The sequence below is a fragment of the Anaerobacillus sp. ABD4_527 genome (assembly GCF_056160805.1).
In genome coordinates this window covers 1,723,905-2,185,277 of sequence record NZ_JBSWXZ010000001.1, presented here as the reverse complement: position 1 = coordinate 2,185,277, position 461,373 = coordinate 1,723,905, and the positions used below count along the sequence as shown (strand labels likewise).

Sequence of the window (461,373 nt, the reverse complement as noted above, 5' to 3'; positions counted from 1 at the left end):
CAAGAGGCGGATAATTTTCGCCATAATCTGACTAATTCCGGGGGGATATAAGTTGAAAAGGAAGCCTTCGAGTCACACGATTAGCTTCTTGCTGATCTTTTCGATGATTTTGAGCTTTTTTGCTGCTCCTGTTTCTCAGTATGCATCAGCTGCTGAAGAGACGTTTCAGAATGTTATCATTTCTGAATACATAGAGGGCACGTCAAACAACAAGGCACTCGAGCTTTACAACGGAACAGGTAGTTCAGTTAATCTATCAGACTATACATTAGAAGTATATTTTAATGAGAAGTCTGATGCTGGTGAGACCTTAACATTAGAAGGCACACTAGAGGACGGAGAAGTATACGTCATTGCTAATAATTCTGCTAACCAAGCTATCTTAGATCAAGCTGACAAAACACATGGTTTAGCTAAATTCAACGGCAATGATGCGATTACGCTAAAAAAGAACGGCACGATTGTCGATTCATTTGGTCAAATCGCAAATGGCACTGATTACGCGAAAGACGTTACTCTCGTTCGTAACGACTCCATTAAATCGGGCGATACGAACCCGAACGACGCATTCGATGCATCATCAGAATGGACGTCCCACGCGACAGATACAACGACATATCTCGGTTCTCACCTTTCAGACGGTGGAACAGACCCTGAACCTGTCGAGCTTTCATCGATCGCTGATGCACGCTCAAAAGCAGTTGGTTCAGCAGTGAAAGTAAAAGGAGTAGCAACAGCTTCCTTTATCGCTGGTAGCAGTACAAACCTATACATCCAAGACAATACAGCTGGAATCATTGTACGTGCTGAAGGAATCAAAGCAAACCCAGGTGATGAAGTCACTGTAGAGGGCAGCCTGAGTGATTTTAAAGGTATGGCACAGATCAGCACATCTTCTTCAAATATCACAATTACGACGCAAAATGCAGGTATTCCACAACCACAACTAATCCAATCTAGTAATCTAACAGCCGAAAACGGTGAAGTCGTTGAAGGAGAATTCGTTGAACTTAAAAATGTTACGATCGAATCAGACGCAGGATATGGCGAGTTTAATGCAACTGATTCTGTTGGCGAATTCAAAATCGATAACCCTAATGCAGACAACCTTGAGATAGGAAAAACCTACGAGATTCTTCGTGGTGTCATCAACTACGACTTTGGTGAATACAAGCTCGTTTTCCGTAGCTCATCAGACATCATTGAAAACGCTTTCTCTGTTGTGGCTAGCCCTGGAGCTGGTTCAGTAACAGAAGGAACGAAGGTAACGCTTGAAACGGCAACTGAAGGAGCAAAAATCCATTACACAATGGATGGTTCAACTCCAACAGAACAAAGCACTGAATATACAGCACCGATCACACTTACAAAAGATATAACGATTAAAGCGATCGCTTCTAAAGACGGGAGAACAAGCGAAGTCGCAACGTTCAGCTACACGGTATTAAAGCCAGCAGACAAATTGAACATTCATGATATCCAAGGTGCTGGACATGAATCTCCTTATAAGGACAAGCCAGTATCACAGGTACAAGGAATCGTAACAGCGAAAGCTGGTGCGAACGGCTTCTACATGCAGAGTGAAACGCCTGACGAAAACATCGCAACATCAGAAGGAATCTTTGTTTATAGCAAAGGTAATTCTGTAAAAGTTGGCGATAAAGTATCCGTTGACGGTAAAGTCTCCGAGTGGAGAGAAGGCGGATATGACGATGCAAAAGATCTTTTAACAACCCAAATCTCAGCATCAAACGTCACTGTTGTTTCATCTGATCAAGAGGTACCTGCTCCGATCGTAATCGGAACAGACCGCACGCCGCCAACAGAAAACATTGAAGATGACGGCATGACAACATTTGATCCGGAAACAGACGGATTAGATTTTTATGAAAGTCTCGAAGGAATGCTGATCGAGATTCCTGATGCAACGATTTCTGGACCAAAGAAATATGACGAAGTTCCTGTTTTCGTAAATACAAGCGACGATCAACTGCGTACGCGCGCTGACGGGCTTTTAATCTCACCAGAAGATTACAATCCTGAACGCATGCTGATCGATGTTGATGGAATCGACGTTACTGTAAAAACGGGAGATATGTTCGATGGTTCTATCCTTGGTAACGTTAGCTATGACTATAGCAACTTCAAAATTCGTCCGACGGGTACATTCCCATCCGTGATCGACGGTGGAGTTGAAAGAGAAACGACTGAAATCGATGTTTCAGATGAGAAGCTTACGGTAGCAACATACAACATCGAAAACTTCCGTGCTCCTCAAACAGAAAAAGCAGAAAAAATTGCAGAGTCGATCGTTTCAAACATGAAAACACCGGACATCATCGGCCTTGTTGAGGTACAAGATAACAACGGTCCGACTGACGATGGCACGACAGATGCAAGTGAATCTTACAAAGCGCTGATCAAAGCGATCGAAACAGCTGGCGGCCCAACGTATGAATTCGCTGATATCGCACCACTTGATAAAACGGACGGCGGGCAGCCAGGAGGAAACATCCGCGTAGGATTCATCTACAATCCTGATCGCGTTGATTTCTCAGACAAGCCTGCTGGAGATGCAACGACTGCTGTTGGTGTCGACAAAGATGGCCTTACGCATAACCCTGGCCGTATCGATCCAACGAACGAAGCGTTCGATGATTCTCGTAAAGCACTCGCTGGAGAATTTACATTCAACGGTGAAAAGGTAATCGTCATCGCTAATCACTTTAATTCTAAAGGTGGAGATGGCGGACTATTCGGTAGCGAACACCCTGTCGTTCTTGGAAGTGAAGTTCAGCGTATGAAACAAGCAACTGTTATCAATGACTTCGTTAACAGTGCGGTCGATACGATGGAAGATGCGAATGTAATCGTATTAGGCGACTTGAACGACTTTGAGTTCTCTGATCCGATCAACACGCTTGAAGGCGATGTACTAACGAATATGATGGAGAAACTTTCTCCTGAACAGCGTTACACGTACATCTATCAAGGAAACTCTCAAGTTCTCGACCATATTCTCGTAACAAACAATCTAGCAAAACATACGGCGATCGACAGCATTAACATCAATTCAGACTTTAGTGAAGCTGATGGCCGTGCGAGTGATCATGATCCAGTTTTAGCTCAGATCCAATTTGGTAAAAAAGTTGAGCGTACGAGTGGAAAAGACCGCTACAAAACAGCGATTGAAGTTTCAAAAGAAGGTTGGGAGCAGGCAGATACAGTTGTGATCGCTCGCGGTGACACGTATCCGGATGCTCTTGCAGGTGCACCACTCGCTTATAAGTATGATGCTCCGATCCTCTTGAATCCTGAGAACAAACTGAATGCATACGTACGTGCTGAGCTTGATCGTCTATCACCTGAAAAAGTTATTATTCTTGGCGGAACAGGCGCGATTTCAAATTACGTAGAATACCAGATTGAAGGTCTTGGTATGAAAGCAGAACGTATCTCAGGGAAAGACCGTTTTGAAACAGCTGCTAACATTGCAGCACGTCTTGACGGTAACCCAGCAAAAGCTGTCATCGCTGATGGCTACAACTACCCAGATGCGCTAGCTGTTGCTTCATATGCAGCGAAGCAAGGCTATCCAATTTTACTATCTGGTAAAAACAAACTGCCTAAAGCTACGAAAACAGCTCTTCGTTACATCGATGAAACGATCGTTGTCGGCGGAACAGGTGCAATCGGTGAGGACGTATTTAACGAGCTTCCTAAACCAAAGCGCTATAGCGGAAGTGACCGCTACGCGACTGCAGCAACGATTGCGACTGATCTTGTCGGATCAACGAATAAAGCATTCATCACGACTGGAAGCGAATTTGCGGATGCACTAACTGGATCTGTACTCGCTGCAAAAGAAGATGCAGTGATGCTTCTCGTTCAACAAAATAAAGTGCCAAAAGCGACACAGACTGCGATCGATGAACTCGACATTATGAACTTCCGCATTCTTGGTGGAACTGGTGCTGTAAGTGAAGACGTCATGAATCAACTGAATAAGTAATTGGAGCGGGGGTACGAGCTGAGAGCAGTGCCCCGCCCAACTAGCAATCTATCATACTTAATAAAAGGAAAAGGAAGTGTCTTACCATATGAACATGAAGAAGCCATTTATCGCAGTACTATCGTCTGCTGCCCTTGCGATGGGAATCGCAGCTGCTGCACCAGCAACACCTTCTGAAGCGGCTACAGGGAATTTTGACTTAACGATCATGCACACGAACGACACGCACGCTCACCTTGAAAACGCTCCAAAACGTTTGACTGCGATCAAAGACATTCGTGCAAATCGCGAGAACTCGATCCTAGTAGATGGTGGAGATGTATTTTCTGGTACGCTTTTCTTCAATAAATACAAAGGACTTGCTGACGTTCAGTTCATGAACATGATGGAGTACGATGCAATGGTTCCTGGTAACCATGAATTCGATGAAGGACCTAAAACGTTCTCTGAGTTCGTTAAAAAGACTCAGTTTCCAATCGTAAGCTCAAACATCGATTACAGTCAGAATGAAGACCTTAACCCTCTTTATAAAAATGAAGTTGGTACACCTGGAGACGGCGGTACGATCTACCCGGCTGTTATCCTCGATGTGAACGGTGAAAAGGTCGGCGTATTCGGTCTAACAACTGAATCAACACCTGAGCTTTCTGGTCCTGGAGATACGCTAACGTTCGAAGATCATCAGGAGCACGCTGCAGAAATGGTGAAGATGTTTGAAGAAAAAGGCATCAACAAGATTGTCGCTCTTACTCACCTTGGAAAAAACACTGAAGTCGATCTTGCTGAAGCAGTTGAAGGGATCGACGTTATCGTTGGTGGACACAGTCACACTGAGCTTCCGGAGGGCATTGTGGTGAATGAAGACGAAGAGCCAACAGTGGTAGTACAAGCATTTGAATACGGCAAATACCTTGGTGACCTTCAAGTAAGCTTCGATGCGAACGGTGTCCTTACTGACTGGGACGAAAACCTCATACGCGTTGATTACAAAGGGACGATGGAACCAGATCCTGAAGCTCAGAAGCTTTATGAAGAGCTGAAGAAACCTCTAGAAGAAATTGAAAAAGAAGTCGTTGGTCACACAGACGTATTCCTTGATGGCGAGCGTGATACCGTACGTGCTGGTGAAACGAACCTTGGAAACTTGATCACAGACGCAATGCTTTCAAAAGCAGAAGAATTTGGTGCGACGATCGCAATTCAAAACGGTGGCGGTATCCGCGCTTCCATCGATGAAGGACCGATCACGATGGGTGAAGTACTAACAACGATGCCATTCGGTAACAACCTTGTAACGCTTGACTTGACTGGACAAGAAATCATCGATTCTCTTGAGCACGGTGTGAGCGGTATTCAGGATGGAGAAGGACGTTTCCCTCAAGTTTCTGGAATCATGTACTCGTACGATGAAGAAGCAGAGATAGGTAAACGTATCCTAGATGTAAATGTGAAAACTGAAAAAGGCTACGAAGACATCGATCCAAAAGCAACGTACACAGTTGCGACAAACTCCTTCATCGCCACTGGTGGAGATGGCTACACGGTAATGGGTCAAGCAGCTGAAGAAGGTCGTATGGATGAGCTCTTCTTCGTTGACTACGAACTGTTTGTTGAGTACATCGACGGTAAAACGATCGAAATGGGTCAAGAAGCAAGAATCGTTGAAGAAGAAGCAACACGTCTTTCTGGTGAAGACCGTTATGACACGGCGATAGAAGTTTCTAAAGCTGGCTGGGAAAGTGCAGACACTGTTGTTCTAGCTCGTGGCGATGCATTCCCTGACGCACTTGCTGGTGCTCCACTTGCATATGAACTAGATGCTCCAATCTTGCTTACTGGTAAGGATTCTCTTAACAAAAAGGTTAAAGAAGAAATCAAGCGTCTTGGTGCGAAGGATGTTGTGATTCTAGGAGGAAATGGCGCAGTAAGTGAGTATGTAGAATATCAAGTTGAAGGTCTAGGAATCGACGTTGAGCGAATCAGCGGAAAAGACCGTTTCGATACGGCTGCAAACATCGCTGCACGTCTTGGCGGCTCACCTGAACAAGCAATTGTAGCGAATGGTATGAACTTCCCAGATGCACTTTCGATCGCATCTTACGCGGCTCGTAACGGCTATCCGATCTTACTTTCTGAAGACGATAAGCTTCCTAACGTAACGAAGCGTGCTCTTACGAACGTTGATATGTCGATCGTTGCAGGTGGAACTGGTGTGATTAGTGAAGAAGTAGAAGGGATGCTTCCAAAAGCAACTCGTTATGCTGGGAAAGACCGTTTCAGCACAGCTGCAACGATTGCGACTGATCTAAATCCTTCAGCTCGCGTATTCGTAGCAACTGGCATGGACTTTGCAGATGCGCTATCAGGCTCTGTGCTTGCAGCGAAGCAAAATGCATCGATCCTTCTCGTTCAACCGAACAAGCTTCCTGAAGCGACTGAACAAGCAATCGCTGATCTAGAAGCTTACGATTTCACAGTAACTGGTGGAACTGGTGCGGTGAGTGACGACGTATTTAATAAGCTTTCAAAATAAAGAAATACTAAAGGGAGTGCTACGGCGCTTCCTTTATTTTTATTTCTTGCAGGACTTTTGGATGAGGTAGCAAATAGTATAAACGACGTTCTTTATAGTGCATACGATAAAGAACAACAATCAAAGGAGGGAAACGATTGAACCAAAGTGTTCGAAAAACGCGATTACTGTTTATCCTGTCCCTTGTACTGATGTTATTTGCTCCGTCCATTGCATATGCTGCCCAGTCAAACAATGTTCATGATGAATGGAAATATGTTGCACTTGGTGACTCATTGGCTGCAGGAGTTCAGTCAGATGGAACACTTGGTGATAGCTATGCTGATTACATAGCAGATGATTTAGAGAATATCGATCAATTAGAATCCTTCACAAAGAAGTTTGCCGTTCCAGGTTTTACGACTGATGACCTTCTGGAACAGTTAACGACGAACGTTGAAGCACAACAAGCTGTAGCGAGTGCTGACCTCATAACGCTCACGATTGGAGCAAACGATTTTCTTAACCTTTTAAAAACCAGTCCAGAAGATCTCGAGAACGAAGAGGTAGTGAAGGCGCTTTTTCAAAAAGTACAAACAAATTATGTTCAAATCATGGGCATCATTCGTACGTTGAACCCTGATGCCAACGTCTTCATTCAGGGCTACTATAACCCGTTCTACGCTTATCCAGCTGAACAGCAAGCGGTGTTCACTGAACTGATGACTTCTTTAAATCAAATGATTGAAGCCATCGCTATTGGATCAGGTAGTGGATTTGTCCCTACGTATGATGTGATTGCAGCGAACTATACAAAATATTTACCAAACCCTCAAAATGTTCACCCTGGTCAAGCAGGATATGAAGTGATCGCGGAAGAGTTTTGGAAGCACATTAAGGTAGTCGTACCAGTGAAAGTCGATCGAATCTCTGGGAAAGACCGGTATGAAACGGCTGTTTCCATTTCTGAACAAGGCTGGGAGTCTGCTGACACCGTCATCATCGCAAGGGGAGACGACTTCCCGGATGCGCTCGCAGGAGCTCCACTTGCATTTAAGATGGATGCACCGATCTTGCTAACTGGTAAAACGCTACCTCAAACGGTAAAAGACGAGATTGCTAGATTAAATGCGAAAAAAGCATATGTCCTTGGAGGAACAGGTGCTGTCTCAACATATGTCTATAATGAGCTCAAAGGATTAGGCCTAGATGTCGACCGCATCGGTGGTTCTGATCGTTTTGAAACAGCTACGAACATCGCTGCTGTTCTAGATGGCAATCCAGGAAAAGCGGTTGTAGCGAACGGAATGAATTTCCCAGACGCGCTTTCCATCGCATCTTATGCGGCAGAGAACGGCTATCCAATCCTTTTAACAATGAAAGACACATTACCAGATGCAACGAAAAAAGTGCTAGATGGATTTGACTCATCCATTGCAGTAGGAGGGACTGGCGTTATTTCTGATAGCGTTTTGGCACACCTTCCTGGAGCCGATCGCTACGGTGGAGAAAACCGCTACGCTACTTCTGCCAAAATCGCGACGATGCTCAACCCTGCTGACAAAGCGTTTATTGCAACAGGAGCAGACTTTGCAGACGCATTAACAGGCTCTGTCCTTGCTGCGAAAACGGACAGCACATTCTTACTGGTACCTCCAACGAGTGTAGATGATTCCATTTCAGCAGCAGCTAGTGAACTAGGAATCAGGCACTTTACTATTCTAGGCGGTGAAGGAGCAGTTAACAGCAACGTTGAATCTCTGCTCGAATCGATTAACTAATGGTATAACAGGGTCAGGTAGGGGATCGTCCCCCACCTGACCCTTTTTCATGTTACACTAGAAAAAGTTGGTAAAAGGGGAAGGGGAGAATGTGTTGAAAAAGTTTTTTATTTCTATGGTTATTGCGTTACTTGTAGTTAGTAGTTTTAGTAGTTTGCAGCTAGGAGGCAAGGAAGCGCAAGCAGCTGAAGATCTTACATACGCAGAAATAGGGAAAATCCTTACTGAAGAAGCAATTAAAATGGATATTCCACCAGAGGTAGCGAAGGCGATAGCGTATGAGGAAAGTGCGTGGGATCAGAAGAATGTTTCGAGTGTAGGAGCGCTTGGCGTTATGCAGGTGTATAAGCCGAATGCATCAGATGCAGAAAAGGAGAAGCTTAAGAGCAATACCCGTTATAACATTCAAGAGGGCTTGAAAATTCTGAACGACAAGTTTGAAGGGAAGAGCGGAAAGCTTCCTACTGTGAACGATAACGATCGTGATGTACTCGAAAGCTGGTATTTTGCTGTGCTTGCTTACAATGGAATAAAGCAAGTTAATAGTCCTATCATTATGAAGTCCGATCCACTACAGCGCAATCTTGATGCATATCAGGAAAAAGTCTATAAGTCTATCATGATGTATAGTGAGAATCAAGAACTAAAGGATATTGAACCAATTCCTTTCAAATTTACAAAAGGTGATTTTGAGTACGTACCTGGAGAGAAAGGTGACCTTAAATTCAATAAACTTAAATATGAACTTCCTAAAGAGGAACTTCATAAAACAAATCAGAGCTATAAAGAGAATGATTTAGTTCTCACAGCTCCGAATGCTAATCTAAGGGTTGGGCCTTCTAGTAGTGCAAATTCAGTTAGAAAAGCCTCAGAACGAGAAACTGTAACAATCATTAGCGACCCAATTTATGATCAATCGGAAAGATACGATGACGATTTTGAAGATAAAGATATGCGCACCAAGCATTATGTTTGGTATAAAGTACAACTAGAGAGCGGAAAAGAGGCTCATGTTTCATCAGGAGATATGCTTCAACTTGGTCAACGTTTATCAGGCTCTGATCGATACAAAACAGCAGCAGCGATTGCGCAAGATGGGTGGCCGAATGGGGCAGATACAGTTGTCATCGCTAGAGGTGGAGATTATCCAGATGCCCTTGCAGGAACGCCTCTTGCACATCACCTAAATGCACCGATGCTGCTAACACAAGATAACAAGCTAACAGCATCAACAAAAGCAGAGTTAGAGCGTTTAAATCCTACTAAAGTTATTATTTTAGGTAGTGCAGGTGCCATTACGAGCGATGTTAAGAAAGAAATTGAAACCATGGGTATCGAAGTAAAACGTTATGGTGGAAAGGATCGTTTCCAAACAGCTGCACTAATAGCGGACCAACTTCCGAAAAGTAATACTGCTGTTCTTGCATTAGGTATGAATTTTCCAGATGCTTTGTCTATAGCTCCTTATGCTTCTAAAAAAGGATATCCCATTTATTTAACAACTAAAAAAGATGTCCTACCAGAAGCTACTGCAAAAGCAATCAAAAACTATGACAACGTGATCGTCGTAGGAAGTAACGGTGTCGTTAGTGAAAAAGCGTTAACTAATCTTTCAAACTATAAACGATACGCTGGTAAGGATCGTTATGAAACAAACGTTGATATACTAGAAAATCTTCCACTCGGAACTGAAAAAGCGTATGTTGCAACCGGTGAGGATTTTCCAGATGCCCTTACAGGGGCAGTACTAGCAGCGAAAGATAATGCTCCCTTAATCATTTCTTCAAAGGGGAAGTTACAGCCTTCAACACAGTCTTACCTAAAAAAATCATCGTTTGACCACTATACTTTCCTAGGCGGTGACGACGTAATCAACGTTGAGAAAGATCTTACGAAAATTCTATTAAACAATTAATTCATTAAAATGAATGCAGAAGAGGTGCCCATTTTACGGCACCTCTTATTTTTTTGAGTGGGAATATTATCCTGATTACTAGTTTTGTGATAGTATTTTACTTATATAATTTGTTAGGTAATTAAAAGGGGGAAGTAGGATTGAAGATAAGTAGAACAATCGTTGCAATTATACTCACTGTATCTATGTTCTTTATATGGAACGAAAATGTATTTTCAGCACCAGCTAACGAGGTATTTCGAACGGTAACACAGCCCGATGGCACAACTTTTAAAGCAAAGCCGGTGGGAAACGAGTTTAAACACTGGTATGAAACGAAGGATGGACATATCATTTTACGAGGTGATGATGACTATTGGGTTTATGGGAAGATCGAGGATTCGAACCTTACTGCTACCTCTTCCAAAGTAGGAATCGATAAGCTCCCTAATGATGTAGCTGATAGAGATGAAATGGCTGAATTACCTTCTCAAACCGAGGGGAAACCTAAAATGATGAGTCCCTCAGTACATAAAAGTACGCTACAGTCTTTGAAAGGATCAACGCATGACCTCGTTGTTCTACTTGTTAGTTTCAAAGATGAGAGAATTGCTCATTCTGAATCTGAATGGAATGATAAGATCTTTAATCGATCTGCAAACTCGTTGAACAACTATTATGATGAAGTATCTTCAGGCCAGTTTGGATTTAATCCAGCTGATGAGACGAGTGGTCAAAATAACGGTGTTGTATCGGTAACGCTTGACTATAATCATCCTGACCCAGTAGGGAAGCCAACAAGGGACGACCTTTTCATCAAGATTGCTAAAGATGCTATAGTCGCTTCTGATTCAATGGTGAATTATAAAGACTATGATAAAGACAACAGCAAATATATTACGTCTGATGAACTTCACATCGTAACAGTGATTGCAGGCGGTGAGGCAAGTTATGGTGACACGACGAATGCGGTGTGGGGTCATAAAAGTGGAATGATTACTGATGTTCCAAAGATAGACAATGTTTACGTTGGTTCGTTGTATAAAGGTGGGGGATATACACAGTTTGGAGAGAATCACGGAGATCATATGGCGACGATCGGCATCATCGCTCATGAACTTGGCCACGATCTTGGATTACCAGATCTGTATGATCGTGACCAATCGTCGTTAGGAATTGGTATACACAGCTTGATGGCAGGAGGATCGTGGACCGAAAAAACAGGTGAGCATTCTGGTGCGACCCCAACACATTTGGACGCCTGGTCGAAAATTCAGCTTGGTTTTGTTGATCCCGAAGTGATTACAAAGTCTAGTAATATCAACCTCAACTCGATCGAAAATGGTGGCTATAATGTTATAAAAATCAACACAGAGAATCCATGGGAATACTTTCTCATTGAAAATCGCCAGTACACAGGGTATGACAAAGGATTAGAGAATGCGACCGTATCTGGCGGGGTAGCGGTTTGGCATATTGATGAAGGAGTAAGGACATATAACGATAATGAAGCTCACAAGTATGTCGATCTTGAAGAAGCAAATGAGGCAGAAGAAGGGAGCGATTTAGATAACGACCGCTGGTATAAAGACTTTAATCACTATTACCGAAAAGGCTTTAAGACATTATTGAACAGCAATACAAAGCCAAATACTCATTTAAATGACGGCACACCGACAGATCTATGGATTGAGATTATGGATTACAGCCAGGATGAGATGAAGGGGAAAGTCGTTTTTGGTAATGAAGATCTTGATGAGCCTATATGGCAATCAGGTGCGAATGTAACTTCAACCAATATAACAGCTGATTCAGTATCCTTGTCTTGGTCCCCAGCATCAGATGCTTCAGGTATTGAGAATTATGAAGTGTATCTTGGAGATGAGTTGATTAAAACAGTTTCCAGTAATACTAGAACCACTGAAATATTAGACTTACAAGCAAATAAGTATTATAGGTTTAAGGTAGAAGCCGTGGACAAGAAAGGCAACCGTACAACAGATGGCCCTTTTGTAACGGTAAAAACAAAATTAGAGAGTATTGTGAGACTAAAGGGAAAAGACCGATTTGAGACAGCCAATGAAATTAGTAAACAAACGTACAACTCTGCTAAAACAGTCATCATTGCGACAGGCTACGATTTTCCAGATGCTCTCGCGGGAGGTCCACTAGCGAAAAAGCTTGAAGCTCCTATTCTCCTAGCTGGAAAAACGAGTTTATCAGTTGGAACAGTAAAGGAAATTCAAAGATTAAGTGCAACTGAGGCCATTATTCTAGGTGGAACTGGTGCAGTCTCGGAATCTGTCAGCGCTCAACTAAAAGAGCTTGGTCTAAAGTTAGATCGAATCAAAGGAAAAGACCGATTCGAAACGGCCGCAAACATTGCGGAAGAACTCAAACCCTACGATCAAGCGGTGCTTGCATACGGCATGAACTTTCCAGACGCATTGGCAATCGCTCCATATGCAGCTCAAAAAGGCTATCCAATATTACTAACGAACACGAAAACTTTAGCAAATCCAACGAAAATAGCACTTGAAAACGTCGAGAAAACGTACGTGGTCGGAGGTACGGGTGTTATATCCACTAACGTTGCAAATAACCTACCAGACCCAACCCGTTATTCTGGTAAAAATCGCTTTGCAACAAATGCGAATATTGTATCGAGGCTCTACTCCGACTATGAAAAAGTTTACTATGCGAGTGGAATGAACTTCCCAGACGCACTGACCGGATCAGTAGCTGCTGCGCAAAGCGATGCTCCAAAATTCCTTGTTACCAAAGATGCGATACCGAAAGAAATTAATACACTCATCAACCAAAGGAAAGCATCCTCTTATGTGATATTAGGTGGAAGTGGAGCAATAAGTGACAAAGTCGAACAACAGCTATCAAAATAACAAAAATGCCGCTGCCACCAGCGGCGTTTTTGTGCCTTATTACCCATTACTAAATGCCAAGATTCGCTACTATTCGAAAGAAATCCCCTTTTTCGAAGAAAAATTTAACATTTTTAGAGGATTACTATTCAAACTTAGCGAATAATAGCCGATATTGTTAAAAGCATATGTCGGTTAGTCATTGCAGTGAAACCATTAAGGGGGATGTACATGCAAGGTTCTACGCTAAAGAAAACGGTAGTTGGATCAGCGCTTTTGTCTGGTTTTTTTTATGTTCAAGCCGGGGAAGTAGAAGCAGCCCTTGGTAATCAGGAATTAAAGCTCGGAATGAACAATTCCGATGTAAAAGAACTGCAGGACGTTTTGAAAGAAAAGGGTTACTTTACATATCATACGTCAACAGGATACTTTGGCCCGATCACCGAGAAAGCCGTTAACGACTTTCAAAAAGCAAAAGGTTTATCCGTAACAGGGACAGCAAATGCGGAAACGCTAAATGCGTTAAAAGGAAGTACGAAAGCCCCTACCTCTTCAAATACACTCACAGTTGGAGAGCGTGGTCAGGCTGTAAGCGATCTTCAATCTAAGTTGAAAAGCAAAGGGTATTATAACTACAATGTCGATGGCATCTTTGGTCCGATCACGGAGAAAGCTGTGAAGCAATTTCAATCTGCAAAAGGTCTTTCCGTTACTGGTATCGTCGATCAAGCGACTGAAAACGCATTGAACGCTTCTTCTACAGCGACTAAGCCTACAAAGGAAGCAGAAACAACGCTAAAAGTTGGTGCTAGAGGTGCAGAAGTCTCAACTGTTCAGCAGCAGTTGAAGAACAAAGGCTACTATAACTATGCCATTGACGGTATTTTCGGCCCAATTACGGAGAAAGCTGTGAAGCAGTTCCAAAGTGCGAATGGCTTATCGAGCACGGGCGTCGTGGATGGTAAGACGAAGGAAAAGCTTTCAGGTGCAGCGGTACAAGAGAAGAAAGAGGAAAAAGCAACAGGCCTCACGATCGGTGCAAGGGGAAGTGCAGTCACTACACTTCAGCAGGGACTTAAAGACCGCGGCTATTATAACTATAAAGTTGATGGCATCTTTGGCTCGATTACAGAAAAAGCAGTGAAAGAATTTCAAAGCGTAGTCGGACTCAAGGTAACGGGTGTTGCAGATGATGCGACCCTCGATGCGTTAAAGTCTCGTGGCGGAACGAAGACAACTGAACCAGTGATGAAAGTCGGTTCAAGAGGTGATAATGTTTCGAAGCTTCAGCAAGATCTCAAAACCGCAGGAACGTTCCATGTTGGTGTAACAGGATACTTTGGTCCCGTTACTGAAAAAGCCGTAAAGGATTTCCAAAAAGCAAAAGGTCTAACTGTTACGGGCACAGCAACGAAGGAAACGCTAGATGCACTGAGTTCGACTAGTTCAGTCGTTAACCCTCCTGCACAAGACTCCTCTACCGATGTCTTGAAGGTTGGTTCAAAAGGGGAACTCGTTGTTGAACTCCAATCGAAGCTAAAAGCACTTGGCTATTATAACGGTGGGTTAGATGGCGCGTTCGGTCCGATTACAGAAAGCGCAGTGAAGACGTTCCAATCTCGTAATAAGCTAACGGCTAACGGAATAGTTGATGCATCGACATGGGAGAAGCTTAAGCAAGGCACTTCGTATGACGGCGGTGGAACGGGAGGCACAAACACCGGTTCATTCAGCGTCATGGATCTGATCGCAGATGCTTCTGAATTTATTGGTGTACCTTATACGTGGGGCGGTAACACGCCGCAATCTGGTTTTGACTGCAGTGGCTTTCTCGTCTACGTTTTCAAAAAGCAGGGAGTTTCCTTGCCGCGTACAATGGCACAGATGTGGAACGTGACGACGCCAGTCAGTAGCCCATCTGTTGGGGACATCGTGTTTTTTGAAACCTATAAGCCAGGTGCTTCCCATGGCGGGATTTACATTGGAAACAACAAATTCATTCATGCGGGCTCTTCAACTGGGGTTACGATAAGCAGTATGGATTCAAGCTATTGGTCACCGAGGTACCTTGGTGCAAAGAGAGCTCATTGATAGTGAGACCGATCTATTTGTAGATCGGTCTTTTTATTTTGAGTAGGCCAGATTTGTTAATAGATTGTATACACGCAAGCACGATCTATTTTAATGAAAGGTGGACTGATCCATATCAGTACGGATTATATGTTTGAGTGAGATATAGGGGATGATTCAAAAGAAAAGAGAACGAGAGTGTCTGAACTTAAGTAGTTTATTTTTGGAGTACAAAAACACATATTGTACCCTTAATTTAGCTGCTTTATTCGTACGAAATTGCCTATTGATTTGGACCCTAGTTTGCAAGGGAAATAGCAGCTAAAACTGTCAGGCTTAGTTGGAAGAACCAGGGTGAGGTGAAGTCGAAGCAATATCACACAAAAGGGAGCTTTAACTGAAGAAGTCAACATAAAGTAATTGAACAAGAGTTTGGAAAATTCCGAGCTCCTGTTTTTTTATGTCCTTGTTTCTTATTGCCAGAATCTCGCTTCGTTTTTTGATCAGATGACACCCGTTTTAACACCTTATATTACAACCGAACAATAATTATTGTGCAGTGTGTTGCGAAACGTTTTTCTTTGCACTTTTAGATGAATAGTGATGAAATCCTCTACCATACCAATGAAAATGAGTATCAAATTGACCTGCAATTTGATACTCTATTAGCTATGCATTTTCACTTTTTGTACTTCAAAACTGAGCTACTTAGTTTGAACTATAAATCATGAACTTTGATTTCTTCTTTGATTTTTAACGCTTTTTTAAATGAGATACTATTTGGCATGTTCCAATTTAGTGAATTCAAAGGCGGGATGTCTTTTACTTTGTTCAGTATGAGTTTGCTGCCCCGATATGCAATTCAATGCCAAGTCTTCCTCTATTTCCTCGATACCGATGAAATTCGCCCAGATACAATCGAATACTGGTCGATTATCGTATCCAATATGGAATAGACAAGATAATTCGCCGATATGGCGAGTTCTCTCTAGGTTTTGGCGATTGTTTTAAGTTCAGTTGTTGAGGTGATTGGATTTTAGTACTGGATCAGTTTCTTCTAATTCGGATTGCAACGATCTTACGGCAATCAATGATGACTGGATAATCTCCGTCTAAGAAAGTCGCACAGCAATTCTTTTCATCAAGGCATGCGAAAGTCAAGTTCGTAATAGGGCCATTTGAACCTCCGTTACTACCTGGTATGAAAACATCTACTTCAGTTCCTGGTTGTAATCTACGGAGTTGATCACATACACAACCATCACATGCAGAAGCTTTTTTCTTCATACCACAGCCGCACTCATTATCAAATAAACTCACTCTATTTTCCTCCTTATGGAAAGTTTTATGCACCCTACAATGCATATTTTTCAGGGTTACTTTACTATATTGACTTGGACGCACTTTTGAATAGGTCAAGACCTATGGTTGAGTAAATTGGTTGTTAGCCTGTCCGCAATCAACCAATTATTCCCAAAAGGTGTGATTGTCCATACTCCTTTACAAATATTCACATATATATAAATAGCATCGAGAACCGGTGCTTAATCTGAACCACAAAAGGAGTGGAAATATGGCAAGTAGTATGTTTGTTTATATGCAAAAGTATTATGGACAACTTGTTTCAGAAGTTATCTTAGATGATTCTGATACAGTTCTGACGAATGTTGTCCTGAAAGAACTTGGTGGAGATTTTGCAGTCTTCATTCAAGGTGGATCTGGTGGAATGGGGCAAATCATCGTTCCATTAGAGAACATCGTAGCGGTAATTGTTTAGTATTTTTCAGGGGTTGACCACCATATGGTCACCCCTCAACTTACTTAAGGGGGCTCAGAATGAAAGAGTATAAGATTCTGTTCATAACCAAAAACATGGAACACCATATTGAACGGAGCACATATTATTTGGGAAAAGAGCTGGAGAAAAAATGTCAACTTTATTATTATTACGAGGATGTCGGCAACTTACCAGAAATTATAGATATGTTGTCACAAAAACCTGATTTCATCTTATTTAATGATATGAAGCCTGATTACTGTCCCGATATTCGAAACATCGACCAAGTATCTATTCCGATGGGGGCAATCGTTCATGATTTGCACTATCGGATTCCTAGAAGAAAGCAAATGTACAAAAAGTATGGTATGCATTTGTTTGTGAATTATCGTGATGCTTTCGAAAAATGGTTTCCAGATTTAGTTGATCAAATGATTTGGTTTCCTCATCATGTCCTCACTGAGATCTTCCAGGATTACCACCAACCAAAAAAAATAGATTATCTAATGGTAGGCAGTCTATTACCTTATCTATATCCCCTACGTGTAAAAATGCATGAACAACTCAAGCAAAAACCTTCTTTTAAATATGTAGAACATCCAGGCTACAAACCGATCATAAAAGCAGACAATGCTATCACAGGACTTGAATATGCCAAACTACTGAATCAGGCGAAGATGTTCTTTACATGTGACTCCAACTATCATTTTCCTGTACTGAAATATTATGAATCTCTTGCCTGCAGAACTTTATTGTTGGCTTCAGGATCGGAAGAGTTGAAAGAGTTAGGATTCATTGATGGAGAAACCTTCGTGGAAGTAAATGAAGGGAATTTCTATGAAAAGGCTCAATATTATTTAAACAATGAGAGTGAAAGAGAAAGGATTGCAAAGTCCGGTTATGAAATGGTAATGAAGAAACATTCAACGAAAGTCCGTGCTAGTGAACTTCTCACACATATTGAAAAAATCTTGTCATCATAAAGAAAGGGACACAATCATGTTAAAGAAAAAACCGAAAGTATCCATTGTCATCCCCTTTTACAATTGCCCATATATAGCAAGAGCAATTGAAAGTGCTTTGAATCAAACCTATTTGAACTGCCAGGTCATTGTAGTGGACGATGGCTCAACAAAGTATCTGGAGCGGATACTACCTTACCAGAAGACAATAAAATATATTCGAAAACAAAATGGCGGGACTGCTTCGGCATTGAATTTGGGGATTCGTGTAGGAGAAGGTGAGTATTTCTCATGGCTAAGTTCAGATGACCTTTATCAACCACAAAAGATCGAACGTCAATTGAACTTCATGCTTGAGCATGATGCCGAAATCAGTTATGGAAATTATAGCTTGATAGATGATGATGATCGGGTCACAAGCCCATCTGTAGGTGTAGGGGTTGAAGACCGTTGGCGATTCATGAGAGCTATGAGGTCTGGATGTATCATCAATGGTTGTACAGTGATGGCTAAGACAAAGGTACTAAAAGATGCAGGTTTGTTCGATGAAACGCTCCCTTATACCCATGACTACGATTTGTGGCTGCGCTTGATTCCAAACTATTACTTCTATTACTTTAGTGAACCTTTGTTGCTCTATCGAATTCATGGAAATATGGGATCTCTGAAATATAAGAATGCCATCCGTGTGGAAATCCAATCAGTTAAAAGGAAGCATCGAGATACAATCAGCAGGCTAATTAACATGTTTTCTCCTAGACGTCGTTCGCGCTATTTTCCAAATAGATGAGGCTTGTTCAATCAACCATCTGCTAGAAACATATCTTAAGAAGAAAACGTATTACACAATTGATGAAAGGAAGAGATATTTGAACCCTAACACAAATAACCTTCTTCCAGTTATCCTGAATTCTACAGCGGTATCTACCTTTTGAAATAGAGCTTGATGGGGATTCCATGCAGCATCACTCTGATAACGGGGTGTTCGGTAATGATCAATGCTAAGCAGCAAAATATAATCAATCCTAACCCCAAATAGGAATCTTTTTTCGATGAGTTAAAATTGAATCTGATCTTTGTCATAAGGGATCTAAGAGATATTGTCGTCTTCTTGGCTACTTCACCCACATTACCTATCCATCCTTTATACGGGACGCTTCCGTAATAAGGTTCTTGATAGAAGGTGGTCAGCCGGTTACAAAGATGAAATATGTTTAACCAAATGGATTTACAATGAGAAAGTGTGTTCATTGTAAAAGTAGAGGATCTTACCTCAGCCCATTTGAAACGTATTCAAACAGTTCATGGCATTGTAACAATTATATTGGATGAGCAACCAGTTCCATTTACTCGTCTAGTGATGGTTGGAAAGATGATACAGAACATCATGCTGAAACTTCACCAACCTACCGGAAAGCAAAGATCGTTGAATCGAGTGATGAAATTGATAAAGAGCTGATTGCGCTTTTTAAACAAAACACTGGTTGTGTTTTTTGAAACCTATAAGCCAGGTGCTTCCCATGGCGGGATTTACATTGGAAACAACAAATTCATTCACGCCGGCTCTTCAAGTGGTGTTACGATAAGCAGCATGGATTCTAGCTATTGGTCACCGAGGTACCTCGGTGCTAAGAGAGCTCATTGATAGGGAGACCGATCTATTTGTAGATCGGTCTTTTTATTTTGAGTCGGACAGATTTGTTAATAGATTGTAAATTTTATGTTACAATGTGAGGTAAATCTATGTAAAAAAAGGAATTTTCTCATGACAAAATACATATACCTCGTTCTTTGGTCCCTCATCATCCTGGGTGGGTGGACGTTCAAAAACACCTATTTTTCACATCAAATTATAGGTGAAGCGCACCTTGGTCTGATTTTTCTCGGAGCGCTCGGACTTACACTTGTATTAGTAAGTTTCCAAGTGATGTCTGGCAAGGTGCGGTACGCATTTCTAGCATTCTCTCTTTATCTGCTCGTTTCGTTCTTACTTTACGGAGACGTGCTGTACGAAAGGTACTATTCTAGTCTATTATCGCTAGAGCTACTGAATCAAGCGGGTCAGACTGCGGAAGTGGGCGATTCGATCGTCACCCTGATCGAACGAAGCGACCTCCTTTACTTAGTAGACATCCTCGTATTGATTCCATTGTTGATTATGATGACGCTCAAACGCAAAGCGTTGAAGAATCGAGTACTCGGTTCAAGTTTTCTAGCGGTTGGAATGATCACATTGACGCTGTTGTCCGTATTTACAATCGATGCGCAGTACAGCGATCAATATAAAGTGGCGAAAGCAGGAATTTTGCCGGCGCACTTACACGCAAGCACGATCTATTTTAATGAAAATAAAATAGCACCTGCGATGGGTCAGGGCTATTCGATTGAAGAGCTTGAAGAGATCAACAATTACTTTATTGACCATAAAGGTGAAAAATCCCCATACTTTGGTGTCGCGGAAGGAAAGAATCTCGTTGTCGTTCAAGGTGAATCTCTGAATGATTTTGTCATTGGCTTAGAAGTTGACGGAGAGGAAATTACTCCGAATATCAATGACCTTGTTGAGAAAAGCTTTTATTACAATAATTTCTACACTCAGATTGGGAGGGGAAATACATCCGACGCAGAGTTCATCGTGAATAACTCATTGTTCCCATCGGAGCGAGAGAGTGGTTACATAGGTTATGAAACGGGTGATTTTCGTTCCCTGCCGATCATTCTTGGTGAAGAAGGCTATCAAACGAGCGTAGCACATGGAAACGATCCTGAGTTCTGGAATCGGAAGGCAGCTTATCCAGCGCAGGGGTTCGATGAATTTTACAGTGCGACTTCAGAAAACATCGATGCTAATGATCAGCTTGGGATGGGCGTTTCAGATGAAAGTATGTATGCTCAGCTAGCGGAGATCTATGAACAAAAAGCGGAGCGGGGTCCATTTTATAATTTCTTCATCACGCTCTCGCAGCATCGCCCTTTTAAACTACCAGAAGAGAAGAAATACCTCGACCTACCTGAACGTTTCGACGATACAGCAGTAGGTGACTATCTTCAAAGCTCAAAGTATGCAGATGAAACACTAGGTGTATTTATCGAAGACTTGAAGGAAAGAGGGCTTTGGGAAGAAACGCTCTTTGTATTTTACGGTGATCACTACGGTCTTCTGCCTGAACAGGAACAAGAATTGGATGAACTCCTTGGAGTGACGTTCGACCGTAAAGAAATGTTTAACGTCCCACTTGTGATCCATTATCCAGGTCAAGAAGAGGGAGAAGTGAATGACGTGATCGCAGGCATGGTCGATGTTAAGCCGACGATTACAAGTTTGCTAGGCTTAGAAGACTCTATCTACCACGTTGGACAAGACCTTACTACAAAAGAAGAAGGTTTCGTCGGATTTCGACATGGATTTACAACATATACTTTCTTTGGGGAAACTTATTCATTCGATATGTCCCCAACAGGAGAGTTTACAAAGGGAACGTGTACGAGGACGGATAGTGGAAAAGTAGTAGACGTTGACAAGTGTCGTGAGGGATACGAGAAAATCAAAAGGCACATCGAAAACTCAGATGAAATTTTAGAAAATGACCTTCTCGAAAGGTTACAGAGCATACGTGAAGAAGCAGTATAAGAGCGCCTTATCAGGTGCTCTTTTTTGGTGAAATTTATCGAAAAAAAGAGATAGTAATTAATTGGAATCTCGTATATAATCCTCTTAGCAATAGGAAATGGAAGGTGAAGCTGCCGAATAGGCGCCGTCTTTTTTCGTTAAATCTCCAAAAAATACAACAATATCCGGGGGAATGAATGTAGTGAAGAAAGCGTTAACGATTTTGTCGTCTGTTGTTCTGGCTGCTAGTATGATAGCAAGTCCTACTGCATCTGCAGCAAGTGATCAACCAGACTTAGAAACAGTGAAAAAACTTATTAAAGAAAAGAAGCTCGATGAAACGGTCGAACTGCAAGGCTACAATGAAGACGGTGATTTTGAAGAAGAAGAGCCGAACAATCATTTTGAACAAGCAAACGCAATCGAACTTGATGACTATGCGATCGGGACGCTTGCTGATCAAGATAAAGATTATTATAAGGTCGAAATTAATGAAGATGAAGATGTTCATTTCATCGTTTCTCTTTATTCAACTGAAATCGAAGGCTCAGAGATGGAGCTTAACGTAAATTTATATAATGAAAATAAGGAAGAGTTAGAAGCTGAATTTGAGGTTTCTGATGAGTTTGGATACTTATCTGCCACAACACTAGACCCAGGCGTCTATTATCTTGAAGCGTCTGATCTTGCTAATCTTAACAATGGAGAAAACTATTATTTAAATGCTTTCTTGTTCGATCCTGAACCAGAATTCCAGCGTATTGGCGGGAAAGATCGCTATCATACCGCTGCAAAAGTAGCAATTCGTTCCCATGGTGGGTATACGACAGAGAACGTGGTACTTGCGACAGGAAGTGATTTCCCTGATGCACTAGCTGCAGCTCCACTCGCGTATTCATTGGGTGCCCCAATCTTGTTAACAGGGAAAAACACGTTACCTAACTACACAGAAACGGCATTGGATCTGCTAGAAACGTCTCATGTCACCATCGTGGGTGGAACTGGCGCTATTTCTAAAGATGTACAAACCTACCTTGAAGAAGAATTAGGAATTGAGGTCAATCGTATTTCTGGAAAAGATCGATATGAAACTGCTGCAAAAATCGCTGGTGAAATCTCATATGGAGGACCAGTTGTTGTAGCTGACGGAACGAACTTCCCTGATGCATTATCGATCGCACCAGTTGCTGCAGGAAACATGATGCCAATCTTGTTAACACAGAAAAACAACATCCCATCAGCAACAAAAAAAGCACTTAGAAATTTTGACTCTACTATTGTAGTAGGAGGAACAGGTGTCATTAGCAATTCTGTTTTGGAAGATTTACCTGATGCTGAGCGAATCTCAGGAAAAGATCGTTACGGAACTTCTGTAGCAATCGCAGAAAAGTTTGATTTGGACCGAGAGTTTGTTTTCCTTGCGAACGGAAGAAGCTTTGCAGATGCCCTTTCAGGCTCAGTGTTTGCAGCAAGCCTAAATGAGCCAATGCTTCTCACTCCTAAAGAACAGCTTGCCCCTGAAGTGAAGCAGTTCTTTGAAGATCACAACACATTCTACTTTAGATTACTAGGTGGAACAGGTGCTGTAGGTGATGGCGTAGAAGATGATATTTGGAGTATTTTTGAGTAATCTTATATAAAAGCAATAACTAGAATCTTAGATAACGAGTACCTAGAAACATAGGGTGCTCGTTTTTCTTTTCTTATATAAAAAAATATTCCTTTAGATATATTTCTATAGCAAAGAAGAGTAACAGCGAGTATTTTATCGGTTTTGTTCAATAAACGGAGAAGAGTAATAATTATTATTACAAATATTACTATTGTTACATTTTCATTACAAAAAGAGTGTGATATAGTGTACTAGGAGTTAATAATTGGAATTAATAAACTTGGAAGGAATGAATCTAGTGAAAAAAACAGTCAGCATTTTATTCACATTACTTTTGGTAGCTAGCATACTAGTGCATCCAACTGCGAGCGCTACCACAGGTAGTCCTGTCCATATGAAAAATGGCATTGAACAAGGTTCTAAAGAAGTTGCGCAAGAGCAGGAACCCAATGATTCTATTGAAAATGCGAATGAAATCGAGTTAGAAGAAGCTTTTAAAGGAACGTTTACAAAGGATGATAAAGATTACTACAAAGTAACGATTACTGGTGACGAGCTAGTTGATTATTCACTAGGATTATTTAAAGAAGATTATTCAGTGAATGATATGGATTTCAGCATCACAATCTATGATTCTGGCCAAAAGGAAGTAGAACCGTACAAAACTATTAATGATGGTGCTTACTTTCACGGGGTGTATAAGCTACAACCGGGTGTTTATTACATAGAAGCATCGGATTTAGCAAATTTGGATAATGGTGAAGAATACATTCTTTTTCAGGAACTTGTTGTTTTTGAAATGCCGTATGTCGATCGTGCAAACGGAAAAGACCGTTATGAGACAGCAGCCTTTATCGCATACATGCAAACATTAGAAGGTGGGGGAGCAACAGATAACGTTGTACTTACAACAGGTTCAAATTATGCTGATGCTCTAGCAGGTGCGCCACTTGCGTACCACCTCGAAGCGCCAATCCTGCTAACGATGAAGAATAAGCTTCCAGATGATACAAAGGGAGTGTTAAACTTCCTAGAAGCTAAAACGGTAACCATTGTTGGAGGGACAGGAGTCGTTTCGAAGGATGTAGAGAACTATTTAAGAGAAAGGCTTGGTTTAGAAGTTAATCGCATCTCAGGGAAAGATCGTTATGAAACGGCAGCTGCAGTTGCTGCAGAACTTCCGAAGACAGACACTGCGGTTGTTGCATATGGAAAGAACTTTCCAGATGCATTATCGGTTGCTTCTGAGGCAGCGCGAAATGGGATGCCAATCTTGTTAACAGACACACATAACGTTCCAGAGGCTACAAAGAAAGCACTAGAAAACTATGAAAAGAGTTATGTAGTAGGTGGAAAAGGCGTTATCAGCGAGGATATCCTTAATAATGAATTGCCTGATCCAACGCGTCTTTCAGGAAAAGATCGTTATGCAACTTCTGTTGCGATCGCAAACGAATTTAACAATGATAAAAACTTTGCAGTCGTTGCAACAGGAGAAGGCTTCGCAGACGCTTTAACAGGGTCATTGCTAGCAGCTAATTATACACAACCTCTTCTGTTAACACCTAAAGAAAAACTTGACCCTTCTGTAGCTGCTTACTTCAAAGAGAACAAAACACGTTATTACACCATTCTTGGTGGTGATGGAGCAGTTAGTAAAGAGGTAGAAATTCATATTTGGGAATTAATAGAATAATGAATGAAAAAGTGGGGTCTGTCACGTATCTGTCCCCCAATAATCAATTAAACTACTAAAATAGAGGGAGCACGAATCAAGTGAAAAAATCAGTCGGAATTCTTTCCTCAGTCATTATGGCAACGAGCTTGTTAGCAGGACCAGTAGCACATGCGGAGGAAGATCTACAAAACGGTCCCAATGATTTTACCTATATAGATGAAGTGGAGCTCAATGATACGTTTAGTAGTGCAAATCAAACTCTTTCAAATGATGTTATCATTCACGGTACGTTTTCTGAGAGTGATGAAGACTATTACAAAGTAGAAGTAACTGGTGAAGGATACAGAGACTTAGGAATATATATCGGTCAACTAGATGGTAAGAGGTCGGGTATGAAAATGGAGATTGCCCTTTATAATAGTAAAAAAGAAGAATTGCACAAGACCAGATCCAATGATTCTTCAGAAGGTCAATTCTTAGTAACAGCAGGCACTTATTATGTTAAAGCTCAGGATCTCAATAATGTTAACAACGGTAAGACTTATAAATTATTGGCTTTTGTTACTGAAGAAATAGAAAGGTTTGTCACTCGTATACAAGGATCTGACCGTTATGAAACTGCAGCAAGAATTGCGATGGAGTCTAGAGGCTTCGGTTATGCTGAAAACATTGTTCTTGCTTCGGGACAGGACTTTCCTGATGCACTAGCTGGAGGCCCTTTAGCGTTTCATCTTGATGCTGAACTTCTTCTAACTCAAAAGAACAAATTATCTAAGGCGACTGAAGAAGCGTTAATTGATCTTAAAACAAAGAATGTAACGATTATTGGTGGAACTGGTGCGGTTTCAAGCGAGGTTGAAAGTTATCTTAAGGATAATCTGAATATTAACGTTAATCGTATTTCAGGAAAAGATCGCTATGCAACGGCAGCAGCTGTAGCAGCAGAGCTTCCAAAGTCTGATCAGGCAGTCGTTGCTTACGGAAAGAACTTCCCTGATGCGCTTTCTATTTCACCTTACGCAGCCAAGAATAAGATGCCAATCCTATTAACCGAAACGAACAGCGTACCAGTAGCAACGGCAGAAGCGCTTAAGAACTATGGTGAAACGATTGCAGTTGGCGGTAATGGTGTGATAAGTGAAGACGTTCTTGAAGACTTGCCAGATGCAAAACGTTTATCTGGGAAGGATCGTTACAGGACTTCTGTAGCAATTACAGACTACTTTGGTTGGGAATTACCAGCTTCTTATTTGGCTACTGGAGAAGGATACGCTGATGCTCTTTCTGGCTCGTTACTTTCAGCTAAGACAGAAATACCGTTACTACTAACAACTAAAAATGAGCTTGCTCCGTCAACCAAAGCGTACTTGAAAAATAACTACAAATATCAGTACTTTTTATTAGGGGGGCAAGGGGCAATTGAGAGTACAGTAGAACGAGACTTAATGGACTTATTAATAGCTGGAGAATAATAGGTACAGAAGAGAATCTAGCCTGCATATCTTCTCTCAGTAGTGAGAACCTGACAGTTGTTAGGTTCTTTTTTTGTTAACTAATAGATTGCAAGGGTAATAGAAAAGTATGTAGAAGATGTATGGTGGGGTGAAACAGTGGAAAGCTCTACCTCTTGAAAATCGAACAAAGGAGGACCTAGTCGTCATGAACATTGCAGGAAAATCTCTAACATCATGGAAAGCAGAATATCCACTACTGAACGAACTCATTGATTATAATGAAGTCTTTTGGCAGAATCCTAGCAAAGGTTTATCAAACTCAAATCTCGATTTAACTCTCGATGATATTCAAGAAGCAGAGGCACGCTTCAAACGATTCGAACCTTATTTTAAAAAGGTATTCCCTGAAACGGATGGCGTGATCGAATCGCCTTTAACCGAGATCGACGGAATGAAAAAGGCACTTGAAAAGGAGTACGGCGCAACATTAAATGGGAGCCTTTTACTCAAACAAGATGACCGCCTTCCCATCGCAGGAAGCATTAAAGCGAGAGGCGGCTTTCATGAAGTGATCAAACAGGCAGAGAAGCTCGCACTCGGACATAACATCTTATCGAAAGACGATGATTATAGTGTGCTAGCTGACAAAAAGTTTAAGGAGTTCTTTTCAGCCTTCTCGATTATGGTAGGTTCGACGGGAAACCTCGGCCTTAGTATTGGAATTTTATCTGCAAAACTTGGATTCAACGTTACGGTACATATGTCGAGTGATGCGAAGCAGTGGAAGAAAGATTTACTACGAGAAAAGGGTGCAACCGTGATCGAGCATGAAGGAGACTTTAGTGTTGCGGTTGATGCAGGAAGGGCGCAGTGTGAAGAAAAGCTCACGTGCTACTACGTTGATGATGAGAACTCAAAGGATTTATTCATGGGTTATGCAGTAGCGGCCTTACGATTGAAGAAGCAGTTAGATGAGAGGAACATACAGGTTAGTGCAAATAACCCGTTAACGGTTTATCTCCCATGCGGTGTAGGTGGAGGACCTGGCGGCATCGCCTTTGGACTCAATCAAGTCTTCGGTGATCACGTACATTGCTACTTCGCAGAGCCTACGCATTCACCTTCAATGCTGATCGGGTTAATGACGAACCAGCACGACAAGGTATGTGTGCAAGACTTTGGCATCGACAACCTGACAGCTGCAGACGGCCTTGCAGTGGGGAGGCCATCGAAGTATGTAGGTCAGCGGGTGAAGACATATATTGATGGTGTGTATACGATAGAGGATGAGCGGCTGTACCGCCTCCTGCATATGCTCTATAACGCAGAAGGAATCAAGCTCGAGCCATCCGCACTAGCTGGGATGATAGGTCCTGTTCATGTAGCGAAACAAGGTAGCGGGAAAGGGACACATGTTGTGTGGGCGACTGGTGGAAGGTTAGTACCAGATGAGGTGTGGAAAGAAGATTATGAAAAGGGGAAGTTGTAAAGCAGTGGTGCCGGAGTGGGGCTAGCTCCCATTCCGGCACCGCTGACAATTCACCCATTCTGCTGATCCTTTGACTTCGATTCTGAAATTCTTCCAAGAAAGAAGCCATCAACTTCAGTGAGTTTGCCTCTCCAGAGGATGCTACCTTTTGATGGAGTGGGTTTCGTATCTCCGCAATACACCCTCGCATTTTTCAAATGAATGAACTGTGCATCCTTAACACTACTGCCTTCTACAGCTTCCCCAGCCTTCATTAATTCTTCACTTAGTTTCTGAGAAACGTCACCTTCATCTTCAAACGATTCGCTTAGTGTTGAAAAGTATTCACCTGCAGAAACGAGGGTGCCTGTCACCATCGCGCCCTTCAGATTCAACGTGATGTCTAAAGAGAAGTCGTGCTTGTTCGATGCTTGTACAAAAAATTCAAGAACACTGTCTTTTTCAGGGGTAGCAGCTGTTTCAACGCTCATAATTTTATTCTCCCTTCAAGTTAACGGCTAGTACCGTGGTTTCGCCTCGCTCGTTTCAAGTCTTCTTTCAAGCTGTTCAAGTCTTTCATGCAACTTTTTATTTTCCTCCTCAAGCGCCTTCGTGTTCTGGTCGGCTGCCTTCGAGCTTAAGTAAGGATCGTTTTCCCACCAATCCATCCCGATTTCCTTCGCTTTATCAACCGAGGAAACGATCAAACGAATTTTAATTGTTAAAAGCTCGACATCCGCAATTCCAACGCGGATATCGCCAGCAACAACGACGCCTTTGTCCAACACTTTTTCTAATACATCGACAATCGTATTCGATTGTACCGGGTGTTCAACTCCCATCGTGACACCTCCACATCTCCATGAATATCAAAGCAAGCTTCCTAGTGGACCGAGATCGATGTTCAGGTCTTCCGCTTCAAGACCGAATACATCACGTAACTCTTCCATTTTTTCTTCTAATGTCATAAGAGCAACGCCAAGGTTTTCGACTTGCTCATCGGTAAGGGAACCGCCTTCGACGCGCCTCATCGCATTTCGTTCAACGATTTGCCTTAGTAATTCGATTACCGTGAGAACAAGCTGCGCTAATCCTTTTTCAGCATTTTCTTGATCGATATTAATCCTTCCATCTGTCGACTTGGCCAGTTGCATGAATCAAATCCTCCCTTTCTTCATCAAATTGTTCCGAACTAAGTGCCCCCACCTGCTGTTCGACAAGCGTTTCAACAGATGAAATCAACACTCGTAAATCTAAGTACACGAGATCAACGCCCGCAATAGATATAAGTAAATCGCCCTTTATGGCAACGCCCTTGTCGAGTATCACATCTAGAATATCGATTAGTGCAATGTCTTTGTTTTCGAGGGACTCTTTCACAGGCATGGCGCATCCTCCCTTTTTTATGAAGTGAAACTAGAGAAATGATAGGCAGGCCAAGGACCTGAGGCCTCGAATTGCCACCCTGAGGCGGTGAATTTCTCTTCATATTCCTTAAACGTGTTAATGAAGGCTTCCACCTCATCTTGGGGAAGGAGAAACACACTGTTCCAAGCCATTTTTTCTTGTCGTCCCGTCACGTCTTTGTTCCAGTTTTTCTTGATGTTTCCTAAGATCGAATGTGTTTTTAACGCTTCATGAATTCCTTCACAGAATGATGTCTTTTCATTCTCAAGCTCCTGGTCGATGTACTGATCCATTTTCTTACGCTCAAAAAACTTTTTCCCTGGCGAAAGCGCCTCGATTTCTTCCCGTTTTGCTTGTATAGAAGAACTTTGTTCGCTAATTTGCTTTCGCAGCGCTCCATCATCGCAGTAGATCTTCACGTTCCATTCTTCATTGCCTTCTAATAGGGAGAAAGTTTCCCGCAGCTTTTCCTGGTAGCTTTCGACGGTGTTTCGCAAACTGTCTTCTGATTTATACAGTGTACAAAATTTTAACGGAATCAACGTATAGTCTTTGGTAAGCTGCAGCACCGTTTCATGGTGGTGAAATGCTTTTTCCTGAAGCCACTCTACATCTTGGTCCATCTTTTCTTTTATCGTTTTTTCAGAGGCCGTGACATCACACACGATTGCGGTCACGTCACTAATCGAGATCATATATAGTTCGCGATCACCATCGAATCCTTTTAAAGAGGGGAGCGGCTGGTTAGATTCACTTGTTGGAATAAAGCTATATAAATAGAGAAGACTCATCGATTACCCTCATTTCTTTTTCGTTAATTCTTCCCACTGTTCCATTTCTAAACGCTTCGCTGTCTCATAACGCAGGAGCAGCTCTTCTTCTTTTTCTTCATACGCTTCTTCAGGAATTTCGCCTAGCTCGTACATCATCTGCAGCTGAATCAGCTTTTGCTGAATCGTAGGCAGGTCGTATAGTTCTTTGTCTGCTTCTTCTTTTATTTTCTCACCGACTTTGATCACAAGATTGATGGGTGAGGTCACCAGTTTATGGATCATGCACCTTCTTCAACCTTCAAGCGAATATTGACGAAGTTGTAGGCAGGCCAAGGTCCGGTATAACGAAACTCAACTTTGTCTTTCCACTTATCATGCGCCTCATTGACCACTGCATCGAATGCTTCCTCTTTTTCCCGGTCAACGAGAAACGAAGCGTTCAATAACATCTTCTCTCCAATCGGATCATTTGCTTTTGAAGCTTCAGCCGTTTCATCTAATGGGTTAAAAATGTCTTCTTTGATTTCTTGTTGAAGGGAAGCAAAAAGCTTCTGCGCCATTCCACCGAGCTGGATTCGTTCGTAGTAGCCAGCCGCTTCGGATTTTCCTTTTACATTAGAGGCCATCTTCTCAACCTCTGGATTTTCGTTCACTCTTGATTCGAGCCATTCGTCCTTGCCGATCACTTTTAGACCCACTTCAATCTTCCCTTTGATGGCAGGAAAAAGCTTTTCGAATTGAGGGTAAAGGTTTTCGAGAAGGACTTTTACATCATCTTCTGAGTGAAAGACGTTTCCAAAGCTGATGGGGAGGACGGTATCACTTTCTTCCATCACGCGAGAAACGGTGCTCTGATGCATCATCAGATTATCTTTCTTCGGATGGTAAATTTTCATCGGGACTTCCGCTGCAACCATCGCAGCGTCTTGATAGTGAATCGTAAACGTTTCATGATCGACGCCTTCGATCGTTACTCCGCCGAATTGCTGTTTCTTCTCTGTTTGAATCGCACAAAAAATATAAATGCCTGTGTCTTGGCTCATTCTTAAACCGCTCCTTTACGACTGGTGTCTCATATTGTGGCAGGCCTCTTTAATACGTTCTTCCGCATCGGCAATCGGATTCTCAGAATCCAATTCCCGGCTCAATCCATCGCCTAAAATATCGATGCATAAGCGCTGGAATTCTGGATGATCCCCTTCAATTGGAATGTCTGCTTCCTCTGTAAGACGGGCGATCATGAGAGACGCGCGTATGCTTGGCCCGTGGTTCTCATTTGAGTAATGGCTCCGGATTTGGTGAACGAGCGAGGTGATCGCTTTCGCTTCATCTGACGAAAGGTTGCATTTATTTTCAAGTATGCGAGCCTCTTTTTCAGTATCATTTAACGTCATGTTGATCGTAATCAAGCGATCGCGTAGCGCATCCTGCGTCTCATAAACGCCTGCATATTCTGCAGGGTTGCTCGTGAAGATAACCGCAAACTTTGGGTGAACACGAACGAACGGTTCGGTTGCTTTTGTTCCGTACAGAGGGAGCACGCCTTCTTCCAAAATGGATAGAAAAAGATTGTTCGTCGACGGCTTTGAGCGAGTGAACTCATCGTATACGAGCGTGTACCCGTTCTTCACAGCTTCGAGTAACCTCCCGTTTCGCCACTGTTCAGAGACGCTTTCATCCTTTTTATAGACGGAGCGAACGTACTGGTCGATCACGGTCTTACTTGAGTAACCCGTAAAATTCCCAATCAAGTCCCGATTGTTCAACTCGTGATTACCGTGCATCAACATGACGGGTCGCTTTCGCTTTTTGGCTAGTGCAAGTGCGACCGTTGTCTTCCCGACCCCGGATGGCCCGGTGAAATGAACAGGATACCCTGCTTCAATGTAGGTTAGCGAGCGGTCGATAAGCTTTTTTGTTGCATCATCTTCAAGAAGTGCTCGGTTATCTTTTTTCATCTTTTGGGTTAAAACTGACATCGTGTCGACCTCCTGATCTCGCTATGCTTCCTCGCCAATCGCACTGCGATAACGAACGTCTCTGCGTTTGAATGAGGTTACTTCTTTGTTTTCATTTAAAAGCACATCGTATGAGCCGACCAATTCATCCTTGGCATATCGCTTCATGTATTCTTTCTCTTCAATGACTTCAGCCGTAACTCTCCAGCCTTCGTTTTCATTGGCCTCAACTGAGGTAATCTTATGAACGGGAGCAACGTTTTCGTTAAGAAACTCGGCAACATTGCCCATGATTTGTTTAATTTCCATAGTGGCCTCCTGCATACGTAATGGAAGGGAAGAGGTGCCTTCTTAAGACACCAATCCCCGTTTGAATTAAATACTAAATTGAGGGCTGCGTTCGTTCTGTTGATTCGAAAGTCCATTCTCTTGTACGTCATCACGAAGTAACCCAACGGCCTCCGCGTAACGTAACCAAGTATCCACACTTGCGATGACGACACGTGCTTCAACTGTTAAAATTTCAATTCCTACAACTGAAACTCTTGCGAACGCATCGATTACGATTCCTTTATCGAGGATGCGGTCGATTACCTCTGCAAGACTTGAACTTTCTGCGCTTTTTTGAATAGCCATGATGTTCTCTCCTTTCAGTAGTTACGAACTGATCGTTTTGATGTCTTTGGATGTTTTAATGTTCTGGTAACTCTTGATATTCGTAGAGCTTTTGATGTTTGTTGAACTCTTGATGTCATGCACGCCTTTAATCGTTTTACTTTCGCGAGAAGAGGAGACTTCCTCTTGAAATGCATCACCAGCTTCCTTTGCCGTCGACACCTTTTCTTTTACAGATAGAAGAGCGTCCTGCACTTTTTCTTTCGCTTTCTCTGCCGTGCTGTGAACCTTGGAAGCATTCTCTTCTTTTGTGTTTTGAAGCTGTTCAGACGCCTGATTTACCTTTGATTGAACACCTTCCTGTACGTTTTCCTTAAACGTTTCATGCGCATGATCTTGAACCGTGTCCTTTACCTTTTCTTTAATGTGCTCAGGCGTATGTTCAACAACTTTTTCGGTGACTTTATCTAGCGCTTTCCCAAAGGGTTTACTCATGAGATACCCCCTCCGTGGTACGAATTACTCAATTTTCCGAAAAATGAATCTAACGTACTACATGCTAAACTGTGCGCGCTCGTTTGATTGCTGAAGAAGACCTTCTTCCTGAACGTCATCTCGAAGTAGTCCGACGGCTTCCGCGTAACGTAACCACGTATCGACACTTGCGATAACTACCCTTGCCTCAACCGTAAGAATCTCGATCCCAACGAGCGAAACACGCGCGAATGCATCGATGACAATGCCTTTATCAAGGATGCGGTCGATCACTTCTGCAAGACTCGAACTCTCTGCACTCTTTTGAATACTCATCACGTCACTCCTTTTTAAGCTGTAGAATGCCAACCATCTCAATAAATGAAATGGTTGGAAAGGAAAACAATTCACATGAGTATACCTCGGAAATGAATTGTTTAAACAAAGCTTCAACGCTCTTTCTCCCCTTTATGAAACAAATGACCTAGATGGTCCGTATATAAAAATAAGAGTAGAAGAGAGGGAGGAAACGGCACGTGGAACTATTCCTTGAGATTCTCGCAAATTTAGGTGGAATATTTGGTTTTGGCGGAGGAGAAGCGCCTGATGAAGAGAAGATTGAAGAAAACATCATCGCACTCATGGCATTCGCGTGGTTTGTAGACCTTACAAAAATGCCTGAAGCGAAGCCACTCATCACGAAAAATGAGTCTGTTCGATATGTAATCGGGAAGATGCGGGTGAAGAAAATGAAGAAGTCACCGATGTATGAAGTGCGGATGGAAAGGAAGCTGAAAAAAGAAATGAACAAGCAGTTTGCTGTAAAATCAGGATAGATATGAAGGAAAGGTGAGGAGAAGAACAATGAAATTCTATATCGCATCAAGTTTTCAAAACAAAGCGCAAGTTCAAGAGCTTCGTGATTTATTAAAGAATGAAGGGTACAAACATACATATGATTGGACGATGAATGAGAGAGCGACAACGTTTGAGGAACTTGGGAGAATAGGCACTTCAGAACTTGACGCAGTGAAAGAGTCCGATTTTCTTATCGCTCTTCTCCCTGGTGGGAAAGGGACGCACATTGAGATTGGCATCGCGCTTGGCCTTAGTATTCCTGTCTATCTTTACTCTGAAGAGGCGATAACGGACCCTGTCACTTCAAGTTCGTTTTACCATACGAGCGGGGTGACGACTTGTTCTGGCACATTAACAGATCTGTTTCATAAGGTCGTTCAGGAGAAGAAACATGCCAGAATACAATAAGCTAGTCAGAGATCGAATTCCTGAATTCATCTCACAGAATGGGAAAACCTATGAAGCTATCAAGCTATCTGACGAAGCCTTCAAGAAAGAGCTGAGAAGAAAGCTTCTTGAGGAAGTGAACGAGTATCTTGAGGCGAGTTCAGATGAAGAGGCGATCTCAGAACTTGGGGATGTAGTGGAAGTGATTCGTGCTTTAACGCGTGTTCATGGAAAAGAGTTTCGGGATGTTGAAGATGCAAGAGAGGGAAAAGAGAAAGAACGAGGCGGCTTCTCTAAAAAGATTTTCTTGAAAACGGTGGAGGGGTAACGACTTTATAGCGGGGGTCAGGAACATACCTGGTACCCGCTATTGACTATTTCCAAGATGGGCTTACAATATAAGGTAGCTCATTACGGAGGTGCACGATGCAGGAGGCAAAGAAAAATATATTAACGCTACAAGGATTCTACTTACTCGCCTTTTTCGGGGTGGGAAGCTTATTTCCGTTGTTGAGCGTCTATTTAAAACAAGTAGAAAATCTGAACGGTTCACAGATCGGTATGATCATGTCGCTCGGACCGATCATCATGATTTTCTTTCAACCAATATGGGGGATGGTGTGTGACGCCACGCAGTCACCGACTCGAGTCCTCACCTTAACAGCACTCTTAACGGGTATCGCTGGAATGGGATACCTTGTTTTTGATGGCTTTTACTGGTTTCTAGTGATCGCTATCGCCGTCGCAATCTTTCAGAGTGCGATTATTCCCGTTTCAGACAGTATCACACTGAAGTACACCGGTAAGGTAAACTATAATTATGGAAACATACGACTGTTTGGCTCGTTAGGTTTCGGTCTAGCCGTTTTCATTATGGGAAAACTTTCAGAGACAGTCTTTGGACCAGGGGTTATCTTCTACGCATTTTTGATTTCTCTTACACTAGCTTCTATCCTCGCGTGGCGTTCACCGAGTGAGCGTCAGACGAAGAAAGTGGACCTTAAGAATGGAATGAGAAAGCTACTAGTCTATCGAAAGTTTCTTCTGTTTCTTATCGTGACGTTCATGATCTTCGGACCGAACTTATCGAATAATACGTACTTTGGACTGTTTGTAGAAGATAGCGGAGGAACGTATGCGGGGATCGGACTCGCGTTTATGCTCGCAGTTCTACTCGAGATTCCGTTCATGCGAATCTCAGGAAAATGGATTCAGCGATATGGCTTACTGATGGTAGTATTATTTGCTGGAATAGCTTCCATGCTAAGATGGGTACTTTATTTCTTTGAACCAAGCTTAACGGTTATCTATGCAACCACAGTTATCCAAGGGTTCTCCCTAGGCTTATTTATTCCAGCTGGTCTTCAGTACGTTAAGGAAATCGCTCCAATCAATATGGATGCAACTGCCGTAACGTTATATGCTGCAGTGGGAAATGGAATCGGAAACTGGTTCTGTACGTTTGTTGGCGGTTATCTATATGATTTCTTTAATATTTTCGTAGTGTACTTATTCTTTGGAGGATTAGCGCTCATAGGTGTCTTACTTACTCTCGTACTCTTAAGAGCGGAACGGAGTTATTCTCAGCTAGCGCATACGAATTAGAATAGCTGTGGTAGCGGCCATGTAGCCTCTTGAGGAATGAAATGACGGCAATCTTCTACAAAAGTTTTCTTTCGGAGGTAAACGATGTTTGGTTGGGAGTACGTACCAGATTGGTTCCTATGGTTTGCACTTGCTGTTTTTGCAGGATATATTCTTTTTATCGAATGGTTTATGAATAAATGAAAAAGAGCGGGGGGCAATGCTTGACCCTCGCTCTTTTTCATTTCTAATCATCCAAAGCTCTTTTCTTATACATTATGACTACGCATATGCCGGTAACAACCGCCCATCCTGCGATGACAAATAACGGTAGCAAGAATTCAGTCATACCTACACCATTCTCCACTTTGTTCGCTAACTCGATAAGCTGCACATTCGGCATATATTCGATAAATGCTAGAATCGCATATTTGTCCGCGAATGATTGCAGGACCGAACCAAATCCGAAAATAAACATCACCGGCAGCACCATGACCGAGGCTTCCATGACGGACTTCGATAGCAATCCCACAAGCGTACCTAGCGCGATATAAAACACCGTGGAAAGAAGAATAGCAAATCCTACTACAACTAGATTCGAAGGCTCATACCCAGTAATGAAGGAACAAACAACGATCGTCGCGATTGTAAAAAGAAACGTTAGCGCGCTTTTGCCACCCAGAATCTCTGATAGTGTTGCAGGTGAAAGCATGAGTCCTCTTAACGTATTCTTCTCCTTCTCTTCAGCGATCAAGGCACTCTGAATAAAGACGGCTACTGCAGCGAACGTAAGGTTGATCACAGTGTAGTGAGCTTCGATCGATATAAGATCAGACGTACCGTAGAAAACGGCTAATATGAGCGGTAAGAGTGCGGTCGTAATGACGAATAAATTTTTCGTTAAATCTTTTACATCTTTTTGGAAGATCGCATACGCGCGCCTCATCGAAAAAGTCATACCAATTCCCTCCCTGTCACGTTGATGAAGATGTCCCCTAACGTCGGTTCGTTTGAATAAATCGAGGCGACCTGGCTGCTCGACATATACTGCTGCATTCGTTCAGCATCTTCCGGTCCATTCTTCATAACAACTTTCCTTCCATCGTTTAACTCCACCGTAATCGTTGAATCTGAGAACTGTCTTTTTATCTTCTTCGGTTCATCGAGTAACTGAATCCTCCCTTCATGAAGAAACGCGACTCGATCGCAAAGTAACTCTGCTTCGCTCATGTCGTGCGTTGTCAAAAAGATCGTTGTTCCTTCGTTATTCAGCTCACGCAAGCCACGGTAAATATGTCGCGAGTTAGCAGGATCCAGGGCTGAAGTCGGCTCATCTAAAAAAAGAAGGTCCGGTTTATGCAAAAGAGCTCTCGCAAGGAGAACGCGTTGCAGCATTCCCTTTGAAAGACGGGAAACAAGTTTCTTCTGCTCATCTTGTAAATTTACGATTTCTAACACGTCAGTGATACGAGCATGTGTAACGCCATAGAGCTCGCAATACAACTTAAGGTTGTCGTAGATCGATAGTCGATTATACAGACCGCTATTATCGGTTAAAATTCCGATTCTACGATGAGCACCTTCCTTCGATAATCGGTGGGAGCTGATGCCGAATACAGTAGCTTCACCATCTGTAGGTGAAAGTTGATCCGTCAAAATTTTAATCGTCGTCGTTTTTCCAGAACCGCTTGGTCCTAGAAATCCAAAGATTTCTTTTTTCTTAACTGAGAAATCCACTTCATTTAACGCCACCTGGTTACCAAATGCTTTCATCAATGAACTTACTTCTATGATATTCTCCAACATCATACCTCCTCGTTGTTTGTAACCTAAGATTACAGAACGATTGATAAGGAGGCATTAAAATCCCGTCAAACGGAGGCTGAAAAGGTTAAATGGAGCATTGGAAGGGATGAGTGGTGTCTATTTTTATCCGAATGGAGCATGTTAAATGCCGAGTATCTCTCTTAATGTCGCCATTTTATTCTTAGACAGTGGAAGCTCTGATGAATCTTCAAGGATGAGGCCATACGCATTTCTTGTCCAGGTGATGACTTCAGTTACTTTTTCTAAGTTTACGAGATACGAGCGGTGGCAACGGAAGTAACCGTATGAAGCTAACTTTTCTTCGTATTCCGTTAACGTGAAAAACCCCTGGACCTCCTCACCGTTCACATGGATGGTGACATCCCCTCCAGAACTCTCGAGATAATTGATTTCCGTAGGATCAAACAATAGAATCTTCTTCTCAGCTTTGGCAGGAATCTTCCTAAAGTGAATAGAGGGTGAAACGTTCGGCTCAGCTTCTTCGTCCTCTGACTCCTCAGAGGAGGTGTCGTCTTCACTTTCTAAACCGTGTAATCCATTTTCATTCAAACGATATGGAATGTCAGCAAGTGTAATCGCACTTTCTATGTTTCCTGTGAGGATCAATACACATTTTTGCTGTTGCTTTAAATAGGTGACAAGTTTGAGAAACACCCGTTTCGTTTCCATATCGACATTCTGATCTGGCTCTTCAAAAACAAACAGCAGCGGATCCTGAATGAGGGAGAGAGCGAATTGGATCCTTCTTTCTTCTGAATACGTAAGTTTTTTAACTTTTACATTCTTCTTATCTTCAAGCTGTACGAGGCGAAGAACATCTTCAATACGTACATTCGACTTGTATAATCCTTTATAAAATTTAAAGTTATCGAGCACGCTCAGTCGTTCATAAACGCCACCTTTTAAAAAGTACACGCCAATATCAGAATTGTGTTTTGAGATATTCTTTCCATCTAGTTGAATAGATTCTTGGAAAAGTGGGTCTCGACCAGTGAAACCTTTAAGCAATTCACTAATGAAACTCATATTGGAATGAAGTGCAACGGTCTCGCCTTTTTCGATAACCAAATCAAACGCTGGGAGAACTAGTTTATCGCTAATCTGCTTTTCAACATTTTTTATCGTTAACACCTTTAAAACTCTCCCCCTCTATAGGTTGGATGTTCTTACATAGCGATCCGTATCCTTAGTTTAGTAATCTAATTATTTCATTTAATTACATAAAAAGTAAGAGTCGAATTAAAAAGAGGGGACCTGGCACATGCCTGATCCCCTTCATCGTCAATTCCGCAACTCAAAGCTCTCCGCACTAACGGTATAGCTCGCACTAGATGCTTTAGCTTTCTTTTTCTTTCTTCTATAAGTCGGACTCGCTTTTAACCCATACACAATGCCGTTAATCGCTAGAATCGTCAGCGCAAACGCCGTCACTGGTGCAAGAATCATCCATGGGAACGAGTTCACGTACTGAAAGTTCTGCGCGATCAAGCCTGCCCATTCGTTTGACATCGAAAATGAAGCAGTCGTTGCATCTCCAGTTTCGAAGTCATATTCAAGGACTCTCACGTCTGTTCCCCCAATGAATACTTTCAATAAGCCGAGGTGTGCAAAGATGATGAGTACTTGTCCGACTTGCTGAATGAAGATGATCAGCAGCTTCGGATTTAAGAACGGCGCCATGTGGGCTTTGAAAATATGAAAGTGACTTCCACCCATCACTTTCGCGCTATCGATGAACTCTTTCTGCGCAATGAGGTCGAGTTCTTTCTGTACGTATAGCGACAGCACTGGGACACTGATGAGCACGAGAACGAGCATAGGGAATATGATCTTCGTTGGCGTACTGTAGCTCCAGCTGAACGTCATCACGACGGGTGCGATCAGTACATACGTGAAGATCGTAACAGGAGCATAGTGAAACGTATCTGCGAGACCAGCGAGAAATTTACGAAAAGACCCGGGGAGTAAGAACAGTAAATAACCCCCCATCGCAGAAAGAACGATCCTTCCTAACGCCACGAGAATCGACAGGCCAATCGTAAACTTCGCTCCTTCCAGAAGTTTCAGCATAAAGTTATTTCCGTCGATGTCACTACCGAGCGGGAACTGTGTTGACGGTGGGAAAGGGGCTAATGCAACGATATCGCCATTACTGTCGTAGAGAACCTTTTCCGGTTTCGGTGCTTCACCGAGCGCACTATACAAAAAGCTTCCAACGAGAAGGAGGACGATGAACAGGGTGCCTCCAGTGACCATCGGTTGTTTGATCAGCTTCTTCATCAAGAATCACCCATCACATTAAAGGATTTTTCTAAGAACCATTGAGTAACCGTAAAAAAGAGAAATGATGGAAGGAACACCATAAATAATCCCATCGTAACAATCTCGTTATTGAGAACGCCGTTTTGAAAAATAAAGGTCATAAACCCTTTTATTTCAAAGATCACTTCAAGCATCAAAAGGTTCGCTAATGCAAAAAGGAAGATGCCTTTGAAATGGTTGAAGAGAGTGAAAATCGAATTTCTAAAAATATGTATGAGTAAGATGCGACTACGATTCAATCCCTTGCCTCGCGCAAGCTCAACGTAGAGAAGCTTCTCTTCATCTTCAAACGATAGCAGTAAGTATTTATAGATGTAGAGGGCAGGGAGAAATGAGAGAACGAGGATCGGGAGAAGAAACGCTTGTTCTCCGAACCCACTCGTAATGTTAAATAACAGAATCTCGGTCTTTTTATAAATCCAAATGATCACGATCTGGGTAATGAGAATGATAAAGATATCAGGCAATGATTCCATTACAAAAAGGAACGCTTTCGGGAATCTCCTTCTGTGAGTGGGTAATAACATCGTTAAAATCGTCAGGAGAATCGCTGCAACGAGCGCTATGAATAGAGATGCGATCAAATATTGCATCGACTGAAGATAGGCCTCCCAAAATTCAGGGAACAGCGGCCACACGCCACCACGTGCATAGTACTGATCAGCATTTCCTGAGAAGATTACCGCGATGGTATCGATGATGTTCGTAACATACGCACCTACATTCATCACGATGTTATCTGATAGAAAGAGCGTATTATTGAGCTCTTTCCGTTCGATCATCTTGAGAACTTCAAGCTGCGACTCCATGTTGAAAAGAAGATAGGGAAGGGAGCCGATGAGAAAGATCCCTATCGAAGTGAGTATGAATTGGATAGCGGTTCTTGTGAAGAAAGAACGTACCATGTAGATCCCCCTTGTCTCTACTGTGCGATATTGGCGGCCAACGGAACGAAGCGTAATAGATTGTCGAGTTCATTCATATCGCCAGTAGCTGCGACGTTACCACTTGGGTCGATGATAAAGATAGTCGGCACTTTTTTAATATAATACGTTTCAAATAATTCTGGAGCGACTATATAAGAAGTATTAGCGATAGAAGGACAAGATTCCTTCCCTAATTTTTCCTGTGACACAATAAGCATGTTCGCCTCGAATTGTTCTGCAAGATGTGGCACATTGTTCAGTAGTGTTGAGCAAGTGGGGCATGTTGCACTTCTGAAGATCATGATCGTGTGTTTTCCATTTAACTCACTCATGGAAAGAAGACGATTGTTTTGATCCTTCGAGCGAAAAAGCGGTGCTGGATCACCAATTCGTAACGCTTTTTCCTCAACTGTTCCACCACTGCTTCTAAACCGGTTAAGAAAGTGGGTAACCTGCTTCAAAAAATATAGTAATATAGCAAATTGAAAGAATAGAAAGAGCCATAATCCGATATGAGACAGTAGCTGCCAGTTCATTCTTGTATCCTCCTTTACGCTAGCAATCTTGTAAAATGCTTCTTTAGCGTTGTGACTTCACGTACGATGATGATGCAGATCAGCGTAACCCATCCCCCGCAAAACGCAATAAAGAAAGATTCAGGATAAACGTCGCGAATTGCCTTTCCGCTTATTACCGCATCAAGCATACCCAGTTCAACTTGACTGATGAAGAGAAGAGAAGCGCCAATCATGATGACGACGTTCCGCAAAACAAGCCTCCATGAAAGGAGGTTCTCCCCAACAATCCCGCCACACCCACACGATAAGTCAGTTCTCCCTCTTTTAAGGTTGATGACGATGGCTAGTGTATAGGTTGCGATCAATAGTATAGAAAATGAAACGCTTACGTTAAAAAACAGTCCTACTAGAATACACGTGCCGAGCAGTAGCTCTACCGTTACGTCCAAGAATCCAGCGATTTTAAGAGGATAGAGGCGAGCCCTATCCGTAAGAAGAGAATCACGCTTGAATCTCCTTCGAGAATGTTTTGGCTTGCTTAGGTATGATTGTAAAAGATTGATAGAGGAGATGTTGTAAACGATAGAGTGTAACTATAAACGGGGATAAGGAGCTTATCTTACGTTTTCTACGGTTTTTGTTTGAAAATATAACTGGAGGAATATTGAATGAAAGAGGAAGGAAGGACTATGAAGAGAGTTTCTATAGGAAGTAAAAGGGAATTACGTATATCTTTCTACCTTGGTCATAATAGGTTTATAGTAGGAGATGGATGGAGGTGACAATCTTTCAATTTGTTACCTATTTCAGAAAACCAGAACGATTATAGTAATCTATCCTTGCTGCGCTAGACTTTTTAGAAGATGAAAAACAGCATTTATGGTTATCCCTTAAAACATTGAATGAAATTTGGACTCTCAATCATTACCTTTGCATAATTATATTGACCTATTTTTCATCGTAAGGGTATAAATTTAGTCAATTCTTCCGATAGATAAAGATGTAGTTAGTTATCGGTATTTTTATAAGTAGGAATTTAGAAAGATTGAATTCTAACTAGGTTTCAGGAATATTTTAGACCTATAGGTAATTTTTTCTTATTTCCACCTACATAGTTAGACATATTATGCTAAAATATAACTTGTGAATAAGCCGACCTTATAAAATATCCACTTCATAATCACAAAAATTATCGAAAAAGAGGGATTGAATGAACGGTACATGGATGACTCCTGAAGAGATTGCATGGAAAAAGAAACGTAACAAGCAAATAGGTTATGCTCTAATACCTTTATTTTCAATACTTGTAGGCGCTGTCATTAGTTTGCTAGCAAGTTAAAAGACCATCTGATCATACTCAGATGGTCTTTTATTATGTTTAGATAAATTGATTCCTCCTAATACAAAATTTGCCCAGCCACTATTCTATATCCCAACTGCAATCTTTAAAGAATCTCCCCAAACGTACCCATACCAAGATTTCGTTCATATTTTCTCTTCTTTCTTTTATGGTACTCATTACGATTGATTCAGTAACTTATACTCACCTATTAGCAACCTATTCATAAAGATCGCTATGATTCGACGAAATAAATGAGTGAGCATATTTTTTAAGTTGTACCATAATAAAAGTTTGAAATCTAAAAGCTCCGGGTAGATAGCTCCTAGTCAACACTGATTGCTAGTTACCATAAGGTCGTTATAACGTACAAAAAGTAGGCGAAAAGAACTATTTATCGAATTATTTAATTGTAAACAAGTGTAAATTCTCTCAATTAAGTGGAAATTACTTGAAGTCGGTGCTATAATCAAAAAAATAGTTTACGAGATGACGGAGGTAAGGTGTTAATGGATACAAAAGAAGAAGGGAATTTAATGTGGACGGAACTTCAAGCGTTTGTTCAAGAAGTAGAAAAAGAGCAAAAGCAGCCAGAATCTGCAGGACCGTACATAGAAAAGATTAGAAAAATCCTTACGAAGTATATGTCTGCTGACGAAGCCAAACTGTATACGGATTGAACAACGAAAAGAAGGTGCTTTTGAGGAATGTCAAAAGCACCTTCTTTTTAATTAGCTGATTCCTAAATGATCTTTCAATTTTTGAGTAATCATTTGTTTCTCTTGCTCAGGTACGATGTAGTACCAAAGGTTATCGATCATCTCACCATGACCGTTGATTTCAAATGTATTCATATTCTTACGTGCACTTCTATAATTTTGGAAAATATTATTCATTTCTTCAAACGTCATGTTCGTCTTCACGTTGCTGCCAACAGCATCGAGTAGGGTGCCTACTTTATTGATACTACCAACACTAGCGCCTTCATTAATAATAGCCTTTATTACTTCGCGCTGACGGTCATTACGGCCAAGGTCACCTTTAGGATCTTCGTAACGCATTCGTGAAAACGCAAGAGCTTCTTGTGCATTTAACTCAATTTCACCTTTAGGGAAGCTGTATCCTTCATAGTCAAAAGAGAGTGGGTTATCGACCGTTACTCCTCCGAGTGCTGACACAACATCCTTAAATGCTTCCATGTTTACTTTAAAATAATAGTCGATTGGGACATCCAAAAAGTTTTCAACCGTATCCATCGTCATTTCAACGCCGCCATATGCATAGGCATGGTTCATTTTCTCAATCGTCCCGCGGCCTACAATCTCTGTTCTGGTGTCACGTGGTAAGTTAAACATATACATCGACTCATCGTTAGGATTAAGGGTGATCATAATCATCGTATCAGATCGCCCCTGATCGTTCGAGCGTTCATCGACGCCTACGAGAAGAATGGAAATCGGATCTTTTTCAGCCATATTTACGTTTTCAGTTCGTTTAGCTGACGTTTCACGATCGATTGGCTCATGCATCGTACTAGCCGTATCTTTCACTGAAGAATATAGGTAGAAAGCATATCCCCCTGCCGAAATCAAAAGTACTCCCATGATAATACCGGTAATTAGTAAGAACTTTCTCATAAATACATTCCAGCTTTCTATAAAGTAATAAATTCAAATATGTGCAAAGTCCTAATCTTTATTATACGTCCAAGTAAAACGCAAAGTAAATACCTTCCAAAAACAAAAAGGAATAGACAAAACCGGGAAATATAGTAAAGTTAAACAGTTGTTTTGGTGAGAAACTTCAAAAAACGACAGCAGAATATGCTACTCTAATAGAATAGTGCAAATTTTGAAAGGGGAGCATCATATGATCGATATTCACTCACATATTCTACCAGGAATAGATGATGGAGCGAAAACGATAGAAGATAGTTTGGCTATGGCTAGGCAAGCCTATGAGCAGGGGATTACAAAAATCGTAGCTAGTCCACACCACAGAAACGGCTCATTTGAAAATAATAAAACTACTATATTAAATGAGGTTGGTTTGTTAAACACAAAGTTACAGCAAGAGAGTATCAATATAGAGATTCTACCAGGCCAAGAAAACCGAATCTATGGAGAACTCATAGAGGATGTTAATGGTGAAGAACTGTTGACAGTGAATGATACTGGAATGTATATGTTGATCGAATTTCCATCGAGTCATCTTCCACGCTATGCAAATAAACTCCTATTTGATCTCCAAGTAAATGGAATTATCCCGGTTATTGTCCACCCTGAACGAAATCGTGAAATTATGGAGAATCCTGACCGGCTGTTTAAGTTAATAAAAGAAGGAGCACTGAGTCAACTGACCGGCTCAAGCGTTACTGGAAAGATGGGCAAAAAGATTCAAAAGTTCTCTATGGATTTAATTCAACATAACCTTGCGCATTTTGTTGCATCTGACGCTCATAACATCACAAATAGGCCTTTTGACTTAAGAAAGGCAATGGAGTCAGTTGAACGAGAATTCGACATGTCGACACGGTATATGCTGCAAGAAAATGCCGAAGAGATGATCCGAGGAAAAATGGTATCGAAAGAACTACCAGAAGAAATCAAGCGTAAGAAATTCTTAGGATTATTTTAAGAAATTATGACAGAAAAAGTAACAGAAAAAAATCTTTCGACACGAAAATTAAGAAAACAGCAATGCAAGCCTTTTCTTCGCTAATATTCGACAAAAAAGAACGGGTAATTCGTACTAATACTATTTTCGTGGGGGTGTATATCGAAAATCCACCTCAAATTCGATGGTTTTCTGTGTTATAGTGGAATCTGTACTGGAAAATGTTACTCATAAAACTAAAATTTTTATATTTTGCTGGAGGCATCTAATGGAAGAAACAATCAGCTTGAAGGAATTATTCGAAGTATTAAAAAAACGACTCTCCCTAATTCTACTCATCACGTTAGTTGCTACAGTGACTAGTGGAATCGTCTCATATTTTCTACTAACCCCAATCTATCAAACATCTACTCAAATCCTAGTAAACCAAAAAGCAAATTCTGAAAACGGTTTTGACATAAACCAAGTAAGAACAAACGTTGAATTGATCAATACATATACCGTCATTATAAAAAGTCCGACTATCCTCGATCAGGTAGTAGAGGATCTAGATTTAAATATGTCTACGAGTGCATTAAATGAAAAAATTTCAGTTAGCAATGCTCAAAACTCTCAAGTCGTTTCAGTTCAAGTACAAGATTCAGATCCTGCACTTGCTGTAAAGATAGCGAATACAACGGCAAGCGTATTTGAAAAAGAAATCAGTTCGATTATGAATGTAGATAACGTTAGTATTCTTTCAAAAGCAAACTTTGAGGGAACACCTTCACCAGTAAATCCAAAACCAGTATTGAACATGGCGATCGCCTTAGTAGTTGGGTTGATGGTAGGAGTAGGACTTGCGTTTTTACTAGAATATCTTGATAACACGATTAAAGATGAAGATGATATTGAAAACGTACTTGGTTTACCTGTCCTTGGAACGATTGCAGTTATAAGTGATAAAGAGGTTGGAACACGTACAGAAAAGTCTAAAAAGTCGATGAGGAGTGAAACCGTTGAGTCGTAAGAATAGAAAGTCGATCACAGTAGCGAAAGAAAGAAGTTTGCTCACTCATCAAAACCCTAAATCTCCAATTGCAGAGCAATATAAAACGATTCGGACAAACATTCAATTTGCAGCTATAGAGGAAGATATGCGTACGATTATGATTTCATCATCAGGTCCAATGGAAGGTAAATCAACTACGATAGCTAATCTCGGGGTAGTAATGGCGCAACAGGGCAAACGCGTGCTCATCGTGGATGCCGATTTAAGGAAGCCAACAGTTCATTATACGTTCCGTACGATGAATACGAGAGGAATAACAAATGTCTTAACGAGACAGGCGGATTTAAAAGAAGTTACATCTGAGACTGAGGTTCCTAATCTAGAGGTATTAACAAGCGGACCAATACCGCCTAACCCTTCAGAATTACTAGGTTCAAAAGCGATGGATAAATTGATTGAAGAAGCACTAAACATTTATGATCTTATATTGTTCGATTGCCCTCCAATTCTTGCAGTGGCAGATTCTCAAATTATTGCAAATAAAGTACAGGGTACTGTACTTGTTGTCAGTAGTGAGACGACTGAAAAAGAAGCAGCTATCAAAGCAAAAGAACGGTTAGAGAGTGCAAGTAGTAAGTTGCTAGGAGTAGTGTTAAACCGGAAGAAGATGAAAGAAGGCAGTTACTATTACTACTATGCACAGAAGTAAGTAACTTACCGGTAATTCTAATTAATGGGGAGACTCTGAAAGATAAAAAATCTAAAAAGATTGGAGAGTGATTAAATGACCTATCGAAAACGATTGTCGTACTTAATCGTGATTGACTCATTGATTGTCGCTTTCGCTATTTTCTTAAGTAGTTTCCTATTACATTACAATGCACTACTTACATCTCTTCCATTAATAGCGAGCTCATTTGTTTTACTTCTTGGTCATCATTTTTTCTCATACTATTACAAGCTTTATAAACGAGCATGGCAATACGCCAGTATAGGCGAACTTGTTGTTATTTTTAAAGTTGTAACTTTCTCAATTGTTGTAGCAGCAATTGCCCAACTAATCTTTATTCAAGATATCTACTTCCGAGCACTTGCAATCTCTTGGATGCTTCATTTGTTGTTAATTGGAGGGTCACGTTTTTCATGGCGTATATTCCGAGATAATTACATAAATCCAAAAAGTAAGAAAAAAAGGGTGTTGGTAGTTGGGGCAGGATCAGCTGGGATGATGATTGTACGGCAATTAAGACAAAGTGCTGAATCCGATCTTAATCCAGTGGGATTTATTGATGACGATACAAAAAAACAACAGCTTGAAATTATGGGTGTCCCTGTACTCGGAACCACAAATGATATAACTCAATATGTAAGAGAATTTGATATCAATAATATCGTCATTGCTATCCCTTCCCTATCAAAGAAAGAGCTAAACCGTATATATGTTGAATGTTCAAAGACAACTGCTAAAACACAAATTATTCCAATGATAGAAGACCTAATGGTAGGGAACGTCTCAATTAATCAATTCCGTGATGTAAAAGTAGAAGATTTACTTGGGCGTGAACCAGTGCAATTGGATACTGAAAACATCGCTGAAACGATTACTGGGAAAACGGTACTTGTCACTGGTGCAGGTGGATCAATCGGATCGGAAATCTGTCGACAAATTGCTAAGTTTAAACCAGATCAATTACTCCTATTAGGGCACGGAGAAAATAGCATCTACTTAATAGAAATGGAATTACGAGAGCTATACGGCGAGTCGATTACAATTACTCCTGTTATTGCAGACGTACAGGACTTAGAGCGCTTAGAAGATGTGATGAGTCACTACCGACCAAGCGTTGTCTATCATGCAGCTGCTCATAAGCATGTTCCTTTAATGGAAGCAAATCCACATGAAGCCGTTAAGAATAATGTAATTGGAACAAGAAATGTGGCTCAAGCTGCTAGTCTTGCGTCAGTGGAAACATTTGTCATGGTTTCAACTGACAAGGCAGTTAACCCAACGAGTGTTATGGGGGCTACTAAACGAATGGCAGAGATGGTTGTGCAGCATATGGATACGATTAGTTCAACTCGATTTGTGGCGGTCAGATTTGGAAATGTACTTGGAAGTCGTGGCAGCGTCATTCCGTTGTTTAAGAAGCAAATTCAAAAGGGCGGTCCGGTTACCGTTACTCATCCTGATATGATTCGTTACTTTATGACGATTCCTGAGGCATCACGGCTGGTTATTCAGGCTGGTGCGATGGCTAATGGCGGAGAAATCTTTGTTCTCGATATGGGGGAGCCGGTTAAGATTGTAGATCTTGCTCAAAATCTTATCAAACTATCGGGTTATTCAGTAGATGAAATTGGAATTAAGTATGCTGGAGTGCGACCTGGTGAGAAGTTGTATGAGGAGCTTCTTGGTAAAGACGAGGTTCATGATGAGCAGGTTTATCCTAAGATTTATGTTGGGAAGTCTTTGAATGCTGACCTAAGAGTCGTGAATGATTTTGTAGAACAGTTTGAAAATATGGATAAACTTAGCGTGAGGGATATGGTTTTGGATATTGCTCATGACCGAGCTCGCGAGAATCAGAAAATATTGCTAGCAAAATAACTTGGTGATGATATTCGTTGTGTAAGGAAAAGAGTGCCCCGCCAAATCGTATAGGATAATCATACTTTGGTGGGGTTTTCTATGTCTGTTTTTAGTAATTTGTTGTTCGTTTACTAAAACTATTAGTAACAAACAAGAGATTATCAAACGTATTTAGTAAAAGTGAATCATTTAGGTGATGTCTACTTACCGTTATTAATGTAGATACTCGGCTGAGCTAAGGGTGTATTAGTACACCTTAGTCACTTCGTGTTGACAGTGGTTCGGTGTGAGGTGGGGTTAGATGCCCTTTAATATTATTTATTAGGAATGAAAGAGGTTTTTCTCTTATAGAAATTCTTACATTATTAACTATTATAAGTATCATAGCTTCAATTGATGTCCTACCTTTACATAACCTGCGTCATCAAACAGAGAAGGATGTTTGCCTCATATTACTAGGTTTTAATGAAGAGATCGATCTGCATTTGTAGGTTGTTGGTAGTTTAAGAAGAGGAGAGAGGGGTTGAAAGGGAGTTATATATGTAGTATGAAAATCAATTTTATTATAATGTGTATATTGATTTTATCTGTTTCTCATAAAGAATATTCAATGTGAGGAGAGTATCAGAAGTAGATTAGATTTGGTTGGTTAGTAGTTGGTTGGAAGAGGTGTTAAAGTTCCAATTAAGTCCTAGCAAACTAAATAACTCTTATATGCTTTGAACCAAAACATAATAAAGTGAGGGAAATTATAATGATTGATACTGAATTAAGAAATATTCCATTCTCTCCACCTGATATAAAAGAAGCGGAGGTTGAAGAAGTTATAAAGGCAATGAAGTCGGGGTGGATTACAACCGGACCAAGAACTAAAGAACTAGAAAAAAAAATAGCTGAATACATTGGCACAAATAAAGCTGTTTGCTTGAATTCAGCAACTGCAGCTATGGAGCTCACCCTTCGGATTTTAGGGATTGGGCCTGGAGATGAAGTTATTACTTCAGCATATACCTATACTGCTTCTGCCTCAGTTATAGAGCACGTAGGGGCGAAAATAGTGTTAGTAGATACAGCTCCAGACTCATTTGAAATGGATTACTATAAATTAGCAGATGCAATAACTGAAAAAACCAAAGCAATAATTCCAGTGGATATCGCTGGGAAGATGTGTGACTACGATACCATCTTTGAAATAGTAGAAAGTAAGAAAAAAATTTTTAAGCCAAATAGTAAATTGCAGAGTTTATTTAATAGAATAATAGTAATGACTGATGCTGCACATGCTTTTGGAGCAATGAGACTGGGAATGAAATGTGGGCAAGTTGCGGATTTTACATGCTTCTCTTTCCATGCTGTAAAGAATTTTACAACGGCTGAAGGTGGAGCTGTTGTATGGCGAAAGGTTAAGGGATTAGATAATGAATGGCTCTATAAGCAATTCATGCTATTTAGCCTTCATGGTCAATCCAAAGATGCGCTTGCAAAAACTCAAAAAGGTGCATGGGAATATGATATTGTTTACCCAGCCTATAAATGTAATATGACAGATATTATGGCCAGTATTGGTTTAATACAATTAGAAAGATATGAAGGACTGTTGGAAAGGCGTAGACAGATTATCGAAATGTATGATAGAGCACTTTTACCATTAGGTACTCAAAGTCTACAGCATTACGGTGAAGAATTTTCTTCGTCAGGGCACCTCTACTTATTAAGAATACCTGAAATCACTGAAGAGAAGAGAAATGATATTATCGTAAAAATGGCTGAAGCGGGTGTAGCATGCAATGTCCATTATAAGCCACTTCCTATGTTTACAGCGTATAAAAATTTAGGGTTTGATATTAAAGATTACCCAAATGCTTTTGATATGTATAAAAATGAGATTACACTCCCACTTCATACTTTGCTGAATGATAAAGATGTTGAGTATGTTTTATCACAATTAAAACTAATACTTAATCTGGTATAGTAACTAAGTGTAATGATGTTTAGCAAACAAAATAAAATTAGGAGGAAATTAAATTGATTGAAAAGTTAAAGGGAATAATAATAGAAGTTATGGAAATAAATGGAAAAGATGCGAGTGTGGAAATATTAGAAAGCACAAGTTTAAGAAATGACCTTGAATTTGATTCTTTTGATTTAGCTGTCCTTACAGTTAACTTAGAGGATGAATTTGATGTAGATATTTTTGAAGATGGTCTGGTAGATACAGTAGGGGAAATATTATCAAAGTTAAGTAAGGAGTAGTTAGGTTTATGGAGAACTTATTTTGGGTTGATCATCCAAGAAATATGATAAAAAGATATAGTGATTTTATAGAAGATTTAAACAATGCCAATACTTTAAAAAAATATATTTATACGACAGACCCATATGATATATTTTTAAGTTTAACTTTAGCGATGTTATATGGAAAGAAAGTAGAATTACTTGATGGTGATTTTACTGAAAATGACCTTTCAAGTCTAGGTCTTTCTTATGAAGAAGATATGAAACGAGAGATTAGCTTGGAAGGTAAGAACAATATATCATCTTTTGAAGATCTTATAAAAGGTATACAAGATAATGAAGAAGAGTTTAGTATAACATTATACACATCGGGCACTACTGGAAGACCAAAGAAAATAGTGCACTCCCTTACTAATCTAACCAGAAATGTGAAAATCGGAAGACGCTTTGAAAATGATGTGTGGGCCCTAGCGTACAATCCAACCCACTTTGCTTCATTGCAAGTGTTTTTTCAAGCATTGTTTAATAGAAATGGAATTATATATATATTCGATGAAGATAAAAATAGCATAGAGACGATTTTTCTTAAGTATAACATTACGAAAATTTCTGCTACACCTACCTTTTATAGGAATATATTGCCCTATATAAAAAAGCAGTTGCCAAGTGTAGATTCTGTCACTTGTGGTGGAGAAAAGTTTGATATTACTTTGAATAAGTACTTTAATAATATTTTTCCAAATGCAAGATTAAGAAATGTATATGCTTCAACCGAAGCTGGTAGCTTATTTGGTACTGATGGGGATTTCTTTACTATAAGTGATAAAATTGCTGACAAGATAAACATATCTGAAGAAAATGAACTTCAGATACACTATAGTCTACTAGGGCAATCTGAAGATCTTACCCTAAACGGGGAATGGTACAACACTGGGGATATAATAGAGTTAGCTGGTGAAAGAAAGTTTAAATTTGTTTCTAGGAACACTGATTTTCTTAATATTGGGGGATACAGAGTCAATCCAATAGAAATAGAAGAATTAATATTGAACTTAGACTGTGTTAAGGATGTGCTCGTATATGGAAGAAAGAACAGAATTACAGGGAATGTGTTGGCGGTAGATATTGTAAAACAAAATGTAATTGATGATAACAAGAAAATTCAAAATGAAGTTAGCGACTATCTGAAAAGAATAGTTCAATACTGGAAGGTTCCAAGACTTTTTAAATTTGTTGAAAATCTTGATCAAACCAGAACTGGAAAGAAGGTACGTATAAAATGAAATGGGTTATAGTTACCGGTGATACAGGTGGACTTGGCAGTGCAATAGTTAATAGTATTTTAGACAATGAGGGTTATGGAGTAATTGGAATTAGTAGACAAGAAAATATAAACACCCTGAATTTTAAGAAAATATTCAAAGATAGGTATTATCACATTAATTATGACCTTGAAAATCCGGAAGGTATTAAAAATTTATATAAAAGTGAAATAAAAAAAATTGGTAACATTTATGGAGTAGTTAATAATTCAGCTTATGCTTATGACGATATAGTAACGAATGCAAATATAGAAAACTTAGATAAAATGTTTAATGTGAATGTTTATTCACCAGTAATGCTTACCAAATATGCTATAAGAGATATGCTATTGCATAAAACAAAGGGATCTATAATTCAGATAACATCAGTTTGTGCACAAACTGGGTATAAGGGACTAAGTATGTATGCAGCGACAAAGGGTGCCTTGGAATCATTTTCAAAAACAGTAGCCAGAGAATGGGGACAGGTTGGGATTAGATCAAATTGTGTCGCGCCAGGTTTTATGGAAACAGGTATGAGTGAAACACTATCTGATAATCAAAAAGATAGAATTTATAAGAGAACTTCTTTGAAAACAGAAACAGATAAAAATAGTGTAGCAGATACGGTTATTTTTCTTCTTTCAGATAGAGCTAAATCAATAACAGGTTCGGTAATACATGTGGATAATGGAACTATTTAATTTTAAGAGCAAAGCATGAAGTTATATAACGATCTTTAATCTTTAACTGTACGAAAAGGAGGAAACCATGATTGAGTTTAAAAAAGCTACTCTAGAAAACGCTGATTCAGTTTATGAAATTCTTAAGGTGTGCGGTTTAGATCTGCTGGAAAATGAAGGAATCGATAACTGGTGGCCACCTTACCCTAAAGATAAAATAGTTGAAGATATACAGAGTGAGAAAAAAGATGTCTATTTAATTTATTATAATGATGTCCCTGTAGGGACATTTATGCTTTTATCATCTTCTCCTACTTATTATGATTCTTCAATATGGGGAGATACTTCAGAAAAGGCAATGTATCCTGCTAAATTAGCCGTATTACCAAACTACAGGCAATATAATTTAGGGATATGGTGCATAAAGCAGTATAATAAACTTGCAAGACAAAGAAATGATAAATATATTCGTCTCGATGTTTATGAAAAGAATACATCAGTTATAAATATCCATAAAGCTTTAGGATACAAAAATATTGGTATTGCGAAAACTCGAAGGTTTCAGGTTGTATGCTTTGAAAAAGAGGTTAGATAATCTTTTACCGATTTAGGTAAATCATAATAATACTTATTTGATATCTTGTTAAGAGAGATGATAATTAATGAAAAAAATACTAATTATTGGTGCTGGTTTCTTACAATCCTTTTTAATAAAGAAGGCTAAGGAAATGGGCTATTATACTTTAGCTATTGATAAAAATCCGTTTTCTGTAGGATTTAAATATTCAGATGAGCATTGTGTTGTAGATATTATAGATAAAGAGTCATGTTTGGAATATGCACAATCTAAATCAATTGATGGTGTTATCACTGCTGCCACGGATTATGGTGTATTGTCCGCATCCTTTGTCGCATCAAAAATGAACCTTCCAGGCATTGATTACGAAGTTGCCAGAGTAATAAAAAACAAGTATTTAGTTCGTAGAACATTATATAAAAACAATGTAGATGATATATTGCAATATTATGAAATTGGTAGTGAAAATGAACTTGAGAATATTATTGATTTAATTAGATTTCCTGTAATGGTCAAGCCTTGTGATGGTTCAGGAAGTAAGGCTGCAATTCGAGTAGACTCAAAAAATGATTTAAAAAAAGCTTGTAGTAATGCAATACAAGCTTCTTTAATTGGTAAAGCACTTATAGAGGACTTTATAGTAGGAAAAGAATACGGAGTAGAATCTTTTGTATATAAGAACGAAATCTATATTTTGGGAGTTATGGGTAAACATATGACTAGTCCCCCCGCCTACGCAGAGTTAGGACATTGTATACCAACTCAATTATTAGATGAAGAAAAGATAAAGGGAGTAGTAAAAAAAGCAATACAAGCTTTAGGGATAAATTTTGGTTCTGTTAATATGGATATACTAGTCACAAATGATAATAAAATTTGTATTGTTGATATAGGAGCAAGAATGGGAGGAAATCTAATAGGTTCTCATATTATTCCACTCGGGAAAGGTATTGATTATATGGGAGACCTTATCAGAGCTTCTATTAAAGAACCTATTACCTTAAAGCAATCATCACAAAAACATACTGTTGCTACACGTATACTAGCATTAAGATCAGGAAAAATTAAAGGTTTACCAGACTTTGAACAGATTAAGCAGCAATGTAATGTTGAGATCTACCATAATCTAAAGGTTGGAGACATTATTAAACAATACCACAATAACACTGATGGATGTGGCTATGTAGTAGCAATTGCAAATGACTTATCAGCTGCTGAAGCGCAAGTCCAAGAAGCTAAACATATAATAGATAATAGGATTATTAGGGTATAAAGATAGATTTATAGCTGTGTTTGGAGGAGAAACTATGTATAGAAAATATATTAAACGAATTATGGATATAATGATTTGTCTAGCGGGCTTAATAGTTTTCCTTCCATTGTTCTGTATTGTTAGTTTACTTATAAAACTTGAGGATAGAGGGCCTATACTATATAAAGCTGATCGGATCGGAAAAGATTCTAAAATTTTTAAAATGTACAAATTCAGATCAATGAAAGTTAATGCTCCATTATTACTTAACGATGATGGAAGTACGTTTAATTCTAATAATGATCCAAGGGTAACAAAGATAGGAAAGCTTATAAGGGAAACTAGTATTGATGAAACTCCTCAAATATTAAATGTTCTAAGAGGCGATATGAGCATTGTTGGTCCACGTGCTAGTCTTTCAGACGCCCTAGGTACTTTTAAAAATGATGAAATTGATAAAATGAAAGTTAAGCCGGGGATTACAGGATTAACTCAAGCTTATTATAGGAATGGATTATCTAATAGAGAAAAGCGACTAAAAGATGCATGGTACGGAAATAATATAAGCTTCGATATAGATCTAAAAATAATTTTAAAAACAATATTTATCGTAATTAAGCGAGATGGTATATATACAAATAATAGTGAAAAGACGGAAGTTAAGAAAGAACAAGAAATAAATTCTTAGGAGTTTAAGGATATGAAAAAAATATTATTTGTAAGTAATATAACTAATAAAATTACAAATTTCTCACTTCCGTCTATATTAGCTAGTAAGAGCTTAGGATATGAGTTCCATTTAGCATCAAATTTAACAAATTTTAAAGATGAGCCCTCAAAATATGGTATTAAATTACATCATATTGATTTTAACCGAAATCCATTTAATGTAAAAAATATAAAGGCTTATAGGCAGATGACAGATTTAATAAAACAAGAAGGTTTTGATGTAATTCATTGTAATACTCCAATTGGAGGAATATTAGGTCGCTTATGTGGTAGGAGAGCGAAAGTACCTAAGGTTTTGTATACAGTACACGGCTTCCACTTTTATGAAGGTGCGTCAATAATTAATAGGACTCTATTTAAATGGGTAGAGACGTGGTTGTCTAAATATACGGATGCAATAATTACTTTAAATATAGAGGATTATCACGCTGCTCAAAAATTACCTTTAAGAAAAGGTGGAAATGTATATTATAGCCCCGGTGTTGGTGTAGATACTATGTTTATTAAATTGGCGGAACCAAAAAGGGAAGATATAATAAAAGAAGTTAATGCAAATAAATCCTCCGTTTTAATAATTTCTGTTGGAGAGTTGAATCGAAATAAAAATAATGTTGCAATAATTAACGCTTTAGGGAAGTTGCAGAATAATAATATTCACTACCTTTTATGTGGCGTTGGAGATCAAGAGGCTGAAATTCAATTATTAGCAAAAGAGAATAATATAGATAAAAATGTGCATTTCTTAGGGTATCGCTCAGATATCCCACAGCTACTCAAATCTTGTGATGTTTTTGTAATGCCATCATATAGAGAGGGGTTATCCAGATCAATAATGGAGGCTATGAGTGCAGGCTTACCATGTATTGTATCTAAAATAAGAGGAAATGTTGATTTGATTGAAGGTGGTAAAGGTGGTTTTCTTTGCTCACCAAATGATCCAAATGAATTCTCAGTTGCTATTTCTAAACTTTTTGAAGATATGGGTTTACGTGAAGAGATGGGAAAATTCAATTTGCAAAGAATAAAGAAGTTTGATACTGAAAATGTAAAGAAGAATGTTAAAGAAATATATAGGGAAGAACTTTAGTGTTTTTAGAAAAAAATAATCAGATGGAGAAAACCAATGAGAAGAATTAAAGTATTGCACTTGTTACAAAGCAAAAAATTTTCAGGGGCTGAGAATGTTGCATGTCAAATTATTGATTTGTTTAAAGGTGATCCTAATTTTGAGATGATTTATTGCAGTAAGGAAGGCCCTATAAGAGACTCCTTAGATGAACGTAATATCACTTTTCTTCCTTTAAATAAATTTAACCTTATAGAACTTAAGAAATGCATAAATAAATGTCAACCTGATATTATACATGCCCACGACCCGTTTGCCAGCGTCTCAGCCGCTACAGTATCCAATAATATTCCAATAATTTCTCATGTTCATGGGAATCATGATAATATGAAAATTTTTTCATTGAAATCTTTAAGCTTTTTAGTTAGTTCTTTTAGATATAAGCAAATTTTTTGGGTATCTAATAGTTCATATATGGAGTATAAGTTTACTAAATATGTTCAAAAGAAAAGTAATATTTTAATGAATATTATTAACCGTGATAAAGTAATGGAAAAAGCTAATTTAGATAATAGTAACTATTTATATGATTGTGTATTTGTTGGTAGACTAAATGATATTAAAAATCCCTTAAGAGCAATAAGGATAATATCTAAGGTTAATGAAAAAAATAAGTATTTTAAGGCAGCTTTTGTTGGTGATGGTGAATTATACGAAGAGTGTAAAAAATTAATATTAGAGTTAGGTTTAGAAAAAAATGTTTCTTTATTAGGTTTTCGTAATAATCCTTATAAAATCATCTCTGACGCAAAGTTATTACTTAGTACTTCTAAATACGAGGGGACACCAATGTGTGCACTTGAAGCTATGGCACTAGATATTCCAATTGTTAGTACACCAACAGATGGACTTAATGAGTTAATTTATAATGGAGTTACAGGCTATCTATCAAATGATGATGAAGAGTTGGCAGATGCAATTCTAAACGTAATATCAAATGAGAATAAACGAAGTACACTGTCGAATGAAACAAATAAGAGATTTCAACTGTTAAACGATTTAAATAACTATAAAAAAACTTTGTATAAAGCATATAGATACTAGGTGATGATATGAAGATAATATTCTACATTAGCAACTTAAAGCATGGTGGAGCTGAGAGAGTGATGGCTAATTTAGCAAACGAAATGCATAAACGGAATAATAATGTGATTTTTATTACCTCTTCTCCAACGAAAAATGAATATAAGTTAAATCCAGAAATAAAAAGGTTATATCTAGAAGAAGAAGATAGTAATTATGGTTTTTTAAAAAGAAATTTTTTAAGGATAAAAAATCTTAGAAAAATATGTAAAAGTGAAAAAGCAGACATTATCATTTCTTTCATGGCGGAACCAAATTTTAGGACAATAATTGCCACGAGGTTTTTAAAAATAAAATCAGTTGTATCTGTAAGAAACGATCCCTACATGGAATACCGCAACAGAATAACTAGGGTTGGTGCAAAATTCTTATATATGTTTTCAAATGGATGTGTTTTTCAAACTGATGATGCTATGAAGTTCTTTCCTAAGGCTGTACAAAATAAAAGCCGTATAATATTTAATCCAGTAAATAAGAAATTTTATAAGACAATGTTTGATGGAGTTCGTAAAGATATAGTTACAGTAGGTAGACTCGAAGCACAAAAAAATCATGAGCTATTAATTAAAGCATTTTCCAAAATTGCATATAGACATAAAAACGAAAACTTATTAATTTATGGCTCAGGTTCAAAGGAAAAGCAATTGTCAGATCTAATAAATACATTAGAAATGCAAAATAGGATTTTCTTAATGGGCGAGCATGATGAAATAAATAAAAAAATAAAAAGCGCTAAACTATTTGTTTTATCTTCAGATTATGAAGGGATGCCGAATGTATTAATGGAAGCAATGGCTCTTGGTTTACCTGTTGTTTCAACTAATTGTCCTTGTGGTGGTCCAAAGTTGTTGCTAAATAATGATGAGTGCGGTGCTCTTGTAAATGTTAATGATGAAAGTGGTTTAACAGAAATGATGGATGCGCTCTTAAATAATTCACTTAAACTCAATGAACTTTCAATAAATGCAAAAAAAAGAGCAAAAGAGTTTGCCCCAAACAAGATATATAATCAATGGGAGAGTTACCTAAAAAGCTTATAATAAATGTTGAAATGTTCTTATATTCCCAATTAATATGTTGATTTTAATATATTATTGTAGCGCTTATCTAGAGTATAAATCCAATTCTTGTAGAAATTGGCCATAAAATGAGGTGGTCTTTAAATGAAAATGCTATACATAGCATTATCAATAGTTGCTTTATGCTATTGTCTTTTTAGGAATAGAAAAATAGACTTCTTTACTATATATATATTTTCAACATTAATTTATTATTTTCCAGCTTATATTGGTTATATCTATATATCAGAAAATAATTACATTATGATCAGTCCTAAGACATATTTAGTATTAACTATTAACCTATTCATTATTATTTGGTTCGTAGCAATATTTGATCTAATAAAAGTTCCAAAAAATAAAGGAATAACTCTTAACATAGTTAATAATTCACACAATAATAGAGCAATTCTAGTAATATCCATTGCAACTCTTGGATTTCTTTTATTTTCCACGATGCAATATGGGTTATTTACTGGAAATGGTTTTGATAAAACCCAATTATTATCAAATTCTAACAGGTTAATTGAGTATGGGAAATATTTTGCTACCTTTACTTTTGTTTATGCATTTACTAATCAAGGGAAATGGATTTTTTTTATCAGGCTTTTTTCAACAATATCAATCTTATACACGTTTATATTAGGACATCGATCGTTTTTGGTTATTGGAATAATCTGCATTATTTATATCCTTTTGGTTTCTAACTCAAAATATAAGAGTGTGTTCTCAATAATAAAGAGGAAAAAAAGAATAATTATACCTATCGCTATTTTTAGCTTCTTTATTTTATTCGTGAAAAATATATTTGCTGCATTCATGAGTGGCGATTATGATTTGGTCTTTGAAAGGCTGACTAGTAAAGAATACTATATTAACACATTTCTACAATCGGAACCTAATACTATTACAAATAACCTAAACAACGTACTATATTTTAATATGGATTATAATCTAACTTCTTATTTACTTATAATTTTTGTTGGTTTAATTCCATATGTAGGGAACTTACTGCTAAATGAATTTAATATCCAATCGTTTGAATATTTACTTCAGCTAAATTTTAATACCCGATTGGGCGAAGGAATTGGATTAGGAAGTACCTTTCTAGGTGAAACTTACTCTACAGGAGGATATATGTTTCTCTTTTTAGTAAGTATAACAATATGTTTTTTGATAGCACTACTTGAATGGAAAATATATAATTCGCCCAATACGTTATTACGCACATGGCTAATTATCTTTCTTTGTTATTTAACTTTCTATATTAGCAGGAATTCATTAATTTTTATTTTAGTTGCAGCAAGGGCCTATTTATATATATTTATTTTGTCTTGGATTATTAAGAAGTTTATAGAAACTTTTTATAAAAGGTTTGGAAATAATAGATTATGAAGACAAAATACAGAATGATCAGAATGATAAAGTGGTAATAGATATTTTTAAATGTTCATTTATAACACTGAGAGTTTTTTTTCTGAAGACTAACCATTTCTATACTTAGCTACTTGCATTAAAATAAATTCATTTCTATTAATTTAGTTTTACAGAATAAAACAAATGCCTATTTTTTAAAAGTTTATGTTGTTGATTAGGTAACACAGAAGGAGAAAAGGTTTGTGAAAGAGGGTAATCTTCAGAACAAGGTTATAAATGCAACGAAGTGGACAACAATTACAGAAGTTTTAGTAAAATTGATTAGTCCTATTACAAATATGGTATTGGCTAGAATACTTACTCCTGAAGCTTTTGGAGTAATTGCAACAGTAACCATGATAATAAGTTTTGTAGACATGTTTGCGGATTCGGGGTTTCAAAAATATTTAATACAAAAAGAATTTAGAGAGGAAAAGGATAAATATAAATATGCAAATGTAGCATTTTGGACGAACTTAGGAATTTCAATTTTACTTTGGGTCATTATAATTTTATTTAGTGATGAAATTGCAACATTAGTAGGTAATCCTGGTCTAGGTCATGTAATTATAATTGCATGTATCCAATTACCAATCACATCATTTTCGAGTATACAATTTGCACTTTATAAACGCGAATTTGATTTCAAGACTCTTTTTTGGGTAAGGTCTGTCTCAATATGTATACCAATATTTATTACCATACCCCTAGCTTTATTTGGACTAGGCTATTGGGCATTAATCATTAGTACCATATTTATGCAGCTATCAAATGCTATATTACTAACAATAAAGTCTAAATGGAAGCCAAAATTCTACTACAGTATTAAAGTTCTGAAGGATATGATTTCATTCAGTGTATGGTCCTTGGTTGAATCTATTTCCATTTGGTTATCAGTTTGGGCAGATACTTTTATTGTTGGATACTTTTTTAGCCAATATTTTATTGGTTTATATAAAACGTCTACATCAATGGTTAATTCACTAATGCTTTTAATAACATCCATAACAATTCCAGTTCTGTTTTCTACATTGTCTAGACTACAAAATGATGATATAAAGTTTAATAAAATGTTTTTTAAATTTCAACGAGTAGCTTCAGTTTTAGTATTTCCTTTTGGTGTGGGGATATTTCTTTACAGTGATCTTGCAACTCAAATAATGTTAGGAAGTCAGTGGTCTGAAAGTAGTGCAATAATAGGCATATGGGCACTAACTCATTCGATAAAAATTGTATTTTGCAACTTTTCGAGTGAAGTCTATCGAGCAAAAGGCCTACCTAAATTATCATTTTTGGCCCAAATTTTACATTTAGTAGTTTTAATTCCGAGTCTGATCTTTAGTTCAAGTATTGGTTTTTGGGCTTTTGTTTTTACAAGGTCGTGGATACAAATGCAATTTGTAATTGTTCATTTGATATTAATGAGGTGGGTAATTGGAGTTCAAATTTTAAAAACTATAAAGAATGTAATTCCGACAGCAATTTCAGCAAGTTTAATGGGTTTTTTCGCATACTTTTTGCAGATAATAAGTGATGGAATTACATGGAGCATTATTTCTATAATTTTATGCACTTTATTTTACTTTGGAATATTAGGTGTCTTTCCTAACATTAGGAGAGACTTACTTGGAGTAATGAAATCATTACCAATAAAAATTATATCCAAAAAGTGAAAGTGTTTTATAAACAGTGGGGATTCTCTAGTTTAAGTTATATTTTAAAAGTATGAGGGGGTTCTAATAGAATTATGTATAAAATAGCAGTAGCAGGAACAGGCTATGTAGGCTTAGTGGCAGGTGTTTGTTTTGCTGAAGTTGGCCATCAGGTAACTTGTGTTGATATAGACGAAAAAAAAGTTGACATAATGAAGTCAGGAGTTTCTCCAATTCATGAGGCAGGATTAGAAGAGTTGATGAAAAAAAATTATGCTGTAGGTAGAATAGATTATACAACTGATTTCAAAACTGCCTATAAAGATGCAGATGCAATTTTCATAGGAGTTGGTACTCCTGAACAACCTGATGGATCAGCAAATTTATCATATATTGCAACTGTCGCTAGACAAATTGCTGAATCGGTAGAAAAAGATTGTTTAGTTGTTGTCAAATCGACAGTTCCAGTTGGGACTAATGATAAAGTGGAACAGTTTATTCAGGACTTTTTAATCAAAGATGTGAGAGTTGAAGTAGCATCAAATCCAGAATTCTTAGCACAAGGATCTGCCGTTCATGATACTCTTCAAGCAGAGAGAATCATTATTGGGACTGAAAGTAAATGGGCTGAGGAAATGTTAACGAAGATTTATCAACCGTTTCATTTACCAATTGTTTCAGTCAATAGGAGATCGGCAGAAATGATAAAATATGCCTCTAATGACTTCCTTGCATTAAAAATCTCTTATATGAACGACATAGCTAATCTTTGTGAATTGGTTGGTGCGGATATTCAGGATGTAGCTAAGGGAATGAGCTATGATGAGCGTATTGGAAGTAGGTTTTTAAATGCAGGGATTGGCTTTGGTGGATCATGCTTCCCTAAGGATACAAAAGCACTTGAATATATTGCTAAACAGAACGGTTATGAACTCAAAACAGTTAAAGCAGCTATTGATGTAAATAAAGAGCAGAAGACAATGCTTTATAAGAAAGCTAGTAAAAGACTTATTACATTTAATGGTCTTAAGGTTGCGGTGTTAGGATTAACTTTTAAACCTGGTACGGACGATTTAAGAGAGGCAGCATCTCTTGAGAATGTACCTTTATTATTAGAACAAGGTGCAGATATTTATGCATATGATCCAGTTGGGGCAGAAAACTATGCAAAAATTCATTCAGAAGGAAAGAATGGAAAAGGTAACATCACATATGTTTCCAGTCTCGAGCATGCTTTGGAAGGTGCAAATGTCTGCTTTGTCTTTACTGAGTGGGAAGAAGTAAAAGCAGTAACGCCCGAAACTTATAAGAAGTTAATGAGAACACCATTAGTATATGATGGTAGAAACATTTATAGTGTTGAGGATATGCAGGAAGTAGGAGTAGAGTATCACTCAATTGGAAGAAAATCCTCATCTAGACCAGCTGTTAAGGAGTCGAAGAATCTTGAATTACAAAACTCTTGATCCTAGTAAAGCATATCTAATCACTGGAGCAGCAGGTTTTATCGGATACTACTTATCTAAAAAACTACTAGAACAAGGTTGCCAGGTAATTGGTATTGATAGCGTTAATGACTATTATGATGTGAATCTTAAACATACTCGATTAGGGAACTTGGAACCTTATGAGATGTTTACTTTTATCAAAGGTGATATATCAGACAAGAATTTGATAATGCAGACGTTTGAAAAGTACAAGCCGAAAATTGTAGTAAACCTAGCTGCTCAGGCAGGTGTAAGGTATTCCATAGAGAATCCGGATGTCTATATTCAAAGTAACATTATAGGCTTTTATAATATCCTTGAAGCCTGCAGATATCACCCAGTGGAACATCTTATATATGCATCGTCTAGTTCTGTTTATGGAGCCAATAAAAAAGTTCCGTTTGAAGAAACAGATTTCGTTGATAACCCAGTTTCACTATACGCTTCTACTAAGAAATCAAATGAATTAATGGCTCATACATATAGCCATCTATATATGATTCCAGCAACAGGCCTTCGATTCTTTACGGTTTATGGTCCAATGGGACGACCTGATATGGCTTATTTTGGATTTGCAGATAAGTATTTTAATGGTGAGCCAATTAAGATCTTCAATAATGGTGATTTAGAGAATGATCTATACAGGGACTTTACTTATATTGATGACATCGTTGAGGGAATTGAACGATTATTAAGTAATCCTCCTGAAGGTGATGTTCAACATAAAGTTTTCAATATCGGAAACAACAGCCCTAAGAAATTGATGTTGTTCATTGAAACTTTAGAAAAAGCTTTAAGTAATGCTGTAGGTAGAGAGGTTCATTTCGAGAAAATCTTTGAACCAATTAAGCCAGGTGATGTACCAGCTACTTATGCTTCAACAGATCAATTACAGAAAGTTGTAGACTTCAAACCGAAAACTTCGATTGAAGAAGGGCTGCAGAAGTTTGCTAATTGGTATGTGGAATATTATGGGGAGAAGTAACTCATAGGACGGAGGAAGAACTATGAATATTCTTGTAACCGGAGGCGCAGGTTATATAGGGTCACATACATGTGTTGCTTTGCTTGAAGCAGGACATTCAGTAATAATATCTGATAACCTTTGTAATAGTAAACGTGAAACAGTTGAGAGAATTATAGATATTGCAGGTAAAGAAGTAACTTTTTTTGAGATTGATGTAACAGACGAACAAGCTGTTGATATTATCTTCAGAAATAATAAGCTCGATGGTGTTATTCATTTTGCTGGATTGAAGGCAGTAGGAGAATCAGTAGGCTTACCATTAACTTATTATTATAACAATATTGTAAGTACTATGGTTCTTGCAAAAGCTTGTCAAAAATATGATGTAAATCGATTTGTCTTTAGCTCTTCTGCAACTGTATACGGAGAAAATAAAGTTCCTTTTGTTGAAACTATGGGCCTTTTACCAACTACCAATCCGTATGGTGAAACGAAAGCAATGAGTGAGCGAATGCTAACTGACATAGCTCAAGCAAATCCGGAATTTTCAGTTGCACTTCTTCGATATTTTAATCCAGTCGGTGCCCATGAGAGTGGATTAATTGGTGAAGTACCTAATGGCATACCCAATAACTTAATGCCTTATGTCACTCAGGTTGCCAAAGGAAAACTTGAGAAACTACGAGTTTTTGGTAACGATTATCCAACAAAAGATGGTACGGGAGTAAGAGATTATATTCATGTGCTGGATCTAGCAGAAGGACATGTTGCGGCGTTAGAAAATCTTAAAGAAGGTGCCCATGTTTTTAATTTGGGAACTGGTCAAGGTACCAGCGTACTAGAGTTAGTGAAAGCTTTTGAAGAAGCTAATGGTATTGAAGTTCCTTATGAAATTGTAGAACGTAGACCTGGAGATATTGCTTCATGCTATGCTAATGTTTCAAAAGCAGAGAGGGAACTAGGCTGGACAGTAAAACGTGATATTATTTCTATGTGCAGAGATGCTTGGCGCTTTGAAAAGAATTATAAGGATTTTGTTGAATCTAAATAGATGATTGTCACCCGTTGAGTCCTATATGGCTTGGCGGGTCTTTTTGTGTTGGATTACTTTTACTAGTTGCGTTTATACAAAGAACCCTAAAGCTAACTACTTAGCTTAGCGGATTTATTTAGACAGGGGAATTTTTTATGATTAGAGATCTTTATAGCAAAGGGTGGTCAATAACTGTCTCACGAAACCTGCTTTGATGAAAGAGTCGTGTTTAAAATAAACAATATAGTCGGCTAAAAATATACAAAATCGTCGCCATAAATTTCTACAAACTTCATAATTAGATTGAATCCTAAGAGGAGGAGATTTGATTCATGAAGTTGAAGGGAGATTTTAGTGAGAAAAATGGAGTTTATCTTGACCTTAATGAATTTGAACAAGCATTCTTCATAGGGTGTTCAGAAGCATATTTGAAAAGTCATCTTGGGGAGGAAGACCAATATGCTAGTCTCGAAGACTACTATGTTCTAACATATGGAGATGTCGACTACACGCTGGCTCTACCAGAGGATTTAGTATCTGGAATTCGAGTTGGAGGAGAAACAGCGAGTCACTACTTCTCAAATTTCACTAACATCAGAGAGGTATTCAATCCAGATCCTGTTTACGCTTTGTATTACGAAGAGTTCGCCCAGGATGATTATGGATATACATTAGTAATGACTGGAGACAAACCTATTACATTCAGTTTTTATTCTGACAACGAAAGCGGAAGTCCACTTAGAGGCTTGAGCATTGAGTATGAATTTTATCACGATAATAGATAAATAATGAGCTCTTAAAATTACCTATTACATTAATAGAGGATTTACGTGATTCATTTGCAAATGCATCATCTGAAAAGTTCCATTAAAATCTTAAGGTATTCATATTGAATTTCAAAGCCCTTAATTAAACATTTGATTAAGGGCTTATTTCCGTTTAATAGAGGGTCGTAATTAAATAGAATTGATAGATACATTAGCAAAATCTACGAAATATCCTTCATATAAGAGTTGACTATTTATTTTTCAACGAATTTACTAAAAGATTCTTATATCCTACCGATATACTAGTGGTAGGGAATTATATGGGAAAAGGTAGTTCGAAAGACTCCGTAATCATTTCCTGTTTTAATAAGTTGATTGGAGGTTAATCTAGAGGTTTATCTTTATTAAAAGTAAGAGAAGTAGAGGAGGAAGAATCGATTGAATTTTTGTACCGAGTGTGGAAAAGCACTTAAAGAAAACCCTATGTTTTGCACAGAGTGCGGCACACCTCAAGAACAACAGAATTCACAAGCCACAGCAGAGGTAAGAGGAGTTCAAAAGAGACCTCTTTCACGCAAAAAGAAAATAGGGTTAATGGCAGGTGGTATCGGGATAGCCTGTTTGGTTATTGCCCATTTTATTATTACGTCGATCACGGACCCTGTAAACAAAGTACAGGCAATGGATCGTGCAATTAGTGAAGAGAATACTGAAGCATTTTTTAAGGAAATCACTCTTGATGAAACCGCACTAATAAATGAAGAACAATATTTAGAGTACATAAAAGAAACTGGTTGGGAAGAGATGCGATCACAGTTTGCTGAGATAGCAGGTTCTACTGATACTTTTGATACAACTGTTTGGGATGAGAGGGGTAATACCGTTTTTATTGTTAAGAAAACGGCATTCATTCCAGGACTTTATCATACATACGAATTTGATGCGATTCCAAACGAATTAGTTGTTAAAAGTAATATCCACCATGCTACGATAACAATTGATAAGCAATCGGCTGAGGTGAATGATTCGGAAGAAGGACAACCGTTCGCTACGGCCTATCCTGGGAAATTCGACATCGTCGGAAAAGCAAGCAGCCCTTTTGGAGACTATTCTTATAAAGATACGGTTAATGTTCGTACTCGTAATGATAAGGTTGTTTATTTTCCTTTAGAATTTGATATCTCTTATCGCTCTTATTACACGAATATCCCAGAAGCTACGCTATTCATCGATGGTGAAAGCACTAAGAAAACCCTATCTGATTTTGATGAACTCGGCCCTTTTCCCGGTGACCGAGATGTTGTGGTGCACGCGGAATGGAAAGATGATAACGGGAAGACTCACAAAACAGATGAAGTCACTCAAAATGACGTTTTCTGGGGTGGATTGAATTTAGAGTTTGACATTGAAGAGGATGCGGTTGTTGCCTCTACCACGGACAAAGTTGAAGAGTTGGAAGCAAATAGTGAAAGTGCTGAAGACCATGTCTTGAATTTCCGTGAAGCATATGAACAGGCATTAAACGCTCGAGATTATAGCCTTGTTTCTCCCTTCTTATTAAGTAAGAGTCCAGCTGATAAAGAACTTAAGAAATATATAGGGGATTTGCAGGACAAGGGGTATTCGTATGAGTTTACCGAAAATACGGTAACGGCATCAGAAGATCTCGGAGAAGGGATGTTCTTAGTTTCAACAAATGAAATCTTCATCTTTACAAATCATCTTAATGAACAAATACACTATGATCGGGAGAAAACGTACTACTTAAGTAAAAAAGATGAAGGATTTAGAATTACTGAGATCGTGATTAAAGATACAGATCGAAACGATCTTTAGAACAACAACAATAAAAGGATTGGTGATTGAATGTATTGTTCAAATTGTGGAGCAGTAAATGAAGAAAGTGCAAAGTTTTGTGGTGGATGTGGCAGTCAACTCAATGCTAATCACTCGAATGAAGGATCAGCTATTAATCAACAACAAGTCACTCAACAAATGACAGCTGCCACCGCTGCTACTCCAGCTCCCGCTAGTAACGAATACCTTGAAAAAGGAAAACAAATCAGCAAGAACTTTTTCTCTTTTGCACTTGGAGCATTTAAAGGACCAATGGCTGCTAGCCATAAGGTCACAGATTCAGATAAGCTAAACGGAATGATTGCTCTCTTATTATTTTCGTTTTTACTTCCATTCTTTTCATATTTATCGGCGAAAACCGCATCAAATGGCCTGAGTGACGCAACGTATGGTATGGCTAATGTTCCAGTGTCGTTTGGAGGGATGGTCATTCAGCCATTTATCTACATTCTTCTTTTCCTTGCTGTGTTTACATCTGTCAATTTCGGTGTAGCAAAATTAATGAAAGCCGAAGTATCATTTATGAACGTTATGACTCGCTTTGGTGTATTTATCACGATTCCGGCAGCACTATTACTAGTAGCGGTATTGTTCGCACTTATTTCTGCTAACTTCCTTAGTGCTTTGTTCTTCTTTATTGGACTGATTCTTTTTACAGTATCAAGTACTTCACTTCTCTTTTCTTTGAAAGAACAATCAAGTGGTGGCTTAGATGTTTATTACGGATTAATCATCACAAATGTCGTGATGGTCATCTTCTTTGCGATTGTGATCATGACAGTTATGGAAAGAATCATGAATCAAGTAGGAAGTATGTTTCCTTTTGGACTATAGAAATTTTAAGAATCTCTACTATTAATTAACAAGTAGTATAAACATCGCCATTCAGACAACTTAGTAAGGTTGGAGTATTTTAAAATCGTTAAGCATCAAGACTAAACAGAGGTGGTTTATTATGAAAAGTAAAGTAATGTTTGTTTTATTATTGGGATTATTAGGTATGTTGTTAACTGGATGTGGAGGTATTGATCAGTCATCCATGGAGAGTACTGCAAAGACTTTTGTACAAGCTGTAATTGATGGAGACGGAGAAGTATTAAATACAATCAACAAATCTGGAGAATGGGCATGGCCAACGGATTATGTCCTATCCGAACTCGGACCAGAATTTTCTGGTAGGTCATTAGATGAATTCACCTTTACTGTAAATGAAGAGCGTAGTTTGGTTATGTTTGAAAGTGAAGATGGAGAAATTAAACAGGCTGCGAGGTTTGAACCTGTCGGAGAAAAATATTACTTTATGGATATGAGTTCAACAAGGAGTTTTAAATAGTTTATTAGGTTAAAAACTCAAATTGACAGTATAAGACATAGGGAGGAAGGTTTTCCTCCCTATGTCTTTTTTATTGAAAGTTGCGAGAAGGCTTGATAAGTGTGAGTAAAGTGCTCTGTAGTAGAAAATTATCTTAATACTTTTTTTAGGTTAAATAGGTTTTAGCAAATGAATTAAGAAAAACCAGGAGGGTAATCATTCGGTTGTACCACCTGGTTTTCTTGTTTTATTCGTATAAAGTGAAGTTAAAATGAGCAGTTGTTGTTTTGTTACAACCAACTCGCATATTAAACAAACGTTTGATTGAATTAGGATCTAGAGTGGAGCTAGGTAGTTTTAATCAAAGTTTCCTTCTGGCCTCACCATCACAGCCTTTAACGGCATATCATTATCCCATGTGAACCCTTCTGTTTTAAAAACTAACCAGTTCTCCCCAGAATGATATATATGTAAAAGGTTATTTTGTTGCCAGTTTTCATAATTTTCGTCAGGCTCTCCAAACAATCGCTTTACCTCACCTAATGTATATGGAGTATTATTTTCATAAACATACTCGATGCCATAGACATAATCTTCTACGGAGTGTAAGAAAAATCTATAATTCTCGTGAAATTGAGTATCTGTCTCAAAGAATCCATACTCTAGCCCAGGATAGACAGATAACAACTCTTTTTCCGTTGTGTTCAACTTAATATCAATATCACCAAGGAAACCCTCTTTCGCTCTTGTTAATAAAGCCTTTTCAAGATTGATGTTGATCTCAGGAACAGTATCCCCTTCTTCAGAACGCGGAATCCCGGTAGTTTCTTCGCGTTCTTCATCTCGTGCTTGTTCCATAGATTTATTATTCCATATACCTTCTCCAAATGATCCCTTATCTAAAGGAAACCCGAAGATGTATTCCTCATCTTGAACCCATTTGTTAAACTTCCTTTCTATTCCATTTTCGAGAAATGGGAATCCAGTATCGTTATATGTACTTAATATAGAAGAGTCTGGAAAGAGGTCCAAGGTACGTATCTTCAAAATCGAACCATAATCATTGCCGTGAGGGGCACTGACCAATTGTAAACGCCCTTGGTCAATTTCTTTTACCTTACCCTCAGTTAATGCGAATGGTCTAGAGTGTTCTTTAGTGTCGGTAACAACTAAATGTTCAAGGACCCCATTTGTTATATGATAGAAGCTTGTCACACTACCACCATTCATATACTTAATACGATCATATGTATCAGCTTGTGTAAGAACGACTACTTGTTCTTCATCTGCTGTTACAATGTAAGCCCCTTTACCTCTTTCAAAAGCTAGTAGTGTTTCTTGATTACCTCCATATTTCTCTTCAAACAGCGGGATCTCAACATCTTGAGGAATGGCCCAACTTTGCTTGTTCTTTTGTAGTGCAAACTGATAATCCCCGGTTGCTATGTCCTTCGATTGAATGAAATCAGGAGTTTTAACTTCTTCTTCTGTGACAGGTCTTTCATTATTAGCATAAATGTATAACATGTATTCAATCCCATTGTCTACAATGGGTAATACATATAGACTCTTCTCTTCTAAAACCTCTAAAGCAATAGAGTTATCTGGTGCTTTTTCTTGTGATTCTCCTACTTGTTTGGTTTTTTCTTGTTCCTTTTGATTCTCTTCGTTTAACCTCTTATTTTCTTCAGTTCCCATTGATGCTTTTGCATCGACTTCCGTTGAAGCATTCTCATCATTACTACAAGCCGCAATAAAAAATATGAATGTTACAAACAGAATAGATAATATTTTTTTCATGGTGTCCCCCAAAGTTGTGATGGTTTATTCGTAAAGATAAATACATAAAAAAGGAGATGAGCATATTTATGCTCTCTCCTTTTCTTTAATTTCGTTAATAATACTCATTTCTATCTCATTGTTAAGTATTTCTACACGTTTATTAAGAAATAGTGCGTCAATCCAGCTCCAAACAACAGAGCCAATGAGCATCGAAAAGAATAAATATAAAAATATTTCTGCACCTTGTCCATTCAGACCACTAGTAAAAATAATAATGATTGCAATAAACGGAATGAACGTAGTGCTCAACATGATTGATGCATAGCCATAATTCTCGGTATAGAAACGATGAGCACCGAAGAAAGATAAGCCTGCCCATAATCCCCATGCTGCTTCTTTATTTTTTCGATTCTTCAGCAGTTCTGTTTCTAGAAAACCTAACTCTTCTAATGTTAGCGTCTTTTTGATTTTTCGGTTATACATCGAATATGGCCTTAAGAAGCAGAATTACGTTTAGCGCTAGAAATAACGCGAATTTCATCCAAAATTTCATTTTCAATTTGTTCATTAGTGTCTCTGATCATTCCGGATACAAGAAATAGATCAATTAATGTCCAAATACCAAGTCCACCCAATGTAAATAACATTGCAACTGCAGTTCCGGTTTTGCCCAAATAAAAACGGTGGGCGCCTAAACTACCTGCAAAGAACCACAACAACCATGTTGTGCCACTTGCTTTTTGTTTCTTTTGCATTTCGGAGTTAAGCATTTGTAGCTCCTCCGAAGTCAAACCTTGCTTCTGTAATAATGACAAAATAAAATCCCCCTATACTTTTAATAACTCATTAAGTATAGCTAAAATTTCGCTAATTAACACTCTTTTTTTGTGTTCAACCCCCATAAACTTTTAGTCATAATTCGACATGTTCCACAAAGAGGCAGTTCTCATGATTCTTGGGATACAAGACAAAGCTACTTTTTCAATTGAAGAAAGACATAGGAAATATCCAACTCTCAAGTCAATTAATCGATTCAGGACAAGTTAGTGATTCATCAAATGCATAAGTAACGAACTCTATTGTTTTTGATTTAGATTATGTTTTGTTAGTTATTGAAGCAGTTAGGATCAACCCCTAATTTTTTAAAATGGGTGATTAGAGCACTAGTAAATTATTTTAAGTACATCTCTTTACCTTTTGCATATCAATAATTAATATAGCGTCAGCTGAAAAAAATATAGAAGGAGAACTCATTGGCAAAAATTATCCCATTCCCGAAACCAAAGATAAAGCTAACTGAAGAAGAATCGAAAGAATATGAAGTTATTAAAAAAGAAATTGAAGGAATCAAGAGTTTGCGGGAATTATTCTATTGCAAAAGAAAAGTGAAGAAGTTTCTAAAGAAAGTGAATGGTCGAAACCAAAAAGGCTTATAAGGGTTAAACAAACGTTTGAATATATAAGTTTTTCAAAAGAAGCAATCCTAGTTTCTTAACAATAGCATGCATGAGAAAGGTTCTTCTGATTAAATTTTTTTTGCAAAAAGCTAGTGAAACATATCTCGAGCTACTCACTCAGTGAGTAGCTCAAATGTTTTATATACAAGAATTAGAATCAGTAGAACCGTTCCATTAATACTACTATGAACCTATAGAATCATAACCCACAAAAACCCCAGCACCCCTGAAGACACCGCATAAAAAAGCATCGGCCCAATCGTCATCCTGATAATCGTTCCTTCCTTTCCAACCATTCCAACCACAGACGCAGCAGCAACAACATTCAATACACAAATCATGTTACCGGCATTTGCTCCAAGAACCTGCAGAGACAGCACGAGCTGCTCGTTCATCTGTAGCTGGTCCGCGACACTGAATTGGAAGAGGGAGAACATCATGTTACTAAAGGTAGCACTTCCTGAGATAAATGATCCCAGTGCACCGATGAATGGCGCAACGAGAGGCCAGGCATTTCCAACGGAGTTCGCAACCATCGTAGCAAGTTCCATGGGCATACTCATTAAATCCGCACCGTTCACTTCTGAATTAATAAAGATCCGAACCATTGGTACAGCTGTACTTAACGCGATAACGGTTCCACCCATCGTTTTTAATGAGTCAATCATGGTAACTTTTACTGCTTCCATCGTCATTTTATGGATAACAATCGTAATGAGAATCACCACAATGAAAATGGAGCCTGGTAAGTAGAGCGGTTCAAATGAAGTGCTGATCTCTGTTCCAAGAATCTGTTGCCAACCAACATTTACTGACTTTAACCATCCCTTAATAGGTAAAATGTCTAACCGTGTTAAAACTAAGAAAATAGCTACTAGTAGGTAAGGCATCCATGCAAGCCAGAGTGGGAGGGGTGTTCTTTTATTCGGAGTACTAGTAGGTTTTTCAAAATCCCATGACTTATCAGGTAATAGAAACCCTCGTTTAGCCGCAGGTATGACGATCGCAAGCCCTAAGAGTCCTCCAATGATTGAAGGGAATTCAGGACCTAGTAAGCTTGCAACTGTGAAAGCTGGAAGTGTAAAACTTAGCCCAGCGAATAGCGCAAACTTCCAAATCGCCAACCCTTCTTTCCATGAACGATTTTTTCCGAAAAAACGTGTTAGCATCATGACGAGAATTAATGGAATGAAGGTACCTACGAATAAATCGATAAACACGGCGCTTTGCGTTACTGATTGCAAGTAGTCCCCCATTGATTGGTTGCCAAGTGTTGCTGCCACTTGATCAGCAATAGCAGGGCCCTGACGGAGACCCTGGTCAACTCCTACAATAATTGGCGTTCCAACAGCTCCAAATGATACGGGGCTACTATCTGCGATAAGTGCGAGTGCCACAGCAGCAAGCTGAGGGAAACCAAGGGCGACAAGGAGCGGAGCCCCAATGGCTGCAGGTGTCCCAAAACCAGCTGCACCTTCAATAAATGCCCCGAACAACCATGCAATAATGATGAGTTGTACCCTTCTATCTGTTGAAATTCCCATAAACCCAGTTCGGATCGCATCGAGGGCACCACTATTACGCAAGGTGTTCAATAACAAGATGGCACCAAATACGATCCAAAGAATAGATACTGATATGATTAGTCCTTCAATGGAAGCCGCTGCAATTTGTAGTAGAGGTATTTTCCATACGACATAAGAGAGGACAGCGGTCAGCAAGAAGCTAACCGGCATTGCTTTCGTTGCCGGAAGTTTCAAAAGAACGAGAAGAATAAATACAGCGAGTACAGGTGTTAAAGCGGTTAAAAGTTCTATAGCATTCATGTTCATCACCCTATTGTGTGTATAGTCGATTATGATAACTTACACATACTATAAAGATATAAGGAGAATTGTTATGTGATAAACCGCACATTCTTAATAGCCAATAGCGACAGGAATATCTTTTGAGCTCTCCCTATGAATGAAAGTAACGTGACATCAAATAAAGGAAATAGTGAATTATTATTGAATATAAGGTAGGGCACAAAAGTGGCTAAATAAAAGTCTTATTTTACTCACCTTAGAAGTGGGTGAGATTAAGCAGGGAGAAGAATGAATGAAAGAGTTAAGAGCATTTCAATATAATCACTTCATTTCAGCACCGATTGATCTTGTTTATGAATGTCTACATAAGGACAAGCATGTGCTGAAATGGAATACGATGATTGTGGAGCATATTTATGAGGGTTCTGAAGATGAAATCACGGCAGGCTCGACTTTTATTTCAAAACAGAAGCTAGGTAAGAAAATTTATACGTTCGATGCAGAAGTGCTTGTTCACGAACCTCCGTATAAAATTGCGATGAAAACCGTAACGAATGAAGGCACAAGCTTCACTCGCTATCAATTAGTAGAACGCGATAATGGAACAGAACTTTCTGTAGAAGCTAGCTTAATCCCTAAGAATGTCTATTATTCTATTGTTGGGAGATTAACTCTCTGGCTGAGTAAATTTGTATTTCTGGAACAATATGAAGCGTTTATTCAGTATGTGTATGATCAGCAGCAAAATGAAATTTATTATTTTGAAGAGGAATCAGGTCTAGAGCTGTTTGCTCAGGCTTATCTGAATGATGATAATCAATGGGATGTCTATTTTTCAGTAGTAGAAGAAAGTGAGGAGGTTGTGAAAAAGCTCCTCGAGATGGGATTTGAAGTGGATGATGATTTGGAACTCTATCTCTTCAAAGCGAATCATTATATGGATGCACAGGAGAAGTTTAGTAGGTGGGTGCAAGAGGTGTATTTACCATTAAAGTTGGGTTAGCGATTGTACCTTTCCTGATTTTTTTAAAAGTTCACGGGGGTGAGTCTGGGAAAATCTAGTAGTCGGTTCTAATTATTCACTTCCAAATAAATATTCCTTATAGATATATATATAGAAAACCAAGTGAAGTCAACCAAGGTATGATTATTCCCTCGGTTTTATTGATGGATCAGCAGAACCGTCTCGCCGATTCGCTGTTTAACAATGCTCCAAATACGATTGAAAGAATGGATGCTGAAATGGTTGGCCCTTCAACCAAAGTCGTAAGAGTTATTTTCCATACAGATTAAACCCTTAATCAAACGTTTGATTAAGGGCTTACTTCATGTTTCTATTAAACTTCTTATGTTTAGCTGGAATCTCTTAATGATCCTATACGTAAGCTGCTGCTTTTATTAATATAAATTTGAGAAAATAATGCTAACTAAACCACTCCCTCCACCTCAAACATCTCTACATCCGTTCCAAGTAACGTCTGAAAGCTCTTCAAGGATTTCTCAATCTTCTCAGGCTCTATCCCTCTTATAATAAATATGAGATGAGACAGCTTGTTCTCCTCTGGCCACTCTTCGAGGTGATCGGGTGGGTGGATGATATGTTGCACACCGTTTAAGACGATTGGGCCTGCCTCTCCTACATCGAGTAGCCCTTTTACACGCATAATGCGTTCCCCATTTGCATGCAAGAGAGCACTTAGCCACAGTCCAAATGCCGTCCAATCGAGGGGTCTTGCGAACGTAAAGGATATGGAGTGAATATCTGATGAATAATGACTGTTTTTTGCTTTTGATGGTTCGTTGAATGAATGCTGGGAAAAGTCCTTATTCCCGCCTTTGAGGATATCTATCTCTACCTCTCCATGGACAACCTCATATTGGACTGCAGAAGGATTTAATGTTTTTAATTCCTTTTTAAGGTGCTCCTTTTGCTTAGGAGAGCTGATATCGGTCTTCGTTAAAATGACTTTATCAGCGACGGTGACCTGTTTGACTAATTCTGGGTTATTTTTTAAATGCAGGTGCCCATTTCTTGCATCAACAGTTGCAATAACACAATCAATATAAAAATGGTGCTTTAAAAGCGGGTTTGTCAGTACGGTGAACAAAATAGGAGCTGGGTCAGCCATCCCGGTTGTTTCAATGATAACGCGATCGATGTCATCTACCTTATTCTTACCACTTAATAAGGCTTTAAGTTCGTTTTCTAAATCTTCGCGGTTATTACAGCAAATACACCCACCATCTAGAAGGATCGTCGATTCATCTGCTTTTCTAAGTAAATGGTGATCTAACCCGACTTTACCGAATTCGTTAACGATGACAGCCGTATGTTGTTGGAGAGATGGGTCTTTTAATAAGTTACGCAGCAACGTTGTTTTTCCGCTTCCGAGACAGCCGGTCACAACGGTAATCGGAGTTTTATGCTCATGATTCATGAAGTCCTCACCTCTTCTTATATAGAGTTTTCTTTTTGAAGCTGTTGAAGAAGGTATGGATCGAGCGGGTCGATGGGTTCGCCTATCATCTTTTCAGCGGTGGACCAAAGGGTACCGAGATCGTGAATAATCTCCTGATTTCCTTTTGGATCGCTTAAGAGAAATTTACTCCCATTCCAGTCTTCTAATTTTAAACGGTACGTGTGAAGTATTTTGTTGGTAAGTTCGGTGCGGTGGAGTCGAGTCCGTTGTCTCGTTCGCTGCTGGTTACCGACCACCATTTCATCAGAATGATTCGTTGATGCTAGGTCGGTCCAATGAACGTCCATAACGAATTCGCCACATAAAATACACATGTTAGTCCTCCTTATAAATGATAAAGGGAATCCACTCCTTATTAGGAGTGGATTTGCTGAATGAATTCTTATTTTTCGCTTGAAGTTGAGACTGTTGATTTAAAAGGATTCCGTTTTGCATAGTCGTCAGCAATTTCATCGAACGTAACCCATTTTACGCCTTCATGCTTGTTGATATGGTTGATGATCCGTTCATGCATTTTCAAAACTTGAGGACGACCACTCACATCAGGATGAATTGTCATCGTAAACGTCGCGTAATCCATGTTCTCATAAACCCAATCGAACTGGTCCAGCCACATTTCTTCAAGGTCACGAGGATTAACGAAACCGTGACTGTTTGGTGATTTCTTAATGAACATCATTGGAGGAAGATCATCGAGGTACCAGTTTGCAGGAATTTCGATCAAGCTCGTTTCTTCTCCGTGAGTCAATGGTTTCATCCACTCATCTGCAGGCTTTGAGTAATTGATCTTTGTCCAACTGTCTCCTACGCGGACATAATATGGAGTAAAGTCATTATGCATCAAGCTGTGATCGTATTTGATCCCATGCTTATGAAGAAGTTCATTCGTCACGTTGGAAAATTCCCACCAGGGGGCAACATATCCAGTTGGTTTCTTACCTGTTAGGTCTTCGATAAGGTCGAGCGACTTGAGTAAGACCGCTTCTTCCTGTTCAGGTGTCATCGCGATAGGATTCTCGTGAGAATACCCATGTGAACCGATTTCATGTCCTCTGTTATGAACGTCTTTCATCTGTTCAGGGAATGTTTCAATAGAGTGTCCTGGTATGAACCACGTTGTTTTTAGGTTATATTTATCGAACAGATCAAGTAATCGAGGTGCACCGATTTCCCCAGCGAATAAGCCTCGTGAAATATCATCAGGAGAATCCTCTCCACCATATGATCCTAACCATCCAGCAACCGCATCTACGTCTACACCATATGCTACTAGAATTTCTTTTTTCGCCACTACAATCACTCCTCTAATAAATTTATCCTTTTCACAAATATAGTAATGCAAGTACCATGCCAAACTTACTGGGTATGTAGTGAAACTAGCTTTAAAGCCTGTTATGAGTAAGGAAAAAATAATTTACGATAATTATATCAGAAATCTTAGAAAGTTCGGTTTACTAGTTTAAGAGGTTGTTATGCAGTAGGGAATACTATATTTGCAACGATGCATTGTTTCTGAATTTTCTAAAATGTATAATGGGTGTTAATAGGGATTATAGAGCAGGAGGGAAATGCTACTTGTCAAAAAAAGAGCTGCTAGATCGTCACTTATTTCAATCTATGCCATTTGGAATAGCTTACTTCGATCGTACCGAACATTGTCATTCTATTAATTCAGTGGTGCAGCCCCGAATATTTGAGATGGAAGCTGTTCGAATAAATGTACGCGAAGTATTGAAAGGAAAAGAGAAGTTAGGAATCAAATTTGAGGCAATTACGGATTCTTTTTATTTCGACTTTCTTCCTATAGAAGGAGAAACAGGAGAGGTAGACGGTGTGTTAGTGCTCGCTAGATCAATTAAGTGCTTTGGCGAGATAGGTGAAGAATATCAGTTGTACAAAGAAATGAGTATGGATTTAAAAGCTATATTCGATTCATCTTATGATGTTATTTATGTGTCTGATGGTGAAGGAAATACCCTTCGAGTTAGTTCAGCATGTAAAGAATTATGGGGGAAAGATCAGCAGGAGCTTATCGGAAAGAATGTGAACGAGCTTGAGGAAGAAGGGATCTATAAGCCTTCGATTACAAGGTTAGTTCTCGAACAGGGGAAAAAGATTTCAACCATCCAAACGACGAGAACTGGAAGACGCTTAATGGTGGTCGGCACCCCGATAAAAGGTAATGATGGTCATGTTGAAAGAGTTGTGAATGCTTCTAGAGATATTACAGAGGTTCATCAGTTGCAATCTGAAATCGATGAGTTGAAGCAGGTGATGAGCGGATATAAACAGGAGCTCATGGAGCTACGTAAGGAAAATAGTGAAAAGAAGCAGATCATTTACCAAAGCCAGAAAATGCAAGAAGTTACTGATTTATCTAGACGCGTGGCTCATGTAGATTCAACCGTTCTTATATTAGGGGAATCTGGTGTCGGTAAAGAAGTGATCGCAAACCTTATCCATCAATCAAGTCAGCGCATTGAAAAGCCATTCATAAAGATTAATTGTGGGGCTATCCCAGAAGCACTTCTTGAATCTGAACTGTTTGGTTACGAGAAGGGATCTTTCACAGGTGCACAAAAGAATGGAAAAATGGGTCTGTTTGAGTCCGCTAACGGAGGTACGCTGTTTCTAGATGAAATCGGAGAGCTAGCTCCTCCCTTGCAAGTAAAGCTTTTAAGAGTTTTGCAAGAACAAGAAGTTATGAGGATCGGTGGTACGAAGCCAATAAAGGTTAACGTGCGTATCTTAGCCGCAACGAACAAAGAATTAATCGATCACATAAAAGCAGGACATTTTCGGGAAGATTTATATTATCGTTTAAACGTTGTCCCAATCAGTATTCCTCCATTGAGAGGGAGACGAGAAGATATCTTGCCACTCGTCTTTCATTTTATGGAATATTATAACCAAAAATATGTGTCTAACAAATCATTTTCTTCAAGGGTACTCGAACGATTGGAGCAACACGACTGGCCTGGAAATGTACGTGAACTACAAAATATAGTAGAGAGGCTTATCGTAATCTCGGATGAAACTGAAGTGTCGGAACGATTCTTACCTGAAGTTTTTGCTCAGCGGAAGGAAGTTGACGAAAAAATACAGGTGCTCGATATTATGCCTCTGAAAGACTGTGTGGAACAAGCAGAAACACAACTTTTGAAATTGGCTAAAGAGAGATTTAAAACGACTGTAGAAATTTCAAAGGTATTAGGAGTGAATCAATCAACGATCAGTAGAAAACTAAATAAAATTGGATCTTAAAGCCATAAGGTGTGCCACACCCTATGGCTTTTTGTAATGGATAAGCTTTTATGCATTATTGCACAATCTATGCAGTAATACATAAATCTAGTGTTGTTTTTATTATGAACACTTTGATATTACCGACAAACTATAGGGAGTTAAACTTGGCACGATCCTTGCATTAATTTATAGACAAGGAGAAAGGAGGATGAAGTTGAACAAAGTAAATTTACTTACAGTTGCAGCAATCCAGATGAACTGCGCTATTGCTGACAAACATCAGAATTATGCCCATGCTAGTAGGTTGATTGATGAAGCAATCCATGAAGGAGCTAGCTTGATTATCGTTCCAGAACTGTTTAATACGGGATACAGAGTCGAAGAGAGAGATGTTGAGCTAGCTGAAACCATTCCTGGCGAAACCACAGAGTGGATGGTAAACATCTCGAAGGAACGTGGAGTTACGCTCGTTGGTTGTATCCTTGAACGAGATGAAACGCGAGGAATAGTATACGATTCCGCCATTGTAACCAATGAAACTGGAATTGTAGGAAAGTATCGAAAAACCCATTTATGGGATCAAGAGAATACTAGATTCGCAAAAGGAGACGATCTTCCAGTCTTCGATCTTGAATGGGGTAAGCTCGGAATTCAAATTTGTTATGAAGTTGGATATCCAGATACTTCACGGATACTTGCTCTAAAAGGAGCGGATCTCATCGTTTATCCTTCAGCCTTTGGGAAAGCAAGACTCTATGCATGGGATATTGCTACTCGTTCCCGTGCGCTAGAAAATGGGTGCTATGTGATTGCGGCAAACCGGACCGGACTCGAGAAAAAAGAGACAGAGTTCGGAGGACATAGCAGGATTGTGAATCCAAAAGGCGAGGTTATCAAAGAGGCTGAGCGGGAAAACGAAGTGATCGTAAGTTCAATCGAATTAAATGAAGTCACGAAGCAAAGACGGTCGATTCCATATTTACGAGATTTAAACAAAGGTCTAATTGTAAAAGAGTTAGAGAAGATGACGTATAAATCGTTCACCTAAAATGTTGTTTATGGGATTGAAATCAAATGACAGGAAGGGAATGTGAATTTGGTTTCAATCATTTTTTACAGGTAATTGACTGAATATTATAACAAAGGGTGGTCTAACTTGAAAAAAAATACTTTGGTTTCAAAGGATATTATTCCGACGCATTCGAGGCATAGGGTGATCTCGGGTTTTGGTTTCTTTAACATTTGGGTTGGAATGGCAGTCATCATCGCGACTTTCCAAATTGGAGCAAATGGAATTGATTCAATGTCATTGTGGACAGTAGCTGGAGCAATTTTACTTGCAAATATTGTAATAGCAATCGTTGGAAGTTTAAGTGGAGATATCGGGATTGAACATGGTTTGTCATTTGCCGCCTATATGAGGGCTCCGTTTGGTAATGTCGGCGTGCATATTCCAGCAGTTAGCCGGGGGATTGTTGCTGCAATCTGGTTTGGGATTCAAACCTATCTTGGAGCGACGGCTATTAATTACATTGTAAATAGCTTAACAGGTTTTGATTCTTGGATGGTATGGTATTTTGTTTTCGCAATCGTACAAATCATTAATACAGCTTTAGGGATCAAAGCAGTCGATCGATTTGCAATCGTGGCTGCGCCTTCGATCATATTAATCTCGATTTGGATCTTTATGGATATGGTAGGGTTAGCTGCAGATCAAGGAACGAACGTATTCACTTATGAAGGAACGGGTCAAACGACAACATGGTTTCTCGTAATGGTAGCGAATATGGGGTTCTGGTCGGCTCTCGCCGTTGATATACCAAATATAACCCGATATGTAAAAGCTCCATTGAATGAACGGAATTGGTTCAAACGCAATCGTAATAATTATTTACCACATATAATAGCTCTTCCGCTCGTCCAAACCTTTATGGGAGTAATCGGAGCAGTTAGTATACTCGGCACAGGTTTATGGAATCCAATTGATGTGATTCAAGAAACAGCGACAGGATGGATCATGGTTATCTTACTTGTGATGGTTGTGCTTGCACAATGGTCCACAAACTCAGCTGCGAACCTCATTCCAGCATCCCTTACCTTCGTAAATGCAGGTGCGAAATTCAACTTATCTTATGGTGTTGGAATCGCGCTAGCTGGAATCGTAGGTACGCTATTTCAACCATGGGCGATTCTTAATCAGCTGTTTACGTTCCTTGGCTATTATGGAGCAATCTTATCATCAGTCGCTGGAATAATTATTTGTGATTATTACATCATCCGCAAAAGACGTTTGAATGTTAAAGCCCTCTATCAACCATCAGGTCAGTTTAAGTTTGATGCCGGGGTAAACTGGGCGGGTATGATTTCTTGGATTATCTCCGGTGGGCTTGCCATTTATTTTATCGACTATATGTATATCATTGGTTTTCCGCTAGGTATTGCCTCTTATTATTTGCTAATGAAGTTTTGGTATATGAAAAAGCACCCTCAACAAGAGGTGAGCTCTAATTATTCAGATGAGTTCTTAGGAACGACGGTGGGACGAGACTGGAAGATTACAGAGAAACATGATGCTGCAGAAGAGGTGGCTGCTACAAAACAATAGGAAATGAAAAAGGAGAGTAGGTTATGAGAAAGCTAGAAAATCGAACAGCTTTAATTACTGGAGCTGCAAGTGGTATAGGGAGAGCGATCGCCAAGGCTTATGCTGTGGAAGGGGCAAGCATTGCCATCAATTATTATGACAGGGAAGAAGATGCCGTCGCGCTTCAGAATGAAATGGAGCATGATTGGAACACAAAAACGATTCTAGTTAAAGCAGATATCAGTGACGAAAAGCAAGTAGAAGAAATGGTAACGAAGGTAAAAGGTAGATTTGGAAGGATTGATATCTTAGTGAATAGTGCTGGGATTCTAACACAAAAGCGGATGGAGGAAATGGATGTTGAGTTATGGGATACCATGATCAACATTAATTTACGCGGACCTTTTCTATGTACGAGGTCCGTACTACCTCATATGATCGATCAGAACTTTGGAAGGGTCATCAACATTTCCTCGCAACTCGGTCAGATTGGAGGAGTCGAACTCTGCCACTATAGTGCTGCGAAGGCTGGGATCATCGGGATGACTAAGTCCCTTGCGAGAGAAGTCGGTCGTTATGGAATAACAGTTAATTGCATTGCGCCAGGTCCAATCGAGACGGATTTAATAAATGGACTAGATGAAAAATGGAAATTACAAAAGGAAGCAGAGTTAGCGATTCCAAGGTTCGGGAAGCCAGAAGAGGTCGCTCCAACTGCGGTATTGCTGGCATCTGAACCGGACGGCAACCTTTATACAGGGCAAACGTTGGGACCGAATTCTGGAGATGTCATGCTTTAAAGAAAATAGGAAAGGGTGAGGGATATGGAAGTATTTCCGGCCTCTTGGGCATGGGCGATTATAATTGTGACGGGTATTATTATGTTTGGAAGCTCATGGTGGATCTATTCGAAATCAAAAGTGAACGATGGAGAAACGTTCATGGTCGCGAGCAGAGGAGTGAAATGGGGACTGATTGCAGCTTCTATTGCTGCTACAGAGCTGTGGGCGGGTTCGTTACTAGCTGCAGCTGAGGGTACATACACATGGGGTGTGGCGGGATTATGGATGTACTGGTTGCCAACTCCAATAAGTTTTACCATTTTTGCGTTCATCGCTGCTAGAGTACGAAAGTTAACGCCTACTGGTGTGACGATTGGTTCTTTTGCGAAGCAAAGGTTTGGGAAGGCAGGACATTTGGTGTTTACGTTGATTGCCCTCTGGATCATGGCATTATTTACGATGCTTCAAATCATCGGAGGAGCGGCATTCTTTAGCGGTATGTTTGAAATCAGTTATACAACGACCGCGATCGTACTCGCAGCCATCTTCCTTGGCTTCTATTTAATAGCTGGTCTTTGGTCTTCCTTAATCACAAGCTTCATTCAGTATTTTGTTGTTGTTGTTATCTTACTTGGACTCGTACCGATCGTTTTCTATCAGCTTGGTGGACCGGGGGAAATCTATGATATGGCTGTTTCGAACCTTAGTAATAGTGAGCCTGAGAAGCTCGACTTTTTTAGAATGGATGCGATCACAAGCTTCTTCCTCGTTCAGTTTTTCTCATTTGGTGCAATTGCCACACTATCGAATTATGCCTGGCAACGGGCGTTTGCAGTTGAGGAAAACGGAGTGAAAAAAGGGTTGATCTGGGGTGGATGGAGCTGGGCTCCGTTAGCAATGGTTAGTTCTCTCGTTGGAGTCGTTGGACTAGCTATCGGCTTAAACCTTGATTACCCGACCGATGTGTTTCCGAGAGTTATCGCTGAAGTCCTGTCTACTCCATTCACCATCTTTCTGGCAGTATCTGTTCTCTTTGCCATTTATTCAACAGGGTCAGCTTATCTAGGGGGAATGAGTTCGCTCGTAACAAGTGATTTATACGAAGAATACTTCAATAAGAAAGCGACAAAAAAGCAGTCCCTTCAGTTTGTAAGACTTTCTTCTATCGTCATAGCAATCATCATTACCATTGCAACGATTCTACTTCAAAAAGTATCGCTACTTACAGCCATCTTAACGGCAGGTGCGTTTGTCGGTGCGCCGTTCTTCCCTATTGTGCTCGGACTTTGGTGGAAGAAGACAAGTGCCTCAGCCGTTGTTACAGCCATCACAGTCTCCGTCATCATGGTTACGATATTTTTATTAACGAATGTTGTGCCTCAATGGATCGCTTATTTAACTTGCATTCTAACTTCACTCGTTCTCACGATTATTATTTCATTCATTAAGCCTGATAACTTCGACTTCTCTAAACTTGAAGTAGGTTCGCATAAGGAGGGCATATAAATGAGGGAATTCTTTATTTTTTTCACCTACTTATCTTTTTCAAGCCTTGCCCTAACGTGCATCGTCATCACCTATCAGATTGTTAAACACGGCGTAGGAAAAACGAATAGTGGCAAATCAAATGTGGATATGAATAGAGGGGATAGGATGAATGATAAGGGGAGATCTATTTAGGGACATAGGGACAGTGAACCTGTCCCCACGTCCCACCAAGACAAAACAGTGAGGCTCAATGGCCCTCACTGTTTTAATTTTGGTTGGGTATCAACTAGAACGCTACCGCCGTATCTACCCTTTTATTTTCAACAAAGCAGTATACGTATTAATACGCCCTCTTTCATATAGAGAACCTGTCCCATTCAATGGAACAGTTGTTGTCTCAATCGCATTTTGAACGTTGTTCACGCTCGGATCAAGAGAAAGCATCAACGCTGCTAAGCCAGCTACAAATGGTGAAGCCATTGATGTACCTGATAACGTACCGTAGTTGGTTTGACCTGTTGCATTCTCGTACGTTGGAAGAGTAGATAGAATATCGACCCCTGGGGCGGCAACATCTACCCAGGATGAGCCGTAATTTGAGAACGATGCTTTCGTGTCGTCTCGGTTTAAAGCTGCAACGCTAAGGCAATGTGGATGTGCGGCTGGGTAGAAGAGGTCGTCTGAATTATTATTTCCGGCAGCAGCCACTACCAGCACTCCTTTGTCTTTCGCGTATTGTATTGCATCTTGAAGCGTTGTGCTGAAGAAAGTACCGCCGAGGCTCATATTGATGACTTTTGCTCCATTATCTGTTGCATAAACAACCCCTTGAGCAACATCGCTGTATGCTCCACTTCCGTTATCATCTAATACCTTCACATTTATGATTCTTGGATTAATGGCCAGTCCCGCAACACCAAGGTCATTTTTCGTGGTAGCAGCTGCAATTCCTGCTACGTGCGTTCCGTGACCTTGTAAGTCTTCATACGTTGAAGAATTTGAGAAGTTCTTGCTTAATACAATTTTGTCCACTAAATCAGGATGATTTGTTTGAACACCAGTATCTAAAATTGCGATATTCACAAATATTGATCCACGTGTAACGTTCCATCCTCTTATTGAGTTTATCTTTAGAAGTCCCCACTGGTTAGGTAAAAGAGGATCATTCGGTGTCAACTGGGTCGCTAAGATGCCATCATACTCGGTATAGTCAACTCCAGAAAAGTTAGAGAGAATTGTCATCTTTATATTCAAAAGAAGGGGATCAACTCCTACCGTGTAGACGTTCAGTACAGGTATCTCATCTATAAGAGTAAGTCCACCCACTTGTTGAATAATCTCCAAAGCACGTCGCCTTGAAACCCCAGGGATAAATCGAACGATAAATCGATCTGGAAAGTAGTTCAATGAAGTAACACCTCCTATCATTGTAAGGCATTACTAGTTTATTAATAGAATTACTTGATGATTGGGGGAAGGTACAAAATAGCTAAAAATGGGGGGAGGGGACATGGGGACAGGTTCCTCGTCCCACTTAAACATCGTCTACTATGGAGTGATCCTGTGGACGGAGGGACACTGTACCTGTCCCTCCGTCCCCGTCCATCCTGCAGGATTTTCTTCGTTGCTGTTTAATTTTATAGGAGTACAACATATGAAATACACAAAAGCCCACTGTCTTCCGCTCTTTCTAATATTCACCCCTATCCCATCCATAGCTACTTTGTTTAACTCCCCATCTTCTTTTTATTCTATTTCTTTCCCTAGAATGGTAATAAAACGAACCTAACGTTACAGAAAAAGAGGTGACCCTAATCTGGTTAGAAAAGCGAGAACGAAAAGCATTACTGGTGTTTATCATATTGTGTTTAGAGGTGTTAACCGTCAAACGATCTTTGAAGATGATCGTGACAAAGAGCGGTTTTTAGTTGCCCTTGCCAGGTATAAACAGAAAAGTGGCATTGAACTTTACGCGTACTGTTTGATGGATAATCATGTTCACCTGTTGGTGAAGGAGACAGAAGAGAGCATCTCAACTTTTATGAAGAGACTGAGCTCAAGTTATGTGTATTGGTACAATACGAAATACGAGAGGTGTGGTCATTTATTTCAGGAAAGGTTTAATAGTGAGAATGTTGAAAGTGATGCGTACTTTAAAACAGTACTGAGGTATATTCACCAGAATCCTCTCAACGCACATTTAGTTAAAAGTGTGTGGGACAGTAAGTGGACAAGCATACATGAATATTTGAACAGATCAAACTTAGTCAATATTGAAAAAGGGTTAGATTTATTTTCTACTGATAGATGTTTAGCTCGTCAGCAGTTTATCCTATTCATGCAGGAGTTACGTGAAGATCAATGCTTGGATGTGAACGAAGTCGTGAAGTTTTCAGATGATCAAGTAAGAGAGTACCTACGTTCTAGTGGCATTATAAGTAATAGTGTACTTCAGAAAATGGATAAAGAAGAACGGAATGTTGTGTTAGCTAAAGTGAAAAGAATCGAAGGGATTTCTATTCGTCAGATATCTAGAGTGACTGGAATTTCTAAAAGTGTAATTGGTCGATTAAAGTAAACAGTTGGTCGGATCCCGTCTAGCAAAATTATTCTTCTTTTGTTATCCACGTTTCATCCTTGAATATCCCCCCATTTCATTACTTCACAAGTACCCAAAACTTATAGACTTCTTGTCTCATGTCCCATCCATATACGGATTGTTGTATCTTTCAATAAAACATTAAAAATATAAGCAGTACAGAGAGGGAAAGTTCAATATTATTAAATACACGTAAACACTGTAAAATAATGAAGTATAAGCATAATTGGGACGAGGAACCTGTCCCTGTGTCCTTCCATGTGTCCTTCCACTTCCCCACTGGGACAATATACCTGTCCCTCTGTCCCGATTACCACTTGCACTTTTTGTCAAATCGTCTTAAAGTATATAATGGTTGAAATCCATCATAAATGGTAATGGATAGACTAACTTGTCACTTTTTAATTTGGAGATTACGTTCTCCTTAAGGAAAGGGTTCAGATAGATATGACACAAAATTTTTGGCATGAGTTGCCGAAGCCGTTTTTTATTTTGGCACCGATGGAAGCCGTCACAGATGTTGTTTTCCGTCATGTCGTTAGTGAAGCAGCAAGACCTGATGTGTTTTTTACAGAGTTTACGAATACAGAAAGCTTTTGTCATCCAAATGGAAGAGAGAGTGTACGCGGACGTTTAACATATACAGAAGATGAGCAGCCGCTCGTCGCTCACATTTGGGGAGATAAGCCTGAATACTTTCGAGAAATGAGTATCGGAATGACAGAGATGGGCTTTCGCGGGGTAGATATCAATATGGGCTGCCCTGTGCATAACGTTGCAGCGAAAGGAAAAGGGTGCGGATTAATCCGTCGTCCTGATGTTGCAGCAGATATTATCCAGGCAGCAAAAGCAGGAGGCCTTCCTGTGAGTGTTAAGACTCGCCTTGGCTATACGGAAGTGGACGAATGGCACGATTGGCTTAAACACCTTCTCGAGCAAGATATCGTCAACCTATCCATCCACCTTCGTACGAAAAAGGAAATGAGTAACGTCGATGCGCACTGGGAGTTGATTCCAGAGATCAAGAAGCTTCGTGACGAAGTTGCTCCTCATACGCTTCTTACGATCAACGGTGATATCCCTGACCGTCAAAAGGGACTTGAACTTGTTGAGAAATATGGCGTAGATGGCGTAATGATCGGGCGTGGAATCTTCCACAACCCATTTGCTTTCGAAAAAGAAAAGAAAGAACATACTAGTGAAGAACTGCTAGACCTCCTACGTCTACAGCTGGATCTTCACGATAAGTATTCCGATGAATTGGAGCCGCGTCTCTTTAAACCGCTTCGCCGCTTCTTTAAAATTTACGTTCGCGACTTCCGTGGAGCGAGTGAGTTGAGGCATAAATTAATGAGTACAGAAACGACGGATGAAGTACGTGAAATGCTCGATGAGTTTATGGCGAAAGTTCCAGTGAACGAATAGTAGTACTTTTTGAGAGAAAAGCCCTTTGTGCTTTTCTCTTTTTTTAATAATGTCTCGTTTAAATTAAAAACGGAACCTTATATAAAGGATTCCGTTATTGTTAAGTCTATATATTTAACAGAGCCGCATACGTATTTATTCTACCTCTCTGATAAAGAGTACCTGTCCCATTTAGTTGTACTGTTGTAGTCTCAATTGTATTCTGAACGGCATTTACATCAGAATTGAGAGAAAGCATGAGTGCTGCAAGGCCTGCGACGAATGGCGCTGCCATTGATGTTCCGGATAGTGAGCCGTAATCAGTTGCTCCTTGGCTGTTTGCATACGTAGGAAGTGTGGAGAGGATATTGACTCCTGGAGCAGCAACATCGACCCATGAAGCACCGTAGTTTGAGAATGATGCCTTGTTATCATTTTGATCTAAAGCTGCAACACTTAGGCACTGGGCATAAGCAGCTGGGAAGAATAGGTTATTTGAATTTAAGTTGCCTGCCGCTGCGACGTTAAGCACGCCATTATCTTTTGCATATTGAAGAGCATTTTGAAGTGTAGCGCTCGCCATAGGTCCTCCAAGACTTAAGTTGATAACCTTTGCACCGTTTTGTGCTGCATAGATGACTCCTTGTGCCACGTCGCTAAAAGAACCACTTCCACTGTCGTCTAATACTTTGATGTTCATAATCTTTGGATTGATGGCGAGTCCAGCAACACCAAGGTCATTTCTAGTTGTAGCTGCTGCAATTCCTGCTACATGTGTACCGTGACCATTCAAATCTTCTGCAGTTGAAGACGCTGAGAAGTTTTGGCTTAAAATAATCTTGTCCACTAAGTCAGGGTGGTTCGTTTGAACACCGGTATCCAATATTGCAATATTTACTAGAGTTGAACCACGTGTAACATTCCAGGCTCGTACTGAATTTATTTTGAGAAGCCCCCACTGTTGAGAGAAGAGTGGATCATTAGGTGTGAGTGTAGCATTTAGAATACCTTCGTACTCAACATAATCAACACCCGAAAAGTTAGAAATGATTGTCATTTTAATATTTAACAAAGACGGAGCAACTTTTACAACATAAACATTCAGAACTGGAATCGTATCGATAACAGTAAGACCGCCAACTTGCGAAATGATACGCAGAGCAGTACTTGGTATAACGCCAGGTAAAAACCCGATAATAAATCGATCAGGTAAATAGTTCATTGTATTGATAACACCTCCTATATTCATAAGGTGTTACTAGTTTATTCAGTAGATTTATAGATGATTGGACGGGCTGGGGGACAAGGGGACAGGTTCCTTGTCCCGCTAAGCATCGTTCATTGGAGGGACACTGTACCTGTCCCTGCGTCCATTTGTTAGCTCTTTTCTCATGTGAGGAAAGGGCTATTTTGATTGACTTCTCTTCGATTTATAGAGAGAAGTCTTTATAGAGGGTATTCTTAACTTAGAATTCATTAGAGGGCGGTAGGATAACGTGGAGAATCAAAAGTTAATAAAGGTTTTTCTAACCTTTTTCCTTATATGCATGTTCATGCTTCCAGTAGGCGCAATTGCGAGCAGTGGCGGGATAGACTATGGAGATTCTGAGTTAGTTGATTCGAATGCACCAAACTCAAAACAGGAATCTAGTAGACCGAATGAAGATAATGGTAGCTGGCTACCGAATTGGCTTGAAAGTACAATCGGTCGTACAAAAAAGACGATCTTGAACACTTGGAATGGAACTAAAGAAGTTGCTACTGATGGTTTTGACTTAATAAAAGATAAAACGAACGAAAGCATAGAATGGATTGGTGACAAACTGCAAGGAGTGGGTGAATGGTGGAATGAACGCTCGCTTCTAGAAAAATCGCTCATGATTCTTGGAGCAGGTGCGACGATATTAACTGGGGGTGTTGCCCTCGGTGTTATATCAGCAGGTGCTGCGGTCATTGCTGGTATCAGCGGCGCTGCTAGTTATGGTCTTTACGCGATGAATACTGATCAGGTTTCCTTGGCCGGTGGGCTAGGTATGATGACATTAGGTGCGTTTGGCGGTATTGGTTTTGGCGCATTACGTGGAGTAGGAATGCTCGGGACAAGAGGTAGTTTGCTTATGACATCTGCTTCGAAAGGTATTAGTACTTCAAGAATGGTCAGGGCCATAGGTGCATTAGGGCAAACTAGAGTAGGTGCTGCTATTATAGGTGGGACAAGAGCTGCAGTACGAGTAGCTCGTCCCGTGTTGAGCGTGATTTCTAGTAAGAGTGCGTTAACTGGCGCTGCGATTTCCTCTCTGTTTGCCGGAGGGACTCATGTATACAATACCATGGTAAACGGTGAGCCCCTTGATTCAAAGGCAATGATTAATGATATGGTTGTCTGGGGAGCTGCCGGTGCGATTGGCGTAGGGTTAGCTTCGAAAACATTTCAAGGAATCGGCACTTTTACAAAGTCCCAAGCATTAAAAACAGCTAGTAGTGCAACAGTTGGTGGCACTTCGGAGTATGCTCTTGGTAACTTGTTTCAAGGAAAAAGCCCAGGCATAAAAAAGACGTTGATGGTAGCTGGGCTTTCGCTTGCTTTGGGTGGAGCGGTTGTACTTGGACCTGTTCTTACTAATGTAGGGAAGCAAAGTGATGGAGTTGTAACAGGTAGTTCAAGCTCTCTAGAAACTTCTCCAATCGGTAAAACCAACTTAGAAAAGAAATTTGGTACGATAAATAGTAGCGGCTTACAAGATCAGTTTACATATAAACTGAAGACAGACCTGCAATTTTTTAGTTCAAAAGCTGATATTGACTCTTTAATTAGATCAAATGAAAAGACAGTTGAAATAACACTTAAATATAATGAGAATATGCCAAAGCGAGAATTCGTAAGAAAAGCTAGGCAACTTCAAGATTTAGGTATAAAAGGTAATTTATATAAAACTCAGAATCCAGTGCCAAGAAATCCTACTATTACTAGAGCTTATAGGCAGGATATGATTAAAAGGATTTGGAATCAATATAGTGATAGGAATCCCGAATTTGGAAGGTTGTTAATTAAAAGGATTACAAAACGTATGCAGCCAGATCATATATGGGAACTCCAGTTAGGTGGTCCAGATGTAGTTGAGAATTTGAGATTCTTAGACTCTTTTACTAATTGGAATATTGGGACTCAACAAATAAGGCAACAAATAAGGGAATTACCTACCGGAACTAAGGTGAAGGTTAAGATAGATTGGGGTGAGCTAAATGGAGGGTCTATTGAAAGAAAGAGTTGAAAAGGTTAAAAATGAATTGTTAGAAGATCCAAACAGTATAATATATGGTGAACTTACTGGAGGTGTAGAAAAACAACAAGAAAATAATAGCATTCCTAAAGAATATTCTTACTTCCTTGAATTATCGAACGGAGCAAGACTTGGAGGGGTAGATATCTGGTCATATGAAGAGTTGTCTTCACATCAATATCGTGTCTCAGATATTTCAGGAGGTCATGCGAAGTGGATTGAAGTAGGGCAGGTCTTATATGAACCGCTAGTTATAAATAAAGAAACTGAAGCAGTGTATCTCTATAAAGATGAGCAAAAGTTATTGAAAGTCGCCAATGGTTTTAACCAGTTCATTTTTAACTATACTATGGGAGAGAAGTATGGAGAGCTAATACCTGATGCAAATTCAGACGAATGGTTTATGATGCTAAAGCGATTGGATTTAGCGTGATACTTTTAGCGGGTGATTGAATGGTTCTAGAACTTAAACGAATACTAGCCAAATATAAAACCAGATAGCTAAACTATATAGTTAGCATACCTGGTTTTATACTTATTACCCCCCTGCAATCATCCGCGCCAACTGACCACATATAAGAGCGGCATACGTCCCGACAACGTTACCGAGTATCCCCATTAATAGTCCAACTGGTGCAAGCGCTGGTTGGAAGACGGAAGCAACGATTGGAGCGGAACTTGTTCCACCGATATTTCCTTGTGAACCAACGGCTACGAAGAACAATGGTGCGCGCAGTAAGCGGGCAGCGATAAAGATAAACAGTACGTGAATTGCGAGCCATACCATTCCCATCAGGATAAACTGAGGAGCTTGAACGATGTCCATCAAGTTTGCCTGAGCACCGATGGCGGTTAGGAATAAGTAGATTCCCATATATCCGAACTTACTAGCACCGTAGTATTCAAGTTTGCGAACTTTTGTGAATGATAGAAGAATACCAACGGCTGTAATGATAAGGAATGTCCATGTGGACGTACTCATAACGTCTGATTTTGGAATGAAAGGTAGATCAGCAAACAGACGGATTAAGTAAGATCCAGCAAAACCAATCGCAAGAATACCGAAAAGCTGTGGCAGCTGTAGAGGTTTTGCATTTCTTTCTACATCTGTTGCGATCTCTGCATTTACTCGTTTGATCGTGGAGTTGTCTGCCTTGTTCCATTTGTTAAATCGTTCTTGGAAATTAGCAAGTGAGATCATAACACCCATCCAGCCGATTCCAACTAGCGTGTCTGTTAAGATGATTGGACTAAGAATATCATCAGGTGTGCTGAACGCTTCGATCATCGCACCCATGTTTCCAGATCCACCGATCCAGCTTCCTGCAAGGGCACCGACACCTCGCCATGCTTCATCTGGAAGGATACCTTGGAATAGGAAGAAGGCGATTGGTCCACCTACAACGACACCAAGTGTACCAGCTAAGAAAACTAGAATGGCTTTTCCGCCAAGTTTAAACGTGGCAGGTACGTTCGTACTGACCATTAACAGCAAGAGTCCAGCTGGAAGCATATAAGTACTCAAGAAGCTGTACAGATCAGAACTTTGAGGGATGATGCCGAACGTCGTAGAGAGCATCGGCAAGAAATACATCCAGATCAACGGCGGCAAATAGCCGAAGAATTTTTTAATAGGTCCATATTGAACTGTCGAAAGCATAAATACAATTCCGACAATTGCGATTAAATAAGCAAAAATTGCCATGGGTTGTTGAATGAGGGCTTGTGATAATATCATGTTGTGTCTCTCCTTATCTGCTTAAATCTTCGAATTATCAACAATAAGTTAAAAACCCAGATTTAAAGAGTATAGCACAGAGAAGAGACACTAGGACAGCACCATGTTCACTAAATATATGGTAATTATATATAAAAAAAAAGCAGTGGTTAAACAAACGTTTGATTAACCACCGCTTTTTTATATTGGTTTAACTATTTTGAAACTGTTGATCTAGCTCTCTCACCTTATTATAGGACTTCTTCAAACGCTCTGGAACTAACTTCCGTCCAAACTCCCAGGCGTTTTCCTCAATTTCATCAATGAGCTTTTGTTGCACCTCTTCTTCCTCATACATTAGGATTCTTAAATCATGTCGGTGCTTCTTAAAGTCTAAATAATACCCGATCTCATGGTAGAGAAGAATGAGGGCGATGTCTTCTGGCTTTTCTTTAATATGAATATTCATTTTAGCTTGATACGCATTAATTTGTAGATAGTTAAACTTTATCGTGTTGGTTGAAACGTTATAGCTCATCGGCGCATTTAGATCGTTATTGAACTCATAGTTAATTGTTAGCTCGTGCTTTTCTAGCGTATCTTTAATCAGTTTTTCGATATGGGATATATATAACATGTTTTCACTACCTTCTTGTGATGCTTTTAACTTAAACCTTATCTTACACCATGCCATATTCCTGCTAGTTTTTCTATAGAAATTAAGATAAATGAATCGTCTTACTAAACCATAGGAAAAATAGTTCGTAAAAATAACTTTGTTTTTGAACCGAATCATGTAATCACTTCGTCTATAAAGCAGGTGGCTTCAGGAGAGGTGAAAAACACTTTGTGAAAGTATGTAAAAATACATCTTCATAATAATTTGTTCCAACAAAGGCTGGAGTTACTATTAAGAATATGGATGTGAGGAGGTGTACAAGTGACTGATAAGTTGAGAAATCTTAAAAACAATATGAATCGCACAGTTCTAAAGGACGGGGAGATGAGTGATTCAGATAAACAGCGAATCTATCATAAGGTTATTAAATATAAGAAAGTAAAAAGAAGTGTCAATCGAATGGTACCCACATTTGCTATTTCAGCATGCTTATTTCTCATCATTATTTTGGGATCCAACGCTTATATAGGTACCTTTGCACCAAACCAGGTTGGTGAACACAGCGTATATCCAGAATCAGAAAACTCATTAATAAAAGATTCTAGCTTGAGCAGCCTTGAAGAAGATGAAATTCATCAGAATAGGTTTGTGGATGATCGATATAAAAGAATTTATGCTTATTTAAAAGAATGGACTTTACCAGAGGAAGGTCGATTGCTGGCAGAAAGCAACACATCAAACGTGACATATCAGAATGGTTATAGCTTTTCTAAAAGTACAGGTTATTTAAGTAGTATTAGTTGGGGAGATAGAGATCCCAACACCGATGAACGTCCAGAACCAACAGAAGAGCAATATATGGGTGTGGTCATGGGATTTGTTAGTGGAAAAGCACATGATTTAGAAGTGGATTTATTCCCACCACTCTTCACTGAGGTCTATGATAAATCTGGTAATCTTGAAAAATTAGTGAATGAGGATGGAATTAAAACAGTTCATGACCGAAGTAGTAGAGTAGTGACACAATTTAAGTTAGGAATGCGTTATTCAGGTGAGCTGCCAGAATTGCAAAATGAGCTTGCAGATTTAACGAAAAAGGCCGAAAACCTCGTAAGTGCAACTGAATCAAGAGAGAATGTTTCGTTAATAAAAGCTGAAAAACTTGATCGACAATATAAAGAACTAACTAGGGATGTAGTTGAATTGTCTGAAGTTATCGATAAAGCGAGACAAGATCATTAACTAGTAGGTAAAAATTTTATCATGGAAAGGATTGAAAATAGATGCCCTCTACAAAAACTCTACTTATATCTATCATTGGAATTATTATTCTTATATTTAGTCTAGCATATTGGTTTATTTCAGACCTTGAGGCTAGTTTGAATAAAGAGAAAGAATTATCAGAAGCGGCTGTAAAGGATGAACCAATTGATCCAGATCGGTATGTCAGTGAAAACAATCTATCTACAGAAGATGAGGAGTTGCCTACAGAAGGCCAATTTATGAAATTACTTCATGGGATGACCCATCAAAAAGTGTATGCAGAAGATAAATGGGTGTTAGTCGAAATGACCGATGAGCGGATTAATAATATGTTGCAAATTCTTAAACAAAGTAAAGAAGAGGAGCAATATCAAAATTATGAATTCTTTTTAGAAACTTTAACAGAATGGAAAGAAGGAAATTATCAAAATGCTGTAGTCGTTCATAATCGTATATGGGAATTAGAGGGTGGAACGATCGGTAAAGCTGAAAGGCTGTTGACATCTGAAGAAGAAAGAGAGTTTGTTAACAAGCATTATGACTGAGAGTATGTGAGTTTAGAGTAAGCGTGACTTTTTTTATCATTTCTATTAAGAAAAATTTGTTAGAGATAAAAATCTCTTATATTTAGTAGTTGAGTGAGGGGGGATTATTTGGGGGATATGCAGATAGAAAGAGAGCTTAATAGAAATGATTTAATAAAGAAATTAATCGATGACTATGCTCAACAAGTGAAGTACCTGTCGTTTACATATGTGAAAAACTGGGCTGTAGCCGATGATATTACACAGGAAGTTTTTATAGCTTGTTATCAAAATCTAGAACGTTTTAGAGGAGATAGCAGTTATAAAACATGGATACTAAAGATAACTGTTAACCGGTGCAAAGATTACTTAAAAAGCAGATGGTACAAATCAATTCTTCCAATAGGATGGAGTAGTGATTCTTGGACTGTGGAAGACTCTAGTCCAGAAGACTTACTTACACAAAAAAACGATGAAGAAGAAATATCTAAAAAGGTACTCTCACTTCCGGTGAAATACAGGGAAATGGTTATCTTGTTCTACTATGAGGATTTAAGCGTAAAAGAAATTAGTGAGCTGACGAAAATTAAACCGGAGACAGTTAAAACAAGATTGAGGCGAGCGAAGTTGAAATTGAAAGAATTGTACGATAAGGATGTGCGAAACTAATCTTTTTATGCATGTAAAGTGTGTGGGATGAGATTTGGAATTTATAAGAGAGAACATACCACTGTCCCTCTTTCAGAACATCTTCATGTAATAAAGAATCCCTCGTGTGATGATTTGACCTACATACCACCTTCATGAAATGCGTCCTTAGAAAATAGACTATAAGTAAAGCCTTTTAAGCAAAGGACTGATCAAATGGCAATCCATACGGTTACAGCTGGGGATAATTTATGGCGTATTTCCATGACTTATCGTGTGCCGATACCAACGATACGAGCAGTGAATGGACTCGTCTCAGATCGCCTCGTTCCAGGGCTAAACTTATACATTCCTGATCAAAACCTTCCTGAACAGTATCATCAAATCAAGCCAGGCGATACGTACTGGAAGCTGTCTCAGCAGTTTAATACTTCGACCCAAGCGATCGTTGAAGCGAACCCAAACACAAATCCAAATGCTCTACAGGTCGGGGTCCGTATACGAATTCCTTCTAGAGAGAAATATCGGATGCAATCATTAGTCTTTTTTGATGCGTTAGCAGGTACGCCTTATCTAGATACACTCAATACTATTGCAGGATCAATTACCTATTTAGCGATATTCACTTACTCTTTCACACGGGATGGAACAGTAATTGGAGTCGATGATGCTCAGGTTTTACAACGAGCGAAAGAGCTGAACATAAAGCCGCTGCTTGTTATTAGTAATTATGAAGCGAACATGTTCAGTCCTGATTTAGGGAATGATGTTCTTCAGAGTCCGGATAAAAGAAAAATATTGGTCCAAAATCTTGTTCGCATTGTGAAGGCTAAAGGGTATGCGGGAGTCAGTATCGATTTTGAATTTGTTCCTCCTGAGAGAAGGAATGATTTCACAGCCTTTTTACGGGAACTGAAGACGGGTCTAGGCAATTTAGTTCTTCAGTTAAACGCGCATGCAAAGAGCAGCGACATGCCGACGAATCGATTAGTTGGTTTTCTTGATTACAAAGAAGCAGGAGAAATCGTCGATATCATTTCAATTATGACCATTGATTATGGATATGCGATAGGACCGCCTGACCCAATCACACCTGTATGGTGGATCGAACAAGTGTTAATGTATGCGACTGGACTGATTGAACGTCGGAAAATCATGATGGCGATGAGTTTATATGGGTACGATTGGACGGTACCGATTCAGGCAGGGGTAGGTGCCGCTATGTTACCCGTTCAAACGCTCCAAAACCGAGCGATCGATTCGTGGATTCCTATTCAGTATGACGAGAAATCCCAGGCTCCTCACTACCGGTATCAAGTGTTGAACAAAGACCACATCGTTTGGTATGAGGACATTAAAAGCATGACTGCGAAATATAAGCAGATGGAAGTATATTCTTTGCTTGGAGCAACCTACTGGCGGTTGCGGTTTCCGTTTCCACAGAACTGGGCGTATGTTGAGAAGAACTTGCTCGTTATAAAATAAATCATTTTTTTGTTGAGCAGGAAAGAGGGAGGGTTTATTGCTCCCCTTTTGCATAAAGAACTTCTATTGATTACCTAATTTCAATAGACAAGATTACTAGAATGAACCTCTAAACTATCAGTTTTTTCTACTTCTACTTCGACGAATGTGCGGTTTTCCTATCACTTCTGCCGTTCCAGTCACAACTCTTTAGAAATAAACTATATAAACTTATTTTATGATTTAGGAGTTGAAAGAATGAAATCTCGACATCGATTAACTGGTAGAGTGATTTTTAGGGGCGACCCTGGTTATGATAAAGCTCGGAAGAATTGGAATCCGTTCGTTGATACGTTTCCGTTAGTATTCGTGTTTGCACAAGAAACGAGAGATATCCAAAATGCTCTTTCATGGGCATGTGAGAATAACGTTCCGATTCGTTTCCGTAGCGGTCGTCACGCATTAGATAAGGGTCTTAATGAAGTGAAAGACGGGATTGTAATCGACGTTAGTGAAATGAAGAGGATTCGATTCAATCGAAAAAAAGGAATTGCGATTGTTGAAACAGGAAGTAACGTAGGCCCTACGGTTAAAGCATTAGCAAGAGAGGGGTACATGCTTCCGTTTGGAGACAGTCCGACTGTTGGAGTCGGTGGAATCACGATGGGAGGAGGGATTGGACTCCTTCAACGTTCGATCGGTTTAATCAGCGACAACCTCATCGGATTGAAGATGGTCGATGCAGATGGCAATTTGATTCAAGCGGATCATCATAGAAACGAAGACCTTCTTTGGGCTTCACGAGGTGGTGGCGGAGGTAACTTCGGCGTGAACACCGAATACGTGTACAAGCTGCACAAAGCCCCAGAGAAAGCCACGGTGTTCGAAATTGATTGGCCTTGGGATCAACTAGAAACCGTCTTTAAAGCATGGCAAAATTGGGCTCCGGATGTGGATACACGACTTGGTACGATCTTAGAACTCTTCTCGAAAAAGAATGGCACGCTTCGTTCCACAGGTCTATTTCTTGGACATAAGGATGAGCTTGAAAAACTTTTAAAACCGTTAAAGAATGCAGGTACGCCAACGAAGGTGTTTGTAAAAATGTTTACCTACCCAGACGCAGTAGACTATTTGATCCCAACTCAAAAAATACCTGGACGAGCAGATGCTAACAAAAAATTCTCCTCAAACTGGGCACAAGATCTTCTTCCTGATGAAGCCATTAAAGTGATGCGTCAGTTCTTAGAAGAATCGCAAAGTGAAGACACAAACTTTTTCTTCCTTAATGCTGGAGGAGCACTGAATCAACCGTCTCCTAATGAAACGGCATTTTACTGGAGGAACGCGAAGTTCTATATGGAATGGAACGCGTCGTGGACGGATAGATCTGACCAAGCAAGAAACCTCGCTATGGTAGAAGAAACACGTCTAAGACTAAAACCTTTCGTAGAAGGTTCCTATGTCAACGTACCAGATCAGTTCATTCGAAATTTTGGACCAGCCTACTATGGAACGAACTTTGATCGACTCCAGAGAGTGAAAGCTAAATATGATCCACGAAACGTCTTTCAATTTCCGCAGAGTATTCCGCCGAAGTACAGATAGTGGTATCGTTTTTTAAAAATGTATCTCCAAAAAAAGCATCCCTCTGAGTAAAGTAGAGGGATGCTTTTTTATTTACTATGAGTAAAAAGTTTAATCATTTCCTCACCAAACTCTTCCGTTTTCTTAGGTCCAAACCCCTCGACTTTGAGAAGTTCTTTAATCGTTTTAGGCCTCTTAATAACAAGCTCCTCTAAACACTTGTTTGTGAAGATGTAATAGGGCTTTACATTTAATTCTTGAGATTTCATAGTACGGAATGCAGTTAGGGAGTCTTTCAAAATCTTATTGTTTATCACATTATGGTCCTTATTTTGTGATAGAGAATCGGCATTGTTCGCTTTTTGTGCTGAATTACTCTGTTTTATGATAGCTAGTATACTCTCTCCGTAATCTTCAACTTTCTTTGGACCAAACCCTTCAACATTAAGGAGTTGCTCAGTTGTCATTGGTTTCTTTTGAAGGAGCTCATCTAGTACTTTGTTTGTGAAAATGAAGTACGGTTTAATGGAGAGTTCTTTTGAGCGCTGTGATCGAAAATTGATCAGGGCTGCTTTAAGATTCTCATTCGTACGTACAGAAACTTTCTTAGGTATAGGTTTAGGTTGGCTCGGCTTTTTCGTAGTTTCTTTTTGCTTTTGGACAATGTACTGTTCGAAGGCGAATTTTTGCTCTACGTTATTTTGAAGGATGACTTGAGCAATGTCATGAAGAGACTGATCTAACATCTTAACGGGAGATTTCTTATTTAATTCCTCTTTAATAAAAGGCATGATCTGATCATGTCTAATCACTCTAGATTGTATAGTTGATGGAGCGTTTGGAGACACATCTATAATCGTTTTAGGATTAGCAAATGTAACCGCACCTCGAATTGGGCACTTCGTGATAACGCCTTTTGAGATAAGAAACTTTTCGAGGATATTCATATGTCGTTCGACTTGGTTAAGAGGGCTGTACATGCCTTCTTTGTTAACAACTCGATTGCTTTTCGTGATAATACGCTGAAACTCGCCCTTGTCAGTAATACGGATATTTCCAAACAACTTTTTAACTTCAAGGATTAAAATGAACTTGTGGGTAACGATGATAAAATCGAATTGAGCTTTATAGTTTTCAAACTCTAAGTGAATGTCATGGAGGACAAGGAGGGGCAGCATGGAATTTTGAAGTTCGAACATCACGTTTTTTTCTCCGGCGTGTCCGATTGAAAAGAGTTTTAGGTGATTGTCAATTTTCTTGATGTCCAGGTTTGGCTTATTACTTTCTTTTAAATCTAGTAATTGTTTTTGTTGATGAGAGATCTCTTCAATATCTTTATAGATGATAGGTTCTTTCAATTCCCTATGATCTGTTAAGATATTGAATACATTTTTAATAAAAGACATTTCTCTTACCTCCAACGTTCTATTGAGTTTTAGATATGTAATAATTTGTAATTACTAGATTATTATAGCAAAATAATACACGTTAAAGAGAGAACAAAACAAAGTTTATATGAGAAACAAAAAAACAAGCCCTTAATCAAACGTTTGATTAAGGGCTTGTTTTGTTATGTTATGTTATGTTCTATCGTTAATGAGAAGGCTCTCGTTACAATCCAACCGAAATATACTTAACCTCCAAATACTCCTCGATTCCATGATGCCCGCCTTCGCGCCCGAGTCCGCTTTGCTTAAATCCTCCAAACGGAGCTTGTGGGGTAGAAGGCGCACCGTCATTTAACCCTACAATTCCGTATTCTAGCTGCTCACTGATTCGAATGCCTCTCGATAAGTTTTCTGTAAATAAGTAAGCGGCAAGTCCATAGATGGAGTTGTTTGCACGTTCGATTGCTTCTTCTTCTGTTTTAAACGTAGCGATGGGTGCGAGAGGGCCGAACGTTTCATCTCGCATACAGAGCATGTCGTCGGTTGCGTCTCTTATTACTGTTGGTTCGTAGAATAATCCTTCTTTTATTTCGCCACCTGTCACGAGTGAGGCTCCTTTTGAAAGAGCGTCATCGATATGGTTCTGGACTTTTTCAACTGCATTCTCATCGATCAATGGGCCGATGGCAACGTCTTCTTCAAATCCATTCCCGGTTTTGAGTTCTTTCACTTTTTCTTCAAGTAGTTCAGTAAAAAGCCCTGCGATGGATTCTTGGACATACACTCTGTTCGTGCAGACGCACGTTTGGCCTGCGTTTCGGAATTTCGAAGCGATGACGCCTTCCACCGCTTTGTCGAGGTCACAGTCTTCCATGACGATCGCTGGAGCGTGGCCCCCTAATTCAAGCGAAACCTTCTTCACCGTTTCAGCAGAACCTTTCATGAGTAGCTTACCGACTTCCGTTGAACCGGTGAACGTTAATTTTCTCACTCGTTCATCAGATAACCAGGCTTCTCCAATCGATTTTGCATCACCTGTTACTACGTTGATCACACCTTTAGGAATGCCTGCTTCTTCAGCTAGTGCGGCTAGTTTCAGTGCGGTGATTGGCGTTTGTTCAGCTGGCTTGATGACGACTGTACAACCTGTCGCGAGAGCTGGTGCGATTTTTCGTGTAATCATTGCGGCTGGGAAGTTCCACGGCGTAATGACTGCCACGACTCCAACCGGCTGCTTGTTTACGAAAAGGCGTTTGTTTTGTTGCATTGCGGGAAGTTGTTCTCCGTACACTCGTTTTCCTTCTTCTGCATACCAGGAGATGAAGCCGTTCGCATAATCGATTTCACCACGTGCTTCTTTCAGAGGCTTTCCTTGTTCTAACGTCATCGAGCGTGCGAGGTCTTCTTTATGATCATTGATAAGCTGATGCCACTTTGTCAGATAAGCGCTTCTTTCAAAAGCGGATAGCTGAGACCAGGGGCGAAAGGCTTCAGATGCGGCGTCTACCGCCATCGAAGCTTCCGTTTTTCCTCCGTTCGGGATCGTTCCAATAATGTCTGAAGTAGCAGGATCAGTAATATCGATCGTTGGTAAGTCTGCACCTATTTCTTCGTCATTGATTCTCATATAGTAATGTTTCATGATAATCCTCCTGCTTACGAGATTTTCTTTTCGCTATCTTTTTCAATGTCTTTCGTGAAGATTTCATCGTTCTCTCCTTTAAAGAAGTTCTTTCCATAGATCAAGAACGTAAGGAGGATACCAACTGCGAACGCCCATGTTGCGCCTTTTGTAGCGAGTACAGCTCCGATAATTCCTGCAATTCCTAGATCACGGTTACTGCGTGATTCGAGGATTCCAACTTTTACACTTACATAACCTTGTATTAAAAGGGTTAATGCCAATGCGATGCCGAGAATCGGCTGTACGAGACTTACAATCGGAAGTAGGAGTAGACCTGTGTTCGTCCCCCAGCGGAAAGAACCGGATCCTCCAAAGATCGAGTTCATCGCTTTCTTTCCTTCTTTAAATCGTTCGATGACGACAACCTGCATCGCCGCCCATAGTGGACCTGCCATCGTTACATCGGGTCCAAGAATACTCATGATCGAGTTACGGCCACCGAAGATCAAGTGAGCACGGTTCGGGTTGTAATCGATTTTTTCATCTCGGCGATAATCTTCTGCTTCCTCAACGAGAGCTTTACTTTGCAAGACATCACCGAAGAGAACGATATATGCTGCAAGTACGGTTGGGATTGCAGTCACAAACAGCATAAGTGGCGGGAATCCTAACCCGAAGATCGTGTACTCACTCCAAAGTGTTCCGAAGTCTGGATTGATCAGTCCCCATTCGATGGTTGGCCATGGTGCTTCTCCGAAAAGTGGACCGATAATAACGGCTAAAATGATGATTGGAAAGATACCGAGCTTTCCGATCAAGCCCCATAGAGAACTCTGAGTTTTAAGGCGGTTAAAGTGTTTTGAGAAAATGATATAAAATGCGATCCCGACAGCAATTGAAATCGTCCAAGGAAACGATTCAAACCGACCGCCGACTTCGAATACTGAGATGACTGCTGCAAAACCAGCACCTAGTATGATGCCTGATTTAATCGCGGGCGGAACAAAGGTAACTACTTTTCTTGCAAGGCCTGTGGACCCGAGAAGGATCGAGAACAAACCTAGCGTCAGCTGAAAGGCGACGAGTGCGTGAACACGTTCAGCTCCTTCAGGGAACGTTGAAACGTACGCCATGATCAGCGGGATGGCTGGAGTGATCCATCCTGGCACAACAGGGTCTCCAAGGAGATGGTGCGTTAAATACAGTAGTCCGTTCAAGAGAACAACTGCTAATGCAACTTCGAACGGCATTCCTAATAGCTCGATCATCAAAGGAATCGCAGCTAAATCGACCGCACACATGAGAAGCCCTTGTACATAATCGGGCCACTCGAATTTGTAGTGAATGAAAGGAAGCCTTAATTTAAAAGGCCCCATCGGGATGTATGGTGATTCTTCACCATCTTTACGATTTTTCCACATGATAAATCCCCCTTATTTGGTATTGCATCAATAAGCAGAGCGATAAATTTCTTCAATGTCATCTTTGCTAAGCTGACGAGGGTTATTTTTGAGTAAACGCTCCACTTTGCTTGCGTCTTCTGCCATCGCCGTAATCGCATCTTCTGGAATATCGAATGAACGTAGTCCTGTCGGGATATTGACAGAAGAGCAGAGGCGCTTCATCGCATCGACTGCTTTCGTTGCAGCATCCGCATCAGATAGGTGTTCAACTTTTTCACCTAAAGCGATCGCGATGTCTCTGAATCGCTCAACGCACGCAAGCTTGTTCCATTCCATCACGTACGGTAAAAGGAGAGCGTTACTCACACCGTGAGCAATGTGGTAGCGGCCGCCTAGTGGATATGCGAGCGCATGAACGGCTCCGACCCCTGCATTTCCAAATGCCATTCCGGCCATCAAGCTCGCCGTTGCCATCTGTTCTCGTGCTTCCACGTTGTCAGCTTTTGCGTAAGCCTTTGGCAGGTTGGTCGAAATCATCTTCATGGCTTGTATCGCGAGAGCATCTGTGATCGGCGATGCGTGCACCGATAAATAGGCTTCGATCGCATGAACGAGGGCATCGATGCCGCTTGCGGCAGTCACGGACTTTGGCATGCTTACCGTCATCTCGGGTGCTACGATCGCGACATCAGGGAGTAGATGGTCACTTACGATCCCTTTCTTTAGCTGTGCCTCCGAATCTGAAAGGATGGAGATGTTTGTTACTTCTGAGCCTGTCCCAGCGGTTGTAGGAAGTGCAATGATTGGTGCCCCTTTTTCAGGAACGAGATCAGTCCCAAATAACTCGGACAATGGTCCATCGTAGCCGGAATAAGCAGAAACACTTTTTGCGATATCGATCGCGCTGCCACCCCCGATCGCAATCAAGGCGTCGTGGTTTCCTTCTGTAAAACGTTTGGTGCATTCTTCTACGATCGTGAGTTCAGGATCTGGTTTTACTCCTGTAAAAACGGCATACCGTACGTTTTCTAGGAGGGGAGTGATTTGATCCACCATTCCAATCTTTTGGAGGATCTCATCTGTAACGATAAGCGGGTTATGTATGTGTAAGCGCTTAATTTCTTCCGTAAGTTTTTCCGTTGCCCCTTTTCCTGTAATTAGTTTGTTAGCGATTTTGAACGTTGAAATAGACAAACGACATTCTCCTTTCGAGCATTTGCCTATAACTGTTGCAATTCCCATGCCAACTTTCCTTTATCCTTATAAGAAAGCGTTTTACAGCGTTTCTGTTCGCAATATTGTTAAAAACGATATGTATTATGAGTGAAATACTAATCAAAAAAGGAGCATTGATTTAAAAACGAATCAACGCTCCCATTTCTTCATTTTTTGAACGATGGTCGATTGACTCACCTCGAGTACTTCCGCTGCTTTCCTCGTCGTTTTGTATCTTTTCATCGCTCTTGTAATCAAATCACGTTCCACTCGTTCGAGTGCTTGTTTTAGTGGAAGGATTTCATCTTGTTCGGTTTTAAAGGGGTCGGTCTTAAAGTGTAGTAGCTCACGAGGTAAGTCTGCCAGCTGAATCTTAGGTTGAGGGCTCAAGATGACTAACCGCTCGATGACGTTCTTGAGTTCACGGATGTTACCTGGCCACTCGTATTCGTGCAGCGCATCGAGTGCTTCGATGCTAAACGATCGCTCTGTGTCGTGTTCAGTATTAAACAGGTCGATGAAATGCTGAGCGAGCGGAATGATTTCTTCACGTCGAGCACGTAATGGAGGGATCTCTAGTGGTACGACGCTCAAGCGATAGTAGAGGTCCTCGCGAAACTGTCCGATAGCGACTAACTTCTTTAAGTTCTTATGAGAAGCCGCGATGATCCTTACGTTCACCTGTTTTAATTTAGAAGAACCGATTGGAATGAATGCTTGGTCCTCGATGACTTTCAATAGTTTTATTTGAACTTCGAGAGGAAGATCGCCGATTTCGTCTAAAAACAATGTGCCGTTGTCAGCGACTTCTAGCAGACCCTTTTTGCCTTTGGTTAGCGCACCAGTAAACGCTCCACCCTCGTAACCGAACAATTCAGCTTCAATAAGGTTCGAGGGAAATGCGCCACAGTTTAATTCTAAAAAGCTTCCACTCGAGCGCTTCGAATGTTCATGAATGTATTTCGCAATCATCGTTTTTCCGACGCCGGTCTCTCCTTGTAGAAGGATTTTCGTATCCGTTTTCGCTGCACGATTGATGAGGGAAAACAGCTCGTTCATCGTTTCACCGAAGAAGAGAGAAGACTGATCAGGCTGCTTCAGCGTTTGTTTCGTGTTTAGTCTAAGGTTTTTCAAATCCTGAAGTTCGTCGATCTGGAGCTTTAATTTTAGTAGCTCCGTGATATCTCTTACGCTATTGACGATGTATAAGATCTCCTGATCGGGCGTGAAGATTGGCGTGCCAGAGACGATGATCTTTCTACCGTTCGAGAGCGTTTGCATGAGCGTGATCGGCTTCTTATTTTTGAGAACCTGTAGTGAAGCTGATTTTGAAATGTATCCTGCTTTCACGAGGTCTTCCATATGGTAGCCGAGGACTTGTTCTTCCTTTAGACCTGTGATTCTTTCGTAGGATTTGTTTACTTTCACAGGAATGCCATCACCGTTTGTGATGAAAACTCCATCGTATAGGGAGTTGATGATGTCCGTAAACACAGGATCTTCAAGGAGCGCACTGTACTCATTCTGACTGATAGTGTGTTCGTGCATAGGGAGGTGGCGATCTGCAATCGTTCGTAAAATCTGTCCGATCGACGTACTAACATCGTCTTCTTGCAGGGCGCGTACCAGCTCCTCAACTTCTATATGCCCAAGCGATGCGCCGTTTTCATCGACTACTTCCAACGCATGAACGTCTTCGTTCGAAAATAGCTCGATTGCTTTTTCTATTTTATCTGTTGCGTGGATTTGCATGGCTGTGACCTCCGGGAGAGTGTGGTTGATGATAGTTTATCATGAGTTTGTGAGTTTTGAGCAAAATCAATAAAGGACCTCTAGAGTAGAGGCCCTTAGTTCATTATGAACGGAGGATGTTCTGAATGTTCGTCAACTGAATGTCGTTTGCTTCTAATGCATGTCGGATGCTTTTTGCTAATTGAACAGCTCCTGGTGTATCACCATGAATACAAACCGTTTCAGCTGTGACATCTGCTTCTTTGCCGTCGTGAGTCTTTACTTTCCCGTCCCTTACCATACGCACGACGCGATTTGCCAACTCGTCGTAATCGCCAATTTCGGAACCTTTTCTCGTCATGATGATGGATCCCGTTTCGGTATGTTCACGATCGGAAAACGTTTCTTTTGCGACGCGTACTCCTACCTGATCGGCGAGGTCCACAACGCTAGAGTTGTTAAGCGCGAACGTAATGATTTTTTCATCGACTTCAGCAATCGCTTCGAGGACAGCTCTTCCAATCTTTTCATCCTCCATCGCCATCATATAGAGGGCGCCATGAGGTTTGCAGTGTGAAAGTGGTTGATCGAACCGACGCGCAAACTCTCGAAGCGCTCCCATTTGATACGTGATGTAATCTTTAATTTCAGAAGACGTACACGTCATTTTCCTCCGCCCAAATCCGAGCAGATCTGGAAGAGCGGGATGTGCACCGATCGCAACGTTATGTGCTTTTGCGAGCTCGATCGATCTTCGCATCGTACTCGGGTCACCTGCATGATACCCACATGCGATGTTAGCGGAAGTGATGTAAGGCATCATTTCTTCATCGTTTCCGAGTTCGTAGATGCCATAGCTTTCTCCCATATCGCAATTAAGATCAACTTTCATTCGCGTTTCATCCTTTCCAAACTTTGAAGGTTATTCAAGTTCACCGATTACTTGCCCAGCTTCAACGATTTCTCCATCTTCTACGCTGAAGTTCTTGATGACGCCATCTTCTTCCGCTTGAACTTCTTGGTAGCTCTTCATTACTTCGATGAGGCCGATCACATCTCCTGATTTTATGCTTGAGCCTTCTTTAACGAATTCTTCTTTTTCTGGCGATGGTCTACGATAAAAAATACCTGGAAGGGGAGAAGAGATTGTTTTCATATTTAATAACTCCTTTGCACGTTTTGTTTTGTAATCGATTGTTCGATTTCTTCAAGCTGCTGCTTCGTATTTTTTCTTGCCTGCAATGACTCTTCTAATGAAACGGAGACAAACTTGATCGTTTCGTTTGTTTTGGCCTGAGCGATTCGATTGAGGTCGGTACTAATGATGGTAGCAACCGTTGCATAGCCACCTCCAGTTACAGCATCGTTAAGGAGAGCGATGGGTTCAACTCCGTCAGGAATCTGAATCGAACCGATCGGATAACCGAGATCAACCACGTTCGAAGGATTGCTGCCGGCTCCAAAAGGCTGTTCACGTGGAACGAAATCAAGACGTTCTCCTTTCAATCGATACCCAACTCGATTTGCTTCTGGGGTGACCGTCCATTCTAAATCGAAAAACTTTCTTTTACTTTCTTCAGTTAGGCGATAATCACAAAGTCCTGGGATCACTCGAATTTCATGGTGTTTTGAGAAGACGGGAAGGTACTTTTCAGAGATCGTGGTTCCGGGCTGAACGCTGTAGGCTACGTCTTTTCCAATCGATAACACATCCTCTTTTTGAAGCGCTCGCCCTTCATAGCCACCTATCCCGCAGAGCGTATAGGTAGACTTTGAGTTCATCACTTCCTGAACATCGATTCCACCCGCGACAGCCATGTAGGCTCTCGCGCCTTCCTTAACAAAATCGAACGTTAGTTCATCGCCTGCATTAAGCTCAAGCGTCTCCCACATTGGAACGGGTTCGCCATTTACTTTTGGAGGGAGGTTGGCGCCAGTTAAGGCGATTTTTGCAGAAGTTTGAAATTCAAGATGTGGGCCCATATAAGTAATTTCAAGTGCAGCAGCACCTTTTTGATTTCCAACTAATAAGTTTGCTACAGCGTACGAGAATTGATCAACAGCTCCTGAAGGAGGCATACCCGTTTCATAAAAACCGATTCTACCTTCGTCCTGAACAGTTGTCTGCAATCCAGGTTTCAACACGTTAATCATTGTACAACCTCCCAATGACTTTTTTGGAAAATGCATGAGGGTCTTTCAGTACATCTTCTGGTGTAAACTGAAACTCTTTCTTGCGGTATTGAAAGGTGCCGTTTTCCACTTCTTCACGGATCGAATCGTATTCTTCACGCGTAACGTCCCTGTACCTAAAGATGTCGCCTTGACGAGGGAAGACCATCGAGTCTTTAAAATCTGCGAGCTTTTGTTCTCTGTCGAATACAGGCGTTGCTGATACACCGAACATCTGATAGCCACCTGCCCCTTGAACCGGATAGATGACGGAAAATCCTCCGCCAAATCCAAAACAGCGTTCAGGAGTGAAGGTCCTCGGTCGAACGTATTTCGGTACTTCAATTTGTTCTTCTCTTGGTACGATTTGAAAGCAAAAGGGGAGTCCGGGAACAAAGCCAATCATTGAAACGAGAAAGGGAGAACCAGTTATGGCTTTTATAAAGTCATCTTTCGAATCAAACCCATTGATTCGAGCGGCGTATTCTATATCCGTGGAATTTGGATCTTGGTGACGATCACGGAATTGCATGACGGCTTCATGCGTCCATGGATCTTCAAATAGGATGGGGATGTCAACAAGACGAGAGTTGATTTCGATACTATTCATATCATCAGCGGTGTCTTCAAGCTTTTTTAGTTCGTCGATTAAGTCGTCTGGATGAAGGAGGTCAGGGTTAAATCGGACCATATAAGAAGCGTTAGATGGGCAAATATCAAGTATTCCAGGTATGTCTTGTTCCTTAAGCTTTTTCGTAATTGCCATCGCTTGAAAATTCACTTCAAGAGACATGTGTTCACTGAGTTCGACAAAGATAAATTCATCTCCACCGTAGCTGTAACGAGATTTCGTTTGCTGCACGAGCAGTCACCTCACTCTAGTATTTTTCAACCTGTCTAGTCATGGCAAATCGTATCGGCAGAAACCGTAAGCGCTTCCAAACACTGTCATATACCCTCTTTGGAGCATACTTAAAACGCTTACGATTCGGTTTGGGGCACTCTATTGAATGGCTAATTCTAGTAGATCACTATGTAAGCTAGCGCTATTGTGTTCTGTGATTGTATACAATTTGTCTGACGTTAGTTGCCATCTTAACGTATATAGCTTTTAATTTCCAGTAGTTATCAGAAAAAATAGAAAAATCAGCCGATTAGATGTATGTTAAGTCTACATTTATAGGTGAATTAAGAGGTTGTTTAGTAGATTTTAACAGAAATTGTAGTTTGAATTATTTGAAAACTATAAACAAATTGTATACAATTTTAATTAGCATAATTTGGTTTTGGAGCAGAAGCAATTAAATTTGAGGAGGCAAATGTATGACGTTTAATGTAAAAGAAGCAACGATCGAATCGATTCACGCAGCTATGAAGTCTGGTGAAGTAACGTGCCGAGGTCTCGTTGAAAGTTATCTAGAACGTATTGACGCCTACGACAAAAATGGCCCTGAAATCAATTCTATTATCAATGTAAATGCAAAAGCCTTAGAAGAAGCGGATGAACTCGATCGTTATTTCAAACAAACGGGAGAATTTAAAGGATTGCTGCATGGGATTCCAATCCTCGTGAAAGATCAGGTCGAAACGAAAGAAATTACCACGACGTTTGGTTCGGAAGTCTTCAAAGACTATGTGCCAAAAGAGGATGCGACTGCGATCAAGCTGCTTCGTGAAGCAGGTGCAATCATCCTTGCAAAAACGCTATTGCCGGACTTTGCAACATCATGGTTTGCTTTTTCGTCAGCAGGTGGCGAAACGAAAAATCCATATGATCTAACGCGAGACCCTGGTGGTTCGAGCAGTGGTAGTGCTGCTAGTGTGGCATCTAACTTCGGTACGGTCGCGATCGGTGAAGACACTGGGGGATCAATCAGACTACCGGCATCCTTCAATAATGTTTTTGGTGTAAGAGTGACGACTGGTTTGATCAGTCGAAACGGGATGTCACCATTGGTCCATTTCCAGGATACAGCGGGTCCAATGACAAGAACTGTGAAAGACGCTGCTATATTACTAGATACGTTAGTCGGATACGATGAAACCGATGCTTTTACAGTCGCTTCCCTTTACGCAAAGGACAAAGGGAACTATGCTAAGAACCTTGATGAAAAGGCAATGCAAGGTGCTCGAATAGGCGTGCTTCGTGATGCCTTTGGATCTGATGACGACCCCGAATCGTCTCAAGTGAATGAAGTTGTTAATAAAGCCATCGGTGCGATGAAGGAAGCTGGTGCGACTGTAATCGATTCTGTTACGATACCTAGACTTCAGGAATTTAATGAAGAAACCGCTCTTTATTTAACGCAGTCAAAGCATGACATCGATCAATTTATCCAAGAAAGGTCGAAAGAGACGATCGATGGTATTTATGAAAATCAGCACTACCATCCTCTATTAGATCTCTTCGAAGGAATCGTAGGCGGACCGAAAAATCCTGAAGAAGATCCAAACTATTATAAACAGCTCAAAGCGCAGGATTTATTTAAAAGGGAAATCGAGAATGTGATGGCAAAACATGAACTAGATGCGATCGTCTTCCCAGATGTTCAGATTCTCCCTCCAACAAAAGAAGAGCTTCATAGCGAAAAATGGACGGTATTAACGTTTCCGACAAATACGTTGATCTCATCGCAAACAGGACTACCTTCTATCTCCATGCCAGGAGGCTTCACAAAAGATGGACTGCCTGTAGGTGTCCAGATCCTTGGTAAATCGTTTGATGAATCAACCTTATTGAACATCGCTTATTCTTATGAGCAGTATGCGAAGCCACGTAAAGCTCCTAATTTTGAAGATAAAAAAGTTAAACAATAGAGTAGGAAAAAGAGACTAGTGCTGCTAGTCTCTTTTTAATGGATGTTAGAGATGAATGTGAAAATATTCCTGAAGTTATATTTATGAAGGGAATTGAAGAATTTGTAAGAAAAAACCCTGCTATATATAGGTAATAGTCTCTAAACAGAAACACGCCTTTCTTCCTAGTTAGGTTAAACTACAGAAAACACACTACATATTTGTTTCAAGGTGAGGGGGCCCTATTATGAAGAAATTAATAGTTAGTGTTTTTCTTGTAACAGGTTTGTTATTAGGAGGCTTCCTTATCGATTTCACTGGGGGAAGCAGTAGTGGAGAACCGATAGAGCTTAGCGGTACATCGCCTTTAAGCGATAAGGATCTTCCACCACAACATACGCCGGGTGGAGGTGATGGAAACTAAGGTTGATAGAGCGGAATGAATGAGGGGATACGTTCGGCGTGGTTTATACAATCCAGTAGAGAAAAGCGAGTTGCATGGGGGCAACTCGTTTTTTTATTTTTTTCGTAAAGACGTTAACTGGAATATATATACAGTTGTTGGGAGTAAAAGTATACTTAAGGTAAATAAAGATGGTTATAAAAATAGATAGGTAGAAAAGGTGACGATATGGCGAGGGTTGCGAAAAGAGACACGATTCTTCAACGGACAAGAGAAGAGTCACTCTTTATGAAGAGAAGGTTAGAAGGCGAGATTGATCGGATTAAGAGAGAGAATAAAAAGGACATTCTCTTTTTATCGATCCTATGGATGTTTGCACTTGGAATCGCATTGTTTTTTATTTTCCCGATAGGATTTATTCTAGGATGGTTCGTAGGTCGTGAACTGCTCTTGCGAAAGTTGTGTGGAGATAGAAGACATCAGCTTAAAGATTTGGGGAAACATATCAAGCTGCAGCCTGGTGAAGAAGGGGAAAGCAAGGTGTCTGACGTGATAGAGGGGTGGTTACCTGACTCATTTACATTGATGAATGATCTTGTCATACCGAATGGTCGAAATGGAACTCAAATCGATCACGTCTTAATCGGCCCGGAGAAAATCTATTGTATCGAAACCAAAGACATTACTGGTAGATTCTATCCTCATCGAGAAGGGTGGCTATGGTATCCATACAACAGTAGAGGGAAGGTCACAAAGAAAACGATCGTAAAAAGTCCACAGGGGCAATCGATATATCATGCAAACCATCTCAGGAAGTATTTGAGGCGTAATGGCTATTATTTTCAAGTCGAACCTGTCGTTATTATGACAAATTCACGGGGGGTTTGGATGGGGAAACAGGATGATACGTGTCCGATCTTTCGGATTCAAGACTTTGTTCATTACGTGAAGAAGAAAAACAAGGGGAAGATTACAAGGGAGAAGAGCGAGGAGCTTGCTTCACTACTGCTTGAGTGTGGTCGGGATTATTCTGACGGGTTCTATGCGGCGATAAGGTGACGAGTGACAGGTACCACCCGGTATTTGTCTAATGACCTTTAGGGTGTTCAATTGAATATATAATAGAAAAAATAGCTTCAGCCTTGGCTGAAGCTATTCGACATGAAACGGGTGGTGACAGGCACTCTCACTAAAATGTTTTGTTTTGTTCTGTACTTACTTCTTTATAAACGCCTTTCCTCATCCTCATAAAGAAATACAATCCGACGATTGCCCACCCAGCAAACATGATCCATTCGTATGGCCAGATGAGAGACGCTGGCATACCTGGTAAGTAGAGTGTGATGAAACCGAAGCTAAGGATGAGTGCAAGATAACCATAAACGGGAGATTTTGCAGCTCGGAAAGGACGTTCCATGTTCGGCTCTCTTTTACGAAGGACAATGAATGATAGTGCGACAAGGAAATATGCAACAACGATACCAAGTCCGCCAGCATCGACGATCCAGACGAGCGCAGAACGTCCTAATAGCGGTGCTAGCATAGACAAGATTCCGATGAACAACACTGCGTTTGAAGGCGTATTGAACTTTGGATGCAGTCGTCCAAACCAAGCTGGGAGCATGCCGGACTTTGCCATCGCGTAAAGAACACGACTTCCTCCGATGACGAACGAGTTCCAGCTCGTAATAATCCCGGCTACACCACCGATGATTAAGATTTGAGCAAATAGGTCTGATCCGAATAAGCTTGCGATTGCGTCTGCTGATGCGAGTTCTGTTACGGCTAGCTGCTCTTGATTAAGACCTAGTCCAACCCCAAGCGCAATCGCGAGGTAGAACAAGATCGCTCCGACTACGGAAACAACAAGGAACATACCGATCTGACGTTGTGGCAAGTTCGCTTCTTCAGCAACCTGAGGAATAACATCGAATCCTACGAATAGAAATGGGACCATGACGAGCACGGTCATGATACCACCGGCTCCTCCAACGAAAGCGGGAGCGAGGTTCGATGGATCACCATGGATACCTGACCCGAATATTAAGAGAAGTCCGACGCCAATGATGACAATCGTGAAAAATGTCTGCATGGCAGCAGCTTGCTTAAGTCCTATGTAATTGATCAGAGTGATAATGAGCGCACCACCTGACCCGATCAATACCCAGTTTAGATGAACATCCCATCCTGCAACGGTCCATAAGTAACCAGACTGGTAATCAGGGATGAGGTAGTCGATGACGGTCGGTAACGCAACGGCTTCAAACGTTGCGACCGACACGTACCCGAGTGTGATGGCCCATGACGCGATGAAGGACATATTTTCGCCAAGTGCTCTATGCACATATTCATGCTCTCCACCAGCCTTAGGCATGGCGGAGGCGAGCTCAGCGTAGTTCAGTCCCACACAGACGACTAGAAATCCTCCAATCACGAATGCTAAAACGGCTCCGAACGAGCCAGCGGATGTAATCCATGTACCAGATAACACGACCCATCCCCAACCGAGCATCGCACCTAGTGCGAGGAAGAGGAGGTCGAACCTCGATAGAACTTTCTTTAATTGTTGTCCTTCTTGCATGCTTGAAACCTCCTACTCTTCTGAAGTGACTAACGTGCTATTCCAAACCGTTCGCACTGCGTCTGAAATGATGGACAAGCCTTCGTCAAGCTCCTCATCCGTAATAACGAGCGGCATGAGGAAGCGGATGACGTTGCCATAGACGCCTGCTCCAAGTACGAGAAGTCCTTGCTGTTGAGCAGTAGAAATCATTTGAGCGGCTAAGCTTTTAGCAGGTGTTTTCTTTTCTAAGTCGCTCACGATTTCAACTGCAACCATCGCTCCAATTCCGCGGATATCACCGATACAATCCACTTCTTTAGATAATGTTTGGAAGGTATCTTTTACTACCTGACCAACTTCGTTTGCCCGATCGTTCAGCTTCTCCTCTTCAATCACATCGATGGCAGCGAGAGCAGCGCGACATGCTAATGGGTTTCCACTGTATGTTCCACCGAGCTCACCACCGTTTGCGGCATCCATTACTTCTTGTCTGCCGATCACGCCGCTGATCGGCATGCCTGCACCAAGTGACTTCGATACAGTGATGAGATCAGGGGTAATGTCAAAGTGCTCCGACGCGAAGTAGGCACCTGTTCTTGCAAAACCTGTTTGAATTTCGTCAGCAATAAAAAGAATGCCGTGCTCAGCGCATATTTCTCTAACAGCTTTTACAAAGGCTTTGTCAGGTACGATGAATCCGCCTTCCCCTTGAATAGGCTCCATCACAACTGCTGCGATCGTTTCGGGAGCGACGTCTCTTATTAAAAAGTCTTTGAACTGTTCGATCATGTGCGCACTATATTCTTCTTCCGTCATAGTCGTTGGACGACGATATGCGTAAGGGAAAGGAGCTTTGTACACTTCTGGAGCAAACGGTCCGAAGCCAAACTTGTATGGCTTAACTTTGCTCGTCATCGACATCGTCATAAGCGTTCGACCGTGGAAAGCGTTCGCAAATGTGACGATCGCCTGGCGACCAGTGTACTTTCTAGCGATTTTCACTGCGTTTTCTACAGCTTCAGCTCCGCTGTTTTGGAGAAGCACTTTTTTATCGTGCGCGCCAGGTGCGAGTTCAGCTAACTTTTCAGCTAGGGCGATGTATGGCTCATACATCATGACGTTAAAACCAGTGTGGATGTACTTTTCCACTTGATCATGAAGCGCATCCTTCACTTTTGGATGGCAGTGGCCAACGTTGATCGTACCGATAGCACCAGCAAAGTCGATGAACGTATTGCCATCTACGTCTGTAACTTTTGCGCCATGTGCTTCTCTAGCAAAAGTTGGAACGCCGTAACTAACCGCGTCAGGAACGATTTTTTTCCTGCGTTCTAATAGGTCACTAGCTTTTGGCCCTGGAAGAGGGGTATTGATCGATGCATGTCTCATAGAAAATCTCTCCTTAGCTAAAAATAGATTTGCGTTCAGACAAGTCGTCGAGCGTTGAAAGTAAGTGAGCTTCAATCGCATCGCACATCTTGTCTACATCTCGTTTTTGAAAAGCTTCTAAGATCGCATGATGTTCTGGGATGGACTTCGCTTCTTCAGTTGGTATGGTGTAAAATTCGTCTTTCAAGATCAGGTAGCAATCGGACCATTGGTTTAAACGCTCGATTTCCTGAAGGAGAAACGTGTTGTTTGAGAGTTTAGCAGGGAAGGCGTGAATGAGGGAGTTGATGGTTAGGAATGCCTCAAAATCCTTAGATTCATATGCCTCAAGCTCACGCTTCAATAACATCTCCATCTCAACAACATCTTCATCTGTCATGTTTTCGATTGCTAGCTCAGCAGCATAACGCTCGATCACGACGCGCAGGCGAAACACATCCTCGAGCTCTTTGTCAGAAGGGTTGCACACGAATGCCCCTCGATGGGGGATCAACGTGAGAAGGCCTTCACTCTCAAGACGTTTGAAGGCAGAGCGAATCGGAGTTCGACTCATCTTTAATTCTTGGCTTAGCCATTCTTCCGTTACGCGCTGGTCTGGGTTTAACTTCTTGAGCATGATTGCTCGCTTTACTTTCTCGTAAGCGAGTTCTTCGTTTCGTTTTTTTTTCATTTGTATTGATCCCTCTCGATTGTGTTCATGTATTGTATACAATTTCTTTGCTGTTAATTGCCATGATAACCCAATTTATTCTAAATTTCTAGTATTTTCAGAAAATAAAGAATGCGGTGCCTGTCACCACCCGCTTTTTGTCGAACCAGATTATGGTAGTATGTACCTAAATCATCGTTCGACAGTACCTTACATGGATTATGAAACTATTCACCTATATAATGAGTCTATGTTACATAATCTGGGAGAAGAGGCGGGGATGAGCGAGTGAGGAAAACACTATCATGGCTATTATTTGGGATTTTAGTATTCAGCGGGTTTACCTGGACAGACGCGTCTGCAGCAAATGGCACGTCTGAGTTAAAAGAAGAGATATCCAAAGTAAAACAGGACAAAAGTACTTCTTTCTCTACCGAAGAGAAAGAGAAAATTGAAGCTCATCTTAAACAAAAGCTTTCAAAAGATCCAACTAGTGTTAAAACGCTAGGTGACTATTTAGAGAATGAGCCGAATGATGATTTCAGTCAGGCCAATATCCTTCATATGGAAGACGTTGTATACGGTACATTTGATTGGGAAGATGTAGATTTTTATCAAATCCAAGTCAACAATCCTATAGAGCTCGTTGTAGTTGGCTCTTCACAACCGAACGTAGACTTAGGATACCTCGTAGCTGATGCTTATGGTGATTGGCTCGAACCTGATCTGTATGAGGTTTACGACGACGGCACTCAGGTGCAGATTTATACGATTCCTGAAGGAACATACTATATAGGAGCAATCGATCTAAACGGTGGAGGAACAGATGGTATGTATGCACTTTCTGCTTTTAACACCGAGTATATTGAGCGTCTTTCTGGTAAAGACCGTTATGAAACGGCGATCGAAATCGCTGAATACGGCTGGCCATATGGAACAGATAACGTTGTTCTTGCCACTGGCTCAACGTTTCCAGATGCGCTTGCAGGTGCGCCTCTTGCATTTCAATTAGATGCACCGATTCTACTAACGCCTAAAGCAAAGCTTGATAGTCGAGTGCGAGAATTAATACGAGATTTTGGTGTGAAGAAGGTTACGATTTTAGGAGGAACAGGTGCCGTTTCAGCGGATGTTGAAAACGACTTGCGAAATAAGATGGGGCTTGAAGTCGAGCGGTTAAAAGGTAAAGATCGCTATGAGACGGCAGCAGCGATCGCGGATGAACTTTTACCAACAAAACAAGCAGTCGTTGCTTACGGAGGCAACTTCCCAGATGCCCTTTCCATCGCGCCGTATGCAGCGATGTATGGCATTCCAATATACTTAACGGATAAAAACGAGCTTTCAAAAGCGACGAAGAATGCGATGTCTTCCTATACAAAAACGTATGTGATCGGCGGAACGGGTGCAATTAGTGAGAAGGTGAAAAATCAATTGCCTTCGCCGACTCGCTTAAAAGGAAAAGACCGTTATGAAACGTCGATCTCCATTACGAAAGAGCTGAACATGCAGACGGTGGGCGTATTCCTCGCGACTGGTGAAGGATTCGCGGATGCTCTTACAGGATCCGTTCTTGCCGCAAACTACGGAGAGCCAACAATTTTGACGATGAAAAATCGTTTACCATCTGGAACAAAGACCTTCCTTAAAGAAGAGAACACTACTTTTTACACGATCTTAGGCGGTAGTGGAGCTGTTGGACCGGGTGTTGAGGAGGATATTTTGGGGTTTGAGTAAAACGTGAACTTAGGAACGAGCTTTGAGTAGCTCGTTCTTCTTTTTTGAAAAAAAGTGAAACGATTCCTGTTGTTACCATTGTCTACACGTCATCTCTGTCATTTTCACAAAATTAAATAACAGAAAGATTACTTTTCTATGAAAAATAACGCTAAAAGCTAGATAGTAGGCGAACATTCGTTATAATAGTATCGTTATGTCGAATGATGTAGTATTTTGGATTCTGGCGTAACGCTACTATTTTCAACAGGACGTGACACCTATGAAGAAAAATAAATCAGGTTATATAAATGAGATACATTTTTTACGTGCGATTGCCTGTCTATTTGTTTTAGCTGTTCATGTGACTGCAATCTACTATTATAGACACGACAATACCTTTACAGAGTTCACTCAGTTTTTTAACCAGATCGGTCGTTTTGGAACACCAACTTTTGCAGTTATAAGTGGGTTCTTACTCTTCTTGCAAGTGAGGAACAAAGGGTTCGATGCAAAACGATTCTATCACTCCCGTATGGTGAAAGTCGGCATGCCATTTCTAATCTGGAGTATTGTGTATCTTCTTTTAATGAAGTATGTTCTTCAAGTCGACATCTTTAGTAATTGGAAGCAATTTGCGGTAGATTTCGCGATGGGTAATTCATTTTATCATCTCTATTTTATGTCAGTTGTTTTTCAATTTTATCTAATATTCCCGGTGTTACAACTTATCCGCTCGAAAATCGGTTGGTGGTTTGCGTTAGCTATAGCTGTATTCGCTAACTATTACTTTGTTTATATCTATTCACCGGAGAATGTAACAGTGGTAAGTCAGCTTTTAGAGCAAAGAGCAATTCTTACAAAATGGATTTTCTTCTTTATCTTTGGAGGTTTCCTTGCTTATCATTGGGATCCTATTTTGAAGCTTGGTAAAAAGCTGAACTGGTTTGGTTTTTTAGGCTTCCTAAGTATAATTGTGTTTGCGGTTTATGAATACAAAACAAATGGTTCAATTGAAAATAATCGATGGACGAATATGATTAACATCCCATTCATGACATTGATGGTTATTGGAATGTACCAGACCGTGAGAAAATCGTATTGGATTGAAAAGTTTTTTGCAATGCTTGGAAACTTATCGATGGGAATCTATTTAGTTCACCCATTAGTGATCATTGTTTACACTAAAACGCTTCCTGAGAGCGTATGGTCGACTGAAACAGCACCGCTCATGTTTGCGGTTATTCTTGCAACGTCGATCGGCTTTATCAAAGTTCTCCAGCTGTTCCCGCTAAATCACTATGTGATCACGGTACCGGCGAAGAAGAAACCTGTTTACAAAGAAAGAGAACCAAAGCCAGAGATGACATTAAGCGTAAGGTGACAGGTACCACCCGATATTTGTTACAAGCTGTCGAACAATTATATAGACTAAGGAAGAGCCCTTACGTGAGGGCTCTTTTTTGTTTACATACTTGTTGATGGTAAGGTTTTACTAATTTTAGAATTCGCCTGTGATGATAGTTTTATTACAAATATTACGGGAACGGGGACTATGGGGTGATTAAATATGCTTACACACAAATTTGGAGTAGGCTTACTGTGGGGAATTGGACTTATGGCACTAGTTCTATCGTTCCCTAAAATGGCTGAAGCAGTGGAGATCGATCGAATCTCTGGAAGCGATCGAATCGAAACGGCTGTTGAAGTATCAAAGAAAGGTTGGCCTGATGGTAGTGACACGGTGGTCTTATCAAGAGCAAATGACTTCCCTGATGCCCTCGCTGGAACGCCTCTAGCTTATCAAGAAAATGCACCGATTTTGCTAACGCAATCTACGAAGCTATCAAACGCGACGAAGAAAGAAATTCAGCGGTTAAATCCGACAAACATAATCATACTCGGAGGCTCTGGAGCAGTCTCTTATGACGTGGAAGCATACTTAGAAGATGAAATGAATTTAAAAGTGGAGCGGATATCAGGAAGCGATCGGTTTGAAACAGCAGCGCTGATCGCTGACCGGATGGATACAAGTGAAAGAGCAGCTGTCGTAAGCGGTGAGAATTTTCCAGATGCGTTATCCATCGCACCGTATGCAGCTTACAGAGGATATCCAATTTTACTCACGTTAGAAGATAGCCTTCCAACTGTTACCGAAGATCGTATTGATTCTAATGAACGAAACTATGTAATCGGGGGAACAGGAGTTATCCCGAATTACGTAGAGGACGATATTCCAAATTCGATGAGAATTGATGGAAGTGATCGTTTCGAAACATCTCGTGCCGTCGCGGACGCTTTTCCACAGGGAAGTGCTGATGAAACGTATTTAGCCACAGGTATGGATTTTGCGGATGCATTAGCGGGCTCCGTTTTAGCAGCAAAAACCGACGACTCGCTCCTGTTGATCGAAAAAAACTACGTACCGAATCCTGCAAAACTATATATAGCTGATAAAGGGCTAACGAAGTTTACAGTCCTAGGTGGTTATGGCGCGATCGATGAATATGTCGATACCGAAGTTTCGTTACCGATCCAACTGTTGCTAGTGAACAAGCAGCGTGATCTGCCATCAACGTATGTTCCTGCAGAATTAGAGGAACCGAACGTTCCGTTTCCGTTCGATTATGAACACAATAAGCGGAAGATGAACACAATCGCTGTCGACCACTTAGAAGCATTGTTTGATGGAGCAGAGCGAGCAGGACTCGACCTCTATGCTCAATCAGGATCGATCGTATGAACGACAAAAGCGAATTTATGAACGAAATGTTGAGGAACATGGAGAAGAGTACGCGAATCGAGTAAGTGCAAAGCCTGGCCATAGTGAGCACCAAACCGGTCTAGCGATGGATGTAACGAGTCCAGATGTAGACTATAAATTGGTCGAAGAATTCGCATACACCGATGAAGGGAAATGGGTCGATGCGCATGCGCATGAATATGGGTTCATTATCCGTTACCCAGAAGGAGAAGAGCATGTGACAGGATACAAGTATGAGCCTTGGCACTTACGTTATGTAGGAAAAAACATCGCGACATATATGAAAAATACCGACCGTGTCCTAGAGGAATATTTGAGGTAGCTCGTTTTGTAGAGGATAGAGAAAATAAGACTGTATGATAAACACCGATCATCGCTAGGATGATCGGTGTTTTTTCGACATTATCCGGGTGGTGCCTGTGAAGGATAATGCCGTGTGCTTACTATACTGCGGATCACTAATGCTGTCTTTTCTAACTCTTCTTTCGTCGTTTGCTTCCCAAAACTGATTCGAACGAGTTCTCTTGCTTCGTCATCGGTTCGTCCGATCGCTTTTAATGTTTTGGAAGGGTTTTGCTGACCGATCGAACATGCGGAGCCTATGGAGACGGCGATTCCTTTTTGATTCAGTTCATTCATCACGTACTGTCCTTCGATTCCATTCAGCCGCAGTCCTACGATATGAGGAAGCCCCTCATCGCTTCCCCCTTCTATAATCACGTCTGTTCCGTTCAACTCACTCAGTAAAAAGTCTCTTAATGCTTTACTTTGTTGAAGAGCGAGCTCCATATTTGTGGTCGCTTCTTCAACCGCTGCTGTAAAGGAAAAAATCCCTGGTACATCCACTGTACCCGGTCGAAACCCTTTTTCATGGACCGTTCCGGGTAAGCTTGCTTGCCATGACTGTGACGGATCGATGTAGCATACTCCTACGCCCTTAGGTCCGTATAGTTTATGTGAAGATAAGGAAAGAGCGGTAAGGTGCATTTTTTTGACATCGATAGGTAGTTTGCTGAACGTTTGGACCGCATCCGTATGAAATGGAATCCCTCTTTCCATGAGTTCCTTTCCGATTTCTTCGATTGGCTGGAGCGTGCCGATCTCGCTGTTTCCATGAGCGATCGATACAAGAATCGTATCGTCTCGAATCGCTTCGATCAGGTCATCCAACTTGAGCCTACCATTGTCATCATACGAGAGATACGTGATGTCGAACCCTTCCTTTTCGAGCTGTTGAAATGTATGGAGGATGGAAGAATGTTCAGCTTTCGAAGTAATCATGTGACCTGAAGTATGCTTTTTAGCTAGTCCTCGTATCGCTAGAATATTTGATTCCGTTCCTCCGGATGTAAAGTACACGCCTGAAGGGTGTCCGTTGATCGATTGAGCGATGGTTTGCCTCGCTACTTCTAGGAGTTGAGCAGCAGAAGTTCCTTCATCGTGCAGGCTTTGTGAATTCGCAAAATACGTGCGTGCTACCTTCGTGTAAACCTCGATTGCGAGGTCTGACATCGGGGTAGTCGCTGCATAGTCCAAATAAATCATTTCGCTCTCCTCATAAAGTTCTGTCTTGTACTTTATTTAAATCTATGTAACTATTAGTGTCAAGACACATGTAAACTTTACAGAGGACAACATCAATTTAGGAGAAGGTAACATGGGTAAATTTTTTACAGAAGTGCTTGTTATTGGTAGTGGGGTGGCGGGATTGTTGACTGCTGAGCTTCTCTCTGCGGATAAGAATGTGACGGTTATCACAAAGTCTAAGCTAGGACAAAGCAATTCCAGGCTTGCGCAAGGTGGCATCGCGGCGGTCACGTCGGCTGATGATCGTTGGGGAGGTCATTTTTTCGATACCATTCAAGCGGGTGTTTTTCATAATAATGAGGAGTTAACAGAGCTTTTAGTAAAAAAAGGCGGCGAGCGAATTCAAGATTTGATCGGCCTAGGTGTGACGTTCGACCGAAACCATGATGGGTCTTACTCGAGATGCCTTGAAGGTGCACATCGTGTGCCTAGAATCCTACATGCCGGCGGCGATGCGACTGGTAAAGAGCTCGTAGGAACGCTTTTAAAAAGAGTAAAAGAGAGCTGTACGATCATCGAACATCATGCTGCGGTCGATCTCATCGTTGAAAACGGAGCCTGTTCAGGTGCCTGGTTTATGGATTGTGATGGAAAACAGCTCACAGTAAAAGCGGATCACGTCATCCTTGCTACCGGCGGCGCGGGGCAGCTTTACCCCGTTACGTCAAACGATGCGTCGGTGACAGGAGACGGGATCGCGATGGCTTACCGAGCAGGAGCGCTCGTTTCTGATCTTGAGTTCATGCAGTTTCACCCAACGATGTATGCGGGTGATACCACCTATCTCATATCCGAAGCAGTAAGAGGCGAAGGCGGCGTTTTGGTTACGTCAAAAGGGGAGCGTTTGATGGAAGGAAAGCACGAACTTCTTGATCTCGCGCCAAGAGACGTCGTAGCTCGCGCCATCTATGAGGAGCAGACTCAGGTATATCTCGACATTTCCTCCGTACCTAACTTTGATCAACGTTTTCCAACGATCGCATCGTACCTAACACGAGACGATGCTTCATCAAAAAAAGTTCCTGTCCAGCCAGGAGCACATTTTTTGATGGGTGGGGTGGAATCGGATCGTTACGGAAGAACTACGGTCGAGAACCTTTTTGCGATTGGGGAAGTGGCGAACACTGGTGTTCACGGTGCGAATCGACTTGCGAGTAACTCCCTTCTTGAAGCGGTCGTCTTTGCGAATGAGGCGACGACTTGGATACGAAATCATAAGCCTGTTCGGCTGAATTTAGATACCGGTTTTCAACCTCTTCACATACCACGGTCCCTGCCAGAGCCCTGCATGTTGCGGAACTTAATGAATGATCACGTGGGTATTACGAGGCATGAAGCTGGGCTCTCAGCAGCGATCGCTGCGTTCGAATTCTATCTAACCAGCAGGAAGAAACCTGCCTCGAGTATTGAGGAGATAACGACGTTCAACATGCTCCAAACAAGCTGGCTGATGGCGACGTCAGCATATATGCGGACTGAAAGTCGTGGGGGGCATTTTCGTTCTGATTTTCCTCTACCAAAACAGCATTTCCAGCAAAAAAGGATAACCAGGGGGATCTTTGAAGATGAATGGATTACTACTGAGAAAAAATCTCGAGCAATTTTTTAATGAAGATATCGGTGTAGGAGACCTATCGAGTGAGCTGCTATTCGATTCAACGGAAAAAGGTGTTGCAGAGTTCATAGCGAAGGAAGATGGCGTATTCTGTGGTCAAGATGTGATCGAGCTAGGCTTTTACATGTTAGACGGAAGTTGTTCTATTGAGCTGTACGTGCAAGATGGGGAACGCGTACAAAGTGGAGATGTGATCGCGCGGGTTAAGGGTAAGGTAAAAGCGATTCTCACGGGTGAACGCGTCATTTTGAACTTGATTCAGCGGATGAGTGGGGTCGCAACGATGACGAGTCATGCCGTTTATTTGCTCGGTGATTCACCTACGCGCGTCTGTGATACTCGGAAAACGACGCCAGGGCTGCGGATGCTCGAGAAATATGCCGTCCGCTGCGGCGGTGGGGTAAATCATCGCATCACGCTTGATGGCGGAGTCATGTTGAAAGATAACCATATTGCACAGTGCGGAAGTATTCAACTCGCCGTTGAAGCAGTGCGAAAAAAGGTCGGTCATATGACGAAGATCGAAGTGGAGACGAGTACCGAAGAAGAGGTTAGGGAAGCAGTTGAGGCGAACGCAGACATCATCATGTTTGATAACTGTTCACCAGATGAAGCGACTTTTTATAATCGACTAGTGCCAAAGTCGATCGTGACAGAAGTGTCGGGCGGGATTACGCTCGATAACCTTATCGATTATAAGGACTCTGGTGTCGATATGATTTCACTCGGATGTCTCACGCACTCTGTTAAAAGTCTAGATATTAGTCTTCGAATGAAGGGGGAAAAGCTATGAGTATACTAGATGCATTAACGAAGCCGGTTGGCATTCCAGAGAGGTATCACGCGCTATCAGAAGAAGAGATTGTTCAGCGCGTGCGTGAGATCAAGAAGGAGCTCGGCAACCGTCTTTATTTGCCTGCTCATCACTATCAAAAAGATGAGGTCGTTCAATTTTCGGATGACACGGGTGATTCGTTGCAGCTTGCTCAGCTAGCCGCGAAAAACAAGAAAGCAGAGACGATCGTCTTTTGCGGGGTCCACTTCATGGCGGAGACGGCAGATATTTTAACAGAGGAACATCAAACGGTCATCCTTCCAGACATGAGGGCAGGCTGTTCGATGGCAGATATGGCAGACATCCATCAGACGGAGCGGGCATGGAAGATGTTGACGGAGAAGTTCGGTGAAACTATTCTTCCTTTAACGTACGTGAATTCGACCGCAGCGATCAAGTCGTTTGTTGGGGAGAACGGCGGAGCGACTGTAACATCATCAAATGCCACGGCTATGGTCGAGTGGGCGTTTACGCAGAAAGAGCGCATTCTCTTTTTGCCTGACCAGCATTTAGGACGAAATACAGCGTACGACCTTGGGATTCCGCTAGAAGCGATGGCGGTGTGGGATCCTATCTCAGATCGTCTTGAGTACGACGGAGATTATGAGGATGTGAAAGTGATTTTATGGAAAGGGCATTGTTCCGTTCATGAAAAGTTCACGCTTGATAATATTGCACAAGTACGGAGTGACATGCCAGGTGTGAACGTCATCGTTCACCCTGAGTGCACGTTTGAAGTCGTGCAGAAATCTGATTTTGCAGGATCTACGAAGATGATCATCGAGACGATTGAGCGAGCACCATCAGGTTCGTCATGGGCAATCGGTACTGAGATGAATCTCGTGAATCGGATTATTCAGGAGCATCCTGATAAAAACATCGTGTCACTGAATCCGAATATGTGCCCATGTTTAACGATGAACCGGATCGACCTACCGCACCTTCTTTGGTCTCTTGAAGAAGTTCTCGCCGGTAGGAAAACGAACCAAATATCAGTGGATGAAAAGACGGCGCGATTTGCAAAGGATGCGTTGAATCGCATGTTAGAACGCGCGTAGCCCCTTTGCATACAGTAGTAGGGATGAGGTGTGCCTCACCATGACTTCGGAAAGGAGTGGGCGCATTGGTAAGTGATACGGACTTACTTAACGTCATTCATACCTCAGTGAAAGCTGGAAAAGCGATTATGAATGTTTATGGAAGCAGTGATTTTCAAATTGAGAAAAAGAGCGATGAATCGCCTTTAACGGTCGCTGACAAGTTGTCGCATGACACGATTGTAAAGGGATTGAACGCGCTTATCGTAGATTACCCGATTCTGAGTGAAGAAGGAAGTCATCTCGGGTACGATGAGCGTAAGAAATGGGAACGTTTCTGGCTTGTCGACCCGCTCGATGGCACGAAGGAGTTTATTAAACGAAACGGAGAATTCACGGTAAACATCGCTCTTATTCATAAGGGGAAACCTGTTTTTGGCGTCGTCTATGTACCAGTGAGTGACACACTATATGTTGGAGATGTTGAAAGAGGATCTTATAAGATCGAGAAGGTTTCAGAGGGGAGCTATTCTTCCTATAAGTCTTTGATCGAAAGCGAAAGTGGTCACCGTCTTCCTTTACACGTACGAAAGGAAGGGATGATCACAGCAGTAGCGAGCCGCTCTCATCCATCACATGAAACAAAGGAGTTCCTAGATGGTTTGAAGGAGAAGTATGGAAAAGTGGCTGTCACGTCAGCAGGAAGTTCACTGAAGCTATGTCTCGTTGCTGAAGGAGCGGCGGATGTCTATCCACGCTTCGCTCCAACAATGGAGTGGGATACCGCAGCAGGTCATGCCGTTGTTCAGGGTGCAGGTGGCAAAGTGGTTCATTCGACAAATTCGACAGGTGACAGGCACCAGGAATATAACAAGAAGGACTTAATGAACCCCTGGTTTATTGTCTGGAGGCAGGGGTTGGGGTAGTTGCCTCTAAACGAAAGCACGAAAGATTAACTGAAGCTTTGTTCTAACACTTAGAAGATGAACTTCCACCTAGGAAGTTCATTTTTTATTTGGATATATCTGTTAACCGACAAGGAGTTTCCCTCTCAGTTTCGAAATAGGTATACAGGTTGCAGCAATTATACTTGGAGGGATCACGAAATGATTGAATTCGAAAAGCCAGATGTAGAACAATTTTTTCAAACGCTAGGCATTCAGACGTTTGCTGTTAGTCCAGATGAAAAGCAGATGGTATTCAGTACAAACTTAAATGGAACGTTTAATTTATGGGCGATGGATCTTCCACACACTTTTCCGTACCCGATCTCATTTGAGAACCAGGGCTGTCAGGAGGTTTTTTATGATAAAAGCGGATCTTTTATCGTGGCAGTCATGGATCAAGACGGTGATGAGAACGGACAGATCTATGCGATTCCTACCTATGGTGGAAAGGTGAAAGCTCTAAGAGAAGCAGAAGGGCATCGCCATGATATGCCGTTTTTATCCGACGATAGCAAGCGCCTTTATTATACGTCGAATAAAGAGAACGAGACCTTCTTGAAAGCTTACTCTTATAACCTTGAAACAGAAGAAGAAGAAACGGTTCTAGAGGGTAAAGACGCCATGGTTTTTCTTTTCGATAAGAGCCCTGAAGAGAAGAGCTTTCTCTATGGAGAGTTTTATACGAATACATACTCACTGCCTTACGTAAAGCGCGACGATGAACACATTCTATTAACGCCTGACAAAGACACCGAGCATACCTTTGATGGTGCAGTTTTCACTTCAGAAACCGTTGTGTATTTGGTAACGAACTATGGCGAGGATTTTTCGTATCTGGCAAAGTTCGATCTTGAGTCGCGAGCCTTTGAAAAAGTGATTCAGTTAGAGAGTGAAAGTTTTACTGACATCGTACTAGAGCGTGAGAGTCACACCCTCTACCTCACAAGCGAAAAAGGCGTTCAAGATTATTTCTATCAGTATCCGCTTGATTCTGGAAAACTCGAGAAAATCGAAACGCCTGTAAATGTGATTGAGAAGGTGATCGTTGGTGGTAAAGGGGGCGTCTATGTTCAGGGGAGCTCTCCTACAGTTCCGTCTAATATTTATAAAAAAACAGACCGAGGGTGGACGAGCCTTACAAACTACTCCGTACCTGGTGTAGCCAAAGAAGATATGGTCGAACCAAACGTTGTAACGTACTCGTCATTTGATGAACTTGAAATTGAGGCACAGTATTTTAAAGCGAAAGAAGAAAATAGTAACGGTCATGTGATCATTTGGCCGCACGGCGGTCCTCAAGTTGCTGAACGAGCATCTTTCCGCTCACTGTTTCAATTCCTACTTCACAGAGGGTACAGTATTTTTGCGCCGAACTTCCGTGGTTCAACTGGGTACGGGCTCTCTTTTAAACGAATGGTAGAAGGCGATTGGGGAAATGGTCCACGTCTTGATAATGTTCATGGAATCGAATGGTTACTTAATGAAGGCCATGTCGACCGAGATAAGATTCTATTGATGGGCGGTAGCTACGGTGGCTACATGGCGCTTCTTTTACACGGTAGACACCCAGAGTATTTTAAAGCAGTTGTCGATATTTTTGGTCCGAGTAATTTGTTCAGTTTCCTCGACACAGTGCCTGAGCACTGGAAACCAGCGACGAAGAAGCTAGTCGGTGACCCGATCACTAACAAAGATGGGCTACTCGAAGCATCACCTCATACGTATCTTTCTACGATGACGAAACCGATGCTCGTCATTCAAGGAGCGATGGATCCACGCGTCGTGAAAGCGGAATCCGATCAAATCGTAGAGGCGTTAAAGCTAAAAGGTAGAAAGGTAGATTACCTCGTTTTAGATGATGAAGGACACGGATTCTCGAAAAAAGAAAATGAGATGAGCGTTTATCGAAAAGTGTTAACGTTTTTTGATGAATGCATTTCAATACGTTAGGAAGGAAGAACGACATGCTAAGTTTGGAGGAAATAAAAAAACGGATTACGGAGTTAGACGGATCAGACGCAAAGAGTGCGCTCATGATCACGTATGCTAACCTGCAGATGGTCAAGACGGGGAACGGAAAGTTTACGAGTGAAGAATGCGTTGACCAGCTGTTGAATTTTTTTAATAGTATTCCAGAAACTGAGGATAAGTCGTGAGAGGGAATAGGCAAGCCGCATTAGCTGATTACTAGATCTCCAAGCGTTACAATAGGTGTATCACCAAAAAAGGAGATCATTATGAAGCACATCGTACGCATCATCGCACTTGTCGTATTTGCACTCTTTTTCATATTCGCAGGTGTTGCTCACTTTTCTCAAGGGGAAGGGTTCGCCGCCATGCTGCCAGAGTGGGTGCCGTTTCGCTTAGGAATCATCTATGTAACGGGGATCATCGAAATTCTTCTTGCGGTTCTCCTTCTGTTGCCCACTACTCGAAAACAAGCACGCTTTTGGACAGCGGTTTATCTGGTGGCGATTTTTCCAGCGAATATTTATGCCGCAATCGCTGGGATACCCGCTCCAGGTCAGGAAGAAGCAAACGAGACACTGCTGTGGATCAGACTTCTCTTTCAACCGCTTTTGATCTGGTGGGTCCTTTGGGCTGCGGCTACGAAAAAATCATAGCACAAAGAAAAAGAGCTTATAGGCGACTGCCTTATAAGCTCTTTCTGCTTATTTTACGACGATTTCTTTTGAGCTCTTCGCAGGTACCGTGATTTCAACTTCAATGTGCTGCTTGTCTCCAGATGCCGTGTTTTGCGTTACAGTTCCTTCAGAAACGCTGTAGTCTCCTTTTACTAAATAAAATGGAACCGTAACTGTCATTGCTTTATCAAGACGATTTGTAATCGTCGCTGTTTGATCCGATGCATGCCCATCATTGCTATTTTTATAGCTGGATTCAAGAGACATCACACCGCTCTCCGTATCACCATTTTCATAAACCGGTACAGAGTGATGAGGATCCTGGTAGTTATAATTCACAATGTCGCCATCTTTTACTTCAAGTGGACGGAAGCCGACGTATGGCTTACCGCTAAGCTCGAGAGAAGTTGATGTTGTATAAAGGATGCCGTCTTCTTTCGTAACGTTATCGATGTGAGTATGACCATGTAAGCTAATGTCCACGTTGTGCTGTTTCATCACATCGATTAGTTCATGGGCGTTTTCACCGTGCCACTGCTGATCATATTGAATGCCTAGCTTTTCTCCAAGTACTAGTGTTTCTAGCGACTGTGGATTATGCTTCGCATCATATTGCTCCCAGTACTTTTGTACATCAGGATCTTCTTTTGGCCAGATGTCACGGTCTCGCCATAGCGGATTATGGTGAGAGAACAGCCCTCTAATTTGGTTTGGTTTTGCGGTTTGAGCATTTTTCTCAAGATCTTGCTTTACCCAATCGAGCTGCTTCTCACGAATTTGTCCGCCCCACGTTGGAACCGACACTGTTCCGTGCCCTTGACGGTCAAATTTGTGCCAGTCGAATGAGTTGTATCCGATGAAGTGAGCGTATGGACCGTAATCGAATGAGAAGTATTGTGGTCCAAAATACTGTTCCCAATATTTCGCTCCGTCTGCTAGTGTCGCATCTTGCGCGTAGTAATCGTGATTACCTGGAACAAGATACACTGGAACTTCTAGCTGTTGAAGCATGCGGTACGTTTCTTCATATTCATAGATGTATTCTTGCGGGTTCATTTGCCCATACATCAAATCTCCCGTCACAACTACAAAATCTGGATTCTTTAGATTCACTTCTTTAATCGCTTTTTGAAGGTAAAGCCAGCGATTTTCTTCCTTAGGACTCCACATGCCAGCTTCCTTCGTTCGACCAGGGTCTACTGTAGAAACATCATCTTGGTTACCTAGATTACGAGGTGAACCGATATGTGTGTCTGTCAGGTGTAAAAACTCAAAGTCTTTTTCAAACTCATCGACAACGTTGACTGAATGGGGCTGCTCATCGGAATGACGCTGACCATTCGCTGTATACTCAACCTGTAAATCATAGAGCTCTTCGGGTATGTCTTCAGGAATCGTAACGGTCACATCATAGATTTTCTCACTATCTTTCCAATGTGATTTCCCGATCGAGATATCTTTCACTGGTAGGTTATGAGTTTCTGTTATTGCTGAATTACTGTTTGGTTTTAATAGGACATCCCAACTAGCTGCTTCTTTCCCATGGGTATCGATCTGCATCGTTAAGACCTGACCCTTTTTCTTTATTGCGGGCGTCGCAAAAAGCGGATAGATGATATCGTTGATCTTTTTATCAACCGATACGTTCGGTGCAAGGTCGGTAAAATTCGTCGTGTTACCAATCCCTCCGTCACGCTTTCCGACGGTATCTATTGCACTTTCTGCTGCTGATAAAGCAGAAAATGGTGCGATCAATAGTAGCATCATGATGATTGCAAAAACTGCTTTTAGCTTGTGCATCTAATGTATTGCCTCCTTTAATGAAGTCAGCCTCATTGTAACGAACGTGTGTAAACCTTGTGTTAACAAGCGATTACAAAACGCCTATTAAAATGTAAATCCTTCTGAATTTTTGTTAAACAAACGTTTGATTGAACCATTTTCTGGATGATTAGGGTGAATTGAGGGGATGAAGGTTATCCTGTAAAATAGCTACACAGACAGAAGAAGAAAAGGTGTATGTCATGAAATCAGTTATTGTCATCGGGGCAGGTATTGTTGGAGCATCAACGGCCTATCACCTCACTAAAAAAGGGTTCAACGTGACAGTGATCGACCGAAGCGATCGTGGACAGGCAACGGAAGCTGCGGCAGGCATCGTTTGTCCTTGGCTTACGAATCGAAAGAACGGGCCGTTTTATAGACTTGTAGAAGCGGGGGCGAGGTACTATCCGCAGTTGATCGAAGCGCTAAAAAATGATGGTGAGAGTGAAACAGGCTATAAGCGTGTTGGAGCGATCAATATTTATTCTGGTGAAACGAAGTTAGAGAAAAAATTGAATATGGCGCTCGAGAGGCGAAAAGAAACGCCAGAGATGGGCGAGGTAAGAGAACTATCGAAAGAAGAAACGAAGGCGATGTTTCCACCGCTGTCTGATCGGTTTGGAGCGGTGTATGTAGGAGGAGCGGCGAGGATCCATGGGGCTGCGCTCAGGGATGCTCTCATTCGAGCGGCAGAAAAAAATGGTGCACGTTTGATACGAGGAGACGCTTCACTGAAATGGGAAGGTTCACAGATCAAAGGGGTCTTCGTTGATTATAAAGAGCATTTAGCAGACAAAGTCATCGTAACCGGTGGAGCGTGGGCAAAAGAATTGATTGAGCCACTCGGGATGAAATTCCATGTTTCACCTCAGAAGGCTCAGATCGTTCATTTACAGCTGCCAGAAACAGAGACTGGTGACTGGCCGATCGTGATGCCACCGTTCGTTCAATATTTTTTACCTTTTGAAGATGGAAAGATCGTTGTTGGTGGAACGCAGGAAGATGAAGCTGGATTTGATGAGCGCGTGACGATGGGCGGAATCCACCATATTATTGAGCGAGCACTTAAAGTTGCCCCAGGATTAGAGATTAGCACATATGTCGAAACGAAAGTCGGCTTCCGTCCGTTCACCCCGGGAAGCCTTCCTGTCGCGGGTGCCGTACCTAATGTGAACGGACTTTATGTAGTGAATGGCCTTGGCGCATCTGGATTGACGAGCGGACCATTTCTTGGAGCCGAGCTAGCTCGATTGATCACTGAGGAAGAAACAGACCTAGACTTAGGGGAGTATGATCCGGGGAGAGCATTCGAGTAGATCGGGCGGTGCCTGTCACCACCCGGTTTAGCTCGATTGGTGTCGAAGGACTTCGTTCACTTTGGAGAACAAAATTAGCTGCGTTAAATATTGATATACCTTCAACTCCTCAAACGTACAATATAACGAACGAGTTTATAACTCTTCATCTAACGCTGCATTGGTAGTTCTTTATGCTCACTTACTCAGTTCTGTAGTACATATAAAGCCCTCAATACTGGTCTTAAATAGGTATTTACGTAGAAAATAGTAAACTAGTAAATAGTTCGTATTGTGTTCTTTATAAAAAACGTTATAATATGAGTAAGAACTTTTTAAAGAACAGTCATGTTAGGCAACAAAATTCATACATGATGGAGGTAGTGATGGAAGAAACGATCAATCTCAAAGAAGTCATAGGTGTGTTGAAGAAGCGGATCTTTATGATCATTTCACTCGTTATTTTATCTGCAGTCGTAAGTGCGGTTCTATCGCTCTATTTCTTGACTCCTACCTATGAAGCCTCTACTCAAATTCTCGTGCACCAATCGAACAAGGATACGCAAGTCGATGGCAATCAGCTTCAAACGGATTTGGATCTGATCAATACCTATAACGTTATCATCAAAAGTCCTCTTATTCTAAACGAAGTCATAAAGAAAATGAATTTGGATTTAACTCCTCAAGAACTCAATTCGCAAATTGAAGTAGCGAATGCAGAAGAATCTCAAGTTGTAGAAATTTTTGTACTAGACAGTGACCGAGACAAAGCGATGCAGATCGCGAACGAGATCGTTAGTGTTTTTCAGGCCGAGATCAGCACAATCATGAACGTAAATAACGTAAGTGTGCTATCGAGTGCTCAAGAGAGTACAAGTTTAGAGCCAATCAGTCCTCAACCGGTTATTAACGTTGGAATCGCACTCGTCCTTGGTTTAGCATTTTCCATCGCTCTCGCATTTTTCCTAGAGTACATGGATAATTCAATTAAAACCGATAAGGATATCGATGAAGTACTTGGCGTTCCAACTCTCGGGATCATCAACTACAATGAACCGAAGAAACTGATGCAGGTTCAGAGTAATTTCAAAAAAGTGAAGTCAGGAGGGAATGCAATTGGGTCATAAAGAACATGAGTCTGTTCTGATCAGCAGAACTCTTGGAAGGGTCGCCTACCAGTCGAAGCACCTACCGATCTCAGAAGGCTTTCGTACCCTAAGAACGAACATTCAGTTCTCAACAGGTCGGAAACAAGTGAAAACGCTCGTTGTAACTTCCTCTCAATCTGGTGATGGCAAAACAACAACCTCTTCAAATCTCGCCATCGTTATGGCGCAGCAAGGAAAAAAGGTACTGTTGATCGATGCGGATATGAGGAAGCCGAGTTTGCATTCGATCTATCACTTGCCAAACCGTAAAGGATTATCGACTGTACTCTCAGGGCAACAACAGCTTGAAGATATGATTATTCCGACAGACATTCCACGGCTAGATCTACTAACGAGTGGCCCCGTTCCACCAAACCCTTCAGAACTACTAGGGTTTGAAGAAATGGAGGTTCTTATCAACCAGGCGAGGGACCTTTATGACTTTGTTATCATCGATACACCTCCCTTACTGGTCGTGTCTGATGCTCAGATCTTGTTAAATTTATGCGAGATGTCCCTGTTAGTTTTAAAAAGTGGTAAAACAACGAAAGTCGATGCGAAGAAAGCCATTCACTTAATGGAAAAAGCGGAAGCTAAATTTCTTGGCGTTTCATTAAATCAAAACAAAGAGAAGAAAGTGAAGGATGCGTATTACTACAATGAAGAAGTGACGAGATGAATAATTATGCACTAATGTTCTTTAATGAGAACAGAGAGGAGGACGTGTATGAAAGTTGTTCTACTTTCCGGCGGATCCGGTCAACGACTATGGCCACTTTCTAATGATTCAAGGTCAAAACAATTTTTAAAAATCCTATCTAGTGAAGGTGAAAACCAGTCGATGGCGCAACGAGTGTGGGGACAGCTGAAAAAAGCCCATCTTTCGTCATCAACACTGATTTCTACGAGCAAATCACAGGTAGATATGATCATGGATCAGATCGGTCGTGATATTCCACTCGTAATAGAACCTGAACGCCGAGATACATTTCCTGCAATCGCACTAGCTGCAGCTTACTTATACTCTGTGAAAAGTGTCCCTCTTGAAGAAGTAGTGACTGTATTGCCAGTCGATCCTTATGTAGACGATGCTTTTTTTCAGACGATCAAAGAGCTAGAACAAACTGTCACAAATTCGAGAGCAAACTTAGCTCTTATTGGAGCATTACCTACGCATCCTTCCGAAAAGTACGGTTATATCGTGCCCAATCAACATGATTCCTCACCGTATATAAACGTAAAACAATTTATCGAAAAGCCTAAAGAAGAAGTTGCTCACTCGATCATAAAGGAGAACGGTTTCTGGAACTGTGGCGTTTTCGCTTTTAAGTTAGGTTATATCATTTCCTATCTTCAAAAAAATGGTTTTCCAATTCATTATGATGAGCTGTTAAAATGCTATCATCTTTTACCGAAGAAGAGCTTCGATTACGAAGTTGTAGAGAAAGAAAGTAATATAGTTGTTATCCCCTATAAAGGCTTTTGGAAAGACCTTGGCACATGGAATACGCTAACGGAAGAAATGAAAACACATCAGATCGGTCCCGGAAAAGCATGTGAACGATCGATAAATACGCACATCATCAATGAATTAGACATACCAGTTGCGGTGCTTGGTATATCGAACACTGTGGTTGTAGCAAGCCATGATGGTATTCTCGTCACGGAGAAGGAAGCAAGTCCCACGATTAAATCCGTGCTGAGCAGTATCGAGAAACAAGCCAGATATAAGGAGCATAGCTGGGGATGGTGGAAAGAACTCGATCGCTCCTATGCAGAAGATGAAGTGCTTACTAGAAAAGTAGTCGTGAAGGGAGGAAAACATCTCACATTCGAAACGCGTCACGAACGTGCTGTTACTTGGAATGTAACGAAAGGGACTGGCAAAATCCAACTTCAAGATTCCACATACATTATCCAACCAGGAGGCGTCTTTCACCTTAAAGCTGGAGAATCCCTTACGTTACGAACGAAGGATGAAGTTGAGATCATCGAAATTCAAAGAGGATCAAAACATGCACTCGAAAAGTTTACTTACTCAAATGAGAAATGGGAAGAAGTCGAGAAGGCAATTTCTTTCTAACAAAATTCAATGGTTTGAAAGGGGATTTGCTGAGAAGATATTGGACCGTCTCATCCAAACCTGTTGCCTGTTTGTTCTTTATTAAGAATCATTTGCGGGGGAACCACAATTCCAATTATTTGTGAGGGGGAAAGAGAAAGTAAAGGAGGTATTTTCTTTGCAGGGCAGCAAAATACGGGTAAGTCCTAGTAGAAAACTACATGTACCTTCACCTTCCATCTACACTGCAGAAGAGAAGCGCTATATGTTTTACAAACGATTCATGGACGTATTTCTAGCAGTTGTAGGTCTCATTTTGTTAAGCCCACTATTCCTTATCGTCGCTTTCTTAATCAAAGGGGAAGACCCGAAAGGAAGTATTTTGTTCAAGCAAATTAGAGTTGGAGAAAATGGTAAAACCTTTTACATGTACAAATTCCGTTCCATGGTCGCTAATGCAGAAGATCGATTGTATGAACTGCTCGATTACAACGAAGCAGAAGGTGCTCTATTCAAAATGAAAGAAGATCCGAGAGTAACGAAGATCGGACGTTTCATTCGAAAGACGAGTATCGATGAATTTCCTCAGCTATGGAACGTGTTGAAAGGCGAAATGAGTATTGTTGGTCCGAGGCCACCGCTTGAACGTGAGATCGTGGAATATACCGAGCATGATTTGAAACGCCTAACGGTAATCCCAGGGTGTACGGGGTTATGGCAGGTGAGTGGTAGGAGCAGTCTAGGTTTTTCTGAGATGGTCGCTCTAGATCTCAAGTACATTCAGACAAGGTCTCTCGGTATCGATTTTAAAATCATTTGCAAAACGTTTATGGTTCTTTTTCGGTCTGATAATGCTTACTAGGGAGTGCTGTTATGCTTAGGGACTCGATTTTATTATCAGGCTATCGCATGGCAAAATCACTTGTCGCTCTCTTCACCATGATGATTCTTGCTAGAATTCTTTCCGTCAGTGAGATGGGGATCTATCAGCAAGTTTTGTTGATCGCGATCATGGTGGGAGCGTTAGTTCCATTTGAAATGCAAACCACCTTCACCTATTTCTACAACAAGACGAGTGACGCTGAAGAGAAAGCACGTGTCCTTTCGAATACGTTCATCACGCTCTTAGCACTAGGTTTGTTCACATTGCTTTCCTTCATGCTGATTTTTCACAATGGTTTCATCCTTGAAGATAGCTATTTAAGAAAATATGCGCTGTGGTTAGGATTATGGTGCTTTGCCACAATTCTAGGAAGCTATCTGGAGAACTTATTTCTTTCGGTAGGTAGAGTAAAAGTATTCAGCATCTTTACACTCAGCTACTACTTTATTTATCTCCTATTGGTCGTGTATGTCGCCTATAAAACGAAAGATCTTTACTTGATCGTCATGACGATCGGGACGATGGAGATCGCGCGCGTAATTCTTCTCCACCTTACGTTTTTATCACTTGAAAACGTTCAGTTCTCATTCGATATGGGCCTGATCAAGCGTCAATTTCAATATACTTTCTCATTAGGGTCCGTAACAGCGCTCGATGTGATCATGCAATCAACAGATAAGATTATCGTGAGTCTGTTTTTCGCCGTTGAAACGTTTGCTATCTTCTCAATTGCGGCAAAAGAAGTTCCGTTCATGGCGATTATTACGGTGTCGGTCATCACGGCGATGCTTCCAAGGCTAAGCGGAATCTATAATGTCGATCGTGATCAAGACCGTGCGATGAACCTTTGGTCATCAACGAGTCGTTCACTTGCTGTCATCATCTTTCCGCTGTTCTGGATCTTACTTTTTTATCATCAGCAGTTCATCGAGATCATCTATTCAGACGTGTATTTAAGCGCATCGCTTATTTTCGTGATCTATCTGCTGAAATTCCCACTGCGGTTTACCGTTTTCTATACGCTCCTACAAATCTCGGGGAACGAAAAACTGCTCCTTCACAACACGATCATCACCGTTGTTCTCAATATCGCACTAAGTTTCCTGTTTCTATTCTTCTTCGGTTATCTTGGCGTTGCTGCTGCAACAGTATTGGCGGCTTATATCGGGGTGTACCTTCAACAAAGGGATGTCTCGAAAATATTTAACATTAAAAAACGCGATTTACTTCCCTACAAGCAGATTTTACTGACATTCATCAATTCAGGAATCATCGCCCTTGGCGTGTACATGATGACGATGATGCTCATTCCGATGCATCGATTCGTATCCTTTATTATAGGCGGAGTTTTCATCATGATTCTCTCTTTAGTCCTTTCTGCTTTTAGAAGAGAGGTCGATCTTTCTCGCTTCGTGAAGTCGAAAAGGATCTTGTTCAATAAAGGAGAGAAGCGTCGTGATGACAAACAGAAAATCATATGAGGTGATAACATGAAAGGAATCATTCTTGCCGGCGGAACTGGTTCACGGTTGTACCCTTTAACAAAAGTCACGAACAAGCACCTGCTGCCTGTAGGGAAGTATCCGATGATCTATCACTCGATTTACAAACTGAAAGAAGCAGATATTAAGGATATCTTGATCGTCACAGGACGTGAGCATATGGGTGATGTGGTGAATCTACTTGGAAGTGGGCATGAATTCGATGTGACGTTCACATATAAAGTCCAGGATAACGCTGGAGGAATCGCTGAAGCGCTGGGACTTGCAAAACCCTTTGTAGGTAGTGAAAAAATGGTCGTTATTCTTGGGGATAACATTTTCTCTGATGATCTTTCTACTTATATCCGAAACTATGATCTTCAACCTAGTGGCGCAAAAATCTTAATCAAGGAAGTTGAGGATCCGCATCGGTTTGGTGTACCTGAATTGATGAAAGATCGCATCCTTTCGATCGAAGAGAAACCAGCGATTCCAAAATCGACCTACGCAGTGACTGGTATTTATATGTACGATCCTTACGTATTCGATGTGATCGATGGCTTGACACCTTCTGATCGAGGTGAATTGGAGATCACAGACGTGAACAATGCCTACATCAGAAAAGGAAACTTAACGTTCGATATTCTTTCAGGGAACTGGACGGATGCCGGTACTCATAAGTCGTATGCGCTTGCGAATCGATTGACAGAGGAAGTAGATTTTAGCACATTATTCCAAAAAGAAGCGCTTCTCATGAAGTAAAAACGAAGGGGGTCAGGTGATGAAGATAATCGATACGAAACTTAGCGGCGTGAAAATCATTGAACCCGATGTTTTTGGAGATGATCGCGGGTATTTTTTAGAAAGCTATAATCAAGAAACGTTTCTTGAACATGGGCTGGATTACACGTTTGTACAAGATAACCACTCGTTATCAAAGGAGAGAGGCGTCATCAGAGGGTTGCATTACCAAGAAGAACCTTATGCCCAAACGAAACTTGTCAGGGTCATCGCTGGATCGATTTACGATGTAGCCGTAGATATTCGTAAGAACTCAAAAACCTACGGTCATTGGATCGGTCTAACGTTAAGTGAAAAGAATCATCGTCAGCTCCTGATTCCTCAAGGTTTCGCGCATGGGTTTTGCACACTCGAAGCGAACACGCAGGTTTTATATAAAGTCGATCACGTGTATTCTCCAGAACATGAGAGAGGAATCGTCTGGAACGACCCATACCTAGGTATTACCTGGCCAACTGCTACACCGATATTATCTGAGAAAGACACAGGGTTACCATTTTTAAAAGACGTGACAGAAGCAACGAGGAGGTGAGCTAGACGTGAAGGTGTTGGTGACAGGTGGTGCGGGATTTATCGGAAGTAACTTTATCCATCATTTGTTTGAAAAGCATCCTACGTACTCGATCATCAATGTCGATGCGTTAACGTATGCAGGTAACCTTGAAAACTTAAAACAAATTGAACATGATGACCGCTATACGTTCGTGCATGCTGACATTAGTGATCGGGAAGCGATGGCACAAGTTTTTAAGACTCACTCGATAGACGCTGTTGTAAACTTCGCGGCAGAATCACATGTTGATCGAAGTATCGAGCATCCAGAAAGCTTCGTGAATGCGAACATCATCGGTACGCATGTGTTGCTTGATTTAGCAAAAACGTACGGTGTTAAGTTCGTGCAGATCTCGACTGATGAAGTGTACGGTTCTCTTGGTGCAGAAGGATATTTTCATGAAGAGATGGCCCTTTCACCATCAAGTCCATACTCAGCATCGAAAGCTAGCGCTGATTTACTTGCACTTTCGTATTTCAAAACATATGGGTTAGATGTTTGTATTACGCGATGCTCCAACAACTATGGTCCTTATCAGTTTCCAGAGAAGCTGATTCCTCTGATGATTTCGAATGCATTCGAAGGTAAGGAACTGCCGATTTATGGTGATGGACAGAACGTAAGAGATTGGCTTCATGTTGACGATCATTGCTCTGCGATCGACCTTGTTCTGCACGGTGGTAAGGCAGGTGAGGTCTACAATATAGGTGGAAACAACGAACGAAAGAATATCGAGTTAGTAGAAGAGTTAGTTAAGAAAGTTGGCTGTTCCCGGGATTTGATCACGTTCATTAAAGATCGTCCTGGTCATGATCGGCGCTACGCGATCGATGCAACGAAAATCTCGACTGATCTTGGCTGGAAACCACGCTATTCGTTCGATGAAGGAATAGAAGAAACCGTTAGATGGTATGAAAAGAACCGAGGTTGGTGGGAAAGGGTTAAGACTGGTGAATATGTTTCTTATTATGTAAAGCAGTATCAACCTTGATCAAAATATGACTTATTGAGAGGGAGTTAAATGAAGCGTACACCTTCCGTTTGTATGATTATCGTAAATTACAACAATGCGAGTGATACGATCGAGTGCCTTGAGTCACTTGAGAAGGTCAACTATCCAAACTATGAGGTGATCGTAGTAGATAATTGTTCCTCTGAAAGAGAGGAGCTAGATACGTATCTGTCAAAAAGTAGGTATCGTCTACTTCAACTTGAAGAAAACCTTGGATTTGCTGGGGGAAATAATGCGGGGATCAAACTTGCTCTAGAAGCGTTTCCGGAACTCGATTACTTGCTCCTATTAAACAACGATACGATCGTCGATCCTGATTTCCTTGGCCCTCTCGTTGAAGAATGTGCTTCGAGTCCTGATATAGGAGGATGCTGTTCTCATATTAACTACTACGATCGACCTGAAGAGACGTGGTATAGCGGTGGTGGAATTCGATGGCTGATCGGTACACCGTTTCATAAAGAAGACGTACGGCAGGAGCGAGATGCAACAGATGAAGGGTTCTTAACTGGCTGTGTGTTTCTTTTCCCTGTTCATCTCATCGAAGAAGTCGGTTATCTTCCTGAAGATTACTTTTTATATTTCGAAGATGTGGCTTATAGTCTCGAAATAAAAAAAGCAAACTATCGATTGCGGTATGTTCCACAATCTCTCGTCTATCACAAAGTTCAAGCGACAACTGGCTACCGTTCTCCTCTCTCAAACTATTATGGAACACGCAACAACCTTCTTTTCATGTCGAGGTATGCGAAGAAAACGATCTATCCGATCTTTTTCGTTTATTTTATTGTGAAGAACGCAGTAAAGTACGTGCTCTATTTTCTAAAAGGGAAAGAGTTTTATAGTATTCGTGAAGCCATCGTTTCTGCTTTTATCGATTACTTCAGACGAGCGATGGGCAAACGAGTTCAGAAAGCCAATTAGGAATAGGAAGAGGGGGGGAAAGGTATGAAGTTCCTAAAGAAGTCTATTCCACACTCCGTAAAAAATTGGTTTAAGTTGAAGAAGTTCAAACAGCTTCATTCAGCAGTCTACATTGGACCAGGCGTTCAGATCGACCCGAATACGACGAGAATGGGCAAACATTGTGGAATCAACGATTACTCTAGGGTGTCTCACTCTACGATCGGTGATTATACGTATGCTTCTAGAAACAATAACATCATGAATAGCACGATTGGGTCTTATTGCTCGTTCGGACCAGGTTGCCAGATGGGTCTCGGTTCCCATCCTGCCCATTTCGTTAGTACTTCTCCTATTTTTTATTCATCGTTCGGCCAACTAAATAACGAAACGTGGGTCGATAAAGAGTATTACGATCACTTCGAAGGGGTTACGATTCGCGATAATGTTTGGCTCGGTGCGAACGTCATCGTATTAGACGGTGTAACAATTGGGGAAGGGGCGATCGCTGCTGCAGGGTCGATCGTAACGAAAGATGTTCCTCCGTATGCGATTGTGGGCGGGGTACCTGCAAAAGTACTGAAATATCGTTTCGATGAAGAAACGATCGAGAAACTCGTTTCTCTTAACCTATTTTCAAAAGGAGAGGAATGGTTGAAAAAGCATTTAACGGGGGCAGTCACACCAGCAGATTTATTCAACGATGTAGCCGTAGAAAACAAAGCGAGTGAAAAGCTCTATGGTTGAGATGAGTAAAGGAAAGGTGCCAGCTGTCTGTTGGGATGAGGGGGAACTCTCTCACATGGTAGGAGAAAATGTAAGGAAGATTAGAAGGGAAAAGGGGATTTCATTATCTGTTCTCGCTGAGCGTGCGTTAGTTTCAAAATCTTACCTTAGCAATATTGAACGAAACCTTAAGACGAATCCGACGATCGATGTGCTATTACGTGTCAGTAAAGTGCTCGAAGTCGATTTATATGACTTACTGGATGTCGACCGGTTATCGCTATCGAATGAGCTGACTGGAGTCGTACAACTTGCTCATGAAGAAGGGATCACAACGCAGCAGCTCAGTGAGTATAAGATCCTATTCGATTTTATCAAATGGCACAGTCAGCAGGAGAATTGAGTTAGGAGGGAGCTATGGTTGTAAAATGGCTTGTTTCCCTTTTCCTTGTCTTTGTCGCCGTATTCATACTCGTTCTTCCAAAAGGGTATGACATTCAGGCATCGATCGATCAGAAACATAGAGAGGGAGGAGGGGCTGTAGAGCTACCTCCTAGAACTATTTATCTAGAAGACACAATCGTTCTAAGATCAGGTGTGCATTTAAAAGGGGCGGAGAATGGTCAAACCATTCTTAAGATCAAAGCGAAGATTCATGGTGAACTTAACCGTGCTAAGTTACTAGAAGCAGAAGAAGGTGCAGTTGATGTGAAAGTTAGTAACATCACATTCGATGGTGACAAACAAAATAGAGAATCGTTGATCGATGATCCTAGTGCACACACGATCAGTTTTCCGTTCGTAAAAAACTTCGAAATCTATGATACTACTATCATCAATTCAGCAGGTGCCTCGATCGTTCTCTATAATGCTGAAGATGGTCTTGTTGAGAACAATACGATTATAGACAGTGGCTCTAATGGAATACTTGGGCTTCAGGCTATGAAAAACATTGTCGTTAAACGTAACAGGATCAAACAGGTAGATTATCAGAACGGAATTTATTTTAGCTATCAGGAAGGTAAATCGAGTGAAAACATCATAATCGAAGAAAATACGGTCGAGAATGCTGGAGACTTTGGTATTGAAGTTGGCCATAACGTTAAAGAGGGTGACACCCCTCACCGTCAAATTGTGATAGCACGGAACACTGTCCTACATTCTCAAAACGCAGGCATTGCCTTTCGCACAGTCAGCCAGGGGCGAATTGAACATAACACGATCGAAGGGTACGGCAAGACCGGTGGGTATGGTGGAGATGGAATCTTTGTTGAAGGTGGATTTAATAAGGCGTATGACGTCTCTATTACAGACAATATCGTGAAACAAACTTATGAGAGTGGAAATGCTAACGGTATTTACATTACTGGAATTGATGGGGCATCAGTCGAAAAGAATACCGTATTGAACAGTAACGGAAAAGGCATATTTGTTCAGGCTTCTAACTTAGGGGAAGTAACGGCAGATTTTAAAGATGGTTTACGAGAATACGAGCGAATCACAATTAAACAAAACGAGATTTTCGAAGGTAAGAACGAAGGAATCCACTTACAAGGAGCGGGTTCAGAGAATAATGAAATCATTGATAACCATGTGAAAAGGAACCGGTCAACAGGTATTTTTGTCGCAAACATCCATCGTAGCAGTGGACTCGCTATAGAAGACAATAAAGTCACAGATAACGAAGCGAACGGGATCGAAGTTTACAATCAGGATGATTTGCGGCTAGATGAGAATACTGTGGAAAGTGGTGGGAAAGCTGCAATCAAAGTAGTGAGCACACGCTATGGCCAAATTACGAACAATACGCTTCGAATCGCTGATGTTGATGGGGCGTATGTACCAATCATCATTGAGAGTTCTGAAGCTATCGAAACACAAAATAACATAGAATCATACTAATTTGTTCTTTTTATAGAATTAAATCATTCGCTATATTGTACAATAGTGAAACTGATGTTACAATCGTTCTATATAGAGAACATACGAGAGGACGGTGAAAATGCGATGAACGTGCTGCATGTTGTCAGGCAGTTTCGACCTTCAATTGGCGGGATGGAAAGCTTTGTTGAGAGTCTCGCTTTGCATTTGAAGCAGAAGGGCATTGATTCTGACGTACTTACACTGGACCGAGAGTTTGCTACTGGAAACAAACTTCCAACATCATCGATTGAAAATGGAATTCATGTAACGCGCATCCCGTATGTCGGTTCAAAAAAGTATCCTGTTGCGCTTTCTTCTATTTCCTATCTATCGAACTATGACCTCATTCATGTCCATGCCGTTGATTTTTTTATCGATTACTTCTCATGGTTGAAAGCAATCCATAAGAAACCGATCGTCCTTTCCACACACGGCGGATTTTTTCATACTCAAGATCTTGTACAGTTAAAGAAAGTCTATTTCCAAACGATGACGCGGATGAGTCTTATGCAAGCAGATCGTATCGTCGCTTGCAGCATCAACGATTACGAACTCTTTCAACCACTTGGGAAGAGAAAGACGGAAATTATCGAAAACGGTATCGACTTTGAAACGTACCATCGTGTTTCACACGTTAAAAAGCAACGAAATCGGTTCTTGTTTGTTGGAAGGTTTTCTCAAAACAAGAGGATCGATAAACTTGTGACGTTAATTCACTTCTTAAAAGATGAAAACCCGGATATCAGCCTTTGCATCGTAGGAAAAGATTTCGATAACTTGAAAGATGGCTTGATTAACAAAATCGCAGAGTATGAGTTAGAAGATTATGTGTCGATCAGAGAATCTTTGCCTAGTGAAGAACTTTTAGAAGAGATGGGGAAAGCTGAATACTTTATCTCGGCTTCCGCTTACGAAGGATTTGGCATGTCTGCATTAGAATCGATGTCTTCAGGAGCAATCCCGATCTTAAGTGATATTCCATCGTTTAAGAAAATGGTCGATCATGGAAAGAACGGCTACGTGGTCGATTTTACTGACGTTCAATCAGCTGCTCTTCACGTAAATGATGTGATTAAGATGTCAAACAAAGATCAATTAAAACAAGCAGCGATCGAAACTGCGAGAAACTATTCCTGGGCATCAGTTGTCGATCGATTCGAAAAGGTTTATAGGGATACGATTGAGCAAAGTGTAGTGCATCAATAGGATAGGCGGTGCTGAAATGAAAAAGGTGTTGATCACTGGAGCAAAGGGTCAGCTTGGAAGTGAGCTCGTTCCCATTTTATCAAGCCGAGGTTATCTCGTTTACCCGTTTGGAAGTCGTGAGTTAGACGTTACGAATCAAAGACTTGTGAATGAATCGGTTAAAAATGTAAATCCAAACGTTATCATCCACTGTGCAGCTTACACGAATGTGGATCAAGCTGAGTCAACTATTCAGCGTGCATTTGAAATTAACGCGGTCGGAAGTCGAAATGTTGCGGTTGCAGCGAGGAACGTGAACAGTAAGCTCGTTTATCTCAGCACCAACTACGTTTTCGACGGAATGAAGAGAACAGCTTATACAGAATACGACACTCCGAATCCAATCAATGTTTATGGAAGTTCGAAGTTGGCAGGGGAGCAATATGTGAAAGAATTCTCTCCAAATCACTTCATCCTTCGAACATCCTGGCTATATGGCGGAGACCATAAAAACTTCGTAACGATGATGCAGGATCTTGCTAAGAAGAAAGACTCGCTATCAATTGTAACCGATCAAATCGGAAACCCTACCTACACGTACGATCTTGCGAACAAGATGATTGAAATCTTTGAAACTGAGAAATATGGAACCTATCATGTGTCAAATAGCGGTCAATGCAGCTGGTTTGAATTCGCGAAGGAAATCTTTCATGTCTCCAACATCGCGATCGAGTTGTCACCAGTGACAACAGAAGAGTACGCTGCACCTGCACCTCGACCTAAAAACTCAACGATGGCACCGTTCAATTTAACGCTGAATAACTTTCTCGTTATGAGGAGGTGGGAAGAGGCGCTAAGGGAGTATGTGAAGGAGATCGAAAAGAAGGCCTTATGGAAAGTAAATTAGGAGGATGTCGCCGATGGATCACACGCTTCAGAAATTACCTGTTCCACTGATCTTAGGAATCCTTTTTCTTGCTGGTCTATCTGGTCTTATGTCCACCGTAAATCTCTTGGCCATGGTCGTCTTAAGCATCCCAGTAATGATTGTTCTCTTCTATCCTATTTCTATAGAAAGACTTATTACAGCGATTGCGCTCGTCATCTTCATCGATGTTTCGTTCATCGTCGTATCAGGTTCTTACATCCGAATCTACCAACTGTTGCTTACAGTCGTATGCGTAAAATTAGTAATTGAATATTTACTGCAAAAACGACAGCTATGGAAAGTCCCATTATTTTTTCTCATCAACCTGTGGGTGTTGAGTTACTTTCTGAGCTATCAACATATTCTGAGCATGAAGGATTTCTGGGTCTCGGTTATCGGACAGCTATTCTTGAACTTGTTTTTCTTTATATCCGTTCAATGCATTCGGGAAAAAGAGCTGTCTTTCTTCATGAAAATCGTAAAGTTCACGATCATATCAGGATTCATCGTCGTGGTTGTTGGGATCTTGCAGTGGATCGGTTTCTTTCTGGGAATTCACATCGGCATCAGTCACTATGATGCGATTGGGATTCCGAGACCATCTTCTTTTGCATACGAACCAGACTGGTTTGGCTTATTCGCAGCCTATACGTCTATCTGGTTCCTTGTCTTGTTTATCCGAAAAGATACAACGCTGTTTAGTGAGAAGTTTGTGCAGTATGCGATGGCACTCTCTTTCCTAGGCATCTTCATCAGCATGGCACGAGCGAGTATTGTAGCCTTCATATTCGCTGGTCTTTACTTACTTGTTGTAACAAAGAACATTCGAATACTGAAGATGGCAATTTCCGCAGCAACACTAGTCATGCTCTTACTCGTCGTTCTATTTGCTGTCGATCAGAACATTTTTAAAGAAATTACGAATCGCTTTAATCCCGCCACCTCTGTCAAAACTGATCGCGGTGCTGCAGATAGCCGTTTAGGTTCGATCGAACTCATGTGGGATTACATCCAAAAGCATCCCATCGTAGGAAATGGAAGCGGCGGAATGGCTTTACTATCAGAATTAGAAGAGAACAAAATCAAATATGCGGGCGGGGGAGATCTCAACACTGGAAAAGGAAATGCGAATATATTTTTATCGGTATTATTTGATACAGGTGTTGTAGGGTTAGCGATTTTTCTACTCATCATCAGCCGTATCATCTGGATGCTAAAACAAACCTATAATAAAAATGATTTTGTCTCATTAGGTCTCATTGGGTGCAGCATCCTGGTGTTAGTGAACTTCAACTTTAATAATGGTTTCCGGATGGGGTTCGTGTGGTTCCATCTTGCCCTCGTTGTTTCATACTTCCTTCTTAAGAAGCGAAAGAGAGAAGAAGAGAGAGAGAGAGCGATATGATTGACCGTTCTTTATAACGGTCTTGAGAGAGGTTAAGGAGGGAGAACGATATAAAAATTAGATCGGCTCGATTGGGAGGGTACTTGGTAATGAGAAAAAAAATAGGGGTTGTCGGAACAGGGTTTATTGGAACAGGTCTTATCAACTTACTACAGCAACATAAAGAACTAGCTGTTGGGAAAGTGCTGACAAGGAGAAATCTTTCTACTATCAAGAATATACCAAGGCACCTTCTAACAAATTCAGTCGATCGATTCCTCGATAGTGTCGATCTGATCGTGGAGTGTTCAGGAGATGTGCTTCATGGATCTTACGTAATCAATGAGGCGATGAAATGTTCATTACCTGTTGTAACGATGAACTCAGAATTGCAGATTACGACTGGATCCTACTTCGCCCAAAAAGGATTTATTACAGAGGCAGAAGGAGATCAACCTGGGTCGATCGCAGCACTTAGAGAAAATGTGTTGGAGATGGGTTTTACCCCTCTCGTATATGGAAATATCAAAGGCTATTTGAATGAAAACCCAACTCCTGATGAGATGGCCTATTGGTCAAAGAAAAATGGTATCAGTTTGGGGATGGTAACGTCATTTACTGATGGTACAAAGGTGAATATTGAACAAGTTCTCGTTGCGAATGGATTAAATGGAGCACTCCCGAACCATCGGTCTCCAGGACTCTCTGCAAAGAGTGTTGAAGAGGGAGGGAATACACTAGCAGCTGATGCAAAGGAGATAGGGCTTCCGATCAGTGATTACATATTGTGTTCTTCTGGCCCTCCGGGGGTTTTTATAACAGCTGAACATAATCGTAATCAAGCAGCCGCGCTGAACTATTTAAAGATGGGGCAAGGACCGTACTACACGATCCTTCAGAATCATCATCTTTGCCACCTAGAAATCATCAAGACGATAAAACGAGTCTTAAGAGGCGGGGGGATACTATTAAATAACTCAACGAAGCCCACCTATAGTGTAGGTGCTACTGCAAAAAGGACGCTGTCGCCCGGAGCTAGGATTGAGAAAGGAATCGGTAGCTTTGATGTTAGGGGAACGGTGACGGAGATTTCAAAAAATCCAGATCATATTCCAATCGGGTTGTTATCACAAGCCACTTTGAAACGAACTGTGAAAGCAGGGGAAGAGCTGCAGTTTGACGATGTAACCATTCCACAAAGCATCGCGTTAGAAGCCTGGCGTAAAACGGTGCACGTTAACGGAAGTCTAATTCGTTCACTTTAACCAAACGTTTTGCCAATCTAAACGAATGGGAGATGTTTAGATGAAGATTTGTTTAGTAGGATCTAGCGGCGGCCATTTGATGCAGTTGTATCAGTTAGAAAAGTGGTGGGGAAAGCATGAACGCTTCTGGGTGACATTCGAAAAACAAGATAGCTGTTCATTGTTGAAAGATGAAAGGCGCTATTGGTGTCATTATCCTACGAATCGCAATATCAAAAACTTGATAAGAAACACCTTTTTGAGCTGGAGGGTTCTCATTAAAGAACGTCCGGATATTATTATTTCGACTGGTGCTGCACCTGCGATTCCATTCTTTTATATTGGAAAACTGCTGGGAAGTAAGCTGATTTATATCGAAGTGTACGACCGAATCGAACTTTCGACCCTTACTGGAAAAATCGTCTATCCTATTACAGATAAATTCATCCTTCAATGGGAGGAACAGAAGAAAATGTATCCTAAAGGTGAATTTTTAGGAGGATTATTATGATCTTTGTAACCGTAGGAACCCATGAGCAGCCTTTTGATCGATTAGTGAGTGAAATCGACGATCTGATTGAGAAAGGGATGATCAATGAAGAAGTTTTCGTTCAAATAGGGTATACCACCTATAAACCGAAGCACTTCGAGTATGAACCTTTGATAAGCTATGATCAAATGATCGAGAAAGCACAGCAAGCATCGATTATCATTACTCACGGAGGGCCTGGCAGCATTATGCTTCCTCTTTCGATGGGGAAGACCCCTATTGTTGTTCCAAGGCAAGCACAGTTTGCTGAACATGTCGATGATCATCAGGTGTATTTTGCAAAACGGTTGGAGCAGGAGAATCGAATCGTGACCGTTTTAGATATTTCGACGTTGAAAGATGCTATTCAATCTCTCGAAGCAAGAGACTCAGAGTTCGTTCGTGTGAGTGAAAACTCTAATCTTGATTATTTTATTGGAAGGTTGGATGAAATAGCAGTAGGACTTATTGAGGATTAAAAAACAGTGATGGGACTCCCTATCACTGTTTTACATTAGTTCGAGCGTATAGCAAACTGAACGATATTTTTAACAATACTTAAAACTTCATCGATGGTTTCACTATCTAGATTCTCAAGTCCATCCACTGCTTCTAAAAGTTTCTCTTCAAATTCAGCAGAGTCCTTTGGCTGGTAGGTAATGTCGGATTCGGTGTAATTTGGTGAATTAATCACTAGCTTCGATTTCGTGCCGCCTATTAGTCTAACGCCATCGTTTGTGACTCTTCCGTTTGTTTGTCTAACAACAATATAATAGAGTTGCGTAGGTGTATCTTGGTCATCCTTAAACGTATTTTCAGTAAGTGCGCCATTACCTACGGCAGTTAAGCGGACTCCTGATTGTCTATTCTCGACACCATCAACAGCCTGCCCATTGTTCACGAGCTTATTTTCATTGAGCAAAAAGTCTCGCTGTCTAAACATCCCGATGCCTTCGAAGGAGCTTGAAGTCACGGTATTTCTTTCAATCATAATTCCCCTGTTCTCATCATCAAGGTTTGCTATTAAGATCCCTTCTTCACCGCTGTTCGTGACGATGTTTCCAATTATTCTATTTTCTTGAGAAGCTTCTCCTTGAAACTGTATACCGACACCTTTAGGGTTTGAAATCTCGTTTTCTAGCACAGTAATGTTGTTGTATCTTCTCCTGCCGTTTGGAAAATCGCTTGTCGTCACTCCCATCACAGATGCTTGAGCAAAGACCCCTTTTCCATTGCTATTGACCAATTGGTTTCCTACCACGTTGACTTGATCTACTCCTGTAATGTAGATCGCATTTGCATTTCCAGTGGTATTGGTTTGTTTGACGATGTTATTCATGACGTTGACTTTTTCCGCACGATTCCTAAAGCCTTCAACGAAGATTCCGTCTCCTCCGTATCCTCCGTTCTTCCCGTATCCTTCAATCACATTATCTTCGATCAGTCCAAAGCTAACCGTTCTAAATGCGATCCCACTGTTTTGTGAGTTCACTACGCTATTATTTCGAACGACGATTTCTGTGTGAGCAGGGTCGCCTTCCGCTACAGTATGTCCAACTTCAATTCCAAAATCAGCAGCATTCTTTATCGTGTTGCCTTCGATCGTAATAGTAGAAGATGACTTACCGAGTTGGTAACTGAAAAAGATGCCGTTTTGGAAGTCAGTATTTTCAATGGTGTTATTGAGAACTGAGATGCTCCTACAATCTTGTAGGGCTAATATGCCATTTGATCCACTGTTCTTAATCGAACAATTCTTGATTGTCCCGTTAGTAGAATTGTAAAGAACGATCGAAGCACTAGCCGAGTTAATGATTTCGACTTGGTCTAGTTCGAATTGATTGCACCATGCAACTTCAACGGTATGTGCATAGGGATCATCGATAAGGTCTTCTCTACTATACTTAACGCCATCGAACGTTACGTTACTAATCTTGATGTTATCACTACGGTCCGCAATTAAGAGCTTGTGTCTAGCAGATGTGCCATTCGCGTCTTTAGGATTTATCTTGAGGATTGATTTTCCCTTGCCGGCGCCTTGTAAGTGAACACCAGCTTTCAAGATAAGAGGCTCAGTAAGAATATATGTGCATTCTTCTATAAGAACAGTGCCTCCACCTGAAGCGCTTGTACGATTAATTTGTTCTTGCAACAAACGTTGTGAACAAGCTTCCATATGTTGCTTCCTCCTTATATCTTTTAAAATAGATTGCTATTTACTAGTTTATGAATGCTTGAACGAAGTTGGACTAGTTATGAAGCTTGTTTTTTCCAAAAAATGAAAGTGTAACTAATTTGAATTTTTAGATAAAACATAGTTGAACTTGTTCATTCTGTGCGTTATAATGAACGTGTGAAGTAGAATAAGAGTGAAAGGGAGGTGGATTTATGAAGAAACCTTACGAAGCTCCTAAAGTTCTTGCACACCAAGCAATTTCGTTTGAAACAACGCAATCAGGTAGAAGAAGAAAGAGAGACGACGATTAATCTTTCCATTTAAGAGGAGGTGCGCTATGATCTTGTCTTTGCTTGAAAAGTTGTTCACTAATGAAGAGCTTGTAGAAGTGGAGGAAAGTGACTACATAGGTTTGGTACGTGATGTAGAAGTGTTCGCTATAAAGTCACAGATACATCATTATCTTAAGGATCGTACACAGACTGAAAGAGTAACTCAACTCCTCTCAGAGCAAGTGAAAGAATCTTCTCAGAGGGCAGCTTATCAGAATTTGATGCTTAGACATGAACTATTCCACCTCCTTGACGCGTTTGATTCAGAAGCCATTTCCGTAATTCCGTTAAAGGGTGTTATTTTCTCTGAAGAGTATTTTGGTGATTTTGCAGCAAGGGGGACGGCAGACATCGATCTGTTCATCCGTCCCTCCGAACTGCAAACGGCGATCGCGCTCGTAAAAGAACAAGGATTTACAAACGAGGAAGAAGAAGATCCCACGAACAATCATTGCACGTTTGTAAAAGTAAACGCTGGTTTAGCGGTATCAGTTGAACTGCACTGGAACCTAGATAAAGAATATTCGTCCAACGTTGATCCCGATATCTTCTGGGTGAATTCTGAGCCATACTCCGATTTTAAGTATGTCAGGGTGTTATCAAAGCAGGATACGTTGTACTATACGTGTTTACATGCTGCGAGACACAATATGGATTCAGTTAAATACTTCATAGACTTGCTTCAAATCATTACTACTTTTCCTTCTCATTTTGAATTCTCAGAGATTAGAAAACGGGCAAAACGAGATAAAACCTGGAGAAAAGTCAACGCTGTTCTCACTATTCTTTACCGTGAGTGTCGATTTCTTCAAAAAATCAAACCGTATCCGTACGCTACTTTTGTGTTCTGGAGCTTAGCTCTTGCTCGTCGAACTCACACAGGGAAGAAAAATATAGCTTACTATCTTTATCGATTTTATTTTGAGTACTTCCTCGTAGATACTCCTGGCTATTTGATCACTGGCATGAAGTGGGTTTACTATATCAATCCACCAAGGATGTATCTTACATACTTTCTTGGAGATAATCGAGAGTCGGTTTCGAAATGGACACTCTTAAAAGAGTACTATCGAGTGATGTTTCATCAACCGTTCAATTTTAAAAGTGTGAAGAGCAGGGGGGAGAGTTCATGAATATGGTCATGATTGAAATCGGAGAACACTTGTTAGCGATCGAGACTAGTTCAGATAAAGCGATGGGCTTTGTGAACGAAAATTTTAAGATTACACCAAATCCTGAAGGTGCTAGAGAACCACTAAAGGTGTCTATAGAATATGGCTACGGTTATCCTTTTACGAGTTTTGATGTAACAATACAAAAGGGTAACGGATCTGTCTTCTATGACCGCGGCGACTATCTCATCGAGGTAGACGAAAATTACGCTAAAGCGACCATAAAAGCGTATAACGACTTTGCGCTTAAACACGCATTGATGAACTTGTATAGTGCTTATATCGTTCATCATAAGTGGGGTCTTCTTATTCATTCCTCTTGTATAAAAGAGCATGAGAAAGCGTTTATCTTCACTGGACACTCTGGTGCAGGTAAATCGACCGTAGCCGAATTGTCGAGCCCGCGAACGATCTTATCTGATGAAGCTACAGTGGTGAAGGTTACGAGTGGTGATGTTCAGGCGTTTGACTCCCCCTTTAGAAGTGATACGGTGGCTTCTTTCTCTGAAAAACCGCTGATGCTTGCTGGAATCCAACTTCTTGAACAATCATCAAAAATCGAGAGAGTTAAGGTAGAACAAGCCGAGAGTGTTATAAAAATGCTCGATAAGATTTTTTATTGGGCGTATGATCCAGCAGAAACTCAAAAGTTATTTTCCCTTCTACAACAGCTTGTTCGAGTGGTACCTGTCTATAATCTTAAGTTTCAGAAGAATGATGCTTTCTGGGAGGAGATATCATAATGACTACTTATATTCGTAAAACGAATTTAGACGCTGTGGAAATGGAAGGAAACTGGGTGATTCTCCACCCGAGTGATTATACCGTGACGAAATTAAACGGAATCGGTGGTGAATGCTGGTCCCTTTTGAAAGAAAGGCAATCTGTAGGTTCTTTAAGGGAGGAAATTCAGCGTCACTATGACGTGCCTGATGATGTAGCGGAAAAGGATATTGAGGATTTCTTGAATCATATGTTGGATGCTGGCTTAGTCACAACATGAATGAGCATGCTACAATCCTACGTACTTTGATGAATGAACACGGTCAACTAGAGGTTCCTTCAAAAGGAATGAGTATGTATCCATTCATAAAAGAAGGTGACTGCTGCGTATTTGAAACGAAGGATCTCTCCCTCATCAAACGTGGTGACGTCGTTTTGTTTCAGTCGAGAGATGGCAATCTAACCGGACATCGGTTTATTAAATCTCATAAAAGCAGTACGAAACAATGGTTCATCTTCAAGGGAGACACGAATCTTTACCCTGATGCGCCTGTTCGGGAGAGTGAAATAATCGGCGTGTTAACGAGTATTAGTAGAAATAATAGAACGATTAGGATGAACAGTCCTCTTATCAAAGCATACAGTCTCTCGTTCAGCTATTTGCGGTTTTTCTCTGTTCTTGCACACATCTACGTGAACAAAATCCTAAAGAAAAGGGATCTTGCCGATGAACATTCTCGCTCGTATTAAAAGAAGCATTAGTGCAGGTGATATCCGTAGTTCATTAGCTTTTCTTTTTCCCTATATCAGAACGTACTGGAGAAGCTATTGCTTTCTCCTTTTTATTTTAGTTACTGATGTTTTTATCATTATTTTGTTTGCCTGGCTGATGCAGCATATAACGGACCAAGCCGTTCAAGGTAACTTTGATAGTCTTCTCACGCTATTTCTAATCGGTCTTGGGTCGCTATGCGTTAGTGTTTTTCTTGATTATTTTAATACGTATTTTAGAACGTCAACGGTAAGTCATGTGAAGAAAGATTTACGAATCGATATGTACCATCGTTTTCTATCGATGCCTTACGCATCTTTTTCAAAGAATCATTCAGGTAAACTTTTATCGAATGTAACGAATGATATCGATAAGATCAATGGAGCGGTTGGGGGCGTTTTGCTTAATCTTATCAGACTACCGATCATGATTCTTTCTGTGTTTGCCTATTTGATTTATCTCAACTGGCAGTTATCGATGATCTTCCTCCTTCTAGCCCCATTTACACTCGTTTGCGGACTTATTTTTGGTAAATTAATGAGAGATCGAAACCGAACGATTCATGGTAAAGTGGAAGACCTCCATATTACGCTAAATGATAGCTTTGCAGGAAATCTTGTTTTACGAGTCTTTAATCTAGAACAATTTTTCTCACGAAAATACAAAAAGAACTCTGATGAACTTTTCGACAACGAATTAAAAGAAGCTTCAATGCGAAGCTGGTTTAACTCTTCAGCTAACCTAGCTGGAACGATGTCCTTCTTCATAACGCTCGGACTTGGAGCTTTTCTTGTTTCAGATGGTGAGATTACGGTAGGTGTCCTTCTCGCCTTTGTAAGTCTCATGCAGCACCTTGTTTATCCTCTTACTGATTTAGCGGGTGAATGGGGAGGGTTTCAGCGTTCAATCGCCGCTGTGGAGCGAATTCAGGAGGCGATGGATGTTCCGCCTGAGATGGCCATTGGAGAAGTTGTTGATGAGGATAGGGCATTGTATCAGTGTATTGAGTTTAAGAATGTGGATTTTCAGTACCAGGGCTGTGAGAAGTTGTTTAAGAATTTCTCATTAACGATCCTGGCAGGCAAAGTCACGGCTCTCGTTGGGCCAAGCGGTGGCGGGAAAAGTACGCTTCTCCATCTTCTTCAAAGAGTTTATCGGGCTGAGAAGGGTGACATTCTATTCGACGGAAAGTCAGTCGAATCGATGTCCGTTTCACAACAAAGAAGTTATTTTTCCTATGTCCCTCAAGAAACATTTCTCTTCAGTGGAACAATTGAGGAGAACATCGCTCTAGGAAAGCCAGGAGCAAGTTCTAGAGAAATAATCGAAGCAGCTCAGAAGGCTAATGCTCACTCGTTTATTGTAGAGCTCTCTAAAGGTTACGACACGCAGGTAGGCGAGCGAGGAGCACGGTTGTCAGGAGGGCAAAAGCAGCGTATTGCCATTGCACGTGCGATATTGAGAGATGCACCAATCTTACTGTTAGATGAAGCGACTTCAGCGTTGGACAACGAATCTGAACGCCTCGTGCAAGAAGCGCTCGATCGGCTCATGATAGGGCGTACAACGATCATGATCGCTCACAGACTTTCTACAATTCAGCATGCGGATCATATCGTCGTGATCGATAACGGTGAGATCGTTGAATTTGGCACGCACGATGACCTCATTCGCTCGGATAATGTGTATGCTAACCTTTATCAGAAGAAGGCAGTGAGGCTAGCTCGTTAGACGGTGCCTGTCACCACCCGGTTTAGCTCGATTGGTGTCGAACAAAAAGAGGCGGTTCCCAACAATGGGGAACCGCCTCTTAAATGATTTCACGATTTCTTGGAATGCTATTAACTAGCTTGTTGAATCTTATTTCCGTGAACGTCTTCATCAACATGCATCAGCTTCTGAAGCTTCTTAGACATGAGCAATAGAATTACTCCTAGTCCAAGTGCTGCACCTCCAAGGTATACGAAGATTTCGAGATATCCTGCGGAAGTGGTTAGTGATGCGATATGACCTGCTAGGTAATTTGCGACTGAGTTACTCAAGAACCAAGCACCCATCAAGAGTGATGCGATCTTCACTGGTGACATTTTACTTACGAGTGAAAGACCGATCGGTGATAGTGCTAACTCTCCTAGTGTGTGCAAGAGGTATGTGAAGACCATGAACAGCATGCTAGCTTTAACTGTGATGCTTCCGTCGTCACTGCCTGTCATAAGAACTGCTGGGACCATAACCATGAAGCCTAGTCCGAGGAGAATGAGACCGAACGCCATTTTCGTTGGAATGGAGAAGTCTCCACGCTTCGTTTTAGATAGCTTGATCCATAGAGCAGAGATTACAGGAGCAAGTAATAGAACAAACAGTGGATTCAATGACTGGAACCAGGATACAGGAACTTCGTAACCAAATACTGTTCTGTCAATGAAATCACGTGTGTAAAGAGTAAAGGATGCTCCGGCCTGTTCGAAACCAGCCCAGAAGATAACAACGAATACTGCAAGGATAAGAATAACTGCTGTACGTTGTTTTTCAACTTTCGTAAGTGGTTTCGCTTTGCCTTTCACTGTAGGCGAAACTCTTTGAGAAGAAGGTTTTGTACCAACATCTCCAAGATACTTTTTCGCAAGCAAGTTAAATGTAAGCTGTCCGATAATCATACCGATTGATGACGCAAGGAAAGCATATTTAAAGCCAAACGTTTCAATTCCACCATCTGTTGAGTGGAAAAGGTCAGCGTATAGGAATCCTGCAACGAGCGGGGAAATAAGTGCCCCAAGGTTAATTCCCATATAGAAAATAGTAAAAGCTGAATCTTTACGTGGATCGTTTTTGGTATAAAGTTCACCAACAAGAGTTGAAATGTTGGGTTTAAAAAAACCGTTACCTAGAATCAATAATAGTAGTCCTAAATAAAGACCCCATTGCTCTTGTACTGCAAATAAGGTAAAATCACCCACGGCCATCGTTATACCACCGATGGTGATGGCTGTCCGTAATCCCATGAATTTATCGGTCAAGTACCCACCGATGAGTGGAGTAAAGTATACGAGACCTGCATATATACCGTATAGCTGAAGTGCTTTTCCATTATCCATACCAAGACCGCCGCTGATTAATTCAGCCGTCAAATATAGAATTAGAATGGATCTCATTCCGTAGTAGCTATAACGCTCCCACATTTCTGTGATGAATAGCAAGTATAAACCAGGAGGGTGTTTCCCCTTACCTTTACGCGGTTTCACCTTGCTGTCTACTGTGGTGTCCATGTTGTAACCTCCATGTTGTTTAAAATAGCACTTACCCAGTTTAGCAAATTATTTGTCAATTTAAAGATTTAGCAAAAATGTTCTCCTATTTTAAATGTTTGTAAATTTGTAAAAAATTTATTAAAAATGTGCGCGGTTTTACTTAGAAAGTGTTATCATACATAGATTTCTGGTACTTCTACCTGATTGCGCTGTATCAAACTATTTTTGTAAAATGAGCACTAGGCACTAAGCGTTTAGTCATACATAAATCACTAAAAAACACATAAAAATTTAATATATCGCAGGAAATTCACTTATTTTTAAAGAATTTTGATTGATAAAGAAAAGAGTTGGAGATGACTCCTATGAGCATGATTGTACTAGCAAAACTGGCTATCTCAGCACTATTAGGATTAATGATTGGAATCGAACGAGAATTAAAACATAAGCCTCTAGGACTGAAAACGTGTATGGTAATCGCCGTGAGCAGCTGTTTATTAACGATCGTATCGATCGAATCATCTGTAAAATTCGCCGAGTTCTCGACGAACATTCGAACAGATCCGATGCGACTCGCTGCCCAAGTCGTGTCAGGGATAGGTTTTATAGGCGCAGGTGTTATTCTGAGGAGAAACAACGATGCGATCTCAGGCCTTACAACAGCCGCAATTATCTGGGGAGCGTCTGGCCTCGGAATTTCAGCAGGAGCTGGATTTTACTATGAAGCATTTGTTGGTGCAGCCATTATCCTGTTTAGTGTCAATGTTCTACCCATCATCATTAAAAAAATTGGTCCGAAGCAGCTTAGGCAGCGTGAAATGCGTGCTAAGATCACGTTTCATGAAGATCAAGATGTGACAGTATTTATGAAAGCCATTTTAAAACATGACTTCGATATTAAACACGTACGCGTTCGTGATACAAAGGATCACAATCGCCAGATCGAACTTAAACTTTTAACGTTCGAAAAAAATCACACAACAGATATTTATCAGCTGTTGCGAAATGTGGATGGTGCGACGTCTGTTGAGGTTGAAGGATAAAAACACTCCTTTCAATCAAACGTTTGTTTAACGAAAAAGCTTTTGGCGAGAGTTGCGGCCAAAAGCTTTTTTATATGCTTCATAGGATGAAATGAAAAGGCAAAAGATAAGATTACGATCATCTCTATAGACTTTCTGTTGTGATGTTATTTAGAATAGGACACGTACAGAAGCAGAAGCGGTAGTGTTGAGGGGGATAAGAATGAAAAAAGGAAAGCGAAAAGGTGGGGAGGATCCACGTTTTCGAATAGCGAATCGTGAAGCCCTCGTAGGGGTTGGGCTTGTATTACTAAATTTTGCGTTATGGTATGGGACTGCTTACGGTTTAGGATCTAAACCTGTAGAGGATTATCAATACATATGGGGATTACCCGCATGGTTTTTCTATAGCTGTATCGTTGTAACGCTCGTGGTACTCTTTTTAGTCATCCTTTCGGTAAAGTATCTATATAAAGAAGTGGCTCTTGATGAGGAGGAGAACAATTGAACTGGGAAGTCGTCATTCCACTCCTCATTTTTCTAGGTAGTATTTTCGTCGTTGGTTTTTATGCATCAAGACATCTCTCTGTTACGTCTAGCTTTCTTCATGAATACTTCCTCGGAAGCCGAGAGCTCGGAGGATTTATTCTTGCGATGACGATGGTCGCAACGTATGGAAGTGCGAGCAGTTTTATCGGAGGTCCTGGCGTAGCATATGAAATGGGACTAGGCTGGGTGTTACTCGCAATGACGCAGCTGCCGACAGGGTATTTTGTATTATCTGTTCTCGGTAAAAAATTTGCGATCGTTGCAAGAAAAATCAATGCCGTTACGCTCATCGACTTTTTGAAAGAACGGTATCGAAGTAAAGCAGTGGTGATTCTATCAGCACTCAGCATCATCATCTTCCTATTTTCCGCAATGGCAGCTCAATGGGTCGGTGGAGCACGCTTGATCGAATCGTTAACAGGGCTCTCTTATACTGCAGCGCTGTTTATTTTTGCTGTATCCGTCCTTGTCTATGTGATCATTGGTGGCTTTCGTGCTGTCGCGATCACAGATACGATTCAAGGCGTCATCATGTTTTTTGGAACTCTCGTCATTCTTGTGGGGACAGTGATTGCTGGAGGGGGAATCGAAAACATCATGTCAGACCTTTCAGCTGAAAATCCAAATTTGATCTCGCCTTATGGACCTGACCGCTCCTTAACACCGCTTTACGTGTCATCATTCTGGCTGCTCGTAGGTGTTGGAGTGGTAGGTCTCCCACAAGTTGCCGTGCGCGCGATGTCTTATAAAAGCTCAAGAGGGATGCACCGCGCTTTAATCATCGGAACAGTGGTTGTCGGATTTATCATGCTCGGCATGCACCTCACTGGTGTTTTTGCGAGAGCCGTTTTACCTGGGATCGAAGTGGGTGATACGGTTATGCCTCGGATCGCAATGGAAGTTCTTCCACCTTGGGTCGCGGGGATCGTTCTTGCAGCACCGATGGCAGCAATTATGTCTACGGTGGACTCGTTGCTTTTACTCGTAAGCTCTGCAGTGGTGAAAGATGTGTACTTAAACTACGTGAAGTCTGATGCGAGCGATCGAACGATTAAACGATTTAGCATCGGAGTTACCGCGGTCCTAGGCATCCTCGTATTCCTGATGGCCGTAAATCCTCCTGACCTTCTGATCTGGCTGAACCTTTTCTCTTTCGGCGGCTTAGAAGCAGCCTTTATTTGGCCAGTTGTGATGGGACTATACTGGAAGAAAGGGAATGCGAGTGGAGCGATGGCGTCACTGCTGACGGGTGTAGGGACCTATATCTTGTTCAACACCTTCTTGCCTAATGCATTCGGCATGCATACGGTTGTACTGCCAGTCTTGATCTCATTTGTGTCATATGTGCTCGTAAGCTTATTAACAGTGAAGCGGCACGAAGAAACGCAGGCACTCGTGTTAGAGAACATGTGGAAAGCGTAACGTAGTCGACAGGTACCAGGTACCTGTCGATTTTTAATACAAACAATTTGATGTTTCTGAAAATTTAGATGTATGATGTGGGAAGAGATAACGCTTTGGCAGACTTAACGAATAGAGAACTAGAATGCATTTACTTTAGACACAGGAGGGAAAGAAATGAAGTTTTCAATTTACCAGATGGACATTATTGCAGGAGATCCCGAGAGAAATCGTCAGAAGGTAAGTGAGTGGGTAGAGAAAGAGGTAGCGAGCGCAAATCCTGACACGATTGTTCTTCCAGAGATGTGGACAACCGCTTATACGCTTTCGGACCTTAACCTCTATGCAGATGAAAATGCTGAACCGACGAAGGGGTTTCTAAGTGAATTAGCTTTGAAGCATGATATTAATATCATCGGAGGCTCCGTTGCGAACAAACTCGATGGCAAATTTTATAACTCCTCATTGATTGTTAATCGAAAAGGCGAGCTTGTATATCAGTACGATAAAGTTCATCTTGTTCCGATGTTAAACGAGCCAGCATATCTTTCAGGAGGCACAAAAGCTCCAACAATCTTTGAACTTGATGGCATCAAGATGGGAGTAATAATCTGTTATGATCTTCGCTTCCCTGAAATCATTCGCACCCTTGCTTTAGAAGGTGCTCAAGTTCTTCATATTGTAGCGGAGTGGCCGCTTGCTAGACGCTCTCATTGGCGTACGCTGCAGCTTGCAAGAGCAATTGAGAATCAGATGTATGTTGTTTCTTGTAACCGAGTTGGCAGCTATGATGGCGTTGAATTTGCAGGAACTTCGATGGCGATCGACCCGTGGGGAGATGTTCTTGAAGAAGGTGGAGTACAGGAAGAAAAGTCGCTCTCCGTTTCATTGGATCTAGAAAAAGTGAAGCAGGTTCGAAAGGATGTCCCAATTTTTGATAGTAGAGTACCTCACCTTTATAAACATAAATAAGTAGCTGCATAAAAGCATCCTTTGAAGAGGTGCTGAAGTCACGATGACTAATTGCCCATGCTATTCACCTTACCGTCTGTGGTAAAATAACCTTAACAGCTGTAAAGCAGGGTGGGCGGTGGTACCCCATGAACGAAAGGGGGTGCTGCCTATAATGATGACCACATACGAGGCATTGGTATTGATGATTAGCTTTGCTTCTCTTGTGATCACGATTATTACGGTTTCAGGTAATAATAAAAAGAAGTAACCCACCCTGCCCCGGCCAAGGTTTAAGGTGAGTTACTTCATTCATTTGCCTTTTGAGCCGCCGCTCTTCTTGCGGAGCAGCTGTATGGACGCTGGTGTTGATGCACCAGCGTTCTTTTTTACGTTATGATATCTACTCCTATTATATGCACTTCTGATTGATATGGCAAGGTATAATGGTGCCTTTTAGGTACCATTCTGGTGCCTGGTACCACCCGGATTTGCTCATAATTTGTCGAACGGGATAAGAGTTAGACGTAATATCAAATGGAGAGCTAAAATATCCAACAAAGTGTAAAATGTAAGGCTATTCCTGCTTTGCTATAGTGGACTAAAACCAATGAAAGTGGTGAGGTTATGTCCATTAACCGCTCACGTCTACAACATCATTTAGAAGCACTTGCAGAGATAGGAAAGATCGGAGATACAGGCGTTTGCCGTCTCGCACATTCGAAAGAAGATCGGCAGGCAGTGGATGTCGTAAAGGGGTGGATGGAGGATGCTGGGTTATCAGCTGAAATCGATGGTTTCGGAAATTTGATAGGAAGAATTGAAGGAGAAAATCATGAGCTTCCTATATTAATTCTTGGCTCACATATCGATTCTCAGCCGTATGGAGGAAGGTTCGATGGAACAGCCGGAGCGCTAGGTGCCATCGAAGTCATTCACACGATGAAAGAAAATGGGATCAAACCGAAACGAACGATTGAAGTCATCTGTTTTTCAGATGAAGAAGGCTCAAGGTTTAATAAAGGTGTTTTCGGTGTCCGTGCACTTGTTGGCATGCTTGAAGAAGGAGAACTTGAGCGCGAGGACAAAAGCGGTGTCTCAAGGAGAGAAGCTTTGAAAGAGTTCGCTGTAGAACCTGATTTGAACGAGAGTCCTGTTTATCAAAAAGGTGACATCGAAGCGTTCCTAGAACTTCATATCGAGCAGGGTCCTGTCCTCGAATCAAAAAATAAGCCGGTCGGCATCGTATCTGGTATTTCAGGGCCGATCTGGCTTACAGTTACGCTCGAAGGTTTTGCTGGTCACGCTGGATCTGTTCCAATGAATTTGAGAAGAGATGCGATGGTAGGGGCAAGTGAAATCATTTCTAAATTTGATCGGATGGTTAAAGAGAAAGGAAAAGATACGACGGTTGGAACCGTTGGAAGTGTACAGGTTTTTCCTAACTCTCGAAACATCATCCCTGAAAAAGTAGAATTTACGATCGACTTACGAGATATCGACCTTGATCACCGCACGAAGCTTGAACAAGAGCTATATACCATTATCGAGGATACGTCGACTGCCTATAATCTTACGTATAGTATCAGAGAAGATACAAAAAGTGATCCGAGGTATTGTGCAGACTGGATTAAAGAAATTATGGCAGAAGAAGATGAAAAGCTTGATCTCGATTCGCCAGTTCTAATGAGTGGACCGTTTCATGACGCACTTTTCATGTCCTATATAAGTGACTACGGCATGATCTTCGTTCGTTGTGAGAAAGGCATCAGTCACAATCCGCTTGAGTTTGCAGAAATGGATGATATCGAGAAAGGAGTGAACCTCCTTTATAAGACGGCAATAAGGATTGCAGAGAAAACCGGGTGAGGTACCACCCGGTTTTTGTCATATCATCTGTGTGCAACAGGTATGAAGAGGGTATATGCTGAACATAAAGTAGTTAGAGATCCTTAAAGGAGTGCAAATTACAAATGAAACGGAAAATATATTTAACAAGGAAATTACCTGAACCGATCGTTCAGCGTTTAAACGAGACATGTGAGGTGCGAATGTGGGAAGAGGACGAAAAGCCTGTACCGAGAGAGGTGCTTGAGGAGGAGGTCAGAGATGTCGAAGGCCTCTTTTGTTTACTCACAGAACAAATCGATGCATCACTGTTAGATAAGGCAGACAAGCTTAAAGTAGTCTCAAATATGGCTGTAGGCTATAACAACATCGATGTTGAAGCTGCGAAGGAACGTAACGTTATCGTTACAAATACACCAGGTGTTCTAACAGAAACGACTGCAGACCTGACCTTCTCTTTGTTGATGGCGACAGCTAGGAGAATTCCAGAGGCTTCTGAGTACTTGCGGAACGGAAATTGGAACACGTGGTCTCCGATGCAGCTAACCGGACAGGATATTCATGGAGCGACACTAGGTATAATCGGGCTCGGCAGAATAGGGGAGGCTGTTGCGAAACGAGCTCAAGGGTTTGATATGAAGGTACTCTACCACAATCGAAGTCGTAATCATGAGGCTGAAGGAAGGCTTGATCTTCACTTTACAGAGCTAAATACCTTGTTACGTGAAAGTGATTATGTTTGTGTGTTAACGCCTTTCACGCCTGAGACGAACAACCTGATCGATACTGAACAACTAGATCTTATGAAGAAAAGTGCGATTATCATTAATTCAGCAAGAGGGGGGATCGTAAACGAAAAGGCACTGTACAAAGCGTTAAAAGAACAGTCGATCTGGGCAGCGGGGCTAGATGTATTCGAAGAAGAGCCGGTACGCTTAAATCACCCTCTCCTTACGCTTCCAAACGTTGTTACACTGCCGCATATAGGGAGTGCAAGTATAAAAACGAGAATGAAGATGGCGGATCTTGCAGCAACCAATTTGCTTGCTGTTCTTGAAGGGGAAGAGCCGCCGAACAAGGTCGGGTGACAGGCACCACCCGAACTAGCTCGAACGGTGTCGGAGAGTTTATGTTGACGTTTCTTGTGAGAGCGAAGTAATCTGAATCTAATACGAAAGGAGGGATCGATTGAACCACCACTAATCACGAAGGAGAGAAGAAAGTGAGAACCAAGCATCATCCCCGTTCCACCTTTACCCGCCATCGAACAACCAACGTTCCATCCCCATGGTAAGGAAACGCAGAGTTTGGCTTCCCAATCACTTTTATCACATTGTAAGCAGAGGAAACCGTAAGGAGGTATTGTTTCAAGACGATAAAGATTACCGTGTGTTTTTCTACATCCTCGAAGAAGTCTTCGAATCCCACCCTTTTGAAATCTCTTCATACTGTTTACTCAGCAATCATTACCACCTTCAGCTTCGGTCGAAGAATGTTCCTGTTTCCAAAATCATGGCTTTGATCAACAAACGTTATGCGACCTATTTTAATTTACGTTATGAATTAACGGGGCATGTTTTTGAAAAGCGATATTTTGGTGAGATTCTAGAAACGAATGGCGATATGTTGGAGGTGAGTCGATATATCCATTTAAACCCTGTTAAAGCGGGCATTTGTCTTCGCCCTGAAGATTACCGCTGGTCAAGCTATCGCTATTACTACAATAGTTATCGGACCATTCCTTATCTCAAAACTTCCGTCCTATTAGAGGGCTATCCAGGAACGGTAAGGGAGAAAAGAGCTGAGTATCGTAACTATGTGAATGTGTTACGAAAAGATCTACTAAACCCTACTTTATAACAGGCATAACCTTCAGAATTCGAGTGAGGTGCCTTATTAAGCACCTCACCCACTATTAAACAAACGTTTGATTGAACAAGGAACTAGTTGTAATTCCACAATATCCGATACTTCCCATCCTCTTTTACTATAATGACCTCTTGCACGATGTTGAACTTTCCAAAATCGTTATTAAAGGTTTGTGTGACTGTTGTTACGTAAACTTTCTTTAACACCAGTCCGCTTCCAGGCGTCTTCCAGTTTTTCTTTGCTTTAATTTTACTAACTTTAAACGTAAATGACTTAGAGAATGTATCTTGTGTTAAAAACTGAGCGCGCAATTTGCTATATTGCTCGTCTGAAAAACGGTTCTTCATTTCGGAATGGAATAAATTCCAGGATTGAGTGTAGTTCCCTTTTTGCTCATATTTATAAAATTCCTTTACAGCATCGGCAGCTTTCGCTCTTGGTTGCTGCAGAATCCATATCGTTACGCTTCCACCTAATAATAAAATGATAATTCCGATGATTAAGAACTTTGCGCCTCCACCAGGCTGACGGCGAGTTTTGAAGTGCGACAAGGTAGTTACCTCCTTGAGGCTTGACTAATAAAGTGTATGAGCTACTTGAGTTGTCCCATTCAAAGTAGTTTCTCTTTTCTGATTATTTAACCATCTAAGCCTAGATTAAGGTTATACTAGAAGATGAATAGTAAAAAAGTAGGATGCAGGGGGAGAGTAAGGTGAACTGTAAATGACTGGTGGGAATACTTTTTCTTTCATTTATTGTTGGATGTGAGTATATCGAGTCCTCTCCTGATTCACAAATGGTTTCTAGTGCGGAAGAAACTAAGAAGTCCGAAGAGAGCGAGGTTTCTGGTCAAGAGCGACTATGGAGTCTGATTACTTCTGAAGGTAATAGCGATTTTCTAAACGAAGTGGCTTCTTTAATAGAAGGTGGTGTCGATCCTAATCAAAAGAACAGCGATGGACAAACCCCTTTAGGTTACGCGGTAGAAACTGCGGATAACAAGCTTGTGCAAGTGTTAATACAGTCAGGAGCTGGAAATACGAGTCACGCTCTAGATGAACTTTTAGAGGTGGCTGCAGACAATCAACATTATGAAATTATAGATACCTTGTTGAAGAGTGGAGCGCACTTTGAAATTGGAAATGAAGCGAAGTTGATTCAGGCTGTTGAAGAAGCTAATCGTGAGTTAATTCGCATTCTTTTACATAATGGGTATAATCCTAATCAGCTAGTAACGAGTGAGGGAAAAGACACCACTCTCCTTAACCATGCGATTAAGGGTGGAGACGAATCGTTAATAACGATGCTTCTTAATGGTGGAGCAAATCCTAACTACGCAGTTGAAGACGGGGGTAACGCTTTATCTATCGCCGTTGCAGAAGGATCTGCTGACTTGTTAACGATGTTACTAGCCAAGGGCGGAGACCCAAATAGTGTCATTCAAGACCAATCCTTACTACATAAAGCGATTGATAAGAACGAAGCAGCCTTAGTAGAAACGCTTCTTAGTTATGGAGCATTTGCTCAATCTGATGAAGAGAGACAAAAGATAATGAAGATAGCTGAAGCGAACAAAGAGATCACAGATCTCCTTGTGAATTATGGGTGGTGACAGGTGGTGCCTGGCACCACCCGTTTTTTCTGTTATTATGTCGAAGGGTTAGTCGATGTTTTCGATCCCCTCATTTTCTGGGTTATAGCGAACGCCGTTCCGTAAGCCTACAAAGAAGGTGATCTTTTCGTCTTTGTTTCCGTAACCTTCGACTTTTATGATTTGTTCTGGAATGTCTGCTGGAAGCATCACGGTATTGCTAGCTAGCGTCTTAGATTTCAGCTGTTTTTGTTTGCTATTTTCGTAGTATGTCACAACGTATTCAAATGAAGTGCTCTCTGCATTGGTTACCCCAAAAGACAACTGTGCAGGACCACTATAAATGAATGTCGTATCACCGATATCAGCAAGTGGTAAGATGGTTGGCTTAGTGTCTTCGTGGCAAATGTTGTATGTATATCCTTCCGTGCAATAATCTGTACTGATTTTTTTTGATTCATTTTGAAGCGTGACTTCCGCAACAGGTGGCCCGCTTTCCTCAATACGATCGATTGTTTTTTCCTGCGCGTAGATTTCAATCAAAATGGGCATGTAAGCAGTCCCTAATATTATAACTGGTACGAGAGGCAATAGAAGGGCACTCTTTTTATGACGTGCGCCATGGTAAATTAATTCATCGTATATAAAATAAATACACGCGATGCCGAGCGGGAACAGTTGAAGAAAGTCGCCGTCCCCTTGAAAGAGGTATCCGTTAAAAAGGAGTATTCCCGCAATATAGGCGGGGATAATATGGATCATTAAATTTACCCAAAAGCGGAACGGAACTAGATTCCTAGTAATGAAACCAGCCAATATATTCACTGGAGTACCGATCATCAGCATGATAGGGACACCGTAAAAGGTGAACAAAAAGGTTGTAGCCACTCCATCAGAGTGGAAGAATCCAGTTATCACTAAGAACAATATGTAAGTAATGACTGTTAATCCAGTGATCAAGGTTTTCTTTTTTAGCATATAACACACGCATCCTTTCACAATCACTTAACCAGTATTTAGGAGCGGTTTCAGTATATCACAGTTGAATCACTTTATGTGAAATATTGAGCAAGTGAGTGTAAAAAAGTGAAAAGGCTAGATGTGCTTTCTTGAGAGAGCAATTATCTTAGTAGGAGACGAAAAAGAATTCACTTTTAAAACCAACTAAAAAAGCCCAGCACAAGCGAACTCATGCCGGACTTTGGACTTTATAAACGAATAGAATGATCGATCAATCTTCATCCTCTTCATTCTCATCATCATCATCATCTTCGTCTTCATCATCCTCAAAATCATCCATAACCTCATCCAAACGGTCTGGATAATTCGTAAACATTCCAGTTACACCCCAGTCTAGTAGGCGCTTCATGTCTTCTTTTTCATTGACTGTGTAAGGGTGAATCAGTAAGCCAGATTCTCTTACTTTCTCAACGTATTCTTGATCAATTTTTGTGTATGACATTCCTACACCAACAGCGTATCGGTTGAGTTCTGCTAGCTCTTGATCTGTGATCGTAGCTGGCGTTTTATAAGAAATTAGCTGTACTAGCGGCATGTCAGGTGCAAGGTCATGCATTTTTAATAGACTCGCTTTACTGAAAGATTGCACGAGAACTTTTCCGCGTTCCTCATATTTTGGAGTAAGCTCATACTTTTCTAGTACACGAAGTAATTCTTTTTCCATGCCTGGATAAACTTCAGGGGATTTCGTTTCGATATAGTAGCGAGAGTCGTTTCCAAATGTCTGGATCACTTCCTCAAGAGTTGGAACTTCAAGACCTTGGTAAGCACGTTTCGCCTTCTCAGGATTTTCTTCGTTAAACCAGCTTCCTGCATCAAGTTTCTTTAATTCTTCAAGCGTATAATCTTTTACGAGACCTGTTCCGTCAGTCGTGCGGTCAACACGTTCATCGTGCATCGCAACAAGGACACCATCTTTTGTCATCTGTAGATCGATTTCAATGTAATCGCCATTCATTCGTTCACCAAGCTTGTATGAAGGGATTGTATGTTCAGGGGCATGACCTGAAGCCCCTCTGTGAGCTACGTTTAATCGTTTATTTGGGTCAAGAAGGGATCCTTCTTCCTCCGCAGATACGATTGTACCAGGAATCATGCTAGCTACTAATAGTAGACTAAGAGACAGTATTGCTAAATTAAATAGACGCTTCAATCTAATCATCCTCCTAAGTGCTCAATGTAAATGGTTGTTTACAAAACGCCTTTCCGCAGGGAACGGAGGGCTGTTTTGAACAACAGGAATTTAGCACAGACACCTGATCCGCACAATAGAATCTATGTGAAATGGTTAGATCGAATCATGTTTCATAGTTAAATATGGAATTATGCAGGTGGATGGTAATGGTTATCAAGGTAAGGTGGGTAGACCAAACCTCTCAAAAAAATTAATAATTCCTTCACAAACCTAGTAGTAAAACGTGTGTATCAGTTAGAAAATAATAAAAATTGCGCATTTTTATCTTTCTTAATTAAGCTGTGTGATAGGATAATGATGAAAAGACCTATATTTTGGAAAGGGGAAATCTATATGAAATTCGATTTTCATACGCACCATGAACGCTGTGGTCATGCAGAGGCAACGATTGAGGATTACATACAAGCTGCGATAAAAAATGATCTGCAGATGATCGGTATCTCTGATCATTCACCTTTTTTTGCGAGTGAGGAAGATCGAGCGAAGCCGCGTATAGCGATGGCGAAAAGTGAATTTTCTTCTTACGTTGAAGAAGTATTGAAGCTAAAAGAAAAATACAGCGGTAAAATTGACGTATTGTTAGGTGTGGAATCAGATTTCTTCAGGGAACATTATCCGTTATATAAGAGCATTTATGATCAATACCCGTTTGATTACATCATCGGATCTGTTCACTACAGTAACGAGGTCAATATTTTTGATAAAAAGCGATGGGAAAATGTTACGGAAGAGGACGTTAGAAAAGAAAAGGAGCTTTACTATCAACTGATCGTTGAATCTGCAGAAAGTGGTGTGTTCGATATCCTTGGACATATCGATGCGATGAAGGGCTTTTACCCAGACTTCACAAACGTTCATACTCCTGAAGTGGAAAAAGCGTTGAAGCGACTTGGCGAAGTAGATGCAACGATCGAAGTGAATACTTCTGGTAAACATAAAGACTGTGGGGGCTGGTATCCAGCTAACGATATGTTAGAGATGGCACACCACTACGGCGTAGGGGTTACGTTTGGTTCAGATGCGCACTGGCCTGATCGTGTCGGAGAAGAATTTGAAGAAGTTCGAGCAACACTGAAAGAGATTGGATTTAAGAACTGGACGATTTTTAAGGAGCGTAAGAAGCAGCTCGTCGAACTATAAGAGAAAGGGATCAGGTTGGTGTAGTCCAACTTGATCCCTTTTATTTATCCGCCTATCGTTTTACGAATACCGAGAACTTTTTCAAGTTCTGATCGCTTTTGATTTTCAACAAGGATGTATAGAACATCGTTTACTTGCACCTTCGTTTCACCAGAAGGCGCAATCAGTTCATCTGCTCGAATGATCGCACTCACCAGAACTTTTTCTGGAAAAGAAATGTCTGATAACTCTCGTCCAACGAGATTCGAAGACGATGTGATGGTGTACGGAATCATCTCAGCGTTTACCGTTGTCGATGAAACGAGCTCAAGCGAATGAGATGGCACATGAACTTCAGGTCCTGTAAGACCAAGACGCTTTGCGATAAAAGGAATGGTCGTTCCCTGAAACAGGGCTGATGTCAGTACGATTGAAAAAATGAGATTAAAGAACAGCTGGCTGTTCTCGAGACCAGCCAACAATGGGAACGTTGCGAGTACGATTGGAACAGCTCCTCTTAAGCCAGCCCACGAGAGAAACACTTTTTCTTTTAAAGTGAATTTAAAAGGAATACTCGATATAAAAACGGCAACTGGCCGTGCGATGAAAATGAGTATAGCTGATAATGCTAGTCCTTTTAATACAATCCACGTAGAGAATAACTCAGCAGGAAAGACAAGAAGACCAAGCATGATAAACATGAGAATCTGCATCAACCAAGCGATGCCATCATGGAAACGGAAGATCGACTGACCATATGGAAGACTCTTCGTATTCCCGAGTACCAGTGCAGCTGCGTAAACAGCTAAAAGCCCGCTTGCATTGATGAGGTCTGTCACGCTGTATGTAAACAGAGCGATGGCGATGGAGAATACAGGATATAAACCGTTCGAACCAAGGTCGATATTCTTCATGGCCCAGGATGCTGCGTATCCTAAAAGAACTCCGAATATGAGTCCAACCCCCATCTGCCAGAAGAAGGAAAGAACGATTGAAGCTCCGATCGTTTTTTCACCAATTGCCACTTGAAGAAGAGACAGCGTTAAGAACATTGCCATCGGATCATTCGATCCAGACTCCGCTTCGAGAGTTGATTGAAGTTTAGTCTTAATATTTTTTCCTTTCAAAACCGAGAACACGGCAGCCGCATCTGTAGAACCAACGATCGCACCTAAAAGAAGCGCTTCGTTCCACGTGACATCGAGTAGTAGCTTTGCTGCCACCCCGAAGAGACCTGCTGTGATCAGAACGCCTATCGTTGCGAGCGATAACGAAATAGGGAGGACTGCTTTTGTTCTACGCCATTCAGTCTGAAGACCACCATCGAACAAAATGAGGACAAGAGCGAGGATTCCCAATGATTGCGTTAATGAAGCGTTATCGAAATAGATGAACCCAAACCCGTCACTTCCAAAGAGCATTCCGACGATAATGAAAAGAACAAGAGCTGGCACACCTACTCGTGATGAGAATTTCGCCATCATCACGCCACCTATTAAAAATAACGCACTAAATAATATGACCATATCTGTTTGCATTTTGTTGCCCCTTCTATCATTCACATCAAACGTATGCGCTAATCTTATTAAGTGTTTCACTTAATGAAAACCATATACCGTACTTTATACTTTGACTAAATTTTATCATATAAGAAGGGCAGTCACTAATATTTTGAATTGTTTACTATAGGTGGTAAGTCCTTATTCTAGCCATAGCGCTTGAATAATCAGAAAATTCATTGAAATAGATTCCCCGTTACGTTACACTGACGTTATAAAATACAAAATACTGTATATTGAGGTGGGGACGTTGGACGGCAAGTGGGAGAAATTATACAACAAGAATGGTTTGGCAGCGAGAAAAATTGCTGGAAGATTGTTATCCATCGAGCCAGGAAGCAGAATTCCTCGGGTCAGTGATTTCGTTACAGAAACATCGCTTGGAAGGGGGACGATTCAGGGAGCGTTTCGTTTACTAGAGGAGATTGGTGCGATTCAGCTAGAAGCAAGAGGGCACCTTGGGACATTTCTTGTTAAGACGGATAAGAAATTGCTTTGGGAAGTTGCGGGTCTTGGCGCTGTTATGGGTGCGATGCCGCTACCATATTCACGAAAATATGAAGGGTTAGCAACAGGTCTCGTGCAAGTGTTCGAGGATATGAAGATCCCTTTTAATTTGGCATTCATGAGAGGGTCATCGAATAGAATCGACGCGCTGAAGGAAGGCAGGTATGATTTTGTAATCGTATCTCGCCTTGCAGCGGAGCTTGCGATTCAAGAAACAAACGCTGTTGAAATCGTGAAATCCTTCGGGAGTTATTCCTATGTTTCTGGTCATGAAATTCTATTTGCAGATCAGGAGGGTAATGAAATCAAACCTGGCATGAGAGTTGGGATCGACTACTCATCAGCGGACCAGCATATGATGACGGAATATGAAGTTGAAGGATTAGATATTGAGCTCATTGAAGTGAATTATATGCAGTTGATGGAGATGCTGAAAAACCACGAAATCGATGCTGCTGTATGGAATAAAGACGAAACTGCACTCTCTGAAGGCTTAGGAAAAGGAGCTTTTCGCTCACAAAAAGCAGTTGAGATCAGTAGAAAAGTAAACGAGGCTTGCTTGCTCCTACACCGAGATCGAAGCGAACTTCATGAGTTTTTAAGTGAGCTATCATTGAGTAATGTTATTCGCATTCAACAGCAGGTTGAAGATAGAAAACGTTACCCAAGGTATTGAGAGTAGAACGTCACTTAGTCACGGAACAAATATACTAAATTCTGTATATTGGAGGTTGTATGCATTGACGACGATTAATGAGCGACTCAACATTCTAGAAGCGGGTAATGTGATCAGTCCCGAAGCGGCGCTGATAGCGGAAAAAGCTGTACAGCGGCTAAAAAGTAAGTCTTCCGATCTTCCGCAGAACAAGCTTGAAATGCTTGTAACGCATCTTGCCACAGCACTCACACGAATGTCTAGAGGAGAAAAAATCGATCAACCGCCTGACGCTTTAGTTGCGGAGGTGGACAGAACTGAGCACGTGCAGTCTGCTTTAGATGAAATCAAGTGGGTGGAAACAGTTTGGGGGGAAAAGCTTCCTCTAGCAGAAATCGCATTTTTAAAGATTCACTATGTATCTATTTTTCAACAATTGAAGGAGGAGCAATCGCAATGAAAATTGTAATCGGTGGTCAAGTTGATAAAAAAGAGGTAGAAGCACTGGTAAAAGAGTATGGACCAGAAGGGGTCGAGACATCGATTAAATCCGATGTTGAAGCTGCGATGGCAGTAAAGACAGGGCAAGCAGATTATTACGTTGGAGCATGTCACACGGGTGGCGGCGGCGCGTTAGCCATGGCGATCGCAATCGTAGGGAAGCCACAGTGCGAGACAGTATCTATGCCGGGACGAAAGCCAAATGAGGAGAAGATCAATGAAGCTGTAAAAGCAGGGAAAAAAGCTTTCGGTTTTACATCAGATCACATCGAAACGGCCGTACCTATGATTATGAAGGCGATTAAAGCACGATAATCTGAAAGGAGAATCGCATGATGGAAATGGTGCTCATTATACTGATCGGTGCGATGGCGGCAGTTTTGGCGAATTTGAACTTGGCTGTTTTTAATGATGGCTTGCGGCCGATCGTACCGGAAAACACGGAAGGTCGTATGGGGCGTAAAGAGCTCGGTGTCACAGCCTTCGCGATGAGTTTTGGACTCGTTATCGGGTTTGGTATTCCATTTACGATTACAGCAAGCATTATTTTGATACATAGTATTCTCCTCGGAACAGACATCATTGGATTGATGACACCAAGAAACAAGTGGGGAACACCAGTGGCTGCAGTTATTGGTGGTGCCTATGGAGCAGGGTTATTAGTAGGGTTAGAAGGATTTGTAGCACTCTTTGAAAAACTGCCGCTGAACTTTCTCGATGCAATGGGTCAGGTTGGATCCCCTGTAGTCGTAACATTCATGGCGTTCCCAGCCCTCGCCGTTGCGTTACAGTTTAGTGTAAAAAAAGGTGTACTCACGTTTATCATTTCAGCAATCGTGAGACAGCTAGCCGTTTGGTTAAATGAAAGCGGTGTCTTGACGTTTGGCGGCACAGCCGTCACGTTGAACCAGGAAGGAATGGCACTGATCGCAGGTATGATCTTCTTGATCACCTATGCTGTGCGTCAGAAGTCAGATTCTGAAGGAAGTGGAATCGACCTTGCTTCCGTTTTTAGTGAACGTGTGGACCGTATTAAGAAACACGTTGTGTATTTTATGATCATGGGTGGACTGATCGCTGCAGCTACCAATCTATTAATCATGGCGGGTGATCCGATTTCACTTAATTTAATCGCTGAAGGAAAAGTAACGGACGGTGCGATCGCAGCAGGAGCTCGTGCACTTGGCTTTATTCCTCTTGTCGCGAGTACTGCGATTGCAACGGGTGTGTATGGTCCCGTCGGATTTACGATTGTTTTTGTCGTAGGCTTACTCGTTCCGAATGTGTGGGTCGCTTTAGTAGCTGGAGCCATTACGATCTTTTTAGAGGTCATGCTGCTTAGCAAAGTAGCGCGTTTTCTCGATAAGTATCCAGGTGTTCGCCAGTCGGGTGAAAACATTCGTACGGCGATGACGCGTCTATTAGAAGTGGCACTCTTGATCGGTGGAGCGAATGCGGCGAATGCGATCGCACCTGGCCTTGGCTTCTTCATTATCGCTGGTTTTTACTTATTGAATGAAATTGCAGGTCGCCCAATCGTACGGATGGCAGTTGGCCCAATCGGAGCGATCGCTGTAGGGATTCTTGCAAATATTCTCGTGCTACTTGGTATCATGCAGCTGTAAAAAGGAAGGTGAATTCACGATGATTCAAACGGTAACCGGTAAGATTTCTTCGTCAGAATTAGGTGTTTGCGCGGCTCATGAACATCTTTGTATCGATCTATCACGCATAAAAAACGATCCCGACACGATTCTTGACGACGTTGGAGGCATGGAAGAAGAACTTCGTCGTTTCAAACTCGCTGGGGGACAAGCGATGGTTGAAGTCACAAACGAGGGGATGGGTAGAAATGCATCACTTTTAAAGAAACTTAGTGAAGCAACGGGTGTCCACATTATCGCGAGTACTGGTTTTTATAAAGACCCATTTCTTCCGACACGGTCTTGGTCTTGGAACCGTGATGATTTTGCTTCGCATATGCTTCATGAAATTCGTTATGGCATCGATGGAACAGAGGTGTACCCTGGCGTTATTGGTGAAATCGGCAGCAGTCTCAATGAAATTAAGCCGATTGAAAGGGAGCTGCTCATGGGTGCTGGCGTTGCGGCGATTGAAAGCGGATTGCCAGTCACGACCCATACGACCCTCGGTACGATGGGTGTCGAGCAGGTTGAGCTCTTTTTAAAACTTGGACTAGATATGGAGCAGCTCATCATCGGGCACCAGGACCTCAATACAGATGATGCACGTATCCTTGCCGTTTTAGAGGCAGGAGCGTATGTCGCGTTCGATACGATTGGAAAAAACAATTATCGTCCCGACACAGAGCGTCTTCAATCCCTTCAATATTTGTTCGAGCGAGGGTTTGGATCTCGTATCCTTTTATCTGCTGACTTAACTAGAAAATCTCACTGGCATAAGTACGGAGGAATCGGCTACGATTACGTGCTCAATTCGTTTTTACCACTTTTAAAAGAGCATGGTTTTTCTGATCGTGACATGAACATGCTTCTTATTGAAAATCCCGCACGTGCTTTTTGTCAGAAGGTGGTTTGCTCATGATTGATGTAGCATCCGTTTTAGATCAAATGGATATTGAGGAAGCGAAGCGCTATCAATTTAAAATCGTCGATCGAATTACAAAGGAATTTACAGATAACGACATGTTTCAGGACGGCGATCGTGGGCTCCATCCAACCTACAAACGCCCGAAAACAACTGCAAAAGTAGAACGCGTTTTTGCCGATGTGTTTAACGTCGAGCATGGTGCACTCGTCAGGGGATCTGGTACGGGAGCCATTCGCTCTCTATTGAGTGCTTTGTTAGGTCCCGGGGACGAGATCATCGTCCATTCGGCTCCAATTTATACAACAACAAAGGAAACGTTTCGTATGCTGGGGCTTCAACCTCTACAGGTGGATTTCAATGAGTTGGATGCTGTTAAAGAAATAGCCTCTTCAACAAAAGCAAAGGTCTTTTACGTACAGCACGCTCGGCAGCAACCGAACGATACGTATTCACTAGAAGCGGTGATCCGAACGGTCAAATCGGTGAATCCAACGATGGATGTTGTAGTCGATGATAATTACTGTGCGTTAAAAATGCCAAAGATCGGCGTTGAGCTTGGGGCAGATTATTCAACCTTTTCAGGATTTAAGCTGCTAGGTCCAGAAGGTGTGGGTGTCATCGTAGGGAAAAAGGATGCGATCGAAATTGTCCATCAACGGAATTATTCAGGAGGAAGCCAGGTGCAAGGTCCTGAAGCGATGGAGCTGCTCCGTGCCATTCCGTTTGCTCCTGTATCTTTTGCCATTCAAAGTGAGCAAGTCGACCACTTATGCGAGCTGTTAAATCGAGGGGCAGTTTCAGGCGTGAGGAAAGCTACCATCACGAACTCTCAATCAAAGAATGTCATCGTCGAGTTGATCGACCCTGTCGCAAAAAACGTCATCGAGAGAAGTAAAACGTTCGGAGCTGCGACGTATCCGGTCGGGGCGGAATCACGATATGAGCTTGTGCCAATGATCTACCGCGTGTCTGGTAGTTTTCTAGAGAATAACCCGAATCTTTTAGACTATGGGTTGAGGATCAATCCGATGAAAGCAGGCGCGCATACGGTTGTTGAGATTCTGAACAACGTGATGGAGGAGTTGTAGTAGATTAAACGGGAGGTGCTGTGATTGTTTCTAACACTTACGAAGGAAAGGAATCCAGAGCTCATAAAGACTGGTGTTACCCTCCATCAAACTGGAGCGCTTCCTCCCAATACGTATGTCATCGACCTCGATACCGTAGCGGAGAACGTGAAACAGATGGCTCGTGCAGCTGAAGAGAATGAGTTCTCACTATATTTTATGAGTAAGCAGCTCGGTCGGATCGGTGAGCTAGGGAAATGGATTGCTGAACATGGGATCGAGAAAGCAGTTGCGGTTGAATTTGAAGAAGCGAGGAGACTTCACAAATCAGGGGTTTCAATTGGGAATGTGGGGCATCTCGTGCAACCTGGGAAGCACCAGTGGAAAGAGGCCCTCGCATTTAACCCTGAAGTGGTTACCGTGTTTACAATTGAACGAGCCAAACAGGTTTCGGATGCTGCGGTAAGGTTAGGGAGGAAGCAGGACATTCTCCTTCGTGTTGTTCAAGATGGTGACACCATCTATCCAGGTCAATGGGGTGGGTTTCATTTAGATCGACTCGATGAAGAAATCTTAATTCTACAAGACCTTCCTGGAATTGAGGTCGTCGGCATCACGTCATTTCCACTGTTATTGATGGATGATGATCGAGGAGAGATGACGTTTACGAAGAACTTAGAAACGCTTCTAAACGCGAAGGAAAAGTTAGAGTCAGTGGGTTTCACGATCACACAGGTAAACGGACCGAGTGCGACGAGTACGGAAACCATCCCGATGCTGAAACGAGCAGGCATCACCCATGGTGAGCCTGGCCATGCGTTAACGGGGACAACTCCCCTTCATGCGGTTCGCACTCTTCCTGAGAGGCCAGCGATCATCTATCTTTCAGAAGTATCCCATCAAGATGATGACAATGTTTATGTTCTTGGAGGCGGGTTTTATGAGCGGGGGAATGTGACAGGCGCATATGTAGGACATGACCCTGAAACCATTTTTCGTACTTTTTTAAAAGAAAAGCGTATGCCATCCGAGTATATCGATTATTATGGAATGCTTGAGCGAGGAACACCAGTTTCTGTTGGAGATACCGCCGTTTATGCATTTCGAACGCAAGTATTTGTCACTCGAGCGAACGTTGCACTTGTACGAGGGCTACATTCGAAAAATCCAGAAATCGTGCATTTGGAAAGGAGAGGCTAGCGTGAAAGTAGGAAAGATTGTTGTGATGCTACTGGTCGTTACGTTAATTATCAGTATTCCTTTTCAGTCTGCTAACGCAAAGGGGAATAGCGATAAGCTAAGCCATGGAAGTGCTAAGAGCGTCAATATGAACGGATCAACTTTAGATGAGATCGATAACGTTGTTGAAAAGGCAATTGAAGATGAGATTACTCCTGGGGCGGTCGTTTTAATCACGAAGGACGGAACGATTGTGAAAGAGTCAGCCTATGGCTATGCACAGAAGTATGATATGGGGACGTTACTCGACCATCCCCGTCAGATGAAGAAAAAAACGATGTTCGACCTTGCTTCCGTGACGAAAGTAATGGGTACGACCCAAGGGATTATGAAGCTAGTAAGCGAGGGGGAAATTTCCGTTGATGATCGCGTGAGAGAATACATACCTGAATTCGGACAGAATGGTAAGGAAGACGTCACAGTTGCTGATTTATTAACGCATACATCTGGTTTAACACCTTGGCAGCCTACCTATTTAGACGCTGAAGATTCTGAAGACGTTCTTGAGACTATTGCGGATATGTCCTTAGAGTACGAAACAGGTACAGATCGACGCTATAGTGATTTTAGTTTTATGACGTTAGGGTTTATTATTGAGCACGTCACTGGTCAGCGTTTAGATCAATACCTTATGAAAGAGGTATATGGCCCTCTTAAAATGAAGGATACGATGTTCACTCCTCCTGATAAATTTGATAAAAAAATTGCTGCTACGTCATGGGGAAATCCCTTTGAATATAAGATGATCGATGATCCGAGTTTCGGTTACTACGTCCCTGAAGAAGCAGATGACTTTTCAGATTGGCGTCAGTACACGCTTGTTGGAGAAGTAAACGATGGGAATAGCTTCTATGCAAATGGTGGCGTAGCTGGGCACGCCGGACTATTCTCGTCGGCACGTGATCTCGCTGTTCTTGGGCAAACGATGCTGAATGGTGGAAGTTACGGGAAAACCACATTGTATGACGAGTCGACAGTATCGACTTTTACTAAGGCTCAACGTTTTGGACAAGGATACGGATTCGAATTGAATAAAAGCTGGTACATGGGTGACAGGCACTCTGACAGTGCATTTGGTCATACAGGCTTTACTGGGACGCAAGTGATTTTCGATCCAGCATACGATTTGCAAATTATCGTACTGACCAACAAACAAAATAACGGACCGTTAGAAAGTGGTTCTTACCCAAGCACTGGAGGATTATCGAAGAATATCGCGAATCTAGTTTATGAGTCTATTAAATAATGAACGATAACCCTGATCTCTTTCATAAGAGCGATCAGGGTTTGCTTTTTTTACAAAAAGGAGGAACTATACAGATGCCAAATCCGAAGAAAATCATACTAGACTGTGACCCGGGGCACGATGATGCCATCGCGATGATTCTTGCCGCTTCCAACCCGCATATTCACCTTGAAGCGATTACGACTGTCGCCGGAAATGTAGAAGTGGAAAAAACGACGCTAAATGCCTTAAGAATGTGTGACATCCTCGGGTTAGATGTTCCTGTTGCGGAAGGTGCTGCCGAGCCCCTTGTTCGAGAAAGAGAAATCGCACCAACGATTCACGGTAAGACAGGTCTCGATGGGCCACATTTTCCTGATGTTCCGATAAAGGAAGTTAGTGATCAACACGCAGTAGATTTAATCATTGAAAAAGTGATGGACTCAGATGGAGACCTTTACCTTGTTCCAACAGGACCACTTACTAACATTGCTTTAGCTATTCAGAAAGAGCCACTCATCACAGAAAAAATAAAAGAAATCGTCGTGATGGGTGGAGGGACCTTTGGAAACTGGACGCCAACGGCTGAATTTAATATTTATGTTGATGCGGAAGCTGCTGAGATCGTATTTAATAGCGGGGTACCTGTGACGATGTTTGGTCTTGATATTACGCACCAAACCATAGCAACTGAAGGGATTTTGAAACAAATCTCTGAAATCGGAAATCCTGTTTCGAATCTTGTAAGTGAGCTATTAGCCTATTTCTCTACCACGTACAAAGAGGTGTTTGGGTTTGACGGTGCACCGATCCATGACGCATGTACGGTTGCGTACTTAATAGATGAAACGATCTTTGATTTTGAGAAAGTGCGAGTTGATATCGAGACGGAAGGAACGTACACCTATGGAACTACGTGCGTTGACCGTTTGCATGTGACAGGTAGAGAGCCGAACGTAAAGTTTGCAACAGAGCTTGATTATGAAGGGTTTTGGCGATTGATAGTTAGTGCGTTACGCGCTTAGCAAAGATCGGGTGGTGCCTGGCACCACCCGATTTTTCTTTATGTAACAAAACTTCATTGAAGCTATATAATAGCGACACATTGTTCAAAAATCATTCAATACTCATAGTTTAATAGTCCTTAGAAATAGACCATTTTCGACCGATGCGGTACTAAGGTGGTATAGACGACTATAATAGAACGAGTTACGATAGTTACAGAAAATTCTGTAATTAATGTAAAGGAGGTTATGTACTACGGTTCTATATTTCGATTAATGAGGAGGAAACTATGAAGAAAAAGGCTGTTTCGTTGGTGTTATCGACTGTACTCTGTACTTCTTTACTTATTCCTGGATCCGGACTTGCAGACGATGATGAGGATGATCACCGCTATCATCCTTGGGAAAATCCAGCTCAATCAACGTTAACGTTGAAACCAGGCACATTCCGTGAAGCCGGAATGCGTAAACAACCGATCGAACAAATCGATGGTCTACTCAATGAAGCGATTGAAGAAAACGTGATGCCTGGTGCCGTTTCGTTTGTCGCTAGAAGCGGTCACATCGTTAAGCATGAGGCATATGGCTATGCTGCTCGTTATAAGGATGACGAATTTACTGAAATGGAGCGTCCAGTGAAAATGAGTGAGGAGACCATTTTTGACCTTGCTTCGATCAGTAAAATCTTCACCACGACTGCAGCGATGATTTTGTACGAAGAAGGAAAGTTTCAATTGGATGACCCGGTTGCAAAACATATTCCTGAATTTGCTACGAACGGAAAAGAAAGCGTTACTATTGAACAGTTAATGACTCACACCTCTGGCTTTAAACCATGGGTTCCTCTCTATACAGTTGAAGGAAATCGCGAGGATCGTTTGCAGTATGTTTTTCATCATCCTCTCAGCTCAGAACCAGGTTCAGACTATACATACAGTGATCTAAATATGATCACGCTTGGTGCTCTTGTAGAAAAGTTATCTGGCAAGCGGCTCGATGAATTCGTAGAACAGGAGATTACAAGACCACTCAACATGACGAACACAATGTATAACCCACCTCAGTCTCTGAAGGAACGTATAGCTGCTACTGAATATCAACCGTGGACGAACAGAGGGCTCGTTTGGGGTAGCGTTCACGATGAAAACGCTTGGTCATTAGAAGGCGTAGCTGGACACGCGGGTGTTTTCTCGACAGCATCTGATCTAGCCGTTTTCGCTCACATGTTCCTAAGGGAAGGAAAATACGGGGACACAAAAATTTTAGAAAAAGAGACGGTCAAACTACTAACAGAAAATCGCATTCCTCAGTTTCCAGGCGACGAACATGGTCTTGGTTGGGAGCTACAGCAAGGTTGGTTTATGGACGGTTTGACGGATACGATGACGCTTGGTCATACAGGGTACACTGGAACGTCAATCGTGGTGAGTCCATCGAATCAAACGATTGCAATCCTATTAACAAACCGTGTTCATCCGACTCGTAACACGGTGTCAACGTCTCCAACAAGACGTGAATTTGCAAGGCAAGTAGCTGATGCCATTCCAGTTCGTGTATCTTCTGACGATGATGATGACTTTGAAGGTTACGAAGACGACGATGATGAAAACGAAGGAACATGGTTTGCTGGTTACGGTGATAACGTTACAGAACAATTAACTGCTTCGGTTGATGTTGAAGAAGATACCTTACTTGAGTTCGCGAATTGGTATCAAATCGAAGATGGAAGTGATTTTGGTACGATTCAGATTTCAGAGAACGGAGAGGACTGGACCGAAGTCAAGCGGTTTACAGGTAGTAGTGAAGGGTGGACAACGGAAAAGGTTGAACTACCTGAAGACACCAGATTTGTTCGTTTCACGTACGACACCGATCGTTCTGTCAATTGGCGAGGATGGTATGTGAGTCACGTTGAGTTAGACGACGACGACATAACATTCAATAGTGAAGATTGGGAGAAACGCTCATACTAACGTTACGAGGAGGATGTTACATGCACGGTAAAATGAAGCGCGTTGTTGTTTCAATGCTGGCGGTAGTCATGGTTCTATCACAAGCGTTTGCTATGACAGTAAGTGCCGCACCAAACGAAAGTAACGTAAAGGACCTCATTCTGCTGGAAAATGTACCAGAAGCTAAGGCGACGATCGAAGGTAACAAGCTAAGACTGAGTGCTGTCCATATTTATGAAGACGGTCATTTTATGAAAACTTCAGAGAACTTGACCTGGGAATCCTCCGATAACAGCGTGGCAACTGTTGATCAAAAAGGGGAGATTACCTTTTCAAACGGATCAGGGCAAGCGCTTATAACGGTGTCTGACGGGACGCATTCGGACCAGATCCAGGTTCAAGCATCTCCGTCTCCAAAAGTTATCAAGGAAAGTGGTGACCGTTACGACATCATTCAACAAGCAATTAACAGCATGACGATCGAAGAAAAGGTAGGTCAGATGCTAATGCCGGACTTTAGGAAGTGGGAAGGTGAAAACGTCACTGAAATGCTTCCTGAAATTGAAGAGATGGTGAAGGACTACCACCTTGGTGGTGTGATCCTCTTTAGAGAAAATGTTGTAACGACGGAGCAAACAGCAAGACTAGTATCTGACTATCAAGAAGCCTCTGAAAAGTATGGGCTTTTGATGACAATCGATCAGGAAGGCGGAATCGTAACCCGTCTTCAGTCTGGAACAGACATGCCTGGTAACATGGCGCTAGGTGCAGCTCGTTCAGAAAAAACTACGCAAGATGTAGGACGTGTTATCGGTGAAGAGCTTTCTTCACTTGGGATCAACATGAACCTTGCACCTGTTCTTGATGTGAATAACAATCCCGATAACCCCGTCATCGGAGTTAGATCTTTTGGTGGCGATCCTGAACTCGTAGCAAATCAAGGAATCGCTTATATAAAAGGGCTTCAAGAAACAGGAATCGCTGCAACAGCAAAGCACTTTCCTGGTCATGGAGATACTGCAGTGGACTCTCACCTCGGGTTGCCTGAGGTACCACACGACAAAGAACGATTGAAACAAGTTGAGCTTTATCCGTTTCAGCAGGCGATGGAAGCTGGCATAGACGCCATCATGACAGCGCATGTTACGTTTCCGAAGATTGATGATACAAAAGTGATCTCAAAAGAAGATGGTACAGAAATTTCTCTACCTGCGACGCTGTCTCACAAAGTCCTCACTGGCTTGATGCGTGAAGAAATGGGACATGATGGTGTCATTATTACGGATGCCATGAACATGGGCGCAATCGTTAATCATTTTGGCACTGTTGACGCAGCTATCCGTACGGTAAAGGCGGGTACAGATATTGTTCTGATGCCTGTTGGGTTACCAGAAGTTGCAGACGGTCTATTAGATGCTGTTAGTTCTGGTGACATATCAATAGAACGTATCGAAAAATCAGTTGAGCGAATTTTAACCCTAAAAATTGAGCGCGGCATCCTGAAATCTGAAAACCCTGAAGACGTGGAATCTAAAGTGAAAAAAGCGCTTGAAACAGTCGGATCTGACGAACACAAAGCTGTTGAGAAAGAAGCAGCTCGTAAATCCATCACTCTATTAAAAAATGATGACGTTCTTCCATTAGAAAAAGAGGATGATGAGGACGAAGAGGAAGAGCGTGATGATGAAGATGAAGAAGAAGATGAGGAAGAAGAAGATGATGACAGAATCGTTGTTGTCGGTAAGAGCTTCGTAAACTCTCTTGGAGATGCAGTAAAAGCTCATTATGCAAACACGACTGTCATCGAGTTGGATTCCTCTTATGAACTTACGAAAGAGCAAGAGAAAATGATTCGTTCCGCAGAGAGCGTGATCGTTGGAACATACACCTACAGTGTCTGGACGAGGTCATCTGAGCACCCTCAAATGAAGATGGTAAACAAGATTACGAACATGACGGATGAACCTGTGATAGGAGTAGGTATCAGAAATCCATATGACATCATGGCGTATCCGAATGTTGATGGTTACCTTGCTCAGTATGGGTTCAGAGCAGCAAGCTTTGAAGCGACAGCAGCAACCATTTTTGGTGAAAACGACCCATCAGGTAAGCTGCCTGTTACTATACCTGGGGAAAATGGAACATTATATGAATTTGGTCACGGTTTGACCTACTAAAGTCCGGTAGGGAGGTGGTCGACCTCTCCTCCCTACTTAATAAAAACGGGAGGCGATTACAGAATGAAAAAATGGCTGATATCGGTGTTTACCCTCGTCCTGATCCTTTCTTCTCTCTCTGTTGCATGGGCTGATGATGACGATGACCGAGACGATGACGATGATGATCGAGAGGAATCAAGCTTTCAACTTGGCGTAGAAGTTCTTCTCAATGAACAAAAGCATCTCATACAGGGGAAAAACGTTGGTTTAATCACGAATCCAACTGGAGTAGATCAAGAGCTTACTAGTATCGTCGACCGACTGCATAATGACGCAGACGTGAACCTTACTGCTCTTTATGGACCTGAGCATGGGGTTCGAGGAAGTGCCCAGGCAGGCGAGTACGTAGAATTTTATACGGATGAACAGACTGGACTTCCTGTTTATAGCCTGTATGGAAAGACTCGAAAACCTACACCAGAAATGCTAGAAGGAATCGATGTGTTGCTTTTTGACATTCAAGATGTGGGGACTCGCTTCTATACGTACATTTATACGATGGCGTATGCGATGGAAGCAGCAGAAGAAAATAACATTGAATTTATTGTTCTCGATCGTCCGAATCCACTTGGCGGAGAAGCTGTTGAAGGACCGGTTCTAAACGATGACTATTCTTCTTTCGTAGGCAAATATGAAATACCACTGCGTCACGGTATGACGGTCGGAGAACTTGCGAAGCTATTCAACAATGAGTTTGGCATCGGCGCAGATTTAACTGTCGTTGAAATGGAAAACTGGGACCGGGATATGTACTATGATGACACAGAGCTCGAATGGGTACTGCCATCGCCTAATATGCCGACGTTAGACACAGCACTCGTCTACCCAGGAGCAGCACTGATCGAAGGAACAAACGTATCCGAAGGACGCGGAACAACAAAGCCATTTGAGCTCATCGGAGCACCTTTTATTCAATCAACAGAACTCGCTTCTGAATTAAACCGTCTCGATTTACCGGGCGTAGAGTTTAGAGCGGCGTCCTTTACACCTTCTTTCTCGAAGCATGCTGGAAACCTATCACATGGTGTTCAACTTCATGTTACGGATAAAGAAGAATTTGAACCGGTTATTACTGGTATGAGCCTCGTCAAAACGATTCACGATCTATACCCTGAAGAGTTTGCGTTCAGAGCAGAAAACAGCAGCGGCATTTCATTCTTCGACCTACTTGTTGGGAATGGATGGATACGTGAAGCGATTGAGCAAGGAGAAAGTGTAGAAGAGATGCAGGAGAAATGGGAAGATGATCTGAAAGCTTTTAAAAAAGTTAGGAAGAATTATTTACTATATAAATAACCTAGAAAGGCACTCGCAGCAAGCACTTGCGAGTGCCTGTTTCTTATACTTTGTAATAAAACTTCATAAAAAGTAGTTGAATAATAAATAAAACTTGATACACTAGAATAAACTTATTAGAAAATTCGATCAAAAAGGAGGGTGAATGATGAACGGGGGATTAATCAGTATTCAAGAATCGATGGCCTCACTTAAACCTTCAGAACGAAAAGTAGCAGAATATATTGTTAATCGCCCAGAGGAAGTGATTAATCTTTCCATTCAAAAACTTGCACATCGGACTGAAGTTAGTGAAGCGACGATCATTCGGCTTTCTAGAACACTGAATTACAAAGGGTTCCAAGAGTTGAAACTGCGCATTGCTGGTGATCTTGCTACGAAACATAGCAGTAACTCTTATCAAGAAATTTCAATTGACGGTACTGTCGATTCGTTCATCGCCAATATATCGAACAACAACATTCAATCCATCAATGACACCCTTTCAGTATTATCACGTGACGAGGTGGAGAAGGCGATCGAAGTGCTTGAAAAAGCAAGGAAGATCGCGTTATTCGGAATTGGAGCATCAGGTTTGATTGCACAGGATTTTAAACAAAAGCTTTCTCGTATCAACCGCTGGTGTGAAGCCGCAACCGACTATGATACACAAGGAACGATCAGCGCGAACCTTAGTGAAGAAGATGTGGTATTCGGTATTTCTTATTCCGGTCAAACAAACGATATTATTCAGTCATTGTCGATTGCGAAAGAAAATGGTGCGACCGTCATTACGCTTACGAAGTATGGAACTAATCCTGTGTCCCAACTTGCTGATATCAAACTTTTTACGAGCTCACTTGAAAAGAGCATTCGAAGCGGTGCGATGAGCTCACGCATTTCGCAACTCAATGTGATCGACATCCTTTATGTTGGTCTTACAAGCCGGAGCTATAGCGATAGTGTCGCTGCACTCGAGCGAACTCGGAAAGCGTTAGAGGATGCAAAGAAGCATGTTTGATCAGTATCTCCAACAGCTGATCGACAATGGTGAACTGCCAGGCGCCACGTTACACGTTCAGCATCACGGTAGAACCGTTTTTCACAAAGCTTATGGAACCTACCATGACCGTCAACACAACTTATCTACTATCACGAAAACTACACAATTCGATGTCGCTTCTCTGACAAAAGTCATGGCGACACTACCTTCAATTCTTTGGCTGTTAGACAACAGCTCACTAAAACTAGACCATTCCATCCAGACTTACATACCAGAGTTCAAACACAAAGAAGTAACAATTTCACACGCCCTTACTCACACAAGCGGACTTGCCGCTGATCTTAAACGTATGACCAGAAACGAGTGGCGTCCGGTATTTGAAGAAATCACTGCACTCTCTCTTCTTCATAAGCCGGGTGAAAAAGTTCTTTATAGCGATTCAGGCATGATTTTGCTTGGAAAAGTGATTGAAAGAATTAGCGGATTATCGCTCTCAACATTCGCAGACACGTATCTGTATCGTCCGTGGGGGTTAGAGTCCACCGGCTTTCATCCTACAGATCAAACTAATATTGCATCTACAGAAACGTACAATGGCTCTTACATTCAGGGAGTCGTTCATGATGAAAAAGCCTTACACCTAGGTGGAGAAAGCGGAAGCGCTGGACTGTTTTCAACTTCAAATGATGTTGGGAAATTCGGTAGTCTATTTCTTTATCCAGAGCGTCAAACTGTGCTATCGGAGAAGAGAATACGACAAGCTCAGAAACATGTAGTAGGTAACAGAGGGTTAGGATTTGAAGTGTTGAGCGGGAAAGGAGCCAACCTTTCGTGTGGAGGGAGGTGGTCGATCGGGAGCTTCGGCCATACCGGTTTTACAGGAACAAGTTTATGGATTGATCCAGTCGAAGAACTCGTCGTCACGTTTTTGACGAACATCGTTCACTACGGAAGAAAACATAATATGAAGGTGATTCGACCTCATCTACATTCCTTGATTCATTCAACTTTTATTAAGGGGGAGTAATGGTATGAAGAAAATGAAAGCGTTTATATTTCTGGCGATTATCTTGGTCATTTCGGCCTGCAGCAGCTCGAACACAGGTAGTGAAAGCGGCGGTGAGGACGGGACAACGTTAACGATCGGCAGTTGGAGAACGGAAGACAAAGCAAGCTATGAAAAGGTGATTGAGAAATTTAACGAAGAGTACCCCGATATTACGGTTGAATTTAACCCTTCTAAAAATACGGAGTATAACACGATTCTAAACACGGCTCTCCAAAGCGGTGAAGGTCCAGACATCATCCACCTTCGTCCTTATGCGCCTGGAATTGAGCTAGCTGATGCAGGGTATCTCGAACCGCTTGATGGATTAGAAGGACTCGATCAGTATCCAGAAGAAACACTTGCTGCTTCAAAAGGAACAGACGATAAGCAGTATGGCGTACCTTTAAATATCAGTACAACGCAAATGTTTTACAATAAGAAGATTTTCGAAGAGCTAGGTCTTGAAGAGCCACAAACGTGGGAAGAGTTTATGACGCTGAATAAGACGTTGCAAGATGAAGGCTACACGCCTATTTCTCTTGGAACGAAGGAAGGATGGCTCCTATCACTTTCCCACGGTATTATTGGCCCGGCACACTACGGGGCGAACGAATTTGTTGATAATGTCACGGCTGGTGAGACCGACTTCTCAAGTGAAGAGTTCAACCGTTCGATCGAAGCGATGGATGAATTGAAGCAATTTTTCCCTGAAAACTATGAAGGTCTTGGAATGGAAGATATTCGTACAATGTTCTTTACAGGAGACGCTGCGATGTTCCCATTAGGAAGCTGGGAAATCGAAGTGCTCCGTGAAATGAATCCTGACCTTGAGCTAGGCTTCTTCCCGATGCCATCTGCCGTTGGAAAGGAACCGACCATCACAACATGGGTAGACGGATCTTATGCTATCAATGCGAACTCAGAAAACACAGATGCCGCAAAGAAGTTCCTTCAATTTATGACGACACAGGAATTCGGTGAGATGTTCACAGAAGAATTTAAGATGATCAGCGCGATTCCTGGTATTTCATCTGACGATCAGCTTGTGAACGACCTTGGAAAAGCTGTAGAAGAGAGATCGACGCCTTATATGATGCTCGTTCATTTTGCTGGAGGAAACCCTTCTACAAAATCAGTTATTGAAACTGAACTTCAAGGCATGTATTTAGGAGAGCGGTCACCTGAAGAAGTTGCAAATGCTGTTCAAGATAGCGCGAAGTCTTGGTATGAACCTTTAAAATAATCGATAAGGGGCGGAGAATATGAAGCCAGCAATGCATACACCTGTGACGATAAAAAAGCAACGGAACTGGAAAAGGTGGACGATTCACCTTTTCCCTATTCCCGCCTTGATTATTTATGGATTGTTTATTGTGTATCCTTTGTTTGCAGCACTTACATACAGTTTCTTCGATTGGAACGGGATCGTTAGGGGAGAATTCGTAGGGTTTAAGAACTTTAAGGACCTCTTCACGCTTCAACCGTTTTCAGACTTGTTTTGGAATGCGTTTGGTCACAACATCCTGTATTTTGTCCTTCAAATGATTTTTCAAAACGGTCTTGCTTTCATTCTTGCTTATATCATTTATAAAAGAGTGCGAGGTTCTGAGTTTCTAAAAATCGCGTACTTCTTACCACGCCTTCTTTCCGTCATCGTAGTAGGTTTTCTTTGGAAGCTGATCCTCAATCCGAACTATGGTGCGTTGAATGTCGTATTAGAAAAAGTAGGTCTTGAACACCTGCAGAAGGCATGGCTCGGAGACCCCGATACGGCGCTCATTTCAATCATTCTCGTGAACTGCTGGTATGGACTTGGCTTTGGAGTCCTAATCTTTCTTGCCGGTTTTCAATCGATTCCGAAAGAGCTGTTCGAGGCAGGAAAGCTTGATGGGGCAAGTGGTATTGCGATGATTCGACGAATCGTCTTACCGCTCATGGTACCTTCGATCATGATTATGACGGTGTTAACGTTCATTCAGTCGTTTGAAGCGTTTGAACTCGTCTACGCGATGCAAGGGTCACAAGGAGAACCTTACCACTCTACGGATACGCTCGCCGTTTATTTTTATCGACTGGCATTTGGAGGTTCGGCAGGAGGCTCTACTACTGCGGTCGGTCTAGGCTCAGCACTCGCGGTCGTATTATTTATTTTCATCGCGTTCTTTACGGCACTGTACCTGAAGTATATGCAGAAAAGACAAGTGGATCTATAGGAGGGATATGATGAATCATACAATCTGGACCAAGCCGTTATACTATGTTTTTGCTTTTTTAGTCGCATCGATCAGCATCTATCCGATTCTATTGATGATCCTCTCTTCTTTTAAGTCGAGTTCTGAGATCTTCACAAATCCGCTCTCGTTACCTGAGACGTTCACGCTCGATACGTATAAAAGTTTACTAGACCAAGTTCCTTTCATGACATACTTCATGAACAGTGTTCTCGTTAGTGTTGTTTCCGTGACGCTCATACTCGTGACATCGTCTCTTGCAGCATTTTATATCGCCCGTTTTACGTTTGTATGGAACAACATGATCTTCTTTTTCTTCCTTATGGGAATGATGCTTCCGATCAAGCTTGGAATCGTCCCATTGTTTATCTTGATGAAAGATTTGCAGCTATTAAACTCACTATGGTCATTGATCTTCATGTATGTTGCAACGGGGATTCCGCTATCCGTTCTTATATTGACAGGTTTCTTCCGAACAATGCCTCGCGAGCTCGAAGAAGCTGCGAGAATTGATGGCGCTGGAAACCTTCGCATTCTATGGAACGTCGTCTTACCTCTTATGAGACCAGCACTAGGAACGGTGATGATCATTCAATTTATCCAATCATGGAACGACTTCTTCTTTCCGTTGATCTTTATTACGGATGATTTAAAACGAACGATTCCAGTCGGTATGCTTTCTCTTTTCGGAGAGTATTCTGCAGATTGGGGGGCGCTATTCGCCGGTCTTACCCTTGCTTCATTGCCGATGATCGTCCTCTTCTTCATTGCTTCAAAACAATTTATGGAGGGACTCACCCAAGGTGCGATCAAATAAAACGTATGTTATCGGAATCGATGGTGGCGGAACGAAAACGGAAGCCTTGCTATGCAATGAAGACGGAACGATCGTAGCGAAAAATCGTTCAGGATCAACGAATATCAAATCTCGCTCTGAAGAAGAAGTTCGTAAGGAAATACAGCAGGTGATCGAACCGCTAACTCGTAACCTTGTAAAGAGTGATGTAGACGTGATCTATGTTTCAGCAGCTGGAGGAGACAGAGCAGAAGATCAGAAGCGCTGGAAGAAGTGGCTTCTTGAAAGTTTACCAGAATTCAACGGAACGATAATGGTGACAAACGATGCCTACGGGGCACTTGCTAGCGCAACATATTCTATGGAAGGAACTGTCCTCATCGCAGGGACAGGATCGATTGCATACTCGATCACTCGTGGTCAGCCCCCTGTACGTGCTGGAGGCTGGGGATACTTATTCGGAGATGATGGAAGTGGGTATGCGATCGGACGACAAGCGCTGAAAGTAGTTTCCGAGATGCATGATCGATTACGAGAAAAAGATGAAGTGTTTATAGAAAGCATCCTAACTTTTTTAGCGTTGAACAATGTTCCAGATATGATTACTAGCATTTATGAGGATGATTATCCACGCTTGAAAATCGCCTCACTCGCAAAATGTGTTATCAGGCTTGGTGCTGATGGGAATCAGAACGCATTAAGCATTCTTAGGGAGGCATGTGAAAGTTTAACGAAGCTGGTAGCTGTGCATGACGACGGTTCAATCGTGCTCAGTGGCGGCCTTTTTCAATCAGATTTATTCAGGGAAATGTTCAAAACAGCGGTTCGAGGTGCTGGTTTGACACAGCGTTTGGTCGTCCCAGACCTATCCTCTGCAGCAGGTGCCTGTATTTGTGCTTTCCTAACAAAAGGGGCACTGACTGAACAAATGAAAAAAAATCTAACGTCGTCCTATCATTCGATGTGAGGACAGCTATACCTGATGGAGGTACAGATATGACGGATGTGAACAACTTGAATACGGAAATGCGAAATACAAAATCAGAACAACTTCATCAATTTTCAACTTTAGAGATCATTGAATTGATGAATGAAGAAGATCACAGTGTACCTTCAGTGGTGAAGAAGGCTTTGCCCCAGATCGAGAAGATCATCGATCGGGCTGTCGAGGTGATGGAGAACGGTGGCAGACTGTTTTATTTTGGAGCCGGAACAAGCGGGCGTCTTGGGGTCCTTGATGCTTCTGAATGCCCGCCCACCTTTGGTGTCTCGCATGACCTTGTCAACGGTATCATCGCAGGCGGTGATCGTGCACTTCGTATCCCGATCGAAGGTGCCGAAGATAGTGCTGAGACAGGAGCGGCAGATGTATACAAACATGTGACGAAAAAGGATATGGTGATCGGAATCGCGTCGAGTGGAAGAACGCCATATGTTTTAGGAGCTGTTCAAGCTGCGACGAAACTCGGGATACCGACAGCGGGTATCGCATGTAATACAGGTTCCCTTTTATCACAAAACGTGATCTACTCGATCGAAGTCCCAGTTGGTCCTGAAGTGGTCACAGGTTCCACGCGCTTGAAGGCAGGAACAGCCCAAAAGATGGTTTTAAATATGATCACCACAGCATCGATGATCAAGCTTGGAAAAGTGTATCGAAACCTGATGATCAATGTGCAAGCTTCAAACGAGAAGCTTCGTAAACGAGCAGTGTCGATCATTCAAGAGATTACAGGGGTTGATGAGGAAGAAGCATGTAGAGCGAGTGAAAAGGCAGGTGGCGACGTGAGGGTTGCGATCGTGATGCTGCTGTTAAATACAAGTGCTGAAGAAGCAATTCTCCTTTTGAAGAATAAGGGTGGTAATTTTGTAGAATTGATGAGAGGTGTTGAGGAGAAGTTTAAATAAGATTGAAAGACTTCCTATATGATGGAAGTCTTTTTTTGTAGGATAGTTAGATACGACTAACGATTGGATGTTGACTTGTTCTTTATATAGAACTAAACTAAAAGTAACAAACTATTTTGCTTTCGTAAGTAGTTGCTCTAGTTTATTTTTGGTTATTAATCCATAGTCGAAATTTATTCGGTCATTTGTTCTTTATTAAGAATAGCCGAGCTGTATTCGTTAATTAGGAGGGAGGGGTCCTTCCAAAAAAATAAGAGAGGGAAGCCTATTGACTAAACAAACGTATACTTATCTACATGTCCATGGCTCACTGTACATCAATACAAACCTTCGGGCCTTCTCAGTAATGGGCTACTTATTGTTTGGAGCAAAGTCGTTTTACTTCCTGGATCGCGTGAATCGCTCGTACTTTATAGATTCTCTTGTGCCTATAGTAAGGTTTGCTCGTGTTGTTCAGTTAACGTATTCGTTTTATAGAAAGAAGCGTGCTATACCTAGAACTTCTCCTCTCATCTGCACTGATATCGATGGTCATTGTTTAATCGTTTTAAGGCAGGGAGAGTATAAGGTTATTAATCTCAAGGATAAAAAAGTAATCACCATGTTCCCGGACAAATTGGAAGTGGCTGACGTTGAAAAGCGTGTTAATAATTTAATACAAGCGCAAGCATGCGAATTGGCTCCAAAAATCCTCAGCTGGGATCTCGATCAACGATATGTCATCGAGTACTATATCAACTACCGAGTTCCTTCTTATCAAAAGATTAGACAAAAAGAGTTCTGCTCTGAAGTCTATCCTGTTCTCTTCAAAATTGTGTCGAGTAAAACTCCTAAGACAATACCACTAAATGAATACTTCTATCACCTCATCGACGATGTTCATGAGTTGAGTAAAGCATTTTCTTCTTGTAATGAGAAACAAGCAGAAAGAATTGCGAGCTTTGTAACGCGTTTAGTAGCACAAGCTGAAAGACTTTCAAATAAAGAGATCTCACTCGTTTATTCTCATGGAGATTTGAGTGATTTCAATATTTTAAGAAACAAGAATAAGACAAAAATTATTGATTGGAGTACGTTTGGGAGAAGAAGTTGTTACTTTGATCTTTATTTCTTTTTATTCGTCCGTATTTTGAGGTCAGAAGAGATCAACCGTGAGAGGTTATCTAGTGAAATAGAAGAGGCGATAGAGAATTATCAACTGTATTTGAAAACCAGAGTGGATGGAATCGGAATCGCACCTGATCATACTACCAATCGATATATATTTTACATGGAATTTTTCAAATTAAGATTAGAAGAGTATGTGTATTCGAATCATGAACCGATCGCGATTGAGGAATGGCTAGATATTTTTGAGAAGTATGAGAGGTCGATTGTTAGTGAACCACAGCTTATAGGAGTGTGAGAGTGAAAGAAAATTTATAATTAAAAGGTGAATAACATGATAACGATGATAAAGAAAACTCTATCAATCTTTGGTAAGACGGAGCAGAAAAAGCTACTGATCTTGTTCGTTATGATGATCGCAGCTGCCTTATTCGAAACAGTTGGAATCGGTCTTATCGTTCCTTTTGTTGGTATTATCACGAATCCAGATACAGTAAACGATATTGCACTGTTGCGTCACGTATATGATACGTTAGGTTTTACTTCGCTTAACGCGTTTATAGTATTTAGCGTTCTAATTTTTTTAACTATCTTTATTCTAAAGAATGCTTATTTACTTCTATTCCACTACTTGCAGTATAGGTTGATTTTTAATCAAGAGATGAAACTTTCTAGAAGGCTATTCGCAACCTATTTATCGAAGCCTTATACCTTCCATCTGCAGAATAACTCAGCTGATTTACTCAGGAATATTACGATTGAAGTCCCGAAAATATTTCAAAAGTTTCTTGTTTCAGCTTTTTCTTTAGCGACAGAGATTTTGGTCTCCATATGTATTTTAATATTATTATTCGTTGTCTCACCTATTCCTACGATCACGGCTTGTGTCCTATTAGGTTCTAGTGTGTTTGTATTTTTTAAATACCTAAAGGTGAAAACGTCATATTTAGGAATAGAACAACAACAAGTTAATGGAACGATGATCAAATGGGTAAAGCAAGGACTTGGCGCTGGTAAAGAGTTGAAAGTTACTGGTAAGGAAGGTTTTTTTGTAAACGCGTATGGTGAGCAGGGAAAGAAATTAGCCGTTAATAATCGAACGATTAAACTGCTTGAATATATGCCAAGGCCTTTGATGGAGACGATTTTAATCACAATTGTATTGATCACGATGATTCTGATCGTCTTTCAAAACTTGGAGACGACACAAGTCGTTTCTACGATGGCACTATTTTGTATGGCCGCTTTCAGGTTACTGCCATCTATAAATCGTATCATCACGATGATCACCCTCATTCGCTATCATTATCCTGCTCTTGCGATCGTTTCTGAAGACCTTAAAAACGATAACACGGAACTGTTCTTAGAAGAGCCGTCTCTTTTTCACACGGCAGCTGATGAAAAGGTGTATACAAAAGAAATTACATTAAGGAACGTTTGCTTTCGATATCCTAACGAAAAGTATTTGACTGTTAGAAACGTATCCTTAACGATTCCCATCGGACATGCCGTCGCCTTTATCGGCGAGTCTGGAGCCGGTAAAACAACGATCGTCGACCTTATATTAGGTTTGCTCACCCCTGAAACTGGTGAAATTTTAATAGATGGCAAATCTGTTCTTGAAGAAAAAGAGATCTTTCAACAGAAGGTCGGCTATATCCCTCAATCTATCTTTCTGTCGGACGACAGTATTCGAAATAACGTAGCGTTTGGTATAAATGTAGAGTACATTCAAGATGAAGCCGTTTGGAGAGCTTTGGAGCAGGCACAGCTAAAAGAATTTGTATTATCTCTGCCTGATAAGCTAAATACAAGGGTGGGAGAGCGGGGCGTAAAGTTATCTGGCGGTCAAAGACAGCGAATCGGAATAGCGCGGGCTTTGTATCATGATCCTGAAATCCTGTTCATGGATGAAGCGACCTCTGGACTCGATAGTGGAACTGAAAAAGAGATCATGAGAGCGATCGATTTGCTTAAGGGACAAAAGACGTTGATTATCATTGCCCATAGACTAAGTACAATTGAAAATTGTGACATTGTTTTTGAGATGCATGGTGGAGAATTAATTTCTTCAACGTTGGATCAAGTACGTGCCTGACCAAGCAAAAATTAAAGCGCCCTGCATTCGTGCGGGGCGCTTTGTCTTTACATCAATTCCATCGGTGATTCATCGAAATAGAGCCAGTGGAAGTATTCGATTTCTGCATCGGACATTTTCAGAACGTCGTCCCTATTCATTGTCGTTTTCGTCGTCAAACGTTCAATAAATTGGTTTCTTGCTTTCTGGCTCATTGTAAATCCTCCTTGTATGGTTAAGCGTCTGTAACCGCTTTCAATTTGTTACTCTCATTATATATCTCAAAATGAGATCATTACAATACCGTTTTGAGATATATCGTATATAACCGATGTGTAATTGTGATTAAAGTGAGGGACCGTTCAGGGAATTCACCCCAAAACAAGATCGTATGTTCGTATTTTTAGTAAAAAAGTCTTGGTGGTGGAAGGTCACGTGCTAACATTCAAAAAAACATGCCTACCTCAAAGACGAATGATAAAATAAGTTTATAAAAATTTCCAAAACAAACTAGAGGAAGTGGTCGATTGAATTGCTTAGGATGTCGTTTAGCCAACAAACGTGAACCCGTTCACGTTGTGTATGAAAATGAATATTTAACTTGTTTTCTAGATCATGAACCTTTCAATGAAGGTCACGTTATGATCTTGCCAAAATCCCACTTTCACGATGTCGAGGAGTTTGATGATCAAACGGCAACCGAAGTGATGAAGGCATCGATTCTTTTGTCAAAAGCGATAAAGAAAGTGTATGCTCCCGACGGAATAACAATTTGTCAAAACGGTGGACTATTTAACGAGTTGACGCATTATCATATGCATCTCGTGCCGAGGTATGAAGGTCAGGCATTCTCAACCTTCTACATAGAAGACGGAGAAGTTTTTATTGAGGATGATACAAAGCAAACTGAAACAGAAAGAAAGTTGAGAAGGGCGATAGCTCAACTAATCTAAATTTAGGCGATAGGGGGAGTTAGTAGCAACTTCCCCCTTAGCTATCCCATTTATCTTATTCCTTTTCATACTCTGGGAATTGACCGTATCGAAAGAGTTCATACACGATTCTTCCATTGCTCGGCTGCCCATCTGGATAATAAATTGGCAATAGATCGAACAGTACAAAGTAAAAGGCGTAATAAATGAATTGTTTACCGAATTCCTTCATGTCGAGCCATCCAAAAGAAAGCGCAAAATTTACAATTAGCGCAACGGCGATGTTCGCAACGATTGGAGAAGCATAAACAAGGATTTGTGCCCAGTTTTCTTTATATCGTAAATTATCGTAGCTGCACCAGCTATACATAAAGTAATATTTGCGAAATTCAAATATGCCTATGTTGAAGATTCTTGGCCCGCATCCGATTACGACCTTCGAGTTTTTAGCGCCTAGAAAGTAGCTAGTTAATAAGTAGCCACCTTCTCTAATGATTGAAACCATAGGTAAAATAATAAAAGCAGATAGTAATAATTTCAGAAAATCACTAATTCCAAACATAACGTCGTTCCTTTTCTTGATATTTTGGGGATTAAAAAAAGCCAAAAAGAACCAGGGATCTCCTAGTCCTCTTTGGCTTATGTCTAGCTCTAATTGTCCAGCTCATTTCCACCAATTATGCGACTTTTCAGCAATACTCTTGTTAGGTATATACCCGTCTTTTTACGCTCTAAACGTTATGATGAGAATTTTTTTCTATGCTTGACTGTATACGATTTCCCCATTTACATAAGTTGCTTCAACTTCATTCCTCGTATCGAAAGGATCACCGCTCCATATAATAAAATCTGCATCTTTTCCTTCTTCTAATGATCCAACCCTATCTGCTACACCTAAATGCTTGGCAGCCTGTAAGGTGATGGACTTCCATGCATCTGAAGGATCCATCCCATGCTTGACTGCGAGTACAGCGCTTTGAAGCAAGTTTTCGATTCCAACGACAGGGTGATCTGTCGTTATTGACACTGGTACCCCTGCATCTGCAAGGATTCCAGCAGTGTGCCAGCCTTTATCGGCAAGCTCAATTTTACTCCTTGTTGAAAGGGTAGGACCTACTGCAACCGGAGCATTCGATGCTGCTACGAACTCACTGATCTTGTGTCCTTCAGTGCAATGTTCGATCGAGATGTCCAAGTCGAATTCTTTCGCAAGGCGGAGGAACGTTACGATGTCATCTGCTCGATGTGCATGCGCACGAATCGGGATTTCTTTTCTTAACACTTTTGCTAAGTTTTCTAAACCAAGGTCGATTTTTGTGTTTTCTTCATTTCGCTCCATATAATCCTTTGCTTTAAGCAACTCCTGTCGAAACATAGAAGCGATCGCCATTCTTGTGATAGGAGCGTTTCCCTTATGTCCATGGATTCGTTTCGGGTTTTCACCGAATGCTGCTTTCATTCCGGAAGGTTCCCGAATGATCATGTGATCGACGATCGTACCTGCTGTTTTCAACGTAACCATCTCACCACCGATTACATTCGCACTTCCCGGAAGCACTTGCACCGTTGTGATACCAGCCCGTCTTGCATCTTCAAAGCCTTTATCAGCAGGGTTTATCCCGTCTAACGCTCGCACTTCTGGTGTAAGTGGACTGCTCGTTTCATTAAAATCGTGTCCTTCTGCGCCAATGCCTTCCTCATGAACACCGAGGTGAGTGTGCACATCGATTAAACCTGGTGAGATTACTTTTCCTTTCGCATCCACCACTTCAATGTTGCTAGAATCAGTGACGAACTCCCCAATTTGTCGAATGATTTTTCCTTCGATGAGCAAGTTCGCATCTTCAAGTACCTCGCCATTACCAACTACGATTGTTGCATGTTTAAATAACTTCATTTGCTCGTACTCCTTTTGTTAAAAATTATATTTTTTACCAAAAATCTCTTGAAATTAATTATTAGAATATTTATACTGTTCTTTAAATTACTAATTCACATACTAAAACATAAAAACAGTATTGTAAATAGTCGTATTATATTATAATTAGGTCTAATTACATAAGTAATTATAACCACTACGACTGAAAGGCGGAATTTTTGTGAGTAGAATTGGTAACGAACTAATCGATGATCTCGATCGAAGTATTATTAAATTTTTATCAAAAAATGGCAGGATGTCATTTACTGAAATCGCAAACCAGTTGAATGTAACCGAAAAAACGGTTCGAACAAGGTACAACAATATGGTGGAAAACGACATTCTTGAAGTTGTTGGAGTGATTAATCCAATCACTCTAGGCATAAAAATGGGAGCCATCATTCAGTTAAAGGTCGTTCCTCAACACATCGATGAGGTGATTGAGGAGCTTCGAACCATTCGAGTTGTTCGCTTCATTACGACCATTTCTGGGGAATACCCTTTGCTTGCACAAATCAACGTACGGGATTATGAGGAAATTAATGAAACGGTAAAGGAAGTTCATGCAATTCCGAATGTAACAGCTACAAACGTGATGGTGCAGATGGATGTGTTTAAGAATACGTTTGAGTTCATATAAAAAAGGGCTAATGCTCTTTTTTTATAAAGAATTATGTCTGAAAATTTAAATAACTAATAGGAGATGATCGCATTGAAAATTTTTATTTCTGCAGATATGGAAGGGATTTCTGGTGTTGCTACTAACGTTCAGCTGAAAAAGGAGAGCGAATACCAGCGTTTCCGTAAGCTGATGACGTTAGATGTGAACGCGGCGATCGAAGGGGCGTTCAATGGAGGAGCAACAGAAGTTGTCGTCGCAGATGGCCATGGGAATATGTCGAACATCATCGTTGAAGACCTAGATGAACGAGCAAGGTTGGTTTCAGGTAACAACCGTGTCATGTGCCAATTGCAAGGACTGGATGAATCGTTCGATGGCGTCATGTTCGTCGGTCACCACGGGCGCGAAGCGGGAGCAAACGAGACTGTCATCAGCCATACACTCGCAGGGATTTGTGTTGGAGAGATGAAAATCAACGACAAAGTGGTAGGAGAGACCGAACTAAATTCTGGTGTCGCAGGAGCTTTTGGTGTACCTCCGATCTTCATCTCAGGAGATGATGCATATGTAGCAGAAGTAAAAGAAACCTTCCCTGACATTGAAGCTGCAATTGTGAAAACTGGAATCGATCGATTTGCAGCAGAGTTGATTCCTCCTGTTCGGGCAAGGCGCTTGATTCGCGAACGAGCTGAGATTGCAGTCCGTGAAGCGAAGAGCAAAAAACCTTACGTCGTAGAGGGGCCGATCACATTTGAGATCGAGTTCAAAGGGCCACAGCAAGCACTGATGACAACGACTATCCCAACGGTTGAGAAGATAGGACCAAAGACGGTTCGCTTTACTTGCGATGATTACGTAACAGCGTACAAGCAGATGTGGGGGCTTGTGATCATTGCGATGACAGCAACAAACGGGGTGTTAGGTTCAGTGAATACATAACCATTTGAAGGAGGGAGCATCATTGTACATTTTTAAACGGATTCTCACGATGATTTTAACCATTTGGGTAATCACCACTCTTACCTTCATCATCATGCACTCGATACCAGGGGATCCGTTCGCTTCAGATGCGGACGTGCTCCCTGAGGAAGTTCTAGATAACATGCGGGCAAAGTTCAATCTGGACGAGCCATTGCCTGTTCAGTACGTTTTATATTTAAAAAATCTCGTTCAGTTTGACCTCGGACCTTCGATTCAATCCGAGACGCGAGATGTGAACACGCTGATCTCAGATGGTTTTCCAGCATCCGCTATTCTTGGACTTCAATCATTGGTGATCGCGCTGGTTTTTGGACTCCTTCTCGGTATCATTGCGGCTTTAAACCATAATGGCATGCTTGATTATGCTGCGATGGCATTTGCGATATTAGGAATTTCAATTCCAAGCTTCATCCTAGCTCCGCTGCTGATCAATTATTTTGCGGTGAAGTGGGGCATGTTTCCAGTCGCATCCTGGGGGACGTGGCAACACACAATTCTGCCTTCGGTCGCTTTAGCAACGGCGCCACTTGCAATCGTCGCCCGGTTTATGAGGTCGAGTATGTTAGACGTTATGAATCAGAACTATATCAAGACCGCTGATGCGAAAGGACTTGCGATCACAGGGATCGTCATCAAGCACGGTGTACGTAACGCGCTTATTCCTGTTATCTCATTCATCGGACCGCTTGCGGCGTTTCTATTAACTGGAACGTTTGTCATTGAAAAGATTTTTGCGATTCCAGGCATCGGAAAGTATTTTGTCGATAGTATCTTCAACCGCGATTTCCCGGTCATTCTTGGGACGACTATTTTCTTCAGTACGATTTTGATCGTAACGTTGTTCCTTGTAGATATTTCATATCGAATTGTGGATCCAAGAATCAAACTTACAAGCAGGGGGGAGTAACATGGCTGAGCCAAAAAAAGATGACGTGCTATTTCGCCCTGTAGATCGAAGCAGGTTTCAGCAGGAGAAGATTGTTCGGCCAAGCATGAGTCAGTGGAAAGAAACGACGGTGAAAATCCTTCGGAATAAGCTTGCAATTCTTGGGCTTGGGCTTCTTGTAATCATTACAATCCTTGCGATCATCGGACCTCACCTTGTCCCGTTTAACTATTCTGATCAGAACTTATCAGGAAAAAACTTGCCTCCAGGACCAGAGCACTGGTTTGGGACGGATTCGCTAGGTCGTGATATGTGGGCACGAACATGGTATGGAGCAAGAATCTCTTTAACCATTGGACTTGCGGCAGCTGTAATCGACTTGATCCTTGGGTTAATCGTCGGTGGAATTTCTGGCTATATGGCTGGTAGAGGAAAATTTGGCGACAAGGTCGATGGCTTTTTGATGAGAATTGTTGAGATTTTATACGGCATTCCATACCTTCTTGTCGTAATCTTATTACTCGTTGTGATGAAACCTGGTCTTTGGACGATCATCATTGCTCTTTCGATTACTGGATGGGTAGGAATGGCACGGATCGTGAGGGGGCAGATTCTACAGCTGAAAGAGCAGGAGTACGTTGCTGCCGCTGAAAAACTTGGAACCCCTCATAGAAAAATCATCATGAGGCACCTGTTTCCAAACATGATTGGAATCATCATTGTAAATTTAACTTTTACGATCCCTCAAGCGATTTTCGCAGAGTCATTCCTTAGCTTTATCGGACTTGGTGTACAGGCTCCGATCGCGAGCTGGGGAACGATGGCGAACGACGCGCTTGGCGTCATCCTTACAGGTCAATGGTGGAGACTTTTCTTCCCGGGCTTCATGATTTCATTAACGATGTTTGCGTTTAATGTGTTCGGTGATGGATTACAAGACGCGCTCGATCCTCAGTCAAAGGAATAAGGAGGCGAAGTAGATGAGTCGATTACTCGATGTAAATGATTTACGCGTATCGTTTAAAACGTACGGTGGAGAAGTCAAAGCTGTACGAGGCGTTGACTTTCATATCGAACAGGGTGAAGTACTCGCCATTGTTGGAGAAAGCGGCTGTGGAAAAAGTGTAACGGCTCAGTCGATCATGGGTCTCCTTCCAAAGAAGGTCAGCAGAATTAAAAGCGGTAGCGTAACGTTTAATGGGAAAGAACTATTAGGGTTATCCAAAAAAGAGATGCAGAAGTTGAAAGGCTCTGAGATCGGTTTGATTTCACAGGATCCGATGACGTCTCTTAACCCCACGATGAGAATTGGTTCTCAGATTGCAGAAACGATCAAAAAACATACCGATTATTCTCGTTCTAAGATTCATGACAGAACGATCGAGCTTCTCGATTTAGTAGGCATCCCTAACCCTGAGAAACGCTACCGTCAGTACCCACACGAATTGAGTGGAGGAATGAGACAACGGGTGTTGATCGCGATGGCGCTCTCTTGTGAGCCAAAGCTGTTAATTGCTGATGAGCCGACAACAGCGCTCGATGTGACGATTCAAGCGCAAATTCTCGATTTATTAAAAGATATCCAAGCACGGCTCGGTACGTCGATCATGATCATCACGCACGATCTAGGGGTGGTTGCAGAAGTAGCTCAACGTGTAGCTGTGATGTATGCGGGGGTGATCGTTGAAAGTGGGGATGTGGAAGAAATTTTTGAATCTCCAAAACACCCTTACACGTGGGGGTTGTTGAAGTCGGTACCTCGCTACGAGAAAGGCAAGCAAGAAAAAGAGCGGCTCGTTCCGATCGAAGGGTCACCGCCAGATCTTTTTGCTCCACCAGTAGGCTGTCCTTTCGCTGCAAGGTGTGACTATGCGATGGAAATCTGTATCGATCAGATGCCGGACCCGATCAAAACCTCAGAAACACACCAAGCACGGTGCTGGTTGAATGACACGAGGGCACCAAACGCTAATGACTTTGTTGCTGCGGGAGGGAACGATGTATGAGTGATGCACTAGTCGAAGTTCAGCAGGTGAAAAAGTATTTTAACGTAGGAAAAAATCAATCGTTAAAAGCTGTGGACGATATTTCTTTTTTTATCAAAAAAGGCGAAACGTTCGGATTAGTAGGTGAAAGCGGCAGTGGAAAATCGACGCTCGGTCGGACGATTGTGGGTCTTCACCAAGCGACTGATGGTCGTATCGTCTACAACGGTCGTGATACGAATCATGTTAAAGGAAAAGAAGCCCGTGATCTTAACCGTACGATGCAAATGATCTTTCAAGATCCGGAAGCTTCTCTTAATCCACGGATGCGGGTGATGGACATTATTGCAGAAGGGATCGATGCTCATGATCTCTTGAAAGGCAAGAAACGAAAAGAACGTGTTTTTCAACTTTTAGAAAAAGTTGGATTGAGCGCTGAGCATGCAAAGCGCTACCCTCATGAATTTAGTGGGGGACAAAGGCAGCGTATCGGGATTGCGAGAGCATTAGCGGTAGAGCCTGACTTCATCGTAGCAGATGAGCCGATATCTGCACTCGATGTGTCGATTCAAGCGCAAATTGTAAACTTGATGGAAGATTTAAAAGAAGAAGAAGGGCTGACTTACTTATTCATCGCTCACGATCTAGGGATGGTGAAGCATATCAGTGATCGAATCGGAGTGATGTATCTTGGCAACTTGATGGAGCTTACAGATAGTGATTCATTATTCGACGAGCCGCTTCATCCTTATACGCAAGCCCTACTTTCTGCCATACCTGTTCCGAATCCAAAAGAAGCGAGTGAACGAGAGCGGATCATGCTTGAAGGTGATTTACCAAGTCCGATCTCTCCTCCGTCTGGCTGCCGATTTAGAACGAGGTGTCCACATGCGATGGATGTATGTCGTGAGGTCGTGCCAGAGTGGAGAGAGGCGAAAGAAAACCATTGGGTAGCATGTCATCTTTACACAAATGAAGGAGGAGAAACGAATGAAAAAACTGATCTATAGTCTAATCATGGTGTTAACCGTCGTTCCATTTCTTGCAGCTTGCGGTGGGGAAGACGCCTCTGGAGATGGTGAAGGCAAGCAAGAAATAACAGTGAATGCGATGAGCGAGCCGCCTTCCATGGATCCTGCTCTTGCAACAGATACGACATCAGGGTGGGTACTCGATCATTTATTCGAAGGCTTGTACCGTAAAAATAAAAGCGGTGAAATCGAGCCTGCACTCGCTGAAAAAAAAGAAGTGTCTGATGATGATCGCACGTACACGTTTACACTAAGAGATGCTGAGTGGTCTAATGGAGACCCGATCACTGCAGGTGATTTTGAATTTGCATGGAAGCGCGTGTTGAACCCTGAAACGGGTAGCTCGTTCGCTTTTTACATGTACTACATCAAAGGCGCTGAAGCTTATAACAAAGGAGAAGGTTCTGTTGAGGATGTTGGTATTACGGCAGTAGATGACAAGACGTTAGAAGTAGAACTCAACGCTCCTACTGGATTTATCGAGAGACTACTTTCTTTCTGGACGTTTTATCCTGTGAATCAATCGGTTGTTGAAGGAAACGATAACTGGTCCGCTGAGGCAGACTCGATCGTTAGTAACGGTGCATATCACATGACGAGCTGGAAGCATGACAACGAGCTTTCGATTGAGAAGAGCGATTCCTATTGGGATAAAGAAAGCATCAATATGGAGAAGATCACGTGGAAAATGGTTAACGATGCAACAACGTATTATCAAATGTATAAATCGGGTGAACTGGATATGATCCATACACTGCCGATCGACGTGATTTCTTCTGAAAAAGAAAGCGAAGACTTCAAGATCACACCATATTTCGGCACATACATGTATATGTTCAATGTCGACAAGGAGCCTTTTACAAATGAAAAAGTAAGAAAAGCCTTCGCGATGGCGATCGACCGCAAATCCATTACGGAAGATATCTCACAAGCGGGTGAAACACCAGCATACGGTTTTGTTCCTGAAGGTGTTGATACGCCAAACGGTGATTTCAGAGAACAAGGTGGGGCCTATTTTGAAGAAGATTATGATAAAGCGAAGCAATTGATCGAAGAAGCAAAGCAGGAAGAGGGCTGGAGCGAACTTCCGGCAGTCGAACTGATGTACAACACTTCTGATAACCATAAGAAAATCGCAGAAGGTGTTCAAGAGATGCTGAAGCAGAACCTTGGCATTGAAGTAACACTTAACAACCAGGAATGGAAGACGTACCTTGATACTACGAAGCAAGGTAACTTCCAGATGGCACGAATGGGGTGGATCGGAGTCTATGTTGATCCGACACCTATTCTAGAATACTACCTGGGTGATAGCCCTAACAATCGTACGAACTGGGTGAACGAAGAATACGATTCGCTCATCGCAGAGTCTAAGATGGTGCAGGATGAGGAAAAGCGAATGGAACTCTTGCATAAAGCAGAGGATGTGTTGATGGAAGATATGCCGTTTATGCCTGTCTATCATTATTCTCAAAACTACTTAACTTCACAAGAGTATGACGGAATCGTCTATCCGGTCAACAGGTACCCTGACCTACGCTATGCTGAAAAGAAATAATGTAATGGAGGAAGATCTGCTGAGCAGATCTTCCTTTACCTTGAAAGGATGAGCGAGATGCGAAGGTATGGACTAGCTTTGCTAGGCTCTTTTATTGTGGCGATCATATTTTGGTTAATTCAAGGCGACGCTATTCAATTTGTTAATCGTTCATTTTATTGGGGGATTATTGCGCTAACGGCTGGAACGATTTTAGTGGTGTTAAAAAGTGGCTTCCTAACCTTATTGTTCGAAGGTTTTTCTAAGATCCACCGAATGATTGTGCCTCGGTCACGTTCTATGGAACGTGTCGATGAGCAGGTGAAGAGGGACCCGAGTTTTACAGATTGGAAGGAACGAGTGCTCGTAAGTGGAATTCTTATATGTTACGGAGCAGGCACTGGACTTACAGGAATGTCAGTAGCAGGCGTATTTCTATTTATTTGAAACAATGAGGAGAGGTGTTTAGATGAAAACAAAGATAGAGAAAGAGGAACTTCAAGCAACATCACTATATGACCTGGTATTTGTAGGAGACCCGCAGCTTTCTCCTGACGGGAAAAAAGTGATCTATGTGAAGAAAAAAATTACTGAGGATCGAGAGTATGCTTCTCATCTCGTCATGATCGATCGTGAGAGTGGTGAAGAAGTGGCCTGGACATCGCCCGGGTCTCGCCATCTTGATTCTTCTCCAAGATGGTCTCCTGATGGAAAGGAAATCGCGTTTGTTTCAAACCGTTCGAGAGAAAACCAAATATGGATCATATCTGCTTTCGGAGGTGAGGCCGAACAAGTAACCTCTCTAAAAAATGGAGCAAGTCGCCCGGTGTGGAAACCTGACGGGACTGAACTTCTCGTGTTGAGTGAGAGCACTCCTAAAGGTGGAGATGAGAAGGAAGAAAAAAGAAAGAAAGCACTCGTCGTCGAAGAGCTGCATTACAAAGCAGATGGAAAAGGTTTTCTTAATGGGAAACATACACAGGTCGTCGTAATCGATCGAAAGACTGGGGATGAAAACTGGGTGACGGATGCTGACCTGAATCACTCGGACGCTAGCTGGTCTCCTGATGGTAAACAGATCGCATACGTAAGAAGTAGACGGGAAGAGAAAGGTTCATATGTCCAATCGGATCTATTTATTCAGAATCTTGGAGAAGGATGTGAAGCTGAGCGGCTTAATTCTGAAGGAAGTAGTTTCATAGCTCCGCGGTGGTCTCCAGATGGTTCATCACTATCTTACATTGGACATAACTTTGAGTATGAGAGTGCGACTCTGAATAGAGTTTGGACGGTTGAAATTGAATCGAAAACATTGACGTGCCTTACAGAAACAATCGACCTCGAGTGTTCAGATGTTCTCATTTCAGATCTCCACTGGGGAATTGAGCCGTCTGGAGCGGTGTGGAACGAAGACGGCAAGGCACTCTATTTCCTTGCGAGTGAACATGGAAACACAGGAATTTATTCCATTTGTCTAGATGGCACCCTTCGACAAATAGCGGGGGGTGACAGGCACCACTACGCACTTCACGTAGCGGGTGGTGAAGCTGCAGTAGCGATCAGTGATCCGGTGAATGTTGGTGATATCTATACGCTATCGTTAGAAGGAGAAAGCTCGATAGAAAGAATCACTTCCTGTAATGAAGAGGTGTTGAGTGAGAATTCGCTTTCTACTCCACAACCGTACACGTATGAAAGCAGAGATGGACTGAACATACAGGGGTGGATCATGAAACCGACTTCCTTTGAGGAAGGGAAACAGTATCCGACAGTATTAGAAATTCACGGCGGTCCCCACATGATGTATGGGAATTCATTCATGCACGAATTTCAGCTTCTTGCATCAAGAGGATATGCAGTAGTCTATACGAATCCTCGCGGTAGTCAAGGATATGGTCAGGAGTTCGTGAATGGATGCCGTGGCGACTATGGTGGCGGCGACTATGACGATGTCATGGCAGGTATAGAAGCAGCTGTCGCGCAAACGAGCTTCATAGATTCTGAGAATTTGTTCGTTACCGGCGGCAGCTATGGCGGGTTCATGACGAACTGGATCGTTGGAAAAACAAATCTATTTAAGGCGGCTGTAACGCAGCGATCGATCTCCAACTGGTTAAGCTTCTACGGAGTAAGCGACATAGGTTATTTCTTCACTAAGTGGGAAGTGGGAGCTGACCTCGATGAAGATCCAACGAAGCTATGGGATCATTCACCGTTGAAATATGTTGATAAAATCAAAACACCGCTTCTTATTCTACACAGCGAACAGGACTACCGATGCCCGATCGAGCAAGGTGAGCAGTTGTTCGTTGCGTTGAAGCACCGTGAGAAAAAGACGAAGTTTGTGAGATTCCCAGAATCAGATCACAACCTTTCAAGAAACGGACATCCTGAGCTAAGGGTAGAGCGTTTGAACCATCTGGTCGGCTGGTTTGATGAACACCTCGAAAGCGAGAAAAATTAATCGACAAAATGTGAGGGGTGCCAGGCACCGCAAAGCGCACCGGTACCACGTAGAAAAAGCACTTGACGTTCGGTGAGTGAGGTACTATACTGTTGAGAATAGTTAAACAATCTGAATAATTCAAACTCTTATCAAGAGTGGCGGAGGGACTGGCCCATTGACGCCCAGCAACCATCTCAGTTCGTGAGAAAGGTGCTAATTCCAGCAAACGAGCGATCGTTTGAAAGATGAGAGAGAGTTACATAATGGAAAACACCCAACTCTCTCTGTTCAGCAGGGAGAGTTTTTTTGTTTATGGGGTTGAAACAAAGGAGGGAACCGACGCTCTGGTGATATCGTACGTTTACGTAATTTAGTGCAAAGACGCTTTAAATGAATATAGGAGAGAAAGGGAGTTAAGAGAATGAAGAAACTATCGCTACTAGTAGGTGCATTATTATTAATTGTCGCAGCAGGGTGTTCTGGCAGTGCAGAGTCAGGCAACTCAACCGAAGGGCCGCTAAAGGTAGGGGTAACAGCCGGTCCACATGAAGATGTGATGAAGAAAGTAAAAGAAGTTGCTGAGAAAGATGGTTTTGAGATCGATGTCGTGGCGTTCAACGATTATGTTATGCCAAACAAGGCTCTTGATGAAGGGGAACTCGATGCGAATGTTTACCAGCACGAACCGTATTTAAATGATTTTGTTGAAGAGCGTGGGATGGAATTATCTAAGGTTGCGACGACGATTAATTTTCCGATGGGCATCTATTCCGATCAATATGAGAGCCTTGATAATTTGAAGAAAGGTGACAAAGTAGGATTACCGAATCACTCTACTGGAGAACCCCGAGCCCTCATGTTGTTTGAGGAAGCAGGGATCATTGAATTAAAAGACGGTGTAGGAGTTGAAGCAACGATTAAGGATATTGAGAAGAACCCGTTGAATCTTGAGTTTGTTCCTCTTGAAGCATCGCAGATTCCAAGGCAACTAGGTGAGCTTGCCATCGCTGCGATCAACACGAACTATGCGATGGAAAGCGGTCGGGTTCCAACTGAAGATTCTCTCGTAATGGAACCAGAAGATTCTCCTTGGGTGAACGTAATCGCAACAAAAACCGAGAATAAAGACGACGAAAGAATCAATAAACTAGTGGAATATTATCAGTCAGATGAAGTTAAGAAGTTTATTGAGGAAGAATTCAACGGCTCAGTCATAGCATCCTGGTAATTTCGGTAAAGGAGAGAAGGAAATGATACGACTAGAAAATATCTCAAAAGCGTTTCAAACCGGAACTACTATTACGAAGGCTCTGGATAGCGTTGACCTTAACGTTGAAAAGGGAAAGATCTATGGTGTGATCGGTTATAGTGGCGCTGGTAAAAGTACCCTCGTTCGAACGGTCAATCTGTTAGAGAGACCAACAGAAGGGAAAGTGTTCATTAATGATGTAGAGTTAACCGGTCTATCAGCTGGCAAGTTAAAGAAAACACGTCAGCGAATCGGAATGATCTTTCAGTCGTTCAATCTATTAAAAACGGGGACGGTTTATCAAAATATCGCCATCCCCCTTAAGCTCACTGGGGTTTCAAAAAAGGAGATCGATTCCCGAGTAAGAAAGTATCTACAGATCGTAGGACTAGAAGATAAGCGCGACGTATATCCTGGACAGCTCTCAGGCGGGCAGAAACAAAGAGTTGCGATTGCCCGTGCGCTAGCGCATGAACCGGAAGTTCTTCTGTGTGATGAAGCAACGAGCGCGCTCGATCCTGACACAACGGAGTCGATTTTATCTTTACTCGAGCAAATCAACCAGGAGTTCGGACTAACGATTCTACTCATTACACATGAAATGCACGTGGTTCAAAAGATTTGTCATGAAGTGGCCGTGATGGAAAACGGACGCATCATTGAACAAGGACTCGTTGTTGATCTATTTAGTAGACCAAAGACGCCTACGACGAAACGATTCGTACAATCGCTGTTTCAAGATGACGTACCTGAATCCCTCGTGAAGAAGCTGGAGTCGAAGGGACAAATCGTGACGCTTTCCTTTGTAGGAGAGTCGTCAGGAAAGCCTGCACTTGCGCTCCTTAGTAAAAACTTTGATATTTATCCATCTATTCTTGCAGGGAATATCACGCAGCTTAAGGATCAACCTTTTGGTAGATTAGTTGTTCATCTTGAAGGAGAAGAGTCAGAAACGAAGAGAGCAGTTATGTTTTTAGAAGAACGGGGAATTTTTGTAGAAGGGTATGTACCGGAGGTGAACGCGCATGTCAGCTAAGATTTCGGAATTTATCGATTTATGGGGGGCAGATATTTGGAGTGCAATCATCGAAACGTTCCAGATGGTAGGAATCTCGCTGTTGATTTCCGTGCTATTAGGATTACCACTCGGTGTGCTTCTCGTGCTAACAAGACCTGGGAAGGCGCTAGATAACAAGATACTATTTCGATTGTTAAACGCTGTGATCAATGTGATCAGGTCCATCCCGTTCATCATCTTATTGTTTTTCATCCTGCCTTTTACAAAATTTATCGCAGGCACTACGATTGGAGTGAAGGGTGTAATCGTGCCGCTCGTCGTCTTTACTGCTCCATACATAGCAAGGTTGATGGAGTCCGCTCTTCTTGAAGTGGATCGAGGAGTCGTTGAAGCCTATGAGGCGATGGGGATTAAGACGCGCCACATCATCTGGCATGTACTTGTAAGAGAATCGCGTTCTTCCATCGTATTAGGGCTTACCATTGCAACGATTGGTTTGATCGGAGCCACCGCGATGGCAGGGCTTGTCGGAGCAGGTGGATTAGGTGACCTTGCGTATCGATATGGGCATCTTCGTTACGAAGTCGACGTGATGTACGTAACGGTGTTCTTACTGATCGTACTCGTTCAAGGGCTTCAATCTCTCGGTAATGTAATGGCAGCACGGCTTAAGAAGGACTAGACTTGCGAAAGGAGTTTTCTTATGGAACCAATTCATGTTCGAGCAACCCCGGGGCACTATCAGTGTCACCAAGGTGTTTTGGATGAACTTCCAGATCGATTAGAGCAAGGTGGGTTCCAAAACATCTTTCTTATTCACGGAGAAAAATCTTGGGAAGCAGCTGCTCCTTATCTACCTGATCTCTCCCGATTCAAAGCAGCGTATTCGAGGTACAGAGGAGAGTGCTCAAATGCTGAGATAACAAGGCAAGCTGAGCTCGCTCGACTTCATGGTGCCGATCTTATAATCGGTGTGGGAGGTGGTAAGGTTCTTGATGTTGCAAAAGCAGTAGCGAATGAACTATTGATTGAAACTGCACTTATACCTACGCTCGCTTCAACATGTGCAGCGTGTACGCCTCTCAGTGTGATTTATTCAGAGGAAGGAGAGTTCCAAAAACATATTGTTTACCCACGAAGCACGCACCTTGTTTTAGTGGAACCTGAAATTGTGCTCGACTCACCGCCTGAATTCTTACGTGCAGGGATTGGAGATACACTCGCAAAATGGTATGAAGCGAGAAGCATCATCGAAACGCTTCCTTCACATCCTGTACCGATTCATTTTGCGTATGTTGCTGCGAAAAGCTGTCGTGATGTGCTGTTAGAACATGGTGAAAGTGCATTGATCGATCAGAGAAACAGCCACCTAAGTGAATCGTTTATAAAAGTGATTGAAACGAATCTCTTAACAAGCGGCATGGTAGGAGGTTTCGGCGATCAGTATGGGCGGGTTGCTGGAGCGCATGCCATCCATAACGCATTAACACATCAGCCTGAAACACATTCTTTTCTCCATGGGGAAAAAGTGGCATATGGGATACTCGCCCAGCTCGCTTTAGAAGAGCGGTGGGACGAGATCAAAGAGTTGATCCCTTTCTATGAGTTAGTAGAGTTACCATTATCACTAGCTGGACTTGGTTTCACTAGCGATGTCCAGGCTAAAGTTGAAGCGGTATCTAAATATGCAACAAAAGAGGAAGAGACGATTCATATTACGAAGCAGGTATCACCTGAGGAACTGTCCAATGCGATTTTAAAGCTCGAAGAAATGACGAAAACAGTGACGTGATAAAAAGACCCCTGGATCTAAGAAAGATCCAGGGGTTTATATATGGTATTGGTGATCGGAAAGCCGGTCGATGTGACGGTCGCGATGTTTTCTAAATGCTTCCTTGTGTTTTGGTTGTGGTTTGAAGAAATTCTTCATTAGAAATATCATAGTATACCCTCCTTTTATCTTTCATCTTATTCATTTAACAGCCTGTTTATTAAAGATTCTCCGGTAGCTCTCTCCTGTGTTACCTCTCTCTTTCTACTTCCAGTGTACGCAGAAATTAGTTGGATTAAACCGGTCACGAGGATGGTTTTGTATCAGTCCATAGTCTGATATTTTCTTCGACAAATAGCGGGGGGTGACAGGCACCGTTCTTGAACTGAAGGAACTTTCTTGTAGGTGTCGAACTATTCATAGAGTTGGTTTATATAATGGGGGCGAAGCAGAAATGAAATGGAGCAAGCTACTTGTTTTGACACTTGTGGTTGTAAGTATGGTTTCATGTTCGTCTAAAGCTTCTACTAACCATGACAAAACAGATACGCTGCATTTGATTCCAGAGGGCTTCGAAGGTCAATTGATCACCGTCTATAATGTAGAGGGAGCACCAAAGTTGAAAAAGGAAAAAGGGTTCACCGTCATTCGTTACGATAAGAATGGAATGTTTCTAACTTCTACTGAAGAAATGGAGTATGGAACAGTTACAGATGAGTTTTATTATGTAGATCGTAAAGACAAACGTATGAAAATCGATGAGAATTGTACGTATCTTTTTCCTAACGGGGGTATAACCATCAAAGACAGGCGACTTCTTTATAATGCGTTCTACATCACGGAAACACATTGTAGTGAAGACTTTGTAGGGCGAGGACCACAAGCCCCTGTAAATCGAAATTTAACACCTAAACTTGAAGCAAAATTAATCGAAGAGGGACTGATGGAATAGAGTGCCTCTTTTTTGAGAGAAAAGGATGAAGGAATGATGAATGGAAACTTAACTCAACTACGCGCTGTTGCGCTTGAAGATATGGAAGATGTCTACCAGTGGAGAAACGATGATGAAGTGAGTCTCTTTGCGGTAGGCAATTCTCCTCTTTTAACACACGTATCTCGTGAACAAGTAGAAAGTACGTATGAAACGATTGTCAAAATGGATCGAGCGGAGAATGGCGTATTTTCTATTCTCGATTTGGAAGGTAGAATAATAGGAATTGCAGATTACCGTGATGTGAACATCATTACGAGGTGCGCCGTGATGGGCATTACGATTGGTGATAAAGCCTATTGGGGAAAAGGGTACGGAAGTGATGCGATTAAGGTAATGATTCGTTATCTATTTCATCAATTAAACATGCAGCGCATCCAGCTAGACACATGGAGTGGAAACGCTCGTGCGATCAGAGCATATGAAAAGTGCGGATTCAAGGTAGAAGGGCGATTACGCCAAAATGAGTACGTTGATGGAAAGTACTATGATACCGTCATTATGGGCTTACTTAGAAGCGAATGGGAGTAGCCTTAATCAAACGTTTGTTTAACATCGAAACCCCCGTTTTAAAGGAGTATGCTCTTTCAGAACGGGGGTTTAGTGTCGACTATGAGGTTGTTTGCTTTTGTGATGCACTCAATATTCTTTCTACATGATCAAGGTCTTCCGCGTGAAATGATAGTTTGTATATATCAGGCATATCAAGACTCTTCCAGAACGTCACATCATAACGATCGTCAAAATGACTCATCAGTAACACCATAATATTTCCGTGAGTACCGATTACTACGTTCTTACCTTCATACGTACGAAGAATTTTCTTTAATTCATGTACTCCTCTTTGACGGGCATCCACATTCGATTCTCCTCCATCGAAGGAGAACGTTTCGTCCCTCCAAACCGCATCGATCGCTTCATTAAAGTCCTCTAAAGGCTTGCCAGCTAAAAGGCGCTCCTTTAAATCCTCAACTAAGTTCACATCTTGACCGATCTCTTTTGCAATTCCTTCAACTGTAGCAATCGCACGACGATAAGGGCTTGAAAGCACCACGTCCACTTGATGTTCCTTCATTAATTCCGTTACTTTATTCGCGTCAGCAGTCCCTTTTTGTGAAAGGCCACGACCATACTCATCTGGCGTGTAGGTAGAATGTGCATGACGCACTAAATAAATTGTTGTGCGCTTCATACTAGCCTCCTAATATTCGTTTTGTTAGTTCTGTTCGGTTTTTTACATGAAGCTTCGCATAGATTCGAGTTAAGTGTTTTTTTACCGTGATTTCAGTTAAAGATAGTTCACTCGCTATTCTTGCATTCGATTTCCCTTCGATGACGAGATTGGCTACTTCTTTTTCACGAGGAGTAAATCCATAACGATCCAACGGGGTCTGATTGAATGTCACGCCGATCGCATGTGCGAAATTATCAAGATATTGAGATAAACGCTTGTTGTTTAAGTCGAGCTCGTACGTTTTCGAACGTGCGTGTATTCCATAATCGTCGTGGGATGCTTCAGGAATTTCTTGAAAGTTAAATTGTTCGAGAAGGTTCTGAAAGTAGACGACAGGGGTAGAAGCAACGAGTATTCCTTCGGTCAATACAAGTGGAAGGAGATGATAAAGCAATGCGTACAGCTCTTCTTTTTGACTTTTATCTTTCACATCGAGGTAACGGATAACCCAACCGCAGGGCTCACCAGCATGTCGAATTCGTCTTTCTTCAGTATTTGACAACTGTGAAAAGTAGCTTCGAGTGACCAAGCTTTCTTTTAATAAATCGATCGTAGTTGATTGGATAGGAATCGTAACGGTCATCCCTCGGACGACTCCTTTTTCATTCCTCAGAAGTTTAATGTGCTGTAATCCAATGTTCTCAAGGGATTCCTTTGTTATGTAAGAACCTTTCGAGAAGCGCTCTTTATCTTTATCAAGGAAAGAATGAATGTCACTCCAGTCCTTTTGTTGAGCTGAGGTTAGAGAATACATCGAAATATTTTCATTGTTGAACGGCGAAGAATGAATCATTCGATCTTTTAAAAGATAGAAAAAATCATTGACCTCATTGAGTCTAATCACGTGGTCGTTTTGTTCGATGTATTTCCGACAATACATCAGCGCGTTTTTCCATAATTCATGGTAGTACGTTGGTTTTCGTTTCATTAGGTCTGTTTTCAAAGCATTTTGGAAAAGAGGATGAAGTTTCCAACCATCCGCGGTTTCTTCAACAAAAGAATATGAGGTGAGACGCTCGAACTCTCTTCTAGATAAGGAGGTTTTGAGGATCGCTTCTATCTTTTCCTGGTGAATTTGAATTCCAAATACAGCGGCCTCTACATAAGCCACCATCTTATCGTCTGTCACTTCTCTCATCCATTCTCGGACAACATACTGATAGGTTTCTTGTACGAGTTTTTCATCTAGTTTAAGAGCTTTATTAGAGGAATAGACAAGGTGTGAGATGGCAAAAGGGTTTCCTTTCGAGTGATGCCAAATTTTCTGTAAATAACCATCTGTTGACGTCTTGATCATAAGTTGAAATTGCTCATACGTTAACGAACGAAGCTCGATCGTTTTTATAAAAGGGTGCCATATAGAAGATTTCCAGTAAGTATTCAATGGTTTTCTTCCACAAAAAATGAAAATGATCGATGAAGGTAGGGAGGGGAGAAAGGACTGTCGAAACCATTCATCTAGCTTTTCATAATGTTCATATGAGTCAATGGCGATAACCGTACGAATTCCCTCTTTCTCAAGGTGTTGAATGTGCATGAAGATCGCCTCAAGTGGTGAAACAGAAGAAGAAGCCGGCCCCATTTGCTCGAGTAATGCGTGTAAAAATGAAGTTGGATCAGCTCTTGTGTATTGGGCATTCACGAGGTAGAACGGTGTTCCGTTCCGTCGAGCTTTTATACGAAAGTGCATAAGCAATTCACTCTTACCTGTCCCAGAGTGACCATGGATCGAAAGAATCCCGCTGCTTTTTCCTACTAATAATCTATGGAAAGTGTCGATTTCATTCTCTCTTGAAATCGTAATCGAACTGAATGTAGAATGATTAAAACCCTTTTGAACGTTCGGTAAATCTTCCAGCATATGTATCATCACGCCCCGTTGAATAATTTTGCATACGAAAGTATATAAATACTATACTTTCGTATGTATTAGCAATATTCCTGCAAAGCGTGCAAATCTTATTGAAGTTTTAAAAATCCGCATTCCGAGAATGGAATGCGGATTTCTTTATTTCTTTGTAGCAAGTTCTTGTTCGACTACTTGTTTTAAGTAGTTCATAACATCTTCACGAAGTTCAGGACGATATAAAGCGAAGTCGATCGTTGCCTTGATAAAACCGAATTTATCTCCAACGTCGTAACGCATGCCATCGAATTCATGAGCAAATACGGCTTGTTGTTCGTTCAATCGTTTGATCGCATCGGTTAACTGGATTTCTCCACCAGCACCGGTTGTCTGTGTATCGAGGATCGAGAAGATTTCAGGTGTGAGAATATAACGGCCGAGTATCGCATAATTAGAAGGTGCTTCTTCTAATGCTGGCTTCTCAACGAGAGATTGAATTGGAATGATGCCGTTATCGATTTGTTCTCCTTTTGGAGCGATGACACCGTATTTAGAAACGTCTTCACTAGGAACTTGTTGTACTCCAACAATCGATGTTCGGTATCTGTTGTAGCTTTCCATCAATTGCCCGATACATGGTTTCTCAGATCGCACGATGTCATCTCCAAGTAGAACTGCAAATGGCTCGTTTCCGATAAACCGGCTAGCACAATTAATCGCATGACCTAGCCCTTTAGGTTCTTTTTGGCGTATGTAATGAATGTTTGCAAGGTTAGAGATTTCTTTAACTTCATTTAGCATCTTTGTTTTTTGTTTCTTAGTAAGCGTTTCTTCAAGTTCATAGGACTTATCAAAATGGTCCTCGATCGCACGCTTTCCACGGCCACTTACGATAATAATATCTTCAATGCCAGCCGCGACAGCTTCTTCTACAATATATTGAATCGTAGGTTTATCAACGATTGGCAGCATTTCTTTAGGTTGTGCTTTGGTAGCTGGTAAAAAACGTGTTCCAAGACCAGCAGCAGGTATGATCGCTTTTCTCACTCTCACGTTGGAATTCCTCCCAATATCTAGTTAATTTATGTTTCTATTTCCCTATAAATTCCTTTTCCATACTAACATAAATTAGTTGGATTTTCCTGTTTTTTCTTGGTGAAGTTTCTAAAGTCGAATTAATAAAATCTTGCCTAAAACTAATTTCGACGCCATTTCCTATGTTCCTTTATTCGTTTTGCAATTAAAAAGAGTTCATAGTCAGCATTTGATGAATTCAATAGCTCTTTTAATGATTTTTACTATTTTCCGGGAAATAACGTGTAGATTCGACGAGAGATAACAGGTACTATGATGATGGAGGGGATAAAAAATGGCAATTTTAGTAACCGGAGGAGCAGGATACATAGGTAGTCATACTGTTATGTATTTGAAAGAGCAAGGAGAAGAAGTTGTTGTACTCGACAATTTATCCAAGGGGCATGCAGAAGCTTTTACAGACGTTCCTTTCTACCAAGCTGATTTAACGGATGGCAAAGTTTTAGATCAAATTTTCAATGATCACGACATTGATTCCGTTATTCACTTTGCTGCGAGTTCACTTGTCGGTGAAAGCGTAGCAAATCCATTAGAATACTACCGTAACAATGTGACAGGATCTCATGCTCTTGTTTCTAAGCTTATTGAACACCAAGTAAAGTACATCGTTTTTTCTTCAACTGCAGCAACTTATGGAAACCCTAAGAGAACGCCGATCGAAGAGAGTGATCCTACGGTTCCGACGAATCCGTATGGTGAAACAAAACTCGCCATCGAAAACATGCTTCGCTGGTGTGATGAGGCTTATGGTTTAAAATCTACATCGCTTAGATATTTTAATGCAGCAGGTGCTGATCCTGAAGGGCGTATTGGAGAAGATCATGATCCTGAATCTCACTTGATTCCAATCGTTCTTCAAGCTGCTCTCGGACAACGTGAGAAAGTTGCTATTTTTGGTAGTGACTATCCGACAAAGGATGGTACATGCGTGAGAGACTACATTCACGTGTTAGATCTTGCTCAAGCGCATTACCTAGCGTTGAAACGAATGAAGACAACTGATGAGAGTGCGATTTTTAACTTAGGGAATGGAAAAGGCTTCACTGTAAAAGAAGTGATCGACACATGCAGGAATGTAACCCAAAGAGCGATCGAAGCAGAGGAAGCGCCTCGTCGTGCAGGCGATCCCGCTATATTGATCGCATCGTCTCAAAAAGCGATCGATCAACTAGAATGGCAGCCTGTTTACCCAGAGCTCCAACAAATTGTTGAGCATGCATGGAATTGGCACCAACACCACCCTCAAGGGTATAAGAAAGACCACGTTTCATTATAGATTTTGGCATAATAGTACGGAGGTCATGCGTAGGTTTGCATGACTTTTTTTATATCCGATTAAAACTAAATGTAATGGGGAAGAGGAAGGTATAGTAGTAAGAATGAAACGGTGGTGTTAGAGTATTGGGATACTTTTTGCTACTAATCCTTTCTTTAGCAATTTTAATCTTTCTTATTCGAGTTCCGATGACGGAACGATTCCCGCCTGCTATTCGAAAGCTGGGAATTACGTTTCTTGTAGGCCTTTCACTTGTTTTTTTAATTTTATTTATTGGGGGACTGGTAAGTGCCTGACCCCAAGATGAAAGGGGCGAATAGAATGGATAGGTTATTATTAACAGGGTTTGAACCTTTTCTTGAACATCGACATAACCCTACTGAATCAATTGTTCGTGAGATGGATGAAGAAATGGTTGGAGGATTTGAGATTATCGGTCGTGTATTGCCAGTTGATTTTAAACAGGCTTCTGAAAGATTGCTCACGTATGTGGAAGAATGTAAGCCAAGTGCGATCATCATGCTTGGTTTAGCCGCAGATCGTACCAAGATTACACCTGAACGAATCGCGATCAACGTGAACGATAGCGTTGAGGACAATACGGGGAACGCTCCTGAAGATGAACCGATTGTAGAAGACGGACCAGCCGCATACTTTTCAACGTTGCCTATCAAACGGATGACGGATGCCCTCTTGCAAAATGGAATACCTGCAGAGATTTCTAATACGGCAGGGACGTACTTATGTAATAACGTTATGTACAGTGTGCTTCATGTTCTTGAACAGAATAACATCGACACGCCGGCAGGATTCGTGCATGTGCCACCGACTTTCGAAATGACGTTACACCATTCTGCTCATACAGGGTTTCCATTCAATAGTATTCGAGATTCCATTCGAATCATGATCAATACGATAGCAGAAGCAAAAGTTTAAAAGATATAAAACAAGCAGAGCGCTTATGCTCTGCTTGTTTTATGGATTTGCCTGTACAGGCTGTTCCCTGTCAATGTTACCCGTATCTAGTGTTGGAGACTCTTCGATCACTTCGATGAAAGCTTCAACAAGCTGTGGATCAAATTGAGACCCTGAGCAACTCTTTAATTCATCGATTGCTTCCGAGAAAGATTTCGTTTCCTGATAAGGTCGTTCGGTTGTCATTGCATCGAACGAGTCTATTACAGTTAGCATACGAACGAGTCTAGGAATTTCATAGCCGCTCATTCCATATGGATATCCCTTTCCATCGAAGCGTTCATGATGCAGTTCGACAAGAGGCAGCAGGTCGTGAAGCTCACGGTCGGTAGAAACGATTTCTCTTCCCCAGATCACGTGTTTTTGAACCATTTCCCATTCTTCTTTTGTAAGCTTTCCTTTTTTGTTGATCACATCTCTCGGGATTTCTAACTTACCAATATCATGTATAAGAGCTCCCATAATGAGCGTTTTGCGGTCTGCCATATTCAAGTTTAACTTGTTGCTGAATTGAATAGCATACTCATAAACCCGCCTACTATGACGATACGTATAGACATCTTTGTATAAAAAGATACGCAGCTGCTGTTCAAGGTGATCCATTTCCTGTTGATATTGAAACGTGTCCACAGGAAGATTTTCAGTATCGTAGAGGGACACGTTATTCTTTCCTTTTGTTTTCGCAAAGTACATCGCTTGATCGGCTTTTTCAATCATTTCAGTTGAATTATAGAGTTCAAGGTTGTATTCAATCACGCCTGCTGAGAAAGATAGGCAGCCATGAGGGAGAACCTCGACTCCTTCGAAGTAAATATCGTTGACTTGTTTTCTCAGCTGATTAATAAAACGATAAGCTTCTAGCTGAGATAGCCCAGGCATCAACACCGCGAATTCTTCGCCACCATATCTTGCCACAGTGAAATCTGACTTGGCTATCCTCTTCATTTCAGCACCGAAATGCCTTAGTAATCGATCTCCCTGCAAGTGACCGTGAAGATCATTGTATTTCTTAAAATCATCTAGATCCAATAGGCCGAGTGAAAGAGCCTCGCCTGATCGTTTAGCTTTATCGATTTCTTTTTCTAATAAATTTTTAAAATAACCATGGTTATATAATTCGGTTAAGTGATCCATATCTGCTTTCTCTGAAACTTCCTGGTAAAGCTGAAAGTACTGTTTAAATGAGACAGATAATAGGATCGCAACGAGCGTAAATAGAAAGATACCCAGAAACACCTGTTGCTTCATTAATAATACAAGTATCAATGAAAGTACAAGGGTGATCAAATAGCTTGATATTGTTTCTTTAAGCATTCCTTTAATCACTATGAATAAGCTCTGAGTTTGAGTTAAAAGAAAAAATAAACCGATAAATAATACGTTTAAGAGAAAGTAAACGCTAAAAGACGCAAGGTATGAAGAAATATTTAAAACTGTTATGGAACTGAGTTCTCCACCAGTTGATAGAAAAGAATAATATGTGCTGACAATCATGATGACGTAAATCGAGAAATTAAAGAGGTGTTTCCACCAAACGACTTGCTTTTGATACACAGCATAGATAAGTGAGGTAAATAGTAAGATTGTTAGCGACATATCTAAACCAAATACAAACAAAATTGCCAGGTAAATCGCTGAATCCATAGATAAGGAGTTACCGCTAGGAGGCAACAAGATCGTGTAGTGGTTTAGGAGGAGGATCGCAGTAATAAACGTGAAGGCCAGACTCCATTTAAGTGGCGTCATAGAGTAGCTTGAGATGTATAATAAGATTCCAGCAACAGATACCACGCAAAGGTACATGTTCACTAGGTAGTTGTTATTTTGAAATATGCCCTTCATGTTTCCACCACTCTCATTTAAATTTAGTTTGAAGATGGAGGAGCACAGGAGTGCTCCTCTTCGTCTATTAAACTAATTTAAATCCAGAAGTTAATGCGATTAAGGCGGTAGAAATAATAGCAATATTAACGATGATACCAGTTAGCTTAATGCCTTCTTTTCTTTCCATGCTGTCACCTCCTTTAAGTAGACAGCGTCTTAGTCGCGGAAGATGAATCTTCTGGATGTCGATTCTGTACCATGACTCGCTGTATAAAGATAAAAATACCTATATTCATAACGATGTCGCCAAAGCTGATTACCTGATCTTTTGGATAAGGGTCAGTTATTGGTATCACATCGCCAAGGAACCCTAGTAACGTTGAATCGGTCAGAACTGCATGCTTTCCATATAACCCATTTTGGATAGCGCTTGCATATGCTGGATCTAATATGGCAGCAGCTTCTAGTGATACTGGCATTCGACCACCATTTAGTGCCATGACGATAAAGTTTAGTAATACACCTAGCAAAAGGATTGGAATACCAATGTTAATCTTGCGGTTTAACCATAGAAAAGCCATGCCGACGACGTAGATCAGCATAAATAGTACTCCACTATACTTTCCAATCCATGCATAGGAAGATTGATAGACAAAAACTCCTATTTCAATCAGAAGTAAGAGTGGGAATATCCACCCAGCGCGGAATGATAAATACGCAAAGCCTTTTAAGCTCCCTTTTCTTAGGAAACCGATTAGAATGGCTAGTAAAATACCGTCAAATACCATGTTTGTCACCTAATTTGTTAGTTTAATAATAGTTTATCAGAGCACTACTAGTAGTCAACGAAATTCCTAGAAATTTTTCAAAATTTAGCAATTTATGACGATGTATGTTGGTTATTGAAATAATTGTAAATTTGCGCTAAATCTTTACGCAATTCATGGTAGCATATAAAAATAAGAAATGGCAGGAGGGGATATTTTGGGAAACTACTATATGGGTATCGACTTAGGAGGAACGAATCTTCGAGTTGGCGTAACAGATGAAAAAGGACATTTACTTCAAGTTAGGCAAATCCCTACGATTGCGACGTCTGGCTATACTTCTATTATTGCGAGAATGATCGATATGATAAAAGAGTTGACTGAAACTTATAAAGTAGAAACAATAGGGATTGGGTCACCTGGACCGTTAAATCCTTTCGACGGTATCATCATGTCACCACCTAACCTGCCAGGGTGGAAGGATGTTCCAATTACGGAAATCGTTCAGAAAGAAGTGAGTATTCCAACTCTCCTAATAAATGATGCTGACGCCGCTGCTCTAGGTGAAGCGATGTATGGAGCGGGAAAGGGCAAACAAAGTTCCTTTTACATTACAGTCAGTACTGGAGTAGGCGGAGGATACGTGTTACAGAATAAGATCGTGCAAGGAGAACATGGCTATGGTGCAGAAATCGGAAACATGATCATTAAGCCGAATGGTCCGAAGCATGCTAATATGAATGCAGGTTCCCTCGAAGCATTGGCTTCTGGAACTGCAATCGGTAGAGAGGGCAAGGCGAGGCTTGGAATTGAGGGCGGAGCAAAAGAGGTCTTCGCCATGGCAGGTGAAGGGAACCAAGCTGCTATCGCAATCATAAGTGAAGCGATGGATGCACTTGCCATCGGAATCGCAAACCTTGTTCATACACTTGACCCATCAGTATTTATCCTTGGTGGAGGCGTAATGAATGCCCAAAGCGAGCTGTTTTCGCTTCTCAGAAAAAAAGTCGACGGCTATCTATATGAAGGGTTACGTGGAAAAGTAGTCATCGAGCCTGCGGTCCTAGGAGATCATGCAGGATTGATTGGAGCTGCTATGGCTGGAATTAACATTAGAAACGAACGAAATGAGGAGGAATAATCTTGTATCAACATGAACCGCTTTTTCTAAAGCCTGAATTCAAAGATCGAATCTGGGGTGGCACTAAGCTCAATGATATTTTTGGCTACGATATCCCGTCTGAAACAACTGGTGAATGCTGGGGGATTTCCGCTCATCAGAATGGACCATGTGAAATTAAGAACGGACCTCTCGAAGGTCAAACATTAAACAACGTATGGGATGAACATCGAAATTTATTCGGAGATGAAGAAGGCGATCACTTTCCATTATTAGTGAAAATTTTGGATGCAAATCGTGATTTATCTGTTCAGGTTCATCCCGACGATACATACGCGAGGAACGTTGAAAATGAAGCATACGGTAAGACGGAATGCTGGTATATCATCGATTGTGACCCTGGTGCTGAGCTTATCTTTGGTCACCATGCTAAAACAAAATCGGAGTTTACAGAGATGATCGATAATGGAGAGTGGGATAGCTTGCTTCGACGTGTTCCGATCGAACCAGGGCAATTCTATTTTGTTCCGAGTGGTACGATTCATGCGATTGGAGCAGGAACGATGATTCTTGAAACGCAACAGAGTTCTGATACGACGTATCGTGTTTATGACTATGATCGTACGGATGATCAGGGGAATAAGCGCGAGCTTCATATCGAGAGATCTAAAGAAGTTTCTACAATTCCTCATCGCGATCCTGAGTTTGAACCAATCGTTTCTAGTGAGGAAGGATTAAGGCAAACAAAGCTAATCGACTCTACCTATTTTACAGTGTATCACTGGGAGATCGATGGTGTATTTACGAATAAACTGGACGCACGCTATTTATTAGTAAGCGTCTTGAGTGGTGAAGGTGAAATTTCTTCAGGGAGCTCTTCACACTTTTTAAAGCAAGGAGATCATTTTATCATCCCATCGACTATGAATGAGTTTGAACTTGAGGGTGAGCTTGAATTGATGGTTTCTAAAAGTAATAAATAACAGAAGGGATCGGCTTTTTAGCCGGTTTCTTTTTTTTGGTGTCATAATTTTCGTAGCCCTAAATATTCTGAAAAATATGGTAAAGTGTAAGAGATGTCAGATTGTTTTGGAGGGGTCATGCGCAAAATTTTTTCTTTTATTTATCCTTATCGTAAGGTTGCAATCATCGCTGCTTTATTAATGCTTGTGGAGCTAGCGGTCGAACTGTGGTTACCTCTATTAATGGCCGACATCATCGATAACGGCATTATAGAGAGAGACCTATCTGTCATTAAATCAGTCGGGCTATTCATGCTCGGTCTTACGATTTTTTCTTTTATTACCTCGATCATCAATACGTACCTTGCCTCTTATGTCAGTCAGCAATTCGCGTATGATTTGAGGGAGGCGCTGTTTGAAAAGATTCAATCGTTCTCTTTTATCGATTTCAATCGTTTTCCAACTTCTTCTCTTATCACAAGGCTTACGAATGATGTGAACCAGGTCCAGCTCGTTATTTTTATGGGACTTCGAATTATGGTGAGAGCACCTCTTCTTGTTGTAGGGGGGATCGTGATGGCTCTTATTGTAGATTGGCAAATTGCTCTTTTGTTAACGGTCGCTATACCGATCGTTATCGCCTTTCTCTTTTATGTCATGAAAAAAGGAATCGCTTTATTCGCACTCGTGCAGGAGAAGCTTGATCGAGTGAACGGCGTGATGAGAGAGAATTTAGTAAGCATTCGTTTAATAAAAGCGCTAAGGAGAAGTAGATACGAACAAGATCGGTTCAAAGTAGTGAATGACGATCTGTTTGACCGAAACGTGGCTTCTTTACGACTGATCGAACTAGCGACACCCGTATTATTGATCATCATGAACATTGCGATCGTAGCTGTTATTTGGTTTGGAGGGGTCAAAATTATCGGTGGAAGTACGAGAGTTGGAGATGTTGCTGCGATCATTACCTATGGCACACGGATAACTGTTGCGCTCTCGATGTTTTCTTTTATCTTAATGATTCTTTCACGTGCTAGAGCTTCTGTTCATCGTATGGATGAGGTCTTTGCGACGGAGACAGCTACTCAGAGTTCTAGCAAGTCTTTGTCGCTGCCTCTACGCTCATTGGAATTTACCAACATCCATTTCTCATACCCTGATACAGAGGTATTAAAGGATATTACTTTTAGTTTAAAGCGAGGGCAATTCATTGGCATTTTAGGTTCTACAGGGACTGGAAAGACTTCGCTAATACAGCTGATCCCTCGCCTTTACGAACCGGATTCAGGTGAAATCAAGTGGAACGGGGTCCATTTAAACGAAATACAGGTTGAAGAGCTTAGAAGAGCGATTGGAGTCGTTCCTCAAGAAGTGATGCTTTTCAGTGATACGATCGGAGAAAACATTCGGTGGGGAAAAGAAGATGCAACGATGGAAGAAATCGTCGAGGCTGCCAAAACAGCTCAAATTCACGAGTTTATTATGACGCTTCCAAAGCAGTATGAGACTGAGCTCGGTCAAAAAGGTGTCAATCTCTCAGGCGGTCAAAAACAACGGCTGTCTATTGCGCGAGCTCTCATTCGAAATCCTGAAATATTAATTCTAGATGATAGCACCAGTGCACTTGATTTAAAAACTGAAGCAAAATTACAAGACTCTCTTAGAAACAGTAAATTTCAAGGGCTCATCTTACTGATCGCACAGAAGATAAGTTCTGTGAAAGATGCCGATCAAATCCTCGTGCTCGACGATGGAGAAGTGGTAGGGAAGGGCACACATATGAGGCTGCTAAGTGAAAATGAAACGTACCAGGATATTTATTCTTCGCAGTACGGAGAGGAGGTAGATCATGCCGAGAGGACATCTTAAAAGTAAGAAGAGACCAGACGACATAAAGGGAACTGTGAAAAGAATCTGGAGCTATCTATCTGTGAAGAAAGGTCTCCTATCTTTGGTCCTTTTGCTTGTTCTGATGAGCTCGGTCTTTGGTTTACTCGGTCCTTACTTAACGAGTGTGGCGATCGACGATTATTTAGTTAAGGGGGACTTAAATGGTCTGCTACCTCTTCTATTCGTGTTAATCGGAATTTATTTTCTTCAGTCGATCGTCACCTATCTACAGAATTTCTGGATGATCGGCATCGCTCAAAAAACGGTTTTATATATGAGAAAAGATCTTTTTCATCACTTTCAGCGTCTTCCTATTCCTTATTTCGATAAGAAGACACACGGCGAGCTTATGAGCCGACTAACGAATGATATCGAGAATGTAAGTAAAACGTTAAACAGCTCCGTCATTCAAATTTTCTCTAGTGTTTTAACGTTGATCGGTACAGTGGCTATCATGATTTGGTTGAGCCCGCTGCTAACCTTAATCACGTTTACAATCATTCCACTCATGTTCCTTGGTATGAAATGGATAACGAAGCGTACAGGATATTATTTTAAAGAACAGCAGCGTAATTTGGGAACGTTAAACGGTATTATTGAAGAAACGATTTCAGGTCAACAGATCGTAAAAACATTTTCACAAGAAGAAAGAGTGAAAAAGCAGTTCGCAAAACAAAGTGAAGCGTTGCGAAAATCAGGCTTTTGGGCATTAACATATTCGGGTTTTATTCCAAAGCTAATGAACGTGTTAAACAATTTAAGCTTCGTATTGATCGCAGCAGCAGGAGGGTGGCTTGCACTTGAAGGGTTAGTCACAATCGGAGTAATTGTTGCTTTCATTCAATATTCAAGACAGTTTACAAGACCTTTAAATGATCTAGCAAATCAGTTTAATACAATACTCTCTGCAGTTGCTGGGGCTGAAAGGGTTTTTGTTGTTCTGGATGAAAAGGAAGAACAAAAAGATCGCAATGACGCAACTGTATTAACAGACGTAGTGGGTCACGTTTCATTTCGAGAAGTTTCGTTTGGATATGAAAAAGACCAGGATACGTTGAAGGGCATAACCTTCTCGGCACAACCAGGTGAATCAGTAGCAATCGTTGGACCGACTGGAGCTGGCAAAACAACGATCGTAAACTTACTCATGAGATTTTATGAGATTGATGATGGAACGATTGAAATTGACGGAAAAGAGATCACCTCAATAACAAGAGATAGTTTGCGGGGTAATATGGGGTTTGTTTTGCAAGATACGCTTTTATTTGAAGAAAGTATATTAGAAAACATCCGTTATGGTCGGTTAGAAGCAACAGATGAAGAGGTTAGAAATGCTGCGAGGATTGCGAATGCTCATTCCTTTATCTCGAAGCTCCCAAATGGATATCACACTGTTCTAAAGCAAGATGGGGGAGGGATCAGCCATGGACAAAGGCAGTTATTATCGATTGCACGGGCTGTGCTAGCGGATCCTGCGATCTTAATCCTAGACGAAGCCACGAGTAGTATCGATACGAGAACAGAAATACAGATCCAGCGAGCGCTGTGGAAGTTGATGGAAGGAAGAACGAGCTTTGTCATCGCCCACCGATTGAATACGATTCAGCGGGCAGATCAGATTCTTGTGTTACATCAAGGGGAAATTCTAGAAAAAGGGTCTCATGAAGAACTGCTTAAGAAAGATGGATTTTATAAAGAAATGGTGATTTCAGGCATCCAAGAGAATGCTTGAGCGCTGTGGAGGAAACGTGAACCTCAACGAAACTGCCGATTAACTGAGGCGGTTTTTTTGTATTTCAGATCGCTTTTTAGACTATTGCGAAATAACAAGCAGTGTGAGTAAATAGAATCATTAAAGAGGAAGATATTGCCGTTAGGGGGGAGGCAAATGGATGAGAAGGAGAGACAGGCTGCATTTAAAGAAGAGTTAAGCAGGCTGAAACAAAGTGACTTCATTTCTGAGAGGACTTACGAACACGTATCAGAGGCATACACGCGTTTCTTAGAGCTTGATGTGCATCATGAGGTTGAGGAAGTTACCGAGGAGATATTGGAAGAACGTCCAAAGCCGACAAAACAAAAGGTGAAGCAGAAAAAGGTGAGATCTGCTCAGGAGATACGAGACCGGAACCTTACGTGGATTCTGATTATCGGTGTGGTGTTTCTCCTCTTAGGAGGACTTGTTCTTGCAACGAGTACGTGGGAAGCTCTAACCTCTACTTTGAAAACTGGTTTGATCGCTGCAGTATCACTCCTTTTCTTCGGTATCAGCTGGCTGAGTGGACATAAGCTTAAGATTGAAAAAACAGCATTTGCTTTTTTAGTTCTTGGGAGTTTGTTTTTACCGATCGTCATCTTATCAGCGGGCTACTTTCAACTATTCGGCGCATGGTTGTCCATAAGCGGTGAAGGTAAATACTTTCTAGGATTGCTTGGAACGCTGATTTGTTTACCTCTTTACGGCTATCAGGCAATAAGGCAAAACTCAAGGTTGTTCGTATGGTTTTCATATGTAGGACTTACAATTGGTACGTCGTTTTTCATTCAGTTATTCAATCCAACGATCGATGCGTTTTATTTTGGAATCGTATTGTTCAATGGATTAATAATCCTGATGTATGTAAGAACGAGGAAGATAGCAGAGGGTCACCTATTTGTACGTGAGCTACCGCTTTATCTTCAAGGAAACCTCGTCCTCTCGACCTTGTTGCTGCTTTTATTCTATGATCAAGCCGTATTTTATAGTTTTAACGTTTTATTAACGGCGACGCTATATTTATCGATGGTGTATATAGGGAAGCAAAAAGAATATCATTTTATATTTACGGCCCTTTTCGTCTACGGAATTTACCAGCTCATCGAGAATTCGTTTCTTGAGTCAATCGATGTACTATTTTACTCACTTATCGGATTTCTTTTCATTGGCCTTCAGATGATTGAGAAGTTTGAAGATAACTATATGAAGAAAGCATTCCAGATTACGAGTGGCATCGTTTCGGTCGCTGCTTTTCTATTTATTAGTTACAAAGGATTACTGCTCCGTTTCGACGATCCTTCTTGGCTTCTCATAGCAGGATACGTGTTGATCAGTGTGAATTTTATCTATCTTGCTAATCTGTCTAAGCTGAAGGTATTTGGCTTTTTAGCTCCATTGTTTCTTGTGGCTGCAGGCCTATACACATTGAATTTACTATATACTGATGTAACCGTGACGATTATTATTCTCCATCTTTTTATAACGGGTCTTAGTCTATACTTCTTAGGGTTTTATTGGAACAAGTGGAGATACACAAAAGTCATAAGGTCTGGGGCCCTGTTCCTGTCGTTCGGTCCCATATTTCTAGCCGTATTGGTCGGAATTTTAGCAGAAAAGTGGGTCATCGATGCTAGTATGATGGGGATCATCGGAATCATCTTTTTAACGATTGTGTATGAAGGAGAACCACGATTGATTCGAGCTATTGCAAGCGTTGGCTATCCATCTGCATGGGCGGTTGCTTTTCTTTGTCTATACCCTGTTTGGGCTGAGAATGGTTTGTACCGAGAAGAATTTGGCCTGTCTTTTCATTTAGCTGTCAGTGCTGCTCTTCTCATGGGGATATCATTTTTATGGAAAAACAAGTCTGTTCTACATGCTAGCTTTTTTTGGACGTCTCAGGTGGCTTACACGATAGGACTTCTATTCCTTCTCGTATATTCCACGAATGAATTATACACGAGAAGTGGATTGCTTCTTGGTGCGATTCTCTTTTTGTTCCTTCTCATTAAAAGAACGAACGAGAAATCGCTATGGTATTTTCTTAGTTTATCGACGTTAGGAACGTATTTGTCGGTTGCTGAAGCCTTTCCGATTCAAGGAATTTATCAATGGATTCCAGGAAGTATCGTGTTAATCATCGTAGGAGATTTTATTGTTAAGAAAAATTCTTACGTGCAGAATGCTTTTGTGTATTTAGCACATGTCTATTTACCGCTCTCTTTATATTATTCGGTAGGAGTCTACACTGGCGTTCCAATCTTATTTGTGATCACCTTACTAATCTACCTTTACAGCGTTGTTTCTCGTACGAAGGAGTGGGAGATTCGCACGTTTCTATATGCAGGCTTTTCCATCCTCCCGTTTTTCTATATGTCATTAGTAGATTACTATCAAATTGAAGATGTTTATCTTTATACAGGTTTTGCATCGAGTGCAGTTATGTTTGCTCTTTGGTTGATGTTAAACGACCGTTGGAAAGAACGGATCAAATGGTATGCTGTCCCATTTTCGTTGCTAGGATTAGTACCATTTGCATTGCAAGAAGAGTTAACAGCTGTTTCATTTACCGTAGCGATTCTCTATGTAGGTGTGCTACTTTATGTGATGCATCGAGCGAGATGGCAGCTTTTCAATATTTTTCCGTTATTGTATGTTATTTTTTTTGTTCAGCTTTTACCTTTTGAAGCAATAGAAGAAACGATGGTAGTACATGTATCAATAGGACTCTTGCTTCTTATTTCAGGTCTTTTCATCCATAAACAGCTTTACGCTTTCAGTTCGAGTGAGATGATTACGAATCATATCGATTGGTATACGGTTGCTGCGTTGTTACTCGTCGGACCACTCGTTCAATATTTTGATCAGGCATCACTTTGGGCGGAAGAGCTGTGCGCTTTGTTTATTGTTAGTTTAGTATTCCTACAGATAAAAAGAGTTCCTTCTGGTAATCCGAAGCGTATCGTTCAGATCATGAGCGCTGTAAGCTTACTAATCCCTTACTATACGCTGCTTCAACATATCGAGATCAATCAGTATATTGTAGCAGAAGTCTATGTTCTCCCCTGGATTGGATTGACCGTGTTTCTTTCGAAAAGTACGTGGAAGAAGGAAGAGCATATTGTAAAATGGGTGGAGCTTACTGTTGTTGCAATTGTTGCAGCAATACTCGTAACAGATGCTATTGTAAGCAACACGATCTACGATGCGTTGATAGCGGGAGTGTTATCTCTTGTATCCGTTATAAGTGGATTTTACTTCAGGATCAAATCTTATTTCTTAATTGGAATAGGTGTTCTTCTTTTGAATCTCTTTATTCAAACTCGTCCGTATTGGGGTAACATGCCTTGGTGGGCATACTTGTTGATCGCAGGTTTCACCTTGATTAGTGTTGCGAGCTTTTACGAATGGCAGAAGCAAAAAAAGGATGCCGATGGAAGCACGCTGTTGCAAGTAAAGAAAGAGCAATTACGAAACAAGTGGAAAGAATGGAAATGATCGAAGAGGGGGCCAGGTACGTACTTGGCCCCCTTTTTTACCATTCTTCATCTAACAGGATGCCTAGTTCCGCGTATTTTTTGATGGACTTAACTTCTTTTAATATATACGATTCTTCATTGTGATCGGTCCACCAGTTCGTGCGTTGTCCGATTATCCTATCATCAGAGCAAAATGAATACGTGATATGTTTTGGCATATAGGTCTTAAGCGATAATAGACAACGTTTCATATGGTAGGGCGAGCTCACGATCACTAGCCTTTTGAGCGCATGTAATCCAAATTGTTGTTGAAGGACCAGCATTGAAGCAATTACATTCTCAGTCGTGTTTTCTGCTTTAAGCTCTACCAAAATTCGATCGGATGGAATGCCGCGATTTATCAATTGGTCTCTCATCCAGATTGCCTCAGGCGTCTCATCGTTTCCCCACCTTGCACCTGATCCTGAAACGAGAATAAATGGTGCGCGTTTTGCTTCGTATAACTCAGCAGCTTTCTTAACTCGTAGTAGACTTCTTGCCCCGAATACTAGAATACAATCGCCATTCATTCCATCGTCTTCTAATCCATCAAACAACAGCGCTGTGATTTGATCTCTTGAAAGACGTTCAGGCTCCATTTCTGAGAAACGCATGTTCATCCACCTCACTTTTTTATGGCCTGTACTAGTCTATGTTTTAAACGATTTAGTAGTGAATGATCGTTGCTTAATCTGTAAAATTTTGAAAAAACAATTCTTTTCTACTATGTAATTGAAGGATATAGACCATCTTATAACGAAATTTGTTAGAAAAGTAAGAATTGTGGGTAATTTACTAATCATACATAGAAGGAGGAAAAGGTATCGTGTTTAATTCATACAAACTTGATGAATTCTTTGATGAAATGCTTCAAAAGGACCACCTCCCTAGAGATTACTGTAAACCTTTCCATGAAAGGTTAAACAGTGTTGATCCAAACGATTTACAAGAGAGGTATGAACTTGCTCAAAGTGATTTCTTGAGACAGGGGATCACTTTTACGGTCTACAGTGAAACGGAAGGAACGGAACGAACGATGCCGTTCGATTTCGTTCCAAAAATCATTCCCCCAGACGAATGGGCGGAACTTGAACGTGGGTTGATGCAACGATTTGATGCACTCAATGCATTTTTAGATGACGTGTACCATGAACAGCAAATACTAAAAGATGGCGTGATTCCTCGTGACCTCGTTGTTAACTGTCAGCATTTCTTTGAACAGGTGGCAGGAATCGATCTCCCAAGAAGGCAGCATATTTTTATGGCGGGGATCGATTTGATACGTGACGATAATGGTGAATATCGTGTTTTGGAAGATAACCTTCGAAATCCATCAGGGTTGTCGTATGTTTTCCAAAATCGTTACGTAATGAGGAAGGTATATCCTGAGTTCTTTAATCAATATTCCGTTCAATCACTAGAACAACAGTTTTCTTATCTGCATTCATCTATGGCTTCTCTTGCACCTCAGAATAAAAGTAATCCAACCATCGTTCTTTTGACACCAGGAATTTATAACTCAGCATATTACGACCACAGCTACATTGCGCAAAGATCCGGCGTTGAACTCGTAGAAGGTAGAGATCTCGTTGTAAGAGAACGTGAAGTCTTTATGAAGACAGCGAGAGGCTTGAAGCAAGTTGACGTGATCTATAGAAGAATCGATGATGAATTTCTCGATCCACTAGAATTTAGAGAAGATTCTCTCCTAGGTGTCCCTGGCCTTGTCGATGCTTATCGAGCAGGGAACGTATCGATCATTAACGGTATTGGAAACGGCGTTGCAGATGATAAGGCGATCTATCATTTCGTACCAGATATGATTCGTTATTATCTTAACGAAGAACCTTTAGTAAAAAACGTAGATACCTATTTATTGAGGTATGAGGATCAATTGGAATATGTATTGGATCATCTGTCGGAGCTTGTTGTGAAGCACACGAATGCTTCAGGGGGTTACAACATGTTGATCGGTCCTCATGCTTCTGAAGAAGAAATCGAAGCATACAGGAAGCAAATCTTGAAGAACCCATCAGAATTTATCGCACAGCCTACGATTAAATTATCAAGATTACCAGCATTTAAAGGAGATCGCTTTGCTGCATGTCATGTCGATCTAAGAGTCTTCATCTTTGGTGGAGAAAAAACGCATGTATTCCCTGGAGGATTAACGCGCGTAGCCTTAAAAGAAGGATCTCTCGTCGTCAATTCCTCACAAGGTGGGGGAGCAAAAGACACGTGGGTTCTAGAGGAGTCTCCAGCCAACGTATAAAAGGGAAGGAGTAATGACGATGTTAAGCAGAGTAGCTGATTCATTGTATTGGTTGTCTCGAAACGTAGAAAGAGCAGAAAACAATGCTAGATTAATAGCTGTTAAATTAACGAGCCGTTTAGAAAATGCGAATCCGACTGAAGAAAATAACCAAAACTGGTATGAGCTAATTGAAATTGGTGGTTACCAGCAAATTTTTAATGAAAATTATTCGCGATGCGATGATAGAAGCGTTGTGGAATTCTTAATGTTTTCCATGAAGAACCCGAACTCTATTTTAAATGCGATCACGGTGGCAAGAGAAAATGCCAGGGCTGTTCGCGAAATTATTCCTAATGAACTATGGGAAAGCATCAATTCGTTCTATTTAAAATTAAAAAACTATAGTAAGTCTCGTTGGGAAATGGATGAAGTGAACGAGTTCTGTGAAACGATCAAAAAAGAATCGCTCTTCTTCCAGGGGATAGTAGAGGCGACGATGCCAAGAGGCGATGCTTATTTGTTTATGGAGATGGGCAAACACTTGGAAAGGGCGGAAAAAACCGCTCGCATTCTAGATGTCTTCTATCATAAAAATCTAGATCAATACGAGAATAAAGAAATTGTGGAGTATCACCATTGGTGGTCTGTTCTCCAATCGGTGAGCGGTCATGAAGCTTACATCAAAATGTATAGACCGCTTATTAAATCGAAAGATGTTGCTGAATTCTTTATTCTCAATATGGACTTCCCTCGTTCAATGATCTACTGCATACAAAAAGTGCGTAATGCGTTCGTTGCATTAGAGGAGGGTGAAGTTGAGCATTACTCTGAATCCCTTGCAAATGAGCTCGAATACTTAGCCAGCGATTTGATCGACTTTACGATTGAAGAAGTTCTTTATCAAGATGCACATGCTTTTCTTCAAAGTTTTCAGCGTAGATGTAGTACGATCGGTCATTACATTACGCGAACATACTATCTAGGGGAAGTAGCGATACCATGAAATTTGAAGTTACACAAACCAACAGCTATGAGTATGAGCGCCCAGTGAGACAAAGTATTAATCAGTTCAGGTTACGCCCGCTTCACGATGAGTTGCAGACAGTTCATGAATATAAAGCTATCATTGATCCGGTTAGTGAAACTTATGGTCATACTGACTACTGGGGAAATTATGTGGAGACCTTTTACATTTGGAGCGAGCATCAAACTCTTTCAATTGAAACCGTCTCGAAAGTAGAGACAAATTCAATAGAGTTTGATGTTTCAACCCCACTGACTTCTGAGCAAAGACAGGAGATAACCTCTCATTCTTTTAAACAGGCTTATGCAGAGTACTTAATCGATCGGCATTATACGACGATAAACGAGGATGCGATGAAAAAAGAAACAAATGAAATCTGGGCACAGTCTAGAGATGAACTTGATTTTGTAGTAAACCTTAATGAGCACATTTACAATTCAATGGAATATGTTTCTGGTGCGACCAATGTGATGACTACTGCTGATGAAGTGTTGGAGCATAGAACTGGAGTATGCCAGGATTACACTCATCTCATGCTTGCACTCTGCCGTTATCGTGGAATTCCAGCACGCTATGTTAGCGGATATATCTATATCGGGGAAAATTCCGCTTATCGAGGCGATGCTGCTACACACGCTTGGTTAGAAGTAAAACTACCAGGACAAAAATGGTTTGGAGTTGATCCTACCAACAATGCGATCGTTGGTGAACAGCATATTCGTATTGCAGTTGGACGCGATTATAGTGATATATCTCCATTAAAAGGTGTGTATATTGGTGGAGCACACACGCTAGATGTGAGTGTCAGTGTAAAGAACTTAGAAGAGCGGGTAAGCGGATAGTTTCGCTACCTGCTTTTTTCTTTAGCAGAGGTGGGAAGGAAATTTATAAGGAATAAAGAAAGGTGAGTAATAGAAAGGCTTATTTTATGAAGATCAGCCTATCATGGCTACGGATAGGGTATAAAAGAATAGGTTTCCAATGAATGAAATAGGGGTGAATCATAGTGTCTGAAACCATTCAGGTTACGATTAATGGAAAGAGCACCGTAGTAAATGAGCGTATGAGTGTCCTTGATGCTTTACATAACAATGAACTCGATTTACCTAGCGTGTGCTATCATCCAAGTTTAGGTGCCATTGAGACATGTGATACTTGTATGGTAGAAGTGAACGGAGAAATCGTAAGAGGTTGTTCTACTAGACTCTCAAATGGGGATAACATCAATTCTACAGCTCCCCATGTAAAGAAAGCACAGGATATTGCGATGGATCGCATTCTTTACAATCATGAGTTGTACTGTACAGTGTGTGATTATAACAACGGAACGTGTGAAATTCATAACACCGTGAAACAAATGAAGAAAGAACACCAGGCGCTACCGTTCGATCCAAAGCCTGAACCTATCGATGATTCAAACGCATTTTATCGGTATGACCCAGATCAGTGTATTTTGTGTGGACGCTGTGTAGAGGCATGCCAGGATGTTCAAGTGACGGAAACGATAACGATCGATTGGGAACGAGAAAGACCGAGAGTCATCTGGGATAACGACGTTCCGATCAATGAGTCATCTTGTGTTTCTTGTGGACATTGTTCTACTGTTTGCCCTTGTAATGCGATGATGGAAAAAGGAATGGAAGGGGAAGCAGGTTTCTTAACAGGTATTCCTGATGGTACTCTTCGTCCAATGATCGAGCTAACTAAGAATGTTGAAACAGGTTACAGCTCTATTCTTGCGATTTCTGACATGGAGTCGGCAATGAGAGAAAACAAGATTAAGAAGACAAAGACCGTGTGTACATACTGCGGGGTAGGTTGTAGCTTCGACGTTTGGACAAAGGGTCGCGATATTTTAAAAGTAGAACCCCAAGCTGAAGCTCCGGCAAACGGAATTTCGACGTGTATTAAAGGAAAGTTTGGCTGGGATTACGTTAATAGTGAGGAACGTCTAACAAATCCACTGATTAGAGAAGGAGAATCATTCCGAGAAGCGGGTTGGGATGAAGCGATCAAATTGATTGCAAGTAAGTTCAGTGATATAAAACAAACTCACGGTGCTGATGCACTTTCATTTATTAGTTCTTCAAAATGTACAAATGAAGAGTCGTATTTAATGCAAAAATTAGGAAGGAACATTATTGGCACGAATAACATCGATAATTGCTCGCGTTATTGTCAGACGCCTGCCACAAAAGGGTTGTTCAGAACGGTTGGGTACGGAGGCGATTCAGGTTCGATCACAGATATCGAAATGTCAGAGCTAGTAATCGTCATCGGTTCGAATACTTCCGAATCACACCCAGTGTTATCGACACGTGTTAAAAGATCGAATAAGCTGCATGGACAAAAACTCATCGTTTCTGACTTGAGAAAGCATGAAATGGCTGAGCGCTCCGATCTGTTTATTCGACCTTCATCTGGCACAGATCTTGTGTGGCTTTCAGCAGTTACGAAATATATTATCGATCAGGGTTGGGCGGATGAAGCGTTCTTGAAAGATCGAGTGAATGGTCTTGATGAGTATATTGAGAGTTTAAAACCATACACGTTAGAGTACGCAGCGCAAGTGACCGGTATTTCACAAGAAGAATTGGTAAAGATCGCAACAATGATCTATGAATCTAACAGCACTGTCGCTCTATGGGCTATGGGTGTAACGCAACATAGCGGAGGATCTGATACGAGTACTGCGATATCAAATTTATTACTTGTCACAGGAAATTATGGTAAGCCTGGAACGGGGGCTTATCCTCTTAGAGGACATAATAATGTACAAGGAGCAAGCGACTTCGGAAGTATGCCGAACATGATGCCTGGGTCTGAAGAAGTCACAGATGAAAAAGTCCGAGAAAAATACGAAAAAGCGTGGGGAAGTCCGCTGCCTGAAGAGATAGGGCTTAATAATCATGAAATGGTCAAAAGTATCCATGATGGAAACCTCAAGTGTATGTACTTAAAGGGTGAAGACATGGGAATCGTAGACTCTAATCTCAACTATGTCCACGAGGCATTTGAAAAACTTGATTTCTTTGTCGTTCAGGATCTTTTCTTAACAAAGACCGCTGAATATGCAGATGTTGTTCTTCCAGCAAGCCCGAGTCTTGAGAAGGAAGGAACGTTTACAAATACAGAGAGGCGAATTCAACGACTCTATCAGGCATTAGACGAGCTTGGTGATTCCAAACCAGACTGGAAGATCATTATGATGATTGCCAATGAACTCGGTGCAGAATGGAAGTATGCGCACCCTCGAGACATTATGGACGAAGCAGTCCAGCTTGCTGACATGTTTGCGGGCGTTTCATATGATCGTTTAGAAGGCTATGGTAGCCAGCAATGGCCAGTTGACGCAGATGGGAGAGATACACCGCTGCTATTCCAAGAAGATTTCCCTTTTCCAGATGGAAAAGCTAGATTGTTCCCACTCGAATGGACTGAGCCGATTCAGTTCGACGATGAGTATGATCTTCATGTTAATAATGGCCGACTTCTTGAACATTTCCATGAAGGGAATATGACGTATAAAAGTGAAGGGATCAAAGCCAAAACTCCAGAGTCGTTCGTAGAAGTATCCTTAGAACTAGCGGAGGAAAGGGGCTTAACGGATGGCACGTTAGTAAGGCTCTCTTCTCCGTATGGCGCGATAAAACTTAAATGTCTCGTCACGGATCGAGTGCAAGGAAAAGAAGTTTACGTTCCATTGAACGACTCAGGTGAGGGTGCGATCAACTTGCTGACGAGTAGCTATGCAGACAAAGATACGGATACCCCCGTCTATAAAGAAGTGAAAGCAAAAATGGAAATTTTAAAAGATAAAGGTTCTTCTCCGCTTCCAAAAGTAAACCATCGATTCGGTAACCCAAAACCACAGATCGGTGTACAAGTAGAACGTAAATGGGCACGAAAAGATTATCTCTTCCCTGGAGATATGGTAAAGAAGGAGGCGAACCGTTTTGGCAAAGGCCATTAAATCGATTAAAAAGATGGAACTAACAGAAGATGAGAAGAGAGCACAAGATTTAAGGGAAATTGAGGATGCACTGATCGATAACAAAGATGCCTTGCTTGAAACGCTTGAAGTTGTAGGGAAAATGAAAGATAGAGGAGTTATTTCACTTCTAAACGGGTTGTTTGGTGAGGGAGACAGGGTCCTTAAAGTGCTTGTTGATCTGTTAAACACACCCGAAAATACAAAGGCTATCAGAAATTTGATGCTGATTGTTGGAGTCCTTGGAAAAATCAATGTGAAAGAGTTAGAGCCTTTGATCGATCGACTTAACAATGGAATTGAAAATGTTGCTGATAATGAAGACATCGAACATAAAACAGGTTATCTTGATTTGTTCAAAGCATTAAAAGACCCAGAAATTAATCGGTCGTTATCGATCTTACTTCTTTTCCTAAAAGGAATGGGAGACGATAAAAAGTCGAGTATGTAGGTGGGAAAGCCGGAAACCTCTTTAAGAGGCATTTCCGGCTTTTTTATTTTTGATTAAGGATAATATGAGAATAAGTAAACAAGCTAACACCATCCCGAGCGTATCCGGTATGAAGACATCGATCAAATGTCCAGTGCGATTTGGAATTAAACTTTGGTGATATTCGTCGAACAAAGCGTAGAGGAATGCGAGTAAGAATCCAAAAGATAGTGATTTCCTTAGGGTGTATCGTTTCATGAAGAACAGTATCCAGAAAAATGTCAGTAAGCCAAAAGAAATGACATGAGCCCCTTTTCTTAAGAAAAACTCAACATATCGATATGGTTCCGATGGTGTAACAAGGGTTCCATCGTAACGAAATTCGATTTGGGGAAGATCTTTTTGTTCAATCGTGACCCACTCTTTAAATAGAGGTTTAACGTCTTGATTTTGATAGGGTGTATTAGACGATAGAAAAAGGATGGTCATCATAAGTACCGCAAGTATAAGCCAAATCCATCTTTGTAAAAAAATCATTGGTTTCACACTTTCTAAATTGAGCAGTTTAATAACTATCATATCGAAAAAACGGTAATATTGGGAGGTGTTAATTCATTATTAATATTTTGTTTAGTTATCCTAAAACCACGTCTAAACGTCATAAACATTCTTATAATAAAGACAAGTACATAGTAGAGGAGGGCTAGATGTGAAAATTGCAGTGATCGGAACAGGATATGTTGGTCTCGTTACGGGAGTAAGTCTTGCTGAAATCGGACATTATGTAACGTGTATCGATACAGATGAGGCAAAAGTGAAGGTAATGTCAAATGGTCAATCTCCTATATACGAACCAAACTTAGAAGAGCTTATGAAGCGGAATAGTAAAGCGAACCGTTTATCATTTACTACCTCGCACCATGTTGGATTAGCAAATGCTGACGTTATTTACATAGCGGTTGGAACACCTCAACATCCAGATGGCACTGCAGACCTTCGCTATATAGATGCAGCAGCATTAGATATCGCGAATGCATTACAACAAAATGCGATTATCGTTACGAAAAGTACTGTGCCTGTAGGGACGAATGAACGGATAAAGGGAACGATTCAGCAAAATGTTTCTCTAGGAATTAACGTTCAAATCGTTTCCAACCCTGAGTTTTTAAGGGAAGGATCTGCAGTTCATGACACGTTTAATGGGGATCGCATTGTTATCGGTGCAGACGATAAGTATGCAGGAGACGTGATCGAATCGATCAACCTCCCATTTGGTATTCCAATCTATCGAACAGATAGCAGGAGTGCAGAAATGATTAAGTATGCTTCTAATGCTTTTCTGGCAACGAAAATAAGCTTTATTAATGAAATAGCAAACATTTGCGAAAAAGTGGGTGCTAACATAGAAGATGTCGCAGAAGGGATGGGCAAAGATCACCGGATCGGAAATGAATTTCTGAAAGCTGGTATCGGTTATGGAGGATCATGTTTTCCGAAGGATACGAAGGCACTTGTCCAAATCGCAGGAAACAATCATCATGACTTTACGTTATTGAAGTCTGTTATAGAAGTAAACAACGCTCAACAAATGAAGCTTGTACAGAAAGCAAAAGATGTTATGGGTGACTTAAGAAATAAGAAAATTGCTCTTCTCGGCCTTGCTTTTAAACCTAATACAAACGACATGCGTGAAGCCGCTTCGATACCAATTGCCCACACTCTCTTAGAGGAAGGTGCAGAGGTTCGTGGATATGACCCGGTTGCCATTGAAAATGCCCGCTCATTTCTGTCGGAAAAAGTTATATTCTGTGAAACGATTGAGGAGTCCTTAACGCATGCTGATGCAGCTTTTATCATAACGGAATGGGAGGAAATAAAATCAGTAGATTTAACGATCTACGAACGCTATATGAAGGTACCCCTCGTTTTTGATGGAAGGAACTGCTATAGTCTTGAGAAAGCGAAAGAGAGCGGACTCATCTATGAATCGATCGGTAGGCCGAGTTATGGCTCAATTAACAAAACGGTACGAAGGGCAGGTTGCTAACCTGCTTTTTTTATATGTTTTTGTAATATAATGTCATACGGTTGTGCTTGATATGTTACCGTATTTTGGTAAAATATTTGTGAGTATATGGAAATGGTGGGATTGATAGGATGTTAAGACGGAGTGAGGTGATCAGGTGGTAGAAAAAACGTGTGTCCACTGTCATAAGCCTTCTTATAGCAGCAACCAAAACGGTGAGTGGATTTGTCCTTATTGTGGAGAAGATATGACCGATGTTCCGATCAATAATCAGGAGTTGAACTCACAGCCACAGTCGTAAAAATGCTTGCAATTTTAGTTGTCCTCTCTCTAAAATGAAGTCAAGTACACATGAAAAGGAACGTGACTAATGGAGGGACTAATTAAATTAATCGCGGCCATCGTAAATGAACTACACGACATTCTCATCGAAGTGGTGTATGGTTTAGGGTTTGTGGTGAGTGATAAGGATTTGCATTTCTGGGTCATGGGTATATTAGGAATGGTTGGTTTTGTCTTCGTTCAAGTTGTTTTTAAACTTCTTTCTAAATGGAGCATAACGTCTATTTCGTTTATTTATACGTTTACGGTACTGTTAGTCGTTGTTTTTGCAATTGAAATTCAGCAGAAGATTACTGGAAGAGGAAATATGGAATTTGAAGATGCCGTCATTGGATTAAAAGGTTTTGTCATTTTGTTTTTCATTTATCTTATTATCAAAGGAATAATGAAGGGCATCAATCTTCTTTTTAAAACAAAACAAAAACAGTCTGTTACAAAGTAAGTTTGTGAAGCTGATCATGTCAGCTTCTTTTTAGTTGGGCAAACTGTAGGGTAATATAAAAAGAGCCCTAACAAAGGCTCCAAGGCATTAATACGTTAACTGTGTCAGTAAAGCAATCATTGCTCCAATTAAAATCGCCGAAATCGGTATGAGGATATAGATGAGCTTTTCCTTACGCTCTTTCCTATATTGAATTTCTTCTGGAGTCGACCAGGTTCCTTTCATATCTTACTCCCCCTTTATTGCCACAAATCGACTGGAGAACGTGTTCGGCAGCTGGCTGACTTTCGGAACGTCATTACCGTGAAGTCCCTTTAGCTTTGCGTCACCATTTTTCAATGGTTTTGCCTTTCTCGTACGATTGTATGACGGTTACTGTGAAGACCTGAAAAAATAAAATTTGTCGAAATTTGACCTCAATAATAGTATAACGTAATCCAATAGACCTGTATATTGGGAAAATTGTTTTTTTCATAATCTATTAACCCCAAGAATCATAATACGTTTCCCAAGTTTAGGAAGAGTGAAAAAACGCTTCGTTATTCCTATTAAGGATGCGGAGAAGGTAACAAAATACAGGTCGTATTAATCGTTCACATGTTATAAAGGGGTGAAAAACATGTACGGATCAGATCATTCGCTGTTCTTCGGTTAGTTCACGCTCTACTAAGAACTCAATGAAATCCCTTTCATTTTCTGAGAGGCGACGGTCAAGCTTGTTTTCAAATTCAAGTACCAATTCTTCGTATCTTCTTTCAGATAGTGAGGCAAGCAGTAGAAATGAATCTTTCATGACCTTTCCCCCTTTTGGATGTTTTATGGCGAAACTCTCCTCATGTTACTACTTCGAACACATCGAGAGAGTTTAAGGGTGTGTATGTCTGAATATTATAAAAAATTATTTTTGTACATGAATTTGTTGTGTGAGTTTAAACTATGACAAAGAAAAAGGAGGTAACGATATGAAGAAAAGAAAAGCTCAGAAAAATGCTGCGATCACGAATAATCAAACTCCGACTGAAAGCCTTCCAAACCCTGAGGGAGAATATAAGAGAAGTAAACATAAAGAAGTCACTGCACCAAAATTAGAAGAGTAGAGGACTTTCCTCTACTCGGTTAAAAAATTCAAGCAATATTAATCTTCACGAACTTAGTGTTGTAAAGGGGTAGGAGAATGCCGGTCATTTATCTAGAAACATTCATTGAAGCTCCGATCGAGAGGTGCTTTGATCTTGCAAGAAACGTCGATGTTCATACAAAGAGCGCAAAAGGGACAGATGAAAAAGCGGTTGCTGGCGTAACGGAAGGACTATTAGAAGTTGGTGATTATGTAACGTGGGAAGCAACTCATCTGGGAGTGAAGCAAACGTTGACTGCTCAAATCACTGCAATGAATAGACCAGATTGGTTTATTGATGAGATGGTGTCTGGAGCTTTTCATTCGTTTATACATACACATAGGTTTGAAGAATTTGACGGCGTAACGTTAATGATTGACCAGTTTATTTATAAAGCCCCTTTTGGACTAGTGGGGTCCATTGCGAACGTACTTTTCCTCAAACGATATATGCACCGCTTTCTTCATACTAGAGCTTCAGCTCTTAAAGAAATCGCTGAATCAAGTTGAATAGTACTCACTTCTCCTGGCAATAATCGTAACGATTAAGGGGAGTGAGGAATATTTCTATGAAAATCTTGAGTACGATTTGTTCAATCTTGTTTTTATCTTACATTGTAATGGGGATGGCAATTATTACAGCTGCTGTTCTTCAATATCCTCTAGCTGAACACTTCTCCACTAGCAGATTTTTACCTGAAATAATTCACTATGGGCCTCTCGAAATGAGCCTCGAGAGGAATGGTCAAGACGGCATGGTGAATTTCCTCATTAGAAAAGCAGGTCATTTTGTTATGTATAGCTTTCTGGCAATTTTCTTAATGATTGTTTTTCAAGTAAGGCCATATGTCGTTAAAATCTCTTTGGTATTAGCCAGTATAGGTGCTCTTGGGGCAATGGATGAAATGGTACAAGCATTCCTCCCAGAAAGGAGCTCATTACTTATGGATGTCTTTGTGGACATCGCTGGTGGATGTTTTGGGGTCATACTATTTCTCTTATTGATAGGTAGTCACAGCAATGTACCTAAGGTGAAGGGAAAAATAGTTGGTTAGAGAAACTTTTATAGTAAAAAAGAACCTATAAGGGATCGCCTTATAGGTATTTCTATGTTATTTATGTAAGATTTGTCATTTTTACCATTCAATATGTCGAAATTATGCTAAAGTGTTGTAAAAGGGAAAAATTTATTTTCCGACAAATTACTTAGGGGGAAAAGGGATTTGAAAGTATTCACATCACTTTTAGCAGGCATTTTAGCACTTTCGTTGTCGGTTCAACATGTCGAGGCAGCAGAGGACCACGTTTCTGTGAGACTAGTAAACTTCATTAAAAACAAAACAGAAGTTTCCTTCAATGTGAATGGTAGCTACCATGTAGATGGTAGTGAAATCAACATTCAAAGTAATGATGGTAATCAGTTTAAGGTAAAAGCAGAATCCGGTGATGTTGTTTTGTACAAAGGGAACTCGAAGCTTGGGAATTTTGGCGATAGCATGACGTTGGTTCCTACTATCACAGGTGCGAAAGATAGTTACATAGAACTCGGGGATAAAAGCTATCTTGGTGAGATTGAGATGACTGTTGAAGGAAACTATATTCGTCCGATCAACACGTTGCCGATGGAGGATTATCTTAAGGGAGTCGTACCGAGTGAAATGATGCCTTATTGGGGTGATCATGGCGGTCAAGAAGCCCTTAAAGCGCAGGCAGTTGCAGCCAGAACTTTTGCTAAAGTAGATATGCTCAATCAAGAAGCAAACCCAGATCGATATCCGTTTACTGATACTACGATGAGTCAGGTGTATAAAGGGATGCACTGGTATGACACGACGAATCGAGCGGTTGATGAGACAGCTGGGAAAGTACTGAAATACGCAAATAGTAAAGGTGAATTAGATTACATCGGTGCGTTTTACTCATCAAGTAATGGTGGGAGAGTGCTGTCCAATACAAATGCATGGGGAAGTGCACTAGTCCCTTATCTTCAAGGTAAAGAAGATCCGTACGATGAGAAAATCACTACTTCTTCAGATTTGTGGAGCTACACACTAGGGAAAGAGCAAATCGACACTACTAAATTGGACTTAAAAAAGCCTGAGTCATGGTGGGATAATGTTACTGAATTAGGTACGGATACAACAGAAATTCAAACGATCAAAAGTAGACTCGTAAGCAAATATGGATTTAACTCCAAAGACGAGATAAAGATTACGAAGATCAACGATATTTCATTTACACTTCCTCCATTCAATTCCAACGATGTTTTGAAAGGAAGCCTATCATTTAGCTATTTCATCAAACAAGAAGATGGGTTTGTAATGGAAGATGGTAAAATAAAAGAACATACAAAGGAAATCAATGATACATCCTACAACATTAGATTTATGATCGGTACGTCGATCATGAAAGGCCCTTACGTTAAGAAAATCGATAACAAAGCTGATTCTTTCACCGTTTATGGCAGCGGATTCGGACACGGTATCGGTATGAGTCAATACGGTGCATATCAGCAGTCCAAAGAAGGGCGTACGTACGATCAAATTCTTGATTTCTACTATACTGATACAAAGTTAGTGCAAGAAGGCACTGTCGTTTCGAGTGAAAGACTTTCTGGTTTAGATCGCTATGGCACAAGTGTTGCTGTATCTCAATACGGTTGGAAGAATCAATCAGATGTTGCGGTAATCGGCCGTGGAGATGTTGCGATCGATGCACTTACAGGAAGTGTATTAGCGAAGAAATATAATGCACCTCTATTGTTAACGCCGTCTACTCAACTTGACGAACGTGTCGAGGCAGAGTTGAATCGTTTGAAACCTCAAAAAATCTATATTCTTGGTGGAACTGGTGCTGTATCTGAGAGCATCGAAGGTACACTAAAAGGGAAAGCATATGTTCAGGAAGTTGAACGCGTAAGTGGGAAAGATCGCTATGAGACGGCTGTTGAAGTTGCAGAGGAAGTAGGCAATTATAATCAGGCGATTCTTGCTTCTGGGAATGATTCGTCGCCAGATGCACTTTCGATTGCTTCTTATGCTGCGGCTTCACAAGTTCCAATCTTGTTAACACCAGAGAGTAAAATAAGTACTCCGACGGATAACTACCTTCAAACCGTCAATGTTAAAAAAGCTACATTGATTGGAGGAAAGGGTGTAATATCCAACAATATTGAAGCGGAATTGAAAGAAGACGGTCTTACGATAGATCGCGTAAGTGGAAAAGACCGTTATGAAACAAGTGTTGAAATCGCAAAGACGTATGATTTTGCAGCTTCAAATGTCTTCTTTGCTAATGGAGATGTGTTTATCGATGCATTGCCTGGTTCATCTTTAGCAGCGGCTATGCAAGCACCTGTTCTTTTGACGCAAAAAGATACGTTGCCAAAATCAGTAGACAGCTATTTGAAGGGTAGTCATTCAACAAATGTTTACTTGCTCGGAGGTAAGGGTGCAATTTCTAACAGCACGGTAGAATCGATTGAGAAAAGTTTAAATTAAGAGAATGTCCCACTTTCTATTAAGAAGGTGGGATTTGTTCTATCGAAGTGTAATTTCACGGTTTATGTGTTATGCTTTTTAGAAGATATTTGGTATGAATCTATGAATAAAGTAATCAGGTACACAAATAAGCCTCACCTCTAAGGACGTGATTCGATGCACGATAAACAGGAGATCGAAATTGTATGTGATGCTTTGCGAACGTATTGGCGTCAACATCCTGAAAAGAAACTAGGTCAGTTGTTATCCGACTTATTTGATGAGCGCAGTGAAGGCAAGTCTTTTTCTGAAACGGGAGACGATGAGTGGCTGCACTGGATGCTTGAGAATAGCAAACATCAGCATCGTATCGAAAAGAAGTATCGCTATGAAGCTCAAATCAGTGATCTCGAAAAACATATTCGTCCGGAATTGATTGAAGTGATCAGACGCTTTTCAAAATAAATAAGATAGTCAAAGAGCCGCTCTCCAAATGGAGAGCGGCTCTTACTTTTCCTTATAATCAAAAGGGGGGATTAAAGGGATTACTTAATGTTTCGACTTTAGACGATGCAAGATGGGGGTAGTGTAAAGGAAAATTTTACAGGCATATTAAAATGAATGCAGGCTCACGTATGCTAAGCTATACGTGTAAACAAGAGACAAAGGAGAGAGTTAGATGACGATTAGATTTGGTATCATGGGTACTGCAAATATTGCCCGAAAAGCTCTGATCCCTGCAATGAAATCTGCAAAAAATGTTCAAGTAGTGAGTGTTGCGAGTGGAAGTGGGAAAGCGAAGGCGTTCGCAGAAGAGATGGAAATCGAAAGGTATCATGACACCTATGAAGAGATGCTTGATGATGAAACGATCGATGCTGTTTATATTCCTCTTCCAAATACTCTCCACAAGAAATGGACGATCGAAGCAGCGAAAAAAGGTAAGCATGTGTTGTGTGAAAAGCCTGCAGCGATTACAGCACAAGATGCTGAAGAAATGGTTCGAGCGTGTGAAGAAAACGGCGTTACGTTTATGGAAGCCTTTATGTATCAGTTTCACCCACAGCATGATAAGGTGCGTGATGTGATTGCTTCTGGAGAAATCGGTGATGTGAAGCATATGCGTTCAACGTTCTCTTTCTATCTTGGAGACCGCCCTGAAAACATAAGGTTGAATAGAGAACTTGGCGGTGGAAGTATCTGGGACGTTGGTTGTTATTGTATCCACTCCTCTCGTCATATTCTCGGAAGTGAGCCGACAAGAGTGTTTGTTGAAGGGAACGTTTCTGAAAACGTAGGGGTAGACCTGTCAGCGAATGGTATCCTTACATTTCCAAATGGCGTTTCCGCCTCATTTGATTGTAGTTTTGAGCGTCAAATGAACAATGTATATGAAGTATTCGGCACGAAGGGAAGTATTAAAGTGCCGTTCGCATACCGTCCTGATGCACCTAATGCTAAGGGAGTGGTCGAGATAACTAACAGTGAAGGGGAAACGAGATTCGAACCGATCGATGGTGAACAGTACACGTTGATGGTCGAGCATTTTGCAGAGTGTGCGATGGATCGTAAACGCCCTTTCTACTCCGGTGAACTGACCGTAAATAACTTAAAAGTCATCGAAGCCTCTTACGAATCACTGGAACAAAATCGTCCGATCGACATTCGATAAACGAAAAGCACACTGGCCTTTATTAGCCAGTGTGCTTTTTTAAAAGCTCTTTTGTTCCTTTAGAAAATGATGCTGAACTAGAAACAGTTAAAATTCTGTCTTCTTCAGGTGCGTTTCCTTCACCAACCCAATGGAATGTGATGTCTTCATACTTCTGTTCACGCGCAGTTACTCCCATGACCATATCCCCAGTGCTATCTCCAAAAACCAGTACCTTATTATGTTCCTTGTGCTTCACTTCAGAAATAATCCACTCAGCGCCAATTTTCTTTGATAGATCAGGGTGAATAACATCAACACCATACGTAGAGACAACGGTTTTATTTCCAGAGTCTTTAGAGATTGATTCAATCTTCGAAGCGTAATCTTGTAGGGCTTTTCTTGTATTCCTAAGATGTTCTCGATCACCAGGTTCTCCGTGAACAGCCTCAACCGTACCCATCGATTCTTTTGTATCATCCCATTCGATAAGCCCTTGGAATTCGGAATGCTTGCTTACATCGTATAGCAACTGTTTTACCTCGTCATCGATAACATAAGTAGTATCTAAGCTCCAGGAAGAAATATCGGTGCCTCGACCTTTGATCGCTCCATGCTCGGCTACACAATATAGGGTGGACCAATCGACATCGTTACTGAGAAGTGGAAACAAGTTTTCTGAAAGCCACCCTCGAGAACGACCTGTCACGAAAGAGACGATGTTTCCTTCTTTCGCAAGATCTTCCACTAACTTTACTGCATCTTCGTCTGGCTTTGCATTTTCGTCGGTTAACACGCCATCAACGTCGAACATATAAAATGCCATCAGTAGCACGCTCCTTATCTAATAGATACTGTTTAGTATAGCTAATTTTAAAAGTAGAGCAAATAAATAACCTGACGCAGTTTGCGTCAGGTTATGAGATTATGCGATTACTTCAGTTTTTACTTCTGGTGTATGGTCTTTAGAATCAGGTACCTTATCGTGGTCACTCATCAACGCAATACTACCAACACTAGCTACTAATAACATATTAACGATAAACTTTTTCATACATCTTCTCCCTTTCTAATTCATAATTTTTTTTCTAGCATCATTGGCTAGTCTAAAGTAAAAGCTGGAGTTTTTATATTGACCACTATTAAAATAGTAATCTGCCAGCATTTCTCCATAATGTGACACATGAATCCAATAGTTTTTTGTTTCAAAGTAATTTACAGCGTCCTTTAGTAGCTCTTCAGGATTATTGCTGCTATCAGTCAACTTCAATTCAAGGAGTCTAAAATGATAGATATACTCAAGATACTCAGTTTTGGTTACTAGCTTCATTCCTTCTTCAATCCAATGGCGAGCTAGCTTATAATCATTTATCTTGTAATACTCTGATGCAATTAAAAACATTGTTTTAGAACGATCTTCAATTTCATGTTCTTCATTATTTTGAAGTCCAGATTGATAGTACTGCAACGCCTTTTCAGAATTATTTAGGAATGAATAGACATAACCTAAGTCGTGATAAATAATGCTTTTTAAGCGTTTATCATTGAATGATTCAGCATACTTTAGTGCATTTTGGAAATGATGCTCAGCTTCTCCATAATTTAGTATAACGCGATTGTTTACACCGAGTAAGATCTCAGTATCAGCCGCTCGCTTGAAGTTATACTCCTTATTAAAGAGGTCTAGGCATTTCGTTGCAAGGTTATTTGACAGTGTGATTTGACTGATTCGATTGTGAACGAGTGCTTGCTGATAATAGAATTCAGCTAACTCAGCATTATTCGTTTTCATGGAAGTAAGAAGCTTGTACGCTTTAGTGTACTGTTCATTCGCTTCCTTGTATTTACGATTTTGGTAGTAATATAGTCCAAGGAAATAGTAGTAAAAGTACTCAAGATCTTCAGACAATCTTTCTTGAACATGGTATAGTTTTTCCAAAATATCGTTCGCTTTATCTGCTTCCCTAAGAAGGATGTGGTATCTGAAGGTGAGAAGGAGGTATTTTGTTAGCATATCTGGATCTTCTACTCCCTCAATCTCTTCTTCGATCCGCTTTTTGAGCAACGTTACTTCATCAAAGTTACGTAGGCGCATTTCTTTATACCAGGTATCCAAGTCGTTGTGTAATCGATTGATCTTATCTTCATCATCAACCTGTTCAAGAGATACACCCAATTCTTTACATAAATGCTCGACTAATTCCTCACTCGGCTGTGCTAGTCCATGTTCAATTTTGCTTAGATAGGGGATCGAACAAATACCTGAAGCAAGCTGTTCTTGCGTGATCCCTTTCATTTGTCTGAAATAACGGATTTTTGCCCCAATCATGAGATGCTTCCTTTCTCCTAGAACTATTCTATTACAGTTTACTAAAAATTTTAATAAATGAAAATAGATTTAAGGTTGGGAAATATGGTGAGAAAAACGGTGATAAATGTCCCATTTTGTTACTAGGTTTCCCAATATTCTCTTGTGCAAAGATTCTGATAGTATGCTATATATAAACTATAACATACAAAAGGAGGTTAAATATGGAAGAAAGGATAAAGAACATGGAAACGTTAGTCGCTAGTTTGATACAGATCATCGGTTCATTACGAAAAGAACAAAGCCTTTTGGAAGCCAAACACTCCAAGCTCCAATCCTCATATGATGCACTTCTTCTCGAAATCTCATCCCACAGACCCATTTATGATTGTGCCAAAGCTCCTCACTCTCAAGAATCACCAGTATGTGACATTTAAACTATTTGTCGTAAAACTCTTTCAATTCTTACTCGATTTCCTTATTCTATTACTACAATGCATTAGGGGGAAAAGAATTGAAGGCAATCTATAAGATAACGTTTATGGCTTTTATCCTCAGCTTATTTATCATATCTACCCACCAAGTAAACGCTGAAGAAACCGTGAAAATAATCGTGAAGTACAATGAATCTGATGAAGTAGTAAGAACACAATCTAGTAAGAGCAGCTTTGAAGTAATAGAGACAACAAAGTCTCAAAAGAACAGCGTGATGAAAGAGCTAGAAAATGCTCCAAATGTTGACTATGTTGAAGAAGATGCCCCAGTCTACCTGATGAATTCAAATGATCCTGAATTTAATAAGCAAAGAGGTTATTTATCAGAAGTTTCAACAACCGATGCATGGAATACATACATCCAGAAGGATGATGTGGTTGTAGCTGTTCTCGATACAGGGGTAGATCTTGATCATCCCGATTTAAAAGGGAACTTAGTTAAGGGGATCAACCTCCATTCAAAAGGAAAGACTCCTCAGGATAATGAAGGTCACGGCACTCACGTTTCTGGACTTATAGGTGCAACTACTGGTAATGGAATTGGCATCGCATCTATCTCAAAAGGTGTTAAGATTATGCCGATCAAGGTGATGGATGGCAACGTTGGACAGATGTCTGCGGTAGTCGAAGGCATCGAGTACGCGATGAGCCACGGTGCAGACATTATCAACCTCAGTCTCGGTTCATATAGTAACTTGAAGTCTATGGAGGACGTAATCGATAAAGCTTCCAAGAACGGGGTTCTCGTTGTAGCTGCAGCAGGTAACGACAACCTAAACAAAGTGAGATATCCCGCAGCATATGAATCTACGATTGCAGTCGGTGCTACGAATACTGGAACGGATGAGAAGGGCGCTTACTCGAATTATAGTGAAGACATTGATATCAATACCCCAGGAACGGATATTTATAGCACGTGGTTAGATGGGTACAACTATTCGACTGGGACGAGCATGTCTTCAGCTCTTGTAAGTTCAGCTGCTGGAATGATGATGCAACATGCTCCCTTTTTAACAGCAGACCAGGTTCGGAGTATCCTAATTTCTACGACGGATCCAATCGAGAATTTAAATGAGCTTGGCACTGGAAGGCTCAATGTAGTAGGGGCCATAAATAGTGTGAAAAATAAAAATCGGTTGTATGGTGAAAATGCAGTGGAAACGGCGATTGCTGTTTCACAGAATGGTTGGCCAGAGCTAAATGAAAAAGAAGTCGTGTTGGATGGCACAAATCTAAAGGGGAAGTTTGCCATATTAGCGAGCGGTTTGACGTTCCCGGACAGTCTGGCAGCTTCACCACTATCAACGTACCTTGATGCTCCTATCCTTTTGCAGCAAAAAGACTCCCTATCCGCTGCGAATAAAGAGGAGCTGATGAGACTTGGTATTACGCATGTCGTCATCGTAGGAGGAAGTGGTGCAGTTTCAAATAAAATTGAAGGCCAATTGGTTGAAAATGGGCTGCAGACGATTCGATTATCTGGAAAAGACCGTTATGAAACGTCAGTTGCAATAAACGAGGCGATCCCATTTGAAACCGACGAAGCGATGATTGCATCTGGTGAGAATTTTCCAGACGCCCTTTCGATTGCTCCTTATGCAGGAAAGATGCAAACCCCGGTTTTATTCGTTCAAAAAAACAAAGTCCCAGCCGAAGTGGCATCCTATATCAAAGACAATCGTATAACTGATTCGTATACGATCGGTGGAGAAGGGGTCATTACAAGTCAAACTACTAACTCACTCGGCGTTCCTACTACAAGAATTAGTGGAAAAGATCGTTATGAAACAAACTACCAAGTGATTAAGAGATTCAATTCTTCAAATCTAGAACATATTTATATTGCAACAGGTACAAACTTCCCGGATGCTCTTGTTGGAGGAGCACTCGCTTCAAAAAAAGATAGCCCGATCATGCTAACGCATCCAGATAAGTTACTTCCGGAGGTCTCACAAGAGTTGACTTATTTAAGAAACAGAGGAGCACATTCGTATAACATTTTAGGTGGCTACGGCGCTATTTCTGTTGAGCTTGCTTGGACCATTGATCATCGCCTTCTCTATTAGCTTCGATTAATTTCGAGGCTTTTTTTTGTGGGTTAGTAGAATTAGAGAATATTCTCAACCATATTGTTATATTATTTAAAATTCTTGTAATTTTATACAATTTTTTGTTGACGGTTTGTAATGTTACCAGTAAACTGAAAATACAGAAATTTTTTAAATATCTAACGGGGGAGGGTCGGATGAAGAGGGATTTTTTAAACTAACTTAGGGGGAAATTTATACATGACATTCAAGAACAAAGTTCTTTCCGTCGTTGCTGGGGCATCTTTGATCGCCTCATCTTTTGCGAGCGTCGGATACAATCCGGAAGTGGCTGATGCAGCATTACAAGAGACGAAGAAGTTTAAGGCACCCATATCTCAAGAGATTTCTGCTCTTGCACTAAGTGGTGAGCAATCTCAAGAACTAATCGTTGTTACAAAAGGGAAGAAAGATATTAGCTCTCAACTAAAGAAGTTGGGTGTCAAAGTAAAGGACAACCATAAGAACTTTATTTACTTAACAGAAATGCCTACATCGAAAGTTATGGATGTTTATAACATGAAAGATGTAGCGTCACTAGGTAAGAATGGAACAGTAGAACTTGAAAAAACATTCGACGATCCAGATATCAAACCAGTTAATGAACTAGGTGGAGAAGTGGATGGTCCGCAAACTGAGGAAACTCACGGTGCGACTGGTGTAGATGAATTTCATAACAAATATGATGGTTCCGGCATAAGAGTAGGAATCATTGACTCTGGTCCAGATCCAGGTCATGAAGCGTTTACAGCTACTTTAAAAGATGGCTATTATGGGAAGTCAAAAATCGTAGGGGTTCGCGATTATACGATTGGTGACCAGACACGCGAGCGAGATTCTGAAATACCTCTAGCTGAAGGTGACGTTATTTTTGATCAAACGTTCGATGAGGGCGCTTCTTTCACTGCTGATGGTGATACATATGTAACAGCAGGAATCGATGCTTCTGATGATAAATACCATTTTGGTATGCTTGCACCAGATTATAACTCTGGTGACATGAATGCTGATGGCGAAATGACAGAAGATCATAATAAAGACGAACCAGGTAACGATGCTGACGCGTACGGCGTATTGATGGTTGATGACAAGGTTTACATCGATAATGATAACGATAAAGACTTCTCTGACGAAATGCCATACAAAAACAACGAAGCTGGTACGTTCGATGTAAATCCAGATGACAATCTTGTAGGGGCTAACTTCCGTGTTAACTCTCTCGATCCTGAAGGTCAATTTGCTAACATTTTCTTCGATGTTAACGGACACGGAACTCACGTTTCTGGTATTACAGCAGCAGACGGTCCTGCACGCACAAACTCTTTAGGTGCAGTTTCTAAAGATGGTGTTGCTCCAGGTGCTGAGCTTGTGGGTCTTAAAGTATTTAAGGCAGAAGGTGGAGCTTCAAGCTACAGCATTATGTCCGCAATGGTTGATGCTGCACTTCCTGAATCTATGGGTGGATTTGAAACGGATGTCGTTAATATGAGTCTTGGTTCATTGCCAGATTTGAATGATGGTACAGACTCAGATGACCAACTAGCGAACATCCTATCTGAAGAATTCGGTACGATCTTCTCGATGTCTGCTGGTAACTCTGGTCCAGGAGCAGATACTGTAGGATCACCTGGAACAAGTACAGCTTCTGTTTCAGTAGGAGCACACATAGACGAAACGATGTGGGCAACAGAATATGGTGCATATCCATACGGTAAGAATGAAGATGGATCTCCGAAAGAAGGAGATGGTCTTTGGTACTTCTCGTCTAACGGTCCTCGTGAAGACGGAATGCAAAAACCTGATATCGTAGCACCTGGTGCAGCGTTTGCAGCTTACCCTGCTCAATTAGGTAATTATGCAGTTCTTCAAGGTACTAGTATGTCAGCTCCTTATGTAGCTGGTGCTCTAGCGCTATTAAAACAAGCATCTCTTAAAGATCGTGTTCCATTCGATTATGAAACTGCACGCGAAGCGTTGATTCAAACAGCTAAGCCACTTGATGGTTACAAACGTACACAACAAGGTGCTGGATTAATCGACGTACCTGCTGCATTTGAATACTTAAAGAAAAACTTTGTTAATGATTTAAAAGAAGTAAATGTTAAAGTCTACCACGGTGAAAAAGTTTCTGGTGGTGCAGGACTTTACGTAAGAAATCAGGAGGTTCCTGAGAAGGTTGATGTTTTAATTGAGAACCCAACAGATGAGAAGAAAACGCTCTCAATCACTCCATCTGAAAGCTGGTTTACTCCTTCTAAGAAATCAATCACGTTAGAGCCTGGCAAGAGTGAAGCAATCACAGTAACATATGATAAATCTCAGCTTGAAGTTGGAAGAAATGAAGGTACGTTAGTGATCGATGATTCTTCCACAAGCTACGTAGAAGCTAGATCTCACCAAACAATTATTATGGGTGAACAGTTTACTTCAGATAACAAGTATCGCTTTAGTGACGAAAACGAAGTACAAGCTTCTCAAACGAAGCACTATTACTTTGATGTAAAGCCAGGTATGGAAGAACTTCGTTTTGCACTTGAAGCATTACAAGAAAACGGTGAATACCAGGGTCGCGTTCGTATGATCGTCTTTGATCCGAACGGTACTGAAGTAAGTAGCTATCAGGGGTACGCTGGTTACGGTAATGGCGGATTGCCAGTTGAAGAAAACGTATTTGAAAGCCCTAAATCAGGAGTATGGGAAGTTGCGATCTACGGTACATTTGGACCTGAAGAAGGCAAAGAAATGAACAAATTCAACTTTGAAGCATTTGTTCAAGGTGTCGTAAAATCCCCAGGACAAATTGACCTTGGTCAAACACCTGCTGGTTTTGAAACAACAAAAGAAGTAATGTTTGAAAACTACATGTCTACTTCTAAGAAAGTAGTATTGGAAACTGGTGATTTCAGCAAGGCTGAAACCATGAAGAAACGTGTAGATGTTCCACTACAAAATTATTATTTGCAAGAGCTTGACCTTGAAAACAATATTTCTCTAGAAGTTACTACTACAAATCCTGCTGATCCGGGAGATGATGTAGACTTAGAGTTTTATAAGGTCACTGAAGAAGGATTTGTCATGATTGCTAGTTCTGGTTCAGCTTCTTCTGACGAAGGGGTAAAACTAAAGAACCTAGAAGATGGCAAATATGTTGCAGCAGTTTATGGTTACTCTACTGTTAATGGTAAAGCAACTAAAGTAGATTTTGCAGTTACTGAACAAAAAGTAACAAGCCCTGGCGTCAAAGGTGAAGGCGAACTAAAAGCAACAGATAAGACGTTTGATCTTGGAGTAGGAAAGTCTCTTAAAACAGATGTGAAGATCACTGCACCTGATAAATCTGGCGATTACACTGCTGGTGTATTCTTAAAAGATGCTGACACAGGTGAAGTCCTTTCAATCCTACCAGTATCTGTTGATGGTGGCGTAGTCGATGTCATCAAAGGTAAAGACCGTGAAGGTACTGCAATTGCGACTTCAAAGGAAATGTATCCAAATGGATTCGGAGAAGATGATAGCAAAACAGTTGTGATCACAACTGGCTATGACTTCCCTGATGCCCTGTCTGTAGGACCTCTAGCATCTGCTTACGGTGCTCCAATCTTACTTGCAGGACCAAAAGGAAAGCTTTCCGATCAAGTGAAAGTTGAAATTTCTCGTCTGGGTGCAGAAAATGCAATTATCGTTGGTGGAACTGGTGTAGTTTCTGATGACGTAGTTGTACAACTTGCTGAACTTGGAATGAGTGCGAAGAATGTTGAACGACTTTCTGGTAAGAGTCGATTCGACACAAACATTAAGATTGTCGACCACTTACAGAGTGAACTTGAATTTGCTGGTAATGGTGTCTTCCTTGCAACTGGCATGACCTATGCAGACGCGCTAAGTGCTGCAAGTGTAGCTGGTGAAAATGGAATGCCAATCGTACTAACGGATGGTAAGAAGTTAACGAAGGAAGCAAAAGAAGTTCTCGCTGGTGAAAATGTATATGTTCTAGGTGGTACAGGCGCAATTTCTGACAATGTGTTCGAAGAAGTTGAAAAGATTGCTTCCAGTACTGAACGTCTGAAAGGTAAGAATCGTTATGGAACGCTTGCAGCAGTTCAGACGATGTTCGCAGATTCTACTGATACACTTTATGTAGCAAGCGGACAGACGTTCCCTGATGCTCTTGCTTCAGCTCCACTTGTAACAATGAACAACGGAACGATGATCCTGGTACAGAAAAATGATGTTCCAGGTGAAGTTGAATCATTCCTAACGAAGTACCTTTACACGAATGATATTACTTCTGTAAAAGTACTAGGTGGAAATGGCGCAGTTAGCGAAATGACGAAAGACGAGCTACAAAAGCTAGTGAAGTAATGTTGATTACTTGAGATGCTACCGATCACAGATCGGTAGCATCTTTTTGTTTTCGACTAGTTTAAACAAAGAAGAACAATTTTCGATATATTGTTTATTTTGTGGGGGTCTCTCTATATAATTGAAACTAAGTATTAGTAAATGTAATCAAATAAGGATAATATTTCTAACTAAATCTGAGGGGGACTTTGGTTGAACAAAGTAATGAATATCGTACTGTTACTAGCATGTATAGTTGTCATTATATTAGGAAAGAGTCATTGGGAAAGTAGAGCGACTGATTATGAAGGAAGCGCTGGAGCTACTGAAGTAAGTTCAGAAGGGGTGAAAGATAAGGGAGATAATAAGAATCAGAACTCTGAAGGAATGAATGAGCTCGCCTCAAATCTCCCCACAGAATTAACAAAAGCGATTCAAAACGGTGAACTTCCCGTAAAAGTGGAGGCGGTAGGTTCTGCGGCTACATCTGAAGATGCAGTCGGCTGGCCAGCAGTGTTACAAGAAAACCTGGACAATACATATGGAGACGGAGTATTTGAGCTAACGGTTAAGTCATTTGGAGACAAAACGTCAGATGAGGTTGTTCAGGAGATTACAGCTTCTAACGTAGATGTGCTGCTACTAGAACCTTTCTTACTTAAAAATAATGGGATTATCCGTATTGAAGATTCTCTTGAAATCACAACCAACTTGATAAATAAATATAAAAAAGTGAATGAAGATGTCACCATTATGATTCAGCCATCGAATCCTTTATACGATGCGACGTATTATCCTTTACAAGTAGAGGATCTTGAAAGCTTCGCTTCGGATCATGACTATATTTATCTAGATCACTGGGAAGCTTGGCCAGCTTTAGATGATGAAAAGATGAACGAGTACCTCACAGATAAAAGCGAGCCGAATGAGATGGGCCACAACATTTGGGCGCAATACTTAACATCGTATTTCACCGGTAATTAAGTAAAACAGTTTGATAAAATAAGAAGAGTGGTATAGAAAATTTAGTATGTGCAAAAAGGCATCTGATCGGTTGATGTCTTTTTGATTTTAGTCGATTTAACAAAATAATTGATATTGAAAATAATTACTATACAATTACTATAGAAGATTTTATTATATAGATGTCTTTACAAGTATGTTCATAAAATATAAAGTCCGGTAGAAAACTATATATAGGAAATTGAAAAGGAGATTTTACACATATGAATTTTGCAATTGTAGGTTGTGGCCATATAGCAAAGAAACACGCTGATGCAATTCAAGCAGCTGAAGGTGCTACGCTGTTTGCTGTTTGTGATACTGTTGCTGAAAAAATGGAACCATTTGTAATAGATTATGGTGTTGAAGCTTTTGATGATTTTAGCAAATTATTGGCGAATGACAACGTAGATGTGATTAACATCTGTACGCCAAGTGGTTTTCATGGCGATCTTGCCGTACAAGCAGCGGCTGCCGGGAAACACATCGTGGTAGAAAAGCCAATTGCTCTTACTCTTGAAGATTCTCAACGCATTATCGATGCATGCAAAGAAAATAATGTTAAGCTATCAGTAGTGCACCCGAACCGTTTCCGTCCAGTGATGATGGAGATTAAAGAGTTAATGAACCAGGGTAAGATTGGTAAATTAAGTCACGCAAACGCTACTGTTAGATGGAATCGTAATCAAGCTTACTATGACCAGGCCCCTTGGAGAGGGACAAAAGCTCTAGACGGCGGCGTTTTAATGAATCAAGCGATACATAATTTGGACTTGATTCTGTGGCTGATGGGCGATGCTGAGGAAGTTTACAGCATGAGTGCTACAAGACTTAGAGATATCGAAGCGGAAGATGTTTCAACAGGCGTTATTCGGTTTAAAAATGGATCACTAGGTGTGATTGAAGCTGCTACTACGATCTATCCTAAGAACCTTGAAGAGACGATCAGTTTGTTCGGTGAAACTGGTTCGGTAAAAATTGGTGGTACAACAGCTACCCTCTTTGAACACTTGACGATCGAAGATTTAAATGACGAAGAGAGCAACACACTTATCGAGAAAGTGAAAGCTGATCCATTCGGTAAACCAGGACATCAGTGGATTATTGAGGATATGGTAAAGGCTATTGAGGAAGATCGTGAGCCTGTCGTAACGGGTGAAGACGGTAAGAAGGCACTAGCACTCGTATTAGCGCTATACGACTCTGCAGAAACGAATGCTCCAATCAAAATACGCGATTAATATAAAAGAAAGTAGGAATAATCATGGTTGATATTCAATTGAACACGAATGCAAAGGAACTTTTAGCAAAGATTGAAAACAAAACAGCTACAATCGGTGTAGTCGGTTTAGGTTACGTTGGCCTACCACTAGCTGTTGAAAAAGCAAAAGCTGGTTACAATGTTATTGGTTTTGATGTTCAGGAAAAGCGAGTTGGCCTCGTTAATGATGGTATCAATTATATCGGAGATGTTGTGGACGAAGAGCTTGCAGAGTACGTTGAAAAGAAGCAATTAGTTGCAACGACCGATTATTCAAGAATTACAGACGTTGATGCTGTAGCGATCTGTGTTCCGACTCCACTTGATGTGTACAAGCAGCCTGATACTTCTTATGTTGAAAGCTCTGCAAAAGAAATTGCGAAGTATCTACATGATGGAATGCTTATCGTGCTTGAAAGTACAACTTACCCAGGTACAACACAAGAAATCTTAAAACCAATCCTTGAAGCGACAGGTAAAGTATGTGGGGAAGACCTCTTTATTGCATATTCTCCTGAACGAGTTGACCCAGGTAACAAAATCTATAATACAAAGAACACACCAAAAGTTGTCGGTGGTATTACACCATCTTGTACAACAGTCGCTTCAGCGATGTACCGTAATGTGTTAGAAGGCGATGTGCACGAAGTCTCAAGTCCTGCTGTCGCTGAGATGGAGAAGATTCTAGAAAATACTTTCCGAAACATCAATATCGCACTTGCAAATGAAATGGCGATTCTATGTAACAAGATGAACATCGACGTTTGGGAAGTGATCGATGCTGCAGCTACGAAGCCATACGGATTCATGCCGTTCTACCCTGGACCAGGTCTTGGCGGTCACTGTATTCCGATCGATCCATTCTATCTTACATGGAAAGCTAGAGAGTATGACTATCATACACGCCTGATCGAAATCGCAGGTGAGATCAATACGAGCATGCCTGATTTCGTTATCGATCGCTGCATGCAGATTTTAAACAAAGATAAAAAAGCTCTGAACGGTGCACGTGTCGTTGTTCTAGGGGTTGCATACAAGAAGGATATTGAGGATGTTCGTGAATCTCCAGTCCTACCTATCCTTGAGCAGCTAGAGGAAGCTGGTGCAGACTGGATCGTAGCAGATCCACACGTTGAATCCTTTAAAGTAGCAGAAAGAGTGAATGAAACCGTTGCTCTAACGGAAGAGCTCGTTGAGAATGCGGACTTAGTCTTACTAGCGACTGACCATTCTGACTTTGACTATCAAATGATCGCAGAGAGAAGTACTGTTATCTTTGATACACGTAATGCATTCAAAAACGTCGAAGAAAAACCAGAGAAATATTATAAGTTATAAAGTCCTTTATGAAGAGGCGTAGATGGTATCATCTATGCCTCTTACTTAAGAAGATAATACGAAGGGAGTTATTATAATGAAGATTTTAACGGTGTTAGGAGCAAGACCTCAATTTATTAAAGCTGCTCCAGTTTCCCGAGAACTGAGAAAGCGCCATACAGAGTTGATCGTACATACAGGTCAACATTACGATAAAAATATGTCAGAAATTTTCTTTGAGGAACTAGAAATACCTAAACCAGATTTTAATTTAGGAGTAGGTTCAGGAAATCATGGGAAGCAAACGGGTGAGATGTTAGCTAAGATTGAGGAAATTATTTTGCAAGAAACTCCTGATTACTTACTAGTATACGGAGATACCAACTCTACGCTTGCAGGAGCTTTGGCTGCATCCAAATTACATGTACCTGTAATTCATATCGAAGCAGGTCTTAGAAGTTTTAATAAACACATGCCTGAAGAAATTAACCGTATTATGACTGATCATGTTTCAGACATATTGTTCTGTCCGACTAACACGGCTGTTGAGAACTTGCAGAATGAAAATGTTCAAGAAAATGTATATAACGTTGGCGATGTCATGTATGACGCAGTAGAATTCAATCGAAAACTGGCTGAAAAAAAATCTACAGTTCTTTCTGATATCGGTGTAAGTTCTAAAGAATATCATCTTATTACAGTTCACAGAGCTGAAAATACAGATGATCGTGACAAAATGGAAAATATCCTAACCGCATTCTCAAAAATAAATGATGTTAAAGTCTGGCCAATTCATCCTCGCACAAAAAAAGTTATCGAAGATCAAGGCTTTGATTTAAATTCTGTACCAAACTTACATGTAATTGAGCCAGTAGGTTACTTAGATATGTTAACTCTCGAACAAAACTCTAAAAAGATTATTACAGATTCTGGTGGGGTTCAAAAAGAGGCATATTTTATGGAGGTCCCTTGTGTTACTTTGAGAGATCAAACAGAGTGGGTAGAAACCTTAGAAGATAATGCTAATGTTCTCGTAGGAACCGACCTTAAAAAAATCGTTCAAGCGGTAGAAGAACCTGTAACGCCAACATATAAGAACTTATTTGGTGATGGTCGAGCTTCAGAGAAAATAAGTGAAATGATTCGGTAAGCATTATTAGACAAGGATGAGATTGATGAAAATTACACTACTTAGTCAACATTTCCCTCCAGAGATAGGCGCACCTCAAATTAGATTATATGAGGTAAGTAAGGAACTACAGAAGAAGGGACACCAGGTGGAGGTTATTACTGCATTTCCCCATCATCCTCATGGAATAATTCCAGAAGAATATAAAGGAAAGTTTTATGTTCGTGAAACATATGACTCAATACCTGTTCATAGAAGTTGGATCTACCCTTCTCCTAAAGGAAGTTTTTGGAGAAGGCTTGTATCTTACTTTTCGTTCACATTCAGTGCATTTTATTCAGTATTAAAGTCAGGTAAGACTGACGTAATCATATGTAATTCTCCTCCACTTTTTTTAGGCTTAACAGGTCTTATTGCTTCAAAAATGAAACGCTCTAAATTCGTCTTTAATGTAGCTGATATTTGGCCTGAATCAGCTGTGGAGTTAGGCATTGTTAAAAATAAAAAATTTATTCGTTTAGCTGAGAAACTCGAAATGTTTCTATATAGGAAGTCATGGAAACTAGCAGCCGCAACAGAAGGCATCCAAGAATATCTAATCAAAAAAGGTAAATCTAAAGAGAATGTCTTTTTACTACCGAACGGAGTAAATACTGAAACATTTCAACCTCAATCCCCTGATAATAATTGGGTAGAAAAGTTAGACGCTCTTAATAAAACTGTTTTTACATTTGCAGGGCGAATGGGTTATGCTCAAGGGCTAGATTCAATTCTTCATGCTGCGAAAAAAGTGCAAAGTATTAAGCCTGACATTCAATTCTTATTTGTGGGGGATGGCCCTGAAAAGCAAAAGTTAATTGAACTTTCAGCTGAGTTAGGGTTAAATAACACCCTTTTTCATGACTCTGTACCGGTGTCAGAGATGCCGAATATATTCTCTGTAACAGATTTTAGTATCGTTTCCTTAAGAAATATTGAGTTGTTTAAAGGAGCAAGACCTTCTAAGATTTTCCCTGCTTTGTCCACCGCAACTCCTGTTTTATACTGTGGAACAGGTGAAAGTGCAGATTTTATTTCTGAAAAAAAATGCGGGATAATTGCTGAACCAGAAAATGTTGAAGATATTGCAGAGAAAATGATTTATTGTGCTAACTTATCTACTAAAGATCAAGATGAAATTGGGGAAAATGGAAGAGAATTTGTGTTGAAAGAATATTCATGGGGAAAAATTGTAGATGAATTACTAATAAACCTTAAAGTAGATAAAGGAAAATAAGATGAGGAGGAATGGGATGCATGTCTTAATCGTCCCTTCTGGTTACCCTATGGAGGGCAAACCTTATAGGGGCATCTTTTACAAAGAGCAAGCCACTGCTTTAAGTAAAGCAGGATATAAGGTAACTGTCGCGTTTCCTGAAATATGGAGCTTAAAGGCTATTAGAACTCACAAAGAAAAAGGAAAAATAACTAAACAAATTGAAGACGGGGTAATGACTTACCGCTTTAAAGGCTTCAATTTCTTTGGAAATGCTCCATATAGTACAGAACTGATTTTTAAAAAACGCTTAAAATCATTGTATAAGCAAATAGTAAGTGATATCGGCAAACCTGATATTATTCATGCCCATTCATGTCTATGGGGAGGCTATGGTGCTAGTGAGTTAAGTAAGAAAGAACGTATTCCTTTGATTATTACGGAACACTCTTCTGCATTCGGTCGAAATATGCTTAAACCTTATCAAGAAAAACTTGCTAAGGCAGCATTTAGCAAAGCAGATGAAATCATTTCAGTTGGACCTGGTTTAAAAAAAGACTTAGTTTCTTATACCAAAAAAGATATCAAATTGATACCAAATTTTATTGAAATGGAACACTTAAACCCTAAAGCGTCCAACGCTTCAAATAAAGGATTTAACGTACTGATTGTAGCAAATTTGAATGCAAACAAAGGTGTTGACCTGCTTATCACTGCTTTTTCTCAAGCATTTAACCAAGGGAATGAAACGTTGAGAATTGCTGGTATAGGAGAAGAAGAAAACCGTTTGAAAAAATTAGTTGAGAAATACGGCCTTGAATCAAGAATTACATTTTTAGGTGCACTTTCAAGAGAAGATGTTTTAAAAGAGATGGTACAAGCAGATGTGCTTGTGTCTTCAAGCTATTATGAGACCTTTGGTGTAGCTTTAGTTGAAGCATTAGCAGTTGGCACACCCATTATTGCAACGGATAGTGGTGGTCCTAGTATGATCGTAAACGATTTGAATGGATTATTGATTCAACCAGGAAGTGCTTCCGAGCTAGCTCATGGATTAACATATATGAAAGAGCATCAAAAAGATTATAATCCTATAACAATCCATAAAGATTGTAAAGAAAGATTTGGCAAAGAGGCTGTCATTCGTAAACTTCACCAAGTTTATAACAAGTTAGTTTGATCTGAAAGTAGGTAGTATGAAATGAAAGTTTGTCATTTAACCTCGGTCCACTCTCCTAATGATATAAGGATTTTTATAAAGGAGTGTCGCTCACTTCAGAAAGCTGGATATGACGTATCCTATGTCGTACCGAATACAACTTCTTTTGTAAAAGATGGAGTGAATATTGTTGGAGTGGCTTCTGATGCAAAAAATGAAAGAAATAGAATGATCAACACAACAAGAGAAGTATATAATGCGGCTCTAAAAGTAGACGCGGACATCTATCATTTCCATGACCCTGAACTTATTCCAATTGGACTTAAGTTAAAGAGAAAAGGGAAAAAAGTTATTCATGATATACACGAAGACGTACCTAGACAGATCTTAGAAAAGCAGTGGATACCAAAGTATCTTCGTAAAAGTATTAGCGTTGTTTTCGAAAAGTATGAACACTACGCTGCAAAAAAATTCGATGCTGTCATTACTGCAACTCCTTATATTTGCGAAAGGTTTAAACGTATAGGTTCAAACGCTTATAATGTAAATAATTATCCCATTTTAAGTGAATTGTATATGGATAATTCAGATTCGGAAAGAAAAAAATCTGCGGTCTGCTTTATTGGTGGGATAACCAAAATTAGAGCAGCAAAAGAAATGGTAGAAGCTATAGGAAAAACTAATTCAACCCTTATACTAGGCGGAAACATAGCACCGAAAGAATTAAGAAAAGATCTAGAAGCAAATACTGGTTGGGAAAATGTGAGAGATATGGGGTTCGTAGACCGAGAAACTGTTGCTGGTGTAATGTCTGAGTCTCTTGCTGGTTTGGTTCTATATCATCCACTTCCTAACCATATAAACGCCCAACCTAATAAAATGTTTGAGTATATGTCAGCGGGAATTCCTGTGATTGGATCTAACTTTAAATTATGGGAAGATATCATTAAAGGTAATGATTGCGGTCTTTGTGTTGACCCATTAAACCCCGATGAAATCGCTAATGCAATTAATTGGATAACAACTAATCCACAAAAGGCTGAGGAAATGGGTAAGAATGGAAGAGAAGCCATTGAGCAAAAGTACAATTGGGAAAAAGAAAGCAAAACATTGATAGATATTTATCAGAACTTACAAAAAACTTACTGAAAGAAGGCTAACAAATGAAAGTACCTATGCTTGACCTAACAGAACAATACCAATCATTAAAAAGTGAAATTGGCGTGGCTTTAGAGGAAGTAATGTCAAGTTCACGATTTATTCTTGGTGATAATGTTAAGAAACTTGAGCAAGATGTAGCAGACTTTAGCAACGCTACTCACAGCGTCGGAGTTGCAAATGGTAGTGATGCACTTCACATCTCTTTATTAGGATGTGGAGTAAAAGAAGGGGACGAAGTAATATGTCCAGCCTTTACCTTTTTCGCAACAGCAGGTGCAATAGCACGAGCAGGGGCAACTCCTGTGTTTGTAGACATTGACCCAAAGACTTATAATATTGACCCTTCGGCTGTAGCCAAAGCAGTCACAGATAAAACAAAAGCGATTATTCCTGTCCATTTATATGGACAGATGGCTGATATGGATGCACTTAAACAGTTAGCAGACAAACATGACCTAGCTATCATTGAAGACGCAGCACAATCCATTGGAGCTGAATACAAAGGCAAGAAAGTTGGAGAACTTGGTACTACTGCAACGTATAGCTTCTTTCCAACCAAGAACCTCGGAGCATATGGAGATGCAGGTATGATCATTACAAGTGATGATGAAGTTGCGGAGAAAATGCGAGTTATAAGAGTGCATGGTAGTAAACCAAAATATTATCACCATGTATTAGGATATAACAGTAGATTGGACGAACTTCAGGCTGCAATTTTAAATGTTAAGTTCCCACACCTTACTGATTGGAATAAGAAAAGAATCGAAAAAGCTGAATATTATACAGAATTACTGAATGAGCATCTTGGAGATAAAGTTGTGACTCCTTTTGTAGAAGAACATAACTATCACATCTTCCACCAATATACAATTCGAGTACCAGAGCGAGACAAGTTGCAATCTTTCTTAAAAGACGAGGGCATTGCTACAATGATTTATTATCCTAAACCACTACACCTTCAGCCTGTATTCTCAAACCTTGGTTATAAAGAAGGCGATCTTCCTCATACAGAAAAAGCATGTTCGGAAGCTCTCTCTCTTCCAATGTTCCCAGAATTAAAGAAAGAACAGCAGGAGACTGTTGTGGAAGCAATTAAAAACTTCTACGAAAGCAATAAGGAAGGAGAAGCATAATCTATGCAACCTGTACAGATAGGTCAAAATGTTGTTATTGGTGAAAATGTAACTTTTGGAGAAAATGTTTCGTTGGGCAATAATGTTATAATTTATGATGGAGTACAGTTAGGAAATGGAGTTATGGTCCAAGACAACGTTATAATTGGTAAGCAACCTGCTCGAGCTAAAAACTCCATACTTCCAGAGGTGAAAAAATTACCACCAACAAAGGTAGGTTCAGGCTGCACAATCGGTACTTCATCAATTATTTATGCTAATGCGGAGTTAGCTGATGATGTTTTCGTTGCAGATCTTGCTACCATCCGTGAGCGCGTTACTGTTGGTGAAAAAACGATTGTTGGACGCGGTGTGGCAATCGAAAACGACTGTAGGATTGGTGTTAAGTGTAAATTGGAAACTAACTCCTATATTACTGCCTATTCTGAGCTAGGTAATAACGTTTTTGTTGCACCTTATGTTGTAACAACTAACGATAATTATTTAGCAAGATCATCTGAAAGATATGAACATTTTAAAGGAGTAACGATTCATGATGGGGGAAGAATAGGAGCAAATGCTACAATACTTCCTGGAAAGACAATTGAAAAAGATGGTACCGTCGCTGCTGGTAGTGTTGTTACGAAAGATGTGGAAGCAGAAATGCTTGTAGTTGGCTCGCCTGCAAAACCAGTTAGAAAAGTTCCAGAAACTCAACTTCTTAAAAACCAATAAGAAGCTTCCCGTATAGACGAATGTAGAGTTTTTGAATTGAAAAGAGGCGTTATGTTTGGCAAACAACAAGTCGCGAATGAGGCGAAGAAGGAAACGCTCTATTCTTAGAAAAATTATTCTGTTGATCTCTGTAATCGCAGTAATCGTGGTTGGTTATGGTGCTTATGTTGCATTGCAAGGATATCAAGCATCTAAGAAGACTTTTAACGAATTAGAGCGTGGTACACAATCAGAATTGCGTGGAGAGGCTGTTAAGATAGGTGAAGATCCTTTCTCGATCTTGCTTATGGGAGTTGAAGACTATTCAACAGGTGGCGATAATGGCCGTACTGATACCTTAATTTTGTTGACAATAGATCCAAAGAAAAAAACTGCCAAAATGGTTAGTATTCCTCGTGATACCAGAGTTGAAATAGTTGGTAGGGGAGAAATGGATAAGGTTAACCACGCTCATGCTTTTGGTGGTCCTGATATGACGATAAACACCATTGAAAACTTCTTAGATATACCTATCGATTATTATGCTAAAGTAAATTTCCAAGGATTTAAAGATATTATAAATGAAATTGATGGCGTGAAGGTAGATGTACCGTTTGATTTCTGGGAATACAGTGACGAAGAAAATCGCAAGAAAATCCAGTTTACTGAAGGGCCAATGAAATTAGACGGTGAAGAAGCGTTAGCATATGTACGAATGCGAAGGTTTGATAGTGATTTTGGCCGAAGCGATAGGCAACGCCAAGTAATTGATGCAGCATTAGACAAAACATTGTCGGTGTCGGGCCTTTTTAAACTAGATGACATAGCTGACCATTTGGGAGACAATATTCAAACAAATTTAACTGCTTTAGATATCGTTACTTTAAAGAAGAATTTTACAGATTTAAAATCATCGAATATAGAGAACCTCAAATTCGAGGGAGAAGACTCTCGAATAAATGGAATATATTATTTTGAACCTTATGAAGAAAATGTAAATGAAATAGAGCAGATTCTCAAAAACCATTTGAATCATGAGAGCACATCTGAGGAATAATTCCTTAGATGTGTTTTTGTGAAGAATATAGTGATTATTGAATGCTCAGTAATTTAGTTACTAAGGAGTTTCAAATATGAGTAAAAAAGAGCAATCCTTTGTACATGACCTGGTTTATTATGCCATCACCTATATTGTTCCAATGATCGTTGGGTTTTTACTTGTCCCTATCTTTACTAGTAATTTCACAACTGCTGAATACGGACAATATAGTCTAATTAATGCTTCGGCAGGATTTCTGGGTATACTATCAGTGAACTGGATAAATGTAGCATTTATTCGGTACTATACAAATGATGAAAAGGATAATAAGGAACAGCAGTTAATTATCGTTTCTATAGCTGTATTGACGGGATTAGTTACACTTATTTCAATGATTTTATATGTGATGAGTTACTTTGGCGTTATAGATGGAATTATTCCAAGTGAATATTTATGGTTAACAATCGTATTATTATATTCCGCAAACCTTCATTCCTTTTTCTTCTCGTATTTAAGGGCTAATCGTAAAGCTAGGTTTGCTACTGTTCTAACGACCTTAACGATACTAATTAGATTCTTATTATTTATTTATCTGTTACATAGTTTTGATTTAAGTATTGCTTCGATTCTAATTGCAACGATTGTTTCAGATATCATTTATTCATCAGTAGTACTTTATAAAGAAAGAAAGAAAATACGCCTAATTAAAGTGGATAAACTTGATTTTGACTTTATCAAGGAGTATTTTAAATATGGTTTTCCGTTTATTTTAATACTAGGAGTTCATTGGCTATTAACGCTCTCAGATCGTTTTATGTTAAAGTTTCTAACAGATAGTAGCGAAGTGGGAATTTATGCAATTAATTATTCATTCGCACAGCAAATCATGATGCCGTTGATTACAATATTCATGTCCACTGCTGAGCCTATATTATTTCGGAAATATCGAGATAGTCCCGAAGCAGAAGTTAACAAAACACTTAATAATATATTTAAGTATTTTTTTATCATGATACTACCCGCAGTGGTTGGGCTGTCAGTCGTCTCTAATAATATAACATCTCTCTTTATCAAAAATGATTTTAAAGCTGGTTTTGTAATTATACCAATCATTACATTTGGGTTTTTATTTTTAGGTATAAGACAGTATCTTAACAAAAGCTTAGAACTTGTTAAAAAGAGTAAAGAAATAGCAAATATATCGATTGTAGCCGCGGTAACCAATATTTTATTTAATCTTATTCTTATTCCTATGTATGGATATATTGGGGCAGCATGGGCAACGCTCATCGCCTACTTTGTTTACTTTATCTTATCGTTCTATAAAACTAACCATTTGTCTCATCTTAGAATTGTGTTTACGAGCTCCCATATAAAAATTATTACAGCAACAGTTATTATGGGCGTAAGTGTTTACGGAGCAAATTTCCTACCCATCAATAATATACCTATATTGCTTTTTGTTCAGGTGTTGTTAGGATTAATCATCTATTTTGTATCATTACTATTATTAAGAGTAATCAATGATGAGATTTTTCACCTTTTCAATCGTTTTAAAAAGAAAGGTAGCTGACAGAAAAAGTGAGTGAATCAAAAGTTAATTATCGTCTTTATCATCCTAATGATTTTTCTTCATATGTAAAATTATATTCTAAAGTCTTTGGCAAAAGCATGTCTAAGGAATATTTCGAGTGGAAATTTTGTAATACAAATAACCCAGCTGTCATTTTTTGTGCTTTTAATAAAGAAGGAGCAATGGTGGGGTCTAGAGTAATTTTAATCACTAAGTTAACGGTTGCTGGCAATCAAGTAAAAGGAGCTCAATCTGTTGATTCCATGGTTGATCCGGATTATCGAGGAATGGGAATATATAAGCAATTAAACTTAATGGCGTTAAAAGAACTAGAAAAAATGGATGTGAAGCTCATTTATACTTTCCCTAATGATCAATCATTCCCTCCACTAAAAAAATTGGGTTGGAGAGAAATCACTCCGATTAACATTAGGGTGAAAGTTTTAAGCTTAGAAGCAGTTGTGCCAACTATTCCATTCATTACGCCTGTAATTTCATTCCTTGATAAAATGATGAAAACGAAAGAAAAGAAATATAATAATAAAATTCAAGAAATCCAAACATTCAACAAAAGTCACGAAGATTTTATGTATACTGCTTTGAAAAATAAGACTCATCAATCAAGAACAAAAGAGTATCTTAACTGGAAGTATGTTGAAAAACCTTTTGATGACTACATTTTATTGGAGGTTAAACAGCAAGAAAAAGCAGCAGCTATCTTTGTTATAAGGAAAGATCATGTGAATGGAATCATAAAAGGTACCATTTTAGAATCGGTAGTAAACGAAGATCTAAATGTAAAGCAAGTCTATAAAGATTTATTCGCTTATTTGAGAAAGAAGGACTTTGACATTGTAAGGCTTTGGGAAAGTGAAATGTCTAATTCAAAACTCTATACCAAACTAGGGCTGGGAAAAAGAAAGTCTACTTTAAAATTCACTGTGAAAGAAATAGGAAAACTAGGCTTGGAACAAGGAGTTTGGCATATTAGTGCTGGGGATGCAGACACTGCATAATTTCATGTAGGAGGAAACAAAATGTTTTCATCAATTAAGGAAGTAATCAAGCCATTATTTCTAAAAACATATACATTTAAAAATAATGCTTTTGTTAAAAAAATGCTTTCTAACAATAATGCTGAGATACAAAAAAGAAACGAAATGGTTACTCATCTAAAGGGAGAAAGGGTTTTAATATTAGCTCCGCATGTAGACGATGATGTTATTGGATGTGGTGGAGCAATTTTACAGTATTTAAAAAAGGGCAAGGAAGTACATATCGCCTACCTAACCACTGGTCAAAAAAATGGAACCCATGGTTTGTTGGAAAAAGAAATTATTGAAGAGCGAAAAAAAGAGGCGGTATTAGTTGCGAATGAATTAGGACTTTCAGAGCAAAATTTACACTTTTTGAATTCAAGAGATTCTGAGTTATTGACTACAGATATTAGTGAAGAGCTTGGGAATTTAATGAAAACATATAAACCTGATACTGTGTTTTTTCCATCAATTATAGATACACACGTTGATCATTACGCTACAAGCAAAAAAATCTGTGATCTCTATAACAAAGACAAAGAATTGTTTAATAACACTACCCTTATGATGTATGAAGTACAAAGTCCAATATCTCCTGTTTTTTCAAATATTATCCTTGATATAACTAACGAATTTGAAGAAAAAAGGAAATTGTTAACGTTCTATAAATCACAAAGAACAAAGTTTTACTTTCTTCCTATAATGGATAAATTAAATGGGCTGCTCCTTGGTAAAGAGCATAAGGCTGAATTGTATATAAAATCTGATATTAAAACTTATTCCGATTTCGTTAACCGTCATTTCGAGGATAATGCTACCTACTTTGCTCTTAAAGAGAAGTTGATAGCTCACAGAGATCATCGAAATACCATCGATACTTATAATAGTACTTTAGATATCAAAAAGAGTTATTTAGAGCTTTAGAAATAAAAAAAGATTTGAGGTTTTCAAATGCTTTTAGAGAATAATAATTATACGCTCTCTGATTCTGATGTGCAGCATATAGAGAATGACAAATATAAGGTCTATTGGAAGGGATTCGTTTATATTCTTTCTGTAGAGAGTGGGCAAAAAACTGTCGAACAACTTATCAACTTATTAGGTACTGAAGATTTGAAAGAAGTTATCGATAAGTTACATGGGAATTTCTTTATGTCAATTTACGATAAAAATTCCGATACTTCGTTTTCTTTTATTGATAATAGTGGCTTATTTGAAGCTTACTCTTCTGAAAAAATTGTATCTACTTCGTTTCTTAAACTTGTTAAGGAGATTGGTCTAGGAAAAGAAGATATTAATCAGCATAGAATTATTGAATTTTTAAATGCTGGAGTTTTATATCAAAAGAGAACTTTCTTTAAAGAAATAATCAAAATTAATAGAACTAGCATTATTAAGATTCATAATAATGAGATGGCTATATTGGAAAAGAAACACAATGTTTTAGAAGGAGAAAAAGCGGCTACTGACTCATTTGTAAGTTTTTTTGAAGGATTAGCCACATCGTTAAAAAATGCAAAGGTAAGTGTTGATTTAACTGGTGGAATTGATTCTAGGCTACTAGCAACTATACTAGATTACTTCAAAGTGAATTATGATTGTTCAGTGTCAGGAACACCTAATGATAAGGACGTTAAAATAGCTAGACAAGTTGCAAATAATTTGGGACGTTCACTCAAAATATCAGAAAGAACAGGACAAATAGATGAGGGCGAAATAAAGGATTTATTTTATTTCTGCGATGGTCTATATGAAATCTTTAATGCTTATAGTGGACGAAACAGTCAAATTGAACGCAAAGAGAGAAACATTGATCTTATTATTACTGGAGCTGGAGGAGAACTTTATAAAGATTTCTTCTGGCTACAAGATTTTCCGAACTATAGAAGCCCAAATTCAAATGTAAGTAAGTTATATCATTCACGAATTTTGCCTCTCAAATTTGATAATAACCTGTTAACAGACGAATTATCTGAAATTAATCGGACTTTTAGTCAGAATGCAATAAAAGAATTGGAAGAATATAAACAAGATATAAATACAAAGACATATGATCAAATATATTATTTCTATAGAATGCAAACACTAGCCGGAAGGTTGCTCACTTCTTCTTCAAGTATCATTGATAGCTATTCTCCACTTCTTGAGTTTGATGTAGTGAAAGTAGGATATAACCTACCTAGAAAAAAACGTTTTTTTAATAACTTCCACCGTGAAATCATTACTAAGATGAATCCTGAGGTAGCGAAAATTAAAACAACAGAAGGCAACTTAAGTGTCTCTTCAAATAAATATGAGCTAATAAAAGATAGCTCAAAATATGCGACAGATAAAGGAAAAAGAGTTGTAAAGAAACTAGGACAAAAAGTTCTTAAGAAAAAAATCTTTGCCGTAAATTATCATCACCAAGATTTCTATGAAACAGTTAGAAGAATGCCTATTGTCAATGATATGGTCAAAGTGTTACAAAGAGAAGGAATTCTGTCGAAAACCATCACTATTCAAGATATAAAGAATGATTATTTAGGAAGAATTATCTCTCTAGGTCTTTTATATAGCTATCTTGAAAGATAAAAAAAAACGGAGTAGTAACAAGTGGAGAGTTACTGTCCGTTTCTTTTTTTGATGATTATTTTCTATTAAAACTGTATGATAATAATTTTCTAGTAGTATTAATTAGTGGTTTCTTTCTTTTGTCTCCAATAAGTCCAACAATCTCTGCTGTTAATTGTAGAGAAATTAGAATCAATCCTAATATTATAAAGGAACCCCAAAGAGTTGCATTAGAAAAGAGAACTGCTGATAATCCGAAAAAGCCACCTAATCCATATATAATTAACACTGTTGATTTATGACTGAATCCCATTGAAAGAAGACAGTGATGAAGGTGGGATTTATCAGGATCCGATATTTTCTTTTTAGTAACAATACGTCTAATAATAGCAAAGAATGTATCAAATAGAGGAACTGCAAGAATAATAACTGGAATAATAAAGCTGAAAAGTGTCACACTCTTAAAGAACCCTATTAGTGATACGATTGAAATAGAATAGCCAAGGAATAGAGCTCCTGTATCCCCCATGAAAATCTTTGCTGGGTGAAAGTTGAATATTAGAAATCCTAGTGTGCTACCTATTAATACGAGAGTTAAAGAGATTACTAGAAAGTTTCCGTTAAAGATTGCCATTATCAACATGGATGAGAAGGCTATTGTAGAGATTCCTCCTGCAAGTCCATCCAAACCATCTATAAGATTTATCGCATTTGTAATACCTACAATCCATAGTACAGTAAATACGTATCCAAATGGACCTAGATCTAGGATACCTTCGAATGGCAGAGCAATAAAATCAATTTTAAGGCCAGATTGAACCACTACGATCGCCGCTATAAGTTGGGCAATCAATTTAGTTCCTGCAGACAAGGTGTATCTGTCATCAAGAATCCCGATTAATAGAATAATAGCAGCTCCTATGAGAATATCAGGCATGTAAGAGGAGTATGGAGAAAGATAAAGAAAGCCGATACTACTCCCTATTACAATTGCTAGTCCACCAAGTCTTGGCATAATTGTCTGGTGAACTTTTCTTGGATCGGGCTTGTCTACAGCGCCGATTTTAATAGCAAACCACTTCACTAGTGGAGTAGCTACAATGGACACTATAAATGATAATATAAAACCTATTATAAGTTGCGGTATTGTAAACATTTATTTCACCTACTTAAAAGTATACAATCTTAAATAATCATAACAGAAACATCAGAACTTGCAATGAATTTACGAATACTTTTAACTGTAGTTTTCGACAAAATCTTATTGAAAAGAAATAAGTTAAATGGAATAATTTATTATGGCAATAATGAGATAAGGAGGTTACCACCAAAGAAATGAGTGAAATTTTCGTAGGAGTTGAAAGTTTGTGGGAATGATTACTAACCTGGTGAAGAATATCTATGTACAAATATTACTTGCCATTATTGTTGCTGTTGTAATGAACTTTACAGTAATTCCGGTCCTTACTGGCCTTAATGAAACTATTGCATGGGGTGCGCTTATCATCATTCTCCCTGCAATTTTATTCACTATAAATTTCATGAAATGGTTCAAGAGAAAAGTAAAAATATCTGAGTTATTACTATATCTACTGATTGTCACTTCATTTATCGGTCCATCAATTACCTTTAAATTAGGTCCAGTTTCACTGTTTCCATTTCGAGCAGTATATTTAGTAGTAATTCCTATGTTTCTCCTTTTTTTAATTAAGAAAAAAGAGATAATCGATTGGCGCGGAGTAGCTTATAAACCTATATTCGTTTTTCTGATTTTCTGGATATTTCTAGCATTCACTTCATTAATATGGGCGGAATCCATAATATTGGGGATAAAAAATGTTTTTTATTTAAGTCTCGGTATATCTCTTATATTTATCATTTCGTTTCTTTTTACGAAGTTAAAGCATTATATTGTTTTCTTTTACCTATGGATTGGAATGTTAGTTTGTTTACTGATGTTAGGTTTCTGGAATCATCTTACACAACAGCATCTGAGCGTTTCTAGAATCAATGATTTAGCAGAATATATGCATGGAGTACCTACTGCTGTATTTGGTAACGAAAATGATTACGCAAGTTATCTTGCGATAAGTGTTTTCTTTGTTGTAAGTATGATTAAATTTCATAAAAATTGGTTTGTGAAACTAATTGGTATTGGAATAGTATTAAGCTCTATCTATATTATTTATGTGACTTCCTCCAGGGCAAATTATATCTCCCTGCTGCTTGGCTTTGGAGTTTGGTTACTCCTATATGGTGGAAAGAAATTCAAAGTATTTGTTTTAGGAACAGGAATCGGTATAGGATCAATTGTTGGGGTCTTATATTATTCAAAAGTGGTTTCAGTATATGATAAGATTATTTCTAAGGTTTTTACAAAGACCACTGGTGGGTCAATAGATGTTCGAACAAATATTTTGAAGAACGTATATGCCTATTTCACAGAAACTTACGGGGTTGGTGTAGGAGCTGGCAATGCGGAATATTATTTAAAAAACCATGCCATTTATCCGATAGACATCTTTTCTAATGTTCACAATTGGTGGGCAGAAATAATGGTCAATTATGGAGCAATTATTATCGCAGGTTATTTAGCCCTGTATATTAGTGTTTTGTATATACTTTTTAAAATTTCAAGAAAGAAATGTGATGATAATGTGCTCATGATAAGTGAGGCATTAACCACGAGCCTAGTTGTATTTTCCCTTGCAAGCATAAGTCCTAGTTCTGTTTTAACTTTAAATTATCATTGGATGTTATTTGCTTTTGCAATTGGATTTATTGTGTATTATTCAACTCAATATAGCCATGTTAGTAGGCCCATAACAGGAGGTAATTCTTAAATGCAACGTAACTTAAAAAGAATCTATAGTAGGTTTAAGAAGTTTTTGTGGGTAATATTGTTGATTCCAATACTCACTGCTGGAGTTTCTTATTTGTTAGAAACGCAAACTCCAGCGACATATACAGCATATTCAGAAATAGCACTTGGAAATTATGAGTACGATCGAATGACAGAACCACGTACTGTTAAAGATTTCTTATCTAACGAAGCGTATTTGAAAATTTTAGACGAAAAATATGGTTTATCAATGCCTCCTGAAGAATTATCAAAAAACTTAACGGTTGGAGAAAAGCCTGGTAAAATCTTGACACTACAGTTAACTGGAGAAGATTCGTCCACTGTAGAGTCTGGATTGTCTGATATCACAGAAGCTTTTATTAAAGAAAGTGATGAAATAAAACAGGAAAGAAAAAGCTTTTTTCAAGAAAAAATAGATAAACTCGAATCACTTCCTGATAGCCCAGAATCAGCGGTGAAAAAACAAGAATTTATATATGAGTTACAATTAAACATTCTTAACATGCGTGATACTATCGTCAATGAGCCAGTTACTATAAAGGATCAGTTAGGTGATCCATTTAAAAGAGCTATATTTGGGTTGCTTGTTGGTGCGGTTATAAGTATGTTTATTCTCATCTTGCCTGAATTTTTGAGAAAAGATGAAAAGCAATAAAAAAAACAGCCCTTAAGAGGGCTGTTTTTTATTGCATGAGAGCTAGTATTTTTTTGATTGTACTGAGAATGGGGGTAGGTTTTTCTTTAAGCCAACCTAAAACTTCGGAAGTAAATTGCATAGCAAACAATATTATTCCAATAATAAACAATGTACCCCAAACTGATGATGAGGTAAATACAACAGCTGATAACCCAAACAGCGCACTCATTAAATAAATGATCAATACGGTCCCACGATGCCCAAAACCTAAAGCTAATAGGTTGTGGTGTAGATGGAATTTATCTGGTGCTGAAATTTGCTGTTTATTTTTAATTCTTCTTATGATTGCAAAGAACGTATCAAAGATCGGAACAGCTAATATTAGAACAGGTAATACAAAACTAAAGATCGCGACACTTTTGAAGAAGCCGATTACAGAGAGCACGGCAATCATATAGCCTAAGAATAATGCCCCTGTGTCACCCATGAAAATCTTTGCAGGGTGAAAGTTAAAGAGTAGAAATCCTAACGTACCACCGATCAAGATGATCGCGATACCAGCAACAAATATATTATTATTTAACACTGCTACAGTAAAGATGGAAGTAAGCGCGATGGTTGATACACCTGCAGCTAATCCATCTAGTCCATCAATTAAGTTGATCGCATTCGTAACGCCAACGATCCAGAAAACAGTTACTGCGTAGCTTGCAATGCCAAGGTCAATTTTTCCTATAAACGGAAGAGCAACAAAATCAATCGTTAAGCCTGTGCTGACTACGAGTAGTGCAGCGGCGATCTGTGCGATAAATTTTACTTTTGCACTAAGGGTATATTTATCATCAAGTATACCAACAATGATAATAATCACTGCTCCAAGTATAATTCTTAGTGGAGTATCCAAAAATTGTGATAAATATAGGTAGCCTGCAAAAAAGCCAATTACAAAAGCTAAACCGCCCAGTCTAGGCATTAATTTCTTGTGTACTTTTCGATTATTAGGCTGATCAACAACACCCATCTTTATAGCTAACTTCATCACTAACGGTGTAACGGCCACAGTAGTGAATAGTGCTATCAAGAAAGCGATGCTAAGGTCAAGCCATGATGGCATGTTTTTCACCTACTTTACTATGCATTCACATAACATTTCCCTCTTTCGTGAAAATGAAAACTTTGTCATGCTAATTATCGATAACTTAGTTATATGCTTCGACAAAAAAACCCATACTCCATTATCATATCAAAATAATGGGAAGATAGGGAAAGGTTTTTATTAAACTATATCAATATAATTTTCACATCAAACTGGAACATCCACTTCTATATACAGCTGGTTTTGAACGGTTATTATCCCTTTACCGCTCGTTAAATTAGTCATCCACTCTATATAGTCTTCTTCTTCACCTCTCTCTACGATAACGATCACCTGAACGTTGTCCAAATAATTTATTTCCTCGAGTATATAATTCGACGAACGAACCTCGTTTTCGACTTTACCGAGTAAAGTGTAATCGATATTTGTCTGTATCTTTGTCATTAACTTTCGTTCTACGATTCCTGTAGCATTTATACCTTCTGAGACAGATTGTCCATACGCACGGATTAAGCCGCCTGCACCTAGTTTAATCCCCCCAAAATAGCGGGTAACTACGACGGTAGTATCTTTTAATTGTTTCTTTTTTAATACTTCTAACATTGGCACACCAGCTGTTCCTGATGGCTCTCCATCATCGTTTGCTTTTTGAATGTGATCCTGCTCTCCAATTAAATAAGCGGAGCAATTATGGGTAGCGTTATTATGCTTTTTTTTGATATGTTGTATGAACGCTTGAGCTTCTTCTTCAGTAGTAGTCCGTTTAACATGTGTGATAAAACGAGATTTTTGAATAACAATTTCATGTTCGCCTTCACCTTTAACGGTTAAGTAGGAATTGAGCATATGTAATACCTCCAGATTCCCTCACAATTTCATCATCGGAAGGGGATTTGTTCTTTATTATCGAATACTAAATTAATAAAGAATAGTAATGAGACTTGGGGACAACCTTGATTTAGACATATTCATTATAATTGTCCTAATTTAATCCATCAAATATTAATTCTGATGACATAAACAGACGGTCCGATACGAATTTTGTAAAAGAAGTACTTTTGGACTATCTTTTCTCGCCGTCCGTCTCCTAAAGAAATGGAGGAGTAAGCTTGAGTTTTCAAAAGTTAGATCCAAACGCGCTAGACGCCATACTGGACAAAACAATGGAAAGCATTAATACAAGCAAATCGAAGCTGTTCGAAATCGGAGAGCACTCTCACGAAGAATATCAAGAGTTAAATGAACAACTTCAACTTTTAAAGGAAGAGTTAAGCACTGTTCAGAAATTGAGAGAAAACAGGTTGCAAGAAGATCGAATCGCAAGAGCTGAGCTTGTAAAAATCAGTAAAAACTTTCACAACTATGGAGAACCAGTGATTAGAAGAGCGTACGAACAAGCTTCGGAAGCACAGATTAACCTCTCCATTAGTATTGAGAAAGAAACAAGGTTGAAAGATCAAATAGCTGGTATAGAAAATAGGATTAACTCCGTCAGAAAAACATCTGATAAAGCTGAGTCTTTTATGAGTCAAATTTCCACCGTCCTTAGTTTCTTAGGTGGTGAATTGAGGCAGTATGGGGAAGCGATTGAAGATGCAAAAAGGAAACAAGAGTATGGTCTTCGCATCATTGAAGCTCAAGAAGAAGAAAGGAAGCGTTTATCGAGAGAAATTCATGATGGCCCCGCACAAGTGCTTGCGAACGTATTGTTACGATCACAGATAATTGAACGTATTTATGAGAAAAAAGGGAAAGACGAAGCGTTTAAAGAGATAAAAGACATGCGCAGTTTAATTGAGGATGCATTGAAAGAAGTTAGAAGGTTAATCTATGACCTCAGGCCAATGGCTCTTGATGATCTCGGTCTTATACCAACTTTGTTAAAATACTTGAATAGAGTAGATGAACGATCAAATGCTGATATTACGTTCGAATACTATGAAGGAATACAGCGATTGCACGTTCGACTAGAAGCAGCGATCTTCCGTCTTGTGCAAGAAGCTGTTCAAAATGCCATCAAACATGCAGAAGCAAGTAAAATACATGTTGACCTGAATCTAGATGGTGATAAGATTGTGGTAACGATTCAAGATAATGGAATTGGTTTCGATGTTAATGTGCGTAAAGATCAATCTTTCGGCTTGTTAGGAATGAAAGAACGAGTCGGCTTGTTAAATGGTACGATTAAAGTTGATTCAACGCCAAAAAAGGGTACATATATTTTGATAAGAATCCCGATACATGAACAGGAGGGCGTGTAAGCGATGTATACAGCAAAAGCTTTAACTAAAATTGTTATAATAGATGACCATCGATTATTTCGTGAAGGTGTAAAGCGTATTTTGGATATGGAAGATGATTTTGAAGTAATCGCTGAAGGCGACGATGGCGGAGATGCGCTTCGCCTTGTTGAGGACCATAAGCCAGATGTCGTTTTGATGGACATCAATATGCCTCATGTAAATGGTGTAGAAGCAACGAGGCAGTTAATTGAACAAGTTCCGGATACGAAAGTTATCATTCTCTCGATTCATGATGATGAAACATACGTGACTCATGCTGTAAAAACAGGAGCTGCTGGCTACCTCCTTAAAGAAATGGATGCAAATTCTCTTGTAGAAGCTGTGAAAGTTGTAGCTTCAGGAGGAGCATACATTCATCCAAAAGTAACTCACAACTTAGTAGATGAATATAGAAGGCTTGCTACAGAAGGCAAAAGAACGACGGCTCAAATTGGTTTTAAAGAAGTTGAGTATCGAAAGCCACTTCATATTTTGACACGTAGAGAGTGTGAAGTTCTTCAATTACTAACGGATGGTAAAAGTAACCGTTCGATTGGAGAAGAGCTGTTCATTAGTGAAAAGACGGTTAAGAACCATGTATCGAACATTCTTCAAAAAATGAACGTTAACGATCGTACACAAGCGGTTGTTGAAGCGATTAAAAAAGGTTGGGTAAAGGTGCGCTGATGCGCATCTTTTTTTTTGCAAGTTTTAAAGATTCCTAGTTTTATTCGAGCAACAAAAAAGGAACCCCTATAGTAGGAGTTCCTTCATTAAATATGAGACTTAAACTTCTTTTGCTCCAAGGTAACGTGGTGCCCAGTAAGAGTTGTCCATGCTGCTGATCGTTACACCATAAGAAGAAGATGAATGGATGAACTTGCCTCCACCAAGGTAGATACCAGCGTGAGAAGGACCGGCTTTGTATGTTTCAAAGAATACTAGGTCTCCAACTGATGGAGAAGAAACGCTGCTCGTTGCATTCCACATGCTCGCTACAGTACGAGGTAGGGAAACGCCAGCTTTGTTAAATGCATATTGTAGAAAACCACTGCAGTCAAATCCAGAAGGAGTAGATCCTCCCCAAACGTAAGGTACACCTATGTATTGTTTTGCAATAGGTACAACAGATGACGTGCTAGCTACTGAGCTATCGTTCGATGAAGAAGGTGCAGCCGTAGATGCGCCTGAAAGTGCTCCAAATGTTTGCGGTCCAGCAATTCCATCGACAGCCAAGCCATTAGCGCTTTGGAAGTTCATAACTGCTTTTTTTGTAATAGATCCGAAGATTCCATCAACTGAATAGTTATAGTAGCCTTTATCTTTCAGCTGACTTTGTAGGTTCGATACTTGTTGCCCACGATCACCGTGACGAACTGTTCCAGAGTAGCTAGAGTTAGATGTTGATTGGCTAGTTGATTGAACTGAAGCTCCACCGTTTAGAGCTTTTACTGTTTGTGGTCCAACGACTCCATCAACTGTAATTCCAGCGCTGCGTTGAAAGCTACGTACACCAGATTCTGTGATAGATCCAAAATATCCTGTTGCTGTATGGTAGTTAAAATAGCCTTTGCTATCTAGTAGATTTTGTAGTTCAGTTACGTCAGAGTGCTTCATGCCGTTGTAAAGTGTTTGATCACCAAGTGCAGCTTCACTTACGTTTGGTGCTAATAGAAGAGACCCAGCGATTGTAGTAGTAATAACAACTTTCTTAAACATTATATAATTCCCCCTGAAGTAATATATTAAACATTTTATTTTTTTCTTTACGATTGCTAGTTTACAGGATATAGATAACAGAGCGATGAACATGAGATTACAATCATGTAACATAATAGTGGGCTATTTTACTAAATGTTTCATTTTTCGACATTACGATTAAAAAATATGACAATGGTGGTTGACAAATATTATGAAAACATTCTATAGATCTGTTGGCACATGGCGAAAATTATTCTATGATTAGCATAGCTGCAATCTACAAAAGTAATATTGAAGAGAGGCGTTAATATGAAAACTGTGGCTGTTGTAACCGATAGCACTGCATATATACCAGGAGAGCTACTGGATGAATATGACATCACAATGGTTCCTCTCAGCGTAATATTTGGGAATGAATCATATCTTGAAGAGAAAGAATTAAAAGCAGAGGAATTTTTTGACCAAATTCGAAATGATGATGACTTGCCGAAAACTTCACAACCTTCCATAGGAAGTTTTGTAGAAGCATACGAGAAACTTTCTGCGGATCATAATGAGATCATAACGATTACTCTTTCAAGTGGTATTAGTGGAACGTATCAATCAGCTTATTCTGCAGGCTCAATGGTCGATGCGGACGTTCACGTTTTCGATTCTGAAATCAGCTGTATGATGCAAGGTTTCTATGTTCTTGAAGCAGCACGCATGGCTCAAGAAGGTCATAGTGGAACAGTTATTTTAGAAAGACTTAATGAAATGAAGGAAAAAGGGATGCCTGCCTATTTTGTTGTGGATGATTTAAGTCATCTGCATAGGGGCGGTCGCCTAAATACTGCTCAACTGTTTGTAGGTAACTTGCTACAAGTGAAACCTGTTCTGACGTTTGAAAATAAGAAGATTGTTCCATATGAGAAGATTAGAACGAGGAAGAAAGCAGTTAATAAGATTCTTTCGTTATTTGATGAAGATGCGAACCAAGGAGATTACATCAAAGTAACGATTATTTATTCCAATAATAAGGATGAAGCTTTGATGCTGAAGGACAAGCTTGAAGGGGACTACTCAAATATTGAGGTGGTTCTAAGTTACTTCGGTCCTGTTATCGCTACACACCTTGGAGAAGGATCTCTAGGGATTGGCTGGTATCGTCCATGATTCAGCCTAAAGGAGAAGTAAATCGATGAGATTTGCTTCTTCTACTTTTCAAAATAAATCATTCCTTGTTCCTGAAGGGATATCGAACACAGAGGATGGCACTTACTATCCTATCAGCCACTTTACCGTTTTCGAACCACAACCGATTGATCACGGATACACCCCCTCCCATGAGCTATTAACCTTCCTTAATGGGCGTCATCTTCTCCTAGATGAAATCCCTTTTCCTTTAGAACAACTCCATGAACATTACATGAATGGCTTTCTTCAAATAGAAGCAGGAATACAGTTTATATCAAGTAAACATACATGCCTAAGGTGTGGAAATAGTGTAGCTTTCGGATACTATCCCTGTGCAAGATGTAAATGTCATAACTGTAGGTATTGTAGAAAATGTATCAAAATGGGAAGAGTAAGCTCCTGCTCCCCATTATATTACTCTCCTGCCTCACCCCCCACTTATCCTTCGACTCTATTAGATTGGAATGGCGTGTTATCACACGGGCAAAATGAAGCCTCTGACCAAGTAAAACTTGCGATTCAAAAGAACGAAAAACTATTAGTTTGGGCGGTGTGTGGTAGCGGAAAAACAGAAGTATTATTCAAAGGCCTCGAACAAGCTATTCATGAAAATAAAACCATCTGTATCGCTACACCACGAACGGATGTAGTACTTGAACTTCTTCCCCGACTTCGCAAGGCTTTCCCAACCATAGCCATTTCTGGATTGTTTGGAGGTAGTGATGATCCTTTATCTCCGTTCATCATTTCCACCACCCATCAATTGATTCGTTACAAAAATTGTTTCGATGTCATAATTATCGATGAAGTTGACGCTTTCCCTTATGAATACGATCCTTCTTTACAATATGCCGTTGATAAGGCTAGGAAAGATAATGGTGCGTTAGTGTATCTTACAGCGACACCTTCGAGAAAAATCCTTAAACAAGTGAAAGACAACGGATTACCTTACGTGCGAATCCCTGTGCGTTACCACGGATACCCATTACCTGCGCCGAAGTTTACTTGGGTTGGAAATTGGAGGAAACATATACGTAAGGGAAAACTTCCGGCTGTCTTAATAAAATGGATCGAACAGCAATTTCATGAGAAGAAACCAGTAATGTTATTTGTTCCTTCTATTAAATTAGCTGAACGTATTCACTCCTTATTTGAAGAGATTCAGATCGATTGTGAAACTGTTCATTCGGAAGATACTGATCGTGTGGAAAAAGTTATGCGGTTTCGAAATCGTCATTACCGCTTGCTTCTTACAACAACAATATTAGAAAGAGGTGTAACGATTGAAAATGTATCGATAGGTGTTCTGGGTGCAGAAGCAGATATCTTTACGGAGAGTGCACTCGTTCAGATTGCGGGGAGAGCAGGAAGAAGTAAAAAATACCCTCAGGGGGAAGTTGTGCTATTTCATTATGGAAAAACGAATGACATGCTCCTAGCTTTTCGACATATAAAAAACATGAATGTGGAGGCGGACGATAGAGGATGGCTCAAGGGAAAAGGTGTGTATGGTGTGAAGAAGTGATCAATAGTGTTTCATGGGAGATGTTCTCCTTTTTTGAAGAAGAGTGGAATGTTTGTCTTGAATGCAAGTCGAATCTTGATCGTATTTCCGGGGAAATTTGTCTAAAATGCGGACGCCTACTTTCGAAGATAAAACAAGAATATATTCACGGAAAAACCTGTGTGGATTGTCAAAGATGGGTTGAAAGAGGGTATCAAAATCGTTTGGTTCATAATCGCTCCTTGTTTGAATACAACGATTTTATGAAGCAGGTTCTTACACTATATAAGTATCGAGGGGACGCAGAGGTTGGAAGAGCGTTTAATAGCACGTTTTCAAAGACGATAGAGAAATCGTATAAATTTATCGATTTCGTTATCCCGATTCCTCTGAGTATCGAGAGGCTTTATGACAGAGGGTTCAATCAATGCGAGATATGGTTAGAAAAAGTGCCAAACAAACTAAGTAATTGTCTTGTACGAACTCAGCACGAAGAAAAACAAAGTAAGAAAACAAGGCACGAACGTGTTAATCGCTCAGTGGAAATGTTTCGTGTAGCTAACGACCATCTTATAAAAGACAAAACCCTTCTTATTGTCGATGATCTTTATACAACTGGAACAACTGTTTATCAAGCAGCTGACGTGTTAGTTAAAAGCGGGGCAAAAGACATCTATTCTTTAACTCTTTGTAGGAGTTAAACCGCTTGTCGAAAAGTTTTATAGAAAGCGCCTCCATTCGTGTCATATCAACAAAAACATCCCTTTGACAGGTGAGAGGAGCGAGCGTATAGTGAAGGTATGGCTAATGCCATGAAGATTTCTGAAGGGAATGTTGAACAGCATGCAAGGAAAAGTAAAATGGTTTAACAATGAAAAAGGATTCGGTTTTATTGAGAGAGAAGATGGAGACGATGTTTTTGTACACTTTTCAGCGATCAGTGGTGAAGGGTTTAAGTCTCTAGAAGAAGGCCAGACTGTTGAGTTTGAAATCGTAGAAGGTGCTCGCGGTCCTCAGGCTGCTAATGTAGAAAAAGTATCTTAAATCAGCTAATGAATGAAGCCCTTATTTTCTAAGGGCTTTTTATTTTTGTGGAAGAGCAAGAAGATATAAGAAGGATTTGTAAAAAAATGTCGAATAAAACAACATCTTGTTAATATATCGTAAAAAAACCTTATTTTTTTGAAAGTTTATGAAGGGAAAGGGAACGGGTATAACGAATACTATACTCATAGATGGAAGGAGGAGTGCCACATGATGAATTTCAACATCCGTGGTGAAAACATTAAGGTTACACCTGCAATGAGAGATTATACTGAGAAGAAGGTAAGTAAACTTGAAAGGTATTTCGATACTCCACCTAACTCTGATGTTCATGTAAATATGAAAGTTTACAACGATCAACAGATGATTGAAGTAACTATTCCGATGCCGAACCTATTACTAAGAGCAGAAGAAGAACATCAGGATATGTACGCAGCTATTGATCTAGTAGTCGAAAAGCTCGAAAGACAAATCCGGAAGCATAAAACAAAAGTTAATCGCAAATTCCGTCAGGAAGGAAGCGTAAAATATATGTTCCGCGATGAACTTAATCCTACGATGACAAGCGTTGCTGAAGCAGAACCAGAAGAAGATGAACTTCAAGTCGTTAAAACAAAACGATTCACATTCAAACCGATGGACGTTGAAGAAGCAATCCTTCAAATGGATATGCTGGGACACAGCTTTTTCGTATTCTCAAGTGCGATCACTGGAAATACAAGCGTTGTCTATCGCCGAAAAGACGGAAAATATGGTTTGATCGAACAAGACTAATATTATAAACAAAGGGACAGAGGGAAAACCCTCTGTCCCTTTATGGTGGGGGGCTTGAACTTTCTTGTGCCCCCGTCAAGGAATTGTTAGAATGTATACATAGAACTAAAAGAATTAACTGAATCGATAGCACTCTACTGACAATAAAAGAGGAGCGTTTCTATGAAAGGTTTATTACGTAAAATTATTCCAAACGGCAACGAGCGACAAGTTGGACGTTTGCAAAAGATTGCTGATCAAGTTGAATCCTACTCGGAAGCGATGAAAAGCTTATCCGATGAAGAATTACAAAGTAAGACAACAGAGTATAAAGAACGTATTGAGAAAGGTGAAAAGCTCGATAAGTTGCTACCTGAAGCTTTTGCCACAGTACGTGAAGCATCTGAACGTGTACTTGGAATGAGACCGTTCCCTGTACAGATTATGGGTGCCGCTTCTTTGCATGAAGGTAATATCTCAGAGATGAAAACTGGTGAAGGTAAAACGCTAAGTGCGACTATGCCAGTTTATTTAAATGCAATAACAGGTAAAGGTGTTCATGTCATTACTGTTAACGAATACTTGGCAAGGCGTGACGCCGAGGAGATGGGCGAGCTCTATCAATTCCTTGGATTAACGGTGGGTCTTAATATTAGTGGTCTATCTAAAGATGAAAAAGCTGAAGCGTATGCAGCTGACATCACTTATGGAACAAACAATGAGTTCGGCTTTGATTATTTAAGAGATAACATGGTGCTATATAAGGAAGAAAAAGTTCAAAAGCCACTGCACTATGCGATCATTGATGAAGTTGACTCTGTCTTGATCGATGAGGCCAGGACGCCACTAATCATTTCGGGTAACGCTGAAAAATCTGCGACCCTCTATATTAAAGCAAATCAGTTCGTGCGTGTATTAAATGAAGAAACTGATTATACGATCGACATCAAGACGAAGAACGTTCAGTTAACTGAAGATGGAATGTCAAAAGCTGAAAAATTCTTCTCGATTGAGAACTTGTTTGATTATAAGCATGTGCAGCTTAATCATCATATTAATCAGGCGATGAAAGCTAACTTTATCATGCAGCGAGATACCGATTACGTTGTTCAGGATGAAGAAGTCGTCATCGTTGATTCCTTCACAGGGCGCTTGATGGCTGGACGTCGGTATAGTGACGGTTTGCACCAAGCAATCGAAGCAAAAGAAGGCTTGGTTATTCAGCGTGAGAGTATGACGCTAGCAACCATTACATTCCAGAACTACTTCAGAATGTATGAAAAGCTTTCTGGTATGACCGGTACAGCGAAGACGGAAGAAGAAGAGTTTCGCAATATCTATAACATGAACGTTATCGCAATTCCGACGAATAAGCCGATCGCTCGTGTTGATTACCCTGACCTTGTTTATAAGTCAATGAACGGAAAGTTCCAGGCGCTTTCAAAAGAAATTGAAGAAAGACATAAAAAGGGACAACCCGTCTTAGTCGGTACAGTTGCTGTTGAAACATCTGAATTGATTTCGCAGGTTCTTAAGAAAAGGGGCATTCCTCATAATATTCTTAATGCGAAAAACCATGCTCGAGAAGCAGAAATCATTGAATCAGCTGGTCAGCCAGGGGCGGTAACGATTGCAACGAACATGGCGGGCCGTGGTACTGACATCAAGCTCGGTGAAGGTGTAAGAGAAGCAGGCGGTCTCTTCATACTAGGAACAGAACGTCATGAAAGTAGACGTATCGATAACCAGCTACGAGGACGTTCTGGTCGTCAAGGTGATCCTGGTGAGTCAAGGTTTTATATTTCTATGGAAGACGAATTGATGCGTCGATTTGGTTCAGATAATATGATGAACATGATGAATAGACTCGGAATGGAAGAAGATCAGCCGATTGAATCTAAACTTGTATCTAGAGCCGTTGAGTCTGCTCAAAAACGAGTTGAAGGTAATAACTACGACGCACGTAAACAGCTCCTTCAATATGACGATGTCATGAGACAGCAGCGTGAAATTATTTATGCTCAGCGTGACGAAGTGTTAGAATCTGAAAACTTGCGAAATATTGTAGAAAAAATGCTCGACTCAGTCATCAAACGAATTGTTGACGCTCATACCGGTGACGAGGATATTCAAGAAGAGTGGGATCACCAAGCGATACTTGACCATGCTCGTGGTATTTTCCTTGAGGAAGGTCAGGTAACGGTTAAAGATATTAAAGGCTTAGATAAAGAAGAAATTGTTGAGCTATTAGTTGAAAAAATGAAACTAAACTATGATCAAAAAGAAGCAGACTTCGAACCTGAACGTATGCGAGAGTTTGAAAAAGTGATTCTGCTAAGAAGCGTCGATCGTAAATGGATGGATCATATCGATGCAATGGATCAGCTTCGCCAGGGAATTCACCTTAGAGCATATGGCCAAAACGATCCTCTTCGTGAATACCAGTTTGAAGGGTATGAGATGTTCGAAGATATGATCGCTGAAATTGAAGAAGAAGTTGCTACTTATATCATGAAGGCACAAATTGAGAACAATCTTAAGCGTGAGAAAGTAGCAGAAGGCCAAGCGGTAAATCCAAAAGAAGAAGGTTCATCAAAACCAAAGCCTGTTAAGAAAAAGCAGGACATAGGAAGAAACGATCCTTGTCCATGTGGAAGTGGCAAGAAATATAAACAATGTCACGGCAAAGTTCAGTAATGTAATGCCGGGCAGGTGCTCTTGTCGAGTACCTGCCCGTTCTATGTAAATAATTTAGTTGAGGTGTACGATTATGGAAATGCATGAAATTCGCAGTGAATTGAACACGATAGAAACAAGATTAAATGACTTTAGGGGGTCTCTTTGACTTAGAGAACAAAAGAGCCCGTATCAATGAACTTGAATTAGAAATGACCGTTCCTAGTTTCTGGGACGATCAGAATACAGCGCAAAAAGTCATCAATGAGTCTAATGCGTTGAAAGAAATGGTACACGAGTTCGATGCTCTTGAAGAAAGCTATGAGAACCTTGAAGTATCCTACGAACTAGTTAAGGAAGAAAACGATCAGGAGCTTTTCGAAGATCTAGAGGTTGAAATTAAAGATTTAAAGAAATCTCTTAATGACTTCGAACGCACCTTATTACTAAGTGGCGAGCATGACAAGAATAACGCTATCTTAGAACTTCATCCAGGCGCAGGGGGTACTGAGTCTCAAGACTGGGCTTCGATGCTTTTGCGTATGTACACAAGGTATGGTGAGAAGAAAGGGTTCAAAGTAGAAACCCTTGATTATTTGCCTGGTGACGAGGCTGGAGTAAAGAGTGTGACCCTAAACTTCAAAGGCTATAATGCATACGGTTATCTTAAAGCTGAAAAAGGTGTTCATCGCCTTGTACGTATTTCGCCTTTTGACTCGAGTGGCCGTCGTCATACGTCGTTCGTTTCTTGCGAAGTTATGCCAGAGTTCAATGATGAAATCGAAATCGACATCCGAACAGAAGATTTAAAAATTGACACGTATAGAGCGAGCGGTGCTGGTGGGCAGCACGTTAATACAACTGACTCAGCGGTTCGTATCACGCACCTTCCGACAAACGTAGTCGTAAGCTGTCAGTCTGAAAGGTCTCAAATCAAAAACCGCGACCAAGCGATGAAGATGCTGAAAGCAAAACTTTATCAGCGAAAGTTAGAAGAGCAAGAAGCCGAATTAGATGAGATCCGCGGCGAACAAAAAGAAATCGGCTGGGGAAGTCAAATTCGTTCTTACGTTTTCCATCCATATAATATGGTGAAAGATCACCGTACGAATGTTGAAATGGGTAACACTCAGGGAGTGATGGATGGAGATCTCGATCCATTCATCGATGCTTACCTTCGCTCCCGTTTAAATGATTAATACAATCTCTTAAGACATCCTCTGCACATGCAGGGGATTATTTTTTTTGATGTGGGCATCCTACAACAAATCGACGACACTTCAGCATGATAACGCGCTGCTATGGTGCGGTTTACACCCTACTAGTACGGTGATATACTACTGAAGGATTTTGCCTGAAAAATAGCAAAATTAGATTGAAATTTAATGAACAAGTGAGTGGAATAAACCATGATTGCAACAGTAACGAAATTCACAGCGAAAGATTCTTTTTCACGACTAATTCTTGAATACATAAGCGTACTGGTAGGATCCGCTATAGTGGCGATCGCCTTTAATCTATTCCTACTACCAAATAGTATAGCGTCCGGTGGCGTAAGTGGCATAAGTACGATTACAAAAGGCGTGTTCGATTGGAAACCAGCGTACGTCCAATGGGCGTTCAACATTCCACTGTTTATCAGTGGACTCATCTTTCTAGGAAAAAAGTATGGACCAAAGACACTAGCAGGTACTCTCTTTCTACCTTTTGTTGTAAAGTTAACTGAAAATGTAGAGCCCGCTACAACAGACCCTTTACTTGGAGCTTTGTTTGGAGGACTTGGAGTAGGTCTTGGCCTAGGGATCGTGTTCCGAGGAAAGGCATCGACAGGAGGAACTGACCTTGCTGCACAAATTGTGAATAAGTTCTCAGGACTATCTTTAGGTACCTGTGTATTTATTATCGATGGCTTAATCGTTGCGGCTTCAGCATTTGTGTTTAGTCTTGAAGCTGCCCTTTATGCGTTGATCGCCATGTACCTCACTGGAAAAACAATCGATGTTGTTCAATTAGGATTTGGATATTCTAAGATGGCTCTTATTATTTCTGAAAAAGAAGAAGAACTTCGAGAAGGGATTTTTTCTGTCATTGACCGTGGTGTAACAAGAATTTCTGGTCAGGGTGGTTATACCAATGACAAGCGTCCGATCCTGATGGTTGTTGTCACTCAAAATGAAGTGACAAAGTTAAAACAGCTTGTAAAGAGCATCGACCCCTCGGCATTTGTGATCGTCTCCAATGCAACTGAAGTGCTTGGTGAAGGTTTTAAAAGAGAGTAAGCAGGTTATAGTAACAGTAGCATTTCTTAACTTGATTACAGGGGTGGTAATGGTGAAAAGGTGGCTAACAGTTTTACTTGGGCTCGTGCTCGCAATGGCTCTTACAGCTTGTGGTGGCAATAGTGGAGATGAGGGTGCAACGAATGAAGGTTCTTCTGATGAGACGACTGAAGAAGAATCAGGAGATTCGGCACAAGACTACGATGTAGAAGCTGCTGAAGCAACCTACGAGCAACAATGTCTTCAATGTCATGGAGAGAACTTAAAAGGTGATGTAGGACCTGCTTTAACGAATGTTGGTGAACGCCTTTCTAAAGATACAATCTTAAACATCGTGCAAAATGGTAAAGGCCAAATGCCAGCGAACCTTGTCGAGGGAGAAGAAGCAGAGAATCTTGCGAGTTGGTTAGCGAATATGAAATAAACAAAGAGCACATGCATTTGCATGTGCTCTGTTTGTGGTTTTGCTCCTATTTATACCTCTTGCTTTTTTGTGGACAACGTGTGAGCCTCAAAACGCCTTTTGAGGGTATCCACTCCTTCTATAGTCCGTTTAAATCAAATAAGACTTTTAATTAACTATGCTTGCAATTTTTTATATCTTATTGAGTTGATTTACTCTCTCTATAAAACCTTATTATAACGCGGATTGGAGCGGAAGGATGCTCGACTCCTGTGGGACATGAGGGACTGGTCAGATCCCGCAGGAGCGCGCGACGAAGAAGCTCACCGCCCGCCCCACGGAAAGCGAGCATCCTGGAGCGGAAATCTCTACTATTCCAATTAGCAGATGGTTCTTAATGTTTTTTCACAAATAGAGCACATGCGTTATACATTTTTTTTAACTCACTTATAGACAGTTGGATTTCGACAAAAATGGCCTATTATATAAACCCCAATTTGACAGGGTTTACAGGACATTATTAAACCACTATTGCAAAACATGTCAAAACAAGAAGCTATTGAAACAGAAATGTAATAAAAATTTGTCTTAAAATAGCGAATTTGTTTGTTATAATATCTTCAGATGTAAGAGATAAAACGAACCAAGCTAAAATTAAACACCTAGATCCTAATAGATTGCATCATGACTTTAGCAAGTAGGAAGTGGTAAAACGTGATCGAAATGAACGATGTATGGAAAACATACAAAAACGGAATAAAAGCGATTAATGGTATAGATGTTAAAATCAACAAAGGTGAATTTGTTTACATAGTTGGCCCAAGTGGAGCCGGTAAATCAACATTTATGAGAATGATGTATCGGGAAGAAAAGCCGACGAGTGGAAAGATTACCATTAATGGCAAAGATGTTGGCAAGATGAAGAATAAGAATATCCCTAAACTGCGTCGTGACATTGGCGTGGTCTTTCAGGATTTCAAACTTCTTCCTAAGCTGACTGTCTATGAAAACGTCGCTTTTGCTCTTGAAGTCATCGAAGAAAATAAAACAGTCATTCGTAAACGTGTAATGGATGTTTTAAGTCTAGTGAACTTGAAAAACAAAGCAAGATTTCTACCAGATGAGCTTTCTGGTGGAGAACAGCAGAGGGTTTCAATAGCAAGAGCGATCGTAAATAATCCCGTTATTCTTCTGACAGATGAACCAACTGGTAATCTGGACCCGGAGACAGCATGGGAAATTATGAATTTACTTGATGAAATTAACAATCGCGGTACAACTGTATTAATGGCAACTCATAATAAGGATATTGTAAATTCCTTTAGGAAGCGTGTTATTGCAATTGAAGACGGTTTGATCTCCCGTGATGAAGCAAGAGGTGAGTACGGGTATGAAGATTAAAACGTTTGGAAGACACAGTAAAGAAGCGTTTAAGAACATCGGTCGAAATGGATGGATGAGCTTTGCATCCATCTCAGCAGTTACAGTAACGCTCCTATTAGTAGGGGTTTTCCTAACATTAGTGTTAAACTTAAATGCATTTGGAGATCAGTTAGAAGAAGATGTTGAGATCAGAACATTTATTGATCTTACAGCGGAGAAAGAACAGCAAGACGAACTAAAAGCAAAGATTGAGAACATCTCTGAAGTTGAATCTGTTACGTTTCAGTCAAAAGAAGAAGGTCTAGATAACTTGATCGATAACCTTGGTGACCAAGGTGAAGTTTTTGAATCACTAAAAGACGAAAATCCATTGAGTGATGAGTTTGTCGTCAAGACAAGCAATCCTCAAGACATCAATCGCGTTGCTGATCAAATCAAGCAATTCGAGTACGTGGAAAATGTTGAGTTCGGTCAAGAGACCGTTAATAGATTGTTTAAAGTGTTAGAGATTTCACGAAATGTAGGGCTTGGCCTTGTAATAGGCCTTCTATTCACTGCTATGTTCCTCATTTCAAACACAATTAAACTAACAATTGTTGCCAGAAGAACCGAGATCGAGATTATGAAATTAGTAGGCGCGACAAACTGGTTTATTCGCTGGCCGTTCCTTATCGAGGGCGTCCTGATCGGTATATTTGGAGCTTTGATTCCAATAGGCGTATTGATTTATGGCTATTACTTCTTAACAGATTTAATTAGCACGAGATACCCTACTTTCTTTATCGACCTATTACCAGTAACACCGTTTGTATACCAGCTTGCAGCTTTACTAGTTGTTCTTGGCGTGATTATCGGAGTCTGGGGAAGTCTTACGTCCATGCGAAAGTTTTTGAAAGTCTAACAACAAATTAAAAGATAAATAGATTGTCTATTTTTGGGGGAGGAAGAAAGATTGAAGTTTAAAGTAATGGCCACGGCATTAACGATTACACTCGGGTTAAGCACATTATCGACTACAGTCTCACCAGCACCTATACAAGCGAATTCACTTGACGAGAAACTTGATGATGTAAAAGATAAGCAGTCACAAAATGAAAGTCATCTTAAAGAAAAGGAATCTGAGCTTGCAGAAGTTAAGAAAGAACAAGAACAAGTACAAGCTGAAATTCGTCGTATCGATCAAGCGGTAGCGGAAACAGATAACAAGATCACTACGAAAGAAAATGAAATAGAAGAGACGATGTCTGAAGTAGAGCAGCTTAAAGAAGAAATCAAGGCTCTTGAAAAGCGTATCGCAGAACGCGATAAGCTACTAAAAGACCGCGTTCGTTCCATGCAACAGAACAACGGAGGTTCTGTAGATTATATGGAAGTACTTCTCGGTGCGTCTAGCTTTGGTGACTTTGTCGAACGTGTTCTAGCTCTAAACACGATCGCAGAACAAGATAAGAAGATTCTTGAAGAGCACAAAGCGGACAAACTAGCTGTAGAAGAAAAGAAAGCAGAAGTCGAGAAGAAGCTCGCTTCCCTTGAAGAAAAGAAAGCCGAGCTTGAGTCTCTTAAAAAAGAACTTAGCGCACAAAAAGCTGAAAAAGATAAGTTGATGGCGTCCCTTGAACATGAAGAGGGTGAGCTTCATGACCATATGATGGATCTCAACGAAACTGCTGAACTATTAAAAGCACAAGAAAAAGCAGTTCAACAAGAAATTAAGCGTGCTGAAGAAGCGGCTAGAAAAGCAGCTGCAGCTCGTGAAGCAGCAGCAAAGAAAGCGGCAGCTGAAAAAGCAGCGGCAAAGAAGGCAGCTACAAGCAATAACTCTAGCAGTTCGAACGAATCTACAGCATCAAGCGAACCTGCGCCTGCAGTTTCAAGCAGCTCAAGCTTCAGATGGCCAACTGCTGGTCGAGTTACTTCTGGAATCGGACAACGCTGGGGTTCATTCCACGCAGGAATTGATATCGCACAAGGCGGTAAGAACCCAGTATACGCAGCGGCAGATGGAACTGTATTACGTTCATACTATTCAGACAGCTACGGAAACGTTGTATTCCTAACGCACAGCATTAATGGTCAAATGTTCACTACAGTTTATGCGCACATGAGAGACCTTGGTGTTTCCACTGGTCAATCAGTAAGCGCAGGTACTTACCTTGGAACGATGGGGAATACTGGAGCTTCAAAAGGACAACATCTACACTTTGAAGTTCACAAAGGCTCTTGGAACCAAAGTAAGTCGAATGCCGTTAATCCTTTAAACTACCTACCTTAAAAAGATAAAGGCTCTGTTTTGTAAGTGTTGACTCCTATAGTTGGAAACATAATGAAAACAAGCCGGTCATATAGTACAATAAGATGAAAAGGCATCGCATCGCTAAGGTGTGATGCCTTTTCTTTCAAACTAGAAGAGGTGAGTAGATTGAATATAAAAGGGAAGGTCGTCGGCCTACTTGTCGTTATTGCCCTACTTGTGGGTGCTGGAGGTACATACGCCGTGATGTCGTTCTTTCAAGATGATTCTGAGGGAGGAATCGAGCGATCTGTAGCGAACGGCTCTGAAAACGACATTGATTCTGAGGAACTCTCGAAAATCAATAAAGCTTACGAACTCATAAATGATCGCTATGTAAGTGATGTTGACCAAAAGAATTTGCTTGATGGTGCAATAAAAGGAATGCTTGATACCCTTGAAGACCCTTATTCCGTTTATATGGATCCAGAAACTGCTGAGCAGTTTAACCAATCGTTAGGTTCTTCGTTTGAAGGTATTGGTGCAGAAGTGAATATGCAAGATGGCAGGGTAACGATCGTCTCACCTTATAAAGATTCGCCTGCAGAAGATGCCGGCCTTCGTCCGAATGATAAGATCATGACGATCGACGGTGAAAGTACTGAGGGTCTCGACCTTTATGATGCCGTTTTAAAGATTCGTGGTGAAAAAGGTACGGTCGTGAAACTGGGTATCCAGCGTCCTGGTGTCTCTGAAATATTAGAAGTCGATGTGACACGTGATGAGATTCCAATCGAAACTGTTTACTCGGAGACAATACAAAAGAATAATAAAACAATCGGAGTGTTGCAGATTACGTCATTCTCTGAGAACACATCTGAAAGTTTCTCAAAAGAATTGAAAAAGCTAGAAGATCAAGGGATCGACGGTCTTGTTATCGATGTGAGAAACAACCCTGGAGGTTTGTTGAATAGCGTGTCAGACATCGCTCAAGAAGTTATTCCGGACGATAAGCCCTTTGTACAAATAGAAGATCGAAAAGGTGAGAAGCAGCGTTCCGTCTCTTCTCTTAAGGAAAAGAAGGATTATCCGATCGTTGGACTCATCGATAGAGGAAGTGCCTCTGCCGCTGAAATTTTGGCAGGTGCGTTGAAGGAAGCAGGAGGCTATGAACTAGTTGGTGAAAAAACGTTTGGTAAGGGAACTGTCCAAACAACAGTTGATCTTGGTGATGGCAGTAATATCAAACTAACGATGTTTAAGTGGTTGACTCCTGATGGAAACTGGATTCATAAAGAAGGCATCAAGCCAACAGTAAAGGCTGATCAACCTTCCTACTTTTATGTGAATCCATTAAATACCGAAAAAACGCTTCAGTATGACCAAAATAATAAGCAGGTTGAATCTGCTCAAGTTATGCTAAAAGGGTTAGGGTTTGAACCTGGTAGAACAGATGGTTACTATAGCGATAAGACGACTACGGCTGTTAAAGCATTTCAACGGTCAAACGATCTGACCGTTTCGGGTAAGATCAATGAAGAAACAGCTCAAAAACTACAAGAAAAAATCGTAGAGTCTATCCGAAATCCTGAAAACGATATTCAGCTAGAAACGGCTGTGGAACTACTAGCAAAGTAAATTAAGAAAAGGAAACGAGCTAGTTTTGTCGAAGCTATTCCGCAGGATATCCTGCGGAATTTTCTTTTGACAGGAATAGAAAGATGGAGGAGTAAATCATGGCGGAAACGATAGGTCTTTCCATAGTAAAAGGCATAATATCTTTTTTGATTAACCCACTTACGTATATTAGCTTGGTGGCAGCTTTTATGATCGGAATATCACGAGTGAAACGCGATCGGAGGGATTTCCATACACGAGTGCATGACGTTCTTGACGACGTGAAGTTTGCCATCGTTCCAGGAATTATCGCTGGGGTTTCTCTATTCGGTTTAAACTTATTGTTAGGATTAGTCGTGCCGATGGGGATCGTCGTAGCTTTAAGTATTAGTGCTATTTTAATCTTAATTACAGGACAAATGCGTTTCTTATCTCCAGCATTTGTATTTATCCTTCCGGTTGCAGCAGTTCTTTTTTATGAACCTGTTGATCTAGGAAGTGAATGGTTAAATTCCTGGCAAACTGGGTTTGATTCCGTTTCACTAATCGCTCTCGCAATTTTAGCAGGCGTATTGCTTATCATCGAAGGAGTTTTAATCAATCAGAATGCTAAGAAACAAACGTCTCCTAGGTTAGTGCGTAGTAAGCGCGGTAAACTCGTTGGTGCCCATGAAGTACAACGACTTTGGCTGTTGCCACTCTTTCTCTTTCTTCCTTCAGGAACGATTGAAGCGACTAATTGGTGGCCCCTGTTGCAATTCGGAGATCAGACGTACTCTTTTCTAATCCTCCCATTGCCAATCGGGTTCCGAAAATTAATCCATCATACTTTGCCTGCACCAGAAATTAAACGAAATGGCGTTCATGTCGTCATACTAGGTGCTTTTGCTACAATTCTAGGTGTAATAAGTTATGCTATAAGTGCTGATTGGCTTGCTCTTTCGGTGTTCCCAATCATCGTAGTTGCTAGAGCAGCTATTTTACTTCTTCATAGAGGTATGAATAAACCTGCATATTTTAATGAGAGGAATGAGGGACTGGTTATTCTAGGAATCCTTCCCGAATCGCCGGCCGATTCAATGAATCTGCAGGTGGGGGAAGTCATTTCGAAAGTGAATGGCATGTCCGTAGGTAATGGAACAGACTTTTATACGGCTCTCCAACAAAATGCAGCTTTTTGTAAGCTTCAGGTATTGGACTTTAACGGAGAAATTCGATTTGAACAAAGAGCACTTTACAACGATCAACACCATGAGTTAGGTTTATTGTTCGTAAAAGAACAGCGTCTGGATGATTCGATCGAATATGCAAGAGAAAGCTAAAATAAGGTTGTTGAGGTTTACCTCGACAACCTTTTTGTGTAGGATTGTATAAGAATTTCATCCTGTCGTAGCATTCTCTAACGAATGTGTTGTAAGATGGAGAAAGAGTCATGCTTTAGAGAGGGGAACCAACTCATGCAGGAAATATTAGCAGCTTTACTTATTCCAGCGGTTGTGGCAGTTGTGTTTACACGCGTTACATATAATAAATATGTTAGTCTTGGATTAGCACTGCTTTTCATGTGGGCAATCTTTGGAGGGTTTGATCACCCGATTCATTTAATTATTTTAACGATACTATCTGCTTTAATCGGATTTTACTTTTCTTCGAAAATACAAAAACAAAATAAGAAAAAGATAAAATAGCGTCTATTCCGAAGAGAATAGACGCTTGTTTTTCGTTCTATACTGATAGATAAAGAAAATGATCAGTGGTGTTATATAGATGGAAAGAACAATTAATCCCGCTACGGGTAATTGAAAAAGTTCCAAAATGACGCTGATCAACGTGAAGATATATAACGTACCTAGCAGTTTTTGTATCACGTCGTTGGAAACAAGTTCAGTGATACTTGCACCGATACGGGATCCAACTAATGCACCGACCACTAAAAGTAAAGCAAGCGAGAACGGTATCGTAACACTTCCTATGTATGAAAAGAACCCTGTTGATACGATAATGAAGATGCTTGCAAGAGATGTTCCGACAGCTAGACGAGGGGATAGATGAAGAACATTTATTAATAAAGGAACCATCACGAATCCACCACCTACTCCGAGAACAGATGAGATGAATCCACCGGTGAGTCCGATTAAAATTGTTCGAACTGGGGAAATGGAATACCCCTGAGCTTTTTCACGGGTTGTTTTCTCAGTGAGCATAGACAATGCAAAATAACTGAGCAACCCTACATACAAGAACGAGATGACGAGTTCATCGTATCCTACTGACTCTAAGTAAAGGACGAGTGGCTTTGCAATCTGAGTGCTTAGCATTCCACTAATCGATAATAAGAGGACAGTTTTCCAAAGAATATGGTTTTGTTGATAATGTTTAAAAGCTCCTGAAATAGAGGTGCTCATGCTATATAATAAGCTGATCGTAATAGCAGTTGAAGGTTCATATCCCAGTAGGAGAAGGATTGGCGTTAATAAAAAACCTCCTCCTACTCCGAAGAAACCTGAAATTGCTCCGATTGCTAGTCCTAGTGGAATTGCGAGAAAAACGATCAATGTCAGTACTCCCTTTCATGCAGTTTGCTATCACTCAGCATACCTTAGATTGCGCGTTATCGGAAGCGCTAGTAGAAAAATAGGGGAATACCAGTTCGTTTTATTTGAAGGAAAAGCCATCTTTTATGCTATAATAAATCTTATGAAGAAAAGGAACGGAGGCGACTAAGGTGGAAAGACAGTTTGAATTGGTTTCAAAATATGAGCCTCAAGGAGACCAACCTGAAGCAATAAAAAAGCTCGTTGAAGGCGTGCATAACAATGATCGTTATCAGACCTTACTTGGAGCGACAGGCACTGGAAAAACATTCACGATGTCAAACGTTATTAAAGAGGTTAATAAGCCAACGCTTATTATTGCTCATAACAAAACGTTAGCGGGGCAATTATACAGTGAGTTCAAAGAGTACTTTCCTAATAATGCTGTTGAGTATTTCGTGAGTTATTACGATTATTATCAGCCTGAAGCTTATATTCCTCAATCGGATACGTTTATTGAAAAGGATGCAAGCATTAATGATGAGATCGATAAGTTACGACATTCTGCCACATCGAGCTTATTTGAGCGTAATGATGTCATCATTGTAGCGAGTGTTTCTTGTATATACGGTCTTGGTAATCCAGAGGAATATAAAAGCCTAGTCGTCTCTCTTCGGACTGGAATGGAGAAAGACAGGGACGGTCTTCTACGTGACCTTGTGGACATTCAATATGCACGAAATGACATTAATTTCACACGTGGTACATTCCGAGTTCGTGGAGATGTTGTTGAGATATTTCCCGCATCAAGGGATGAAAACTGTTTAAGAGTTGAATTCTTTGGTGATGAGATCGATCGAATTACGGAAGTGAATGCGTTGACAGGTGAAATACTTGGACAACGAGAGCATATCGCGATCTTTCCTGCTTCTCACTTCGTTACACGTGAAGAAAAAATGAAGATTGCGATCAAGCGAATCGAAGCAGAACTTGAAGAAGAACTTAAGAAAATGAATGAAGATGGAAAACTTCTTGAAGCGCAGCGACTAGAGCAAAGAACAAAGTATGACATCGAAATGATGGCGGAAATGGGATTTTGTTCTGGAATTGAAAACTACTCGCGCCATTTAACGCTACGTGAAGCTGGCGCTACGCCATATACCTTACTAGATTACTTCCCTGATGATTTTCTGATCATGGTAGATGAGTCTCACGTTACCCTTCCTCAGGTGAGAGGGATGTATAACGGTGACCAGGCGAGGAAGGGAGTCCTAGTCGATCACGGATTCAGACTTCCTTCAGCGAAGGACAACCGACCATTAAGGTTTGAAGAATTTGAAGAAAAAGCGCATCAATTCGTGTATGTGTCAGCAACACCTGGTCCATATGAAGAAGAGCACTCTACAAAAGTAGTCGAACAGATCATTCGTCCTACAGGGTTGCTTGATCCTACAATCGAAATTAGACCGATCGAAGGTCAGATTGATGATTTGCTTGATGAAATAAACAAACGAGCTGCAAAAAATGAAAGGGTGCTCGTTACGACGCTGACGAAAAAGATGTCAGAAGACTTAACTGACTATTTGGTTGAGATGGGCATAAAAGTACGGTATCTTCACTCCGAAATAAAAACATTAGAGCGTATTGAAATCATTCGTGACTTACGACTCGGAGTTTTTGATGTATTGGTCGGAATTAACTTGTTGAGAGAAGGACTAGACATCCCAGAAGTATCTCTCGTTGCAATTCTGGACGCGGATAAAGAAGGATTCTTAAGGTCTGAAAGGTCATTGATTCAGACGATTGGACGGGCTGCTCGTAACTCCAGCGGTCAAGTTATCATGTATGCAGATAAAATAACGAAATCGATGGATATTGCGATAAATGAAACGAAAAGGCGTCGTGAAACGCAGCAAGCATATAACGAGAAACATAATATTACACCTACGACAATCAAAAAAGAAGTACGTGACTTGATTCGAGCAACGATAGCTGCTGAGGAAGGTGAGGAATACACTGCACCTAAGCCAGGTAAGTTAAACAAACAAGAACGTGCGAAGATGATTGAAAATGTTGAGAAAGAAATGAAGGAAGCTGCGCGCGAGCTTAATTTTGAACGTGCTGCGGAGCTTCGTGATCTACTATTAGAGCTTAAAGCGGAAGGATGACGAAGAATGGCAAATGAAGAAATCGTCGTCAAAGGGGCACGAGCCCATAATTTGAAAAATGTTGATGTGTCTATTCCTAGAGATAAACTGGTCGTTCTGACTGGTTTATCTGGGTCGGGAAAATCGTCACTCGCTTTTGATACGATTTATGCAGAAGGACAAAGACGATACGTTGAATCACTTTCTGCCTATGCAAGACAGTTTCTAGGGCAGATGGATAAACCAGATGTAGACGCGATCGAAGGTTTATCACCTGCAATCTCGATCGATCAGAAAACGACGAGCCGAAACCCTCGTTCAACTGTTGGAACTGTAACGGAAATCTACGATTATTTGAGGCTGTTGTTTGCGAGAATCGGAAGACCAGTATGTCCACGTCATGGAGTGGAAATCACCTCTCAAACGATTGAACAAATGGTCGATAGAATACTTGAATATGAAGAGCGTACGAAGCTACAAATTCTTGCTCCAGTCGTTTCAGGACGTAAAGGGGAGCACGTAAAGATTTTAGAAGATATTAAGAAGCAAGGGTACGTCCGTGTTCGCGTCGACGGAGAAATGATGGAGGTTGCTGATGAGATTTCACTAGAAAAGAACAAGAAGCATTCCATCGAAGTTGTGATCGACCGTATCGTCGTAAAAGATGGTATCCAATCTAGACTTGCAGATTCACTAGAAACGGCCCTTCAGCTAGGTGGAGGACAAGTAATCGTCGATGTGATAGGAGAAGGGGAGCTTCTCTTTAACCAGCATCACTCTTGCCCATACTGTGGGTTTTCAATTGGTGAACTAGAGCCAAGGATGTTTTCTTTTAACAGCCCGTTTGGAGCGTGCCCATCTTGTGATGGAATCGGTCTAAAGCTAGAGGTGGACCTTGATCTTGTGATTCCGAATTGGGGATTATCTCTGAGAGAGCATGCATTAGCTCCATGGGAACCAGTTAGCTCAAACTATTACCCACAGCTTCTTGAAAGTGTATGTAATCATTATGGCATCGATATGGATACACCTGTCGAGAAGCTTCCGAGACATCAACTTGATAAGGTACTATACGGAAGTGGAAACGAGAAAGTTTATTTTAGGTATGAGAACGATTTTGGGCAAGTAAGGGAGAACAACATCAACTTTGAAGGCGTCATCCCTAACGTTGAACGACGTTATCGTGAAACGAGCTCTGATTACATTCGCGAGCAAATGGAAGCGTATATGGCCCAAAAACCATGCCCTACGTGTAAAGGGTATCGCTTGAAGAAAGAATCACGTTCCGTATTGATCAATGGAAAACATATCGGGGAAACGACGGAGTTTGCAATTAAAGATGCTTCTGTCTTTTTTGAGCAGCTTGAACTTACGGCTAAAGAGGCTACGATCGGTAAAATGATTTTACGAGAAATTCAAGATCGTCTCGGATTTCTTGTGAACGTAGGGTTGGATTACCTGACCTTAAATCGGTCTGCAGGCACATTATCTGGTGGTGAGGCTCAGAGGATCAGACTTGCTACTCAAGTAGGCTCCAGGTTGATGGGTGTTCTCTACATTTTGGATGAGCCTTCGATCGGGTTGCACCAAAGAGATAACGACCGTCTGATCTCAACGCTCGAAAATATGAGGGACTTAGGAAACACGTTGATCGTTGTAGAACATGATGAGGATACAATGCTCGCAGCTGATCATATTATCGACATCGGTCCTGGAGCAGGAGCACACGGTGGGTATATCACTTCACAAGGTACTCCTGCAGAAATTATGGACGATGAACAGTCACTGACAGGAGAATACCTATCTGGTAAAAAGTTTATTCCGGTTCCATCTGAGCGAAGAAAGACGGACGGACGTTATATTGAGATTGTTGGCGCAAAAGAAAACAACCTTAAAAATACGAATGCAAAGATCCCTATCGGTTTATTTACGTGTGTAACAGGTGTTTCTGGGTCAGGTAAAAGTACTCTTATCAATGACATTCTATATAAATCCTTAGCTCAAAAGCTTCATAAAGCAAAGGATAAGCCTGGCGAGCATAAGAAGATTAAAGGCTTAGAGTATATTGATAAAGTCATCGATATCGATCAGTCTCCGATCGGTCGAACACCAAGGTCTAATCCAGCAACTTACACAGGTGTGTTTGACGATATTCGGGATGTGTTCGCACAAACAAACGAAGCAAAAGTCCGTGGCTATAAGAAAGGCCGCTTCAGCTTCAACGTAAAAGGTGGGCGCTGTGAGGCTTGTCGAGGAGACGGAATCATTAAAATCGAGATGCACTTTTTACCTGATGTATATGTTCCTTGTGAAGTATGCGAAGGAAGACGATACAATCGTGAAACGCTTGAAATCGAGTATAAAGGAAAGAACATCTCAGATATATTGGAGATGACTGTTGAAGAAGGACTAGATTTCTTCAAAAACATTCCTAAGATCAACCGCAAGCTGCAAACTCTCTATGACGTTGGCTTGAGTTACATTAAATTAGGTCAGCCGGCGACAACCGTATCAGGAGGAGAAGCACAGCGTGTGAAGCTTGCGTCACAGCTTTATAAACGCTCAACTGGAAAAACCCTATATATTTTAGATGAACCGACAACAGGTCTTCATGTTGATGACATCGCTCGCTTGCTTCAAGTACTGCAAAGGCTTGTCGATAACGGTGACTCTGTACTGATCATCGAACATAATCTAGATGTGATAAAAACCGCTGACTACTTAGTCGATCTTGGACCAGAAGGTGGAGATGGCGGTGGTGAGATTATCTCAACAGGAACTCCTGAAAAGATCGTGAAAGAAGAGCGCTCTTATACTGGTCGTTACCTTGCTCCGATCCTTAAGCGAGATAAAGAACGTATGAAGATAAAACTTGAACAAACGCAGTCTGTATAAGGGTTAAAAAGGCAGCCGACCAGGCTGTCTTTTTTTTGGCGTTAATTTTATGAAACCTTCTATTTGTTTATTCGTATAAATAGGTAGATAGTTTTGAAAGGAGAAACATGTATGTCTGTGGAAAAAGTAATGTCGTCGCTATGTTATTTTAGTGTGTTTTTCGCTCCATTCTTATTTCCAATCATCGTTTTTTTCGTTATGAAAGATGAAGAAGTGACGTATCACGCTAAACGGGCAGTTCTTTCTCACTTACTACCATTTGCAAGTGTGATCATTGTGTTTATCGCAATATTTGGATTGGATATAGGAGTCGTGGTTTTTCTTGGCTTCATCGTATTTGGACTACTTAATGTCATTGTGTTTATCTGGAACATTGTAAAAGGGATTCAAGTTCTCCGCTGGTAATCAGGTATAAGTGTTAGACCACTTTAATAAATAACAAGGAGATGTTTTGAATGAACGAAGAACGTAAAATGATACTGACAATGATTGAAGAAGGAAAAATTACTGCAGAAGAGGGCGCGAAACTATTAAGTGCTCTTGGCACTACCGAAACGAAGAAAGAAGAAAGAGCGGCTGAACCTCAGCAAGAACGTCCTCAACCAGGATATCGAGTTGGGCAATTTGTTGAGTCACTGATTCAAAAAGTAAAGGACATGGACCTTGACTTTAATTTCGGCTCTTCAGAAGAAGTTGAGCACGTTTTTTCAGAACAAGAAGTATCGTTCGACGCCATTGATATTCATGTGAGAAATGGAGAAGTGGCTTTTCAAACGTGGGATCAAGATGATGTGAAGATTGATTGTAAAGCAAATATCTACCGTGTCTCAACAACAGAAGGTGCAAAAGAAAAGTTGCTCAGAGATACTTATTTTTCAGTAGATAACGGAAAGATGACATTTAAATCAGAAAGAGCTGACGTTAAATTAAACGTTGTCATCTATGTACCTGCTAAAGAATACGAAAGAGTATGGATCACCGCGTTTAACGGTGATGTTAGTGGAGAAACGATTCGATCAGCCAAAGCCAAGCTAAAAACAGCTAACGGTAAAGTAGGAATCAAAGCTTCAGAAGTAAAAGATTTGGAAGCTGAATCTGGGAACGGATCGATTTCAGTAGAAAATACGAACGGCGATGTGTGCGAACTTGAAACTGGGAACGGCCCGATCACAATTGATGGAACGTATAAAGAGGTAGAAGCACAGTCTATAAATGGGGCGATTCGCTATGCTCTTAAGGAAGTCGTGAGTGGCAGTGCTCAGTTAAAAACAGTAAATGGAACGATCCAAATAAATGTTCCAAAAGGGATGAACCTTAATGGCGACTTGAAATCTACAATCGGGACAATTACGGCTGATTTAGATAATATGAGTGTCTTAAGAGAGAAACAAGAAATTTCGCATAGAATGAAGAAATTTAAAACTGAAGATGATTCAGAGAACACTTATAGAATCGCCGCTACATCTACAGCTGGTTCCATTACAGTAGCGTATTCTACTAACGAATAAAAGACGGGCACTCGTGATGAAGATGGAGGGATAGGTCGTGCGACAATGGTTGATCAGTTTAATCGTGAACAGCATCGTATTGATGGTTGTTGCTGGGTACTTTGATGCCTTCTATCTTGAAGGCATTGGCGCTGCAATTCTAGCAAGTCTATTATTGTCGTTGATAAACGTGTTTATCAAACCAGTGTTGATTCTTCTTACACTACCCGTCACGATCGTCACTCTAGGGTTGTTTTTAATCGTTATCAATGCGGTGACGTTAAAGATCACAGCTGCGTTTATGGGAAGCTCGTTCGTTATTGAAGGCTTTGGGATGGCCATGCTCGCTTCAATAATCATAGGTTTGTTAAATGTATTGATTGATAAGCTCGTCATCGAACCGATTAAGAAGTAAGGAAACACACGTCTTTATAAGGCGTGTGTTTTTCATTTTATCTGGTAAGATAGTATGAAAAGGAGGGTTACTGATGTCATTTCAAAACCAGACGATTTTGCCTGCAGTGAGGAAAATGAGGGATTTTGAAACACTGTTAGCAAGTTCTTATACATATATCGTTCTTCTTGATTCCCATATTGGGCAATTAAAAGCCATTGTGAAAGAGGGAAAGCGAGCGGGAAAAGAAATTCTATTGCACGCTGACCTTGTACAAGGCTTGAAAAATGATGAGCACGGTGCAGAGTTTCTTTGTCAAGAAGTGAAGCCAGCCGGTTTGATATCTACAAGATCGAATGTATTATCCGTTGCAAAAAGACGCGGTATCATAGCTGTTCAACGGTTATTTATGCTCGATTCTATGGCACTTGAGAAAAATTTAAGTATCATCAAGCATACTCAACCAGACTGTGTTGAAATTCTGCCGGGAATTATCCCACAGGTATTTGAAGAATTACGTGAAGAAATCGATGTCCCAATTTTTGCTGGAGGGTTTATCCGCTCGGTTGATGATGTGGAACTAGCCTTGAAAGGCGGAGCTACCGCTGTGACAACATCAAAGAGCGAGCTATGGAAACACTACGATACCAAAAAAAGGATTTGACATCGCTTACATAAGTTTGTTTTAATAAACAGTAAGTTAATAAGATGTGCCGGAGACATGGAGAACCACGCAAAATTCCCATCAGATGTATGGGAAGATTTGTCGTGGTTTTTTTTATAGTACTTTTGAAATGGCACAAACAGGGTATAGTTGATAGTAGAGCTAGTTTTCAACATGCCATATATCGATGGAAATGGTAGGTGTCAAAGATGAATGCATTTGTCGGAGAAATATTAGGTACAATGATTTTGATCATTTTTGGAGGTGGAGTTGTAGCTAACGTGAACCTTCGTGATTCGAAGGCTCAAGGAGGGGGCTGGATCGTAGTCGCTCTCGGGTGGGGACTCGGTGTAGCGATGGCAGTCTATGCAGCAGGGCAGGTTAGTGGAGCACATATCAACCCTGCAGTAACGTTAGGATTAGCAGCGGTTGGAGACTTTCCATGGAGTCAAGTGCCTGGATACATAACGGCACAAATGATCGGTGCTTTTCTAGGAGCGTGTATCGTATACTTTCATTTTCTACCGCATTTTCGTAAAGAAGATGATAAAGCGCTTAAATTGGCAGTATTCTCCACCGATCCAGCTATACCACACACGTTCAGTAACTTTCTGAGTGAGTTTATTGGTACAGCAATGTTGCTTATCGGTCTGCTTGCAATCGGATCGAATGAATTTACGGAAGGTCTAAATCCATTTATTGTTGGCTTTCTGATCGTAGCGATCGGACTTTCTCTTGGGGGAACTACCGGGTATGCCATTAACCCAGCTCGTGATTTAGGTCCCCGTATCGCCCATTTCTTCTTGCCGATACCTGGGAAGGGAGATTCAAATTGGAGGTACGCATGGATTCCAGTAGCGGGGCCAATCTTTGGTGGTGTTTATGGCGCGATCTTTTTTAAAGCAGTTACAGAAGCAAATTATAGTTTAGAATTTTGGTTTTCAACTCTCTTTGTCACAGTGTTTTTGTTTGGACTTTATCATGCTGGAGACAAAGTGAAAGACAGTATTCAAACAGGTGAAAAGGTTAAAAATTAACCGTTGTAGACATGTATATTATATAAGGGAGGAATTCGTAATGGCTGAAAAAGAAAAGTATATTTTATCACTTGATCAAGGAACAACTAGCTCAAGAGCAATCTTATTTAACAAGAAAGGTGAAATTGTAAACGTAGCACAAAAAGAATTCAAGCAACATTTCCCTAAATCTGGCTGGGTGGAGCATGACGCTCAAGAAATTTGGAGCTCGATATTATCCGTAATGGCACAAGTGCTATCGTCTACATCTGATATCGCAGCAAAGGATATTGAAGCGATCGGGATAACCAACCAGCGCGAAACCACGGTCGTTTGGGACAAGAATACGGGTAAACCTGTTTATCATGCGATCGTTTGGCAATCTCGTCAAACAGCAGGCATCGTAAGCGAATTGAAAGAACAGGGTTATAGTGAGATGGTGAGAGATAAAACAGGACTATTGATCGATGCTTATTTCTCTGGCACGAAAGTAAAGTGGATTCTTGATAATGTTGATGGCGCTCGTGAAAAAGCAGAGAACGGAGACTTGTTGTTTGGTACGATCGATACGTGGCTCATTTGGAAGTTATCTGGGGGCAGCGCGCATGTTACAGATTACACGAATGCTTCTAGAACATTGATGTATAACATTCATGACCTTAAATGGGATGATGAACTTCTAGAGATGCTATCAGTTCCAAAATCGATGCTTCCTGAAGTGCGCCCTTCATCCGAAGTTTATGCGGAAACGGTCGACTATCATTTCTTTGGCCAAAATGTACCAATTGCAGGTGTCGCTGGAGACCAGCAAGCCGCTTTGTTTGGTCAAGCATGTTTTGAAAAAGGAATGGCTAAGAATACGTACGGCACCGGTTGCTTTATGTTGATGAATACTGGTGAAAAAGCCGTGAAGTCTGACAATGGTCTTTTAACGACGATTGCTTGGGGCGTAGATGGTAAAGTTGAATATGCGCTCGAAGGAAGTATTTTTGTAGCTGGTTCTGCGATACAGTGGCTAAGAGATGGCCTACGCATGTTCAGCACGGCACCGGAAAGTGAAAGGTATGCGAAACGGGTAGAATCGACTGAAGGAGTTTACATGGTTCCAGCGTTCGTAGGTCTTGGTACCCCTTACTGGGATAGTGATGTTAAAGGAGCAGTATTTGGATTAACACGTGGAACGAGCAAAGAGCACTTTGTTCGTGCAACGCTCGAGTCACTTGCCTATCAGACAAGAGATGTTCTTGATGCGATGACAGCTGATTCAGGTATCAACTTAAAAACGCTTCGAGTCGATGGAGGGGTTGTAAAGAATGATTTCTTAATGCAATTCCAAAGCGATATGATCGGTGTTCAAGTTGAGCGACCAACTGTTAATGAAACAACAGCATTAGGGGCGGCGTACCTAGCTGGGCTAGCAACAGGATATTGGGAAAGTCGTGAAGAAATTCAAGAGCAGTGGATGCTTGATCGTTCTTTTGACCCAGAAATGGAAGAAACACAAAAAGAAGAACTATATGAAGGCTGGAAAAAAGCCGTTAAAGCCACGATGGCATTTAAATAATGGTTAATAATAGCAACTCTTACGAGAGTGTGCTACACTATAACTAAGTTAATAAAAGCGGTCGGAGATAAGGAGAAGACCACAACACTCAAGCATAGGAGGACTATGTCTTGAGGAGTTGTGGTCTTTTTGTTGTTTTAACGGATTAAAAGGCTAAAGAAAAACCGACTGTTACAGTTTATAAGTTTTACCATGCTTTATTCCGTAGCTTGGAGGGTATGGTAATAAGAGCCTATTCAAAATTGAATGATTGAATTAGATATATTTAAAAGGAGTGATCGTTTTGGTAAAACCATTTTCAGGTTTGCAACGTAGTGTGATTTTAGATCAGATGGTATCTGAAGAGTTGGATCTTCTCGTAATCGGTGGGGGGATAACAGGATCAGGAATTTTACTCGATGCTGCTTCTAGAGGAATGAACGCTGCAGTTATTGAGATGCAGGATTATGCTGCTGGTACATCTAGTCGTTCGACTAAACTTGTTCACGGAGGACTTCGATACTTAAAGAACTTTGAAGTAGGACTTGTAGCTGAAGTTGGAAAAGAACGAGCGATCGTTTATGAAAATGCTCCACATGTTTCAATTCCTGAGTGGATGCTTCTACCGATCTTTAAAGGTGGTACATTTGGGAAGTTCTCAACAAGTGCTGGACTTGCCCTTTATGATCGCCTTGCGGGTGTAAAGAAGAAAGAACGTAGAAATATGCTTTCTAAGAAAGAAACGATGTCGAAAGAGCCTTTACTTCGTAAGAACGACCTTAAGGGTGGAGGTTATTACGTTGAATACCGTACAGATGATGCTCGTCTTACACTTGAAGTGATGAAAGAAGCTGTTCATCGTGGAGGAAAAGCGGTTAACTACGTTAAAGCTGAGCAGTTATTGTATGAAGATGGAAAGGTTGTTGGCGTTCGTGCGATGGATGTCCTTTCAGGAGAAACACGCGAAATTCGAGCGAAAAAGATTGTTAATGCAGCTGGACCATGGGTAGACGAAATTCGTGAACTCGACCAGTCTAAAAAAGGGAAACACCTCTTCATGACCAAAGGAGTTCATCTCGTATTCGATCAAAGTAAATTCCCGCTTCAACAAGCTGTCTACTTCGATACACCGTTTGATGATGGACGTATGATGTTCGCTATTCCTAGAGCCGGAAAAACTTATATCGGAACAACCGATACAGAGTATACAAAGAATCCAGTTCATCCACAGATGACGGTTGAAGACCGAGATTACATCATCGATGCAGCGAATTACATGTTCCCAGGAATTAAGCTTGATCGTGATGATGTGGAATCCAGCTGGTCTGGCGTTCGTCCACTGATCCATGAAGAAGGAAAAGATCCTTCTGAAATTTCTCGTAAAGATGAAATTTTCCATTCAGAATCGGGCTTAATTACGATTGCGGGAGGAAAACTAACCGGCTATCGGAAAATGGCTGAAAAAGTTGTTGATTACGTTGCGGATGAGTTTAAAGATGAAAAGTATAAAAAGTTCCCTAGCTCAACGACTAAGAATATGGTTCTCTCTGGTGGAGACGTTGGCGGAAGCAAAGGGTTCAAAGAATATGCCACAAAACAAGTTCGCCGTGGTACAACGCTTGGTCTTTCGGTTGAGGAAGCTGATCGACTCGTTCAAAGATATGGATCAAATATCGAGCGAATTTATCAAATCATCGAAACGATTGGGACAGAAGCAAACTTCCATGGACTTAGTCTTGAAGTGTTCGCAACACTCATCTATGGAATAGAAGAAGAAATGGTCGCTACACCGCTCGATTACTTTAATCGAAGAACAAGCGCCTTATACTTTGATATCGACTGGGTAAAAACTTGGAAAGAGCCTGTTATCGAGTACATGGCAAAACGTCTTAACTGGTCGAACGAAATGAAAGAAGCACATTTACAAGAACTAGATAAACAACTCCATGATGCAGTGGTACCGGTAGATGCTGAAGTACCAGTAGATGCATAATGATCAGTTAGGCCACCTGTAGAGCTGTCGAGACTTTCTCGACGGCTTTTTTTGTTAGGTACGATCAGACGTTGATATATTTACAAAGGTTAGTTAAAAATAAGAACTTGAATACGACTGTAACGTTTGAAGCTTCTCTTACTAAAAAAGTGTGTGACAAGCTTTTTCCTTTTCAAGAAATTGTAGTTCATCATTCTGTTCTTTCAAATGTGAAATGGTACAATAGAAAATAGCGAAAAATGTAACCATTAGGTTCGATTTAGGAGGTTTATGAATGGTAAAAGTCCGCATGAAAGATGTAATGGAGAAATTCAGCCTTGAACTTGTAAGTGGTGCTGAAGGAATTCATCGCCCGATCATCACAAGTGATATATCACGTCCAGGTCTTGAGATGGCTGGTTTTTTTACATATTATCCTGCTGAAAGATTGCAGCTGTTAGGTAAGACAGAGCTTTCGTTCTTCAACGGTTTACCAGAGGAGCAAAAACAGGAGCGAATGGAAAAGCTGTGCACTGATGAAACGCCGGGAATCGTTATCTCAAGAGACATGATTGTTCCAGATGAACTGATTCAATCTTCTAAGGAAAAAGATGTACCGATCTTACGCACGAGTATGACGACTACCCGTCTGAGTAGTAGATTGACAAACTATCTTGAAAGTCAGCTTGCCCCAAACACTGCTATCCACGGCGTTCTCGTCGATATTTATGGTGTGGGCGTTCTGATTACAGGTTCGAGTGGGGTTGGTAAGAGTGAGACTGCGCTAGAGCTTGTAAAACGCGGCCATCGATTAGTTGCCGATGACTCGGTTGAAATTCGCCAGGAAGCTGAAAACACGCTTGTTGGAAGTGCGCCTGAGCTGATCCAACACCTTCTTGAAATAAGAGGTCTCGGTATTATAAATGTCATGACATTGTTTGGTGCAGGTGCGATTCGTAATTACAAAAAAATCTCGTTAGTAATCAACCTTGAGCTATGGGACTCTAAAAAAGTATATGACCGTCTTGGTCTAGAAGAGGAATATATGCAGATCATCGATTCCAATGTTCCGCGCCTTGTTGTACCAGTGCGTCCAGGACGAAATTTAGCGATCATCATTGAGGTTGCTGCGATGAATTTCCGTTTGAAGAACATGGGGATGAACGCAGCGAAACAATTCTCCGAGCGTTTAACAAAAGAAATCGAAGATGGAGACGACCACGATAGCATCTAACAGGTTTAACATAGAAAGGGGAAACGAACATGTTAGCAACAATAGAACCTCTAGATCGAATTGCGGTTCAGCTTGGACCGATTTCAATCTATTGGTACGGTATCATCATAGCGCTAGGAGCTTATCTTGGGCTTGTACTTGCGGTTAGAGAAACACAGCGGCAAGGACTGCCGAAAGAAACATTTGTCGATTTAATATTATGGGCAGTACCGATCGCTATTATTTCGGCCAGAATTTATTATGTTATCTTTCAGTGGGGTTACTATAAGGACAATCTGGGAGATATCTTTGCGATTTGGGAAGGCGGAATCGCGATACACGGTGCATTGATCGGTTCCGTTATTACTGCTCTCGTTTTTACTCGAAAGCGCGGGTTATCTTTCTGGAAAATTACTGATATCGCAGCTCCAAGTATTATCCTTGGGCAGGCGATCGGTCGATGGGGAAACTTCATGAACCAAGAAGCACATGGTGGAGAGGTGACGAGAGAGTTTCTTGAGAACTTAATGCTTCCTGATTTCATTGTAAATCAGATGTTCATCGAAGGTACTTATTATCACCCTACCTTTTTATATGAGTCGCTATGGAATTTAGTAGGCTTCGTTATTTTAATCCTCCTACAAAGAACAAACGTTAAACGAGGAGAAGTCTTCCTCTCCTATGTAATCTGGTATTCCATCGGACGTTTCTTTATTGAAGGGTTAAGAACGGATAGTCTTATGCTAACGGAGTCGCTCAGAATGGCTCAGGTTATTTCAGTCGTGCTCATTATCGGTGCGATTATCACAATTGTTTACAGAAGAATGAAGAAGAACCCTAAACCGTACAACGATAAATCATAAGAGGAGGGTGAGTATGGGAACGCTGAAACGTGGATTAAAGACGGGCCTCCAAACAACATGGGAGCTTGGAAAAATTATATTCCCAATCACTCTTCTTGTTACGATCTTAAGGTATACACCCGTACTGGAATGGGTGATCAGTTTAATCGAACCTGCTATGAAATGGCTTGGTTTATCAGGCGAGGCAGCCATTCCGCTTGTAATCGGGAACTTCTTGAACCTTTATGCAGGAATCGGAGCGATTCTTACGCTCGATTTAACGGTGAAAGAAGTGTTCATCCTTGCCGTGATGCTTTCTTTTTCTCACAATTTATTAATTGAATCAGGCGTTGCTGCTAAGGTCGGGGTCAAACTCTGGGTTATTTTGTGTGTGCGGATCGGTCTCGCGGTTCTATCAGGGTTCATTATAAACCTTGTTTGGCAAGGCGGGAATGAACAAGCTGTCTATGGCTTAGTTCCTCAATCTAGTGAAGAAGTGAACGGGTGGGGGCTGATTTTGCTTCAAGGTCTTGAAAAAGCTTCGATCGGTGTTCTTCAGCTCGCCCTCATCGTGATTCCGTTGATGATTTTTATTCAAGTTATGAAAGATCGCGAATGGCTCAACGTGTTCTCGAAGTGGATGGCACCTATCACTAGGAGCCTTGGTATGAGAGAAAATACGTCGACTACGCTAGCTGCAGGGCTTGTTTTCGGTCTAGCTTACGGAGCGGGAGTTATGATTCAGGCTGCAAAAGAAGATGGTGTGAAGAAAAAGGATCTTTACCTCGCGTTTATTTTTCTTGTAGCGTGTCATGCTGTTATTGAAGATACGCTGATCTTTATACCACTTGGAATTCCAGTTATCTGGCTCTTATTGGTGAGGCTGATAACTGCCGTCCTGTTAACATTAGTGATTTCGATTATTTGGAAGCGTAAGGATACACGTGTTTCACACAGAAAGGAACCTTTTTATGAACATTGATACGATTTTATTTGATTTAGATGGGACATTAATCAATACGAACGATTTGATTATGGCGTCGTTCAAGCATACGTTCGAGCATTACTATCCAGGACTGTATTCCGATGAAGAACTTGTGAACTTCATTGGAGAACCGCTTTATCATACGTTTGAGAAGCATGATAGAGAACGAGCGGAAGAGATGGTACAGTTTTATCGAAATCATAATATCGAAAATCACGATCGACTTGTAACAGAGTTCGATGGTGTGTTTGAAACGGTTAAGACGTTGTCCGAAAATGGATACAAGCTTGCGATCGTGACGTCTAAGATGCGTAACACAGTGGAGATGGGATTGAAGCTGACAAAACTGGATCAATTTTTCCCTGTTGTCATTACAGTCGAAGAAGTGGAAAATCCAAAACCTCATCCAGAACAACTGAATACTGCGATGAAAATGCTCGGTTCTAGTCCTGAAAATGCAATCATGGTAGGCGATAGCCAATATGACATTCTTGCTGGGCAGAATGCCGGTGTAAAGACTGTCGGTGTGTCATGGACGATAAAAGGGCGAGAGTTTTTATCTTCTTATAATCCAGATCATATGCTTGATCATATGTCAGAACTTCTTTCGATCGCTGGAGTGGACAAGTGAGAAATACCGAGCGTTACCCTGTCGAAGGAAGCAACGCCCTATGGCAAATTTATAAAACGGTCCCATTCTTGAAAGTTGTTAAAAACTTCGCTGTGATACAAATAGCTCGGTACACGCCCTTCATCCCGATGAAGAATTGGTTATACAGGACTTTTCTAGGAATGAAGATCGGAGGAGAAACGGCTTTTGCCCTGATGGTCATGGTGGATATCATGTTCCCTGAGAGGATTAAAGTCGGAAGGAATTCCATTATCGGCTACAATACGACGATACTTGCTCACGAGTATTTGATCGACGAATATCGTCTTGGTGATGTTGTAATCGGTGATCGCGTGATGATCGGTGCGAACAGTACGTTGTTGCCAGGCATCACAATCGGCTCTGGAGCGATTGTCTCTGCAGGAACACTCGTGCACAAAGACGTTCCTGAAGGAGCTTTTGTAGGTGGAAATCCAATGAGGATTATCTATACAAAAGAAGAAAGAGAAGCAAAAGGCTTATAATAATAAGCACAGGGGGGACGATTAGGAAGATGTTACAGATGTCTTCCACCCCTAAAGACTATCGTGTATAATAAAACTTGCAATTACATATGTACTGATTCAGGTGTCTTCACGATGAAGACTTAATAGGGAAGCTGGTGTAAATCCAGCGCGGTCCCGCCACTGTAAATGGTCGTAAGCTGTGAAATCCACTGTTCATATTGAATGGGAAGGAGCAGTAAGCGATAACCATAAGCCAGGAGACCTGCCTGATTCAAAAGCACGAACAACCTACGAGGATAGGGATGTGCGAAGGAAGGTAAGTGTCATCTTGTGTATAATCCTTACTTTCATTCGGCCATCTCCATGCTCGTGCGTGGGGATTTTTTTTGTTTCATCATACATTTTTAGGAGGAGAACTACACATGAAGAAGCTTTATTCATTGCTCGTATTATTACTACTCGTTACAGGAATCATGGCCGGTTGCGGATCAGATAATTCATCTGAGAACAATACTAACGTAAGTACAGAAGAGAATCAGAATACAAAAGATAGCGCTTTCCCAGTTACCATCACAGATGCGCTCGATAAGGATGTAACGATAGAAGAAGATCCAGAGAAAATCGTTTCCTTAATTCCAAGTAATGCGGAAATCCTCTTTGCACTTGGTGCAGGTAGTGAAGTAGTGGGTGTTTCAGATTTTGCGAACTACCCAGAAGAGACTGCAGATATTGAGAAGATCGGTGGGATGGAATTTAATGTTGAAAAGATTATCTCATTAGATCCAGACCTTGTCCTCGCTCACGGCTCTAGTGCTCATAACTCAGAAGCTGGTCTACAGCAGCTCCGAGATGCAGGAATTGCTGTTCTAGTCGTTAACGATGCAAAAAGTTTTGATGAAGTTTATACATCGATGGAAATGATTGGACAAGCAACAGGCGAAACGGAAGCAGCTGAAGAGTTGATTGCCGATATGAAATCGAAACTAGAAGAGATCAAGTCAAAAGCTGAGTCAATCGAAGAAACGAAGAGCGTCTTTGTTGAAGTTTCTCCTGCACCAGAAATTTATTCTCCTGGTAAGAATACGTTCATGGACGACATGCTCTCACTTATAAATGCTACGAACGTTACGCATGACCAAGAAGGCTGGAACCAAATCGATCAAGAAGCAATTATTCAAGCAAACCCAGATGTGATCATCACCACATACGGCTACTATACGGAAAAGCCAGTGGAACAAGTGCTGAGCCGTGATGGGTGGAAAGATGTCACCGCAGTGAAAGAAGAACGAGTTGTCGATGTTCATTCTGACCTTGTTACACGCTCTGGTCCGCGTCTTGTTGAAGGAGTAGAGGAACTTGCTAAAGCGGTTTACCCGGATGTTTTTACTGAATAAAGCGATCCCTTACGTTATAGCTAGTGGATTGCTAGTTGGCGCGATGCTGCTTGGTATCTCGGTCGGGACTGTGTCAGTTCCGATCGAAACAATTCTAAAGTTGATGTGGGCTGAGGTACTGAACCTACCGTCGATAGGTGAAACGGACCCTATGTTCACGACAATCGTGTTGGACATCCGGCTGCCTCGTGTCATCCTAGCAGGACTTGTCGGTGCATCACTAGCGGTTGCAGGAGCTGCCTTTCAGGGTCTTCTTCGTAACCCATTGGCAGATCCTTACGTACTCGGTGTCTCATCAGGTGCATCTGTCGGCGCAGTGCTCGTCCTCTTTTTTAACTTGTCACTGCCCCTGATAGGCATGTTTACGCTGCCGATTATGAGTATTGCTGCTTCAATCGTTACCATTTTTTTCGTCCTGTTCTTTGCGCGACAAATCGAACGCTCGATGCGCGTTGAGACGATCATTTTGACGGGGATCGTGTTTAGCTCTTTCCTTGGCTCGTTGCTATCTTTAATGATTGCTTTAACAGGAGAAGAGCTTCGTCAAATCATCGGTTGGCTTCTTGGAAGTGTTTCGATGCGAGGGTGGGAATATATCGCGATTATCTTACCGTTCTTCGTAATCGGAGCGTGTATTTTGCTAGTTAGTAGCAAGGAACTGAACGCGATGTCTTTTGGTGAAGAACGTGCACAGCATATAGGGGTCAACGTAGCTAAGAGAAAGCTGTGGATATTAATAGGCGGCTCGATTTTAACTGGAGGCGCTGTAGCTGTTTCAGGTACGATCGGTTTCGTCGGTCTTGTGATTCCTCATCTTACGAGACTATTATGGGGACCAGATCATAGACACCTTCTACCATTATCGATCCTGCTTGGGGCTGCTTTTCTAATTGTAACGGACCTTATTTCAAGAATCATTATTTCACCTACGGAACTACCGATTGGAGTCATTACGTCATTGATCGGAGCGCCAGTGTTCGCAATCATCTTAATTAGAAGACGGAAAGAAAGAAGAGGGTAAGTATGTTAACGGTGAATCACGTAACAGGAGGATATCCGGGTCACGAAGTGCTCCATGATCTCTCATTCGATGTAAAAAGAGGAGAACTGCTTGGAATCGTAGGACCGAACGGTAGCGGGAAAACAACGATATTCAAAGTGATCAGCGGTATTTTAAAAGCAGATAAAGGAGAGGTGCTTTTAAAAGATAAGGCGATCTCAAAGTACTCTGCAAAGCAACTAGCAAAAGTTCTCGCTGTGCTTCCACAGCATGCTGAACATGCTTTCCCATATACAGTGAAAGAAACCGTCTCACTCGGCAGGTATGCCCACCAGACTGGATGGTTTCAGATGTGGACTGAGCATGATGAAGCAATTGTCCAGAAGACGATGGAGCAGACTGGAATCAAAGCTTTTCAAGACAACTACGTGAATGAACTTTCAGGTGGTGAACGTCAGCGCGTTTTCCTAGCTCAAGCACTCGCACAGGAGCCGGAAATTCTGTTGCTTGATGAGCCGACGAATCATCTTGACCTTTCTTATCAGAAAGAGCTTCTCGATTTGTTAAAAAAGTGGACAAGGGAACAAGGGCTTACGGTCATCTCAATTTTTCACGACTTGAACCTTGCTGGTTTGTATTGTGACCGCCTTTTACTACTTGAAGATGGCAAGGTGAATATGCACCACAAGCCGAACGAGGTACTGGATGAAGCGCGTATTCAGTCGGTATATCAAACGAATATTGAAAAACATCCGCACCCTACTGTACCAAAACCTCAAATGCTACTATTACCAGAGAAACAGGGTGAAGACCTCGATGACCTAGTTATCGATGAACGGTTATTAATGTCTAATGAAGAAATGATTCAGCTCAAGGCTCCGTTCCCTCTTCGGACGATGTCTTCAGGTGTCGTTGGCTCTGGAACGGGATGGTACAACACATTTGTTAATCGTCACGTCGATAAGAGCTACAGTTGTTCGAACCATCGTGAAGAAATGGAAGCGTACCTTAAAAGCCATCAGATCGATCCTGTTGAAACCGTTGGGATGATGACAGCTGTTTGTCTTGAAGATGTGTCTTATCGACTCATTGAGGATGACGGTGTTTCTGTATTTGTTGTCGTTACAGCTGGAGTGGGCAATGCTGTAGATGCATCGCGAAGTGTTGAGCACGTGTATGAACCGTTGCCTGGGACGATCAATACGTGGGTGTTTGTCAATGGTTCACTGACTGATGAGGCTTTCATTCAAAGTATCATGACAGCAACAGAGGCAAAAGTGAAGGTGATGCACGATCATCATGTGAAGGACTCTATAACCGGCTCGTTCGCGACAGGTACCTCGACAGATAGCATTTTGATCGCAGCGACACAGCGTGGGAAGCGCCTTCCGTATGGAGGTACGATTACGACTCTAGGAAAGCTCATCAGTCAGGGAATTTACCTGTGTACATCAGAAGCACTCAATAAGTATCGTAAAAGGGTGTCTGAATGATCCTAAACCACTTGATTGCGCTTAGCATTGCCTTTTGTTTAGATCTTTTATTAGGTGACCCGAAAAAGTTGCCACATCCTGTTCGGTGGATTGGTTCAACCATTGCATTTCTTGATCATCGTTTGAACAATGGATCGCATCGGAAGCTAAAAGGTGTTGTGATGATGCTCACGGTACTGATGATTGTTGTGGGCATAACGGTGGCTTGCGTGCTTCTTGCTTATTCCCTTTCTCCCTTATTAGGAATAGCTCTTGAAGCGCTCCTCATCGCAACAACGATATCACAAAAAAGTCTTCGGACAGCGGCGCTTGAAGTATTCGAACCTCTTCAAAAAGGTGAGAAGATGAAAGCGAGGAGAATGCTATCTTACATTGTTGGACGAGACACTGACCAACTCGGAGAAAGCGAGATTGCAAGGGGAGCAGTTGAAACTGTCGCAGAAAACACGAGTGATGGCGTCACAGCACCTCTTTTCTGGGCGCTTTTCGGAGGTGCTGCAGGTGCTGTGGCGTATCGCGTGATCAATACGTGTGATTCGATGGTGGGTTACCAAGATGATAAGTATTATGACTTTGGATGGGCATCGGCAAAATTGGATGACGTAGTGAATTGGCTTCCTAGTAGAATGACTGCCTTTTGCATGCTTTTATCAACAAAGTCGAAGCAGTACACGATGAAGGGTACTTGGACCATTCTCTTCCGGGATGCGAAAAAGCACCCTAGTCCAAACAGTGGTTGGGGAGAAGCTGCAACTGCAGCGCTTCTAGGCGTTCAATTGGGTGGAAGGAATTCATATCGTGGTCAGGTTTCGAATCGTGCTAGGATGGGTGACCCGATCGTTCCGCTTCATTCATTACATATTCCTCAATCGATTTCCATCATGCATCGCACTTCACTATTGTTTCTCACAACTTTATGGATTGGAGGACTCATCTTTGACGCTACCCTCTCATGGTTCTAATCCTCATTATTTATACAAATCTCTTAATCTAACAAAACCAGACCGCTATAGTGATTTTAGTGCAAATCTTAATCCTATTGGACCACCTCTAGAACTGAAAGAACGGTGGAATGATTCATTCGAAGCGATCACCACGTATCCTGATCCAAAAGCTTTATCGTTAACGAAAAAGTTAGCGAACGAATGGAACGTAGACGAAGCTAACGTCCTTATCGGAAACGGAGGAGCTGAACTGATTTCACTCGTTGGCCGTTTTCTTGCTGGTAAACGCGTGTGCATCGTTCAGCCTACTTTCTCAGAATACGAGATTGCTTGTAGAAGTAACGGGTGTGAAGTTCTTAACCACTCCTTAGAGGAAGGCGATTGGGAATTAGATGCTGCTTCACTTATTAATAAAATGAGACAAGTTGACGCTCTCTTTCTCTGTTCACCGAATAACCCTACAGGTTTGGCTTATTCTGAAACGAAAATCAAGATGCTTCTAGATGAAACTAAAAAGCATAATTGCTATTTGGTCATGGATGAAGCGTTTATGGATTTTCTCTCAGATGAACGTTCGAGCATTCCATCCACGCATACCTATCAAAAACTAATCGTTCTTCGTTCTCTAACGAAAATGTATGCGATACCTGGACTACGGATCGGATATATGGTCGCAAATGAGGGTGTGATCAATGCAGTTAAAAAAAGCCAGCCTCATTGGAGTGTGAATGCACTTGCGCTCCTAGCGGGGGAAGTCTGTCTGACTCAATATGATCATGTTAAGAAGACGCGTCACCTCATTCAGCAAGAGAGAGAAAACCTTCAGCGCTTTTTTGATGACCATTCCTTTCAGTACTCTAGATCGAGCGTGAATTTTTATTTATTACGAGATCCTGAACTGAACGACCAATCCGAGCTCCTTCATTACTTATTACATAACGAAATCGTTCCAAGGCATACGTATAACTTTGCTGGTCTTGATGGGAGATGGCTAAGGTTCGCAATCCGTACACCGAACGAGAACCAGCGGTTGATGGAGGTGCTTAAGCGATGGCGGACATAATCTTCATTAGTGGTGGCGTTCGAAGTGGAAAAAGCAGCTTTGCTGAAAAGCTGGCAACCTCTTATGCGGAAAGAGAAACTAACTCTCTTTATTACATTGCATGTGGAGAGCCGGTAGACGAGGAGATGAAAGAGCGAATCGCCCAACATCGTTATGATCGAAGCAAAGCTGCGTCTTGGACAACGGTCGAATGCCCGGTGAACGTTGGCAGTGCCGCTAAGCGTATAGGCCAAGGAGGAATCGTGCTTCTCGATTGTTTGACAACGTTACTATCAAACGAACTGTTTAAGCAGATCGAATCGTACGAAGCGCTGATCGACCGTATCAAAAGTGACCTATGGATAGTAGCTGAAAACTGTGACGTCCTTATTATCGTAAGTAACGAAGTCAGTTTTGAACCTTTTGACACTCCCCTCGTGAAAACGTATGGAAAGCTTCTCGGCAGTCTTCATCAGTGGGTTGTAGAGCAGGCACGAGAAGCTTATCTCGTAGAAGCACGAATTCCAATTTTGATGAAAGGGGAGGTGATTGAGTGAACGGCATTATGATCCAGGGTACGGCATCTGACGTTGGAAAGAGTCTGATCGTAACAGCTATGTGCCGTCTTCTAGCGAATGAAGGCTTCTCCGTTACCCCTTTTAAATCTCAAAATATGTCAAACAATTCTTATGTAACGATCGATGGGAAGGAAATTGGACGGGCACAGGGGATCCAGGCTGAAGCTGCAAGAACAGAAGCGAGTGTGTGCATGAACCCAATTTTGCTGAAACCAAGATCAGATCAACATGCAGAAGTGATTCGATTCGGCACGTCGTTCAGCACATTTTCAGGGAAGGATTACAGAGACGCGTTCTATGAGATGGGCCTCAAGAGTATTGAAGTTGCTCTTCGGCACCTGGAGGAGAATTACGATGTCATTGTAATGGAAGGTGCTGGTAGTCCCGTCGAGGTGAATTTAAAAGACCGTGAACTTGTTAATATGAAAGTTGCAGAAATGGCCGACGTTCCTGTGCTGCTTGTCGCAGATATTGATCGAGGAGGCGTTTTTGCAAGCGTGGTCGGTACACTCGCACTCCTTGAGCCTTCTGAAAAAAAACGTGTAAAAGGGATACTCATCAATAAGTTCCGCGGTGACCCTGCCCTTTTCGAAGCTGGCATCAGATGGATCGAAGAACACACCCAAATTCCTGTCGTAGGCGTTCTTCCTTATGTAGAACATCGAGTCGAAGGAGAAGATTCACTATCGTTAAACGACCGTTTCATAAGCAAAAAAGGATCAATTGATCTTGCGGTGATTCAGCTCCCGTACCTTTCAAACTACACGGACGTTGAACCTTTTCAGGATGAAGATGTGACAGTTCGATGGGTTCAGCATCCAGAAGAGGTAGGTAAGGCAGATGCTGTGATTCTCCCAGGAACAAAAAGCACGATCCATGATTTGAACTGGCTGAAAGACAGAGAATTTGATCATGAGATTCGTAACGTCATATCTCGTGGAGGGAGTATCGTCGGCATTTGCGGGGGATTTCAGATGCTGACCGATTCGCTTATCGATGAATATGGTTCAGACACGGGGGAGCCAGGGCTTTCTGCAAATGGGCTTGGAATCATTTCTGCTATTACCTCGTTTAATAGAGTAAAAACGACCGTTCGAATGAACGGCAAGCTTCATCCTTCTACTAAACTTGATACGTTCATCTCAGGGTACGAAATTCATCTTGGAACGACAACCTTCACAAACTCGGATGAACAACCCTTCATAGAGTTGGAAGACGGGCGATCAGAAGGGTATTACGGGCAAGGTGGTAGGGTTATCGGGACATATATGCACCATCTTTTTCATAATGACCTATGGAGAACAGAGTGGCTCAATCGTCTTCGTCAGAAAAAGGGGCTTACTTTAGAAGCGAATCGATCTCGACGGAAGGACGAAACGTATGACGATCTCGCCAATGAATGGAAGCCTCATCTCAACTGGGACCTTATTAAAGACATAATGTTTGAGGGTGGTCCTCAATGAGTTGGTTACAAGGCATGTTGATTAACCTTCAATTTTTCACAACCATACCCGTACACCGAGAGCTATCGATGGGGAATGTTCAGGTGAAACGTGCGGTTCAAACCTTCCCGCTAATCGGGTTGATGCAAGGTGCTCTCACGTCAGGGTTTTTATATGCGCTGGTCGTTTGGACGCCATTCTCAAACCTCGCGATCAGCTTTATGCTTTGGTTGTTCATGATCGTCTTATCAGGTGGTATCCATCTCGACGGCTGGATGGATGCAAGCGATGCGTTCTTCTCGTATCAACAACTCGAAAAGCGACTTCAGATCATGAGTGATCCACGTACGGGTGCTTTTGGGGTATTATCCGTTATCGTATTACTCGGGTCTAAATTTCTCTTTATCTATGAAACGATTCAGGAAATAAACCTAGTAACATACTTACTCATCGCAACGATACCTTTTCTAAGTAAAAGTGTGATGGGGATCTTTCTCATAACCATACAACCTTCAAAAGAAGAGGGCCTCGCTGCCTTTTTTCAAAAAGCAGTTCAACCATCTTCTAGGTGGATTTACCTCTTATTCATCGGTATTTATGTGATGGTAGTTTTTCTAATCGTAGAAGAAGCGGTCTTCCTCATCTTGACGATGATCGGTGTAACGGTCGTTTTGGCGTGGTTTATGAAAAGAAAAATAGTACGCTGGTTTGGTGGTATCACTGGAGACGTACTCGGCGCGAGTGTTGAAGGAACGGAGGTGCTCCTTTGGATGACAGTGTGGTTATCGTACTACTTCGTCACGGGGTAACAGAAGAAAATCAACGAGGTGCTTATATCGGTTGGACGAATGCTCAGCTGAGTGAAAAAGCAACGTTTACACAGGTAGGCGATGAGAACGTTGACCTCGTTTTCACTAGCGATTTGGACAGGTGTACGCAATCGGTAAAACGCCTTTTTCCAATGAAAGATGCGATCGAGATGATGAACTTTCGAGAACTGCATTTTGGGAGTTGGGAGGGAAAAACGTACGCGGAGCTTGAAGCAGATGAACGGTATCGGACCTGGTTGAAAGATCCTTCTGTTGCACCACCTGGAGGAGAGAGCTTCAAAATGTTTACCGATCGAATCGATGAAGGGTTCGATTCAGTCGTAAATCGGATGAGCACGAATAGGAGAGCTGCACTCGTTACGCATGGTGGGGTAATCCGTTATTTGTTAACGAAGTATGCACCTACACAGCGTTCATTCTGGGATTGGACGATTCCACATGGGACAGGCGTAAAGCTCGTATGGAAAATAAATGATCTGAGGAGGGGAGAGCGATGCATGTCGTTACAGGTGGTGCATTCAATGGAAAATCCAAGTGGGTGAGAGATTATTATGGTGTACCTTTAGAGTGGCACTCCGCATATGAAGGGACTTCCTGGGACGAGAAATCGTTCAAAGAAGATGTAGTCGTTCTTGAAGGATTGGAAGAATGGATCAAGACCTTTGTTTCGGATCAGAAAAGTTTGAAGGAAACCAGAAGAGCCGTGCGCTCATACATGGAAGCTTGGAGCGCTTGGGAACGCGAAAGAGATGAGCGAAAAATCATTGTTATCGGAACGGATATCATGAAAGGGATCGTACCACTCGAAAAAGAGAAGCGGATGTGGCGGGATGTCGTCGGATGGGCTTATCAGGATCTCGTAAGTCTAGCAGAACGTGTAGATGTAATCTGGTATGGACTGAATCAGCAGTTAAAATAAGGAGGAATCACGATGAAGATTTATACAAGAACTGGGGATGAAGGAAAGACAAGTATCATTGGTGGAAGAGTCGACAAGGATGATGTGAGAGTGGAAGCTTACGGAACAGTAGATGAAATCAACGGCTTTGTCGGTCAAGCGATTGTTGAACTGAATGAGCTGATGCCAAATAATTTCATCGATCTCTTAGAGGACCTTGAGAAAATTCAGCATGAACTCTTTGACTGTGGCGGTGACTTGGCTAACGTTTCCAAAAAGCGTGAGTTTAAACTCGAAACGTCTTCCATTACATACCTCGAAGGACGAATCGACGAGTTTATCGACGAAGCACCGGCACTAGAGAGATTTATCTTGCCTGGTGGTAGTAAACCGTCATCGACGATTCACATCGCGCGTACAATCACACGTAGAGCTGAGCGTCACGTTGTTACGTTAATGAAAGAAGCTGAGCTCTCCCCGGTGCCGATGAAGTATTTGAATCGTTTATCAGATTACTTTTTCGCACTAGCACGAGTCATCAATTATCGTCTAGGTGTGAAGGATGTAGAGTACGCAAGGAGTGCGAAGGTGTTCCGCGGCGGAAAGCGTAAGGGTGAATGAACGGAAAGCAGGCGAGCATCCTTGCTAGTTTCATAGCCCTGTCTGTAGTTGGCGCATTGATCAAGGTACCAGCAATCGTTGGTAGTGTTGCGTTTGATGTGTTTCCAGCTTTGATTGCATCCGTGTTGGTCGGGAGCCGAAGTGGCGCGATCATCGCAAGCTTCGGTCATCTTTTATCGGCTTTAATTGTTGGATTGCCACTTGGACCTCTTCACATCTTAATCGCTTTTGAAATGGCAACTCTCGTTTATTTATTTGGTAAGTTGTATCGTTCATCGAACAAGACTTGGGCAATGGTACTTTTTATACTTGGCAATGCGTTCGTTGCCCCATTGCCTTTCCTCTTTATAGTAGGTAGCGGTTTTTACGCTGCACTTATTCCTGCTCTCCTGATAGGTTCTCTTTTTAACCTCGTTTTAGCAATCGTTCTTATACCGAGGCTTGAGACGATCTTTGAGAAAAAAGGGGTAGTTAATCCATGAGAGATGGCATTGTCATTCCGTTTGAAGACCAGTTTCTCGTGATCACAAACGATAATAGCGGCGGAATCGGAAGTAAGGAACAAGATGTTGTTCAAGTTCCATACGATACGGTCGCATACTATGCGTTTAGAGTTGCCGTGATGGAGTGTCTTTCATTAGGTGCCACACCTATTTCTGTCATCATTAATAACTTTTGTGGTGATGAGGAATGGGATGAATTAGTTCACGGAGTAGAAAAAGGAATGCTTGAGCTAGGTAGTGATCTGACGATAACAGGTAGCTCTGAAACAAATATTCCATTAGTGCAGTCTGCGGTTGGAATCGCTGTACTCGGTAAGAAACGGTCGCACACGTCACCTTCGATCGTTCCTGGAATAAGGTTTGCTGTAATTGGAGAACCACTTGTTGGAGAAGAAGTGATGCATCATAAAGAGAAGATCGCACCGCTTCCATTGTTTCAATGGATTTGTAAGCAGGAAAAAGTAGTTGGCGTTATACCTGTAGGCTCAAAAGGTATTCTATATGAGCTTCGACAGTTACTAGGCTATGATATACAAGAAGATAAAGTTCGAGTGGGAGTAGATATGCAAAAGTCGTCTGGTCCCTCGACGTGTTTTATCGTTGCATATGAGGAATCTCTTCATGAAGTGATACGCTTAAAGGCTGAAGAGCATTTTAACATGATGGATGTAAAGTAATTGGATGAACATAAACAAGAGGGACGTACGACGTACGTCCCTCTTGTTCGTTACTTATCTTCTTGCATTGTTAAAATAACCGGTCCTTCTGATGTAATCGCAATGGTATGCTCGTATTGAGCAGAAAGAGAGCCATCTAATGTACGCGCAGTCCATCCATCTTCATCGATCTGACTGTAAGGTACGCCTGTATTGAGCATCGGTTCAATCGTGATGACCATGCCTTCTTTTAGACGCATTCCAGTTCCAGGCTGACCGAAATGAGGAATCATCGGTTCTTCGTGAAGTGTCGGTCCGATTCCATGCCCTGTAAAGTCACGGACGACCCCGAACCCTTCACCTTCAGCATACTGTTGAATGGCATGCCCGATGTCACCGATACGATTTCCGATGACTGCCTGCTCGATGCCTACATAGAGAGACTTTTTCGTTGTATCTAGCAGCTTTTGTTTTTCTTCAGAAATTTCCCCAACCGCATACGACCAAGCTGAGTCAGCTAAAGCGCCGTTTAGATTAACGACCATGTCGATCGTAACGATGTCACCTTCTTCAAGTTTTTTAGTGTTCGGGAAGCCGTGACAGATCACATCATTCACTGATGCGCATGTAGCAAATGGGTAATCTTGATACCCTTTTTGTTCCGGTGTCGCTCCGTGCTCCTCCAGAAAGTCTTCTACGAAAGAATCAAGTTGTAAGGTTGTTACACCTGGCTTGATCAGTGCTCGAAGCTCTTTATGACAGGCCGCAAGAAGTTCACCGGCTTCTTTCATGAGCTGAATTTCTCGTTTCGTTTTCCGTTGTATCATGTTTTCGCCTACTTTCTGCGGTATTCTTATTACGATATGTGTCGCCCTCCGTTACTGTAACAAAAAAGACCGCACATTGCAGGATTTTCGCCTAAACCAAACGAAATACACCTACTTTCCTTTATATTATCCAATTGCACCTATACCTTTCATTCAAAAAAGGAGATTGAATAGATTCATCGGTGTAAAGTTCGGATTAGAGGAAATCGTTATAGGGAATTATTTTCATATATGTTGACGTTAGTATGTCAGAGATGTAAACTACAGATAACTTCATCTTGTTAGTATGTTAGCGAACTAAAGTATAATAAGCGGGGTGCAATTGATGACAGTACCATTTGTTTTTGAAAAGCCACTCGGTATGCGTGATACGCTGCCGGTATTATATGATCTTAAAACAAACATTAGGCAAAAGATTCAAGGGGTTACAGAAACATGGGGATATCGTTTTATGAATACCCCAACGCTTGAGTATTATGAAACCGTTGGAGATGCCTCAGCTATTCTCGATCAGCAATTATTCAAGCTTCTTGATCAACGTGGTAAAACGCTTGTGTTACGACCAGATATGACGGCGCCGATCGCAAGGGTCGCTGCATCTAGTTTAAAACATGAGCCGTTTCCACTAAGGCTCGCATATGATTCCAATGTCTTCCGGGCTCAGGAAGATGAAGGAGGAAAGCCTGCTGAATTTGAACAGATCGGGGTAGAACTGATCGGTGATGGCACAGCGAGTGCTGATGGAGAGGTCATCGCTCTGATGACAGAGGTGTTGAATAAAGCAGGTCTTGAAGAATACCAAATCGCCATCGGTCACGTAGGATTTATTCAGGAACTATTCTTGTCGATCGTAGGAAACGAAGAGCGCGCAGCTACGTTAAGACGCTTTTTATATGAGAAGAATTATGTCGGGTACCGTCAGCATGTAAGAGAAATGGCACTCTCAAGCATCGATCAAAAGCGTTTGATGGATCTCTTAACATTAAGAGGCGATGGATCGAAACTTGGAGATGCATTTGAGCTCCTTCCAACTGAAAAAGGGGAAAACGTGCTTCGTGACCTACGGACCCTTTTAGATACGTTAGAAGCATACGGTGTCGCTCATCGCGTTAAATTCGATTTCACGCTCGTTAGCCATATGAGCTACTATACAGGCGTTGTTTTCGAAGGGTATGCAAATAACCTTGGTGTACCTCTTAGTAACGGAGGCCGCTATGATGAATTGCTAAGCCGATTCAATCGTCCAGCTCAAGCAACTGGATTTGGAATAAGACTAGATCATCTCGCGGAAGCATTGAATCCAAATCGAGAAGAAACGCTTCCATCAGCTATTATTTTTAGCCCTGAACGAAAGCAAGAAGCCATTGAGCAAGTAACGGATAGACGAGCTAATGGAGAGAGAGTCGTCATGCAGGAATTAAGCGGGGTAGCAGATCTAGATGCGTTCTCTGAAAGGTTTGACGACGTAGTTTATTTAATCGGTAAGAACGGAAAGGGGACGATGTAATGCTTACGATGGCGATGCCAAAAGGACGTATCTTTGAAGAAGCAGTTGGCTTGCTTCGTAGAGCAGGATATAAGTTGCCTCCGGAATTCGACGACTCTAGAAAATTGATTTTAGAAATAGAAGAGGAAAATCTCCGCTTTATCCTTGCGAAACCAATGGACGTGCCGACTTACGTAGAACATGGTGTGGCTGACGTTGGAATCGCTGGTAAAGACGTGATGCTCGAAGAAGAGCGGAACGTTTATGAAGTGTTGGACCTTAAAATCAGTGACTGCTACCTTGCTGTTGCAGGGATAACGGACAAGCCAGTTGCAGGTGTAGCACCTAAAATCGCTACAAAATATCCAAATGTCGCATCCAATTATTTTAGACAGCAAGGCGAACAAGTAGAAATCATAAAGCTAAACGGATCGATTGAGCTTGCGCCTCTAATAGGATTGGCTGATCGCATCGTCGACATTGTTTCAACAGGACGAACGTTAAAAGAGAACGGCCTGATGGAAACGGCATTTATCGAGTCGATCACATCACGCTTTATTGTGAATCCAGTCAGTTATCGTACAAAAGATCGCGTGATCGATGATATGGTAGAGCGTTTGGCAGCTGTTGTTGAAGGAGTAGATGACTATGAGAATCGTTAAAATGGATAAAGGCATTTCGATAAAACGTTCGATAGAAGAAGGAACGGAAGAGCAGCGACAAGCGGTTTTGTCGATTCTTGATCAGGTAAAAAGAAATGGTGATGAAGCTGTTTCAACGTATACAAAAACGTTTGATGGAGCAGACCTCAACGATTACCGTGTTTCTGCCGATGAAATTCATGAAGCGTACAGTGATGTATCAGATGAGGTCGTATCGGTGATCAGAGAAGCGGCTACGAATATACGGACGTTTCACGAACAGCAAAGACGTCAATCTTGGTTTACAACTTCAGAAGATGGAACGATGTTAGGGCAAAAAGTGACGCCGTTAGATTCTGTTGGCGTTTATGTACCTGGGGGAAAAGCTGCCTATCCTTCTTCCGTATTAATGAACGTGATACCTGCATCTGCTGCAGGAGTGAAGCGCATTGCGATGGTTACTCCTCCAGATGCTGAAGGGAAAGTTCCAGCAGGTGTATTGGTAGCAGCGAATGAAGTAGGTGTAACAGAAATTTTCAAAGTGGGTGGCGCACAAGCGGTCGCAGCACTTGCTTATGGAACTGAAGCGGTTCAACCCGTTGATAAGATCGTTGGTCCAGGAAATATATACGTAGCGCTTGCAAAGCGCGAAGTGTTTGGACTTGTTGATATCGACATGATCGCAGGACCGAGTGAAATTGTTGTTCTAGCTGACGAGAGTGCAAAGGCTTCATACGTTGCAGCTGATCTGCTGTCTCAAGCTGAGCACGATGAACGAGCGAGTGCAGTACTCGTAACGGATTCGATGTCCCTTGCTGAGTCTGTTGAAAAAGAAGTGAAAAGACAGCTCGAACAGCTTCCTCGAGCGGAAATTGCTTCGAAGTCTATCGAAGATTACGGGGTCATCTACGTTGTAGACAACATTGAACAGGGAGTAGAGGCTGTAAACGAACTAGCACCTGAGCACCTTGAAGTACTCGTAACGAATCCGATGGCATTGCTAGGGAAGATTCGGCATGCGGGAGCGATCTTTTTAGGGCCTTATAGTTCAGAACCTGTTGGTGATTATTTTGCAGGTCCTAACCACGTTTTACCGACGAATGGAACGGCCCGTTTTTCAAGTCCGCTTTCGGTAGACGATTTTATAAAAAAATCAAGTGTGATTTCTTATAGTAAAGAGGCGTTACAGGAAAACGGAAATAGTATTGCAACACTGGCTAAGCTGGAAGGATTGGATGCTCACGCAAGAGCGATCGAACTTCGATTGGAGGACATGTAATGACTGATGAGAGAACTTATTCAATTTCAAGAGAAACTTCTGAAACCTCTATTAATCTAACATTTGCTGTAGATGGAGCGGGAAATTCACAGTTAGAGACAGGAGTTCCTTTTTTAACACATATGCTTGATTTATTCACGAAACACGGGAAGTTTGATCTTTCTCTAACGGCAAACGGAGATACGGAGATCGATGATCATCACACGACAGAGGATATTGGAATCTGTCTTGGTGAGACGATTCGTCAGGCGTTAGGAACAAAAGAAGGAATCAGAAGGTATGGAAATGCATTCGTTCCGATGGATGATGCTCTTGCGCAAGTTGTCGTTGATTTAAGCAATCGACCTCACCTTGAATATCGAGTTGAATTACCTGCAGATCGCGTCGGTACATTCGACACTGAATTAGTGCATGAATTCCTTTGGAAACTTGCTCTTGAAGCGCGCATGAATCTTCACGTGATCGTACATTACGGACATAACACTCACCACATCATCGAGGCGATCTTTAAAGCATTAGGCCGTGCGTTGGATGAAGCAACCTTATTAGATCCACGAGTGAAAGGTGTTCCATCGACGAAGGGGATGCTGTGATGATCGGCATTATCGACTATGGAATGGGAAATTTATATAGTGTAAGTAAAGCGCTCGAACGACTTGGTTTTGATTACTTTGTCTCTGAGAAGGAAGAAGAGTTAGCGAAGGCTAGCGGTTTACTACTTCCTGGGGTGGGGTCTTTTCGAGATGCGATGGCCAGCTTAGTTGAGACGGGTTTAAAATCATTCATCGAAAAAGAAGTGGAAGCAGGGAAACCATTGCTTGGTATTTGCCTTGGCATGCAGCTTCTTTTTGAAGGAAGTGAAGAAAATGGAGAGACGAACGGCTTTTCATTTTTACCTGGTAAAGTAAAAAAGTTCCCATACAAAGATGAGACTGGTCAGGAGTATAAAATTCCACACATGGGCTGGAACGAATTGACGAGACTACAGCCTGATTCTTTCCTTCTTCAGAACGTATCTGATGAGCACGTATACTTTGTGCATTCTTACTATGTTGATACGAAAGACCGTGATGTGCTTATCGCAACTTCTGATTACAGCGAAGAGGTTCCAGCTGTAGTTGGGAAAGGAAACGTGTTCGGTACACAATTTCATCCTGAGAAAAGCAGTCATGCAGGATTAACGATTCTTAAAAACTTTGCAGAATACGTGGAAAGGAATGACGTATAGAATGGCTTTTACGATCTATCCAGCAATCGATATACGTGGTGGGAAATGTGTTCGCCTTCTACAGGGAGATTATAATCAGGAAACGGTTTATGGAGATTCACCCTATGACATGGCGAAAAAATTCGCAGATGACGGATCAAAATGGATTCACATGGTGGACCTGGACGGTGCGAAAGAAGGGAAACGTGTAAACGATCATCATGTATTAAAAGTGGCTCAAGAGCTTGGTGTTAACGTTCAAGTTGGAGGAGGAATCCGCACGGAGGAAGACGTTGCACACTACCTTGAAAATGGCGTGGACAGAATTATTCTCGGAAGCAGTGCGATCTCGCATCCTGAATTTGTAAAGAAGATGCTCTCACGTTATAAAGAGAAGATCGCGATTGGAATCGATGCACGTGACGGCTATGTAGCGGTTGAAGGATGGCTAAAAACATCTGAGATCAAAGCAGTGGATCTTGGTAAGGAACTGGCTGATCACGGCGCAGAAGTTTTCATATTTACCGATATTTCTAAGGACGGTACGCTTTCAGGACCTAACGTAGAGGCGATTGCTGAACTTGGGGAAGCTACTGGAAAAGAAGTCATCGCATCTGGTGGTGTTAGTAAGCTTAATGATTTAACAAGCCTACGCAGCAGAAGTGAGTCGATAAGCGGTGCGATTGTAGGAAAAGCTCTCTATACGGATAAATTCACGTTAAAACAGGCTCTGGAGGTTTAAACATGTTAACGAAACGGATCATTCCATGCCTTGATGTAAAAGATGGTCGAGTTGTTAAGGGTGTACAGTTTGTCGGCCTTCGTGATGCGGGTGATCCCGTAGAGCTTGCTAGGGTGTATGATCAAGAGGGAGCAGATGAACTTGTCTTCTTAGATATATCTGCTTCTCACGAAGGAAGAGAAACGATGGTCGACGTCGTGCGACAAGTGGCAGCCGAGCTTGCCATCCCATTTACTGTAGGTGGAGGAATCAATAAGCTAGAAGATATGAAACGCGTTCTTCGTGCAGGTGCAGACAAAGTATCAATGAACACAGCTGCGGTATTGCGGCCTGAACTGATTAGTGAAGGTGCTGATTATTTCGGAACACAGTGTATGGTCGTGGCAATCGATGCAAAGTGGGAGCCTGATTTAAATACATGGCGTGTATATACGCACGGTGGTCGCACTCAAACAGAATGGGATGCGATCGAATGGGCAAAGAAAGCCGAAGAGATGGGTGCTGGAGAAATCCTACTTACAAGCATGAATGCGGATGGTAGTAAAGAAGGATTTGATTTACCACTTACGAATGCAATCGGTGAAGCTGTTACGATTCCAATCATCGCTTCTGGTGGGGCAGGCTCCTCAGATGACTTTTTAGAAGTGTTTCGTGAAGCGAAAGCAGATGCAGCACTTGCCGCTTCGATCTTTCATTACAAAGAAACATCTGTGTCTCAAGTAAAAAAACTTCTTAAAGAAAACGGGGTGGTGATTCGATGAATGTAGAAACGATCAATTTTGATGAAAAAGGACTTGTTCCAGCAATCGTACAGGATGCAATGAGTAAAGAAGTGCTCACCCTCGCCTATATGAACGAAGAATCGCTAAAGAAAACCATCGATACGAAAGAAACGTGGTTTTATAGCCGCTCTCGTGATGAACTGTGGCATAAAGGGGAGACTTCTGGCAATACCCAAGAAGTTGTTGATCTTCGATACGATTGTGATCAAGACGCTATGCTAGTTCTCGTTAAGCCGGCTGGTCCAGCTTGCCATAAAGGAGATTACTCTTGCTTTTCCGATTCACTCTTAGCGGAAGAAACAAAGCCAGTCGAGTCTCGTTTTGAGATTTTAAATACACTTGAAAACATCATAGCTAAGCGCAATGCAGAACGGCCTGAAGGAGCTTATACCACTTACCTCTTTGAGGAAGGTGTCGATAAGATATTGAAGAAAGTCGGGGAAGAAGCTTCAGAAGTGATCATCGCAGCAAAAAATAGAGACAAAGAAGAGTTGACGTGGGAATCTGCCGACCTTCTGTTCCATTTGATGGTCTTACTACGTGAACAAGAGTGTCCACTAGATGAGGTATTGAACGTTCTTGAAAAACGACACAGTTCGTGAAACCTTTTCGATCGTGAATCGTATGTAAAAGAAAGGCGATTATGAAGAGGAGAGATCGGTTATGTTCGTAGGCTTTTTATTTATCGGACTTGCAATCGGGCTGTTCATTGGACATCCTGGACCGGGTGTTCTATTAGGCATGGGAGTTGGCTTTATCGCACAGAAGATGATGGAGAGAAAAGAGAACATGTGGAAGTAACACTATAAACGTTTACGAGGCTGTCGAATTTTCTCGGCAGCCTTTTTCTGTTCATTTCATCTCTAATCTCGTCACTCTTTCATAGATTTTTCCTACACGATTGGAAACAGATGTATGTTATACTTTTGAACGGACATGACTGGTATAGAACTACTTTTAGAAAGTAATGGGGGAAAACATGAGGAAAGAACTTCATGCTTCTTCGGAACTAAAAGGCCGTTTGATTCCGTTCATTCAGAACGGAGATTATTTTTTTAATAAGGCTATGAGAGCCTATCAACAGCGGAACCTTGATAAAGCAAGACAGCACCTTGAAAGAGCTGTAAAGCTTGAACCCGGAGAGGTCGATTATATATGTCAACTGGCAGCGGTCCTTGCAGAATTAGGCGAATATGAAGCATCGAATAAGTGGCTTACGTTTGTTCTTGATGATCTTGATCCTGACTTATATGAATGCTATTTCTTTCTAGCAAACAATTACGCCCATATGGGTTTGTTTCAACAAGCAGAAACGCATGCGAAAACTTACCTGGTGCACGAACCTGAGGGTGAGTTTCTTGAAGATGCCGAAGAACTAGTCGAACTCATCTCGTTTGAACAAGAAGAAACGGTCCTTGAGTCAAGTGAAGAAAGTTTGATTCAAGAACATGAGGAAGCTAGAGGTGCGATCGAATCAGGAAGATTTCCTGAAGCGATCGAGCTTTTAGAAAATATGACTAGTGTTTATACTGAATTTTGGCCAGCTTATAATAATCTGGCACTAGCTTATTTTTATAATGAGCAGTATGAAGAAGCGATAAAGGTTCTCGATCTCGTATTGACTAAGAACGAAGGAAATTTAAATGCAGTATGCAACCTTGCTTTGTTTTACGATTTCCTTGGACAGCACGTGAAGCGTGATGTAATGGTTGAGAGACTGAAGAACGTCTATCCAATTCATGTTGATCACAGGTACAAGTTAGGAAGTACGCTAGGTTTTCTTGATGAGCACGAGCTGGCTTTCTATTGGTTAAGAAAAGTGGAAGTGACGCGGCCAGAATGGAATGTCCCTTTCTATCATTGGTTAGCAGTATCTGCTTTTCACCTTGATCGTCCGGAAGTCGCAAAACGATATTGGGAGCGAATCAAGCAGCTAGATCCTACTAATGAGATCGCAACTTCTCATATCGAAGCGTTAGATGCCGGAACGTTAACGACTGATCGAATCAACTATCGATCGCACACGCCGCGCGATACGGAAGAAAAAGTTAAGAAACATGATTATTATGGAAAAATGACACATCTGATGCTACTTTACACGAAAAGAGATCCTGCTGGCGCTTCAATTCTTCATTCGTACTGTAAAAGTAAGGATGAACCACTTCTAACTAAAGAGCTATCTGCTTATATAGCTTTGACTCTTTCAGGAGAAGAAGTAAGGATTGTTGATGATGAGGTAGTCACGATAACGAACTATAGTGACTTCCCTCCATATGTTACCGCTGGAATGCGTGTGATTGCGGAGTTAGAGCAATCGTATTTAACTGATACGGAACTGCACGAGCTCATTTCTACCGTATGGTTACCTTGTTATGTTAAGCTACAACGTGACAATAGCTCCTTTCAGAATTCAAAGGGCGTTGCAGCGGCGATGCTATACATGTGGAAGAAGCTAAATGCGATGGACGTATCACAGATTGAAGTAGCAAAAACCTTCGATATCTCTAGCTCGACTGTACATGCATATCGAAAGAAACTTACGAATCTACTAGCGAAAAGAGATGGGTAAGCAACCTGCTAGACTTTCCTTTTATCATCAGTTATTATACTAGATAAGAAACATTATTTCTTAATAATTAATATAAATAGATTACAACGTGAGGGAAGTGAAACACATGACTGAAAAAATATATGACGTGATTATCGTTGGTGCTGGACCGGCAGGAATGACTGCAGCAGTATATACTTCTCGCGCAAACCTTGACGTTCTTATGATTGAGCGCGGAATTCCGGGTGGCCAGATGGCGAATACTGAGGAAGTTGAGAACTATCCTGGATTCGATCATATCCTCGGACCAGACCTTTCTACTAAAATGTTTGAACACGCTAAGAAGTTTGGCGCGCAGTATCAATACGGTGATGTAAAAGAAATCCGTGATGATAAAGAATACAAAACAGTAGTTTCAGGAAATCAAGAGTTTCATGCGAAGGCTGTAATCGTAACGAGCGGTGCAGAATACAAGAAACTTGGTGTTCCGGGTGAAGCAGAGTATAGCGGTCGTGGCGTTTCTTACTGCGCTGTATGTGACGGAGCATTCTTTAAAAACAAAGAACTAGTTGTTGTAGGTGGAGGCGATTCTGCTGTTGAAGAAGGCGTGTATCTAACCCGCTTCGCTTCAAAAGTAACGATCGTTCACCGTCGTGACCAGCTACGTGCCCAAAAAATTCTCCAGCAGCGTGCGTTTGATAATGAAAAGATCGAGTTCATCTGGAACCACACTGTGAAAGAAATCGCAGGAGAAAACGGTAAAGTAAGCAAGACCGTCCTTGTGAACACAGAAACAGGAGAAGAAAGAGACTTTGAAGCAGATGGTGTCTTTATTTACATCGGTATGCTGCCATTGAATCAGGCAGTTAAAGACTTGAACATCACGAATGAAGAAGGGTATATCGTGACTGACGAAGAGATGGCTACTGAAGTACCAGGAATCTTTGCAGCTGGTGATATCCGTGATAAGATGCTTCGCCAAATTGTAACGGCAACAGGTGATGGCAGTATCGCTGCACAATCTGTTCAGCATTACATTGAAACGCTCGAAGACGCTAAGAAAAAATCACTCGTGTAAGTTCGGCAAAAGGTACCTGTGACATGCTTTTAATTCTGCTGTAACAGCTATGAAACAATGATGGGGTACAATATAAATAGATTTGACCCCCTTTTAAAATATTTTACATTCGCACGGGCATGTAGTGAGCCCGTGCTCTTTTTTTTGGCTATAATCCACTTACATTGTTCATGCTAAACAATCATAGTATACTATGATTAGAAATTTAGATAATTGAACGTTTAAATAGAAAAAGCCTAATCCAAAATAGAAGATGCCGAATTGAGGTGGTAATTGTGCAACGCGTAACAAACTGTATCTTATTCGACGAACCTAATAATCGAGTTCTACTCCTACAAAAACCAAGACGAGGTTGGTGGGTTGCACCTGGTGGAAAGATGGAATCAGAAGAATCGATCCGAGATTCGGTCATTAGGGAGTTTCGAGAAGAAACTGGTGTTTATTTAAAAGATCCGAAGTTAAAAGGAATCTTCACCTTTATTATTAAAGAAAATGACGTGATTAAATCTGAATGGATGATGTTTACATTCCTCTCAACAAAGTATGACGGAGAACCCGTTGAGCAGTCAGAGGAAGGAAAAGTAGCGTGGGTAGATGCAGACGAAGTGAGTGAACTGCCGATGGCTCCTGGAGACTATCATATTCTTGATTATATGATGAAGGGACACGGCATTATATATGGAACATTTACGTATACACCTGACTTTAAGTTACTATCATACCGACTAGATCCATCTTAATACGTTGATCGTCATATTATAATTAGAGAATTGAGAAATGGAGTGGGGAAAATGGCCGAACTAATCGATAAGCGTATTCATATGGTCATTATTACTGGAATGAGCGGTGCTGGTAAAACGGTAGCGATGCAGTGTTTTGAAGATATGGGGTATTTCTGCATCGACAATTTACCACCTGCACTGCTGCCGAAGTTTGTTGAGATGATCGAAAACTCCGAAGGTAAGCTAGATAAAGTTGCTCTAGTCATGGACTTAAGAGGCGGAGATTTCTTTGAGCATCTTTTAGAAGCAGTTGATTTACTCAGAACCAATGAGCAATTAGATGCTGAAATTCTGTACCTTGATTCTAGTGACTCAGCGCTCGTTCGACGTTATAAAGAAACGAGACGATCTCACCCCCTTGCGCCGGAAGGGCTACCACTCGAAGGTATTAAAGTAGAGCGTGAAATGCTCGAGGAGCTGAAAGGACGTTCTCAGCAAATCATCGATACGAGTGATATCAAGCCTGTTCAGCTAAGAGAAAAAATCATGGACCGCTTCTCCTCTAACGAAAAAGAAAACTTTGGAGTGAACGTCATGTCATTTGGATTTAAATACGGGATTCCAATTGACGCTGACCTTGTTTTCGATATTCGGTTCTTACCTAACCCACATTATGTTGAGCACTTGCGTCCTAAAACAGGAGTAGATGAAGAAGTATCGAACTATGTATTTAAGTGGAAAGAAACGCAGACCTTCTTAAATAAATTAATCGATATGCTGGCGTACATGCTTCCGCAATACAAAAGGGAAGGGAAAAGTCAGCTCGTGATCGGCATAGGGTGTACAGGCGGAAAGCATCGCTCCGTTGCTTTCGCAGAACACATCGGCCATCATTTTGAAAGTGAGTATCGAACGAACATCACGCACAGGGATATTGAAAAAGGAAAGGGTAGCAAATAATATGACAGACACAAAACTTCCGAAGGTCGTCGTAATCGGTGGAGGGACCGGCCTTTCGGTATTGCTTCGTGGACTTAAGACATTCCCGGTCGATATTACGGCTATCGTAACAGTAGCTGATGATGGTGGAAGCTCAGGTCGCTTACGTGATGAATTTGATATCCCTCCACCAGGTGATGTGCGAAACGTCATCACTGCACTAGCTGAGGTCGAGCCTTTATTAGAAGGCTTGATGCAACATCGATTCAAAAATGGTAACGGATTATCCGGTCATTCACTAGGAAACCTCATGTTAGCCGCTATGACGGATATTACGGGGGATTTTGTCCAAGGAGTTCGGGAGATGTGTCGTGTACTGAATGTACGAGGTAAAGTCCTTCCAGCTTCGAATCAAAGTGTTGTTCTTCATGCTGAAATGCGAGATGGAACGTTCGTAAAAGGTGAATCTCAGATTCCTAAAACGAATAAAACGATTAAGAAAGTATTTCTCTCGCCTCCTGGTATAAAAGCGTTACCAGATTCTTTAGAGGCCATTCGAAACGCTGACTTAATCGTCCTTGGTCCTGGGAGTCTTTATACAAGCATACTACCAAACCTACTTGTACCTGGCATTGCGGATGAAATCAGTCACTCCAATGCTCGGAAAGTGTATGTGTGTAACGTCATGACTCAGCAAGGTGAAACAGAAAATTATACTGCAAGTGACCATGTGCAGGCACTCATTGATCATATTGATTACAAGCTTATTGAAACGATCATTGTTAACAAACAGATCATCCCAGCTTATTATGCAAAACGCTATGCAAAAGAACAGGCAGAGGTTGTGCAATATGACGAAAATAGGTTGAAGAGCTTTGGTTTTGAAGTAATCAGTGATAAAATTATTCAATATGATGAGAAATATGTACGCCACGATGCCATCAAGATATCTTCGATTCTACTGTCATTATTAGAAGATAAAAAGTGATGGTGATGGGTCAATGGGCCCCTGCATGGTAAAGGGGGGATAGCGATGTCATTTGCTGCCGATACGAAGAAAGAATTAACACAGCTCGAAAGTAAAGCGTGCTGCTCTAGATCAGAGCTCGCAGCACTCATTCGAATGAATGGGTCCATATCATTTGGGAACAGACAACTGATCCTTGATATACCCACTGAACATGCTGCGATCGCGAGAAGGATCTATACGCTTATCAAACGTCTTTACAATTACGATGTCGAATTGCTCGTACGTAAAAAGATGCGTCTCAAAAAAAATAATGTCTACATTGTTCGCGTTTCCTCGAGTGCTAGAGATCTCCTTGAGGATTTAGGTATTATGGACAATGCGTTCATGTTTACAAGAAGCATTTCAAGTGATTTTACGAAAAAGGCTTGTTGCAAACGAGCATACTTGAAAGGAGCCTTTCTCGCAGGGGGATCGATCAATCACCCTGAAACTTCTTATCACTTAGAAATATTCTCGATGTATGAGGAGCATACGGATTCATTGTGTAAGCTTATGAATCAGTTCGATCTTAATGCAAAAATGCTCGAGCGTAAAAAAGGATACATCGTTTATATTAAAGAGGGCGAGAAAATTACAGAGTTTTTAAGTGTAGTAGGCGCTCACAAGGCATTGCTTTATTTTGAGGATGTTCGCATCATGAAAGATATGAGAAACTCTGTTAATCGGATCGTAAATTGTGAAACAGCTAATCTAAATAAAACAGTTGGTGCTGCATTCCGACAGGTTGAAAACATTCGCTTTATACAAAATGAAGTTGGGTTAGATATCCTACCTGATAAATTGAGAGAAATTGCTGAACTTCGAGTGAAGCATCAGGATGTTACCCTTAAGGAACTTGGAGAGATGTTGACTGGTGGTGCGATCAGTAAGTCGGGAATCAACCACAGGCTTCGAAAGATCGATCAGTTAGCTGAAAAGCTCCGTGCAGGAAAGCCAATAACATAAGCAGAAATAAGAGCCTGCGCAAGTAGTGCGGGCTTGATTTTCTACTATTCTAGGCCTTGAGAACATAGCGTTGGGACGTTTAGAAGTCTTAATAAATGGAATGCTGTTGGTAAGTACGTAGCAAATCTATAACAAACACATATACTTATTTTTTTCATCAATAAAGATAGCGCTTTCTTATAAATAAAGGAGGAATGGAAAAGTGGTTCAAAAAGAAGTAGTCGTAACGTTGGATACAGGATTACAAGCAAGACCTGCAGCACTTTTTGTTCAAGAGGCAAATCGATTTAATTCAGATATTTTTCTAGAAAAAGACGGTAAAAAGGTAAATGCGAAGAGTATCATGGGAATCATGAGCCTTGCGGTGGGCTCTGGCTCTTCTGTTGTCTTAACAGTAGATGGAAACGACGAAGAAGATGCTGTTTCATCTCTTGTGGACTTCATTCAAAAAGAAGACTAAAGAAAAAAGGTTGCCATCAGGGCAACCTTTCAGCTTGTCGGGAAACCTATGTACATATTCGGTTCTCCCAACGCCGTAGTCGATTGCACGCTTTCCGCGGACGAACGTCCAAGCCCGAGGTGAAACCCACACCCCGGTCTCGGCCGCCCGTTCTACCGCAGGAGTCCGCGATCGTCTCTCCTACTTTGAAGAGAATAAATCCAAAAAAACACTCCGTCTCAATGGTTTAACAGACGAACATGGGACTTCTGTTCCATTTACCAATCAACGTTTATTGAAAATGGAATTCATCGTAACATCGAGACTTTCTCTACAATCAAAAAGGTTGCCATCACGGCAACCTTTTTTTATTTATGCTTTTTTCTCCATAACTTCGTCGATCAAGCCGTATTCTTTTGCTTCAAGAGCTTCCATGAAACGGTCACGATCCGTATCGCGTTCGATCGTATCGAGAGGCTGACCAGTACGCTCTGCAAGAATTTTGTTGAGCTTTTCGCGCATTTGAATGATACGCTTCGCATGAATTTCGATATCAGAAGCCTGACCTTGTGTACCACCGAGTGGTTGGTGAATCATGACTTCACTATTTGGAAGTGCATAACGTTTACCAGGCTCACCAGCCGCTAGTAGGAACGCTCCCATTGAAGCAGCCATTCCGATACAGATTGTAGATACTTTCGGTTTAATGAACTGCATTGTATCATAGATTGCCATTCCAGCTGTGATTGATCCACCTGGACTATTAATATAAAGAGAGATATCTTTATCTGGATCTTCTGCAGCTAGGAAAAGAAGCTGAGCTACAACTGCGTTCGATACGTTGTCGTCGATTGCAGTTCCAAGCATGATAATGCGGTCCTTGAGAAGACGAGAGTAGATGTCATATGCTCTTTCACCGCGGTTTGTTTGTTCGATAACCGTTGGAATTAATACCATAATAAAATTCCTCCCTTTTATTCATTCAAATATGTAGTTCTGTAGGTTCATCATACCGAAAAGGTCAATATAGGTCAAATAAAGTGCTGTTCTTTTTGACTATTAATTTTTTCGCCAGCACATGGATGGTTCTACATATCTCCATTTTCCCCGCTGACAACCGTTTTAAACAGAACGAATCTGTCTTTTTTTAAATCGGTGATCGTTTAAAAAGTAACCCGCAATTCTTCTTTCAACAAGGTTTCTAATTTGGACGGACGTGTACCGATACGTTTGGTTGTATCCACGGCAATAGACAGTATAGATGACGATATCTTCCTTTGTATCCTGAACTGAAGTTTTGATGTGTTGCTTATGAAGGACTGATTTTGCTTCTTTTAAATCTGTGGAAGCGAGAGTGAAAGCTTGATTGATCAGTTCCAAATAAGGGCGTGGAAGCTTCATCTTAGAACGATGAACCCATGCAGCATCGAGCTCCAGTACCTTTTTAACATAAGGAAGCAATAAATAATCCCGAACAGCACTTGCTTCCTCTTTACTTAATCGGAACATGATCTTCACCGCCTGTAAGAACGTATGTTTGGTTTTACAATACTATGAGACGAATGAGACGTCAAGAACCCCATTCTATAAAGGGGAAGACGCAAAAAAACCCTTTTCGGAATGAAAAGGGGTTGTAATTATGTAGTTGGCGCGCCCGGAGGGATTCGAACCCCCGACAGACGTGGTACCGGAAACCACCGCTCTATCCTACTGAGCTACGGGCGCATATTAAACGACGATAAACCCTCGCCAGCACTGCGTTTACATAACGCTAACCTTTTCAGCAGTTGGGACGGTGTACCGGAAAAAGACCCGGTGCTAGCCGTTTATTGCGGACATATTAACGTCGCAGTGACACGCTCAATTATACGATAGAGTGGTAGTCGTTGCAACCGGTATTTATAGGCTTCGTATCAGAATATGAAGAACGAACAACTGCGCCAAATGTTCTATAACCACGCCGGAGGAGTTGCGCGTGACGTTGAAGCACGTCCGAAGTTTTATTCCGGAGGTCTTCCGTCGCAAGCTATGACGCCTCCACCGATGCACAACGAGATCGTTATACGCGCGCTGATGAACGTAATGATCTTGACGGAGGCGCAGCAGGGACAATTGTTCCGTTTGCTTTCGTCCTACACTCCGGCAGGCAACGGCGGAGGGATGAACGAAACGGACGTCGATCGCCTCATCACCGCGCTACAACCTGCGGGCGACAAGCCGGTAAACGTTACAGGCGGACATCAAAGGTATGTTCCGGTTTGTAGAAGAACGCGGCGGCAAGGAAACGGACATGAATTCGTATTTTAACGGAAGGAGGTAACGCCATCGAAGCCGCTTGATAATTTCCCCATTTAATACGCGAAACGGAACGATGCTCGACATGGCGGACGACTTCGGCGTCCTTACGCATAGCTTTCGCGTGAGCGCGCCACTGCCGTCGATACAGTCGGAGCAGGTCGACGGTCAGGACGGGTTATGTACGACGGATGAGCAAGACGTGTTTTATATGGAATCTGTGTGACAAATCGAACTGGCATTGCTTTTTTTGACATATTTTTTGAAAATATTTGAAGGAGTTACCAACTCTCTTGTTGAATAGAGTCATCAGATGAGTTGGGAGGAATAATAGTGGAATATATTTTGAAGCTTAATAGAAGGCTTACTGATGAAATGGTTTTGGACCTTGAAAAAGAAAACATTCGTTTAGACTATGTTTTTGAACATTTTCCATTAGTTTGTGTTAATATGAATCATGTTAGTCAAGTTCAGAAATTGGACTTCGTGCATGAAGTTGATTTGAATGATATGTATGAAGTACAAAATTTCAGCACATTCCCAAATATAAGAGTCAATAAATTAAAGGCGCAGTCATACACTGGCAGTAACACTTCTGTTGCTATCATCGACAGCGGCATGACACCCATAAGTGGTGTGGACATCAATTCCCATGAAGTTTGTTCGAAATCTACAAACTCGAACGATGCTATGATAGATGGCGAACTACACGGGACTGTTGTAGGTGCTGTTGTTAAAAACATTGCTCCGTGGACCAATATAATAAATGTCAAAGTTGCTGATGATAATGGCAATATTGACAAAAAGTCTATATTAAAAGCCCTGGAATTTGTTTATACTAATAAAATCTACATTGCTAATATGTCGCTTGGTAAAAAAGGTACTTGTGATGATAAGTGTCTTGTTTGTCAAACTGTAAACCAGTTAAGAAAAGAGGGGTTCATGGTTGTTGCCTCAATCGGCAACTGGGGAGAAAAGGGAAAAGGGATTACTGCTTGTCCTGGAAACGCAAAGAATGCGTACACAGTAGGCGCGGTAGACGTGAATAAAAAACTAGCCCCATATAGTAGCACTGCCTTAGATGGAGTATCCAAACCAGACATACTAGCCCCTGGAATGTGCAATGTAGATGGAAAACAATACTATGGGACTTCGTTTGCTGCACCTGTTATCAGTGGTGTAATTGCTGCTTTATCTCAGAAGTTTGACTGTGAGTATATAGTGGAAACTATAAATGAGACTGCTCATGATCTTGGATTACCTAAAAACGAGCAGGGCAATGGGCTAATTAGTATTGAAGGTATACTAGGAGGGATTAGTAATGAAGGAAATGTTAGTGAAGCTTGAGAGTAAAAGTGTGTTAATGGATCTGAAACAGTTCGGAGATGTTGAAACAGTATCATCCATTTTTAACGTTTACTCGATCACAATTCCTGATGAAACAATAGAAACTTTGAAGAAAATGAATGGAGTATTAACTGTAGAAGAAGAAGAATTCTATGAAGTGCAGTAAATATGAGGTCAATGAGACCTCATATTTATTTTGCATTATATGTGGCGAGTAACAGCATCCGCCTTTCAATCCTGCGTCATTTTCGTACTTATACATACGTTTTCGAATCAAATCATCGTTGAGTGAATCGCCAGAGTTATTGACGAATACAGTCTTAATGCTAGCTCCGAAAAACTCTTGCGTTTCCTTTATGAGTTGCGTTAACTCAGACGCCACTTTTGGCGGCAACGGAACCGCGCGATTCTTCTGTTTTTAATTTTTGCTCCCCCGTAACATAACGACACCATTATCGAAGTCAATATCACCGATTTCCAGCGCATAACTTCATTAATACTCATCCCCATTTTGAGCATCAATCATAGGGCAGTAATCTCGATAACCACCAAATGACGTCTTATCTATCTGGGCAAACAATCGTTAAAGTTGATCGTCAGTTAGCGCTCCGACCGTTTGCTCGTCCGTCTTTGTTTGCGAATAGGAGCGACAGGGTTTACCGGAAGTAATCCTTCCGCGAATAGACGGTTAAACATCGACCTCATTCTGTTCATTCAAATGTTAACCGTTACAGGAGATAATCAGCGCTTCCTTAATAGTAAATTAATTAATTTCCAGAAGTCATCCGTAGTTACATTCGTGATATATTTCGGTCTATCTACAATGCGGAAGAATTCGTTCCAGTACTTCCGATAGTCCGTCATTGTCCTTTCGCGATAACCTTCTGCGGAGTAGATGTTGATCACTCGTTCCAGAGCTGCTGAAATCGGCAGCTTGTCGTCATACATGATTTGTTCAGCTTCGACATTCCTTCGTTTCACGATCGAGCGTTTCCGTTTCGTCATTTAAAAAACCTCCCGTCATATTTTGACGAAAGGTTTATCAAATCGTATGTAATAGTGCATTAACGCGGTAGCACTTCGTATTGCATAACACTAACCTAGCGTAGTAGTGATCGTTGAATTTTTCCGTACCGTGTCCGTACATACGTTAGAAACATTGGTATGACGCAGTTTGTTGCTTGATACTTTTCGTACGTGGTACCGGAAACCACCGCTCTATCCTACTGAGCTACGGGCGCATACGTTAAGGGCAAGGATAATTATACGTGACAAGGTTTTTTTTTGCAAGGTGATTTTTTGGTTGAAAGTGACAAACACTAGAGCTATAACTGTGCTGAAGGTAGGGATTTCTTTGAAAGTAAATAGCGGAGAAAGTAAGTCGTTAAGTGATGCGATCGATCGCATCACAGAGGGACTTGAGAACGTTGTGGAATTGTACAATGAATCAGAAGAAGATACACCGCTCATTCAATTTGAACCACAAGTAGTAGAAACGATTGAAAAAGCTAAAAAAGTGTACGGAGATCAAACCGTGAACAAAAAGCTAAATAACGTTGTGAAAGAGATGCTAAGCTGGTTGGACCTTGGAGAAGAGCATCAAGAAAAAGAAAAAGAGTGAACCTTGTCCACTCTTAAAAAGTTAGATTATTGCTTCTTACCTGGCTTGTCATCTTCTCGGTCACTTGGTTTTTTGCTTGCTCCATTCATCGTATGCTTTAAGCCTGAATGCATACCAGAAGCGCATAATCCTAGCCAAAGTCCAATCAAAAAAGCTTTCTTGATATCTGGATCAATATAAATATAGCTCATTACGATTCCTACACCAATAGAAAGCAACGGTAGAAATCTAGCCGGGAAACCAAATATCTTGAAGAGTTGGACGATTCCAATGATGACTGGAAGCAAAGCAATACCATATACAGTCAAATCCATGGTTTTTGCCTCCTTTTTTCTCTCTGTACTATACTGTATGTCGAATGATGGGGAGTGAGTGGGCGCATTGCTCATTTTTGTGAAATCGAGGCGCATTAAATGATTGAAAATTCTGGTCATTTTCACTTTCCTCTTACCATATGCTGAATCAATATAGTATGATAAAGGTGGAGGGATTGCGATGGAACTAGGATTAATACAAAAGCAGACAACGCAACTCGTAATGACAACTCAATTGCGTCAGGCTATATCCATTCTTCAATATTCGACTTTAGAGCTGTTGGATTATATAAAAGAAGAAGCACTTGAGAATCCTCTTATCGAACTTCATGCACCATCATGGGATACGGGTATTCGTGCGAAAGCCGCTGGCCGAGGAGAGCGCGCCGACTCCTTAGACTATGTTGCTGAACGAGGCAAGAGTTTGAATGAAGAGCTTCACGAACAAGTGCGGTGTTTGAACTTATGCCCTCACCAAGCGAAAGTGATTCATTATTTGATAGATAATATAGATGAAGCTGGCTATTTACGTATACGTGATCATGAAGTGATCGAACAATTTCAGCTGACGAATCAAGAGTATGAAGAAGCTGTACATGTATTACAATCACTTGAACCAGGAATAGGTGGACGAAATCTAGCAGAGTGTTTAAGTTTACAGTTACATTCAACTTCAGAGGTCCACACCCTTGCCCGCAAATTAGTAAACGAAAATTTGAAAGCGCTAGCAGAGAAGAAATTTCGAGAGCTTTCAAAAGAGTATCATGTGAAACTTCAGGATATCCAGCTCGCATCAGATGTCATAGCTGCTCTTGATCCGAGACCGGGCTCAAAATGGTATAACGAAAAGCCTTATTATGTAGCCCCTGACATAATCATTAAAGAGAACGAAGGAACATACGCGATCAAACTATTAGATGATGAACTTCCTTCGATGAAGGTCAATACGGCGTATCAGTCGTTTGAAAAGGGAGAAGTCGGTCACTATATTAAAGGGAAGTATCAGCAAGTAAACTGGCTAATGAAGAGTATCGAACAACGAAAGCATACGCTAAGATCGATCATGACCGTCTTTATTGGAAAGCAGAGCTCTTTTCTTCAAATGGGGCTTAGTGAGCTAAGACCAATTACGCTTAAAGAAGTAGCAAATGAAGCGGGCGTGCATGAGTCAACGGTAAGTCGAGCTATAAAGAATAAATATGTCCAGACGCCTCAAGGCCTATATGCGTTGAAGGATCTATTTACTTCTAGACTTTCTGGTGAAACAGAGACAGGAACCTCTTCATCTAGTGTAAAGATCTTCATTAAGGAGTTTGTAGAAGAGGAAGATAAAAAGAAGCCGCTTTCGGATCAAAAGATCGTAGAGGCTCTTCATATACAAAAAGGAATACAAGTATCGAGACGAACGATTGCGAAATATCGTGAAGAATTGGGGATACCCGGTTCATCGAGAAGGAAGCGTTTTGTATAAACAGCTGCAGAAGCAGCTGTTTTTTTGCGAGTAACGAATTTAAAAGGTTAGAATGGTATAGGAAAGGGGTTTAAAGGATGAGTAAAACGGTTATGTTATACACGAAAGAGACATGTCCTCTTTGTGATGAAGCGTATTATATCCTTGAGGATCTTCAAACAGAAATTGATTTCAAGATAGAATCAGTTGATATCTATCAAGATGAAGCGTTGCTCGAGAAGTTTATGGTGATGATTCCGGTTGTTGAAGTTGATGGAGAAATCGTTGATTATGGCAGGATTTCAAGAAATAACGTAAGAAAACGCTTACTTTAAATTTTTAAGTATATCATAGTTGCCCATGTAGTTGGCAACTGCTACAATGAAATTTGTAAGACGTTCTTTTTTTGATTCGGGTGGGACTGAAAATGTCTAACCGGGACATAATACGTCTCGAGAATAAAAAAAGAACCTGCAGGGGAGACGAACAATGCGCTCATTACTCGCACTTCAACAAAAACTACTACCAGACTTATTAGAGGTTATGAACAAGCGGTATCGTGTTCTGAGGCAACTTAGGCTCACGCAACCAATTGGTCGAAGAAGCCTTGCGAACAGTCTGGATATAACAGAAAGAGTTCTCAGAAGTGAAGTGACTTTCCTTAAAGACCAGGGTTTGCTGGATATGTCCATTCAAGGAATGCAGCTTACCGAGGAAGGTGAGCAGCTATTACTGGAGCTTGAACCTGTTATGAATGAAGTTTCTGGTCTTGATAATCTGGAAGAACGGTTGAAAGATAAACTTGGTATTCCAGAAGTACTTATTGTACCCGGTGACAGCGATGTTACTCCCTGGGTAAAGAAAGAAATGGGCAGAGCCGCAGTGGGACGCTTGAAAAGGTTTCAGCTTGAAAGTAAAGTTGTGGCTGTGACGGGCGGTACCACGCTCGCGAGTGTAGCTGATATGATGGTTCCTTCGCTTGACATGGACGGAACACTATTCGTACCGGCTCGTGGTGGTCTTGGTGAACAAGTTGAAAACCAGGCTAACACGATCTGCGCGAAGATGGCGCGTAAAGCTCATGCAGATTATCGTTTGCTTCATGTTCCAGATCAGCTTAGTGAAGAAGCATACCAATCATTAATCGAAGAACCTGGCGTCAAGGAAATCCTTGAAATTATCAAATCTGCCAGTATTGTGGTTCATGGGATTGGAGATGCTAAAACAATGGCTGTGCGACGTAAATCAACAGGTCAAGTTCTTGAGAAAATCAAAGAAAACCATGCTGTTGCGGAAGCGTTTGGATACTACTTCAATCAATCCGGAGATGTTGTACACAAAGTGAAAACCATTGGATTACAGCTAGAAGATCTAGAAAGAAGCGAACTCGTTATTGCAGTCGCAGGCGGTCACTCAAAAGCAAAAGCGATCGAAGCTTATCTGAAGACTGGAATACAAAGCGTCCTCGTCACTGATGAGGGGGCAGCAAAAGCGTTACTAGAGGGAAATTCCCTTTAATAAATAAAACATAAGATACCTCGAGAAACGAGGAACATTCAAGGAGGAATTATACAATGGCAACAAAAGTAGGTATTAACGGTTTTGGACGTATTGGTCGTAACGTATTCCGTGCAGCACTAAACAACCCTGGCGTAGAAGTGGTTGCAGTAAACGATCTTACTGATGCAAACATGCTTGCACACCTTTTAAAATACGATACAATCCATGGCGAACTTAACGTTGAAGTTGAAGTTAATGGTGAGAACCTAGTAGTTAACGGTTCTGAAATCAAAGTTCTTTCAGAACGTGATCCTGCACAACTTGGTTGGGGAGACCTTGGAGTAGACGTAGTTGTTGAATCTACTGGTCGCTTCACAAACCGTGAAGACGCTGCTAAGCACCTTGAAGCAGGCGCTAAAAAAGTTGTCATCTCTGCTCCAGCTAAGAACGAAGACATCACAGTTGTTCTTGGTGTAAACGAAGACAAGTACGATGCTGAAAACCATCACGTACTTTCAAACGCATCTTGTACGACTAACTGTCTAGCACCAGTTGCTAAAGTATTGAACGATAAGTTCGGTATCAAGCGTGGTCTTATGACAACAGTTCACTCTTACACGAACGATCAGCAGATCCTTGATCTTCCACATAAAGATTACCGTCGTGCTCGTGCAGCAGCTGAGAACATCATCCCAACTTCTACTGGTGCTGCGAAGGCTGTATCTCTAGTACTTCCTGAGCTTGATGGTAAGTTGAACGGTATGGCTATGCGTGTACCAACTCCTAACGTATCCATCGTAGACCTAGTAGCTGAGCTAGATGCAGACGTTACAGTAGATGACGTAAACGCTGCTCTAAGAGAAGCTGCTGAAGGTGACCTTAAAGGATACCTTGGTTACAGCGAAGAGCCACTTGTATCAAAAGATTACAACGGCAACCCACATTCTTCAATCGTAGATGCAATCTCTACAATGAACATCGACGGAAACATGGTTAAAGTTGTTTCTTGGTACGACAACGAGTGGGGTTATTCTAACCGCGTAGTAGATCTAGTCGACTACATCGCATCAAAAGGGCTATAATAAGAATTGTAAATAATGGGGGAGGAAGTCAGGAGCCTTCCTCCTTTTCCATTGGTTTTTTTAGCTCTGTTTTAGGATAAATGATCAGTACGTCACTTTTATGTGAGACATTTATCTTCATTAAGACGTGCAAAGGAGGAATCCCACTATGAACAAAAAATCGATTCGTGACGTAGCGTTGCAAGGTAAAACGGTATTTTGCCGCGTTGATTTCAACGTACCTATGGAAAATGGAGCCGTCACAGATGAAACGCGTATCAAAGCAGCCCTTCCTACGATTCAGTATCTATCTGAGCAAGGTGCAAAGGTGATTTTAGCAAGTCATCTTGGGCGTCCAAAAGGTGAAGTTGTCGATGAACTTCGTCTTGATCCTGTAGCTGATCGTTTAAGTGACCTTATTGGCAAGACTGTCACGAAAACAGATGCAGTCTATGGTGATGAAGTAAACCGTGCGATCAGTGATCTTGAAGAAGGTGACCTTCTATTGATCGAAAACGTACGTTTTGAAGCTGGTGAAGAGAAGAACGATGCTGACCTTGCGAAAGAATTTGCTAAAATGGCAGATCTTTTCGTGAACGACGCATTCGGAGCAGCTCACCGTGCTCATGCTTCAACTGAAGGGATCGCACATCACATTCCTGCTGTAGCTGGTTTCTTAATGGAAAAAGAGCTTGAAGTACTTGGTAGTGCATTAACAGAGCCTTCTCGTCCATTCACTGCAATCGTAGGTGGTGCGAAGGTGAAAGATAAGATCGGTGTGATCGATCACTTGCTCGATAAAGTGGACAACTTGATCATCGGTGGTGGTCTTGCTTATACATTTGTAAAAGCACTTGGCCATGAGATCGGTAAATCTCTTCTTGAAGAAGATAAGATCGAGCTTGCGAAATCCTTTATGGATAAAGCAAAAGAAAAAGGCGTTAATTTCTATATGCCTGAAGATGTCATCATTGGCGACGACTTTTCTAACGATGCGAACACGAAAGCAGTTAGCATCGAGGAAATTCCATCTGATTGGGAAGCTCTTGATATCGGACCAAAAACAAGAGAAACGTACAAAAGCGTTATCCAAGATTCCAAACTCGTTATTTGGAATGGCCCAATGGGAGTTTTCGAACTAGATGTGTATGCGAATGGTACGAAGGCAGTAGCTGAAGCACTTGCTGATGCTAACGATACTTACTCAGTTATCGGTGGCGGAGACTCCGCAGCAGCTGTTGAGAAGTTTGGTTATGCTGACCGTATGAGCCATATTTCTACTGGCGGCGGTGCATCACTTGAGTTCATGGAGGGTAAAGACCTTCCAGGAGTGGTTGCACTCAACGATAAATAATTTACATTACTACCAAAAGGATGGTGAGTGAACATGCGTAAACCAATCATCGCAGGGAACTGGAAGATGAACAAAACACTTACTGAAACGAAGAACTTCGTCGATGAAGTAAAAGGACTTATTCCAAGTACAGACCGCGTGGATTCAGTCGTCTGTGCTCCAGCTCTTTTCCTTGATTATCTAACGGATGAGCTTAAAGACAATGCGCTAATGACTGGTGCACAAAACATGCACTTTGAAGAGAACGGTGCGTTCACAGGGGAAATTAGCCCTGTAGCACTTAACGATCTTGGCGTAGAATATGTCATCCTTGGTCACTCTGAGCGTCGTGAACTGTTTGGTGAAACGGACGAAATCGTAAATCAAAAAGTCCATGCTGCGTTCAAACACAATATGACGCCGATCATTTGCGTTGGTGAAACGTTAGAACAGCGTGAAAGCAATGTAACGGAAGACGTTGTGAAGGTTCAAGTTCAAAAAGCTATCGCTGGCTTGACGAACGAACAAGTTGCGCAATCTGTTATTGCTTATGAACCAATCTGGGCAATCGGAACTGGTAAAACAGCAACGAGCGAGCAGGCGAATGAAGTTTGTGCATTTATTCGTAACGTTCTTAAAGAAGAAACGACTGAAGAGACAGCAAACGCTGTTCGAATTCAGTACGGTGGCAGTGTAAAACCTGCTAATATTGAAGAGCTTATGAGTCAGTCTGATATCGATGGTGCTCTTGTTGGTGGCGCTAGTCTTGATGCGAAGTCTTTCCTACAGCTTTTGGAGGCTGGTCAGAATGCCTAAAAAGCCAAATGCTCTTATCATTCTCGATGGCTTTGGCCTAAGAGATGAAGAGAAAGGAAATGCAGTAGCACAGGCGAATAAGCCTAATTTTGATCGCTATTGGAATCAGTTCCCACATGCAACTCTTGAAGCGTCTGGAGAGGCTGTTGGTCTTCCAGACGGACAAATGGGTAACTCTGAAGTTGGACACTTGAATATCGGTGCCGGCCGTATCGTATATCAAAGTTTAACGAGAGTGAATCTTGCTATTAAAGAAGGCGACTTCTATGAAAACCAAACATTTATTGAAGCGATGGATCACGCTATCGAAAAGGGAACAAGCCTACACTTGTTCGGCCTTCTTTCAGATGGTGGAATTCATAGTCACATCAAGCACCTTTTCGCTCTACTTGAGCTTGCAGCTAAAAAAGGTGTAAAGAATGTTTATGTTCATGGCTTTCTAGATGGTAGAGATGTTGGTCAGAAATCAGCGAAGACCTACATCAAACAGCTTCAAGATAAGATGGACGACCTCGGAGTAGGGCGCCTTGCAACGATTTCGGGCCGTTACTATTCGATGGATCGTGATAAGCGATGGGACCGAGTAGAGAAATCTTACCAGGCGATTGCTTATGGTGAAGGTCCATCTTACAAAGATCCATTTGAAGTGATCGATGATAACTACAAGAATGAAATCTACGATGAGTTCGTTCTTCCTTCAGTGCTAACTGAAGAAGACGGCTCTCCAATTGCGACGGTAGATAGCGAAGATGCAGTCATCTTCTTTAACTTCCGTCCCGACCGAGCAATTCAGATTTCACAAGTCTTTACGAACGAGGATTTCCGTGGCTTTGACCGTGGAGAAAACCGTCCGAAAGACATTTACTTTGTATCTTTGACACACTTCAGTGAAACTGTGGGTGGAGACGTAGCTTTCAAACCAGTTAACTTAGATAATACGCTTGGTGAGGTGCTATCTCAGCAAGACTATACTCAGCTTCGTATCGCAGAAACTGAAAAATATCCTCACGTAACGTTCTTCTTTAGCGGTGGACGTGAAGAGGAATTCCCAGGGGAAGAGCGTATTTTAATTGATTCCCCTAAGGTTGCAACCTATGATTTGAAGCCGGAAATGAGTGCTTATGAAGTAACGGACGCGTTACTAAAAGAACTCGATGCGGATAAACATGATGCAATCATCTTGAATTTTGCTAACCCTGACATGGTAGGGCATTCCGGAATGCTCGAACCTACAGTCAAAGCCATCGAAGCTGTTGACGAATGTCTAGGTAAGATCGTTGACAAGATTAAAGAAAAAGGGGGAAATGCAATCATTACCGCTGACCACGGGAACTCGGATGAAGTGACTACACTCGATGGTGATGCGATGACAGCACATACAACGAGTCCGGTACCTGTAATCGTAACGAAAGAAGGAGTAGAGCTTCGTACAGATGGTATTCTTGCGGACTTATCACCAACCCTTCTTGAATTACTAGGTGGAAACCAACCTAAAGAAATGACAGGAAAATCGTTAATTAAGTAATTCACATTAAAAGGAGATGACATTATGCCAATCATTACTGACGTTTATGCACGCGAAGTCCTAGACTCTCGTGGCAATCCAACAGTTGAAGTAGAAGTATTTACAGATGCGGGCGTAAAAGCACGCGCAATGGTACCTTCAGGTGCATCCACTGGTGAATACGAAGCAGTTGAGCTTCGTGATGGCGACAAAGGCCGTTACCTTGGTAAAGGTGTAGAAAAAGCAGTAGCAAACATTAACGAAACAATCGCTCCTGAGCTAGTAGGCATGAGCGTATACGACCAGCTTGGTATCGACAACATGATGATCGATATGGACGGTACTGACAACAAAGCGAAACTAGGCGCTAACGCGATCCTAGGTGTTTCTATGGCTGTAGCTCGTGCAGCTGCTGAAGAGCTTGAGCTTCCACTATATGTGTACCTTGGTGGATTCAACGCGAAAACTCTTCCAACACCGATGATGAACATCCTAAACGGTGGCGAACATGCTGATAACAACGTAGACATCCAAGAATTCATGGTTATGCCTGTTGGCGCACCTTCTTTCAAGGAAGCACTACGTACTGGTGCAGAGATCTTCCACAGCTTAAAAGGTGTTCTTAAAGAAAAAGGCCTTAACACTTCTGTAGGTGACGAAGGTGGATTCGCTCCTAACCTTGGTTCAAACGAAGAAGCGATCCAAACGATCATCGAAGCAATTGAAAAAGCTGGCTACAAGCCTGGCGAAGAAGTTATGCTAGCTCTTGATGTAGCATCTTCTGAAATCTACAAAGATGGCAAGTACGATCTTGCTGGTGAAGGTGTCGTTAAGACATCTGAAGAAATGATTGAATTCTATAGCCAACTTTGCGAGAAGTACCCAATCATCTCCATTGAAGATGGTCTAGATGAAAACGATTGGGAAGGCTGGGAGAAGCTAACTCAAGCACTTGGTGAGAAAGTACAGCTTGTTGGTGACGATCTATTCGTTACTAACACAAACAAACTTTCTGAAGGTATCGAGCGCAGTGTTGGTAACTCAATCCTAATCAAAGTGAACCAAATCGGTACACTTACTGAAACGTTCGAAGCAATCGAAATGGCGAAGCGCGCTGGTTACACAGCAGTTATCTCTCACCGTTCTGGTGAAACAGAAGATACAACGATCGCTGACATCGCTGTTGCAACAAACGCTGGACAAATTAAAACAGGCGCACCGTCTCGTACGGACCGCGTTGCGAAGTACAACCAGCTTCTTCGTATCGAAGATGAGCTTGAGCACCTTGCAGTATACGGTGGTAAGACAAGCTTTTATAACCTTGCGAACAAGTAAGGTCATTTACTCCCCCTCATGTTAATCATGAGGGGGTTTTTGTGTTAGGCTTAAAGTAACGAGGGTTTCCGAAATTTATTGCTTTTATTGAAATTTTTGTGGTAAATTTATAGTATTGGAAGGTTAATGTCCGGGAGGTGGAATCATGCATCTAGCAGCATCTATTGCGTTAATCATCGTATCGATCTTACTAATCACTGTCGTATTGCTTCAATCAAGTAAAAGCGCAGGTTTATCGGGAGCAATTACTGGTGGCGCTGAACAGTTATTCGGAAAGCAAAAAGCTCGCGGTTTTGAAGCCGTATTAAATAAAGTGACGGTCGTACTCGCCGTATTATTCTTTGTTCTTTCTATTTTAGTTGCGTACCTCGTGTAACGCAGGAGGCAGCAAGTGATGAACCACTTGCTGCTTTTTTATTTCTCAAAAGCCAAAAAAACTCGATGGTTTTCTACATAACCATACAGGGTAGGAAATTGTAAGGAGCACTTTCCTTTAGCCTCCCTGATGGAAAAGGTAAAATACAGATAGAATTTATAATCAAACTAATCAAAGGAAAAGCTACATGAGAGAGGTAGAGCTTTCGAAGGAGGAAACACATCATGAAAGTTGTTGCACCAAAGCCTTTTACATTCGAAGGAGGCAATAGGGCGGTATTGATGCTTCATGGTTTTACAGGAAATTCAGCCGACGTCCGAATGATGGGCAGGTATTTACAAGAGCAGGGCTACACTTGTCATGCACCGCAATACAAAGGACACGGCGTACCGCCTGAAGAACTAGTACATACAGGTCCGTCTGATTGGTGGAAAGATGTTCAAGAAGGATATAACAAGCTCAAGGAAATGGGCCATGACGAGATTGCAGTAGTGGGATTATCACTCGGAGGCGTATTTTCCTTAAAGCTCGGCTATACTGTTCCTGTAAAGGGAATCGTACCCATGTGTGCGCCGATGGATATGAAAGACGAAGAAACGATGTATGAGGGCGTACTCGCATATGCGAGAGAATATAAAAAATACGAGCGTAAATCTCCTGAACAGATTGAAGAGGAAATGGAAGCGTTCAAAGAAACACCGATGAATACACTAGGTGAATTACGAGATTTGATCTACGATGTCAGAGATAACATTGATATGATCTATGCACCTACTTTCGTCGTCCAAGCGAGACACGATGAAATGATCAATACGGATAGTGCGAATGTCATTCATGACAATATCGAATCTGATGAGAAAAGCTTAAAATGGTATGAAAATTCAACTCATGTCATCACGTTAGGAAAAGAAAAAGAAGTGCTTCATGAGGATGTGCTCGAATTTCTTAACGGACTTGATTGGAAAGAATAATACGTTAATTTGTTTGAAGGAAGGTGAAACGATATGGCAGAAGAACATGTACAAAAAATATTGAGCTACATGAAAGACGAGGCATATAAACCATTAACGGTTAAAGAACTTGAAGAAGTGTTCGGCATTCAAGATTCGAGTGAATTCAAAGATTTCGTTCAAACGTTAAATATGATGGAAGACGATGGTTTGATTGTGAGGACCCGCACGAATCGATATGGTTTACCAGAGAAGATGAACCTCGTTCGTGGTAAACTTCAGGTTCATGCGAAAGGATTCGCGTTTCTACTCGCAGAAGGCGAAACGGATGAGAAGGATGTTTACATTAATCAAGGCGATTTGAATGGAGCGATGAACGGTGACCGTGTCATCGTGCGTTTGCATTCTAAATCCTCCGGCTCTCGCCCTGAAGGAACCGTAATTAGAATCATCGAGCGTGGTGTGAAGCGAACCGTTGGAACATATTCTGATAGCAAGCACTTTGGTTTTGTTATAGCGGATGATAAACGAATTCCACATGATATTTTTATTCCAAAAGGCTCAACTGCTGGAGCCGTTGATGGTCACAAGGTAGTTGTTGAGATTACAAAATATCCAGAAGGAAGAATGAGTGCGGAAGGAAAGATAACGGAAATTCTCGGTCATAAAAATGATCCTGGTGTTGATATTCTTTCTATCATCCACAAACATGAGCTTCCGGGAGAATTTCCTGATGCTGCTATGGAACAAGCGACAAACACGCCCGATCAGATCGATGAGAAAGAAATTGAAGGTCGACGAGATCTGCGAAACGAAACGATAGTAACGATCGATGGTGCAGATGCCAAAGACCTTGATGATGCTGTTAACGTTGAGAAATTATCAAACGGAAACTATAAGCTGGGCGTTCACATTGCAGACGTGACGTATTATGTAAAAGAAAACTCACCGATTGACCAAGAAGCGTTGGAACGTGGGACGAGCGTCTATCTTGTTGATCGCGTTATCCCGATGATTCCCCATCGCTTATCCAATGGGATTTGTAGTTTGAACCCTAAAGTTGATCGCTTAACGATTTCATGTGAAATGGAAATCACGCCAAGTGGTGAAGTGGTTCATCATGAAATTTTCCCAAGTGTAATTAAGACGACAGAACGAATGACGTACACTGATGTACGAAAAATATTAAATCGTGAAGATGATGAGGTAATCGAACGATATAAATCTCTCGTGCCGTTCTTTGATGGTATGGGTGAACTTGCAGATATCCTGCGTAAAAACCGCTTCGAACGTGGCGCGATCGACTTTGATTTCGCTGAAGCAAAAGTTCTCGTGGATGATGAAGGTAGCCCGCATGACATCGTGTTAAGAGAACGATCTGTAGCTGAGCGCCTTATCGAAGAATTCATGCTCGTAGCTAACGAAACGGTCGCGCAGCATTTCCACTGGATGGATGTTCCGTTTATGTATCGTATTCACGAAGATCCCGACTCTGAAAAGCTAGATACGTTTTTTGAGTTCATTACGAACTTCGGGTATGCGATTCGAGGTAATGCGAATACCGTACACCCTCGTGCACTTCAAGAATTATTAGAGGAAGTAAGAGGTGAGCCAGAAGAAGCAGTCATTAGTAAGATCATGCTTCGTTCGATGCAACAGGCTAAGTACTTCCCAGAGAGCCTTGGACACTTTGGACTTTCAACTGATTTCTATACTCATTTTACCTCTCCAATACGTCGTTATCCTGACTTGATCGTACACCGTTTGATCCGTACGTATCTATTTGAGAAGAAGGTAGACAATCAAACGCGTGAGAAGTGGCAAGCTGCCCTTGGAGAGATCGCCCAGCATGCTTCAGCGATGGAAAGAAGAGCTGTCGATGCCGAGCGTGAAACCGATGATTTGAAGAAAGCGCAGTTTATGGAAGATAAAGTTGGGGAAGAGTTTGAAGGTGTGATCAGTGGCGTTACGAACTTCGGTCTGTTTGTTGAACTTCCTAACACGATCGAAGGCCTCGTCCATGTGAGTTACTTAACCGACGACTATTACCATTATGACGAAGGCGCGTACGCTATGATCGGTGAACGTACAGGGAATGTTTATCGAATCGGCGATGAGATTTCAATTCGTGTTCAAAACGTTAACGTTGATGAACGAGCAATCGACTTTGAAATCGTTGGAATGAAGCCGCCGAAACAGCGACGTCGTAAAGAAAGTCCTAAGGTCATTCAAGGTGGAAAACGTAAGAAGCGTGGGAAGTCTAACAAGACGACAGATGCTGGCGCGAAAAAGCGTAAGTTTACGCCACCAAAAAACAGTCAAGGCACTAAGAAGTCTAAAAAGAAAAAACGTAAGCCAGGTAAACGATAACTACAGCTGGTCGGAATGAGTCATCTTGACTTATTCTGACCATCTTGTTATACTGGTTTTTGACGCTTGAGAGGGGGAACGGTCATGCCAAAAGGTGATGGAAATCTTATTGCTCAAAATAAGAAAGCAAGACATGATTATTCAGTTGAAGAAACGTACGAAGCAGGGCTTGTTTTACAAGGAACTGAAATTAAATCCATCCGAGCAAGACGCGTGAACCTGAAGGATTCTCATGCGATCATTCGTAAGGGCGAAGTTTACTTGATCAATATGCACATCAATGAGTATGAGCAAGGGAACAGATATAACCATGATCCTACACGTACTCGTAAGCTACTGATGAAGCGTAAAGAAATAGATAAACTGATCGGACTTACGAAAGAGCAAGGCTATACGCTTATTCCTTTAAAGCTCTATATAAAGAACGGATATGCAAAAGTTCTAATAGGTCTTGCAAAAGGTAAGAAAAAGTATGATAAGCGTCAAGATCTAAAACAAAAAACAATGAAGCGTGAGATCGACAAAGCTCTGAAAGAGCGTCAGAAGATATAATTTCCAGTTGATTACAAACGCTCATATGTTATACTAAAAAGTACCGAAACAAGTTAATAAGCGCTAAGCGCTTCCGTTTTCGGTTCTCATTCACATGGGGACGTTACGGATTCGACAGGGATAGGTCGAGCTTAAGTCGCGAGTCGAGTTGGCGAGCTACGTTAAAAACGCCACGCCTATAATTGGCAAAGAAAACAACAACTTCGCACTAGCAGCATAAACTGCTTTGCGGTTCCTCCCTCCATCGCCCATGTGGTAGGGTAAGGGACTCAACTTAAGTGGGATACGCCAACGATCCACCGTCTGAGGAAAGTTGGAAGAGATCAATCAGACTAGCTGCAAGGAAGCCTGTCGTTAGGCCGAATTGTAGTGAAACGCTAATATAACGACTACACTCGTAGAAGCTTAAGTGCCGATATTTCTGGACGTGGGTTCGACTCCCACCGTCTCCACCAATACATATGTTGGTGGTTTTTTTATGTCTTTTTTTACTACAAAAATAGTCACATTACATTCGATCAAACAACCACAGCTCTGATTATATTCGCTTCTTTTAGCACCAAAACGGACTCAACAACCTCGAGTCCGTTTTTTTATCGTGATAAACTTATGACAACATGTCTGATTAGCCGATACTATCTATAGGCTGAACGTAAAGGAGTTTTATCGTGTATACAGATGCAGAACAAACGAAGCATGTAAGTAAAGTACTAGAATACATCGAAGCAAATTTAACAGAATCATTACCATTACATACCCTTGCTGAGATCTCTACCTATTCTCCATTTTACTTTCAGCGATTGTTTACGAAAATAGTTGGAGAATCACCGGCAAGTTATATTAAAAGACTTCGGTTAGAAAAAGCTGCTCATTTTCTAATTTACGAGCCTACGATGTCGATTACAACGATTGCTCATCAATGTGGTTTTTCCTCATTGTCCTATTTTACCTATTCATTTAACGATTACTTTCAAACCAACCCAAAAAAGTGGCGAGAAGGAGCATACTTGGAGCGTTTTGCTAGAGAATACCAAGATAGCAAGAAATCTAAACTTTATAACAAAAATATGAAAGAGAACTTTGAACAAAGCACTTATAATGAATTTAGTTATTTAGATCTATCCAACGTGAAGACTGTTTCCTTATCGAGCTGTGCAACTGTTAAACGCTATAGCAAAGGTCCTTATACGGAGGGAGTTCAAGATGTGTGGGCGGAACTCTATCACTGGGCTAATGCTAGAGGTTATCCCACTGATGAACTGTTAATGTTTGGAGTACCTAAGAACAACCCATACATTACGCCTCCAGAAAAAAGCCTCTATGAGTGCTGTATAGGGTTAGAAAAATCAGAGCATATGAGCACGAGTGATGAAGTGGTTGGAGAGTTTAATGGTGGAAATCATGTGTTGTATGAATTCGATGAACTGCTCGATTATCAAGACAGAAGTAAAATCATTGAGTGTTATTCAGAATTATATAGCATCTGGTTACCGAAGAGTGGATACCGTTATCTTAGTAATCCGATTGAACTTGTTCAATTAGAGCAGGAGGAAGGGTCTTTACACGTTACATGTAAAATAAAGGCGATAGGCTTAGCGATTGAGCCTAAATGAATTGGAGGAATCAGAGTGATGTCGATCAGTATTATCGGTGTTATTGCAGGTGGACTACTTTATATGATTTATGGAGGTATTTATTATTCGGTATTGTTGTCCGATAAAAAGAAAAGTGGAAATGAACAATTTTTACAACAAGCTTCAGCAGGTCCGTTGAAATACGTCATTGCGGTGATAACGGCATTCGTCTCGTCATTCATTGTAGCGTTATTTGTTTCGATAAGCGGAACGACTGGAATATTATCGGGGTTAGGGATAGGGCTCTTAATTGGTACGATCATCACATTTGTATATTTGAAGAACCACAAGTTTGGATTGTTGAGTAGAAGAGCTTTTTATATTGCGATAGGTGATCACCTTGTTATCTTTACTTTACTTGGCGCGTTACATGGAATATTTACGAACTAAAACCACCACTAAAGGTGGTTTTTTCGTTTAGAGTCTCGGGCTATACTTATTGCTAGAATTGTAAAGAATATATTTCCGTCGTCCAACACGTTTTTTTCTAAGCGATTTGTGGAAAGGATATGAGATACCTACTTAGGACATGAGGAGTTGATGCAAATGGGTACGAAAACTGCACTTGTAACTGGTTCAAATAGAGGAATCGGTTTTGAGATCGCACGTCAGTTAGGGAAGCAAGGCGTCACAGTTCTCATGACTGCAAGAGATAAAGATAAAGGCGTAAAAGCGATGGAAGATTTAAAAGAAGAGGGCTTCGACGTTCATTTTTATGAACTAGACATAACGAGCGATAGTAGTATAAAGCATTTGTATAGCGAGATTTACAAAGATTTTCATAAACTCGATATTCTCATTAACAATGCGGGGATTTTCATCGATCAAGATTTCACTGTATTAGAAGTAGATCGTGAAACTCTTTCAAAAACGATGGAAACGAACACGTATGGTCCGCTTTACTTAACTCAAGCATTGATCTCGTTACTTAAGAATAGTGAAAACGGTCGAGTTATCAATGTATCGAGCGGTCTTGGTTCTGGTAACAGCATTGGAGAGTCACATCCTGCTTACTCATTATCAAAAGCCGCATTAAACATCGTTACGATTCAATTAGCCGATGCGCTTCGAGATAAAGGGATCAAAGTCAATGCTATGTGTCCAGGCTGGGTTAAAACAGCTATGGGCGGAGAAGGTGCTATGAGGTCTGTGACCGATGGAGCGGATACTGCGGTATGGCTTTCCTTGGGAGATGTGACCACGACAGGGAAGTTCTTTAGAGATCGTAAAGAGATTGATTGGTAGTCTGAGATAGAAAGGAATGAATTAAAAAGATCCCCTCTGATGCAGGAGGGGATCTTACTAGTTTAAGTAGATGCTTCATTTTTTGATTGTCTGATTGAACCGAGCCGCTTTCTTGCTGAATTTTTCCTCGGTGTAATCGGTGTATGTCCTAGCGCTTTTGATAATCCGAATTTTGGCATGTTTCCATAGAAGCACTCACTATTTTCTTGTGGCACAATATATGTTTCATGATAGATGCCGACAGCTCCATTATCTCCTACTCTTTTATTAAAGTTTTTCCAGGCAGCAAGGTGTTTATGTCCATGTGCATAAGAGAGTAAATCTTCAGTTGATCGCCAGTACTGAATCATTAACGTCGTACGCCCAAAGAATGACTCCATTGAAAGGCACCCGAGACTTTTGTTTGTTAGTAGCTCTTTGATCATGCCTGGCATCGCTGTAAACACGGGCAGCCACTTGTGAATCGCCCACCATTTGTTAACTCTCATACCAATAACGAATACAACAACATCCTGATCTCCCTCAGTCGTATACCTTCCAGGAAAAACTTCTTTACTCATCTTAAAATCCTCCCTGTTATGTTAATAAAGACTTACGTGTTTCCTCACACCACTCAAGTGCAGCCTGTGTCGTACGTTTACCATAATCGATTGTGAATAGCCAGTATCGTGCGTCCGCTTTATCACTCGAAGTCTCTAAAATCATCGTTTCGATTCCATTGTACGTTTGGAGTCGATCTTGGAGGATTTCTGCGTATTGATCGAGTAAATTAGTTGTGATATCTGTTGGTTGATGTCTACTGAAGAATAGCTTGAGAAGGAGTTCGTTTTTCTCAGGTTGAACAGATTGTAAGGGAAGTTGAAGCCAGTCTTGCAAAGATTCTTTTCCTTTTGGAGTAAGGTGGTATTCAATTTTGTCTGGCTTGCCTTCTTGAGGCGTTTTCTCGCTAGTTGCCAATCCTTCAGCCACTAAGTCTTTTAAAGTGGGATAGATTTGCCCGTAGCTAATTTTCCAGAAATGATTTAAACTCCCATCAATCATTTGCTTTATGCCATATCCTGTCTGGCAACCTGTCGTAAGTATTCCTAAGATTGCATATTTCGTATGGTTTATTTTTGTCATATGTTCACCTATATCTATTTGATATATATCTTATAGATATAATATAACCAATTTCCTTAAATTAGTAAAGGGTATTGTGGGAATAATCTAAAAAATACTGTCATTGTGGTTATTCGATTTCAAAATAAGGGTATGGAATTGACGTAATAACTATGGTGGAGGTGCTTTTCAATGAGCAAAAAAGTGTTGATGATCACTGGCGATGCTGTCGAGGCGCTTGAAGTGTTCTATCCGTATTATCGTTGTCTAGAGGAAGGGTTAGAAGTGACGATTGCTGCCCCATCAGCGAAGAAGTTGCAGACGGTCTGTCACGATTTCACCGGAGAGATGGAGACGTATGTAGAAAAGCCTGCATATGGAATCGAAGCGCACACTTCATTTAAAGAAATCGATCCTTCTGATTTTGATGGGTTAATCATTCCAGGTGGCCGTGCACCGGAGTACATTCGACTTGATGAGCATGTGCCGAATATTCTGCGTCACTTTTTTGAAGAAAATAAGCCTGTAGGAGCGATCTGCCACGCAGCACAAGTGCTGAGTGTCGTGTCTGATGTGATGGAAGGAAGAGAGTATACAGCTTACCCAGCATGTAAACCAGACGTTACAGCTTGTGGCGCTACATATAGCGAAGAACAGGTCCACACGCATCGTAACCTAGTGTCAGGACAAGCATGGCCTGACTTGCCACAATTTATGAAGGAATTCTTAACGCTACTGCGATAATGCTAAAATCCCTGGTGCTGCCACCAGGGATTTTTATTTACGGATATTTAGTTTGGCCGATAGCTGAAATGACAGATCCAACTGCTTGGATCCAACTACCCACTACATTGAGATTTTGTGCTTCTTTGCCTTTAAGTTCTTGCGCTCCTGATACAGCTTGGAGTGAGTTACCGATGACCTGAAGTAAGTTCCCATAGATGTTATAAAGTTGTTCCTCTGAAGGCGTTTGTTCGAACGCATCTCCAAGCGAAGCACTTCCTCCAAGCGCCTGGAGCCAGTTTCCATCAATATTGAGGATCTGACTGATGCGTGAATCACTATCTATAAGGATGCCAGCGACAACTGTTGAATTACCAACAGCTTGAATTTGGTTTCCTACTTTATTCAGATTAAAGGTTTCAACGGTATCTGCAATCAAAGCATTGCCTGTACCTTGCATGACGTTTCCAATCAGGTTAAGGGCATTCTTTAGCTCGTCACTCAATGATTTAAATGGTGTACTGCCAGTTGCAGCCAAAATGGTTCCTATCGCTTGGATCCAGGAACCTAATACAGCCTTTGTTTGATTGTCCATTGAAAATCGCCTACTCTATAGTAGTCCTAACATAGTGTATACAATTTCCCTTAGTTTGGTTCGAAAGTTGAGTCGTTAGCTTACTTTGATTGTTAAATTAGCTTTTTGACCAGCTTTATATTTTGTGAAGAAGGTAACGGTAATTGTGATCGATAGGATACCGAACATAACACACATCAACTGCAGGCCGATCAAATCTAACATAAGACCTGTTAACAAGAGCACAACTTGGAAGATGATTCGGTCGAGCATGTTTCGAAACGAAAAGAACCTTCCGTGGTATTCTTTTGGTACCCTTGTTTGGAAGATCGTCGCAGCGGTTGGAAAAAAGCATCCGACTGAAAATCCAAAAATTGCAAATGCAATCACAGACAGTACAGGAACCCATGCAAAGAATAACAAGAGCTGTGACAATCCGATAATAAATGAAAATACGAACAAAATGGTGTACGGAGATAAGTTATGAGCGAAGCGTTTTACAGTGAATGCTCCGATCATAAATGCGATGCCTTCAGCTGTGTAGATCCAGCTTTTAATCAATGTATTGTCTTGTAGTTCACTTATGTTGATGACCAACAGGTTAAATCCCCCGATGAATAACAATGGAACCATCGTCATGATAAGCGTCATCATAACGATCGGTAGCTCTTTCACGATAGGGAACAAGTCTTTAAACCCGCTCTGACCTTTAGAAATAGCAGCTCCCGTTTCTTTATTTTCATCAATTTTTATGAAAAAGGTTAAAATGAACAACAGTAAATAAGCGACTAACGACATCGTGTACATGATGCTGAGAGACATGATCGCAAGAAAGATCCCTGCAACTGCTGTTCCTAGAATCCGTGATAATGTAGAGACGTTCATATGGACTCCGTTCATCTGAAGTAAATCTTTTTCTTTCACGATAAGTGGAATGGCTGCCTGAAGTGCCGGAAAATAAAAAGCTGCTGCCAGTTGAACCATTACTAAGAAAACAACCATCCATAGAACAGAACCGGTCTGGATCGCAATCAACATAAAAACAACGCTCAATGAACGTACAAATCCAGCCATAAGCATGACGGTTTTCTTTTTAACTTGGTCCGTTATTCGACCGGCAAGTGGACCGATCGCAACACCCGCTAACAGTCCCGCTGCTAGAATGACGGCTTTCATAAAATCTGATGGTACTTTTTCTTGCATAAATTCAAGGTTACCGATGATACCAAGCCATAGTCCAAGCCCGGCAACAAATTCCCCAATTAAGAGAATCCATACATTTTTATTTCTCCACATAGCTGTTCCCTCAATCTCATAATATTTCTACCATCATATCACGTAACGCCGTAAAAAAATTAGGTTATATTTGTCTATTGTGAAGATAGCGAAGATAACGGTGCCACCTGCATGAAAAAAATACTTTATGCTCATCTTAACGGTAAGGAGGTGAGAGACATGGCATTAGATGTACTATGTGAAGTTGCAAACTGTGTCCATAACCGTGATGGTAGAAAATGCGAGGCGGACGAGATCTATGTTGTGAGTCACAAGGGGAAGAAAGCGAGCAACAGTGAGGAAACCGATTGTAAAACGTTTGAACCTGGTGTTCTATAAGACGCCAAAACAAAGCCGGTTCTACTCGAGAACCGGCTTTTCTAGAATGTTTTTTAAGTTTTGATAATCTTGATCAACTGAACGGTGCACCATCTTTTTTAACAAAGGAGTTGCAAGCTTGAAAAGCCCGCCAGGATTCCCTTCAACAACTGCCCTTACAAGACATCCCTCTTCAGCCGCTTCTACAGACCTCGTTACTTTGATTGGAAACGTGCTCGTTACACTTTCTATTTGAATACACGTATTCGGTTCAAAACGAGTGACAACGAATGAGGTGATGATTCGTTTGCCTAGAAACGTTGCGATTTGGTCGTAAGTTGACCCTTCCTGAAGTGGACCTTCAGAAGTGAAAGCTGCTTCAATCATTCCGCCTTGCCATACAGGGTTATTCTCGAAGTTCGAGATATAGTCGAATACGACAGAAGGATCACGGTTGATGACTCGTTCAGTTTTAACCACCATCATTTTTGAAGCTCACGATATGTCATACCTTCTTCTACATACTGTTTTAAGAAAGTACCGAGTAGTTCCTTCCAGCCTCCATCATGGGCAGAGTGCCATTCAGGATCAAGTAAGCCTGAAGCATGATGAGATAACGCAATGACGGTTTCTCCATCCTCTTCACGAAGCTTATAGCTATATGCACTATTAACTGCTCCTTGCATGCCCAATAAGCCATTTAATCGAATCTCATACGGTGCGTTGATGAACGTAATCGTTCCCCATAACGCGCCTGCCTCACCCGATGCGCCGACTTCTATAAAACGACCGCCAACCTCTGGCTCAAAAGAGAGGGTCGATCCTTCCCCGCAAAGTCGATATGCCCACCAAGAATTGATATCTTCTGTTAGCGATTTAAACACTTGATCGATCGGTGCTTGAATACGAATTTCTTGCTCGATTTGAAATGTGTCGTGCTTGTATCCTTGAGTTTCCATTTTGTTTGTACCCCTTTCGAGAGTAGATTTTAATGATAGTAGGGAAGAAGCATTCATTGCCTGGTACTTGTCCATCCAGCGGTCATACATTTGTTGAATTGGAACTGCGTTCAAGTAATTCATCCTCGAACGCCCTTCTCGCCGTACAAGAACCAAATTCGCTTCCTCTAGTTGAGATAGATGTTTCATGACCGCATAACGACTAATGTCTTCAAACTGCTCATCTAAATACCCTGTCGTTTTTGGGCCGTCTTTCAATAGGTCGAGAATTTCTCTCCTTGTAGGATGAGTTAATGCTTTAAAAGTTGCGGTTAACTCCTCATCAATGGCCAATTTTTATCACCCCAACTTATCATGTTACTAAAAGGTAACATTTATTATGTGACTTAATAGTAACATGTTATGCGTTTAATCAAAAGACATTTTTTCAGGTAATAATTGGTTAGAAAACGCTTACTATAAAATGTTACGTAAAAATTCTGATAATGGTTTGCAGATGGAGCTGAAAACTAGTATTATCAAAGAATATAAATTTTGAATAAACAAAATTATTAATTTTCACGCAAGGAGAAAGGGTGAGAAGAATGACAGAAAAAAAAGATTTACGCATCCGAAGTAAAGTGATCAGCGAGGGTGTCAACAGGGTTCCAAATCGCTCTATGCTTCGAGCGGTTGGATTTACAGATGAAGATTTTAAAAAGCCTATGATCGGCGTAGCAAGTACATGGAGCGAAGTAACGCCATGTAACGTACATATTGATAAGCTTGCTAGGGAAGCGAAAGGTGGGGCTAGAGATAATGGTGGAGCCCCTATGATCTTCAATACGATTACGGTATCAGATGGGATTGCGATGGGGCATGAGGGCATGTTTTATTCTCTTCCTAGCCGTGAAATCATCGCTGATTCAATCGAGACGGTTACAAACGCAGAACGATTAGATGGCATCGTAGCGATCGGCGGATGTGATAAAACGACACCGGGATGTATGATGGCGATCGGAAGAATGAACATCCCTTCCGTTTATGTATATGGCGGTACGATTCAGCCCGGAAAGCTGAACGGAAACGACATCGACATCGTTTCTTCGTTCGAAGCCGTCGGCCAATATCAAGAAGGGAATATTAATGAAGAAGAGCTACACAAAGTAGAATGCAATGCCTGCCCGGGAGCAGGTGCATGTGGAGGAATGTACACGGCGAATACGATGGCATCTGCTGTTGAAGCGCTCGGCATGAGTATCCCAGGTTCTTCTTCAACACCTGCCGTTAACGACTACAAAGAATCAGAATGTCGCCAAGCAGGGGAATTAGTCGTGAATCTGTTAGAAAAGGATATTTACCCACGCGACATCATGACAAAGAAAGCTTTTGAAAATGCGATTACCGTTGTCATGGCACTTGGAGGATCGACAAATGCGTTTCTTCATCTAACTGCAATGGCGCATTCAGCTGGTGTCGACCTTACTCTCGATGATTTTGAAACTGTACGTGAGCGCGTTCCTCACATTGCTGATATGAAACCCAGCGGTAAATATGTCATGCAAGATCTATATGAAATCGGCGGGGTCCCAGCAGTCATGAAGTTGCTTCATGAACATGGTCTTCTCCAAGGAGATTGTCTCACTGTTACGGGTAAAACGGTCGCTGAAAACTTAGCTGAAGTGGAGTCTCTAACGGAAGGACAAGTCGTCATCAAGCCCCTCAACGATCCGATCAAGCCGAACGGTCCTCTTGTCGTGCTTCGAGGTAACCTAGCCCCTGAAGGTGCCGTTGCCAAAATGTCTGGCCAGAAAATCAGTCGTTTCGAAGGCCTAGCACGTGTTTACGACAGTGAGGCAGAAGCAACAACCGCGATTGAAAACAACGAGATCAAAGAAGGCGATGTTCTCGTTATTCGAAACGTTGGACCAAAGGGCGGACCTGGAATGCCAGAGATGCTTTCGATCACAGCGATGATCGTCGGTAGAGGTCTCGGCGGAAAAGTCGCGCTGCTAACTGACGGTCGATTCTCTGGTGGTTCTCACGGGTTCGTGATCGGCCACGTTTCTCCTGAAGCGTTCGTTGGCGGCCCAATCGGATTGCTGAAAGAAGGCGACACAATTACGATCGACAGCGATACGCAAGAAATCAATTTCAACGTAACAGATCTCGAACTTGAAAAGCGTAAAGCGGAATGGGTCAGACCAGAATTGCGTTACAAAACTGGTATTCTAGGAAAATATGCAAGACTCGTATCTTCCTCCGCCAAAGGCGCAGTAACGGATTTGGATATTGAATAGCACGAAGGCTTCCCTCTTTTGGAGGGAGGTCTTTTTTTATTGAGGAGGAGTGGAGGGAGTGGAGGAGAATGTTAGTTAGGTGAAAAGATGAAAGGACTGAAGAAAACGTGATAGCCAAACATCGAAACACCCCGCATTACCTCCTCAAACTATCTGCTCTTATGAAACGTCTTCCCGCACACCTGCCAATAATAGAAGAAGTCAGAGAACAAGTAGCGATTCATAAAGCTGGTTTTCACGGAGAACGTTCGCTAGATTTTCCTCTTAGTTTTCTGAATAGCAAAGACCATACCGTTTATCATGATATTCGCATCGCTAACGGCTCATTTTATTTTCAAATCGACTCATTGGTCGTAACTCAGTATTACTTACTAGTGATAGAAGTGAAAAATATTTCTGGCACTTTGTTATTTGATCCAGTTTTTAACCAACTTATTAGAACGTCAAGGAATGGTGAGGTGGAAGAAGCATTCCCAGATCCCTTAACCCAGGTGAGGCGACAGCAGTTACAATTACTAACGTTTATGAGGCAGCATCGAATTTCTGATCTACCTATTGAAACCCTCGTCGTTATAAGTAATAAAAGCACAGTTGTTAAAGCAACGAATGAAACAAAAAGAATAGCTACTCAAGTGATTAAAAGTGATTACCTTCCTACAAAAATAAAAGAGTTTGATAGGAAGTATCAGAATGAAATGCTATCGATAAAAGAGGTTAAAAGATTAGGACGCCTGCTCGTGAAGCATCACACTCCACTTGAAATCGATGTTTTAAAGAGGTTCTCACTTACGCGCTCTGATCTTTTAGATGGCGTTCACTGTCCTCGATGTGGCTATTTACCGATGAAGAGACTCCATGGGAGGTGGTGTTGTATGAATTGTGGAGAGGTTTCGAGGGATGCTCATCTGGAAGCGTTGAGGGATTATGCTTTGTTGGTGGATGAATGGGTTACGAATCAAGAGGTACGGAGGTTTTTGAAGATGGAGTCTAGTGATGCAGCTACGAGGTTGTTAAGAGGGCTTAATCTAAATTATTCTGGTACTAATAAAGGCCGTAGATACCAGCTAGAAAAAGTGAAGTTTCAGAGTTTCGCGGATAAATAACTCTTTTCGCGGATATCTAAGGTGATTTCGCGGATATATCTTAAAAATCGCGGATATAATCAAATTTTCGCGGATATATTCGGAATATCGCGGATAACGGCTCTTTTTAGCCTTTCAAAACCCATCTGCACCCCCGCTCCAGCCACATCCCCCACAAAAACCCCACAAAAAAACCCGTCACTCTCCGTGACAGGCTCTCATTCACTCAATGATTACTTTGCTTTCGCCTTTTCAAAGTTCAAATCCCACGTAATTCCGTATGCATCCTTAACTTTTCCGAAGATTGCGCCCCAAAACGTGTCTTGAAGCTCCATTTTGACAGTTCCTCTTTCTTTCAATCGTCCATAGATCTCGTTGATTTCTTCTTCAGAATCGAGCTCTAGTGCTAAAGAAATGTTATTTCCTACAGCTATATTCCGGTTTTCGAACGTATCAGAGACCATGAAGTAAAGGCCATCGCTTCTAAAGCGGGCATGCATAACACGGTCGTCCATGCCTGGAGGGGTTTCGAAGTCTGCATCTCCGAAAGTTTGGAGATCCGTAATTTCACCACCGAAAACTTCCTTATAATAGTTCAATGCTTCTTTCGCTGTGCCTTCAAATGTAAAGTATGGAACTGCTTGTTGCTTCATTAAATACACGCTCCTTTTTAGTTAGTAGAATGCTTTCATCACCATTATAGTATAGCTCATTTCAATCCCCTAGTCTAGAACGTACGTTCCTAATCTTTTCTCAATTTTAAGGTGAAGATTATTCTTCCAAAAAAATGTTTTATTTTGGGAGAGAGAGGGGATTCACCATGTAGACGATTTTTTACATATTTCGTTAGAGGAGGAGAACTAAGAATGAGTGACGAGCACAACAAGAAAAAAGAACAATTAGAAAAATATAGTACGACCGACGAAGGTAAGATGACCACGAATCAAGGGCAAAAGGTATCTGAGGATGAATTCTCATTAAAAGCTGGTGAGCGTGGACCAACTTTGATGGAGGATTTTCACTTTAGAGAAAAAATGACACATTTCGACCATGAGCGTATTCCTGAACGAGCTGTTCATGCGCGAGGGTTTTCAGCTCATGGTGAATTTCAAGTATATGAATCGTTAGAAGAGTTAACAGATGCTGAATTTTTAAAAGATCCATCTAGAAAAACACCTGTATTTGTTCGTTTTTCTACCGTTGCTGGCTCTAAAGGTTCTTCTGAAACGGTACGTGACGTAAGGGGATTTGCGACACGTTTTTATACAGATGAAGGGAATTTCGATTTAGTAGGTAATAACATCCCGGTTTTCTTCATTCAAGATGCGATTAAGTTTCCTGACTTAGTGCATGCTGTAAAACCAGAACCTCATACTGGAATCCCACAAGCCGCTTCAGCGCATGATACATTCTGGGATTTCATCGCAAATAATCAGGAATCAGCACACATGGCGATGTGGGCGATGTCTGATCGTGCAATCCCAAGAAGTTTCCGTATGATGGAAGGATTCGGCGTTCATACATTCCGTCTTGTGAATGCAAAAGGAGAAGCAAACTTCGTTAAGTTCCATTGGAAGCCAAAGCTAGGCGTTCACTCTCTTGTTTGGGATGAAGCGCAAAAGCTTTCTGGTAAAAATGCTGATTTCCATCGTGCTGACTTACTAGAAGCCATCAATAATGGAGACTATCCTGAATGGGAGCTCGGCTTACAGATCATCAAAGAAGAAGATGAGTTTAATTTTGATTTTGATGTACTCGATCCAACAAAGCTTTGGCCTGAGGAAGATGTTCCTGTCAAGATAGTTGGTAAGATGGTGCTAAACCGTAACGTAGAGAATGTTTTTGCAGAAAATGAACAGGTTGCATACCATCCGGGGAACGTCGTGAAGGGAATCGACTTCTCAAACGACCCGCTATTACAAGGACGTTTGTTCTCTTACACTGATACACAGATTAACCGATTTGGAAGTGCAAACCATCATGAACTGCCGATCAATAAACCAGTTTGCCCATTCCATAATAATCAGAGAGACGGGTTCATGCGTCAAACGATAAATAAAGGTCAGGTTAGCTATCACAAGAACTCTCTTGCTGATAATCAACCGGAGCCAGCAACAGAAGAAGAAGGCGGTTATGTACATTACCAAGAAAAAGTAGAGGGTCATAAGATTCGAGCTCGAAGTGAGAGCTTTAAAGATCATTTCTCTCAAGCAACGTTGTTTTGGAACAGTATGAGTGATGTTGAGAAAGAGCACATTATGAATGCATTTAGCTTTGAGCTAGGTAAAGTTGAAAGTAAGTCCGTTCAGCAGCAAGTGGTGAACATGCTAGGGAATGTGAATCTTGATCTTGCTACATCAGTTGCACAAAACATTGGAGCTGAAGCACCTAGAGAAGGTGGATCAGATGTAACGAAAGCTTCTCCTGCTCTTAGCCAGATCAATACAAAGTTTGAGCCTACTACTCGCAAAGTCGGTGTAATCGTCGACGATGGCTTTAATGGTAAAGAACTGATCGCTGTGCTTGATGAGTTGAAGGAACAAGGCATTATGCCAGAGCTCATCAGTGATAAACTTGGCGTGAAGAAAGGTAACGATGGTGCTGAGGCTGAAATCGATCATACATTCTTAACGAGTGAATCCGTGCTCTTCGATGCGATTTATGCAGTAGGCGGGGATAACGAAAACAAAGCGTTTTATCAAAAAGCAAACTACTTTATTAATGAAGCATTTTCTCATTTCAAACCGATCGGTGGAACACATGAAGGTGCGAAATGGTTAGAAAATAATAACATGAGAGGCAGTGCGGGAGTCGTCGTGGGTGATAATCCAGAAGACTTTGCAAAGGAATTTGCGAATGCTGTTGCAAAACACCGTCACTGGGACCGAGAACTAGTTTAAGGTATATTCCAATTTAACAAAGGAGCTATCACGTATTGTGATAGCTTCTTTTTTTAATGAAAGGCTATGTTAAGGTTTAATATTGATACTCCACAAAAAATAGCAACATCCAGTTTTGTGGAAGTTGCTATGTGATATATTTTACTTGATAATTAAAACGAATAGGTTAATTAAGTGAGGATATTATTTTCTATCAATCATTGAAGATATCCTTCATTTCATTTTTTTCTTTTTTTAATCGTTGAAAATGCCTATCGATTCGTCTTGCTATAAAAGGCAGAAATATTACTATTAACATAAGCCAAAGCATAAAATTTCTCCATTTTTAAAGAATTTTCCCAGTCAAACTCCCCTAACCCTTTTGTTCGTGAAAAAAAGAGTTGTTGAACTTAGCTAATCTAAGTGTACCATAAGTTTCCATATACTGTACCATAATCAAATCATTCATAGTAACCACATTTCTTCTCTGCTGGGGTTATTTTCTTGAATGGTTTAAAAAATAACAGTTGCTCTCACGATTATCACCAACCCTTGAATATATAACCTGATAGCAGAACTTTAGTTTCCTTCAATCAATCAACAACAGACATCGACTAATAAAAAAACCGCCGAGGATCATTCCTCGGCGGCTTCACGTCTTACACGTTGATTTTGATATCAGCGTCTTCTTTAAGTTTCTCGATATGCTCTTGCTGTTTCTTTTGCTTTTTCTCGCCTTCAAGACCTTCTTTAATCTGGTCTTTTACTTCTTCGAATTTCGGCATTTCTTCTGAGTTACCTTGTTCTTTTGCTTGCTCATAATATTGCTTCATTTCTTCTTCTGTTACTTCTTCGACTTTGATCTCTTTATCTACATATGCAGAGTATTGAACGTTTTTCGCGATTTCTTTCTTGAGTTCATCTAATGTCATGCCGCTCTCTTTAAGGGCTGCTTCAAATTTCTTTTCATCGCCATACTGTTCTTTCAAGCTTGCAAGTTCTTCTTCTACTTGCTTTTCTGATGCTTCATAGCCTTTGTCGTTAGCGGCTTGAAGGATTAATTCTTGTCCTACCATACTTTCAGCTACTTGCTTTTTAAGCTTCGTTAGCTGTTCTTCAGAAACCTCTTGGCCCATTTGGTGATACTGCATTTGGTTTTGAGTGTAGAGTGCGTTGAAGTCTTCACCTTTAATTTCTTCACCATTTACGGTTGCAATTACTTTATCTTCTTCTACTTTATCAACTTCGGGTTGTGATTGTTCAGAACCGTCTTTTCCTTCAGCTGATTTTTGTTCTGTATTGTTTTCGCTATTACCTTTGCTTTCTTCATTTCCTCCACAAGCTGCAAGCGCAACAAGTAAAAGGCCAGTTATCATTAAATAAGTTAGTTTTTTCAAGTCACATGCTCCTTTCAAAAGGCTGTTCCCATTGTTCCACAAATTTTCCACTTTGAAAACCCCATGAGTAAACTATGGGACAAATTCCACAATTCTATTACGTCATAGAAACATGGGTAACTACCTTGCCACATGTCCACCTTAATTTGCATAAACTAGTACTAGAAAGGGGGAGCATTTTTGATTAATGGGAAACAGTTCGTCGATAGAATCGATGCCCTCCAGAATGAGGTATGGATTGAAGGGAAAAGGTGTAAGGATAAATTATCTGAATCAGCACCTTTCAAAGGTATTATCGCCAGTAAAGCCGAACTTTATGACTATCAGTGTTGTTCGGAACAACAGGAATTGTTTAGTTACACAACACATGATGGGGAAAAGTATGGCTTCTCGTATCATCAACCTCAAACTGTAGAGGATTTAATAAATAGAAGAAAAGCTACTCAGAGCTGGGCTAGATTAAATGGTGGTCTGGTTGGTCGTCCGCCGGATTATATGAATACATTAGTTATGGCGTTGGCTGCAGCATCTCCTCATCTATCAAAAGGTGAACGACCATTGGGAGAAAATATGAAGGCGCTCTATGAGCTAGCGAAATCGAAGGATCTATCGATCACACATACCTTCATTAATCCTCAGGTGAATCGTTCTATCTCACAATATTTAGATGATGCTACGATAACTGCGGCTAAAGTAATTGAAGAAAATAAAGATGGGATTGTCATCCACGGTGCTAAGCTCTTAGCAACGCAAGGAGGATTGACCGATGAGCTTCTTGTTTTGCCCAACGGACAGAGCTTAGATGAGTCGTTCATCTTTGGGTTTATGATCCCTTCCAATACGAAAGGACTTCGGTTCTTATGCAGAGAGTCCTATCGATATCGTGAATCGTCGTTTGACCATCCGCTAGCAGCAAGATTTGAAGAGGGAGACTCACTTGTGGTGTTTGACAATGTGTTAGTCCCTTGGAATCGTGTGATACTCTACAAAGATTTTCAGGTTTTAAGTGATTTGGATGCCGAAACCGGTATGTATGCTTTTCTTCAATATCAGGCTGTTTGTAGACAGGTTGTGAAATTAGAGTTTCTGCTGGGCTTGTGTGAGGCGATGTGCGATGCCATTCAGATTAGTGAATTTGAACACGTGAAGCTCAAAATGACGGAGATCATCGTCTCCCTTGAAATCATGAGGGGGTTACTTCTATCTTCAGAAGTGAATAGTGAAGTAAACCGCTATGGAACGCGCGTGCCAGACAATAAGCCACTTCGTACAGCCAACAACTACTTTGCAAAAACATATCCAAGGTTGATCGAAATTACACAATTGCTCGGTGCGAGCAGCATGATTTCGTTACCAACTGAAGATGACTTTGAGTCTAAGATCAAAGGTGATTTAGGTCAATATCTTCAAGGAGCTAATATCGATGCGAAGGAACGCGTGAAGCTGTTTAGAGTAGCATGGGATATCGGGATGAGTGCGTTTGGGTCAAGGCAAACGCAGTTTGAACGTTTTTTCTTTGGAGATCCGATCAGACTCTCTACTTCTTTTTACAACAGTTATCCGAAGCAGGCGTACCATGATATGGTGCAAGACTTTTTAAATAGTGAAAAATAGTGGCTGTCGAGAGTTCTCGACAGTTTTTCTTGTGGTTAATAGAAGCTCCCTCTTAAATAGTTTTTTTGTTTGTAATCGTTTTCATGAATTGGAAGGAGTCACCTAGAAAAATGTCGAATGAGGTTAGGGTGAGAAGGACTGTAGAAGGAGTTGAAGTCATGTTAAAAGCAGCTATATCCGTATCAAATCGGGTGATGCAACGGTACTTACCCGACCCGTTCTTATTCGTTATTTTGTTAACATTAGTTGTGTTCGGTCTTGGTTTGATTTTCACAGGAAGTTCACCAGTACAAATGGTTCAATTCTGGGGAGAAGGGTTTTGGAATTTACTTTCCTTTTCCATGCAGATGGTTCTTGTTCTCGTGACTGGTTATGTTCTTGCAAGTAGCCCGATTTTCAAAAGAGGGCTAGGGTGGCTTGCGGGGTTAGCTAAATCCCCAGGACAAGCAATAGTATATGTCACTGTAATTTCACTGATGGCAAGCTGGATTAACTGGGGATTTGGTCTCGTGATCGGTGCGCTTTATGCAAAGGAACTTGCTAAGAAAGTTGATAAAGTAGATTATCGTTTACTTATCGCGAGTGCTTATAGTGGTTTTATCGTCTGGCACGGTGGACTAGCAGGATCCATCCCGCTCACCATCGCGACACCTGATCATTTTTCAGTAGATCAAATCGGCTTGATTTCAACTGGTGAAACGATCTTTTCCCTATTTAATCTTCTCATTGTAGGAGCATTGTTTCTTTGTCTTCCGGTGATTAATTATTTCATGTCACCAAGGGAGGAAGAGCGCGTATTCGTTGATCGTTCCTTACTTGAGACAGAGGATTTACAAGCTGCTACTGCAGAAGGAGAGCTCACCCCAGCAGATCGTATCGAGAACAGTAAAGTTCTATCTATGATCATGGGGTTAGTCGGATTATCTTATCTCTTCTATTATTTTATAACGAATGGTTTCCAGCTTAATTTAAACATTGTAAACTTTGGATTTCTCTTTTTAGGTATCCTATTCCACGGTACTCCGAAGCGTTTTCTAGAATCAGTTACGGATGCCGTTAAAGGCGCAAGTGGCATCATCATTCAGTTTCCTTTTTATGCGGGGATCATGGGGATGATGGTAGCTTCTGGCCTAGCTGCTCAGATGTCGCAAGGATTTGTTTCGATATCGAATGAGTGGACGTTCCCTTTCTTTACATTTCTAAGTGCAGGGATCGTAAACTTTTTCGTTCCTTCTGGTGGAGGGCAATGGGCAGTGCAGGCACCAATCGTACTAGATGCAGCGAAAGAGCTTGGTGTTTCGATTCCAAAGGCAGCTATGGCTGTCGCTTGGGGAGACGCCTGGACAAACCTTATCCAACCTTTCTGGGCGCTACCAGCACTTGCAATTGCTGGCTTAAAAGCAAAAGACATCATGGGCTTTTGCGTCATCGTCTTAGTTGTAAGTGGCGTAGTGATTTCTGCTGGACTTGTATTCCTATAAAATAAAAGCTGCTTCCCTTCATTAGAAAGGGAAGCAGCTTTTTTATGTTATGATGCGACTTGTTCAACACTGAAGTTTGGCTTTTTACGCTCTTTCCAAACTTGATAGCCGAACCATAGTGCGACGATCAAGGTGATGACGCCACCAAGAATCATAGAAACAGTGTAAGGAAGCTCAAATCCTTCTGGGGCTAAGAATAAATACGTCGCAACCGTCATCGTCATAAAGAGTGCAGGTAGACTACAGATCCAGTGGAATTTCTTGTTCTTAACTAGATACATGGCACCAGCCCATAGCATTACTGTCGCAACAAGCTGGTTTGTAAACCCAACGTACCTCCATAAAAACGTGTAGTCCATCTGCGTAAGCATAAAGGTAGGCAATGCAACGATACCTGTGAGCAATAGCGTTTTGCCACTTCCAGAAGGTTTCCCTTTGTTCTCCTTCTTCGTAAAAAGATCTGCAAGCATCATTCTAGAAGAACGTAGTGACGTATCACCAGTTGTAATCGGTAGTACGATGACTCCAAGGATGGCCAAGATGCCCCCGACCGTTCCAAGAAGAGAAGAGCTGATTTCGTTTACGACTCCAGATGGACCTCCTGCAGCAAGTGTTTCTTGTAAACCACCAGTGCCACCAAAGAAGGTCATCCCGGCAGCTGCCCAAATCAATGCGATGATACCTTCTGCGATCATAGCTCCGTAAAATACTTTTCTTCCTTCACTTTCTTTTTTCATTGTCCTTGCGATGATTGGACTTTGCGTAGAATGAAATCCTGAGATTGCTCCGCAGGATACAGTAATCATAAGAAGTGGCCATAATGGTAGATTATCTGGGTGTAAATTCGATAGCGTTAAATTTGGAACGGCATGATCCATAAAGAACAATCCGATTCCAATCGAGACAGCCATTACGATCAAAATAACACCAAAGATTGGATAGATCTTTCCAATGATTTTGTTTACTGGAAGTACTGCAGCAATAACGAAATATGCAAAGATGATCAGAAGACAGGCTAAAAAGCTTAACGGTGTAACCTGTGCCATCAACTGAGCGGGACCAGCTGTAAAGGCAGCAGCTACTAACACCATAAGAACGATCGAAATGATGTTGATCGCGCCTTGTGCACCTCTTCCTAAATATCTTCCCACTAAAGAAGGATATTGCTCTCCGTTATGTCTTAATGACATCATCCCAGAAAAATAATCATGAACAGCTCCGGCAAAGATACAGCCGATTACGATCCAAATGAAAGCAACTGGGCCATATAGTGCTCCGAGAACTGCTCCGAAAATAGGACCAAGACCAGCTATGTTTAGTAGTTGGATCAAACTACCTTTCCACCAACTCATCGGCATATAGTCCATGCCATCTTTCTGTGTATAAGCAGGAGTTTCGCGATGATCATCAATGCCGAAAATTCGCTCAACCACCTTAGAATAAACAATATAACCAAGAACCAATAATGCAATTGCACCGACAAAAGTGATCATGTTACTTCCCTCCTAATCATGCATGTTTGAAAATATAACACTCATTGTACGTATCAAATTGACAAAATACAATAGATTATTCAGAAAAAATAAAATAGTTATAACTATAGAACTGCAGAAGCGCTCAGAACCACACGAAATATGCAAAAAGCAGGACCTTAGACACCTTCTAAACCTCCCTGAATATGTAAACAAATCCTTTTCAAAAATGACCGCTAAAATACGAATATTACAATTCGAATAACTAATAGTGAAATGGGGTAAAAATGAACGAGAAACGGGTATTATGATGGTGGACATTATTGAAATCTACTAATACAACATCGTTTTTATCGTCTGAGGAGGGACATCAATCGTGTCACAGCGTATTGCATATTTTGATAACAGTAAAGCAATTTTGATATTACTAGTTGTGGGAGGCCATTTGGTCACACCATTTATCGCTGACTCGCGATTACTATATAGTTTCTATCACGTAATTTTTATTTTCCATATGCCAGCTTTTATCTTTTTAACTGGTTACTTTACACGAAAAGCATCTGGAACAAAGTATTACTGGAAGATTTTCACTACCTTTCTTCTCCCATATGTTTTGTTTCAAGTCGTTTACGCAGTTTATTACACGAACCTTTATGAGAAGCCTTTCCAGATTGAGTTTCTTACCCCGAGGTGGGCGATGTGGTTCTTGTTATGTATTGCAGCGTACAAACTTCTTGCACCTATTATTTTGAAAAGCAAAACAAGCTTATTGCTTACTTTTAGTATTACTGCAGGACTTATCGTGGGTTATTTCGATATTGAAAGGTTTCTTTCTCTAGATCGTCTGTTTGTCTTTTTGCCATTTTTTGTTTTAGGTGTCGTCATGGGGCGGAGTGAAAAGCCGATCCGTTTACCATATATGAAGTGGATAGCTCCAGTAGTCCTTGGTGGATTGTTTCTCCTTTTCTACCTTTATAGAATAGAGGGATTAACAGATCTCCTATATGGAACATATGTCTATGAATCGAACTTAGGGCTGCTTGTGCGTTTAGGGTATTACGTAGGAACGGCATTTGTGATGTTCATGTTCTTCTCTATCATTCCAAAGACGCCAATCGTCATCACACCGATAGGATCACGAACATTTGCGATTTATCTTTTCCACGGATTCATCATAAAATGGTTTCTTGAGCAGCAGTCTGCAGAGGTTATCTCTACCTTGTGGGGTATCCCATTCATCGCAATCTTTACACTTACCATCGCGATGATACTAAGCCTCCCATTCTTCTCAAAGCTTCTTGCCTTTGACCGTTGGCTGCCATCCCCTGAAAAATTAAACGTTAGTAAACGATAGGAACGCTATAAAGGCGTTCCTTCTTTTATGTTCAAAGCAAAAATCTCTCTTTTCTAACTAAGATGAGTTACACTTAGAATAAGTGGAGAGCTGTTGAACCTTAGCAGAGGGAGGAACTGTGAATGAAGAAATCTAAAATCATCATGTTGCTTGGTTTGTTAACCGTTCTGATATTTGCAGGCCCAAAACTGTATGATGTTTTATTCAATCGGTCTTATGGAAGTGAGCCCGTTAAAGCTGTAGATGAAAACCTAGAAGTAGCGACCTTTGCTGGAGGGTGCTTCTGGTGTATGGAACCACCTTTTGAAAAGCTAAATGGTGTTGAAGAAGCGATTTCAGGTTATATTGGGGGCGATACAAAGAACCCATCATACGAAGATGTTTCTTCAGGAAACACAAATCATGTAGAAGCCGTTCAGGTGCATTATAATCCCGATATCGTTTCTTATGAAACGCTATTAGATGTTTTCTGGCGTCAAATTGATCCAACCGATGAAGGAGGTCAATTTGTAGACAGAGGAGATCAGTATGTATCAGGTATTTTTTATCATGATGAAAAACAGCGAGAACTAGCGGAGAAGTCCAAGGAGGACATTGCGAATTCTGGACGTTTCGATGAACCGGTCGTAACGTTTATAAAGGAAGCTCCTACCTTTTATGTAGCTGAGAAATACCATCAAGACTACTACAAAGAAAATGAGTTTCGATACAATATATATAGGAAGAATTCCGGGCGCGATCAGTTTTTGGATGAAGCTTGGGGGAAAGATCGAGAAATAGAGCAGCCAAACCAAGGTGTTTCTTATACGGATGAAGAATTGAAGGAAATGCTTACGCCCCTTCAATATGAAGTGACTCAAGAGGATGGTACTGAGAAAGCTTTTGATAATAAATACTGGGATAATACAGAAGAAGGTATTTATGTGGATATTGTGTCTGGTGAGCCATTGTTCAGTTCTACTGACAAGTATAAGTCAGGAACGGGGTGGCCTAGTTTTACTAAACCACTAGTTGACGAAAATATCGTAGAAAAAGAAGATAAAAGCCTCTTTATGACTCGTACAGAAATTAGGAGTAAGAACGCCGACTCACATTTAGGTCATGTTTTTGAAGACGGTCCAGAGCCAACTGGTTTAAGGTATTGTATGAACTCTGCAGCGCTCGATTTTATTCCTAAAGAAGAATTGAAAGAGAAAGGCTATGGGGAATTCTTAACTCTTTTTCAATAATGCGAAGGTAGCATGTAATGCTGCCTTTTTTTATATTTATTGATCACCTTGTGTAAACTGTAGGTTGAGGCAATACCCTTGAAATTTTACGGGAGGGGGTATAAGATCGAAGGGTAGGATGGTGAGACGATTGGAAGAGAAAAAAGCAGATGGTAGAGTCCAGCAGCTGCTTGCGAATGAACGTACGTTTTTGGCTTGGATCAGAACGTCGATTGCGATAATAGGAATCGGCTTTCTAGCAGCGAGCCTTCACTTTACAAGATCTGTAGGTGAGCGTGCGGATGACAAAATTATTGTATTCATCAGTTTCACCTCATTGCTGTTTGGGTTATTAACCATGGCGGGCGGGGCAGTACAGTTTTTTAGAACGCGAAAGAAGATTATGAGCTTTGAGGTTCCTTCTTCAACATGGATCGTACTCTTTTTGATCGTTATCGTACTGATGATTATCGCGCTTATTATCGTATATTTTGTTATTCAAATAAACTGGTTGTCGTAGCTATAGATCATAGCCTATTGACATTTAAATTCAGTACGTTATAATACCCCTATAGGTATTAGTTATTGAAACATCGCACTTATTGATATAAATTTTTTTGGTTGCATAAATACCCCTATGGGTATATAATGTGGAGGTGAGCAAGTGAACTACGATAAAAAAGTGATCAACCGAATCAAGCGAGTCGAAGGCCAGTTAAGAGGCGTCGTTCGAATGATGGAAGAGGGGAAGAGCTGTGAAGAGATTGTTACGCAACTTTCTGCAACGAGGTCAGGAATCGATCGTTCGATAGGTCTTATCGTTGGTTCGAACTTAGAGCAGTGTCTTTTAGAGCAGCTTGAACAAGGAAATTCAACAGAAGATACAGTGAAAGAAGCGGTTCAACTGTTAGTTAAAAGTAGATAAAAAAAATTTTAGTTTAAAATATACCCTATGCGGTATATAGAGGAGGAAATAAAGATGAGTGAAACAAAGTCAACAAACATTGTCCTTTTTAGTGGTGATTACGATAAAGCGATGGCAGCTTATATTATTGCAAATGGTGCAGCTGCTTATGATCATAAAGTAACGATCTTCCATACATTCTGGGGTCTGAACGCACTTCGAAAAGATGAGCATGTTAAAACGGATAAAGGTTTTCTTGAAAAAATGTTCGGTAAAATGATGCCTCGTGGTGCAGATAAGATGGGTATTTCAAAGATGAATTACGCAGGTATGGGACAGAAGATGATTAAGAATGTAATCAAGAAGCACAATGCGATGGAATTGCCACAATTGATTGAGATGGCTCAAGAACAAGACGTTGAGCTTGTTGCTTGTACGATGACGATGGATCTACTTGGTCTACAAAAAGAAGAGCTCTTAGATGAGATCGAGTATGCTGGCGTAGCAGCTTACCTTGGTGATGCAGAAGACGGTAACGTAAACCTGTTTATTTAATTGGAGGGGTAAGATGGAATTCCTAATTGTTATAGCGATTGTGTTATTAGGTTCGATTCTTTTGAAAAGAAGTGGAAAAGGCGTTCATACCATTAGTTCCGAACAAGCAAAATCGAAGTTTGGAAATCGTGATGTACAGTTCATCGATGTAAGAACGCCGATGGAATACAAAGGCAACAAAGTGAAGGAATTTAAGAATATGCCGCTCGATCAGCTTAATAAGCGAGGCAAAGAGCTTGATCCAAAGAAAGAAACTGTTGTGCTTTGTCAGAGTGGCATGAGAAGTGCTCGTGCATGTAAGGTGTTAAAGAAACAAGGGTTTACTAATCTTTATAATGTTCGCGGTGGGTTAAACGCGTGGAGATAAAGGAGGAAGGTCATATGTCAGGATATGTGAAAGATATTACGCCAGTCGAATTGAACGAGATGTTAACGAAAGGCAAAAAATTGAGCATCGTTGATGTTCGTGGTCCAGGAGAGGTTGCAACAGGTAAAATACCTGGGGCTTACAACATTCCTGTGAATGACATTCAGTCTAGAATGAGTGAACTCGACAAAGAAACAGAGCATATCATCGTTTGTCAATCTGGTGGGAGAAGTAGTATGGCATCGATGGTATTAAAGTCCAACGGCTATAACGTCTTGAACATGACAGGCGGAATGTCGGAGTGGACCGGTGAAACAGAATAACCAAACATTTAGGAGGTATCGTTATGATTCAAACAGATCACGTATTAGATGCTAAAGGGCTTGCTTGTCCTATGCCGATTGTCAAAACGAAAAAAATGATGAAAGATCTAAACCCTGGAGTTGTTCTCGAAATTCAGGCAACAGACAAAGGCTCAAAAGCTGATATTAAAGCATGGGCTGAGAAAGTAGGGCACCATTATCTAGGAACTGTAGAAGAAGAAGATGTGTTGATCCACTATTTACGCAAAGCTTCTGATCATGAAACGGTTCCAGAACAAAAACATCCTCACGTTATCTCAAATGAGGAGTTGACTGAATTACTTTCTGAGGATGGTTACACCCTTTTAGATGTTCGTGAACCAGCTGAATATGCGTTTAGTCATATTCCTAATGCGATTTCTATGCCACTTGGAGAAATTGAAGATAAGATGAATGAACTTAATCGTGATAAGAAAGTACTCGTTATCTGCCGTACCGGGTCAAGAAGCGATCTAGCTGCTCAAAAACTAGCTAACAGTGGTTTTGAGGCGATTAATGTGATGCCTGGTATGTCAGGTTGGACTGGCGAAACAACGTCAAAAGTATAATTTTTTTTACTAACAAAAATACGGTTGGGGGTATAAAAGATGAGCTTGAAAAAGATGCATGCAAGTGAAGTAGCATCTAGAATTATTAATAAAAACGATCTCTTTATTCTTGATGTTCGAAATGAGGATGCATACGCAGACTGGAAAATTGAAGGTGAGTCTGTAAAAAGTATGAACGTTCCTTACTTTGATTTAATCGATGGAGTAGAAGAAATTCTTGAGGATCTTCCTAAAGATAAAGACATCTTGGTCGTTTGTGCGAAAGAAGGGTCTTCTATCTTTGTAGGGGAAGAATTAGTAGAAGCTGGTGTTCAAAACGTTTCTTACCTACCTGGTGGAATGAAGGCATGGAGTGAATACCTTGAACCTGTAAAAGTAGGGGATCTTCCAGGAGGGGCTCTCTATCAATTTGTGAGACTCGGTAAAGGTTGTCTTTCTTATATGATCGAATCAAATGGGGAAGCTGCAGTGGTTGATGCGAACCGTATGATCGAGAACTACACATCTTTTGCAGAAAAGAAAGGCCTGAAGATTAAAGCTACGTTTGATACTCATCTTCACGCAGATCATATTTCTGGAGGCAGAGATTTAGCTGATCAAATGAACGCGTCCTACTACCTTCCTGAAGAAGATGCAGGAGAAGTGACGTTTGAGTACACGCCTCTAAAAGAGGGAGATGTATTTACAATTGGAGAAGTAAAGCTCGAGCCACTCTATTCGCCAGGTCATACGATTGGAAGCACGTCTTTCGTCGTTCAAGATCAGTTTCTACTAACAGGAGATATCTTGTTTGTTCATTCGATCGGACGTCCTGACCTTGCTGGTAAAGCAGAGGATTGGGTTGGCGATTTAAGAGAGACGCTGTATAACCGTTATAAAGACATGGCGGGCGAATTGACAGTGTTGCCAGCACACTTTTCAAAGATTGAAGAACTTGGTGAAAATGGTGAAGTTTCAGCGCAACTCGATGAACTTTATCGTGTGAATGACGGGTTAAACGTAGAAAAAGAGGAAGATTTCCGCACGATGGTAACTGAAAACCTTCCTCCTCAGCCAAATGCTTATCAAGAAATTCGTGAAACAAATATGGGTAAAATCAGCCCTGATGTAGAAGCGCAAAGAGAAATGGAAATTGGACCAAACCGCTGTGCGGTAAAATAATTAGGAGGTTATTAACATGAATGCACAAAAAACATTAGACGCAAAAGGACTAGCTTGTCCAATGCCAATCGTTAAAACAAAGAAAGCAATGAAGGAAATCGAATCAGGAGAAATTCTTGAGATTCAAGCAACAGATAAAGGTGCAAAAAGTGATCTGACTGCATGGGCAAAATCTGGAGGACATGAACTTCTTAAGTCAGAAGAAGAAGACGGCGTATTCTCTTTCTGGATTAAAAAGGCGTAAGTTAAGATATGGGGTACTGTTCAGTGCCCCTTCTTTATTGTGAGGTGAGTGCATATGGATTTTGGTTTTATTATTACAATATTTTTAATTGGATTTGTAGGCTCATATATATCAGGTATGGTTGGGATTGGTGGATCAATCATCAAATATCCGATGCTCCTGTACATTCCAGCACTTCTGGGTTTTACAGCATTTAGTGCTCATGAAGTTTCAGGAATCAGTGCTGTTCAGGTGTTCTTCGCTACCATCGGAGGTGTGTTTGCATACCGTAAAGGTGGATACCTTAATAAACAGCTCATTCTATATATGGGAGTAAGTATACTGATCGGAAGCTTTATCGGTGGTTATGGATCCAACTTAATGTCAGAACAAGGCATCAACGTTGTTTATGGCTTATTAGCAGCGATTGCAGCAGTAATGATGTTTATTCCTAAAAAAGGCATCGATGATATTCCACTAGATCAAGTGACGTTCAACAGATGGTTATCTGCAAGCCTGGCGTTTATCGTTGGGATCGGTGCAGGCATCGTAGGAGCAGCCGGTGCATTTCTATTAGTTCCGATCATGCTTGTTGTTCTTAAGATCCCAACAAGGATGACGATTGCATCATCACTTGCAATCACGTTTATTTCTTCGATCGGATCAACTGTAGGAAAGCTAGCGACGGGACAGGTTCTATTGTTGCCAGCGGCGATCATGATCATCGCTAGTCTAATCGCAGCTCCTCTTGGTGCAAACGCTGGAAAAAAAGTGAACACCAAGATCCTTCAATGGCTGCTTGCAGCTCTAATTCTAGGAACGTCAATCAAAATATGGGTAGATCTTATAATGTAAAAACAGCTGACGCATGTCAGCTGTTTTTATTAGGATTGTATTGCTCTAATTTCAACTTCTTTTACTTGATGGCCATCGATTTCCAATACTTTAAACTCATAATCCTCGAAGGTTAACGTTGTTCCTTGAGCGGGTTCCATGTCATGTGTAAGCACCCATCCTCCGATCGTGTCCACTTCGTCATCTTCAATCGTTAAGCCGAGATACTCATTTATATCACTGATGAGGGCTTTACCATCAACGATAATACGACCGTTTTCTTCTTTACGAATCGGTGGTTTTTCATCAGAATCAAATTCATCTTGGATTTCCCCAACGATTTCTTCAAGGATATCTTCTACTGTAACGAGACCAGCTGTACCTCCGTACTCATCCACCACGATTGCGATGTGACTATGTGTTTTTTGCATTTTTGCAAGAAGCTTTTTGATTGGAGTTGACTCGATCACATGATGAATCGGATGAATGTAATCTTCTAATGAAAGGTCTTCACCCCACTTGTATTGAGTAAGTACTTCTTTTATATTGACGACCCCTACAATCTTATCTTTATCGCCATCTGCAATCGGATAGCGGGTATACTTTCCACTTTTCATGATCGAGAGGTTCTCTTCTGTTGTGTTATCAAGGAATAAACAAGTCATTTCGGTTCTTGGTATCATGATTTCTTTTGCTAATCTTTCATCAAACTCAAAGATGTTATTGACAAATTCCATCTCTGATTGATTAATTTCGCCACTCTTGTAGCTCTCTGACAAGATGATGCGAAGTTCTTCTTCCGAATGGGCTTGTTCATGTTCATTTGCAGGGGGTAACCCAAGAGCTCGAACGATCCAACGAGCGGATCCGTTCAATGTGAAGATGAATGGATACATGATCCAGTAAAACCAAATGAGAGGTCTAGCCGTTAGTAAACTAACCTTTTCTGCTTTTTGAATGGCGAACGTTTTTGGTGCTAGTTCTCCAAGGACGACATGGAGGAATGTGATGATAATGAATGCGATCACGACCGTAATGGTACCAACCATTGCTGGAGGAAGGTCTATCAGTTCAAAAACCGGGTGCAGGAGATGCTCAACAGTTGATTCCCCTAGCCAACCTAATGCAAGGGCTGTAATCGTGATCCCTAGCTGACATGCAGAAAGGTAACCATCGAGATTTCCTAATACTTTTTGAACGGATTTCGCTCTTTTATTTCCTTCTAGTGCTAAAGAGTCGATTTTGGTTTTACGTACTTTTACAATAGCGAACTCAGATGCAACAAAGAAAGCTGTCAACAAGATCAGTATAATAACGACAATAATTTTAATGATTTCCAATAGAGCCCTTACTAACGTGTAAGGGTTCACCTCCTTACAATGGGTTACATCATTTATTATAACGATATTTTTCCTTAATAATGTGATGTTTAAACACCAAGTTACTCTATAGTTTCTTCAGAAATATGTTAATTATCAGCAGATGGCTTTTGTTAGCTTTCGTTCTACATAGTGATGTATGATGAAGCATAACCATAGCAAAGGAGAGAAAGCGAAATGGCTAAAGTAATCGTGATCTATAAGAAACCTACAGATGAAGCGAAATTCAGACAATACTATGAACAAAAGCATATTAAGCTTGTTCAGCAAGTCCCTTACAACCAGAAGGCCGATCTAAATTATGTAACGGCAGCGTTGAATACAGAAGAGTCTTATTACCTTGCTGCAACGATAGAGTTTGAGTCGAAGGAACGCATAAGTGAGGCGTTACAGTCTCCTGAATGGGCAAAAGTTACGGAAGACGCTGAAAATATGATGGAGTTTCTGTCTGAGCCGCCACTAGTGCTCATCACAGAATAAGATACTAAAAGCACATCCTTATTTCTACAGGGTGTGTTTTTTGTTTATGTTCTATTATTAGAAGGGAATGGTGGACTATAAAATTCAATTGATTTAAGAGAGGAGTTATAAAATTGAAGGCACTTTTTCTTAATTGCTCACTAAAGAATAGTAATGAACCTTCAAACACGGATGCGCTCTATAGAGAAGCAGAGTCGATCTTTCATGAAAAAGGCGTGGAGTCAGAGACAATAAGGGCTGCTGATTATAACATCTCGTACGGGATTTCAGAAGATGAAGGAGAAGGCGACGAGTGGCCCATCATTTTTGAAAAAGTGAAAGCTGCTGACATCGTAATAATCGGAACGCCACTCTGGCTAGGTGAGAAAAGCAGCGTAGCTACTCTCGTTATCGAACGGTTGTATGGTGGAAGTGGAATAACGAATGAGAAGGGGCAATCGGTCTATTACAACAAAGTTGGTGGTGTCGTCATCACTGGTAATGAAGATGGTGCAAAAAACGCGGCAAGATCCGTCTTATATGCATTTTCCCATATTGGGTTCACTGTCCCTCCTAATGTTGATACGTACTGGGTCGGCGAAGCTGGACCAGGTGCTTCATATATTGAAGCGAATGGACATAAGAATGATTTCTCAGTGGGTCATGCCAAAACGATGGCTCATAACCTCATACATTTTGCAAATATGTTTCAACAAAACCCAATCCCTGCAATAGGGAACACAATGGAATAGGTAACGATAAGTCCTCATACGTTGAGGGCTTTTTTTAATGGTGAAAAAGCTCTCACTCTTCGATTCAACCCTACATATTCTAATATACAAAATGTTTTGGGAGGAGTTCTTATGGATGAATTGATTATCTTGCTAATCCTTTTTATTCTCCTAATTATCATTTTGCTTTTTGTAGCGGATGTGTTCTAAACACGTGACCAAGGTTTATAAATCTTGCCAAATATGGTTAGATGCCCATCCCTAACAATCAATGTTCACATATAGTATTAGTAACCTTCGAGGAAAGGGGGTTTTCAGATGAGCGGTGGAAAAGAAAACGTGCGCCCTGCTGGATACGGTAAAGGGTTCGCATTGATCGTAGTATTGTTTATCCTTCTAATTATTGTTGGTGCAGCGGCAGTTGGAGGAGCTAACACAGGACCATGCTGCTATGGAAAAGGTGGTTATGGCGGTTACGGCGGTTACGGCTACTAAACCTTTCTTATATCTCGATTAGAAGGGAGGTTTTTTTATGAGCTATGGATGCGGTCAAGGTTTCGCGCTAATCGTTGTTTTGTTCATTCTATTGATTATCGTAGGAGCAGTTTGGGCTTACTAATATAAAGAAGGCACCCTTTGATGGGTGCTTTTTCTACTCCCATCTGATGTGTTTGCTTATAAACACTTACAGTTTAACTTAAATTACTTAAAATAATTGATTTTTTCATTACATAAACTTATAATGGTATTGAATGGAAGTGAGGTGTGCCGATGTATCAAGAAGAGCGCATGCTATCGATTCTTGAATACCTAAAGCAGAATGAACGTATTTCAGTCGAACAAATATGCGAGCTATTTGAAGTTTCGAGAGATACTGCAAGAAGAGATCTTGTTCGTTTAGAAGAAGAAGGAGCTGTAACACGAACGAGAGGTGGAGCAGTTTTACCTCAATTGCGTCACGAAATTAAATCCTATCAAGATCGGCTTTCTTTAGTTACCAATGAAAAACATCTTATTGGACATATAGCAGCAGAATACATAAACCCTGGTGATATCGTTATTCTAGATGCTTCGACTACTGTGCAAGCTTGTGCTGAATTCTTGATTGAAAAGCGTGCTGTCATCCTTACAAATTCGATTCAGCAAGCTGACATCCTTTCTAGAGGAGCGGACCTCGACATCCACCTTCTAGGCGGGAAGCTTGAAAAGGAGCACTTTTTTCTTTATGGATCGAGTGTTGTGGAAAAGCTTGCTTCATATAATGCAGATGTAGCATTTATAGGAGTGGTTGGAATCACTGAACAAGGACTGACCATTGCACATGAAGAGGATGGCATGGTGAAGCGTAAAATGATTAATCAAGCGAAACGTGTCATCGTTCTTGCTGATTCCACGAAGTTTGGACAGTCAGAGTTTTTTACATTCGCGAAGCTTGAAGATATCGATGTAATCGTTACTGATAAGATGCCGGAACGTATGTATCAACAAATGCTCGAGCATCATGGTGTTGAAATAGTAATTGCTGAAAGCACATCCTAGCTCAAATAAACTGGACCGGCGTAACCTAACGGGCGTGACGGTCCGTTTGTTTTTTAAGCAGATTTATTGGAGAGAATACAAACACCTGTTATGATTTAACTGTAATAATTTAATTTACAAATCGAGGAGATTGTTATATATGAAATTAAGCGTTTTGGATCAGTCACCCGTATCAAAAAATAAAACAGCTGTCGAAGCTTTAAAAGAAACTACGGAACTTGCAAAAGAAACTGAGAAGCTTGGTTACCATCGATTTTGGGTATCTGAGCACCATAGTACAAAAAGTCTTGCAGGCTCTAGTCCTGAAGTGTTGATCGCTCACCTCGCAGCGAACACGAGTCATATGAAGATTGGGTCTGGAGGGGTGTTGTTACCTCATTACAGTTCATATAAAGTAGCGGAGAATTTTAGGATGCTTGAATCTTTAAATCCCGGCCGTATCGACCTTGGTCTAGGTCGTGCTCCAGGTGGTATGCCGAACGTTACAAGAGCATTGGCAGACGGAAACCGTAGAGATATCGACCGGTATCCTGAACAAATCGATGAGCTTACAAATTACTTAAATGGGCGTGCTTCTTCTTATCATGTTCATGCAACACCACTTGGAGACACAAAACCTGACATATGGTTACTAGGATCAAGCGGTGGTAGCGCAAGAATTGCTGCGAACAAAGGATTATCATTTTCGTTTGCTCATTTTATAAACGGGAATGGTGGTAGCAGCGTAGTTGATAAATACATGGAGCGTTTTTCACCTTCAGAGTTTAACGACACACCAAAAACAAACGTAGCCGTTTTTGTTGTATGCGGCGAAACTGAGGAAGAAGCAGAGTATTTAGCTTCTAGTCTTGATCTTGCTATCTTATTAATCGAACAAGGGAAATCAGGTACTGGCTTCCCGTCACCCGACGAAGCGCTGCAATATCCATACTCTGTGTTTGATAAAGCAAGAATCAGGGAAAACAGAAATCGTATAATCGTAGGCGACCCTAAGCAAGTAAGACAGCAAATCGAAGAGTTAGGTAACATGTATCAAACCAATGAAGTCATCGTAAATACGATAACGTACGATTTTAACGCGAGGCTTAAATCGTATCGTTTACTAGCAGAAGAGTTCGGTCTTTGATCGAAGCTCTTGACAAATCTAACTGTAATATTTATTATTACATTATGCGATGACGCAGTTGGAACACGATAATCTTCCATAAGGAGGGAGAATAATGATGAACCAACTTCATCAACAATCTCAATTTACTAAAGGTGAATGGGTAAAAGGCAAATCAGTTCATGATGAGTTAGTGAAAGGATTTGTAGATTCAGTAAATGATTATTTAGGAACGATCAAGATATATGTACATGAATGTGATAACCCAGAGACAGTCGGAAAGGTTATCGAAACATTTCAAAATAGGGTTTCATTGTTGGAAAAGCAGGATTTTGAGCATGACGAAACGTATCTTTTAAACTTGATCGATCTAGCTCTTATTACAAAAGATAAGAAATGGTTTTTAGAACTTTCGGCGCAGCTCAACGCTGTACGAAATAAGTCAAAAGAAGCGATTGCCTGTTAAAATTTTCTTGCAAGGTACAAAAGGAGTACGATAGGATGGAATTGAAGAAAGTGTTAGGGGGCGCTAAAATTGAATAGTGATTTTACTCTTGCAGTGCATAGTCTGGCTTTATTAGCAATTAAGCCTGGACAAATGTCAACAAGCGACTACCTTGCTGGCAGTGCTTCCGTCCATCCTGTACGTATGAGAAAAATTCTTAGTTTATTAAAGAAAAATGGATACATTGTCTCCAAAGAAGGTGCTGGTGGCGGCTTTACATTAGCATGCAAAGTCGAAGATGTTACGCTCGATAAGATTTACTCGTTAACGTCGATTGGTTCATTGAAGCCTAAGTGTCCCGACGCGAATCAGTATTGTCTTGTGGGAGCGAACCTATCTGAAGTCCTTGGTGACATCTTCACCGATGCTGAAGATCATTTAACATCATTTTTGAAGAAATACACCATTCGTGATATTATACAAAGCCTGAAGCAAAAACAATTATAATGATTGTTTTTGTTTTTGGGATAACTGTAACAAAATAATTTCTAATTATTTGGGGGTGAGCGAACATGGTAAGTTTGGCATTGAGTAAAAGTGAAACGAAGTTTGAAACAAAGGATTGGAATAAGTTAGAGCGATCCGGGAGAAAGTTGAAGCGGAATGAAGGAAGGTTCTTAATTCGACCTAAACATACGAATCGTGATGTCTATATCATTCGCCAAGGAAACGTAGCGATTTATCAGCAAGATGAAAAAACGCCACTTGCAGTTCTTGGACCAAATGATGTACTTGGGAACAGATCGATTTTTGTGCATCAAAACCTTTATGCCAAAGCTATAACTGATGTTGAGCTCATTCAACTCGATCAAGCATCCTATCGCTCTTTGTACCTGGCATATCCAGAGCTTGCAATCAAGCTTACGACAGAGCTATCAAAATTAAAGTTAAAGCTTGATTTTCCAGATCAACTGCCAAAGTCGATTCTTGCAGTGTTGAAAAAGAATGCAAAATCCTTGCTGAACAAAGCACCTACTAAAAAAGGTAGATACTGCCACAACTGCTAAACAATGATGTTTTATAACTGTAATAAAATATGTTACATTATAATAGAGACGAAACTTAGAGATAAATGGATAGGAAAGGGAGAGGAAAGATGACAACACAAGTTGAACAAAAGCTAGATGCTCTTGAAGTAATGAAAGAGCGTCACTCTGTAAGAAAGTACGAAAAAGGGGTTAAGATCCCTGATGAAGATATGAATGACATTCTTAATGCTACGATTGAAGCGCCGTCATCATGGAACCTTCAACACTGGAAGTTTCTTGTGATTGAAGATGATGAGAAAAAAGAAAAGCTTCTACCGATTGCTTTTAATCAGCAACAAGTTGTAGATAGCTCTGCAACAATCGTAATTCTTGGAGATACAGAAGCAAATCTGCATGCAGAAGAAATTTACGGTCAAGCTGTAGAGAATGGTTTTATGGATAATGCAGTCAAGGAAACACTGGTTTCTCAAATTAATGGAGCATATGAAAGAGAAGGCTTCGCGTACAGTGAGGCAGTAAAGAATAGTTCTCTAGCTGCTATGCAGCTTATGCTTGCAGCGAAAGCTAAGGGATATGATACGATTCCGATGGGCGGCTTCAATCCACAAGCTCTTATCAACGAATTCAACATTCCATCTAGATATGTCCCTGTTATGCTGATCTCAATTGGTAAAGCAGCAGCTGAAGCACATGCATCTTCTCGTTTCCCAGTAGAGCGCGTAGTGATCAAAGATAGCTTCTAATAGAATAGATAAAGAGAGTGGCACCCAAGCTGGGTGCCACTTTTTTTGTGAATGATCACATGCTTTGAGATTGAGCTTCTCGTTTTTCTTCTTTTACCTTTTCAAGGAAACGTTTCGTTTCGGCAACGACGACTCCAGAAAGACCTAATAGTCCGATCAAGTTTGGTAAAGCCATCAGGCCGTTAAAGATATCAGCTAGCAGCCAAACGACATTAAGTTTAAGTGTTGTTCCAACAAATACTGCTAAAACAAAAACGAAGCGGTAATATTTGATCGAACGTTCACCAAACAGATAAGAGAAACACTTTTCCCCGTAATAAGACCATCCCAATACTGTTGAGTATGCAAATAGAATCAAACCGACCGTTACGATCAGCGCACCAGGTACTCCTAGGAACTTCTCAAAAGTAGCCGTTGTAAGTGCAGCACCGTTCAGATCGCCCATGTAGAGGTCACCCATTACGAGAGCGATACCTGTAATTGAACAAACAACGATCGTATCGATGAATACTTGTGTCATTGAAACGAGTGCTTGACGACCAGGGTAGTCCGTTTTAGCAGCTGCTGCAGCGATCGGAGCGGAGCCTAGGCCAGCTTCATTTGAGAAGACTCCACGAGCTACACCATAGCGGATTACAGCACCAATAGCTCCCCCTGCTACAGCTTCACCAGTGAAAGCATCAGAGAAAATCAACGATACGGCAGCTGGAATGAGATCGATGTTCATAAGGAGAACGATTAAGCCGCCGATCACATAGAAAAGCGCCATAACAGGAACGAAAAACGCTGTAACCCGCCCAATGCTCTTAATCCCACCAAGAATAACGAGACCAGTAAGAACCATTAAAATAAGACCAGTAATCCATGGAGCGATTCCAAACGTTGCTACGGCGTCTGCAACAGAGTTCGATTGAACCATGTTTCCTATCCCGAATGCTGCAAATGCTCCGAAAAATGCAAAGACCATTCCAAGCCATCTCATGTTGAGTCCTTTATCTAAATAGTACATCGGACCCCCTGACATCTCTCCGTTCGAATCTACCGATCGGTACTTTACTGCCAGAATAGCCTCAGCATATTTAGTAGCCATTCCGAATAAAGCACTGATCCACATCCAGAGCACAGCTCCTGGTCCCCCTACGAAAACCGCTGTTGCTACCCCAGCGATATTTCCCGTACCGATCGTAGCAGCAAGAGCTGTCATCAGTGCCTGAAAGTGAGATATGTCACCTTCTGAGGATTTATCTTGTTTCTTAGTAAAGGCTTGCTTCAATGCATACGGTAGCATCGTAAATTGCAAGAATCCTAGCCGGATAGTGAGAAATATTCCTGTTCCTACCAAGAGGATCAAGAGAGGCCATCCCCACACGAATCCGCTAATGTTATTTAATACAGCTTCCAAAATAATAGCCCCTTTCATATGTAGTTCAATACTAAATATTCTAACAATTTACCATAAAAACCTTTTAAATTACATAAATCGACTCATTTTAGTTCAAAAAAAACATTCGCAATTAGTTATAGCGCTTTCATGTGTTTATTTGTATTACTTATGAGGAAAATAACAGAGGTGAATGGATATAAAGGAGGAAGATAGTTGTGAAAGTACTTGTAATTGGTGCAAACGGACAGGTAGGAACACATGTAATAAAAAGCCTTGCAGAAAAAGGATACGATCCAGTAGGGATGGTTCGAGATACTGACCAAGTGAAAGCCATTGAAGATGCAGGTGGAAAAACCGTACTAGGTGATCTAGAGAAAGATTTTTCTCATGCCATGTACGGATGTGAAGCAGTCATCTTTGCAGCAGGTTCAGGTCCACACACTGGCGCAGATAAAACGATTCTTATCGACCAAGAAGGTGCGATTAAATCAATCGACGAAGCAACTCGACAAGGAATCAAACGCTTCGTACTCTTAAGCTCAGTAGGAGCTGACCATCCTGAGCAAGGTCCAGATAATATGAAACATTATCTGTATGCGAAAAAACGCGCAGATGAGCATTTAAAATCCACAAATTTAACGTACACGATCCTTCGACCAGGAAGCCTTTCGAATGATCCTGCTACTGGACAAATTCGCGCAGCAGAAACCCTCGAAGATAAATCTGGTCAGATTCCTCGAGAAGACGTGGCTTCCGTATTAGCTGAAATCGTAGAGAATGAAAATACATTCAATAAAACGTTTGAAATCTTAAATGGTGATCTTACAATAAGTGACGCTCTAGGACAGTTATAAAAGGAATTTCTACTGAGAGACCTGTTGAGGGTCTCTTTTTCTATGGGAAGAACGAATGATTTAATCGGACTAGTTTGTTTTAATAATTGACGAAAAAATAATTCTGATGGTAATGTATAAAGGTCGTCAATTGAAAGCGTTAACACGTTGGAGGAGTAGAGGGAATGGACATCTTAGAACTGCTAAAAATAGTAAATGGATTTTTGTGGGGAGCACCAAGCTTAATCCTATTGTTCGGAACTGGTGTTTTTTTAACACTTATCCTTAAAGGGCTTCAGTTTAGAAAGCTAGGCTATGCATTTAAGCTTGCTTTTACGAAAGAAAAAGCCGAAGACAACTCTGCTGAGGGAGATGTTAGTAACTACAAAGCACTTATGACATCTTTGGCTGCTACGATCGGTAACGGAAATATAGCCGGTGTAGCTACTGCGATCACGATCGGGGGCCCAGGTGCTGTTTTTTGGATGTGGATTGTAGGGCTGGTTGGCATGGCGACCAAGTACGGTGAAGCCCTTCTTGCGATGAAATATCGTGTGAAAAATGATAAAGGTGAGTATGCCGGTGGACCGATGTACTATGTTGAACAAGGTCTTGGGGCAAAGTGGAAGTGGCTTGCGATATCATTTGCATTATTCGGTGCGATCGCTTCCTTAGGAATTGGAAACAGTGTTCAATCGAATACGATTGCGAGTGTAGTTGATGAGAGCTTTAATATTGATGGATGGGTAACAGGAGTAGTCGTTGCAGGACTTACCTCTCTGATTATTTTCGGTGGTGTAAAACGTATCAGCTCTGTAGCAGGATTCTTCGTTCCAATAATGGCAGTTCTCTACATAGTTGGAGCATTGATCATTATCATCCTGAATGTTGAAGCTATCCTACCTGCGATGAAGTTAATCTTCACATACGCATTCTCCCCAATTTCAGCTGTTGGAGGTTTTTCAGGCGTAATCGTAATGGAAGCAGTTAAATCCGGAGTTTCAAAAGGAATTTTCTCAAATGAGGCTGGTTTAGGTACAGCCGCTCTTATCGCTGGCAATGCAAAGGCTGAGCACCCCGTGCGACAGGCGCTTGTGGCGATGACAGGTACTTTTATCGTGACGATCATCGTTTGTACGATGACGGCGTTAGTATTACTCATTACTGGATTTTGGGATCCAACAGGTGGAGAACTCTCAGGTGTCGTCCATAATGCGGATCTAGAAGCAGGTGCATTGACTACGGCTGCCTTCGGATCGAGTCTAGGTATTATTGGAGAGTACATTGTCACCTTCTCAGTCATCTTTTTCGGGTTCTCAACGATTATTGGTTGGTATGTGTATGGATATAAATGTTTTGAATACCTTGCAGGTACAAAATTTACTACGTACTATGGATTTGTCTATATCTTCGCATGTTTTATAGGAACAGTGGCTAATCTGACGACTGTTTGGGCATTTGCAGATATGGCGAATGCGCTTATGATGATTCCAAACTTAATCGCTTTACTATTATTGTTTAAAGTGATTAAATCTGAAACTGATGACTATTTCAATCGATATTTAAATGAGGTAGAAATCAAAAAAGCTAGTTGATTGCATAATGAAAGACGCTTCGACCTATAGAATAGGAGAAGCGTCTTTTTTCTGTTAAATTACTAGTCTGCTTTGAGCTCAGTGAACACGACGAGTCGTTCTTCGTGTGTTCCATGAGACTGACTGAAGTTACCAGTGCACGTGATGAGGTTCAGATTTGCATCATTACTTGGTCCAAAGATTTTTTCAATAGGTGCATTCTGAAATGGGTACCTTTCTTTCCCTGTTACAACGAACGTAAGTGTTTCTCCATCCTTACCTGTTACGTATACTTCATCACCTTCTGATAGATCTTCAAGGTGATAGAAAACAGATGGTCCAGATTTGCTATCTACATGACCTGCTATGACGGAATTTCCGGTCGTGCCAGGCTTGAAGCCAGGTTCAAACCATCCGACATTTACGTGGTTGGATGGAACACCCATCTGTCCGTTTTCCAAAATACCTACATTCTCAACTTTTGATTTAACTTCAATAGAAGGGATCTCGACAGATACAGGGATTATACCTTCTTCACTCGACTCTGGAATTTTATTTGCATTTTCATCGATCGATTGTTTTACGTTGTCATACGCTACGTCACCATTTTCAATCTCTACTTTCTTAACTGGTTCTGAACCCGTTTCAGCTGTTGATGAATAGTTATTGGTATATCCAGCAATCAGGAGAAAGATGATGGCTGCAGTAACTAGAGACATGACTATTTTCATCGTATCACCTCGTTTGCTCAATTGTAGATTTAATAAGCTAACGATATTAATGGATATTTGGATCACTTTTTTTTCTTCTACGATTGCGTATGAAGAAAAGTAGGGTTAAAGCTGCAAGTGGCACGAGCACAGGAGATAATCCAATGAGCACAACAACCGTCTTCGAGAAGAAGGATAGAATTCCATTTGCTGTTTTCATAAACAACTGTTTTGCTTCGGCGATCGTACTCTTATCACCTTCTCCGAAAGCAGGGACTTTAATTTTCTTTTCTTTTAAAGAAACAGTCACGGTCGAATAGTCACTTTGATTGTTTAAATAGTTCATACGCCCTTTTAACTGCTCGATCTCTTCTTGGACTCGAGACAAATCGTTTGAAATAGCTAACAGATCCTCCGTTTTTTCAGCTTTTTCTAAAAATGTTTGGAGCCTATCTCTCACATTTTCTTTAGCTTTCAGCCTTGCTTCTAAGTCTACAAATTCTTCTGTAACATCAGTTCCAGTAACCGATTTTTCTGGTGTACCTTTACCAATTGTTTCAGCTTCATCAAGAAAAGGGTAAAAGTTATCTTGAGGGACCCTGACTGTCATCGAACCGTAGTTGATCTCTTCTTCAGAGAACGTTCTTGATTCTACAATATACCCACCATTTGCTTCGAGAAGCTCTTTCAATTGGCCTGTGGCATCAGAAAGATCCTCTACAGTTAAAGATAAATTAGCGTTAAAGATAACTTTTCGATCTGTTTGAAGTTCTGGCATCTTCATCGTTTCGTTCGTAGAGCTGGATTCGGAAGCGCTATCTTTTGTTTCGCCTGCACTTCTATCCATCTCTTCTGAGAGTGGCTCTCCGCTGTCACCACTTTCTGACTGTTGATTAGAGCTGCAGGCAGTAAGTATAAGCATTACTATAACAAAGCTAAAAAGTAAGTACTTTTTCATTCCTTAACCCCCTAGATCACTATATACAACATAACGTGTTGATAACGGAATAGGTTACATGTGACCATTCACAATTCTTGCTAAAGGAGGTTTTTACTTTTTTATCTCCATTCTTTGAAAGTTCAATTGCTAAAGACACGTTCATTACAATTGCCGTTATTATAGGTATCCTTTTGTTTAGGTTCATCGTTAAAGCGCTGTTCTTTAAAAGAAAAGGTTTAGAAAAAAAGGAGAGTAAGCATGCAGTCCTTTCATTCCTAAACTGGCTAACGCTATATGCCATCATCGTTTTCTTGCTTCTCTACTTTTCTGAGTATGCCTGGATGAGCCGTGAGCTGTTCACGATTGGGGATGTTGAAATATCTTTGCTGCTTCTTCTCATCGCATTGTTTATCATTACGCTTGCGAACAGGCTGTCAAAGATATTCACCTCACTACTGATGCCCCCTTTGTATGACCATTACCGGCTCGATACAGGGCTTCAATTTACATTTAATCGAGTGTTCCATTATACCTTGATGGTAATCGCAGTGATTATTAGCTTGACTACTGTTGGAATCGATTTAAGCGCATTGACCATCTTCGCAGGTGTATTAGGTGTAGGAATTGGCTTTGGTATGCAAAACATTGCTAACAATTTCATTTCAGGTCTTATTATATTATTTGAGCGTCCCATCAAAGTAGGTGATCGCGTGATAATTAATGACATCATCGGAGATGTTGAGCAAATTAAAATGCGAGCAACAATTATACGAACGCTTGATAATGAACGAATCATCATGCCTAACTCTTACTTTATAGAAGAACAGGTCGTTAACCACTCTTACGGAGATAATCGATTGCGTCTCGTCGTACCAATCGGAGTTGCTTACGGTTCAGATGTTGAACTTGTAAGAGAGCTGCTCCATCAAGTTGCAAAAGATGAGAAAGAAGATTCGATGTATGTACTTGAAAAACCAGAACCGTTTGTAAATTTCATCGGGTTCGGTGACTCATCCTTGGACTTTCAGTTGTTCATTTGGATTTCTTCTCCAAAAGCAGCGGTCGTGACAAAGAGTAATCTTAATTTCCGAATAAATAAGGTGCTTGCAGATCATAATGTTGAAATTCCCTTTCCTCAACGTGATTTGCACGTGAGGAGTCTGGATGGCACGGTCATTGAAAAGCTAAGGAAATAAAATCACACAATTTCACACACTTTTTTCGCAATTTCTTCCACAATTATTGTCCATAATTAAGTTTGTAAGGATAATAATTTGAAGGGAGATCGAAAGAAAATGAAAAAGTGGTTACTAGGTATTGCAGGTTCAGTTGTACTTGCAGGTGGAATTGCTGGAGTGAGTGCAAACGCGGCATCTGAAGAGGGTGCACAAGTAGACGGTACTGAGGTAGTTCAAGAACAAGGACAGGTGAAAGGGCATCACCATAAGCGAGGTTTTCATAAAGAAGGAAAAGGAAATGAAAATCATGAATTAATGGGATCGATTGTTGAGAAACAAGAAAAGCTAATCGATTTATTGCTCGATAAAAATGCCTCAGCAATTGATGGCGTTGAAGAATTACAAACTGAGTTAGCCGACGTAAATGAGCAGTTAAATGCACTTCATGAAGAAGCAAAGGCTGCTCATGAGAAATTGAAAGCACAAAAACAAGAATGGAAAGATAGTGGCGAAAGACCTGAGCTTACAGATGAAGAGAAAGAAGAAATGAAAGCAAAGTTCAGTGAAATGAAAGAGAAACGTGAAGAAGCAATGGCATTAGCGAAAAAGAAAGATGAATTACTTACTGCATTAATTGAAAAGGTAAGCTAACGTAAAGAGATAGGGTTTCCTATCTCTTTTTTTATGCTCATGATTTTTGTGATAAGTGATTCATGATCTCCTTATTTTCTTCTTCACTAAGCAATCCCATTTTATAACACAACTGTGTATATCCGGCTAGTTTTTTTAAGCATGTGTGCTGCTTTTTACTCATAAGCTTATCTCCTTTTTCCTTAAGGAAACATTTTTAGGTATAAACAATATATGCTGGAAATGAAAGATAGTGTTAGGCTTTAGAAAGACTTTATACCTAATCACACATTAATTGATTTTTTCTTCTTGTTAGATTACAAAATGTGCGATAAGATAAATACATCGATATTTTGTGTTTCGTTTTTGTTTTAGACACTATATATTGATTTTGTGGTAGTTAATTAAATAGTGATTGAGTATGCGGTGTCGTGAAACGACTTAATAGGGAATCCGGTTTTAATCCGGAGCTGTCCCCGCAACTGTCGTGTGGACGAAGCAAATGCCACTGGATGAGGATCCGGGAAGGCTTGCTGAGGAAGAAGCACGTAGCCAGTAGACCTGCCGATGCTCAGAAACGTTTCTATTCTTCGGGGATTGAGGATGAGAAGTGGCAGAAAGAATGCAGGGTTATCCCTGGATTCTACCCTTGTCGTATTCTCAAAAGCTCACTCATAGAAGAGTGAGCTTTTTTATTTTGCTAAAAAAAGGAGAGGGTTAGATGAGTTTAACGGTTGCTCTAGAGGACCATGAGATCATAATAGAAGCAAAAAACATTCTTAAGCGTTTTTCAAATCTTGATAGTGAAGGGTTCTTTAACAAATTAGGAAGCGGTGTATCTGGAGAAATGTCGAAGGGCGATGTTGAGCACATGTTAATTTTAAATGCGCTCGAGCGGATTAGAGCCGAAGAACCAGATTGGACATATGTAGCAGCGTCATTTCACCTTCAGTCACTTTATGACAGAGCCTCGCACATACGAAGAGAAGAACAGGTGTATGGGAAAGGGGCATTTTATCGCTTATTGAAACGACTTACGGATCAAGGGATCTACAACGCGGATCTTCTTAAGTACTATAGCGAACAAGAAATTGAACACCTTGCAGCAAACATAGTCCCTGAGCGTGATCATCTATTTACTTATATCGGGTTAAGAACACTTGCAGATCGGTACCTCACAAAAGATTACGAAAAAAACACTCTGGAACTTCCTCAGGAGCGCTTTCTCATTATCGCGATGATGCTGATGATGAAGGAGTCGGAAGATAAACGTTTGGAACGAGTGAAGGAAGCCTACTGGGCCATTTCAAATCTCTATATGACAGTTGCAACGCCCACTCTCGCGAATGCAGGGAAAACATATGGGCAACTTAGTTCATGTTTTATCGATACGGTGGATGATAGCTTGCGAGGCATCTATGACAGCAACACTGACATTGCGACAGTGTCAAAAAACGGAGGTGGAATCGGTGCCTATCTAGGGAAGATTCGAGCTAGAGGCAGTGACATTAAAGGATACAAAGGGAAATCATCTGGTGTCCTCCCTTGGATGAAGCAACTGAATAACACGGCAGTAAGTGTGGATCAGCTAGGACAGCGACAAGGTGCGGTCGCAGTTTACCTCGATGTTTGGCATCGAGACATCATTGAATTTCTTGATGCAAAGCTGAACAACGGTGATGAGCGGATGAGAACACATGACCTTTTTACGGGAGTGTGTATACCAGACGTATTTATGGAAACCGTCGAAGAACGTGGTGAATGGCATCTGTTTGATCCTCACGAAGTTCGGAAAGTGATGGGGTTTTCCCTAGAAGATGCGTACGATGAACGTGAAGGCGATGGAGATTTCAGAAGAAAATACGCAATGTGCGTAAACAGTGATACATTATCTCGAAAAACCATACCAGCCATCGATATTATGAAGCGCGTTATGAAATCGCAGTTAGAAACAGGTACGCCATTTATTTTCTATCGAGATGCAGTGAATCGAGCCAATCCGAATAAGCATGCAGGTATGATCTACAGCTCGAACTTATGTACTGAAATTATGCAGAACATGAGCGCGACGACTGTGGAAGAAGAAATAACAAAAGACGGAAAGATCGTAATTACCAAAAATCCTGGCGATTATGTGGTATGTAACCTATCGAGTATTAATTTAGGTCGAGCAGTCCCAGCAGGTGTTCTCGAAAGGCTAATCCCAATTCAAGTTCGAATGCTTGATAATGTCATCGATTGTAACACGATTGAAGTTCCACAAGCTCAACTTACAAATGAAAAATATAGAGGGATCGGACTTGGAACTTTCGGTTGGCACCACCTCTTAGCGAAGAAGAAGCTCGTTTGGGAGTCTGATGAAGCTGTTGAGTTTGCGGATCATCTTTATGAAACGATCAATTATTTAGCGATTGAAGCGAGTTCGGAATTAGCTCGTGAAAAAGGGAGTTACTCGATGTTCGAGAAATCGGACTGGCATACTGGCGCTTATTTTGATTGTAGAAACTATTACGATGAAAAGTGGAAAACACTGAAAGAAAAAGTGAAGAAGCAAGGTCTACGCAATGCTAATCTACTAGCTGTTGCACCGAATAGCTCCACAAGTTTAATAGCAGGTTCCACAGCATCGATCGATCCAATTTTTCGTAAAGAGTATTCTGAGGAAAAGAAAGATTACAAGATACCTGTTACAGCACCTGATTTATCACCTGAAACGACCTGGTATTATAAGTCGGCTTATTATATCGATCAATTATGGAGCATTGAACAAAATGCTGCGCGTCAACGCCATGTCGATCAGTCTATTTCGTTTAACATCTATGTTCAAAACACGATTAAAGCAAAGGAACTGTTGAACATACACATGACAGCATGGAAAAAAAGGCTAAAAACCACGTATTACGTGAGAAGTACATCAGTAGATATCGAAGATTGCGAAAGCTGCTCAAGTTAGGAGGAAGAGGTATGAATACAATCCAAAAAAGAAAGATCTATGATATTTCAGCTCCCAATCGCTCGAGTGGGATTATTAATGGCAAAAGTTCGAACGTTTTAAACTGGGACGATACAAGATTCAATTGGACGTATACAATGTATAAAAACATGTTGGGTAATTTTTGGACGCCGTTTGAAATCAACATGTCTTCAGACGTTAAACAGTGGGACTCCTTATCCAACGATGAACAGGATACGTTCAAGAAAATTATTGGTCTACTAGCGTTTCTTGATTCCATTCAAACTGATTATTCGAGTAAAGTAGCTGATTATTTAACAGATTCTAGTTTATCTGCCTTAATGCAAGTTCTTTCTTTCCAAGAAGTTATCCATAATCAATCTTACAGCTATGTGCTTTCATCACTAGTTTCAAAACAGGAGCAGGATCGAATCTTTGAATATTGGAAGCATGACGACATCTTACTTGAGAGAAATGAGTTTATTGCATCCGGTTACGAGAGGTTTGTAGAAGACCCGACGCCTCAAACGTTTTTTGAGTCGATCGTATATGACGTTATTTTAGAAGGCTTGTTTTTCTATGCGGGATTCGCGTTCTTCTATAACCTCGCCCGTAATCAAAAGATGGTATCGACATCTACGATGATCAATTACATTAATCGTGATGAGCAGCTACACGTTACTTTATTTGCGAACATTGTAAAAGAATTATTTAATGAACAACCTCAGCTAAATACAGAAGAAAACCATCGATTCATAAAGGACACGTTCAAGAAAGCAGCTGAGTTAGAGATGAAATGGGGGGAAGCAATCATAGGAAATAAATTTATTGGAATTTCACAAAATGAGCTTAATGATTACATTAAATTTATGACGAATAAACGTGTCAACCAACTTGGAATAGACCGGCCATTCGATGGCTATCGAGAAAACCCGATGCGATGGATTAAGGCGTATGCAGATGTGAATTCTGGAAAGAGTGATTTCTTCGAACAGAAATCCAGGCAGTATACAAAAGTATCAGACGATAATGGCTTTGATGAGTTGTAGAAGAAGAATATACTTATTTTAGTAGGTTCTTAGCATGTAGAGAAAGTAAGGTTTTGGATTAGTAGTAGGAGAGACGATCGCGGACTCCTGCGGTAGAACGGGCGGCCGAGACCGGAGGTGCGGGTTTCACCTCGGGCTTGGCCGTTCGTCCGCGGAAAGCGTGCAATCGACTACGGCATCGGGAGCACCGAATAATGACATTGGTTCTCGACTGGCTGAGCTCCTACTTACCTAGTAGGTTCTTATTCTAGCTTAATATCAAACTCCTTCAACAAATCCTTTAATGCTGGTCGCTCGTTTCCGTCTCTACCTACAACATGTGTTGCCTGTGTTAGTGAATTTAGCACCGCTTCTTCAGTAGCTTCACCTACCGCTCGGAATGCTAGGTCGATGTCTTCTTCGTGGATCGTTTGGAGTTGTAACGGTTCTGAAGATTTCTCGTGTGGAATCTTGTTTGCTGTGGAAAATCCAATGATGATCTCGCCGCTTCCAGTAGTAATGATGGAACCTGTCCTCGATAAGCCCGTTACGGATCGTTTGATGATTCGATTTAGCTGTCGCTCCGAAACAGGAAGGTCTGTCGCAACGATCACCATAATTGAACCCTTATCTTTTTCTTCCCATTTATGTAATAGATTTGCTTTGAGCTCTTCACCGATTGGTTTTCCATCGATACGCAGGTCTCGTAATATACCGAAATTGGTTACGACAAGAACACCTAGTGTATAGGTGCCATGCGCCATTTCCATCATTCTAGATGAAGTTCCAATCCCACCTTTTAACGAGTAACAAAGCATACCTGTACCTGCTCCAACTGCGCCTTCTTCTACATGTGTAGAAGCGTTAGAAATAGCTTCAAAAACATGTTCTTTCTTCACGTATTTTGCTCGGATGTTGTTAAGAAACATGTCATTGCATTCTCCTATGACAGGATTGACCGTTCCTGTTGAATGACCGATTTCAGGGCATCGATCGAGCATATATTCGATGAGTGCATCTGATGCTGTTCCAATGCTAAGTGTGTTTGTTAACACAATAGGCGTTTCCAATGTTCCAAGTTCGGTCATTTGAATCGTACCCATGGTTTTTCCAAACCCATTGATCACATGAGTAGAAGCCATGCATTTTTCTCTAAACGTATTCCCTTGATGAGGAAGGATGGCTGTTACGCCAGTTTGCATGTCACCGTTACTTAACGTAGCATGTCCAACTGTAACCCCTGTCACGTCGGTTATTGAGTTTAGCGGTCCCGTATTTAATTCTCCTATAGAAATACCATAATCTCTTACTCTTTGTTTCTCCATCTTACCCCACCTTTCTAATTACCATCATACTCTTCTTGTACAAAAAGGAAACGGTTATCTTGCTACCATTTCCAAAGGCGAATCTCAATAAGCGGCCACTACGATGTGCTATAATTAATAGAGAAGTGTTAGTGTATTTTCATGAAAGTGTTCATAACCATGAATTAATGGGGAAGATTAAGTCGAAAGAGAGTGGAACGTAATGGGACGTAAATGGAATAACATTAAAGAAAAAAAAGCTTCAAAAGATGCAAATACAAGTAGAATTTATGCCAAGTTCGGCCGTGAAATATATGTAGCAGCTAAGCAGGGAGAGCCAGACCCAGTAGCAAACCAGGCACTACGACTAGTACTAGAACGTGCAAAAACATACAATGTTCCAAAAGCAATCATCGATCGTGCGATTGAGAAAGCAAAAGGCGGATCTGAAGAAAACTATGACAACCTTCGTTATGAAGGATTTGGCCCAGACGGTTCGATGTTGATCGTAGAGACACTAACAAACAACGTGAACCGTACTGCTTCAGATGTGAGAGCGGCTTTTGGAAAAAACGGTGGAAACATGGGTGTGAATGGTTCTGTAGCTTATATGTTTGATCCGACAGCTGTATTTGGTATCGAAGGAAAAACGGCTGACGAACTGCTTGAGCTATTGATGGAAGCAGACATCGACGTTAGAGATTTACTAGAAGAAGAGGATGCTGTGATCATCTATGCTGAACCTGATCAGTTTCATGCAGTTCAGGAAGCGCTGAAAAACGAAGGAATCACTGAATTTACTGTTGCGGAATTAACAATGCTCCCTCAAAATGAGGTCGACCTTCCAGCAGAGTCACAGGAACAATTTGAAAAACTAGTAGACGTGCTCGAAGATCTTGAAGATGTACAGCAGGTATACCACAACGTTAATTTAGGAGAGTAACTGTAGACAAACAGCCTGGCGAATTGCCAGGCTGTTTGTTTATTTTGTAGAGATGGTTACGTAATCAGAAATCATTCTTCGATGACTACCAACCATATTATCAGGTAGAGAGGTTGGGTCAAAAAACGCATAGGACAAGCTTTCTTCTTGTTTTGAAGTTAATTGACCAGTGTAATGATCCGTATGAAAGGCAGCTGTGACAGAGTAAAACTCATCTCCATTATCAGCTACAGTAAAAAACTCTGAACCAGAGTACATTTGAAAAAGAGTGAGTGAACGTATTCGTAATCCTGTTTCCTCCTTCGCTTCACGAATAGCGGTTTCTTCTGTAGATTCTCCAGGCTCCATCAACCCACCAGGTAACCCCCAACGTTTTTTCTTTTCATTCCTTTGTTGCAATAGAATAGCCCCTTCTTTATTACGAATGATCACGACTGACCCCACTAGGATAAGAGGGCGTTTACCAACGAGGCTTCGTAATTCCTCAACGTATCCCATCATAAAAACCCCTTTCTCTCATCATTATAAATGAAAAAAAGAACCTTAAAAGAACAAGGTTATATTAGAAAAAAAGATGAATAAACTAAATTATGTGTTAATTTTCATAAAATTTTAACAATTAGTAAACTTATCTTATGTATTGCTGATGTATAATCATTAGCATACAGACAGAAAGTTGGTGGGTTATTGTGAAAAAGCACAAGAAATTAACGTTTAAACAGCTTGTCGAGCAAAATAAAGCAGAGCTTCTTAAAAATGAGAAGGAGTTAGCAGAAATAGAAAAGCGTCTAGATGATAAGCATTCATAGTGAAAAGCAGTCCTTTTTCGGGACTGCTTTTTCATTTTCAGACATTCTAGAAATGGAAATTTATGCTACGATTAGAGAGGAGGGAGGTAAGACTATGAAAAATCTAATCAGCGTAAATGTTGGGAAGCCAGTTGAAATGAGTTACAAAGGAAATGTGATGGAATCAGGTATTATAAAAACATCTACTCATGAGCCGGTTTATGTATCTACAGAGCAGGTAGAAGGGGATGGACAGGCTGATCGTGTTCATCATGGTGGACCTGAGAAAGCGATCTGTGTATACCCTTATGAGCATTATCCTTACTGGGAAGAGAAGTTGAGTCGTAAACTATCTCCTGGAGCATTTGGCGAGAATTTTACCATCTCCGGTTTAGATGAAAATGAGGCGAGAATTGGTGATATCTACTGTATAGGAGAAATCTTAGTACAAGTAAGCTTACCAAGGAAACCGTGTTATAAACTCGCAAGTAAGTTCCGTGTTGACGACATGGTAAAACAAGTAACTGACAATGGATTTAGCGGATATTATCTAAGAGTTCTTCAGGAAGGTTATGTATCTGCTGGTGAAAAGGTAAGCATTCACAAAAGGCCAGATCACGATGTAAGTGTTGCGATGGTAAATCGCTTAACATACCATGACAGAAAAGATCGGAAGGGTCTTGAGCAGGCGATGCAAGCGAAAGAGCTATCAGAGGATTGGTATAATAAGCTTAGTAAACAGTTAAGCGCGCTCTAGGGCGCGCTCGTCATTTTCTTGCCATCCGATAATAAAAATAACATAGCATCACGATTGTTGCCGCAGTGACTACATATTTTACGATATCCATATGGACTCCTTAATAGAAAAGGCTGGAATCAAACGATTCCAGCTTTTGTAGGTTTAGACTACTTTTTCTTTTAGTGCTTTACCTGGTTTGAAAGCAGGTGTTTTTGAAGCTTGGATGAAAATTTCTTCTCCAGTTTGCGGGTTACGACCTTTACGAGCGGATCGTTCTCTTACTTCGAAGTTACCAAAGCCAACGAGTTGAACTTTTTCTCCTTTTGCGAGTGCCTCAGCAATCGTATCCATCAATGTGTCTATCACTCTTGCAGTATCCTTCTTTGACATTTCAGCTCTCTCAGCAACGGTGTGTAGTAGTTCTGCTTTATTCACAGTAAATCATCCTTTCTAACATTACTAGTTTATCTATCTATGTCTTAAGCTTGGACATTTCACGTTTATTCTATACATATATTTTAAATTTATTTCGTGTTTAACATAAAAAAAGAGATTCAGTTAGAATCTCTTCGAATTAGTAATTTAGCTGTTTGTACTCTTTCTCAAGGTCTGTCAAAGTGCACTGGTAAAGGTGTTGATCAGAAGTGGAGTATGCACCTGCTTCAACCAGCTTTGAAATGTAAAAGTGTTTCCGTTGTTCAATGGCTTTTCTTAGCTGATTCGCTTCCAAGAGTACACCTCCTTAATGGTTCTTTTATTCCCAGTATGTCCTTGAATAATGTATTCTAATCAAAAACTGAATGTGACAATTTGGACATTTTACAGGTTTATTATGGGTGGCATGAAGAATACATAAGGAAAGGGGGAGATCTAATGATAAAGACGTGTTTATTCTGTAAAAAAGAATACGAAATTAAACCTGGCCATCCCCAATACCGTATCCTGTTAAGAAATAAGTCGTCTTCATTCACATGCGAAAACTGCAACCGAAACCTTCAGATGGAAGCCTCAGCTACCACCGGGCTCAAACCAGAAGACATAGAAACAGATCATGATCGAATGTTAAAAAAGTAGGTGTACGAAATGTTAGAAAAGATTGAAGCGCTTCAATGGGACTATGAACCATCGTTTGTACCTGAATGTATTCGCTTTGTTTTAAAAGAAGACCTAATTATGATAAAAAACTTGAATTCTACGAGTCTTCATGCGAACAGAGTGGTTAGATACAAGCAGTCTGTTGAAGATGTAGCCTCTGTATTTCAGTATTTTGAGGGACGGGCCTTTTCTTGGTGGGTCATAAATAATCCAGACCTTGAAACGAAGCTGAAAGAGCTTGGAATGAGCCACTATGATACATATGTTGGTTTAGCAAAGCCAATAGAAGATGTTGTAGAAAGACCGTCACATTTTCTTATTAAAAATGTAGAAACAAAAGAAGATGTGTTCCTACACGCTAAACTAAGCAGTGAAGTATGGGGTTATGACCAAGATAGTTTAGAAGCAGCGTATAAAGAGAGAGTGAGCTACTTAAACCTTGCTGATCGTCGAGGAGGATTTATAGTAGCATTCGATGATGAGAAGCCTGTAGGCTACTCAAGCTATCGTTATAGTCATGATGGTCTTACTCTTTATATGACTGGTGCTGGCGTGTTGCCGTCATACAGAGGGAGAGGGATTTACCGAAAGATGGTGGAAGATAGACTAGTGGAAGCTAGAGAGAAAGGGAGCCGTTTTGCCGTTACGCAAGCGAGACTTGGAACCTCAGAACCTGTGTTGAGAAAGCTAGGGTTTCAAGAACATGGCATATTTAAGCAGTATATTAGTGAAGAGAAAACATAAGAAAAGAGCTCTGGTCCGCCCAGAGCTCTTCATTAATGTTCACGAGCAATCTCGTGGTTTGACGAAGCTGACTTCAGTTTCCCTGCAAGAAGCACTAAAGCTGTTACTAGTATCATAAAGGTCCACTCGATGAACGCATTGTGATTGATAAAGTCACCGATAAAAGGCTCGTGTAGAATCATCTTAGAAGCTGTCCATGCAAGAACTCCCGCTCCGATGAAGATGATAACTGGGTATTTCTCCATTAGCTTAAGAATAAGTGTGCTTCCCCAAACGACGATTGGAATACTGATGATCAATCCGATGACAACAAGTAGGAAATCTCCGTTTGCCGCACCTGCAACTGCGATCACATTATCAAGGCCCATAGCAGCATCAGCAATGATGATCGTACGGACAGCCGCCCACAAGTTACTTGCTGATTTTACTTCCTCATCTTCTTCTTCCTCATTTAATAGTTTATATGCAATCCAGAGTAATACGACTCCTCCGATAAGAAGGAGGCCAGGTATTTTTAGCAACCAAACGACTAGGAGTGTTGCAACTGAACGAATAACAATTGCACCAAGTGCGCCTAACCAAATGACTTTTTTCTGCTGTTGCTCTGGTAAGTTACGAGCAGCCATACCGATAAGAACGGCGTTGTCACCAGCAAGTACGATATCGATCATAATGATGCTCAGCAACGCCATAAAAAATTCTGCTGAAAATAAATCCATGAATACACCTTCCTCATAAAAATGATAGCAAATAAAAAAATCCTGCCATGACGACGGACAGGATGATAAAGAAGGGTCCTTTGTCCGGCATGCGGGCAAAGGTCTCGCTAACAGTCTGATAGACTGCCAGTGTGGCCGGAGAAACATCGTTTCTCGTCATGACGACCATACTGTAGCTAGCTACTCCCCTTTGAACGATATAATGTTTAGCACCGTTTCATTATACAATCCTTTCTATGAATGCGCAATGTGAAGTTTCCTGATGTGAAAATATAGTAAAGTTCATTTGAGTTATGTAAAGGTGCTAGGTTGTGCTCACTCTTATCTTGAATAAAGAATATGAGAGGATAACGTATCCTTTCAGTCTTTCTATTTCACTTGAAAAAGGAGCTGTTCTGTTGTTAAAAACCTTTGTTCTAGACACCAATATTCTTTTGCACGATGCTCATTCCATCTTTCAATTTGGAGAGAATGAAGTGGTTATTCCTGCGATTGTTCTCGAGGAAATCGATTCCAAGAAGCGACTTATGAATGAAGTGGGCAGAAACGCACGTGAATTTGGAAGAATATACAAAGACCTTCGAAATGAAAATAAAGGTAGACTAGATCAGCCGATCGCTCTTGATTCAGGAGGATCATTTAGAATAGAGCTTAACCATCGTTCTTTTGAAAAGCTTCAAAGTGAGTTCAGAGAGGATTCCAATGATAACCGAATCATTGCAGTTGCGATTAACTTAAGCTATGAACCGTCTAGAGAAGTTACGTTAGTTTCAAACGACATGCTTATGATTGCGAAAGCTGATACGTTAAAGAAATCGCTTGATCTTTCTACGTTCTTCCCGGAACTATATGAAAGTGACCGTTTAATTCAAGACATCGATCGATTACATAAAGGATATGTAGAAATAAGCGTTCCACCAGATCTCATCAATGCACTTTATGAAGAAGAGCTACTTCTTGAAAGTTTACGTGATTACGTAGAGGACGAGGTCTACCCTCAAGACTTTATCATTATGAAGGATCTGTTCGGTAGCAAGCATTCAGGAATTGGAAAAGTCGTTATGGGAGATCATGGCTTGGTTGTGAAGGGAATCCAAAAGGATTCTTATAATGCCTGGGGAGTTTCGCCGAAGAATGTGCAACAGCGCATGTTGATGAATTTGTTATTTGATAAGACTGTATCATTGGTCTGTGTCACTGGAAGGGCAGGAACAGGAAAAACGCTCCTTGCACTCGCTGCAGGTCTGAGTCAAACAGAGGATGAGCAATTTTATCAGAAGATCTTAATCTCGAAGCCGGTCGTACCAGTTGGAAACGATATTGGCTTCCTTCCTGGTGAAAAGGAAGATAAATTGCGACCGTGGATGCAGCCGATCTTCGATAATCTAGAATTTCTTTTTGATACACGAACGGAAGCTGATCTAGAGAATATTTTATCAGGTCTTCATACTCTGAAAATAGAAGGGTTAACATACATTCGAGGCAGAAGCATTCCAAATCAATTTATCATTATAGATGAAGCACAGAATTTATCTCCTCATGAAGTGAAAACGATCTTGACCAGAGTCGGGGAAGGGACGAAAATCGTGTTGATCGGTGATCCCGATCAAATCGATCATCCTTACCTTGACTCAGTTAACAACGGACTGACGTACGCTGTAGAACGGTTAAAGCAGGAGGACGAAGTAGGCATCGCACAGCTTTCAAATACCGAGCGTAGCAGCCTTGCTGAGAAAACAGCCCGCCTCTTATAGGTCTAAGGAATCAGTCGCATCTCGAAATAAGGAAAGAATTAGCACATATAGGACTGGACAAAAACGCCCTTTTTATCAGATAATTCGGTTAACGTCTCGTGAAGGGGGTACTTATGAACGAGGTAAAACTAATACCATTTGAAGTAAATGAAGTAGTCAGTAAAGCGGATGAAGCTTATCCAGACGGTGTAGAGATGATTCAGGCTCCTGAAATTTGGGAGGAATCTGATCGTGGAAGAAACAGAATAGTGGCTGTTGTCGACACGGGGTGTCAAGTTGATCATCCTAACCTCAAGTCTAGAATTATTGGTGGAAAGAACTTTACGAAAGATTTTAATGCGGACCCGGATAACTATGATGATAACAATGGGCATGGCACTCATGTGGCTGGAACGATCGCCGCTGAGAAGGGTGCAGACGGAATCGTAGGGGTTGCACCAGAAGCAAAGCTTCTAATCGTGAAAGTATTGAATGGTGAGGGAAGTGGCACGTACGAATCCATCATTAGCGGAATTCGTTATGCGATCGATTGGGAAGGCCCTAACGGTGAAAAGGTGAATGTTATTTCGATGTCGTTAGGTGGCCCATCTGACTTACCAGAGCTTCATGAAGCGATAAAAGACGCGATCGATCAAAACATATCGGTCGTATGTGCGGCAGGGAATGAAGGAGATGCAAGAGCTGACACACCAGAATATGCTTATCCTGGTGCTTATAACGAAGTGATCGAGGTAGGTGCTTCATCATTTAGTCGTACGCTAGCACCATTTTCAAATACAAACGATGAGATCGACCTCATTGCACCTGGCGTCGATATTCTCTCTACTTTCCCTGAAAGCAAATACGCAGTGTTGTCTGGTACCTCAATGTCAGCACCGCATGTATCTGGAGCGTTAGCACTGTTAATGAATTTATCTGAGAAAGAATTTAACAGAACGCTAACGGAACCTGAAATCTATGCCCAGCTCATCAAGCGGACCGTTCCGATCGGATATCGGAATAGTGCAGAAGGAAATGGTCTTCTTGCGCTAAACCTTGTTAAACAACTTGAAGAGCTGTTTAACATTTACACAACTGCCTGGAATTCAAAAAGATAAATGTAAAAAACCTCCTAATTGTTAGGAGGTTTTTTAATGATGAATGTATTCGTTAGAACTGGTTATGTTCAAGGATCGTATTATATTTTCGAATAAAATACGCATCTTCAATGCTAGTTGAAACCAACGTGAAGGATTTGAATGGCTTTGATTCTGATAGATACTTTACGATGATACCATCATCAACTCGCTTCATATACGTGATTCGATTCGTATCCAGGCTATGGACTTCGTTGTGCTTCACTTTACCTTGCCAAACTCGAATTGCATTGCTTTTCCAACAATTCACTGTACCATCGAAAAGAACCTGTCCTTCACTTAGCCAAATAATATTATCAGCAATTTCTTCCCATTCATTTAGATCATGCGTTGCGACGAGAACGATCTTATTTGTTCCATACCGTGACAAGAGAGAGACTACGTTCTTCCTTTCTTGACTGTCCAAGTAATTTAAAGGTTCATCGAGTAGTAGAAAGGAAGGCGAATCTAGTAGTGCTTGTGCGATCCCTACTCGTTGCTTCATGCCTTGAGAAAGAGATTTTATCTTGTTCTTTTTTACATCCTCAAGGTTCATAACTTGAATCGATGCTTCTACAGCTTTCGCATTCGGTATCCCTTTTAATTCGCTCATGTAATTCAAGAACTGCTTCGTCTTCATTTCTTCATACAATTCTACACCTGTTGGAAGAAAACCGATTTGTTTACGAATATAAGGTAATGCTTCACTTACCGTTTTTCTTCCATACGAAATGGTGCCTCGATGTGGCTTTAGAGCTGTGGCGAGGAGTTGAAGGAAAGTAGATTTCCCAGCTCCGTTCTTTCCTACTAAGATGGTGATACCAGAATTAAGTTGTAAATGGTGAACGTTTAGAGTGAAACTTTTCCTAGCGTATGTTAGTTGATCAATTAATATCATCGAATGACCTCACATGTATTGAAGGTGTAAGCTTTTGCGATACGATAAAAATAGTAAGAGTCCTCCTATTACAAAGAGGGCAAGGTAGGCAACTCCTAGTAGGAAATTAGAAAATCCATCATTTATTTGATAAATCGAATAGGGCAAGGCAATGAATGTAAACACCCACCCTGCAAGTGCAGAGACAAAACCAGCTATAACGCCTTTATGAAACATAATATAGGCTAGTAAGCCTGTCAAAAAGAACAAAGGTGCGACCCATTGTAATAAGAACATTCTTGGTTCAACGTAAACATTCTCAGTTATAATCACCACGGTCGAGACAAAGGCAAAGCTGAAGTTCACACACAGAACAACGAGTAATTTACTGAGTAGTAATAGTGCAGGTGGGAATGGAGTGACGGATTCAATCATTCTCATTTCCTTGTTCCAAGACTTGTAGCTATATAGAATCCCAAACAATAAGTAAATAGGAACAAGCAGTGGAAAGAAACCGTCTGGGTCACCGCTTCCTGCTGTGATCAATGTTAACATTGCAAAGATACCGAGGCTGATCATCCAATAAAGCCAGTGGTATGAGCGAAATTGATTTAAGCATTGTTTGAATAGCGACGGTTTTTCAGGCTCTGTATCAAAGTCAAATTCCATGTCATCTTGCTTTAGTTCATCGAAAGAATCCTGAAGGGAAAGAATCAGCTTTTGCGTATCTTCTGAACGTGGTGATGATGCCATATACGTTTGAAGCGGCTGCTTCATTTCTTGTTCAAGTTCTTCTAGTTCATGGTCGAGATCGCGCATGGCTAATTTCCTCCTTTCTCATAATGGATGCCTTTAATTTTTTTAATGCATGATAAAGATTTGATTTAACCGTTCCTAAAGGTAATTCGAGTGTCTCTGCAATTTCCTGGTATTTTAAATCTTGATAAAATCTTAAGTACACGATTTCTCTTTGAGTGTTTGAAAGTTCATCAAGCTTTGCGAGAAATTCTTTTCTCGATTCTTGTCGTTCGAATAACTCTACTACTGAAGGATCTCCGCTTTCTTGATCAGGGAGTTTATCGATCACTTGTTTTTCTGATTTGAAACTAGAACTTTTCCAGTAGTCTCGACATTGATTCGTAGCAACTTGATAAAGCCACGGTTTAATCTTTTCTGGTATTTTTTTTGTTTTTAATTGGGTTAGTAACTTCAGGAACGTTTCTTGTACAACATCTTCTGCTTTTTTACGGTCCCGAAGCATTCGCTCTAAATAGCCTAGCAAAGGGGCATGATACCTGTGGATCAATGCTTCAAAAGCAGCTTGATTCCCTTTGGACATTCCAACAACTAATTCTTCATCAGTCATGCCCTTTCTCCTTTCATCGTTTAGTGTCCATCACATCGTTCCATACGTCCATCCATTCTTCAAAGCTGATGGTCGATGCTGGCTCAATATATAGATCATAGCCGGTTGGATAGCCATTTCCACTCCAGTTGGCATGGTAAATTCGATTGAGCACCTCTTTTACTTCTTCCTCTTTTCCTTCATGCATTGCAGTTTCAATCATATCTAACAGTTTGTCTGTTTGAATGATTTCTTTGCTGTAATTGCTCTTATCGTGTTCCTCTGTAATATTGGCGAAAGCAGATCTTGTTTCAAAAGCCTCTTCCTCTTTTCCGTGTTCAAGTTCATACACATAATTGAAAGTAGCTTTAATCGTACTTGTTAGTAACGCATCTTCAGGTCTATAGTTTCCAGAAACAAAGTTATCTTCATGAAATAAGTTGACGATAACAAAATCATTGATCGTAGCATGATGATTTAAGCTGTTGTGGTCATTCATGATGTAGTTCTGATCGATAAAACCATCCTGACGGAAGTAACCGCTCCACCTTAATTGATCCAACGGCAAAAAGAAGAAGTGGTGTACAGGATCGATCTCATCATCTAAAAATTCGTCAAAGTAGGTGAGACGAGTGTCTACCTCTTTCATAAACTTCTTAGAAACATCCTTACGATAAGGCGCAGTTACTAAGCTGGTGTGGTAATGATCTGCTTCAATCTTTGTTAAAAAGCCACTAAAGAGATCGAGTCGAGCAGTTTTGCCAGAGAGGGTGTGCGTTTCACCCGAAGACTCTACATGTTTAATAGAGCCATAGACGGTGTTATCGACCCCGGTCACATTCACATGGAAATCAGTAGGTTGAAGTAAACCAACGTCAGTGCGTGATTCCCCATCTGAATCAACCAAATATTGATGTGCTGGTAAAGGGTACCAGGCCGTGTGTGATGGCATAACGATCTGGTTGTCCATGGCAAAACCGGGGTAATACTCTTGACTGCCTCGATGCGTCCATAATTCATAAACCCCTCCGTAGTTGAAATGAATCGTTGGGTTATTCACCTCGTTTGGAAGTGTAATCGTAACAAAATCACCATCTTGTTCAAATGGAATGGATTCTTGATCAACCTTCACATCATTTAAGGAAAATACGCGGTTCAGCGTAAATTTTAAATCATCGTTATCAAACTCGTCATGTTGAAGAGACACAGCTGCTTTTAGATCAAGCGTAGAGGTTGGTGCTTGATCGATATCAATTTGATAGGATAGGACCGGAAAAAGCTCTCGCTTGTAAATGCTACTTTCTTGAGTAGCGGTATCTAGCTTTGGATTCGAATCCCACATATAGATCGAACTGTTATCACTCGTTTGTGAGAAAGTGGGTGACCCTTCTTTCACGTTATTAAAAGCAGATATTCGTGCATCCCAAAATTGATTATATGGGATATATGCAAGGATCGCACCGAGTAAACTAAATAAGCAGACAATACTCCAAAGTTTATCGTGTTCATTTGGGCGCTTACGATTCAGGAAGAGTAGTGTTCCCATCAGTAGCATGAGAGAGAATGAAAGGACAAAGAGCCTTTGCAACTTTATTTCTTCCTTCATAAGTTCTATGCCCCATACGCCGTTTACCAAAATAGAATCTATAAAAAGATATGATAAGTGAAATGGTTTTAAGTAAAAACTCCCAGTCCCTTCCAGGATGAAAATTTCCATAAAAAGGGTCCCGAAAATCCAAGCGCAAAATGCGATCAAGTAGACGAAACGATTTTGAATGATGACGGATAGTATCATACCTAGAGCTAAGCTAATGATTAACGAAACTTCATATTGAATGATAAAAAATCGTAAGACTTCCATCGTTTCAGCAAATGGAAGCTGTTGGTTTATTGATATAGCGCCAAAAGTAAGGGCCATTAGTAAAGTGAAAACGGACATGTACGTAATGCCAGCAATAAACTTTGCAGATAGAAAGACAAAGTTGGAAACAGGTAATGCTCGGTGCCATTCGAAGGATTCATTCCCGATATCACGACGCATCAAGTAGACACCGATTAAAATACTGAGGCCGATAACGAGAATGAAGATCGTAGAATGTGTTGTTCGATAAGCAGACACGTACAGGCTATCTGAACTACTAACATTCTCAACGGTCATACTCGTAATCAACCAAATGAGAAATAAAAAAGGCATCGGTAGTAAAAACCAACTTTTATATAGAAAAGAAAGTTCGAATTTCCATTGAATTAGCCATTTCATCATCTCGTATCCCACTCCACCATCGTCATATAGCCTTCTTCTAACGTAGGATCGACGGCTTCTGCAGATTCAATCGGTGCGACTGGAGAAATCGCTCTATATAAATGCCCGTTTTTTGTTTGTTTTGTAAAAGTAATCTGAAGTCCGTGTAGGATATTCGAATCTCCTTCCGACAATTCGAATTCCCACACAAAACCTTCTCCTTTACGTTGCAGCTCTTCAGGGGTTCCGTGAAAGATCAATTTTCCCTTCTTTAGAACCAGTAACGTATCACAACTAGCCTCGATATCCTCTACAATATGGGTGGAAAGCAAAACCGTCTTATGATGTGGATAATTTGCAATCAGTTGTCGGAACCTTAACCTTTCATCAGGATCTAAACCGGACGAAGGTTCATCAAAAATTAGGACATTTGGATTCCCATACATGGCCTGTGCAATCCCTAGTCGCTGCCTCATGCCATTCGAATACGTTTTAACTTTGGATTCTTTCTGATCCGTTAAATTCAACTCTTGTAGTAGCCTGTGCTTTTCTTCATTATGATCGACGTTCGTGTAGCGCTTTAGGTTTCCTGCATAGTCAAGAAACGATGCTCCAGTAAGCTGGGGATAGAGTTGAAAATGTTGAGGCAAGTACCCAATTTGCTTTCGTACTTTCTTGGTTTCTTTTTTGACGGAGAATCCATTAATCTTCACCTCACCTGAAGAAGGGCGAGTAACGGTAGATAGAATCTTTAACAAAGTAGATTTTCCAGCACCGTTTGGTCCAATGAGTCCAATTACTCCTCCATCAATTGAGATTGTTAAGTTATCTAAAATCGACTTGTTTTTAATTTTTTTTGATAGGTTTGTTATCTCGATCACAGCTTCCATCCCTTTATGATGTAGTTCTACTCTTATAACGAGATACTACTCTTTTTTGTTCAAGTAAAAATAAAAAAACACTTCTGTACTCTTAGTGTACAGAAGTGTTTGATTAAAGGGGAAGGACGTAAAATAAAACACAGAAGAAGTGAGCCACCGTTCCTCCAATAACAAAAATATGCCAAACAGCATGGTGATACTTAAAAGCTCTCCATACATAAAAGACAGCACCGATCGTGTAGAGTAAGCCACCGATGATCAGTAGCGTCATTCCGTTCGGATGAAGATTTTGAAGTAGAGGGTTCCATGCTAATACGATCAGCCATCCCATGATGACATACACAATTGTAGAGATGAACAAGAATTTCTTTACAAAGAAAGCTTTGAAAACTGTGCCTCCGATAGCAAGGCCCCAGACTATTCCAAATAAAGTCCAACCGAGCCATCCCTGAATGACGATAAACAAAAACGGTGTATATGTTCCTGCAATAAAAAAATAAATGGCAGAGTGATCAAGAAACTCGAAGAAATCTTTTGCTTTACCGGGTGGAAAACTATGAACCAATGTAGACGCTGTGTATAGAAGCAACATCGTTGCTCCAAATAACGTGAAGCTGACAATGTGCCATGCCGTTCCTTGAAGTGATGCGAATACAATCAAGATGACGAGAGCAGCAAGGCTAATCAATACACCGATACCATGAGTGATATAGTTTGCTCGTTCTTCACCTACTGTAAATGTATGGGTAGTCATGAATTCCATCATTCCTTTTTATCAGTTATAGGAAGTATACATGATATGTACGCATCATAAAATAGGTCATAGTAGTTAATTCTTTTTATTTCTTTCCTCTTCTGCCTGTTTAAGCAAATGATAGGTATAGAAATCGTCTTCTTGAATCGTTTCATTAACCGACTCCATAATGAAAAACTCTTCAGCGATTTCCTCTCTGACGGATGATAGTAACTTTTCACTATCAGAGGTGATCAGTTTTTTTCTTTCATTCATAAGCTCGCTCTCCTTTTGGTAAATAATGATAGTATCAGTCTCCCATTGCGTCTGAAATTTATTCTTCTTTGGAGAGATGGAATGGTTTATTTCGTTCAATTAAGAAAAAATCCATGTTTGTACCGTGGTACTTGTCCAACCATTCCTGCATTTCATACATAAGATATGTTGAGAGTGAGTAGTGGTCCCCCCCTTCGTAAAACTCACTCTTATGTGACCCATATTTGAGCCAGAGCTAGTCTCTGGTTTTTTTTATTACATAAGGCTAATAAGTCTTTTGGACCTCTAACAAGATACATGCTTCTTTCGAATGGTATGAAGAGGAGGTATGTACTTTGCTTGAAATTGTAGAAATGGGTCAAAATCAGAATGGTAGAGAGTTCACGATTAGAGAACTCATCAAATTAATAGAAGAACACTCTCTCGATCCTGCTTATGAACAGAATGGTAACTTTATCTTTCCTTACAAACCGGTTCGCGATGCGAAACGATATCAAGGATGTCGGGCGTTCTTTGGAGATTTTGCAATGATTTCTTGCAGGTTCTTTATCATTACGGATGAAACAGTGTTGATCGATGAATTAGTGAAAGTCATTAGAGAAAACCAGCAGCGAATAGATTATGCAAGGTTAAGGGATTTACAGGTGAACGGACGAGTCTCGCCTTAAAGATGGACGGGTCTTTATGCTATAATCGATGAAGATTACATGGATCGGAGTGATAGCATGAGTCTAGAAACCTTGCAAGAACAAGTCGATGGGTTAATGGAAAAGTATACTGAACTTTTAGTGGGTGAGAGCACACCAGAACTAAAGGAAAAGGTAAAACTTTGGGCAATGTATACGCACCTTTCAAAAACGATGCCTCCACTTGCAAAGCATTGGAACCAAACCTATCCAGATGCAAAAGATGCCATGAAAGAACTTGTAGCGGAAATTAAGATGCTAAATGAAGAAAACCGCAAATCTCAGAAAAAAGACGATGAATGAGAAGCTAGGGTATAACTAGTTTTCTTTAGTCTCGCTATCAATTAAAACCTCTCCATAACGTTGATTGGAGAGGAAGGACGCCCGCCCCGCGGAAAGCGAGTATCCTAGAGCGGAAATCCCACAACATCATTTGAACAAGGCTTGAACGAGTTTCTCGACAGTCTATAACTAGGGCACAATCGCCCTAGTTTTTTTATGGTTTTACAAAATTGATAGCTTGTTAGAGTATCCAAATAACAGAGTTAGCAATATAATAGGTAAAATATGTTTTTTGACCCCTTTATGTTGGGTAAGGTTAAAGACACAGGGATAATCATAGAAAAAATTAACAATTATTATTTGAGAGAATTTCTAACAAAAAACGTCGTATTCATAGGATTTCGTGGTAGAATAACAGTAAAGGGAGAATATGGCGCTTTTTGAGAGTATTTGCCGATTTTCACTAACATATATTTTTTAACACGCTATGAATGCGTTTTCATGGAGGGGTTATGATGGAACAAGTAATGCGTAATTTCTTTCTACACATGGGAAAGAATAAAGTTGCGACAAAAGTTGCTAAGAAATATGGCATGCGATTTGGCGCAGGTAAGTTTGTAGCTGGTGCATCTCTTGATAGCTCTGTTAATGCAATAAAGCAGTTAAATGCGAAGGGTTTATCCGTAACGATCGATCATCTTGGGGAATTCGTTGATACTGAAGCTGAAGCAACCGAGATGACAAAGCACTGTATTGAAGCGATTGAACGTATTGCTGCCGAAGGACTTGATTCTCAACTCTCTCTCAAGCTCACTTCAATGGGGCTTGATATTGATTACCATATGACGCTTAAGAACATGCGTGAGATCTTAAAAGCTGCTGATAAGCACGATGTATTCGTAACGATCGATATGGAAGACTATGAGCGCTGTGAAAGAACGTTGAATATTTTCACGGAATTAAAGAAAGAATTCGAGAATATCGGAACGGTTTTACAAGCTTACTTGTATCGCGTTTCTGATGACGTCGAGAAACTGAATGAGTTATCTCCAAACCTTAGATTAGTAAAGGGTGCCTATAAAGAAGCGCCGACAGTAGCTTTCCCAGCAAAGAGAGACGTTGATATTAACTTTAAGAAAATCATTAAAATGCATCTTTTAAATGGGAATTATACTGCGGTCGCTACGCATGATGATGCCATCATCGAATATACAAAACAACTAGTCGAAGAACATAATATTAGTCGTGATCAGTTTGAATTTCAAATGCTGTATGGCATCTGTGTAGAACGTCAGGAGCAATTATTAAAAGAAGGCTACAAGATGCGTGTATATGTACCATATGGACAAGATTGGTATGGCTATTTCATGAGACGTCTTGCTGAACGTCCGGCAAACGTAGCGTTTGTGCTCAAAGGAATGATGAAGTAAGAGGAAGGCGAAATTTTTTGCCTTCCTTTTTCACAATGTTTCGATAAAAAAGAGAGTAGAAATCAACAAACATTATATTGCTAAATTTCAGAAAATACTTTATAGTAAAGACAGAGGAATTGAAAAGTGAATTCGCTTCTTTTTTTGAAACAAAAATGAATGAGCATTCATTCAATAGGGAGGTTCATTATGTCACGCAGCATTCATAAAGTTGCCGTATTAGGAGCAGGAGTAATGGGATCAGGTATCGCTGCACACCTTGCGAATGTTGGTATCCCAAGTATTTTATTAGACGTAGTCCCGAAAGAACCAAACGAAAAAGAAAAAGCTAAAGGGCTCTCGTTAGAAGATCGATTGGTACGTAACAGGCTTTCAATTGATGCGATCGCTAAGCTAAAAAAACAAAAACCAGCCCCGCTATCTAAGAAAGAAAATATTCAATTGATCGAGCCAGGAAACATGGAAGACGATATGGAGCGATTGAATGAAGTCGATTGGATCATAGAAGTCGTCATTGAAAATCTTGATATCAAAAAGAAAGTCTACGAAAAAGTAGATCACTATAGACGTCCAGGTACGATCGTAAGCTCGAACACTTCTGGAATTTCTGTAGAAGCTATGGCTGAAGGTCGCTCAGATGATTTCAGAAGCCATTTCCTTGGTACTCATTTCTTTAACCCACCAAGATATTTGAAGTTATTAGAGGTAATACCTACAAAAGATACAGATCCAGCTGTTCTGTCTTATATGAAGACATTTGGAGAAGAGACCCTTGGTAAAGGAGTTGTAGAAGCGAAAGACACACCAAACTTCATCGCAAACCGCATTGGAACTTACGGTTTATTAGTAACTGTTCGTGAAATGCTCAATAGAGGCTTTTCGGTTGGTGAAGTCGATTCAGTGACTGGTCCACTGATCGGTCGTCCAAAAAGTGCGACGTTTAGAACACTTGATGTTGTTGGATTAGACACGTTTATCCATGTAGCAAAAAATGTGTATGATCAAGTATCAGGTGAAGAGAAAGAAGTGTTCAGAACGCCAGACTTTATGGAAAAGATGAATCATAAAGGGTGGATCGGTTCAAAAGCAGGCCAAGGGTTTTTCCTAAAGAAAAAAGGCGAAAAGGGAAGCGAAATTCTAGAACTAAATCCTGAAACGCTTGAATATGAACCGAGGAAGAAGCTTAGAACTGGCTCAGTAGAAGCTAGTAAACAAGCAAAATCTAAATCCGATAAATTGAAAACGGTTGCTTACGCCGAGGATCGTGCTGGTGAATTGGTGTGGAACATACTGAAACCAGTATTGCTTTATTCAGCTGAGAAAACCTATGAAATTGCTGACGATATTCTAGCGATCGATCGTGCGATGAAATGGGGATTTGGCTGGGAGATGGGGCCGTTTGAAACGTGGGACGCCCTTGGAGTCGAAAAGTCGATTTCAAAGATGAAAGAGCAAGGTGAAGAGATCCCATCGTGGATCGAAGAGATGCTCTCCTCAGGCAAAACGAATTTTTATAAGCGAGAAGGCGGGAAAACCTTCTATTATCATAACGGTGAGTATAAAGAGGCTGATGTAAACGAAAAAGTAATCCACCTCAAAGGACTAAAAGAACAAAACCGTGTGATTAAGAAAAACACTGGCGCAACTCTTTTAGATCTTGGTGATGGTGTTGCTGGACTAGAATTTCATTCTCCGAACAACGCGATCGGAATGGATATCCTCCAAATGATCAATGAAGCGATCGATGAGACCGAGAAGAACTTTGAAGGTCTCGTGATCGGAAACCAGGGCAAGAACTTCTGTGTTGGAGCAAATGTTGCGCTGATGTTGATGGAAGCGCAGGATGATAACTTTTTTGAAATCGAATTGATCGCACGCAAATTTCAACAATCGATGGGTCGAATCCGGTATTCCAAGAAACCTGTTGTAGCAGCACCGTTTCAAATGACATTAGGTGGAGGTGCAGAGGTTGTGATGCCTGCTGCTTCGATTCAGGCATCATTTGAAACTTACCTTGGCTTAGTTGAAGTAGGGGTTGGATTGATCCCAGGCGGAGGCGGAAACAAAGAGCTTTATCTCAGAAAACTTGAGCAGGCTGGTGGAAAACCAAACTTAATCGATGTTGCTGCTGATGTATTTGAGACCATTGCGATGGCGAAAGTATCAACTTCAGCTCATGAGGCTTCGGAACTGGGCTATATAAGAAATAAAGATGGCATCAGTGTAAATGCTGACCATGTTCTCCATGATGCCAAGAAAAAAGTTCTATTCCTAGCTGAACAAGGCTATCAGCCGCCTGTTTCAAAGAAGATACCAGTTTCAGGTGAAGCAGGGTATGCTGCAATGTTAATGGGTGCGAAAACAATGCAGTGGAGTGGCTATATTTCTGAACACGACCTAAAGATTGCCTCTAAACTCGCTCATGTAATTGCAGGCGGTAAAGTGAAAGAAGGCACGCTTGTCGATGAACAATATCTTCTCGACATTGAAAGGGAAGCATTCCTAAGCCTATTGGGCGAACCGAAAACGCAAGCTAGAATGCAGCATATGTTGATGAAAGGAAAGCCGCTACGTAACTAGTTTTGGAGGAGGGAAGCACGAATGAAAGAAGCAGTGATCGTGTCTGGTGCAAGGACACCTGTAGGAAAAGCAAATCGTGGAACACTTGCAGAAATGCGTCCAGATGATTTAGGAGCAATTACAGTTGCTGAAACCTTAAAACGAGCTGGTAATTATGATGGGGATATAGATGATGTAATTATAGGATGTGCGATACCAGAAGCAGAACAAGGATTAAACGTGGCACGTATGATCGGTGCTAGAGCTGGCTTAAAAGAAACCGTCCCAGCTATTACGATAAATCGCTATTGTTCTTCAGGGTTACAAACAATTGCATATGCTTCAGAACGTATCATGCTCGGTCAGTCTTCATCTATTTTGGCAGGAGGCGTTGAATCGATGAGCCTCATTCCGATGGGAGGGCATGTGATCAAACCAAACCCTTCTCTCGTTGAAGAAAAGCCAGAATATATTATGGGTATGGGCCATACCGCTGAAGAAGTTGCTAGAAGGTTCGAAATAAGTCGAGAAGAACAAGATGCGTTCGCATTAAGAAGCCATCAGCGAGCAGCCAAAGCGATTAAGGAAGGCAAGTTCAGAGACGAAATTGTCCCTGTTGAAGTAACGAAACGTTGGATCGGTGCCAATAACAAGCTTCAAGAAAATAAGGTTTTATTCTCTCAAGACGAAGGCGTGCGTGAGGATACATCCCTTGAAGCACTTGCAAAGCTTCGCCCAGTCTTTAACGTAAGAGGCTCCGTTACTGCAGGGAACTCCTCTCAAACTAGCGATGGTGCAGCCAGTGTTCTTGTGATGGACAGAGAAAAAGCCGAGAGTGAAGGGCTAAAACCGATGGCTAAGTTTCGTTCGTTTGCCGTAGCGGGTGTTGCACCTGAAATTATGGGAGTAGGTCCGATCGAAGCTATTCCAAAAGCTTTGAAGCTAGCTGGGCTAGAGCTTTCAGATATCGGATTGTTTGAGCTGAATGAGGCATTTGCTTCACAGTCCATTCAAGTGATTCGAAAGTTAGGTCTCGATGAAGACAAAGTAAATGTAAATGGTGGAGCGATTGCGCTTGGGCATCCGCTAGGCTGTACAGGTACAAAGCTCACACTAAGTCTTGTTCACGAAATGAAAAGGCGCGGTGAGCAGTTTGGTGTCGTAACGATGTGTATTGGTGGCGGAATGGGAGCTGCCGGAGTATTTGAACTACTATAATACATGATCAATTAAAGGAGGAACACCTGCATGTCTAATACAATGAACAAAACAGTCAAAGGCGGAAGCTTTCTAGTAGAGGATCATCTTGCAGAAGATATTTTTACACCGGAGGATTTTTCTTCAGAGCATACGATGATGGGGAAAACAACGGAAGACTTTATTGTGAAGGAAGTCGTTCCAGAATTAGAAAAAATCGAAAACCATCAATTTGATATCTCCCGTAAGTTGTTAGAAAGAGCTGGTGAGATTGGACTTCTTGGAGCAGATGTTCCAGAAGAATACGGTGGACTAGGCCTTGATAAAATCAGCTCATCTGTTATCACAGAGAAGTTCGCACGAGCACGCTCGTTTTCACTAAGCTATGGGGCTCATGTAGGGATCGGATCGCTTCCTATCGTGTTCTTCGGTGATGAAGATCAGAAAAAGAAGTATCTTCCCGATCTAGCTTCAGGAGCTAAAATAGCTGCATACGCGTTGACAGAACCAGGTTCTGGTTCTGATGCACTTGGTGCTAAAACGACGGCTAAGTTAAATGATGACGGCACGCACTACATTTTGAATGGTGAAAAACAGTGGATCACAAACTCAGCTTTCGCTGACGTCTTTATCGTCTATGCGAAGATTGATGGTGAGCAGTTCTCAGCATTTATTGTAGACAGTGAGCTTGAAGGTGTAACAACTGGTCCAGAGGAAAAGAAAATGGGAATTAAAGGTTCCTCAACAAGAACATTAATCCTTGATGAAGTAGCAGTACCGAAAGAAAACCTTCTCGGTGAAGCTGGTAAAGGCCACGTTATTGCATTTAATATTCTAAATGTAGGTCGTTATAAGCTTGCGGTTGGAACGATTGGTGCTATGAAGCGCGCAATTGAGCTTTCTGCAAAATACGCAACAGATCGTAAGCAGTTTAAGACCCCTATTGCGAAATTTACTCTTATCCAAGAAAAGCTTGCAAATATGGCCGTATCTACTTATGCGAGTGAGAGCTCAACATATCGTACGGGTGGTCTTTTTGAAAATAAACTAGGCAATTTATCTGATGAAGAACAGAAAGATGGAGCAAAAGTTGCAAAAGCTATTGCTGAATATGCGATCGAATGTTCATTAAATAAAGTATTTGCTTCAGAGGCATTAGATTATGTCGTAGATGAAGCTGTACAGATTCACGGTGGATACGGATTCATGTCTGAATATGAAGTAGAAAATATGTATCGTGATTCACGCATCAACCGAATTTTTGAAGGAACGAATGAAATCAACCGCCTTCTTGTACCTGGAACGCTTATAAGAAAAGCGATGAAAGGTGAACTTCCATTGATGGAAAAAGCTACTGCCCTTCAAGAAGAACTGATGATGCTCATGCCACAAGAAATTGGCGATGCACCACTCGAGCAGGAAAAGCATCTTGTTGCCATGGCTAAGAAAATTATGCTGATGGTAGCCGGTACAGCCGTTCAGAAGTATGGAAAGAGTCTTGAAAAAGAACAAGAAGTGCTTTCTAACGTTGCTGACATCATTAGTGAAATCTACTCAATGGAGTCTGCAGTACTTCGAACTGAGAAAGCGATCGATCAATCAAGCTCTGACAAACAGCAGCAAAAGCTTCTATTAACAGAAGTTTTCTGCCAAGAAGCGTTCAATCGAATTGAAGCACATGCGAAAGAAACGCTTGTCGCTGTTGAAAGTGGAGATACGTTAAGAATGATGATTTCTGCTTTACGAAAATTAACTCGTCACACGCCAATCAACGTTATTGCAAAAAAACGTGAGATTGCCGCTAACATTTTGGAACAACAGCGTTATGCTGTTTAACTAATATTTTCAAACCCTATTCTCTTAGATTCCCTCTTGAAAAAGAGGGATTTTTTTTGACTGAATTGGCAAGATAAAACTTAAAGCGAAAAAGAGGATTTACACCTTATATGACGAAAGATGTTTTAGGCACGTCATAATTTGTTGTAGGGAACTCGTATGGTACACTTAGTTTGTACGATTGATTAGGTTTAGTTTACGAGGAGGAAAAGGATTGTCACTTACTTTTTATGCTTATCCTAAATGCGGAACGTGCCAGAAGGCAAAGAAATGGTTCCAAAGTAATGAAGTTTCTGTAGATGAAGTTCACATCGTTGAAAACCCCCCTACAAAAGAGGAACTCGCAGTCTTAGTGGACAATAGTGAACTTCCTATTAAAAAGTTCTTTAACACGAGTGGAAAAAAATATCGTGAACTTGGAGTGAAAGATAAGATTGCTTCATCTTCTGAAGACGAATTGTTGGAACTGTTAGCTTCAGATGGAATGTTGATCAAAAGACCGATTGTGACAGATGGAAAACACGTTACGGTTGGGTTTAAAGAGGAAATTTTTGACGAAACCTGGGGACACTAATAGTTGATTAATTAATAATAACTATTATAGGATAGTTATTGTAAATAATAATAAATACTTACCTTAGTTTAGGGATAGTTCAGGGAGGAATTACTAATGAATTTACCAAAAGATTTCCGCTACTCAGAAGAACACGAATGGGTACAAGTACAAGAAGATGGCAATGTCCGTATTGGGATTACTGATTTTGCACAGTCAGAGCTAGGTGACATTGTTTTTGTAGAACTTCCTGAAGAAGGCGACAGCCTTGAAGCTGACGAGCCTTTTGGCAGCGTTGAATCAGTAAAAACGGTATCTGAGCTTTACGCACCAATTTCAGGAAAAGTCATCTCTATTAATGAAGACCTAGAAGATAGTCCTGAATTTGTAAATGAATCTCCATATGAAAAAGCTTGGATGGTTGTAGTTGAGCCGTCTAATACTTCTGAGCTTGATGAGCTTATGACAGCACAAGCTTACGAAGATATGGTAAGTGAAGACTAATCGTCACTAAATAGTTCCAGCTTTCTGAGGGAATAATTTTTTCATCATCGCGAACCCTATTGAATGCTTGTGTTTCCATTGAATTTTGCCTGTACTTGAGAATCTAGTGTTAGGTATAAGGAAAGACATTATAAAAAGGGGATGAATACGATGAATGATCAGTCTCGTCCTATGGAAAAAATCGACGTTACAAGCAGGGTCCATGGTAAGCTCGACCAAAGTTCGATGAACTTGTACCTGAATAAGGAAAAAATCGGTCGCATACTCTTTACTAATCAAGGCAACCAGTATGAATTTGCCGAGGGCTTTGAGTTTGACCAAGATAAAATTTTTCAGTATCAGCGAGCAATGGAGAAAAACGGTAAGTACGTCGAAGACTGTGACCTCGGATGGTGTTAAAAAAAAACGGCCCAGATGGGCCGTTTTTTTATGATTTATTTTTACGAATGTATTTGATCGTAGTTAGTAATCCATCTGCTGAAGGACGTCCGAATGGACTAGATTGTAAATATTGTGCCATCAGCTTTCCTTCATCATCGATAATAAAGATAGCAGGCTCACCATGCTCGCCATGATCTTCATAAGGATCTTCGTCAGTATGCATGAATACTCCAAAGGAATCGATCGCTGCACGTTCATGATCTTGTAGCACTGGAAAATCAAGGCCATGTTTTTTCTTCATGCTTCGAAGTGAATCTAACTCGTCACTTGCGATTGCGATTACATGTACATCTAAATCGTCAAAAGCTGAGATGTTTTCTTGTAATTCTTCCATTTGCTCGTTACAAACAGGGCACCATTCGCCTCTAAAGAACACGAGCATATGCCATCTCTTATTGTCTTCCTCTAAATGCTTGTCTAGTTGAAAAAGTCCTCCCTCCGTATCAACGAGAGAAAATGTTGGTACACTCTGACCTAATGATAATTTAGCCACTATACTCACTCCTATATCAATGTCTTATGTATTGGTTTCCACCTTCTTGTTTTCTTAAAACCTTTTGAGATGGTTTAACGTGCTCAAAGATAAGGGAAAATAAAAAATGGAAAAGAAAAAGAACCTTTGGAGGGAAAAATTATGACTTTGTCGAATCAAGAAATACAGGGATTTAAAAAAACCCTCATCATCCAGAAAAAGGAAATATTAGAGAGAGGTGCAGCCGAGCATAATGAGAATAATGGACTGGCTGAAGAAACGGGGGACTTAACTTCATATGACAACCATTTTGCTGACCTTGCAACAGAATTGGATGAACGAGAAAAAGATATTACGCTCGAGGATGCAGCACGAGAACGATTAGAATTAATCAATACAGCGCTTGATAAGATTCGTGAAGGTAACTATGGTGTTTGTGTCGATACTGGTGAGGAAATTGATAAAGAACGTTTAGAAGCGATTCCATATGCGATACGAACAAAAGAAGCGCAAGACCGACTTGAGGATCGTAAAGAGGGGAATAGAACAGATACTGAGGCCACGTTTGCTACAGGTGGCGAAAGAGAAGATGACCGATTACGAACAGTTGATGACCTAGAAGAAGAACACGGAAACTCAACAACTGTCTCGCTAGAAGAAGAAGAGCGTTCTAACGACTAGTTTCAATGAGATATCTTTATAGAAAGTGAAACGATATGCCTTCTTATCCATATACTATAGTAAACGCAGTAGAGACGACAGCTTGAATGGAGAGTTGCGCCATGCATGATAAAGTGATTATTGTAGAAGGTAAGACGGATAGAGATCAGCTTCTTAGAATCTTAGATGAGCCAGTAGATATTATCTGTACGTACGGTACGATTAGCTTCGAACGTCTCGAAGAATTAAGTGAAGAGCTGTTTGAAAAGGATGTATATGTGCTCGTCGATGCAGACGATGCAGGGGAAAAACTACGAAAACAATTGAAACAAGAAATACCTCACGCTGAACATTTGTATATTACGATGCTGCATCGTGAAGTAGCTGAAACACCATTGAATTATTTAAAACGAATTTTGCGAGCTGCAAAATTTAAAGTGATGACAGTATAGATATGAAGGATACATTTCCCGAGGAGGGGTCGTTCCCTCTTCGGTTTATAAATGAAGGAGTTTACAAACATGATAGAAATAGACGAAGAGGTTGAGATTGAAAGAGCCCAGCAGAAATCACTATCGGTGCTCTTTTTTTATACGCCTTTTTGTTCAACGTGCAAAATTGCTGAAAGAATGTTAAACATTGCCGTCGAAGCTAACGGGATGAAGGATCATACGTATAAAGTAAACTTAAACTATTTTCCGGATTTAGCGAGAGAGCTAACAATTCAAAGTGTCCCAGCACTAACGATTTTTGAGAACGGACAAGCAAAAGAAACAATTTTCGCATTTGAATCAGTTGTCCGCCTTAATACTTTATTCCTAAAATACAAAAAGCATTAAATTTATCTGATGAAATTTGACCAATTAGACCATAAGTTCCTCGTAGCAAAAAGCGTGTCTCATCAAGGGTTTAGCAATGTAGAAATTTGTTGAAAATTGTGCAATATTAATAATGATAAATTAATATAACAGACAGTAAAGAAACAGTAACATTGTCATTAAATTGTATTTTCGTTGCAGCTGATTGAGTGGTATAAATGAATAGAGAGTCGCCATTCGATTTTGTCGTTTGGGGGCGAATTTTATTTTGCATTCTTTTTTAATATTCAAATAACAGACATCTAAGAAGAAACCTAATAAGCGCTCAATTTAAATTGACTGCAAGATGAGAGGTGTATGACATGACAACCATTTCAATCAGCACAAGAATAGGAAAATATAAAAGTAAAAATGACAATGTTACATTAGAAGATAAAATCGACCGTATCCAAAACGGCGATGAGTTTTTACGCAATAAGCTTCTAGAAGATTATCAACCATTTATTAAGAAAATTACGTCAAAAGTCTGCAATCGATACATTAACCAGATGATGGACGAATTTAGCATCGGATTATCTGCTTTTAATGAAGCGATGGATCAGTATCAAAGAGGACAGGGGAGCCGTTTTCTAACTTTTGCAGATATGGTTATCCGTCGTAGAGTAATCGATTATATCCGTAAAGAAGCTCGTCAAAATAAGTATATCTATCTTGAACCAGAAGAAGTAGATGAAGAAGGTAGATTAGAAGATAGTTTTGCTGAGCAGAAAGCAGCTCTTGACGTATATGAGATGGACAAGCAGCGAGAAGTTAGAATGTACGAAATTGAAGAATACGAACAACTCCTGCAAAGATTCAGCATCACGTTTAAGGTATTAAGTAAGAATTGCCCGAAGCATATCGATGCGAGGGATAATGCAAAAATGATAGCAAAACTTATTGCAGAGGATTCTACTCTTTCAAGCTATCTTCTTGAAAAGAAACAGCTGCCTATAAAAGATTTGCTGTCTCTTGTCTCATGCAGTCGGAAAACGATTGAACGTAATCGAAAGTATATAATAGCAGTTGCATTAATTTATCTAGGAGGCTTTAATGCGCTGAAATCTTATATACAGTAACAGAATGAGGGGGCCAGGGGATGAAAAACGGGGTTATTATGGAGATACGAGGCAGAAAAGCCGTAGTCCTGACACCCGAAGGTGAATTTGCAACAATTTTTCTTAAACGAAATCATAACTTATCAATTGGCTCTGAAATTAAACTAGCAAAGAAACCGGAGAAAAATAAGAAAGGTTTCTTTATCCCCTCTATGCCTACGATGGCAGGAATGGCAACGATCATCATGTTATTTGTTATCGTTGCTAGTGTGATTCCTGTTCCGAACAATGATGCAGTTGCTGCATATGTTAGCTTTGATATCAATCCGAGTATCGAAGTAGGTGTTAATTCTGACCTGGAAGTAGTACAGTATCAGGCTTGGAATTCAGACGGCGAAGGGCTGAGTTTAGACCAGGATACAAAAAATATGCCACTTGCTGAGTTTGCAAATGTACTAATTTCTAAACTTGAAGAGAATGGCTTTTTAACTGATCAGGGAAAGCTGCTTATCGTAGCGAGTAATGTTGAAGAAAACAGTCGTTATCAGAAGGTGAAGAGTAAGCTCGAAGAAACGATTAATGGTTTGAAAAACAATGAGGTCCTTACAAAACAGGCTGTTGCAATCACTACGATTTTACATGCAGATCATCATACTCGTAAGATGGCAGTGGAAAAGGGGGTGTCTCCTGGAAAGTATATAACTTATATGGCGGCACAAGACCGTGGAGTAACGATTTCTCTTGAAGATGCCCGCGACCTTTCTATTAAGAAATTAGATTCTCTCGAAAATCGCGCAACTGCATCAGAGGGTAATACAGAACCTGTTGAAGATAGGTACGAGCTAGATAATAAAATTACTCAGCTTAATGATAAATCAAATAAAACGATTGACAGCTCAGAGAATAAAAAAGCACAGAGTAACCAAAATTCTGAAGCAGTGGTAAAAGAAGAAAAAGATCCGATCGGTCAACTATCAAATAAGAACGAAAAGTCTTCATCTCAATCAACCGAAAATAACGATTCTGATCGTGTGGATAAGTACTCTGAACAAAATGAGGACAATAACGAGAAAAATAGTGGATCCTCAAAAAATGATAAACAAAATAATGATAAAGAAGTCAGAGAAGATAAAGATAACAGAAAAGACAAAGAAGATCCAGAAGATAGAGAAGATGATGATGACGACGAAGAAGATGAAGAAGACGAGCGTGAAGACAAGTCCTCAAAAGAAGACAATGATGATTAAGTAAGCGAACAGTGAGAGTGACAGTTCGCCACGAATAACTAAGATTAACGCCATTATTTTATATTATTTTTAACAAAGCTAGGGAAATTTCCCTAGCTTTGTTTTAGTTATCACTTCATTCAAAGCATGATAGAAGGGAGGACTTTAACGATATCCAGGAAAGATGCCTTGTCCCCGAATGTTTGTACAACTTCGTGGTTCCTGTCTAGAAGGACAGTCGTTGGTACACCAGTGCATCCATACTGATCGTACGTATCTCTACCATTATCTTTTAATACTGGAAAAGGCAGATCGTTCTTGATAGCAAATTCTTTCCCTGCCTCTTCTGTTCGTTCACGTCCAGTCACATTTATTGTTAAGAATGCAAGTTTGTTTAAGTCTGCATGTTCATAAAATTGTTCTTTCATAGGTAGGTCCTTCATACAATCAGGACACCATGATGCCCAAAACGTAATCATAACCGGTTTCCCTTCATAGTCGTCTAATGAATACGTTTGATCGCCTCTGACCTCTTGTAAAGAAAACGTAGGGGCTTTCACAAAAAGTCTCCTTTCGCATATAGATTTAAGGTAACCTTATCAAAATTCTGGTTCTAATCAAAATGTTTGATGCGTAGAGTGGATTTGTATAAACTTTCAGAAAATGTTTGACACTAATGCATTGCCTTGCTAAAATAATACTCAATCAAAGTAATTGAATATTCGTTCTTATCTAGAGAGGCGGAGGGACTGGCCCTATGAAGCCCGGCAACCGTCAAACCATTTGGTTTGAAAAGGTGCCAATTCCTGCAGGTATGATGCCTGGAAGATAAGCGGAGCTGATTTCTATAATCCAGCCTCTCTGTCTTTCAGAGAGGCTTTTTTATATTCAATGAGCGTGATGGGAGTGATCGGAGTTGGGAAGAGAGACGGTATACGAGGACCAACGGATATCCATTGGCTCGTTCGTTCTCGAATCAGGAAAAGAACTTGATGGGGTTGAACTTGCATATGAACGAGTAGGACCGAAGGAAGCACCAGTCATTCTAGTCTGTCATGCACTAACGGGCAATCAGTATACGGTTGGAAGGAAACAAGATGGTTGGTGGGAAGGTCTGATCGGTCACGGGAAGTATGTAGATACCACTGAGTTTCAAGTAATTACATTCAACGTATTAGGCGGTTGTAATGGTTCGACGGGACCATTATCTCGTAATCCGTCTACAAACAGACCGTATCAGGCGGATTTTCCCTTCATAAGCGTGAGGGATATGGTTCATTCTCAAAAGCGAGCACTTGAAGCACTCGGTATCGATCGCCTTCATGCCGTGATCGGTGGGTCGCTTGGAGGCATGCAGGTGCTTGAGTGGGGAATTCTTTACCCTGATGCGATGGAGCACCTTGTTCCATTAGCTGTGACACCATCTTTGAGTGCTTACGGAATTGCCTATAATGCCATATCAAGACATGCCATAACGACTGACCCTGAATGGAAGGGAGGGTATTATGATCAAACGCAACCTCCCGCATCGGGGTTAGCAACAGCACGTATGATCGGAATGATTTCGTACCGAACTGATGAGATGTTTCAGAAGAAATTTGGAAGAAGGGTCATTGCAAAACCTGAAGATCACCATGATGAGGCTCTTTACGATGTCGAATCTTACCTTCAATACCAGGGTAAAAAGCTAGTTGGTCGGTTTGATGCCAATAGCTATTTGTACTTATTAAAAGCAATGGATGACCATGATATTACCAGGGGAAGGGACGCACCTATTGAAGAAGTGAAGGCAAATGTTTTAGCAATTAGTTTTAAAGGTGATTTAATTTACCCTCCTAAAGATCTTGAAGCTTTATTTTCGCTAAAGGCGCGTTTTACGATCGTTGATACAAAGTATGGTCATGATGGATTCCTCGTTGAATTTGAGAGATGGGGGCAATTGATCAGAGAACATATACAAGAACCTTCAAAAATACAAAGGAGTGGATAAGAGATGGCAGAGAAGCGTTATAACTTAGAAACGATTGGCATTCATGGTGGTTTACAGGCAGATCCAGCTACGGGAGCGAGAGCGCTACCGATCTATCAATCCAACGCTTACAAATTTAATAGCACAGAACATGCAGCTGATTTGTTTGGTTTAAAAGAAGAAGGGTTTATTTATTCTAGAATTGGTAATCCGACGGTAGGAACGCTTGAAGAACGGGTTGCGGAGCTTGAAGGCGGAATTGGAGCACTCGGTCTTGCAAGTGGTATGGCAGCTATTACGAACGCGATCTTAAATATTGCGAATAGCGGTGATGAAATTGTTTCTGCTTCTACTTTATATGGCGGCACATATAACCTTTTTTCAACGACGCTTCCTAAATACGGCATAAAAACCAACTTTGTTGATCCGAAAGATCCGGAATCGTTTAGAAGTGCGATTACACCTAATACAAAAGCAATTTTTGCAGAAACGATCGGTAATCCAGGTCTTCACGTACTCGATATCGAGAAAGTGGCTGAAATCGCTCATGAAGCTGGCATTCCGCTTATCATCGACAATACCTTTGCAACACCGTATTTATGTAGACCGATCGAGCATGGTGCTGATATTGTTATTCATTCTGCGACGAAGTGGCTTGGTGGAAATGGTTCAACGATGGGCGGTTTGATCGTCGATAGTGGAAAGTTCGATTGGAATTCATCTAAATTCCCAGGTTTTATCGAACCAGATCCTTCCTATCACAACATCGTTTATGCAGAGGCCCTGCCTGAAGCAGCTTTCATCATAAAAGCTCGCGTTCAACTATTACGAGACACAGGCGCCTCATTGAGTCCTTTTAACGCTTTCCAAATCGCATTAGGAATTGAGACACTTCACGTTAGAATGAAGGAACATGTTGCGAACACGCGTAAAATCGTTACCTACTTGAAAGAAAATCCGGCAGTTGAATGGGTGAGTTATCCTGAAGAAGAAAATCATCCGTCAAAGACCTTAGCTGCAAACTATTTACCAAAAGGTGCGGGAGCAGTAGTCGTCTTCGGAATAAAAGGCGGCCGCGAAACCGGAGCAGGAATTATTAACTCAGTAAACCTGTGGTCACATGTGGCGAACGTTGGGGATGCAAAAAGCTTGATCATTCATCCTGCAAGCACAACTCACCAGCAGTTAAGTGCAGAAGAACTAACCGCTGCGGGTGTTCGAGATGACTTGATCCGCTTGTCGGTAGGCATCGAACATATCGATGATCTTATCGACGATTTGGATCAGGCAATTACAAAAGCAAGAATAGAAGCAAGTGTATAGCAAAAACTAAATAAATTACTCTTATCCAGAGAGGCAGAGGGACTGGCCCGATGATGCCCGGCAACCTTTAAGCAAGATGCTTAAAAAGGTGCTACTTCCTGCAGAATAGCTACTATTCTGAGAGATAAGAGGAGGCAAAAGCCCTCTTCTTATTGAAGTGGGCTTTTTTTATATTTACTACAACACAATTACTGGAGGAATTACAATGACACAACAATATCAGTTCGACACACTTTCCCTACACGGGGGCCAATCCCCAGATCCAACGACTGGCTCAAGAGCAGTACCGATTTATCAAACGAGCTCGTACGTTTTTCATGATAGCGAACATGCCGAGCGATTATTTTCTCTTGATGAACCAGGAAACATTTACTCCCGGATTGGAAATCCCACGGTGGATGTTTTTGAGAAACGAATGGCTCTGCTTGAAGACGGGGTCGCAGCGGTTGCAACTTCATCAGGTCAGGCGGCAATCGCACTTTCTATTCTGAATATCGCAAGTGCGGGTGACGAGATCGTAGCGGCTTCTAACTTATACGGCGGTACTTATAACTTATTTGCGGTAACCCTCCCGAGATATGGGATCAACGTAAAGTTTGTCGATCCAACAGATCCAGAAAACTTTAGAAAAGCGATAACTGATAAAACAAAAGGTGTTTTCGCTGAAATCATCGGGAACCCAAGCTTGTCTGTACTAAATGTAGAAAAAGTCTCAGCAATCGCACATGGAGCAGGCATTCCATTGATCGTCGATAATACGTTTGCCACTCCATACGCATGTAAGCCACTCACTTTAGGAGCAGATATCGTTGTACATTCTGCGACGAAGTGGATTGGTGGCCACGGTACATCGATTGGAGGAGTAGTCATCGACGGAGGTCGTTTTAATTGGAACTCTCCGAAGTTTCCAACGTTCACTGAACCTGACGATAGCTACAACGGCATTCGCTATGCGATTGATTTTGCGACTCTTGCGTTCAGCACAAAATTACGTGTCCAGCTCCTTCGTGACTTTGGGTCATGTTTGAGTCCATTCAATGCCTTTCTTCTTTTACAAGGACTTGAGACGCTTCATCTCAGAGCGGAAAAACATAATGAGAATGCACTTAAGCTAGCAACCTATTTACAAGATCATCCTGCAGTAGAGTGGGTTAGCTATCCTGGTCTTCCAAGTCATCCTTCCTATCATGATGCGAAAGAAATTTTAACAAATGGTTTTGGTGCAGTTGTGAACTTTGGCATAAAAGGAGGAAAGGAAGCAGGCCGAAAGCTCATTGATCATGTTTCGCTTTGGTCTCACCTTGCAAATGTGGGGGATGCAAAAAGCTTGATCATTCATCCAGCGAGTACGACTCATCAGCAGTTGAGTAGAGAGCAGCTAGAGAAAGCAGGAGTAAAAGAAGAACTGATTCGCCTATCTGTCGGTGTAGAAGGTGCAGACGATTTAATCTTCGACTTGGATCAATCGCTTCGTAAAGCGACAGGTCTAGAAACGGATACTCGTATCGTCATCAATGATGAAGGTGAAATTCAATGGGCGCTTCAAAGTCCTTATGAAAAAGAAGTGATCGATGGTGTTGAAACGCAAAGACAGAAAACACTTGCCGTCGTTGGTCTAAGTGGGAACGAATCGCGACCAAGTCACCGATTAGCAAGGAAGATGCAAAGGCTAGGATACAAGATAATCCCTGTGAATCCGAAGGCAGATACAATCCTAGGTGAAAAAGCGTATCCCGATTTAAAAAGTGTCCCACATTTCATTGATGTCGTGCAGGTGTTTAGAAGTCCTGAGGCAGCTGTTGAAATCGCAAGGGAAGCAGGGGAGATCAAGCCACGAATCTTCTGGCTGCAAGAAGGGGTGGTATCTGAAGAAGCTGCACAAATAGCAGCAGACGCTGGATTACAAGTTGTTCATAATCGATGCACATATAAAGAAGCCCAGAGGCTAAGAGGCACGATTTCAACATATGCATGTGAACTTTAAAAAGGAGAGGGAGAAACCATTATGAAGAGAATTCCATGGATTGATTTAAGAAGTTTCGTTGCACTCGCTCTAATCGCGGCGTTGATTATTAGTGCAGGCTGTTCTTCTTCAGACGCTTCTTCAAAGGAAGGGCCTGATGAAATCAGAGTGGATTACGCTTACTATTCTCCTACTAGTCTTGTGGTGAAGAAGCAAGGGCTTCTTGAAGAGGAGTTTGAGGGCGAGGACATCAACATCGAATACGTCTTGAGTCAAGGAAGTAACAAAGCGCTTGAATTCTTAAATAGTAACAGTATTGATTTTGGTTCAACGGCAGGTGCAGCGGCACTGATGGCAAAAGCAAAAGGCGCACCGATTAAAAACGTGTATATTTATTCAAAGCCAGAATGGACAGCACTCGTTACTGGAAAAGATTCAAGTATTCGTAGTGTAGAAGATTTAAAAGGTAAAAAGGTAGCCGCAACGCTCGGAACGGATCCTTACATCTTCTTGCTTCGTTCTTTGAATGAAGTGGGGTTAACTCAAGATGATGTTGAACTTGTGAATCTTCAGCATGGAGACGGTGCCTCTGCCTTAAGTACTGGTCAGGTGGATGCATGGGCAGGACTGGACCCTCATATGGCGCGTCTTGAATTAGAAACAGGAGCAGACCTTTTTTATCGAAACGCAGATCTGAATACGTATGGTTTCTTAAACACACGGACAGAGTTTGCTGAAAAATATCCTGAACACGTGAAACGAGTGATTAGCGTTTACGAGAAAGCTAGAAAATGGGTGATCGAACACCCGCAAGAGGCAGCTGAGCTATTAGCTGAAGAAGCTGATATCCAACTTGACGTAGCAAAAAAGCAGCTGGAAAGAAATGATTTCTCAAGTCCCGTACCTGGTGAAGAACAGAAGAAAGCGATTGTTGAAGCAGGAAACGTACTGCAAAAAGGGGAGATTATTGAGCCAGATGTTGATATTAAAACGTTAACGGATGAATTGATCGATCCATCGTTTGCGGAAGAAGTCATCCAGAACTAGAAAGGGGATAAGATCCATGGCAAAAAACCATACGGAAGCAATCCCCTTAAAGGGGATTACAGGTAAGGCCTCGCCTAAACCGTTCAATTTACATCCGATTCTTATTGGAAGTATTCTCCCGCTCATTTTGTTAATCGTTTGGGAGTCTCTAAGTCGTTTAGGGGTGCTGCCTTCTTACCTACTTCCAGCTCCAACGGTAATCTTTAATACAATCGTCGATTTAGGAGCCGATGGTACTCTTTTTGGCCATATTGGCATTACCCTTTATCGGATTTTATTAGGGTTCCTCTTAGGTGCGGGGATTGCCTTACTACTCGGTTCTTTTGTAGGAATTTATCGTAAAGCTGAGCAATTTTTTGATCCGATCATCCAAGCCTTTCGCTCGATTCCATCGCTAGCTTGGGTTCCTCTTTTTATTCTATGGATGGGAATCGCAGAAGCATCGAAAGTGACACTGATTGCTGTAGGCGTTTTTTTCCCAGTCTACCTAAATGTTGTGAGTGGAATTTTGAGCGTCGATCGTCAATTGATCGAAGTAGGAAAAATGTATGGATTAAATAGTTTTCAATTAGTAAAACGAATTATTCTCCCTGCTTCACTACCTTCTTTTCTTATCGGCCTTAGAAGTGGTCTAGGGCTTGGATGGATGTTTGTCGTTGCAGCTGAATTGATGGGTGCAAGTCAAGGATTAGGATATTTGCTGGTTCTTGGGCAGAACACATACTCACCAGAGCTAATTATTGCAAGCATCGTTCTCTTTGCTCTGCTTGGAAAAGTGAGCGATGCGATATTGAAGGTAGTCGAGAACAGATCGCTGCATTGGCAGGATCGAATGGAACAGCGGTAAGGGGGAGTCAAAATGAGTTTACAAATACGAAATGTGAGTAAAGAGTTTGAGAGTCGAAAAGCCATTAGCAACATTTCGTTTCATGCAGAAAGTGGCGAAATCATCGGGATACTTGGAACGAGTGGATGTGGGAAGAGTACATTGCTACGAGCGGTTTCAGGATTAGATACATCGTATACTGGCGATGTCATCATCGATGGAGAGGTGTGCAACCATGTTGATGAGAAACTAGGATTCATTTTTCAGCAGCCGAGGCTTATGCCATGGTTATCCGTCATAGACAACGTATCGTTTGGTTTAAAAGGAACGAAAGAAGAGAAGCGCTCAAGCGCAGCGAAGTACCTTGATCTTGTTGGCCTAAAAGGCAATGAAAAAGACTTTCCAAAACAGCTTTCTGGTGGAATGGCGCAGCGGGTTGCGATTGCAAGGGCGCTTGTAACATCACCGCAGTATTTGTTATTAGATGAGCCTTTTAGCGCACTCGACGCATTTACGAAAATGAAGCTTCAAGATTTATTATTAGAAATATGGGAGTCTTACAAAACAACGATTTTGCTCGTTACTCATGACATTGAAGAAGCGCTATACCTTTGTGACAGGCTCATCATTCTTAAGGGTCAGCCTGGAAGGAAAGAAGAAGAAATTATAATTGATGAACCACGACCTCGATCTCGAGGAAGTGTAAAACTCGCAGAATACAAAGAACAAATTTTAGAGAGGTTGGAATTGACCACACCTGCAACCGTCAGTGGAGGGACCAGCATATGAGCATTACACTACCAAAACAGATTTCATCTCAAGCGAAGTATACGAACCTTGAAAGTTATGAAGAAGCATACGCAACATTTCAGTGGGAAAGTGTCGATCGATTCCTTCATCGTTCTGGGAAAATGAACGTCGCTTATGAATGCATCGACCGACACGTTGAAAATGGATTTGGAAATAAAGTTGCATTGCATTATGTTAATGAAGATGAAAAAAGATCGTTAACGTTTGAAGAAGTGAAAATCAAGACGGATCATTATGCAGCTGCACTCAGAAAGCACGGTGTAAAGAAAGGGGAAAGGGTTTTTGTATTCCTTCCTAAAAATCCTGAATGCTATATTGCCATACTCGCAGTGATTAAAATCGGAGCAATCGCAGCTCCTTTGTTTGAAGCATTTATGGAAGAAGCAGTGAAAGATCGCATCAACGATTGTGGAGGTACAGCGCTCCTTACCGATCGAGAACTTCAAAAAAGAGTGCCTGCAAATGAAATACCTACTCTTCGTCTTATTCTCACAACCGAAGAGGTGGAAAGAACTCAGGTAGACGAAGAGCAACAAATAGAGTGGGCAGATCCTGAGGATGGTTTTTTACTTCACTATACAAGTGGTTCAACAGGAAAGCCAAAGGGCGTTCTTCATGCTCAACGTTCCTTGGTTCACCATTTTCAGTCAGGGAAATGGGTACTTGATATAAAAGATACAGACGTGTATTGGTGCACCTCTCACCCTGGGTGGGTAACAGGAAGCGTATATGGTTTGTTTGCTCCTTGGTTAAATAAAGCTACGATCGTCATTAACGGAGGCCGCTTTAAAGCTGAGGATTGGTATAGCTTAATCGATGAGCTGAAAGTCACAATCTGGTATAGTGCACCAACTGCGTTTCGGATGTTGATGGCAAAAGAAGATATAGTAGAAAACTATCGCTTAACATCATTACGACATATTTTGAGCGTAGGAGAACCGTTGAACCCAGAAGTGATTCAGTGGGCATCCCGGGTATGGGGGCAACGAATTCATGATACGTGGTGGATGACAGAAACAGGCGGACACCTGATCGTGAACTTCCCTGGTGAGAAGATTAAGCCTGGTTCGATGGGACGTCCGTTTCCAGGTGTAAAGGTTGGGATCCTAGATGAGAACGGAAACGAGGTTCCTGTCGGAAATACAGGACAGCTTGCTGTTCGAGCACCGTGGCCAGGATTAATGAAAACGATCTGGAACAACAAGGAGAAGTATGAAAGCTATTTTCCTTATCCTGGTTGGTATGTGTCAGGTGACCTAGCTTATAAAGATGAGGAAGGATTTATATTCTTCCAAGGTCGAGATGACGATATGATCAATTCTTCAGGTGAACGAATCGGTCCATTCGAAGTTGAGAGTCAATTGATCACCCACCCTGCTGTTGCTGAAGCAGGCGTGGTCGGTAAACCCGATAAACTACGAGGTGAAATCGTTAAAGCTTATATCACCTTACGAAACGGTTATGAAAAAAACGACCAACTTCTAGATGAGATTCGCCAACATGTAAGAAAAAATTTGGCTGCCCATGCGGCTCCAAGAGAAATTGAAGTACTCGAAGAGCTTCCTAAAACAAAGATTAGCGGAAAAATATTAAGAAGAGTACTAAAAGAATGGTCAGCAGAATAACGGGGGTGGAGATGATGGAAACATTACATGTAGCGTTAATTGGTTTTGGAACAGTAGGCAAAGGGGTTTATGAGAGTATTGAAAAACAGCGTGAACAATTAGAGGCTTTACTGAGAAAAAAGGTGTCGATGGAAGCGATTTTGATTCAAAACGGTGAAATAAAGCGAGAAGTAGACGATCGCGTGTTGGTAACGACGGATGTTGACGAGTTATTAAATCTACCAAAGCTTGATGTCGTATTCGAAGCGATTATAGGAGTTGAACCTGCTCATACGTATTTGTCTAGATTCATAGAAAAAGGCTGTCATGTTATTTCTGCTAATAAAGAGCTACTTGCTAATTCCGGTAATGAACTTAGGAAGTTAGCAGAAAAGCACAACGTAGGACTTAGATATGAAGCGGCAGTTGCAGCATCTATTCCGATTCTTAGCACGTTGCGAGAGGGAATCAGAAGTAACCAGATCAAAGAGATAAGCGGAATTCTGAACGGAACTTCCAATTTTATTCTCAATGAGTGTCAAGTGAGCGGGTTGTCTTTTGAAGAAGCACTCCGATCAGCACAAGAAAAGGGCTATGCAGAGGCAGACCCTACGAACGATGTCGACGGCTGGGATGCATTTTACAAGATTCTCATTCTCTCTGATCTTGTTTATGGAAAACAGCCTGAATGGGAAAGTATCACTAGAAAAGGAATTAGGGAAGTGACCAGCTTTCATATTAAGAAAGCTGAGGCACTTGGTCTTAGAATTAAACATATCGCAAGTCTTAGTTTACAAAATGAGGAGCCAGTTATTTCTGTGGAGTCTATTGCAGTTTCAGAAGCCCACCCTTTTTTCAATGTGACAGGTGTTAACAATGCGCTATCTATTGCTGGTAATCTCGCAGGTAACATAACGTTAACTGGTCCCGGTGCAGGAGCAGATCCTACAGCGAGCGCAATGGTAGAAGATTTATTAAGCATCGACCGAAACAGCACTGAACCTGTTTACTATTCCCGAATAGAAAAGGGGAATGCTGTTGAAGAGAATTTCTTGTTGATCGGAGACGATTCAGAAGTAAGGGAACTCGAAGTACTTCCTACCTCAGAGAAAGGAGCTTACTATGTCACAGGCAAAAGAAGTGAAGTAGAAGCATTACTGGAACATAGTAAAACGAGCCTCTACCCTCTCCAAGGTCTGACCCTAAATCATTCTACTTCTAGATTAGCGGTGGTTTAGTTACTCCCCCTCTCGAACTGAGAGGGTTCAACCTGTTGGGAAACCTAGGATATTCTATTCCCTACAAGGTAGCAGTTAGATTAGGATACTATCAACTCAAAATAAAATTTTCCGAGTGATTATGTTATTCATATCATTGCAAGTTAGTGTTTTTTTGAATTAAAAACCAGAGCACATTGCAGATTGGAGCGGAAGGATGCTCGACTCCTGCGGGACATGCGGGACAGGTGAGTTCCCGCAGGAGCGTAAGCGACGAGGAAGCTCAACGCCCGCCCCGCGGAAAGCGAGCATCCTGGAGCGGAAATCTCACTATATCGTTGGTAGGAGCTTTAAAGCTTTCACGACAGACTGTCCCCTCTCAAATTGAGAGGGGGTTTTTACTTTTTTGCGATGTAAGCGCTTTAATAAAATTTACAATAAAAACCTTGATGTCATGTAATCTCACTCTAGATGGGATTGTAAGCGGTTGCAAATAAACAGATATATCTAAATAGTCTAAAAACTTTCAGAAAGGGTGTTGACCTTCTGTGGAAACGGGAGTATTATTGTCCTCAATTAAACAAATTATTTAAACAATTCACACACATTGAACAAGGACCTGACTCGTTTTGGTCCTTGAAATTAAACTTGACGCTTTAATGCGTCTATTACCAAAAGGAAAGGAGTGAACAAGGTGAGTGAACAATGGATCTACCTTAACGGAGAATTTGTAAAAAAAGAAGATGCCAAAGTATCGGTATACGATCATGGCTTTCTATACGGCGATGGGGTGTTCGAAGGAATTCGCATGTATGACGGAAACGTATTCCGACTAAAAGAACATCTTCAGCGACTTTTCGACTCAGCTCATTCAATCATGCTAAATATTAACTATACGATGGAGGAACTGACCGACATTATCGTTCAGACATTGAAGAAAAACGACCTTCAAGATGCTTACATTCGTATCGTTGTATCACGAGGCGTGGGAAATCTTGGGCTTGATCCATTCACATGCAAAGAACCTCAAGTGATTGTTATTGCAGAATCACTAGCCTTGTTCCCTAAACATCTATACGATACAGGAATTGAGATCGTAACGGTAGCAAGTCGAAGAAACCGTTCGGACGTTCTTAGTCCTAAAGTGAAATCATTAAATTACTTGAACAATATTTTGGTTAAAATCGAAGCGAACCTTGCCGGAGTGAGTGAAGCACTCATGCTAAATGATCAAGGCTATGTTGCGGAAGGTTCTGCAGATAATATATTTATTGTCAAAGGCAACGTAATTAAAACGCCACCTGGATATGTTGGCGCACTAGAAGGCATTACGCGAAATGCCATCATGGAACTAGCGAGAGAAAAAGGATATGAGATGCGAGAAGAAACGTTCACTCGACACGATGTGTATGTTGCGGATGAAGTTTTCCTTACAGGAACAGCTGCAGAAGTGATTGCCGTCGTTAAGGTAGATGGAAGAGTGGTCGGTGAAGGCCGACCAGGTAAAACGACGAATAATCTTCTGAAAGCTTTCAGAAATATTGTGACGACAGATGGCGTAAGCGTATACCCATCTAAGCGAGACGTTCAAGCGGGTTAAGGATCAAAATTGAATAAATAAAATCAATGACGAGGTAAAAGGTGCAGGATCGAGTGGTTACCAGAGAGCCGGTGTAGGTGGAAGCCGGTATTACTCCCTGCTCCGACATCCCCTCTGAGTGTTGATCTGAAATGAGCAACTTAGGATCAGCCAGGTGTTTTACAACACTTGTTATCAAAAAACAGCATTAGCTGTTACTGAGGTGACGAAGTTTGTCACAAATGTAGGGTGGTACCGTGAAAGTCTTTTCGCCCCTACGGACCGTATAAAGCGGCGTGGGGATGAGAAGGCTTTTTTTCTTTAGCAATAACTAGTTGGATGAAAAAGCTCATCAATAAGCATTGGAGGGATCAACAGTATGCGGGCGAAGGCAAGAAATGAAGCCGAAGCTGTTACAACGGAGATGACCGGAGCGGATATTCTGATCGATTCATTGAAGAAAGAAAATGTTGAAGTGCTGTTTGGCTATCCGGGAGGTGCGGTGTTATCAATTTATGACGCACTTTATCGTTCACCGATCAAGCACATCCTATCAAAGCATGAACAAGGTTCGATTCATGCTGCAGAAGGATACGCGAGAGTAAGCGGTAAGCCTGGTGTTGTCATTGCCACATCTGGTCCTGGTGCGACGAACCTCGTGACAGGCATTACTGACGCCATGATGGATTCGTTGCCAATCGTTATTTTTACAGGTCAAGTTGCGAGCAATGTGATCGGCACAGACGCTTTCCAAGAAGCTGATGTTATGGGGATCACATCTCCGATTACAAAGCATAATTTTCAGGTGCGCGATGTAAAAGACCTTCCTAGAATCATTAAAGAAGCTTTTCACATCGCCTCAACAGGGCGCCCAGGCCCAGTTCTCGTTGACATCCCTAAAGATGTTTCGAACATGAAAATGGTTCCGGGTGATGAGTGCAAGGTGAACCTGCCAGGCTATCAACCAACCTTTTCTCCTAATGTCTTACAAATTAAGAAACTAGCAGATGCAATAGGAACAGCGAAGAAACCGGTTATTTTAGCTGGTGCTGGGGTTCTTCACGCGAATGCTGGGAAAGAGTTGCTTGCATTCTCTGAAAGGCACGAAATACCTGTAGTCAACACTCTCTTAGGCTTAGGAAGCTATCCAGGGAAGCATCCACTCTTTCTTGGAATGGGCGGAATGCATGGTACGTATACAGCCAACATGGCGCTTTATGAATGCGATCTACTCATCAGCATCGGAGCGAGGTTCGATGATCGCTTGACAGGAAATCTGGATCATTTTGCTAGGCATGCAACGGTTGCTCATATCGATGTTGATCCAGCAGAGATCGGAAAAAACATCCCTACTCAAATACCGATTGTTTCAGACGCGAGGGAGGCGCTTAGAAGTTTACTCGATACTGAAACAAGAACCCCTGAGACGGAGGAGTGGCGCAAACAACTTGCCCAGAAGAACGAAGACTATCCTCTTTGGTACAAATCGGACACAGAAGAATTCTTGCCTCAGCGCGTGATCGAACTCGTCCATAAGCATACGAAAGGGGACGCCATCATCACGACAGATGTTGGGCAACACCAAATGTGGGCAGCTCAATATTATTCTTTTGCTGATCCGAACAAATGGGTGACTTCAGGGGGATTAGGAACGATGGGCTTTGGTTTTCCGGCTGCGATCGGTGCCCAGCTAGCGTTTCCTGACCAAACCGTCGTCTCGATCACTGGAGATGGAGGGTTTCAAATGACCCTTCAAGAACTTTCCGTTCTTCAAGAGCTGAACTTGCCTGTAAAAGTAATCATCGTGAACAATCAATCGCTAGGAATGGTACGACAGTGGCAGGAAGCTTTCTATGAACAGCGTTACTCTCAGTCTCTCATACCGGTTCAACCTGATTTCGTAAAGCTAGGTGAAGCTTATGGAATTAAGGCCTATCAAGTGCATACAGAGGAAGAGGCTGAAGCAGTCTTCAGTGAAGCTTTCGCCCATAGAGATCCTGTATTGATCGACTGCAGGGTAAGTGGTACTGAGAATGTATATCCAATGATAGCGCCTGGTAAAGGTCTTCATGAAATGATCGGGGTGAAACCATGAAGCGAATTGTGACAGCTACAGTCATCAACCAAAGCGGGGTATTAAACCGAATCACTGGGTTGATGACGAAAAGACAGTTCAATATCGAGAGTATCACAGTTGGTCATACCGAAACGGAAGGTATTTCAAAAATGACGTTTGTAGTGAATGTTGAAGGCGATGGAAAGATTGAACAGCTGATCAAGCAGTTAAACAAGCAAGTAGATGTATTGAAAGTGTCTGACATTACAGATCAGGCCATCGTTGTAAGAGAACTCGCGCTGATCAAAGTCGTTAGCAATGCACAGGTTAGAAGCGAACTTTCGGGAATAATCGAACCTTTCCGAGCTTCCATCATCGATGTAAGCCGGGAAAACTTAACGGTTCAAGTAACGGGCGATTCAGATAAGATCGAGGCGATCATTGATCTCTTAAGACCATATGGAATCAAAGAGATGGTTCGCACGGGAATAACAGCTTTCCCAAGAGGGAGTCAAAGATCTGTAACTGATCTAAAACAATACTCAATTCTTAATTAATCAACCAAATTTAGAAGGGATGGAGAATCATGGCAAAAGTTTACTATAACGGAGATATCAACGAAGGTGTACTGAAGGATAAGAAAATCGCGGTAGTAGGTTACGGTTCACAAGGGCATGCACATGCACAAAACCTAAGAGAAAGCGGATTTGACGTAACGATTGGCCTACGGAAAGGGCGTTCTTGGGATCAGGCAGCTGAGGATGGATTTGATGTAAAGTCTGTTAAAGATGCAAGTGAAGAAGCGGACGTTGTGATGGTTCTTCTTCCTGATGAATACCAGCCGGATGTGTATAAAGAAGAAATCGAACCAGGTCTAAAAGCAGGAAATGCGCTAGTGTTTGCTCACGGCTTCAACGTTCATTTTAATCAAGTGGTTCCTCCGTCAAATGTAGATGTCTTCCTAGTTGCACCTAAAGGTCCAGGGCACCTTGTAAGAAGAACATTCGCTGATGGTGCTGGTGTTCCGGCATTGTTCGGTGTTTACCAAGACGTAACTGGAGAGGCGAAAGAACTTGCTCTCGCTTATGCAAAAGGAATCGGCGGAGCGCGTGCAGGAGTTCTTGAAACATCATTTAAAGAAGAAACAGAAACAGATCTATTTGGAGAGCAAGCTGTCCTTTGCGGCGGTCTAACGTCACTTGTTAAAGCTGGATTCGAAACGTTAACCGAAGCAGGATACCAGCCAGAAGTCGCTTACTTTGAATGTCTACACGAGCTGAAGCTCATCGTTGATTTGATGTATGAAGATGGAATTGCCGGTATGCGTTATTCTATTTCAGACACTGCTCAGTGGGGTGACTTTGTATCGGGACCACGCGTCGTGGATGCAGATACAAAGCAGCGTATGAAGGATATCCTAGAAGAAATCCAAACAGGAAAATTTGCGAAAGGGTGGATTCTAGAGAACAAGCTGAACAGACCTGAGTACCATGCGATCAATGAGAAAGAAAAGCAGCACCCTATCGAACAAGTTGGAAAAGAACTAAGAGCAATGATGCCGTTCGTTAAGCCAAAATCCAAGAAGGAAGTGGTTTCAAGTGCAAAAGATTAATGTATTCGATACGACGCTTAGAGATGGGGAACAGTCAGCGGGTGTCAATCTGAATGCATTAGAAAAACTGGAAATCGCGAAACAGCTTGAAAGGCTAGGAGTCGATATTATGGAAGCGGGTTTCCCAGCCGCTTCCAAAGGCGACTTCGAGGGTGTGAAGAACATTGCGGATACTGTACGAAATGTTTCTGTAACTGGTCTTGCTAGAGCGAATAAAACAGACATCGATACAGCATGGGAAGCCTTGAAGGGCGGTGCGGATCCAAGGCTTCACGTATTTCTTGCAACATCTCAGATACACATGACACACAAATTGAAAAAGACGCCGGAACAAGTGGTTGAAACCGCTGTTGAAGCTGTAAGGTATGCAAAGACGATGTTTCCTAAAGTTCAGTGGTCAGCAGAAGATGCCTGTCGTTCAGACCGAGCGTTCCTTGCAAAGATCATTACTGAAGTGATCGAAGCTGGTGCTACTGTCATCAATATACCTGACACTGTAGGGTATCGTAGTCCGCAAGAATATGGTGAACTATTCACGTATTTGAGAAACAACGTACCTAATATCGATCGAGTGGCACTTTCTGCTCATTGTCACGATGATTTAGGGATGGCTGTAGCAAACTCTCTAGCTGCGATCGAATGTGGTGCTACTCAGATTGAAGGAACGATTAATGGAATTGGTGAGCGTGCAGGAAATGCTGCGATTGAAGAAGTAGCCGTTGCCCTTCGAATAAGAAATGATTTCTACAACGCTGAAACGAACTTGAAATTAGATGAAATTAAACGAACGAGTACGCTAGTCAGTAAGCTGACTGGAATGGCAGTGCCAGGAAATAAGGCGGTTGTTGGAGCAAATGCGTTTGCTCATGAATCAGGAATTCACCAGGATGGCGTTCTAAAAGAGAAATCAACCTATGAAATTATTAGTCCTCAATTGATAGGTGTTCAATCAAATAGTCTTGTTCTTGGAAAGCATTCTGGTAAGCATGCTTTCAAAGATAAAGTGAAAGAACTTGGTTTTGTTCTGGATGACTCGAAGATTCTTGAGGCTTTTTCAGATTTCAAAGACCTTGCCGATAAGAAAAAACATATTACCGAGGAAGATTTAATCACCCTTCTTACAGACATTCAAACCGATGAAACGGTTGAGAAATATGAGATTCATAGTATTCAAGTACAGTATGGTACTGCTAACATTCCGACGGCAACCATTTCGATGGTCTCACCTGATGGGTCGATGCTGCAACAAGCTGGAACGGGTTCAGGTAGTGTAGAAGCAATCTATAACACGATCGAGCTGATGATTCCGGGTACGTTACAACTACAAGACTATCGTTTAAGCTCAGTCGGTGGCGGGCGTGATGCTCTAGCTGAAGTACATGTCCGAGTATTGTATAACGGAATCGAATCGAGTGGTAGAGGTACTGCCCAGGATGTACTAGAGGCTTCGGCCAATGCATATCTAAATGGAGTGAACCGTACGCTCGCTCGTGAAAATTATTTAGTGAAAAAGCAAGCTCACGTTTAAAAAGGAGGTTATATAGGATGAAGAAAACAGTTGCGGTATTACCAGGAGACGGAATTGGCACAGAGGTGATGGAGGGAACGATCAAGGTTCTCAATGCCGTAGCAGATCGATTCGGCCATGTGTTCGAATTTCGAAAAGGCGTCATCGGGGGCGTAGCGATCGATAAAACAGGCGAACCGTTGCCTAAAGAAACACTAGATATGTGTAAGCGATCGGACGCTGTACTCTTAGGCGCTGTAGGTGGACCGAAGTGGGATGATCTGCCTGGAAGACTTCGTCCTGAAAAAGGCCTTCTAACAATTAGAAAAGAGCTTGAATTGTTCGCAAATCTACGTCCGGTCAAAGCCTATGACAGTCTTTTAGAGGCATCACCGTTAAAAGAAGAGCGCATCAAAGGTGTCGATATGCTGATTTTAAGAGAATTAACGGGTGGCTTGTACTTTGGTACACCGAGTGAACGGAGAGAAGGTGGAGAGCGCGTAGTCGATACGCTTTCTTATACGCGTGAAGAAATCGAGCGTATCGTAGATCAAGGATTTAAAGCAGCTAGGAAACGAAAGAAGAAGCTGACGAGTGTCGACAAAGCGAATGTTCTAGAATCGAGCAGGATGTGGCGTGAAATCGTAAATGAAAAAGCAGCCTCTTACCCGGACGTGGAAGTTGAGCATATGCTTGTGGATGCTGCAGCGATGAAAATTGTTCAGAATCCTGCACACTTTGACGTAATCGTAACAGAGAATCTTTTTGGAGATATCTTGAGTGACGAAGCTTCGATGATCACTGGGTCTTTAGGGATGCTTCCATCTGCAAGCCTAAGAAAAGATGGATTTGGCATGTATGAACCAGTACACGGTTCAGCGCCCGATATCGCTGGTAAAAACCTTGCCAATCCACTAGCGATGATCTTATCTGCATCCATGATGTTAAACCATTCGTTCAATATGAAGGAAGAATCTGATGCGATCGATAAAGCTGTGTTGGAAGTTCTTGAAGCTGGGTATTTCACAACTGATCTTGCGGGTGTTGGAAAGCGAAGTCTAAGTACTGATAAGATGGTCGATCAAGTTATCTTTCAATTAGCAGAAGATAATGCTACGGCTGGTATCATGGAAGCTTATGCGTGACAGTGAGGAGGATGGGTGTGGAGCCAAAAACAATTATAGAAAAGATCTGGGAAAAGCACGTTGTGCATAGAGAAGAAGGCAGTCCAGATTTACTTTATATCGATTTACACCTTGTACACGAAGTAACATCTCCGCAGGCTTTTGAAGGATTGCGTATGAATCAGCGGAAGGTCAGACGTCCTGATCTGACCTTCGCTACTATGGATCATAATGTTCCAACGATTGCGCGGCATATCATCAACGATCCTGTTTCAAAGGTACAGATGGAGAAACTAGAAGAAAATTGCAAGGAATTTGGGGTGGAAATTGCTGATATTAACCATCCAGACCAAGGAATCGTCCATGTGATTGGCCCAGAACTAGGGTTGACTCAACCAGGCAAAACAATCGTTTGCGGAGATAGTCATACCTCGACACACGGTGCTTTTGGAGCACTTGCATTCGGGATTGGAACGAGTGAAGTCGAACATGTTCTTTCAACTCAAACTCTTTGGCAATCCTCTCCAAAAACAATTGAAGTCCGAGTGAATGGTCACCCGGGCGCAGGTGTAACGGCGAAGGATATCATTCTTGCAATCATAGCGAAGTTTGGAGTGAATGCTGGAACAGGTGCTATTCTTGAATATACAGGTGAAGCAATTCGAAAGATGTCGATGGAAGAGCGGATGACAATCTGTAACATGTCGATAGAAGCCGGTGCTAAAGCAGGATTAATCAGCCCTGATGAGGTAACGTTTGACTACCTAAAGGGGAAAAGGCATGTTCCACAAGGAGAGGAATTCCAAGCAGCGATATCAGAATGGAAAAACCTTGCTACTGATGAAGGCGCAACGTATGACGACGTTTTAGAGATCCATGCTGATGAGATAGAACCTCAGGTTACGTGGGGTACGAATCCATCTATGGGATCATCCGTCTACGGTAGAGTGCCTTTTCCAGAGGACTATGAAGATCCTGCTGATCAAAAAGCAATCGCACAGGCCTTAACGTATATGGGGTTAACAGCTGGGATGGCAATTCAGGATATAGACATCCAACATGTCTTTATCGGATCTTGTACAAATTCTAGGATTAGTGATTTAAGAGCCGCAGCAAATATTGTTCGTGGAAGGAAAGTACACCACAATGTTCGAGCGCTAGTCGTGCCAGGTTCTAAATCTGTTAAAGAAACAGCGGAAGCAGAAGGACTAGATCAAGTGTTTATTGAGGCCGGCTTCGAGTGGAGAGAAGCGGGATGCAGTATGTGTCTTGCGATGAATGACGACATCGTTCCACCAGGAGAGCGATGCGCTTCTACATCGAACCGAAACTTTGAGGGACGGCAAGGAAATGGTTCTAGAACGCATCTAGTCAGTCCTGCCATGGCAGCCGCCGCTGCTTTGGAAGGCAAATTTACAGATGCAAGAAAAATGAAGCAGCCTGTCGTGTAAAGGAGTGAAATCATGGAACCTATCAATGAATATACAGGTGTCGTCTATCCTCTAGAAAAGGTGAATGTGGACACAGATCAAATAATACCAAAGCAATTTCTGAAGCGGATCGAGCGACAAGGGTTTGGACAGTTCTTATTCTATCATTGGCGTTTCGATGATGATGGACTCGCACGGTCTGATTTCTCTTTAAATGAAGAGCAATACAGGTCGGCTTCAATCCTAGTAGCTGGTAAAAACTTCGGCTGCGGCTCATCGAGAGAACATGCGCCATGGGCTTTATTAGACTACGGATTTAGAGTGATCATCGCACCAAGCTTTGCAGATATCTTTTACAACAACTGTGTGAAAAACGGTATCCTTCCAATCGCTCTTCCTCAAGAAACCGTTGCAGAATTATTTACAAAGGCAAGCGAAGGTTATTCACTCACTGTTCAACTCGAAAACCAATCTATTAGTGATAACGATGGGCTACACGTATCGTTTGAAATCGATCCGTATTGGAAGGAAATGTTGTTGAACGGGTGGGACGAAGTATCTAGAACCCTTTCACTTGAGGATAAAATCGAGCAGTATGAAAATCAAAGAGCGTAAATAAGATAGCATGTTTTCTCCGTATAGAGATACAACTGAAGCATTGGCGCGAGCGCTGTATGGATTGCAGCGCTTTTACGCTGTCAGAAAAGAGGGCTGATTTTAGAGGAGCAGTTGAAACTCTGGCAGCTAGTTTTATTTAAAAATTCGGACTTTTTACTCATCGATTGACACACTAAAAGTCCCATGCTAGAATTCGATTTAGTACTTAACTAGAGTAACGTGTTAATAACTAAATATCTCTTATTCAGAGAGGTGGAGGGACTGGCCCTATGAAGCCCGGCAACCGTCAAACAGCGTGTTTGAGAAGGTGCCAATTCCTGCAAAGCAAATGCTTTGAGAAATGAGAGAAAGACATCGATTTCAAGTGCCTTTCTGCTCATAGCGGAAAGGCATTTTTTATTTCAAAAGGTTTTAAAATCAACCTATTGTGATGGGACATCGTAAGGTAAAAGGATGTGTGCAAATGATTGAGTTAAAAGGTATAAAGAAGACGTTCTTTGCAGCCTCTGGACCAGTAGAAGCGGTGAAGAATACTGATCTTACAATTGAAAAAGGCGAAATTTTCGGAGTTATCGGATATAGTGGCGCTGGAAAGAGTACACTTATCCGCATGTTAAATCTACTTGAGCGACCAACTGAAGGTAGCGTAACAGTAGATGACAAAGCATTATCTAAGTTGAATAACAAGGAACTTCGTCTAGCAAGACAAGAAATCGGAATGATTTTTCAGCATTTTAATATTCTCTGGTCACGTACTGTAAAAGAAAATATTGCGTTCCCTCTTGAAATATCGGGTGTGCCGAAAGAGAAAAGAAAAGCTCGAGTGGACGAGTTGATCAACCTCGTTGGGTTATCGGGAAGAGAAGATGCGTATCCATCTCAACTAAGTGGTGGTCAAAAACAGCGAGTTGGGATTGCGAGGGCACTTGCTAATAACCCTAAAGTGTTACTTTGTGACGAAGCGACATCGGCCCTGGATCCGAAGACCACAGATAGTATTCTCGACCTATTAAAGAAAATTAATAAAGAGCTAGGACTAACGATCGTGTTGATCACTCATGAAATGCACGTGATCAGAAAGATTTGTCATCGTGTTGCGGTCATGGAAGGTGGCAGTGTTGTTGAAGAAGGTCCAGTACTTGATATTTTTCATCATCCCCAGCAGCCGATCACCCGTGACTTTGTAAATCAGCTGAGTGAGCCTGAGGAAATGAAAGAATCGATTACACACCTCACTGAAACTGCAGAAGGGACTCTCGTACAATTTACCTTTGTAAAAGGAGCTACGGGTTCACCTCTTGTAACGAAGTTAATCAGAGAGTTTCAGATCGAAGTGAACATCATTCAAGGGAAGGTCACCCATACTCAGGATGGTCCTTATGGTAAGCTATCGGTCTTACTAAAAGGAGAACAAGCTGCTATTGATAAAGCACTGAGCTATGCACGTGATCAGAAAGTAGAAGTAGAGGTGATTCCAAATGCTTAGTTCACTATTTCCTAATGTACGTTGGGAAGATATGTGGGAAGCGGCATTACAAACGATCTACATGACCGCGATCTCTGTATTCGCAACGTTTATACTCGGCATTGGACTCGGCCTGCTGCTTTTCTTAACTTCAAAGGGAAACGTCTGGGAAAATCGATATATTAATGGTTTTGTTGCAGGGATTGTAAACCTGTTCCGTTCGATTCCATTCATCATTTTAATTATTTTGCTTATTCCACTATCTGTATACATTGTTGGTACGATGCTGGGAGCTAATGCTGCATTGCCAGCACTTATTGCAGGGGCTGCCCCTTTCTATGCACGAATGGTCGAAATCGCTCTAAGAGAAGTAGACAAGGGAGTGATCGAAGCATCCCAAGCTATGGGGGCTACGAATGGCCAGATTATTTTTAAAGTGTTGCTTCCTGAAGCGATGCCAGCATTGATTTCAGGAATCACAGTAACTGCGATCGCTCTAGTGAGCTATACAGCGATGGCAGGTGTCGTTGGGGCTGGAGGATTAGGAGATCTCGCATATCTAGATGGTTTCCAACGAAATAATCCCGACGTGACGCTTGTCGCAACTGTATTAATTCTCGCTATTGTAGCAGTTCTTCAGGTTATTGGAGATGTTACAACGCGAGCTATGGATAAAAGATAAGATATAAAAAAGGAGAGAGAAACCATGAAAAAACTAGTACTACTTTTGTCAGTTGTTGCACTTGCAGCTTTAGCAGCTTGTGGAGGCAATAACGGTGGTAACAGCGAAGGCTCTGAATCAGAAAGTGAAGAAACGAAACTAGTTGTTGGTGCATCAAACGTTCCACACGCTGAGATTCTAGAAAAAGCACAGCCGCTTCTTGAGGAAGAAGGAATTACTCTTGAAATCGAGCGCTTCCAGGATTACATTCTTCCGAACAAAACGCTCGCTAA

444 protein-coding genes, 1 tRNA gene, 1 other RNA gene, 1 pseudogene and 7 riboswitches (1 of these 454 cut by a window edge) are annotated in these 461,373 nt (G+C 41.0%); of the genes and pseudogenes, 341 read left to right on the top strand and 106 right to left on the bottom strand.

Annotation, left to right across the window (positions count from 1 at the left end):
* Positions 1-52: 52 nt before the first annotated feature.
* From ACXAHI_RS11200 to ACXAHI_RS11175, 6 genes are all read left to right on the top strand, one after another.
* Positions 53-4,012, top strand: coding sequence for a cell wall-binding repeat-containing protein (locus ACXAHI_RS11200; protein ID WP_474847788.1), 3,960 nt, complete (start codon positions 53-55; stop codon positions 4,010-4,012).
* Between the two features lie 88 nt (positions 4,013-4,100).
* Positions 4,101-6,545, top strand: a complete 2,445-nt coding sequence (locus ACXAHI_RS11195) for a cell wall-binding repeat-containing protein (protein WP_474847786.1) — start codon at positions 4,101-4,103, stop codon at positions 6,543-6,545.
* A 137-nt stretch (positions 6,546-6,682) separates the two neighbouring features.
* On the top strand, positions 6,683-8,305 hold the full coding sequence (locus ACXAHI_RS11190) for a cell wall-binding repeat-containing protein (RefSeq protein WP_474847784.1): 1,623 nt from the start codon (positions 6,683-6,685) through the stop codon (positions 8,303-8,305).
* A 94-nt stretch (positions 8,306-8,399) separates the two neighbouring features.
* Positions 8,400-10,220 (top strand): cell wall-binding repeat-containing protein, encoded by a 1,821-nt coding sequence (locus ACXAHI_RS11185; RefSeq protein WP_474847782.1) that lies wholly within the window; start codon positions 8,400-8,402, stop codon positions 10,218-10,220.
* Between the two features lie 140 nt (positions 10,221-10,360).
* Positions 10,361-13,099 (top strand): cell wall-binding repeat-containing protein, encoded by a 2,739-nt coding sequence (locus tag ACXAHI_RS11180; RefSeq protein WP_474847780.1) that lies wholly within the window; start codon positions 10,361-10,363, stop codon positions 13,097-13,099.
* Between the two features lie 210 nt (positions 13,100-13,309).
* Positions 13,310-15,169, top strand: coding sequence for a C40 family peptidase (locus tag ACXAHI_RS11175; protein WP_474847778.1), 1,860 nt, complete (start codon positions 13,310-13,312; stop codon positions 15,167-15,169).
* A gap of 1,026 nt (positions 15,170-16,195) precedes the next feature.
* Here ACXAHI_RS11175 and ACXAHI_RS11170 read toward each other — a convergent pair.
* Positions 16,196-16,468, bottom strand: coding sequence for a hypothetical protein (locus ACXAHI_RS11170; RefSeq protein ID WP_474847776.1), 273 nt, complete (start codon positions 16,466-16,468; stop codon positions 16,196-16,198).
* Positions 16,469-16,721: 253 nt separating this feature from the next.
* Between ACXAHI_RS11170 and ACXAHI_RS11165 the strand changes: the two genes are divergently transcribed.
* The 9 genes and pseudogenes from ACXAHI_RS11165 (at position 16,722) to ACXAHI_RS11125 (ending at position 27,730) form a co-directional block, all read left to right on the top strand.
* On the top strand, positions 16,722-16,925 hold the full coding sequence (locus ACXAHI_RS11165; RefSeq protein WP_474847774.1) for a hypothetical protein: 204 nt from the start codon (positions 16,722-16,724) through the stop codon (positions 16,923-16,925).
* Between the two features lie 59 nt (positions 16,926-16,984).
* Positions 16,985-17,908 (top strand): glycosyltransferase, encoded by a 924-nt coding sequence (locus tag ACXAHI_RS11160; RefSeq protein ID WP_474847772.1) that lies wholly within the window; start codon positions 16,985-16,987, stop codon positions 17,906-17,908.
* Positions 17,909-17,924: 16 nt separating this feature from the next.
* Complete coding sequence (locus tag ACXAHI_RS11155) at positions 17,925-18,677, top strand: glycosyltransferase (RefSeq protein ID WP_474847770.1); 753 nt, start codon at positions 17,925-17,927, stop codon at positions 18,675-18,677.
* Positions 18,678-19,370: 693 nt separating this feature from the next.
* Positions 19,371-19,532, top strand: a pseudogene (locus ACXAHI_RS11150) (C40 family peptidase); the annotation flags it as partial.
* Positions 19,533-19,652: 120 nt separating this feature from the next.
* Positions 19,653-21,518: an LTA synthase family protein gene (locus ACXAHI_RS11145; RefSeq protein ID WP_474847768.1), complete on the top strand. Its 1,866-nt coding sequence runs from the start codon at positions 19,653-19,655 to the stop codon at positions 21,516-21,518.
* A 181-nt stretch (positions 21,519-21,699) separates the two neighbouring features.
* On the top strand, positions 21,700-23,127 hold the full coding sequence (locus ACXAHI_RS11140) for a cell wall-binding repeat-containing protein (protein WP_474847766.1): 1,428 nt from the start codon (positions 21,700-21,702) through the stop codon (positions 23,125-23,127).
* 247 nt (positions 23,128-23,374) lie between these two features.
* On the top strand, positions 23,375-24,805 hold the full coding sequence (locus tag ACXAHI_RS11135) for a cell wall-binding repeat-containing protein (protein WP_474847764.1): 1,431 nt from the start codon (positions 23,375-23,377) through the stop codon (positions 24,803-24,805).
* 80 nt (positions 24,806-24,885) lie between these two features.
* Positions 24,886-26,259: a cell wall-binding repeat-containing protein gene (locus tag ACXAHI_RS11130; protein ID WP_474847762.1), complete on the top strand. Its 1,374-nt coding sequence runs from the start codon at positions 24,886-24,888 to the stop codon at positions 26,257-26,259.
* A gap of 187 nt (positions 26,260-26,446) precedes the next feature.
* Complete coding sequence (locus ACXAHI_RS11125; protein WP_474847760.1) at positions 26,447-27,730, top strand: D-serine ammonia-lyase; 1,284 nt, start codon at positions 26,447-26,449, stop codon at positions 27,728-27,730.
* A gap of 50 nt (positions 27,731-27,780) precedes the next feature.
* On the opposite strand, the gene gvpU is transcribed toward ACXAHI_RS11125, so the two are convergent.
* From gvpU to gvpJ (ACXAHI_RS11065), 12 genes are all read right to left on the bottom strand, one after another.
* A complete protein-coding gene (gvpU, locus tag ACXAHI_RS11120) occupies positions 27,781-28,200 on the bottom strand; it encodes a gas vesicle accessory protein GvpU (protein ID WP_474847758.1) in 420 nt (139 codons plus the stop codon).
* Between the two features lie 27 nt (positions 28,201-28,227).
* Complete coding sequence (locus ACXAHI_RS11115; RefSeq protein WP_270180327.1) at positions 28,228-28,551, bottom strand: gas vesicle protein; 324 nt, start codon at positions 28,549-28,551, stop codon at positions 28,228-28,230.
* 27 nt (positions 28,552-28,578) lie between these two features.
* Positions 28,579-28,863 (bottom strand): gas vesicle protein K, encoded by a 285-nt coding sequence (locus tag ACXAHI_RS11110; protein WP_270180326.1) that lies wholly within the window; start codon positions 28,861-28,863, stop codon positions 28,579-28,581.
* Positions 28,829-29,095, bottom strand: coding sequence for a gas vesicle protein (locus ACXAHI_RS11105; protein ID WP_270180325.1), 267 nt, complete (start codon positions 29,093-29,095; stop codon positions 28,829-28,831). Before ACXAHI_RS11105 ends, ACXAHI_RS11110 begins: the two co-directional genes overlap by 35 nt.
* Positions 29,096-29,112: 17 nt before the next feature.
* Complete coding sequence (locus ACXAHI_RS11100) at positions 29,113-29,907, bottom strand: GvpL/GvpF family gas vesicle protein (RefSeq protein WP_474847756.1); 795 nt, start codon at positions 29,905-29,907, stop codon at positions 29,113-29,115.
* 9 nt (positions 29,908-29,916) lie between these two features.
* A complete protein-coding gene (locus ACXAHI_RS11095) occupies positions 29,917-30,171 on the bottom strand; it encodes a gas vesicle protein GvpG (protein WP_474810093.1) in 255 nt (84 codons plus the stop codon).
* Complete coding sequence (locus ACXAHI_RS11090) at positions 30,168-30,932, bottom strand: GvpL/GvpF family gas vesicle protein (RefSeq protein WP_474847754.1); 765 nt, start codon at positions 30,930-30,932, stop codon at positions 30,168-30,170. Before ACXAHI_RS11090 ends, ACXAHI_RS11095 begins: the two co-directional genes overlap by 4 nt.
* A gap of 15 nt (positions 30,933-30,947) precedes the next feature.
* Positions 30,948-31,868, bottom strand: coding sequence for a gas vesicle protein GvpN (gvpN, locus tag ACXAHI_RS11085; protein ID WP_474847752.1), 921 nt, complete (start codon positions 31,866-31,868; stop codon positions 30,948-30,950).
* Positions 31,869-31,889: 21 nt separating this feature from the next.
* Positions 31,890-32,156 carry a gas vesicle protein GvpO gene (gene gvpO / locus ACXAHI_RS11080; RefSeq protein ID WP_270180320.1) on the bottom strand — a complete coding sequence of 89 codons (267 nt, stop codon included), beginning with the start codon at positions 32,154-32,156 and terminating at the stop codon, positions 31,890-31,892.
* A 66-nt stretch (positions 32,157-32,222) separates the two neighbouring features.
* Positions 32,223-32,483, bottom strand: coding sequence for a gas vesicle protein GvpJ (gene gvpJ / locus ACXAHI_RS11075; protein ID WP_474847750.1), 261 nt, complete (start codon positions 32,481-32,483; stop codon positions 32,223-32,225).
* Positions 32,484-32,504: 21 nt separating this feature from the next.
* A complete protein-coding gene (gvpQ, locus tag ACXAHI_RS11070) occupies positions 32,505-32,957 on the bottom strand; it encodes a gas vesicle protein GvpQ (RefSeq protein WP_270180318.1) in 453 nt (150 codons plus the stop codon).
* Positions 32,958-33,014: 57 nt separating this feature from the next.
* Positions 33,015-33,272 carry a gas vesicle protein GvpJ gene (gene gvpJ / locus ACXAHI_RS11065; protein ID WP_270180317.1) on the bottom strand — a complete coding sequence of 86 codons (258 nt, stop codon included), beginning with the start codon at positions 33,270-33,272 and terminating at the stop codon, positions 33,015-33,017.
* 200 nt (positions 33,273-33,472) lie between these two features.
* Between gvpJ (ACXAHI_RS11065) and ACXAHI_RS11060 the strand changes: the two genes are divergently transcribed.
* The 4 genes from ACXAHI_RS11060 (at position 33,473) to ACXAHI_RS11045 (ending at position 35,786) form a co-directional block, all read left to right on the top strand.
* Positions 33,473-33,772 carry a hypothetical protein gene (locus ACXAHI_RS11060; protein ID WP_474847748.1) on the top strand — a complete coding sequence of 100 codons (300 nt, stop codon included), beginning with the start codon at positions 33,473-33,475 and terminating at the stop codon, positions 33,770-33,772.
* 28 nt (positions 33,773-33,800) lie between these two features.
* Positions 33,801-34,202, top strand: a complete 402-nt coding sequence (locus tag ACXAHI_RS11055; RefSeq protein ID WP_474847746.1) for a nucleoside 2-deoxyribosyltransferase — start codon at positions 33,801-33,803, stop codon at positions 34,200-34,202.
* Positions 34,186-34,509, top strand: a complete 324-nt coding sequence (locus ACXAHI_RS11050) for a nucleoside triphosphate pyrophosphohydrolase (RefSeq protein WP_474847744.1) — start codon at positions 34,186-34,188, stop codon at positions 34,507-34,509. The genes ACXAHI_RS11055 and ACXAHI_RS11050 overlap by 17 nt, the downstream gene beginning before the upstream one ends.
* Before the next feature lie 98 nt (positions 34,510-34,607).
* Positions 34,608-35,786 (top strand): MFS transporter, encoded by a 1,179-nt coding sequence (locus ACXAHI_RS11045; protein WP_474847742.1) that lies wholly within the window; start codon positions 34,608-34,610, stop codon positions 35,784-35,786.
* 226 nt (positions 35,787-36,012) lie between these two features.
* Here ACXAHI_RS11045 and ACXAHI_RS11040 read toward each other — a convergent pair whose 3' ends face one another.
* From ACXAHI_RS11040 to ACXAHI_RS11010, 7 genes are all read right to left on the bottom strand, one after another.
* Positions 36,013-36,723 carry an ABC transporter permease gene (locus ACXAHI_RS11040; RefSeq protein WP_474847740.1) on the bottom strand — a complete coding sequence of 237 codons (711 nt, stop codon included), beginning with the start codon at positions 36,721-36,723 and terminating at the stop codon, positions 36,013-36,015.
* The gene (locus ACXAHI_RS11035; RefSeq protein WP_474847738.1) at positions 36,720-37,568 is read right to left on the bottom strand and encodes an ABC transporter ATP-binding protein; all 849 of its coding nucleotides are present in this window, start codon (positions 37,566-37,568) and stop codon (positions 36,720-36,722) included. Before ACXAHI_RS11035 ends, ACXAHI_RS11040 begins: the two co-directional genes overlap by 4 nt.
* Positions 37,569-37,712: 144 nt before the next feature.
* Complete coding sequence (locus ACXAHI_RS11030) at positions 37,713-38,723, bottom strand: LytTR family transcriptional regulator DNA-binding domain-containing protein (RefSeq protein WP_474847736.1); 1,011 nt, start codon at positions 38,721-38,723, stop codon at positions 37,713-37,715.
* A gap of 150 nt (positions 38,724-38,873) precedes the next feature.
* Entirely contained in the window at positions 38,874-39,872 is a 999-nt protein-coding gene (locus ACXAHI_RS11025; protein ID WP_474847734.1) for a hypothetical protein, read from the bottom strand.
* The gene (locus ACXAHI_RS11020; RefSeq protein ID WP_474847732.1) at positions 39,872-40,819 is read right to left on the bottom strand and encodes an ABC transporter permease subunit; all 948 of its coding nucleotides are present in this window, start codon (positions 40,817-40,819) and stop codon (positions 39,872-39,874) included. The genes ACXAHI_RS11025 and ACXAHI_RS11020 overlap by 1 nt, the downstream gene beginning before the upstream one ends.
* A 17-nt stretch (positions 40,820-40,836) precedes the next feature.
* Positions 40,837-41,376, bottom strand: coding sequence for a peroxiredoxin family protein (locus ACXAHI_RS11015; protein ID WP_474847730.1), 540 nt, complete (start codon positions 41,374-41,376; stop codon positions 40,837-40,839).
* 14 nt (positions 41,377-41,390) lie between these two features.
* Entirely contained in the window at positions 41,391-41,819 is a 429-nt protein-coding gene (locus ACXAHI_RS11010; protein WP_474848148.1) for a MauE/DoxX family redox-associated membrane protein, read from the bottom strand.
* 749 nt (positions 41,820-42,568) lie between these two features.
* Here ACXAHI_RS11010 and ACXAHI_RS11005 point away from each other — a divergent pair.
* Both ACXAHI_RS11005 and ACXAHI_RS11000 read left to right on the top strand, forming a co-directional pair.
* A complete protein-coding gene (locus ACXAHI_RS11005; protein ID WP_270180302.1) occupies positions 42,569-42,697 on the top strand; it encodes a hypothetical protein in 129 nt (42 codons plus the stop codon).
* A gap of 509 nt (positions 42,698-43,206) precedes the next feature.
* On the top strand, positions 43,207-43,377 hold the full coding sequence (locus ACXAHI_RS11000) for a hypothetical protein (protein ID WP_270180301.1): 171 nt from the start codon (positions 43,207-43,209) through the stop codon (positions 43,375-43,377).
* A 51-nt stretch (positions 43,378-43,428) separates the two neighbouring features.
* On the opposite strand, the gene ACXAHI_RS10995 is transcribed toward ACXAHI_RS11000, so the two are convergent.
* Positions 43,429-44,334, bottom strand: a complete 906-nt coding sequence (locus tag ACXAHI_RS10995; protein WP_474847728.1) for an LCP family glycopolymer transferase — start codon at positions 44,332-44,334, stop codon at positions 43,429-43,431.
* 232 nt (positions 44,335-44,566) lie between these two features.
* Here ACXAHI_RS10995 and ACXAHI_RS10990 point away from each other — a divergent pair, with 232 nt between their 5' ends.
* The 24 genes from ACXAHI_RS10990 (at position 44,567) to ACXAHI_RS10875 (ending at position 69,450) form a co-directional block, all read left to right on the top strand.
* Complete coding sequence (locus ACXAHI_RS10990) at positions 44,567-45,334, top strand: tyrosine-protein phosphatase (protein WP_474847726.1); 768 nt, start codon at positions 44,567-44,569, stop codon at positions 45,332-45,334.
* Between the two features lie 247 nt (positions 45,335-45,581).
* Positions 45,582-46,322 carry a YveK family protein gene (locus tag ACXAHI_RS10985; RefSeq protein ID WP_474847724.1) on the top strand — a complete coding sequence of 247 codons (741 nt, stop codon included), beginning with the start codon at positions 45,582-45,584 and terminating at the stop codon, positions 46,320-46,322.
* Positions 46,312-47,013, top strand: coding sequence for a CpsD/CapB family tyrosine-protein kinase (locus tag ACXAHI_RS10980; protein WP_474847722.1), 702 nt, complete (start codon positions 46,312-46,314; stop codon positions 47,011-47,013). The genes ACXAHI_RS10985 and ACXAHI_RS10980 overlap by 11 nt, the downstream gene beginning before the upstream one ends.
* 75 nt (positions 47,014-47,088) lie before the next feature.
* Complete coding sequence (locus ACXAHI_RS10975) at positions 47,089-48,912, top strand: polysaccharide biosynthesis protein (RefSeq protein ID WP_474847720.1); 1,824 nt, start codon at positions 47,089-47,091, stop codon at positions 48,910-48,912.
* A gap of 293 nt (positions 48,913-49,205) precedes the next feature.
* Positions 49,206-49,385, top strand: a complete 180-nt coding sequence (locus tag ACXAHI_RS10970) for a type II secretion system protein (protein ID WP_474848146.1) — start codon at positions 49,206-49,208, stop codon at positions 49,383-49,385.
* A gap of 263 nt (positions 49,386-49,648) precedes the next feature.
* Complete coding sequence (locus tag ACXAHI_RS10965; RefSeq protein WP_474847718.1) at positions 49,649-50,866, top strand: DegT/DnrJ/EryC1/StrS family aminotransferase; 1,218 nt, start codon at positions 49,649-49,651, stop codon at positions 50,864-50,866.
* A 53-nt stretch (positions 50,867-50,919) separates the two neighbouring features.
* Entirely contained in the window at positions 50,920-51,147 is a 228-nt protein-coding gene (locus ACXAHI_RS10960) for a phosphopantetheine-binding protein (protein WP_474847716.1), read from the top strand.
* Positions 51,148-51,155: 8 nt separating this feature from the next.
* Positions 51,156-52,412, top strand: coding sequence for an AMP-binding protein (locus ACXAHI_RS10955; protein ID WP_474847714.1), 1,257 nt, complete (start codon positions 51,156-51,158; stop codon positions 52,410-52,412).
* Positions 52,409-53,134, top strand: coding sequence for an SDR family NAD(P)-dependent oxidoreductase (locus tag ACXAHI_RS10950; protein ID WP_474847712.1), 726 nt, complete (start codon positions 52,409-52,411; stop codon positions 53,132-53,134). The genes ACXAHI_RS10955 and ACXAHI_RS10950 overlap by 4 nt, the downstream gene beginning before the upstream one ends.
* Positions 53,135-53,201: 67 nt before the next feature.
* Entirely contained in the window at positions 53,202-53,708 is a 507-nt protein-coding gene (locus ACXAHI_RS10945) for a GNAT family N-acetyltransferase (protein WP_474847710.1), read from the top strand.
* A gap of 67 nt (positions 53,709-53,775) precedes the next feature.
* Complete coding sequence (locus tag ACXAHI_RS10940) at positions 53,776-54,963, top strand: ATP-grasp domain-containing protein (protein WP_474847708.1); 1,188 nt, start codon at positions 53,776-53,778, stop codon at positions 54,961-54,963.
* A gap of 34 nt (positions 54,964-54,997) precedes the next feature.
* Positions 54,998-55,630: a sugar transferase gene (locus ACXAHI_RS10935; protein WP_474847706.1), complete on the top strand. Its 633-nt coding sequence runs from the start codon at positions 54,998-55,000 to the stop codon at positions 55,628-55,630.
* Between the two features lie 12 nt (positions 55,631-55,642).
* Positions 55,643-56,758, top strand: coding sequence for a glycosyltransferase family 4 protein (locus ACXAHI_RS10930; RefSeq protein WP_474847704.1), 1,116 nt, complete (start codon positions 55,643-55,645; stop codon positions 56,756-56,758).
* A 36-nt stretch (positions 56,759-56,794) separates the two neighbouring features.
* Positions 56,795-57,841: a glycosyltransferase gene (locus ACXAHI_RS10925; RefSeq protein ID WP_474847702.1), complete on the top strand. Its 1,047-nt coding sequence runs from the start codon at positions 56,795-56,797 to the stop codon at positions 57,839-57,841.
* 8 nt (positions 57,842-57,849) lie between these two features.
* Positions 57,850-58,920: a glycosyltransferase gene (locus tag ACXAHI_RS10920; RefSeq protein WP_474847700.1), complete on the top strand. Its 1,071-nt coding sequence runs from the start codon at positions 57,850-57,852 to the stop codon at positions 58,918-58,920.
* A gap of 123 nt (positions 58,921-59,043) precedes the next feature.
* On the top strand, positions 59,044-60,333 hold the full coding sequence (locus ACXAHI_RS10915; RefSeq protein ID WP_474847698.1) for a hypothetical protein: 1,290 nt from the start codon (positions 59,044-59,046) through the stop codon (positions 60,331-60,333).
* Between the two features lie 224 nt (positions 60,334-60,557).
* Positions 60,558-62,027, top strand: a complete 1,470-nt coding sequence (locus ACXAHI_RS10910; RefSeq protein ID WP_474847696.1) for a lipopolysaccharide biosynthesis protein — start codon at positions 60,558-60,560, stop codon at positions 62,025-62,027.
* A 74-nt stretch (positions 62,028-62,101) separates the two neighbouring features.
* A complete protein-coding gene (locus ACXAHI_RS10905) occupies positions 62,102-63,472 on the top strand; it encodes a UDP-glucose dehydrogenase family protein (RefSeq protein WP_474847694.1) in 1,371 nt (456 codons plus the stop codon).
* Positions 63,453-64,478: a GDP-mannose 4,6-dehydratase gene (locus ACXAHI_RS10900; RefSeq protein WP_474847692.1), complete on the top strand. Its 1,026-nt coding sequence runs from the start codon at positions 63,453-63,455 to the stop codon at positions 64,476-64,478. The genes ACXAHI_RS10905 and ACXAHI_RS10900 overlap by 20 nt, the downstream gene beginning before the upstream one ends.
* Positions 64,479-64,500: 22 nt before the next feature.
* A complete protein-coding gene (galE, locus tag ACXAHI_RS10895; protein ID WP_474847690.1) occupies positions 64,501-65,511 on the top strand; it encodes a UDP-glucose 4-epimerase GalE in 1,011 nt (336 codons plus the stop codon).
* A 314-nt stretch (positions 65,512-65,825) separates the two neighbouring features.
* The gene (locus ACXAHI_RS10890) at positions 65,826-66,278 is read left to right on the top strand and encodes a hypothetical protein (RefSeq protein ID WP_474847688.1); all 453 of its coding nucleotides are present in this window, start codon (positions 65,826-65,828) and stop codon (positions 66,276-66,278) included.
* Between the two features lie 420 nt (positions 66,279-66,698).
* The gene (locus ACXAHI_RS10885; protein WP_474847686.1) at positions 66,699-68,096 is read left to right on the top strand and encodes a TcaA NTF2-like domain-containing protein; all 1,398 of its coding nucleotides are present in this window, start codon (positions 66,699-66,701) and stop codon (positions 68,094-68,096) included.
* A 30-nt stretch (positions 68,097-68,126) separates the two neighbouring features.
* Positions 68,127-68,951 (top strand): zinc ribbon domain-containing protein, encoded by an 825-nt coding sequence (locus ACXAHI_RS10880; RefSeq protein WP_474847684.1) that lies wholly within the window; start codon positions 68,127-68,129, stop codon positions 68,949-68,951.
* A gap of 121 nt (positions 68,952-69,072) precedes the next feature.
* Positions 69,073-69,450, top strand: a complete 378-nt coding sequence (locus ACXAHI_RS10875; RefSeq protein WP_474847683.1) for a hypothetical protein — start codon at positions 69,073-69,075, stop codon at positions 69,448-69,450.
* Between the two features lie 336 nt (positions 69,451-69,786).
* Here the strand turns inward: ACXAHI_RS10875 and ACXAHI_RS10870 are convergent, their stop codons facing one another.
* The 3 genes from ACXAHI_RS10870 to ACXAHI_RS10860 all read right to left on the bottom strand — a co-directional run bounded on the left by ACXAHI_RS10870 (position 69,787) and on the right by ACXAHI_RS10860 (position 72,026).
* Positions 69,787-71,229 (bottom strand): hypothetical protein, encoded by a 1,443-nt coding sequence (locus tag ACXAHI_RS10870; RefSeq protein WP_474847681.1) that lies wholly within the window; start codon positions 71,227-71,229, stop codon positions 69,787-69,789.
* A gap of 66 nt (positions 71,230-71,295) precedes the next feature.
* A complete protein-coding gene (locus ACXAHI_RS10865) occupies positions 71,296-71,694 on the bottom strand; it encodes a TM2 domain-containing protein (RefSeq protein ID WP_474847679.1) in 399 nt (132 codons plus the stop codon).
* An 11-nt stretch (positions 71,695-71,705) separates the two neighbouring features.
* On the bottom strand, positions 71,706-72,026 hold the full coding sequence (locus tag ACXAHI_RS10860; protein WP_474847677.1) for a TM2 domain-containing protein: 321 nt from the start codon (positions 72,024-72,026) through the stop codon (positions 71,706-71,708).
* 438 nt (positions 72,027-72,464) lie between these two features.
* On the opposite strand from ACXAHI_RS10860, the gene ACXAHI_RS10855 reads away from it, so the two are divergent.
* Positions 72,465-72,647, top strand: a complete 183-nt coding sequence (locus ACXAHI_RS10855) for a hypothetical protein (protein ID WP_474847675.1) — start codon at positions 72,465-72,467, stop codon at positions 72,645-72,647.
* 212 nt (positions 72,648-72,859) lie between these two features.
* On the opposite strand, the gene ACXAHI_RS10850 is transcribed toward ACXAHI_RS10855, so the two are convergent.
* The gene (locus ACXAHI_RS10850; RefSeq protein ID WP_474847673.1) at positions 72,860-74,494 is read right to left on the bottom strand and encodes an L-lactate permease; all 1,635 of its coding nucleotides are present in this window, start codon (positions 74,492-74,494) and stop codon (positions 72,860-72,862) included.
* Between the two features lie 274 nt (positions 74,495-74,768).
* Between ACXAHI_RS10850 and ACXAHI_RS10845 the strand changes: the two genes are divergently transcribed.
* Together ACXAHI_RS10845 and ACXAHI_RS10840 are read left to right on the top strand one after the other, a co-directional pair.
* A complete protein-coding gene (locus tag ACXAHI_RS10845; RefSeq protein ID WP_474847671.1) occupies positions 74,769-75,479 on the top strand; it encodes an SRPBCC domain-containing protein in 711 nt (236 codons plus the stop codon).
* A 140-nt stretch (positions 75,480-75,619) separates the two neighbouring features.
* Positions 75,620-75,769: a hypothetical protein gene (locus ACXAHI_RS10840; protein ID WP_474847669.1), complete on the top strand. Its 150-nt coding sequence runs from the start codon at positions 75,620-75,622 to the stop codon at positions 75,767-75,769.
* Positions 75,770-75,903: 134 nt separating this feature from the next.
* Here the strand turns inward: ACXAHI_RS10840 and ACXAHI_RS10835 are convergent, their stop codons facing one another.
* The 3 genes from ACXAHI_RS10835 to ACXAHI_RS10825 form a co-directional block, all read right to left on the bottom strand.
* On the bottom strand, positions 75,904-76,914 hold the full coding sequence (locus ACXAHI_RS10835; protein WP_474847667.1) for a CobW family GTP-binding protein: 1,011 nt from the start codon (positions 76,912-76,914) through the stop codon (positions 75,904-75,906).
* A 17-nt stretch (positions 76,915-76,931) separates the two neighbouring features.
* Positions 76,932-77,270, bottom strand: a complete 339-nt coding sequence (locus ACXAHI_RS10830) for a hypothetical protein (RefSeq protein WP_474847666.1) — start codon at positions 77,268-77,270, stop codon at positions 76,932-76,934.
* Positions 77,271-77,338: 68 nt separating this feature from the next.
* The gene (locus ACXAHI_RS10825; RefSeq protein WP_474847664.1) at positions 77,339-78,247 is read right to left on the bottom strand and encodes a polysaccharide deacetylase family protein; all 909 of its coding nucleotides are present in this window, start codon (positions 78,245-78,247) and stop codon (positions 77,339-77,341) included.
* Between the two features lie 284 nt (positions 78,248-78,531).
* On the opposite strand from ACXAHI_RS10825, the gene ACXAHI_RS10820 reads away from it, so the two are divergent.
* The 5 genes from ACXAHI_RS10820 to ACXAHI_RS10800 all read left to right on the top strand — a co-directional run bounded on the left by ACXAHI_RS10820 (position 78,532) and on the right by ACXAHI_RS10800 (position 85,074).
* The gene (locus ACXAHI_RS10820) at positions 78,532-80,220 is read left to right on the top strand and encodes a sigma-54 interaction domain-containing protein (RefSeq protein WP_474847662.1); all 1,689 of its coding nucleotides are present in this window, start codon (positions 78,532-78,534) and stop codon (positions 80,218-80,220) included.
* A 196-nt stretch (positions 80,221-80,416) separates the two neighbouring features.
* Positions 80,417-81,250: a carbon-nitrogen hydrolase family protein gene (locus ACXAHI_RS10815; protein ID WP_474847660.1), complete on the top strand. Its 834-nt coding sequence runs from the start codon at positions 80,417-80,419 to the stop codon at positions 81,248-81,250.
* Positions 81,251-81,358: 108 nt separating this feature from the next.
* On the top strand, positions 81,359-82,807 hold the full coding sequence (locus tag ACXAHI_RS10810; protein WP_474847658.1) for an NCS1 family transporter: 1,449 nt from the start codon (positions 81,359-81,361) through the stop codon (positions 82,805-82,807).
* Positions 82,808-82,830: 23 nt separating this feature from the next.
* Complete coding sequence (locus tag ACXAHI_RS10805; RefSeq protein ID WP_474847656.1) at positions 82,831-83,586, top strand: SDR family NAD(P)-dependent oxidoreductase; 756 nt, start codon at positions 82,831-82,833, stop codon at positions 83,584-83,586.
* A gap of 24 nt (positions 83,587-83,610) precedes the next feature.
* Complete coding sequence (locus ACXAHI_RS10800; RefSeq protein WP_474847654.1) at positions 83,611-85,074, top strand: sodium:solute symporter family protein; 1,464 nt, start codon at positions 83,611-83,613, stop codon at positions 85,072-85,074.
* A 288-nt stretch (positions 85,075-85,362) separates the two neighbouring features.
* Here ACXAHI_RS10800 and ACXAHI_RS10795 read toward each other — a convergent pair whose 3' ends face one another.
* Positions 85,363-86,463 carry a S8 family peptidase gene (locus ACXAHI_RS10795; protein ID WP_474847652.1) on the bottom strand — a complete coding sequence of 367 codons (1,101 nt, stop codon included), beginning with the start codon at positions 86,461-86,463 and terminating at the stop codon, positions 85,363-85,365.
* A gap of 457 nt (positions 86,464-86,920) precedes the next feature.
* Between ACXAHI_RS10795 and ACXAHI_RS10790 the strand changes: the two genes are divergently transcribed.
* Both ACXAHI_RS10790 and ACXAHI_RS10785 read left to right on the top strand, forming a co-directional pair.
* Positions 86,921-87,634: a transposase gene (locus tag ACXAHI_RS10790; RefSeq protein WP_474847650.1), complete on the top strand. Its 714-nt coding sequence runs from the start codon at positions 86,921-86,923 to the stop codon at positions 87,632-87,634.
* Between the two features lie 468 nt (positions 87,635-88,102).
* Entirely contained in the window at positions 88,103-89,080 is a 978-nt protein-coding gene (locus ACXAHI_RS10785; RefSeq protein WP_474847648.1) for a tRNA dihydrouridine synthase, read from the top strand.
* A gap of 106 nt (positions 89,081-89,186) precedes the next feature.
* Here the strand turns inward: ACXAHI_RS10785 and ACXAHI_RS10780 are convergent, their stop codons facing one another.
* Positions 89,187-90,281, bottom strand: coding sequence for a S8 family peptidase (locus tag ACXAHI_RS10780; protein WP_474847646.1), 1,095 nt, complete (start codon positions 90,279-90,281; stop codon positions 89,187-89,189).
* Between the two features lie 274 nt (positions 90,282-90,555).
* Here ACXAHI_RS10780 and ACXAHI_RS10775 point away from each other — a divergent pair, with 274 nt between their 5' ends.
* Both ACXAHI_RS10775 and ACXAHI_RS10770 read left to right on the top strand, forming a co-directional pair.
* Positions 90,556-92,331: a hypothetical protein gene (locus ACXAHI_RS10775; RefSeq protein ID WP_474847644.1), complete on the top strand. Its 1,776-nt coding sequence runs from the start codon at positions 90,556-90,558 to the stop codon at positions 92,329-92,331.
* Positions 92,315-92,773: an SMI1/KNR4 family protein gene (locus ACXAHI_RS10770; protein ID WP_474847642.1), complete on the top strand. Its 459-nt coding sequence runs from the start codon at positions 92,315-92,317 to the stop codon at positions 92,771-92,773. Before ACXAHI_RS10775 ends, ACXAHI_RS10770 begins: the two co-directional genes overlap by 17 nt.
* Before the next feature lie 105 nt (positions 92,774-92,878).
* Here ACXAHI_RS10770 and ACXAHI_RS10765 read toward each other — a convergent pair whose 3' ends face one another.
* Together ACXAHI_RS10765 and ACXAHI_RS10760 are read right to left on the bottom strand one after the other, a co-directional pair.
* The gene (locus ACXAHI_RS10765; protein WP_474847640.1) at positions 92,879-94,078 is read right to left on the bottom strand and encodes a DUF819 family protein; all 1,200 of its coding nucleotides are present in this window, start codon (positions 94,076-94,078) and stop codon (positions 92,879-92,881) included.
* A gap of 190 nt (positions 94,079-94,268) precedes the next feature.
* Positions 94,269-94,694, bottom strand: a complete 426-nt coding sequence (locus ACXAHI_RS10760; RefSeq protein ID WP_474847638.1) for a hypothetical protein — start codon at positions 94,692-94,694, stop codon at positions 94,269-94,271.
* Positions 94,695-94,997: 303 nt separating this feature from the next.
* On the opposite strand from ACXAHI_RS10760, the gene ACXAHI_RS10755 reads away from it, so the two are divergent.
* The 5 genes from ACXAHI_RS10755 (at position 94,998) to ACXAHI_RS10735 (ending at position 100,183) form a co-directional block, all read left to right on the top strand.
* Positions 94,998-95,918 (top strand): hypothetical protein, encoded by a 921-nt coding sequence (locus tag ACXAHI_RS10755; protein WP_474847636.1) that lies wholly within the window; start codon positions 94,998-95,000, stop codon positions 95,916-95,918.
* Positions 95,919-95,959: 41 nt separating this feature from the next.
* Complete coding sequence (locus ACXAHI_RS10750; RefSeq protein ID WP_474847634.1) at positions 95,960-96,484, top strand: DUF6241 domain-containing protein; 525 nt, start codon at positions 95,960-95,962, stop codon at positions 96,482-96,484.
* Between the two features lie 117 nt (positions 96,485-96,601).
* The gene (locus ACXAHI_RS10745) at positions 96,602-97,132 is read left to right on the top strand and encodes a sigma-70 family RNA polymerase sigma factor (RefSeq protein ID WP_474848144.1); all 531 of its coding nucleotides are present in this window, start codon (positions 96,602-96,604) and stop codon (positions 97,130-97,132) included.
* A 195-nt stretch (positions 97,133-97,327) separates the two neighbouring features.
* Positions 97,328-98,596, top strand: a complete 1,269-nt coding sequence (locus tag ACXAHI_RS10740; RefSeq protein WP_474847632.1) for a LysM peptidoglycan-binding domain-containing protein — start codon at positions 97,328-97,330, stop codon at positions 98,594-98,596.
* Between the two features lie 237 nt (positions 98,597-98,833).
* Positions 98,834-100,183 carry an FAD-binding oxidoreductase gene (locus ACXAHI_RS10735; protein ID WP_474847631.1) on the top strand — a complete coding sequence of 450 codons (1,350 nt, stop codon included), beginning with the start codon at positions 98,834-98,836 and terminating at the stop codon, positions 100,181-100,183.
* A gap of 68 nt (positions 100,184-100,251) precedes the next feature.
* On the opposite strand, the gene ACXAHI_RS10730 is transcribed toward ACXAHI_RS10735, so the two are convergent.
* The 9 genes from ACXAHI_RS10730 to ACXAHI_RS10690 form a co-directional block, all read right to left on the bottom strand.
* Positions 100,252-101,568 carry an HRDC domain-containing protein gene (locus ACXAHI_RS10730; protein WP_474847629.1) on the bottom strand — a complete coding sequence of 439 codons (1,317 nt, stop codon included), beginning with the start codon at positions 101,566-101,568 and terminating at the stop codon, positions 100,252-100,254.
* A gap of 205 nt (positions 101,569-101,773) precedes the next feature.
* A complete protein-coding gene (locus ACXAHI_RS10725; RefSeq protein WP_474847627.1) occupies positions 101,774-103,192 on the bottom strand; it encodes an NAD-dependent succinate-semialdehyde dehydrogenase in 1,419 nt (472 codons plus the stop codon).
* A 14-nt stretch (positions 103,193-103,206) separates the two neighbouring features.
* The gene (locus ACXAHI_RS10720) at positions 103,207-104,598 is read right to left on the bottom strand and encodes a hypothetical protein (protein WP_474848142.1); all 1,392 of its coding nucleotides are present in this window, start codon (positions 104,596-104,598) and stop codon (positions 103,207-103,209) included.
* 24 nt (positions 104,599-104,622) lie between these two features.
* Positions 104,623-105,771 (bottom strand): iron-containing alcohol dehydrogenase, encoded by a 1,149-nt coding sequence (locus tag ACXAHI_RS10715; RefSeq protein WP_474847625.1) that lies wholly within the window; start codon positions 105,769-105,771, stop codon positions 104,623-104,625.
* Positions 105,772-105,942: 171 nt separating this feature from the next.
* A complete protein-coding gene (locus ACXAHI_RS10710) occupies positions 105,943-107,544 on the bottom strand; it encodes a sigma 54-interacting transcriptional regulator (protein WP_474847623.1) in 1,602 nt (533 codons plus the stop codon).
* Between the two features lie 103 nt (positions 107,545-107,647).
* On the bottom strand, positions 107,648-108,415 hold the full coding sequence (locus tag ACXAHI_RS10705; protein WP_474847621.1) for a LamB/YcsF family protein: 768 nt from the start codon (positions 108,413-108,415) through the stop codon (positions 107,648-107,650).
* 30 nt (positions 108,416-108,445) lie between these two features.
* Entirely contained in the window at positions 108,446-108,679 is a 234-nt protein-coding gene (locus tag ACXAHI_RS10700) for an acetyl-CoA carboxylase (RefSeq protein WP_474810205.1), read from the bottom strand.
* Between the two features lie 2 nt (positions 108,680-108,681).
* Entirely contained in the window at positions 108,682-109,677 is a 996-nt protein-coding gene (locus tag ACXAHI_RS10695; protein ID WP_474847619.1) for a 5-oxoprolinase subunit C family protein, read from the bottom strand.
* The gene (locus ACXAHI_RS10690; protein WP_474847617.1) at positions 109,670-110,557 is read right to left on the bottom strand and encodes a 5-oxoprolinase subunit B family protein; all 888 of its coding nucleotides are present in this window, start codon (positions 110,555-110,557) and stop codon (positions 109,670-109,672) included. The genes ACXAHI_RS10695 and ACXAHI_RS10690 overlap by 8 nt, the downstream gene beginning before the upstream one ends.
* A gap of 461 nt (positions 110,558-111,018) precedes the next feature.
* On the opposite strand from ACXAHI_RS10690, the gene ACXAHI_RS10685 reads away from it, so the two are divergent.
* The 3 genes from ACXAHI_RS10685 (at position 111,019) to ACXAHI_RS10675 (ending at position 113,953) form a co-directional block, all read left to right on the top strand.
* The gene (locus tag ACXAHI_RS10685) at positions 111,019-112,512 is read left to right on the top strand and encodes an amidase (RefSeq protein WP_474847615.1); all 1,494 of its coding nucleotides are present in this window, start codon (positions 111,019-111,021) and stop codon (positions 112,510-112,512) included.
* A 226-nt stretch (positions 112,513-112,738) separates the two neighbouring features.
* On the top strand, positions 112,739-112,915 hold the full coding sequence (locus ACXAHI_RS10680) for a hypothetical protein (RefSeq protein WP_474847613.1): 177 nt from the start codon (positions 112,739-112,741) through the stop codon (positions 112,913-112,915).
* Positions 112,916-113,122: 207 nt separating this feature from the next.
* Positions 113,123-113,953, top strand: coding sequence for a nuclease-related domain-containing protein (locus ACXAHI_RS10675; protein ID WP_474847611.1), 831 nt, complete (start codon positions 113,123-113,125; stop codon positions 113,951-113,953).
* A 130-nt stretch (positions 113,954-114,083) separates the two neighbouring features.
* On the opposite strand, the gene ACXAHI_RS10670 is transcribed toward ACXAHI_RS10675, so the two are convergent.
* The 3 genes from ACXAHI_RS10670 to ACXAHI_RS10660 are packed head-to-tail and all read right to left on the bottom strand — an operon-like array spanning position 114,084 to position 117,516.
* Positions 114,084-115,475 carry an APC family permease gene (locus tag ACXAHI_RS10670; protein ID WP_474847609.1) on the bottom strand — a complete coding sequence of 464 codons (1,392 nt, stop codon included), beginning with the start codon at positions 115,473-115,475 and terminating at the stop codon, positions 114,084-114,086.
* Positions 115,476-115,487: 12 nt separating this feature from the next.
* A complete protein-coding gene (gene gabT, locus ACXAHI_RS10665) occupies positions 115,488-116,846 on the bottom strand; it encodes a 4-aminobutyrate--2-oxoglutarate transaminase (RefSeq protein ID WP_474847607.1) in 1,359 nt (452 codons plus the stop codon).
* Between the two features lie 13 nt (positions 116,847-116,859).
* Positions 116,860-117,516, bottom strand: a complete 657-nt coding sequence (locus tag ACXAHI_RS10660; protein WP_474847605.1) for a GntR family transcriptional regulator — start codon at positions 117,514-117,516, stop codon at positions 116,860-116,862.
* 267 nt (positions 117,517-117,783) lie between these two features.
* Here ACXAHI_RS10660 and ACXAHI_RS10655 point away from each other — a divergent pair, with 267 nt between their 5' ends.
* From ACXAHI_RS10655 to ACXAHI_RS10640, 4 genes are all read left to right on the top strand, one after another.
* Complete coding sequence (locus ACXAHI_RS10655; protein ID WP_474847603.1) at positions 117,784-119,232, top strand: cell wall-binding repeat-containing protein; 1,449 nt, start codon at positions 117,784-117,786, stop codon at positions 119,230-119,232.
* Positions 119,233-119,494: 262 nt separating this feature from the next.
* Entirely contained in the window at positions 119,495-120,595 is a 1,101-nt protein-coding gene (locus tag ACXAHI_RS10650; protein WP_474847601.1) for an acyltransferase, read from the top strand.
* Between the two features lie 186 nt (positions 120,596-120,781).
* Positions 120,782-121,954 carry a cell wall-binding repeat-containing protein gene (locus tag ACXAHI_RS10645; RefSeq protein ID WP_474847599.1) on the top strand — a complete coding sequence of 391 codons (1,173 nt, stop codon included), beginning with the start codon at positions 120,782-120,784 and terminating at the stop codon, positions 121,952-121,954.
* Positions 121,929-122,297 carry a M15 family metallopeptidase gene (locus tag ACXAHI_RS10640; RefSeq protein ID WP_474847597.1) on the top strand — a complete coding sequence of 123 codons (369 nt, stop codon included), beginning with the start codon at positions 121,929-121,931 and terminating at the stop codon, positions 122,295-122,297. Before ACXAHI_RS10645 ends, ACXAHI_RS10640 begins: the two co-directional genes overlap by 26 nt.
* Before the next feature lie 80 nt (positions 122,298-122,377).
* Here the strand turns inward: ACXAHI_RS10640 and ACXAHI_RS10635 are convergent, their stop codons facing one another.
* Positions 122,378-123,520, bottom strand: coding sequence for an IscS subfamily cysteine desulfurase (locus ACXAHI_RS10635; protein ID WP_474847595.1), 1,143 nt, complete (start codon positions 123,518-123,520; stop codon positions 122,378-122,380).
* 112 nt (positions 123,521-123,632) lie between these two features.
* On the opposite strand from ACXAHI_RS10635, the gene nadB reads away from it, so the two are divergent.
* From nadB to ACXAHI_RS10600, 7 genes are all read left to right on the top strand, one after another.
* Positions 123,633-125,171 carry an L-aspartate oxidase gene (gene nadB / locus ACXAHI_RS10630; RefSeq protein ID WP_474847593.1) on the top strand — a complete coding sequence of 513 codons (1,539 nt, stop codon included), beginning with the start codon at positions 123,633-123,635 and terminating at the stop codon, positions 125,169-125,171.
* On the top strand, positions 125,128-125,970 hold the full coding sequence (nadC, locus tag ACXAHI_RS10625) for a carboxylating nicotinate-nucleotide diphosphorylase (protein ID WP_474847591.1): 843 nt from the start codon (positions 125,128-125,130) through the stop codon (positions 125,968-125,970). The genes nadB and nadC overlap by 44 nt, the downstream gene beginning before the upstream one ends.
* Entirely contained in the window at positions 125,967-127,070 is a 1,104-nt protein-coding gene (nadA, locus tag ACXAHI_RS10620) for a quinolinate synthase NadA (RefSeq protein ID WP_474847589.1), read from the top strand. Before nadC ends, nadA begins: the two co-directional genes overlap by 4 nt.
* A gap of 65 nt (positions 127,071-127,135) precedes the next feature.
* A complete protein-coding gene (cysQ, locus tag ACXAHI_RS10615; protein WP_474847587.1) occupies positions 127,136-127,975 on the top strand; it encodes a 3'(2'),5'-bisphosphate nucleotidase CysQ in 840 nt (279 codons plus the stop codon).
* Positions 127,976-128,155: 180 nt separating this feature from the next.
* On the top strand, positions 128,156-129,946 hold the full coding sequence (locus ACXAHI_RS10610; RefSeq protein WP_474847585.1) for a S9 family peptidase: 1,791 nt from the start codon (positions 128,156-128,158) through the stop codon (positions 129,944-129,946).
* A 14-nt stretch (positions 129,947-129,960) separates the two neighbouring features.
* Positions 129,961-130,152, top strand: a complete 192-nt coding sequence (locus ACXAHI_RS10605; RefSeq protein ID WP_474847583.1) for a hypothetical protein — start codon at positions 129,961-129,963, stop codon at positions 130,150-130,152.
* Positions 130,153-130,233: 81 nt separating this feature from the next.
* Positions 130,234-130,620, top strand: coding sequence for a DoxX family protein (locus ACXAHI_RS10600; RefSeq protein WP_474847581.1), 387 nt, complete (start codon positions 130,234-130,236; stop codon positions 130,618-130,620).
* 48 nt (positions 130,621-130,668) lie between these two features.
* Here ACXAHI_RS10600 and ACXAHI_RS10595 read toward each other — a convergent pair whose 3' ends face one another.
* The gene (locus tag ACXAHI_RS10595) at positions 130,669-132,441 is read right to left on the bottom strand and encodes a metallophosphoesterase family protein (protein WP_474847579.1); all 1,773 of its coding nucleotides are present in this window, start codon (positions 132,439-132,441) and stop codon (positions 130,669-130,671) included.
* A 224-nt stretch (positions 132,442-132,665) separates the two neighbouring features.
* Between ACXAHI_RS10595 and ACXAHI_RS10590 the strand changes: the two genes are divergently transcribed.
* From ACXAHI_RS10590 to pssE, 19 genes are all read left to right on the top strand, one after another.
* Entirely contained in the window at positions 132,666-133,781 is a 1,116-nt protein-coding gene (locus ACXAHI_RS10590) for an NAD(P)/FAD-dependent oxidoreductase (RefSeq protein WP_474847577.1), read from the top strand.
* 365 nt (positions 133,782-134,146) lie between these two features.
* Positions 134,147-134,887 carry a YveK family protein gene (locus tag ACXAHI_RS10585; RefSeq protein ID WP_474847575.1) on the top strand — a complete coding sequence of 247 codons (741 nt, stop codon included), beginning with the start codon at positions 134,147-134,149 and terminating at the stop codon, positions 134,885-134,887.
* Positions 134,877-135,587, top strand: coding sequence for a CpsD/CapB family tyrosine-protein kinase (locus ACXAHI_RS10580; RefSeq protein ID WP_474847573.1), 711 nt, complete (start codon positions 134,877-134,879; stop codon positions 135,585-135,587). The genes ACXAHI_RS10585 and ACXAHI_RS10580 overlap by 11 nt, the downstream gene beginning before the upstream one ends.
* A gap of 48 nt (positions 135,588-135,635) precedes the next feature.
* Positions 135,636-136,991, top strand: coding sequence for a sugar phosphate nucleotidyltransferase (locus ACXAHI_RS10575; protein ID WP_474847571.1), 1,356 nt, complete (start codon positions 135,636-135,638; stop codon positions 136,989-136,991).
* A gap of 157 nt (positions 136,992-137,148) precedes the next feature.
* Positions 137,149-137,832, top strand: a complete 684-nt coding sequence (locus ACXAHI_RS10570) for a sugar transferase (RefSeq protein ID WP_474847569.1) — start codon at positions 137,149-137,151, stop codon at positions 137,830-137,832.
* 11 nt (positions 137,833-137,843) lie between these two features.
* A complete protein-coding gene (locus ACXAHI_RS10565; protein WP_474847567.1) occupies positions 137,844-139,334 on the top strand; it encodes an oligosaccharide flippase family protein in 1,491 nt (496 codons plus the stop codon).
* A gap of 9 nt (positions 139,335-139,343) precedes the next feature.
* Positions 139,344-140,096 carry a sugar phosphate nucleotidyltransferase gene (locus ACXAHI_RS10560; protein ID WP_474847565.1) on the top strand — a complete coding sequence of 251 codons (753 nt, stop codon included), beginning with the start codon at positions 139,344-139,346 and terminating at the stop codon, positions 140,094-140,096.
* Positions 140,097-140,115: 19 nt separating this feature from the next.
* Positions 140,116-140,667, top strand: coding sequence for a dTDP-4-dehydrorhamnose 3,5-epimerase (gene rfbC, locus ACXAHI_RS10555; protein WP_474847563.1), 552 nt, complete (start codon positions 140,116-140,118; stop codon positions 140,665-140,667).
* 7 nt (positions 140,668-140,674) lie between these two features.
* The gene (gene rfbB, locus ACXAHI_RS10550) at positions 140,675-141,679 is read left to right on the top strand and encodes a dTDP-glucose 4,6-dehydratase (RefSeq protein WP_474847561.1); all 1,005 of its coding nucleotides are present in this window, start codon (positions 140,675-140,677) and stop codon (positions 141,677-141,679) included.
* 30 nt (positions 141,680-141,709) lie between these two features.
* Complete coding sequence (locus ACXAHI_RS10545; protein ID WP_474847559.1) at positions 141,710-142,624, top strand: glycosyltransferase family 2 protein; 915 nt, start codon at positions 141,710-141,712, stop codon at positions 142,622-142,624.
* A 24-nt stretch (positions 142,625-142,648) separates the two neighbouring features.
* A complete protein-coding gene (locus ACXAHI_RS10540) occupies positions 142,649-143,350 on the top strand; it encodes a CatB-related O-acetyltransferase (protein WP_474847557.1) in 702 nt (233 codons plus the stop codon).
* A gap of 55 nt (positions 143,351-143,405) precedes the next feature.
* Positions 143,406-143,732: a helix-turn-helix domain-containing protein gene (locus tag ACXAHI_RS10535; RefSeq protein ID WP_270180235.1), complete on the top strand. Its 327-nt coding sequence runs from the start codon at positions 143,406-143,408 to the stop codon at positions 143,730-143,732.
* Positions 143,733-143,746: 14 nt separating this feature from the next.
* Positions 143,747-145,231 carry a right-handed parallel beta-helix repeat-containing protein gene (locus tag ACXAHI_RS10530; protein WP_474847555.1) on the top strand — a complete coding sequence of 495 codons (1,485 nt, stop codon included), beginning with the start codon at positions 143,747-143,749 and terminating at the stop codon, positions 145,229-145,231.
* A 105-nt stretch (positions 145,232-145,336) separates the two neighbouring features.
* The gene (locus ACXAHI_RS10525) at positions 145,337-146,458 is read left to right on the top strand and encodes a glycosyltransferase family 4 protein (protein ID WP_474847553.1); all 1,122 of its coding nucleotides are present in this window, start codon (positions 145,337-145,339) and stop codon (positions 146,456-146,458) included.
* 16 nt (positions 146,459-146,474) lie between these two features.
* Positions 146,475-147,344 (top strand): dTDP-4-dehydrorhamnose reductase, encoded by an 870-nt coding sequence (gene rfbD, locus ACXAHI_RS10520; protein WP_474847551.1) that lies wholly within the window; start codon positions 146,475-146,477, stop codon positions 147,342-147,344.
* A 13-nt stretch (positions 147,345-147,357) separates the two neighbouring features.
* The gene (locus tag ACXAHI_RS10515; protein ID WP_474847550.1) at positions 147,358-148,770 is read left to right on the top strand and encodes an O-antigen ligase family protein; all 1,413 of its coding nucleotides are present in this window, start codon (positions 147,358-147,360) and stop codon (positions 148,768-148,770) included.
* Positions 148,771-148,859: 89 nt separating this feature from the next.
* Positions 148,860-150,014, top strand: coding sequence for an NAD(P)-dependent oxidoreductase (locus ACXAHI_RS10510; protein WP_474847548.1), 1,155 nt, complete (start codon positions 148,860-148,862; stop codon positions 150,012-150,014).
* A 40-nt stretch (positions 150,015-150,054) separates the two neighbouring features.
* Positions 150,055-150,504: a PssD/Cps14F family polysaccharide biosynthesis glycosyltransferase gene (gene pssD / locus ACXAHI_RS10505; RefSeq protein ID WP_474847546.1), complete on the top strand. Its 450-nt coding sequence runs from the start codon at positions 150,055-150,057 to the stop codon at positions 150,502-150,504.
* On the top strand, positions 150,501-151,001 hold the full coding sequence (pssE, locus tag ACXAHI_RS10500; RefSeq protein WP_474847544.1) for a PssE/Cps14G family polysaccharide biosynthesis glycosyltransferase: 501 nt from the start codon (positions 150,501-150,503) through the stop codon (positions 150,999-151,001). Before pssD ends, pssE begins: the two co-directional genes overlap by 4 nt.
* Before the next feature lie 35 nt (positions 151,002-151,036).
* Here pssE and ACXAHI_RS10495 read toward each other — a convergent pair whose 3' ends face one another.
* On the bottom strand, positions 151,037-152,698 hold the full coding sequence (locus tag ACXAHI_RS10495; protein WP_474847542.1) for a right-handed parallel beta-helix repeat-containing protein: 1,662 nt from the start codon (positions 152,696-152,698) through the stop codon (positions 151,037-151,039).
* A gap of 337 nt (positions 152,699-153,035) precedes the next feature.
* Here ACXAHI_RS10495 and ACXAHI_RS10490 point away from each other — a divergent pair, with 337 nt between their 5' ends.
* From ACXAHI_RS10490 to ACXAHI_RS10470, 5 genes are read left to right on the top strand one after another with little or no spacing between them, the layout of a single operon-like run.
* Positions 153,036-154,163 (top strand): nucleotidyltransferase family protein, encoded by a 1,128-nt coding sequence (locus tag ACXAHI_RS10490; RefSeq protein ID WP_474847540.1) that lies wholly within the window; start codon positions 153,036-153,038, stop codon positions 154,161-154,163.
* Positions 154,160-154,945, top strand: coding sequence for a hypothetical protein (locus ACXAHI_RS10485; RefSeq protein ID WP_474847538.1), 786 nt, complete (start codon positions 154,160-154,162; stop codon positions 154,943-154,945). Before ACXAHI_RS10490 ends, ACXAHI_RS10485 begins: the two co-directional genes overlap by 4 nt.
* A complete protein-coding gene (locus ACXAHI_RS10480; protein ID WP_474847536.1) occupies positions 154,945-155,205 on the top strand; it encodes a PqqD family protein in 261 nt (86 codons plus the stop codon). Before ACXAHI_RS10485 ends, ACXAHI_RS10480 begins: the two co-directional genes overlap by 1 nt.
* Entirely contained in the window at positions 155,202-155,675 is a 474-nt protein-coding gene (locus tag ACXAHI_RS10475) for a signal peptidase I (protein WP_474847534.1), read from the top strand. The genes ACXAHI_RS10480 and ACXAHI_RS10475 overlap by 4 nt, the downstream gene beginning before the upstream one ends.
* Positions 155,653-157,428 (top strand): ABC transporter ATP-binding protein, encoded by a 1,776-nt coding sequence (locus tag ACXAHI_RS10470; RefSeq protein ID WP_474847532.1) that lies wholly within the window; start codon positions 155,653-155,655, stop codon positions 157,426-157,428. Before ACXAHI_RS10475 ends, ACXAHI_RS10470 begins: the two co-directional genes overlap by 23 nt.
* A gap of 110 nt (positions 157,429-157,538) precedes the next feature.
* On the opposite strand, the gene ACXAHI_RS10465 is transcribed toward ACXAHI_RS10470, so the two are convergent.
* A complete protein-coding gene (locus ACXAHI_RS10465) occupies positions 157,539-158,963 on the bottom strand; it encodes a peptide MFS transporter (protein ID WP_474847530.1) in 1,425 nt (474 codons plus the stop codon).
* Between the two features lie 347 nt (positions 158,964-159,310).
* Here ACXAHI_RS10465 and ACXAHI_RS10460 point away from each other — a divergent pair, with 347 nt between their 5' ends.
* From ACXAHI_RS10460 to ACXAHI_RS10425, 8 genes are all read left to right on the top strand, one after another.
* Positions 159,311-159,988, top strand: coding sequence for an MgtC/SapB family protein (locus ACXAHI_RS10460; protein WP_270180220.1), 678 nt, complete (start codon positions 159,311-159,313; stop codon positions 159,986-159,988).
* A 202-nt stretch (positions 159,989-160,190) separates the two neighbouring features.
* Positions 160,191-160,475 (top strand): YhdT family protein, encoded by a 285-nt coding sequence (locus ACXAHI_RS10455; RefSeq protein WP_474847528.1) that lies wholly within the window; start codon positions 160,191-160,193, stop codon positions 160,473-160,475.
* Positions 160,472-161,938, top strand: a complete 1,467-nt coding sequence (panF, locus tag ACXAHI_RS10450; protein ID WP_474847526.1) for a sodium/pantothenate symporter — start codon at positions 160,472-160,474, stop codon at positions 161,936-161,938. The genes ACXAHI_RS10455 and panF overlap by 4 nt, the downstream gene beginning before the upstream one ends.
* Before the next feature lie 156 nt (positions 161,939-162,094).
* Positions 162,095-162,889 carry a carbon-nitrogen family hydrolase gene (locus tag ACXAHI_RS10445; RefSeq protein ID WP_474847524.1) on the top strand — a complete coding sequence of 265 codons (795 nt, stop codon included), beginning with the start codon at positions 162,095-162,097 and terminating at the stop codon, positions 162,887-162,889.
* 154 nt (positions 162,890-163,043) lie between these two features.
* Positions 163,044-163,139, top strand: coding sequence for a putative holin-like toxin (locus ACXAHI_RS10440; RefSeq protein WP_270180216.1), 96 nt, complete (start codon positions 163,044-163,046; stop codon positions 163,137-163,139).
* A 356-nt stretch (positions 163,140-163,495) separates the two neighbouring features.
* The gene (locus ACXAHI_RS10435; RefSeq protein ID WP_474847522.1) at positions 163,496-164,737 is read left to right on the top strand and encodes a M20 family metallo-hydrolase; all 1,242 of its coding nucleotides are present in this window, start codon (positions 163,496-163,498) and stop codon (positions 164,735-164,737) included.
* Between the two features lie 104 nt (positions 164,738-164,841).
* A complete protein-coding gene (locus tag ACXAHI_RS10430) occupies positions 164,842-165,804 on the top strand; it encodes a 2-hydroxyacid dehydrogenase (protein ID WP_474847520.1) in 963 nt (320 codons plus the stop codon).
* A 199-nt stretch (positions 165,805-166,003) separates the two neighbouring features.
* Complete coding sequence (locus ACXAHI_RS10425) at positions 166,004-166,576, top strand: transposase (RefSeq protein WP_474847518.1); 573 nt, start codon at positions 166,004-166,006, stop codon at positions 166,574-166,576.
* 83 nt (positions 166,577-166,659) lie between these two features.
* Here the strand turns inward: ACXAHI_RS10425 and ACXAHI_RS10420 are convergent, their stop codons facing one another.
* Positions 166,660-167,136 carry a hypothetical protein gene (locus tag ACXAHI_RS10420; RefSeq protein WP_474847516.1) on the bottom strand — a complete coding sequence of 159 codons (477 nt, stop codon included), beginning with the start codon at positions 167,134-167,136 and terminating at the stop codon, positions 166,660-166,662.
* Positions 167,137-167,315: 179 nt separating this feature from the next.
* Between ACXAHI_RS10420 and ACXAHI_RS10415 the strand changes: the two genes are divergently transcribed.
* Positions 167,316-168,197 carry an ankyrin repeat domain-containing protein gene (locus ACXAHI_RS10415; RefSeq protein ID WP_474847514.1) on the top strand — a complete coding sequence of 294 codons (882 nt, stop codon included), beginning with the start codon at positions 167,316-167,318 and terminating at the stop codon, positions 168,195-168,197.
* 48 nt (positions 168,198-168,245) lie between these two features.
* Here ACXAHI_RS10415 and ACXAHI_RS10410 read toward each other — a convergent pair whose 3' ends face one another.
* A complete protein-coding gene (locus ACXAHI_RS10410) occupies positions 168,246-169,154 on the bottom strand; it encodes a hypothetical protein (RefSeq protein ID WP_474847512.1) in 909 nt (302 codons plus the stop codon).
* A 253-nt stretch (positions 169,155-169,407) separates the two neighbouring features.
* Positions 169,408-170,349, bottom strand: coding sequence for a glycerophosphodiester phosphodiesterase (locus ACXAHI_RS10405; protein WP_474847510.1), 942 nt, complete (start codon positions 170,347-170,349; stop codon positions 169,408-169,410).
* Positions 170,350-170,724: 375 nt separating this feature from the next.
* Between ACXAHI_RS10405 and ACXAHI_RS10400 the strand changes: the two genes are divergently transcribed.
* Positions 170,725-171,531: a histidinol-phosphatase gene (locus ACXAHI_RS10400; protein WP_474847509.1), complete on the top strand. Its 807-nt coding sequence runs from the start codon at positions 170,725-170,727 to the stop codon at positions 171,529-171,531.
* A 44-nt stretch (positions 171,532-171,575) separates the two neighbouring features.
* Here ACXAHI_RS10400 and ACXAHI_RS10395 read toward each other — a convergent pair whose 3' ends face one another.
* Positions 171,576-173,048 carry a potassium/proton antiporter gene (locus ACXAHI_RS10395; RefSeq protein WP_474847507.1) on the bottom strand — a complete coding sequence of 491 codons (1,473 nt, stop codon included), beginning with the start codon at positions 173,046-173,048 and terminating at the stop codon, positions 171,576-171,578.
* Positions 173,049-173,319: 271 nt separating this feature from the next.
* On the opposite strand from ACXAHI_RS10395, the gene yhfZ reads away from it, so the two are divergent.
* The 21 genes from yhfZ to ACXAHI_RS10290 all read left to right on the top strand — a co-directional run bounded on the left by yhfZ (position 173,320) and on the right by ACXAHI_RS10290 (position 197,475).
* Entirely contained in the window at positions 173,320-174,252 is a 933-nt protein-coding gene (gene yhfZ / locus ACXAHI_RS10390) for a GntR family transcriptional regulator YhfZ (RefSeq protein WP_474847505.1), read from the top strand.
* A gap of 64 nt (positions 174,253-174,316) precedes the next feature.
* Positions 174,317-174,691 carry a PRD domain-containing protein gene (locus ACXAHI_RS10385; RefSeq protein ID WP_474847503.1) on the top strand — a complete coding sequence of 125 codons (375 nt, stop codon included), beginning with the start codon at positions 174,317-174,319 and terminating at the stop codon, positions 174,689-174,691.
* Positions 174,688-175,047: a DUF2620 domain-containing protein gene (locus ACXAHI_RS10380; RefSeq protein WP_270180204.1), complete on the top strand. Its 360-nt coding sequence runs from the start codon at positions 174,688-174,690 to the stop codon at positions 175,045-175,047. The genes ACXAHI_RS10385 and ACXAHI_RS10380 overlap by 4 nt, the downstream gene beginning before the upstream one ends.
* 20 nt (positions 175,048-175,067) lie before the next feature.
* Complete coding sequence (locus ACXAHI_RS10375; protein WP_474847501.1) at positions 175,068-176,357, top strand: YhfT family protein; 1,290 nt, start codon at positions 175,068-175,070, stop codon at positions 176,355-176,357.
* A 19-nt stretch (positions 176,358-176,376) separates the two neighbouring features.
* Positions 176,377-177,297: a phosphotriesterase family protein gene (locus tag ACXAHI_RS10370; RefSeq protein ID WP_474847499.1), complete on the top strand. Its 921-nt coding sequence runs from the start codon at positions 176,377-176,379 to the stop codon at positions 177,295-177,297.
* Entirely contained in the window at positions 177,294-178,391 is a 1,098-nt protein-coding gene (locus ACXAHI_RS10365; protein WP_474847497.1) for an aminotransferase class V-fold PLP-dependent enzyme, read from the top strand. Before ACXAHI_RS10370 ends, ACXAHI_RS10365 begins: the two co-directional genes overlap by 4 nt.
* Before the next feature lie 24 nt (positions 178,392-178,415).
* Positions 178,416-179,570 carry a YhfX family PLP-dependent enzyme gene (locus ACXAHI_RS10360; protein WP_474847495.1) on the top strand — a complete coding sequence of 385 codons (1,155 nt, stop codon included), beginning with the start codon at positions 178,416-178,418 and terminating at the stop codon, positions 179,568-179,570.
* Between the two features lies 1 nt (position 179,571).
* Entirely contained in the window at positions 179,572-180,855 is a 1,284-nt protein-coding gene (locus tag ACXAHI_RS10355; RefSeq protein WP_474847493.1) for a serine hydrolase, read from the top strand.
* A gap of 74 nt (positions 180,856-180,929) precedes the next feature.
* The gene (locus tag ACXAHI_RS10350; RefSeq protein WP_474847491.1) at positions 180,930-181,859 is read left to right on the top strand and encodes a nucleoside hydrolase; all 930 of its coding nucleotides are present in this window, start codon (positions 180,930-180,932) and stop codon (positions 181,857-181,859) included.
* A gap of 269 nt (positions 181,860-182,128) precedes the next feature.
* Positions 182,129-183,811, top strand: coding sequence for a serine hydrolase domain-containing protein (locus ACXAHI_RS10345; RefSeq protein ID WP_474847489.1), 1,683 nt, complete (start codon positions 182,129-182,131; stop codon positions 183,809-183,811).
* A 20-nt stretch (positions 183,812-183,831) separates the two neighbouring features.
* A complete protein-coding gene (locus ACXAHI_RS10340; RefSeq protein WP_474847487.1) occupies positions 183,832-185,967 on the top strand; it encodes a glycoside hydrolase family 3 protein in 2,136 nt (711 codons plus the stop codon).
* Positions 185,968-186,030: 63 nt separating this feature from the next.
* Positions 186,031-187,305: an exo-beta-N-acetylmuramidase NamZ family protein gene (locus ACXAHI_RS10335; protein ID WP_474847485.1), complete on the top strand. Its 1,275-nt coding sequence runs from the start codon at positions 186,031-186,033 to the stop codon at positions 187,303-187,305.
* A 148-nt stretch (positions 187,306-187,453) separates the two neighbouring features.
* Positions 187,454-188,305 (top strand): MurR/RpiR family transcriptional regulator, encoded by an 852-nt coding sequence (locus ACXAHI_RS10330; protein ID WP_474847483.1) that lies wholly within the window; start codon positions 187,454-187,456, stop codon positions 188,303-188,305.
* Positions 188,298-189,314, top strand: a complete 1,017-nt coding sequence (locus tag ACXAHI_RS10325) for a serine hydrolase domain-containing protein (RefSeq protein ID WP_474847481.1) — start codon at positions 188,298-188,300, stop codon at positions 189,312-189,314. The genes ACXAHI_RS10330 and ACXAHI_RS10325 overlap by 8 nt, the downstream gene beginning before the upstream one ends.
* A gap of 4 nt (positions 189,315-189,318) precedes the next feature.
* Positions 189,319-190,578, top strand: coding sequence for an ABC transporter substrate-binding protein (locus ACXAHI_RS10320; RefSeq protein WP_474847479.1), 1,260 nt, complete (start codon positions 189,319-189,321; stop codon positions 190,576-190,578).
* 19 nt (positions 190,579-190,597) lie between these two features.
* The gene (locus ACXAHI_RS10315) at positions 190,598-191,548 is read left to right on the top strand and encodes a carbohydrate ABC transporter permease (protein ID WP_474847477.1); all 951 of its coding nucleotides are present in this window, start codon (positions 190,598-190,600) and stop codon (positions 191,546-191,548) included.
* Between the two features lie 10 nt (positions 191,549-191,558).
* Complete coding sequence (locus tag ACXAHI_RS10310; RefSeq protein WP_474847475.1) at positions 191,559-192,383, top strand: carbohydrate ABC transporter permease; 825 nt, start codon at positions 191,559-191,561, stop codon at positions 192,381-192,383.
* Positions 192,370-193,329 carry an N-acetylglucosamine kinase gene (locus tag ACXAHI_RS10305; protein WP_474847473.1) on the top strand — a complete coding sequence of 320 codons (960 nt, stop codon included), beginning with the start codon at positions 192,370-192,372 and terminating at the stop codon, positions 193,327-193,329. Before ACXAHI_RS10310 ends, ACXAHI_RS10305 begins: the two co-directional genes overlap by 14 nt.
* Positions 193,330-193,358: 29 nt before the next feature.
* Positions 193,359-194,270: an N-acetylmuramic acid 6-phosphate etherase gene (gene murQ, locus ACXAHI_RS10300; RefSeq protein WP_474847471.1), complete on the top strand. Its 912-nt coding sequence runs from the start codon at positions 193,359-193,361 to the stop codon at positions 194,268-194,270.
* A gap of 268 nt (positions 194,271-194,538) precedes the next feature.
* The gene (locus ACXAHI_RS10295) at positions 194,539-195,675 is read left to right on the top strand and encodes an RIO1 family regulatory kinase/ATPase domain-containing protein (RefSeq protein WP_474847469.1); all 1,137 of its coding nucleotides are present in this window, start codon (positions 194,539-194,541) and stop codon (positions 195,673-195,675) included.
* A 36-nt stretch (positions 195,676-195,711) separates the two neighbouring features.
* Positions 195,712-197,475 (top strand): ABC transporter ATP-binding protein, encoded by a 1,764-nt coding sequence (locus tag ACXAHI_RS10290; RefSeq protein WP_474847467.1) that lies wholly within the window; start codon positions 195,712-195,714, stop codon positions 197,473-197,475.
* Positions 197,476-197,522: 47 nt separating this feature from the next.
* Here ACXAHI_RS10290 and ACXAHI_RS10285 read toward each other — a convergent pair whose 3' ends face one another.
* Positions 197,523-197,669, bottom strand: coding sequence for a BH0509 family protein (locus ACXAHI_RS10285; RefSeq protein ID WP_270180185.1), 147 nt, complete (start codon positions 197,667-197,669; stop codon positions 197,523-197,525).
* A 312-nt stretch (positions 197,670-197,981) separates the two neighbouring features.
* Here ACXAHI_RS10285 and ACXAHI_RS10280 point away from each other — a divergent pair, with 312 nt between their 5' ends.
* Positions 197,982-198,407 (top strand): HIT family protein, encoded by a 426-nt coding sequence (locus tag ACXAHI_RS10280; RefSeq protein WP_474847465.1) that lies wholly within the window; start codon positions 197,982-197,984, stop codon positions 198,405-198,407.
* A gap of 55 nt (positions 198,408-198,462) precedes the next feature.
* On the opposite strand, the gene ACXAHI_RS10275 is transcribed toward ACXAHI_RS10280, so the two are convergent.
* Positions 198,463-198,948, bottom strand: coding sequence for a hypothetical protein (locus ACXAHI_RS10275; protein WP_270180183.1), 486 nt, complete (start codon positions 198,946-198,948; stop codon positions 198,463-198,465).
* 195 nt (positions 198,949-199,143) lie between these two features.
* The gene (locus ACXAHI_RS10270) at positions 199,144-200,283 is read right to left on the bottom strand and encodes an amidohydrolase (RefSeq protein WP_474847463.1); all 1,140 of its coding nucleotides are present in this window, start codon (positions 200,281-200,283) and stop codon (positions 199,144-199,146) included.
* A 202-nt stretch (positions 200,284-200,485) separates the two neighbouring features.
* Between ACXAHI_RS10270 and ACXAHI_RS10265 the strand changes: the two genes are divergently transcribed.
* From ACXAHI_RS10265 to ACXAHI_RS10195, 15 genes are all read left to right on the top strand, one after another.
* The gene (locus tag ACXAHI_RS10265; protein ID WP_474847461.1) at positions 200,486-200,944 is read left to right on the top strand and encodes an Lrp/AsnC family transcriptional regulator; all 459 of its coding nucleotides are present in this window, start codon (positions 200,486-200,488) and stop codon (positions 200,942-200,944) included.
* Positions 200,945-201,016: 72 nt separating this feature from the next.
* Positions 201,017-201,865 carry a M55 family metallopeptidase gene (locus ACXAHI_RS10260; RefSeq protein WP_474847459.1) on the top strand — a complete coding sequence of 283 codons (849 nt, stop codon included), beginning with the start codon at positions 201,017-201,019 and terminating at the stop codon, positions 201,863-201,865.
* A 22-nt stretch (positions 201,866-201,887) separates the two neighbouring features.
* Complete coding sequence (locus tag ACXAHI_RS10255) at positions 201,888-202,814, top strand: ABC transporter permease (RefSeq protein WP_474847457.1); 927 nt, start codon at positions 201,888-201,890, stop codon at positions 202,812-202,814.
* A 1-nt stretch (position 202,815) separates the two neighbouring features.
* Positions 202,816-203,760, top strand: coding sequence for an ABC transporter permease (locus ACXAHI_RS10250; RefSeq protein ID WP_270180178.1), 945 nt, complete (start codon positions 202,816-202,818; stop codon positions 203,758-203,760).
* A 13-nt stretch (positions 203,761-203,773) separates the two neighbouring features.
* Positions 203,774-204,799, top strand: coding sequence for an ABC transporter ATP-binding protein (locus tag ACXAHI_RS10245; protein ID WP_474847455.1), 1,026 nt, complete (start codon positions 203,774-203,776; stop codon positions 204,797-204,799).
* Positions 204,796-205,788 carry an ABC transporter ATP-binding protein gene (locus ACXAHI_RS10240; protein WP_474847453.1) on the top strand — a complete coding sequence of 331 codons (993 nt, stop codon included), beginning with the start codon at positions 204,796-204,798 and terminating at the stop codon, positions 205,786-205,788. The genes ACXAHI_RS10245 and ACXAHI_RS10240 overlap by 4 nt, the downstream gene beginning before the upstream one ends.
* The gene (locus ACXAHI_RS10235) at positions 205,769-207,367 is read left to right on the top strand and encodes a peptide ABC transporter substrate-binding protein (RefSeq protein WP_474847451.1); all 1,599 of its coding nucleotides are present in this window, start codon (positions 205,769-205,771) and stop codon (positions 207,365-207,367) included. The genes ACXAHI_RS10240 and ACXAHI_RS10235 overlap by 20 nt, the downstream gene beginning before the upstream one ends.
* Before the next feature lie 57 nt (positions 207,368-207,424).
* Complete coding sequence (locus ACXAHI_RS10230; protein WP_474847449.1) at positions 207,425-207,793, top strand: DUF3899 domain-containing protein; 369 nt, start codon at positions 207,425-207,427, stop codon at positions 207,791-207,793.
* A 22-nt stretch (positions 207,794-207,815) separates the two neighbouring features.
* A complete protein-coding gene (locus tag ACXAHI_RS10225; protein WP_474847447.1) occupies positions 207,816-209,810 on the top strand; it encodes a S9 family peptidase in 1,995 nt (664 codons plus the stop codon).
* 125 nt (positions 209,811-209,935) lie between these two features.
* Positions 209,936-210,044, top strand: a riboswitch (SAM riboswitch).
* A gap of 169 nt (positions 210,045-210,213) precedes the next feature.
* Positions 210,214-211,020: a MetQ/NlpA family ABC transporter substrate-binding protein gene (locus ACXAHI_RS10220; protein WP_474847445.1), complete on the top strand. Its 807-nt coding sequence runs from the start codon at positions 210,214-210,216 to the stop codon at positions 211,018-211,020.
* A 22-nt stretch (positions 211,021-211,042) separates the two neighbouring features.
* The gene (locus tag ACXAHI_RS10215) at positions 211,043-212,077 is read left to right on the top strand and encodes a methionine ABC transporter ATP-binding protein (protein WP_474847443.1); all 1,035 of its coding nucleotides are present in this window, start codon (positions 211,043-211,045) and stop codon (positions 212,075-212,077) included.
* The gene (locus tag ACXAHI_RS10210; RefSeq protein WP_270180170.1) at positions 212,067-212,741 is read left to right on the top strand and encodes a methionine ABC transporter permease; all 675 of its coding nucleotides are present in this window, start codon (positions 212,067-212,069) and stop codon (positions 212,739-212,741) included. The genes ACXAHI_RS10215 and ACXAHI_RS10210 overlap by 11 nt, the downstream gene beginning before the upstream one ends.
* 21 nt (positions 212,742-212,762) lie before the next feature.
* Positions 212,763-213,851: an iron-containing alcohol dehydrogenase family protein gene (locus ACXAHI_RS10205; protein ID WP_474847441.1), complete on the top strand. Its 1,089-nt coding sequence runs from the start codon at positions 212,763-212,765 to the stop codon at positions 213,849-213,851.
* A 433-nt stretch (positions 213,852-214,284) separates the two neighbouring features.
* Positions 214,285-214,782 (top strand): DUF6843 domain-containing protein, encoded by a 498-nt coding sequence (locus ACXAHI_RS10200; protein ID WP_474847439.1) that lies wholly within the window; start codon positions 214,285-214,287, stop codon positions 214,780-214,782.
* Positions 214,783-214,818: 36 nt separating this feature from the next.
* Positions 214,819-215,352 (top strand): GNAT family N-acetyltransferase, encoded by a 534-nt coding sequence (locus ACXAHI_RS10195; protein WP_474847437.1) that lies wholly within the window; start codon positions 214,819-214,821, stop codon positions 215,350-215,352.
* A 79-nt stretch (positions 215,353-215,431) separates the two neighbouring features.
* On the opposite strand, the gene ACXAHI_RS10190 is transcribed toward ACXAHI_RS10195, so the two are convergent.
* The 3 genes from ACXAHI_RS10190 to galU all read right to left on the bottom strand — a co-directional run bounded on the left by ACXAHI_RS10190 (position 215,432) and on the right by galU (position 218,954).
* Complete coding sequence (locus tag ACXAHI_RS10190) at positions 215,432-216,013, bottom strand: histidine phosphatase family protein (protein WP_474847435.1); 582 nt, start codon at positions 216,011-216,013, stop codon at positions 215,432-215,434.
* Position 216,014: 1 nt separating this feature from the next.
* On the bottom strand, positions 216,015-217,925 hold the full coding sequence (locus ACXAHI_RS10185; RefSeq protein ID WP_474847433.1) for a response regulator transcription factor: 1,911 nt from the start codon (positions 217,923-217,925) through the stop codon (positions 216,015-216,017).
* A gap of 138 nt (positions 217,926-218,063) precedes the next feature.
* Entirely contained in the window at positions 218,064-218,954 is an 891-nt protein-coding gene (galU, locus tag ACXAHI_RS10180) for a UTP--glucose-1-phosphate uridylyltransferase GalU (protein WP_270180164.1), read from the bottom strand.
* Positions 218,955-219,270: 316 nt separating this feature from the next.
* On the opposite strand from galU, the gene galE (ACXAHI_RS10175) reads away from it, so the two are divergent.
* The gene (gene galE, locus ACXAHI_RS10175) at positions 219,271-220,272 is read left to right on the top strand and encodes a UDP-glucose 4-epimerase GalE (RefSeq protein WP_474847431.1); all 1,002 of its coding nucleotides are present in this window, start codon (positions 219,271-219,273) and stop codon (positions 220,270-220,272) included.
* A gap of 321 nt (positions 220,273-220,593) precedes the next feature.
* On the top strand, positions 220,594-221,208 hold the full coding sequence (gene pcp, locus ACXAHI_RS10170) for a pyroglutamyl-peptidase I (RefSeq protein ID WP_474847429.1): 615 nt from the start codon (positions 220,594-220,596) through the stop codon (positions 221,206-221,208).
* Between the two features lie 39 nt (positions 221,209-221,247).
* On the opposite strand, the gene ACXAHI_RS10165 is transcribed toward pcp, so the two are convergent.
* Entirely contained in the window at positions 221,248-223,089 is a 1,842-nt protein-coding gene (locus tag ACXAHI_RS10165) for a bifunctional diguanylate cyclase/phosphohydrolase (protein ID WP_474847427.1), read from the bottom strand.
* Between the two features lie 182 nt (positions 223,090-223,271).
* Positions 223,272-223,859 carry a DUF5317 domain-containing protein gene (locus ACXAHI_RS10160; RefSeq protein WP_474847425.1) on the bottom strand — a complete coding sequence of 196 codons (588 nt, stop codon included), beginning with the start codon at positions 223,857-223,859 and terminating at the stop codon, positions 223,272-223,274.
* A gap of 196 nt (positions 223,860-224,055) precedes the next feature.
* On the opposite strand from ACXAHI_RS10160, the gene ACXAHI_RS10155 reads away from it, so the two are divergent.
* From ACXAHI_RS10155 to ACXAHI_RS10135, 5 genes are all read left to right on the top strand, one after another.
* Complete coding sequence (locus tag ACXAHI_RS10155; protein WP_474847423.1) at positions 224,056-224,979, top strand: ROK family protein; 924 nt, start codon at positions 224,056-224,058, stop codon at positions 224,977-224,979.
* A 2-nt stretch (positions 224,980-224,981) separates the two neighbouring features.
* Positions 224,982-225,941: a mannose-6-phosphate isomerase, class I gene (gene manA / locus ACXAHI_RS10150; protein WP_474847421.1), complete on the top strand. Its 960-nt coding sequence runs from the start codon at positions 224,982-224,984 to the stop codon at positions 225,939-225,941.
* A 117-nt stretch (positions 225,942-226,058) separates the two neighbouring features.
* Positions 226,059-227,789, top strand: coding sequence for an ABC transporter ATP-binding protein (locus ACXAHI_RS10145; RefSeq protein WP_474847419.1), 1,731 nt, complete (start codon positions 226,059-226,061; stop codon positions 227,787-227,789).
* Positions 227,770-229,542: an ABC transporter ATP-binding protein gene (locus ACXAHI_RS10140; RefSeq protein ID WP_474847417.1), complete on the top strand. Its 1,773-nt coding sequence runs from the start codon at positions 227,770-227,772 to the stop codon at positions 229,540-229,542. The genes ACXAHI_RS10145 and ACXAHI_RS10140 overlap by 20 nt, the downstream gene beginning before the upstream one ends.
* Before the next feature lie 156 nt (positions 229,543-229,698).
* The gene (locus ACXAHI_RS10135; protein ID WP_474847415.1) at positions 229,699-233,064 is read left to right on the top strand and encodes a hypothetical protein; all 3,366 of its coding nucleotides are present in this window, start codon (positions 229,699-229,701) and stop codon (positions 233,062-233,064) included.
* Between the two features lie 37 nt (positions 233,065-233,101).
* Here the strand turns inward: ACXAHI_RS10135 and ACXAHI_RS10130 are convergent, their stop codons facing one another.
* On the bottom strand, positions 233,102-233,698 hold the full coding sequence (locus tag ACXAHI_RS10130; RefSeq protein ID WP_474847413.1) for a YdcF family protein: 597 nt from the start codon (positions 233,696-233,698) through the stop codon (positions 233,102-233,104).
* A 212-nt stretch (positions 233,699-233,910) separates the two neighbouring features.
* On the opposite strand from ACXAHI_RS10130, the gene ACXAHI_RS10125 reads away from it, so the two are divergent.
* The 5 genes from ACXAHI_RS10125 (at position 233,911) to ACXAHI_RS10105 (ending at position 240,804) form a co-directional block, all read left to right on the top strand.
* Positions 233,911-235,356, top strand: coding sequence for a circularly permuted type 2 ATP-grasp protein (locus tag ACXAHI_RS10125; RefSeq protein WP_474847411.1), 1,446 nt, complete (start codon positions 233,911-233,913; stop codon positions 235,354-235,356).
* 19 nt (positions 235,357-235,375) lie between these two features.
* Positions 235,376-236,341: an alpha-E domain-containing protein gene (locus ACXAHI_RS10120; protein ID WP_474847409.1), complete on the top strand. Its 966-nt coding sequence runs from the start codon at positions 235,376-235,378 to the stop codon at positions 236,339-236,341.
* On the top strand, positions 236,338-237,204 hold the full coding sequence (locus ACXAHI_RS10115; protein WP_474847407.1) for a transglutaminase family protein: 867 nt from the start codon (positions 236,338-236,340) through the stop codon (positions 237,202-237,204). The genes ACXAHI_RS10120 and ACXAHI_RS10115 overlap by 4 nt, the downstream gene beginning before the upstream one ends.
* Positions 237,205-237,368: 164 nt before the next feature.
* Entirely contained in the window at positions 237,369-240,335 is a 2,967-nt protein-coding gene (gene fdhF, locus ACXAHI_RS10110; RefSeq protein WP_474847405.1) for a formate dehydrogenase subunit alpha, read from the top strand.
* A complete protein-coding gene (locus tag ACXAHI_RS10105; protein WP_474847403.1) occupies positions 240,319-240,804 on the top strand; it encodes a helical membrane plugin domain-containing protein in 486 nt (161 codons plus the stop codon). The genes fdhF and ACXAHI_RS10105 overlap by 17 nt, the downstream gene beginning before the upstream one ends.
* A gap of 21 nt (positions 240,805-240,825) precedes the next feature.
* On the opposite strand, the gene ACXAHI_RS10100 is transcribed toward ACXAHI_RS10105, so the two are convergent.
* A complete protein-coding gene (locus tag ACXAHI_RS10100) occupies positions 240,826-241,320 on the bottom strand; it encodes a VanZ family protein (protein ID WP_474847401.1) in 495 nt (164 codons plus the stop codon).
* Positions 241,321-241,492: 172 nt separating this feature from the next.
* On the opposite strand from ACXAHI_RS10100, the gene ACXAHI_RS10095 reads away from it, so the two are divergent.
* The 3 genes from ACXAHI_RS10095 to ACXAHI_RS10085 all read left to right on the top strand — a co-directional run bounded on the left by ACXAHI_RS10095 (position 241,493) and on the right by ACXAHI_RS10085 (position 243,593).
* Complete coding sequence (locus tag ACXAHI_RS10095) at positions 241,493-242,830, top strand: UDP-glucose dehydrogenase family protein (RefSeq protein ID WP_474847399.1); 1,338 nt, start codon at positions 241,493-241,495, stop codon at positions 242,828-242,830.
* Positions 242,831-242,966: 136 nt separating this feature from the next.
* Positions 242,967-243,110: a hypothetical protein gene (locus ACXAHI_RS10090; protein ID WP_270180146.1), complete on the top strand. Its 144-nt coding sequence runs from the start codon at positions 242,967-242,969 to the stop codon at positions 243,108-243,110.
* A 69-nt stretch (positions 243,111-243,179) separates the two neighbouring features.
* Positions 243,180-243,593: a hypothetical protein gene (locus ACXAHI_RS10085; RefSeq protein ID WP_474810439.1), complete on the top strand. Its 414-nt coding sequence runs from the start codon at positions 243,180-243,182 to the stop codon at positions 243,591-243,593.
* An 87-nt stretch (positions 243,594-243,680) separates the two neighbouring features.
* Here the strand turns inward: ACXAHI_RS10085 and ACXAHI_RS10080 are convergent, their stop codons facing one another.
* Together ACXAHI_RS10080 and ACXAHI_RS10075 are read right to left on the bottom strand one after the other, a co-directional pair.
* Complete coding sequence (locus ACXAHI_RS10080) at positions 243,681-243,818, bottom strand: hypothetical protein (protein ID WP_270180144.1); 138 nt, start codon at positions 243,816-243,818, stop codon at positions 243,681-243,683.
* 43 nt (positions 243,819-243,861) lie between these two features.
* Positions 243,862-243,952: riboswitch (cyclic di-GMP riboswitch) on the bottom strand.
* 269 nt (positions 243,953-244,221) lie between these two features.
* Positions 244,222-244,386 carry a hypothetical protein gene (locus ACXAHI_RS10075; RefSeq protein ID WP_270180143.1) on the bottom strand — a complete coding sequence of 55 codons (165 nt, stop codon included), beginning with the start codon at positions 244,384-244,386 and terminating at the stop codon, positions 244,222-244,224.
* A gap of 169 nt (positions 244,387-244,555) precedes the next feature.
* On the opposite strand from ACXAHI_RS10075, the gene ACXAHI_RS10070 reads away from it, so the two are divergent.
* From ACXAHI_RS10070 to ACXAHI_RS10045, 6 genes are all read left to right on the top strand, one after another.
* Positions 244,556-244,690 (top strand): hypothetical protein, encoded by a 135-nt coding sequence (locus ACXAHI_RS10070; protein ID WP_270180142.1) that lies wholly within the window; start codon positions 244,556-244,558, stop codon positions 244,688-244,690.
* Between the two features lie 77 nt (positions 244,691-244,767).
* Positions 244,768-245,220, top strand: coding sequence for an SRPBCC family protein (locus ACXAHI_RS10065; protein WP_474810441.1), 453 nt, complete (start codon positions 244,768-244,770; stop codon positions 245,218-245,220).
* A gap of 59 nt (positions 245,221-245,279) precedes the next feature.
* A complete protein-coding gene (locus ACXAHI_RS10060; protein WP_474810442.1) occupies positions 245,280-245,765 on the top strand; it encodes a VanZ family protein in 486 nt (161 codons plus the stop codon).
* 168 nt (positions 245,766-245,933) lie between these two features.
* Positions 245,934-248,210: a cell wall-binding repeat-containing protein gene (locus tag ACXAHI_RS10055; RefSeq protein WP_474810444.1), complete on the top strand. Its 2,277-nt coding sequence runs from the start codon at positions 245,934-245,936 to the stop codon at positions 248,208-248,210.
* A gap of 156 nt (positions 248,211-248,366) precedes the next feature.
* Positions 248,367-248,654: a hypothetical protein gene (locus tag ACXAHI_RS10050; protein WP_270180138.1), complete on the top strand. Its 288-nt coding sequence runs from the start codon at positions 248,367-248,369 to the stop codon at positions 248,652-248,654.
* A 214-nt stretch (positions 248,655-248,868) separates the two neighbouring features.
* On the top strand, positions 248,869-249,861 hold the full coding sequence (locus ACXAHI_RS10045; protein ID WP_474847397.1) for a Gfo/Idh/MocA family protein: 993 nt from the start codon (positions 248,869-248,871) through the stop codon (positions 249,859-249,861).
* Positions 249,862-249,883: 22 nt separating this feature from the next.
* Here the strand turns inward: ACXAHI_RS10045 and ACXAHI_RS10040 are convergent, their stop codons facing one another.
* The 3 genes from ACXAHI_RS10040 to ACXAHI_RS10030 all read right to left on the bottom strand — a co-directional run bounded on the left by ACXAHI_RS10040 (position 249,884) and on the right by ACXAHI_RS10030 (position 252,169).
* Positions 249,884-250,666, bottom strand: a complete 783-nt coding sequence (locus tag ACXAHI_RS10040) for an HAD-IIB family hydrolase (RefSeq protein WP_474847395.1) — start codon at positions 250,664-250,666, stop codon at positions 249,884-249,886.
* Between the two features lie 99 nt (positions 250,667-250,765).
* Positions 250,766-250,894, bottom strand: a complete 129-nt coding sequence (locus ACXAHI_RS10035) for a hypothetical protein (RefSeq protein WP_474810450.1) — start codon at positions 250,892-250,894, stop codon at positions 250,766-250,768.
* Positions 250,895-250,909: 15 nt separating this feature from the next.
* Positions 250,910-252,169 (bottom strand): tetratricopeptide repeat protein, encoded by a 1,260-nt coding sequence (locus ACXAHI_RS10030; RefSeq protein ID WP_474847393.1) that lies wholly within the window; start codon positions 252,167-252,169, stop codon positions 250,910-250,912.
* 203 nt (positions 252,170-252,372) lie between these two features.
* Between ACXAHI_RS10030 and ACXAHI_RS10025 the strand changes: the two genes are divergently transcribed.
* The 17 genes from ACXAHI_RS10025 to ACXAHI_RS09945 all read left to right on the top strand — a co-directional run bounded on the left by ACXAHI_RS10025 (position 252,373) and on the right by ACXAHI_RS09945 (position 275,403).
* Positions 252,373-252,585, top strand: a complete 213-nt coding sequence (locus tag ACXAHI_RS10025; RefSeq protein ID WP_474810454.1) for a hypothetical protein — start codon at positions 252,373-252,375, stop codon at positions 252,583-252,585.
* A gap of 77 nt (positions 252,586-252,662) precedes the next feature.
* Positions 252,663-254,708, top strand: a complete 2,046-nt coding sequence (locus ACXAHI_RS10020; RefSeq protein ID WP_474847391.1) for a cell wall-binding repeat-containing protein — start codon at positions 252,663-252,665, stop codon at positions 254,706-254,708.
* A 222-nt stretch (positions 254,709-254,930) separates the two neighbouring features.
* Positions 254,931-259,091: a cell wall-binding repeat-containing protein gene (locus ACXAHI_RS10015; protein ID WP_474847389.1), complete on the top strand. Its 4,161-nt coding sequence runs from the start codon at positions 254,931-254,933 to the stop codon at positions 259,089-259,091.
* Positions 259,092-259,283: 192 nt separating this feature from the next.
* Positions 259,284-260,054: a hypothetical protein gene (locus ACXAHI_RS10010; protein WP_474847387.1), complete on the top strand. Its 771-nt coding sequence runs from the start codon at positions 259,284-259,286 to the stop codon at positions 260,052-260,054.
* A gap of 242 nt (positions 260,055-260,296) precedes the next feature.
* The gene (locus ACXAHI_RS10005; protein ID WP_474847385.1) at positions 260,297-261,313 is read left to right on the top strand and encodes a Gfo/Idh/MocA family protein; all 1,017 of its coding nucleotides are present in this window, start codon (positions 260,297-260,299) and stop codon (positions 261,311-261,313) included.
* A gap of 23 nt (positions 261,314-261,336) precedes the next feature.
* Positions 261,337-262,671 (top strand): nucleotide sugar dehydrogenase, encoded by a 1,335-nt coding sequence (locus tag ACXAHI_RS10000; RefSeq protein WP_474847383.1) that lies wholly within the window; start codon positions 261,337-261,339, stop codon positions 262,669-262,671.
* 76 nt (positions 262,672-262,747) lie between these two features.
* Entirely contained in the window at positions 262,748-263,800 is a 1,053-nt protein-coding gene (gene wecB / locus ACXAHI_RS09995) for a non-hydrolyzing UDP-N-acetylglucosamine 2-epimerase (protein ID WP_474847381.1), read from the top strand.
* 25 nt (positions 263,801-263,825) lie between these two features.
* Entirely contained in the window at positions 263,826-265,055 is a 1,230-nt protein-coding gene (locus ACXAHI_RS09990; RefSeq protein ID WP_474847379.1) for a glycosyltransferase family 4 protein, read from the top strand.
* Between the two features lie 16 nt (positions 265,056-265,071).
* Entirely contained in the window at positions 265,072-266,214 is a 1,143-nt protein-coding gene (locus ACXAHI_RS09985) for a glycosyltransferase (protein ID WP_474847377.1), read from the top strand.
* 21 nt (positions 266,215-266,235) lie between these two features.
* Positions 266,236-267,342 carry a glycosyltransferase family 4 protein gene (locus tag ACXAHI_RS09980; protein ID WP_474847375.1) on the top strand — a complete coding sequence of 369 codons (1,107 nt, stop codon included), beginning with the start codon at positions 266,236-266,238 and terminating at the stop codon, positions 267,340-267,342.
* A 14-nt stretch (positions 267,343-267,356) separates the two neighbouring features.
* Positions 267,357-268,487: a DegT/DnrJ/EryC1/StrS family aminotransferase gene (locus ACXAHI_RS09975; RefSeq protein WP_474847373.1), complete on the top strand. Its 1,131-nt coding sequence runs from the start codon at positions 267,357-267,359 to the stop codon at positions 268,485-268,487.
* Positions 268,488-268,490: 3 nt separating this feature from the next.
* Positions 268,491-269,201 carry an acyltransferase gene (locus tag ACXAHI_RS09970; RefSeq protein WP_474847372.1) on the top strand — a complete coding sequence of 237 codons (711 nt, stop codon included), beginning with the start codon at positions 268,491-268,493 and terminating at the stop codon, positions 269,199-269,201.
* Positions 269,202-269,256: 55 nt separating this feature from the next.
* Complete coding sequence (locus ACXAHI_RS09965) at positions 269,257-270,237, top strand: LCP family protein (protein ID WP_474847371.1); 981 nt, start codon at positions 269,257-269,259, stop codon at positions 270,235-270,237.
* A gap of 76 nt (positions 270,238-270,313) precedes the next feature.
* Positions 270,314-271,792 (top strand): flippase, encoded by a 1,479-nt coding sequence (locus ACXAHI_RS09960; RefSeq protein ID WP_474847370.1) that lies wholly within the window; start codon positions 270,314-270,316, stop codon positions 271,790-271,792.
* Positions 271,793-271,800: 8 nt separating this feature from the next.
* Positions 271,801-272,808: a GNAT family N-acetyltransferase gene (locus tag ACXAHI_RS09955; protein WP_474847369.1), complete on the top strand. Its 1,008-nt coding sequence runs from the start codon at positions 271,801-271,803 to the stop codon at positions 272,806-272,808.
* 21 nt (positions 272,809-272,829) lie between these two features.
* Entirely contained in the window at positions 272,830-273,753 is a 924-nt protein-coding gene (locus ACXAHI_RS09950; protein ID WP_474847368.1) for a PIG-L deacetylase family protein, read from the top strand.
* A gap of 27 nt (positions 273,754-273,780) precedes the next feature.
* Positions 273,781-275,403, top strand: a complete 1,623-nt coding sequence (locus ACXAHI_RS09945; protein ID WP_474847367.1) for a hypothetical protein — start codon at positions 273,781-273,783, stop codon at positions 275,401-275,403.
* Between the two features lie 55 nt (positions 275,404-275,458).
* Here ACXAHI_RS09945 and ACXAHI_RS09940 read toward each other — a convergent pair whose 3' ends face one another.
* Positions 275,459-276,538: a glycosyltransferase family 4 protein gene (locus ACXAHI_RS09940; RefSeq protein WP_474847366.1), complete on the bottom strand. Its 1,080-nt coding sequence runs from the start codon at positions 276,536-276,538 to the stop codon at positions 275,459-275,461.
* A 217-nt stretch (positions 276,539-276,755) separates the two neighbouring features.
* Between ACXAHI_RS09940 and ACXAHI_RS09935 the strand changes: the two genes are divergently transcribed.
* Both ACXAHI_RS09935 and ACXAHI_RS09930 read left to right on the top strand, forming a co-directional pair.
* The gene (locus ACXAHI_RS09935; protein ID WP_474848139.1) at positions 276,756-278,225 is read left to right on the top strand and encodes an O-antigen ligase family protein; all 1,470 of its coding nucleotides are present in this window, start codon (positions 276,756-276,758) and stop codon (positions 278,223-278,225) included.
* Complete coding sequence (locus ACXAHI_RS09930) at positions 278,226-278,900, top strand: YveK family protein (RefSeq protein ID WP_474847365.1); 675 nt, start codon at positions 278,226-278,228, stop codon at positions 278,898-278,900. It begins immediately after the preceding gene.
* A gap of 28 nt (positions 278,901-278,928) precedes the next feature.
* Here the strand turns inward: ACXAHI_RS09930 and ACXAHI_RS09925 are convergent, their stop codons facing one another.
* Both ACXAHI_RS09925 and ACXAHI_RS09920 read right to left on the bottom strand, forming a co-directional pair.
* Entirely contained in the window at positions 278,929-279,996 is a 1,068-nt protein-coding gene (locus ACXAHI_RS09925; RefSeq protein ID WP_474847364.1) for a glycosyltransferase family 4 protein, read from the bottom strand.
* Between the two features lie 189 nt (positions 279,997-280,185).
* Positions 280,186-280,824 (bottom strand): YigZ family protein, encoded by a 639-nt coding sequence (locus ACXAHI_RS09920; RefSeq protein WP_474847363.1) that lies wholly within the window; start codon positions 280,822-280,824, stop codon positions 280,186-280,188.
* A 263-nt stretch (positions 280,825-281,087) separates the two neighbouring features.
* Here ACXAHI_RS09920 and ACXAHI_RS09915 point away from each other — a divergent pair, with 263 nt between their 5' ends.
* Complete coding sequence (locus ACXAHI_RS09915; protein WP_474847362.1) at positions 281,088-282,239, top strand: sensor histidine kinase; 1,152 nt, start codon at positions 281,088-281,090, stop codon at positions 282,237-282,239.
* A 3-nt stretch (positions 282,240-282,242) separates the two neighbouring features.
* A complete protein-coding gene (locus ACXAHI_RS09910) occupies positions 282,243-282,947 on the top strand; it encodes a response regulator (RefSeq protein ID WP_270180112.1) in 705 nt (234 codons plus the stop codon).
* A 99-nt stretch (positions 282,948-283,046) separates the two neighbouring features.
* Here ACXAHI_RS09910 and ACXAHI_RS09905 read toward each other — a convergent pair whose 3' ends face one another.
* Positions 283,047-283,979 carry a C40 family peptidase gene (locus tag ACXAHI_RS09905; protein ID WP_474847361.1) on the bottom strand — a complete coding sequence of 311 codons (933 nt, stop codon included), beginning with the start codon at positions 283,977-283,979 and terminating at the stop codon, positions 283,047-283,049.
* Between the two features lie 291 nt (positions 283,980-284,270).
* Here ACXAHI_RS09905 and ACXAHI_RS09900 point away from each other — a divergent pair, with 291 nt between their 5' ends.
* From ACXAHI_RS09900 to ACXAHI_RS09830, 15 genes are all read left to right on the top strand, one after another.
* Positions 284,271-285,116 carry a DegV family protein gene (locus ACXAHI_RS09900; protein ID WP_474847360.1) on the top strand — a complete coding sequence of 282 codons (846 nt, stop codon included), beginning with the start codon at positions 284,271-284,273 and terminating at the stop codon, positions 285,114-285,116.
* 490 nt (positions 285,117-285,606) lie between these two features.
* Complete coding sequence (locus ACXAHI_RS09895; protein WP_474847359.1) at positions 285,607-286,662, top strand: ATP-dependent helicase ComFA; 1,056 nt, start codon at positions 285,607-285,609, stop codon at positions 286,660-286,662.
* Between the two features lie 161 nt (positions 286,663-286,823).
* Positions 286,824-287,342, top strand: coding sequence for a ComF family protein (locus ACXAHI_RS09890; protein WP_474847358.1), 519 nt, complete (start codon positions 286,824-286,826; stop codon positions 287,340-287,342).
* Between the two features lie 142 nt (positions 287,343-287,484).
* Positions 287,485-287,685, top strand: coding sequence for a cold-shock protein CspD (cspD, locus tag ACXAHI_RS09885; RefSeq protein WP_136947176.1), 201 nt, complete (start codon positions 287,485-287,487; stop codon positions 287,683-287,685).
* A gap of 213 nt (positions 287,686-287,898) precedes the next feature.
* Positions 287,899-288,459, top strand: coding sequence for a ribosome hibernation-promoting factor, HPF/YfiA family (hpf, locus tag ACXAHI_RS09880; protein ID WP_270180631.1), 561 nt, complete (start codon positions 287,899-287,901; stop codon positions 288,457-288,459).
* A 162-nt stretch (positions 288,460-288,621) separates the two neighbouring features.
* Positions 288,622-291,135: a preprotein translocase subunit SecA gene (gene secA / locus ACXAHI_RS09875; RefSeq protein WP_474847357.1), complete on the top strand. Its 2,514-nt coding sequence runs from the start codon at positions 288,622-288,624 to the stop codon at positions 291,133-291,135.
* Positions 291,136-291,208: 73 nt separating this feature from the next.
* Positions 291,209-292,313, top strand: a protein-coding gene (gene prfB, locus ACXAHI_RS09870) for a peptide chain release factor 2 (RefSeq protein WP_474833841.1) whose coding sequence is annotated in 2 segments (ribosomal slippage) — positions 291,209-291,280 and positions 291,282-292,313 — 1,104 coding nt in all. Because the reading frame shifts where the segments join, the coding sequence is not laid out codon by codon here.
* 210 nt (positions 292,314-292,523) lie between these two features.
* Positions 292,524-293,393, top strand: coding sequence for a YitT family protein (locus ACXAHI_RS09865; protein WP_474847356.1), 870 nt, complete (start codon positions 292,524-292,526; stop codon positions 293,391-293,393).
* 49 nt (positions 293,394-293,442) lie between these two features.
* Complete coding sequence (locus ACXAHI_RS09860; RefSeq protein WP_474848137.1) at positions 293,443-293,817, top strand: c-type cytochrome; 375 nt, start codon at positions 293,443-293,445, stop codon at positions 293,815-293,817.
* 693 nt (positions 293,818-294,510) lie between these two features.
* Positions 294,511-295,197, top strand: a complete 687-nt coding sequence (gene ftsE, locus ACXAHI_RS09855) for a cell division ATP-binding protein FtsE (protein ID WP_474833843.1) — start codon at positions 294,511-294,513, stop codon at positions 295,195-295,197.
* Positions 295,187-296,080, top strand: a complete 894-nt coding sequence (gene ftsX / locus ACXAHI_RS09850) for a permease-like cell division protein FtsX (RefSeq protein ID WP_474847355.1) — start codon at positions 295,187-295,189, stop codon at positions 296,078-296,080. The genes ftsE and ftsX overlap by 11 nt, the downstream gene beginning before the upstream one ends.
* 51 nt (positions 296,081-296,131) lie before the next feature.
* The gene (locus tag ACXAHI_RS09845; RefSeq protein WP_474847354.1) at positions 296,132-297,451 is read left to right on the top strand and encodes a murein hydrolase activator EnvC family protein; all 1,320 of its coding nucleotides are present in this window, start codon (positions 296,132-296,134) and stop codon (positions 297,449-297,451) included.
* A gap of 153 nt (positions 297,452-297,604) precedes the next feature.
* Positions 297,605-299,047: a S41 family peptidase gene (locus tag ACXAHI_RS09840; RefSeq protein ID WP_474848135.1), complete on the top strand. Its 1,443-nt coding sequence runs from the start codon at positions 297,605-297,607 to the stop codon at positions 299,045-299,047.
* Between the two features lie 98 nt (positions 299,048-299,145).
* On the top strand, positions 299,146-300,348 hold the full coding sequence (locus tag ACXAHI_RS09835; RefSeq protein WP_474847353.1) for a PDZ domain-containing protein: 1,203 nt from the start codon (positions 299,146-299,148) through the stop codon (positions 300,346-300,348).
* 135 nt (positions 300,349-300,483) lie between these two features.
* Complete coding sequence (locus ACXAHI_RS09830) at positions 300,484-300,714, top strand: DUF2198 family protein (RefSeq protein ID WP_270180099.1); 231 nt, start codon at positions 300,484-300,486, stop codon at positions 300,712-300,714.
* 3 nt (positions 300,715-300,717) lie between these two features.
* On the opposite strand, the gene ACXAHI_RS09825 is transcribed toward ACXAHI_RS09830, so the two are convergent.
* Positions 300,718-301,581, bottom strand: coding sequence for a sulfite exporter TauE/SafE family protein (locus tag ACXAHI_RS09825; RefSeq protein ID WP_474847352.1), 864 nt, complete (start codon positions 301,579-301,581; stop codon positions 300,718-300,720).
* 170 nt (positions 301,582-301,751) lie between these two features.
* Here ACXAHI_RS09825 and uvrB point away from each other — a divergent pair, with 170 nt between their 5' ends.
* The 27 genes from uvrB (at position 301,752) to ACXAHI_RS09690 (ending at position 329,256) form a co-directional block, all read left to right on the top strand.
* Positions 301,752-303,728 carry an excinuclease ABC subunit UvrB gene (uvrB, locus tag ACXAHI_RS09820; RefSeq protein WP_474847351.1) on the top strand — a complete coding sequence of 659 codons (1,977 nt, stop codon included), beginning with the start codon at positions 301,752-301,754 and terminating at the stop codon, positions 303,726-303,728.
* 6 nt (positions 303,729-303,734) lie between these two features.
* Complete coding sequence (gene uvrA, locus ACXAHI_RS09815) at positions 303,735-306,602, top strand: excinuclease ABC subunit UvrA (protein ID WP_474847350.1); 2,868 nt, start codon at positions 303,735-303,737, stop codon at positions 306,600-306,602.
* A gap of 111 nt (positions 306,603-306,713) precedes the next feature.
* Positions 306,714-307,007, top strand: a complete 294-nt coding sequence (locus tag ACXAHI_RS09810; protein WP_270180095.1) for a magnetosome magnetite crystal formation protein family — start codon at positions 306,714-306,716, stop codon at positions 307,005-307,007.
* A 50-nt stretch (positions 307,008-307,057) separates the two neighbouring features.
* Positions 307,058-308,110 (top strand): DUF4097 family beta strand repeat-containing protein, encoded by a 1,053-nt coding sequence (locus ACXAHI_RS09805; RefSeq protein ID WP_474847349.1) that lies wholly within the window; start codon positions 307,058-307,060, stop codon positions 308,108-308,110.
* Between the two features lie 37 nt (positions 308,111-308,147).
* Entirely contained in the window at positions 308,148-308,504 is a 357-nt protein-coding gene (locus ACXAHI_RS09800; RefSeq protein WP_474847348.1) for a phage holin family protein, read from the top strand.
* Between the two features lie 73 nt (positions 308,505-308,577).
* Positions 308,578-309,147 carry a glycerol-3-phosphate responsive antiterminator gene (locus tag ACXAHI_RS09795; protein WP_474847347.1) on the top strand — a complete coding sequence of 190 codons (570 nt, stop codon included), beginning with the start codon at positions 308,578-308,580 and terminating at the stop codon, positions 309,145-309,147.
* A gap of 209 nt (positions 309,148-309,356) precedes the next feature.
* Entirely contained in the window at positions 309,357-310,184 is an 828-nt protein-coding gene (locus ACXAHI_RS09790) for an MIP/aquaporin family protein (protein WP_474847346.1), read from the top strand.
* Positions 310,185-310,224: 40 nt separating this feature from the next.
* On the top strand, positions 310,225-311,727 hold the full coding sequence (gene glpK, locus ACXAHI_RS09785; RefSeq protein WP_474810522.1) for a glycerol kinase GlpK: 1,503 nt from the start codon (positions 310,225-310,227) through the stop codon (positions 311,725-311,727).
* A 331-nt stretch (positions 311,728-312,058) separates the two neighbouring features.
* Complete coding sequence (locus ACXAHI_RS09780; RefSeq protein ID WP_474848133.1) at positions 312,059-313,699, top strand: glycerol-3-phosphate dehydrogenase/oxidase; 1,641 nt, start codon at positions 312,059-312,061, stop codon at positions 313,697-313,699.
* 274 nt (positions 313,700-313,973) lie between these two features.
* Positions 313,974-314,912 carry an HPr(Ser) kinase/phosphatase gene (gene hprK / locus ACXAHI_RS09775; RefSeq protein WP_270180089.1) on the top strand — a complete coding sequence of 313 codons (939 nt, stop codon included), beginning with the start codon at positions 313,974-313,976 and terminating at the stop codon, positions 314,910-314,912.
* A 29-nt stretch (positions 314,913-314,941) separates the two neighbouring features.
* The gene (gene lgt / locus ACXAHI_RS09770) at positions 314,942-315,754 is read left to right on the top strand and encodes a prolipoprotein diacylglyceryl transferase (protein ID WP_474847345.1); all 813 of its coding nucleotides are present in this window, start codon (positions 314,942-314,944) and stop codon (positions 315,752-315,754) included.
* A 13-nt stretch (positions 315,755-315,767) separates the two neighbouring features.
* Positions 315,768-316,715: a nucleoside recognition domain-containing protein gene (locus tag ACXAHI_RS09765; protein ID WP_474847344.1), complete on the top strand. Its 948-nt coding sequence runs from the start codon at positions 315,768-315,770 to the stop codon at positions 316,713-316,715.
* Positions 316,705-317,349, top strand: a complete 645-nt coding sequence (gene ppaX / locus ACXAHI_RS09760; protein ID WP_474847343.1) for a pyrophosphatase PpaX — start codon at positions 316,705-316,707, stop codon at positions 317,347-317,349. The genes ACXAHI_RS09765 and ppaX overlap by 11 nt, the downstream gene beginning before the upstream one ends.
* Positions 317,346-317,852, top strand: a complete 507-nt coding sequence (locus ACXAHI_RS09755) for an acyltransferase (RefSeq protein ID WP_474847342.1) — start codon at positions 317,346-317,348, stop codon at positions 317,850-317,852. Before ppaX ends, ACXAHI_RS09755 begins: the two co-directional genes overlap by 4 nt.
* A gap of 84 nt (positions 317,853-317,936) precedes the next feature.
* Positions 317,937-318,118, top strand: a riboswitch (cobalamin riboswitch).
* 138 nt (positions 318,119-318,256) lie between these two features.
* Positions 318,257-319,228, top strand: a complete 972-nt coding sequence (locus tag ACXAHI_RS09750) for an ABC transporter substrate-binding protein (protein ID WP_474847341.1) — start codon at positions 318,257-318,259, stop codon at positions 319,226-319,228.
* Positions 319,212-320,249, top strand: coding sequence for a FecCD family ABC transporter permease (locus tag ACXAHI_RS09745; RefSeq protein ID WP_474848131.1), 1,038 nt, complete (start codon positions 319,212-319,214; stop codon positions 320,247-320,249). The genes ACXAHI_RS09750 and ACXAHI_RS09745 overlap by 17 nt, the downstream gene beginning before the upstream one ends.
* Before the next feature lie 2 nt (positions 320,250-320,251).
* Complete coding sequence (locus ACXAHI_RS09740) at positions 320,252-321,721, top strand: adenosylcobinamide amidohydrolase (RefSeq protein ID WP_474847340.1); 1,470 nt, start codon at positions 320,252-320,254, stop codon at positions 321,719-321,721.
* Positions 321,718-322,683, top strand: coding sequence for an adenosylcobinamide-phosphate synthase CbiB (cbiB, locus tag ACXAHI_RS09735; RefSeq protein ID WP_474847339.1), 966 nt, complete (start codon positions 321,718-321,720; stop codon positions 322,681-322,683). The genes ACXAHI_RS09740 and cbiB overlap by 4 nt, the downstream gene beginning before the upstream one ends.
* Positions 322,658-323,728, top strand: a complete 1,071-nt coding sequence (gene cobD / locus ACXAHI_RS09730) for a threonine-phosphate decarboxylase CobD (RefSeq protein WP_474847338.1) — start codon at positions 322,658-322,660, stop codon at positions 323,726-323,728. The genes cbiB and cobD overlap by 26 nt, the downstream gene beginning before the upstream one ends.
* Positions 323,716-324,264 (top strand): bifunctional adenosylcobinamide kinase/adenosylcobinamide-phosphate guanylyltransferase, encoded by a 549-nt coding sequence (locus ACXAHI_RS09725; RefSeq protein WP_474847337.1) that lies wholly within the window; start codon positions 323,716-323,718, stop codon positions 324,262-324,264. The genes cobD and ACXAHI_RS09725 overlap by 13 nt, the downstream gene beginning before the upstream one ends.
* Positions 324,261-325,748 carry a cobyric acid synthase gene (locus ACXAHI_RS09720; protein WP_474847336.1) on the top strand — a complete coding sequence of 496 codons (1,488 nt, stop codon included), beginning with the start codon at positions 324,261-324,263 and terminating at the stop codon, positions 325,746-325,748. The genes ACXAHI_RS09725 and ACXAHI_RS09720 overlap by 4 nt, the downstream gene beginning before the upstream one ends.
* Positions 325,745-326,536, top strand: coding sequence for an adenosylcobinamide-GDP ribazoletransferase (gene cobS / locus ACXAHI_RS09715; protein ID WP_474847335.1), 792 nt, complete (start codon positions 325,745-325,747; stop codon positions 326,534-326,536). Before ACXAHI_RS09720 ends, cobS begins: the two co-directional genes overlap by 4 nt.
* Positions 326,494-327,099, top strand: a complete 606-nt coding sequence (locus ACXAHI_RS09710; RefSeq protein ID WP_474847334.1) for a histidine phosphatase family protein — start codon at positions 326,494-326,496, stop codon at positions 327,097-327,099. Before cobS ends, ACXAHI_RS09710 begins: the two co-directional genes overlap by 43 nt.
* Positions 327,051-327,476: a bifunctional adenosylcobinamide kinase/adenosylcobinamide-phosphate guanylyltransferase gene (locus tag ACXAHI_RS09705; protein ID WP_474847333.1), complete on the top strand. Its 426-nt coding sequence runs from the start codon at positions 327,051-327,053 to the stop codon at positions 327,474-327,476. Before ACXAHI_RS09710 ends, ACXAHI_RS09705 begins: the two co-directional genes overlap by 49 nt.
* Before the next feature lie 12 nt (positions 327,477-327,488).
* Positions 327,489-328,076 (top strand): cob(I)yrinic acid a,c-diamide adenosyltransferase, encoded by a 588-nt coding sequence (locus ACXAHI_RS09700; protein ID WP_474810535.1) that lies wholly within the window; start codon positions 327,489-327,491, stop codon positions 328,074-328,076.
* On the top strand, positions 328,073-328,558 hold the full coding sequence (locus ACXAHI_RS09695) for an ECF transporter S component (RefSeq protein ID WP_474847332.1): 486 nt from the start codon (positions 328,073-328,075) through the stop codon (positions 328,556-328,558). Before ACXAHI_RS09700 ends, ACXAHI_RS09695 begins: the two co-directional genes overlap by 4 nt.
* Complete coding sequence (locus tag ACXAHI_RS09690) at positions 328,555-329,256, top strand: ATP-binding protein (protein ID WP_474847331.1); 702 nt, start codon at positions 328,555-328,557, stop codon at positions 329,254-329,256. The genes ACXAHI_RS09695 and ACXAHI_RS09690 overlap by 4 nt, the downstream gene beginning before the upstream one ends.
* Positions 329,257-329,306: 50 nt before the next feature.
* On the opposite strand, the gene map is transcribed toward ACXAHI_RS09690, so the two are convergent.
* A complete protein-coding gene (gene map / locus ACXAHI_RS09685; protein ID WP_474847330.1) occupies positions 329,307-330,062 on the bottom strand; it encodes a type I methionyl aminopeptidase in 756 nt (251 codons plus the stop codon).
* A 325-nt stretch (positions 330,063-330,387) separates the two neighbouring features.
* Between map and ACXAHI_RS09680 the strand changes: the two genes are divergently transcribed.
* The 16 genes from ACXAHI_RS09680 (at position 330,388) to ACXAHI_RS09605 (ending at position 343,921) form a co-directional block, all read left to right on the top strand.
* Entirely contained in the window at positions 330,388-331,569 is a 1,182-nt protein-coding gene (locus ACXAHI_RS09680; protein ID WP_474847329.1) for an ATP phosphoribosyltransferase regulatory subunit, read from the top strand.
* Positions 331,569-332,210 carry an ATP phosphoribosyltransferase gene (gene hisG / locus ACXAHI_RS09675; RefSeq protein ID WP_270180069.1) on the top strand — a complete coding sequence of 214 codons (642 nt, stop codon included), beginning with the start codon at positions 331,569-331,571 and terminating at the stop codon, positions 332,208-332,210. The genes ACXAHI_RS09680 and hisG overlap by 1 nt, the downstream gene beginning before the upstream one ends.
* Positions 332,197-333,468 carry a histidinol dehydrogenase gene (gene hisD, locus ACXAHI_RS09670; protein ID WP_474847328.1) on the top strand — a complete coding sequence of 424 codons (1,272 nt, stop codon included), beginning with the start codon at positions 332,197-332,199 and terminating at the stop codon, positions 333,466-333,468. Before hisG ends, hisD begins: the two co-directional genes overlap by 14 nt.
* On the top strand, positions 333,468-334,061 hold the full coding sequence (gene hisB / locus ACXAHI_RS09665) for an imidazoleglycerol-phosphate dehydratase HisB (protein ID WP_474847327.1): 594 nt from the start codon (positions 333,468-333,470) through the stop codon (positions 334,059-334,061). The genes hisD and hisB overlap by 1 nt, the downstream gene beginning before the upstream one ends.
* On the top strand, positions 334,061-334,696 hold the full coding sequence (gene hisH, locus ACXAHI_RS09660) for an imidazole glycerol phosphate synthase subunit HisH (RefSeq protein ID WP_474847326.1): 636 nt from the start codon (positions 334,061-334,063) through the stop codon (positions 334,694-334,696). Before hisB ends, hisH begins: the two co-directional genes overlap by 1 nt.
* Before the next feature lies 1 nt (position 334,697).
* The gene (hisA, locus tag ACXAHI_RS09655; protein ID WP_474848129.1) at positions 334,698-335,417 is read left to right on the top strand and encodes a 1-(5-phosphoribosyl)-5-[(5-phosphoribosylamino)methylideneamino]imidazole-4-carboxamide isomerase; all 720 of its coding nucleotides are present in this window, start codon (positions 334,698-334,700) and stop codon (positions 335,415-335,417) included.
* A gap of 2 nt (positions 335,418-335,419) precedes the next feature.
* Complete coding sequence (gene hisF, locus ACXAHI_RS09650) at positions 335,420-336,178, top strand: imidazole glycerol phosphate synthase subunit HisF (protein WP_474847325.1); 759 nt, start codon at positions 335,420-335,422, stop codon at positions 336,176-336,178.
* Positions 336,175-336,801, top strand: coding sequence for a bifunctional phosphoribosyl-AMP cyclohydrolase/phosphoribosyl-ATP diphosphatase HisIE (hisIE, locus tag ACXAHI_RS09645; protein ID WP_474847324.1), 627 nt, complete (start codon positions 336,175-336,177; stop codon positions 336,799-336,801). The genes hisF and hisIE overlap by 4 nt, the downstream gene beginning before the upstream one ends.
* Positions 336,802-336,862: 61 nt before the next feature.
* On the top strand, positions 336,863-337,000 hold the full coding sequence (locus ACXAHI_RS09640; RefSeq protein ID WP_270180063.1) for a hypothetical protein: 138 nt from the start codon (positions 336,863-336,865) through the stop codon (positions 336,998-337,000).
* Positions 337,001-337,178: 178 nt separating this feature from the next.
* Complete coding sequence (locus tag ACXAHI_RS09635) at positions 337,179-338,768, top strand: tetratricopeptide repeat protein (protein WP_474847323.1); 1,590 nt, start codon at positions 337,179-337,181, stop codon at positions 338,766-338,768.
* A gap of 106 nt (positions 338,769-338,874) precedes the next feature.
* Positions 338,875-339,825 carry a thioredoxin-disulfide reductase gene (gene trxB, locus ACXAHI_RS09630; RefSeq protein WP_474847322.1) on the top strand — a complete coding sequence of 317 codons (951 nt, stop codon included), beginning with the start codon at positions 338,875-338,877 and terminating at the stop codon, positions 339,823-339,825.
* Between the two features lie 266 nt (positions 339,826-340,091).
* Positions 340,092-340,565 carry an 8-oxo-dGTP diphosphatase gene (locus tag ACXAHI_RS09625; protein WP_270180060.1) on the top strand — a complete coding sequence of 158 codons (474 nt, stop codon included), beginning with the start codon at positions 340,092-340,094 and terminating at the stop codon, positions 340,563-340,565.
* Between the two features lie 51 nt (positions 340,566-340,616).
* Positions 340,617-341,507, top strand: a complete 891-nt coding sequence (rapZ, locus tag ACXAHI_RS09620) for an RNase adapter RapZ (protein ID WP_270180059.1) — start codon at positions 340,617-340,619, stop codon at positions 341,505-341,507.
* Between the two features lies 1 nt (position 341,508).
* Complete coding sequence (locus tag ACXAHI_RS09615) at positions 341,509-342,474, top strand: gluconeogenesis factor YvcK family protein (protein WP_474847321.1); 966 nt, start codon at positions 341,509-341,511, stop codon at positions 342,472-342,474.
* A gap of 45 nt (positions 342,475-342,519) precedes the next feature.
* Positions 342,520-343,461, top strand: coding sequence for a DNA-binding protein WhiA (gene whiA, locus ACXAHI_RS09610; protein ID WP_474847320.1), 942 nt, complete (start codon positions 342,520-342,522; stop codon positions 343,459-343,461).
* A gap of 202 nt (positions 343,462-343,663) precedes the next feature.
* Positions 343,664-343,921 carry an HPr family phosphocarrier protein gene (locus tag ACXAHI_RS09605; protein ID WP_474810552.1) on the top strand — a complete coding sequence of 86 codons (258 nt, stop codon included), beginning with the start codon at positions 343,664-343,666 and terminating at the stop codon, positions 343,919-343,921.
* Positions 343,922-344,272: 351 nt separating this feature from the next.
* Here ACXAHI_RS09605 and clpP read toward each other — a convergent pair whose 3' ends face one another.
* The 3 genes from clpP to ACXAHI_RS09590 form a co-directional block, all read right to left on the bottom strand.
* On the bottom strand, positions 344,273-344,857 hold the full coding sequence (clpP, locus tag ACXAHI_RS09600; RefSeq protein ID WP_270180055.1) for an ATP-dependent Clp endopeptidase proteolytic subunit ClpP: 585 nt from the start codon (positions 344,855-344,857) through the stop codon (positions 344,273-344,275).
* 165 nt (positions 344,858-345,022) lie between these two features.
* On the bottom strand, positions 345,023-345,409 hold the full coding sequence (locus tag ACXAHI_RS09595; protein ID WP_474847319.1) for a YhjD family protein: 387 nt from the start codon (positions 345,407-345,409) through the stop codon (positions 345,023-345,025).
* Positions 345,410-345,546: 137 nt separating this feature from the next.
* A tRNA-Arg gene (locus ACXAHI_RS09590) sits at positions 345,547-345,625 on the bottom strand.
* A 195-nt stretch (positions 345,626-345,820) separates the two neighbouring features.
* On the opposite strand from ACXAHI_RS09590, the gene ACXAHI_RS09585 reads away from it, so the two are divergent.
* The 3 genes from ACXAHI_RS09585 to ACXAHI_RS09575 all read left to right on the top strand — a co-directional run bounded on the left by ACXAHI_RS09585 (position 345,821) and on the right by ACXAHI_RS09575 (position 347,708).
* Positions 345,821-346,207 (top strand): hypothetical protein, encoded by a 387-nt coding sequence (locus tag ACXAHI_RS09585; RefSeq protein ID WP_474847318.1) that lies wholly within the window; start codon positions 345,821-345,823, stop codon positions 346,205-346,207.
* A gap of 321 nt (positions 346,208-346,528) precedes the next feature.
* Complete coding sequence (locus ACXAHI_RS09580; RefSeq protein ID WP_474847317.1) at positions 346,529-347,542, top strand: S8 family serine peptidase; 1,014 nt, start codon at positions 346,529-346,531, stop codon at positions 347,540-347,542.
* On the top strand, positions 347,517-347,708 hold the full coding sequence (locus tag ACXAHI_RS09575; RefSeq protein WP_474847316.1) for a protease inhibitor I9 family protein: 192 nt from the start codon (positions 347,517-347,519) through the stop codon (positions 347,706-347,708). Before ACXAHI_RS09580 ends, ACXAHI_RS09575 begins: the two co-directional genes overlap by 26 nt.
* Positions 347,709-348,283: 575 nt before the next feature.
* On the opposite strand, the gene ACXAHI_RS09570 is transcribed toward ACXAHI_RS09575, so the two are convergent.
* Complete coding sequence (locus ACXAHI_RS09570; RefSeq protein ID WP_474847315.1) at positions 348,284-348,547, bottom strand: hypothetical protein; 264 nt, start codon at positions 348,545-348,547, stop codon at positions 348,284-348,286.
* Positions 348,548-348,851: 304 nt separating this feature from the next.
* On the opposite strand from ACXAHI_RS09570, the gene ACXAHI_RS09565 reads away from it, so the two are divergent.
* Entirely contained in the window at positions 348,852-349,163 is a 312-nt protein-coding gene (locus tag ACXAHI_RS09565; protein ID WP_474848128.1) for an atypical membrane-integrating protein (Mistic protein), read from the top strand.
* Between the two features lie 26 nt (positions 349,164-349,189).
* On the opposite strand, the gene ACXAHI_RS09560 is transcribed toward ACXAHI_RS09565, so the two are convergent.
* Complete coding sequence (locus ACXAHI_RS09560; protein WP_270180053.1) at positions 349,190-349,477, bottom strand: hypothetical protein; 288 nt, start codon at positions 349,475-349,477, stop codon at positions 349,190-349,192.
* A 181-nt stretch (positions 349,478-349,658) separates the two neighbouring features.
* On the opposite strand from ACXAHI_RS09560, the gene rpoN reads away from it, so the two are divergent.
* From rpoN to ACXAHI_RS09480, 16 genes are all read left to right on the top strand, one after another.
* Positions 349,659-350,948, top strand: a complete 1,290-nt coding sequence (gene rpoN / locus ACXAHI_RS09555) for an RNA polymerase factor sigma-54 (RefSeq protein ID WP_474847314.1) — start codon at positions 349,659-349,661, stop codon at positions 350,946-350,948.
* A 77-nt stretch (positions 350,949-351,025) separates the two neighbouring features.
* Positions 351,026-351,262 carry a glutaredoxin family protein gene (locus ACXAHI_RS09550; RefSeq protein WP_474847313.1) on the top strand — a complete coding sequence of 79 codons (237 nt, stop codon included), beginning with the start codon at positions 351,026-351,028 and terminating at the stop codon, positions 351,260-351,262.
* A gap of 154 nt (positions 351,263-351,416) precedes the next feature.
* Complete coding sequence (locus ACXAHI_RS09545; protein WP_474847312.1) at positions 351,417-352,445, top strand: sugar-binding transcriptional regulator; 1,029 nt, start codon at positions 351,417-351,419, stop codon at positions 352,443-352,445.
* 56 nt (positions 352,446-352,501) lie between these two features.
* Positions 352,502-353,509 carry a type I glyceraldehyde-3-phosphate dehydrogenase gene (gene gap / locus ACXAHI_RS09540; RefSeq protein ID WP_474810558.1) on the top strand — a complete coding sequence of 336 codons (1,008 nt, stop codon included), beginning with the start codon at positions 352,502-352,504 and terminating at the stop codon, positions 353,507-353,509.
* Between the two features lie 148 nt (positions 353,510-353,657).
* Complete coding sequence (locus ACXAHI_RS09535) at positions 353,658-354,842, top strand: phosphoglycerate kinase (RefSeq protein WP_474847311.1); 1,185 nt, start codon at positions 353,658-353,660, stop codon at positions 354,840-354,842.
* Positions 354,843-354,875: 33 nt separating this feature from the next.
* Complete coding sequence (tpiA, locus tag ACXAHI_RS09530; protein ID WP_474847310.1) at positions 354,876-355,637, top strand: triose-phosphate isomerase; 762 nt, start codon at positions 354,876-354,878, stop codon at positions 355,635-355,637.
* Positions 355,630-357,162 carry a 2,3-bisphosphoglycerate-independent phosphoglycerate mutase gene (gene gpmI, locus ACXAHI_RS09525; RefSeq protein WP_474847309.1) on the top strand — a complete coding sequence of 511 codons (1,533 nt, stop codon included), beginning with the start codon at positions 355,630-355,632 and terminating at the stop codon, positions 357,160-357,162. The genes tpiA and gpmI overlap by 8 nt, the downstream gene beginning before the upstream one ends.
* A 24-nt stretch (positions 357,163-357,186) precedes the next feature.
* Entirely contained in the window at positions 357,187-358,476 is a 1,290-nt protein-coding gene (eno, locus tag ACXAHI_RS09520; RefSeq protein WP_474847308.1) for a phosphopyruvate hydratase, read from the top strand.
* A 145-nt stretch (positions 358,477-358,621) separates the two neighbouring features.
* Positions 358,622-358,852, top strand: coding sequence for a preprotein translocase subunit SecG (gene secG / locus ACXAHI_RS09515; RefSeq protein ID WP_270180044.1), 231 nt, complete (start codon positions 358,622-358,624; stop codon positions 358,850-358,852).
* Between the two features lie 221 nt (positions 358,853-359,073).
* Positions 359,074-359,823, top strand: a complete 750-nt coding sequence (locus ACXAHI_RS09510) for an alpha/beta hydrolase (protein ID WP_474848127.1) — start codon at positions 359,074-359,076, stop codon at positions 359,821-359,823.
* Positions 359,824-359,856: 33 nt separating this feature from the next.
* Positions 359,857-362,172, top strand: coding sequence for a ribonuclease R (rnr, locus tag ACXAHI_RS09505; protein ID WP_474847307.1), 2,316 nt, complete (start codon positions 359,857-359,859; stop codon positions 362,170-362,172).
* 84 nt (positions 362,173-362,256) lie between these two features.
* Positions 362,257-362,724: an SsrA-binding protein SmpB gene (gene smpB, locus ACXAHI_RS09500; protein ID WP_270180042.1), complete on the top strand. Its 468-nt coding sequence runs from the start codon at positions 362,257-362,259 to the stop codon at positions 362,722-362,724.
* A 96-nt stretch (positions 362,725-362,820) separates the two neighbouring features.
* Positions 362,821-363,179, top strand: a transfer-messenger RNA (tmRNA) gene (gene ssrA, locus ACXAHI_RS09495).
* A gap of 213 nt (positions 363,180-363,392) precedes the next feature.
* On the top strand, positions 363,393-364,337 hold the full coding sequence (locus tag ACXAHI_RS09490; RefSeq protein ID WP_474847306.1) for an AraC family transcriptional regulator: 945 nt from the start codon (positions 363,393-363,395) through the stop codon (positions 364,335-364,337).
* 18 nt (positions 364,338-364,355) lie between these two features.
* Positions 364,356-364,748, top strand: a complete 393-nt coding sequence (locus tag ACXAHI_RS09485; protein WP_474848125.1) for a DUF1761 domain-containing protein — start codon at positions 364,356-364,358, stop codon at positions 364,746-364,748.
* A 156-nt stretch (positions 364,749-364,904) separates the two neighbouring features.
* A complete protein-coding gene (locus tag ACXAHI_RS09480) occupies positions 364,905-365,603 on the top strand; it encodes an SDR family oxidoreductase (RefSeq protein ID WP_474847305.1) in 699 nt (232 codons plus the stop codon).
* A 62-nt stretch (positions 365,604-365,665) separates the two neighbouring features.
* Here ACXAHI_RS09480 and ACXAHI_RS09475 read toward each other — a convergent pair whose 3' ends face one another.
* Both ACXAHI_RS09475 and ACXAHI_RS09470 read right to left on the bottom strand, forming a co-directional pair.
* Positions 365,666-366,163: a DUF4188 domain-containing protein gene (locus ACXAHI_RS09475; RefSeq protein WP_474847304.1), complete on the bottom strand. Its 498-nt coding sequence runs from the start codon at positions 366,161-366,163 to the stop codon at positions 365,666-365,668.
* Positions 366,164-366,179: 16 nt separating this feature from the next.
* Positions 366,180-366,725, bottom strand: a complete 546-nt coding sequence (locus ACXAHI_RS09470) for a PadR family transcriptional regulator (RefSeq protein WP_474847303.1) — start codon at positions 366,723-366,725, stop codon at positions 366,180-366,182.
* Between the two features lie 171 nt (positions 366,726-366,896).
* Between ACXAHI_RS09470 and ACXAHI_RS09465 the strand changes: the two genes are divergently transcribed.
* Positions 366,897-367,448, top strand: coding sequence for a DJ-1/PfpI family protein (locus ACXAHI_RS09465; protein ID WP_270180022.1), 552 nt, complete (start codon positions 366,897-366,899; stop codon positions 367,446-367,448).
* A gap of 37 nt (positions 367,449-367,485) precedes the next feature.
* On the opposite strand, the gene ACXAHI_RS09460 is transcribed toward ACXAHI_RS09465, so the two are convergent.
* Both ACXAHI_RS09460 and ACXAHI_RS09455 read right to left on the bottom strand, forming a co-directional pair.
* Positions 367,486-368,022: a DUF6944 family repetitive protein gene (locus ACXAHI_RS09460; RefSeq protein WP_474847302.1), complete on the bottom strand. Its 537-nt coding sequence runs from the start codon at positions 368,020-368,022 to the stop codon at positions 367,486-367,488.
* Between the two features lie 75 nt (positions 368,023-368,097).
* Positions 368,098-369,297, bottom strand: a complete 1,200-nt coding sequence (locus ACXAHI_RS09455) for an MFS transporter (RefSeq protein WP_474847301.1) — start codon at positions 369,295-369,297, stop codon at positions 368,098-368,100.
* A gap of 159 nt (positions 369,298-369,456) precedes the next feature.
* Between ACXAHI_RS09455 and ACXAHI_RS09450 the strand changes: the two genes are divergently transcribed.
* Entirely contained in the window at positions 369,457-369,615 is a 159-nt protein-coding gene (locus ACXAHI_RS09450; protein WP_270180019.1) for a DUF1540 domain-containing protein, read from the top strand.
* 21 nt (positions 369,616-369,636) lie between these two features.
* On the opposite strand, the gene ACXAHI_RS09445 is transcribed toward ACXAHI_RS09450, so the two are convergent.
* Entirely contained in the window at positions 369,637-370,080 is a 444-nt protein-coding gene (locus ACXAHI_RS09445; protein ID WP_474847300.1) for an SRPBCC family protein, read from the bottom strand.
* Positions 370,077-370,886: a helix-turn-helix domain-containing protein gene (locus ACXAHI_RS09440; RefSeq protein WP_474847299.1), complete on the bottom strand. Its 810-nt coding sequence runs from the start codon at positions 370,884-370,886 to the stop codon at positions 370,077-370,079. The genes ACXAHI_RS09445 and ACXAHI_RS09440 overlap by 4 nt, the downstream gene beginning before the upstream one ends.
* Before the next feature lie 251 nt (positions 370,887-371,137).
* Between ACXAHI_RS09440 and ilvD the strand changes: the two genes are divergently transcribed.
* Both ilvD and ACXAHI_RS09430 read left to right on the top strand, forming a co-directional pair.
* The gene (ilvD, locus tag ACXAHI_RS09435) at positions 371,138-372,832 is read left to right on the top strand and encodes a dihydroxy-acid dehydratase (protein WP_474847298.1); all 1,695 of its coding nucleotides are present in this window, start codon (positions 371,138-371,140) and stop codon (positions 372,830-372,832) included.
* Between the two features lie 107 nt (positions 372,833-372,939).
* Positions 372,940-373,935 (top strand): nuclease-related domain-containing protein, encoded by a 996-nt coding sequence (locus tag ACXAHI_RS09430; protein ID WP_474847297.1) that lies wholly within the window; start codon positions 372,940-372,942, stop codon positions 373,933-373,935.
* A gap of 212 nt (positions 373,936-374,147) precedes the next feature.
* Here the strand turns inward: ACXAHI_RS09430 and ACXAHI_RS09425 are convergent, their stop codons facing one another.
* Positions 374,148-374,567, bottom strand: coding sequence for a VOC family protein (locus ACXAHI_RS09425; protein WP_474847296.1), 420 nt, complete (start codon positions 374,565-374,567; stop codon positions 374,148-374,150).
* A gap of 213 nt (positions 374,568-374,780) precedes the next feature.
* On the opposite strand from ACXAHI_RS09425, the gene ACXAHI_RS09420 reads away from it, so the two are divergent.
* Positions 374,781-376,814, top strand: a complete 2,034-nt coding sequence (locus tag ACXAHI_RS09420) for a catalase (protein WP_474847295.1) — start codon at positions 374,781-374,783, stop codon at positions 376,812-376,814.
* A gap of 638 nt (positions 376,815-377,452) precedes the next feature.
* Here ACXAHI_RS09420 and ACXAHI_RS09415 read toward each other — a convergent pair.
* Entirely contained in the window at positions 377,453-378,190 is a 738-nt protein-coding gene (locus tag ACXAHI_RS09415) for a SurA N-terminal domain-containing protein (protein ID WP_474847294.1), read from the bottom strand.
* Between the two features lie 180 nt (positions 378,191-378,370).
* Here ACXAHI_RS09415 and hpaB point away from each other — a divergent pair, with 180 nt between their 5' ends.
* Positions 378,371-379,804 (top strand): 4-hydroxyphenylacetate 3-monooxygenase, oxygenase component, encoded by a 1,434-nt coding sequence (gene hpaB, locus ACXAHI_RS09410; protein WP_474847293.1) that lies wholly within the window; start codon positions 378,371-378,373, stop codon positions 379,802-379,804.
* A 158-nt stretch (positions 379,805-379,962) separates the two neighbouring features.
* Positions 379,963-381,285, top strand: coding sequence for a short-chain fatty acid transporter (locus tag ACXAHI_RS09405; protein WP_474847292.1), 1,323 nt, complete (start codon positions 379,963-379,965; stop codon positions 381,283-381,285).
* 47 nt (positions 381,286-381,332) lie between these two features.
* Here the strand turns inward: ACXAHI_RS09405 and ACXAHI_RS09400 are convergent, their stop codons facing one another.
* Positions 381,333-382,778, bottom strand: a complete 1,446-nt coding sequence (locus ACXAHI_RS09400; protein WP_474847291.1) for a carbon starvation CstA family protein — start codon at positions 382,776-382,778, stop codon at positions 381,333-381,335.
* 355 nt (positions 382,779-383,133) lie between these two features.
* Here ACXAHI_RS09400 and ACXAHI_RS09395 point away from each other — a divergent pair, with 355 nt between their 5' ends.
* The 11 genes from ACXAHI_RS09395 (at position 383,134) to ACXAHI_RS09345 (ending at position 390,294) form a co-directional block, all read left to right on the top strand.
* Entirely contained in the window at positions 383,134-384,111 is a 978-nt protein-coding gene (locus ACXAHI_RS09395) for an acyltransferase family protein (RefSeq protein ID WP_474847290.1), read from the top strand.
* Between the two features lie 122 nt (positions 384,112-384,233).
* Positions 384,234-385,340, top strand: a complete 1,107-nt coding sequence (gene msrB, locus ACXAHI_RS09390) for a peptide-methionine (R)-S-oxide reductase MsrB (protein ID WP_474847289.1) — start codon at positions 384,234-384,236, stop codon at positions 385,338-385,340.
* Positions 385,341-385,470: 130 nt separating this feature from the next.
* A complete protein-coding gene (locus ACXAHI_RS09385) occupies positions 385,471-385,839 on the top strand; it encodes a YidH family protein (protein WP_474847288.1) in 369 nt (122 codons plus the stop codon).
* Positions 385,840-385,983: 144 nt separating this feature from the next.
* Positions 385,984-386,244: a metal-sensitive transcriptional regulator gene (locus tag ACXAHI_RS09380; RefSeq protein ID WP_270180005.1), complete on the top strand. Its 261-nt coding sequence runs from the start codon at positions 385,984-385,986 to the stop codon at positions 386,242-386,244.
* A 54-nt stretch (positions 386,245-386,298) separates the two neighbouring features.
* A complete protein-coding gene (locus ACXAHI_RS09375; protein ID WP_270180004.1) occupies positions 386,299-386,778 on the top strand; it encodes a DsrE/DsrF/DrsH-like family protein in 480 nt (159 codons plus the stop codon).
* Between the two features lie 13 nt (positions 386,779-386,791).
* Complete coding sequence (locus ACXAHI_RS09370; RefSeq protein ID WP_474847287.1) at positions 386,792-387,145, top strand: rhodanese-like domain-containing protein; 354 nt, start codon at positions 386,792-386,794, stop codon at positions 387,143-387,145.
* 14 nt (positions 387,146-387,159) lie between these two features.
* Entirely contained in the window at positions 387,160-387,468 is a 309-nt protein-coding gene (locus ACXAHI_RS09365) for a rhodanese-like domain-containing protein (RefSeq protein ID WP_474847286.1), read from the top strand.
* Between the two features lie 23 nt (positions 387,469-387,491).
* Positions 387,492-388,055 carry a sulfurtransferase TusA family protein gene (locus ACXAHI_RS09360; protein WP_474847285.1) on the top strand — a complete coding sequence of 188 codons (564 nt, stop codon included), beginning with the start codon at positions 387,492-387,494 and terminating at the stop codon, positions 388,053-388,055.
* Between the two features lie 39 nt (positions 388,056-388,094).
* Positions 388,095-389,216 (top strand): MBL fold metallo-hydrolase, encoded by a 1,122-nt coding sequence (locus ACXAHI_RS09355; RefSeq protein ID WP_474847284.1) that lies wholly within the window; start codon positions 388,095-388,097, stop codon positions 389,214-389,216.
* Positions 389,217-389,232: 16 nt separating this feature from the next.
* Positions 389,233-389,460, top strand: coding sequence for a sulfurtransferase TusA family protein (locus ACXAHI_RS09350; RefSeq protein ID WP_270180000.1), 228 nt, complete (start codon positions 389,233-389,235; stop codon positions 389,458-389,460).
* 54 nt (positions 389,461-389,514) lie between these two features.
* Positions 389,515-390,294, top strand: a complete 780-nt coding sequence (locus tag ACXAHI_RS09345; RefSeq protein ID WP_474847283.1) for a sulfite exporter TauE/SafE family protein — start codon at positions 389,515-389,517, stop codon at positions 390,292-390,294.
* Between the two features lie 29 nt (positions 390,295-390,323).
* Here ACXAHI_RS09345 and ACXAHI_RS09340 read toward each other — a convergent pair whose 3' ends face one another.
* Positions 390,324-391,613 carry a hemolysin family protein gene (locus tag ACXAHI_RS09340; protein ID WP_474847282.1) on the bottom strand — a complete coding sequence of 430 codons (1,290 nt, stop codon included), beginning with the start codon at positions 391,611-391,613 and terminating at the stop codon, positions 390,324-390,326.
* A gap of 216 nt (positions 391,614-391,829) precedes the next feature.
* Here ACXAHI_RS09340 and ACXAHI_RS09335 point away from each other — a divergent pair, with 216 nt between their 5' ends.
* The 10 genes from ACXAHI_RS09335 to ACXAHI_RS09290 all read left to right on the top strand — a co-directional run bounded on the left by ACXAHI_RS09335 (position 391,830) and on the right by ACXAHI_RS09290 (position 397,723).
* Positions 391,830-392,132, top strand: coding sequence for an EthD family reductase (locus ACXAHI_RS09335; RefSeq protein WP_474847281.1), 303 nt, complete (start codon positions 391,830-391,832; stop codon positions 392,130-392,132).
* A gap of 107 nt (positions 392,133-392,239) precedes the next feature.
* On the top strand, positions 392,240-392,863 hold the full coding sequence (locus tag ACXAHI_RS09330; protein WP_474848122.1) for a flavodoxin family protein: 624 nt from the start codon (positions 392,240-392,242) through the stop codon (positions 392,861-392,863).
* Positions 392,864-393,160: 297 nt separating this feature from the next.
* A complete protein-coding gene (locus tag ACXAHI_RS09325) occupies positions 393,161-393,337 on the top strand; it encodes a YjcZ family sporulation protein (protein WP_318246488.1) in 177 nt (58 codons plus the stop codon).
* A 37-nt stretch (positions 393,338-393,374) separates the two neighbouring features.
* A complete protein-coding gene (locus tag ACXAHI_RS09320; protein WP_224880103.1) occupies positions 393,375-393,461 on the top strand; it encodes a YjcZ family sporulation protein in 87 nt (28 codons plus the stop codon).
* A gap of 152 nt (positions 393,462-393,613) precedes the next feature.
* On the top strand, positions 393,614-394,381 hold the full coding sequence (locus ACXAHI_RS09315) for a DeoR/GlpR family DNA-binding transcription regulator (RefSeq protein WP_474847280.1): 768 nt from the start codon (positions 393,614-393,616) through the stop codon (positions 394,379-394,381).
* A 139-nt stretch (positions 394,382-394,520) separates the two neighbouring features.
* The gene (locus tag ACXAHI_RS09310) at positions 394,521-395,507 is read left to right on the top strand and encodes an LLM class flavin-dependent oxidoreductase (protein ID WP_474847279.1); all 987 of its coding nucleotides are present in this window, start codon (positions 394,521-394,523) and stop codon (positions 395,505-395,507) included.
* A 94-nt stretch (positions 395,508-395,601) separates the two neighbouring features.
* Positions 395,602-395,952, top strand: a complete 351-nt coding sequence (locus ACXAHI_RS09305; protein WP_474847278.1) for an IDEAL domain-containing protein — start codon at positions 395,602-395,604, stop codon at positions 395,950-395,952.
* A 69-nt stretch (positions 395,953-396,021) separates the two neighbouring features.
* Positions 396,022-396,438: an RrF2 family transcriptional regulator gene (locus tag ACXAHI_RS09300; protein ID WP_474847277.1), complete on the top strand. Its 417-nt coding sequence runs from the start codon at positions 396,022-396,024 to the stop codon at positions 396,436-396,438.
* Positions 396,439-396,503: 65 nt separating this feature from the next.
* Positions 396,504-396,998: a Crp/Fnr family transcriptional regulator gene (locus ACXAHI_RS09295; protein ID WP_474847276.1), complete on the top strand. Its 495-nt coding sequence runs from the start codon at positions 396,504-396,506 to the stop codon at positions 396,996-396,998.
* An 89-nt stretch (positions 396,999-397,087) separates the two neighbouring features.
* The gene (locus tag ACXAHI_RS09290) at positions 397,088-397,723 is read left to right on the top strand and encodes a nitroreductase family protein (RefSeq protein ID WP_474847275.1); all 636 of its coding nucleotides are present in this window, start codon (positions 397,088-397,090) and stop codon (positions 397,721-397,723) included.
* A gap of 55 nt (positions 397,724-397,778) precedes the next feature.
* Here the strand turns inward: ACXAHI_RS09290 and ACXAHI_RS09285 are convergent, their stop codons facing one another.
* Positions 397,779-399,125, bottom strand: a complete 1,347-nt coding sequence (locus ACXAHI_RS09285) for an alanine/glycine:cation symporter family protein (protein ID WP_474847274.1) — start codon at positions 399,123-399,125, stop codon at positions 397,779-397,781.
* A 197-nt stretch (positions 399,126-399,322) separates the two neighbouring features.
* On the opposite strand from ACXAHI_RS09285, the gene ACXAHI_RS09280 reads away from it, so the two are divergent.
* Positions 399,323-399,961, top strand: coding sequence for an SDR family oxidoreductase (locus ACXAHI_RS09280; protein ID WP_474847273.1), 639 nt, complete (start codon positions 399,323-399,325; stop codon positions 399,959-399,961).
* A 164-nt stretch (positions 399,962-400,125) separates the two neighbouring features.
* Positions 400,126-401,535, top strand: a complete 1,410-nt coding sequence (locus tag ACXAHI_RS09275; protein ID WP_474847272.1) for an alanine/glycine:cation symporter family protein — start codon at positions 400,126-400,128, stop codon at positions 401,533-401,535.
* A 62-nt stretch (positions 401,536-401,597) separates the two neighbouring features.
* On the opposite strand, the gene ACXAHI_RS09270 is transcribed toward ACXAHI_RS09275, so the two are convergent.
* Complete coding sequence (locus tag ACXAHI_RS09270) at positions 401,598-402,245, bottom strand: class F sortase (RefSeq protein ID WP_474847271.1); 648 nt, start codon at positions 402,243-402,245, stop codon at positions 401,598-401,600.
* Between the two features lie 46 nt (positions 402,246-402,291).
* The gene (locus ACXAHI_RS09265) at positions 402,292-403,182 is read right to left on the bottom strand and encodes a DUF4349 domain-containing protein (RefSeq protein WP_474847270.1); all 891 of its coding nucleotides are present in this window, start codon (positions 403,180-403,182) and stop codon (positions 402,292-402,294) included.
* Between the two features lie 77 nt (positions 403,183-403,259).
* Here ACXAHI_RS09265 and ACXAHI_RS09260 point away from each other — a divergent pair, with 77 nt between their 5' ends.
* Both ACXAHI_RS09260 and ACXAHI_RS09255 read left to right on the top strand, forming a co-directional pair.
* Positions 403,260-404,360, top strand: a complete 1,101-nt coding sequence (locus tag ACXAHI_RS09260) for a mechanosensitive ion channel family protein (RefSeq protein ID WP_474847269.1) — start codon at positions 403,260-403,262, stop codon at positions 404,358-404,360.
* 99 nt (positions 404,361-404,459) lie between these two features.
* Positions 404,460-404,993, top strand: a complete 534-nt coding sequence (locus tag ACXAHI_RS09255; RefSeq protein ID WP_474847268.1) for a hypothetical protein — start codon at positions 404,460-404,462, stop codon at positions 404,991-404,993.
* 37 nt (positions 404,994-405,030) lie between these two features.
* Here ACXAHI_RS09255 and ACXAHI_RS09250 read toward each other — a convergent pair whose 3' ends face one another.
* The gene (locus ACXAHI_RS09250; protein WP_474847267.1) at positions 405,031-405,156 is read right to left on the bottom strand and encodes a hypothetical protein; all 126 of its coding nucleotides are present in this window, start codon (positions 405,154-405,156) and stop codon (positions 405,031-405,033) included.
* Between the two features lie 222 nt (positions 405,157-405,378).
* A riboswitch (cobalamin riboswitch) is annotated at positions 405,379-405,555 on the top strand.
* Positions 405,556-405,693: 138 nt separating this feature from the next.
* Between ACXAHI_RS09250 and ACXAHI_RS09245 the strand changes: the two genes are divergently transcribed.
* Positions 405,694-407,925 (top strand): ribonucleoside-diphosphate reductase subunit alpha, encoded by a 2,232-nt coding sequence (locus ACXAHI_RS09245; protein WP_474847266.1) that lies wholly within the window; start codon positions 405,694-405,696, stop codon positions 407,923-407,925.
* A gap of 11 nt (positions 407,926-407,936) precedes the next feature.
* Positions 407,937-408,974, top strand: a complete 1,038-nt coding sequence (locus ACXAHI_RS09240) for a ribonucleotide-diphosphate reductase subunit beta (RefSeq protein ID WP_474847265.1) — start codon at positions 407,937-407,939, stop codon at positions 408,972-408,974.
* 242 nt (positions 408,975-409,216) lie between these two features.
* On the opposite strand, the gene ACXAHI_RS09235 is transcribed toward ACXAHI_RS09240, so the two are convergent.
* Positions 409,217-410,278 (bottom strand): DmpA family aminopeptidase, encoded by a 1,062-nt coding sequence (locus tag ACXAHI_RS09235; RefSeq protein ID WP_474847264.1) that lies wholly within the window; start codon positions 410,276-410,278, stop codon positions 409,217-409,219.
* 202 nt (positions 410,279-410,480) lie between these two features.
* On the opposite strand from ACXAHI_RS09235, the gene ACXAHI_RS09230 reads away from it, so the two are divergent.
* Positions 410,481-411,200, top strand: a complete 720-nt coding sequence (locus tag ACXAHI_RS09230; RefSeq protein ID WP_270179963.1) for a YebC/PmpR family DNA-binding transcriptional regulator — start codon at positions 410,481-410,483, stop codon at positions 411,198-411,200.
* 39 nt (positions 411,201-411,239) lie between these two features.
* On the opposite strand, the gene ACXAHI_RS09225 is transcribed toward ACXAHI_RS09230, so the two are convergent.
* A complete protein-coding gene (locus tag ACXAHI_RS09225) occupies positions 411,240-411,698 on the bottom strand; it encodes an NUDIX hydrolase (RefSeq protein WP_474847263.1) in 459 nt (152 codons plus the stop codon).
* Between the two features lie 191 nt (positions 411,699-411,889).
* On the opposite strand from ACXAHI_RS09225, the gene ACXAHI_RS09220 reads away from it, so the two are divergent.
* Positions 411,890-412,009, top strand: coding sequence for an FbpB family small basic protein (locus ACXAHI_RS09220; protein ID WP_318246487.1), 120 nt, complete (start codon positions 411,890-411,892; stop codon positions 412,007-412,009).
* A 94-nt stretch (positions 412,010-412,103) separates the two neighbouring features.
* On the top strand, positions 412,104-412,745 hold the full coding sequence (locus ACXAHI_RS09215; RefSeq protein WP_474847262.1) for an MOSC domain-containing protein: 642 nt from the start codon (positions 412,104-412,106) through the stop codon (positions 412,743-412,745).
* Positions 412,746-412,889: 144 nt separating this feature from the next.
* On the opposite strand, the gene ACXAHI_RS09210 is transcribed toward ACXAHI_RS09215, so the two are convergent.
* Positions 412,890-413,162, bottom strand: coding sequence for an HU family DNA-binding protein (locus ACXAHI_RS09210; protein WP_270179961.1), 273 nt, complete (start codon positions 413,160-413,162; stop codon positions 412,890-412,892).
* A gap of 139 nt (positions 413,163-413,301) precedes the next feature.
* Positions 413,302-413,457, bottom strand: coding sequence for a Fur-regulated basic protein FbpA (locus tag ACXAHI_RS09205; RefSeq protein ID WP_270179960.1), 156 nt, complete (start codon positions 413,455-413,457; stop codon positions 413,302-413,304).
* 143 nt (positions 413,458-413,600) lie between these two features.
* Between ACXAHI_RS09205 and ACXAHI_RS09200 the strand changes: the two genes are divergently transcribed.
* Positions 413,601-413,801, top strand: coding sequence for a hypothetical protein (locus tag ACXAHI_RS09200; protein ID WP_474847261.1), 201 nt, complete (start codon positions 413,601-413,603; stop codon positions 413,799-413,801).
* Between the two features lie 9 nt (positions 413,802-413,810).
* Complete coding sequence (locus tag ACXAHI_RS09195; protein WP_474847260.1) at positions 413,811-414,566, top strand: GNAT family N-acetyltransferase; 756 nt, start codon at positions 413,811-413,813, stop codon at positions 414,564-414,566.
* 32 nt (positions 414,567-414,598) lie between these two features.
* On the opposite strand, the gene ACXAHI_RS09190 is transcribed toward ACXAHI_RS09195, so the two are convergent.
* Positions 414,599-415,285 (bottom strand): TerC family protein, encoded by a 687-nt coding sequence (locus tag ACXAHI_RS09190; RefSeq protein ID WP_474810628.1) that lies wholly within the window; start codon positions 415,283-415,285, stop codon positions 414,599-414,601.
* Positions 415,286-415,683: 398 nt separating this feature from the next.
* Between ACXAHI_RS09190 and ACXAHI_RS09185 the strand changes: the two genes are divergently transcribed.
* The gene (locus ACXAHI_RS09185; RefSeq protein WP_474847259.1) at positions 415,684-417,039 is read left to right on the top strand and encodes a PhoH family protein; all 1,356 of its coding nucleotides are present in this window, start codon (positions 415,684-415,686) and stop codon (positions 417,037-417,039) included.
* A gap of 113 nt (positions 417,040-417,152) precedes the next feature.
* Positions 417,153-418,136, top strand: coding sequence for a S8 family peptidase (locus ACXAHI_RS09180; RefSeq protein ID WP_474847258.1), 984 nt, complete (start codon positions 417,153-417,155; stop codon positions 418,134-418,136).
* Between the two features lie 52 nt (positions 418,137-418,188).
* Here the strand turns inward: ACXAHI_RS09180 and ACXAHI_RS09175 are convergent, their stop codons facing one another.
* The 7 genes from ACXAHI_RS09175 to ACXAHI_RS09145 all read right to left on the bottom strand — a co-directional run bounded on the left by ACXAHI_RS09175 (position 418,189) and on the right by ACXAHI_RS09145 (position 424,508).
* Positions 418,189-419,052 (bottom strand): ATP-binding cassette domain-containing protein, encoded by an 864-nt coding sequence (locus tag ACXAHI_RS09175; RefSeq protein ID WP_474847257.1) that lies wholly within the window; start codon positions 419,050-419,052, stop codon positions 418,189-418,191.
* Between the two features lie 9 nt (positions 419,053-419,061).
* Positions 419,062-419,850: a hypothetical protein gene (locus ACXAHI_RS09170; protein ID WP_474847256.1), complete on the bottom strand. Its 789-nt coding sequence runs from the start codon at positions 419,848-419,850 to the stop codon at positions 419,062-419,064.
* On the bottom strand, positions 419,831-420,397 hold the full coding sequence (locus ACXAHI_RS09165) for an RNA polymerase sigma factor (RefSeq protein WP_474847255.1): 567 nt from the start codon (positions 420,395-420,397) through the stop codon (positions 419,831-419,833). Before ACXAHI_RS09165 ends, ACXAHI_RS09170 begins: the two co-directional genes overlap by 20 nt.
* A 13-nt stretch (positions 420,398-420,410) precedes the next feature.
* Positions 420,411-422,639, bottom strand: coding sequence for an ABC transporter permease (locus tag ACXAHI_RS09160; protein ID WP_474847254.1), 2,229 nt, complete (start codon positions 422,637-422,639; stop codon positions 420,411-420,413).
* The gene (locus tag ACXAHI_RS09155) at positions 422,636-423,499 is read right to left on the bottom strand and encodes an ATP-binding cassette domain-containing protein (RefSeq protein WP_474847253.1); all 864 of its coding nucleotides are present in this window, start codon (positions 423,497-423,499) and stop codon (positions 422,636-422,638) included. The genes ACXAHI_RS09160 and ACXAHI_RS09155 overlap by 4 nt, the downstream gene beginning before the upstream one ends.
* Positions 423,500-423,611: 112 nt before the next feature.
* Positions 423,612-424,253 (bottom strand): PAQR family membrane homeostasis protein TrhA, encoded by a 642-nt coding sequence (gene trhA, locus ACXAHI_RS09150; protein WP_270179950.1) that lies wholly within the window; start codon positions 424,251-424,253, stop codon positions 423,612-423,614.
* A 75-nt stretch (positions 424,254-424,328) separates the two neighbouring features.
* On the bottom strand, positions 424,329-424,508 hold the full coding sequence (locus ACXAHI_RS09145; RefSeq protein WP_474847252.1) for a hypothetical protein: 180 nt from the start codon (positions 424,506-424,508) through the stop codon (positions 424,329-424,331).
* Positions 424,509-424,843: 335 nt separating this feature from the next.
* Here ACXAHI_RS09145 and ACXAHI_RS09140 point away from each other — a divergent pair, with 335 nt between their 5' ends.
* The 9 genes from ACXAHI_RS09140 to ACXAHI_RS09100 all read left to right on the top strand — a co-directional run bounded on the left by ACXAHI_RS09140 (position 424,844) and on the right by ACXAHI_RS09100 (position 433,954).
* Positions 424,844-425,176, top strand: coding sequence for a hypothetical protein (locus ACXAHI_RS09140; protein WP_474847251.1), 333 nt, complete (start codon positions 424,844-424,846; stop codon positions 425,174-425,176).
* Positions 425,177-425,233: 57 nt separating this feature from the next.
* Positions 425,234-425,497, top strand: coding sequence for a YusU family protein (locus tag ACXAHI_RS09135; RefSeq protein ID WP_474847250.1), 264 nt, complete (start codon positions 425,234-425,236; stop codon positions 425,495-425,497).
* A gap of 494 nt (positions 425,498-425,991) precedes the next feature.
* Positions 425,992-426,906 carry a proline dehydrogenase family protein gene (locus ACXAHI_RS09130; RefSeq protein WP_474847249.1) on the top strand — a complete coding sequence of 305 codons (915 nt, stop codon included), beginning with the start codon at positions 425,992-425,994 and terminating at the stop codon, positions 426,904-426,906.
* Positions 426,907-427,095: 189 nt separating this feature from the next.
* The gene (locus ACXAHI_RS09125) at positions 427,096-429,486 is read left to right on the top strand and encodes a 3-hydroxyacyl-CoA dehydrogenase/enoyl-CoA hydratase family protein (RefSeq protein WP_474847248.1); all 2,391 of its coding nucleotides are present in this window, start codon (positions 427,096-427,098) and stop codon (positions 429,484-429,486) included.
* A gap of 21 nt (positions 429,487-429,507) precedes the next feature.
* Positions 429,508-430,683 carry an acetyl-CoA C-acetyltransferase gene (locus ACXAHI_RS09120; protein ID WP_474847247.1) on the top strand — a complete coding sequence of 392 codons (1,176 nt, stop codon included), beginning with the start codon at positions 429,508-429,510 and terminating at the stop codon, positions 430,681-430,683.
* Positions 430,684-430,713: 30 nt separating this feature from the next.
* Complete coding sequence (locus ACXAHI_RS09115; RefSeq protein WP_474847246.1) at positions 430,714-432,498, top strand: acyl-CoA dehydrogenase family protein; 1,785 nt, start codon at positions 430,714-430,716, stop codon at positions 432,496-432,498.
* A gap of 214 nt (positions 432,499-432,712) precedes the next feature.
* Complete coding sequence (locus tag ACXAHI_RS09110; RefSeq protein ID WP_474847245.1) at positions 432,713-433,072, top strand: arsenate reductase family protein; 360 nt, start codon at positions 432,713-432,715, stop codon at positions 433,070-433,072.
* Between the two features lie 96 nt (positions 433,073-433,168).
* Entirely contained in the window at positions 433,169-433,555 is a 387-nt protein-coding gene (gcvH, locus tag ACXAHI_RS09105) for a glycine cleavage system protein GcvH (protein WP_270179942.1), read from the top strand.
* Between the two features lie 150 nt (positions 433,556-433,705).
* On the top strand, positions 433,706-433,954 hold the full coding sequence (locus tag ACXAHI_RS09100) for a YusG family protein (RefSeq protein WP_270179941.1): 249 nt from the start codon (positions 433,706-433,708) through the stop codon (positions 433,952-433,954).
* A 28-nt stretch (positions 433,955-433,982) separates the two neighbouring features.
* Here ACXAHI_RS09100 and ACXAHI_RS09095 read toward each other — a convergent pair whose 3' ends face one another.
* A complete protein-coding gene (locus tag ACXAHI_RS09095; protein WP_474847244.1) occupies positions 433,983-434,489 on the bottom strand; it encodes a peroxiredoxin family protein in 507 nt (168 codons plus the stop codon).
* Between the two features lie 141 nt (positions 434,490-434,630).
* Between ACXAHI_RS09095 and ACXAHI_RS09090 the strand changes: the two genes are divergently transcribed.
* The 5 genes from ACXAHI_RS09090 (at position 434,631) to ACXAHI_RS09070 (ending at position 438,290) form a co-directional block, all read left to right on the top strand.
* Positions 434,631-435,149 (top strand): TraR/DksA C4-type zinc finger protein, encoded by a 519-nt coding sequence (locus tag ACXAHI_RS09090; RefSeq protein WP_474847243.1) that lies wholly within the window; start codon positions 434,631-434,633, stop codon positions 435,147-435,149.
* Between the two features lie 101 nt (positions 435,150-435,250).
* Positions 435,251-435,580, top strand: a complete 330-nt coding sequence (locus ACXAHI_RS09085) for a toprim domain-containing protein (RefSeq protein ID WP_474847242.1) — start codon at positions 435,251-435,253, stop codon at positions 435,578-435,580.
* Positions 435,581-435,649: 69 nt separating this feature from the next.
* Positions 435,650-435,967 (top strand): thioredoxin family protein, encoded by a 318-nt coding sequence (locus tag ACXAHI_RS09080; RefSeq protein WP_474847241.1) that lies wholly within the window; start codon positions 435,650-435,652, stop codon positions 435,965-435,967.
* Positions 435,968-436,308: 341 nt separating this feature from the next.
* A complete protein-coding gene (gene sigI, locus ACXAHI_RS09075) occupies positions 436,309-437,064 on the top strand; it encodes an RNA polymerase sigma-I factor (RefSeq protein WP_270179936.1) in 756 nt (251 codons plus the stop codon).
* 20 nt (positions 437,065-437,084) lie between these two features.
* A complete protein-coding gene (locus tag ACXAHI_RS09070) occupies positions 437,085-438,290 on the top strand; it encodes an anti-sigma factor domain-containing protein (RefSeq protein WP_474847240.1) in 1,206 nt (401 codons plus the stop codon).
* 119 nt (positions 438,291-438,409) lie between these two features.
* Here ACXAHI_RS09070 and ACXAHI_RS09065 read toward each other — a convergent pair whose 3' ends face one another.
* Positions 438,410-438,829: a TlpA family protein disulfide reductase gene (locus tag ACXAHI_RS09065; protein WP_474847239.1), complete on the bottom strand. Its 420-nt coding sequence runs from the start codon at positions 438,827-438,829 to the stop codon at positions 438,410-438,412.
* A 165-nt stretch (positions 438,830-438,994) separates the two neighbouring features.
* A riboswitch (SAM riboswitch) is annotated at positions 438,995-439,104 on the top strand.
* A gap of 81 nt (positions 439,105-439,185) precedes the next feature.
* Between ACXAHI_RS09065 and metX the strand changes: the two genes are divergently transcribed.
* The 19 genes from metX to ACXAHI_RS08970 all read left to right on the top strand — a co-directional run.
* Positions 439,186-440,259, top strand: a complete 1,074-nt coding sequence (metX, locus tag ACXAHI_RS09060) for a homoserine O-acetyltransferase MetX (RefSeq protein ID WP_474847238.1) — start codon at positions 439,186-439,188, stop codon at positions 440,257-440,259.
* A gap of 3 nt (positions 440,260-440,262) precedes the next feature.
* Entirely contained in the window at positions 440,263-441,561 is a 1,299-nt protein-coding gene (locus ACXAHI_RS09055) for an O-acetylhomoserine aminocarboxypropyltransferase/cysteine synthase family protein (RefSeq protein WP_474847237.1), read from the top strand.
* 18 nt (positions 441,562-441,579) lie between these two features.
* Positions 441,580-441,692: riboswitch (SAM riboswitch) on the top strand.
* A 74-nt stretch (positions 441,693-441,766) separates the two neighbouring features.
* On the top strand, positions 441,767-443,545 hold the full coding sequence (locus ACXAHI_RS09050; RefSeq protein WP_474847236.1) for a PLP-dependent aspartate aminotransferase family protein: 1,779 nt from the start codon (positions 441,767-441,769) through the stop codon (positions 443,543-443,545).
* Positions 443,546-443,566: 21 nt separating this feature from the next.
* A complete protein-coding gene (locus ACXAHI_RS09045) occupies positions 443,567-444,571 on the top strand; it encodes an aliphatic sulfonate ABC transporter substrate-binding protein (protein ID WP_474847235.1) in 1,005 nt (334 codons plus the stop codon).
* 16 nt (positions 444,572-444,587) lie between these two features.
* Positions 444,588-445,418, top strand: a complete 831-nt coding sequence (locus ACXAHI_RS09040) for an ABC transporter permease (RefSeq protein WP_474847234.1) — start codon at positions 444,588-444,590, stop codon at positions 445,416-445,418.
* Between the two features lie 12 nt (positions 445,419-445,430).
* Positions 445,431-446,186: an ABC transporter ATP-binding protein gene (locus ACXAHI_RS09035; RefSeq protein ID WP_474847233.1), complete on the top strand. Its 756-nt coding sequence runs from the start codon at positions 445,431-445,433 to the stop codon at positions 446,184-446,186.
* Positions 446,183-447,832, top strand: coding sequence for an acetate--CoA ligase (gene acsA, locus ACXAHI_RS09030; protein WP_474847232.1), 1,650 nt, complete (start codon positions 446,183-446,185; stop codon positions 447,830-447,832). The genes ACXAHI_RS09035 and acsA overlap by 4 nt, the downstream gene beginning before the upstream one ends.
* Positions 447,833-447,846: 14 nt before the next feature.
* Entirely contained in the window at positions 447,847-449,049 is a 1,203-nt protein-coding gene (locus ACXAHI_RS09025; protein WP_474847231.1) for a homoserine dehydrogenase, read from the top strand.
* A gap of 673 nt (positions 449,050-449,722) precedes the next feature.
* Entirely contained in the window at positions 449,723-450,628 is a 906-nt protein-coding gene (gene ilvE, locus ACXAHI_RS09020; protein WP_474847230.1) for a branched-chain-amino-acid transaminase, read from the top strand.
* Between the two features lie 358 nt (positions 450,629-450,986).
* Complete coding sequence (gene ilvB, locus ACXAHI_RS09015) at positions 450,987-452,702, top strand: acetolactate synthase large subunit (protein WP_474847229.1); 1,716 nt, start codon at positions 450,987-450,989, stop codon at positions 452,700-452,702.
* A complete protein-coding gene (gene ilvN / locus ACXAHI_RS09010) occupies positions 452,699-453,220 on the top strand; it encodes an acetolactate synthase small subunit (RefSeq protein ID WP_270179924.1) in 522 nt (173 codons plus the stop codon). Before ilvB ends, ilvN begins: the two co-directional genes overlap by 4 nt.
* Before the next feature lie 29 nt (positions 453,221-453,249).
* On the top strand, positions 453,250-454,275 hold the full coding sequence (ilvC, locus tag ACXAHI_RS09005; RefSeq protein ID WP_474847228.1) for a ketol-acid reductoisomerase: 1,026 nt from the start codon (positions 453,250-453,252) through the stop codon (positions 454,273-454,275).
* Positions 454,262-455,803 (top strand): 2-isopropylmalate synthase, encoded by a 1,542-nt coding sequence (locus ACXAHI_RS09000; protein ID WP_474847227.1) that lies wholly within the window; start codon positions 454,262-454,264, stop codon positions 455,801-455,803. Before ilvC ends, ACXAHI_RS09000 begins: the two co-directional genes overlap by 14 nt.
* Positions 455,804-455,820: 17 nt before the next feature.
* Positions 455,821-456,927: a 3-isopropylmalate dehydrogenase gene (gene leuB, locus ACXAHI_RS08995; RefSeq protein ID WP_474847226.1), complete on the top strand. Its 1,107-nt coding sequence runs from the start codon at positions 455,821-455,823 to the stop codon at positions 456,925-456,927.
* Between the two features lie 17 nt (positions 456,928-456,944).
* Positions 456,945-458,357: a 3-isopropylmalate dehydratase large subunit gene (leuC, locus tag ACXAHI_RS08990; protein WP_474847225.1), complete on the top strand. Its 1,413-nt coding sequence runs from the start codon at positions 456,945-456,947 to the stop codon at positions 458,355-458,357.
* Between the two features lie 12 nt (positions 458,358-458,369).
* Positions 458,370-458,951, top strand: a complete 582-nt coding sequence (gene leuD / locus ACXAHI_RS08985) for a 3-isopropylmalate dehydratase small subunit (protein ID WP_474847224.1) — start codon at positions 458,370-458,372, stop codon at positions 458,949-458,951.
* A gap of 240 nt (positions 458,952-459,191) precedes the next feature.
* Positions 459,192-459,301: riboswitch (SAM riboswitch) on the top strand.
* A 116-nt stretch (positions 459,302-459,417) separates the two neighbouring features.
* The gene (locus ACXAHI_RS08980) at positions 459,418-460,440 is read left to right on the top strand and encodes a methionine ABC transporter ATP-binding protein (protein ID WP_474847223.1); all 1,023 of its coding nucleotides are present in this window, start codon (positions 459,418-459,420) and stop codon (positions 460,438-460,440) included.
* Positions 460,433-461,101, top strand: coding sequence for a methionine ABC transporter permease (locus tag ACXAHI_RS08975; protein ID WP_474847222.1), 669 nt, complete (start codon positions 460,433-460,435; stop codon positions 461,099-461,101). The genes ACXAHI_RS08980 and ACXAHI_RS08975 overlap by 8 nt, the downstream gene beginning before the upstream one ends.
* A 24-nt stretch (positions 461,102-461,125) precedes the next feature.
* Positions 461,126-461,373: the 5' portion of a MetQ/NlpA family ABC transporter substrate-binding protein gene (locus ACXAHI_RS08970; protein ID WP_474847221.1), read on the top strand. 595 nt of this gene lie beyond the right edge of the window; 248 of the gene's 843 nt are visible here — the first part of the coding sequence; its start codon is at positions 461,126-461,128; its stop codon lies off the right edge, out of view.

Coding starts and splice junctions, on each gene's coding strand:
- ACXAHI_RS11195 (WP_474847786.1), top strand. CDS start 4,101: ATGAACATGAAGAAGCCATTTATCGCAGTACTATCGTCTGCTGCCCTT.
- ACXAHI_RS11175 (WP_474847778.1), top strand. CDS start 13,310: ATGCAAGGTTCTACGCTAAAGAAAACGGTAGTTGGATCAGCGCTTTTG.
- ACXAHI_RS11165 (WP_474847774.1), top strand. CDS start 16,722: ATGGCAAGTAGTATGTTTGTTTATATGCAAAAGTATTATGGACAACTT.
- ACXAHI_RS11160 (WP_474847772.1), top strand. CDS start 16,985: ATGAAAGAGTATAAGATTCTGTTCATAACCAAAAACATGGAACACCAT.
- ACXAHI_RS11155 (WP_474847770.1), top strand. CDS start 17,925: ATGTTAAAGAAAAAACCGAAAGTATCCATTGTCATCCCCTTTTACAAT.
- ACXAHI_RS11145 (WP_474847768.1), top strand. CDS start 19,653: ATGACAAAATACATATACCTCGTTCTTTGGTCCCTCATCATCCTGGGT.
- ACXAHI_RS11125 (WP_474847760.1), top strand. CDS start 26,447: ATGAACATTGCAGGAAAATCTCTAACATCATGGAAAGCAGAATATCCA.
- gvpU (WP_474847758.1), bottom strand. CDS start 28,200: ATGAGCGTTGAAACAGCTGCTACCCCTGAAAAAGACAGTGTTCTTGAA.
- ACXAHI_RS11115 (WP_270180327.1), bottom strand. CDS start 28,551: ATGGGAGTTGAACACCCGGTACAATCGAATACGATTGTCGATGTATTA.
- ACXAHI_RS11110 (WP_270180326.1), bottom strand. CDS start 28,863: ATGCAACTGGCCAAGTCGACAGATGGAAGGATTAATATCGATCAAGAA.
- ACXAHI_RS11105 (WP_270180325.1), bottom strand. CDS start 29,095: ATGCCTGTGAAAGAGTCCCTCGAAAACAAAGACATTGCACTAATCGAT.
- ACXAHI_RS11100 (WP_474847756.1), bottom strand. CDS start 29,907: ATGAGTCTTCTCTATTTATATAGCTTTATTCCAACAAGTGAATCTAAC.
- ACXAHI_RS11095 (WP_474810093.1), bottom strand. CDS start 30,171: ATGATCCATAAACTGGTGACCTCACCCATCAATCTTGTGATCAAAGTC.
- ACXAHI_RS11090 (WP_474847754.1), bottom strand. CDS start 30,932: ATGAGCCAAGACACAGGCATTTATATTTTTTGTGCGATTCAAACAGAG.
- gvpN (WP_474847752.1), bottom strand. CDS start 31,868: ATGTCAGTTTTAACCCAAAAGATGAAAAAAGATAACCGAGCACTTCTT.
- gvpO (WP_270180320.1), bottom strand. CDS start 32,156: ATGGAAATTAAACAAATCATGGGCAATGTTGCCGAGTTTCTTAACGAA.
- gvpJ (WP_474847750.1), bottom strand. CDS start 32,483: ATGGCTATTCAAAAAAGCGCAGAAAGTTCAAGTCTTGCAGAGGTAATC.
- gvpQ (WP_270180318.1), bottom strand. CDS start 32,957: ATGAGTAAACCCTTTGGGAAAGCGCTAGATAAAGTCACCGAAAAAGTT.
- gvpJ (WP_270180317.1), bottom strand. CDS start 33,272: ATGAGTATTCAAAAGAGTGCAGAGAGTTCGAGTCTTGCAGAAGTGATC.
- ACXAHI_RS11055 (WP_474847746.1), top strand. CDS start 33,801: ATGAAATTCTATATCGCATCAAGTTTTCAAAACAAAGCGCAAGTTCAA.
- ACXAHI_RS11050 (WP_474847744.1), top strand. CDS start 34,186: ATGCCAGAATACAATAAGCTAGTCAGAGATCGAATTCCTGAATTCATC.
- ACXAHI_RS11045 (WP_474847742.1), top strand. CDS start 34,608: ATGCAGGAGGCAAAGAAAAATATATTAACGCTACAAGGATTCTACTTA.
- ACXAHI_RS11040 (WP_474847740.1), bottom strand. CDS start 36,723: ATGACTTTTTCGATGAGGCGCGCGTATGCGATCTTCCAAAAAGATGTA.
- ACXAHI_RS11025 (WP_474847734.1), bottom strand. CDS start 39,872: ATGAAGAAGCTGATCAAACAACCGATGGTCACTGGAGGCACCCTGTTC.
- ACXAHI_RS11020 (WP_474847732.1), bottom strand. CDS start 40,819: ATGGTACGTTCTTTCTTCACAAGAACCGCTATCCAATTCATACTCACT.
- ACXAHI_RS11015 (WP_474847730.1), bottom strand. CDS start 41,376: ATGAACTGGCAGCTACTGTCTCATATCGGATTATGGCTCTTTCTATTC.
- ACXAHI_RS11005 (WP_270180302.1), top strand. CDS start 42,569: ATGAACGGTACATGGATGACTCCTGAAGAGATTGCATGGAAAAAGAAA.
- ACXAHI_RS11000 (WP_270180301.1), top strand. CDS start 43,207: ATGGATACAAAAGAAGAAGGGAATTTAATGTGGACGGAACTTCAAGCG.
- ACXAHI_RS10995 (WP_474847728.1), bottom strand. CDS start 44,334: ATGAGAAAGTTCTTACTAATTACCGGTATTATCATGGGAGTACTTTTG.
- ACXAHI_RS10990 (WP_474847726.1), top strand. CDS start 44,567: ATGATCGATATTCACTCACATATTCTACCAGGAATAGATGATGGAGCG.
- ACXAHI_RS10985 (WP_474847724.1), top strand. CDS start 45,582: ATGGAAGAAACAATCAGCTTGAAGGAATTATTCGAAGTATTAAAAAAA.
- ACXAHI_RS10975 (WP_474847720.1), top strand. CDS start 47,089: ATGACCTATCGAAAACGATTGTCGTACTTAATCGTGATTGACTCATTG.
- ACXAHI_RS10965 (WP_474847718.1), top strand. CDS start 49,649: ATGATTGATACTGAATTAAGAAATATTCCATTCTCTCCACCTGATATA.
- ACXAHI_RS10955 (WP_474847714.1), top strand. CDS start 51,156: ATGGAGAACTTATTTTGGGTTGATCATCCAAGAAATATGATAAAAAGA.
- ACXAHI_RS10950 (WP_474847712.1), top strand. CDS start 52,409: ATGAAATGGGTTATAGTTACCGGTGATACAGGTGGACTTGGCAGTGCA.
- ACXAHI_RS10945 (WP_474847710.1), top strand. CDS start 53,202: ATGATTGAGTTTAAAAAAGCTACTCTAGAAAACGCTGATTCAGTTTAT.
- ACXAHI_RS10940 (WP_474847708.1), top strand. CDS start 53,776: ATGAAAAAAATACTAATTATTGGTGCTGGTTTCTTACAATCCTTTTTA.
- ACXAHI_RS10935 (WP_474847706.1), top strand. CDS start 54,998: ATGTATAGAAAATATATTAAACGAATTATGGATATAATGATTTGTCTA.
- ACXAHI_RS10930 (WP_474847704.1), top strand. CDS start 55,643: ATGAAAAAAATATTATTTGTAAGTAATATAACTAATAAAATTACAAAT.
- ACXAHI_RS10925 (WP_474847702.1), top strand. CDS start 56,795: ATGAGAAGAATTAAAGTATTGCACTTGTTACAAAGCAAAAAATTTTCA.
- ACXAHI_RS10920 (WP_474847700.1), top strand. CDS start 57,850: ATGAAGATAATATTCTACATTAGCAACTTAAAGCATGGTGGAGCTGAG.
- ACXAHI_RS10915 (WP_474847698.1), top strand. CDS start 59,044: ATGAAAATGCTATACATAGCATTATCAATAGTTGCTTTATGCTATTGT.
- ACXAHI_RS10905 (WP_474847694.1), top strand. CDS start 62,102: ATGTATAAAATAGCAGTAGCAGGAACAGGCTATGTAGGCTTAGTGGCA.
- galE (WP_474847690.1), top strand. CDS start 64,501: ATGAATATTCTTGTAACCGGAGGCGCAGGTTATATAGGGTCACATACA.
- ACXAHI_RS10890 (WP_474847688.1), top strand. CDS start 65,826: ATGAAGTTGAAGGGAGATTTTAGTGAGAAAAATGGAGTTTATCTTGAC.
- ACXAHI_RS10880 (WP_474847684.1), top strand. CDS start 68,127: ATGTATTGTTCAAATTGTGGAGCAGTAAATGAAGAAAGTGCAAAGTTT.
- ACXAHI_RS10875 (WP_474847683.1), top strand. CDS start 69,073: ATGAAAAGTAAAGTAATGTTTGTTTTATTATTGGGATTATTAGGTATG.
- ACXAHI_RS10870 (WP_474847681.1), bottom strand. CDS start 71,229: ATGAAAAAAATATTATCTATTCTGTTTGTAACATTCATATTTTTTATT.
- ACXAHI_RS10865 (WP_474847679.1), bottom strand. CDS start 71,694: ATGTATAACCGAAAAATCAAAAAGACGCTAACATTAGAAGAGTTAGGT.
- ACXAHI_RS10850 (WP_474847673.1), bottom strand. CDS start 74,494: ATGAATGCTATAGAACTTTTAACCGCTTTAACACCTGTACTCGCTGTA.
- ACXAHI_RS10845 (WP_474847671.1), top strand. CDS start 74,769: ATGAAAGAGTTAAGAGCATTTCAATATAATCACTTCATTTCAGCACCG.
- ACXAHI_RS10840 (WP_474847669.1), top strand. CDS start 75,620: ATGATTATTCCCTCGGTTTTATTGATGGATCAGCAGAACCGTCTCGCC.
- ACXAHI_RS10835 (WP_474847667.1), bottom strand. CDS start 76,914: ATGAATCATGAGCATAAAACTCCGATTACCGTTGTGACCGGCTGTCTC.
- ACXAHI_RS10830 (WP_474847666.1), bottom strand. CDS start 77,270: ATGTGTATTTTATGTGGCGAATTCGTTATGGACGTTCATTGGACCGAC.
- ACXAHI_RS10805 (WP_474847656.1), top strand. CDS start 82,831: ATGAGAAAGCTAGAAAATCGAACAGCTTTAATTACTGGAGCTGCAAGT.
- ACXAHI_RS10800 (WP_474847654.1), top strand. CDS start 83,611: ATGGAAGTATTTCCGGCCTCTTGGGCATGGGCGATTATAATTGTGACG.
- ACXAHI_RS10785 (WP_474847648.1), top strand. CDS start 88,103: ATGACACAAAATTTTTGGCATGAGTTGCCGAAGCCGTTTTTTATTTTG.
- ACXAHI_RS10780 (WP_474847646.1), bottom strand. CDS start 90,281: ATGAACTATTTACCTGATCGATTTATTATCGGGTTTTTACCTGGCGTT.
- ACXAHI_RS10765 (WP_474847640.1), bottom strand. CDS start 94,078: ATGATATTATCACAAGCCCTCATTCAACAACCCATGGCAATTTTTGCT.
- ACXAHI_RS10760 (WP_474847638.1), bottom strand. CDS start 94,694: ATGTTATATATATCCCATATCGAAAAACTGATTAAAGATACGCTAGAA.
- ACXAHI_RS10750 (WP_474847634.1), top strand. CDS start 95,960: ATGCCCTCTACAAAAACTCTACTTATATCTATCATTGGAATTATTATT.
- ACXAHI_RS10745 (WP_474848144.1), top strand. CDS start 96,602: ATGCAGATAGAAAGAGAGCTTAATAGAAATGATTTAATAAAGAAATTA.
- ACXAHI_RS10740 (WP_474847632.1), top strand. CDS start 97,328: ATGGCAATCCATACGGTTACAGCTGGGGATAATTTATGGCGTATTTCC.
- ACXAHI_RS10735 (WP_474847631.1), top strand. CDS start 98,834: ATGAAATCTCGACATCGATTAACTGGTAGAGTGATTTTTAGGGGCGAC.
- ACXAHI_RS10730 (WP_474847629.1), bottom strand. CDS start 101,568: ATGTCTTTTATTAAAAATGTATTCAATATCTTAACAGATCATAGGGAA.
- ACXAHI_RS10725 (WP_474847627.1), bottom strand. CDS start 103,192: ATGAAACATTACTATATGAGAATCAATGACGAAGAAATAGGTGCAGAC.
- ACXAHI_RS10710 (WP_474847623.1), bottom strand. CDS start 107,544: ATGCAAATCCACGCAACAGATAAAATAGAAAAAGCAATCGAGCTATTT.
- ACXAHI_RS10705 (WP_474847621.1), bottom strand. CDS start 108,415: ATGAAAGTTGATCTTAATTGCGATATGGGAGAAAGCTATGGCATCTAC.
- ACXAHI_RS10700 (WP_474810205.1), bottom strand. CDS start 108,679: ATGAAAACAATCTCTTCTCCCCTTCCAGGTATTTTTTATCGTAGACCA.
- ACXAHI_RS10695 (WP_474847619.1), bottom strand. CDS start 109,677: ATGATTAACGTGTTGAAACCTGGATTGCAGACAACTGTTCAGGACGAA.
- ACXAHI_RS10685 (WP_474847615.1), top strand. CDS start 111,019: ATGACGTTTAATGTAAAAGAAGCAACGATCGAATCGATTCACGCAGCT.
- ACXAHI_RS10680 (WP_474847613.1), top strand. CDS start 112,739: ATGAAGAAATTAATAGTTAGTGTTTTTCTTGTAACAGGTTTGTTATTA.
- ACXAHI_RS10675 (WP_474847611.1), top strand. CDS start 113,123: ATGGCGAGGGTTGCGAAAAGAGACACGATTCTTCAACGGACAAGAGAA.
- ACXAHI_RS10670 (WP_474847609.1), bottom strand. CDS start 115,475: ATGCAAGAAGGACAACAATTAAAGAAAGTTCTATCGAGGTTCGACCTC.
- gabT (WP_474847607.1), bottom strand. CDS start 116,846: ATGAGACATGCATCGATCAATACCCCTCTTCCAGGGCCAAAAGCTAGT.
- ACXAHI_RS10660 (WP_474847605.1), bottom strand. CDS start 117,516: ATGAAAAAAAAACGAAACGAAGAACTCGCTTACGAGAAAGTAAAGCGA.
- ACXAHI_RS10650 (WP_474847601.1), top strand. CDS start 119,495: ATGAAGAAAAATAAATCAGGTTATATAAATGAGATACATTTTTTACGT.
- ACXAHI_RS10645 (WP_474847599.1), top strand. CDS start 120,782: ATGCTTACACACAAATTTGGAGTAGGCTTACTGTGGGGAATTGGACTT.
- ACXAHI_RS10640 (WP_474847597.1), top strand. CDS start 121,929: ATGCTCAATCAGGATCGATCGTATGAACGACAAAAGCGAATTTATGAA.
- ACXAHI_RS10635 (WP_474847595.1), bottom strand. CDS start 123,520: ATGATTTATTTGGACTATGCAGCGACTACCCCGATGTCAGACCTCGCA.
- nadB (WP_474847593.1), top strand. CDS start 123,633: ATGGGTAAATTTTTTACAGAAGTGCTTGTTATTGGTAGTGGGGTGGCG.
- nadC (WP_474847591.1), top strand. CDS start 125,128: ATGAATGGATTACTACTGAGAAAAAATCTCGAGCAATTTTTTAATGAA.
- nadA (WP_474847589.1), top strand. CDS start 125,967: ATGAGTATACTAGATGCATTAACGAAGCCGGTTGGCATTCCAGAGAGG.
- ACXAHI_RS10610 (WP_474847585.1), top strand. CDS start 128,156: ATGATTGAATTCGAAAAGCCAGATGTAGAACAATTTTTTCAAACGCTA.
- ACXAHI_RS10605 (WP_474847583.1), top strand. CDS start 129,961: ATGCTAAGTTTGGAGGAAATAAAAAAACGGATTACGGAGTTAGACGGA.
- ACXAHI_RS10600 (WP_474847581.1), top strand. CDS start 130,234: ATGAAGCACATCGTACGCATCATCGCACTTGTCGTATTTGCACTCTTT.
- ACXAHI_RS10595 (WP_474847579.1), bottom strand. CDS start 132,441: ATGCACAAGCTAAAAGCAGTTTTTGCAATCATCATGATGCTACTATTG.
- ACXAHI_RS10590 (WP_474847577.1), top strand. CDS start 132,666: ATGAAATCAGTTATTGTCATCGGGGCAGGTATTGTTGGAGCATCAACG.
- ACXAHI_RS10585 (WP_474847575.1), top strand. CDS start 134,147: ATGGAAGAAACGATCAATCTCAAAGAAGTCATAGGTGTGTTGAAGAAG.
- ACXAHI_RS10575 (WP_474847571.1), top strand. CDS start 135,636: ATGAAAGTTGTTCTACTTTCCGGCGGATCCGGTCAACGACTATGGCCA.
- ACXAHI_RS10565 (WP_474847567.1), top strand. CDS start 137,844: ATGCTTAGGGACTCGATTTTATTATCAGGCTATCGCATGGCAAAATCA.
- ACXAHI_RS10560 (WP_474847565.1), top strand. CDS start 139,344: ATGAAAGGAATCATTCTTGCCGGCGGAACTGGTTCACGGTTGTACCCT.
- rfbC (WP_474847563.1), top strand. CDS start 140,116: ATGAAGATAATCGATACGAAACTTAGCGGCGTGAAAATCATTGAACCC.
- ACXAHI_RS10545 (WP_474847559.1), top strand. CDS start 141,710: ATGAAGCGTACACCTTCCGTTTGTATGATTATCGTAAATTACAACAAT.
- ACXAHI_RS10540 (WP_474847557.1), top strand. CDS start 142,649: ATGAAGTTCCTAAAGAAGTCTATTCCACACTCCGTAAAAAATTGGTTT.
- ACXAHI_RS10535 (WP_270180235.1), top strand. CDS start 143,406: ATGGTAGGAGAAAATGTAAGGAAGATTAGAAGGGAAAAGGGGATTTCA.
- ACXAHI_RS10530 (WP_474847555.1), top strand. CDS start 143,747: ATGGTTGTAAAATGGCTTGTTTCCCTTTTCCTTGTCTTTGTCGCCGTA.
- ACXAHI_RS10525 (WP_474847553.1), top strand. CDS start 145,337: ATGAACGTGCTGCATGTTGTCAGGCAGTTTCGACCTTCAATTGGCGGG.
- rfbD (WP_474847551.1), top strand. CDS start 146,475: ATGAAAAAGGTGTTGATCACTGGAGCAAAGGGTCAGCTTGGAAGTGAG.
- ACXAHI_RS10515 (WP_474847550.1), top strand. CDS start 147,358: ATGGATCACACGCTTCAGAAATTACCTGTTCCACTGATCTTAGGAATC.
- ACXAHI_RS10510 (WP_474847548.1), top strand. CDS start 148,860: ATGAGAAAAAAAATAGGGGTTGTCGGAACAGGGTTTATTGGAACAGGT.
- pssD (WP_474847546.1), top strand. CDS start 150,055: ATGAAGATTTGTTTAGTAGGATCTAGCGGCGGCCATTTGATGCAGTTG.
- pssE (WP_474847544.1), top strand. CDS start 150,501: ATGATCTTTGTAACCGTAGGAACCCATGAGCAGCCTTTTGATCGATTA.
- ACXAHI_RS10495 (WP_474847542.1), bottom strand. CDS start 152,698: ATGGAAGCTTGTTCACAACGTTTGTTGCAAGAACAAATTAATCGTACA.
- ACXAHI_RS10490 (WP_474847540.1), top strand. CDS start 153,036: ATGATCTTGTCTTTGCTTGAAAAGTTGTTCACTAATGAAGAGCTTGTA.
- ACXAHI_RS10485 (WP_474847538.1), top strand. CDS start 154,160: ATGAATATGGTCATGATTGAAATCGGAGAACACTTGTTAGCGATCGAG.
- ACXAHI_RS10480 (WP_474847536.1), top strand. CDS start 154,945: ATGACTACTTATATTCGTAAAACGAATTTAGACGCTGTGGAAATGGAA.
- ACXAHI_RS10475 (WP_474847534.1), top strand. CDS start 155,202: ATGAATGAGCATGCTACAATCCTACGTACTTTGATGAATGAACACGGT.
- ACXAHI_RS10470 (WP_474847532.1), top strand. CDS start 155,653: ATGAACATTCTCGCTCGTATTAAAAGAAGCATTAGTGCAGGTGATATC.
- ACXAHI_RS10465 (WP_474847530.1), bottom strand. CDS start 158,963: ATGGACACCACAGTAGACAGCAAGGTGAAACCGCGTAAAGGTAAGGGG.
- ACXAHI_RS10460 (WP_270180220.1), top strand. CDS start 159,311: ATGAGCATGATTGTACTAGCAAAACTGGCTATCTCAGCACTATTAGGA.
- ACXAHI_RS10455 (WP_474847528.1), top strand. CDS start 160,191: ATGAAAAAAGGAAAGCGAAAAGGTGGGGAGGATCCACGTTTTCGAATA.
- ACXAHI_RS10445 (WP_474847524.1), top strand. CDS start 162,095: ATGAAGTTTTCAATTTACCAGATGGACATTATTGCAGGAGATCCCGAG.
- ACXAHI_RS10440 (WP_270180216.1), top strand. CDS start 163,044: ATGATGACCACATACGAGGCATTGGTATTGATGATTAGCTTTGCTTCT.
- ACXAHI_RS10435 (WP_474847522.1), top strand. CDS start 163,496: ATGTCCATTAACCGCTCACGTCTACAACATCATTTAGAAGCACTTGCA.
- ACXAHI_RS10430 (WP_474847520.1), top strand. CDS start 164,842: ATGAAACGGAAAATATATTTAACAAGGAAATTACCTGAACCGATCGTT.
- ACXAHI_RS10425 (WP_474847518.1), top strand. CDS start 166,004: ATGGTAAGGAAACGCAGAGTTTGGCTTCCCAATCACTTTTATCACATT.
- ACXAHI_RS10410 (WP_474847512.1), bottom strand. CDS start 169,154: ATGCTAAAAAAGAAAACCTTGATCACTGGATTAACAGTCATTACTTAC.
- ACXAHI_RS10400 (WP_474847509.1), top strand. CDS start 170,725: ATGAAATTCGATTTTCATACGCACCATGAACGCTGTGGTCATGCAGAG.
- ACXAHI_RS10395 (WP_474847507.1), bottom strand. CDS start 173,048: ATGCAAACAGATATGGTCATATTATTTAGTGCGTTATTTTTAATAGGT.
- ACXAHI_RS10380 (WP_270180204.1), top strand. CDS start 174,688: ATGAAAATTGTAATCGGTGGTCAAGTTGATAAAAAAGAGGTAGAAGCA.
- ACXAHI_RS10375 (WP_474847501.1), top strand. CDS start 175,068: ATGGAAATGGTGCTCATTATACTGATCGGTGCGATGGCGGCAGTTTTG.
- ACXAHI_RS10370 (WP_474847499.1), top strand. CDS start 176,377: ATGATTCAAACGGTAACCGGTAAGATTTCTTCGTCAGAATTAGGTGTT.
- ACXAHI_RS10365 (WP_474847497.1), top strand. CDS start 177,294: ATGATTGATGTAGCATCCGTTTTAGATCAAATGGATATTGAGGAAGCG.
- ACXAHI_RS10350 (WP_474847491.1), top strand. CDS start 180,930: ATGCCAAATCCGAAGAAAATCATACTAGACTGTGACCCGGGGCACGAT.
- ACXAHI_RS10345 (WP_474847489.1), top strand. CDS start 182,129: ATGAAGAAAAAGGCTGTTTCGTTGGTGTTATCGACTGTACTCTGTACT.
- ACXAHI_RS10340 (WP_474847487.1), top strand. CDS start 183,832: ATGCACGGTAAAATGAAGCGCGTTGTTGTTTCAATGCTGGCGGTAGTC.
- ACXAHI_RS10335 (WP_474847485.1), top strand. CDS start 186,031: ATGAAAAAATGGCTGATATCGGTGTTTACCCTCGTCCTGATCCTTTCT.
- ACXAHI_RS10330 (WP_474847483.1), top strand. CDS start 187,454: ATGAACGGGGGATTAATCAGTATTCAAGAATCGATGGCCTCACTTAAA.
- ACXAHI_RS10325 (WP_474847481.1), top strand. CDS start 188,298: ATGTTTGATCAGTATCTCCAACAGCTGATCGACAATGGTGAACTGCCA.
- ACXAHI_RS10320 (WP_474847479.1), top strand. CDS start 189,319: ATGAAGAAAATGAAAGCGTTTATATTTCTGGCGATTATCTTGGTCATT.
- ACXAHI_RS10315 (WP_474847477.1), top strand. CDS start 190,598: ATGAAGCCAGCAATGCATACACCTGTGACGATAAAAAAGCAACGGAAC.
- ACXAHI_RS10310 (WP_474847475.1), top strand. CDS start 191,559: ATGAATCATACAATCTGGACCAAGCCGTTATACTATGTTTTTGCTTTT.
- murQ (WP_474847471.1), top strand. CDS start 193,359: ATGACGGATGTGAACAACTTGAATACGGAAATGCGAAATACAAAATCA.
- ACXAHI_RS10290 (WP_474847467.1), top strand. CDS start 195,712: ATGATAACGATGATAAAGAAAACTCTATCAATCTTTGGTAAGACGGAG.
- ACXAHI_RS10285 (WP_270180185.1), bottom strand. CDS start 197,669: ATGAGCCAGAAAGCAAGAAACCAATTTATTGAACGTTTGACGACGAAA.
- ACXAHI_RS10275 (WP_270180183.1), bottom strand. CDS start 198,948: ATGTTTGGAATTAGTGATTTTCTGAAATTATTACTATCTGCTTTTATT.
- ACXAHI_RS10270 (WP_474847463.1), bottom strand. CDS start 200,283: ATGAAGTTATTTAAACATGCAACAATCGTAGTTGGTAATGGCGAGGTA.
- ACXAHI_RS10250 (WP_270180178.1), top strand. CDS start 202,816: ATGGCTGAGCCAAAAAAAGATGACGTGCTATTTCGCCCTGTAGATCGA.
- ACXAHI_RS10245 (WP_474847455.1), top strand. CDS start 203,774: ATGAGTCGATTACTCGATGTAAATGATTTACGCGTATCGTTTAAAACG.
- ACXAHI_RS10240 (WP_474847453.1), top strand. CDS start 204,796: ATGAGTGATGCACTAGTCGAAGTTCAGCAGGTGAAAAAGTATTTTAAC.
- ACXAHI_RS10235 (WP_474847451.1), top strand. CDS start 205,769: ATGAAAAAACTGATCTATAGTCTAATCATGGTGTTAACCGTCGTTCCA.
- ACXAHI_RS10230 (WP_474847449.1), top strand. CDS start 207,425: ATGCGAAGGTATGGACTAGCTTTGCTAGGCTCTTTTATTGTGGCGATC.
- ACXAHI_RS10225 (WP_474847447.1), top strand. CDS start 207,816: ATGAAAACAAAGATAGAGAAAGAGGAACTTCAAGCAACATCACTATAT.
- ACXAHI_RS10220 (WP_474847445.1), top strand. CDS start 210,214: ATGAAGAAACTATCGCTACTAGTAGGTGCATTATTATTAATTGTCGCA.
- ACXAHI_RS10215 (WP_474847443.1), top strand. CDS start 211,043: ATGATACGACTAGAAAATATCTCAAAAGCGTTTCAAACCGGAACTACT.
- ACXAHI_RS10210 (WP_270180170.1), top strand. CDS start 212,067: ATGTCAGCTAAGATTTCGGAATTTATCGATTTATGGGGGGCAGATATT.
- ACXAHI_RS10205 (WP_474847441.1), top strand. CDS start 212,763: ATGGAACCAATTCATGTTCGAGCAACCCCGGGGCACTATCAGTGTCAC.
- ACXAHI_RS10200 (WP_474847439.1), top strand. CDS start 214,285: ATGAAATGGAGCAAGCTACTTGTTTTGACACTTGTGGTTGTAAGTATG.
- ACXAHI_RS10195 (WP_474847437.1), top strand. CDS start 214,819: ATGAATGGAAACTTAACTCAACTACGCGCTGTTGCGCTTGAAGATATG.
- ACXAHI_RS10190 (WP_474847435.1), bottom strand. CDS start 216,013: ATGAAGCGCACAACAATTTATTTAGTGCGTCATGCACATTCTACCTAC.
- ACXAHI_RS10185 (WP_474847433.1), bottom strand. CDS start 217,925: ATGATACATATGCTGGAAGATTTACCGAACGTTCAAAAGGGTTTTAAT.
- galE (WP_474847431.1), top strand. CDS start 219,271: ATGGCAATTTTAGTAACCGGAGGAGCAGGATACATAGGTAGTCATACT.
- pcp (WP_474847429.1), top strand. CDS start 220,594: ATGGATAGGTTATTATTAACAGGGTTTGAACCTTTTCTTGAACATCGA.
- ACXAHI_RS10165 (WP_474847427.1), bottom strand. CDS start 223,089: ATGAAGGGCATATTTCAAAATAACAACTACCTAGTGAACATGTACCTT.
- ACXAHI_RS10160 (WP_474847425.1), bottom strand. CDS start 223,859: ATGGTATTTGACGGTATTTTACTAGCCATTCTAATCGGTTTCCTAAGA.
- ACXAHI_RS10145 (WP_474847419.1), top strand. CDS start 226,059: ATGCGCAAAATTTTTTCTTTTATTTATCCTTATCGTAAGGTTGCAATC.
- ACXAHI_RS10140 (WP_474847417.1), top strand. CDS start 227,770: ATGCCGAGAGGACATCTTAAAAGTAAGAAGAGACCAGACGACATAAAG.
- ACXAHI_RS10135 (WP_474847415.1), top strand. CDS start 229,699: ATGGATGAGAAGGAGAGACAGGCTGCATTTAAAGAAGAGTTAAGCAGG.
- ACXAHI_RS10130 (WP_474847413.1), bottom strand. CDS start 233,698: ATGCGTTTCTCAGAAATGGAGCCTGAACGTCTTTCAAGAGATCAAATC.
- ACXAHI_RS10120 (WP_474847409.1), top strand. CDS start 235,376: ATGTTAAGCAGAGTAGCTGATTCATTGTATTGGTTGTCTCGAAACGTA.
- ACXAHI_RS10115 (WP_474847407.1), top strand. CDS start 236,338: ATGAAATTTGAAGTTACACAAACCAACAGCTATGAGTATGAGCGCCCA.
- ACXAHI_RS10100 (WP_474847401.1), bottom strand. CDS start 241,320: ATGATTTTTTTACAAAGATGGATTTGGCTTATACTTGCGGTACTTATG.
- ACXAHI_RS10085 (WP_474810439.1), top strand. CDS start 243,180: ATGGAGGGACTAATTAAATTAATCGCGGCCATCGTAAATGAACTACAC.
- ACXAHI_RS10080 (WP_270180144.1), bottom strand. CDS start 243,818: ATGAAAGGAACCTGGTCGACTCCAGAAGAAATTCAATATAGGAAAGAG.
- ACXAHI_RS10075 (WP_270180143.1), bottom strand. CDS start 244,386: ATGAAAGATTCATTTCTACTGCTTGCCTCACTATCTGAAAGAAGATAC.
- ACXAHI_RS10070 (WP_270180142.1), top strand. CDS start 244,556: ATGAAGAAAAGAAAAGCTCAGAAAAATGCTGCGATCACGAATAATCAA.
- ACXAHI_RS10065 (WP_474810441.1), top strand. CDS start 244,768: ATGCCGGTCATTTATCTAGAAACATTCATTGAAGCTCCGATCGAGAGG.
- ACXAHI_RS10060 (WP_474810442.1), top strand. CDS start 245,280: ATGAAAATCTTGAGTACGATTTGTTCAATCTTGTTTTTATCTTACATT.
- ACXAHI_RS10050 (WP_270180138.1), top strand. CDS start 248,367: ATGCACGATAAACAGGAGATCGAAATTGTATGTGATGCTTTGCGAACG.
- ACXAHI_RS10045 (WP_474847397.1), top strand. CDS start 248,869: ATGACGATTAGATTTGGTATCATGGGTACTGCAAATATTGCCCGAAAA.
- ACXAHI_RS10040 (WP_474847395.1), bottom strand. CDS start 250,666: ATGGCATTTTATATGTTCGACGTTGATGGCGTGTTAACCGACGAAAAT.
- ACXAHI_RS10035 (WP_474810450.1), bottom strand. CDS start 250,894: ATGAAAAAGTTTATCGTTAATATGTTATTAGTAGCTAGTGTTGGTAGT.
- ACXAHI_RS10030 (WP_474847393.1), bottom strand. CDS start 252,169: ATGATTGGGGCAAAAATCCGTTATTTCAGACAAATGAAAGGGATCACG.
- ACXAHI_RS10025 (WP_474810454.1), top strand. CDS start 252,373: ATGGAAGAAAGGATAAAGAACATGGAAACGTTAGTCGCTAGTTTGATA.
- ACXAHI_RS10015 (WP_474847389.1), top strand. CDS start 254,931: ATGACATTCAAGAACAAAGTTCTTTCCGTCGTTGCTGGGGCATCTTTG.
- ACXAHI_RS10005 (WP_474847385.1), top strand. CDS start 260,297: ATGAATTTTGCAATTGTAGGTTGTGGCCATATAGCAAAGAAACACGCT.
- ACXAHI_RS10000 (WP_474847383.1), top strand. CDS start 261,337: ATGGTTGATATTCAATTGAACACGAATGCAAAGGAACTTTTAGCAAAG.
- wecB (WP_474847381.1), top strand. CDS start 262,748: ATGAAGATTTTAACGGTGTTAGGAGCAAGACCTCAATTTATTAAAGCT.
- ACXAHI_RS09990 (WP_474847379.1), top strand. CDS start 263,826: ATGAAAATTACACTACTTAGTCAACATTTCCCTCCAGAGATAGGCGCA.
- ACXAHI_RS09985 (WP_474847377.1), top strand. CDS start 265,072: ATGCATGTCTTAATCGTCCCTTCTGGTTACCCTATGGAGGGCAAACCT.
- ACXAHI_RS09980 (WP_474847375.1), top strand. CDS start 266,236: ATGAAAGTTTGTCATTTAACCTCGGTCCACTCTCCTAATGATATAAGG.
- ACXAHI_RS09975 (WP_474847373.1), top strand. CDS start 267,357: ATGAAAGTACCTATGCTTGACCTAACAGAACAATACCAATCATTAAAA.
- ACXAHI_RS09970 (WP_474847372.1), top strand. CDS start 268,491: ATGCAACCTGTACAGATAGGTCAAAATGTTGTTATTGGTGAAAATGTA.
- ACXAHI_RS09960 (WP_474847370.1), top strand. CDS start 270,314: ATGAGTAAAAAAGAGCAATCCTTTGTACATGACCTGGTTTATTATGCC.
- ACXAHI_RS09950 (WP_474847368.1), top strand. CDS start 272,830: ATGTTTTCATCAATTAAGGAAGTAATCAAGCCATTATTTCTAAAAACA.
- ACXAHI_RS09945 (WP_474847367.1), top strand. CDS start 273,781: ATGCTTTTAGAGAATAATAATTATACGCTCTCTGATTCTGATGTGCAG.
- ACXAHI_RS09940 (WP_474847366.1), bottom strand. CDS start 276,538: ATGTTTACAATACCGCAACTTATAATAGGTTTTATATTATCATTTATA.
- ACXAHI_RS09935 (WP_474848139.1), top strand. CDS start 276,756: ATGATTACTAACCTGGTGAAGAATATCTATGTACAAATATTACTTGCC.
- ACXAHI_RS09930 (WP_474847365.1), top strand. CDS start 278,226: ATGCAACGTAACTTAAAAAGAATCTATAGTAGGTTTAAGAAGTTTTTG.
- ACXAHI_RS09925 (WP_474847364.1), bottom strand. CDS start 279,996: ATGCCATCATGGCTTGACCTTAGCATCGCTTTCTTGATAGCACTATTC.
- ACXAHI_RS09920 (WP_474847363.1), bottom strand. CDS start 280,824: ATGCTCAATTCCTACTTAACCGTTAAAGGTGAAGGCGAACATGAAATT.
- ACXAHI_RS09910 (WP_270180112.1), top strand. CDS start 282,243: ATGTATACAGCAAAAGCTTTAACTAAAATTGTTATAATAGATGACCAT.
- ACXAHI_RS09905 (WP_474847361.1), bottom strand. CDS start 283,979: ATGTTTAAGAAAGTTGTTATTACTACTACAATCGCTGGGTCTCTTCTA.
- ACXAHI_RS09900 (WP_474847360.1), top strand. CDS start 284,271: ATGAAAACTGTGGCTGTTGTAACCGATAGCACTGCATATATACCAGGA.
- cspD (WP_136947176.1), top strand. CDS start 287,485: ATGCAAGGAAAAGTAAAATGGTTTAACAATGAAAAAGGATTCGGTTTT.
- hpf (WP_270180631.1), top strand. CDS start 287,899: ATGAATTTCAACATCCGTGGTGAAAACATTAAGGTTACACCTGCAATG.
- secA (WP_474847357.1), top strand. CDS start 288,622: ATGAAAGGTTTATTACGTAAAATTATTCCAAACGGCAACGAGCGACAA.
- ACXAHI_RS09865 (WP_474847356.1), top strand. CDS start 292,524: ATGATTGCAACAGTAACGAAATTCACAGCGAAAGATTCTTTTTCACGA.
- ACXAHI_RS09860 (WP_474848137.1), top strand. CDS start 293,443: ATGGTGAAAAGGTGGCTAACAGTTTTACTTGGGCTCGTGCTCGCAATG.
- ftsX (WP_474847355.1), top strand. CDS start 295,187: ATGAAGATTAAAACGTTTGGAAGACACAGTAAAGAAGCGTTTAAGAAC.
- ACXAHI_RS09835 (WP_474847353.1), top strand. CDS start 299,146: ATGGCGGAAACGATAGGTCTTTCCATAGTAAAAGGCATAATATCTTTT.
- ACXAHI_RS09830 (WP_270180099.1), top strand. CDS start 300,484: ATGCAGGAAATATTAGCAGCTTTACTTATTCCAGCGGTTGTGGCAGTT.
- uvrA (WP_474847350.1), top strand. CDS start 303,735: ATGGCAAATGAAGAAATCGTCGTCAAAGGGGCACGAGCCCATAATTTG.
- ACXAHI_RS09810 (WP_270180095.1), top strand. CDS start 306,714: ATGTCTGTGGAAAAAGTAATGTCGTCGCTATGTTATTTTAGTGTGTTT.
- ACXAHI_RS09805 (WP_474847349.1), top strand. CDS start 307,058: ATGAACGAAGAACGTAAAATGATACTGACAATGATTGAAGAAGGAAAA.
- ACXAHI_RS09795 (WP_474847347.1), top strand. CDS start 308,578: ATGTCATTTCAAAACCAGACGATTTTGCCTGCAGTGAGGAAAATGAGG.
- ACXAHI_RS09790 (WP_474847346.1), top strand. CDS start 309,357: ATGAATGCATTTGTCGGAGAAATATTAGGTACAATGATTTTGATCATT.
- glpK (WP_474810522.1), top strand. CDS start 310,225: ATGGCTGAAAAAGAAAAGTATATTTTATCACTTGATCAAGGAACAACT.
- ACXAHI_RS09780 (WP_474848133.1), top strand. CDS start 312,059: ATGGTATCTGAAGAGTTGGATCTTCTCGTAATCGGTGGGGGGATAACA.
- hprK (WP_270180089.1), top strand. CDS start 313,974: ATGGTAAAAGTCCGCATGAAAGATGTAATGGAGAAATTCAGCCTTGAA.
- lgt (WP_474847345.1), top strand. CDS start 314,942: ATGTTAGCAACAATAGAACCTCTAGATCGAATTGCGGTTCAGCTTGGA.
- ACXAHI_RS09765 (WP_474847344.1), top strand. CDS start 315,768: ATGGGAACGCTGAAACGTGGATTAAAGACGGGCCTCCAAACAACATGG.
- ppaX (WP_474847343.1), top strand. CDS start 316,705: ATGAACATTGATACGATTTTATTTGATTTAGATGGGACATTAATCAAT.
- ACXAHI_RS09750 (WP_474847341.1), top strand. CDS start 318,257: ATGAAGAAGCTTTATTCATTGCTCGTATTATTACTACTCGTTACAGGA.
- ACXAHI_RS09745 (WP_474848131.1), top strand. CDS start 319,212: ATGTTTTTACTGAATAAAGCGATCCCTTACGTTATAGCTAGTGGATTG.
- ACXAHI_RS09740 (WP_474847340.1), top strand. CDS start 320,252: ATGTTAACGGTGAATCACGTAACAGGAGGATATCCGGGTCACGAAGTG.
- cbiB (WP_474847339.1), top strand. CDS start 321,718: ATGATCCTAAACCACTTGATTGCGCTTAGCATTGCCTTTTGTTTAGAT.
- ACXAHI_RS09725 (WP_474847337.1), top strand. CDS start 323,716: ATGGCGGACATAATCTTCATTAGTGGTGGCGTTCGAAGTGGAAAAAGC.
- cobS (WP_474847335.1), top strand. CDS start 325,745: ATGAGTTGGTTACAAGGCATGTTGATTAACCTTCAATTTTTCACAACC.
- ACXAHI_RS09705 (WP_474847333.1), top strand. CDS start 327,051: ATGCATGTCGTTACAGGTGGTGCATTCAATGGAAAATCCAAGTGGGTG.
- ACXAHI_RS09700 (WP_474810535.1), top strand. CDS start 327,489: ATGAAGATTTATACAAGAACTGGGGATGAAGGAAAGACAAGTATCATT.
- ACXAHI_RS09695 (WP_474847332.1), top strand. CDS start 328,073: ATGAACGGAAAGCAGGCGAGCATCCTTGCTAGTTTCATAGCCCTGTCT.
- ACXAHI_RS09690 (WP_474847331.1), top strand. CDS start 328,555: ATGAGAGATGGCATTGTCATTCCGTTTGAAGACCAGTTTCTCGTGATC.
- map (WP_474847330.1), bottom strand. CDS start 330,062: ATGATACAACGGAAAACGAAACGAGAAATTCAGCTCATGAAAGAAGCC.
- ACXAHI_RS09680 (WP_474847329.1), top strand. CDS start 330,388: ATGACAGTACCATTTGTTTTTGAAAAGCCACTCGGTATGCGTGATACG.
- hisG (WP_270180069.1), top strand. CDS start 331,569: ATGCTTACGATGGCGATGCCAAAAGGACGTATCTTTGAAGAAGCAGTT.
- hisD (WP_474847328.1), top strand. CDS start 332,197: ATGAGAATCGTTAAAATGGATAAAGGCATTTCGATAAAACGTTCGATA.
- hisB (WP_474847327.1), top strand. CDS start 333,468: ATGACTGATGAGAGAACTTATTCAATTTCAAGAGAAACTTCTGAAACC.
- hisH (WP_474847326.1), top strand. CDS start 334,061: ATGATCGGCATTATCGACTATGGAATGGGAAATTTATATAGTGTAAGT.
- hisA (WP_474848129.1), top strand. CDS start 334,698: ATGGCTTTTACGATCTATCCAGCAATCGATATACGTGGTGGGAAATGT.
- hisF (WP_474847325.1), top strand. CDS start 335,420: ATGTTAACGAAACGGATCATTCCATGCCTTGATGTAAAAGATGGTCGA.
- hisIE (WP_474847324.1), top strand. CDS start 336,175: ATGAATGTAGAAACGATCAATTTTGATGAAAAAGGACTTGTTCCAGCA.
- ACXAHI_RS09640 (WP_270180063.1), top strand. CDS start 336,863: ATGTTCGTAGGCTTTTTATTTATCGGACTTGCAATCGGGCTGTTCATT.
- ACXAHI_RS09635 (WP_474847323.1), top strand. CDS start 337,179: ATGAGGAAAGAACTTCATGCTTCTTCGGAACTAAAAGGCCGTTTGATT.
- trxB (WP_474847322.1), top strand. CDS start 338,875: ATGACTGAAAAAATATATGACGTGATTATCGTTGGTGCTGGACCGGCA.
- rapZ (WP_270180059.1), top strand. CDS start 340,617: ATGGCCGAACTAATCGATAAGCGTATTCATATGGTCATTATTACTGGA.
- ACXAHI_RS09615 (WP_474847321.1), top strand. CDS start 341,509: ATGACAGACACAAAACTTCCGAAGGTCGTCGTAATCGGTGGAGGGACC.
- whiA (WP_474847320.1), top strand. CDS start 342,520: ATGTCATTTGCTGCCGATACGAAGAAAGAATTAACACAGCTCGAAAGT.
- clpP (WP_270180055.1), bottom strand. CDS start 344,857: ATGGTATTAATTCCAACGGTTATCGAACAAACAAACCGCGGTGAAAGA.
- ACXAHI_RS09595 (WP_474847319.1), bottom strand. CDS start 345,409: ATGTTCCGATTAAGTAAAGAGGAAGCAAGTGCTGTTCGGGATTATTTA.
- ACXAHI_RS09585 (WP_474847318.1), top strand. CDS start 345,821: ATGAAGAACGAACAACTGCGCCAAATGTTCTATAACCACGCCGGAGGA.
- ACXAHI_RS09575 (WP_474847316.1), top strand. CDS start 347,517: ATGAAGGAAATGTTAGTGAAGCTTGAGAGTAAAAGTGTGTTAATGGAT.
- ACXAHI_RS09570 (WP_474847315.1), bottom strand. CDS start 348,547: ATGACGAAACGGAAACGCTCGATCGTGAAACGAAGGAATGTCGAAGCT.
- ACXAHI_RS09560 (WP_270180053.1), bottom strand. CDS start 349,477: ATGGATTTGACTGTATATGGTATTGCTTTGCTTCCAGTCATCATTGGA.
- rpoN (WP_474847314.1), top strand. CDS start 349,659: ATGGAACTAGGATTAATACAAAAGCAGACAACGCAACTCGTAATGACA.
- ACXAHI_RS09550 (WP_474847313.1), top strand. CDS start 351,026: ATGAGTAAAACGGTTATGTTATACACGAAAGAGACATGTCCTCTTTGT.
- ACXAHI_RS09545 (WP_474847312.1), top strand. CDS start 351,417: ATGCGCTCATTACTCGCACTTCAACAAAAACTACTACCAGACTTATTA.
- gap (WP_474810558.1), top strand. CDS start 352,502: ATGGCAACAAAAGTAGGTATTAACGGTTTTGGACGTATTGGTCGTAAC.
- ACXAHI_RS09535 (WP_474847311.1), top strand. CDS start 353,658: ATGAACAAAAAATCGATTCGTGACGTAGCGTTGCAAGGTAAAACGGTA.
- tpiA (WP_474847310.1), top strand. CDS start 354,876: ATGCGTAAACCAATCATCGCAGGGAACTGGAAGATGAACAAAACACTT.
- gpmI (WP_474847309.1), top strand. CDS start 355,630: ATGCCTAAAAAGCCAAATGCTCTTATCATTCTCGATGGCTTTGGCCTA.
- eno (WP_474847308.1), top strand. CDS start 357,187: ATGCCAATCATTACTGACGTTTATGCACGCGAAGTCCTAGACTCTCGT.
- secG (WP_270180044.1), top strand. CDS start 358,622: ATGCATCTAGCAGCATCTATTGCGTTAATCATCGTATCGATCTTACTA.
- rnr (WP_474847307.1), top strand. CDS start 359,857: ATGGCAGAAGAACATGTACAAAAAATATTGAGCTACATGAAAGACGAG.
- smpB (WP_270180042.1), top strand. CDS start 362,257: ATGCCAAAAGGTGATGGAAATCTTATTGCTCAAAATAAGAAAGCAAGA.
- ACXAHI_RS09485 (WP_474848125.1), top strand. CDS start 364,356: ATGTCGATCAGTATTATCGGTGTTATTGCAGGTGGACTACTTTATATG.
- ACXAHI_RS09480 (WP_474847305.1), top strand. CDS start 364,905: ATGGGTACGAAAACTGCACTTGTAACTGGTTCAAATAGAGGAATCGGT.
- ACXAHI_RS09475 (WP_474847304.1), bottom strand. CDS start 366,163: ATGAGTAAAGAAGTTTTTCCTGGAAGGTATACGACTGAGGGAGATCAG.
- ACXAHI_RS09470 (WP_474847303.1), bottom strand. CDS start 366,725: ATGACAAAAATAAACCATACGAAATATGCAATCTTAGGAATACTTACG.
- ACXAHI_RS09465 (WP_270180022.1), top strand. CDS start 366,897: ATGAGCAAAAAAGTGTTGATGATCACTGGCGATGCTGTCGAGGCGCTT.
- ACXAHI_RS09460 (WP_474847302.1), bottom strand. CDS start 368,022: ATGGACAATCAAACAAAGGCTGTATTAGGTTCCTGGATCCAAGCGATA.
- ACXAHI_RS09455 (WP_474847301.1), bottom strand. CDS start 369,297: ATGTGGAGAAATAAAAATGTATGGATTCTCTTAATTGGGGAATTTGTT.
- ACXAHI_RS09450 (WP_270180019.1), top strand. CDS start 369,457: ATGGCATTAGATGTACTATGTGAAGTTGCAAACTGTGTCCATAACCGT.
- ACXAHI_RS09445 (WP_474847300.1), bottom strand. CDS start 370,080: ATGATGGTGGTTAAAACTGAACGAGTCATCAACCGTGATCCTTCTGTC.
- ilvD (WP_474847298.1), top strand. CDS start 371,138: ATGACAGAAAAAAAAGATTTACGCATCCGAAGTAAAGTGATCAGCGAG.
- ACXAHI_RS09425 (WP_474847296.1), bottom strand. CDS start 374,567: ATGAAGCAACAAGCAGTTCCATACTTTACATTTGAAGGCACAGCGAAA.
- ACXAHI_RS09420 (WP_474847295.1), top strand. CDS start 374,781: ATGAGTGACGAGCACAACAAGAAAAAAGAACAATTAGAAAAATATAGT.
- ACXAHI_RS09405 (WP_474847292.1), top strand. CDS start 379,963: ATGTTAAAAGCAGCTATATCCGTATCAAATCGGGTGATGCAACGGTAC.
- ACXAHI_RS09400 (WP_474847291.1), bottom strand. CDS start 382,778: ATGATCACTTTTGTCGGTGCAATTGCATTATTGGTTCTTGGTTATATT.
- msrB (WP_474847289.1), top strand. CDS start 384,234: ATGAAGAAATCTAAAATCATCATGTTGCTTGGTTTGTTAACCGTTCTG.
- ACXAHI_RS09375 (WP_270180004.1), top strand. CDS start 386,299: ATGAGTGAAACAAAGTCAACAAACATTGTCCTTTTTAGTGGTGATTAC.
- ACXAHI_RS09370 (WP_474847287.1), top strand. CDS start 386,792: ATGGAATTCCTAATTGTTATAGCGATTGTGTTATTAGGTTCGATTCTT.
- ACXAHI_RS09365 (WP_474847286.1), top strand. CDS start 387,160: ATGTCAGGATATGTGAAAGATATTACGCCAGTCGAATTGAACGAGATG.
- ACXAHI_RS09360 (WP_474847285.1), top strand. CDS start 387,492: ATGATTCAAACAGATCACGTATTAGATGCTAAAGGGCTTGCTTGTCCT.
- ACXAHI_RS09355 (WP_474847284.1), top strand. CDS start 388,095: ATGAGCTTGAAAAAGATGCATGCAAGTGAAGTAGCATCTAGAATTATT.
- ACXAHI_RS09350 (WP_270180000.1), top strand. CDS start 389,233: ATGAATGCACAAAAAACATTAGACGCAAAAGGACTAGCTTGTCCAATG.
- ACXAHI_RS09345 (WP_474847283.1), top strand. CDS start 389,515: ATGGATTTTGGTTTTATTATTACAATATTTTTAATTGGATTTGTAGGC.
- ACXAHI_RS09335 (WP_474847281.1), top strand. CDS start 391,830: ATGGCTAAAGTAATCGTGATCTATAAGAAACCTACAGATGAAGCGAAA.
- ACXAHI_RS09325 (WP_318246488.1), top strand. CDS start 393,161: ATGAGCGGTGGAAAAGAAAACGTGCGCCCTGCTGGATACGGTAAAGGG.
- ACXAHI_RS09320 (WP_224880103.1), top strand. CDS start 393,375: ATGAGCTATGGATGCGGTCAAGGTTTCGCGCTAATCGTTGTTTTGTTC.
- ACXAHI_RS09315 (WP_474847280.1), top strand. CDS start 393,614: ATGTATCAAGAAGAGCGCATGCTATCGATTCTTGAATACCTAAAGCAG.
- ACXAHI_RS09310 (WP_474847279.1), top strand. CDS start 394,521: ATGAAATTAAGCGTTTTGGATCAGTCACCCGTATCAAAAAATAAAACA.
- ACXAHI_RS09305 (WP_474847278.1), top strand. CDS start 395,602: ATGATGAACCAACTTCATCAACAATCTCAATTTACTAAAGGTGAATGG.
- ACXAHI_RS09295 (WP_474847276.1), top strand. CDS start 396,504: ATGGTAAGTTTGGCATTGAGTAAAAGTGAAACGAAGTTTGAAACAAAG.
- ACXAHI_RS09290 (WP_474847275.1), top strand. CDS start 397,088: ATGACAACACAAGTTGAACAAAAGCTAGATGCTCTTGAAGTAATGAAA.
- ACXAHI_RS09275 (WP_474847272.1), top strand. CDS start 400,126: ATGGACATCTTAGAACTGCTAAAAATAGTAAATGGATTTTTGTGGGGA.
- ACXAHI_RS09270 (WP_474847271.1), bottom strand. CDS start 402,245: ATGAAAATAGTCATGTCTCTAGTTACTGCAGCCATCATCTTTCTCCTG.
- ACXAHI_RS09265 (WP_474847270.1), bottom strand. CDS start 403,182: ATGAAAAAGTACTTACTTTTTAGCTTTGTTATAGTAATGCTTATACTT.
- ACXAHI_RS09255 (WP_474847268.1), top strand. CDS start 404,460: ATGAAAAAGTGGTTACTAGGTATTGCAGGTTCAGTTGTACTTGCAGGT.
- ACXAHI_RS09250 (WP_474847267.1), bottom strand. CDS start 405,156: ATGAGTAAAAAGCAGCACACATGCTTAAAAAAACTAGCCGGATATACA.
- ACXAHI_RS09245 (WP_474847266.1), top strand. CDS start 405,694: ATGAGTTTAACGGTTGCTCTAGAGGACCATGAGATCATAATAGAAGCA.
- ACXAHI_RS09240 (WP_474847265.1), top strand. CDS start 407,937: ATGAATACAATCCAAAAAAGAAAGATCTATGATATTTCAGCTCCCAAT.
- ACXAHI_RS09235 (WP_474847264.1), bottom strand. CDS start 410,278: ATGGAGAAACAAAGAGTAAGAGATTATGGTATTTCTATAGGAGAATTA.
- ACXAHI_RS09230 (WP_270179963.1), top strand. CDS start 410,481: ATGGGACGTAAATGGAATAACATTAAAGAAAAAAAAGCTTCAAAAGAT.
- ACXAHI_RS09225 (WP_474847263.1), bottom strand. CDS start 411,698: ATGGGATACGTTGAGGAATTACGAAGCCTCGTTGGTAAACGCCCTCTT.
- ACXAHI_RS09215 (WP_474847262.1), top strand. CDS start 412,104: ATGAAAAATCTAATCAGCGTAAATGTTGGGAAGCCAGTTGAAATGAGT.
- ACXAHI_RS09200 (WP_474847261.1), top strand. CDS start 413,601: ATGATAAAGACGTGTTTATTCTGTAAAAAAGAATACGAAATTAAACCT.
- ACXAHI_RS09195 (WP_474847260.1), top strand. CDS start 413,811: ATGTTAGAAAAGATTGAAGCGCTTCAATGGGACTATGAACCATCGTTT.
- ACXAHI_RS09190 (WP_474810628.1), bottom strand. CDS start 415,285: ATGGATTTATTTTCAGCAGAATTTTTTATGGCGTTGCTGAGCATCATT.
- ACXAHI_RS09180 (WP_474847258.1), top strand. CDS start 417,153: ATGAACGAGGTAAAACTAATACCATTTGAAGTAAATGAAGTAGTCAGT.
- ACXAHI_RS09175 (WP_474847257.1), bottom strand. CDS start 419,052: ATGATATTAATTGATCAACTAACATACGCTAGGAAAAGTTTCACTCTA.
- ACXAHI_RS09170 (WP_474847256.1), bottom strand. CDS start 419,850: ATGCGCGATCTCGACCATGAACTAGAAGAACTTGAACAAGAAATGAAG.
- ACXAHI_RS09165 (WP_474847255.1), bottom strand. CDS start 420,397: ATGACTGATGAAGAATTAGTTGTTGGAATGTCCAAAGGGAATCAAGCT.
- ACXAHI_RS09160 (WP_474847254.1), bottom strand. CDS start 422,639: ATGATGAAATGGCTAATTCAATGGAAATTCGAACTTTCTTTTCTATAT.
- trhA (WP_270179950.1), bottom strand. CDS start 424,253: ATGACTACCCATACATTTACAGTAGGTGAAGAACGAGCAAACTATATC.
- ACXAHI_RS09145 (WP_474847252.1), bottom strand. CDS start 424,508: ATGAATGAAAGAAAAAAACTGATCACCTCTGATAGTGAAAAGTTACTA.
- ACXAHI_RS09135 (WP_474847250.1), top strand. CDS start 425,234: ATGAGTCTAGAAACCTTGCAAGAACAAGTCGATGGGTTAATGGAAAAG.
- ACXAHI_RS09130 (WP_474847249.1), top strand. CDS start 425,992: ATGGAACAAGTAATGCGTAATTTCTTTCTACACATGGGAAAGAATAAA.
- ACXAHI_RS09125 (WP_474847248.1), top strand. CDS start 427,096: ATGTCACGCAGCATTCATAAAGTTGCCGTATTAGGAGCAGGAGTAATG.
- ACXAHI_RS09120 (WP_474847247.1), top strand. CDS start 429,508: ATGAAAGAAGCAGTGATCGTGTCTGGTGCAAGGACACCTGTAGGAAAA.
- ACXAHI_RS09115 (WP_474847246.1), top strand. CDS start 430,714: ATGTCTAATACAATGAACAAAACAGTCAAAGGCGGAAGCTTTCTAGTA.
- gcvH (WP_270179942.1), top strand. CDS start 433,169: ATGAATTTACCAAAAGATTTCCGCTACTCAGAAGAACACGAATGGGTA.
- ACXAHI_RS09100 (WP_270179941.1), top strand. CDS start 433,706: ATGAATGATCAGTCTCGTCCTATGGAAAAAATCGACGTTACAAGCAGG.
- ACXAHI_RS09090 (WP_474847243.1), top strand. CDS start 434,631: ATGACTTTGTCGAATCAAGAAATACAGGGATTTAAAAAAACCCTCATC.
- ACXAHI_RS09085 (WP_474847242.1), top strand. CDS start 435,251: ATGCATGATAAAGTGATTATTGTAGAAGGTAAGACGGATAGAGATCAG.
- ACXAHI_RS09080 (WP_474847241.1), top strand. CDS start 435,650: ATGATAGAAATAGACGAAGAGGTTGAGATTGAAAGAGCCCAGCAGAAA.
- sigI (WP_270179936.1), top strand. CDS start 436,309: ATGACAACCATTTCAATCAGCACAAGAATAGGAAAATATAAAAGTAAA.
- ACXAHI_RS09070 (WP_474847240.1), top strand. CDS start 437,085: ATGAAAAACGGGGTTATTATGGAGATACGAGGCAGAAAAGCCGTAGTC.
- ACXAHI_RS09055 (WP_474847237.1), top strand. CDS start 440,263: ATGGCAGAGAAGCGTTATAACTTAGAAACGATTGGCATTCATGGTGGT.
- ACXAHI_RS09050 (WP_474847236.1), top strand. CDS start 441,767: ATGACACAACAATATCAGTTCGACACACTTTCCCTACACGGGGGCCAA.
- ACXAHI_RS09045 (WP_474847235.1), top strand. CDS start 443,567: ATGAAGAGAATTCCATGGATTGATTTAAGAAGTTTCGTTGCACTCGCT.
- ACXAHI_RS09040 (WP_474847234.1), top strand. CDS start 444,588: ATGGCAAAAAACCATACGGAAGCAATCCCCTTAAAGGGGATTACAGGT.
- ACXAHI_RS09035 (WP_474847233.1), top strand. CDS start 445,431: ATGAGTTTACAAATACGAAATGTGAGTAAAGAGTTTGAGAGTCGAAAA.
- acsA (WP_474847232.1), top strand. CDS start 446,183: ATGAGCATTACACTACCAAAACAGATTTCATCTCAAGCGAAGTATACG.
- ACXAHI_RS09025 (WP_474847231.1), top strand. CDS start 447,847: ATGGAAACATTACATGTAGCGTTAATTGGTTTTGGAACAGTAGGCAAA.
- ilvB (WP_474847229.1), top strand. CDS start 450,987: ATGCGGGCGAAGGCAAGAAATGAAGCCGAAGCTGTTACAACGGAGATG.
- ilvN (WP_270179924.1), top strand. CDS start 452,699: ATGAAGCGAATTGTGACAGCTACAGTCATCAACCAAAGCGGGGTATTA.
- ilvC (WP_474847228.1), top strand. CDS start 453,250: ATGGCAAAAGTTTACTATAACGGAGATATCAACGAAGGTGTACTGAAG.
- leuB (WP_474847226.1), top strand. CDS start 455,821: ATGAAGAAAACAGTTGCGGTATTACCAGGAGACGGAATTGGCACAGAG.
- leuD (WP_474847224.1), top strand. CDS start 458,370: ATGGAACCTATCAATGAATATACAGGTGTCGTCTATCCTCTAGAAAAG.
- ACXAHI_RS08980 (WP_474847223.1), top strand. CDS start 459,418: ATGATTGAGTTAAAAGGTATAAAGAAGACGTTCTTTGCAGCCTCTGGA.
- ACXAHI_RS08975 (WP_474847222.1), top strand. CDS start 460,433: ATGCTTAGTTCACTATTTCCTAATGTACGTTGGGAAGATATGTGGGAA.